Origin of the sequence: Nitrincola tibetensis, assembly GCF_003284585.1 — a bacterium.
Lineage (GTDB): Bacteria > Pseudomonadota > Gammaproteobacteria > Pseudomonadales > Balneatricaceae > Nitrincola > Nitrincola tibetensis.
Genome location: NZ_QKRX01000001.1, coordinates 1 through 461,373, shown reverse-complemented (window position 1 = coordinate 461,373; position 461,373 = coordinate 1). Strand labels below are relative to the sequence as shown.

The 461,373-nt window shown below is 46.1% G+C and carries 421 protein-coding genes, 9 tRNA genes, 1 other RNA gene, 3 pseudogenes, 2 CRISPR repeat arrays and 2 riboswitches (1 of these 438 only partly in view); of the genes and pseudogenes, 189 read left to right on the top strand and 245 right to left on the bottom strand.

The annotated features are described in order from the left end of the window. Positions 1-395, bottom strand: the start of a protein-coding gene (locus DN062_RS02175; RefSeq protein ID WP_112157088.1) for a GIY-YIG nuclease family protein. The gene continues 571 nt to the left of window position 1, outside the view; 395 of the gene's 966 nt are visible here — the first part of the coding sequence; the start codon lies at positions 393-395; its stop codon lies beyond the left edge, outside the window. Between the two features lie 56 nt (positions 396-451). Then, complete coding sequence (locus tag DN062_RS02170) at positions 452-1,066, bottom strand: hypothetical protein (RefSeq protein WP_112157087.1); 615 nt, start codon at positions 1,064-1,066, stop codon at positions 452-454. 887 nt (positions 1,067-1,953) lie between these two features. Here DN062_RS02170 and DN062_RS02165 point away from each other — a divergent pair. Together DN062_RS02165 and DN062_RS02160 are read left to right on the top strand one after the other, a co-directional pair. Then, positions 1,954-3,093: a DEAD/DEAH box helicase family protein gene (locus DN062_RS02165; protein WP_112157085.1), complete on the top strand. Its 1,140-nt coding sequence runs from the start codon at positions 1,954-1,956 to the stop codon at positions 3,091-3,093. Positions 3,094-3,192: 99 nt separating this feature from the next. Next, positions 3,193-4,236 (top strand): helicase C-terminal domain-containing protein, encoded by a 1,044-nt coding sequence (locus DN062_RS02160; RefSeq protein WP_162301235.1) that lies wholly within the window; start codon positions 3,193-3,195, stop codon positions 4,234-4,236. A 123-nt stretch (positions 4,237-4,359) separates the two neighbouring features. Here DN062_RS02160 and DN062_RS02155 read toward each other — a convergent pair whose 3' ends face one another. Next, positions 4,360-5,673 (bottom strand): tyrosine-type recombinase/integrase, encoded by a 1,314-nt coding sequence (locus tag DN062_RS02155; RefSeq protein ID WP_112157081.1) that lies wholly within the window; start codon positions 5,671-5,673, stop codon positions 4,360-4,362. A 539-nt stretch (positions 5,674-6,212) separates the two neighbouring features. On the opposite strand from DN062_RS02155, the gene DN062_RS02150 reads away from it, so the two are divergent. Then, positions 6,213-6,542: a hypothetical protein gene (locus DN062_RS02150; protein WP_112157079.1), complete on the top strand. Its 330-nt coding sequence runs from the start codon at positions 6,213-6,215 to the stop codon at positions 6,540-6,542. A gap of 275 nt (positions 6,543-6,817) precedes the next feature. Further along, entirely contained in the window at positions 6,818-7,525 is a 708-nt protein-coding gene (locus tag DN062_RS02145; RefSeq protein WP_112157078.1) for an inorganic diphosphatase, read from the top strand. Between the two features lie 283 nt (positions 7,526-7,808). Then, positions 7,809-8,635: direct repeats of the CRISPR family, unit length 32 nt; unit sequence GTTTCAATCCACGCGCCTGCGTGAGGCGCGAC. A gap of 175 nt (positions 8,636-8,810) precedes the next feature. Here DN062_RS02145 and cas2 read toward each other — a convergent pair. From cas2 to DN062_RS02090, 12 genes and pseudogenes are all read right to left on the bottom strand, one after another. After that, a complete protein-coding gene (gene cas2 / locus DN062_RS02140; protein WP_112157077.1) occupies positions 8,811-9,104 on the bottom strand; it encodes a CRISPR-associated endonuclease Cas2 in 294 nt (97 codons plus the stop codon). A gap of 20 nt (positions 9,105-9,124) precedes the next feature. Further along, the gene (gene cas1c / locus DN062_RS02135) at positions 9,125-10,141 is read right to left on the bottom strand and encodes a type I-C CRISPR-associated endonuclease Cas1c (RefSeq protein ID WP_112157075.1); all 1,017 of its coding nucleotides are present in this window, start codon (positions 10,139-10,141) and stop codon (positions 9,125-9,127) included. Beyond that, on the bottom strand, positions 10,122-10,778 hold the full coding sequence (gene cas4 / locus DN062_RS02130) for a CRISPR-associated protein Cas4 (RefSeq protein WP_239995660.1): 657 nt from the start codon (positions 10,776-10,778) through the stop codon (positions 10,122-10,124). The genes cas1c and cas4 overlap by 20 nt, the downstream gene beginning before the upstream one ends. After that, complete coding sequence (locus tag DN062_RS02125; RefSeq protein WP_112157073.1) at positions 10,778-11,002, bottom strand: type II toxin-antitoxin system MqsA family antitoxin; 225 nt, start codon at positions 11,000-11,002, stop codon at positions 10,778-10,780. The genes cas4 and DN062_RS02125 overlap by 1 nt, the downstream gene beginning before the upstream one ends. Further along, positions 10,999-11,166: pseudogene (locus tag DN062_RS19160) on the bottom strand (DUF4258 domain-containing protein); the annotation flags it as partial. The pseudogene DN062_RS19160 and the gene DN062_RS02125, both read right to left, overlap by 4 nt. A 24-nt stretch (positions 11,167-11,190) precedes the next feature. Next, positions 11,191-12,030, bottom strand: a complete 840-nt coding sequence (gene cas7c, locus DN062_RS02120; protein ID WP_112157072.1) for a type I-C CRISPR-associated protein Cas7/Csd2 — start codon at positions 12,028-12,030, stop codon at positions 11,191-11,193. Beyond that, complete coding sequence (cas8c, locus tag DN062_RS02115) at positions 12,027-14,090, bottom strand: type I-C CRISPR-associated protein Cas8c/Csd1 (RefSeq protein WP_112157070.1); 2,064 nt, start codon at positions 14,088-14,090, stop codon at positions 12,027-12,029. Before cas8c ends, cas7c begins: the two co-directional genes overlap by 4 nt. Beyond that, entirely contained in the window at positions 14,087-14,791 is a 705-nt protein-coding gene (gene cas5c, locus DN062_RS02110) for a type I-C CRISPR-associated protein Cas5c (RefSeq protein ID WP_112157068.1), read from the bottom strand. The genes cas8c and cas5c overlap by 4 nt, the downstream gene beginning before the upstream one ends. Before the next feature lie 13 nt (positions 14,792-14,804). Further along, positions 14,805-17,273 carry a CRISPR-associated helicase Cas3' gene (gene cas3, locus DN062_RS02105; protein WP_112157066.1) on the bottom strand — a complete coding sequence of 823 codons (2,469 nt, stop codon included), beginning with the start codon at positions 17,271-17,273 and terminating at the stop codon, positions 14,805-14,807. 142 nt (positions 17,274-17,415) lie between these two features. Further along, a complete protein-coding gene (locus DN062_RS02100) occupies positions 17,416-18,240 on the bottom strand; it encodes a helix-turn-helix transcriptional regulator (protein WP_239995659.1) in 825 nt (274 codons plus the stop codon). 127 nt (positions 18,241-18,367) lie between these two features. Beyond that, positions 18,368-19,216 carry a sulfurtransferase gene (locus tag DN062_RS02095; protein ID WP_112157063.1) on the bottom strand — a complete coding sequence of 283 codons (849 nt, stop codon included), beginning with the start codon at positions 19,214-19,216 and terminating at the stop codon, positions 18,368-18,370. A gap of 167 nt (positions 19,217-19,383) precedes the next feature. Beyond that, on the bottom strand, positions 19,384-20,796 hold the full coding sequence (locus tag DN062_RS02090; protein WP_112157061.1) for a methyl-accepting chemotaxis protein: 1,413 nt from the start codon (positions 20,794-20,796) through the stop codon (positions 19,384-19,386). Positions 20,797-21,102: 306 nt separating this feature from the next. On the opposite strand from DN062_RS02090, the gene DN062_RS02085 reads away from it, so the two are divergent. Then, positions 21,103-22,137 carry an adenosine deaminase gene (locus DN062_RS02085; protein ID WP_112157059.1) on the top strand — a complete coding sequence of 345 codons (1,035 nt, stop codon included), beginning with the start codon at positions 21,103-21,105 and terminating at the stop codon, positions 22,135-22,137. Here DN062_RS02085 and DN062_RS02080 read toward each other — a convergent pair. The 3 genes from DN062_RS02080 to DN062_RS19030 form a co-directional block, all read right to left on the bottom strand. Continuing rightward, complete coding sequence (locus DN062_RS02080; RefSeq protein WP_112157057.1) at positions 22,134-22,739, bottom strand: MarC family protein; 606 nt, start codon at positions 22,737-22,739, stop codon at positions 22,134-22,136. The genes DN062_RS02085 and DN062_RS02080 overlap by 4 nt on opposite strands. A 16-nt stretch (positions 22,740-22,755) precedes the next feature. Beyond that, the gene (locus tag DN062_RS02075; protein WP_112157055.1) at positions 22,756-23,961 is read right to left on the bottom strand and encodes a CynX/NimT family MFS transporter; all 1,206 of its coding nucleotides are present in this window, start codon (positions 23,959-23,961) and stop codon (positions 22,756-22,758) included. 102 nt (positions 23,962-24,063) lie between these two features. Then, positions 24,064-25,365: a methyl-accepting chemotaxis protein gene (locus tag DN062_RS19030; protein ID WP_112157053.1), complete on the bottom strand. Its 1,302-nt coding sequence runs from the start codon at positions 25,363-25,365 to the stop codon at positions 24,064-24,066. A 224-nt stretch (positions 25,366-25,589) separates the two neighbouring features. On the opposite strand from DN062_RS19030, the gene DN062_RS02065 reads away from it, so the two are divergent. Next, positions 25,590-26,792, top strand: a complete 1,203-nt coding sequence (locus DN062_RS02065) for an ABC transporter substrate-binding protein (protein ID WP_112157051.1) — start codon at positions 25,590-25,592, stop codon at positions 26,790-26,792. Between the two features lie 55 nt (positions 26,793-26,847). Here the strand turns inward: DN062_RS02065 and DN062_RS02060 are convergent, their stop codons facing one another. The 5 genes from DN062_RS02060 to DN062_RS02040 all read right to left on the bottom strand — a co-directional run bounded on the left by DN062_RS02060 (position 26,848) and on the right by DN062_RS02040 (position 31,940). Next, positions 26,848-28,119: a branched-chain amino acid ABC transporter permease gene (locus DN062_RS02060; protein WP_112157050.1), complete on the bottom strand. Its 1,272-nt coding sequence runs from the start codon at positions 28,117-28,119 to the stop codon at positions 26,848-26,850. Continuing rightward, positions 28,119-29,117, bottom strand: coding sequence for a branched-chain amino acid ABC transporter permease (locus tag DN062_RS02055; RefSeq protein WP_112157048.1), 999 nt, complete (start codon positions 29,115-29,117; stop codon positions 28,119-28,121). The genes DN062_RS02060 and DN062_RS02055 overlap by 1 nt, the downstream gene beginning before the upstream one ends. A gap of 17 nt (positions 29,118-29,134) precedes the next feature. Then, positions 29,135-29,839, bottom strand: coding sequence for an ABC transporter ATP-binding protein (locus DN062_RS02050; protein ID WP_112157046.1), 705 nt, complete (start codon positions 29,837-29,839; stop codon positions 29,135-29,137). Positions 29,840-29,861: 22 nt separating this feature from the next. Then, a complete protein-coding gene (locus DN062_RS02045; protein WP_112157044.1) occupies positions 29,862-30,629 on the bottom strand; it encodes an ABC transporter ATP-binding protein in 768 nt (255 codons plus the stop codon). Between the two features lie 117 nt (positions 30,630-30,746). Beyond that, complete coding sequence (locus DN062_RS02040; protein ID WP_239995658.1) at positions 30,747-31,940, bottom strand: BaiN/RdsA family NAD(P)/FAD-dependent oxidoreductase; 1,194 nt, start codon at positions 31,938-31,940, stop codon at positions 30,747-30,749. Between the two features lie 274 nt (positions 31,941-32,214). Here DN062_RS02040 and DN062_RS02035 point away from each other — a divergent pair, with 274 nt between their 5' ends. The 5 genes from DN062_RS02035 to DN062_RS02015 all read left to right on the top strand — a co-directional run bounded on the left by DN062_RS02035 (position 32,215) and on the right by DN062_RS02015 (position 38,990). After that, on the top strand, positions 32,215-34,347 hold the full coding sequence (locus DN062_RS02035; RefSeq protein WP_162301234.1) for a GGDEF domain-containing protein: 2,133 nt from the start codon (positions 32,215-32,217) through the stop codon (positions 34,345-34,347). Between the two features lie 83 nt (positions 34,348-34,430). Beyond that, a complete protein-coding gene (locus tag DN062_RS02030; protein ID WP_112157038.1) occupies positions 34,431-35,441 on the top strand; it encodes a methionine ABC transporter ATP-binding protein in 1,011 nt (336 codons plus the stop codon). Continuing rightward, entirely contained in the window at positions 35,438-36,103 is a 666-nt protein-coding gene (locus DN062_RS02025) for a methionine ABC transporter permease (RefSeq protein ID WP_112157036.1), read from the top strand. Before DN062_RS02030 ends, DN062_RS02025 begins: the two co-directional genes overlap by 4 nt. Before the next feature lie 37 nt (positions 36,104-36,140). Next, complete coding sequence (locus tag DN062_RS02020) at positions 36,141-36,911, top strand: MetQ/NlpA family ABC transporter substrate-binding protein (protein WP_112157034.1); 771 nt, start codon at positions 36,141-36,143, stop codon at positions 36,909-36,911. Between the two features lie 273 nt (positions 36,912-37,184). Then, positions 37,185-38,990, top strand: coding sequence for a methyl-accepting chemotaxis protein (locus DN062_RS02015; RefSeq protein WP_162301233.1), 1,806 nt, complete (start codon positions 37,185-37,187; stop codon positions 38,988-38,990). Between the two features lie 62 nt (positions 38,991-39,052). On the opposite strand, the gene DN062_RS02010 is transcribed toward DN062_RS02015, so the two are convergent. Then, positions 39,053-39,718, bottom strand: coding sequence for a LysE/ArgO family amino acid transporter (locus DN062_RS02010; protein ID WP_205126624.1), 666 nt, complete (start codon positions 39,716-39,718; stop codon positions 39,053-39,055). Positions 39,719-39,758: 40 nt separating this feature from the next. Here DN062_RS02010 and DN062_RS02005 point away from each other — a divergent pair, with 40 nt between their 5' ends. From DN062_RS02005 to DN062_RS01995, 3 genes are all read left to right on the top strand, one after another. After that, positions 39,759-40,634: a LysR family transcriptional regulator ArgP gene (locus tag DN062_RS02005; RefSeq protein ID WP_112157028.1), complete on the top strand. Its 876-nt coding sequence runs from the start codon at positions 39,759-39,761 to the stop codon at positions 40,632-40,634. 168 nt (positions 40,635-40,802) lie between these two features. Further along, positions 40,803-42,008 carry a phosphoribosyltransferase family protein gene (locus tag DN062_RS02000; protein ID WP_112157027.1) on the top strand — a complete coding sequence of 402 codons (1,206 nt, stop codon included), beginning with the start codon at positions 40,803-40,805 and terminating at the stop codon, positions 42,006-42,008. A 114-nt stretch (positions 42,009-42,122) separates the two neighbouring features. Then, a complete protein-coding gene (locus DN062_RS01995) occupies positions 42,123-43,370 on the top strand; it encodes a DEAD/DEAH box helicase (protein WP_112157025.1) in 1,248 nt (415 codons plus the stop codon). Positions 43,371-43,402: 32 nt separating this feature from the next. On the opposite strand, the gene DN062_RS01990 is transcribed toward DN062_RS01995, so the two are convergent. Both DN062_RS01990 and DN062_RS01985 read right to left on the bottom strand, forming a co-directional pair. Beyond that, entirely contained in the window at positions 43,403-43,765 is a 363-nt protein-coding gene (locus DN062_RS01990) for a RidA family protein (RefSeq protein ID WP_112157024.1), read from the bottom strand. 95 nt (positions 43,766-43,860) lie between these two features. Beyond that, complete coding sequence (locus DN062_RS01985) at positions 43,861-45,288, bottom strand: aminotransferase-like domain-containing protein (RefSeq protein WP_112157022.1); 1,428 nt, start codon at positions 45,286-45,288, stop codon at positions 43,861-43,863. A 152-nt stretch (positions 45,289-45,440) separates the two neighbouring features. Between DN062_RS01985 and DN062_RS01980 the strand changes: the two genes are divergently transcribed. Then, positions 45,441-46,325 carry an EamA family transporter gene (locus tag DN062_RS01980; RefSeq protein WP_112157021.1) on the top strand — a complete coding sequence of 295 codons (885 nt, stop codon included), beginning with the start codon at positions 45,441-45,443 and terminating at the stop codon, positions 46,323-46,325. 378 nt (positions 46,326-46,703) lie between these two features. Here DN062_RS01980 and DN062_RS01970 read toward each other — a convergent pair whose 3' ends face one another. The 3 genes from DN062_RS01970 to cobT are packed head-to-tail and all read right to left on the bottom strand — an operon-like array spanning position 46,704 to position 49,029. Then, complete coding sequence (locus DN062_RS01970) at positions 46,704-47,207, bottom strand: histidine phosphatase family protein (RefSeq protein WP_112157019.1); 504 nt, start codon at positions 47,205-47,207, stop codon at positions 46,704-46,706. A 2-nt stretch (positions 47,208-47,209) separates the two neighbouring features. Next, positions 47,210-47,977 carry an adenosylcobinamide-GDP ribazoletransferase gene (cobS, locus tag DN062_RS01965; protein WP_112157017.1) on the bottom strand — a complete coding sequence of 256 codons (768 nt, stop codon included), beginning with the start codon at positions 47,975-47,977 and terminating at the stop codon, positions 47,210-47,212. Then, positions 47,974-49,029, bottom strand: a complete 1,056-nt coding sequence (gene cobT / locus DN062_RS01960) for a nicotinate-nucleotide--dimethylbenzimidazole phosphoribosyltransferase (RefSeq protein WP_239995657.1) — start codon at positions 49,027-49,029, stop codon at positions 47,974-47,976. The genes cobS and cobT overlap by 4 nt, the downstream gene beginning before the upstream one ends. A 167-nt stretch (positions 49,030-49,196) precedes the next feature. Between cobT and cbiB the strand changes: the two genes are divergently transcribed. The 12 genes from cbiB (at position 49,197) to DN062_RS01900 (ending at position 62,279) form a co-directional block, all read left to right on the top strand. Beyond that, positions 49,197-50,177: an adenosylcobinamide-phosphate synthase CbiB gene (gene cbiB / locus DN062_RS01955; protein WP_112157015.1), complete on the top strand. Its 981-nt coding sequence runs from the start codon at positions 49,197-49,199 to the stop codon at positions 50,175-50,177. Then, positions 50,174-51,274, top strand: coding sequence for a threonine-phosphate decarboxylase CobD (cobD, locus tag DN062_RS01950; protein WP_162301232.1), 1,101 nt, complete (start codon positions 50,174-50,176; stop codon positions 51,272-51,274). The genes cbiB and cobD overlap by 4 nt, the downstream gene beginning before the upstream one ends. Next, complete coding sequence (locus DN062_RS01945) at positions 51,271-51,804, top strand: bifunctional adenosylcobinamide kinase/adenosylcobinamide-phosphate guanylyltransferase (RefSeq protein WP_162301231.1); 534 nt, start codon at positions 51,271-51,273, stop codon at positions 51,802-51,804. Before cobD ends, DN062_RS01945 begins: the two co-directional genes overlap by 4 nt. Before the next feature lies 1 nt (position 51,805). Continuing rightward, positions 51,806-52,249, top strand: coding sequence for a bifunctional adenosylcobinamide kinase/adenosylcobinamide-phosphate guanylyltransferase (locus tag DN062_RS01940; RefSeq protein WP_239995656.1), 444 nt, complete (start codon positions 51,806-51,808; stop codon positions 52,247-52,249). A 114-nt stretch (positions 52,250-52,363) separates the two neighbouring features. Further along, positions 52,364-52,574, top strand: a riboswitch (cobalamin riboswitch). A gap of 116 nt (positions 52,575-52,690) precedes the next feature. Further along, complete coding sequence (locus DN062_RS01935; RefSeq protein WP_112157009.1) at positions 52,691-54,508, top strand: TonB-dependent receptor domain-containing protein; 1,818 nt, start codon at positions 52,691-52,693, stop codon at positions 54,506-54,508. Between the two features lie 18 nt (positions 54,509-54,526). Further along, on the top strand, positions 54,527-55,426 hold the full coding sequence (locus DN062_RS01930; protein WP_112157007.1) for a cobalamin-binding protein: 900 nt from the start codon (positions 54,527-54,529) through the stop codon (positions 55,424-55,426). After that, entirely contained in the window at positions 55,410-56,417 is a 1,008-nt protein-coding gene (locus tag DN062_RS01925; RefSeq protein ID WP_239995655.1) for a FecCD family ABC transporter permease, read from the top strand. Before DN062_RS01930 ends, DN062_RS01925 begins: the two co-directional genes overlap by 17 nt. Next, complete coding sequence (locus tag DN062_RS01920) at positions 56,417-57,184, top strand: ABC transporter ATP-binding protein (protein ID WP_112157005.1); 768 nt, start codon at positions 56,417-56,419, stop codon at positions 57,182-57,184. The genes DN062_RS01925 and DN062_RS01920 overlap by 1 nt, the downstream gene beginning before the upstream one ends. A gap of 3 nt (positions 57,185-57,187) precedes the next feature. Then, positions 57,188-58,501, top strand: coding sequence for a cobyrinic acid a,c-diamide synthase CobB (locus DN062_RS01915; RefSeq protein WP_112157004.1), 1,314 nt, complete (start codon positions 57,188-57,190; stop codon positions 58,499-58,501). 22 nt (positions 58,502-58,523) lie between these two features. Beyond that, a complete protein-coding gene (gene cobO / locus DN062_RS01910) occupies positions 58,524-59,135 on the top strand; it encodes a cob(I)yrinic acid a,c-diamide adenosyltransferase (RefSeq protein WP_112157002.1) in 612 nt (203 codons plus the stop codon). Beyond that, a complete protein-coding gene (locus DN062_RS01905) occupies positions 59,135-60,601 on the top strand; it encodes a cobyric acid synthase (protein WP_112157000.1) in 1,467 nt (488 codons plus the stop codon). The genes cobO and DN062_RS01905 overlap by 1 nt, the downstream gene beginning before the upstream one ends. A 109-nt stretch (positions 60,602-60,710) precedes the next feature. Next, positions 60,711-62,279 carry a diguanylate cyclase gene (locus tag DN062_RS01900; RefSeq protein ID WP_112156997.1) on the top strand — a complete coding sequence of 523 codons (1,569 nt, stop codon included), beginning with the start codon at positions 60,711-60,713 and terminating at the stop codon, positions 62,277-62,279. Here DN062_RS01900 and DN062_RS01895 read toward each other — a convergent pair whose 3' ends face one another. The 7 genes from DN062_RS01895 to DN062_RS01865 form a co-directional block, all read right to left on the bottom strand. Next, positions 62,280-63,344, bottom strand: a complete 1,065-nt coding sequence (locus tag DN062_RS01895) for a LacI family DNA-binding transcriptional regulator (RefSeq protein ID WP_112156994.1) — start codon at positions 63,342-63,344, stop codon at positions 62,280-62,282. It lies immediately after the preceding gene. Between the two features lie 33 nt (positions 63,345-63,377). Next, positions 63,378-64,460 carry an ABC transporter ATP-binding protein gene (locus DN062_RS01890; RefSeq protein ID WP_112156992.1) on the bottom strand — a complete coding sequence of 361 codons (1,083 nt, stop codon included), beginning with the start codon at positions 64,458-64,460 and terminating at the stop codon, positions 63,378-63,380. A 44-nt stretch (positions 64,461-64,504) separates the two neighbouring features. After that, positions 64,505-66,124: an alpha-amylase family glycosyl hydrolase gene (locus DN062_RS01885; protein ID WP_112156990.1), complete on the bottom strand. Its 1,620-nt coding sequence runs from the start codon at positions 66,122-66,124 to the stop codon at positions 64,505-64,507. Between the two features lie 14 nt (positions 66,125-66,138). Continuing rightward, on the bottom strand, positions 66,139-66,981 hold the full coding sequence (locus DN062_RS01880) for a carbohydrate ABC transporter permease (protein ID WP_112156988.1): 843 nt from the start codon (positions 66,979-66,981) through the stop codon (positions 66,139-66,141). A gap of 1 nt (position 66,982) precedes the next feature. Continuing rightward, positions 66,983-67,936, bottom strand: coding sequence for a carbohydrate ABC transporter permease (locus DN062_RS01875; RefSeq protein WP_112156986.1), 954 nt, complete (start codon positions 67,934-67,936; stop codon positions 66,983-66,985). Positions 67,937-67,999: 63 nt separating this feature from the next. Continuing rightward, positions 68,000-69,271: an ABC transporter substrate-binding protein gene (locus DN062_RS01870; protein ID WP_112156984.1), complete on the bottom strand. Its 1,272-nt coding sequence runs from the start codon at positions 69,269-69,271 to the stop codon at positions 68,000-68,002. Between the two features lie 138 nt (positions 69,272-69,409). Next, entirely contained in the window at positions 69,410-69,709 is a 300-nt protein-coding gene (locus tag DN062_RS01865) for an Rdx family protein (protein WP_112156983.1), read from the bottom strand. 208 nt (positions 69,710-69,917) lie between these two features. On the opposite strand from DN062_RS01865, the gene recC reads away from it, so the two are divergent. From recC to DN062_RS01835, 6 genes are all read left to right on the top strand, one after another. After that, complete coding sequence (recC, locus tag DN062_RS01860; RefSeq protein ID WP_205126623.1) at positions 69,918-73,343, top strand: exodeoxyribonuclease V subunit gamma; 3,426 nt, start codon at positions 69,918-69,920, stop codon at positions 73,341-73,343. A 7-nt stretch (positions 73,344-73,350) separates the two neighbouring features. Next, a complete protein-coding gene (locus DN062_RS01855) occupies positions 73,351-74,271 on the top strand; it encodes a DMT family transporter (protein WP_112156981.1) in 921 nt (306 codons plus the stop codon). 164 nt (positions 74,272-74,435) lie between these two features. Further along, positions 74,436-75,584: a substrate-binding domain-containing protein gene (locus DN062_RS01850; protein ID WP_239995654.1), complete on the top strand. Its 1,149-nt coding sequence runs from the start codon at positions 74,436-74,438 to the stop codon at positions 75,582-75,584. Between the two features lie 69 nt (positions 75,585-75,653). Next, positions 75,654-76,739 (top strand): ABC transporter ATP-binding protein, encoded by a 1,086-nt coding sequence (locus DN062_RS01845; RefSeq protein ID WP_112156977.1) that lies wholly within the window; start codon positions 75,654-75,656, stop codon positions 76,737-76,739. After that, positions 76,732-77,619, top strand: coding sequence for an ABC transporter permease (locus DN062_RS01840; RefSeq protein WP_112156976.1), 888 nt, complete (start codon positions 76,732-76,734; stop codon positions 77,617-77,619). Before DN062_RS01845 ends, DN062_RS01840 begins: the two co-directional genes overlap by 8 nt. Beyond that, entirely contained in the window at positions 77,616-78,449 is an 834-nt protein-coding gene (locus tag DN062_RS01835) for an ABC transporter permease (RefSeq protein ID WP_112156974.1), read from the top strand. Before DN062_RS01840 ends, DN062_RS01835 begins: the two co-directional genes overlap by 4 nt. A 44-nt stretch (positions 78,450-78,493) precedes the next feature. Here the strand turns inward: DN062_RS01835 and DN062_RS01830 are convergent, their stop codons facing one another. The 18 genes and pseudogenes from DN062_RS01830 to DN062_RS01750 form a co-directional block, all read right to left on the bottom strand. Next, positions 78,494-79,321: a class I SAM-dependent methyltransferase gene (locus DN062_RS01830; RefSeq protein WP_112156973.1), complete on the bottom strand. Its 828-nt coding sequence runs from the start codon at positions 79,319-79,321 to the stop codon at positions 78,494-78,496. Then, positions 79,311-80,156 carry a metal-dependent hydrolase gene (locus tag DN062_RS01825; protein WP_112156971.1) on the bottom strand — a complete coding sequence of 282 codons (846 nt, stop codon included), beginning with the start codon at positions 80,154-80,156 and terminating at the stop codon, positions 79,311-79,313. Before DN062_RS01825 ends, DN062_RS01830 begins: the two co-directional genes overlap by 11 nt. Positions 80,157-80,330: 174 nt before the next feature. Then, positions 80,331-81,083 (bottom strand): SMI1/KNR4 family protein, encoded by a 753-nt coding sequence (locus DN062_RS01820; RefSeq protein WP_112156970.1) that lies wholly within the window; start codon positions 81,081-81,083, stop codon positions 80,331-80,333. Between the two features lie 153 nt (positions 81,084-81,236). Beyond that, entirely contained in the window at positions 81,237-81,695 is a 459-nt protein-coding gene (locus DN062_RS01815) for a methyltransferase family protein (protein ID WP_112156968.1), read from the bottom strand. Between the two features lie 35 nt (positions 81,696-81,730). After that, positions 81,731-82,099, bottom strand: a complete 369-nt coding sequence (locus DN062_RS01810; RefSeq protein ID WP_205126622.1) for a DNA glycosylase AlkZ-like family protein — start codon at positions 82,097-82,099, stop codon at positions 81,731-81,733. Between the two features lie 121 nt (positions 82,100-82,220). Next, positions 82,221-82,463: a hypothetical protein gene (locus tag DN062_RS01805; RefSeq protein ID WP_239995653.1), complete on the bottom strand. Its 243-nt coding sequence runs from the start codon at positions 82,461-82,463 to the stop codon at positions 82,221-82,223. Between the two features lie 78 nt (positions 82,464-82,541). Further along, positions 82,542-82,658: pseudogene (locus DN062_RS01800) on the bottom strand (type II toxin-antitoxin system YoeB family toxin); the annotation flags it as partial. 123 nt (positions 82,659-82,781) lie between these two features. Beyond that, on the bottom strand, positions 82,782-83,156 hold the full coding sequence (locus tag DN062_RS01795; protein ID WP_112156964.1) for a hypothetical protein: 375 nt from the start codon (positions 83,154-83,156) through the stop codon (positions 82,782-82,784). Then, the gene (locus DN062_RS18640) at positions 83,153-84,139 is read right to left on the bottom strand and encodes a hypothetical protein (RefSeq protein WP_164498066.1); all 987 of its coding nucleotides are present in this window, start codon (positions 84,137-84,139) and stop codon (positions 83,153-83,155) included. Before DN062_RS18640 ends, DN062_RS01795 begins: the two co-directional genes overlap by 4 nt. Before the next feature lie 112 nt (positions 84,140-84,251). Next, positions 84,252-84,839, bottom strand: coding sequence for a DNA glycosylase AlkZ-like family protein (locus DN062_RS01785; RefSeq protein WP_205126620.1), 588 nt, complete (start codon positions 84,837-84,839; stop codon positions 84,252-84,254). Positions 84,840-84,847: 8 nt separating this feature from the next. After that, positions 84,848-85,009: a hypothetical protein gene (locus tag DN062_RS18690; RefSeq protein ID WP_205126619.1), complete on the bottom strand. Its 162-nt coding sequence runs from the start codon at positions 85,007-85,009 to the stop codon at positions 84,848-84,850. Between the two features lie 129 nt (positions 85,010-85,138). Next, positions 85,139-85,915: a phytanoyl-CoA dioxygenase family protein gene (locus DN062_RS01780; protein ID WP_112157177.1), complete on the bottom strand. Its 777-nt coding sequence runs from the start codon at positions 85,913-85,915 to the stop codon at positions 85,139-85,141. A gap of 2 nt (positions 85,916-85,917) precedes the next feature. Beyond that, entirely contained in the window at positions 85,918-86,160 is a 243-nt protein-coding gene (locus tag DN062_RS01775; protein WP_239995652.1) for a hypothetical protein, read from the bottom strand. A 195-nt stretch (positions 86,161-86,355) separates the two neighbouring features. Continuing rightward, positions 86,356-86,832 carry a GNAT family N-acetyltransferase gene (locus tag DN062_RS01770; protein WP_239995665.1) on the bottom strand — a complete coding sequence of 159 codons (477 nt, stop codon included), beginning with the start codon at positions 86,830-86,832 and terminating at the stop codon, positions 86,356-86,358. A 102-nt stretch (positions 86,833-86,934) separates the two neighbouring features. Beyond that, the gene (locus DN062_RS01765; RefSeq protein ID WP_112156960.1) at positions 86,935-87,312 is read right to left on the bottom strand and encodes a hypothetical protein; all 378 of its coding nucleotides are present in this window, start codon (positions 87,310-87,312) and stop codon (positions 86,935-86,937) included. A 55-nt stretch (positions 87,313-87,367) separates the two neighbouring features. Continuing rightward, positions 87,368-87,751 (bottom strand): hypothetical protein, encoded by a 384-nt coding sequence (locus tag DN062_RS01760; RefSeq protein WP_112156959.1) that lies wholly within the window; start codon positions 87,749-87,751, stop codon positions 87,368-87,370. Further along, positions 87,739-88,719, bottom strand: coding sequence for an arsenic resistance protein (locus DN062_RS01755; RefSeq protein WP_112156957.1), 981 nt, complete (start codon positions 88,717-88,719; stop codon positions 87,739-87,741). Before DN062_RS01755 ends, DN062_RS01760 begins: the two co-directional genes overlap by 13 nt. Positions 88,720-88,800: 81 nt before the next feature. Then, complete coding sequence (locus tag DN062_RS01750; protein ID WP_112156955.1) at positions 88,801-89,217, bottom strand: hypothetical protein; 417 nt, start codon at positions 89,215-89,217, stop codon at positions 88,801-88,803. Between the two features lie 221 nt (positions 89,218-89,438). On the opposite strand from DN062_RS01750, the gene DN062_RS01745 reads away from it, so the two are divergent. From DN062_RS01745 to DN062_RS01710, 8 genes are all read left to right on the top strand, one after another. After that, the gene (locus tag DN062_RS01745; RefSeq protein ID WP_112156953.1) at positions 89,439-89,954 is read left to right on the top strand and encodes a TRAP transporter small permease; all 516 of its coding nucleotides are present in this window, start codon (positions 89,439-89,441) and stop codon (positions 89,952-89,954) included. Positions 89,955-89,965: 11 nt separating this feature from the next. Next, positions 89,966-91,243: a TRAP transporter large permease gene (locus DN062_RS01740; protein ID WP_112156952.1), complete on the top strand. Its 1,278-nt coding sequence runs from the start codon at positions 89,966-89,968 to the stop codon at positions 91,241-91,243. Positions 91,244-91,299: 56 nt separating this feature from the next. Then, a complete protein-coding gene (locus DN062_RS01735; RefSeq protein ID WP_112156951.1) occupies positions 91,300-92,307 on the top strand; it encodes a TRAP transporter substrate-binding protein in 1,008 nt (335 codons plus the stop codon). A gap of 75 nt (positions 92,308-92,382) precedes the next feature. Next, on the top strand, positions 92,383-92,901 hold the full coding sequence (locus DN062_RS01730; protein WP_205126618.1) for a gluconokinase: 519 nt from the start codon (positions 92,383-92,385) through the stop codon (positions 92,899-92,901). Positions 92,902-92,975: 74 nt separating this feature from the next. Continuing rightward, positions 92,976-94,007, top strand: coding sequence for an HTH-type transcriptional regulator GntR (gntR, locus tag DN062_RS01725; RefSeq protein ID WP_112156949.1), 1,032 nt, complete (start codon positions 92,976-92,978; stop codon positions 94,005-94,007). Positions 94,008-94,023: 16 nt separating this feature from the next. Continuing rightward, positions 94,024-97,767 carry an exodeoxyribonuclease V subunit beta gene (recB, locus tag DN062_RS01720; protein WP_112156947.1) on the top strand — a complete coding sequence of 1,248 codons (3,744 nt, stop codon included), beginning with the start codon at positions 94,024-94,026 and terminating at the stop codon, positions 97,765-97,767. 143 nt (positions 97,768-97,910) lie between these two features. Next, the gene (gene recD / locus DN062_RS01715) at positions 97,911-99,917 is read left to right on the top strand and encodes an exodeoxyribonuclease V subunit alpha (protein ID WP_112156945.1); all 2,007 of its coding nucleotides are present in this window, start codon (positions 97,911-97,913) and stop codon (positions 99,915-99,917) included. Between the two features lie 123 nt (positions 99,918-100,040). Further along, complete coding sequence (locus tag DN062_RS01710; protein WP_112156944.1) at positions 100,041-101,252, top strand: tetratricopeptide repeat protein; 1,212 nt, start codon at positions 100,041-100,043, stop codon at positions 101,250-101,252. Between the two features lie 31 nt (positions 101,253-101,283). On the opposite strand, the gene DN062_RS01705 is transcribed toward DN062_RS01710, so the two are convergent. From DN062_RS01705 to DN062_RS01695, 3 genes are read right to left on the bottom strand one after another with little or no spacing between them, the layout of a single operon-like run. Further along, complete coding sequence (locus DN062_RS01705; protein WP_112156942.1) at positions 101,284-102,027, bottom strand: 3'-5' exonuclease; 744 nt, start codon at positions 102,025-102,027, stop codon at positions 101,284-101,286. A gap of 14 nt (positions 102,028-102,041) precedes the next feature. Beyond that, positions 102,042-103,919 (bottom strand): DUF294 nucleotidyltransferase-like domain-containing protein, encoded by a 1,878-nt coding sequence (locus DN062_RS01700; RefSeq protein WP_112156940.1) that lies wholly within the window; start codon positions 103,917-103,919, stop codon positions 102,042-102,044. 38 nt (positions 103,920-103,957) lie between these two features. Continuing rightward, complete coding sequence (locus DN062_RS01695) at positions 103,958-105,595, bottom strand: BCCT family transporter (RefSeq protein ID WP_112156938.1); 1,638 nt, start codon at positions 105,593-105,595, stop codon at positions 103,958-103,960. Positions 105,596-106,042: 447 nt separating this feature from the next. Here DN062_RS01695 and DN062_RS01690 point away from each other — a divergent pair, with 447 nt between their 5' ends. From DN062_RS01690 to mnhG, 7 genes are read left to right on the top strand one after another with little or no spacing between them, the layout of a single operon-like run. Further along, entirely contained in the window at positions 106,043-108,478 is a 2,436-nt protein-coding gene (locus DN062_RS01690) for a putative monovalent cation/H+ antiporter subunit A (RefSeq protein ID WP_112156936.1), read from the top strand. Position 108,479: 1 nt separating this feature from the next. Further along, positions 108,480-108,911, top strand: coding sequence for a Na+/H+ antiporter subunit B (locus DN062_RS01685; RefSeq protein ID WP_112156934.1), 432 nt, complete (start codon positions 108,480-108,482; stop codon positions 108,909-108,911). 10 nt (positions 108,912-108,921) lie between these two features. Further along, positions 108,922-109,269, top strand: a complete 348-nt coding sequence (locus tag DN062_RS01680) for a Na+/H+ antiporter subunit C (protein ID WP_112156932.1) — start codon at positions 108,922-108,924, stop codon at positions 109,267-109,269. After that, on the top strand, positions 109,266-110,774 hold the full coding sequence (locus DN062_RS01675) for a Na+/H+ antiporter subunit D (protein WP_112156931.1): 1,509 nt from the start codon (positions 109,266-109,268) through the stop codon (positions 110,772-110,774). The genes DN062_RS01680 and DN062_RS01675 overlap by 4 nt, the downstream gene beginning before the upstream one ends. Further along, entirely contained in the window at positions 110,771-111,244 is a 474-nt protein-coding gene (locus DN062_RS01670) for a Na+/H+ antiporter subunit E (RefSeq protein WP_112156929.1), read from the top strand. The genes DN062_RS01675 and DN062_RS01670 overlap by 4 nt, the downstream gene beginning before the upstream one ends. Before the next feature lie 15 nt (positions 111,245-111,259). Further along, entirely contained in the window at positions 111,260-111,529 is a 270-nt protein-coding gene (locus DN062_RS01665) for an MrpF/PhaF family protein (protein WP_202806780.1), read from the top strand. After that, positions 111,522-111,959, top strand: coding sequence for a monovalent cation/H(+) antiporter subunit G (gene mnhG / locus DN062_RS01660; protein ID WP_112156927.1), 438 nt, complete (start codon positions 111,522-111,524; stop codon positions 111,957-111,959). Before DN062_RS01665 ends, mnhG begins: the two co-directional genes overlap by 8 nt. Positions 111,960-111,994: 35 nt before the next feature. On the opposite strand, the gene DN062_RS01655 is transcribed toward mnhG, so the two are convergent. Both DN062_RS01655 and DN062_RS01650 read right to left on the bottom strand, forming a co-directional pair. Then, complete coding sequence (locus DN062_RS01655; RefSeq protein ID WP_112156925.1) at positions 111,995-113,284, bottom strand: M18 family aminopeptidase; 1,290 nt, start codon at positions 113,282-113,284, stop codon at positions 111,995-111,997. 9 nt (positions 113,285-113,293) lie between these two features. Then, the gene (locus DN062_RS01650) at positions 113,294-113,848 is read right to left on the bottom strand and encodes an FKBP-type peptidyl-prolyl cis-trans isomerase (RefSeq protein WP_239995651.1); all 555 of its coding nucleotides are present in this window, start codon (positions 113,846-113,848) and stop codon (positions 113,294-113,296) included. 162 nt (positions 113,849-114,010) lie between these two features. Between DN062_RS01650 and DN062_RS01645 the strand changes: the two genes are divergently transcribed. From DN062_RS01645 to rpsA, 3 genes are all read left to right on the top strand, one after another. After that, positions 114,011-116,110: a carboxy terminal-processing peptidase gene (locus DN062_RS01645; protein ID WP_112156923.1), complete on the top strand. Its 2,100-nt coding sequence runs from the start codon at positions 114,011-114,013 to the stop codon at positions 116,108-116,110. Between the two features lie 5 nt (positions 116,111-116,115). Then, a complete protein-coding gene (locus tag DN062_RS01640; RefSeq protein ID WP_112156921.1) occupies positions 116,116-116,892 on the top strand; it encodes a hypothetical protein in 777 nt (258 codons plus the stop codon). Positions 116,893-117,094: 202 nt separating this feature from the next. Beyond that, positions 117,095-118,777, top strand: coding sequence for a 30S ribosomal protein S1 (rpsA, locus tag DN062_RS01635; RefSeq protein WP_112156919.1), 1,683 nt, complete (start codon positions 117,095-117,097; stop codon positions 118,775-118,777). A 97-nt stretch (positions 118,778-118,874) separates the two neighbouring features. On the opposite strand, the gene DN062_RS01630 is transcribed toward rpsA, so the two are convergent. From DN062_RS01630 to DN062_RS01590, 9 genes are all read right to left on the bottom strand, one after another. Next, entirely contained in the window at positions 118,875-119,336 is a 462-nt protein-coding gene (locus tag DN062_RS01630; protein WP_205126617.1) for a YcgN family cysteine cluster protein, read from the bottom strand. Positions 119,337-119,338: 2 nt separating this feature from the next. Then, a complete protein-coding gene (locus DN062_RS01625) occupies positions 119,339-119,626 on the bottom strand; it encodes a YcgL domain-containing protein (RefSeq protein WP_112156916.1) in 288 nt (95 codons plus the stop codon). A gap of 2 nt (positions 119,627-119,628) precedes the next feature. Continuing rightward, positions 119,629-120,816, bottom strand: coding sequence for a ribonuclease D (gene rnd, locus DN062_RS01620; protein ID WP_112156913.1), 1,188 nt, complete (start codon positions 120,814-120,816; stop codon positions 119,629-119,631). Further along, a complete protein-coding gene (gene recR, locus DN062_RS01615) occupies positions 120,813-121,424 on the bottom strand; it encodes a recombination mediator RecR (protein WP_112156911.1) in 612 nt (203 codons plus the stop codon). Before recR ends, rnd begins: the two co-directional genes overlap by 4 nt. Before the next feature lies 1 nt (position 121,425). Then, positions 121,426-121,749 (bottom strand): YbaB/EbfC family nucleoid-associated protein, encoded by a 324-nt coding sequence (locus DN062_RS01610; RefSeq protein WP_036506582.1) that lies wholly within the window; start codon positions 121,747-121,749, stop codon positions 121,426-121,428. 10 nt (positions 121,750-121,759) lie between these two features. Further along, entirely contained in the window at positions 121,760-123,718 is a 1,959-nt protein-coding gene (gene dnaX / locus DN062_RS01605; protein ID WP_112156909.1) for a DNA polymerase III subunit gamma/tau, read from the bottom strand. Positions 123,719-123,822: 104 nt separating this feature from the next. Next, positions 123,823-125,268: a sodium:proton antiporter NhaD gene (gene nhaD, locus DN062_RS01600; protein ID WP_112157170.1), complete on the bottom strand. Its 1,446-nt coding sequence runs from the start codon at positions 125,266-125,268 to the stop codon at positions 123,823-123,825. Between the two features lie 315 nt (positions 125,269-125,583). After that, on the bottom strand, positions 125,584-126,453 hold the full coding sequence (gene eutC / locus DN062_RS01595) for an ethanolamine ammonia-lyase subunit EutC (RefSeq protein WP_112156907.1): 870 nt from the start codon (positions 126,451-126,453) through the stop codon (positions 125,584-125,586). A gap of 4 nt (positions 126,454-126,457) precedes the next feature. Further along, the gene (locus DN062_RS01590; RefSeq protein WP_112156906.1) at positions 126,458-127,852 is read right to left on the bottom strand and encodes an ethanolamine ammonia-lyase subunit EutB; all 1,395 of its coding nucleotides are present in this window, start codon (positions 127,850-127,852) and stop codon (positions 126,458-126,460) included. Positions 127,853-128,193: 341 nt separating this feature from the next. Between DN062_RS01590 and DN062_RS01585 the strand changes: the two genes are divergently transcribed. Together DN062_RS01585 and DN062_RS01580 are read left to right on the top strand one after the other, a co-directional pair. Further along, the gene (locus DN062_RS01585; RefSeq protein WP_239995650.1) at positions 128,194-129,627 is read left to right on the top strand and encodes a cytochrome P450; all 1,434 of its coding nucleotides are present in this window, start codon (positions 128,194-128,196) and stop codon (positions 129,625-129,627) included. A 2-nt stretch (positions 129,628-129,629) separates the two neighbouring features. Next, positions 129,630-130,544, top strand: a complete 915-nt coding sequence (locus tag DN062_RS01580; protein WP_162301230.1) for a lysophospholipid acyltransferase family protein — start codon at positions 129,630-129,632, stop codon at positions 130,542-130,544. A 133-nt stretch (positions 130,545-130,677) separates the two neighbouring features. Here DN062_RS01580 and trpA read toward each other — a convergent pair whose 3' ends face one another. Both trpA and trpB read right to left on the bottom strand, forming a co-directional pair. Then, on the bottom strand, positions 130,678-131,442 hold the full coding sequence (gene trpA, locus DN062_RS01575) for a tryptophan synthase subunit alpha (RefSeq protein ID WP_112156902.1): 765 nt from the start codon (positions 131,440-131,442) through the stop codon (positions 130,678-130,680). After that, positions 131,442-132,704 (bottom strand): tryptophan synthase subunit beta, encoded by a 1,263-nt coding sequence (trpB, locus tag DN062_RS01570; RefSeq protein WP_112156900.1) that lies wholly within the window; start codon positions 132,702-132,704, stop codon positions 131,442-131,444. The genes trpA and trpB overlap by 1 nt, the downstream gene beginning before the upstream one ends. A 125-nt stretch (positions 132,705-132,829) precedes the next feature. On the opposite strand from trpB, the gene DN062_RS01565 reads away from it, so the two are divergent. The 4 genes from DN062_RS01565 to DN062_RS01550 all read left to right on the top strand — a co-directional run bounded on the left by DN062_RS01565 (position 132,830) and on the right by DN062_RS01550 (position 135,586). After that, entirely contained in the window at positions 132,830-133,312 is a 483-nt protein-coding gene (locus tag DN062_RS01565; protein ID WP_112156898.1) for a TetR/AcrR family transcriptional regulator, read from the top strand. An 88-nt stretch (positions 133,313-133,400) separates the two neighbouring features. Further along, entirely contained in the window at positions 133,401-134,018 is a 618-nt protein-coding gene (locus DN062_RS01560; RefSeq protein ID WP_112156896.1) for a CDP-alcohol phosphatidyltransferase family protein, read from the top strand. A gap of 15 nt (positions 134,019-134,033) precedes the next feature. Then, positions 134,034-134,663, top strand: coding sequence for a lysophospholipid acyltransferase family protein (locus DN062_RS01555; RefSeq protein WP_112156894.1), 630 nt, complete (start codon positions 134,034-134,036; stop codon positions 134,661-134,663). Continuing rightward, positions 134,660-135,586 carry a phosphatidate cytidylyltransferase gene (locus DN062_RS01550; RefSeq protein WP_112156892.1) on the top strand — a complete coding sequence of 309 codons (927 nt, stop codon included), beginning with the start codon at positions 134,660-134,662 and terminating at the stop codon, positions 135,584-135,586. The genes DN062_RS01555 and DN062_RS01550 overlap by 4 nt, the downstream gene beginning before the upstream one ends. 178 nt (positions 135,587-135,764) lie before the next feature. Here the strand turns inward: DN062_RS01550 and ffs are convergent. Further along, an RNA gene (ffs, locus tag DN062_RS01545) (signal recognition particle sRNA small type) lies at positions 135,765-135,861 on the bottom strand. A 205-nt stretch (positions 135,862-136,066) separates the two neighbouring features. Here ffs and DN062_RS01540 point away from each other — a divergent pair. Continuing rightward, the gene (locus DN062_RS01540) at positions 136,067-136,606 is read left to right on the top strand and encodes a DUF2058 domain-containing protein (RefSeq protein WP_112156890.1); all 540 of its coding nucleotides are present in this window, start codon (positions 136,067-136,069) and stop codon (positions 136,604-136,606) included. A 56-nt stretch (positions 136,607-136,662) separates the two neighbouring features. Further along, positions 136,663-137,457, top strand: coding sequence for a response regulator (locus DN062_RS01535; protein WP_112156888.1), 795 nt, complete (start codon positions 136,663-136,665; stop codon positions 137,455-137,457). Between the two features lie 35 nt (positions 137,458-137,492). On the opposite strand, the gene alr is transcribed toward DN062_RS01535, so the two are convergent. Together alr and DN062_RS01525 are read right to left on the bottom strand one after the other, a co-directional pair. Further along, complete coding sequence (gene alr / locus DN062_RS01530; RefSeq protein ID WP_112156885.1) at positions 137,493-138,584, bottom strand: alanine racemase; 1,092 nt, start codon at positions 138,582-138,584, stop codon at positions 137,493-137,495. Positions 138,585-138,611: 27 nt separating this feature from the next. Beyond that, the gene (locus DN062_RS01525) at positions 138,612-138,998 is read right to left on the bottom strand and encodes a RidA family protein (RefSeq protein ID WP_112156883.1); all 387 of its coding nucleotides are present in this window, start codon (positions 138,996-138,998) and stop codon (positions 138,612-138,614) included. A gap of 239 nt (positions 138,999-139,237) precedes the next feature. Here DN062_RS01525 and DN062_RS01520 point away from each other — a divergent pair, with 239 nt between their 5' ends. Then, positions 139,238-139,732: an Lrp/AsnC ligand binding domain-containing protein gene (locus tag DN062_RS01520; protein WP_112156882.1), complete on the top strand. Its 495-nt coding sequence runs from the start codon at positions 139,238-139,240 to the stop codon at positions 139,730-139,732. Between the two features lie 28 nt (positions 139,733-139,760). On the opposite strand, the gene DN062_RS01515 is transcribed toward DN062_RS01520, so the two are convergent. The 5 genes from DN062_RS01515 to DN062_RS01495 all read right to left on the bottom strand — a co-directional run bounded on the left by DN062_RS01515 (position 139,761) and on the right by DN062_RS01495 (position 147,141). Then, on the bottom strand, positions 139,761-140,516 hold the full coding sequence (locus tag DN062_RS01515) for a sulfite exporter TauE/SafE family protein (protein ID WP_112156880.1): 756 nt from the start codon (positions 140,514-140,516) through the stop codon (positions 139,761-139,763). A 5-nt stretch (positions 140,517-140,521) separates the two neighbouring features. Further along, on the bottom strand, positions 140,522-142,651 hold the full coding sequence (locus DN062_RS01510; protein WP_112156878.1) for a TRAP transporter permease: 2,130 nt from the start codon (positions 142,649-142,651) through the stop codon (positions 140,522-140,524). A 72-nt stretch (positions 142,652-142,723) separates the two neighbouring features. Continuing rightward, the gene (locus tag DN062_RS01505; RefSeq protein WP_112156876.1) at positions 142,724-143,746 is read right to left on the bottom strand and encodes a TAXI family TRAP transporter solute-binding subunit; all 1,023 of its coding nucleotides are present in this window, start codon (positions 143,744-143,746) and stop codon (positions 142,724-142,726) included. Between the two features lie 240 nt (positions 143,747-143,986). Continuing rightward, entirely contained in the window at positions 143,987-145,345 is a 1,359-nt protein-coding gene (locus DN062_RS01500) for a sigma-54-dependent transcriptional regulator (RefSeq protein ID WP_112156873.1), read from the bottom strand. Beyond that, positions 145,345-147,141: a sensor histidine kinase gene (locus tag DN062_RS01495; RefSeq protein ID WP_112156871.1), complete on the bottom strand. Its 1,797-nt coding sequence runs from the start codon at positions 147,139-147,141 to the stop codon at positions 145,345-145,347. The genes DN062_RS01500 and DN062_RS01495 overlap by 1 nt, the downstream gene beginning before the upstream one ends. Positions 147,142-147,233: 92 nt before the next feature. Here DN062_RS01495 and DN062_RS01490 point away from each other — a divergent pair, with 92 nt between their 5' ends. Then, positions 147,234-148,037 (top strand): RluA family pseudouridine synthase, encoded by an 804-nt coding sequence (locus DN062_RS01490; RefSeq protein WP_205126616.1) that lies wholly within the window; start codon positions 147,234-147,236, stop codon positions 148,035-148,037. A gap of 55 nt (positions 148,038-148,092) precedes the next feature. Here DN062_RS01490 and ftsZ read toward each other — a convergent pair whose 3' ends face one another. The 3 genes from ftsZ to DN062_RS01475 form a co-directional block, all read right to left on the bottom strand. After that, entirely contained in the window at positions 148,093-149,283 is a 1,191-nt protein-coding gene (ftsZ, locus tag DN062_RS01485; RefSeq protein ID WP_112156870.1) for a cell division protein FtsZ, read from the bottom strand. Between the two features lie 46 nt (positions 149,284-149,329). After that, positions 149,330-150,589 carry a cell division protein FtsA gene (gene ftsA, locus DN062_RS01480; protein ID WP_036506518.1) on the bottom strand — a complete coding sequence of 420 codons (1,260 nt, stop codon included), beginning with the start codon at positions 150,587-150,589 and terminating at the stop codon, positions 149,330-149,332. Positions 150,590-151,034: 445 nt separating this feature from the next. Next, positions 151,035-151,382 carry a hypothetical protein gene (locus DN062_RS01475; RefSeq protein WP_112156868.1) on the bottom strand — a complete coding sequence of 116 codons (348 nt, stop codon included), beginning with the start codon at positions 151,380-151,382 and terminating at the stop codon, positions 151,035-151,037. Between the two features lie 114 nt (positions 151,383-151,496). Here DN062_RS01475 and DN062_RS01470 point away from each other — a divergent pair, with 114 nt between their 5' ends. From DN062_RS01470 to DN062_RS01445, 6 genes are all read left to right on the top strand, one after another. Further along, positions 151,497-152,135, top strand: coding sequence for an O-methyltransferase (locus tag DN062_RS01470; RefSeq protein WP_112156866.1), 639 nt, complete (start codon positions 151,497-151,499; stop codon positions 152,133-152,135). A gap of 27 nt (positions 152,136-152,162) precedes the next feature. Next, positions 152,163-154,475, top strand: coding sequence for an intermembrane phospholipid transport YdbH family protein (locus tag DN062_RS01465; RefSeq protein ID WP_112156865.1), 2,313 nt, complete (start codon positions 152,163-152,165; stop codon positions 154,473-154,475). 80 nt (positions 154,476-154,555) lie between these two features. After that, positions 154,556-154,750, top strand: a complete 195-nt coding sequence (locus DN062_RS01460) for a YnbE family lipoprotein (RefSeq protein WP_205126615.1) — start codon at positions 154,556-154,558, stop codon at positions 154,748-154,750. A gap of 11 nt (positions 154,751-154,761) precedes the next feature. Further along, positions 154,762-155,097, top strand: coding sequence for a YdbL family probable chaperone protein (locus DN062_RS01455; protein ID WP_239995649.1), 336 nt, complete (start codon positions 154,762-154,764; stop codon positions 155,095-155,097). A gap of 26 nt (positions 155,098-155,123) precedes the next feature. After that, a complete protein-coding gene (locus DN062_RS01450) occupies positions 155,124-155,630 on the top strand; it encodes a disulfide bond formation protein B (RefSeq protein ID WP_112156861.1) in 507 nt (168 codons plus the stop codon). A gap of 4 nt (positions 155,631-155,634) precedes the next feature. After that, positions 155,635-156,543, top strand: coding sequence for a DUF1853 family protein (locus DN062_RS01445; protein WP_112156859.1), 909 nt, complete (start codon positions 155,635-155,637; stop codon positions 156,541-156,543). Here DN062_RS01445 and DN062_RS01440 read toward each other — a convergent pair. Further along, positions 156,495-157,328, bottom strand: a complete 834-nt coding sequence (locus DN062_RS01440) for an alpha/beta fold hydrolase (RefSeq protein ID WP_162301229.1) — start codon at positions 157,326-157,328, stop codon at positions 156,495-156,497. The two genes, DN062_RS01445 and DN062_RS01440, sit on opposite strands and share 49 nt — an antisense overlap. A 182-nt stretch (positions 157,329-157,510) precedes the next feature. On the opposite strand from DN062_RS01440, the gene DN062_RS01435 reads away from it, so the two are divergent. Continuing rightward, on the top strand, positions 157,511-159,073 hold the full coding sequence (locus DN062_RS01435; RefSeq protein WP_112156856.1) for a SulP family inorganic anion transporter: 1,563 nt from the start codon (positions 157,511-157,513) through the stop codon (positions 159,071-159,073). A gap of 80 nt (positions 159,074-159,153) precedes the next feature. Here DN062_RS01435 and DN062_RS01430 read toward each other — a convergent pair whose 3' ends face one another. Next, on the bottom strand, positions 159,154-160,131 hold the full coding sequence (locus DN062_RS01430; RefSeq protein WP_112156854.1) for a DUF4862 family protein: 978 nt from the start codon (positions 160,129-160,131) through the stop codon (positions 159,154-159,156). A gap of 103 nt (positions 160,132-160,234) precedes the next feature. Here DN062_RS01430 and DN062_RS01425 point away from each other — a divergent pair, with 103 nt between their 5' ends. The 3 genes from DN062_RS01425 (at position 160,235) to DN062_RS01415 (ending at position 163,653) form a co-directional block, all read left to right on the top strand. After that, positions 160,235-161,539 (top strand): lytic murein transglycosylase, encoded by a 1,305-nt coding sequence (locus DN062_RS01425; RefSeq protein ID WP_112156852.1) that lies wholly within the window; start codon positions 160,235-160,237, stop codon positions 161,537-161,539. Positions 161,540-161,801: 262 nt separating this feature from the next. Beyond that, a complete protein-coding gene (locus DN062_RS01420) occupies positions 161,802-163,166 on the top strand; it encodes a DNA-3-methyladenine glycosylase 2 family protein (RefSeq protein WP_164498065.1) in 1,365 nt (454 codons plus the stop codon). 1 nt (position 163,167) lies between these two features. Further along, the gene (locus DN062_RS01415; protein WP_112156851.1) at positions 163,168-163,653 is read left to right on the top strand and encodes a methylated-DNA--[protein]-cysteine S-methyltransferase; all 486 of its coding nucleotides are present in this window, start codon (positions 163,168-163,170) and stop codon (positions 163,651-163,653) included. A gap of 100 nt (positions 163,654-163,753) precedes the next feature. On the opposite strand, the gene DN062_RS01410 is transcribed toward DN062_RS01415, so the two are convergent. Both DN062_RS01410 and DN062_RS01405 read right to left on the bottom strand, forming a co-directional pair. Beyond that, a complete protein-coding gene (locus tag DN062_RS01410) occupies positions 163,754-165,634 on the bottom strand; it encodes an adenylate/guanylate cyclase domain-containing protein (protein WP_112156849.1) in 1,881 nt (626 codons plus the stop codon). A 21-nt stretch (positions 165,635-165,655) separates the two neighbouring features. Then, a complete protein-coding gene (locus DN062_RS01405; protein WP_133256731.1) occupies positions 165,656-166,363 on the bottom strand; it encodes a methylamine utilization protein in 708 nt (235 codons plus the stop codon). A gap of 225 nt (positions 166,364-166,588) precedes the next feature. Between DN062_RS01405 and gcvP the strand changes: the two genes are divergently transcribed. Continuing rightward, entirely contained in the window at positions 166,589-169,489 is a 2,901-nt protein-coding gene (gene gcvP / locus DN062_RS01400) for an aminomethyl-transferring glycine dehydrogenase (RefSeq protein ID WP_112156845.1), read from the top strand. A 166-nt stretch (positions 169,490-169,655) separates the two neighbouring features. Here the strand turns inward: gcvP and DN062_RS01395 are convergent, their stop codons facing one another. Continuing rightward, positions 169,656-171,212, bottom strand: coding sequence for an MFS transporter (locus tag DN062_RS01395; protein WP_112156843.1), 1,557 nt, complete (start codon positions 171,210-171,212; stop codon positions 169,656-169,658). A gap of 15 nt (positions 171,213-171,227) precedes the next feature. Then, on the bottom strand, positions 171,228-172,259 hold the full coding sequence (locus tag DN062_RS01390) for an AI-2E family transporter (protein ID WP_112156841.1): 1,032 nt from the start codon (positions 172,257-172,259) through the stop codon (positions 171,228-171,230). Positions 172,260-172,468: 209 nt separating this feature from the next. Here DN062_RS01390 and DN062_RS01385 point away from each other — a divergent pair, with 209 nt between their 5' ends. The 3 genes from DN062_RS01385 (at position 172,469) to DN062_RS01375 (ending at position 175,856) form a co-directional block, all read left to right on the top strand. After that, a complete protein-coding gene (locus DN062_RS01385; RefSeq protein ID WP_112156840.1) occupies positions 172,469-173,653 on the top strand; it encodes a multidrug effflux MFS transporter in 1,185 nt (394 codons plus the stop codon). A gap of 333 nt (positions 173,654-173,986) precedes the next feature. Further along, positions 173,987-174,307 (top strand): high-potential iron-sulfur protein, encoded by a 321-nt coding sequence (locus tag DN062_RS01380; protein WP_112156838.1) that lies wholly within the window; start codon positions 173,987-173,989, stop codon positions 174,305-174,307. Between the two features lie 148 nt (positions 174,308-174,455). After that, positions 174,456-175,856: a sensor domain-containing diguanylate cyclase gene (locus tag DN062_RS01375; protein ID WP_162301228.1), complete on the top strand. Its 1,401-nt coding sequence runs from the start codon at positions 174,456-174,458 to the stop codon at positions 175,854-175,856. Positions 175,857-175,903: 47 nt separating this feature from the next. Here the strand turns inward: DN062_RS01375 and DN062_RS01370 are convergent, their stop codons facing one another. From DN062_RS01370 to DN062_RS01355, 4 genes are all read right to left on the bottom strand, one after another. Continuing rightward, complete coding sequence (locus tag DN062_RS01370) at positions 175,904-176,797, bottom strand: GGDEF domain-containing protein (RefSeq protein WP_112156833.1); 894 nt, start codon at positions 176,795-176,797, stop codon at positions 175,904-175,906. Further along, entirely contained in the window at positions 176,794-177,609 is an 816-nt protein-coding gene (locus DN062_RS01365; RefSeq protein WP_239995648.1) for an alpha/beta fold hydrolase, read from the bottom strand. Before DN062_RS01365 ends, DN062_RS01370 begins: the two co-directional genes overlap by 4 nt. 95 nt (positions 177,610-177,704) lie before the next feature. Next, a complete protein-coding gene (locus DN062_RS01360; RefSeq protein ID WP_156460549.1) occupies positions 177,705-179,033 on the bottom strand; it encodes a hypothetical protein in 1,329 nt (442 codons plus the stop codon). Between the two features lie 99 nt (positions 179,034-179,132). Continuing rightward, the gene (locus DN062_RS01355; RefSeq protein ID WP_205126613.1) at positions 179,133-179,978 is read right to left on the bottom strand and encodes an SDR family oxidoreductase; all 846 of its coding nucleotides are present in this window, start codon (positions 179,976-179,978) and stop codon (positions 179,133-179,135) included. Between the two features lie 171 nt (positions 179,979-180,149). Between DN062_RS01355 and DN062_RS01350 the strand changes: the two genes are divergently transcribed. Next, positions 180,150-180,701: a sugar O-acetyltransferase gene (locus DN062_RS01350; protein ID WP_112156827.1), complete on the top strand. Its 552-nt coding sequence runs from the start codon at positions 180,150-180,152 to the stop codon at positions 180,699-180,701. 85 nt (positions 180,702-180,786) lie between these two features. On the opposite strand, the gene DN062_RS01345 is transcribed toward DN062_RS01350, so the two are convergent. The 11 genes from DN062_RS01345 to DN062_RS01290 all read right to left on the bottom strand — a co-directional run bounded on the left by DN062_RS01345 (position 180,787) and on the right by DN062_RS01290 (position 190,074). Next, entirely contained in the window at positions 180,787-181,584 is a 798-nt protein-coding gene (locus tag DN062_RS01345; RefSeq protein WP_112157162.1) for a DODA-type extradiol aromatic ring-opening family dioxygenase, read from the bottom strand. A 76-nt stretch (positions 181,585-181,660) separates the two neighbouring features. Next, complete coding sequence (locus DN062_RS01340) at positions 181,661-183,070, bottom strand: RNA-guided endonuclease InsQ/TnpB family protein (protein ID WP_112156825.1); 1,410 nt, start codon at positions 183,068-183,070, stop codon at positions 181,661-181,663. 365 nt (positions 183,071-183,435) lie between these two features. Then, positions 183,436-183,657: a hypothetical protein gene (locus DN062_RS01330; protein WP_112156821.1), complete on the bottom strand. Its 222-nt coding sequence runs from the start codon at positions 183,655-183,657 to the stop codon at positions 183,436-183,438. A 31-nt stretch (positions 183,658-183,688) separates the two neighbouring features. Beyond that, positions 183,689-183,835: a lmo0937 family membrane protein gene (locus DN062_RS01325; protein WP_112156819.1), complete on the bottom strand. Its 147-nt coding sequence runs from the start codon at positions 183,833-183,835 to the stop codon at positions 183,689-183,691. 281 nt (positions 183,836-184,116) lie between these two features. Further along, positions 184,117-184,488, bottom strand: coding sequence for a gamma-glutamylcyclotransferase family protein (locus DN062_RS01320; RefSeq protein WP_112156817.1), 372 nt, complete (start codon positions 184,486-184,488; stop codon positions 184,117-184,119). Between the two features lie 7 nt (positions 184,489-184,495). Then, positions 184,496-185,668, bottom strand: a complete 1,173-nt coding sequence (locus tag DN062_RS01315; RefSeq protein WP_205126612.1) for an AAA family ATPase — start codon at positions 185,666-185,668, stop codon at positions 184,496-184,498. 12 nt (positions 185,669-185,680) lie between these two features. Further along, a complete protein-coding gene (locus tag DN062_RS01310) occupies positions 185,681-185,992 on the bottom strand; it encodes an AAA family ATPase (protein ID WP_112156813.1) in 312 nt (103 codons plus the stop codon). 8 nt (positions 185,993-186,000) lie between these two features. Next, the gene (locus DN062_RS01305; protein WP_112156811.1) at positions 186,001-186,567 is read right to left on the bottom strand and encodes a hypothetical protein; all 567 of its coding nucleotides are present in this window, start codon (positions 186,565-186,567) and stop codon (positions 186,001-186,003) included. A gap of 155 nt (positions 186,568-186,722) precedes the next feature. Next, the gene (zapE, locus tag DN062_RS01300) at positions 186,723-188,207 is read right to left on the bottom strand and encodes a cell division protein ZapE (protein ID WP_112156809.1); all 1,485 of its coding nucleotides are present in this window, start codon (positions 188,205-188,207) and stop codon (positions 186,723-186,725) included. 959 nt (positions 188,208-189,166) lie between these two features. Continuing rightward, positions 189,167-189,889 (bottom strand): DUF6538 domain-containing protein, encoded by a 723-nt coding sequence (locus tag DN062_RS01295; protein WP_112156807.1) that lies wholly within the window; start codon positions 189,887-189,889, stop codon positions 189,167-189,169. Positions 189,890-189,986: 97 nt separating this feature from the next. Beyond that, positions 189,987-190,074: transfer RNA gene (locus DN062_RS01290), tRNA-Ser, on the bottom strand. Positions 190,075-190,331: 257 nt separating this feature from the next. On the opposite strand from DN062_RS01290, the gene DN062_RS01285 reads away from it, so the two are divergent. After that, the gene (locus tag DN062_RS01285; RefSeq protein ID WP_112156805.1) at positions 190,332-191,309 is read left to right on the top strand and encodes a calcium/sodium antiporter; all 978 of its coding nucleotides are present in this window, start codon (positions 190,332-190,334) and stop codon (positions 191,307-191,309) included. Between the two features lie 3 nt (positions 191,310-191,312). Here DN062_RS01285 and DN062_RS01280 read toward each other — a convergent pair whose 3' ends face one another. Beyond that, the gene (locus tag DN062_RS01280; protein WP_112156803.1) at positions 191,313-194,174 is read right to left on the bottom strand and encodes an EAL domain-containing protein; all 2,862 of its coding nucleotides are present in this window, start codon (positions 194,172-194,174) and stop codon (positions 191,313-191,315) included. A gap of 271 nt (positions 194,175-194,445) precedes the next feature. Here DN062_RS01280 and DN062_RS01275 point away from each other — a divergent pair, with 271 nt between their 5' ends. Then, positions 194,446-195,441, top strand: a complete 996-nt coding sequence (locus tag DN062_RS01275) for an MDR family oxidoreductase (protein ID WP_112156801.1) — start codon at positions 194,446-194,448, stop codon at positions 195,439-195,441. A gap of 28 nt (positions 195,442-195,469) precedes the next feature. Here DN062_RS01275 and DN062_RS01270 read toward each other — a convergent pair whose 3' ends face one another. From DN062_RS01270 to DN062_RS01255, 4 genes are all read right to left on the bottom strand, one after another. Next, positions 195,470-198,001, bottom strand: a complete 2,532-nt coding sequence (locus tag DN062_RS01270; protein WP_112156799.1) for a response regulator — start codon at positions 197,999-198,001, stop codon at positions 195,470-195,472. 33 nt (positions 198,002-198,034) lie between these two features. After that, complete coding sequence (locus DN062_RS01265) at positions 198,035-199,186, bottom strand: FIST signal transduction protein (RefSeq protein WP_112156797.1); 1,152 nt, start codon at positions 199,184-199,186, stop codon at positions 198,035-198,037. Positions 199,187-199,204: 18 nt separating this feature from the next. After that, positions 199,205-201,286 (bottom strand): two-component system response regulator, encoded by a 2,082-nt coding sequence (locus DN062_RS01260; RefSeq protein WP_112156796.1) that lies wholly within the window; start codon positions 201,284-201,286, stop codon positions 199,205-199,207. Positions 201,287-201,559: 273 nt separating this feature from the next. Then, positions 201,560-203,857 (bottom strand): EAL domain-containing protein, encoded by a 2,298-nt coding sequence (locus tag DN062_RS01255; RefSeq protein ID WP_162301227.1) that lies wholly within the window; start codon positions 203,855-203,857, stop codon positions 201,560-201,562. 81 nt (positions 203,858-203,938) lie between these two features. On the opposite strand from DN062_RS01255, the gene luxS reads away from it, so the two are divergent. After that, positions 203,939-204,445 carry an S-ribosylhomocysteine lyase gene (luxS, locus tag DN062_RS01250; RefSeq protein WP_112156792.1) on the top strand — a complete coding sequence of 169 codons (507 nt, stop codon included), beginning with the start codon at positions 203,939-203,941 and terminating at the stop codon, positions 204,443-204,445. 168 nt (positions 204,446-204,613) lie between these two features. Here luxS and DN062_RS01245 read toward each other — a convergent pair whose 3' ends face one another. After that, positions 204,614-205,093: a GNAT family N-acetyltransferase gene (locus DN062_RS01245; protein ID WP_112156790.1), complete on the bottom strand. Its 480-nt coding sequence runs from the start codon at positions 205,091-205,093 to the stop codon at positions 204,614-204,616. 57 nt (positions 205,094-205,150) lie between these two features. Here DN062_RS01245 and radD point away from each other — a divergent pair, with 57 nt between their 5' ends. Together radD and DN062_RS01235 are read left to right on the top strand one after the other, a co-directional pair. Beyond that, positions 205,151-206,899 (top strand): DNA repair helicase RadD, encoded by a 1,749-nt coding sequence (gene radD / locus DN062_RS01240; protein WP_239995647.1) that lies wholly within the window; start codon positions 205,151-205,153, stop codon positions 206,897-206,899. A 141-nt stretch (positions 206,900-207,040) separates the two neighbouring features. Continuing rightward, positions 207,041-209,035: a putative bifunctional diguanylate cyclase/phosphodiesterase gene (locus DN062_RS01235; protein WP_112156788.1), complete on the top strand. Its 1,995-nt coding sequence runs from the start codon at positions 207,041-207,043 to the stop codon at positions 209,033-209,035. A gap of 9 nt (positions 209,036-209,044) precedes the next feature. Here the strand turns inward: DN062_RS01235 and dauA are convergent, their stop codons facing one another. After that, entirely contained in the window at positions 209,045-210,778 is a 1,734-nt protein-coding gene (gene dauA / locus DN062_RS01230) for a C4-dicarboxylic acid transporter DauA (RefSeq protein ID WP_112156786.1), read from the bottom strand. 190 nt (positions 210,779-210,968) lie between these two features. Here dauA and DN062_RS01225 point away from each other — a divergent pair, with 190 nt between their 5' ends. The 3 genes from DN062_RS01225 to DN062_RS01215 are packed head-to-tail and all read left to right on the top strand — an operon-like array spanning position 210,969 to position 214,632. Further along, the gene (locus tag DN062_RS01225; RefSeq protein WP_112156784.1) at positions 210,969-211,181 is read left to right on the top strand and encodes a DUF2788 domain-containing protein; all 213 of its coding nucleotides are present in this window, start codon (positions 210,969-210,971) and stop codon (positions 211,179-211,181) included. A 46-nt stretch (positions 211,182-211,227) separates the two neighbouring features. Beyond that, positions 211,228-213,186, top strand: coding sequence for an SUMF1/EgtB/PvdO family nonheme iron enzyme (locus DN062_RS01220; protein ID WP_112156782.1), 1,959 nt, complete (start codon positions 211,228-211,230; stop codon positions 213,184-213,186). A 24-nt stretch (positions 213,187-213,210) separates the two neighbouring features. Next, positions 213,211-214,632 carry a DUF4139 domain-containing protein gene (locus DN062_RS01215; RefSeq protein WP_112156780.1) on the top strand — a complete coding sequence of 474 codons (1,422 nt, stop codon included), beginning with the start codon at positions 213,211-213,213 and terminating at the stop codon, positions 214,630-214,632. Between the two features lie 93 nt (positions 214,633-214,725). Here DN062_RS01215 and trpS read toward each other — a convergent pair whose 3' ends face one another. Then, on the bottom strand, positions 214,726-216,006 hold the full coding sequence (gene trpS / locus DN062_RS01210) for a tryptophan--tRNA ligase (protein WP_112156778.1): 1,281 nt from the start codon (positions 216,004-216,006) through the stop codon (positions 214,726-214,728). Between the two features lie 195 nt (positions 216,007-216,201). Between trpS and DN062_RS01205 the strand changes: the two genes are divergently transcribed. After that, positions 216,202-216,435, top strand: a complete 234-nt coding sequence (locus tag DN062_RS01205; protein WP_112156776.1) for a DUF2789 domain-containing protein — start codon at positions 216,202-216,204, stop codon at positions 216,433-216,435. Positions 216,436-216,464: 29 nt separating this feature from the next. After that, entirely contained in the window at positions 216,465-217,235 is a 771-nt protein-coding gene (yaaA, locus tag DN062_RS01200; protein ID WP_112156774.1) for a peroxide stress protein YaaA, read from the top strand. A gap of 60 nt (positions 217,236-217,295) precedes the next feature. Here the strand turns inward: yaaA and DN062_RS01195 are convergent, their stop codons facing one another. After that, positions 217,296-218,165 carry a Tim44 domain-containing protein gene (locus DN062_RS01195; protein WP_112156772.1) on the bottom strand — a complete coding sequence of 290 codons (870 nt, stop codon included), beginning with the start codon at positions 218,163-218,165 and terminating at the stop codon, positions 217,296-217,298. A gap of 218 nt (positions 218,166-218,383) precedes the next feature. Here DN062_RS01195 and DN062_RS01190 point away from each other — a divergent pair, with 218 nt between their 5' ends. Further along, positions 218,384-221,224: an insulinase family protein gene (locus DN062_RS01190; protein ID WP_112156770.1), complete on the top strand. Its 2,841-nt coding sequence runs from the start codon at positions 218,384-218,386 to the stop codon at positions 221,222-221,224. Positions 221,225-221,250: 26 nt separating this feature from the next. On the opposite strand, the gene DN062_RS01185 is transcribed toward DN062_RS01190, so the two are convergent. Both DN062_RS01185 and sbcB read right to left on the bottom strand, forming a co-directional pair. Beyond that, positions 221,251-221,808 (bottom strand): hypothetical protein, encoded by a 558-nt coding sequence (locus tag DN062_RS01185; RefSeq protein WP_112156768.1) that lies wholly within the window; start codon positions 221,806-221,808, stop codon positions 221,251-221,253. A gap of 1 nt (position 221,809) precedes the next feature. Continuing rightward, on the bottom strand, positions 221,810-223,258 hold the full coding sequence (sbcB, locus tag DN062_RS01180; RefSeq protein WP_112156766.1) for an exodeoxyribonuclease I: 1,449 nt from the start codon (positions 223,256-223,258) through the stop codon (positions 221,810-221,812). A 96-nt stretch (positions 223,259-223,354) separates the two neighbouring features. On the opposite strand from sbcB, the gene DN062_RS01175 reads away from it, so the two are divergent. From DN062_RS01175 to DN062_RS01165, 3 genes are all read left to right on the top strand, one after another. Further along, positions 223,355-223,783, top strand: a complete 429-nt coding sequence (locus DN062_RS01175; protein ID WP_112156764.1) for a YchJ family protein — start codon at positions 223,355-223,357, stop codon at positions 223,781-223,783. A gap of 127 nt (positions 223,784-223,910) precedes the next feature. Further along, positions 223,911-225,059: a hypothetical protein gene (locus DN062_RS01170; RefSeq protein WP_112156762.1), complete on the top strand. Its 1,149-nt coding sequence runs from the start codon at positions 223,911-223,913 to the stop codon at positions 225,057-225,059. Positions 225,060-225,226: 167 nt separating this feature from the next. Beyond that, entirely contained in the window at positions 225,227-227,860 is a 2,634-nt protein-coding gene (locus tag DN062_RS01165) for a DUF349 domain-containing protein (RefSeq protein WP_112156760.1), read from the top strand. A 66-nt stretch (positions 227,861-227,926) separates the two neighbouring features. Here DN062_RS01165 and phbB read toward each other — a convergent pair whose 3' ends face one another. Then, complete coding sequence (gene phbB / locus DN062_RS01160; RefSeq protein WP_112156758.1) at positions 227,927-228,676, bottom strand: acetoacetyl-CoA reductase; 750 nt, start codon at positions 228,674-228,676, stop codon at positions 227,927-227,929. Between the two features lie 294 nt (positions 228,677-228,970). Between phbB and DN062_RS01155 the strand changes: the two genes are divergently transcribed. Beyond that, positions 228,971-230,668 (top strand): L-lactate permease, encoded by a 1,698-nt coding sequence (locus DN062_RS01155; protein ID WP_112156756.1) that lies wholly within the window; start codon positions 228,971-228,973, stop codon positions 230,666-230,668. 48 nt (positions 230,669-230,716) lie between these two features. On the opposite strand, the gene DN062_RS01150 is transcribed toward DN062_RS01155, so the two are convergent. After that, entirely contained in the window at positions 230,717-232,063 is a 1,347-nt protein-coding gene (locus tag DN062_RS01150; protein ID WP_239995646.1) for an MATE family efflux transporter, read from the bottom strand. A gap of 123 nt (positions 232,064-232,186) precedes the next feature. Between DN062_RS01150 and coaE the strand changes: the two genes are divergently transcribed. The 5 genes from coaE to DN062_RS01125 are packed head-to-tail and all read left to right on the top strand — an operon-like array spanning position 232,187 to position 236,846. Next, positions 232,187-232,831 carry a dephospho-CoA kinase gene (gene coaE / locus DN062_RS01145; RefSeq protein ID WP_193483865.1) on the top strand — a complete coding sequence of 215 codons (645 nt, stop codon included), beginning with the start codon at positions 232,187-232,189 and terminating at the stop codon, positions 232,829-232,831. Beyond that, the gene (locus tag DN062_RS01140) at positions 232,812-233,021 is read left to right on the top strand and encodes a DNA gyrase inhibitor YacG (protein ID WP_112156752.1); all 210 of its coding nucleotides are present in this window, start codon (positions 232,812-232,814) and stop codon (positions 233,019-233,021) included. Before coaE ends, DN062_RS01140 begins: the two co-directional genes overlap by 20 nt. Positions 233,022-233,041: 20 nt before the next feature. Continuing rightward, a complete protein-coding gene (gene galU / locus DN062_RS01135) occupies positions 233,042-233,914 on the top strand; it encodes a UTP--glucose-1-phosphate uridylyltransferase GalU (RefSeq protein WP_112156750.1) in 873 nt (290 codons plus the stop codon). 23 nt (positions 233,915-233,937) lie between these two features. Beyond that, positions 233,938-235,587: a glucose-6-phosphate isomerase gene (gene pgi / locus DN062_RS01130; protein ID WP_112156748.1), complete on the top strand. Its 1,650-nt coding sequence runs from the start codon at positions 233,938-233,940 to the stop codon at positions 235,585-235,587. Next, complete coding sequence (locus DN062_RS01125) at positions 235,584-236,846, top strand: nucleotide sugar dehydrogenase (protein ID WP_112156746.1); 1,263 nt, start codon at positions 235,584-235,586, stop codon at positions 236,844-236,846. Before pgi ends, DN062_RS01125 begins: the two co-directional genes overlap by 4 nt. Positions 236,847-236,908: 62 nt before the next feature. Here the strand turns inward: DN062_RS01125 and DN062_RS01120 are convergent, their stop codons facing one another. The 5 genes from DN062_RS01120 to ltrA form a co-directional block, all read right to left on the bottom strand. Next, a complete protein-coding gene (locus DN062_RS01120; protein ID WP_112156744.1) occupies positions 236,909-238,417 on the bottom strand; it encodes a fumarate hydratase in 1,509 nt (502 codons plus the stop codon). A 133-nt stretch (positions 238,418-238,550) separates the two neighbouring features. After that, positions 238,551-239,435, bottom strand: a complete 885-nt coding sequence (locus DN062_RS01115; protein ID WP_112156742.1) for a prenyltransferase — start codon at positions 239,433-239,435, stop codon at positions 238,551-238,553. A 7-nt stretch (positions 239,436-239,442) separates the two neighbouring features. Continuing rightward, entirely contained in the window at positions 239,443-240,768 is a 1,326-nt protein-coding gene (gene trhP, locus DN062_RS01110) for a prephenate-dependent tRNA uridine(34) hydroxylase TrhP (RefSeq protein ID WP_112157157.1), read from the bottom strand. A 75-nt stretch (positions 240,769-240,843) separates the two neighbouring features. Then, complete coding sequence (locus DN062_RS01105) at positions 240,844-241,866, bottom strand: coiled-coil domain-containing protein (protein ID WP_112156740.1); 1,023 nt, start codon at positions 241,864-241,866, stop codon at positions 240,844-240,846. A 239-nt stretch (positions 241,867-242,105) separates the two neighbouring features. Further along, positions 242,106-243,788 carry a group II intron reverse transcriptase/maturase gene (ltrA, locus tag DN062_RS01100; protein ID WP_112156738.1) on the bottom strand — a complete coding sequence of 561 codons (1,683 nt, stop codon included), beginning with the start codon at positions 243,786-243,788 and terminating at the stop codon, positions 242,106-242,108. 31 nt (positions 243,789-243,819) lie between these two features. Here ltrA and DN062_RS18500 point away from each other — a divergent pair, with 31 nt between their 5' ends. Continuing rightward, positions 243,820-244,179, top strand: coding sequence for a hypothetical protein (locus DN062_RS18500; protein WP_156460548.1), 360 nt, complete (start codon positions 243,820-243,822; stop codon positions 244,177-244,179). Positions 244,180-244,787: 608 nt separating this feature from the next. Here DN062_RS18500 and groL read toward each other — a convergent pair. The 3 genes from groL to DN062_RS01085 form a co-directional block, all read right to left on the bottom strand. Further along, positions 244,788-246,431 (bottom strand): chaperonin GroEL, encoded by a 1,644-nt coding sequence (groL, locus tag DN062_RS01095; RefSeq protein WP_112156736.1) that lies wholly within the window; start codon positions 246,429-246,431, stop codon positions 244,788-244,790. A gap of 62 nt (positions 246,432-246,493) precedes the next feature. After that, a complete protein-coding gene (locus DN062_RS01090) occupies positions 246,494-246,787 on the bottom strand; it encodes a co-chaperone GroES (protein WP_112156734.1) in 294 nt (97 codons plus the stop codon). 212 nt (positions 246,788-246,999) lie between these two features. After that, positions 247,000-247,467, bottom strand: a complete 468-nt coding sequence (locus DN062_RS01085; protein ID WP_112156732.1) for an FxsA family protein — start codon at positions 247,465-247,467, stop codon at positions 247,000-247,002. 275 nt (positions 247,468-247,742) lie between these two features. Between DN062_RS01085 and DN062_RS01080 the strand changes: the two genes are divergently transcribed. Continuing rightward, positions 247,743-248,504 carry an SDR family oxidoreductase gene (locus tag DN062_RS01080; RefSeq protein WP_112156730.1) on the top strand — a complete coding sequence of 254 codons (762 nt, stop codon included), beginning with the start codon at positions 247,743-247,745 and terminating at the stop codon, positions 248,502-248,504. A 75-nt stretch (positions 248,505-248,579) separates the two neighbouring features. Here DN062_RS01080 and DN062_RS01075 read toward each other — a convergent pair whose 3' ends face one another. After that, positions 248,580-249,062 (bottom strand): YajQ family cyclic di-GMP-binding protein, encoded by a 483-nt coding sequence (locus DN062_RS01075; RefSeq protein WP_112156728.1) that lies wholly within the window; start codon positions 249,060-249,062, stop codon positions 248,580-248,582. A gap of 54 nt (positions 249,063-249,116) precedes the next feature. Between DN062_RS01075 and DN062_RS01070 the strand changes: the two genes are divergently transcribed. The 4 genes from DN062_RS01070 to DN062_RS01055 all read left to right on the top strand — a co-directional run bounded on the left by DN062_RS01070 (position 249,117) and on the right by DN062_RS01055 (position 252,054). Further along, positions 249,117-250,040, top strand: a complete 924-nt coding sequence (locus DN062_RS01070; RefSeq protein ID WP_112156726.1) for a ketopantoate reductase family protein — start codon at positions 249,117-249,119, stop codon at positions 250,038-250,040. Next, on the top strand, positions 250,037-250,798 hold the full coding sequence (ppk2, locus tag DN062_RS01065; RefSeq protein ID WP_112156724.1) for a polyphosphate kinase 2: 762 nt from the start codon (positions 250,037-250,039) through the stop codon (positions 250,796-250,798). The genes DN062_RS01070 and ppk2 overlap by 4 nt, the downstream gene beginning before the upstream one ends. Positions 250,799-250,820: 22 nt before the next feature. Then, positions 250,821-251,393, top strand: coding sequence for a cob(I)yrinic acid a,c-diamide adenosyltransferase (locus tag DN062_RS01060; protein ID WP_112156721.1), 573 nt, complete (start codon positions 250,821-250,823; stop codon positions 251,391-251,393). A gap of 115 nt (positions 251,394-251,508) precedes the next feature. Continuing rightward, the gene (locus tag DN062_RS01055) at positions 251,509-252,054 is read left to right on the top strand and encodes a Z-ring associated ZapG family protein (protein ID WP_112156719.1); all 546 of its coding nucleotides are present in this window, start codon (positions 251,509-251,511) and stop codon (positions 252,052-252,054) included. Here the strand turns inward: DN062_RS01055 and DN062_RS01050 are convergent. Further along, on the bottom strand, positions 252,051-252,821 hold the full coding sequence (locus DN062_RS01050; protein WP_112156716.1) for a Nif3-like dinuclear metal center hexameric protein: 771 nt from the start codon (positions 252,819-252,821) through the stop codon (positions 252,051-252,053). The two genes, DN062_RS01055 and DN062_RS01050, sit on opposite strands and share 4 nt — an antisense overlap. A gap of 68 nt (positions 252,822-252,889) precedes the next feature. On the opposite strand from DN062_RS01050, the gene DN062_RS01045 reads away from it, so the two are divergent. Beyond that, the gene (locus DN062_RS01045) at positions 252,890-254,035 is read left to right on the top strand and encodes a trypsin-like peptidase domain-containing protein (protein ID WP_112156713.1); all 1,146 of its coding nucleotides are present in this window, start codon (positions 252,890-252,892) and stop codon (positions 254,033-254,035) included. A gap of 31 nt (positions 254,036-254,066) precedes the next feature. Here DN062_RS01045 and hisD read toward each other — a convergent pair whose 3' ends face one another. The 9 genes from hisD to DN062_RS01000 form a co-directional block, all read right to left on the bottom strand. Further along, on the bottom strand, positions 254,067-255,374 hold the full coding sequence (hisD, locus tag DN062_RS01040; RefSeq protein WP_112156711.1) for a histidinol dehydrogenase: 1,308 nt from the start codon (positions 255,372-255,374) through the stop codon (positions 254,067-254,069). Then, complete coding sequence (gene hisG, locus DN062_RS01035) at positions 255,375-256,022, bottom strand: ATP phosphoribosyltransferase (protein WP_112156709.1); 648 nt, start codon at positions 256,020-256,022, stop codon at positions 255,375-255,377. It lies immediately after the preceding gene. Positions 256,023-256,033: 11 nt separating this feature from the next. Continuing rightward, a complete protein-coding gene (gene murA / locus DN062_RS01030) occupies positions 256,034-257,296 on the bottom strand; it encodes a UDP-N-acetylglucosamine 1-carboxyvinyltransferase (RefSeq protein WP_112156707.1) in 1,263 nt (420 codons plus the stop codon). Positions 257,297-257,316: 20 nt separating this feature from the next. After that, positions 257,317-257,559 (bottom strand): BolA family protein, encoded by a 243-nt coding sequence (locus DN062_RS01025; protein ID WP_112156704.1) that lies wholly within the window; start codon positions 257,557-257,559, stop codon positions 257,317-257,319. 102 nt (positions 257,560-257,661) lie between these two features. After that, positions 257,662-257,955 (bottom strand): STAS domain-containing protein, encoded by a 294-nt coding sequence (locus tag DN062_RS01020; RefSeq protein ID WP_112156702.1) that lies wholly within the window; start codon positions 257,953-257,955, stop codon positions 257,662-257,664. Further along, on the bottom strand, positions 257,942-258,598 hold the full coding sequence (locus DN062_RS01015) for an MlaC/ttg2D family ABC transporter substrate-binding protein (protein ID WP_133256729.1): 657 nt from the start codon (positions 258,596-258,598) through the stop codon (positions 257,942-257,944). Before DN062_RS01015 ends, DN062_RS01020 begins: the two co-directional genes overlap by 14 nt. Before the next feature lie 5 nt (positions 258,599-258,603). Continuing rightward, positions 258,604-259,062 (bottom strand): outer membrane lipid asymmetry maintenance protein MlaD, encoded by a 459-nt coding sequence (mlaD, locus tag DN062_RS01010; RefSeq protein WP_112156697.1) that lies wholly within the window; start codon positions 259,060-259,062, stop codon positions 258,604-258,606. Positions 259,063-259,064: 2 nt separating this feature from the next. Next, positions 259,065-259,835 carry a lipid asymmetry maintenance ABC transporter permease subunit MlaE gene (gene mlaE, locus DN062_RS01005; protein WP_112157155.1) on the bottom strand — a complete coding sequence of 257 codons (771 nt, stop codon included), beginning with the start codon at positions 259,833-259,835 and terminating at the stop codon, positions 259,065-259,067. Between the two features lie 8 nt (positions 259,836-259,843). After that, complete coding sequence (locus DN062_RS01000) at positions 259,844-260,695, bottom strand: ATP-binding cassette domain-containing protein (protein ID WP_239995644.1); 852 nt, start codon at positions 260,693-260,695, stop codon at positions 259,844-259,846. Between the two features lie 227 nt (positions 260,696-260,922). Here DN062_RS01000 and DN062_RS00995 point away from each other — a divergent pair, with 227 nt between their 5' ends. From DN062_RS00995 to yjgA, 11 genes are read left to right on the top strand one after another with little or no spacing between them, the layout of a single operon-like run. Continuing rightward, positions 260,923-261,891, top strand: a complete 969-nt coding sequence (locus DN062_RS00995) for a KpsF/GutQ family sugar-phosphate isomerase (RefSeq protein ID WP_112156692.1) — start codon at positions 260,923-260,925, stop codon at positions 261,889-261,891. Next, positions 261,891-262,427 (top strand): KdsC family phosphatase, encoded by a 537-nt coding sequence (locus DN062_RS00990; protein WP_112156690.1) that lies wholly within the window; start codon positions 261,891-261,893, stop codon positions 262,425-262,427. The genes DN062_RS00995 and DN062_RS00990 overlap by 1 nt, the downstream gene beginning before the upstream one ends. Then, entirely contained in the window at positions 262,427-262,996 is a 570-nt protein-coding gene (lptC, locus tag DN062_RS00985; RefSeq protein ID WP_112156689.1) for an LPS export ABC transporter periplasmic protein LptC, read from the top strand. The genes DN062_RS00990 and lptC overlap by 1 nt, the downstream gene beginning before the upstream one ends. Further along, entirely contained in the window at positions 262,989-263,486 is a 498-nt protein-coding gene (lptA, locus tag DN062_RS00980) for a lipopolysaccharide transport periplasmic protein LptA (RefSeq protein WP_239995643.1), read from the top strand. The genes lptC and lptA overlap by 8 nt, the downstream gene beginning before the upstream one ends. A gap of 1 nt (position 263,487) precedes the next feature. Then, a complete protein-coding gene (lptB, locus tag DN062_RS00975) occupies positions 263,488-264,213 on the top strand; it encodes an LPS export ABC transporter ATP-binding protein (RefSeq protein WP_112156685.1) in 726 nt (241 codons plus the stop codon). Positions 264,214-264,254: 41 nt separating this feature from the next. Next, positions 264,255-265,754 carry an RNA polymerase factor sigma-54 gene (locus tag DN062_RS00970; RefSeq protein WP_112156683.1) on the top strand — a complete coding sequence of 500 codons (1,500 nt, stop codon included), beginning with the start codon at positions 264,255-264,257 and terminating at the stop codon, positions 265,752-265,754. A 51-nt stretch (positions 265,755-265,805) separates the two neighbouring features. Further along, positions 265,806-266,096 carry a ribosome hibernation promoting factor gene (gene hpf / locus DN062_RS00965; RefSeq protein ID WP_112156682.1) on the top strand — a complete coding sequence of 97 codons (291 nt, stop codon included), beginning with the start codon at positions 265,806-265,808 and terminating at the stop codon, positions 266,094-266,096. A 19-nt stretch (positions 266,097-266,115) separates the two neighbouring features. Continuing rightward, complete coding sequence (locus DN062_RS00960; protein WP_112156680.1) at positions 266,116-266,583, top strand: PTS sugar transporter subunit IIA; 468 nt, start codon at positions 266,116-266,118, stop codon at positions 266,581-266,583. Beyond that, positions 266,580-267,437 (top strand): RNase adapter RapZ, encoded by an 858-nt coding sequence (gene rapZ, locus DN062_RS00955; RefSeq protein WP_112156679.1) that lies wholly within the window; start codon positions 266,580-266,582, stop codon positions 267,435-267,437. Before DN062_RS00960 ends, rapZ begins: the two co-directional genes overlap by 4 nt. A gap of 39 nt (positions 267,438-267,476) precedes the next feature. Then, the gene (locus DN062_RS00950; RefSeq protein WP_112156677.1) at positions 267,477-267,746 is read left to right on the top strand and encodes an HPr family phosphocarrier protein; all 270 of its coding nucleotides are present in this window, start codon (positions 267,477-267,479) and stop codon (positions 267,744-267,746) included. 32 nt (positions 267,747-267,778) lie between these two features. Continuing rightward, entirely contained in the window at positions 267,779-268,315 is a 537-nt protein-coding gene (yjgA, locus tag DN062_RS00945) for a ribosome biogenesis factor YjgA (RefSeq protein WP_112156676.1), read from the top strand. Between the two features lie 2 nt (positions 268,316-268,317). Here the strand turns inward: yjgA and DN062_RS00940 are convergent, their stop codons facing one another. The 6 genes from DN062_RS00940 to DN062_RS00915 form a co-directional block, all read right to left on the bottom strand. After that, entirely contained in the window at positions 268,318-272,124 is a 3,807-nt protein-coding gene (locus DN062_RS00940; protein WP_112156675.1) for a YhdP family phospholipid transporter, read from the bottom strand. Between the two features lie 3 nt (positions 272,125-272,127). Continuing rightward, the gene (rng, locus tag DN062_RS00935; RefSeq protein WP_112156674.1) at positions 272,128-273,609 is read right to left on the bottom strand and encodes a ribonuclease G; all 1,482 of its coding nucleotides are present in this window, start codon (positions 273,607-273,609) and stop codon (positions 272,128-272,130) included. A 12-nt stretch (positions 273,610-273,621) separates the two neighbouring features. Continuing rightward, a complete protein-coding gene (locus DN062_RS00930) occupies positions 273,622-274,212 on the bottom strand; it encodes a Maf family protein (RefSeq protein ID WP_112156673.1) in 591 nt (196 codons plus the stop codon). A gap of 5 nt (positions 274,213-274,217) precedes the next feature. Next, the gene (mreD, locus tag DN062_RS00925) at positions 274,218-274,706 is read right to left on the bottom strand and encodes a rod shape-determining protein MreD (RefSeq protein ID WP_112156672.1); all 489 of its coding nucleotides are present in this window, start codon (positions 274,704-274,706) and stop codon (positions 274,218-274,220) included. Continuing rightward, positions 274,699-275,562 carry a rod shape-determining protein MreC gene (gene mreC / locus DN062_RS00920; protein WP_275668080.1) on the bottom strand — a complete coding sequence of 288 codons (864 nt, stop codon included), beginning with the start codon at positions 275,560-275,562 and terminating at the stop codon, positions 274,699-274,701. Before mreC ends, mreD begins: the two co-directional genes overlap by 8 nt. A 120-nt stretch (positions 275,563-275,682) precedes the next feature. Beyond that, positions 275,683-276,720: a rod shape-determining protein gene (locus DN062_RS00915; RefSeq protein ID WP_112156670.1), complete on the bottom strand. Its 1,038-nt coding sequence runs from the start codon at positions 276,718-276,720 to the stop codon at positions 275,683-275,685. Positions 276,721-276,868: 148 nt separating this feature from the next. Between DN062_RS00915 and gatC the strand changes: the two genes are divergently transcribed. The 3 genes from gatC to gatB are packed head-to-tail and all read left to right on the top strand — an operon-like array spanning position 276,869 to position 280,104. Then, entirely contained in the window at positions 276,869-277,156 is a 288-nt protein-coding gene (gatC, locus tag DN062_RS00910; RefSeq protein WP_112156669.1) for an Asp-tRNA(Asn)/Glu-tRNA(Gln) amidotransferase subunit GatC, read from the top strand. 30 nt (positions 277,157-277,186) lie between these two features. Then, entirely contained in the window at positions 277,187-278,638 is a 1,452-nt protein-coding gene (gene gatA / locus DN062_RS00905; RefSeq protein ID WP_112156668.1) for an Asp-tRNA(Asn)/Glu-tRNA(Gln) amidotransferase subunit GatA, read from the top strand. Positions 278,639-278,652: 14 nt separating this feature from the next. Next, a complete protein-coding gene (gene gatB, locus DN062_RS00900; RefSeq protein WP_112156667.1) occupies positions 278,653-280,104 on the top strand; it encodes an Asp-tRNA(Asn)/Glu-tRNA(Gln) amidotransferase subunit GatB in 1,452 nt (483 codons plus the stop codon). A 122-nt stretch (positions 280,105-280,226) separates the two neighbouring features. Here the strand turns inward: gatB and DN062_RS00895 are convergent, their stop codons facing one another. From DN062_RS00895 to rpe, 3 genes are all read right to left on the bottom strand, one after another. Further along, complete coding sequence (locus DN062_RS00895; protein WP_112156666.1) at positions 280,227-281,279, bottom strand: cytochrome-c peroxidase; 1,053 nt, start codon at positions 281,277-281,279, stop codon at positions 280,227-280,229. A gap of 129 nt (positions 281,280-281,408) precedes the next feature. Continuing rightward, entirely contained in the window at positions 281,409-282,110 is a 702-nt protein-coding gene (locus tag DN062_RS00890) for a phosphoglycolate phosphatase (protein WP_112156665.1), read from the bottom strand. Next, on the bottom strand, positions 282,107-282,778 hold the full coding sequence (gene rpe, locus DN062_RS00885; RefSeq protein ID WP_112156664.1) for a ribulose-phosphate 3-epimerase: 672 nt from the start codon (positions 282,776-282,778) through the stop codon (positions 282,107-282,109). Before rpe ends, DN062_RS00890 begins: the two co-directional genes overlap by 4 nt. Positions 282,779-282,873: 95 nt before the next feature. Here rpe and DN062_RS00880 point away from each other — a divergent pair, with 95 nt between their 5' ends. Next, positions 282,874-283,755, top strand: coding sequence for a DUF3530 family protein (locus DN062_RS00880; RefSeq protein WP_112156663.1), 882 nt, complete (start codon positions 282,874-282,876; stop codon positions 283,753-283,755). A gap of 12 nt (positions 283,756-283,767) precedes the next feature. On the opposite strand, the gene djlA is transcribed toward DN062_RS00880, so the two are convergent. The 3 genes from djlA to DN062_RS00865 are packed head-to-tail and all read right to left on the bottom strand — an operon-like array spanning position 283,768 to position 286,330. Further along, positions 283,768-284,601: a co-chaperone DjlA gene (djlA, locus tag DN062_RS00875; protein WP_112156662.1), complete on the bottom strand. Its 834-nt coding sequence runs from the start codon at positions 284,599-284,601 to the stop codon at positions 283,768-283,770. Then, complete coding sequence (gene murU, locus DN062_RS00870) at positions 284,598-285,290, bottom strand: N-acetylmuramate alpha-1-phosphate uridylyltransferase MurU (protein WP_112156661.1); 693 nt, start codon at positions 285,288-285,290, stop codon at positions 284,598-284,600. Before murU ends, djlA begins: the two co-directional genes overlap by 4 nt. After that, positions 285,287-286,330 carry an aminoglycoside phosphotransferase family protein gene (locus DN062_RS00865; protein ID WP_112156660.1) on the bottom strand — a complete coding sequence of 348 codons (1,044 nt, stop codon included), beginning with the start codon at positions 286,328-286,330 and terminating at the stop codon, positions 285,287-285,289. Before DN062_RS00865 ends, murU begins: the two co-directional genes overlap by 4 nt. A 114-nt stretch (positions 286,331-286,444) precedes the next feature. On the opposite strand from DN062_RS00865, the gene DN062_RS00860 reads away from it, so the two are divergent. The 9 genes from DN062_RS00860 to DN062_RS00820 all read left to right on the top strand — a co-directional run bounded on the left by DN062_RS00860 (position 286,445) and on the right by DN062_RS00820 (position 294,870). Beyond that, positions 286,445-289,195: an LPS-assembly protein LptD gene (locus tag DN062_RS00860; protein ID WP_112156659.1), complete on the top strand. Its 2,751-nt coding sequence runs from the start codon at positions 286,445-286,447 to the stop codon at positions 289,193-289,195. Further along, positions 289,182-290,486: a peptidylprolyl isomerase gene (locus DN062_RS00855; protein WP_112156658.1), complete on the top strand. Its 1,305-nt coding sequence runs from the start codon at positions 289,182-289,184 to the stop codon at positions 290,484-290,486. Before DN062_RS00860 ends, DN062_RS00855 begins: the two co-directional genes overlap by 14 nt. Positions 290,487-290,492: 6 nt before the next feature. Then, the gene (gene pdxA, locus DN062_RS00850; protein ID WP_112156657.1) at positions 290,493-291,488 is read left to right on the top strand and encodes a 4-hydroxythreonine-4-phosphate dehydrogenase PdxA; all 996 of its coding nucleotides are present in this window, start codon (positions 290,493-290,495) and stop codon (positions 291,486-291,488) included. A gap of 17 nt (positions 291,489-291,505) precedes the next feature. Further along, complete coding sequence (gene rsmA, locus DN062_RS00845; protein ID WP_112156656.1) at positions 291,506-292,312, top strand: 16S rRNA (adenine(1518)-N(6)/adenine(1519)-N(6))-dimethyltransferase RsmA; 807 nt, start codon at positions 291,506-291,508, stop codon at positions 292,310-292,312. A 10-nt stretch (positions 292,313-292,322) separates the two neighbouring features. Beyond that, positions 292,323-292,706 (top strand): Co2+/Mg2+ efflux protein ApaG, encoded by a 384-nt coding sequence (gene apaG, locus DN062_RS00840; protein WP_112156655.1) that lies wholly within the window; start codon positions 292,323-292,325, stop codon positions 292,704-292,706. 50 nt (positions 292,707-292,756) lie between these two features. Beyond that, the gene (locus tag DN062_RS00835) at positions 292,757-293,551 is read left to right on the top strand and encodes a motility protein A (protein WP_112156654.1); all 795 of its coding nucleotides are present in this window, start codon (positions 292,757-292,759) and stop codon (positions 293,549-293,551) included. Then, positions 293,548-294,351, top strand: a complete 804-nt coding sequence (locus DN062_RS00830; RefSeq protein WP_112156653.1) for an OmpA/MotB family protein — start codon at positions 293,548-293,550, stop codon at positions 294,349-294,351. Before DN062_RS00835 ends, DN062_RS00830 begins: the two co-directional genes overlap by 4 nt. Further along, positions 294,348-294,722: a PilZ domain-containing protein gene (locus DN062_RS00825; protein WP_112156652.1), complete on the top strand. Its 375-nt coding sequence runs from the start codon at positions 294,348-294,350 to the stop codon at positions 294,720-294,722. The genes DN062_RS00830 and DN062_RS00825 overlap by 4 nt, the downstream gene beginning before the upstream one ends. Positions 294,723-294,793: 71 nt before the next feature. After that, positions 294,794-294,870, top strand: a tRNA-Met gene (locus DN062_RS00820). A 233-nt stretch (positions 294,871-295,103) separates the two neighbouring features. Then, positions 295,104-296,511: a CRISPR direct-repeat array (repeat unit 28 nt; unit sequence TTTCTAAGCTGCCTGTGCGGCAGTGAAC). Positions 296,512-296,642: 131 nt separating this feature from the next. On the opposite strand, the gene cas6f is transcribed toward DN062_RS00820, so the two are convergent. The 9 genes from cas6f to copM all read right to left on the bottom strand — a co-directional run bounded on the left by cas6f (position 296,643) and on the right by copM (position 307,100). Further along, entirely contained in the window at positions 296,643-297,194 is a 552-nt protein-coding gene (gene cas6f / locus DN062_RS00815) for a type I-F CRISPR-associated endoribonuclease Cas6/Csy4 (protein WP_112156651.1), read from the bottom strand. 8 nt (positions 297,195-297,202) lie between these two features. Further along, positions 297,203-298,519: a type I-Fv CRISPR-associated protein Cas5fv gene (cas5fv, locus tag DN062_RS00810; RefSeq protein ID WP_112156650.1), complete on the bottom strand. Its 1,317-nt coding sequence runs from the start codon at positions 298,517-298,519 to the stop codon at positions 297,203-297,205. Between the two features lie 2 nt (positions 298,520-298,521). After that, complete coding sequence (gene cas7fv / locus DN062_RS00805; protein ID WP_112156649.1) at positions 298,522-299,526, bottom strand: type I-Fv CRISPR-associated protein Cas7fv; 1,005 nt, start codon at positions 299,524-299,526, stop codon at positions 298,522-298,524. A 3-nt stretch (positions 299,527-299,529) separates the two neighbouring features. Beyond that, positions 299,530-302,466, bottom strand: coding sequence for a CRISPR-associated endonuclease Cas3'' (locus DN062_RS00800; RefSeq protein ID WP_112156648.1), 2,937 nt, complete (start codon positions 302,464-302,466; stop codon positions 299,530-299,532). 52 nt (positions 302,467-302,518) lie between these two features. Then, complete coding sequence (gene cas1f, locus DN062_RS00795) at positions 302,519-303,451, bottom strand: type I-F CRISPR-associated endonuclease Cas1f (RefSeq protein ID WP_239995642.1); 933 nt, start codon at positions 303,449-303,451, stop codon at positions 302,519-302,521. A gap of 169 nt (positions 303,452-303,620) precedes the next feature. Next, the gene (locus tag DN062_RS00790; RefSeq protein ID WP_112156647.1) at positions 303,621-304,445 is read right to left on the bottom strand and encodes a helix-turn-helix transcriptional regulator; all 825 of its coding nucleotides are present in this window, start codon (positions 304,443-304,445) and stop codon (positions 303,621-303,623) included. Between the two features lie 155 nt (positions 304,446-304,600). Next, positions 304,601-305,992: a heavy metal sensor histidine kinase gene (locus DN062_RS00785; RefSeq protein ID WP_112156646.1), complete on the bottom strand. Its 1,392-nt coding sequence runs from the start codon at positions 305,990-305,992 to the stop codon at positions 304,601-304,603. Next, entirely contained in the window at positions 305,989-306,666 is a 678-nt protein-coding gene (locus DN062_RS00780) for a heavy metal response regulator transcription factor (protein WP_112156645.1), read from the bottom strand. Before DN062_RS00780 ends, DN062_RS00785 begins: the two co-directional genes overlap by 4 nt. A gap of 65 nt (positions 306,667-306,731) precedes the next feature. Beyond that, entirely contained in the window at positions 306,732-307,100 is a 369-nt protein-coding gene (gene copM / locus DN062_RS00775) for a CopM family metallochaperone (protein WP_112156644.1), read from the bottom strand. A gap of 427 nt (positions 307,101-307,527) precedes the next feature. On the opposite strand from copM, the gene DN062_RS00770 reads away from it, so the two are divergent. Beyond that, on the top strand, positions 307,528-307,851 hold the full coding sequence (locus DN062_RS00770) for a putative quinol monooxygenase (protein WP_112157154.1): 324 nt from the start codon (positions 307,528-307,530) through the stop codon (positions 307,849-307,851). A 215-nt stretch (positions 307,852-308,066) separates the two neighbouring features. Here the strand turns inward: DN062_RS00770 and DN062_RS00765 are convergent, their stop codons facing one another. After that, the gene (locus DN062_RS00765; RefSeq protein WP_162301226.1) at positions 308,067-309,602 is read right to left on the bottom strand and encodes a GGDEF domain-containing protein; all 1,536 of its coding nucleotides are present in this window, start codon (positions 309,600-309,602) and stop codon (positions 308,067-308,069) included. Positions 309,603-309,952: 350 nt separating this feature from the next. Here DN062_RS00765 and DN062_RS00760 point away from each other — a divergent pair, with 350 nt between their 5' ends. Both DN062_RS00760 and hisI read left to right on the top strand, forming a co-directional pair. After that, on the top strand, positions 309,953-312,331 hold the full coding sequence (locus tag DN062_RS00760) for an ATP-binding protein (RefSeq protein WP_112156642.1): 2,379 nt from the start codon (positions 309,953-309,955) through the stop codon (positions 312,329-312,331). Positions 312,332-312,459: 128 nt separating this feature from the next. Continuing rightward, entirely contained in the window at positions 312,460-312,876 is a 417-nt protein-coding gene (gene hisI / locus DN062_RS00755) for a phosphoribosyl-AMP cyclohydrolase (RefSeq protein WP_112156641.1), read from the top strand. Between the two features lie 39 nt (positions 312,877-312,915). Here hisI and DN062_RS00750 read toward each other — a convergent pair whose 3' ends face one another. From DN062_RS00750 to atzF, 3 genes are all read right to left on the bottom strand, one after another. Further along, on the bottom strand, positions 312,916-314,232 hold the full coding sequence (locus DN062_RS00750; RefSeq protein ID WP_112156640.1) for an MFS transporter: 1,317 nt from the start codon (positions 314,230-314,232) through the stop codon (positions 312,916-312,918). 148 nt (positions 314,233-314,380) lie between these two features. Next, on the bottom strand, positions 314,381-315,088 hold the full coding sequence (locus tag DN062_RS00745) for a GntR family transcriptional regulator (protein ID WP_112156639.1): 708 nt from the start codon (positions 315,086-315,088) through the stop codon (positions 314,381-314,383). Continuing rightward, positions 315,085-316,875, bottom strand: a complete 1,791-nt coding sequence (gene atzF / locus DN062_RS00740; protein WP_112156638.1) for an allophanate hydrolase — start codon at positions 316,873-316,875, stop codon at positions 315,085-315,087. Before atzF ends, DN062_RS00745 begins: the two co-directional genes overlap by 4 nt. A 389-nt stretch (positions 316,876-317,264) precedes the next feature. Here atzF and creD point away from each other — a divergent pair, with 389 nt between their 5' ends. Continuing rightward, positions 317,265-318,689, top strand: a complete 1,425-nt coding sequence (gene creD, locus DN062_RS00735; protein ID WP_112156637.1) for a cell envelope integrity protein CreD — start codon at positions 317,265-317,267, stop codon at positions 318,687-318,689. 159 nt (positions 318,690-318,848) lie between these two features. Here the strand turns inward: creD and DN062_RS00730 are convergent, their stop codons facing one another. From DN062_RS00730 to DN062_RS00720, 3 genes are all read right to left on the bottom strand, one after another. Beyond that, positions 318,849-319,334 carry a hypothetical protein gene (locus tag DN062_RS00730; protein WP_112156636.1) on the bottom strand — a complete coding sequence of 162 codons (486 nt, stop codon included), beginning with the start codon at positions 319,332-319,334 and terminating at the stop codon, positions 318,849-318,851. Further along, entirely contained in the window at positions 319,334-320,239 is a 906-nt protein-coding gene (locus tag DN062_RS00725; protein ID WP_112156635.1) for an Ssp4 family T6SS effector, read from the bottom strand. The genes DN062_RS00730 and DN062_RS00725 overlap by 1 nt, the downstream gene beginning before the upstream one ends. A 178-nt stretch (positions 320,240-320,417) precedes the next feature. Next, complete coding sequence (locus tag DN062_RS00720) at positions 320,418-321,257, bottom strand: Rossmann-fold NAD(P)-binding domain-containing protein (RefSeq protein WP_112156634.1); 840 nt, start codon at positions 321,255-321,257, stop codon at positions 320,418-320,420. A gap of 107 nt (positions 321,258-321,364) precedes the next feature. On the opposite strand from DN062_RS00720, the gene modA reads away from it, so the two are divergent. The 5 genes from modA to DN062_RS00695 all read left to right on the top strand — a co-directional run bounded on the left by modA (position 321,365) and on the right by DN062_RS00695 (position 325,663). Further along, complete coding sequence (modA, locus tag DN062_RS00715) at positions 321,365-322,114, top strand: molybdate ABC transporter substrate-binding protein (protein WP_112156633.1); 750 nt, start codon at positions 321,365-321,367, stop codon at positions 322,112-322,114. Beyond that, positions 322,114-322,782 (top strand): molybdate ABC transporter permease subunit, encoded by a 669-nt coding sequence (modB, locus tag DN062_RS00710; protein ID WP_112156632.1) that lies wholly within the window; start codon positions 322,114-322,116, stop codon positions 322,780-322,782. Before modA ends, modB begins: the two co-directional genes overlap by 1 nt. Further along, a complete protein-coding gene (locus DN062_RS00705) occupies positions 322,779-323,876 on the top strand; it encodes an ABC transporter ATP-binding protein (RefSeq protein ID WP_112156631.1) in 1,098 nt (365 codons plus the stop codon). Before modB ends, DN062_RS00705 begins: the two co-directional genes overlap by 4 nt. A gap of 134 nt (positions 323,877-324,010) precedes the next feature. Further along, the gene (locus DN062_RS00700) at positions 324,011-325,201 is read left to right on the top strand and encodes an NnrS family protein (RefSeq protein WP_112156630.1); all 1,191 of its coding nucleotides are present in this window, start codon (positions 324,011-324,013) and stop codon (positions 325,199-325,201) included. Positions 325,202-325,213: 12 nt separating this feature from the next. Further along, complete coding sequence (locus DN062_RS00695; RefSeq protein ID WP_112156629.1) at positions 325,214-325,663, top strand: RrF2 family transcriptional regulator; 450 nt, start codon at positions 325,214-325,216, stop codon at positions 325,661-325,663. A gap of 15 nt (positions 325,664-325,678) precedes the next feature. Here DN062_RS00695 and DN062_RS00690 read toward each other — a convergent pair whose 3' ends face one another. The 15 genes from DN062_RS00690 to DN062_RS00620 all read right to left on the bottom strand — a co-directional run bounded on the left by DN062_RS00690 (position 325,679) and on the right by DN062_RS00620 (position 342,086). Continuing rightward, on the bottom strand, positions 325,679-328,033 hold the full coding sequence (locus DN062_RS00690; RefSeq protein WP_133256728.1) for a bifunctional diguanylate cyclase/phosphodiesterase: 2,355 nt from the start codon (positions 328,031-328,033) through the stop codon (positions 325,679-325,681). Positions 328,034-328,184: 151 nt separating this feature from the next. Next, positions 328,185-328,445, bottom strand: coding sequence for a TIGR03643 family protein (locus DN062_RS00685; RefSeq protein WP_112156627.1), 261 nt, complete (start codon positions 328,443-328,445; stop codon positions 328,185-328,187). A gap of 19 nt (positions 328,446-328,464) precedes the next feature. Further along, positions 328,465-329,727 (bottom strand): flagellar hook-associated protein FlgL, encoded by a 1,263-nt coding sequence (gene flgL / locus DN062_RS00680; protein ID WP_112156626.1) that lies wholly within the window; start codon positions 329,725-329,727, stop codon positions 328,465-328,467. A gap of 12 nt (positions 329,728-329,739) precedes the next feature. Then, positions 329,740-331,746 carry a flagellar hook-associated protein FlgK gene (gene flgK, locus DN062_RS00675; protein ID WP_112156625.1) on the bottom strand — a complete coding sequence of 669 codons (2,007 nt, stop codon included), beginning with the start codon at positions 331,744-331,746 and terminating at the stop codon, positions 329,740-329,742. A gap of 81 nt (positions 331,747-331,827) precedes the next feature. Then, positions 331,828-332,880 (bottom strand): flagellar assembly peptidoglycan hydrolase FlgJ, encoded by a 1,053-nt coding sequence (gene flgJ, locus DN062_RS00670; RefSeq protein WP_112156624.1) that lies wholly within the window; start codon positions 332,878-332,880, stop codon positions 331,828-331,830. 1 nt (position 332,881) lies between these two features. Further along, entirely contained in the window at positions 332,882-333,967 is a 1,086-nt protein-coding gene (locus tag DN062_RS00665; RefSeq protein WP_275668088.1) for a flagellar basal body P-ring protein FlgI, read from the bottom strand. Between the two features lie 22 nt (positions 333,968-333,989). Then, positions 333,990-334,670: a flagellar basal body L-ring protein FlgH gene (gene flgH / locus DN062_RS00660; RefSeq protein ID WP_112156622.1), complete on the bottom strand. Its 681-nt coding sequence runs from the start codon at positions 334,668-334,670 to the stop codon at positions 333,990-333,992. 26 nt (positions 334,671-334,696) lie between these two features. Continuing rightward, complete coding sequence (flgG, locus tag DN062_RS00655; protein WP_112156621.1) at positions 334,697-335,476, bottom strand: flagellar basal-body rod protein FlgG; 780 nt, start codon at positions 335,474-335,476, stop codon at positions 334,697-334,699. 18 nt (positions 335,477-335,494) lie between these two features. Then, the gene (flgF, locus tag DN062_RS00650) at positions 335,495-336,238 is read right to left on the bottom strand and encodes a flagellar basal-body rod protein FlgF (RefSeq protein ID WP_112156620.1); all 744 of its coding nucleotides are present in this window, start codon (positions 336,236-336,238) and stop codon (positions 335,495-335,497) included. Between the two features lie 164 nt (positions 336,239-336,402). After that, on the bottom strand, positions 336,403-338,562 hold the full coding sequence (locus DN062_RS00645) for a flagellar hook-basal body complex protein (RefSeq protein ID WP_112156619.1): 2,160 nt from the start codon (positions 338,560-338,562) through the stop codon (positions 336,403-336,405). Between the two features lie 15 nt (positions 338,563-338,577). Further along, positions 338,578-339,249 (bottom strand): flagellar hook assembly protein FlgD, encoded by a 672-nt coding sequence (locus DN062_RS00640; RefSeq protein WP_112156618.1) that lies wholly within the window; start codon positions 339,247-339,249, stop codon positions 338,578-338,580. Between the two features lie 18 nt (positions 339,250-339,267). Next, on the bottom strand, positions 339,268-339,705 hold the full coding sequence (gene flgC / locus DN062_RS00635) for a flagellar basal body rod protein FlgC (RefSeq protein ID WP_112156617.1): 438 nt from the start codon (positions 339,703-339,705) through the stop codon (positions 339,268-339,270). Positions 339,706-339,707: 2 nt separating this feature from the next. Then, positions 339,708-340,106 (bottom strand): flagellar basal body rod protein FlgB, encoded by a 399-nt coding sequence (gene flgB / locus DN062_RS00630; RefSeq protein ID WP_112156616.1) that lies wholly within the window; start codon positions 340,104-340,106, stop codon positions 339,708-339,710. 184 nt (positions 340,107-340,290) lie between these two features. After that, positions 340,291-341,130, bottom strand: coding sequence for a CheR family methyltransferase (locus DN062_RS00625; protein WP_112156615.1), 840 nt, complete (start codon positions 341,128-341,130; stop codon positions 340,291-340,293). Positions 341,131-341,147: 17 nt separating this feature from the next. Next, on the bottom strand, positions 341,148-342,086 hold the full coding sequence (locus tag DN062_RS00620; RefSeq protein ID WP_112156614.1) for a chemotaxis protein CheV: 939 nt from the start codon (positions 342,084-342,086) through the stop codon (positions 341,148-341,150). A 143-nt stretch (positions 342,087-342,229) separates the two neighbouring features. Here DN062_RS00620 and flgA point away from each other — a divergent pair, with 143 nt between their 5' ends. The 4 genes from flgA to DN062_RS00600 all read left to right on the top strand — a co-directional run bounded on the left by flgA (position 342,230) and on the right by DN062_RS00600 (position 343,920). After that, positions 342,230-342,847: a flagellar basal body P-ring formation chaperone FlgA gene (flgA, locus tag DN062_RS00615; RefSeq protein ID WP_239995641.1), complete on the top strand. Its 618-nt coding sequence runs from the start codon at positions 342,230-342,232 to the stop codon at positions 342,845-342,847. 127 nt (positions 342,848-342,974) lie between these two features. Next, positions 342,975-343,286, top strand: a complete 312-nt coding sequence (gene flgM, locus DN062_RS00610) for a flagellar biosynthesis anti-sigma factor FlgM (protein WP_112156612.1) — start codon at positions 342,975-342,977, stop codon at positions 343,284-343,286. Between the two features lie 5 nt (positions 343,287-343,291). Then, positions 343,292-343,777 carry a flagella synthesis protein FlgN gene (locus tag DN062_RS00605; protein ID WP_112156611.1) on the top strand — a complete coding sequence of 162 codons (486 nt, stop codon included), beginning with the start codon at positions 343,292-343,294 and terminating at the stop codon, positions 343,775-343,777. A 67-nt stretch (positions 343,778-343,844) separates the two neighbouring features. Next, positions 343,845-343,920, top strand: a tRNA-Arg gene (locus DN062_RS00600). A gap of 12 nt (positions 343,921-343,932) precedes the next feature. Here DN062_RS00600 and DN062_RS00595 read toward each other — a convergent pair. After that, a complete protein-coding gene (locus tag DN062_RS00595) occupies positions 343,933-345,537 on the bottom strand; it encodes a response regulator (protein ID WP_275668077.1) in 1,605 nt (534 codons plus the stop codon). A 244-nt stretch (positions 345,538-345,781) separates the two neighbouring features. Between DN062_RS00595 and DN062_RS00590 the strand changes: the two genes are divergently transcribed. Beyond that, on the top strand, positions 345,782-347,119 hold the full coding sequence (locus tag DN062_RS00590; protein ID WP_112156610.1) for an NAD(P)/FAD-dependent oxidoreductase: 1,338 nt from the start codon (positions 345,782-345,784) through the stop codon (positions 347,117-347,119). An 11-nt stretch (positions 347,120-347,130) separates the two neighbouring features. Continuing rightward, positions 347,131-347,463 (top strand): hypothetical protein, encoded by a 333-nt coding sequence (locus DN062_RS00585; protein ID WP_112156609.1) that lies wholly within the window; start codon positions 347,131-347,133, stop codon positions 347,461-347,463. Between the two features lie 54 nt (positions 347,464-347,517). Here DN062_RS00585 and DN062_RS00580 read toward each other — a convergent pair whose 3' ends face one another. After that, on the bottom strand, positions 347,518-348,294 hold the full coding sequence (locus DN062_RS00580; protein WP_112156608.1) for a thermonuclease family protein: 777 nt from the start codon (positions 348,292-348,294) through the stop codon (positions 347,518-347,520). Between the two features lie 308 nt (positions 348,295-348,602). Here DN062_RS00580 and katG point away from each other — a divergent pair, with 308 nt between their 5' ends. The 3 genes from katG to DN062_RS00565 all read left to right on the top strand — a co-directional run bounded on the left by katG (position 348,603) and on the right by DN062_RS00565 (position 353,303). Then, entirely contained in the window at positions 348,603-350,813 is a 2,211-nt protein-coding gene (gene katG / locus DN062_RS00575) for a catalase/peroxidase HPI (protein WP_112156607.1), read from the top strand. 456 nt (positions 350,814-351,269) lie between these two features. Further along, complete coding sequence (locus tag DN062_RS00570; RefSeq protein ID WP_112156606.1) at positions 351,270-352,244, top strand: DUF1852 domain-containing protein; 975 nt, start codon at positions 351,270-351,272, stop codon at positions 352,242-352,244. A gap of 27 nt (positions 352,245-352,271) precedes the next feature. After that, entirely contained in the window at positions 352,272-353,303 is a 1,032-nt protein-coding gene (locus DN062_RS00565) for a methionine synthase (protein ID WP_112156605.1), read from the top strand. A gap of 132 nt (positions 353,304-353,435) precedes the next feature. On the opposite strand, the gene DN062_RS00560 is transcribed toward DN062_RS00565, so the two are convergent. After that, positions 353,436-354,023 (bottom strand): class GN sortase, encoded by a 588-nt coding sequence (locus tag DN062_RS00560; RefSeq protein ID WP_112156604.1) that lies wholly within the window; start codon positions 354,021-354,023, stop codon positions 353,436-353,438. Continuing rightward, positions 354,020-356,074 (bottom strand): marine proteobacterial sortase target protein, encoded by a 2,055-nt coding sequence (locus DN062_RS00555; RefSeq protein ID WP_162301224.1) that lies wholly within the window; start codon positions 356,072-356,074, stop codon positions 354,020-354,022. The genes DN062_RS00560 and DN062_RS00555 overlap by 4 nt, the downstream gene beginning before the upstream one ends. 222 nt (positions 356,075-356,296) lie before the next feature. Between DN062_RS00555 and creB the strand changes: the two genes are divergently transcribed. From creB to qatD, 7 genes are all read left to right on the top strand, one after another. Then, positions 356,297-356,965, top strand: coding sequence for a two-component system response regulator CreB (gene creB / locus DN062_RS00550; RefSeq protein WP_112157151.1), 669 nt, complete (start codon positions 356,297-356,299; stop codon positions 356,963-356,965). Beyond that, positions 356,962-358,407, top strand: a complete 1,446-nt coding sequence (gene creC / locus DN062_RS00545) for a two-component system sensor histidine kinase CreC (RefSeq protein WP_112156602.1) — start codon at positions 356,962-356,964, stop codon at positions 358,405-358,407. Before creB ends, creC begins: the two co-directional genes overlap by 4 nt. Positions 358,408-358,578: 171 nt before the next feature. Next, a complete protein-coding gene (locus DN062_RS00540) occupies positions 358,579-359,193 on the top strand; it encodes a hypothetical protein (protein ID WP_112156601.1) in 615 nt (204 codons plus the stop codon). A 182-nt stretch (positions 359,194-359,375) separates the two neighbouring features. After that, a complete protein-coding gene (qatA, locus tag DN062_RS00535; protein ID WP_112156600.1) occupies positions 359,376-361,322 on the top strand; it encodes a Qat anti-phage system ATPase QatA in 1,947 nt (648 codons plus the stop codon). Then, on the top strand, positions 361,322-362,185 hold the full coding sequence (qatB, locus tag DN062_RS00530; protein ID WP_112156599.1) for a Qat anti-phage system associated protein QatB: 864 nt from the start codon (positions 361,322-361,324) through the stop codon (positions 362,183-362,185). The genes qatA and qatB overlap by 1 nt, the downstream gene beginning before the upstream one ends. Continuing rightward, positions 362,182-363,549 carry a Qat anti-phage system QueC-like protein QatC gene (qatC, locus tag DN062_RS00525; protein WP_112156598.1) on the top strand — a complete coding sequence of 456 codons (1,368 nt, stop codon included), beginning with the start codon at positions 362,182-362,184 and terminating at the stop codon, positions 363,547-363,549. The genes qatB and qatC overlap by 4 nt, the downstream gene beginning before the upstream one ends. Beyond that, on the top strand, positions 363,549-364,316 hold the full coding sequence (gene qatD / locus DN062_RS00520) for a Qat anti-phage system TatD family nuclease QatD (RefSeq protein WP_112156597.1): 768 nt from the start codon (positions 363,549-363,551) through the stop codon (positions 364,314-364,316). The genes qatC and qatD overlap by 1 nt, the downstream gene beginning before the upstream one ends. A gap of 143 nt (positions 364,317-364,459) precedes the next feature. On the opposite strand, the gene DN062_RS00515 is transcribed toward qatD, so the two are convergent. The 10 genes and pseudogenes from DN062_RS00515 to DN062_RS00470 all read right to left on the bottom strand — a co-directional run bounded on the left by DN062_RS00515 (position 364,460) and on the right by DN062_RS00470 (position 369,707). After that, positions 364,460-364,729 carry a DUF6953 family protein gene (locus DN062_RS00515; protein WP_112156596.1) on the bottom strand — a complete coding sequence of 90 codons (270 nt, stop codon included), beginning with the start codon at positions 364,727-364,729 and terminating at the stop codon, positions 364,460-364,462. A gap of 4 nt (positions 364,730-364,733) precedes the next feature. Then, positions 364,734-364,910 carry a YodC family protein gene (locus tag DN062_RS00510; protein ID WP_112156595.1) on the bottom strand — a complete coding sequence of 59 codons (177 nt, stop codon included), beginning with the start codon at positions 364,908-364,910 and terminating at the stop codon, positions 364,734-364,736. Between the two features lie 272 nt (positions 364,911-365,182). Beyond that, complete coding sequence (locus DN062_RS19265) at positions 365,183-365,302, bottom strand: transposase (protein ID WP_112156594.1); 120 nt, start codon at positions 365,300-365,302, stop codon at positions 365,183-365,185. Between the two features lie 357 nt (positions 365,303-365,659). Further along, entirely contained in the window at positions 365,660-366,898 is a 1,239-nt protein-coding gene (locus tag DN062_RS00500) for a type II toxin-antitoxin system HipA family toxin (protein WP_112156593.1), read from the bottom strand. Next, positions 366,882-367,196: a helix-turn-helix domain-containing protein gene (locus tag DN062_RS00495; protein WP_162301223.1), complete on the bottom strand. Its 315-nt coding sequence runs from the start codon at positions 367,194-367,196 to the stop codon at positions 366,882-366,884. Before DN062_RS00495 ends, DN062_RS00500 begins: the two co-directional genes overlap by 17 nt. 83 nt (positions 367,197-367,279) lie before the next feature. Beyond that, a pseudogene (locus DN062_RS00490) lies at positions 367,280-367,971 on the bottom strand (aspartate/glutamate racemase family protein). A 30-nt stretch (positions 367,972-368,001) separates the two neighbouring features. After that, positions 368,002-368,487, bottom strand: a complete 486-nt coding sequence (locus DN062_RS00485) for a thioesterase family protein (protein ID WP_112156591.1) — start codon at positions 368,485-368,487, stop codon at positions 368,002-368,004. A 40-nt stretch (positions 368,488-368,527) separates the two neighbouring features. Further along, positions 368,528-368,671, bottom strand: a complete 144-nt coding sequence (locus DN062_RS18660; protein WP_193483864.1) for a hypothetical protein — start codon at positions 368,669-368,671, stop codon at positions 368,528-368,530. An 88-nt stretch (positions 368,672-368,759) separates the two neighbouring features. Next, a complete protein-coding gene (locus DN062_RS00475) occupies positions 368,760-369,182 on the bottom strand; it encodes an NUDIX hydrolase (protein WP_112156590.1) in 423 nt (140 codons plus the stop codon). 126 nt (positions 369,183-369,308) lie between these two features. After that, a complete protein-coding gene (locus DN062_RS00470; RefSeq protein ID WP_239995662.1) occupies positions 369,309-369,707 on the bottom strand; it encodes a LysE family translocator in 399 nt (132 codons plus the stop codon). Positions 369,708-369,907: 200 nt separating this feature from the next. Here DN062_RS00470 and DN062_RS00465 point away from each other — a divergent pair, with 200 nt between their 5' ends. Beyond that, positions 369,908-370,774, top strand: a complete 867-nt coding sequence (locus DN062_RS00465; protein WP_112156589.1) for a DNA ligase — start codon at positions 369,908-369,910, stop codon at positions 370,772-370,774. 91 nt (positions 370,775-370,865) lie between these two features. Here DN062_RS00465 and DN062_RS00460 read toward each other — a convergent pair whose 3' ends face one another. Further along, on the bottom strand, positions 370,866-371,858 hold the full coding sequence (locus DN062_RS00460) for a LysR substrate-binding domain-containing protein (protein ID WP_112156588.1): 993 nt from the start codon (positions 371,856-371,858) through the stop codon (positions 370,866-370,868). Between the two features lie 219 nt (positions 371,859-372,077). On the opposite strand from DN062_RS00460, the gene DN062_RS00455 reads away from it, so the two are divergent. Beyond that, positions 372,078-372,320, top strand: a complete 243-nt coding sequence (locus tag DN062_RS00455) for a DUF1127 domain-containing protein (RefSeq protein WP_112156587.1) — start codon at positions 372,078-372,080, stop codon at positions 372,318-372,320. 173 nt (positions 372,321-372,493) lie between these two features. Here the strand turns inward: DN062_RS00455 and DN062_RS00450 are convergent, their stop codons facing one another. The 18 genes from DN062_RS00450 to DN062_RS18635 all read right to left on the bottom strand — a co-directional run bounded on the left by DN062_RS00450 (position 372,494) and on the right by DN062_RS18635 (position 392,941). After that, on the bottom strand, positions 372,494-372,718 hold the full coding sequence (locus DN062_RS00450; RefSeq protein ID WP_112156586.1) for an addiction module protein: 225 nt from the start codon (positions 372,716-372,718) through the stop codon (positions 372,494-372,496). Between the two features lie 113 nt (positions 372,719-372,831). Further along, positions 372,832-374,007 (bottom strand): acetyl-CoA C-acyltransferase FadA, encoded by a 1,176-nt coding sequence (gene fadA / locus DN062_RS00445; RefSeq protein ID WP_112156585.1) that lies wholly within the window; start codon positions 374,005-374,007, stop codon positions 372,832-372,834. A gap of 13 nt (positions 374,008-374,020) precedes the next feature. After that, positions 374,021-376,171 carry a fatty acid oxidation complex subunit alpha FadB gene (gene fadB / locus DN062_RS00440; RefSeq protein ID WP_112156584.1) on the bottom strand — a complete coding sequence of 717 codons (2,151 nt, stop codon included), beginning with the start codon at positions 376,169-376,171 and terminating at the stop codon, positions 374,021-374,023. Between the two features lie 27 nt (positions 376,172-376,198). Next, positions 376,199-377,128, bottom strand: a complete 930-nt coding sequence (locus tag DN062_RS00435; RefSeq protein WP_112156583.1) for an electron transfer flavoprotein subunit alpha/FixB family protein — start codon at positions 377,126-377,128, stop codon at positions 376,199-376,201. After that, positions 377,125-377,877 carry an electron transfer flavoprotein subunit beta/FixA family protein gene (locus DN062_RS00430; RefSeq protein WP_112156582.1) on the bottom strand — a complete coding sequence of 251 codons (753 nt, stop codon included), beginning with the start codon at positions 377,875-377,877 and terminating at the stop codon, positions 377,125-377,127. The genes DN062_RS00435 and DN062_RS00430 overlap by 4 nt, the downstream gene beginning before the upstream one ends. Before the next feature lie 261 nt (positions 377,878-378,138). Then, positions 378,139-378,906, bottom strand: coding sequence for an enoyl-CoA hydratase/isomerase family protein (locus tag DN062_RS00425; protein WP_239995640.1), 768 nt, complete (start codon positions 378,904-378,906; stop codon positions 378,139-378,141). Between the two features lie 4 nt (positions 378,907-378,910). After that, positions 378,911-379,480, bottom strand: a complete 570-nt coding sequence (locus DN062_RS00420; protein ID WP_112156581.1) for a DUF2889 domain-containing protein — start codon at positions 379,478-379,480, stop codon at positions 378,911-378,913. A gap of 22 nt (positions 379,481-379,502) precedes the next feature. Further along, positions 379,503-381,173 (bottom strand): AMP-binding protein, encoded by a 1,671-nt coding sequence (locus tag DN062_RS00415; RefSeq protein WP_112156580.1) that lies wholly within the window; start codon positions 381,171-381,173, stop codon positions 379,503-379,505. 101 nt (positions 381,174-381,274) lie between these two features. After that, a complete protein-coding gene (locus DN062_RS00410) occupies positions 381,275-381,700 on the bottom strand; it encodes an SCP2 sterol-binding domain-containing protein (RefSeq protein ID WP_338039950.1) in 426 nt (141 codons plus the stop codon). 15 nt (positions 381,701-381,715) lie between these two features. Next, positions 381,716-383,515: an acyl-CoA dehydrogenase C-terminal domain-containing protein gene (locus tag DN062_RS00405; protein WP_112156579.1), complete on the bottom strand. Its 1,800-nt coding sequence runs from the start codon at positions 383,513-383,515 to the stop codon at positions 381,716-381,718. Between the two features lie 169 nt (positions 383,516-383,684). Then, the gene (locus DN062_RS00400) at positions 383,685-384,257 is read right to left on the bottom strand and encodes a hypothetical protein (protein ID WP_112156578.1); all 573 of its coding nucleotides are present in this window, start codon (positions 384,255-384,257) and stop codon (positions 383,685-383,687) included. Between the two features lie 95 nt (positions 384,258-384,352). After that, entirely contained in the window at positions 384,353-386,731 is a 2,379-nt protein-coding gene (locus tag DN062_RS00395) for an efflux RND transporter permease subunit (protein WP_112156577.1), read from the bottom strand. Then, the gene (locus DN062_RS00390) at positions 386,728-387,825 is read right to left on the bottom strand and encodes a WD40/YVTN/BNR-like repeat-containing protein (protein WP_112156576.1); all 1,098 of its coding nucleotides are present in this window, start codon (positions 387,823-387,825) and stop codon (positions 386,728-386,730) included. The genes DN062_RS00395 and DN062_RS00390 overlap by 4 nt, the downstream gene beginning before the upstream one ends. A gap of 36 nt (positions 387,826-387,861) precedes the next feature. After that, the gene (locus DN062_RS00385) at positions 387,862-389,049 is read right to left on the bottom strand and encodes an acetyl-CoA C-acyltransferase family protein (protein WP_112156575.1); all 1,188 of its coding nucleotides are present in this window, start codon (positions 389,047-389,049) and stop codon (positions 387,862-387,864) included. Positions 389,050-389,569: 520 nt separating this feature from the next. Next, positions 389,570-390,337, bottom strand: coding sequence for a hypothetical protein (locus DN062_RS00380; RefSeq protein ID WP_112156574.1), 768 nt, complete (start codon positions 390,335-390,337; stop codon positions 389,570-389,572). Beyond that, a complete protein-coding gene (locus DN062_RS00375; RefSeq protein ID WP_112156573.1) occupies positions 390,334-391,644 on the bottom strand; it encodes a hypothetical protein in 1,311 nt (436 codons plus the stop codon). The genes DN062_RS00380 and DN062_RS00375 overlap by 4 nt, the downstream gene beginning before the upstream one ends. Continuing rightward, positions 391,637-392,443 (bottom strand): DUF4123 domain-containing protein, encoded by an 807-nt coding sequence (locus tag DN062_RS00370; RefSeq protein WP_112156572.1) that lies wholly within the window; start codon positions 392,441-392,443, stop codon positions 391,637-391,639. The genes DN062_RS00375 and DN062_RS00370 overlap by 8 nt, the downstream gene beginning before the upstream one ends. A gap of 12 nt (positions 392,444-392,455) precedes the next feature. After that, positions 392,456-392,941 carry a hypothetical protein gene (locus DN062_RS18635; protein WP_164498064.1) on the bottom strand — a complete coding sequence of 162 codons (486 nt, stop codon included), beginning with the start codon at positions 392,939-392,941 and terminating at the stop codon, positions 392,456-392,458. A 613-nt stretch (positions 392,942-393,554) separates the two neighbouring features. Here DN062_RS18635 and DN062_RS00350 point away from each other — a divergent pair. Beyond that, the gene (locus DN062_RS00350) at positions 393,555-394,511 is read left to right on the top strand and encodes an AEC family transporter (protein ID WP_112156568.1); all 957 of its coding nucleotides are present in this window, start codon (positions 393,555-393,557) and stop codon (positions 394,509-394,511) included. Between the two features lies 1 nt (position 394,512). Here DN062_RS00350 and moeB read toward each other — a convergent pair whose 3' ends face one another. From moeB to hemA, 4 genes are read right to left on the bottom strand one after another with little or no spacing between them, the layout of a single operon-like run. After that, complete coding sequence (gene moeB, locus DN062_RS00345; protein ID WP_112156567.1) at positions 394,513-395,298, bottom strand: molybdopterin-synthase adenylyltransferase MoeB; 786 nt, start codon at positions 395,296-395,298, stop codon at positions 394,513-394,515. Between the two features lie 17 nt (positions 395,299-395,315). Beyond that, a complete protein-coding gene (prmC, locus tag DN062_RS00340; protein WP_112156566.1) occupies positions 395,316-396,143 on the bottom strand; it encodes a peptide chain release factor N(5)-glutamine methyltransferase in 828 nt (275 codons plus the stop codon). Next, the gene (prfA, locus tag DN062_RS00335) at positions 396,133-397,221 is read right to left on the bottom strand and encodes a peptide chain release factor 1 (protein ID WP_112156565.1); all 1,089 of its coding nucleotides are present in this window, start codon (positions 397,219-397,221) and stop codon (positions 396,133-396,135) included. Before prfA ends, prmC begins: the two co-directional genes overlap by 11 nt. Before the next feature lie 15 nt (positions 397,222-397,236). Next, positions 397,237-398,511 carry a glutamyl-tRNA reductase gene (hemA, locus tag DN062_RS00330; protein WP_112156564.1) on the bottom strand — a complete coding sequence of 425 codons (1,275 nt, stop codon included), beginning with the start codon at positions 398,509-398,511 and terminating at the stop codon, positions 397,237-397,239. Positions 398,512-398,723: 212 nt separating this feature from the next. Between hemA and DN062_RS00325 the strand changes: the two genes are divergently transcribed. The 12 genes from DN062_RS00325 to DN062_RS00270 all read left to right on the top strand — a co-directional run bounded on the left by DN062_RS00325 (position 398,724) and on the right by DN062_RS00270 (position 407,409). Further along, positions 398,724-400,439, top strand: a complete 1,716-nt coding sequence (locus DN062_RS00325; protein ID WP_112156563.1) for a tetratricopeptide repeat protein — start codon at positions 398,724-398,726, stop codon at positions 400,437-400,439. Positions 400,440-400,442: 3 nt separating this feature from the next. After that, a complete protein-coding gene (gene lolB / locus DN062_RS00320; RefSeq protein WP_112156562.1) occupies positions 400,443-401,021 on the top strand; it encodes a lipoprotein insertase outer membrane protein LolB in 579 nt (192 codons plus the stop codon). A gap of 126 nt (positions 401,022-401,147) precedes the next feature. Further along, a tRNA-Gln gene (locus DN062_RS00315) sits at positions 401,148-401,223 on the top strand. A gap of 66 nt (positions 401,224-401,289) precedes the next feature. Continuing rightward, the gene (locus DN062_RS00310; RefSeq protein WP_112156561.1) at positions 401,290-402,231 is read left to right on the top strand and encodes a ribose-phosphate pyrophosphokinase; all 942 of its coding nucleotides are present in this window, start codon (positions 401,290-401,292) and stop codon (positions 402,229-402,231) included. Positions 402,232-402,365: 134 nt separating this feature from the next. Beyond that, positions 402,366-402,950: a 50S ribosomal protein L25/general stress protein Ctc gene (locus DN062_RS00305; RefSeq protein ID WP_112156560.1), complete on the top strand. Its 585-nt coding sequence runs from the start codon at positions 402,366-402,368 to the stop codon at positions 402,948-402,950. Positions 402,951-402,973: 23 nt separating this feature from the next. Then, positions 402,974-403,561 (top strand): aminoacyl-tRNA hydrolase, encoded by a 588-nt coding sequence (pth, locus tag DN062_RS00300; protein WP_112156559.1) that lies wholly within the window; start codon positions 402,974-402,976, stop codon positions 403,559-403,561. Between the two features lie 21 nt (positions 403,562-403,582). Continuing rightward, positions 403,583-404,674, top strand: a complete 1,092-nt coding sequence (gene ychF / locus DN062_RS00295; RefSeq protein WP_112156558.1) for a redox-regulated ATPase YchF — start codon at positions 403,583-403,585, stop codon at positions 404,672-404,674. Positions 404,675-404,817: 143 nt separating this feature from the next. Next, a tRNA-Met gene (locus DN062_RS00290) sits at positions 404,818-404,894 on the top strand. 21 nt (positions 404,895-404,915) lie between these two features. Further along, positions 404,916-404,990 (top strand) — tRNA-Gln (locus tag DN062_RS00285). A gap of 10 nt (positions 404,991-405,000) precedes the next feature. Next, positions 405,001-405,077 (top strand) — tRNA-Met (locus tag DN062_RS00280). A gap of 20 nt (positions 405,078-405,097) precedes the next feature. After that, positions 405,098-405,172: transfer RNA gene (locus DN062_RS00275), tRNA-Gln, on the top strand. Between the two features lie 122 nt (positions 405,173-405,294). Continuing rightward, positions 405,295-407,409 carry an EAL domain-containing protein gene (locus tag DN062_RS00270; protein WP_162301222.1) on the top strand — a complete coding sequence of 705 codons (2,115 nt, stop codon included), beginning with the start codon at positions 405,295-405,297 and terminating at the stop codon, positions 407,407-407,409. Between the two features lie 58 nt (positions 407,410-407,467). Here DN062_RS00270 and serB read toward each other — a convergent pair whose 3' ends face one another. From serB to queA, 7 genes are all read right to left on the bottom strand, one after another. Continuing rightward, complete coding sequence (gene serB / locus DN062_RS00265) at positions 407,468-408,685, bottom strand: phosphoserine phosphatase SerB (RefSeq protein ID WP_112156556.1); 1,218 nt, start codon at positions 408,683-408,685, stop codon at positions 407,468-407,470. 15 nt (positions 408,686-408,700) lie between these two features. Further along, positions 408,701-411,097 (bottom strand): ribonuclease R, encoded by a 2,397-nt coding sequence (rnr, locus tag DN062_RS00260; RefSeq protein WP_112156555.1) that lies wholly within the window; start codon positions 411,095-411,097, stop codon positions 408,701-408,703. A 126-nt stretch (positions 411,098-411,223) separates the two neighbouring features. Further along, positions 411,224-412,150, bottom strand: a complete 927-nt coding sequence (secF, locus tag DN062_RS00255) for a protein translocase subunit SecF (RefSeq protein WP_112156554.1) — start codon at positions 412,148-412,150, stop codon at positions 411,224-411,226. A 9-nt stretch (positions 412,151-412,159) separates the two neighbouring features. Further along, positions 412,160-414,016: a protein translocase subunit SecD gene (gene secD, locus DN062_RS00250; protein WP_112156553.1), complete on the bottom strand. Its 1,857-nt coding sequence runs from the start codon at positions 414,014-414,016 to the stop codon at positions 412,160-412,162. 62 nt (positions 414,017-414,078) lie between these two features. Further along, positions 414,079-414,405 carry a preprotein translocase subunit YajC gene (yajC, locus tag DN062_RS00245; RefSeq protein ID WP_112156552.1) on the bottom strand — a complete coding sequence of 109 codons (327 nt, stop codon included), beginning with the start codon at positions 414,403-414,405 and terminating at the stop codon, positions 414,079-414,081. Between the two features lie 35 nt (positions 414,406-414,440). After that, entirely contained in the window at positions 414,441-415,562 is a 1,122-nt protein-coding gene (tgt, locus tag DN062_RS00240) for a tRNA guanosine(34) transglycosylase Tgt (protein ID WP_112156551.1), read from the bottom strand. Between the two features lie 14 nt (positions 415,563-415,576). Beyond that, positions 415,577-416,623: a tRNA preQ1(34) S-adenosylmethionine ribosyltransferase-isomerase QueA gene (gene queA, locus DN062_RS00235; RefSeq protein WP_112156550.1), complete on the bottom strand. Its 1,047-nt coding sequence runs from the start codon at positions 416,621-416,623 to the stop codon at positions 415,577-415,579. Between the two features lie 128 nt (positions 416,624-416,751). On the opposite strand from queA, the gene DN062_RS00230 reads away from it, so the two are divergent. The 4 genes from DN062_RS00230 to DN062_RS00215 all read left to right on the top strand — a co-directional run bounded on the left by DN062_RS00230 (position 416,752) and on the right by DN062_RS00215 (position 422,591). Then, positions 416,752-416,838: transfer RNA gene (locus DN062_RS00230), tRNA-Leu, on the top strand. A gap of 229 nt (positions 416,839-417,067) precedes the next feature. Then, positions 417,068-419,656 carry a putative bifunctional diguanylate cyclase/phosphodiesterase gene (locus DN062_RS00225; RefSeq protein WP_239995639.1) on the top strand — a complete coding sequence of 863 codons (2,589 nt, stop codon included), beginning with the start codon at positions 417,068-417,070 and terminating at the stop codon, positions 419,654-419,656. Positions 419,657-419,780: 124 nt separating this feature from the next. Then, complete coding sequence (locus DN062_RS00220; protein ID WP_112156549.1) at positions 419,781-420,425, top strand: histidine phosphatase family protein; 645 nt, start codon at positions 419,781-419,783, stop codon at positions 420,423-420,425. A 6-nt stretch (positions 420,426-420,431) separates the two neighbouring features. After that, positions 420,432-422,591 (top strand): putative bifunctional diguanylate cyclase/phosphodiesterase, encoded by a 2,160-nt coding sequence (locus DN062_RS00215; RefSeq protein ID WP_112156548.1) that lies wholly within the window; start codon positions 420,432-420,434, stop codon positions 422,589-422,591. 101 nt (positions 422,592-422,692) lie between these two features. Here DN062_RS00215 and minE read toward each other — a convergent pair whose 3' ends face one another. From minE to DN062_RS00180, 7 genes are all read right to left on the bottom strand, one after another. Further along, positions 422,693-422,953, bottom strand: coding sequence for a cell division topological specificity factor MinE (minE, locus tag DN062_RS00210; protein WP_112156547.1), 261 nt, complete (start codon positions 422,951-422,953; stop codon positions 422,693-422,695). 2 nt (positions 422,954-422,955) lie between these two features. Continuing rightward, on the bottom strand, positions 422,956-423,777 hold the full coding sequence (minD, locus tag DN062_RS00205) for a septum site-determining protein MinD (RefSeq protein ID WP_112156546.1): 822 nt from the start codon (positions 423,775-423,777) through the stop codon (positions 422,956-422,958). A 41-nt stretch (positions 423,778-423,818) separates the two neighbouring features. Further along, positions 423,819-424,553, bottom strand: coding sequence for a septum site-determining protein MinC (minC, locus tag DN062_RS00200; protein WP_112156545.1), 735 nt, complete (start codon positions 424,551-424,553; stop codon positions 423,819-423,821). A 258-nt stretch (positions 424,554-424,811) separates the two neighbouring features. Continuing rightward, complete coding sequence (locus DN062_RS00195; RefSeq protein ID WP_112156544.1) at positions 424,812-426,026, bottom strand: D-amino acid dehydrogenase; 1,215 nt, start codon at positions 426,024-426,026, stop codon at positions 424,812-424,814. A gap of 150 nt (positions 426,027-426,176) precedes the next feature. Beyond that, positions 426,177-426,271: riboswitch (glycine riboswitch) on the bottom strand. 123 nt (positions 426,272-426,394) lie between these two features. Continuing rightward, a complete protein-coding gene (locus DN062_RS00190) occupies positions 426,395-427,102 on the bottom strand; it encodes a pseudouridine synthase (protein ID WP_112156543.1) in 708 nt (235 codons plus the stop codon). A 111-nt stretch (positions 427,103-427,213) separates the two neighbouring features. Beyond that, entirely contained in the window at positions 427,214-427,678 is a 465-nt protein-coding gene (gene aroQ / locus DN062_RS00185) for a type II 3-dehydroquinate dehydratase (protein WP_112156542.1), read from the bottom strand. A 27-nt stretch (positions 427,679-427,705) separates the two neighbouring features. Further along, positions 427,706-428,641: an AEC family transporter gene (locus DN062_RS00180; protein ID WP_112156541.1), complete on the bottom strand. Its 936-nt coding sequence runs from the start codon at positions 428,639-428,641 to the stop codon at positions 427,706-427,708. 187 nt (positions 428,642-428,828) lie between these two features. Between DN062_RS00180 and DN062_RS00175 the strand changes: the two genes are divergently transcribed. Continuing rightward, positions 428,829-429,851: a CNNM domain-containing protein gene (locus DN062_RS00175; RefSeq protein ID WP_112156540.1), complete on the top strand. Its 1,023-nt coding sequence runs from the start codon at positions 428,829-428,831 to the stop codon at positions 429,849-429,851. A gap of 65 nt (positions 429,852-429,916) precedes the next feature. On the opposite strand, the gene DN062_RS00170 is transcribed toward DN062_RS00175, so the two are convergent. After that, on the bottom strand, positions 429,917-431,365 hold the full coding sequence (locus tag DN062_RS00170; protein ID WP_112156539.1) for a TrkH family potassium uptake protein: 1,449 nt from the start codon (positions 431,363-431,365) through the stop codon (positions 429,917-429,919). A 15-nt stretch (positions 431,366-431,380) separates the two neighbouring features. After that, a complete protein-coding gene (gene trkA, locus DN062_RS00165; protein WP_112156538.1) occupies positions 431,381-432,757 on the bottom strand; it encodes a Trk system potassium transporter TrkA in 1,377 nt (458 codons plus the stop codon). Between the two features lie 295 nt (positions 432,758-433,052). Between trkA and DN062_RS19130 the strand changes: the two genes are divergently transcribed. Genes DN062_RS19130 through DN062_RS00150 form a run of 3 tightly spaced genes read left to right on the top strand, consistent with a single transcriptional unit; the run spans position 433,053 to position 435,282 of the window. Further along, complete coding sequence (locus DN062_RS19130; RefSeq protein ID WP_338039949.1) at positions 433,053-434,534, top strand: DUF1538 domain-containing protein; 1,482 nt, start codon at positions 433,053-433,055, stop codon at positions 434,532-434,534. Beyond that, positions 434,531-434,881, top strand: a complete 351-nt coding sequence (locus DN062_RS00155) for a P-II family nitrogen regulator (protein ID WP_112156537.1) — start codon at positions 434,531-434,533, stop codon at positions 434,879-434,881. The genes DN062_RS19130 and DN062_RS00155 overlap by 4 nt, the downstream gene beginning before the upstream one ends. A 14-nt stretch (positions 434,882-434,895) precedes the next feature. After that, positions 434,896-435,282, top strand: coding sequence for a CBS domain-containing protein (locus DN062_RS00150; protein ID WP_112156536.1), 387 nt, complete (start codon positions 434,896-434,898; stop codon positions 435,280-435,282). 73 nt (positions 435,283-435,355) lie between these two features. On the opposite strand, the gene lipB is transcribed toward DN062_RS00150, so the two are convergent. Genes lipB through DN062_RS00100 form a run of 10 tightly spaced genes read right to left on the bottom strand, consistent with a single transcriptional unit; the run spans position 435,356 to position 444,242 of the window. Further along, on the bottom strand, positions 435,356-436,003 hold the full coding sequence (lipB, locus tag DN062_RS00145; protein ID WP_112156535.1) for a lipoyl(octanoyl) transferase LipB: 648 nt from the start codon (positions 436,001-436,003) through the stop codon (positions 435,356-435,358). Then, entirely contained in the window at positions 436,003-436,278 is a 276-nt protein-coding gene (locus DN062_RS00140; protein ID WP_112156534.1) for an HP0495 family protein, read from the bottom strand. The genes lipB and DN062_RS00140 overlap by 1 nt, the downstream gene beginning before the upstream one ends. A 17-nt stretch (positions 436,279-436,295) precedes the next feature. After that, positions 436,296-437,465, bottom strand: coding sequence for a D-alanyl-D-alanine carboxypeptidase family protein (locus tag DN062_RS00135; protein WP_112156533.1), 1,170 nt, complete (start codon positions 437,463-437,465; stop codon positions 436,296-436,298). 53 nt (positions 437,466-437,518) lie between these two features. After that, positions 437,519-438,445: a septal ring lytic transglycosylase RlpA family protein gene (locus DN062_RS00130; RefSeq protein ID WP_112156532.1), complete on the bottom strand. Its 927-nt coding sequence runs from the start codon at positions 438,443-438,445 to the stop codon at positions 437,519-437,521. Positions 438,446-438,453: 8 nt separating this feature from the next. Further along, positions 438,454-439,596: a rod shape-determining protein RodA gene (gene rodA, locus DN062_RS00125; protein ID WP_112156531.1), complete on the bottom strand. Its 1,143-nt coding sequence runs from the start codon at positions 439,594-439,596 to the stop codon at positions 438,454-438,456. Continuing rightward, positions 439,593-441,494: a penicillin-binding protein 2 gene (mrdA, locus tag DN062_RS00120; RefSeq protein ID WP_112156530.1), complete on the bottom strand. Its 1,902-nt coding sequence runs from the start codon at positions 441,492-441,494 to the stop codon at positions 439,593-439,595. Before mrdA ends, rodA begins: the two co-directional genes overlap by 4 nt. Positions 441,495-441,503: 9 nt before the next feature. Beyond that, positions 441,504-441,971 (bottom strand): 23S rRNA (pseudouridine(1915)-N(3))-methyltransferase RlmH, encoded by a 468-nt coding sequence (gene rlmH, locus DN062_RS00115; protein WP_112156529.1) that lies wholly within the window; start codon positions 441,969-441,971, stop codon positions 441,504-441,506. After that, positions 441,971-442,315 carry a ribosome silencing factor gene (gene rsfS, locus DN062_RS00110; RefSeq protein ID WP_112157139.1) on the bottom strand — a complete coding sequence of 115 codons (345 nt, stop codon included), beginning with the start codon at positions 442,313-442,315 and terminating at the stop codon, positions 441,971-441,973. The genes rlmH and rsfS overlap by 1 nt, the downstream gene beginning before the upstream one ends. Before the next feature lie 16 nt (positions 442,316-442,331). Then, on the bottom strand, positions 442,332-442,985 hold the full coding sequence (nadD, locus tag DN062_RS00105) for a nicotinate-nucleotide adenylyltransferase (RefSeq protein WP_239995638.1): 654 nt from the start codon (positions 442,983-442,985) through the stop codon (positions 442,332-442,334). Next, a complete protein-coding gene (locus tag DN062_RS00100; RefSeq protein ID WP_112156528.1) occupies positions 442,986-444,242 on the bottom strand; it encodes a glutamate-5-semialdehyde dehydrogenase in 1,257 nt (418 codons plus the stop codon). 166 nt (positions 444,243-444,408) lie between these two features. Between DN062_RS00100 and DN062_RS00095 the strand changes: the two genes are divergently transcribed. After that, on the top strand, positions 444,409-446,382 hold the full coding sequence (locus DN062_RS00095; protein ID WP_112156527.1) for a hypothetical protein: 1,974 nt from the start codon (positions 444,409-444,411) through the stop codon (positions 446,380-446,382). Positions 446,383-446,450: 68 nt separating this feature from the next. Here the strand turns inward: DN062_RS00095 and parC are convergent, their stop codons facing one another. Then, positions 446,451-448,736, bottom strand: coding sequence for a DNA topoisomerase IV subunit A (parC, locus tag DN062_RS00090; RefSeq protein ID WP_112156526.1), 2,286 nt, complete (start codon positions 448,734-448,736; stop codon positions 446,451-446,453). Between the two features lie 107 nt (positions 448,737-448,843). On the opposite strand from parC, the gene DN062_RS00085 reads away from it, so the two are divergent. The 13 genes from DN062_RS00085 to DN062_RS00025 all read left to right on the top strand — a co-directional run bounded on the left by DN062_RS00085 (position 448,844) and on the right by DN062_RS00025 (position 458,185). Next, positions 448,844-449,173 (top strand): hypothetical protein, encoded by a 330-nt coding sequence (locus DN062_RS00085; protein ID WP_112156525.1) that lies wholly within the window; start codon positions 448,844-448,846, stop codon positions 449,171-449,173. Next, positions 449,170-450,066 (top strand): ChaN family lipoprotein, encoded by an 897-nt coding sequence (locus DN062_RS00080; protein ID WP_112156524.1) that lies wholly within the window; start codon positions 449,170-449,172, stop codon positions 450,064-450,066. The genes DN062_RS00085 and DN062_RS00080 overlap by 4 nt, the downstream gene beginning before the upstream one ends. 16 nt (positions 450,067-450,082) lie before the next feature. Next, a complete protein-coding gene (locus DN062_RS00075) occupies positions 450,083-450,586 on the top strand; it encodes a Na+/H+ antiporter subunit E (RefSeq protein WP_162301221.1) in 504 nt (167 codons plus the stop codon). Positions 450,587-450,680: 94 nt separating this feature from the next. Further along, entirely contained in the window at positions 450,681-450,872 is a 192-nt protein-coding gene (locus DN062_RS00070; protein ID WP_205126610.1) for a monovalent cation/H+ antiporter complex subunit F, read from the top strand. Between the two features lies 1 nt (position 450,873). Next, positions 450,874-451,209 (top strand): cation:proton antiporter, encoded by a 336-nt coding sequence (locus DN062_RS00065; RefSeq protein WP_112156521.1) that lies wholly within the window; start codon positions 450,874-450,876, stop codon positions 451,207-451,209. Then, positions 451,202-452,149, top strand: a complete 948-nt coding sequence (locus DN062_RS00060; RefSeq protein ID WP_162301220.1) for an MnhB domain-containing protein — start codon at positions 451,202-451,204, stop codon at positions 452,147-452,149. Before DN062_RS00065 ends, DN062_RS00060 begins: the two co-directional genes overlap by 8 nt. After that, complete coding sequence (locus DN062_RS00055; protein ID WP_112156519.1) at positions 452,146-452,454, top strand: NADH-quinone oxidoreductase subunit K; 309 nt, start codon at positions 452,146-452,148, stop codon at positions 452,452-452,454. Before DN062_RS00060 ends, DN062_RS00055 begins: the two co-directional genes overlap by 4 nt. Beyond that, positions 452,454-453,902 carry a complex I subunit 5 family protein gene (locus DN062_RS00050; protein ID WP_112156518.1) on the top strand — a complete coding sequence of 483 codons (1,449 nt, stop codon included), beginning with the start codon at positions 452,454-452,456 and terminating at the stop codon, positions 453,900-453,902. The genes DN062_RS00055 and DN062_RS00050 overlap by 1 nt, the downstream gene beginning before the upstream one ends. Further along, positions 453,899-455,395 (top strand): complex I subunit 5 family protein, encoded by a 1,497-nt coding sequence (locus tag DN062_RS00045; RefSeq protein WP_112156517.1) that lies wholly within the window; start codon positions 453,899-453,901, stop codon positions 455,393-455,395. The genes DN062_RS00050 and DN062_RS00045 overlap by 4 nt, the downstream gene beginning before the upstream one ends. Beyond that, the gene (locus tag DN062_RS00040; protein WP_112156516.1) at positions 455,392-457,092 is read left to right on the top strand and encodes a complex I subunit 5 family protein; all 1,701 of its coding nucleotides are present in this window, start codon (positions 455,392-455,394) and stop codon (positions 457,090-457,092) included. Before DN062_RS00045 ends, DN062_RS00040 begins: the two co-directional genes overlap by 4 nt. A 165-nt stretch (positions 457,093-457,257) precedes the next feature. Further along, a complete protein-coding gene (locus tag DN062_RS00035; RefSeq protein WP_112156515.1) occupies positions 457,258-457,563 on the top strand; it encodes an ElaB/YgaM/YqjD family protein in 306 nt (101 codons plus the stop codon). Next, positions 457,560-457,943, top strand: coding sequence for a phage holin family protein (locus DN062_RS00030; RefSeq protein ID WP_112156514.1), 384 nt, complete (start codon positions 457,560-457,562; stop codon positions 457,941-457,943). Before DN062_RS00035 ends, DN062_RS00030 begins: the two co-directional genes overlap by 4 nt. Continuing rightward, positions 457,940-458,185 carry a hypothetical protein gene (locus DN062_RS00025; protein ID WP_112156513.1) on the top strand — a complete coding sequence of 82 codons (246 nt, stop codon included), beginning with the start codon at positions 457,940-457,942 and terminating at the stop codon, positions 458,183-458,185. Before DN062_RS00030 ends, DN062_RS00025 begins: the two co-directional genes overlap by 4 nt. Positions 458,186-458,265: 80 nt before the next feature. On the opposite strand, the gene DN062_RS00020 is transcribed toward DN062_RS00025, so the two are convergent. The 4 genes from DN062_RS00020 to DN062_RS00005 all read right to left on the bottom strand — a co-directional run bounded on the left by DN062_RS00020 (position 458,266) and on the right by DN062_RS00005 (position 461,132). Beyond that, positions 458,266-459,351, bottom strand: coding sequence for an AI-2E family transporter (locus tag DN062_RS00020; RefSeq protein ID WP_112156512.1), 1,086 nt, complete (start codon positions 459,349-459,351; stop codon positions 458,266-458,268). Beyond that, positions 459,348-459,509, bottom strand: coding sequence for an alternative oxidase (locus tag DN062_RS00015; RefSeq protein ID WP_112156511.1), 162 nt, complete (start codon positions 459,507-459,509; stop codon positions 459,348-459,350). The genes DN062_RS00020 and DN062_RS00015 overlap by 4 nt, the downstream gene beginning before the upstream one ends. Positions 459,510-459,606: 97 nt before the next feature. Continuing rightward, entirely contained in the window at positions 459,607-460,836 is a 1,230-nt protein-coding gene (locus tag DN062_RS00010; protein WP_275668086.1) for an FAD-dependent oxidoreductase, read from the bottom strand. 14 nt (positions 460,837-460,850) lie between these two features. Continuing rightward, positions 460,851-461,132, bottom strand: a complete 282-nt coding sequence (locus tag DN062_RS00005) for a diguanylate cyclase domain-containing protein (RefSeq protein WP_162301219.1) — start codon at positions 461,130-461,132, stop codon at positions 460,851-460,853. Positions 461,133-461,373 lie beyond the last annotated feature (241 nt).

Below are 461,373 nucleotides of genomic sequence, written 5' to 3'. Positions count from 1 at the left end.
ACTGATTTTAGATAATTGTAAATAGCTTCAATAACCATTTTACTATCATTGCTAATTACATTATAAGAAAACCGTCTATTCATGCTAAAAAATTGATGACCAGATGCAATAATAGTAATAAAAAAGTGTTCTATCGAAGATAGATTTATTGAATGTTGGCTTGTCGGAATACGAAACAAAATACACTTATCCCACATTCGATTCTTATAATTGCGTACTCTTTTCGCAACACTTTTATCAGAAATTCCAACATAGGCAGGTGTTAGATTTTGACCTGCTTTACCTATCAGAATGTAGAGTCCCGGAGAATCAAAATCAGCCTTTAAATCAACAAACTGCTCCATAGGGCAAATCGCAGCTTCAATATTTGTAGTTATATGAGTATAGTAGATCATAAATAATCCGGGAAATATAAAAAATATGAATAGAAGCATCCCTGCTATTTCCATGCTTAATTTATGATATTAACCATGCTATTTCTGGCAAAGAAAACGATTTTTTCAGGTGTTGAACTGGATTCAATCATTGCAATGATCTGAGTAAACAGATCGCCTTTGATTGTAAAGTCCTGTTCTTGTTTCATTCGTTCAACATAGTAGTCGATGAATACCTTGAATGCCTCCTCTACATCAACAGGTTCGCCATTGTTATTTGCAACATACTGGTTGCGATGTCTAACTGCCAACTCAAAAGCTTTCCAAAGGCCGTATGTCTTGACTGAAAAGCTAAAAGACTGTGTCTTTCCACCTACAGGCATCTGGCAACGTGTGTTAATGATTACATTAGAGTCTTTGTTTTTTGCAATCAGAAGTGATGTACCCACTACACCTGTTTTATTATTAATATTTGTTTTTTGAAACGAGATGTAGTCTGATGTTTCACTCAACAATAGCGCTCGCTGCTCCTTAGCTGCCTCTAAAGCCGACTCTTCAGAGCCGAACCGAGTAAAACCAAAGAAATCTTGATATATTGAACCGTTAGTTGTCTTTCTAAGCATATAGCCATTTTCTAAACGTGTAATTAAGTGATTGTCTTTCATCATTGAATTAATTTTTTCGTTACTCATTTTATTCACCTTTGAATTTTTATAAATACGCGTGTTTTACAATAGAAAAAACATTTTTGTTTAAAAAAGCCAACAGTCATCCCTGCACTGCAAAACAGTGCTGAAAATTAGTCACATGAAAACTTTAGCTTAGGTAATATTTTTACTAAAAAATATATTTCACAATCTAACTTTAGATAAGTAATCTGTCACTACGGCTATAAAATAAAAAAAGACGATGACAGCAGCGAACAAAGATGTACTGACAAGAAATATTATTTATAGAATCAAAGTTTTGTAGAGTCATTTAATGTTGTCCTTTGCTAATAACCACCCTTTATAAGGGTTGAGTTGTAAGTTAAATAAGGCTGACAAACCAACCGCAAAGGACGCTAGTAAACCCCGAAGGGTGTCCTTGCGAAAATCACTATAGCGTTGATAATAATCTTACACGTCAACACTACATTCAATCAGTGAATACACAAGAACAGATTTCCTCTGCATGCATCATGAGTTATCAGACTCACTTTTTATATAAGATCTCAGTCTCATATATATTACTTCATAGGAAAGTAATGAATGCAGTATACAATAAGTCAATCGCACCGCAAGTACCTTTTATATGAAAATTTCAAAAAAGTTATTAATAACTTTTTAATATGCACAGCAATAGAATAAATAGCAACATACTCACTATAATTGTTAGTTTAAGTGTATAAATTGATATAATAAAGGATTTTCCCAGCACAATCATTCATCTTTACCCTTATAAATCAATGCAATATATAAATTAGAAAGGGCTTTTCTGTTAAGATTGATACTACAATTAAATCAAAATTATTAAATTTCATTTTTTGAAATTTCAAAAGATGAAAACTTAAGTCTCACCTTATAAGACGAGCACCTATATGTATAAAACTATCAGAGATACTATTTTAACTGTCGAAGCTGTAGATCTTTTTACATTTAGTCACAGCCATGGTGGCATATCTAGTATTAGGAATCCCAAAAGAATAAGGCTAACTCATCTTAGAGAAACAACACATGATCGATCCGGCATGCAGGAAATATATTGCTTAGTTCATTATAAAATGATTAGGGTGCAGTCATTTGTGAAAGCACTTTCATTAGACACTGCACTTCCGTACATTGAAGACTGCTCTGTAACCCCAAGTATGAAAGAGTTTAAAATTTCACTGTTTTGTGTACATGCAGCAATGCTGTGTCTACAGCATAATTTCCATAACGTCGCACTCAGATTAATCTATACGCGTACAAACCAAACTGAAGTCTATTCCTTTTCAAGAACGGATCTCATCAGCTATTTTAATGATCTTTGCTATACGTTTAATCAATGGGTGTTACATGAAAAAAATCATGTAGAAAATAGAGATAACCTGTTAGCTAGTTTGGACTTCCCGTACGAAACCTTTCGTCTTCATCAAGAAAAATTAGTTTCTGAAGTATCTTCGGCCCTATTCAATAGGCGGCATCTTCTCATTGAAGCAGCCACAGGTATTGGCAAAACCTTGGGGGTCGTATTTCCAGCTGTTCGGGCACTAGAATCGGAACAGCTGGATAAATTATTGTTACTCACTACACGAAAGACAGGTCGTCAGGTTTATTTGGACGGTCTTAAACAAATTTTGACTTCAGCACCGGGCCAATTGATTAGAGTCTTGGAGCTCTCCTCACGAGCAGAACTGTGTAACTCAAAAAATACGTCATGCAACGATAGAGAATGCGAAGGCTGCACTCATTTTTATGAGCGAATACCAGCTGCTCGATATGATGCAACACGGTTAGGATGGTTAGACCAAGCCACTCTTCAATCACTGGCGAACAAACATCACATCTGCTCATATTTCTTGGCTATAGAAATGGCTAAATGGTCAGATGTTATCATTGCTGATGTTACTCATTATTTTGATCAGCATGGTTTTCTCTATGAGCTAGCAACTACAAGTAATTTGAAGTTAGCATTAGTAATTGATGAGTGCCACAATTTGATTGACAGAGTTCGAGGGATGTACTCCGTTACTGTCTGAGAAAGCATTTTATATTCCGCCCATGATGTTGCAACCCAACAATTAAAAATGGTCATTCGCCCTCTGTTAAACGCTTGGAACCATTTCAATGAACAGCTAGTGGTTAACTCAAATGCGATACCTAATACTCGATCAACAGACTCAAACATTTTTTTTCTGTCTGAGCTTCCTGAACCTTTTATTATTGCATTAGCACAATTTGTGACGTCTGTTCTCCGATGCACAAGAGAGATACCTAAAGCAGGGAACGAAGCTCTCTGGAATGCCACGTATTCCGTTAAACGCTTTCTAGATCTGTATTGCTCGATTGGCAGTCACTCTTTTATTTCTGCAAAACAAACTCAACTGGAAGGTACGATTCATGACAAACAGTTCAAACTTCAGCTATCTCTGAATAACGTAATATGTACAGATCACATAAGAGAACGGTTTAATTTTCTTGAGTCATCAGTATTGTTTTCAGCTACCCTACAACCATTTGACCTGTACTCTCAACTATTAGGGATACCAGCACATCAAACAAGAGTGACCCTCCCAAGCCCCTATCGATCTGAACAAATCAATCTACATTTTGCTAACATTAGCACTCGATTCAATGATCGAGATGCAACTTTAGGTACAATAACGCAGCAAATTGGACAACAGTTTTATCAAAAGCCTGGTAATTATCTGATTTTCGCAAGTAGCTATGCATACATAGAAAATTTATTCAAATCGTTTAAAGAACAATTTCCTGACATACCCTCTATTGTGCAAGTTGCTGACATGAATATTGATGTTTGCAATAGATTCATCAAACGTTTCAATACTGAACGTGGTCTGATGGGTTTTGCGCTTCTAGGAGGCGGATTTTCAGAGGGAATCAGTCTGGAAGGTGATTCGTTAATCGGTGTATTTATTATCAACATTGGACTTCCAGCCGCAAATGCTGAAAATGAGAAAGTATCTGAAATTATTGAAAATCACTTCGGTGAAGGAACCGGCTACAGTTATACGTATGTCTACCCTGCCATCCGAAAAGTTACGCAAGCTGTCGGTCGACTAATCAGGGGGCCTCAGGATTCTGGCTCTGTACATTTAATTGATCGGCGATTCAATCAAGAGCGCTACCGAAATCTGTTGCCTCGTTGGTGGGCTGAATGAAAAACAGGATTAAATAACAGTTTTCTTAATCTGCTAGGGCAACCCCCTTGTTTTGAAGACAAAGAGGTAATATAGCTTTAATCAATCGATTAGATTTTTTTATTAGCACTTACATTCAAATGTTCAATTTTTTAAAGTCATTAGATGCTTACCCAATATATCCCAAGCTTCTTTCATTTCTTTGTCATAAGCATAATGTTGATAAGTTCTAATGATTGTATTTTCTTCAACATGATTCTGGCATCTACTAGCCACATTTGCTTGTACCTTACATTGTGTCATCATAGTCGATGCAGTTCGTCTTAGGTCGTGTGGTGTCCATTTACCGCCGGGCAGTATAAGCGACTGATTTTTCTTACTTCTTCCTTTCATCGAACCCTGATCAGATTTACGTTGGCGATCCATTATTTGTTTTGTGATGGATTTTAAATTCACGTGTCCTGTATTATTTCTGTTAGGATAACACCATATACTATTAGCAGTGTGTTGCTTCAATTGTTCAAAATGACTTAATGAGAAATCTGATAGATAAATAGTGAAAGCGCGATCAGATTTTGTTTCTGGTAAAAACCATGTCTTCCTATCAAAGTTTATATCTGACCATTTGGCAGACAGGATTTCGCCAATTCGGCAAGCTGTCGAGAGGCAGATCCAGATGGCTAGTTCTGTTGTTGGAAGCAAGTTAGCTGAGGGTAATTTTTCTATCAATAATAAAATATCATCATTTGATAAAACACGATCACGTACAACATTTTTACCACCAATTTTAGCTTTAGAAATGACATACGTAGGATCTGTTGACAAATGCTCTCGAACTATGCCGTATCTAAACATCTGACGCAGTTCTGAAAGTGTTACTTTTGCCATTCTCTTCGCGTTCCGTGCCAGTATCGAATCAACAATGTCCATTACATGGCTACGGCGAACATCCTCAGCTGCGAGTTGACCAATCTTAGGGAATACATCTGCAGAAAATAGTCGTAGCGCACTTGCGCCTTTATCTTTGCGTCCCAGTAACTCAACTTTCATCCAATCATCAAAAAGTTCTCCAACAGTGATACGACTTTTGTGTAGCAGATTCTCTTTCTCCAGACGAATGAGCTCAGCTTCTATTTTCGCTTTTCGATATTGTTCCGCTTCCTCCAAGTGCTCTCTTATGTCTTTTGTCCCACTTTGATGCAGGCCAGCTAGCTCTTTAGCTTTAAATCGCGCCTGCGTCAAAGTAAGGCATCCAGATGTTTCTTCTCGACTGTACGTGCCGATAGGTAATGAATCTCTTTTTCCATTACTATTCACGTAGCGAAAATAAAAAACGCGCTCACCTGCTGGTGTAATTCGAACGACAAGTGCCCCATGCCCACGTACTACAGATTCACTGATCCATCGGCTCGTTTCACCTGGTTTTGCATTAATTTGACGATCTGTAATGTTAGACATAAATTTCTCTTATCTATGCTTAGTTGCCAATTGGTTGCCATTTAAGATTAGCTTATTTGGGCTTAGATGGGATCTCTTGGGAAGACCTAAACATCAACTACACATTAAAACGTTGTTAGTAAAGGTTATTTTACACATTCCGAGATCATTAAGGAATAATCAAGATTATACAGTATCTTGCATGGGGTGCAAGGGGTCGCAGGTTCAAATCCTGCCGTCCCGACCAATAAATTAAAGAGTTACAAGAATCGCCCATTGGCGATTTTTTTGTTTAAAATGTATTCAATGATTTTAAGCCCTGAAGTCTGCGTGACCTCTCCCTAACCGCTTGTAAACTGCTCTCCTCCTAAAGATTGTGATACTCGGTAACCAATACACCTTTGTCCCCTGCACGCTTTAGCGCAGGGTAACATAACTATTAAGACTTCTTAATTTGACTAACTCTGATATACAGATGATACTCAAGCTCCAAAACTCTAACGTCCTTACTCAAGTACGCTCTATGTTGCGGATCCTCAATCACAGAAAAGGTTTACCTAATGCGTACTAAATTACTGTTACCCTTGATTTTATCCTGCCTATTCGCCCTACCTGCACTGGCAGCTGATTATTATGTTGACATTACTAACAAAACTGGCTACCAGATCAACCAGCTGTACGTCAGCCCCGGCGATCAAAAGAGTTGGGAGGATGATGTATTGGGCAATGACGTTCTTGTTAACGGTACAACCCAACGAGTCACCTTGACGGGTTACTCGTCACCCGTTTTTGATATTCGCCTGATTGATTCTGATGGTGACAGCTACACATTTTGGGATATAAATGTTGAGGAATATGACTTACTTGTCACGCCAGATGATCTGGATTAGTTGGGTACAAATATCAGTCATGTTAGGTTGAAGTTAGCAAAGAAAACCTAATTATGGTGTAAGTTTGCCCTTATCGTAAGTTGCACATAGTCATCAAGGATGGGAGCTATGTGCAAAAAGCTCAAAATGATAGTTTGATCAACCTCCGTTTAACCTCACTTAGTCAGCAAATAAATCTGAATCGCCGCCATAATGTGGTCGATACTTTCTGTCTGTAATATGCTCGTCACTTCTGCTTGCTAGGTTATCAGGACAACGACCCTAGGAGAAACACCATGCGGAAAATTCTGATGCTAACCAGCGTCACTTACCTTGCCCTTTTGTCCTCAGCAACTCAAGCCGATGCACTTGGCGGCTTGGCCTTCTCTGATACAACCCCCCATGCTAAAGCGATGACCATGAAAGACGATTTTACAATCGTCGGGGCTGATGATCTGATGACACTAAGTGCCATTAACGAGAATGGTAGTGTTAAAGCGATTATCGAAATACCAACAGGCACATCAGCTAAGTGGGAAGTCAGCAAAGATGACCCTAAAGCCGTCTACTGGGAATACAAAAACGAAAAACCACGAATCGTAAACTACCTAGGTTATCCAGGTAACTACGGTGCCATTCCGGGCACTGCCCTACCTAAAGAATTAGGAGGTGATGGCGATCCACTTGATGTCTTAGTGCTAGGTCAAGCTGTTCCACGTGGTGAAATTGTTGATGTACGAGTGATTGGCGTCCTAAAAATGCTAGATGACGGCGAACAAGATGACAAACTCATCGCTGTTCTGACGCAGGACTCTCCTTTCGCGCATATTGAAAGCATGGCGCAACTGGATGCGGAGTTCTACGGCGTAAGCCAGATTGTTGATCTTTGGTTCGCTAACTACAAAGGCCCGGATGGCGGCATGGAAGGGCTTGGCTTTGAAGATGCAGAATCCGCTCGTGCGGTGCTAGATGCAGCTGCTGCGAATTTTGAGTCCTTACGTTAATATCGGAAAAGACTTTTTTTATCTTACTGATAAAGAATTAAAAGGGTTTTTTACCTTAGTGATTTCTAGATAAGATTAAAGACAAAGTAGCCAGTCACTCAATTGCGACTGGCTACTCTAAAAAGCACCAAGCCATTCGGTTAGCCAATAACTCTCTCACTGACCTTAAATCTGTTGCATCTGGGTTAAATTATTAACATATACCTGCTCCTCAAACGGAAGGTACCCCGTAAAATGAATCAAGCTGTGACTGATCGTAGATACTACTTGGTCATTTCTATCTGTTTCAATCCACGCGCCTGCGTGAGGCGCGACGTGCGGTTCAGTGGATGTGGCTGGAGGATATGATGTTTCAATCCACGCGCCTGCGTGAGGCGCGACAGTGCTATTGTTGATCGAAAATACAGACCATTCAGTTTCAATCCACGCGCCTGCGTGAGGCGCGACATGGATTGAAATTGATCCAATACAGACTGATGACGTTTCAATCCACGCGCCTGCGTGAGGCGCGACGCAAATAGCGGCAAGGCTGTAACGTCGGCAATACGTTTCAATCCACGCGCCTGCGTGAGGCGCGACATGTATCTGCAATTATAAGCTTCTTCGGATTGAGGTTTCAATCCACGCGCCTGCGTGAGGCGCGACGTGGCTTTTCAAATCTATTTGCCAGTGCAATCAGAGTTTCAATCCACGCGCCTGCGTGAGGCGCGACCTTGTTATCACCCCATCCAGTGCTAACGCCTACGGGTTTCAATCCACGCGCCTGCGTGAGGCGCGACTTTGATAATCACGGTCGATCAGGTACGGGATATTTGTTTCAATCCACGCGCCTGCGTGAGGCGCGACGTTTATAGATCCATCTGTTGGCGGCGCCTCCAGTGTTTCAATCCACGCGCCTGCGTGAGGCGCGACCTGCCAAGCCGTGTGGCTGACAGCATCAATATTTGTTTCAATCCACGCGCCTGCGTGAGGCGCGACTGGTTGCCGCTGACATCGCTCTCGGCGGGAAACAGTTTCAATCCACGCGCCTGCGTGAGGCGCGACAGATGATAAGCATCGTTTGACGCTTGCGTGTGCAGTTTCAATCCACGCGCCTGCGTGAGGCGCGACTGCCTTCTCTCAAAGACACGTAAATCATATCCTATAGTGGATATTTACGCTAACACCAGTGAAGCGCTAATTAAGTTGATTAACAAAAAACGGAGGATGTAAAAAACACATAAATATCATCTGATTAACTAAACGCTAACCTAGCGGCTAATTTATGAGAACTAGAGGTTAGCGCTTAAATGATTAAGGGGGACTTAAACAAATCAAGAGCAGCCTTCGCACCATGATGTTCGATTCTTCTACGCCAATTTTTACCAAGCATATAAAAACGCAAACTATCCACTGCTTCATCGTAAGTATCCAGTAGTCGAGCTTTTAGTCTCACCCACTGATCAGGCTCTAAATCACACTCAAAAACAGAGTATTGGACTCGCGTACCGAAGTCTTCGCATATTTTGGCAATCCTTCTAAGCCTTGCTGGTCCATTTGGATCATCAAAGGATACATCATAAGTAACCAACACCAACATTTTGAACTCCTTTAAATGTTTTATCGAGCCAGAAATGGCGGGTAATACTCTAAGTCACCACGCAAGTGTCTCGCAAGTAACAACGCTTGCGCGTGTGGCAGCAAGCCCAAGGGTATTTCCTCTTTTAGATATGGATGTATGATGGTTTTCTGCTTTCTTGCTTGGAACTCCTGAAGGACTACTTTTCGTGCGGTGTCCTTAAGCTTGACAGCACCGCTGGCCTCATAAATAAAATCGGCAGCTTTGATCTGTTGGCGATTGATTAAAGTCAAAACCAAACGATCAACAATGTAAGCTCGAAACTCTTCTAAGATATCTTGGGCCAAGCTATCTCTACCAGGTCGATCCCTATGAAGAAAACCAACTTGGGGATCAAGCCCTACCCCTTGTAAAGCCGCACTAATATCATTTCCCACAATAGCGTAGAAAAATGAGAGTAATGCATTAACGGGATCGGTTGGCGGCCTTCTTGTCCGCTGTATAAAGTTAAAGTCTCCTGATTTTTCAGTGATTAGATGGTTAAATACAGAAAAATAACGTGCAGCTGCATCCCCTTCTAAACCACGGATAATGTCTAAATCTTTTGCAATTTTTAATCTTTCAACAGTACTTTTGAGCAAGGCAATAGTTTGGTTAACATCATCTTGCTTGCCATAATTTCTCTGATGACGTTGTAGTATCTGTCTTTGCGACTGAATTTTAGCTGCAACCAAAGTCCGTGCAATCTCAGTAGCTCTCGTATCGGCATATTTGTACTGTGAACGACGTAACAGCACATTACCAGTTTGCCGCCCCTGAACCCGAGCAAGAAAACGACCGTATTCAGTGAAAAAAGCCAAATTGACTCCACGCTCACCACAAAAACCCATCACTTGAGGAGAAACCATCACATTACCGAAACAAAAGATTCCACTGATAGAGTGAATCGGAAGCTGGAGAACTTTCTCTTTGGCAATGTCAACGACCAGCGTTTCTCGCTCTTTATGAAGGTACGCGCCCTGTGTATTAATATAGAGGCTATTCTGGAGCCTTTTCATCCGGTAACTCCTCTGCGAATAGTTGCTCTATATACCGTCTGCTCGAGTCTTTTTGCAGGACTTTAGGATTACATAAATCAAATAGACTGCAGGCATCACACTTTTTTTCGTACTTTGCTGGTGGTGTTTGACCACTAGCAAATAATTGCGCAACAGCAGTAATAACTTCCATTGTTCGTTGGCGCAACCTATCACTAATTTGCACAGGATGACGATGCCTAGTTTGGTGATACCAAAGTGCTCCTTCCTTAACAGTTTGCCCCGTCATTTCCTCTAAACAAAGAGCTTGGGCACAAAGTTGAATCTCATCCAAGTCAGTTGGCTTGGGTCTTCCACGTTTATATTCAACAGGTGTGAGCTGCCCAGTCGAAGTATCTTTTTCTAGCAAATCCATCTTACCAATCAGACCCAAAGAGTGAGCAGCCACCTGCACGCCCCTCTCAAATCTCACACCTTTACGGGTTTCAGGTTCACCACTATCTACTCGGCTATGGAGTTGTTGTCCCTGAGCTGTGAGGAAGTTTTCAGCCCAGACCTGCTCATTATGAATCAAAGCACACTGGCGAGGGCAAAAAGCAAAGTGCTGTAAAGCTGATAAAGGTATGAGCTTGGTATCCTGCATGATTCTTTCATCCATCAGGCAGCAAACTGAATCACTTCAACTTCCTGATTATGCTTTAGTGCTTCTTCAGCCATAGCCATAACTTTTCTGGAGATGACATCATTAAGATAGTATTCACCGCAATTTTCACAAATGTCAGCGGGAACATTTTTAATCACCAGAGTGACTTCACCCCGAGTGAAGGTAACGGTTGTCATTCCTGGTTGGGTTTCACCCTGTTTGCAAATGACACATTTCATTTTTGTCTCCTAGTTCTGAAATCTTCATGCCAGATTTCCGATGAAGGATAATAGGCAGTGATGACATAACATGAATTGTTTTCCGCATTTTTGGAAACAACCACATGAATGGCTTTATTGTTAACCCAACCAAGACGAAGTTGGCTGGGGTAAGGGCTGTCATCAGGGTAGTCCTTGACACTGAAATATCAAAAACCGTCAATCTCTTCCGCAGTTAAACTATCAAGTATTTCAAGGTTATAGCTACCATCAGCATTTACTTCAAGAGTTCGATGTACCTTGGCAGACGAATATTGCCCCGATTTATTACTGTGCTGCCACCAAATAACTTTCTCTACTGCCATTGAGCCTTCAGGCCTTGCAGATGAAGCATCACCTTCAAACAACTTTGGTAACACCTGCTTTATTACCTCTGCGTCTTGGTCACTAAATCCGGTTTTCTCAGCTAATTGCGGTGACATAGCGCCGTAAGCAATATAAATAGCTTGATCGACCCGATGCTTCATCCCCATGGTATCCGAACCCTTTTTAGAACCATCGCCATCACCACTTACGCTTTTAGTAATTTGTGTGCTGGTAATACTGACAGGTTCGACGCTGAACGCTGAATGTATGCTGACTGGTCCTCGGATAGGAATAGATATACCGTCACCACCCTTCTTTTCTCCCTCAAATGCAAACAACTGGCCAAAAGCTCGAACATCAAACCATGTCTGGCATGCTTTTTTCGCAGCTTCATTCCTTGATGTTTTTTTTGAGTTCAAAGTTTCTTTACCTAAGACACCTTCCGCACGTTTTCTCAAAGAAACATACTCATCAACTTTCTTTTCATCAGATTGAACAAAGATTGCTTGACCAGCATCTTGCAGACGATCACGAATTTTTCTTTTTAAACAAACATCTGTAACCTCACCAAAACCATCATAGTCGGTGCGTGGCCGATTACCATTTAGCGGGTCACCATTAGGGTTGGCATTCTTAACCGAAAAAATTACTGCAAAATCAATTTTCTTACTTAATGAACTCATTGTTCCTCTCCTTCAAATACCGTCAATTCAGGCTCTTCAGAGGACTTGGTTACCCAATGCCCTTTTTCCAATTTATGATCTCTCAGCCACTTGCGCTGGCAATGGAATCCCAATAGATACTCGCCGCTTAACCGCTTATCTGAGGAAAACTCTTTTCGATCAAAAGCATCTGCTATATCGTCTAGCAATTTTTTGTATGCTGACTCCAAAGGCGGCATTTTGATGCGAAGCCGCTGTTGATAAGGGATAAGAGCATGTTCAATATTTAGCCACGTTGATGCAGGTCTGTCGGAAAATCGTTGCATCAAACGGCTGGCGTGAGTTGTTCTACTTGGTTCTTTCGCAACAAACATCGCGATTTCTTCTATTCGTTCTGCGACTGCTAGCAGGCGCCCGTACAGGTAGTCTCTGCCAGTATGGTTTGTATCTAGTGACATTTTATACTCTCTCCATTTACGCGAATCTGGTTGACGCTCTGGATGATGAAATCCTCGGTATAGCGCGCACGCAACACATAAATCACTCAACCACGCATTTAACTCACTTGCTGGTGTTGAGTACTTGTCACCCAGACGTTTAATATTTCTGTTGCTAGCTCGCTTAATAGCAAGATCGACAATATCTCTTGGCAAGGGTCGCCCATCAGCAATGCAAGGTAACAAACGTTCATATAAATTCTTTTTTAGCTCTTTACTGCTATCAGCAATGCTGCCATAAGCAGCCTTCAAGATTCTTGAGAGTGATGGTGCACTGATGATCCAGTAAGTTTCTTTTTTAGCTTTCTTCCCGCTATCTTGAGTCTCTTTACTGACCTGCATTGGCCAAGCTAAGTGTAAATGCCATTTTTCGATGGTTTTCACATAATCTTTAGCCATAAAGTCGCGGTAAAAAATGATGGCCATCCGACCCGACGTGGCAGAGTCCAATCCCATCACAACTATGCTTTCATGCTCTTTGAGACTGGCAATGCGACCATCAAAATACCCTGCCATATAACGTCCTAGGGCCTTGGCAAAGCTCTGCCCAAGATCCGTTGTAGGATCAGTTGCAATCGACAACACATCATGGCTTTCATCTGTGAATACATCAAAATTATCCAGATCCCAAGTGGGCACTAATAGGGCTGGTCTAGGTTTGCCTGATATTGCCCAAGCGATAACCACTTGATCTCCATTTCTGTTAGCTTGATTGGAGATCAACCAACGCAGGGCATTATGAGCTTTTTGAGTTGTTTCAAATCCTACAACCGCAACCTGCTCTCCATCAACAAGACGTCCTCGAAACGTAAAACCAGAATTATCATTGGCAGATATTAATTTGGCTTTATCTCCCGTGTGCCGAAGTTTAGCTGGGTGATTGGACGCAGCTGGTTGAAGTTGCCCTGAGGCGTAACAGAATCCTTCTTTCCCAGACTCATCAGCATCAAACGCAATCCATGCGTGCTGTACTGATTCATCTTTCCAAGTTTCAGGAATAAGATCACCTGTATTGATAACACTCCAACAGACCATCGCGTTACCTTGATCCAGCTCTCCACTCTCTTTGGGCAACACTTTGAACAATAGTGGCAAGGGGTTTTCTTCTACGTTATCAAACGGCCAAGAAGTCAGTAATTGTTTACTAGCATCCAAGTAACAAACCTTCGCACCTACCAAGTCTTCAATGACTCGTCCTTTGCTGACATAGTTCAGAACAGCCAACACTTTTGGATGACTGTTTTGGGACTCACACCACCGCTTGAGTTGCTCCTGATACCCATCAAAATAGTTCTTCTTTTTACCTCCGAATTTCGCATAATCGGCCGCAACATATTGCAGTTTATCTGCCAATGGATGAGGAGCCTCCCCTCTACTTCGTCCTGCTGACCTTTCCGTGGCAGGTAAAACAATCTGTGTTTTTTCCAATATCTTTGCGCGCAGAAAGTTTCCACATCCATCAATCTCAATATTGATATGGGCATTCTGTAATGTATGACTGATTGGCATTAAACGCTTGTCTTCTGGTAGATCCAGTTTCATAGCCTGTTCATAGGTATCATAGAGCTTAGCCATCCAACTCATAGCGATGCCTCCTCAATATCTACACCTAATATGTTGTCATCTAAATTAAACTCCTTCGCCTCCATCTTCCGCACAAAGCGCCGAATTTCACACTGTTCAGGCATAGGAAACTCAAGCACTCCTTTTGTCATAGTGGCACGCCAGAAGCGGCTATGTAACTCGCTTACCCCTGTTTCATCTGGGTAATCAAAACCATGGAACATGAGGCCAAATGACAATTCATCTATGTCGTCATAGGCTCCAGCCCCTTCACCAAACTCACAAGGCTCCACATAGGCTTGGCAATCCCGCACACCAAGGAAGATATCCTGCCTGCCTCCTTTCTCAAGCATTCGCTGGGCAATCGAAAAATGCTTGCCATCAATTCGATCTTTCGACAGTTCAGGCCTATTCATATTCCACTCAAAATGGGCCTGAACCTGATACTCCACTTCATGTAAGAAAGTGTAAATAGCCAGACTATTTCCGCCGCCCCAAACCAGTGGTTTTGTTCCTTTAGTTTGAGTTCGAACAGGCTTTATTACTCTCACCTTATCCACGTGCCAGATAATGGTCGGCTTCCAGTAGATGGACTTGAGTACGCCCTTGATCGCCTCATAGGTAGGAACATGGTAGGTACATTTTTCCCCACCGATTTTGGTAATGGGATCAGTGAACAGCGCGTATCTCCCCCAAAGCTTGAAACTAATGCTGTTTTTCATTCTTTCCCCCCTACTAAACACTTAGAAATGCTTTCTGCCCTACAACTTGGTCGCTGAGTCCAAACTTCTCACTATAAAACTCCTCCGCAAGGTAATAGATACCATACCCAGGCTGAATTTCTTGAACCGCTGCCGCATCAAACAGTTTTGTCCATACATTGGGAAACACATTAACACTGTATTTCTGAGCTTGCCGTAATAGCTGGTAGTAGCGATGAGCGTCAAACTCTTTGACGACTGAACAAAGCTCAGCCACAAGATTTTGACCATCACCGTACTGTACAATTACAGCTTGAGTTGGTGCGTCAATGGCTTTGAATTGTTTCCCAGATTCCATAAATGCCTGTCGTAATAATGGGATCTTTACTAGCTGACCCGGCTTTCTATCCTTATAAAACGCATTACATCTGGGGTTATCACTTAGGAGGTTCAGCAAGTTGTCATCACGTTGACTATGTTTCCCAACCAGTGGGTAGGCCATATCATCAGCCCGATCAAAGAAGTAGTATCGGAAATACTGCTTGATGGCTTCAGGTGACAAGATGTCTTCGTGACTCTCGGAAAGGACACGTTCGGCCTTATCCTTGCCAATTTCGATGTCCTTCAACATCCCTGTACTTTCTTTATCAGGATTCACAACATAAACCTGACCCTTAACCAAATTGCCCTGCGCATCCTTCAGCCTGCCATTACGATTACAGCGCCCAGCTGCTTGGGCTATGGAATCCAAGCCCGCAAGGAAGCGAATAACGGTCGCAAAATCTACATCCACCCCAGCCTCAATCAGTTGTGTTGAGATACAAAGCACAGGCTGATCGTTATCCAACCGTGCTCTGATCTCCGCCAACAACACCTTACGATGAGCTGGGCATTGGTTCGTACTTAGGTGAAACAGTTCAGACTCATCCATTTTTTCAGCGCAAAGCTGATACAGCTCTTGTGCCCACGCCTTGGTATTGACAATCACCAGACAACTGTTACGCTCTTCAAACTGAGTTATTGCCAGTTCCGTGATTTCCTGCGCACACCATCCTTCAGGCTTTAACATTCTGTGAACATCAACTCGCCGCAGTTCTCTAAAATGTCGACCAAAGTCTCCTGCAAGCTCATTCTCTTGAGGAATGATTAACTGCCCTTTACTTGCGCTTTTTAATTCATTCAACAGTGGCTGGGTTGCCGTGCACAGCACCGCCGTTGTATTACATCGTGGCGAGAGAAAGTTCATGGCGTTGCAAAAAAGGTGCACACAATTGACTGGCAATGTCTGAATTTCATCGAAGATTAGGATACTATTAGCGAGTTGATGCAGCCGTCTTACGCCTTTTGTACCACCACTAAATAAGGCTTCCAGTAATTGCACCATCGTTGTGAGCACGATTGGTGAGTCCCAATTTTCTGAGACCAATTTGGTCTGCCATGTTTGTTGCTCTGGTTCTAAATTAGAGTGGTGCTCCAATACCCAAGGCCGCTGGTCGTCATCTTTTTCCAGAACGTCCCTTATAACCTTTGCGTTCTGCTCAATAATTGAGGTGAATGGGATTACATAGATAATGCGCTCCAATCCATGATGCTTCGCATGATGCAGGGCAAAACGTAAGCTGGCGTACGTTTTTCCGCCACCAGTAGGTACCGTGAGTGTGTACAGCCCTTGCTCTTTATACGCATTGTTTTTGCAGTTTTCAGATATCTCTCGACGCAACTCATCCACATAGTTTCGAGGAGCAAGAGTTGTTAGATGGTTCTCTAAACGCTCCAAGGCAACACCCCACTGCACAGGTACAGTATTCTTAAGCCTTTCTTCCAGTCTAATAGGGTCTTCAAATTCAGCGCTATTGAGTCTGTCCGCATCAATCAAACAACTGAATAAAAATCGGGTAAAAAAACCAAGATTGAAGTAATCAATTACTGATAACGTATTAAAATTGACAAACTGACTTAGCTGCCCAAACAGTTCCTTCACCACCTCGACACTGGCAAGATGCTCAATTTCTTCAAGGATTTTTTGATCTGCCGTACGCTGGCATTCTTCAAGATGTACCTTATCATCGGACTTACTCATACGGGCAGAAAATACTGCTCTATCATCCATGCTAAAGCAGTCAATCAAACCGCTATGATGCGAAGCGATGCAAAGTGCTAGTATCTGACCACACAACTCCCCTTGCCCTCCCTTACCATATGTATGAAGGCGGTTCCAAACAAATTGGGCACCAGCAGTTGAATGATCAACCTTACCCTTAAGTCCTTTTGCATTTACATAGGCATCTTCATCAGGATTAATTAAACCTATTGCAGATTTAATATAGTCTTGAAACTCTTGGCTGTATTTTCCGAAATCGTGTAAAAAGCCTAAAAGCAACCCTGCTCTTGTTAATCCTATTTTCTTTGTGAAATGACTAGCAATCGAACCGACCTCCGTTAAGTGGACCTGTAATGGCTGCAGCACGCCATCTTTTTCTCTTTTATGCGCTATGTACGTCATTGGTCACTCCCTCTTCGCAAATGAGCGAATCCTTTTAAATAAAACTAATCGCATCTCCTACTCCCCACAACCCCTGTTCAAATAACCAGTAAATTTCTTTTACACATTCACAGCCCAAACGTCTCCAACAGCAACTCAAACGCTAAAAAAGCCACTCGGATATGTCATTTCTATTGACTAGGACTAGCTGCTGCGCTTTAGGATCTGGATCCAGCATTTTGGTATTGACTTGCATTTCCTGGATCAAATACTGAATCAAACAGGCTCGGGTGGTGATGCGCAGTTCGCCGTTTTCCATCTGGTAATCAGTTTGGATCACGTCTTTTTGGGCAGGAGTTAATCTTGGATCAGGGGCGAAGATCACCTCAGATAGGATGTGCCAAGCGTGGTCATCTTCACCGGTTTTATCCGATACCTGTTCCAATTCAGGTACACCGCGAAAACGGCTCAAAACAAAGTCACGATATTCTTGGCTTTTTTCGCACCAAGCTCTCAAGTGCCAGCGTAAGCCGGTTTTTACAAAACTATGAGGGACAACGATTCGACCTTCTCGGTCGGGGTTGGTGAGAGAGACATAATCTACTTCTAGGGCTCGATGCTCACGAATTGCCTGCACCAACTGTCGCATTATTTCGGGCTGTATATGACGCGGTGGCAGAGGGACTGCATCGTAAGGAAGGTGCATATTCAGGCCCAGAGTATTGGTATGGCGAGTTGCCCATTCTAGGTACTCCGCTACATCGCCATTGAGGTATAAAGGCTTGAAAGCGTCTGTCGACTGATAGACTTTTTGATGAGTGTTGTAAGCAAGACTACCAGGCTGAAAAGCTAAATACTGATTTATGCATTTACTAGCCGACTGGCGGGTGACTTGAAATTCTCGCACTAAATCCGAGGTATTTACCCGCCCTTCCCACCAAGCTAGCAGCTCAATCAACCAGAGTCGTTGTTGCTCTGAAGTATTCACAAAAACGTCCATATGTCATGTACTAAGAGCTTGAGTGTAATGCAACTTTCTAATAAATACGACCATATCTTTGGGTACTAATTACACCTCCATCAGTAAAACAACTGTTACACATATGAATGATTAACTATGCTCCGACCTCTACCGGAAACACCTCCCCAGCCCCCCACTCTGCCCAAGATCCATCGTACAGACTCACCTGCTGCCTACCCGCCAAAATAGCGGCCACCAAAAGAATACACGCGGTAATCCCCGAACCACAGGAAAACACAATCGCACGACTAGGCTCCAAAGACAGCGATCCAAAAATCTGGCCCAGCTCTTGAGGCGACTTATAAAAGTATTCATTTAAAACATTCGGGAAAGGAAGATTGACCGATTGCGGTATATGCCCACTTCGCACCCCTTGACGAGGCTCTGCAACGCGCCCCATAAAGCGATCTTCCGAGCGAGCATCAACGACCGTAAATGACGGTGATTGAATATTTGATAGAATCTCATCGCTGGATTTAAGATAAGTTGGGTTTAGTTGCAATTCCTCATCGACTGCGCCACCCGTTGATTCTTTATAAACGTCGGCAACGGTTCTTCTTTCTTGCAACCAATGTGGCAATCCGCCATCGAGAATATACACCTTGTCAAAGCCAAAGGTTTTAAAAATCCACCAAACTCTGGGAGCCGCATAGATTCCTTGATTATCGTAAATCACCAATGTCTGACGCTGGCTAATTCCCAAACGCTTAAGTAACGAGCGCATTTGCTCTAGGCTGGGAAAGGCATGAACTGCGTTTGAGGTTAAATCTGACAGGTCGGTTTCGATATCCAACTTAATTGCATTGGGGATACAAACAGGCGATTCATAAACAATCGGCTCTTTACCAATGACCTTACCAATGCTGGCCTCAATGACAACAAGATCAGGGTCTTGTAGATGAGTTTGTAACCATTGTGAGGTTACCAAAGGGGATGAGTGCATAGAATTACCTTCGTATTCTGACGATACTATGAATTCGAACTTATCCTTCGATCATAGCAGGCAGCGGTAATGGACTCCATCAACACTGACAAAAAGGCAGCAATCGGCAGCCGATAGATGACTAAGACAGATAAAAAATATCCGTCTTAGCATGAGAATGAATAGGATCAGCTATCCAAAAATGCGGCCAAACGCACATCGGCTCCCAGGATAGCAACGATGCCTTTTTCAGGATGTCGAACAGGCACGCTAACCGTAAAACAGTAGTCATCTGTGGCCACTGAGCGATACACCGGGCTAACATAGGGTCGCTCTTTTTCTATCGCTTCTTTGAACCATTTGCGATCTGACCAGTTTCGCCCCTTCCCTGTTCCCTCGTAGTTCACCACTACCCACTCAGGATGAATATTGGCACTGATTTGCCGTCCATTGGGATCAACTAAATACAAAAGCTCAAAACGTCGACCACTTCGGTCTAATACGGCTCGTAAGGTTTGCTCGACACGTTGTTCTTGATGCGGTTCATTTAGGCCTGTATCAGCGGCCAATCTTTCTACCTCATCGCGTGCGGCACCGTGTAAATCTAACTGATACACACCCAATGCTTCTAACAGCTGATCTCCATGCTGGCGAATACTCGAACTTCCAGAACCTAGCTGAGTCGATGTTTCTAATAAATGTTTCGATGCATCGGCAATACCTTGAATATCGCGTGTCACACTGCTAATGGCTGAACCTATCTGAGTGGTGCCAGAGGCTACCTGTCGGCTGTAATCTTCTAGCATTTGCATATCGGATCGACTTTTTTTAAGAAAATTTCGCATTCTTCCAATAGCAGTGTAACCAGTTTCGACTCTAGCGCTTACCAACTCTCCGCCTTGGGTTAACTCTGTGACTTCCCCTCGGATAAGTCCTATGCGATTCTCGACCTCTCCAGTTGCATTCATCGTTCGGTCGGCAAGGGCACGCACCTCATCTGCAACCACCGAAAAGCCGCGTCCTGCATCACCGGCACGAGCCGCTTCAATCGCTGCGTTCAGTGCCAAAAGATTGGTTTGACGTGAGATATCGGCGATCATCTCGACCAAACGCAGCATTTCCTCGGCTTGTCGATCCACCAGTTGAATTCGCGCTTGCAACGCTGACATTTCGGTGCGCATGGTTTCCATAAGTTCACCAACTGACTGGCCTTGAACATCACACTCGGCCACTTGCCGTGAAGCATCTGCCGCTAGCTGGTGCATTGTCTCAGCCGCAGGCCCCAATTCTTTACCAATAGTGACACTGATTTCCTCGCTTGCGCTGGCTAATTGTGCCGAGGCTTCACTTAATGTAGCACCCTCTTTTTCTGCAAGCGTAGCAGACTCAGCTAAAAGTGGAGCTTGACCAGCAATGGCCACGGCATGCCGCAGGCCTTCGGTGAATGAATCATGAAGACGAAGAGACAGCTGATCAAAGGCTTGTGCAGCTGGATAATCAACGCCACTGCGTGCACTCAAATCCCCTTTCTCTACGGTCGACTTTAAATGCAAAGTAAACTGATGACGCGCCCGTGAAGTCGGAGTAAGGTGTAGTTTCATACGCTGATCTCGATTTAATAAAGCTATTCACAGAAATTCTTAAGTTTATCATGCAAAACAAAGGCCATGGGTATCAAAGTGTTATATGCCCTACTAATGTGCAAACTATGCAACCTTATTGAGCACGCCCCCTTAAGCTCGCACTGAAATCAAACACACTCTCTATGTTTTGCATTCTCTTTAAGCAAAAATAGACCTTCTGAAGGCTGATTCAGACGTTTTTAAGACTTTTACTCAACTTTAATCGACAAGTTGAGTAGTATAAAGATAACAACGTCTTATCTCACTACGGCTGGAGGCTCACTTATGAAGAGTTTACTGATCGACTTTGCGCATAGTCTTCCTAAAGCTGAACTGCATTTACACCTCGAAGGCAGCTTAGAACCTGAGCGCATGTTTATGCTGGCCCAGCGTAATCACATCACGCTGCCTTATTCAAATACCGATGAACTTAAGGCGGCTTACTCCTTTGATAATCTACAAGCGTTTTTAGATTTATATTATCAAGGCATGTCTGTGCTCATAACCGAGCAAGATTTTTATGACTTAACCTATGACTACCTGACGCGCATTCACCAAGACAATGTGATTCACACTGAAGTCTTTTTTGACCCGCAAGGACACTTAGAGCGAGGGATCGACTTTGAAACGCAAATCAACGGCATTTATCGGGCGCTTGAAGATGGACAAAGACACTATGGTATTAGCTTTAAATTAATTATGTCTTTTTTACGTCACCTCTGTGAAGAAAGTGCATTTGAGACGCTTGAGTTGGCCTTACCTCATTTAGATAAAATCTCAGGTGTCGGGCTCGATTCGTCAGAGAAGGGACACCCTCCTGAGAAATTTGCACGCGTTTTTGCCCGCGCTAAAGCCTTAGGTTTAATGGTGACGGTTCATGCTGGCGAAGAAGGACCTCCCGAATACGTTTGGCAAGCACTAAATATTGTTAAAACAGACCGAGTGGATCATGGAAATCGCTCGTTGGAAGATCCTGAGCTGATTCAACATTTAACTGAGCATCGCTACACGCTCACCGTGTGTCCATTATCAAACTTAAAGCTATGTGTCATTGGATCCATGGACGAACACCCGATTATTAAGATGCTCGATCACGGCTTACAAGCCACGTTAAATTCGGACGATCCTGCGTATTTTGGAGGGTACGTGAATGACAACTTTACGTCTGTGATTAACGCACTACCAGTGACCCACGCCCATATCTTAACCTTGGTCAAAAACAGTTTTACCGGAAGCTGGATGACAACAGAAGAGAAAGACGCTGCATTGCAGCGCCTAGAAGAAAAAGTTGATGAGTGGAGTCACAAGCGTTTTGATTAAACAGCCGATGAAATATTGGTAATACCGTCGTAAATAAACTGTATCGCCAATGCGGCCAAAATCACCCCGAGAAAACGCCGGAGAATTTCATCTCCGGTTTTTCCTATGACTTTTTTCACATACTTTGAGAGCAGCATCATCACCAGTGTTAGCAAATAAATACTAATCACCGCTAAAAATATCGAAATACTGGCCTTTTGATCACTACTTCCTGAAAAAACCAGAATAGATAAGGTTAAGGCCCCAGGCCCCGCCAACAAAGGGATGGACAGAGGAAACACTGACACATCTGATTTTTCCTTTGAGGACGAGGGCATACTGACTTCTCGTGTCACCAAATTGAACGCCGTGAAGAAGAGCAATAAGCCACCCGAAATTCTCAAGGCATTAATATTGATGCCCAGCATATTAATAAAGGCTTCACCATAATTCCCAAACAATAGAATCAGAGCAATGCTGATCAAAGTCGCTTTAATCGCTGTAATCGCTCGGCTGCGATTATCTGCATCTGGCATAAGCGCATTAAAAATCAATGCGGTACCAATTGGATCGACAATAACAAAAAACCCCGTAAACGCATTTAAATAGGCCGTAATATCCATACATCTCTCTTAAAAATTAATGACGTTCTAACGCTTTAACATACCCTGGGCGAGAGGCATACAAACCAAAACCCAGTTGAAAAACCTGCAATATCAGCATCAGTAATAAAGCATATTGCCAGTCCACAGAGAAGTCTCGAATGGCTCCAAGCATCACAGGGCCACTCGCCGCAATCATATACCCCACGCTCTGCGCCATCGCCGATAATGCTGTGGCTTGTAGCGCATTTTGTGTCCGTAAAATAAACAACGTTAACGCCAAGCTTAAAGAGCACCCCGCACCGACTCCCATCAAGGACGCCCATAGGTAAGGCGCAGATGCCGCGCTCCAATACAATCCCGCAATTCCACTAAAAGAAGCGATAAATACAAGGATCGCCAAGGGAACCTGACTGCGCATACGCGCTGCTAAAATCGGGATCATTAAGTTAAAGGGAATGCTGACCATGTTGATTAACGACGCAGCGGTTCCCGCACTTTCTGGATCTAAACCACTTTCCATGAAAATTTTAGGCAGCCAAGTCGCAATGGCATAAAAGTAAAATGACTGCAGCCCCATATACAGTGTGATCGACCAGGCAATCGGGTCTCTCCATAGGGTTGCGCGCGCAGAGGAAGAGGCTTTACCTGCTTTTTTCAACTTAAGCATAGGTAACCAAAACACCACTCCGATTAGGGGCAAAATAGCCCAGATCACCATCGGAAAACGCCAGCTATCATAGTAGGTCATGATTGGCACAGCGAGATAAACCCCTAGTCCCGCACCCAAACTTAGCATAATGGAGTAAAGACCTGTCATTAATCCAATACGCTTGGGAAAGAAGGTTTTAACCATACCAGGTATAAGAACATTTAATAACGCGATTGCCGAACCCAAAATCACGGTGCCGAGTAGCACAACCGGATAGGAAATGACCAGCCTCAAACACACACCTAAGCTAATAAGCAACAGCCCAACAACCGCCAGCTGCTGAGTAGAGAAGGATCGACTTAGCCAAGGTACTAATATAGACACAACGCCAAAACAAATCAGAGGCAAGGTGGTCAGCATACTGAACTCACTCGCGCTGATATTAAGCGCTGCACGAACCTCCATAACCAAAGGCGCAACTACAACGATTCCACCTCTCAAGTTCAGGGCTGCCATCATCAAAGCACAGACAGCAATTACCTTAAAAACGCGAGAGATATCTGAGGAAGGGGGTGAGTTTTGCAAGTTCATCTAGCTTCCAAATCAACTCTATTGGGAAGCTAGATTGTACCTTTAATAACAAGAGCCTGATAGCGGCTCTTACCAGAACGCGGCTTAGAGAAATGGCTGTCTTTAATTAGACATCAATGTCGATACAGATTTAGACACGTTTTCTGCACCTTCTTTAATTTCTCGCATCACCGAAGATACTTCAATGATTTGACCATTACTGGCAATTGCACTCTCTTTCACATTTGACATTTGCTCTGTTGCAGCCTGAGCTAATTTTCTGTTTTGAATAACAACGTTATGAATTTCTGACGTAGATTGACTGGTCCGCGACGCAAGCTGACGAACTTCATCTGCTACTACGGCGAAGCCTCGACCTTGTTCTCCTGCTCTAGCGGCCTCAATCGCTGCATTTAGCGCCAACAAATTGGTTTGATCCGCGATACCACTGATGGTTGAGACAATTTTTTCAATATTCAATGATTGCGCATTTAAATCACTAATACTTAATGCCGCTTGCTCAACCATCTCTAAAATTTGTTCAGACATAGCGACTGATGTTGATAAAAGTTGTGCACCATGATCCGCAATTTGGGAGGTTTCTTCTGCGGTAGCTGAAGACAGTTGCGCAACTTCCATTACTGCGTGGTTTTCTTTGACGCGTGCCGTAATATCAGTTGCAAATTTTACAACCTTAACGACCCGCCGTGTTTCATCCAGTATTGGGTTGTAAGTCGCTTCAATCCAGATTGACTCACCTGTCGATGTTTTGCGTTCAAACTGACCACTAAAAACATGACCCTTTTGCAAATCTTGCCAAAAACGAGGCTTTTCTTGATAAAACTTGTCGTAACAGAAAATACGATGATGGCGTCCTACAATATCTTTAAGAGAGTATCGAACAGCATTTAAAAAGTTATCATTTGCAGACAATATGGTTCCATCCGGTTCAAACTCAATGATTGCCATTGATTTATTGAGCGCATCAGCAAGGGCTTTTTGCTTTGCAATTTCAGCATGGACTTCTGTGACATCTGATGCAATTTTAAAAAAACCGGTTAATTGATTCTCATTATTAAATATTGGGAAATAAGTGGCTTCAATAACGATTAATACTCCATCCTTTTTTACTCGTCTAAAAGTACCTGACTGACTTTGCCCTTGATGTAACTTTCGCCAAAAATCTTGATAGGCTGTCGAGCGTGCATAATCAGGTTCACAAAAAATTTTATGATGCTGTCCTTGAACCTCAGAAAGACTGTACCCAACTGCTTGCAAAAACAATGGATTTGCGGTTTTTACAATACCATCCGGAGTAAACTCAATTGTTGCAACGCTTTTGTTAATAGCGCTTACCAAAAGATCGCTCGCTTGGCTGGCTTTAGCTTGACTATCCGATACGCCCTTTTGCTTGCGAAAAAACATTTAGATTACCTCAGACTTAAAAACCATACAATTTTTCAGGATTGTACCTCTAAAGGTAGATACTAGATCTCTAAATTTCTAAATCTCTATCAAGAATTGATACATTTCAGTAAAAAACTGATACGTTTATGCACGGATGTGTTTTTTATCCTATAACATCCTTACGTGGCTCAAGATATGATAGTTATGAGTTTTCTACATAAAACCTTCTGAAGGAACACACTATGTTAAGACCAACCCTTCTATGTTCTGCATTAGTTACTGCGTTGGGCTTAGGAAACCTAGCCCATGCCGAAGTCAAACTAGGCTTTATTGGTGGATTTACAGGCCCCATTGAAAGCCTAGCGCCGCCTATTTTATCGGGAGCACAACTGGCGGTTCAGCAAATTAATCAGCAAGGCGGCATCCTCAATGGTCAAACTCTAACCCTTCTTTCAGCAGACACGACCTGTACTGAGGCCTCTGCGGCCATTAACGCCGCCGACAGAATGATCAATACCGAAAAAGTCACCGCGATTGTGGGTGCACTGTGTTCGGGCGCCACTATTGCAGCCGCCAACAATGTTGCTGTGCCTGCGGGGGTTGTCATGGTGTCTCCGGCGTCTACGTCACCCGCCATTGCTGAAATCAACGATAATGATCTCGTTTTTCGAACCACTCCATCTGACTCCTATCAAGGCGAGGTATTAGCCAACCTTCTCCTTTCAAAAGGAATAAACGAGATAGTCGTCACCTTCGTTAATAACGACTACGGCCAGGGTCTATCAAATGCCTTCACCAGTGTTTTTGAAGCAGGCGGTGGTTCGGTTGCTGCAAACCTCGCCCATGAAGACGGTAAAGCCGATTATCGTTCTGAATTGGGATCTCTTGCCTCCAGTGGTGTCGATACCTTATTGGTCTTAGCCTATGCCGATACCTCTGGAGAGACGATTCTACGTCAGGCCTATGAAAGCGGTAATTTTACCCAGTACATTGGTGCCGATGGCATGGTTGGTGATCGCTTGGTCGGAGCTGTTGGCGCAGATGTTCTTGAAGGCATGATTGCCACACGTCCGGGTAAACCGGATATTCCTGGCAGTGATATCTTCTCTGAAGCAGCCGCCGCCGCTGGTTTTGATCCTAACTCAGTGTTTGCCAGCCAAGCCTATGATGCGGCCTTCCTTCTTGCCCTCGCCATCGAAAAAAATGGTAGTGCAGATCGCGAAGGATTAAAAGAAGCACTACGCTCAGTTGCTCTCCCACCGGGTGAAGTGATTTTACCAGGTGAGTGGGAAAAGGCCGTTGAACTGCTCAAAGCGGGCCAAGATATTAACTATGAAGGTGCTGCAGGATCGCAAGACTTTGATGAGCGCGGCAACGTACCTGGTATTATCGAAGAGATGGTCGTGCGCGACGGCGCATTCAGAACAGTCGGTCTTATCGAGTAAAACAGCCTATAACGCCCGCCCTCTTCTAGGCTGCGGGCGTTATATTTAAATGACCCTATGAATACTGCTGCACTTTTTCAGGGAACAACCCTTTAGGAGCATAACGCAGCACTAAGGTGATGATCAAACCTATACTAAACACACGAGCTTGTAAGGCTCGACTGGCAAAATCCGAGGGTGCTTCCCACGCAAACCAGAGGTTCCCGAAATAGCTTACCGTATTTAGAATAAACAGCGCCACAGGCTCTGACATTATCCAAATAACGTATACAAACACAGCACCAAACAAGGTGCCTAAATTGTTACCTGGGCCACCTAAGATAACCATCACCCAGATTAGAAACGTGTGGTGCAAGGGTAAGTAGCCGTTGGGGTCAAAAATGCCATTAAAGGTGGCTAAACCTGCCCCGCCAATGCCCATCAAAATGCAGCCAAGAATAAAGACCTCAAGACGACGCTGATTCACATCCTTGCCCATAGCCGCTGATGACAACTCGTTATCGCGTATCGCTCGCATCATTCGCCCCCAAGGACCTTTGTACGCGGCATGTAACAGATAGAAAATGATCGCAATCAGAACCGCTGTCACAGAGAGGTATAACGCACGTGCGGTAATAAAACCGACCTCTCCAGCACTTGGAACAGGCCAAGGCAGAGGCGACACCGTCAGGGTACCCCGCGTTAGCCATTCTGAGTTTTTTAGGAAGGCTTTGATAATCTCTGCCACGCCCAACGTTGCAATCGCTAAATAATCACTGCGCAAGCCTAAGCAGATATGCCCAATAAAATAGGCCACCGTGCCAGCCAGAATACCGCCAACTAACCAACCGACCCACACCGGCATTCCGAAGCCGCCGATAAAGCCATGTTGAGAGACGATCGCCTGAGTCACAGGTGCAAACCCATTCACAACCCACAAATAGGCCACGGCGAGCGTTATCAATAACAAAGGTAAGCGAATGCTCCTTGGCACCGACAATCGGCGCAACTGAACCACGGCCCAGACAATGACCACCGCACCCAGTAATTTCAAGAATGCCTGCCCCAAATCTGAGGCCTGATCTGAAGACCAAAAGCCCTGATTAACAGGGAACGTCAGCAGCATCGCTGAAAAGCCACCAATGGCCACAAATCCCATGATGCCCGCATTAAATAATCCAGCGTATCCCCACTGAATGGTCAACCCCAGGGCGATGATTGCATAACAACTCGCTTCGACCAACACGCGTATTCCGTAAGCGCTGCCCATAAACACCATGAGCAACAGAATCGAAACGGCTAAGGCCATGCACAATCCAAATTCTTTTGTCAGCCATTGTGTATTCATTACAAGACCTTCCCTTTAAACAGACCGGTCGGGCGCCATACCAAGATGGCCAATAAAATAAAGAAAGGTACGGTGATTTTGTATTCGGTTGGCACAAAGGCAAGATTTGCCGGTAAGTCAAACCATAACTGGTCTCTAAAAGGCCGCAAGAGCACCGCCCAATTAAACACCGACAAGGTTTCAGCAAAACCGATGACAAACCCACCTGCCAACGCCCCGTATGGATGGCCCACGCCTCCAACAATGGCCGCAGCAAAGATCGGCAGCAGTAACATAAAGCTTAAATCCGGCTTAAGCGACACATCCAAAGACAATAAAGTCCCAGCTGCGGCGGCAAGCGATCCCGCTATAATCCATGTAACGGTCACTACTTTTTGTGTGTTAATTCCTGAGACTCTAGCCAAATCTGGGTTATCCGACATGGCGCGCATCGCCTTCCCCAGTTTTGAGCGGGTTAAAAACAGGTGCAGAGCGATCACCGCCACGACCAAAAATAGAATCAGCAGTATCTGAGGATCGGTAATGACAATCGGACGATTAGCTAGCTCAAAAGGCACATCAATACGGTGAATTCCTTTGCGATCATCTATGTATAGATTGCGGCTGCTCGTTCCCATAAACATGCGAATAAGCCCCTGTAGCATTAAAGTCACCCCCAGAGAGGCCATCACCAAGACGATAGGTTTCACTCCTTGAGCGCGTAAGGGCTTATAGAAGGCTTTGTCTAGATATACAGCTGTCAATGCCGTTAACCCCATGGCTAAGGGCAGCATGACAAAGGCTGTTGGCAAGCCTAATGCAGGGCCGATGGCTGGGAATAATGCCGTTAAGAAAAACGCAAAAAATGCACCCAATGTCATTAAATCCGCATGTGCAAAGTGAGCAAAGCGCAGAATGCTGAAAATCAGCGTAATTCCCACAGCCCCCAAGGCGTAGATCGAACCGATCACCACACCTGAAATAAGAACATTATTGATAAAGAAAACAAATTCGTTCAAAGGTTCACCTCAGCCTTTCAGCCACCTAAAAAAGCTTTAGCCACTTCAGGATTATTAATCAAGTTCATGCCAGTGTCAGTAAATCGATTTTGTCCGGCAACCAGTACAAAGCCTTTATGGGCAATTTTTAACGCCTGCTTAGCATGTTGTTCTACCATCAACACCCCCACACCTGCCGCATTGATGGTGACGATGCGCTCAAAAATATCCGCCATGTACAAGGGTGATAAACCCGCTGTCGGCTCATCCAATAAAATAAGGCTCGGCTCAATCATTAAGGCTCGCCCCATTGCCACCATTTGCCGTTGCCCGCCCGATAACTCGCCAGCGGGTTGAGAGCGTTTATCCGCTAAAGGCGGAAAAAAATGGTACACCTGCTCAAGGATGTGCTGATAATTGTCTTGACGACTATAGGCTCCCATTTCGAGGTTTTCTTGAACCGTCAAAGAGGGAAATATGTTCTTTTCTTGAGGCACAAAGGCCATTTTTTTCAAAACCAACTCACCAGGGTCGGCATTTGTAATAAGCTCACCGCGAAGCTCAATACTGCCTTCGGTGACACGCAACAAGCCAAAAATGGCTTTTAATAAGGTCGACTTCCCTGCCCCATTGGGGCCGACAATGACGCCGATTTCATCCGCGTTAATGGCCAAGTCTAGGCCATTGAGAATGTTCATTCCGCCATAGCCACCATGAACATTCTTTGCTTCAAGTAAATGCATTCACAAACCTCTAAAATTCGGATCAGTGTGCATCATTACCAAAATAGGCTTCGATGACAGACTTATCTTCTTGTATTTCTTGTATTGTTCCTTCCATCATCACGCTTCCTTGCGCCAGCACGATCACTGGATCACACAGCTGTGCGATCATATCCATGTCGTGCTCAATCACGAGAAAGGTATAGCCTCTTTCGGTATTCAAACGTTGAATATTGCGGATCAAATCTTGCAACAGCGTGCGGTTAACGCCTGCCGCGATTTCATCTAGCAACACGACCTTAGCATCCACCATCATGGTGCGGCCCAGCTCGAGCAGTTTTTTTTGTCCACCGGATAAATTACCCGCCAGCTCATTTTTAACATGCGCCAAGCCAACAAATTCAATGACCTCTAGCGCTTTTTCGCGCACTTCGGCTTCTTGAGCACGCACATCAGATGGTCGAAACCAAGTATTAAAAAGGCTTTCCCCTTTTTGCGGCGGCACCATCATCAGGTTTTCCAACGCACTCATGTGTGAGAACTCTTGTGCGATCTGAAAGGTTCTTAACAAGCCTCGATGAAAAAGCTGATTGGCAGGAACGGACGTTATGTCTTGACCTTGATACCAAATACTGCCGCTGTCTGGGGCAAAGGTTCCGGCGATCAAATTGAATAAGGTCGATTTTCCGGCGCCATTAGGACCAATAAGCCCCGTTATTGATCCTTGCTCCACCTGTATTGAGCAATCATTAATCACATTTAGACTGCCGAAGGCCTTTGACACTTGGCGAACTTCAATAATGGCTGACATGCACACTCCAAATCAGGATAAGTCTCACAGCGATACCCCGAGTCAAAAAGGATTTCGAAGCATTATGATGAATAGATCATAAGCTCTGCAATAGCAAAATACGTCACCTAAACGCCCCTAAACATACTGCCCTGCACAATAGCCACTCGACCAAGCCCATTGAAAATTATAGCCACCTAGCCACCCAGTCACATCGACGACCTCGCCGATAAAGTACAGTCCTGGTACCTGCTTAGCTTCAAAGGTTTTAGAGGACAACTCATCCGTTGACACGCCTCCGCGCGTGACTTCAGCCGTTTTGTAGCCTTCCGTTCCCGACGGCGTGATGCGCCAGTGATGAAAATAACGAACCAAGACCTCAATATCACTTTTGCTCAACTGAGCAATCGCTTTACTGGCAATAGAGGCTGCCAATTCAGGAAAATCCAACCAATGGCTCACCAACCGCTTTGGTAAGATACGACTTAATAGGGTTTTCAGCTCAGATTTTGCGCCCTCTCGTTGCCATTGAGTAATGAGGTTGGCCAGATCTTGATCGGGCAATAAATCGATTTCAACTTCATCGCCAAAAAACCAATAGTTGGTGATTTGCAAAACAGCAGGACCGCTCAGCCCCTTGTGGGTAAACAGCATAGCTTCTTTGAAGGTTTGCCCACGACAGCGAATACTCACCGGCAAGGCAACTCCAGCCAATGCTTGAGCTAAGGATAAGGCATCATTTTTTAATGTGAAGGGTACCAAGGACGCTTGGCGTTCAGTCACTCGCAAACCAAACTGTTGCGCCACCTCGTAGCCGAAACCTGTCGCCCCCAAGGTTGGAATGGATGGACCACCAGTGGCAATGACTAAGGACTCGCAGGCCATAGGGCCTAAGCTCGTTGAAAGTTCAAAGCCACCTTCAGTTTTTTCAATTTTGTGAATTTGACAGCGCGTTTCGATTGTCACGCCCGCTTGCTCACACTCAGCCAGCAGAATATTCAAAATATCCTTAGCGCGATTATTACAAAACAACTGACCAAGCGTTTTTTCATGGTATTCAAGCTGGTATTTGTTCACCAACTCTAAAAAATCCTGTTGTGTATAACGACGTAAAGCAGAGATACAAAAATGGGCATTTTCTGACAAGTAGTGTCGGGGCTCCACATTGTAATTGGTAAAATTACATCGCCCCCCTCCTGACATGAGGATTTTTTTACCGACCTTATTTGCATGATCTAAAATAGCTACCTGACGACCTCGCTGTCCAGCCGTCGCCGCACACATCAAACCTGCCGCACCGGCGCCTAAAACGATAGAATCAAAGTAACGCACTGGACTTGCCACCCAAAAGCATAAGTATACCACGCTCGATGAAGCCTCAAATATAGACATCAAACGAAGTCGTACTATTTAATCCAACATCTGTTAGCTAAAAATGCCATATAAGCTCACGTTTTAAAAAACAATTTTTGCACTCAATCAATTCAAAAATATTCGTTTTCCGCTACAATTCAAACCTACAAGGATGAGGAAACACTCGGACATAACCCTTCACACGGTATTTTGAAGTATGGCACTAACATTAAATTCACGTATTGGGAGCCTTGTGTCCTCATGTTGTTTCGTTTTTTTGATCGGTATTTTTTGCTGGATACCCAACGCCACTTCAGCCACTATCTCGCTGGATAGCGATTGGAGTTATCGCTGGGGAGACTCACCCTTTGATGAGCAAGGATCGCCTCTGTGGTCTCAAGAGCCCTTCGACTCACCTGAATGGCAAGCCATTGATTTCCCATCAAACCCACCCGAACGGAAAGGCCAAACCAATGTTTGGTACAAAACCTCACTCCCGCATGGACAATGGACAGATCCCGTTTTATATATTTACAGTGTGGATTTAATTGTTCAGGTTTATCTTGACGGACTAAAAATTTACGAGTTCGGCGAGTTTGATCAAGAGGGCCGAGGTGCATTTGCAGGCTGGCCTTGGCACAGCATCTCTTTACCTGAAGGGTTCGAAGGCAAGCCCATCTACTTCCGAATTTTTTCGGATTACAGTGATATTGGCTTATGGGGTGAAGTGAAGGTTATGGAGAAACCAGACTTAATCCTGTTTATTTTATCGAGCTCTTTAAAAGATCGCCTCATTTTTGCTTTTTGTGTGCTAATCGGCATTCTAGCGTTTATTTTTTCGCTCTTTCAATCACACAATCGAACATATTCGTACCTTACACTCTTCTCTTTAGCCTCTGCAGGAATGATTATAGGTGAAAGCCAAGCCACTCAACTGATCTATAATGCGCCGATGTTCTGGAGATACTTGGCGGCGATGTCATATTTTACGCTGCCCATCGCTATCTCTGGCCTTCTTTATTACTGGCTTGCAAACACCTCTCCCTTGTTCCGCATGCTCAGATGGATACGCAACACCCATATTGTTTTTTTAGTCCTCGCTTTAGTTTTATCCTTAACTGAAATCGTTCGACTTTCACATTTTTACCCCGCATTTGATGCGTTGTTTGTTGTAACACTGATCTCTATGTTGGTGCTGATTGTTCCACAACACACTAAACTCGATACCACGCAAACACTAATCGTATGTGCTTATGCGGTGTACTCTGCTTTTCTACTGATTGATATGGCCGTTGCTCATGGTTTTATCGCTTGGTGGCGTTTCCCCGTATCCGTGGGCGCCTTGCTTTTCTCCATGACACTGGTTGTCATCTCAATTTTGCACTTCAACCAAACCCAAAAAGCACTCGTGGAGTTAACGCTATCGCTAGAGCAAAAAGTCATTGAGCGTACCGAAAAAATTCAGCGCTACGCCCTTAGAGAAAAGGAGCGCGCCCGCCTGCTCGCTCTCGAAAACAAAAAAATGCGAGCACTTGAGCAGTTAGTCGAACAGCTGCATAAATGCACAGAACTACAAGAAGCCTTGCAACTCTTATTCAAACGCCTTCCAGCGTTGCTTAAGCCTTTACCCGCAACTGTTCGATTTAACTCTGTACGAGATCGTATGCTGCCGTCCGCCCTGACGCCCCAATCTATACTCAGCTTTTCGATCAAGGTTGATGATGCGACAGATAAAAGCTACGTGTGCGCCGTGATTGAAATTGAAGAAAGTCCCTTGGTTCATGATGATACTATCAATGCAATTTCGCTTTTTATTTCAAGAGCTGCGGATCGGCTGGGCATCACACTTTCCAGTATTAAGTTGCAAGAAGAGCTTCAGCAATTGTCCTATGAGGATGCACTCACAGGATTAAAAAACCGTCGTTTCTTTGACGAACTCCTTAAGCGAGAGTCGATGATTGCATTACGCCAAGGCACGCCTTTATCTGTGCTCATCTGTGATATTGACCACTTTAAACAGTTTAACGACCGTTTTGGACATGAAGCAGGCGACATGGCATTGAAGTCGCTCGCAGACTGTCTATTAACACACTTTAGAGAAACCGATATTTCATGCCGTTATGGTGGCGAGGAGTTTGTGGTTGTGATGCCTGCCGCATCAAGAGAAGATGCCGTACGACGAGCCAAGCAACTGATTCTAGACGTCGAAAAGACACCCATTGAATACCTGGGACAATCAATCGGTACGATTACGCTCTCTATCGGTATTGCCACTTGGCCAGAAACTGTGGACTCGCCCTCACAGCTTCTAAAGCAAGCCGATACTGCACTTTATCAAGCCAAGCAAAAGGGGCGAAACCGCGTGGAACATGAAATTTGTCTATAAGGTTAGTATTATATTTCACATTCACTTCTACGACTTTGTGGTAATATTGCCTGCTATTTTTCAGCCACAAGGTTAATTTTTTTGTGATTCAGTTTAAACACGTACACAAAGCCTATAAGGTCGGTGGGCGTGAGATTACCGCGCTGGAGCCTTGCGATCTACAGATCCCAGAGGGTCAAATCTTCGGTCTTATCGGTCACTCTGGAGCCGGTAAGAGTACTCTCTTACGCCTCATCAACCGCTTAGAAGAGCCAACGTCTGGAAGCATTATTGTTAAAGATCAAGATATCACGGCGTTAGATGCGGCGGCTTTGCGTCGCTTTCGACAAGGCGTGGGGATGATTTTTCAACATTTTAATTTGTTGTCCTCAAAAACAGTGGCCGATAACGTGGCCATGCCCTTGAAACTGGCGAATGAGTTGTCCAAGACACAAATTAAAGAGCGCGTGCATCAACTGCTTGAACGCGTCGGCTTAACCGATCATGCCCAAAAATACCCTGCGCAGCTGTCTGGTGGACAGAAGCAGCGGGTGGGTATCGCGCGAGCATTGTCGACCAGCCCCAGCATTCTTCTGTGCGATGAAGCAACCAGCGCACTTGATCCGCAAACAACGGGTCAAGTCTTGCAACTGTTAAACGAAATAAACAGAGAGCTAAACTTAACCATCGTGCTAATCACGCATGAAATGGATGTGATTCGTCGCATCTGTGATCAGGTTGCCGTCATGGATGCAGGCCGAATCGTTGAGCAAGGTACGGTCTCAGAGGTCTTTTTGCATCCTCAACATCCTACAACTCGACGCTTTGTCTATGAGGATGAACACCTTGATGAACAAGAACAACTCAAACGCTTTTCTCAAATCGCAGGCTGCATCATCAAGCTAACCTTTCAAGGTGAGTCTACCTACTCGCCTTTGCTTGGTGAAGTTGCCCGCCAGTGCGGCGTTGACTACAGCATTTTAAATGGACGTATCGATTACATTCGTGACACGCCTTATGGTCAATTAACCCTTTCTTTGATTGGTGGTAACACGGTAGCTGCACTAGATGCCTTCCGTGCAGCCGACGTGACTGTGGAGATCCTTCGCCCATGAACGCATTCTTTAATAACGTCGATTGGTATGACATCTGGTTAGCCACTCTCGACACCTTGATGATGCTCGGTGGCTCCATGCTATTCACCGTGCTTTTTGGCTTACCTCTAGGCGTCATTTTGTTTTTAACGGCTCCGAAGCAAATGTTTGAACAAAAAGCCCTGTATGGAATTCTCTCATTTTTCGTCAACGTGTTGCGATCCTTGCCTTTTATCATTCTGTTGATTGTCATGATTCCTTTGACCTTATTGATTACAGGCACGTCGCTTGGCGTCGCAGGGGCAATTCCGCCCTTAGTTGCTGGCGCGACCCCCTTCTTTGCGCGTTTGGTTGAAACCGCCCTGCGTGAAGTGGATAAAGGCATCATTGAAGCCACGCAAGCTATGGGAGCGAGCACTTGGCAGATTATTACCCAAGCGCTGCTTCCAGAGGCGAGACCCGGCATTATCGCAGCGTCAACCGTAACAGCCATTACACTGGTCTCCTATACCGCTATGGCAGGTGTCGTAGGGGCTGGAGGCTTGGGCGACTTAGCCATACGTTTTGGCTATCAGCGCTTTCAAACCGACGTCATGGTCGTGACCGTCGTCCTGTTACTGATTTTGGTACAACTATTACAGAGTCTAGGAGACCGCTTAGTCATTCACTTTTCACGTAAATGAAACCTGTCTTATTTATTTAGCCCCTTGGAGATATTGAATGAAAAAATTACTCGTGGCCTTAGCTGCCCTAACCGCCTTTTCAGCACAGGCAGCAAGCTTACAAGTCGCGGCAACGGCCGTTCCACATGCTGAAATTTTAGAGTTTGTGAAGCCTACCCTGGCTGAAAAAGGCATTGAACTGAACGTGCGTGTATTTACGGATTACGTTCAGCCCAATGTGCAGGTCTCGGAAAAGCGCCTTGATGCCAACTTTTTCCAGCATCAACCTTATCTGGACAACTTTAACAGCACGCGTGGGACTGATTTGGTCACTCTAGCCGGTATTCACGTTGAGCCATTTGGCGCTTACTCGGTTAAACACACCGATCTTGAGCAACTGCCTGAACGCGCTCAAGTTGCCATTCCCAATGACGCGACGAATGGTGGTCGTGCATTATTATTGTTACAAACGGCTGGCTTAATCACGCTAAACCCAGAAGCAGGCATCACTGCAGGTGTGCGTGACATTCAAGACAACCCTAAGCAGCTACGTATCCGTGAAATTGAAGCAGCTACACTTCCACGTGTTCTGAATCAAGTTGACCTCGCACTCATTAACACAAACTACGCTTTAGAAGCCGGTTTAAACCCAGCCGATGATGCTCTGTTTATTGAAGGCAGCGAATCACCTTACGTCAATATTTTGGTAACACATGCGGATAACCAAGACTCCGAATCCTTGAAAACCTTGGTAGAAGTACTTAAAACCGATGAAGTGAAAGCCTTTATTCTAGAAAAATACGAAGGTGCGGTCGTACCTGCGTTCTAAATAGATATAAAGAATCCTCTCAGGTGACTGTTGATATGCAGGATTTGAGAGGATTCTAAAAGAGATGCACTCACCCTTTTTATAAATTTGTTTTCATCTGATAAACACCCCACAGAGAGAGTTGCACTTACTACTTTAATTCAGCTAGACTCGAAAAGACTAATTGCCAATTGATTTTATTAAGAAATCCAGATAAGGCATTAGACACTAACGAATTATAATTAGAGTACTGATATGGTATTACACCTCAGTTTTAAGCAAAAGATGATCTTAATGATTGCGTTGACCTTAATTGGCTTTATTGGCCTCGCATTCGTCGCCGCTAATGCATTGCGACAAATGAATGGCACCACACATGTTGTGAACCAATTAACTGAACAGCAAAATCATCTTAATGCCCTTCAAATTGATTTACTACTAGCAGCCAATTCCCTTTCTCCTGGTGCCTCCCCCGACTTACTCACCACATTACCTAAAATGTATCTTCCTGTACTTCAGCCCGGCGGCGCTGCAGGATTAACTGACTCCAAGCTAGCAGAGGCTCTAACCCAGTGGGTAAACACAATGACAGAGTGGTTACGCCTACATTCAGAGCTCGGTATCGACCGCGAATCAGGCGCACGGGGGCAAGCACAATCTATCGTCATCAACCTCCGCGACCAGATATTTTCACTCTTTAGCAATGTATTTCAAACATTTAGCACACAACTAGATTCTCTTAACGACAATCCAACTCCCGACGCCTATAACGCAACGGAAGCTGCGCTAGCTGACTTCGAACAAAGCGTTGAAGAATACGAATTCGTCGACCTGTATGGGCCTACTTTAGAGTCTTTACGACAAGCGCTAGAAACTATCGGTCAACTCAACGCCAGTATTATGCAACATGACATCCAAGCTCGGATGCAACAAGAAGCTCTTTTGTCTCGAATCAAACAACAGGTTTCGGAACTCAACAATCGCTTGGCGACAGCCCGCACTGCAGCTTTAAAAGCCAGCGAACAAGCAGAGAGGCTAATCCTAACGGCCAGTATAGGCATTGCCTCCTTAGTAGTGATTCTACTTTGGCTTATGCAACGACGTGTTTCACTCACGCTGAATTCAACCGTCACAACACTAAACCATATTGCACAAGGTGACCTCAGCAAGCGCTTACAAGTCAGCTCTGGAAAGCAAGACGAGTTCGACCGAGTTGGCCATGCCGTCAACAGAGTCACACAGGATTTATCCAGCGCATTAATCGAAGTACAACGAGGCAGTGCTGAACTTCAGCAAGGCGCAACAGCTCTGCGCAGTACCTTGCATGATCTCGTAATCAGCAATGATGAAGCCAGTCGTCAAACAGAATCCGTGGCCGCCTCAGTACAAGAAATAGCCTCAACTGTACACCAAATGGCCGAAGAAACAGCACAGGCACACAGCCAAGCCAGTACGGCCAGCACAGCGGCTGAATCTGGTCGAGAGTCTGTGCAGCTAGCCATGTCGGCCATCGAATCCGTTCACGATATTTTTAACACCTTAAAACAAAATGCCAATGAACTTGAAAAAGCCTCCGAGCGCGTCGACTCGGTAACAGGACTCATAAATGGTTTAGCCGAACAAACCAACATGCTAGCGCTTAATGCGGCAATTGAAGCAGCTCGCGCTGGTGATGCTGGACGCGGTTTTTCTGTGGTGGCAGACGAAGTCCGAGGTTTAGCAGAAAAAACGGTAGCAGCCACCAGCAACATCAATAGTATCGTCAGTGATATGAAGCAACAGATGAACCGGCTACTAAACTCAATCTCTTCAGGCAGTGCACAGGTAATGCAAGGAAAGGCCATGAGTGAGCAAGCCTCCCACGAAATACATCAAATGAAAGCCTTGGTTGATGAAGTCGCTTCACGAAACCATATTCTGGCAACCAGTATTGAAGAAATTGCACAAACAACGGTCGTGATCAGCGATAGCATGTCTCAGGTCACCGCGTTGACCCAAATCAGTAACGATAAATTGCATACGGTAGAGGGCTTCTCCGAACAAGTCGCCATTCAATCAGAACAACAGAAAACGGTCACTCAACGTTTCCGCTGTACGTGATCTCTGATAGTGCTAAAAAAGTTGGGCCATTGCGGAATAGTCGACACTCAATATGGCCCCTCTCACTGACTATACGAAACAACCAAACTCACGGCCACAGCGAGTAAAATCATCCCCATACCTGCATCAAACACCCGCCAATGAGTAGGTGAACTGAGGTGTTTTTTCAGCAAAGGCGCGCAACCTGTCAAAATTGAAAACCAAACAAACGAAGCAAAACAAGCCCCCACAACAAACCATAGCTTGTCAGTCTGTTGCGCACCCACACTGCCAATCAAAACCAAGGTATCAAGGTATACGTGTGGATTCAAAAGGGTAATTGCCAACGCCGTGATGGCCATTTTCACTGCACTCGGCTGATTAATGACATCTGACACCTGAAGCCCCTCTCCCCCTTTAAATGCGCGCATTAAGGCTTTAAAAGCCAAACTCAGCAACAAAGCCACACCGAGCACGGTTAGAATCGGTACTAAAGGTGGAATCAATGACTGAATGTGTTGAATTGCATAGACGCCGATGATGATCAAAATCGAATCACAGAGTATACAAACACTGGCAATCACACTCCGATGGTAACCTCGCATCGCATTGCTTAACACCCAAGCATTTTGAGCACCTATGGCCACAATCAACCCTAAAGACACTACAAAACCTGTCGCAAATACCCACATCACAGCCTCCACTGGCTTCATTGAATGATTGGCAGAGACTAATTCATACGTTATCATTAATCTAACGAATAATTTTTATACATCATAAGTATTTCTAATGATTGATTATCGACTCCTACAAGCACTCGCTGCTGTGTTTGAACAAGGTGGTTTTGAAAAAGCCGCGCAAGCGTTGCATCTCACCCAATCGGCGGTGAGTCAACGGATCAAGCAACTTGAAAGCCAATTAGGGCAGCCACTTTTATTTAGAAGCACCCCACCTAAGCCCACCTTAATGGGGGAGCGTTTACTTAATCACCTGCAACAGGTTAAGCAGATGGAGGCAAGCTTAGGTTTAGCAATTGACCCAGAGGATTTGATTATTCGAATTACAGTCAATGCAGACTCTTTAGCCACTTGGCTGCCAGAGGCCCTAATCATTGAAGAATATCAAAACTTACGGTTTGATATTTCCGTCGAGGATCAAGCCGTTGGCTTACGCAGGATGAAACAGGGTGAAGTGATGGCCTGCTTATGCGACAGCGCCATCCCCGTAAATGGGGGGGCGTGCATTGCTCTTGGCACCATGCGTTACAGAGCTCTCGCCAGTCCTGATTTTATTGAGCGACTCAATCTTCAAGTGCTTGATACGCAGCGGCTTCTTTATGCGCCCTGTCTCGTTTACAGTCGAGATGATGCCCTTCAGCATCGATTCATGGCCGCAATGACGGGGGCAGAACCTAAGACCATTCACCTTCTTCCCTCCTCAGAGGGTTTCGTGAAAGCGGCTCTGGCGGGGCTGGGATTTGGCATGATGCCGGAGTTACAGGTCAAAGATCTGATTGATAACGGACAATTAGTTGACGTAGTACCAGGCTATGCGCAGGACATTTCCCTGTACTGGCACTTTTGGCAAGCCGAAAGCCCTGTGATGGCACAGGTTCGCCAGTCAGTGATAAAGGCCGCTCAACGCCACCTTTATAACGAGCTTTAGATGAATTAATCGCACTCAGCACATGATGGGAAGTAAAAAATTTCAGTTAGAAACACAGTTTTTGCAACTAATGTCATAAAAAAGCCATGAGTTTTAAACTAGCGCTATTGAAATGATCGCGCACGTATTAAAATTAGCCGTAATTCCACCCTTCTTTAAGGATTTTCCATGACTTTTTCGGCCAATCAGTCAACTTATGTTGTCGTTAGTAACTCTTCAGACAATCCCTTTGCGATAGACGTCGCCTACGCCATGGGGCAACGAGAAGACATTGCTGATTTGATCAGCATGAAGCAGTTCATGAACTCCGAGTTTTGCCCTCGCTTTATTTCTGATGAGACGGACTTTGACAACATCGGCCGCACCCTTAAAGGAAAGTCTGTCATCATCGTGAGTACAGGAAGTCATACTAAAAGTCGTCAAGAATTAGCCATGGCGAATTTAATTATCGCACGTGCTGCCAAAGAAAATGGCGCAGAACGTGTGATTCTAGTTGAGCCTGACTTGTTCTACAGTGCACAAGATCGTGGCCCACATCTCGATTTAGGCCAAACCCATTTTGAACGCGATATTAACGATGTAAAAAAATTCGACGGACAACCCTTCACCGCTAAACTCTATGCGCAACTGCTGAAGTTTTCTGGGGTCGACACGGTCATGACCATTCACAACCATTCTGAATCGGTGCAAAAGATCTTTTCCGACGTGTTTGAAGGTGATTTTCATAACCTCATCCCCTATCAAATCTACGCACATTACTTGCTGAACTCAAACATACTAAGCTATGGCGAAGACGGCGAAGGCCTCGTGCTTTGTGCACCCGATAAAGGCGCTCGTGATTTCGTGAAAGAAATGTTCAAAACACTTGGCTTAAGCAAAGCCAAATTCATCATGCTGGATAAAGAGCGCACCGCCGAACGCAAAGTTGATATCACTCTGCATAAAGAAAGCGAGCACACCTTTGACGGCTTAGATGGCTCCAGCATTGTTCTATTTGATGACATGGTGCGTACAGGGTCGACCGTGGTCAAATCCTGTCAATTTCTACAGCAGATCAATCCTCAACGTATGGTGTTTGCTGTATCGCATTTTTACGCCAGTGATGAAGGACGTGAGCGTATGGCGCATCCAGCCATTGGCGAAATCCTCACACTAAACACACTGCCTACGATTTTAAATCGTGACGAACAAGGCCGCTTACGTAAGAAAATGGTGGTTTTAAAAGTTGAAAAATGGCTGGCGCAAGAGCTTTGTAACCTTCTTAACCTACCGCAAACGCAAGAAGCCAACCCCTACAAAATTGATATGTCATCTAAAAACCCTCGCTTCAGACGCAAAATTTGGTTTAGCGAAGAGCTATCTGAACTAAAGTAAAGCGCAGGCCCAGCGCATTGCGTTGGGCCATTATTCGGCGTTAGATTTGCGTCATTTTCCGCTCAAAATCTGCTAGAATCTTTTTATTCATCTTCACTCGGTATCCAGCACTTTATGTCTTTTACTTCCCTTGGTCTGTCCGGCTTTTTCCAACGCGCACTCGATGAACTGGGTTATGAAACCCCTACCGCTGTTCAGAGTCAGGCGATACCTGCGGTGCTGGAAGGGCGCGATGTATTGGCAGCGGCAGAAACAGGTTCTGGGAAAACAGCAGCGTTTGTATTACCTCTGCTGGAAACGCTACTCAATCACCCGGGACTCAGAAGCAATCAAGTGGCAGCATTAGTGCTAGTGCCAACACGTGAGCTGGCAGTACAGGTTGAACAGGCGATTCAGGCGTACACTGCGTATTATCCACGGCGAGTTAAAACGCTAGCGGTGTATGGTGGAGTCTCGATCAACGTTCAGATGCAGGCCATGCGCGGCGGCTGTGATCTAATGGTGGCGACGCCCGGTCGCTTGTTGGATTTAATCGAAAAAAATGCCATCAATCTGAATCAAGTGCAGCATCTGGTGCTGGATGAAGCAGACCGTATGCTGGATTTAGGCTTTGCTGATGAGTTACAACAGGTCGTCAACCTTTTGCCGACACAGCGACAAAATCTGCTGTTTTCGGCCACCTTCCCGCAAGAGGTCGACGCCTTAATCGATCGACTGTTGTTCAATCCGGTTTGTATCGAGATTGAGCGACAAAACAAGTTACCAGACAGTCTAACTCAACGTCCAATTGAAGTGGATAGAGCACAGCGCACGACCCTTCTGCGTCATCTGTTAACTGAGCATCCGGGGGCGCAGTTTCTGGTGTTCGTTGCTAGCAAACGTACCGCTGAAAATGTGGCAGACAAGCTATACAAATACGACTTTAACGTCGAAACACTGCACGGTGACAAGGCACAAACAGAGCGCACCACCACCATAGCTGCATTCAAAGCAGGCAAGATTCGGGTGTTAATCGCGACCGATCTGGCCGCTCGGGGCCTTGATATCCCTCTGTTGCCTTACGTGGTGAATTACGACTTGCCTCGTTCTCCCGCAGACTACATCCACCGAATCGGCCGTACCGCGAGGGCGGGTGAAGTCGGTACAGCCTTTTCTTTTATCGATCCAGAGAGTGATGCTCACTTCAAGCTGATCGTGAAGCGTAACCAGCTTGACGTCACACTCGAACAGATTAAAGGCTTTGAGCGCACGACGACTCCAACGCTCGAATCCCCCAAAACCACCCAAGGCCAACCGCCCATTAAAGGGAAGAGAAAGAGTAAAAAAGACAAACTGCGCGAAGCGGCTGCCCGGGAACAATAGCCCCAGGAAGCCGTATGAACGCTACCGCTTTGTTACTGAAACTTGGAGCCAGCCGCGGCTGTAAACGCGATTTCGACCAAATAATCTGGATCCGCCAACTCCGCTTTCACACAGGCGCGACTTGGCGCCGTGCCTTCTGGGAACCATGCATCCCAAACTTCATTAAGCGCTGACACATTCGCAAAATCAGTAATGTAAATGGTGGCGGACAGAATCCGGCCTTTGTCACTATCAATCTTTGCTAGCGCGGCTTCAGCCTGTTCCAATATCTGAGCGACCTGGCCTTCAATGTTGGCACTTAGGTCCGACTCTGGCACCTCCACAAAATAAGCGACGCCATTAAAAACCGTTATATCCGACCAGCGCTTGCAGGGATTGATACGATGAATCGTCATGAATAAACCTCAAATCAAATAAAAAACTAGCGATAATAATAGCAGATTTACCCTTGGTCGGGCAGACGATCGCTGGCGGCTACTTTGCTATCTGATCAAGACCCTTTTGCCACAGATCGTTGGTCAAAGCCAAGGTTTTGCTCTACCAACTCCACACAATGCTCAAGCAGTGCCTGAATCTCCGCATCCATCGGCCAGCCTGTATTAAGGCGCATATAATTTTGATACAAATCCAGCGTGGTAAAAGCAGGTCCAATTCTCAGATCCAACCTCTGCTCTACGGCTTGCTGCCAAAGCGCTTTGCTGTCCAGCCCGGGTATCTGCAACCACAGCACCATACCACCAGTCGGGTTACTGATAGCCGTGCCTGCAGGCAACTTCCGCATCAAAAACGTCCGATAATCCCTAAGATTCTGTTGCAACTGTACGCGCACCCGATTTAGATGGCTTTGATACTGACCTGTGCTAATAAAATCAGCCAGCCCCGCTTGCACGGGTGTACTGACGCCAAAGTGACTGACACCCTGCCTGCGTTCATACGCACTGAAAAAACGTCCAGGCAAACACCAGCCCAACCGCAATCCAGCGCTCAGTGTTTTAGAAACAGAACTGCACCAGAGTAGAAAACCACCTTTATCCCAGTACTTGGCGGGCAGCGGCAGCGTTTTACTCTGCCCCAGCTCGATATAGATATCATCTTCAATCACTGGAACTTGATACTGATTCGCCAATTCAGCTAATCGCTGCTTTTGACCCGCCGACATGCAAATTCCCTGAGGATTCATATGAGACGTACTAAACAAACCTGCCTTGATCTTTGCATCTTTCAGCAGCTGTTCAAATTGATCTAAGTCGACACCTTCGTCTGTTGAAGGGATCTCCACCGCTTTTCGGTTTAATACCGCCAATAACTCTAGAAGGCCACTGAAGCAAGGTGAATTAACTGCAATCGCATCACCGGGGCCAGATACAGTTTCCAGAGCTATACGCACGGCATCGATACAGCCCCCAGTTATCACCAAATCCTGACCTTTAAAAGGAAAACCGCAGCCTGAAAAATGCTGCTCCAGTGCTTGTCGTAAAGCCGGTTCCCCCTGTCGGTCAGGGTAAGCATGCAGTTGCTGATTAAGGCGCTTCAGCCCCCGTTTCATGCTTCGCTGCAACTGTTCTGTAGGCATCAACTCCGGAGCCAGCTGAGAAATCCCTAAGGGCCCAGGTTCATGTAAACCAGGCCGATAATTAATTGCAGACTCACGAAAGGAGATACTTTTCAGCTGACTACGGAACTGCGGCAAATCCGGTGTCTGGGTTGTTAACAGTGACCTAGAGACATAAAAACCGGATTGAGGCCTAGCAATAATCCAACCGAGTTCTTCTAGATGATGATAGGTATTGATGGCTGTTGTCATACTGACATCAAACTGTTGCGCTAGCCTACGTAGAGAGGGCATGCGACTTCCCTGAGTAAGCCTTTCACTGCAAATGTCATCAATAATCTGTTCTGCAATGCCCTGATATCGCATACAACTACTCCGTTGCACAACTTTTTAGAGTTAAGAATAATCTGCCTTAAACAAACTGTATACTTTTTATTTTTAAAAATTGCATCTGTTATCTTTCCACCCCAACATCGATACTTACTTCTCAGTAAACGAATAGAAAAGGAAAGAACGCCATGCGTCTGAACGACCTACTGTTGGGCCTAGCCATTATGTGCTTGTGGGGATTTAATTTTTCAGTCATTAAACTCGGCGCGGATCAAATTAATCCGATTCTGCTAACGACCCTGCGCTTTACCTTTGCGGTACTGCCCGTGATTTTTTTCATTAAACGCCCTCGAGTGAAGTTACGTTACCTAATCGGTTACGGAGTCACCTTTGGTGTCGGGGTCTGGGGAATGATGACGTCAGCGATTTCGCTGGGGGTATCTGCAGGAATGGCCGGTGTTTTGATGGACTTAAGCTTGATCTCTAGCCTGCTAATCGGTTGGTTAGTTCTGAAAGAGAAAATCACACCTCGCCAAAGTGTCGGCGCTTTGCTGATTTTAATCGGAGCATTGGTGAGCCTAAGCCTTCAGGATGGCTCTGTCCCCTTAGCCGGTTTACTATTGGTATTGATTGGAGCGCTAAGCTGGAGCATCATCGGCCTGATCGTCAAAATGGCAAACACTCAACAGGTATTTGCCTTTAGTGTCTGGGGAATGTTGTTTGCCCCTATCCCACTTGCCACTCTTGCGCTGATCTCATACGGGCCGGAGGTCTTTATTGCCCTGCCAGAACAGATGAATACGAGTGTTTGGTTTTCAATACTGTTTCAAGCCTATCCGACTACTTTACTGGGCTACTGGTTGTGGAATCGACTCATCACTCAATACCCTTTGTCTACTGTAGCACCGCTGACCATGCTGACACCGGTATTTGGCCTGATCGGCAGCGCACTGTTTCACGGTGAAGTGATCAGTCATGCCAAGTTACTGGCTTGCAGTTTGATATTGGTGGGCTTTTTGATCGGTCAATGGCAGCAGAGCTGGTTTAAACGCCAGACGAAGTCCGTAACGTAACAGGCTTCGTCTGAGAGTCACGATTGCAGCCGACCACTCTAAGCGGAATGTTTAGCATAGAGAATGCAGGTGATAGCTGGTCTAGTTTGCAAAAGGCTGTTGACCGAATAGTGGCAATTACTAACGCAGATCCTGATAAAAAGCGTATAGATAGAATTGTAACTCGGTGGGTAAAACGACACCTGAAGTGGTTAAAAGCAGATATCAACATGGATGCGTTAAACAGCTTGGTAGAGGATAAAGACATGTTAGCCGAGAACCTAGAAAATCTTGTTAAAAAAGAACGCCTTGATGTGCGTTTGGAAGGGCGACTAGAAGGAAGACTAGAGCATATGCGCGAAACCGCTCGAAATCTGATTACAATGAATCTACTCACCATCAAAACTCAAGACACAGACCATACCCCACCGGAGTCGCAAAGGCCTCTTCAAGGGGGATCTGTTTCACAAAATGCAGGGCAGCACGAATAACACCAGCATGGGTGACGACGATGGCTTCACTTGGAAGTTCATCTAACAGGGTTTGAACTCTGACTAAAAATGCAGGGATCGACTCCCCTTCTGGAAAGGAGTAAGCATAAGGCTGTTCGGCCCAAGCATCGAGTTCAGCTCGACTGATTTTATTCCATTCGATGCCCTCCCACTGACCAAAATGAATTTCTCGCAGCGCATCAAGGCAATGAATAGATTGCTTACCTTCGGCCAGGGCTTCAGCCAATAAACGGCATCGCTGCAAAGAGCTGGTGTAAATAGGCAGATGTATTGGCAAGTTGGGCAGTTCGGCAAGGGTCTCTTGTACGGGAACGGCCAAGGGCACATCGAGCCAGCCGTAACACAGGTGGCTCGATAACAAGGGTCGATCATGCCTTATCCAGTAACGCATACTCAGTGACCAATCAGCATTAAGAGTAAAAACACCAGCTCAGAAATAATGACACTGGCGCCAAGGGTATCACCTGTATAACCCCCTAAGTTCCGATGCAGACTGTATCCCCAACACAGCAGGGTAATCGCAATGGCAAAGAGAGTTATCCAAAACACTTGGGCGATGAGCGCCACAAGCAATACGCCGAGGATGGCGAGGGCCAACCGCCCTAGACTCATAGAATCAGCAACAGGCTTGGTTTTGCTTTGCTCAGATGCTGTGACATAGGGCATAAAGTGCATTAAAAACAGAGGCGTTAAGCGAGCAATGGCAGGCGCCATTAACAGTGCTATCGCTAAGTTGTCTAGCTCAACCCAAGTCGCCCACTTTAACGCCAGCACACAAAACAGGGCAACGGAGCCATAGGTGCCTATACGACTGTCCTTCATAATTTCTAGGCGCTTCTCGCGGGTGTAGCCACCACCAAACGCATCGAGGCTGTCGGCCAAACCATCTTCATGAAAGGCACCCGTTATCCATAAATGCAACACCAGCAACAGCAGTAAAGTGACCGTGAGAGGCAACAGACTGATCAGCACACTGAACGCAAGCAGATTCAACGCACCAAGTAAAAACCCCACCAGAGGAAAATACAGACTCGATGAGTTCATCAAACCTTGCGAGTAGTCAATTTTCACCCAGACCGGAATGCGTGTCAGGAAACTTACAGCCAACCAAAAGGCTTGCCACTCTTGGCGAATCAGGCTTCTCTTGTAGAGAGTGCTCATGCGGACTGGCTAACCCCTGCATCGTCAAAGGATGCCATTTCGTTAAAAAAGGCAGTGGCTAAACGGATGAGAGGAATCGCTGCAATGGCACCTGTACCCTCCCCTAAGCGCATATCAAGCGCTAGCAACGGCGTGATTTCCAGCTGTGAAAGAATACGCTGATGCCCTTGCTCATGACTTTGATGAGCAAAGACCGTGTAGTCGAGAATCGTCGGGCATAGCTGGTAGGCCACCATCCACGCGCTGGTGGCAATAAAACCATCGACCACGAGCAATTTTTTAAGGGCAGCACCGCGTAAAAAAGCCCCTGTCATCATTGCAATTTCCAATCCACCCACCGATTGCAAAACGTCTAAAGGCGCTTGTTGGTGGGTCTGATGACGCTCAAGTGCCGCTTGAATCACCTGTGCTTTATGCACTTGCATCTCGGGGCTTGCCCCAGTTCCCGCCCCAACAATGTCTTGTGCCGGAATGTCGAGTAGCGCGGCCAGTAGTGCTGCGGCAGTGGTGGTATTGCCGATGCCCATTTCACCCAGACTTAACACCTGCGCATCGGCTGCCCAAAAATCGACCATCTCAGCCCCTTTTTGCAGACATTGTGCCACTTCGTCAGCCGACATAGCCGACTCTTGCGCAAAGTTACGTGTGCCCGGTGCAACCGGACACGACACCAAATCAGGATGCTCAGGCAAAGGCGTTTTAACTCCGGCATTAATCACTTTAAGACCGACTTTATTGTGGCGACAAAAGACATTAATGGCCGCGCCACCTTGCAGGAAATTCAGCACCATTTGTGCCGTCACTTCCTGTGGAAAAGGACTCACCCCCTCTTCACACACACCATGATCCGCGGCAAACACCAAGTGCATGGCCGAATCAGTGCAAGGTGACAGAGTCTGTTGAATACGCGCAACCTGAGCCGCTAACGTTTCTAAACGACCCAGTGATCCTTGGGGTTTGGTTTTCATGTCGATTTTGTGTTGGATCTCAGCATCCAACTCATTTGAAAGCAGCGGGAGTTTGAACCTTCCCTTCTCAACAATCTGACTCACCTTGGCTCCTTTAAACGCCGATTCAATGCATTAAAGCGCGAAGATTACCACAGCCAAATAGAAAACCGCGAACAGGCTTTAATGAAAGCTGCACTTGGAAGCCCTGTTTTTGCTATGATGGCCGACTTCATTAACCCTTGTTCACAACCGATGGTAATGGCGCTTTCATGCTGCTTCCAAGTTTAAGTTTAGGTTTACTCTGCGTCATTTTGATGGCTATTCTCTTGGATCTGGTGTTGGGCGATCCCAAAAGTCTTCCGCATCCGGTGCAAATTATGGGCTCGTTAATAAGCCGACTCGATACAGGTTGGAACCGTGGCAGCCCCCGAACTCAACGTATCCATGGCTTTTTATTAACCGCTACAGTTGTGATGAGCACCTTTGCAATCACCTATGGATGCTTAGCGCTCGCGTATTCCCTTCATACTGTATTAGGCCTTTTGCTTGAAATCCTGCTGCTGTCGTCTTGCCTTGCCATCAAAGGATTAAAGGATGCGGCACTCGCCGTTGCTCGGCCGCTGAGCCAAGGCGACTTCACCCTAGCACGTACCTATTTATCCCATGTTGTAGGACGCGACACTCACACATTGGATGAAGCCGAAATCACTCGTGGCACGGTGGAGACCTTGGCCGAAAATACCGTCGACGGCATCACCGCTCCCCTGTTCTGGGCCTTTTTAGGCGGCGCGCCCCTGGCAATGAGTTATAAAGCCATTAACACCCTAGACTCGATGGTCGGCTATAAAAACGAACGCTATGCCGACTTTGGCTATGCCTCAGCAAAGCTGGATGATTTAGCCAATTGGATACCTGCTCGTTTGACAGCCGCTTGTTTTTGGATCGCGGCCATCGTGCTGCAAGGCGTTCGCACAACGGATGCGCTGCGACACACATGGCAGCAAGCCCCTCTGCATCCAAGCCCTAATTCAGGATGGCCAGAAGCCATGGTGGCTAATTTACTGGGCGTGCAACTTGGTGGGACCAATTATTATCAAGGCATCGCCTCTCACCGAGCCATTCTTGGCGCAAACAACCAGCCACTGCAAACCGTGCATATAGGACAGAGCATTCGCCTGATGCATGGCGCTTGGATCGTTTTTACCCTGCTTTTTGCCTTAATCAGCTTGCTGGGATGGGTTCTGCAATGAATCATTCAAGCACAGCACCCTGGCCTTCTCATGGTGGTCAGTCAGAATCAATTCTGGCCTATTATGGCTTCCCCAAAGAGCATAAGGTTATTGATTTTAGTACCAACCTCAACCCGTTGGGGCCACCGGCGTGGTTAAGTCGGTTTATTCACTCGCAATTGGACGCCCTAGCCTTATATCCAGATCCCAATTATACAGATGCCATCAATGCCATCGCGCAGGCAGAAGGCGTGCAACCTGAGCAAGTATGCTTAACCAATGGCGGCAGTGAGGCCATCTTTTTGTCAGCCTCGTTATTTGCGGGCAAGCGCAGTTTGATTTTGGAGCCAACCTTTGCTGAATACCGTCGAGCCTGCGATCACTACGGCCTAACATCCAGTATCAAACAACTTTCAACGCCCGATTTCCACTTGCCTAAGCAGGCTATTTTTGCCGAAATGGCGGCGCAGGATGTGGTGTTTATCGCCCGACCCAATAACCCAACGGGCATCCTTATTGGCATGGAGGAAATGGAAGAATGGATCGATCAGGCAAAAAAAACCAACTGTACACTGATCGTTGATGAGGCATTTATCGACTTTGCCCCTCATGAACAAAATCAGTTGCCGCGCTATCTTGATGAAAACACACCCTTGATTTTGTTACGCTCCTTAACAAAGATGTTCACCTTACCGGGGCTCAGAATCGGCTATATTCTGGCCAACCCCGAATGCATCGCACAGCTTAAAAAACGACAAATTCCGTGGAGTGTGAATACCTTTGCCGCCAACATCGTTCCCCATCTGCTGCACGACAGTGAGTTTTTAGCCGCTACCCACGATTGGTTAACACAAGAGCACGCCTGGCTGTTACCGCAACTGCGTGAGTTACACTATTCTATTCCCCCAACCCAAGCCAATTTTTTTCTATTGCAGCCTCCATCAGCCGAACGCGACTCAAATGCCTTGCTGCCTTTCCTACTGCAACGCGGTTTACTCGCTCGTCACACTCACAACTTTGCAGGGTTAAATGGCTCAGCACTGCGTTTTGCGATACGTTCACGTACAGACAATGCACAGCTGTTAAATGCCTTACGCGAATGGAGTGGTTCATCATGATGACCTTTATCTCAGGCGGGGTGCGCTCGGGAAAAAGTCGATTTGCCGAACAGCTTGCCGAGCAGGATGCTCAAGCACGTGGCGGTCCGCTTTTTTATTTAGCAACGGCAGCCACGCCTCAAGAGCCTGAAATGCAGGCACGCATTCGTTGGCATCAACAGGATAGGGGAACTGCTTGGATCACACTGGAAGAGCCCGTTGCGTTAAACGCTATTTTGCCTCGCTTGCAACCCAACAGCACCCTGTTACTGGATTGCCTGACCCTTTGGAGCAGCCAAGTGATGTTTGCCAGCGATCTAAGCCTTGAGGAAGCCATCAAGCAATTGAGCGCATTTATCCAAGCCCTAGCAGACCAACACATTCACTTGATCGTCGTCTCCAATGATATTAATGAGTGCCTGCCACCAACCGAGTGCAAACTGCTCAACTATGTGAATTTTCTACAATCCCTGCATCAATGCCTCACCGCTCAGGCGGATCAGGCCATACAGATGCTTAGCGGATGTGCGTATTATTGGAAAGGAGGTTAATGTGAAACTGATTATCGGTGGATACTGCTCGGGAAAACGCCGTTTTGTTGGCCAGCTTTACCCTAACGCACGCTGGATATCGGCGTATTCAGGCGACGGGCTGGCTGATTGGCCACCAGAATCCAGCACGCCTTCTCCCATGGTGATCGAGGGCTGGGAGCGATGGATTGAGGCGGATTTAATCGGTGCGTATGATGTTAAGCAACTTAGGGCTAAGTATGCAAACCTGCTTGACACTTATCTGGCACATGAACAGATTTCTAAACAACCCGTTTGCCTGATCATGCTGGAAATCGGACGCGGAATTGTCCCTATCGAGGCCAAGCAACGAGCCCTTCGTGATCTCAATGGCTGGTTAAGTCAAGACGCCGCTGAGCGCTGCAACGAGGTGTTTTATGCGTGGAATGGATTGGTCCGACCGATTAAGACGATGATTGAACCGTGAAAAAATTAACAGGTTTGCATAACCTCATTCCATCTTCTTTTCATCATATCGATTCATCCTTGAATTGAAGTCCACACCCAAGGCCTTAACTTGTGAAAAAACGGTCAAAATGCTAGTCTTCGCCCTTTCACAGGTTCTGTAGATTCGCTCTCGGATTAATAGGGAAGTCAGTGCTTAAATCTGACGCTGCCCCCGCAACGGTGATCAAGTTAAGGTGCCTCAATAACCACTGTACTTCGGTATGGGAAGGTGAGCTCACCCCTTAAGACTAAGACATAGTCTTTTGCTTGTCAGCCCGGAGACCTGCCCGTGATGTTATGCCTGATTGCGGTGGGCGATCATTGGGCAGGGTCTTGCTTTGCCCCTCCTCTCTTCTCCCACTGACAGCAGTTCCCCGATAATTAGTTGTGCGGGTGTGCACACTTGACGAGACCTTGTCACATGAACAAACCGGTTTTTGCAATCAAGCCTTTGGCGTTGCTTTGCCTATCGAGCTTTTCTGCTCCTCTCTTCGCTCAGTCGATATCCTCTTTGGACTCTTCAGAAACTCGCTTTAATCCGATTATCGTGACGGCCACCCTCTCCGCGAAAACAGCGGATGAAACACTGGCATCTGTCACCGTCATTGATGAAGAGCAAATTCGTCTACAACAACCTAAAGACATCATAGACCTTATCAAGGGTCAGCCAGGTGTTGATTTCAGTTCAAATGGTGGATTCGGTAAAACGACCAGTGTCTACACTCGTGGTGCGGCTTCTGATTCTACCGTGTTATTGGTTGATGGAATTCGTCTTCAATCGGCCACTTCAGGCGGCGCCTCATGGCAATTTCTAACGCCAAATCTATTTGAACGATTTGAAATTGTGCGAGGGCCACGCGGAGGCCTTTATGGTGCTGATGCGGCCGGTGGTGTTATACAAGGCTTTTTAGCCAACTCACAAGCGCAAAAAGTGAACTTGTCTGTCGGTGGCGGCTCCTTTGGTTCTTATCAAGTGAATGCAGGTGTTTCAGGTCAACACAACTCAACACGATACCAGCTGGTTGCCAATCAATTTACAACCGATGGCATCGAAATTAAAGAAGGCGAAGGACGCAGAGGCTATGACAATACATCTGTCTTGGCTCGTCTTGGCCAAGGCTTTGACTCAGGCGCAGACCTCAGCCTTCTGATGATGCACACTCAAGGCAATACCGAGTTTGTGGGTGGTAACACGGATTACCGACTTCAAGTACTAGGGCTAACGGCCAGCATTCCGGTCACGGAGCATTGGCTGTCTCGCGTGCAACTCAGTGAAGCAAGGGATGAGAACACGAGCTATCAAGGCAGTCGTTCTAACTTTAATACCAAAACCCATAAACTGCGTTGGGAAAACACGCTTTGGATGGATACCCATGAGTTTATCCTAGGTGCAGAGACCCTTAAAGACAGAGTCGAAACTTCAAGTTACGCTGAAAAATCTCGAAAAAACCATGCCGTCTTCGCACAAGGTTTATTTGACTTCAATCCTTTAAGTCTGCAAACCAATCTGCGCGTTGATGACAACCAAGTCTATGGTGATAAGGTGACGGGTGGCCTTGCCGTGGGTTACGCGATCAACCACGAGCACACGCTAAGAGGCAGTTATGGAACCGCCTTTAGAGCACCCACGTTCAATGATCTCTTCTGGCCAGGCAGCGGCAATCTTGATCTTGCGCCGGAAACCTCCCATACCACCGAGATAGGGCTTCGTGGTCAATACCCAACGTTTTTCTGGGATGTCGCCGTTTACGAAGCGCAGTATAAAAACCTGATCAATTGGGCTCCCCTGCCTTCCGGTTTATGGGCACCCCAAAATATTGATCGCGCACGTATTCGTGGCATCGAGTTCAGCCTAGGGGCTGAGGTGGCCGACTGGATGTTAAAAGCGGCCATTACCGGAACAGATCCCATCGATCGTGCCGATGATACACGCCTGCAACGTCGTACTACCAAAAGCGTTCGTTTTGATGCAGATCGCACTTGGGGAGACTGGTCGGTCGGCGGTACCTTAATTGCTCAAGACAGCCGTTACAATGCACGCCGTGAGTCTGACAAGATGCCGGGGTATGGCCTTGTTAACCTCAGAAGCCGCTGGAACTTTGCGCCTGAATGGTCAGCAACCGTCACGCTCGACAACCTGTTTGATAAAGACTATGTCACGACACGTGGCTTCGGTGGTTGGGACTATAAGAATCCTGGACGCAGTGCATTTTTAACTCTAAGTTACAGCGGTCTGTAATCAGAAGGCGACCTTATCATGATAAATCAATGGATCTTAGCCGCGTTCGCGTGTTTGTTGGGAACATCCAGCTTACTGGCGGATGAGATCGCTCAAACACGCTGCGTGGTTGATGATAAGCGTCGCCAAATCTGTTTGGATCGCCCAGCTCAACGCATTGCCACCTTGTCACCCGGTGCAACAGAACTGATGTTTGCAGCGGGTGGCGGCGATCAAGTGGTGGCCGTTGTTGCCTATAGTGACTACCCTCTCGAAGCCCAACAACGGGAATCACTTGGCAGTCATACTCGCTTAGACATAGAAAAACTCTTTGCTCTTCAGCCCGACTTGGTCATTGCGTGGGTAACCGGAAATCCTGCTGAACAGATGGAACGACTGGAGGCATTGGGTCTCAACGTTTTTTACTTAGAACCACGTCGTTTTGCCGATGTTTCTAGCACTTTACTCCGTTTAGCCCATTTGGCAGGAAGCGATGACGTCGGGCAACAGGTTGCTCAAGCGTTTGAAGAAGGCATAAACAGCTTACAGCAACGCTATCAAAATGCATCACCCGTTCGCGTTTTTTACCAAGTTTGGAATGACCCAATCATGTCGGTCAACCATGAACACCTCATTCACCAAGTGATTGAACTCTGCGGGGGCGAGAATGTATTTGCCGATTTACCACGCATGATTCCGCGCTTAGACACTGAATCCATCTTAAGTGCAAATCCCGAAGCAATACTTGCCGGCGGCATGGGCGAAGAAAACCAAGCCTGGCTCGATCACTGGCAACAATACCCTCATTTAAAAGCAACCGCCGATCAAAATTTATACTTTATCCCGCCCTCTTTGATTCAACGACCGACCCCGCGCCTTTTACAAGGGGCAGAACGTTTCTGCCAAGCATTGGACGAAGCCCGTGCCAAACGTCAGTAAATTGCCCGTCGGCAGCTCCATTCATACTCAGTATCTGATTCCTTTGCTGAGCTTAGCTTTACTGTCGGCTCTGGCCCTTTTATTTTCAGTGACGCAAGGCAGCTCTGGCCTTCCCCTGCGCGAAGTGATCAATGTGCTGATTGGACAAGGCGACCCCTTACAGCGCACCTTGATACTGGACTTGCGCTTGCCTAGAACCCTATCGGCATTTGCCACGGGCGGTCTGTTGGCTGTGGCAGGAGCCTTGATGCAAATCCTATTGCGCAACCCCTTGGCAGATCCCTACATCTTAGGATTATCCGGGGGGGCTGCAGTCGGTGCTTTGGGTGCAATGTTGTTGGGACTGGGGGCTTTATTAGTCTCTGGATCTGCGTTCTTAGGGGCTCTGCTCGCAACCTTGCTGGTGTTTGGTCTGGCTCATGGTTCAGGCAGTTGGACACCGTCTCGCTTATTGCTCACTGGGGTTGTAGTTGCATCTGGGTGGGGCGCCATCATCACTTTGATGCTGGCTCTAAGTCCACCGCAGCGCTTACCCGGCATGCTCTATTGGTTAATGGGGGATCTGTCCTATGCGCAAACACCTTGGCCAGCCTTGATATTACTGATCTGCATTTGTGCAGTATTAACCCCGTTTGGGCGTAGTTTGAACGTCTTAGCCCGCGGTCCTTTGCAAGCGGCGGCCTTAGGTGTGGCGGTCAAACCCTTAGAAGCGGCCATTTTTTTTCTGGCCAGCCTGCTGACAGCAATTGCGGTCACCACTGCAGGCAGTATTGGTTTTATTGGTTTGATTGTGCCGCACATGCTGCGGTTGGTATTGGGCAATGACCAACGGCTGATCCTGCCCGCTTCTGCCCTTGCAGGCGGCACGCTGCTGACGATTGCCGATACCTTCGCTCGCACCTTAATTGCTCCCGAGCAACTTCCGGTCGGGGTGTTGACGGCCTTATTAGGTGTGCCGATGTTTCTGTATCTGTTGCATAGGACGCGCTAATGGCCAACCTTGAACTTAAAGCCATGGCCATCGACGTGCCGGGCAGAGCCCAGGGAGATACGCTAAGCTTTTGCATGGAGGCGGGGCAAATATGGGGCGTATTAGGGCCCAATGGTGCGGGCAAAACCACATTTTTACAGACACTGGCTGGGCTACGTGCACCTCGTGCAGGACATATTCATCTTAATCAACGCCCACTACACACCTATAAACGCCGCGCCATTGCCCAGCAACTCGGTCTCGTCTTTCAAGAAAGGCACGATGATTTTCCGGCTACGGTGATGGAAACGGCCTTAATGGGACGCCATCCATTTCTGTCGCCTTGGCAAATGGAGTCTGCAGATGACATAGAACTCACCTTGGAAGCGCTGGTGGCACTTGATATTGATCACCTTGCCGACCGACTGGTGAGTACCTTATCTGGAGGTGAAAGACAGCGGGTTTCCATTGCCACCTTGATGACACAAAACCCCGCGATTTGGCTGGCCGACGAGCCCACTAATCACCTAGACCTTCATCACCAAGTGGCAACACTTGAGCTTATGGCCCAACAAGCGGCGCAAGGCAAAACACTGGTGATGTGTTTACATGACCTCAACTTGGCGGCACGTTGGTGTACGCACATTCTATTACTTTACCCTAACGGCCAGGCCTGCTGGGGAGATGTTGCCTCCATGCTGCAGCCAAGCGCTTTAGAAACGCTGTTTAATCAACGTCTCCAAACGGCCTGGATCGACGGCAAACCTTTTTTTATTCCAGCGAGATAACGCATGCATGATCAACTGTTAACCCTTAACCGACCCGCTGCATTAATTACCGCGCCTGGCTCAGGTCAGGGAAAATCCATGATTACGGCGGCCTTAGCACGGCTACATCGCAATGCAGGACGTAAAGTTAGAGTATTTAAACACGGGCCTGATTATCTAGACCCAATGCTGCAAGAGCTGGCGTCAGGCCAGCCTGTTTACCAACTGCATCCTTGGATGACAGGAGAAGAAGAGTGCCGTTGGCGCTTAGTTGAAGCGGCTATGGACGCCGATGTTATTCTAGTTGAAGGCTCTATGGGATTGTTTGACGGCCCACCTTCGAGCGCCGATCTTGCCAAACTGGCCGGCATTCCTGCCCTGCCCGTGATTGATGCCTGGGGCATGGCACAAACCTTTGCCGCCGTCGCACAAGGCTTGGCTCAGTTTGATCCAGACCTCCCCATTTATGATGTGATTGCCAACCGAGTCGGCAGCCAACGCCATACGGACATTTTGAAATCTGCCTTGCCCTCTAACCTGCGCTTACTGGGTGCAGTGCCTCGACATGAGGCCATGTCAATTCCTGATCGTCACTTAGGGATTATTCAAGCCTCTGAGCTTGGTGATTTGGATGCACAACTGGACAAAGCCGCTCAACTCTTAAAGGATCAGGGCCTTGATCAGTTGCCAAAAAGCGTGACCTTATCCGGTTACCGTCCAGCGCCTCTGCCCCACTATTTAGAAGGAAAGCGCATTGCTATTGCCCGTGATACCGCCTTTGCCTTTATTTATCGCGCCAATCTAGACGCGTTAAGGGAAATGGGGGCCGAGCTACGTTTCTTCTCACCGCTCACTGACACAGAACTGCCAGACGCCGATGCCCTTTGGTTACCCGGTGGCTATCCTGAGCTGCATGCCGCCCGTTTAGCTGAAAACACCCAGATGCGTGATGCCATAAAGGCTCATCACCAAGCCAACAAACCCATTCTCGCTGAGTGCGGTGGGCTTATGTACTGCGCGTCGCAACTCAGAGATATTGAGGGTGAAAATCACTCCCTACTCAATCTACTCGATGGGCAGGCACTAATGCAGCCCAAACTGCAAGCCATAGGGCTACAATACGTGCAAACATCGCTGGGCGAGTTGCGTGGCCACACCTATCACCACTCAATCTTTGACACAAAACGACAGCCAGTGTGCCGTGCGCGTATTCAGGCGGGTACTGAAGCCGAGCCCATTTATCGACAAGGTTCATTAATCGCCAGTTATTTTCACGGTTACTTTCCATCAGCACCCGCGTTGGTTGCCGATATGTTTAATCAACAGACGTGTTTTTGACATACATTTGGGAGATGCATCCATGACCACTTTATCGCGAGATCCTGAACGTCATGCCAAACGCATGGCGCGTAAACAAGAACTGATGCGCGCGCGCATTGCCAATGCCCAAAATGAGCAGGGGCTGCTATTGGTGCTCACGGGCCCTGGAAAAGGTAAAAGCAGCTCGGGCTTTGGCATGCTGGCCAGAGCGCTAGGCCATGGTATGAAAACCGGTGTGGTGCAATTTATTAAAGGGGCTTTTCAAACAGGCGAAGAGGCATTTTTTCGTCAACAGGTTGGTGTTGACTATCACGTGATGGGCGAAGGTTATACTTGGGAAACGAAAAGTCTGGAACGCGACATCGCCGCCGCAGAAGCCGCCTGGAAAATCACTCAGTCGATGCTGCGTGATCCAACCTATGAATTTATTCTACTGGATGAGCTGAACATTGCCCTGCGCTATAACTACTTAGACCTTGAGCAGGTACTCGACGATATACACAATCGTCCGAGCCACCAGCATGTGATTGTCACAGGTCGCAACGCCCCAAGCGCATTGGTCGAACTTGCCGATACGGTGACGGAGATGACGGTTGTTAAGCATGCCTTTAAAGACCAAGGGATCAAAGCCCAAAAAGGCATCGAACTCTGATGACCACTTTGATGATCCAAGGCACCACCTCTGATGCTGGCAAAAGCACGGTGGTTGCCGCTTTGTGTCGGTGGTTGGTGCGTCAAGGCGTCAATGTTGCCCCATTTAAGCCACAGAACATGGCATTAAACAGTGCCGTTACCTGTGATGGTGGTGAAATCGGACGCTCCACTGCACTGCAAGCCTTGGCCTGCGGTCTCGTACCACACAGCGATATGAACCCCGTGTTGCTAAAGCCACAGAGTGATCGAGGAGCCCAGGTTATTTTACGAGGACAGGTCTATGGCAACATGGACGCGATGGATTATCACGCCTTTAAACGTACGGCCAAAGACGTCGTGCTCGCGGCTTGGGAGGCATTAGCTCAACGGTACGATATTGTGATTGCTGAAGGCGCTGGCAGCCCTGCCGAAATTAATCTTCGCGCAGGTGATATTGCCAACATGGGCTTTGCTGAAGCGATCGATTGTACGGTAATTTTGGTGGGCGATATCGATCGAGGCGGTGTTTTTGCACAACTGGTGGGTACCCTCGCCTTGCTTTCCCCGTCTGAACAAGCACGCACCCAAGGGTTTATCATTAATCGCTTTCGCGGTGATCCTCAACTCCTGACATCTGGAACCGACTGGCTGCAGGAGTATAGCCAAAAGCCTGTCTACGGCGTGTTACCTTACCTGCAAGGCCTGCTTCTTGATGCAGAAGACAGTGTCGCTCATGCAGGAGAGCATCAGGCAGGCGCGCTTAAAGTTGTGGTTCCACGTTTGCCTAGAATGAGCAATCATAATGACTTTGATCCTCTGCGCTTGCACCCTCAAGTTGAGTTGATCTTTGTCGGTAAAGACGAGCCTATCCCCTCTGCCGACGTCATTATTCTGCCAGGCACTAAAAATACTCGCCAAGATTTAGCTTGGCTAATCGAACAAAACTGGCCTGAGCACCTGCGTAAACATCTTCGTTATGGCGGCAAAGTCATGGGGATCTGCGGTGGCTTTCAAATGTTAGGGTCTAGCATCCATGATCCAGAGGGTTTTGAGGGGCAACCCGGTAGCAGCCACGGCCTGAATCTCCTTCCCTTCACCACACATTTAGAAGCTCGCAAAGTGCTGCGTCAACAACAAGGGCAACTCTGTGACCTAAACAGGATAGGAAAAACCGCCGCCTTTAGTGGTTATGAAATCCACATGGGAAGGAGTGAAGGTAGCGCGCTTTCTCGGCCTTTGACTCATTCAGACTGTGGATCTGACGGCGCAATCAGTGACGATGGACTGATACTCGGCACCTATATGCACGGAATCTTCGAACAGGCAGAAGCCTTAAGCACATTTCTGACCTATTTTGGTATCACTGCTGCTCAAACGACTACCGATTACACCTGTCACCGAGAAGCCTCGTTAGATCGACTCGCCGATATGATCGAGAGCCACCTCGACACACGTGCGTTATTGCGCCATTTGAAGTTGATTTAAACACAACCTAGTGAAAAATTGACCTCTCGTGCTATAGTGATTACTAATATAGACATCACAAATACCCATATTAAATAAAGGTATTTATGTACGGTAGGCTCGTATTCATTTGAAAAGCATCAAAAGCTATATTGCTCTCACCTCGGTTGTGTTCGCATTATTTCTGGTCAGTGTGTTGGGCTTGTATCGTTTTTACATTGAGCATCCAAAAGAAGTTGAGATCGCAGAGCAGCTGCAGCTACAAGAATTAAATAGCCTGTCAAAAATCTTACGCCTGAAAAAAACAACACTTTCCAGTGTTACGCTGGATTGGGCTCATTGGGACGACAGCTACCAATTCCTTACTGAACCCACTACATTTGATAGTTTTGTTCGGAGTAATTTTACGCCGAGTTCGTTCATAACCAATAAATTAGTGGGTGTTGTATATTTAACAAATGACGCCCAGATTCATTACAGCCAAGGTTATGATTTTTCCAACGAGACAACGATAGATCTCAACCAGTTACTCAATATTGACTGGACGTTAATCACCAATCGGTTTAATCAAGTTGATGATGAAGTTATCCATGGCTGGCTGCTCACTAGATCAGGACCTGCTATCTACGCCATCGCGAATGTCACTGACTCCTTAAGCGAAAAAGATTCCGTCGGCTATCTTATTTTTATTCAACTCTTGTCTGGTAGCGAAATTGAATTTATCGAATCCATTACTCGGCTCAAGCTCAACTTCACAACGCCCAACACCAAAGAAGAACTCGCGCTTGCGAATACAATAGCCGACTTAGCACCGGTAACACTTGAGGAAGGCTTTCAAACCGAACGCTACCGAATCATACGCGATGATACCAACACACCAATGGTAATCATTCATATTACACACACACCTATACACTCCCCCAATTTACTGGAGGGTTTTCCATTCGTATTTGCAATTACAGGACTGGTCGCATTATTACTAATGGCCCTTTTGGAGCGGATAGTCCACCGCCCAATGAAAAAACATATCCTAGCAATTGAGCAAATGGTATCGGAGCAAAACTTAACGCCCCTTACTGAACGATTTAGGATTAATGAGTTCGAAAAGTTCCGGTCAGTGTTTAATCTAGCCGTTGATTTAGTTCAGCAACAAAAACTAGCCTTACTCGAACTCTCCACTAAAGACGCACTAACCGCCATCCCTAACCGCCGTGCCTACGACACATTCGCACCCACTGCGTGGAAACATGCCAAACGTCACAATACAACCTTCTGCTTTGCGATCTTGGATATTGACTATTTTAAACAGTTTAATGACAGTCAAGGCCATCAAGCGGGGGATGTTGCCCTGAAACAGCTAGGGGCTTTATTTTCTCAACATTTTTGTCGAGAAGATGACTTTTATGCGCGCATTGGTGGAGAAGAGTTTGTGGTGATTCTTCGCTCATCTCATGATGACTTTCTACCGCATCTCGAAGCATTTAGACAGGGATTTGAGGACTTAAACATTCCTCACACAAGCCGCCCCGACGCGCTTAAGGTATTAACCATTAGCATCGGCGCTGTCATTGTCAAACACCCCAATCACCTCTCGGTAGAGTCGGGTCTTGCCAAACTCTACAAGTTAGCCGATGAGACGCTTTATACAGCTAAGCAGGAGGGTCGTAATCAAATTGGTGTTGAGTACATTAACAATTAGTTAAGACATCACTTCAGGGCAGGTTTCGCCCATCAGCATATCGGTGGGTAGAATCACATTCTGCCTGGGTGTTAAGCCCAAAAACATGTTGCCTGCCATTTGGCCTTTAAGTTCATTGTACTGCTGAACTGTGGTCAGCGTGGGATGGGTAAACTGGCTTTCCGCTATCCCATCAAACCCGACAATTTTGAGGTCATTGGGAACCGCTATGTGCTGCTGCAACGCCACCTGCAAGGCACCGAGCGCCATTCTATCACTCATGCAGATAATGACATCTGGACGCTCCTCCTGACTCAGCAACATAAATGCCGCCATACAGGCATTGCGATGCGTATTCACAGGGACATCCACCACGCTTAACTGCTCTAGTGGATAGTTGTATTCCTGCAATGCTTGCATATAACCGAGCCAGCGTGATCGAGACACCGAGGCAGGGCTGGCATAGCATGCATCACAGGTCGCCCAAGACACACTGGACACAGGTGTTAAGCGCAATGAAATAATCGCAACCTTTTGAGGTCGATGCTGAAGCGCCAAACGGGCCGAACGATACGCCCCCTCCTGATTATCAATATTAACCGTGATGAAATCCGTCGTATCCACATCCACCGCAATAATCGGCTTGGATTGCTGAAGCAGTCGTTGAAAGCGTTTAGACGGATGCAATCCACCGTAGATAATATAACCATCCACCATGGATTCCATTTGTCTGGATTTGTAAGAGGTTTGCTCCTCCTGTCCTGGTAGCAACAGCATATTGCATTGGCGTTGGTCGAGGACATCCGCGAGCCCCGCCAAAAACTGACTCGCTACGGGGTCTGATATGCAATAACTGAGGCTGTCGGCAAGCAGCACACCCACGATGCCACTAACCCCGGTGCGCAGGCTTCGTGCTGCCGCATTCGGCCCTTCATACCCTAGACGTTGACACCCCTCAATAATACGTAAACGCAAGGATTCAGAGAGTTGATCAGGCCGATTAAATGCATTGGAAATGGTCGCTGTGGACACATTCAATGCTTTCGCCATATCTTTAATTGTCAGCTTTTTTTTATATTCGATCATCTGAACCACTTTATTGCCTTCAACTACAACCTGCTAGGTTCGCTTAAACGCCCGTCCTTTGTCATCAAACAAATGCGCCACCGTTGGGGCGATAGACACTCGCACTCTATCACCAACTTTATACGTCGTATAGGCAGGCACTCGAGCCACTAAGGGTATCTCTTCCTTGCCGATTTGCAGATACACAAACGACTCATTGCCTAGGTACTCAACATTGATGATCTCAAGCCCTTGCTCCGACGCATGGATCTCCATATGCTCTGGACGTACACCAAGCGATACCTTTTCTCCCATCTGCGCCGTTTGACTATTGATGTTCACGCTGAGTGCTCCGAGTTCCGGAATATCCAATGCAGTGACAGACTCACCTGGATGATGCAGGTGACACTTAATCACATTCATATTCGGTGAGCCAATAAAACCTGCAACAAAGAGCGTGGCCGGGTTTTCATACAGGTCGTAGGGCGAACCCACCTGCTCGATTCCGCCTGCATTCAACACGACGATTTTATCTGCCAGTGTCATTGCCTCTACTTGATCATGGGTCACATAAATCATCGTTGATTTTAAGCGATCATGAAGCTTGGCAATCTCGCTGCGCATTTGAATACGCAAGGACGCATCAAGATTGGACAAGGGTTCATCAAACAACATGATTTTAGGCTCACGCGCCATGGCTCGGCCAATCGCCACACGTTGACGCTGACCGCCAGACATTTCTTTCGGTTTACGCTGCAATAAAGGACCTAACTGCAAAATATCAGCGGTTTTTTTAACTTTATCCTCGATCGTGCCCTTATCTTGCTTGGCGAGCTTCAGACCAAAGGCAATATTCTCGGCTACCGTCATATGGGGATAGAGTGCGTAGGACTGGAATACCATGCCAACACCGCGCTCCTTAGGTGACAGGTGATTCACCCGTTCATTACCGATCAGTAAATCACCGTCACTGATTTCCTCTAATCCTGCGATCATCCTCAGCAAGGTCGATTTACCACAGCCGGAGGGGCCGACAAATACAACGAACTCACCTTCATGAATATCTAAATCTATGTCTCTGAGCACATTCACCGAATGGTAGGTCTTACTTATTTTTTTTAGTGTTACACTGGCCATGAAACCTCACTCGCCGAAGGTACCCCTTCGGCATTTCTGTCAACTCAATCAATTTCAGCGAAAAAAGCCTGATAAGGCGGAAGCTCTAGGACTTGATCGTGTAGCAAGGCCTCAAAGCCATGCCCATCTAGCACGGCCTTAACTGTACAAGGCAGAGAATAATGCTGCGTTTGTCCGGTCATATTAAAGACGGCTAAAAGCGTTTGAGACTCGTCATTCCGAATCCAGCTTAAGAGACCGCTCGGCGCATCCAACAACTCAAGCGCACCACGTTTCAAGGCGTGTTGTTGTTGACGCCAATGAATAAAGCGACGCACAGCATTTAACATCGATGACGTGTCTGCATCCTGTTCTGCAACGGCATAGGGCAGATGAGCAGGGTCGACTGGCAACCAAGGTTCGTTGCTGGAAAAGCCGCCTTGTTCCCCAGAAGTCCAAACCATCGGCGTACGGCACCCATCGCGCCCTTTAAACTCTGGCCAAAAGGGTAACCCATACGGATCTTGAATTCGCTCAAAAGGAACCTCGGCTTCGGGAAGGCCAAGCTCCTCGCCTTGATATAAGCACACACTGCCGCGCAAGGACATCAGCATCGCTAACGCAACCCGAGGATAACCAGGGCCTTCGTTCTCCCCCCAACGTGTTGCACTGCGGACGACATCATGGTTCGACAGCGCCCAACAGGGCCAAGCCTCTTGTGCCACCGCATTAAAGTTCTGAATCACACTGCGTATATGCTCTGCCGAATTGGGCTTATTGAGCAAATCAAAGGTATAGGCCATGTGCAGCTTATCGCCACCGGAGCAGTACTCTGCCATCCGCTCTAAGGGATGATCATCGCCAATTTCCCCAACGGTTGTGGTGCCAGGGTATTCATCCAATAAGGCTCTTAACGCTTTAAGAAAATCCAAATTCTCTGGCTGGCTTAAATCATAGACATGCCGCTGCCAAGTGTAGGGGTTAGTGGCGGGTGCACCGTAGGTTTTAGCCGCTCCCGCTGGCAAGGGTGGATTATCCCTTAATTGCAGATCATGAAAGTAAAAGTTCACTGTATCTAAACGAAAGCCATCCACCCCTAAATCCAGCCAAAAACGCATATTGTCTAACTGCGCCTGCTGCACATCTGGATTATGAAAGTTTAAATCCGGCTGACTTGTCAGAAAATTATGCAAATAATACTGCTGACGACGACTCTCAAACGTCCAGGCACTGCCGCCAAAAATAGAGAGCCAATTATTAGGAGGTGTACCGTCGGGTTTAGGGTCTGCCCACACATACCAATCGGCTTTAGAATTGTCTTTATTTTTTCGGCTCTCAGTAAACCAAGGATGAGCATCGGATGTGTGGCTAATCACTTGATCTATGGTCACGCGCAGGCCTAAAGCATGCGCCTTCTCAATAAGTGCTTTAAAGTCGTCAAGCGAGCCAAACATGGGATCAACATTACGATAATCCGAAACATCATACCCGAAGTCTTTCATAGGCGAGGTGAAAAAAGGTGACAGCCAAATACCATCCACACCTAACGATGCGACGTACTCCAGCTTAGAGGTAATGCCTGGCAAGTCTCCAATGCCATCACCTTTTGAATCCATAAAACTCCGAGGGTAAATCTGGTAGATAACTCCACCCTTCCACCACTCTTGATTGGTTAACACATTCATAGTTTCTCCTCGGATTAGCCTTTAACAGCACCAGCTGTTAAACCAGATACAATACGTCGTTGAAAAATAAGGACTAAAATCACCAAGGGCACAGTCACCACCACGGATGCCGCCATAATAATTCCCCAAGGCAATTCATAAGCAGAACCACCACTGATCAGTGCGATGGCGACAGGCACGGTGCGCTGGTCATCGGTCAGTGTGAAGGTCAGCGCGAATAAAAACTCATTCCAGGCCGCAATAAATGCCAATAAGCCGGTTGTCACCATGGCTGGCCACATCAGCGGCATAAACACCTGAAACAGGGTCACGATCGGGGATGCACCATCCACTATCGCCGCCTCTTCCAACTCTTTCGGCAATTGACGCATGAACGTCGTCAGCACCCAGACGGTAAACGGCAAGGTGAAAATGGTGTAAGAAAATACGAGCGCAAGTGGGTTGTTGTAGAGATTGAGCCAACGTATCACCTCAAACAGCCCTGATAAAACAGCGACCTGAGGGAACATGGACACCCCTAAGACCATCAACAACACGGCACCACGCCCTCTAAATTCAACTCGTCCGAGCGCATACGCAGCCGTCAGGCCAAACAGCAAGGAAATCACGACCGTTAATGTCGAAACAAACAAGGAATTTCCTAGGCTTCGAATAAAGGATGCTTGGCTGAGCACTGTTTCATAATTACCAAAATGAAAACTCGTTAGAAAATAATCGATGGAAAACAGCTGCTCGCTGGTTTTCAGCGACGTCAAAATCGCGTAGTAAAATGGAAAGGTCGAAAATACAACAATCGCTATAATCAGCATCCAAAATGCGACACGCAGGAGGAGTTTAGAAAACGTTTTAGTCAACATATTAGTAGCTCTCCATGCGTTTTTTGCCTAAGTAAAGATACGCAAGCGTGCAAAGTGCGATGACGAAAAAGAGCAGTGTCGAGGCAGCAGAGCCGTAGCCTACATCTTGGAATTCAACCAATTGTTGGCGAGCATAGACAGACATCGACATGGTATCGGCACTGTTAGAGGTGAGCACAAAAATCAAATCGAATACACGCAGCGCATCCAGTACCCTAAAGATTACGGCCACCATCAAGGCGGGCGCCACTAACGGCAAGGTCACCTTAAAGAAGACTCGAACTGGGTGAATGCCATCGACCTTGGCCGCTTCATAACAATCGGACGGCAGCATCTGTAAGGCCGCTAGGGTCAGTAAGGCCATAAAAGGCGTTGTTTTCCAAACGTCCACCATGATGACGGCCCACATCGACAAGCTTGCATCCGCTGTCCAGGCCACAGGCTCAGCAATAAAGCCCAGCGTCATGAAAATATCATTTAAAATGCCGAACTGGTCATGCAGCATCCAACCCCACATCCGGGCTGAGACAATCGTCGGGATCGCCCAAGGAATCAGTATGGCGGCCCGTACCCAAGCACGTCCTTTAAACTGTGCATTGAGCGTAAGCGCAACAATGATGCCTAAAAACGTTTCGGCGGAGACGGAAACGACGGTAAAGAATAAGGTGTTTTTGACCGCGCGCCACCAAAGAGGATCGGCTAAAACGCCGTACCATTCTCCAGCTTCATACACCAAGTAGTTTTCAAAACCAATGAACTGATAATCATGTAAATTACCTAAATTGGCATCGGTAAAACTAAAACCGATGGTTCTCAGTAACGGCCAGCCCGCCACCGCTAGGAGAACTAACATCATCGGTGACAAAAACAACCAGGCCATGCGTTTACGCTGTGTCAATAACGACAAGCGATTAGACGCTGGTATTGGCTGCGTTATATCGGATTTAGTAGACATCTGTTGACTCCGCTCTTGTCGATCTATCGGTAATCAAGCGCAATGCCTGATTACCGACCCCGCTTACCAGCCGCGACGACTCATACGGTTAAGTTGACTTTCTAACTCTTGCACAGCTTTTTCAGCACTTTGCGAGCCAGATAAAACACTGTGAACAGCATTAAAGGTTGCATTGCTTACACGTCCATAGCTGTTTCCGGTCACAGAGGACGGACGCGGCACACCATTCAGGAAGGTTTCATACAGTTCACCAAAGAAAGGAACGAGATCGAGAACCTCGGTATCTTCGTAAAGAGCGGGTAATGTAGGATTATAGGAACCGATAAGTGCGCGACGCTTTTGCTCATCATAACTGGTCAAAAAGCGCACCAGATCAACAGCCAATTCGGCATTTTCCGAGTATTGAGAAACCGCCAGCTGCCATCCCCCTAATGTTCCCGCTGGACGCCCATCTTCACCGCCCTTCGGTAACGCCGTTACGCCGATTTTGCCGCGGATCGGGCTTCCCTCAGATTGTCCTAAAGACCAAGCATAGGGCCAGTTGCGCATAAACAATGCATTACCTGACTGAAACACCCCGCGAGATTCTTCTTCGGCATAGCTTAAAACGCCCGGAGGTGAAATCGTATTCACCCAGCTGGCAGCCATTTCCAATGCGGATATGGCTCCTGGATTGTTGATGGTCACCTTCCCATCTGGATCAACAATCGTGCCGCCGTTATAGCTGTAAATCCACTCAAGCGCATCGCAGGTTAGCCCTTCATACGCACGCCCCTGCCATACAAATCCCCAAAATTGGGCCTGCCCCGCAGCGCGCTCTTGTTCCTGAATATGTTGGGCTGTCTGGGTGAGTTCTTCCCAAGTGCTCGGTATGTCTAACTGGTATTTTTCCAAAAGATCGGAGCGATAATACAATACACCCGCATCGGTAAACCAAGGCATGGCCACCAAACGATTGTCAATTGTGTTATTGGCAATTAGAGATTCAAAATGCTGAGATTCAAGCGACTCAAGATGGGGTTTTAAATCCAACAAATGAGGTGCGAGCAACCCCGGCCAAACGACATCGATCTGAAATACATCAATATCCTTAGATCGAGCCGACAAGAGTTGCTGGTACAAAGATAAACGCTCTGTGGACGAGTTGGGTGTTGAGACCAGCTCAACTTTATGGCCTGTTTTTTCACTCCACAGCTTTGTGCCTTCTTCACAGAGTTGTAACTCAGATCCTACAGCCCCACAAGAGATCGTCAAGGTTGCTGCGTGAACGGCACCGGCGAGTAAGCCAGCTGCAAATAAAGTGATACCAAGCCCTGATGCTTTCTTAATATGCATACCTATACCTTTTATTGTTTTTATAGGAACGTTAACTTAATCGTTTAAGTTATGTTTGCATATTAATCGAAATCAGGATGACTTCAATCGTAAACCCGGCTTAATTTTGACTTAATTTTTTTGCACTGCAGCAAGGTGTTAGCGATCGTTATGACCTAAATCGCGGCTTGGCCAAACTAAATCACGAACACGCTGTTTAAGAACTTTTGCTTCTGGAAAGCCACCATCCGCCTTGCGTTCCCATAGAAGTTGTCCTTGGCAGGTAATCTCAAACACCCCGCCTGTCGCAGGCTCCAGTGTGACGGACGCCAAGTCATCGCTGAAGGTCGATAGCAGCTCTTGCGCTAACCAAGCCGCTCGCAACAACCACTGACACTGAGTGCAATAACGAATGGTAATGCTCGGCTTTTCTGTCACGCTCAGATTGGAGTCTCTCATGGGCAATCTCTTTTAAAATTCCGTCAATGACATAGACTGGATTGAATAGGGCAAATGAAAGCTTAACTGAAGCCTAGATCTGTGTCTCGATTGAATAACACTTTATTGTCCATTTGATTTAACGAATATCTACAACACATCTCCTCACTTTCGTATAAGCAACTGTTACACTTAGGATCTTTGTAACTCGCAAAACAGGCAAGACTCGATGGCAGCAGAGATTGAAACAGGTTTTATGATTGTGCAAAGCAACCGTCTTGAAGCTTTGCGCGAGTTAACCGTTGAATGGTTAAAACGCCACCCTCTGCCACCCTTAGAAAATGAAGTGTTGCTGGTTCAGAGCAATGGTATTGCGCAATGGTTAAAACTCGCACTTGCCGAAGACGAAGCTGACGCTGGTGGAGGCTGTGGCATCGCAACCGCCTTAAACATTAGCTTACCTGCGAGTTATGTCTGGCAAGTCTATCGTTCGGTTTTGGGCGATCTCACCATCAACTCTGCCTATGATAAACAACCCTTAACCTGGCGATTACTCAGACTACTGCCCTCTCTAATGGATAGGCCGGAGTTCGTCCCGCTGGCGCGCTTTTTGAAGGATGATCATCAGCAACGTAAACTCTTTCAACTGGCACAACGCCTTGCCGATCTTTATGACCAGTATCAAGTCTATCGTGCCGATTGGTTAGACGACTGGTCAAAGCATGTTGATTGTATGTCTCAAAAGGGGGACAAGATCCCTCTGCCCGAGGGGCAACTCTGGCAAGCTGAACTTTGGCGACAAATCATTGCGGATATGTCAGAGATAGACCGTGATACCAGCCGTGCGCAAGTGCATCAACGTTTTTTGAAAACGCCCATCACTCCTGATATGGCATTAAACCTTCCTAAACGAGTGGTGGTATTTGGCATCTCGTCATTGCCCAAACAAACAGTACAAGTTCTGGAACGCGTTTCACAGGTAACTCAAGTGTTGCTCTGTGTCTCTAACCCCTGTCAGTATTTTTGGGGAGATATTATTGATCCTGCTCAATCTCGTCGTTTGTTTACCGAAAGCTTTAAACGCCATCCTCTTAAATGGCAAACGGATATCTCCGATGAACATCTTTATCTTCATGCCAACCCCTTGCTCGGATCTTGGGGCAAACAAGGCCGTGACTACATACGGCTTTTAGATGAGTTTGACCAAAAAGACAGTTACGAAGAGCACTTCCAACAGCAAAAATTATCCATCGATTTGTTTGAAGAACCGGGTGAAGACTCACTGCTAAAACAATTGCAGAGTGATATTTTGTCCTTGCGCAGTTTGGAAGAAAGCAAAGCTCGACCCAGATCGATGGATGCATCTGATCAAAGCCTGACCTTTCACGTTGCCCACAGTGCGCAACGTGAGGTTGAAATTCTGCAAGATTATTTATTAGGGCTCTTTGCTCAACACCCTGACCTTCGTCCGCGTGATATTTTGGTCATGGTACCGGATATCAATCAGTACGCACCTCATATACGGGCGGTATTTGGACGAATAGGCTTTGAAGACACGCGCTTCATTCCCTTTACCCTGTCAGACCAAGGACAACGACACCAAGCGCCATTATTAATTGCACTGGAGAGCTTGCTCAACCTTCCGGGTTCGCGCTTCAGTGTCAGTGAAATTCTAGATCTTCTCGATGTCCCTGCCCTTCAGGCCAAGTTTGGCATTACCGCTTTAGATAAGCCGTTACTGCATCATTGGATTGAAGACTCAGGTATCCGCTGGGGATTAGACGCCCATCATCGTGAAAGCTTTGGGCTTCCGCCTGAGCAAGAACAAAACACCTGGCGTTTTGGATTAAAACGCATGTTACTTGGCTACACCTTAGGTCAAGAGGATGCTTGGCAAGACATCGAACCTTATGCAGAAGTCGGCGGTTTAAGCGCAACACTGGCCGGTGCGCTAGTGCGCTTCATCGATAGACTGGATTCGTATTGGCTGCAATTACAAGCCACGTTAACACCGCCACAATGGGTATCGCTCCTGCGCGATCTGTGTCAAGATTTCTTTATTGCTCAAGACAGCCGCGATGAATTGTTGCTCACGCGCATAGAGCTGGGCCTACAAACTTGGCAAGAACACTGTGAACATGCCGCATTTTCGGACCCTTTACCTCTGCACATGGTCCGAGACACAATTTTGGGACAGATAGATCAAACAGGACTCAACCAACGCTTTATGGCTGGCGCTGTCAATTTCGCGACACTCATGCCAATGCGAGCTGTGCCCTTTCGTCATATTTGTTTGCTAGGTATGAATGAAAGTGACTACCCACGCCAAGTGATGCAACCTGATTTTGATTTAATGCCTTTGGACTATCGTGCAGGGGATCGCTCGCGTCGTGAAGATGACCGCTATTTGTTTCTTGAAGCGCTGCTATCCGCGCGGGACGGACTCTATATCAGCTGGGTTGGACGCAATATCAGAGACAATACAGAATTGCCGCCTTCGGTTCTCATTGGGCAGCTCCGTGACCACATCACCACGATCTCAAGTGCTGAACGGCTGCAGCGCGTGACGTTTGAGTACCCCTTACAACCGTTTAGTCTGGCCTATTTTTCAGCGGAGTCGCCTCATAGAACTTATGCTAAGGAGTGGCAAGATATTCACCTTGATCCTTCTATCATGGCATCCGACATCTTTGAGTTGCCACCCTTAAGCACCGATGCACAACAGCCTATTTCACTGGCGCATTTGGGGCAATTGTTGAAGGTCCCTGCACAGGCTTTTTTTGCAGAGCGCTTAGGGGTTATTTTTAATGACCCTGATCCAACGGGCGAAGACCATGAAGCCTTCGCTATTGCAGGGCTCGAAGCTTGGACACAACGACAGCAACTGGTTGAATCGATCTTACATCAGCTGCAAATTGAACCTGAACTCGATATACGCCAGCAACTGCAGCGTGCGGTTATGCAACAACAACGCCGAGGACAGCTTCCGTTAGCGCCCTTTGGACATCTTTATGCTGAAGAGCTCATCGCTCCGTTGGTCACCCCTCTGACCTCTTATCAACAGCGCTCTGCCGAGTTTCCCTTAGCCATTCAGCATTCTGAAAAGGTCCTACTTGAACAAGGTTTACTCCTATTAGACGATAACTTACTTGATATTCGTATCAATTCGGCAGGAGAACGGCGCCGCTTATTAGCTCTTCCCAGCCAAGTTTGGCAGGGCAAAACACTTAAATGGCATCACCTCGCTCGCCAATGGCCTTACCACTTGGCCGCTCAGCTTAAAGGGGAGACCCTAACTGAAATACTTGCGCCCGACACTCAGCTTTTTTTAAAGCCCTTAGATGCTCAAAAGGCGACTGAGCTTTTGCTGCAACTTATGGCAAGTTGGTTTGACAATTTACACTCCCCTCTACCCTTTTCAGCGAAAACCAGTGGGGCGTTTATCAGGCCCACGAAAGAAAACACTGGGCTCAAAGAGGCACATGAGGCGTATCATGGTAACTATCAACTCATGGGTGAAGTGCAGCAGAACCTTGCCCTACAAAGACTTTGGCCTCGTTTCGAGGACTTAGCGCAGGACGGGCGTTTTGTTGAGCTAAGCAACCGCTTGTTTCAGCCGATACTCGATCATCTCATTTTGAATACATTAAAGTAGACACACTATGCATCGTCCTTTAACGCATTGGGGCTTACTCGTTGTTTTAGCTATGATTTGGGGTGTTTCTTTTGCCTTTACATCTGTCGCAGTGAAAGAGCTCAGCCCTGCCACCCTCGTGTTTTTACGCAACCTATTGGCCTGCTCTTTGTTGTTTCCACTTGCATTATTATTACGACGTCAAATGCCTCGTGGTGCTCGGGTTTGGGCGTATATTCTAACCATGTCCCTCATCGGTAATCTAATTCCCTTTTCGTTAATCAGTTGGGGGCAGCAATACATTGACAGTGCTTTAGCGGGTATTTTGATGGCGGTGATGCCCTTGGTCACGATTGTATTGGCTCATTTTTTCATACAGGGTGAAACACTGACACGCGCTAAATTGTTCGGTTTTAGCTTAGGTTTTATTGGTATCTTAGTACTGATCGGCCCCCAAGCAGTTCAACATCTGAGCTTTAATAGCCAGGCATTACTCGGACAGTTTGCCGTCCTGACCGCCGCCATCTGTTATGGTTGCAATACGATCATTGCTCGACGCAAACCCGCTAGCGACCCTTGGTCTACCTCGGCCTCTATACTGGCCATGGGCGCAATGATGACCTTTCCGATTGCCAGCATGACCAGCGGCTTTGGTCATGCTGGAACGCTTTACCCCGGCATTCCCACACTGAGCACGATCGGACAACTTTCAGAAACGGTCTTGATTGCCATCGCGGTGTTAGGGCTTATGTGTACCGCAATCGCTACTGTGATATATATGAAGCTGGTGTACATGGCAGGCCCTAGTTTCGTATCCTTAATCAACTACATGATTCCGGTATGGGCAGTGATTGTTGGTATCGTTTTTATGGGCGAGCAACTTCAGATCAATCACTTTCTTGCGTTGATTTTGATTTTGGTGGGAGTGGGTGTGTCTCAAAGGAAATAGTCCAGATTGGCGGCTGCGTTATCTTTAGTCACCGCCGCCGTGATTTCCGTCACCATCATGGCGGCGACTGCTGCCCATCTAAAAGTTCTTGTTGCGCGTTTATTTTTCGTTTATGTTCGTAATTTCATAAATATTTCACTTTTGTGGAATATGGTCTAACCTTGATGAACATCCAACTTTTTAAACATCAGGAATACGCCATGACCGTCTCACGTCGCCAATTTTTGAAAGGAGCTGCTGCGGCTGGAACACTTGCCGTCAGTCCATTTTTTGTTAACAGTACACTGGCCTCCAGCCGTCAACTCCGAATTTATGCCTGGGCGGGGTACATCACGGATGAAATGCTGGCGGACTTCAAAGCCAAAACCGGTATTAATGCCACCTTCACACCCTACGGTACCAATGATGAGCTGATGAATTCGCTGCGTGCAACCGACGGCAGCGGCTTCGATATTATTATGCCGACCGTCGACCGTGTGCCGGGCTATGTTGAGTTTGATCTGGTACAACCGCTAGATACCAGCCGCATCAACTGGGACGGTGCCTTGGAGAGTTCGATAGAAGGCTCTGAAGTGGGCGGAATTGTGGATGGTAAGCGTTACTTTGCACCCTCAGACTGGGGTACAGAAGCCATCTGCTACAACAAAGAACTGGCCAAAGTAGACCGTAACAACCTCAGTTATGGTGACTTGTGGCTTCCCGAGCATGCGGATGGTGTAACGGTGCGTGGCCATTCGGCTCTGGTCGGCATAGGCCTGTGGCTGGAAAAAGCAGGCAAACTGCCCTTCCCGCTGCTGGACTCCTATAAGAATGAGCAGGCCATGCGCGCTAACTTTGATGTCATTCTGAAAGTGGCCACCGAGCACAAGCACATGATTGCCCAGTTCTGGTCCACTGAAAATGAAGCGCAGGGAGCCTTCTTGGCAAATGGCGCGATCATCGGACAAACTTGGGACAGCACAGCATTCAACCTGATTAAAGAAGGTGAGCCCATGGCCTATGCGGCCCCCAAAGAGGGTGCCATGGCCTGGATGGAAGGCTTTGTTATTCCGAAAAACGCGAACAATGTTGACGCGGTGTACGAGTTTATTAACTGGTATTACACCCCTGAAGCCGGTGCCATGTTTGTAAAAGCAACTGGTTACAACTCCACCTCTAAAGGGGCCGCAGAGCTGTTACCAGAAGAAACCAAACAGTTCTTCATTGATTCTTACACAGAAGAAGATCTTAAAAATCTGTGGTGGTGGCCCATTCAAGAACCTTGGTATGTTGCACTGCGCAACGAATATCAGGACCGTTACCTGTCTGCCTGATTTGCTTAAAATTCCTTTAGCATGGCCCTGATTTCAGGGTCATGCTTCACCGACGCTATGTGAGACGTTATGGATAGTAGTGTTCACCTTGATCATGTCATGATGAAATTCGACGATTTTGTCGCCGTTCAACAAACCGATTTAAAAATAGAATCGGGTGAATTCTTCAGCTTTCTTGGTCCTTCCGGATGCGGCAAAACTACCTTGCTAAATATTATTAGCGGCTTCATTGAGCCCACTGAGGGAACTGTCCATATCGGTGGTCAAGATATGCGGCGAGTCCCCGCCAACAAGCGGCCAACCTCAATGATCTTTCAGAATTTAGCACTCTTTCCGCTAATGACCGTTGCAGAGAACATTGAGTTTGGTCTTGAGGTTCGTGGTGTCCGCAAAGCCGAACGTCGCAAGGTATCCGAGCGTCTGCTCAATCTGGTGGCGCTGCCTGAGTGTCGAGATAAACGTATCAGTGACCTCTCGGGTGGGCAAAAACAACGTATTGCCATCGCACGAGCTCTGGCGGTTGAGCCACGTGTTTTGCTCCTGGATGAGCCGCTCTCCGCACTGGATCTAAAGCTGCGCCAACATATGCGGACAGAACTGAAAGACATTCAGCGTAAAACTGGAATCACCTTTATCTATATTACCCATGACCAGGGTGAAGCGCTAACCATGTCAGACCGAGTGGCCGTCATGTCGGCGGGCAAGCTGCAACAGGTTGCCGACCCAATGACACTTTACCGCGCTCCAGCAACCCCTTTTGTCGCTTCCTTTGTTGGAGAGAATAATCGCATTGAAGGTAAGGTCGTGGCGATTGATGGCACTCAGGTCACCTTGGATTGTGGCGATCTAGGCCGATTAAGTGGACACACACAGGATTCACTGAATCTTGGTGATTCGGCCCTGCTGTTTATTCGTCCAGAGTTACTGACTCGCCGAACCTCCATGAGTGACAACTGTTTTATGGCTCAAATTCGGGAGCTGAATTTTGAGGGCGCATACTTAATGATAGAAGCAACCCCTCTGAAAAGTCAGCAACGCCTACGTATTCAACTCTTGAGTGATTTAAACCTAGATGATGTCGCCACCGGAAACCTGATCATTTTTGGCTTCGCCGCCGAAGATGCCATGATCATGTCAGGGGCACGCGATGTTTAAGCAGCTATCCGAACGCTTTGGCCCCTGGGTCTCTATTGGCATTTTCTTGCTGATGTTTCTGTGGCTGGTGATGCTTGTGATTTTGCCGCAGATCCTGATGATTGATTATTCACTGAGGCCAAACCTTCCTCCCAGCCAGATAGGTGGCCCGGACGATCAGTACACCCTCAAGAACTACGCGACACTGGCCAATAACGCCATTCATCAGAGTATTTTCTTTAAGACTATCTGGTCCAGCGTGCTCGTTACCTTCTGTACGCTGCTGCTCTGCTATCCGCTGGCCTATTACTTGGCTAAGGTTGCCACTCCCCGGCAGGCAGCCCTATGCGTACTACTGCTCATTATTCCCTTCTGGATTAACGAGATACTGCGCACTTTTTCTTGGTTTATCATCCTCTCTTACCGAGGACCGTTGAATGCCTTGCTGCTCAGCCTGGGCTTTATTGATCGACCGATTCGGTTTTTGTCAGGCGACGGTGGTGTCATTGTCGGGATGGTCTATGCCTATATCCTGTTCATGATTTTTCCACTGTACAACGCCATCGAAAGCCTCGATAGCAACCAGATCAAGGCGGCTCGAAATCTGGGATCTGGCTGGATACGCACCCACTATCGCATCATAATTCCGCATGCAAAGCCCGGTATTGCCACCGGCTGTATCATGGTGTTCATGCTCTCTGCCGGAAGTTATGCCGTCCCTGCCCTGCTGGGATCTCCGGGCAGCCGCTGGTTTACACAGATTATCTACAACTGGTTTTTCGAGGGCGGTGACTGGAATCAGGGGGCGGCCTATGCCTTTATTCTGCTGTTACTCTGCATCGGTTTTATTGTGCTGATGATGCGTCTGTTTAAAGTAGGTCTGGGAGATATTGCCAGATGAGTTCACATAGCATCTTGAAATGGGGCATACGCTTTTACATTACCCTGTTCTTTCTGTATCTGTTTACGCCACTGATTATCATGTCAGCCGCAACCTTCAACGACAGCCGTTTTCCAACCATCTCGCCCTGGCGAGGTACCACATTCAAGTGGTTTGAGGAGTTATGGAATGACTCCGGTATGTGGCAGGCACTGGGTAACAGTGCCATTATCGCCGCTGGCGTGTTGGTGATCGCCGTGCCGATCGGCGTGGCTTGTGCGCTGTTTCTTTCGACCTACCGTGGTAACGGCAAAAACTTCCTCTACGGGCTGATGCTGTCACCGCTGCTGACACCTGGTGTCATTATTGGTATCTCCACACTGATCTTTTGGCGCAGCTTAGGTGTGAGTGGTGGGATTTTTCTAACCATGATTGCACAGACAACGTTTATTGCCGCCTATGTCATGCTGATGATACTGGCACGCCTGCAACGCTTTGACCGAACACTGGAGAATGCCGCCTTCAGCCTAGGGGCTTCGCACTTTCAGGTCTTCCGTCGCATACTCCTGCCCTACTTGATGCCTGCCATCCTGTCGGCGGCTGTCATTGCCTTTCTGCAATCCTTCGAAAACTACAATACCACGCTGTTTGTGAAGGGCCATGACACCACACTGACTATTTATATTGCCTCAAAGGTACGTACGGGGCTGACACCTGCAGTGAACGCATTGGGGCTAATTTTAATCCTGATCACCATTCTGTTTGCCGCCGCCTATGAATTAAAGCGCCGACATGAAGCGCGGCAAAGTCAAATTAACCCAGAAACAGACTCTGAACCGATAAGCAGGTAGATAATCGAAAAACTGACAACACAAGGCATAGCGAATACCTATGATTAGGTATTGCGCTGATACACTCGACATAAATACTGCACCGAGCCATTTGACAAACCTTTATACAGTGGGGTGCCGGGCATTGCGGCAAACTGCTTTATGACCCCCTGTCCAACAGAGATTCGATCTATGGCCTGTTGCTTTCGCTCAGACGCTGCGTCAAGTGCACGCACCACGCCTTCATTAATAAGTTCACTATGAACAAGTGTTAGCTGCGGATGTTGAAACGCCTTTTCGGTCGTTGCCAACATCTCTTTACCGCGAATATCAACCCAAGCAAGATATCCATCTGGTTTCAAAACGCGTACCACTTCGGAAACGAACGCAGCCATGTTGCCATAACAATGAGAGGACTCAACATTCAATACGACATCAAAGGAGTCAGAATCGAATGGCATCTGTTCTGCATCACCCTGCAAGAAACTGAGCCCTGGTATGTCACGATGCAAACGTTTACTTAATTCGATTGCACGACTTGAAAAGTCCATGCCTACCATCGAACGAGGGTGATGATAGCGTGCAATATAGGATGCACCGCCACCTCTGCCTGAACCCACCTCTACAACGCATTTTCCAGACAACTCTACGCACTGAGCTAAATGATGATAGAGACCAATAAATGCTCTATCAGGCTCATCTTTACTATCCAGCGGAAAAACTGACTGCTTTGCTGATGGTAACCAACCGTAATTCATAAAGGTCCACTGGTCATCCTTCCAGCGCCAAGCCATTAGGTTATACCAACTGCGCCATACAAATTTCTGCAGCCACTGAGGTGCAGTGCCTTGATTGATAGCGCTTAAAAAGCGTTTTAAAAGCTTAGTCGACATGCTTAGGTTCTACATTCATCATATTATTTAGCTCCTGTCGTCCTTGGCGCATTAACTTACCATCATCACCTTTCCAAGGATGAAAAAAAGGAGAATAAAACCGTAAATAGTGAAAAATCACTCGACGATAATATCCAGGGTTACCAAATAAGGACCAAGCAGATTTTAACCACATTTTGGGCCCTTTTGATTCGCCTCGATGAGTCAGCATTTCATTAAAATTGATTAACAACATTCTATGTATGTCGATCGTCACAGCAAAGAGCGCACCAACTCTTAACATATAGCGTTTCCATGGAGATAGGTTCCGCGTCACCAGTTGATAGACATCAAAGGCAACGGCCTTATGCTCCATTTCTTCAAGTGCGTGCCAAGTCCATAAATCTCGATAAACAGGCGTTACCTTCGCTAATACTTTCGGATCTTTCAAAATCAAATAGGATAAGGTAGCCGTCAAGTGTTCAATCGCAACAGTAAACGCAAGTTGCACAATGGGAGATTTAACCCTTCCAAGCGCTTTTATAACTCGTGCTTCCATTTTTTCCACGTCATAACCATAGGAAGCTAACTGAGCATTGTATGCCTCATGTTCTCTTGTATGAAACGCTTCTTGAATACAAAAGCGGCGAACTTCTTCTCGAAAATCGGGGTCTTCAATTTTATCAAGATAATGCTTAACAGATTTGATAAAAAAGCGCTCACCTGCTGGGAAAAGCACAGACAAAGCATCACAATAAGATGTTCTCAGGGGATCCCCCTCAAACCAATCATGCTGCTTAACATCCTGGATCGGAAAGTGAATATTTCTAATAAATATAGGACTTTCAATACTCATACCAACCCACCCAATCGATTTAAATTAGCCAACCCTGTAGCATAAATACTATTAATCCCTTGGTATTAAAACACAAACACTAAACGAACCCAGTATAAACAGGCTAGCTGTCCAAATCTAGAACAAACCTGACGCTAAGCTCTAGCCTTTCGCTAAGGAAGGTGTTTTTCATCATTATTCATTTGTATCCGGCTGACAAACCAACCCCAAGCCTTCAAGGCAAGCAATCGCTCTTTCCAACGCTTTGGTGTTCGCTTCAGCATCATGAGTCAGCCATGCTGTCGCATGCGAGTCATACGCAGTAAGAACGACCTTACCTTGAAAATCAGAAACAAAGATCTCAAGCAATGGATATTCTTCGTCAGTTTGTATGTGATCATGAATACCAAGGCCTTCTAGCGCTTTTGCTACCGTTTCGAATTGTCCGGGACCTACAAACTTGAAACTTCGGCGTTGTTGCCATGATTCAAAGCAATCGAATGTGATGGGATCAGTTAATTGACCCGATTTACAAAGCCAGTCCACAGCCGCAGGAAAACCATTTCCCGCCACAAAGACAGTGTCATGATAACGCGGTAAAACAAACAGGCGATTGGGTTGCGCCGGATGGAAAATCAACTCATCACCCTGCACTGTATCGGCAATAATAAATGACTCGACTATCTGTTCCTTAGTAAGAACCTCATGTCCCTTGTCCCAAAAGAAATACTGTTTCCAACGATCTTGGAATTCACGATGCTCCTCAACAATCCGAGAAGGCAAATAAACACGAACGAAATTCGAGTAGCTCCCCTCGCCCAATCGTGTAACGAAATCAGAGTAACCATCGGGAAACTTGAAGCCGAGCGTTTCCTCGGCACTCGCGACTTGTTCAGGCGTCACAGTATTCAAGCGACTCGTTACCAAATAAACATGTCCAAAAGCCATCGAAAAAATTCCTCTGAATTAAGGAGCCATCGTATGGCTCCAGTGATAACTCCACCGACTGCATCTGTTTAAGCATTTATACTCGTTATGCAGAACATGGCTGCTAGCTTAGGTATGCAGGAACAAAATTGTTGACTGAACGATCATTCGAGCTCAAAGCCAGCGCCTAACGGACTTGCAGTAATCAAGAAACTGCTGACCGAAAAGCTTCTCGAGTGCACGCTCCTCAGGTTTGATTTGGAAACAATTCATATAAGCAACAAATGCTGGAAGCAAAAAAGCAGATGCCCAATTAGCAAGGTATACACACAACCCCAGCAGTGCAATAAAGAAACGTAGATACATAGGATTACGACTGAAGCGATAGATACCAGTTACTATAAGCGAGGAAGACTTCTCTGGTGTAAAGGGGTTTACGGTGGTCTTCTGTTGGCGAAACGAATACACACCAGCAAGAGCAACTAACGCGCCAATAAGCACCAAAGTCGCGGTAATACCTATCCTCGCAGGGACGGGCACTGCAGTTGGAGCAACATATGTCAGAAATATCATACCGATAGCGAAAAGGACGGCAAGAGCAACAGGCGGAATAGCAAGTTCAAGAGAGCGCATATGATTTCCTGTATGGGTTAACACCCGCATTTATACTATAAAAGACTATCAGAATGGGTCTGGCCACTTTTAATAGCATGTTTGTAATGTAAGGAAAAACGAAAATCGGCCATAGGCAAAAATGCAGCAGCATGTGCCCAATACTCGAAAATATCGCCATCAAGCAACCTTTTGTTAGTCATCGCGGGGGCGAACCCAGGAACCCTAGAGTGAAAAACATGATGATGTGCTCGCTCCACCACCGAAATAGTATCGACTTGCACATAACCGAGATGGTTAATCGCTTTCCGTGCTCCCGACAAGCCACGTCCAAAGGGCTGAGCGTGCAGCAACCCTTGAGCAGCCAAAGCTAAACAACGTAAACGCGCCAATTCTTGTGGACCTTCAACTCCAATCGTGGCCATGCCAGCCTCTCTCCTATTTAAACTTTATCCCGTGGGGAGAAGCTCGCTCTCGCTAAAAAACCTCTAAGAAAGAGATACCCGTTTTCTTCGTACTCTTTAATAACAAACTTAGTTAACAAGTCTACCCGCCCCACCAATGTCCAACCTTAAGAATACCGCGCCAAAGCCCTCCAAGAATAGATGGAAATAGTTGCGGAAACAGTAATGCCATTATGGCAAAGACGATAATACAGGCGAACAAGTAAGTACTGCTGACAAACCCGCCCCAATATGCCAACTCTTTGTTGACACCAAGCCAAATGAAAGCCGCTGTGGGGACAGAGAAAAATAAAGATGCAAAAAGGCTGATCAATCTTGATTCCATTGGCCCACCTTGGCTGTGATTCCTTGCCATATTCAGACACTACCAATTAACAAGGTTTAAGTTCATAGGAGTTATGCATTATTCGTAGTGACTCCAGAGACTTAAAACTTTCACCACTCGTTCGTCCTCAAGCACTTGGTAGACCAAACGATGTTGAATGTTGATGCCGCGTGAATAAGCACCTGCAAGATCACCAAATTGAGGAGCCATCGTATGGCTCCAGTGATAACTCTACCGACTGCATCTGTTCAAGCATTTATGCAAGCTATACAGAACATGGCTGCTAGCCTAGCCTATTACAGAACACCCAAGCAGAGGTTATTCGGTAATACCGAGAGCGCTCAGTACGACTAAAATCAATAATATAAACGCGGGACCCATGGTACAAATCCATACCATACGAGCAAACACACGATCAAAGCGGGTTGTGTGTTTAAACAGTAAGTCATGGTTTGCATATAAACTGCTCAGAGGTGAGGCCTCTAAGCGAGTTCTTATCCATTTTGGAGTTGAAAACACACCCGCCACATTAAAAATGTCATAGCCGCTATATAACTCCATTCCAAGTGCACGCTTTGTATCAGGGTTTTTTCTGAGCTTACGTACTGTAACTTGACCGAAGATTACAAATAGAATCAATCCGACAAACATAATCGAAAAAGAAAATGCACCTATCATTGAACTAGTTGTCATTTTATTCTCAAGGTTCTTAATAGTGAGTCATACCAATGACCAGCATTATTTTTAACCCAGTAGTTCGTACCCAAGGAAGCTGCGGCAGCGGTACTTGCCACAGCTGCACCGCCAACAACCAGCCCAACCCAGCCAACGGGAGTCGCAACCATCAGAAATCCGATACCTAATACACCAGCTTTTGCGACGCCAGAGCCAACGACTGCACTTGCAGCAAAACTACTCGACTCAATAAATAGATCACGCTCCCACTCACCGCCCGCTTCGTAACTGTTGTGTATATGGCCAACCCTGCTGGTAAAGTCGATGACAGTCAGTCCATTTCCAAGAAACTTGGCATACTGAGTAAATCGAACTAAGTTATCCGCCTCAATTCGTGAGTTCAAATTAAGACTTGCGACATTGCGGCTGCTTCGCGCAATATTCGTTCCGCGTGTTGAACTCGTTAAAGGCGTACCTCGCCGACCTGCTCGGGAGCGTGAATTGACTTTACTGATCTCATGGCGGTAGCTAACCTGCATCCGAGCAAAGCTACGTTCGGCACGATGTTTTGCAGCCATTTTGGACAGAGGGGTTGCACCTGAGCGCATAGTATCTCGATACGTTAACAGGGCGTCCTGATACTCTTTGACGGCTTGACCAAACTCACCCATTCGACTCACGTAAACATTTGTTGAAGCACCAATCAAACCAATATTGTATTCATTTAGCCTATTCGAAACATCGGCAATCGCCAGTATGTTCTTTTCACCATAGGACAAACTAAGGTTTGTTAACTCTCTTGATACATTCGGCGCGGACAGACATGAGAGGATATGCTGATCTTGTGGGGTAAAATCTTCACAAGCCGCATAGGGAGTAAAACGTGCAAGAGTTTCAGGCTGAGTGCCCTGTCTAGCGTAGAGGAGGTTACTTTCAATCCCACAAGTGTTGCTTAAAATATCACCACGTAAAGATTGATTACATAAAATAATATTGGTCATTTATACATCCTTATAAATAAGCTTACCTGCTTTAAACCTTAAATTGTCAACAATCTAAAATGCTTGGCCTACTACTGCAGTTATTAATTGAGGGGTGTATATATACTATTTTTTATGGCGTGTCACCAATTGAAAGTGTTAACGCACTGCATAAACCTTGGCCCAAATGTATTGGATACGCCGCTTGCAAAAAGGCCGAATCACACCCCTGAAACTGACAAAACCCTTTGATAGCATCGATAAATGCTTTCACTATCTGATCCCCATCAAAGCTCTGTTGCTTAAAATACAGTGACTTAATTTCGAGCCTCCTGTCCTTCCTATGCGCCTTGCAATCCATGCGCCCAACAAATGCATCTATGTAAAGCAGTGGTAAGCAAAAATAGCCGTATTGACGTTTGGCAGCAGGCACATAACACTCTATTTTATAATCATAATCAAAAAGAGCTTTGAGTCTTTCTCGTTGAATAACACTGTTGTCAAATGGAGACAAGATAACCATACGATTATTCAGCCGAGGCAGCGGGTGTTCAAGCGCCCCCGCTTTCACGATAAAAACTTCGCCTCTGGTCAGTTTGATCTGCTCTAAACTACCCTGTGCCAGTTTATCGTTCACCAAGGTTTTGACGGCTCTTCGTAGCTCAGCATTGCGGCGTTGATAGGTCACGCCCTTGAGCGAAAAAACGCCATGACAGCGCAATTGCTGATCTAAATAGTATCGACTTGCACATAACCGAGATGGTTAATCGCTTTCCGTGCTCCCGACAACCCACGTCCAAAGGGCTGAGCGTGCAGCAACCCTTGAGCAGCCAAAGCCAAACAACGTAAACGCGCCAATTCTTGTGAACCTTTGACTCCAGTCGTGGCCATGCCAGCCTCTCTCCTATTTAGGCTTTATCCCGTGGGGAGCTGTAATCACCTAGATATGCAGGGACATCAATCCTGAATGGACGACTGTCCGCTTCATACAGCATTATTCTAATCGAAGTCGTTGCAGCACTACCTTATTGCTTTCATCTCAATCGAGTTTTTAAAAGCATCAGCATTTTCGAGCCTCTCCAGCATGTCTGAATCTGGTAAACAACTTTCATCGACAAAGCGCATTATCTCTGGAGCTGGATCGCAAAACAGTATGTCGAGAGACTGACGATTCATACCATACACTCCTCGATGAATCATGTTCGCACTAAACACCAGCAGGTCACCAGCATTTAGCGTAACGCGTGCACCTGTCGCCAGATCTTCATAACTCTTACGTCCATTTCTCTCCAAACGCACATCCAGTTCATCGTCACTATCCCAGCGCCGATGGCTCCCTAGTATTAATTCCATACCAGGCTCATCAACCAAAGGAATGCGAAAGTGAACAACATTTGGACCCAACAGCGCCTGTTTCTGCTCATCTATGGTCATATGGTACTGTGGATCTCTGTGCCAGTAGTTTTTCTGTCCTTCATTCACGGGATCGAAGAACGACTGGGTATTCATAAATGCCGGACGAGCACCAATAACAGAAGTCACAACCTCCTTGAGCTTAGCAGATCCGATAAACGCAAATAACGATTCCCTTTCAGTATTTTTCAGATGTTTTTTAGCTGTCAAATATGCTGAGTTTATCGCTTTATCAGCGTAGAACTGCGCATTTTCTAACATCCACGACTGATGAAATTGGGCGATCACTTCCCGGAGCTTATGAAGCTCGCTCTCGCTAAAAAAACCTCTAAGAACGAGATACCCGTTTTCTTCGTACTCTTTAATAACAAACTTAGTTAACAAGTCTACCCGCCCCACCAATGTCCAACCTTAAGAATACCGCGCCAAAGCCCTCCAAGAATAGATGGAAATAGTTGCGGAAACAGTAATGCCATTATGGCAAAGACGATAATACAGGCGAACAAGTAAGTACTGCTGAGAAACCCGCCCCAATATGCCAACCCTTTGTTGACACCAAGCCAGATGAAAGCAGCTGTGGGGACAGAGAAAAATAAAGATGCAAAAAGGCTGATCAATCTTGATTCCATTGGCCCACATTGGCTGTGATTCCTTGCCATATTCAGACACTACCATCAGTTTCAACAGCTAGCACTCTTACAGCACCTCTAGGTGCACACCAAGTATGATCAGCTTTAAACTCTTTGCTTCTCACTACTTTCACTTACCACCTCTGCAAGGTTGAGGACTATCCCAAACTTATAGCCTTCATTCTATTTGCTACATTATTCAACAAGATAAACCTTTAAACCGCAAGCCTGATAATTCCTTAACGCATTGGGATGATCTAGGGTACATGTATGAACCCACACTCTTTTTGCACCACAATCTTGCCATGCAGACTTAATTGCCCTTGAAAGTAGATAGCCACCGTAACCTTTTCCGATAAACTTGGGTGCCAAACCAAAATAGGCAATTTCAACATTAAATTCTGAATCGGAATTTAGTTCAAAATACCCTACTATGGAGCCTCTGTAATAGGCAACCCAAGTACGTAGATTGTCTGACTCTGCGTACTCTTCCCACTCAGCATCACTTAAAGCGAGTTTGTCGGTCCAATACCATAGCTCACCGACCAGACCATAGAGGTAGCGATTAAATCTAAAATCTTTAATCTCAACCTCCACTATCGTCAATTCCTTTGAGTCAGGTTTTTCAATGAACTCGCTTGGTGAATTCATTTCTAGATACGTGGTAATCACATTGCTCAAATTCAATTTCCTCGCTAACGCCTAAGCACATAAGCGGCCACTACTGGACGTCCCCAGCCGCTAATGGCGACGAAGTGCTTCGACGGGTTATAGTTAAAAGGTTGCATCTGCAACAGCATACATTTTCCGGCCATCGTCTGTCTTTGTAAAAGCATAGAACCCATGCACTCTCTCAATTTTTGAGCCATCTGCTCTGCATCTGACAGCCGAAGCTACTGCATGTGCTTCAAGACTATTGACAGCAGTTACCTCAAATCTCCAATCAATAGAGTGATCCCATCCTTTTTCTTCCTTGAGACTTTTCGGATCTATGGGGTACGAATCACACAGGGTAACTGAACCATTTTTAATGTATGCGATAGGATACTGGACCATTTTATCGATCAGAGAAACGTCGTTTTCTTTAAATCCTGCAACGTAGTATTTCATGTATGTTTCATGGACTTCAGATCGCAAATCTTCGAATGTCATATCATCTCCAGTGTATGGCCAATCGTAGTAAAACGACTCATTATTGAGCCGCTTTTCACCTTAGCTTGGCCCCAATGTAAGGTGCAAAGAGCGTTGCTGCGAGAACGATAGGCCAAATATTCCCGCCCTTAAATGTGTAAGCTTCAAGTAACATGGACCATGATTTGCCTTGCCAGAGGCCGAAAGAAAGCTCAAAGGCGAGCGTAAGCGCCAGCCAGAAAAACCCAATTAACCAAAACTGCATAGAGCTCTGGATTTGCAGCCACGGAAGCGAAAAGTACGCCACAACAATGATCAAAACGGAAAGCAGAATGCCGCTCAACACGAACGCAGCCGCACTTCCAAGACTAGATATGAGGACAGACTCGCGCAGCACACCATTGCCAACAGCTAGCACGAGGATACCAGCCCAAATTATGAATGCTTTTAAGGCGACCATCGTATGGTCTCTTCAGGACGAAATAACACCTTCGGAACCCACCACAAGTACGCCGCCATCCCAAAGAGTTCGACCAAGGATTGAAAAACAATAACAACAACGGCCACCTCAAATGATGATGGCAATGCCAACGCCAGCGGTAGTACGACAAATGAGTTCCGGCTTCCTAAACTGAATGCCAATACCCGCCCCTGCCCTGTCGGCAATCTGAATATCTGTGCAAGAGCACGGGACATTAGAGCGGCTATCACAAGAAAGGCAATAAAGATAAAAAGCAGATGTCCAAGCAAACCGACTGAGTCCATAACGAGACCAACTTGGGTCGCTGCAATCGAAAAGACGACAAGCGCAAGCAAGAGTACAGGGCACCAACCCAGTTTCTGAATGATCGCCCCTCTACGGGCATTTTTATCTGCCCATTTCTCTGTCAAGAATGCCGCTAACAATGGCAGTAAAATCAATCCAAAAAAAGCCAGTAGCATTTCTTGCTGCGCTATCTCTAATGCAACATCAAAACCAAGAAACAGCCACAAATAAAAAGGCAGCAAAAGAACCTGAAGTATCAAGCTGACAGGGGAAAAAGCAATGGCGTGCTTTGTGTCACCGCCACCCAAGTGAGTGAAGGTGATAAACCAGTCAGTGCACGGAACCAACAGAACCAGCAATATACCAAGACGAACTGCGGGCTCATTAGGTGCCAACGCCATCAAACCCCATACAACAACAGGCAATAGAATGAAGTTACCCATCACAGCGGCAACAATAAATCGAGGATCAGCAAATGCCTGGCGAATATGAGCCAGTGGAACTTGAGTAAAGGTTGTGTACAGCAATACCACTAGAACAGGCCAAAGCAACAGCTCCAAAACACTCACTTGGGTTGGCAAAAAAGCGCCAAGTGCTAGACCACACACAATGGCTATCAAGTAGACAATCACTTGATACTTTTCCAATAGCTCACGCTTCAACGATGGAATACCTCAGTCATGGTCAACGTTAGGCAAAATAGAATTTAAGGATGCAGTCGAGCTTCAAATTTACCCACTAAATCAAACACCCTTGATCTCAATAAACCATCTAGGCTGCATTTCATCAAAGTCTGTTCGAATATTAGAAGGCAGGTAACTGGCTGAGTCTAAAACAAACGCCTTCCCTTCTAAGCGCTTAAATACAACCCAGTGCCAAAAGTCTTTGCCGTTTTCTTGATGGTGTTTGATGGCTAACAACGCTAAATCAGGTAGAGCGCTCCAAGACTCAAAGGGTGTTTCATCTACGGAAGTCTCAACGCCTGCATGGCCGAGCAGCCGTCTCACATACCGAGTATCAGACCAGAGCAACTCATCCTCAGCATAAATATCCATTGCGTTTGCTATGGCTTTCATCTCTTGATACGTCTTTCCTAAAATGTTGGCAGCCGATGCAATTCCACATCCTGAGACTTCTTCCTGTACCACGGGCTTGAACATAGACACTTTCCTTAACGTATTTTATAGAGATGCAGTATAAGGGATATCGCCTCCAAGATGGCAGTAAACGACAGCGACTCGAAAAATGTTAGCGCTAACATTTTTATAGAAAACCTATTGACGAAACCCAATTTAAGCGATAACTTTACCAATATAGTCCGACGCTATCTTTAAAACTTAAAATGTTAGCGCTATCAATAAAAATAAATGAGTTGTGTTCAATGACTAAAATCACACCTGAGAAACCGCGCGTTTCTCTCCTTCGCCATGTGGCCGAGGCGATGTTAGCCCTCAGCATGTTTGGTATGGTCTGTGCCGTCTTCTTAAATGTAATACTTCGATACCTGTTCAACACGGGCATTTCCGGCTATGACGAGATCGCACGCTTACTCTTTGTTTGGTTAGTCTGCGTAGGCTCAATATTAGCCACAGTGGATCGTGAACATTTAGTGTTTGATCTATTGATCAACCGCTTACCTCGTAAACTTCAATATGTATGCCGCTGGACGAGCCGTGGATTGATTGCATGGATTCTTGGCCTCTTGATCGTTGGGGCATGGGAACAAATTCAAGTTGGCATCTACAGTCGTAGTCCTGTTCTGGGATATCCATTGGGACTGACAGCTGCCGCCATTCTGTTGATGGCGGCTTGCATGCTGATATTACTGATTGTTGAAAGTTGGAAGGACCTGCGCGGAACATTGCCCACTCCTTCGACTTCCCATCCTTCCGAATAAGGTATCGTCCTATGGCAATTGCAATTTTTTTAGCGGTCTTGTTCAGCACCATGAGCATAGGTGTACCAATCGCTTACGCATTGATGCTAACCGCGGTTGCGTTAATGTATCACTTGGACTTTTTTAATGCCCAGTTGTTGGCGCAGAATGTCCAGGCAGGTTTTGATAATTTCCCCTTATTGGCAGTCCCCTTTTTCGTGCTAGCAGGAGAGTTGATGACAGCCGGTGGCTTGTCTCAACGAATCGTTGACTTGGCTCGCGCCTTCTTTGGGCATGTACGCGGTGGTTTAGGCTATGTCGCCATAGGCGCATCCGTCCTTTTAGCGTCTATGAGTGGTTCAGCAATTGCCGATACCGCCGCGTTAGCGACTTTATTACTGCCCATGATGAAACGCCAAGGCTACCCGCATGGCAGCAGTGCCGGGTTAATCGCTTCTGGGGGCATTATTGGTCCAATTATTCCTCCGTCTATGCCATTTATTATCTATGGCGTAACCACCAACACTTCCATCAGCCAGCTGTTTATTGCGGGTATTGTACCGGGCATTCTCATGGCCGTTGCGATTGCAATCGCTTGGGGTTGGGTCGCAAAAGGCAAGGATTTACCCGTTGCCGAAAAGGAGTCTTGGGGCACACGTTTACAGGTGCTTAGACGCAGTATCTGGGCTTTGCTATTACCCATCATCATTATTGGTGGCTTACGTGGAGGGATCTTCACACCTACCGAAGCGGCCGTGGTAGCGGCGGTTTACGCCTTGATCATCACGACCTTGGTTTACCGCGAGCTCAATATTGCCGCACTCTATCAAGTATTAATTAGAGCATCCAAAACCACTTCGGTTGTTATGTTTTTAGCGGGAGCGGCTATGGCGTCTTCTTACATGATCACCCTCGCCGACCTGCCTAACCAGTTAATTGAACTATTCGCACCTATATTAGATAAGCCAATGCTGTTCATGTTGGCGGCCGTCCTCTTCCTGTTGATTATCGGCATGGTAATGGACTTAACGCCCTCAATTTTAATTCTGGCACCTGTACTGGCGCCGATGGCTGCCGCTGCGGGTGTGGACCCTGTTTACTTCGGTTTAATGTTCATCATGGCCGGGTGTATCGGGCTGATTACACCGCCTGTAGGCACCGTGCTCAATGTGGTATCGGGGGTCGGAAAAATGCCAATGGAGTCGGTAGTAAAAGGTGTACTGCCCTTTATTACGGCCTACATCCTTCTACTTGGCTTGTTAATTCTGTTTCCACAAATTGTGACTTGGCCACTTAAATGGCTGTCATGATGTTTTTGCTCTAGGCTTTAAACCAGCCTTACATAATCGTAAATGAGGATAGACCAATGAAAATAAAAACGTTATTACTCTCATGCCTGATTGGGGCTTCCATCATCTCCCACGCAGCGGCCGATGTTCAAACACGCCAAATTCGCTTTGGTTATGGTTTAAATGAAAACTCAAACCAAGGCCGCGCCACGAAGGTGTTTGCTGAGGAAGTGTCTCGACTTTCCGATGGAAAGTTACGTATTCGTGCTTTTGGCGGAGCAACTCTGGGATCTGACATTCAGATGCAGCAAGCGCTCTTAGGCGGCGCTCAAGAAATGATGGTCGGCTCCACCGCAACGCTCGTCGGCATTGCATCAGAGATGGCCATTTGGGATACCCCTTTCTTATTCAACAGTGCAGAAGAAGCCGATGTTATTCTTGATGGCCCCGTTGGCCAAAAAGTAATGGATACGCTCGAAGAAAAAGGGCTGATCGGCTTAGTGTATTGGGAGAATGGCTTTCGTAACCTCACCAACAGCCGTCGGCCTGTCGAGTCGTTGGAAGATTTAGACGGCATACGTTTACGCGTCATGCAAAACAACGTGTTCTTGGATAGCTTTAGAAATCTAGGTGCCAATGCTGTGCCCATGGCTTTTTCTGAGCTGTTTACAGCACTTGAAACCAAAACGGTTGATGGCCAAGAAAACCCTTTCAATACCATCTTATCGAGCAAGTTCTACGAAGTTCAAGAGTATTTGACCGTAACCAACCATGTTTACAGCCCATGGATTGTTCTTGTCAGCAAGCGTTTTTGGGATCGACTCTCGGCAACTGAACGCGACATTCTTCTCGAAGCCGCAAAAACCGCTCGCGATTTTGAGCGTGAAGACACACGCAAAGAGGCTGCAATGGCACTTGCCGAACTGCAAGAAAAAGGCATGAAGGTGAATGAACTTAGTCTAGAAGAAGTTGAGCGCATGCGTTCAAGACTGGTGGATGTTAATCAATCTATCGCTCAGGGCGTTGGGCAAGATCTCTGGGACGAGCTTCAAGCGGCGCTGACTGAACTCCGCTCAAATCAGTAATTCTGTTGTTTGTTTTTTCACACCATGTTTGGCCCTGGAAACCACTTCAGGGTCTTTTTTCGGAACACTTAATAGATGAAACCATACAAAATCGTTGTGATGGGTGTGTGCGGTTGTGGCAAAAGCACCCTCGCCAAGCGCCTTGCAGAGCAACTCAATGGCATTTTTTTAGAGGGTGATGCCTTTCACACACCCGCGAACATAGCAAAAATGAGTTCAGGCACTCCCCTTACCGATGCCGATAGACAGCCGTGGCTCGAAACCTTAGGCTCTGAAATTCGTCAGCAAGCGCTCTCTGGAGCCGTCGTTCTTGCGTGTTCGAGTTTAAAGCGAAGCTACCGAGATTTATTGCGCAAGCAAGCCGGTGAATTGTTTTTTGTCTACTTAGAAGGTTCGCCTGACCTGCTCAACGCACGGCTTTCAGCAAGACAAGGTCATTATATGAGTTCCAGCTTACTTCAAAGTCAGCTAAAGGATTTAGAAGCCCCGGGGGATGATGAAGCATCAGTGACGTTATCCATCCAAGAGAGCCCTGATCATCTATTAGAGTGTGTTTTGGAGCAGCTGTCCTCTGCGAAAAGTGATCTCAAATAAACGAACTGGATTGAATTTGCTAAGTAACTGAAATATAAATACTGTTATAAACTCATTCAAAGAGAGCTAACGAAATGAAGTCTGCGGGAAAATCGGGTCACCGAGGCAAGGGCCGCATTACGCTAGACGATGTTGCCCGTCAAGTTGGGGTTAGTGCGATCACTGTTTCGCGTGCCCTCAACAATCCCGATAAAGTGTCCGACACGCTGAGAGAGCGCATCCAACAGGCCGTGCTCGAAACAGGTTATGTGCCAAATCGAGCAGCGAGATCCTTAGCCAGTAATGCTAGCAAAACGCTTGCGGTCATTATTCCCTCTGTCTCCAACGCCGTGTTCAGCAATGTTATCAAAGGCATTTACGATGTCTGCACACCGCTAAATTATGAAATGATCATAGGCAACACCTACTACTCATTGAAGCAAGAAAGTAATTTAATTGAGAAGTTTCTGACGCACATGCCAGATGGGTTTATTACCACCGGTCTGGATATGAGCGATGATACCCGCGAACGGTTAGTGCAAAGCGGCATCCCGGTTGTGCAAATGATGGAAACTGGCACACGCGAACCCATTGATATGTGTGTGGGCATTTCCCACCTTGCAGCGGGCAGAGAAATGGCTGAGTACTTTATTCGAAAAGGCTATCAGCGCATTGGTGTCATCGCCTCTCAGCTTGACCAACGAACGCGCAATCGTGTACAAGGATTTCTTTCCTATGTTCGCGAGCATGCGCCGACTCAACCGGATCGAGTCATCGCAGACCCCCGCCCCTCTTCTGTGCACTTAGGGGGAGTGCTTTTTTCGGAGCTATTAGCGCAATTTCCGGACACGGATGCCATCTTTTGCTGTAACGACGATTTGGCCTATGGCGCTATTTATGAGTGCCAACGACGACACCTTAGAATTCCACAACAGATTGCAATTGCCGGATTTAATGACCTAGAACAATCCGCCTGTATCAATCCATCACTGACATCCATTGCCATTCCCCTGTATTCTATTGGCAAAACAGCCGCAGAAATGATGCTGAACCGCTTAAAAGGACAGCCAACCCCCACGCCCGTGATGGATTTGGGGTTTAGGCTGATTGAGCGAGAAAGCGCGTAGTCACCAAGGTCGTGCCATGAGCAGTCAAGAATTAGAGATAGGGTCATTTCCCTTATATGGGAGCCAATTAATTGAAGCCAGCGCTGGTACGGGTAAAACCTTTACCCTCGCATTATTGTATACGCGCTTAATCCTTCAACAGGGTGGAGATGCCGCTTTTTCGCAAGCGCTGACACCTGAGCAAATTTTAGTTGTGACCTTTACCGATGCGGCCACCCAAGAACTGAAAGAGCGTATCCGCCAGCGCTTGGTCGAGGCTGCAGACTGTTTTGGGCGCATGGACGAAGCCGCCGATCTGATTAGCAATGACCCTCTAAGGCAACTGCGCAGCAGTATTCCTAAGGACGAATGGCTGTTCTGCCAGCGCCGTTTACTGATCGCCGCTGAATCCATGGACCAAGCGGCCATTTCAACCATTCACGGTTGGTGCTATCGCATGCTGAAAGAGCATGCCTTTGACAGTGGCAGCCTCTTTAATCAGACCTTAATCTCAGATCAAAAACACCTAATCCATGAACTGGTAAAAGACTACTGGCGGATCCATTTTTACGGAATGGACACCGACGAAGCAGAACTTGTCAAAGAATTATTGGGCAGCCCTGATAACCTTTACAGCGACATCCGTTTCCTTATTCCAAAACACGACGTACCTATTAGCTTTCAAGGCCAAGCCATTGCCTTTGAAGATCAGGTTCAGCCACTGTTGACTGACGTCGCACAACAGCAAGCTCAGAAAAGTGCAGCTGAGAATCTAGCGCGCTCACGTTGGGCGGAATCTCGCAATGACCTTACAGCTCTCTTAACTGACTTACAACCAAATTTGCATAAGTCCAAATTCGGTATTAAAAGCGAAGAGGATCTTATCCAGTTTTTGTCGGATGCCGACGCTTGGGCGGCAGGCCAACCTGCGCCAAAAGGCTTACACTATTTACAAGAAGGCGAGATTCCCCTCACTGGCGGTAAAAAGGCACCCGCTCAGCCTTCGCACCCCGCCTTTGAAGCAATTAAAGCCTGGCAATCTTACGCAAGCGGTGACGACTCAACGCTTGCACTAAAAGCTCATCTGATTGCACATGCAACCTATTGGGTGCGTTCACATTTAAAGCAACTCTTGTTAGAGCGAGCGGAGTTGGGCTTTGACGATTTGCTCGTTCAACTGGACAAAGCCCTTCAGGGGCCGCAAGGTGATGCATTGCGCCAGACCATCAAAACTCAATATCCGGTTGCGATGATTGATGAGTTCCAAGACACAGATCCCTTGCAGTATCGGATTTTTGATCGCATTTACGACATAGAAGCGAACTCGCCAAGCACGGCAATTATAATGATTGGCGATCCAAAACAGGCGATTTACTCTTTTCGTGGCGCCGACATACACACCTACTTAAAAGCCAGACACGCCACGCACTCTCGTCATTACCATTTGCGCAAAAACTATCGATCAACACAAGGTGTTGTCACCGCCGTAAACAGGTTATTTGCACAAGGTGAGCAGCTGAGTAAAGGGGCGTTTCATTTTAAGCAGTCTGATGACAATCCCGTGCCCTTCCTTGAGGTAGAGGCTCAGGGTCGCTCTGAGCAATTGCGACTTGAAGGTGAAGTCACGCCAGCCATGAATTTTTGGTATCTAAAAGGCCTTCCCTCTGCTGGCTCAGAAAGCGACTCAGATGCCGAATCGCCTGATGCACTGATCCCTATTGGTGCATTTCGGGAACAAATGGCAAAGGGCTGCGCCAGTCAGATCGTGCGTTGGTTAAGCACTCCAGAGATCTCAGGCTTTTTTACTCAAGACACTTGGACGCCGCTTAAACCGAATGACATTGCCATTCTCGTGCGCAGTCGAAGCGAAGCGGACTTAATTCGAACGGAGCTGAGGAGCAGAGACTTAAATAGTGTTTATTTGTCCGACAGAGAATCTGTCTTTCAATCATCGGAAGCTCGCGATCTGCTCATTTGGCTGCAGGCCTGTGCCGATCCTCGCAATGATCGCAAAATACGGGCAGCGCTTGCAACACCAACGCTGAACGTCAGCCTGATACGCCTAGAAGCATTGTATCGTGACGAATTACTCTGGGAGCAGGAAACAGAGCATTTCCGATACTTTCATACCTTATGGAGCCGACAGGGCGTTTTACCTATGCTGCGTGAATTAATGCAGCACTATGAATTAGCCAAGCGTGTTCTGTACCGAAACGAAGGGGAGCGCATCCTAACCAACCTGCTGCACCTCGCCGAGTGGTTGCAACAAGCCAGTGTGCAGTTTGAAGGTGAACAGGGATTGATACGCCACCTTGCCGAGCAAATTGAAGATCCAAGCGAAGAGCAAATTTTGCGTCTTGAAAGCGATGCCGACTTAATCCGAGTCATCACTATTCACAAATCCAAAGGGTTGGAGTACCCGCTGGTACTGCTCCCATTTATTAGCAGTTGGAAAGAGGTGAATCATTTACAAAAGTCCGTCAATCTTTCCCTCAGCGACTCGCCTTCTCTTGAAGTTGCAGGCTCCAAGCATTTTCCAATGGCTTGGGAGCACGCCGATACAGAACGCCATGCGGAAGACATGCGTTTGCTGTACGTTGCACTCACGCGTGCACGTCATGCCTTGTGGCTTGGCATTGCCGCCTTGAAATCTGGAACAGCTAAAGAGTCTAAAATGCATAAAAGTGCATTAGGCTATCTTTTAGTGGATCAAGAAACCTTAACGCCCGAAAACCTAGCACAATCACTTGAAGCATTGCAGAAATCAAGTGATTGCATTTGTATACTCAACGCCCCTAGCATCGAGTACACAAGCTATACACCTGCACTGACGTATCAGTTCCGTGCCGCCGAAACATCCCTTAAAAGTCCGAAGGAATACTGGTGGATTGCCAGTTACTCTGCCTTGAAAATGGGGGATACACTGCAGGACACTGAAAAAGCCTGGCTCAATACGGCTCCCGATTCAGCCATCGAAGAGACGCAGTCCGAAGAGCAAACACAAGGGATGGATCTAGCACAAAGTCGCTTGGATCTGCCTGCCGCCGAGCTCCATGAGTTGCACCGATTTATTCGTGGCCCCAATGCCGGCACCTTTTTACACGGATTACTGGAGTGGGCTGCAGAGCAAGGCTTTGAATCAGCCTTGCAATCCGCTGATGCACGTCGCGCCATGCTGGAAAAGCGCTGTCAAATTCGAGGCTGGGCGGCCTGGATTGATATTCTTGATCATTGGTTGCATAGCTTCTTAAGCACACAATTTCAATTACCCAACACTTCGGTTCTGGCACTGCATCAACTCCAGCGCTATCAAGCCGAAATGGAGTTTATGTTTGCTGCGCATAGGGTCGACACGCAAGCGTTGGACAGTCTGTGCCGAACCTATTTGAGGCCAGGTCACGCACGGCCAACACTTCAAGCGATTGAACTGAATGGTATGCTCAAAGGCTTTATCGATTTGGTGTTTGAGTTTGAGGGGCAATATTATATCGCCGATTGGAAATCGAATTATCTTGGCGATAAAGACGTGGATTACGCCTTGCCCGAATTAGAAAAGGCCCTGTTAGATAAGCGTTACGATGTGCAATACGCTTTGTACCTACTCGCACTTCACAGACACTTGCACAAACGCATCCCCGATTATCAATACACGCGCGACGTTGGCGGTGCCTTGTATTTCTTCCTACGTGGCAACCAACATCCAGAAACGCGTGGGCTGATATCCGACCAGCCCCCTCTGGCATTTATTGAGGCACTCGATGCCTTATTTCGATCCGCTTAAGGGTTCTTTTAGGAGTCAATCATGTCTTATACACCAATCCTCTTAAAAAACCCTTTAATTTTACCTTTTAAATGCCGCTTTACATGCCCCTTGAAAAGCGCCTTAAAAGACGCTGTAAAGAATGTCTATCTGAGGACCCAGCCATGAAATCCGCCGACCTGCTGCAGGACTCAACCCATCTCATGCAACTGCTGGAAAGCTGGGCCGACGCAGGCTGGTTGCGCTGGCTGGATGTGGAAGTGGCGCGGTTTTTTCATGAGATAACCGAAGATGCCTCGCCTTTGCTCATACTCGCCATTGCTTTAACCAGCCATCAGAATGGCCGTGGACACGTCTGTTTTGACCTAAAGCATGCGCTTGATGCACCGGAAAGCGCCTTGCTGCTTCCTCCTGAAAATGCGCAAAGCACACCGCAGTATCTACCCCAAACGCTCTTTGCCCATATTTCGTTAGCTCAATGGTTTGCGGCCCTTCAACATCCCAGTCTTGTCAGCCAAGGCCCAGGTAACTCACCCTTAGTACTGGGTGGCACAGAAGAGCGCCCCTTGCTTTATCTACGACGTTTTTGGCAACACGAGCAGTCCATCAAACAGGCGATAGAGTCACGCTTATCGACACAGTATGATCTGCCAACTACGCTGCTCAGTGAAAGTTTAAATCGCTTATTTCCTAACGCTGGGATCAAGCCAGATTGGCAGAAAATTGCCTGTGCCCTTGCCGCACGCCAAGCCTTCTCCATCATTACTGGGGGCCCTGGCACTGGCAAAACGACAACCGTTGTAAAGCTGCTGGCCTTGTTGCAACAGGTATCCTTAACCCAACAGGGGCGGCCACTGAGCATTCGTTTAGCCGCACCGACTGGCAAAGCTGCGGCACGGTTAAACGCCTCGATTGCCAGCCAAGTGAAAGGGCTGGACTTATCAAGTTTTGAGAACGAGGCCCAAATTCGCAAAGACATTCCAACGGAGGTAACAACTCTGCATCGTTTGCTCGGGCCTTTGCGAAACAGTCGCTTTTTTCGGCATCATCGTGGAAATCCGCTGCGCGTCGACTTGGTGGTCGTGGATGAAGCATCAATGATTGATGTTGAGCTGATGGCACAACTATTAGATGCCCTTCCCGCTGATGCACGCCTGATCTTACTGGGGGATAAAGACCAGTTGGCCTCGGTAGAGGCTGGAGCTGTTCTGGGCAATTTATGCCATCGGGCCGAGGCGGGACACTACACACCCGATACCCAGGCTTGGCTAGCCAATGTCACTCAACAACCCCTGCCAGATGCGTTTTTGGATCTGAATGGCACAACAAAAGACCAAGCCATTATCATGCTACGGCACAGTTATCGATTTGGCGAGACCTCGGGGATTGGTCATTTAGCACGTCGTGTCAATCAACTGGAGCAACAGGATTCTAGCCCACCTATTTATTCACTTTTTGATCGATTTTCTGACATACAACGAATCCTCCTAAGTTCAACGCCCACTCCAGCATTGGACCAGTTGTTATGCGATCCAGCTTCTGGCTATGGCGCGTACCTGAATACCCTGCATGCGACCCCAATTGAGCAACTCACCTCAGCGAGCGCACGTGATCACTGGGCCTTGAGCATTTTAGAACAACACAGCCAGTTTCAACTTTTGTGTGCACTTCGCAAAGGCGAGCAAGGTGTTGAAGCAATGAACCGCTACATCGAGCAGCTGCTTATCAAGAAGGGACTCATCAAAGAGGTCGGGGCTTGGTATGCAGGGCGCCCGATTATGATTACGCAAAACGACTATAGTTTGAACTTGATGAATGGCGATATCGGTGTAACTCTACCCTACCCCTACCAAAACGATGATGGGCATCCACGTATCGGCCTGCGCGTTGCGTTTTTATCAGGTGATGGTAGTCAGCAAATTCGGTGGATATTGCCGAGCCGACTTCAGGCACATGAAACCGTCTTTGCCATGACGGTGCATAAATCGCAAGGCTCCGAATTTACGCACACGGCACTTATGTTACCCGCTTACGATAATCCGATTCTCACCCGAGAGTTAATTTACACAGGGATCACACGAGCCAAGCGTCAATTCACCTTGATTGATACCTCAAACCAAATTTTGAATAATGCGGTTAAGGCGAGAGTCTATCGAGTAAGTGGACTGTGATTGTTTGGGTTTGCGATATCCTTAGGGATTTAACACAATAGTCTAGGTTCTAAACGAACAGAGCGATCATTTAGCTGAACAGAATCGCGCTCAATCAATTTATAAAATTACTAGGAAGCGTTCATGGCGTCAAAAGCAAAAGGACTCAATCAAAAGCTAGCGCATTTTAAAGAGCAGTTTAAACGCTATTACGCCCAAGGCCAGTTTAATAAAGCTCTAGGGCAGGCGCTCTCAGCGCATAAACTTGTGCCTAAGCATCCGAAACCTCTGTCTGATGCCGCCGTTTGTTGCGTGTATATGACCCGTTGGCAGGATGCCATCGCCTATGCCGACAAGTGCTTAAAGCTCGACCCAAATGATATCCCTGCCTTAGACGCCGCCTCACACGCTTGGTCAGCCTTACATGAGTTTGAGCGGGCTGCGCCCTACGGAGCCAAAGCCATTGCAATAAGAGATGCCTCGATACCCGAACTCGGTACAGATCAACAGCACATATCCGTCGGCCCTTCTGGGCAACGCCGAATCATTGCCTTTTCGCTGTTTGGTGACTCACCCAAATACTGCGAAACAGCCTATTTAAATGTCCTAGCCCAGCCGCAATTCTTACCCGATTGGCTGTGCCGCTTTTACGTGGATTCCAGTGTGCCTGATGGTGTGAAACAGCGCCTTGTTTCAGCAGGTGCCGAAGTCATCGACGTAGATACACCGGAAGCGACTTGGTATGGAACCTTCTGGCGCTTTCTCGCGGCCGATGATCCAAATGCTCAATGGATTATTTTTCGAGACGCTGACTCTTTAATTAGTCAGTACGAGGCTGAAGCGGTCAAGGCTTGGATTCAAGAGGATAGGCCCTTTCATATTATGCGAGACTGGGGATCGCACACTGAGCTGATGCTGGCCGGTATGTGGGGAGTAAAAAGTGGCGCATTGCCCAATATGAAAGCTCTCATTACTGAGTTTTTAGACTCCTATCAAGGTCGAACTCATTTTGCAGATCAGATGTTTTTGCGCCATAAAATCTGGCCCTATGCAAGATGCTCAAACCTGCACCATGATTCGTTGTTTCACACTCCCGGCTCACAGCCCTTCCCTATTGCACGCCAGCCGGATGAACCCCACCTAGGCAGCAATCTGGTGGCCGGCTTTTTTGAGTACCCTGTCTCACCTACCTCTGCAAAGGTTGCTGAATGGGCATTGTTCGATAGCCAAGGCACTCTTTACTGCCAATACACGGCGCCAGTTGTCGAGGGTAAAATCAAAGTCGGCCTACCCAAACCTTTATTGATTCGTATGCAAGATAAAGAGCTGACCTTGCGCATTCTCAGCACGAAATAGTACGAGGGCTAAAGCTAGGATAAAGCCAGCGTTAAAGCCAAAGCGCATCGACAGGGGTATCCGGACTGAATCGATGCGCTATCTGTGCCAACAGCAGCTCAGCGGTTGCCAAGGCATCGGTTAGGGCATGATGCTGCTGATAATAAGGAAGATTATAGCGAGTTCGACTGTCCACCAGACGAATGGAGACGGGCTCCTTACTTAACAATTTATCCAGAAAACTCGTAGGCGCCACTCGGTGAAGCCGTGCTTCCAGCTCCATGGTATCAATCACTGGGAACGCAATTCCTTCACGAATCCGCTTGCGCAGCGCCGCATCTAAAAAAGGCCGTTCGATACCACGGTGATGGACAACCACCACCTTTCCCGCCAATGCAGCCAAAAGATGATCGACAATTCGCATAAAGTCAGGTGCTGATTGTACATCCGAATGGGTAATGCCATGGATCGCGACAGACGCATGATCCAGCTGGGCTCTAGGGCGAACCACCCAATACTTAGCGTTGGCACACTGAATCCGCCTCAGTGTAAAAGGCACCAAACCTATGCTCAGAATGCCATTTTTTATGGGATCAAAGCCTGTCGTTTCAAAATCCAACGCCACAAAATCAATGCGTTCTAAAGGCGTTTTCCCATGGGGTAAGGACTCAGAGTAAAAGGCCTTTAAGCGGACATCTTTAGCCGATAGTGCCGAAGCTTCATAAAACTGGGACCAGTCCAAAGTGGTATCCTCACGATGGATAGAAGACGTATTCGACTTACCTAAATACAGCATAGACCTGCACTCAACTAGCGGTTGGACTGATAACAGAATTTCAAATATTTTTGAGCATTACTTAAAATCTGAAAAGCGTCTTTTAAATTTTTTCGCTCAAAATCTGATAGATGCTCAGGCGCTATATTGTTGTTGGGTTCTTCACCCTTTTCCAAAGCCAATGCTTGATGGCGAATTCTCACCAAGGCGATTAGTTCTAGCGCATCACGTAGATCTTGTCCTCGCCCACGCGGCAGGATGTCTGTTTCTAAAATATCGCGCAAACGATCAAATGAGTTACGCGCCTGTGAGCCAATCGCCAGCGCATGCACTCGAATTAAATCCGCTAAGGGGGCTGTGCCTCTTCGCTTCATATTGATGGTGTTATTTTGACGGCCATCTTGCTCCATCACAAAATCTTTGAAAAACCCTAAAGGTGGGGTCCGATTCAAAGAGTTTCGCGCCATGCAAGCTAAAAATAGCGGACTTTTCTTCGCACGTCGCGCAATAAGCTGATTCAATTGAGTCGCCCACTTTAACTCACCCCAGACACCTTCTAAGTCGAAAAAAATCGAGCTATTCAGTAAAGACTCAGGTGTTGGGTTGTCGATCCATTCTTTGAAATACCCCTCCCATACGTCCAGCGGCTGACGCCAGCGTGCATTGGTGGCCATAATATCGCCCTTGCAATAGGTATAACCGCAGACTGCTAAACCATCGCATACAAACTCGGCAAGGGCTTTAAAATAGCCATCGTGCAATTCAGGATCAAAACGATTGTCCAGAATCATCGCATTATCTTGGTCGGTAATGATCAATTGCTCATCTCGTGCCATTGAACCTAAGGCTAAGAAACAATAAGGGACAGGAGGCGGGCCAAGCTTAGCTTCCCCCAACTCCAGTAAACGCTGCTTAAAACTACGACCGATGACTGCCATCGCACTGCCGATCATACGTGAGTTTGCATCTTCATTGACCATTCGGATAAAGCAGGCTTTCACTTCTGGTAATAAAGCACCGAGCTCTTCAACACTGTTCTGGCGGAAAATACTGCCCACTAAATACAGGCTATTTCGTGATTCGTAGCGAATGATATCGGAAATCGCAATCACGCCCACAGGACGGTGATAAGAGACAACGGGTAAATGGTGCAAATTATAGCGAAGCATGGTCATCATCGCTTCAAACACATACTGGCTTGACTCAATGGTGATCACATCCGTTGACATAATATCCGAAACAGGGGTTGTGTAATCCAAGCCCTTCGCGACCAAGCGTGTGCGCAGGTCTCGATCTGTAATAATGCCGACCATTTTCGGCAAACCGTAATCTGTATCCGACACAGGAGACTGCATGATTAATAAAGACGAAATCGACTCTTCCGACATTAAAATCGCAGCATCTCTAACACTCGCCTGCGCTTCGATACAGACGGGAGGTCGCGTTATCAAATTTTTGACCTCGGAGGCCATCAATTGATTCGCTTGCTCGTGTCTTGAGACCGCACTGCGCAAGCGTGCGCTGTCTTCTATCTCAACAAAATCTGCAAAGGATTCAAATGACTCAAACAACTCTGCAAAAATAGGCTCGGGAATGAAGTAGATTAACGAGTCTTCGAGCGCCTTGGCTGGAAAACGAATTTGCCGATTTCGCAGCAAACCGTATTCGCCAAAAATGCCCCCTTCACTCATTCGATTGTAAAGATCACCGTTACGGCGAAAGACTTCCACCGCCCCGCTTCTAACGACATGCAATGCGTCGATGTCTTGACCAAACTCCAAAATTTGCGTTCCTGCTTTAAAATATCCCACCTCGATATTGTCGGCCACCCAATGCAAGGTGTCGTCAGGCAAGGTATTAAACGGCGGGTAACGCTTTAAAAAATTCTGAACCTCAATCAACTCTGCTTTCATTGCACACTACTCATATCCCGAACCCCATCTCTTAAGGTTTAAACCGCTTTAGGCTCTGTGGCTAAGCCTTTAAACAATGCGACACACGAGGCCAATAATACCAGGGTAAACGGAAAGCCCGTCGATACCGCCATCGCTTGCAGGGCTACCAGCCCACCCCCTAGCAACAGAGCGACCGCTATTAGCCCCTCAAACGTACACCAAAACACACGTTGTGGTGTCGGCGCATTCACCTTACCACCCGCTGCGATGGTATCAATCACCAATGAGCCAGAATCCGATGAAGTTACAAAAAACACCACGACAAGAATAATGGCAATAAAGGAGGTAATCTGCGCTAAAGGCAAGATATCCAGCATACTAAACAACTGCAAGGGTAACGCCGCATCTGCTGCAGCCGAATAACCGGACAAATATTGACTAATGGCTGTGCTACCAAAGACCGTCATCCAAAGCACGCAGGCCGCAGAAGGAATCAATAAGACAGAGATCAAAAACTCCCGTACTGTTCGCCCTCTTGAGACACGAGCGATGAACATCCCCACAAATGGCGACCACGAAATCCACCATGCCCAGTAAAAGGCAGTCCACCCAGAAGCAAAGTTAGCATCTTCTCGGCCGATTGGATTCGATAAGGCGGGTAAATACTGTAAATACGCAGCTAAGTTAGAGAAAAAGCCAGTAATAATGGCTAAAGTCGGCCCAACGATAATGACAAAAAGCATTAACAACACAGCAAGTGTCATATTGATTTCAGACAGCCGCTTCACACCGGCTTCTAAACCCGCCACGACGGAAACCAATGCTATCAACGTAATCCCAAACACCAGCAGCACTTGCGTAGTTGTTCCGTCTGGAATGCCAAAAAGGTAATTAAGACCTGCCGCCGCTTGTGAGGCACCCAAACCTAAAGAGGTTGCCAACCCAAAAAGAGTTGCGAAAACTGCAAGGATATCAATAATATGACCCGGCCAACCCCAAATTCTTTCGCCCAATAGAGGGTAAAACACTGAGCGGATTGTGAGTGGCAAGCCTTTGTTAAACGAGAATAACGCCAACCCTAGTGCCAGCACTGCATAAATGGCCCAGGGGTGCAGTGCCCAGTGATAAATAGTGGCAGCCATGGCTAATCGTTCTGCCGAGGATGCATCCCCTGCTGCTGCACCCAATGGAGCCCAATCGGTTCGAGCGCCCGCTTCTCCTGCGGTGCCACCCATCGATGAAGCGAAATGTGATAAGGGTTCCGAAACGCCGTAAAACATTAGGCCAATCCCCATTCCCGCTGCAAATAGCATGGAAAACCAACCTATGTAACTAAAATCTGGCTTGGCTTCCGTCCCACCAAGGCGCACACGCCCTAGAGGCGAAAAAATGAGGTAAAGACAAATCAGTACAAAAATATTACCGGCACTGATAAAAAACCAGTCCAGATTTGATGTTAACCAGCCTCTCATATTTCCAAACAAGGGGCCGACTTGATTTTGAAATGCCAGTGTTAGCACCACAAATGCAATGACCGACACCCCAGATATCAAAAAGACGCGGTTATGTATATCCAAACCAAAAGGGCCAATTTTAACAGCAATATTGTCTTGGCCGATCTGGTAGTCGGTATCGATTGGATTGACCTCTCCATCTGGAGACATTGGATCATTCACTTTATTGTGTTCGCTCATCTGGGCATACACTCCCTGAAGTGTTTAGTTCAATAAATGGTTAGCTATAGCCACAACTCTGACCTAACCACAGCACACACAAAATACTTTGATTTGCATCATCAAATTAACAGCTGAGTATGACTAGAACTATCGAGAAAAAGACTCATATCTGTCTAATTACGACAAATTCATGAAAATAAAGCATTCTTTGTGATCTTTTACAGAATAACACAAAATACCATTTACTTTGCAATGCAAAGCAAAATCATGAATTATGCCCCCTATACCCGAACACATGAATGACATAGACCTAGTCCATACCACACTGTAAAAACAAGCACCACCCTGTAACTTTTGGAAAAAATTACTAAAATGATTGAACTATTGTCGTAAACAATGAGTCCCTATTCTGAATGATGCGAAGGATATGCCCTTATAAATCAACTAGAAGGTAGTGAAGAGACTATGCAATTAGCCGTCTTACTCATCTTTATACTTGCCGCCTGTGTGCCTTGGCTATACGGCAAACATAAGGACCGCACCAGCAAACTCTTAGCCCTGTTACCCGCAGGACTAACACTTTGGTTTGCACAATTTATTCCCGATATCGCTTCTGGGAACACCATCGTCCATGAACATGCTTGGATTCCAGGGCTCGATATTTCCTTCACCATGATGCTGGATGGACTGTCGCTGATGTTCGCGTTGCTGATTTGCTTTATTGGTACATTCATACTGATATACGCAGGCAACTATCTTAAAGGACATCCATCTTTACCCCGATTCTTAGTGATTTTAATGTCGTTCATGGGCTCTATGCTTGGCCTAGTGCTCTCGGACAATTTGATTACACTCTTCGTATTCTGGGAACTGACAAGTATCACTTCCTATTTATTGATCGGTTTTAATCACCACCAAGCAGACGTTAGAAAGGCGGCCTTACAAGGGTTGATCGTGACGGTTGCTGGCGGCTTAGCCCTATTAGCAGGCTTAGTCATGCTGGCCTCAGCGGCAGGCAGTTACTCTCTTCAAGAAATTTTCAACAGCAATCAAGTTCTGACTGAACACCCCCTTTACGTTGGCATGCTCATTTGCCTTCTGCTCGGTGCCTTCACCAAATCCGCACAGTTTCCCTTCCATTTTTGGTTACCCAATGCCATGGCAGCTCCCACGCCTGTCAGTGCGTACCTTCACTCAGCTACGATGGTTAAAGCAGGCATTTATTTAATGGCGCGCCTACAACCTGAGCTCGGTGGTACGGCTTTATGGATGGCATTGCTGACAAGCTTTGGTGCCTTTACGATGTTTACAGGCGCATTTTTGGCTATCCGAAGCACAGACCTAAAAAAGCTACTGGCCTATTCAACGGTCATGGCACTGGGAACCCTAACGCTTCTGCTTGGCATAGGCACAGAGCTAGCCATGATGGCATTTGCCGCTTACCTCGTGGGACACTCCCTGTATAAAGGTGCGCTGTTCATGCTAGCTGGTATCGTCGATCATGAAACGGGAACTCGTGACGTTACTCAGCTCGGCGGCCTTAGATATCTGATGCCAATTACAGCGATATGCACTCTTGTTGCAGCCTTTTCCTTAGCGGGTCTCCCTCCTTTGTTTGGCTTTGTCGCGAAAGAACTGATGCTTGATGCACTGGTTCAATCGAGCCTTAGCAAGTGGATACTTTTACTGGTTATCGCCTCGGCCGCTTTAGGCGTTGCCGTTGCTGCGATTATTGCGATCAAACCTTTCTTTGGGACCTTGCAAAACACACCTAAAAAAGCGCATGAAGCACCACTTGAACTTTTGGCAGGCCCCGTTGTGCTCACCACGCTATCTCTTCTAATGGGACTGATGCCTGGACTGGCTGGCCAATGGTTTGTGTTACCTGCGGCGGCAAGCGTTTGGGCTCAACCCATTGATGGCTATCTGTCGTTATGGCATGGCTTTAATTGGGCTCTATTGATTTCGCTCATCAGCTTAGGGCTAGGCATCTTGGTCTTTAAGCGTTGGGACTCGGTGCGTTCGATTCTCAGCTTACTTAACCCGCTTATACAACGAGGCCCTGAAGCAGGCTATTTCCGTTTTATGGATGGCATTGTCTATATTGCGCAATGGCAAACTTCACTCTTACAGAATGGCTCTATGCGTAGCTACCTTAGAAGCATCATTCTCACATTTGTTTTGCTCACGGGTTACACCCTGACCCAGCGCTATCAGCTGCATTGGAATTGGGATGTAAGCGTGTATTTACATGAAATCATTGTAGCTCTGCTATTGATCACTGCGGCGGTAACGGCTTGCATTACTCACTCACGCTTAGGTGCTGTGGCAGCGATGGGTGTTGTTGGTTATTCCATTGCGCTCTTCTTCACTCTTTTCAGCGCGCCAGATCTTGCTATTACACAAATATTGGTTGAGACCTTAACTGTTATCCTACTGGTATTGGTGTTATTTAGGCTGCCAGGATTTGGCAATATTTCCACTACCGCAGAGCGTGGACGTGATGCAGCTGTCGCTATTTTAACGGGGACACTCATTACACTGCTGATTATGATCACGATTGATATTCAACTCTTCCCCCCCATTTCAGATTACATGATTGAAAATAGCCAACCTTTGGCGTACGGACGCAATATTGTCAATGTGATTTTGGTGGACTATCGAGCTCTGGATACATTGGGTGAGATTTTTGTGCTGGCACTGGCTGCCATGGGTGTTTACGCCATGATTAAATTCCGCCCTGATACAGCACCCGGTGCAAATCAGTATGCAGGGACCTTAATCTTGCCTCCGAAGAACCTTTCAGCATCTAGCACGGAGGATACTCAACCCTCAACGCTTTCAAAACAAAGCCTTTCATCATCAACGAAGCTCAGCAAAAATAAACAGGAGGGCAATTAATATGATGAAGCCAGGCACGCTGATTTTACATGTAGCTGCGCGCTTCTTAGTGCCCTTACAGCTGGTTTTTTCTATATTTCTCTTACTAAGAGGTCACAACGAACCAGGCGGAGGCTTTATTGCAGGGTTGGTCGCATCGGGGGCGTTTGCATTGTATTTATTTACATTTGGAGCAGCAGTTACGCGAGATCTCATGCGAGTTGACCCTCGTAACTTAATAGGGATCGGTTTACTGATTGCTATGATCTCCGCCCTACCCGCTTGGTTTCATGGACAAGCCTTTTTAACCTCACAATGGTGGCCTATTTTATTGCCGGGAGGCACTGAAATTAAGCTTTCAACCCCTTTGTTTTTTGATATTGGTGTTTATGTAACCGTTTTGGGTTCAGTCATGACCATGCTGGTCGCACTGACTGAAACTGAAGAGCGTTAAGGAGTTTTTTATGGAACCTATTATGGCAATCGTCACAGGTTGCTTGTATGCCTCTGCAATCTACATGATGTTACGGCGCAGTATCGTTAAACTCGTCATTGGACTTATGTTACTGTCCAATGCAGCGAATTTGTTAATTTTCACATCTGCAGGAATGACACGTGGAGCACCTCCCCTGATTCCTTTAGGGGCCATGCAGCCCGATGGTGTCATAGCTGACCCCTTGCCTCAGGCCCTGATATTAACAGCCATTGTAATTGCCTTTGGCGTTTTGTCGTTTGCCGTTGTATTGATTCATCGTGCCTACAACATCATTCATACTGACAACCTTGATGAAATGAAGGATACCGACACGTGAGAGCTGAAGTTGCGTTACCCATTTTAGTTCCTTTACTTTTTGGAGCTTTGTCGTTGATCGCCTGGCGTTCTAACCTGATGCAGCGTGTGCTCGGTATTATCGGCTCAGTGACACTGTTAATTTGCAGCATCTGGCTGCTGATGAGCGTTCTTGATCAAGGACATGTCGTCATGTACATGGGGGGGTGGATGGCCCCCTATGGCATCACGTTGGTAGCCGATCTACTGAGCGCTATCATGGTGGTATTAACGGGGATGATGGCTGTTGCTATTGCGATCTATTCTCTTTCATCGGCCTCACCAAGCCATGAGAAGTTCGGCTACTATCCGCTAATGCATTTGCTGCTAGCAGGTGTAGCAGGATCCTTTTTAACAGGTGATATTTTCAACCTATATGTCTGGTTTGAGGTCATGCTCATCGCATCATTTGCCTTGTTAATTCTGGGTGGCGAGCGTGCGCAAATGGAGGGAGCGATTAAGTATGTCACGCTCAACCTTCTATCCTCTGCTATTTTTCTGAGTGCTATTGGCTTGCTTTACGGTTTGGTCGGCACGCTAAACATGGCGGACATTGCTGTAAAACTCTCACAAACCGAGCATACTGGGCTGGTGGATGTCATTGCGGTGATGTTCATGATTGCATTTGGCATTAAAGCCGCCGCTTTCCCGCTCTTCTTTTGGTTACCTGCCTCTTATCATACGGGACCAGTTGCTGTATCCGCGCTATTTGCAGGGCTTTTAACCAAAGTGGGCGTGTATGCACTGTTCAGGGTATTCACCCTTATTTTCAACCAAAGCCCTGAGTTTACTCATCAGTTGCTGCTCTGGGGTGCGGCCTTTACTATGCTGACGGGCGTATTAGGTGCTGCTGCACAATTTGAGTTTAGGCGGATTCTATCATTTCACATCGTCAGCCAAATTGGCTATATGCTGCTAGGCTTGGCCTTGTTTACGCCTTTAGCCTTGGTGGGCGGTGTGTTCTACATCATGCATCACATTATTGTGAAAACAAATCTGTTCCTCATCAGCGGTATCGTCCATCGCCTATTGGGAACCTATGATTTAAAGCAATTAGGCGGTGTATACAAGGATAGACCCTACCTCAGTATTTTATTTTTAATTCCGGCACTATCACTGGCAGGCTTACCCCCACTGTCCGGATTTTTCGCTAAATTCATTATCATTCGTGCAGGTATTGAAGCTGAAGCTTGGGTTGTCACAGCTATTGCCCTGATTGTCGGCTTACTCACGTTGTATTCAATGATAAAAATTTGGGCTGAGGTTTTTTGGAAACCCCTACCAGAGAATCATTCTACCGTCGATAGCAATCCATCGACGAAGCCTTCAAGCCTTGCGTTTCTCTACATTCCGGTGGTGTTACTTGGTGCATGTACCTTATTTATTGGACTTAACGGTCAGCCCATCTATGAAATAGCAGAAGCATCAGCCAAACAACTGTTAAACCCAGCGTTGTATATTGAAGCGGTTTTGGGAGAAACACCATGATTGCATTTATGTGGAATCTGCTCTTAGCCCTGATTTGGGTCGTTTTAACAGGCGATCTTAGTGGCTACAACTTGCTTGCAGGCATGATCGTTGGTTACTTAGTCTTAGGGCTCATGCAACGCCAAGTCCCTGTCCTTAGGGGCTATACAAGCCGTCTACCACGATTGTTTCGATTCATCTGCTTTTTTATTAAAGAGCTGATCATGGCAAACCTAAAAGTTGGCTTTGATATTGTAACGCCTATCTGGCACATGAAGCCCGGCGTTATTGCAATGCCACTGGACGCAAAAACAGACATGGAAATCACCATGGTCGCCAATCTTATTTCATTAACCCCCGGCACTCTTAGCCTAGACGTTTCGGATGATCGTCGTGTTTTGTTTATCCACGCCATGTTTCTCGATGATGAGCCAGCGCTTAGAGCCAGCTTAAAAGAGATGGAACGCAGGGCTTTAGAAATTTTACGCTAGGCGCAGGAGGTTGTTGTGCAATTTGTCATTTACTTAACGTTTATCATCTTTAGCATTTCGATGGTATTAGTGTTTATTCGGTTAATCATTGGACCCACCCTCCCTGATCGAGTGGTTGCTCTAGAGTTATTGGCGTCCATTATTGTCGGGATGATAGGGGCTTATGCCATTTATACCGACACGTCCAGCTTCATTGATGTTGCGATCGTTGCAGCCTTAACTGCATTTTTAGCCGCCATAGGCTTCGCCCGCTTTTTAGAACGAGGAGGTCCGCGTAATGATTGATTGGATTATTAAACTACTGATGCTATCGAGCGCGATTTTCACCTTACTGGCCGCAGTGGGTATTATTCGCTTACCCGACCTGCTCACCCGTATGCACGCCACGACTAAAGCAGGTGCGCTGGGGATTGCATTAATGATGGTGGCAACTATGTTCCACTTTTTTGATGCAGTGGTCTTCGCAAAAGGGCTTGCGGTCATTATTTTCATCCTGATTACAGCGCCAATTGCCGCCCACGCCATTGGTCGTGCCGGCTACTTTGTTGGCATTCCTGTGTGGGAGAGAACCATCAAAGATGAACTCGTCCACTGTTACGATGAAGATACGCATCGGCTGCTTAGCGGGCTGGAAACAGAAGAAGAGCTTGAGATTTATCGACAAAATCTCGACTTAAAGCCACGTATTCGCATTAAACAAAAAACGACTGAGTGATTTGCCTCACTCAGTCGCCTCACTCTTTTCAGGCCTTACAGAGCGTTAGTTGCATTAAAGCTCTGTAAGATTTGATAAAGGTAGAATCCGTCATCAACGCCTGCCATTTCACGAATTGAATGCATCGCAAATTGTGGAACCCCAACATCAACAGTGGCAATCCCCGTTTCAGTGGCGGTAATCGGCCCTATGGTACTGCCACAAGCCATATCACTGCGTACAACAAAGCATTGCACGGGCACATTAATGGATTCTGCTAAATTGCGGAAAATTGCACTGGTCTCACTGTTGGTCGCATAGCGTTGATTTGAGTTGATTTTTATAACAGGACCTGCATTCAATTTAGGTCCATGATTTTCATCATGTCGGTCCGCAAAGTTTGGATGTATGCCATGTGCATTATCGGCAGACACAAACAATGACCGAGCCAAAATAGACCAACGCTCGTCCGTTTTGGGCAGCACTCGCTCGAGCCATTGACTTAACATAGGCCCCTGAGCACCGCAGGCACTGGCACTTCCAACCTCTTCATGATCATTGCAAATCAATAACTGACAAGGCCCAGGAGTCGCATCAATCAAGGCCTGCATGCCAATGTAACAACTCAAGAGATTATCCAGTCTTGCTGAAGTAATGAATTCATCTGCCAATCCCACTGTGTTTGCAGGATTTACATCATAGAAAGATAGTTCATAATCCAAGACCTTATCTATCGACACTGATGCATTGGACTCAATACAGGTCTTTAGAAACTCACGAAAGTCAGCCTTCTCTTGCGCTTGTCCAAGGATGGGTGGTAGATAGGTTTGGGCATTGATACTGCGCGATGCATTGGCTTCACGATCCAAATGTATCGCTAAGCTCGGAATCACAGCAACTGGCTTTTTCAAATCAATTAACTGGCTGCTTACCTCACCCGTCTCTGTGCGAAACGTCACCCGGCCAGCTAATGATAGATCACGATCAAACCAAGGGTTCAATAATGCCCCTCCATAGACCTCAACCCCCAATTGACTGTATCCATGCCGATGCATTTCCGGTTGAGGCTTCACACGCAAACACGGAGAATCGGTATGCGCTCCCGTCATGCGCATCCCTGCAGCAAAACCAACGGAATCAGTGGGTTGACGCCAAGCCAAAATAGACGAGCCATTTTTAAGCGTAAAATATCCTTGACCAGGGGCTAATACCCAAGAAGAGGACTCAGACACCTCTATAAATCCCGCATTCTCAAAGCGAAGCTTGAGTTGCTGGACAGCATGAAAGGGGGTCGGTGATGCATCCAAAAACAGTTTTAAATCGTGAATAAACACTGACGGTTGCATGAAACCTCCTTAGTGGGACGCGGGATGAGAGATAGACTCCGAATGGAGAAGCTCAACTGTAAAAATTAATGCGGAATTCGCGGGAATATCAGGTGATGGGCTACGCGCTCCATAGGCTAAATCCGCAGGAATATAAATTTCACGAATTTCACCTGGGCGCATTTGCACTAGAATTTCAGACCAACCTGGAATCAGCGCATCAACTGGAAAGCTGGATGGCACCCCTCTTGCGTAACTGCTATCAAATACATGGCCATCAATACGACGCCCCTCATAGTGGACAGTAACCCTGTCCCTTCGCCCCGGCGGGCTCACTTGAGGATCATCGGCCACTTTTAACAGGCGAAACTGAACACCACTGTCTAGCTGTTCAACACCTTCATTCTGGAGATTTTGTGCCAAAAATACATCACCCTGTTGCCGAGTTTCGTCATTTATCGCCTTATCAATTAAGGTCTGACGAAAGGCTTCTCTATCTAAATCTTCAGAACAGCCCTGAGTTATCAGACAAATACAAATCAAGGTAGCAATCAAAGCGAATCTAAAGCACAATCTATATGACACATTTCTCTCCAGTACACGACATAGAGAGTATTTTACATTAGCATTGTTAAACACTACATAGGATTCTGCAGAATTGTATGCTTAGCGCTCTGTTTTTAAGGAACTTGCGTATAGGTTATCAAGTCTCATGCTTAAGACGATAAAGTCAGGAATACGTTTGATATGACCAGAAGATTGAAACACCCTATACTTCTCAGCCTTTTATTTGGGCTGTTGTTGCTGATCAATACTGCTCATGCCCGATTCAATCCTCAACCTGAACATGAGCAGGCGTTACGGGATGTAATTTCAGCACTCCAGCAAAATCACTATAGTGGTAAGCAACTCGACCCAGAGTTGTCATCCAATATTTTGGATCGCTACTTCAAAGATCTAGATCCATCTCGAATCTATTTCTATGATGAAGATATTGCCATGTTCGAGCCGATTCGATATACCCTTGGTTTAGAAATCTATGAAGGCAAAAGCCAAACAGGTTTCGACATTTATAATCTATTCCATAAACGTAACCTAGACAGAATCGATTTCTTACTGTCCTTATTATCTGATGATCAGCATATTTTTGATTTTAACAACGATCAAGAGCTTGAAACGGATCGGAGCCAGGCCCCTTGGGTTAACTCAACAGAAGCCATGAATACACTCTGGTATGACCGCTTAAAAAATGCATTGATCAGTCTAAAACTATCCGATCAAACATTGGGTGAAGCTAAACAAACTTTAATAAAACGCTATGAAAGTCAAAGAGCAAGACTCGAGCAAACCAATCATGAAGATGTGTTTGAACGTTTTGCAAATGCAATTGCGCACGAATTTGATCCACACAGCCAGTATCTGTCGCCTAGAAATCAAGAAAACTTTCAAATCAACATGAGTCTGTCGCTTGAAGGTATAGGTGCTGTGTTACAAGGTGAAGATGAATACACCAAAATAGTGCGCCTAGTGCCTGCAGGTCCTGCTGACAAAAGTGGTCAATTGCGCCCTTCAGATCTGATCGTTGGGGTTGGGCAAGGCGAAGATGGCCCCATTGAGGATGTTGTAGGATGGCGCTTGGATGATGTTGTTAAACTTATTCGCGGACCTCAATCCAGCACAGTTCGTTTACAAATCATTCCAGCAGACTCTATGGATCGTACTGCACGTCGTGTTGTAACCATAATTCGGGACAAGGTTCGCCTCGAAGAACAGGCCGCACAGAAAAAAGTGCTTGAAATAGAACGCAACAATCAGATGTTCAAAGTAGGTGTCATTGAAATACCCGCTTTCTACATCGATTTTTCAGCGATGCAAGCAGGTGATCCCGAATACAAAAGCACGACTCGTGATGTTGAACGACTGATCGCGCAACTCAAACAAGAAGACGATATTGATGCGTTAATTATCGATCTTCGCAACAATGGCGGTGGTTCTCTCAGAGAGGCCAATGAGCTAACGGGGCTATTTATCACACGTGGCCCTACTGTGCAAATTCGAGATGCAAGTGGACGCGTGGATATTCTTGGTGACTTTGACCCCAAAGTAGCATGGAGTGGCCCCTTAACTGTAATGGTTAACCGCTTAAGTGCTTCTGCGTCTGAAATTTTTGCAGGTGCCATACAAGATTACAACCGAGGCATAATCGTCGGTGGGCGTACTTTCGGTAAAGGGACGGTTCAAACCTTGCTCCCCCTTGATCACGGCCAACTCAAATTAACGCACGCAAAGTTCTATCGAATTTCGGGTGAAAGCACTCAGAACAAAGGCGTCGTTCCTGATATCGAGTTCCCCACCCTCTTCGATGAAAGCCAAATTGGTGAGAGTGCGCTTGAAGGTGCCTTGCCTTGGGATACAGTTAATTCAGTGAGATACGGTCGCTTTCCAAGTTTGACGCCTTACATCAGCGAATTAAGCCACTTGCATCTGGTCAGATCAGAGCAAAATCCGGATTTTATATTCATGCGTCGCCATGTTGAGCGGAGTAAAGAGCAGCGAGACCAAACAAAAGTTCCTCTCAACATTTCACGTGTGAGAGAACAACGAGATGAAATCGAGCAATGGCAGATTACGACTGAGAATCAACGCCGCATGGCGAAAGGTGAGCCTCCTATAAAAGTGTTATCTGAACTTGACGACTTGTTACCTAAAGACAATCAAGGTCGCATCATCAATCCAGAATCTGAATCAGCATTAGTTGAGTCAGCGGAGATTACGATCGATTTTATTGATTTGAATTTACGTCATACAGCGCAAAACAATGGGCGTGTAAATAACTCTAGGCAGTAATGAGTATGTCAACTAAAAACACAGCAATTATAGGGGTTGTATTATTACTTGTTTTGGGCGGAGTTGGCTTCTTCATTTATACAACGATGATGTCACAACATGAGCGCAACTCAGTTGATCTAGAAAAATTTGGTTTTGACTTAACTGGTGCCCCTAGCACCGACGAAGCGTCTGTCGGTGTTTTAGGGACGACCCAACTACCTTCGACTTTTGGCTCAGGACAACTCACTCCAGGTGAGCGCGTTGTGCATGGGTTAGTTAGAGACAGAAACTTGATGATTACAGAAAATCAAGTTTTGCAAAAGGAAATTGATGCTCTTAAGGCTCAGATCGCTAGACTTGAAGAATCACTAAAGGTTAGTGAGCACTTTTCGCCTGAAAGCTTCAATCAGGAGCTTTCGAGAGTTGGCAGTATGCTGCAAATCTACCTCCAACAGTCGCCAGATGTTGCCCGGTTTAGTCCATTCAGACAAGAAACAATGGCGGCAGCAGGTTTGATGGAGTACAAGCGCTTCGTTGAGAGCAACCATCTTATGCTGGATTCCGCTCAGCGTACGCGTTTAGTACTAGAGTACCTCCCGGCTTACATGTTTTGCGTAGGTGATGCTGTGCAGCTCGCTGCCAATAACATGCGTGAAGAACAGTTGATTCGCGCCTATTTTAATGCGCCAGACACAACCCTCTTACCAGAAGAGCTGCAAGAAGATCTTGAAACCGTGCTTCCCCCTTGCCAGCAAGAGCTTCGCACACAATTTCAAAATGAGCTTCCCAATCTACGTTAAGCCCATATTAGGCTCAACAGCAGATATATTGCTCAAATACTGTTCAGCAGCCTTCAGTCGCTGTATAATTCGTTCTCTTTTTTGAAAGCAGGTATCATCGCCAGCACAGGTGCCTGTTGTTCATATTAACGATAACCGACCCTGTATAACTGGCGTTACAGGCTGGAAGCTGCGATCCTGCAGCGAACTATAGGACAATTTCATGAGCGAAAGCTTTGCTGATCTGTTTGAAGAATCCCTACTCTCTCTGGATATGACTCCAGGTACTTTGGTGATGGGCGAAGTCGTTGATATCGACAGCGACTGGGTTACCGTTAACGCGGGTTTAAAATCTGAAGCCATCATTCCTCGTTCACAATTCCTGAACGACAACAATGAACTGGAAATCAAAATTGGCGATACCGTTAAAGTCGCACTCGAAGCTGTTGAAGATGGCTTTGGTGAAACGCGTCTTTCTCGTGAAAAAGCTAAGCGTTCAGAGGCATGGGAAGTTCTACAGAGCAAATTTGACGCTGAAGAAACCGTTAAAGGTTACATCTCTGGCAAAGTCAAAGGTGGCTTTACGGTTAGCATCAATAACATTCAAGGTTTTTTACCTGGTTCATTGGTTGATGTGCGCCCTGTTCGCGACGTTGATCACCTTGAAGGAAAAGAGCTTGAATTCAAACTAATCAAGCTTGATCCAAAGCGTAACAACATCGTTGTTTCTCGTCGCGCCGTTATGCAAGAAGCAAACAGTGCACAACGTGATGAGTTACTTGCTACTCTGGATGAAGGCCAAGTGGTTAAAGGTTTCGTTAAGAACCTGACCAACTACGGTGCGTTCATCGATTTAGGTGGTGTTGATGGTCTGTTGCACATCACAGATATGGCTTGGAAGCGCATTTCTCACCCAAGCGAAATGCTGAACCCAGGTGATGAAATCTCTGTTCGCATCATCAAGTTTGACAAAGACTCTGGTCGTATCTCTTTAGGTCTGAAGCAGTTGTCTGAAGATCCATGGGAAGCAATCAAAAACCGTTACCCTGCTGGCAGCAAAACCGCTGCTCGTGTTACCAATCTGACTGATTACGGCTGCTTCGCGTCTATCGAAGACGGTGTAGAAGGCTTGGTTCACGTGTCTGAAATGTCTTGGACTAACAAAAACATCCACCCATCTAAGATCGTTCAGATCGGTGATGAAGTTGAAGTGATGATCCTTGACGTTGATGAAGAGCGTCGCCGTATTTCCTTAGGTATCAAGCAGTGCACTGCTAATCCATGGGTTACTTTCTCTGAGCAGTACGCTGCCGGTGACAAGGTTCGTGGAACAATCAAGACTATTACTGACTTCGGTATCTTCGTCGGCCTAGACAACGATCTTGACGGTTTGGTTCACATGTCTGACATTTCATGGGAAGCCGATGCTGAAACAGCTCTGCGTCAATTCAAGAAAGGCGACGAAGTTGAAGCCGTTATCCTGTCTATCGATGCAGAAAAAGAACGTATTTCTTTGGGCGTTAAGCAATTAGAAAGCGATCCATTCGCTGAATTCGTTGCAAGCCATGAGAAAGGTGCGATTGTTAATGGTGTTGTCAAGAGCGTTGATGCTAAAGCAGCTGTCATCGAATTACTCGAAGGCGTTGAAGCTCAATTGAAAGTGTCTGAAATTTCATCTGAGCGCATAGAAGATGCGACAACAGCACTGAAAGAAGGCGACAAAGTTGAAGCTAAAATCATCAACATTGATCGTCGCAACCGCGCTATCAGCTTGTCAATCAAAGCGAAAGACCAAGCTGAAGAGAAAGCCGCTATCAGCGCTGTTCGTAATCAAGAAGTTGACGTTGCAGGTCCAACCACCATCGGTGACTTGATCAAGCAACAATTAGCTAACCAAAACAGCTAATTTCTAATACCTTATACCAAGGGATAAATAAAAAGGAGCCATTTGGCTCCTTTTTTTGTTTTTAATGTTCAATATAAGTGCAAATACTCAGACGCGATTATCGGCTGCGAAAAAAAACGGCCTCTTCAATCACATAATCAACCAGATCGTCTTCATCGATTTCATCGTCTTTCACTTCATACACACTTAAAACTGAAGCATGTGCTTCAATAACACTTTCCGGCGAACCCGTTAATAGTGGATGCCAATGAGGTAAATCCTTACCCTCATGAATCAAACGGTACGAGCAGGTTGGTGGCAACCAATGAAAAACCTCAACATCTTCTGGTCTTAATTGCACACAAATCGGTACCAATTGCGTGCGCTCAGCATAGCGAGTGCATTGACAGGTTTCATCATTCAATAAATGGCACACGACCGTAGTGTAAAATACTTCGTCTGTATCTTCGTCTTCAACCTTATGCAAGCAGCACAAGGCACAACCATCGCATAAAGACTCCCACTCAGTTGGGCTCATCTCTGCTAACGTCTTACGACGCCAAAACACCTCTTGTGCCACGCTTATCTGACCCCTGTTTCAGGCCGACCAGGAAATAGGTCCAGTAAGTAGTCTTCTTTAGGCGGTGGCATTTGCAAGAAAAACCCCTTTTCCTGAATCGAACTTAGAACATCTTTAACATTCACTCGAGCCAGCTCACGCTTTTCTGTCATTGGCATGTCCATCACATGCTGAGCTTTACCAAACTTATCTAACAGCACCTCAGGCACTTTCTTTAAACCATCGCGCTTGTCCACATATAAATACATCTCATCCTTACGCGAACTACGGTAGATCGAACAAATCAACATTTTCAATCACTCTCATTATCAAAACTTTGCAGATAACTTAGCATCAAATCACCCACGAGCGCTTTTCGCCAACCTCTCAAAGTGCGGGGCAATTGATAAGCGCCCTCTTCACTCTTCGAATTAATTAATTTTTCAACATCTTTACGCCGCGCCAAAATCTCCGGCAAAATGTTTTCTCGCTTCGCCACCTCGCGCGCAAGACTCAGCAACTTCTTTAGCTCTTTGCTTCGATACACATGAGCTGGCAAATGTATTTGCTTCGGCGGATTCTCTTCAGCTGAAACCTTTGCTTCTTTCAGAACCGCCAATATGGCCTGGCCATCTTCTTGCACGGCACTTCTGCGCATGTCCTTAATTGAACTCAACTCCTCCAATGTGGATGGCCATTGCTGGATAATGTCTAAAATGACTTCATTGCGGAGAACTTTTGGCCGACAAAGGTTGCGTGCTCGACATGCCTGCTCACGCCAAGCGGCAAGATCACGGCAAGCAGCCAAGGCCTCATCCGAGTTAACATTCAGTTGAGTAAAGCGTCGGTAATACTCCTGACCTGTTGGATCCGCATCACGAGAAGAGTCCGCCAACAAAGTGCTCTCTTCAAGTACCCAGTCTAAACGCCCCAACTGCTTTAACTCATGCATTAAACGAACAGCAATATTGCCCAAGTAGGCAACATCCAAGGCGGCATAATGCACTTGTTCAGGCGTCAAAGGGCGTTGCAACCAATCAGAGGTTGTTTGAGCTTTGCCCAAATCGATATTCAGGGCATGCTTGACTAAACGCTGCAGCCCCATGCTAAACCCCCAGTTCGCAAAAGCCGCTGCAATTTGCGTATCAAACAAAGGAGTTGGAACAACACCATAACTATTGCGAAAGAGCTCTAAATCTTCGCTGCATGCATGAAAAACCTTCAATACTGAAGGATTCACCAGCAAAGCAATCAAGGCACTCATATCATCTATTGCTAATGGATCAATCAGATAGCAATGTTGGCGATCAGCCAATTGGATCAGGCCCGGTACAGGGTAAAATGTATCAAAGCGAATAAACTCTGTATCTATTGTCAACAAAGGTTCTTGTGACCACTGCTCACAAAGCTCAACCAATGCACGCTGATCTGTGACCCAAATAGGCTGAGCAGCACCAGCATCAAGCAAAGGGTACGGCTGTTCGACAGGTTCTATTGTCATTTAATATCTCGTTGTAATGTACGTCGTCCTGCTAGCGCATGCGCAAGTGTCCCGCCATCCACAAATTCTAACTCGCCACCCACAGGAACACCGTGAGCAATACGACTCACCCTGACATCAGCATCATTTATTTGTGCTGCGATAAAGTGCGCCGTTGCCTCTCCCTCAACATTGGGATTGGTTGCCAGTATTAATTCTTTAATCCCTTCACTGACCACGCGCTCTAACAAATGCCCAATGCCTAAATCATCAGGACCTATCCCATCAATAGGAGACAAATGGCCTTTTAAGACAAAGTAGACGCCACGGAACCCACCTGTTTGCTCAATCGCAATCAAATCGACGGGCGACTCCAGAACACACATAACCTGCTTGTCACGCGTATCATCCGCACAAATATCGCACACTGGCGTTTCAGATAGGGTATGACAGATTTGGCATTCACCTATCTTTTCAACGGCCTCATGCAAGGCATTTGCCAAATGACGCGCACTCTCGCGCTCACGCTCTAATAAATGCAATGCCATACGCTGTGCAGATTTCGGTCCAACGCCAGGCAAGCATCGCAATGCCGTGATCAACTGCTGTAATAAGGGACTAAACGACATATTAGAAAGGCATTTTAAATCCAGGTGGAATTCCCATACCACCTGTGACTTTAGCCATACGCTCCTGAGTGCTCTGTTCAACTTTTCTGACAGCATCATTCACGGCCGCTGCGATGAGGTCTTCCAGTATTTCTTTATCTTCTTCCATCAAACTATCATCAATGCTCACGCTTTTAACATCGTGACGACCATTCATGACAATGCTGACGAGGCCTGCTCCTGACTCACCTTTGACTTCAGCTTTAGCGATTTCTTCTTGAGCTCGCTGCATTTCTTCTTGCATTTTTTGGGCCTGCTTCATCAGGTTCCCCATATTCTTCATCATACTCTTTTCCTCACTCGTTAGGCTCAATCGGCACCACCGACGATTCATCTAGGTAGGCCGAAAATTGCTGTAGAATTGTTTTGACCATAGGGTCGTCTTGTAATGACTTAACGGCTAATGCTTGACGCTCAGCGCGCTTGCGTAAACGGTATTGTGCGGGTGTTTCTAAGGTTTGCGCAGCCTGAACAAACTGCACATCTAACCCTGCTGCTCCAAAATACGCCGCGAGTGCATCTGTAATACGCCCCTGCTGTGTTGGATTTAACAGCGCGGCCTGCTCTGGCGGATAATGAAAGCAAAGCTGATCATTTTCAACCCGCTCCAGGGATAAATTTCGACAAATACTGTCCGTCATCCCCGTCAAACCAATTGACGTACACACATGCACCCAGTCGCCAGGACGCAATTGTGCAAGTGTGTATGACTGCCCCATTGGCTGCAGATCATCCTCCTCTAACGGAGTAGTCTCTTGCTCTTTCACGCCCACACTCTGATTTCCCTCAGCTCGAACGGAGTCCTCCAATGGCTGACTCGCGACAAACAAGCGTGCATCCTCCGAGTTCGAGGTCGGCCCATCTTGAGCTAAGGGTTCAGGCTTTTTTTGAAAGGACTCAGCCGCATACTCAACATCAGACTCAGATGAAGAGATCTCGGGCACGTCCTCCCAAGGAGGAACTTCTTCTTGTTGTCGTGATGCGCTAGGCTCAGGCGTAACCTGAGAACTCACCACCACCGCATCAGACTGAGGATTAACACTCGGCCTAGGCGCTGAACTTGAAGGTGCGGGAACAGGAGACGGCATATTCACAGCAGCCGCTTCCACTTTCACCTTGCCTGCTGCTTCTAAATTCTGAGACGTCAATGCAATAGGTCTTGGAGCTGCACTTGCAGGCCTGAATGCCAGCATTCTCAACAACACCATTTCCAACCCTTCTTTCAAATCCGGTGCATAAGGCATATCTTTACGCCCCATTAAACCTATCTGGTAAAAAAGCTGAACATCCTCTGCACTCATCAACTGGGCTAACTCAAGTACTTGCTGTTGATCACCCAAACTGTTATCAATCGCGTCTGGCAACATCTGCGCCAAGGCAACTCGATGCAAGAGGCTGACTAAATCACCCAGTAACGTGAAATAATCCGGTGTAAACTGCGACAATGACTGCAATGTACTGATCACTTGACGCACATCCTGTTGCGCGATAAATGCTAAGAGTTGATAGACTAAACGATGGTCTATCGTTCCTAACATCGACCTTACATCTGCCTCGCCTACCACTCCCGAACCAAATGCAATCGCCTGATCTGTTAAACTCAGTGCATCACGCATCGAACCTTCTGCACTGCGCGCAAGTAACCACAGCGCCGTTTCATCGAAGCTTATGGACTCTTGATTTAAAACATAGTTCAGATGTTCAACAATGCGTTGAGGACTGAGATTTTTCAAATTAAATTGCAGACAACGCGACAGCACTGTGACCGGTAGCTTTTGTGGATCCGTCGTCGCTAATAAGAATTTCACATGCTCAGGCGGCTCTTCTAGGGTTTTCAGAAGTGCATTGAACGAGCTGTTCGATAGCATGTGCACCTCGTCGATGAGATACACCTTAAAACGACCATGGCTAGGTGCGTATTGCACGTTTTCCAGAAGCTCGCGTGTGTCTTCGACCTTTGTACGCGATGCAGCATCGACTTCGATCAAATCGACGAAACGTCCTTCTGCAATTTCCCGGCAGGATGTACAAACCCCACAGGGCTCAGAAGACACCCCCTGCTCACAATTCAGCGCCTTCGCGAACAAACGAGCAATCGACGTTTTACCAACCCCACGGGTCCCTGTAAAAAGATACGCATGGTGGAGCCGATCATTATCCAAAGCATTGATTAATGCTTTAAGAACATGCTCTTGCCCCACCATTTCTTTGAATTGTTTTGGCCGCCATTTGCGCGCCAGTACCTGATAGCTCATTGTGTGGATTTACACTCTCGCAAGTCACCTGAATCAAGGCGATATACTACCATGCTCATCCACCCAAGTCTTACTTCAGCTGCGATTGACCTCCACTTGGCGCATCAGAACACGCTGAACAATTCTTTATTTAGCCAAAGATGCACAAGTATACTGGCCACATACCCCAACAAGATCACTGGCATCCAGCGTAAATGTCCCATAAAGGTATAAATACCACGAGCCTGCCCCATTAAAGCAACCCCTGCAGCAGAGCCAATTGAAAGTAAACTACCACCGACACCCGCCGTCAGGGTAATGAGTAACCAATGCCCATGCGACATATCTGGCTGCATTGTGATGACAGCAAACATAACGGGAATGTTATCTATCACAGCTGAAATCACTCCCAAGGCAATGTTGGCATAGGTTGCATCCCATTGGAGGTAGAGGATGTCAGACATCATCGCTAGATAGCCCATAAAGCCTAACCCACCAACGCACATAATGATGCCGTAGAAAAATAACAACGTATCCCATTCTGCCCGCGCAACACGACTGAAGACATCAAACGGCACCACACTCCCTAAACGCTCAAGACGCTTTTTATCGCCTGCGTGTTCTGCCAATAAGCGCTTTTTGGCTAAGGAGCTAGGCAGCGTCATTCTCAAGAAGTAACCAAAGAACTGTAAGTAACCAAGACCCACCATCATTCCGAGTACTGGGGGAAGGTGCAGCACTGTGTGACAGCTGACAGCCGTTGCGATGGTAAGTAAGAATAGAGCCAGTATTCGCCTTGCGCCGCGTTTAAGCTCTACTTCCTCATCAGATGCTGTTGGTTTCTGACTCTCAACAAACAAACTCATGATGGTCGCTGGAATTAAGAAGTTCACCAGAGATGGTAAAAACAAGGCAAAAAACTCACTGAATTTAACAAGCCCTGCTTGCCAAACCATCAAGGTGGTAATATCGCCAAAAGGACTAAACGCACCACCGGCATTGGCAGCAACTACAATATTGATGCAACATAAGTTAATGAATCGGTTATGCCCTTCAGCCACCTTCATTACAACAGCACACATCAATAACGCCGTGGTTAGGTTGTCCGCAATCGGCGAGATAAAAAACGACAAAAAGCCTGTTAGCCAGAATAAAGTTCTAAAACTGAACCCTTTACGCACCATCCAAGAGCGCAGCGCGTCGAATACCCTTCGCTCCTCAAGGGCGTTAATGTAGGTCATTGCCACCAACAAAAAGAGCATCAACTCCGAAAACTCTAATAAAGTATGGCGAAAAGCATCTTCTGGAGCGCCAACTAGGCCCTCTTTCAGATAAACCCAGCCAATCACAGCCCAAATAATACCGGCCGCTATCAGTACTGGTTTGGATTTACGCATGTGGATTTTTTCTTCGCACATGACAACCGCATATGCCAAGAAAAAAATCACCAACGCAAAAATACCCGCGCTAGACGCGGTAAGATTTAATGGCCCAGCAGCAGCGTAAACACCTCCACTTAGGCATAAAGCAATAACAAGAATGAGCGCTTGTTTAAGACGTAGTTGAGTCATAATAGACCACTTTAAGTTTATTTTTGGAAAGGAAAAAGTTGTGGGGCGCTCCCCCGAATGGTTGGCCATTATAGGCCTCATAGTGGATGCTTTATAGTCGACAAAGGCGCTATACACTTACGACTATAAGACTATTTTCTTATATAGAAAGGACATTTAATACATAAAAAACAAATATATAGAAATGCCGAGCTTTCTTAAACGCTCTTAATTACCGATATATTATTTATCAAGATACAAAGAACGGAAAAATATTCTTAATTAATAAACAATATCAACAAAAAACTCTAAAAAAACAGATCAAATAGAGACCTGCTAACCTTTTGTTGAAACTAAGAAATTCCCCCGCACCTCATCACCCGTCAGCACCAAATCTTCAGTTCTATCTTTTAACTGCACGCCGGATAAACCTTGTCGGCGCGCTTCGTTGAGCAAATACAGCGCCTTTCGACTCGCCTCCTCATAACTCAGGCCTGCCTCTCGAATATTGGAAATACAATTTCGGTAGGCATCGGTTAACCCAGCCTTTGGAGACCAGGTTAGATATAAACCCATGCTGTCTGGCGAGCTCAAGCCCGGACGCTCACCAACCAACAACATCACACACTTAGCGCGCAATATTTCACCGACAGAATCACCAACGGCCACTCGCCCTTGCTCAACAATACATACAGGCCCAATATTCCAAGGTATGGGTGCTAAGGCTAATTGTGGTAACAAAACCTGCAGAAATGGGATTGCATTTTCTTGGATAGCCAGGGCTGACAAGCCATCGGCCAAGACAACCACTAAATCATACGATTGAGATATAGTGTCTCGATACTGCAGCAAGACCTGTTCAGAGTCAGAGTGCAATAAACGCCCATAATCAGGACGTTGCAAATAAATGCTTCGAGTCTCTGCACGACTTCGTAACGACAGAGGTGGCTGAGCACAGTCATTCTTTAAAACGCTTAACCCCTCGATCAAACGGCCAATATTCAATGGAGTATGCACCGCATCTTGCGCTTTTGCATGCGCCAACTGAAAGGCTAAAAGTTCTTGAGTGGGAATGCTGACACCCGCACGCCCCAGACCGATTCTAGCGTCGGTAAAACGACGTAAATCTCGCCAAGGATTCGACACCAAGGTTTCATCTGCTCTTTGATCACAAGACTCAAGCGGTAGGTTCTTAGTTAGCTTCATCTGATTAATTTCCTAGCAATCGACCAAGAGAGGAACGAAAAGCGGCTGGCATCTGCGCGTTTAAGCGACCTGTTTGAGCATCAATAATTTCAGCATGTTTCAGCCATGCATCAAACTCAGGAGCTGGCTTTAACCCCAATACTTGGCGAATATAGAGCGCATCATGGAAAGACGTGGTTTGATAATTCAGCATAATATCGTCCGACCCTGGAATTCCCATAACAAACGTACAGCCAGCGACTGACAACAGAGTTAACAAATTATCCATATCATTTTGATCTGCGTGGGCATGGTTGGTGTAACAAATATCGCACCCCATAGGCAAACCCAACAGTTTTCCACAAAAATGATCTTCCAACCCCGCTCGAATAATTTGCTTGCCATCAAACAAATACTCTGGACCAATAAAGCCAACCACCGTGTTGACTAAAAGCGGGCTAAAGCGTCGAGCAACGGCATAAGCTCTTGCCTCGCAGGTTTGCTGATCCAATTGAAAATGGGCATTGGCTGACAGAGCACTGCCCTGCCCCGTCTCAAAGTACATAACATTGTTGCCAACACTGCCTCGCTGCAAGGACAAAGCAGCGGCCTGTGCTTCAGCCAAGGTTGAAAGATTAAACCCAAAACTATCGTTAGTGGCTTGAGTACCGCCTATTGACTGAAAGACCAAATCAACCGGAGCGCCCTGTTCAATCGCCTCTATCGTATTGGTCACATGTGTCAAAACACAGGATTGGGTCGGAATTTCATAGTGCTGAATCACCTCATCCATCATGCGCATCAAGCGACAGGCTTGCGCGACGTTATCCGTGGCAGGGTTAATTCCGATAACCGCATCACCACTGCCATACATCAGGCCATCCAAAATACTGGCGGCGATGCCGGTTAGATCATCAGTTGGATGGTTGGGTTGCAAGCGTGTGGACAAACGCCCAGGCAAACCCAAGGTATTTCGAAAACCCGTGCTCACTTGGCATTTCTTAGACACCAGTATCAAATCTTGATTGCGCATAATTTTACTGACAGCAGCGGCCATCTCAGGGGTAATCCCTAAGCGCACTTGCTCAAGCCGCTCTGAACCCACTTGCTCACTTAAGAGCCATTCACGAAAGCCTCCTACCGTTAAATGTGAAATCGGCTGGAATGCTACTAAATCGTGGCTATCGACAATTAGACGTGTGATTTCATCCTCCTCATATGGAATCAACAGATCCTCCAAAAACACCTTTAAAGGAACATCTGCCAACGTCATTTGTGCGATGGCACGCTCTTCTGCCGATTGTGCAGCTACCCCCGCAAGGTAATCACCCGAGCGCGCAGGTGTTGCTTTAGCCATCAACTCTCCAAGATTTTTAAAACCATAGGTGTGAGACCCAACAAGCTGACGAAAGCGATACATATTTTTACCTTTATTATTTCCAACTAAAACCCTAGACGTCTTGACGCATCAATACAAAGCCTTATTTCTAACGCCCGCTGAGTATCTTAATAACCCTATTGTGAGAAAAAAGCCTAGGCAGGGGTTATCGAATTTTGGCAAAAAACACTCCTTATCACTTTCTTCAAGTACCGCTCCACTCACTCCAGTAAATTGAGATAACTCAAGTCAATAAAGCGTAACTCCGAGTTAGTTTTGAGCTAAAAACAAAGCCATGATACAGTATAGGCTACTTAAATTTCTTAACAGACCTTTGATCTAAGACATGAAAATTGTTCTTTTGAATCAAATGAGTACCCACAATGACCTTAATGCACCTGCTTCCTGATTTGCCCGAAAAAGCCCAATGGATTGATGAGCCTGAGCCGGTGAAAGTTAGTACACAGAGTAATTGGGGGCACTATATCTGGATGGTTCTCGCTGGCCGCCACAATTTATTATCCATGTGGCCTGATAGCGCATACCAAATGAAGATTTTTACTGCACGTTTATTGCGCCAACATTATTTTGTCTGCAACAGCCCTGACACCGTTCGACAGGTATTTCTCGATCAGCACGATAACTATGATCAAAAAGGCCCGCAAATGCGCAGTGCTCTGGAGCCTTTGCTGGGTGATGGCTTATTTGTGAGTGATGGTGATCTTTGGAAAGAGCGACGCGCCTATTGCAGCCCAGCATTTGAAAATGAATTACTCCCCTATTATTCCAACATCATGACTGAATGCTGCAAAGAAGTATCCGAGCGCTGGTCAAACCTCCCTCCTGGCACCGAAGTAGACATGCTAAATGAAATGGCACGGCTCACAGCACGTATTATTGGACGGACGGTGTTTGGTGATGAAACCAGCGATGAGGAAGCAGCCCAAGTTGTCCAAGGATTTTCTGAATATCAACACAATATTGAACAACTTGGCCTAGCCGACACCTTTGGCCTGCCTTTTTTACGCAAACTCACAAATCCGATCAAACGTTATCGCTGCAAAACCTCGGGCAAACGCGTTCATGAGGTGATTGACAAAATCATTGCTCGACAGGAAGCTCAAACCTCCTCGAAAAAATTTTCATTAATTTCACTGTTTGTAGATGGACATAAAGGACGCGATGGCACTGTACAAGGCTGTCCTTTAAGTCGTCTGGCGGCTCGCAATGAAGCGATTGTGATGTTTATGGCTGGGCATGAAACCACGGCAAACGTCCTTGCCTGGACTTGGTATCTGCTGGATCACAACCCACGGGTAGCTGCGAAACTTCACGAGGAATTGGACAGCGTTTTAGCAGGGCGAACCCCAACACTTGACGATGTTCCCAACCTACCTTACACACGTGCTGTATTTGAAGAAACCATGCGTTTATATCCACCCGTTCCTTTGTTAAGCAGGCAAGCACGAGCCGAAGACCAAATCAGGCGGCGACCGATTGAAAAAAACTCCGTCATTCTAGTGATTCCATGGCTACTGCATCGTCATGTCGATTTTTGGGAGGCACCCAATCACTTTATCCCAGAGCGATTTCTACCTGGCAACCCGCGTCCAGACAAATTCATTTATCTACCTTTTAGTGTGGGTCGCCGTGTCTGCCTTGGCATGCGCTTTGGCTTAACTGAGGGCATTCTGTGTATTGCAACTTTGGCTCAGGCGTTTCAAGCACGGGTAAAGCCTAACCACGAGGTTAAGATTGAATGTCGCTTAACGCTTCGTCCACAGAATGGCTTGCCAATGGAGTTAACAGGGAGATAAACATGCAGGAGCCTAAACGCTGGAACACAGCTCAAAAAGCTGAATATCTCATGGCAAGATGCATGGCCATTTTACCAATTACTTGGACATCAGATATTGGGGCCTACTTGGGCTATAAGGAAGCCCAAAAATCCATTAAAGCAAAACGACTGTGGATAGATCGGTTAAGGAACAACTTAGAAGTCTTGTGCGAGATCAAAGACAGTGAAGAACGAGAGCGGCGCCTCATCGAGTTCATTTCACGAATCGGCCGAATTTATGCCGAATTCATGGTACAACAAAAGATTGTTAAGAAGAATCAAATCGAAATTTCGGGTCAAGATATTCTGGACTCGATCGATAAGCCGGTCATTATTGTAAGCTGCCATTTATCAAACTGGGAACTTATCGGGCATGTTGCCGCCTTACTTCAACGTCCTTGCTGTGATCTTTATTTGCCACCCGATAACCCAGTTAGAGAGCATTTGGCTTTAGAAGCACGTAATCAATGGCCAATCCCTCTTGAATTAGTTCCCTCCTCACCGTCCTGCATGCGCCAGATTAGCAAAGCACTCAGCAACGGCAGCAATGCGGTGCTCTTTATCGATGAAATGCGCGACGGTTATGTATCGGCACCCAGCCTAGGACGGAATATTGCTTATGCAGGCAATCGATGGTTTGCCGCAAGACTGGCCATCAAACATGAGCTGGATATTTTACCTGCCTATATTTTACCTAAGGGAAAAGGCCACTATCGGGCAATCGTTGAGCCACTCATCCAACCGTCAACGTTTGAAGGGTCAAGTGAAGAAAAAGCAAAGAAAATCGCAGATAAACTTGATGAAATCATAAATCCCTGGGTTTTGGAGAATTTAGAGCATTGGTACTGGTTACCCTATTATGACCAACAGAGAGCGTTTCTAGCAGTTAATAAATAAACACCTAAGGTTTTCATTAAGCGTTCTTCCAGTGTTTAAACCAGATACACACCACTTACCGCACAAAACGCAATTTCTTGCGCCTCTGCGGAAAGTGGTGAGTGATAAGTGGCGAGCGATCAAAACAGACTGGTCACACCAATTCAGCTTCAGTCAGCAAGGTTTTCATCTTTTCAGCGGCGATTTCACTGCCATCGTCCCGCTGCCATTCGATATATTTTGAGCAGAACGCAGCTACTTCGGCCGTGCCCGTTAAAGCTTTCAAATCATCGGCTGAACGAATACCAAAGCCAATAGCTAAGGGCAGATTGGTATACTGACGGATACGCGCAACATAGGCACGGAAGTCGTCATCCCAATGCGTCTGTTTGCCCGTCACTCCCATGCGCGAGACCACGTACACCATGCCGCGCGCACTCTGAGCAATCCGTGCAACACGCTCGTCCGGAGTATTCGGCGTCACCATCAAGATCGGAGCCAAACCCAGCTCATCAAGGAGCGGCATGTGTGGTTCGAACTGTTCCACTGGCATATCAGGGATAATCATCCCTTTAAAACCAGCCGCCGCCGCATCACGAAATAGCTGCTCAAGCCCATAGCGATACAATGGGTTCAGATAACTCATCAGAATAAAACTGGCATCGGGATGCTGTTTAGAGACCTTCGCGCATAAGTCCAAGGTCGCACGCACTGAGCCTCCGTTTTTTAGCGCATGGTAACAGGCATTCACCAGCGTATGCCCATCCGCCACCGGATCACTAAAAGGAACCTGAAGTTCAATTAGATTCACTCCACTAGCGATCAGGCCAGCAATGGCTTTTTCATTTTCATCGAGTGTCGGGAAGCCCACCACTGCGTGAGACATCACTTGAAGTCTATCATTCTGTTTCGGAAACATCAGTTATTCTCCATCGCAGCATCAACCTGCTTCTGACAACGAGCAGCTTCGCGTTTTAAAAACTCCGGCCACTCCTGTTGAGGAAAGGCTCGAGCAATATTAAAGATGTCTTTGTCACCACGGCCACTGAGGTTGATGACTAGATGTTGATCAGGTCTCATCAATTTGGCACGCTTAAATCCACCAGCCAAGCCGTGTGAACTTTCTAAAGCCGGAATAATACCTTCGGTCTTCATCAAAAGACTAAAGGCTTCTGTGACTTCTTTATCCGTCGCACTTTCAGGAATCACTCGACCCGTCTGCGACAAATGCGCCAGAATGGGCGAGACACCTACGTAATCAAGCCCTGCTGCAATAGAGTGTGTATCTCCCAACTGGCCGTCTTCATCTTGCAGGAATAAGGTTTTGTAGCCCTGAGCGATACCAGGCTCTGCAGTATTAGGTAGCATACGAATAGAATGCTCACCCTTCTCAAAGCTTATCCCACCGGCTTCAACACCGACCAAAGCGACCTCTTTGTCATCAAGAAAAGCAGAGAATGCACCCAATGCATTTGATCCGCCACCAACGCAGGCCACGACTTCATCTGGTAATCGCCCAATCTGCTTTAAGGCCTGTTCCCGCATCTCTTGCGAAATAACGCTTTGGAAATAGGTCACTAACTCTGGGAAAGGTGCCGGACCGCAAGCGGTTCCGAGCACATAATGGGTCGTTTCAACAGTTGCAGCCCAATCACGCAATGCCTCATCAAGTGCTTCCTTTAATGTACGAGCACCCGTTTCAACGCCGACCACTTCGGCACCCAGCTGACGCATCCAAAACACATTGGAGTACTGACGCTCAATGTCATCCGCACCCATATAGATGGTGGCCTGTAAACCCATACGTGCAGCGACAATCGCCGTCGCCAAGCCGTGCTGGCCCGCGCCAGTTTCTGCAATAATTCGTTTTTTCCCCATACGCTGAACCAGCAAGCCTTGACCCAAGGCATTATTGACCTTGTGCGCACCGGAGTGGTTCAGGTCCTCACGTTTGAGCCAAATTTGCGCGCCACCCAACTCTTTTGACAATCGACGCAAAGGCGTAAGCGGTGTTGGACGGCCACTGAATTCTTGACACAGGCCCACATATTCTTGCCAGAAGGTTGGATCATCACGCAGTTCATTAAACATAATCTCCAGCTCAGTTAACGCTGGAAGCAAAATCTCAGGAACATAACGTCCTCCGAACTCGCCAAAATAGCCATTTTCACTGCGTATCATAGATACCTCTCTTCGGTTACAGACCGGTCAACCCGGCCAGGAGTCCAGTGATATGCTAACCTGGACTTTTACTAAACGGTTTAGTATAGTTTCAATCAATTAATTAGAGAATTCAAGTCCTAACCATGGCTCAAAACTCAAAAAAAGATCAAATAGCGCAAGCAGCACTGTCTTTGTTCCTTGAGCATGGAATAAAAGGGACCTCTGTCGATATGGTGGTCAAGGCTTCCGGCGTATCCAAACCCACTGTCTATAATCATTTTCAGGATAAAAGCTATCTCTTGGCATACGTCATAGAATGTTGGTTGCAGGCACAACCCTCCCCAACCTTCCAAGCCAGTACAGAAAAGGCTCTCATCCAGGAAATGGACACACACTGGCTTTCGGCCGAGGCCTGCCGCCTCTATGGGCTTTGCCTTGGTGAAGGAGAACGTGCTCCTAGTGCGGTGGCAGTGTTTATCGAAGGCTACGACCAACCTTGGCGAGCAGCACTTGAAGAACAGGGCCGCAAGCTAAACCTTTCAACGGATTGGCTGCAAGCCTGTGCAAGCCACCGACTGTTGCAGAGACTTTTAGCAAGATCTTCAGCAGCATCTGAAGCCCATTAAAAGCTACCGGGAGTCACAATCTTTTCCTACCCTTTAGCCATAACACCATGGTAGGATTTGATGGATGGAAAAGTGACAAGGACGCATAATGGCATTTTCAATTTATCAGTTAAAATCCCGTTTCCAAGATCTTCTGAGACCCGCTGCCAGCCTGTTACATAAGCGAGGAGTGACGGCGAATCAGGTCACCCTATTTGCTGCGTTTGTCTCCGTCGCGTTTGGCACCCTGCTTTTTTTCAACATCGACACTCCCTTGCTTTTTGCATTCCTACCACTGCTCATGCTCTTTCGCATGGGTTTAAATGCCATTGATGGCATGTTAGCACGTGAGTTCAAGCAAGCGAGTCATCTGGGCGCCTATCTCAATGAACTGGCCGATCTCATCTCTGATGCAGCGCTTTACCTACCCTTTGCCTTATTGCTGGGCGTTCACTCTGAACTGGTACTCGCGATCATTTTTATGGCGCTACTCAGTGAATATGCTGGTGTTCTCGGCCCTATGATTGGCGGAACACGTCGCTACGATGGCCCAATGGGGAAAAGTGATCGCGCATTTGTTTTCGGCTGCTTAGGGCTGGGGTATGCCTTGGGTTTTTTATCCGCAGGATTTATCAATCTAGTTTTATTAATTACGCTGCTTTTATTGCTATTAACACTGATCAACCGTATCCGCAAAGGCATTGAAGACGCTAACAAACCAGAATAACGAGGTCGATAAGACATGCTTGCCACTTTATTACGCTCTTTGATTCTCGGGTTAGCGAAGTTTATTACAGGGGCCAGAGCGCACGGAGAGTTTTCATTTGAACAAAACTCCAAGCCTACCCTTTATTATGCAAATCACACCAGTCATGGTGATTTTGTACTGCTTTGGGCAACCCTTCCTGCACACATTAGACAGCAAACACGCCCTGTAGCGGGTGCAGACTATTGGGGTAAAACTCCACTCAGGCGCTTTATTATCCACCAAGTGTTTAATGGCGTATTGATTGCTCGGGATGGCAACACCTCTGGCGACAGCCCCTTAACCCCCTTGTTCGATGCCTTAAATCAAGGTGACTCGCTGATATTTTTCCCTGAAGGTACCCGCAACCTAACAGATGCTGACTTACTTCCATTCAAATCGGGTCTTTTCTATTTAACTCAGCAACATCCGAGCCTCATCCTTCAACCCGTTTGGATCACCAACCTTAACCGTGCAATGCCTAAAGGTTATCCGCTTCCCTTACCTCTACTTTGCACATTGAACTTTGGCCCCCGGTTTTGTGTAGCGCCTAAAACGAACAAGGCAGCCACTATAGAGTTTGCCACAACCGCGCTTACCGCTTTGCAACAGGACACACCAACATGAACCAGACCACGCTGTTACTTTTTGCAGGGCTAGGTGCTTTTTTACTTTTAGCCACACTGATCGGGCAGTTTCTTGCTTGGAAACAAGGTAAGACCGGAGTCATCGATAACCTTAATCAGCGCATCTATGCTTGGTGGTTAATGGTGATCGTTCTTGGTGTTGCATTTGCTGCAGGAAAATACGCGGTTATTTTGCTTTTCTTAGGCATTTCTTTTTATGCCTTGCGTGAGTTTTTAACTCTATTACCCACACGGCGTGGAGACTACTGGGCCTTACTCGTCGCATTCTACGTCGCCCTCCCCGTTCAATATTTTTTAATCGCCATAGATTGGTATGGTCTTTTTTCTATTTTCATTCCTGTATATGTGTTCTTACTTCTGCCGATATTGGCCTCAATTGGTGGGGACACCCACCACTTTTTAGAAAGAACAGCCAAGGTTCAATGGGGTTTAATGATTGCCGTCTATTGTATCTCCTCTGTACCTGCACTCTTAACACTTGAGATATCAGGCTACGAAGGACGCAATTTACTGTTAATCGCTTGGTTAATTTTAGTGGTTCAACTCTCAGATGTTTTCCAATATGTTTGCGGCAAACTTCTGGGAAAACACAAAGTCGCACCAAGCCTGTCGCCCTCCAAAACCCTAGAAGGTCTCGTAGGTGGTGTATTTTTAGCAACGCTGGTGGGCGGCGCTTTGTATTGGATAACGCCGTTTAGCTTCAGCGAAGCACTTATCATTGCATTAATAGTCAATGCCCTTGGCTTTGCTGGTGGCCTTGTTATGTCAGCGATAAAAAGAGATCGAGGGGTGAAAGATTGGGGCGCGATGATTCAAGGGCATGGCGGCATGCTTGATCGAATTGATTCAGTCTGCTTTGCAGCCCCCGTCTATTTTCATATTATTCGCTATTTTTGGACGTAAAAAGGACCACATATTTAAAATGATCTAAACCTCTAGGGTGCAGGAAGATCTGCTCGATACACTTTATTGAAATCAAGGCTTATAAGTGATGCATTAACTTTTATGTGAATAAAAGAGGCATTGACGTAAAACAGTAAATTGAATCAGAAACGAGAAAAAAGGAAGGTGTTGGAGGCAGCTCCACCAGCCACATTTCGGCACACGAGATCGCCGCTGTGGCTGCTCCCTTCCGGGCCTGACCAGGTTCACGGTTTATCGTTGCGAAAGGACCGGCAGAGCTACCATTGCGTAGCTGCTAATCTCAATTAACAGGCGCGAAGTATAAGCAGGAAAAAGGCTTTTTGCAAATTTTATCACAGGTTTATTGATCCAATCCTTACATACTCCCTTCTCTGAATGAAGTCACCTTGTGACGCTTACCCTCTTTTACATCTATGTTATAGTAAGCGTTTACTGTATGAATCGTTTTGGAATTCGACTATGGCAGGATCTTTAAAAGATCAACTTCTGAAAGCAGGCGTTGCATCAAAAAAACAAGCAAAACAGGTTGAGTTAGACCAGCGCAAGCAAAAGAAACAGAAAAAACCGCCGACCGATCAAGCAACCGCTCAGCATCTTGAGGCTGCTAGACTTGAAAAAATAGAAAAAGACCGTCTATTAAACGAACAGCGTAAAAAAGAACAAGATCGTAAAGCGGCTCTTGCTGAAATCAAGCAACTGGCTCAACAACACCAAGTTCGCCCACCCTCGCAGGCAGATGTACGCTATAACTTTATCTATGACAGCAAGGTTAAACACATTTGGATCGACAGTGCATTGCAAAAGCAATTAGCGCTTAAGCAGCTCACTCTCGTGGCCGTAGAGGCTAAGTTTATTTTGGTACCAACGGATATCGCCCAACGCATTATCCAACGTGATCCGCTCGCGGTTGTTCAAGATGAAGAAGAACGTAAAAAACAAATCGCGGCGGAAGAGGCCGAATACGCTGATTATGCAATACCAGACGATTTAGATTGGTAATGTGTGAAATAAACCATTATTGTTCAATGACTCACTCTGTGTAAAAGGAGTCTCATATGCGAACCTTGTCCGCATCGCAGCTGAATGTTTTACTGGCTGAACCCTCAGCCGTTCAACGCAAAATAATTACTCAACAGCTGACTGATGAAGGCGTAACTTCGATCGATGGTGTCCGATCCATAAAAGATGCGCTAGCATCTATTTCGAGTATTCGGCCCGACTTGATTATAAGCGCTCTTCATTTTTCGGATGGCAATGCCGATGACTTATTGGAAGCACTGAGAGCTGACCCTAGTTGGATAGACATCCCCTTTATGCTCATTTCAAGTGAGACACGTCATGAGCAGCTAGACACCTTCAAACAATCAGGTGTGATCGCAATTTTACCCAAGCCTTTTACGCGTGAAGGCATCCGTTCAGCAATAAATGCCACTTTGGATTTACTCAGTACCAGCGAATTAGACCTTCAGTGCTATGACCCTGAAACGCTAAAGGTATTGGTTGTAGACGACAGCAAGATGGCACGCAAAATGATCACGCGCGTGTTGAAAAACCTCGGCATTGAAAACATTACCCAAGCTGAGGATGGTGCAGCTGCAATTGAAATATTGCACGATGAAACCTTTGACTTAATCGTCACCGACTACAACATGCCTGAAATCAATGGGCTGCAGCTTGCCGAGTATATACGTGACAATGCATTACTAACGCACATCCCCGTTCTGATGGTGACATCTGAGGCTAGCCATACTCATCTCAGTAATGTTGCCCAAAGCGGTGTAAACGCCATGCTAGACAAGCCTTTTGAACCTGAGCTGGTTAAAAAGCTATTAAATCGCTTGCTTGAATAAAATAAGTAGGGAGGGATACCCCTCCCTACTTAGAGCTATTGATCTTTGTAGATGCGCTTGACTCGACGAGTCAGACCACTTAGCAGAGTATAAGGAATAGTGCTGCAGTATTTAGCCACTTCATTAATGCTCAACTGCTCTCCCCATAACTCAACGGAATCACCCACTTGAACATCAGCGCGATTCGTTAAGTCAATCGTAATCATATCCATGGAAACACGTCCAACAATCCGAGTACGTTGCCCATTGACCACCACTGGCGTTCCGGCAGGGGCATGTCGGGAATAGCCATCGGCGTATCCCACTGCCAACGTACCAATGCGCATAGGTACATCACAGACAAAACTGGCACCGTACCCAACGGCATCTCCAGCTGGTACATCACGAATCGCAATGACCTGTGTTGTCAACGTCATAGCAGGTTGTTGGCTGGCCTCTAATGCATGCCCATCGTCGAAGGGGCTTGCACCGTAAAGCATAATGCCGGGGCGTAACCAATCATGATGAGCTTGCGGCCAGTGCATAACGCCTGCTGAATTTGATAAGCTAACCTTCGCATCAATCCCTTCTAAACAGCGAGACATCGTCTCAATCTGCTTATAGGTGTCTGGACGCTCGGGCTCATCCGCACAGGCAAAGTGGCTCATGACCACTAGCTCTGCAACTTCTCTGCGTGCCTTCAAACGTGACCATGCCTGATTAAAATCGGCTGGATTTACACCTAAGCGATGCATTCCCGAGTCGACTTTCAACCAAAGACACAAGCCCTCGGCTGGATGAGAGTCGAGGAACGCCTCTAATCGATCTATCTGTTCAAGGCTATGAATGGCCGACCATAAACGATGCTGAATAATCAGCTTGAGCTCTTCGGTTTCAAAAAAACCCTCAAGCAATAGAATCGGCTCTTTAATACCCGCCTCTCTAAGCTCCAGCGCTTCCTCGATCGCCGCAACACCAAAGGCATCCGCTATTCCAGACAAGCTCTTAGCTACCTGAACAGCACCGTGTCCGTAGGCATCTGCTTTGATAATCGCAACCGCTTTAGCCATTTTGGCTTGAGATTTAGCCAACTGATAATTGTGACGAATCGCCGCCAAATTAATTTCAGCTTGAAGATTTCGTGCCATTCATTCTGCTCCTGAACATGCTGCCGATTAACCTAAGTACATGACGCCTTCGACTTCAACATCGGCACCTTTTGGTAAGGCTTTTACCGCATACGCCGCACGTGCAGGATAAGGTGCAGTGAAGTAACGTGACATGATTTCATTCACAGCGGCAAAGTTGCCTAGATCGGTCAACAAAATGGTTAACTTGACACAATCATTTAATGATCCACCTGCCGCTTCAGCAACCGCTTTTAAGTTTTCGAATACACGCACAGCTTGCGCTTCAAAACTTTCAGTGACCATTTCCATAGTCGCTGGGTCTAAGGGGATTTGGCCCGACAAATAGACAGTGTCACCTGCTTTAACCGCTTGAGAATACGGACCGATTGCAGCTGGAGCGTTTTCAGTTGAAATAATGCTTTTATTAGACATCTGTTTATTTCCTTAACCTGTAGATTTATGTAGATTTAAAGCCTTCGTGCACCTGCCACTCTCGGTCAGGTAACCTCTATTGTAAACAACCTGGCAAAGACTGCCTCTGCCTAGATCATTTTTTATTTCGGCCATAGATTTATTTCTTATTTTAAGACAGAATTAGCAGAAACATTATTTATAATTACTCATTAATCCAGTAATTCTTCTGAAAAACTTATAAAAACAGGAAAATTCAGATGGAAAAGCCCTCAAGCAACAATCTAAAAAAGTTAGATCGCATTGATCGCCACATTCTCAATGTTTTACAAAAGGAAGGCCGTATTTCGTATACCGAGTTAGCCGATCGCGTAGGATTATCCACGACCCCCTGCATGGAGCGCGTAAAAAGGCTTGAACGTAACAAATTTATTATGGGCTATCACGCTCATGTCAACCCAACGTTATTGGGGTATGACATGTTGGTGTTTGTCGAGATTTCGCTCTCCTATCAATCAGCCGATGCGTTCGAGCGCTTTAGTAAAGCCGTTATGGAACTGCCCTACATTCTTGAGTGCCATCTGGTGTCGGGGGATGCGGACTACCTGGTCAAAGCCCGTTTAGAAGACATTTCACACTACCGTGAACTGCTCGGCGATATGCTATTGAAGCTACCTGGAGTCAAAAACTCTAAAAGCTATATCGTGATGGAAAGCGTGAAAGAAAGCCTTGAGTTACCGATCAATCGTGTCTAAGGGCTCCGCTCTTAAGAGCCAAGCCTCCTTAAACGAGATCGATAATCAGCTTTACAATAATGATCACAATAACCGCTAAGGTAAAGCGCTGAATCCACTTGGCACCGTCAGGACTCAAAGTCACCCTGGCGGCCATCCAAGCACCTAACATGCTTCCCACAGCCAATACTAAACCATAGCTCCAAGCCACATGTCCTGAGTGAATAAAAACACCAAGTGCGGGCACCATATATACCAGCACAATCAAGACCTTCAGGATATTGACTTGAACCAGGTCGATTTTAAGAAGCCGGTACAACATAACAATAAACAAGATGCCAACCGCCACTTGAATAAATCCACCATAAAAACCAATGACCAGCATCGCCAAGTACACCATGGGTGTTAAATGACTGTCTTTGAGTGGCTCAGTGCGAAGATTTTTAGGTTGCGGCATCACCATAAGGATTGAGCATCCCACCATCACGACAATCAAAATCCATTGAAATAAAGCATCCCCCACTTTGGTGGCAAGCCATGCACCGAACAAGGAACCTAATACCGCCGGAATCGACAATTTTAAGGCGAGCCGCACATCCTTGTGCCCTGCTTTTCTGAAGCGCGTTACAGCGGTTGCATTCTGCAAAACGATGCCGACTCGGTTCGTCCCATTGGCGGTTGCGCTATCCAACCCCATAAACATGAGCACTGGCAAGGTAATCATTGATCCGCCTGCCGATATCACATTCATAAAGCCAGTTAACCCACCCACAGCAACCAGTATTAGCGCCTCAATTAACGTCATGAAGATTAAGCCGCCTGCAACTTAGGTGGATTGGTTTTATAACTCCAAGCAAACATTGCAAGAAACGCAATCAAGCCTGCGAGATCTATCAGAAGTAATCCATGCGGCCAAAGCATGGATAATCCGATAACGGCTAATACTGCACGCAGAAACAGGTTCAACGGATGCTCCAAATAGCCTTCCATCGCCGCAACCAATGCATAGATGCCAAACAAGGCGAAGAAGAATATTTTAATTATTTCGATGTTACTGCCACCAATGAAGCTGGTGTAGGCAAATAAAACCGGAATAATGTATAAGCCTTTTGAAATTTTCCAAGCCGTAAAGCCTGTCGCCATAGGAGGGGTCTTTGCAATTGCTGCTGCTGCAAACGCCGTCAGACATACAGGTGGGGTCACGTTTGAGTCTTGCGATAACCAGAAAATGATCATATGTGCGGACAACAGTGCCATACCCAATGCATGGGGAGAAAGCGCCTGCTGTAACAATGTCGTTTTAAAGTCAGGTGGAACAGCAGCCAACAAGGACTGAGCCGTTTCTGTATCCATTGGCGCACTTAATAGACTCATAGCATCAGGTGCCGCGAGCATAAATATCGCTTGAGCCTGCTGTGGTAATTGGCCTGACATTAATAAAGACAGTAACTGGCTTTCTGCAATTAGCACATAGAGTGCTGGTGCAGATAGAGTTGCCAGCACTATATAAGCTGCCGTTACTGGCAATCCCATGCCCAAAATCAAAGAAGCCAATGCAATGAGCACGATAGTTATAAACAAACTACCGCCAGCCCAATCCGTGACTAACAATGAGAAGGTGTTGCCGATGCCTGTCGTTGAAACGACATTCACAATCAAGCCCACCGTCAACAACAAAATCGCCGTGGTCACCATATTGCGCGTACCCAGAACCAAAGAGTCCATGACATCTTTCAAATTCATGGGGTTACTGGATAACCAAGAAGCAACAATCACCGATATAATCGCAATACCTGCGGAATAGGTCGGTGTAAACCCGTAAATCAGCGCAGTAACCAATACAGCGATTGGCAACAAGCAATGCCAACCCTTCTTGAAGACATCAATCACCTTCGGTGGATTTTCTTCAACTTTTTGCACACCCGAACGGCGAGCTTCAACTCGAACGAACATCGCAACCGACAAAAAATACAGTAAGGCTGGCAACGCTGCGTAAGCTATAATCGTGAGATAAGGCAACTGGGTATAGGATGCCATAATAAATGCACCAGCCCCCATAATTGGCGGCATTAGCTGCCCACCCGTTGAAGCCGCGGCTTCCACACCTGCGGCGAATTTTGCCGGAAAACCTGCTTTTCGCATTAAAGGGATCGTAATGACACCGGTTGAAACGGTGTTCGCGACTGATGAACCGGATACCGACCCCATCAAGCCGGAGCTAAACACAGCAACTAAACCTGGCCCACCGATGAATCGTCCAGCCACGGCTTTCGCAATATCGATAATAAAATCACCCGCACCAGATTTAATTAGAAAGGCGCCAAAGAGGATAAACATAAAGACAAACGACCAAGAAATATTGGCGATTGAGCCCAACATCCCTTCGCCAGCAATAAAGCTTCTATACAATGTTGTTTCCCAGGTTAACCCTGGAAAGTGGAACATACCACTCACCCAAGCGCCCCAAACGGGAACATAGGTTAGTGCAACAAACGCCAAGGTCGGAATAAACCATCCAGTTGCTCTTCGAGCAAACTCTAGAATCAACGCCACAGCTAAAATTGAAAAAAACCAATCCCATCCATTAAAAACAACGCCTCGCGCATATAGGTTGTTTTCAAATAGCATCAGATATAGAGCGCAGGAGACAGCTGCCAAACCCAATAGGATATCCACAGCCAAAACGACTCGTCCTGTGCTTTGTCGAGTGGTCCTAATTGCAGGAATCGTCAGTGCAGCCAACAAACCAAATGCTGCAAAATGTATCACGCTATTCCAAAGCTCTGAGACAGTGCCGAGTGTGTTGGTATAAATGTGCCATAACGCAATAATAATGGCTAAACCGTAAAATACTTTGGAGAGTATAGGATGCTGCTCGCGTTCGTTAGAAACAGGAGCATCCTCATCACGGATGGATGATAAGTCTGAAGGTGTGTTCATGAGCGTCTCGCTTGTTTTTATATCATCAAGAGACTGCTTCGGGACCTTAGCCCCGAAACAGCTATGCCAGTATTAGTCCACTAGCAAACGAGCAGGAATGTCGATACCTTGCTCTGTAAAGTAACGAGCTGCACCCTTGTGCAAAGGTAAAGGTAGGCCATTAATGGCTTTTTCAATCGCCATATCGCGTGTGGCCGGGTGAATATTGTTTAGGAAAGGCAAGTTTTCGTACATGGCTTTAGTGATTTGATAAACATGCTCTTCAGGCACATCTGCATTTGCCGCTAGAATATTCGGTTGAGAAACCGTATTGATATCTTCGGTTTGTCCTGGGTAGGTTCCGGCTGGAATAACAAAGCGTGTCCAAAGCTCAAAGTCAGAGTTAACCTGCTCAATCTGTTCATCGGTAAAATCCAGCACTTTGATATCGCGCGCCATATTGGCAAAAGCACTCGTTACAGCGGCCGCCGGGGCTCCTGCAGGAATATTCATGGCACGAATCGTTCCATTCTGCATGCCTTCTGCTGAAGGACCATACCCCATGTATGCCAAATTGAGCGAATCAGGATCGATACCCACACCCTTCAAGATCTGACGACCAGAGCCTTCAGTACCCGAGTTACGAGCACCGATTGAGAAACCGCTATTGCCTAAATTTCCGATATCCGAAATGGTACCAGTCGTTACATGGCGATTGTGAATAACGAAATGCTCAACATTTTGCCATAACATACTGACAGAACGAATGTTTTCATACTGCTTGGGTACATCACCTGTTCCGGTCCAAGCCCAACCGCCATATAGCCCTTGGAGGATTGAGAATTGAACTTGATTTTCATCCATTAGCTTAAGGTTTTCACCTGACCCTGCTGAGCTGATCGCTGAGACACTGATACCCATCGTTGGCTCAAGTTTTACTTTAACGAGCGTTGCCAGCGCAACACCGACAGGATAATAAGTACCGCCTGTTGTTGCCGTTGCCATAATATAGGACGCACCGCCTGTTTGCGCAGATGCAGTAGTAGAGAAACCTACGGTAGTTGCTAAAGCTAAGGACAAAGCAGATTTTAGAAGTGTACGCTTAGACAGTTTCATTATCTTTATTCCTCATCGGCATAAACCGAATATTATTGTTTTGAGAATGAGGGCATTCCCAATGTGCAGACACAAGGGAACAACACATCGGTCTTAGCTAAAGCAGAAAGTGTGCCAACACCACCTAATCTATTGTTTGATATAGGCTAGTGTAGCTATTATATGAAAAAAATAACTAGATTGGGTTTGTTGTAGGCAATAAATGGCTTACGCGCATAATCACCATCGGCTATTTCTTGCTTATACGCTCAAGGAAACAGAACCATCATCTGAACAGAGCTCATCTCGGCGCAATCCATGACGTAACATTTTTTGATTTAAGGTGCGCCGCGGTAACTTTAGCTCGTCCATAACAGCTTGAATGTTGCCTTGATGTCGAACCAAGGACTGACTAATCAAAATACGCTCATATGCGGCCACTAAATCGGACAATCCTCCCTCTTCACCTTGTGATACCTCGTCTTGATGATACAAACCTAACGCAAAACGCATTGCCGCATTACGCAACTCCCTGACATTACCTCGCCAAGCATTCTGGAGCAGATTGCGCACATAAGCCGAATCTGGCTCATGAAACTCAATCCCATGCACATCACAGGTCTGTCGCACAAAGTGTCTAAATAACAACATAATATCCTCTTTACGATCTCGCAAAGGAGGTATAGATAACTCGGCAATCGCCAAGCGATAGTATAAGTCTTCTCTAAAGGCACCCTTCGCCGACAATTCCAACAAATCGACCTTAGTCGCAGCGACAATGCGCAAGTCCAACTGAATCAAGGTATTACTACCAACACGCTCTAGCTGCTGCTCTTGAATGACACGAAGCAACTTGATCTGAGCATCCATCGGCATTGACTCAATTTCATCCAAAAAAAGCGTTCCACCACTGGCCAACTCCAGCTTACCTTCACGTTTTTCAATCGCACCTGTAAACGCGCCCTTCTGATGGCCAAACAATTCAGACTCAATTAAGTCTTTCGCCAATGCCCCACAATTAATGGCAACAAAGGGTTTTTCACGCCTTGTGCTTGCTTCATGGATACAGCGCGCCACTACTTCTTTGCCCGCACCTGTTTCACCCCGAATCAACACATGGGTCTGCGTGCAGGCTAAACGACGTATTTGATGACGCAATTGCTGAATCGATCCACTATTGCCCATGAGAATTCTGGCAAGCGAGTCTTCCGTTTGCTCCTTAAGCGATGCATTCTCAAGCTGCAATTGACGCGTCATCAGCGCTCGACGTATCACTTCTTCCAAACGCTCTGGATCAAAGGGTTTTTCAATGAAGTCCCAAGCTCCACGTCGCATGGCATCCACCGCCATCGGGATATCCCCTTGACCTGTAATCAGAATCACAGGCAGTTGCGGACTTTTTTTATGCAATGCATCCATAAAACTGAGCCCGTCCATGCTTGGCATACGAATATCGCTGACAACAACGCCCGGATAATGATCATCTATGTCTAACAGCGCCTTAGCAGGATCTGACCAGGCGTTAACAGTGAGCCCAGACAACTCTAACCATTGTGTAGTCGCTTCCAGAACGGCAAGATCATCATCCACCATTGCGATCTTTAATGTATCTAATGTCATCAGCTCTTCTCACATTTTAAAATATCGATTGCAGGCAATTTAACTTCAAAGGCGGCGCCGCCGATTTCCGCACGCTCAACACGAATACTTCCACCCAAGTCCTGTATCAGTCCATAACAAATGAAGAGACCTAAACCCATGCCCTCTCCAGCTGCTTTAGTACTGTAAAAGGGATCGAACAGCCGGTCGATCTGTGTTTCATCGAAGTGCTCACCGTTATCCGAAAGGGTGAACACCCAGTGCTCTTCTTGACGCAACAATTGAATTTCAATTTTCGCATGATTCAGTGTCGCTGTTGCATCCAAGGCATTACTGAGCAGGTTCAGTAAGATTTGTTCGATCCGCGTAGCATCTGCTCTAATCCAAGCCTCATTCGGCAAAGCGAGCACCAACTCAATCGCCTGAGTCTCTATGCGAGCACTTAGCATATCCAACACAAACGACAAGCGATCCACCCAATTCACAGGCTGTAACTGTTGAGGGGATTCTCGAACAAACGCTTTCATTTGCTTAATGATCTGGCTCATTCGACCAATTAGTGTAAACACTTTATCGAGCGTAGGGGCAACTGACTCGTAGCGCCCTGTATCAAGAAGCTTTTTAGCCGTGGCCGTATAGGTTCGAATGGCCGTAATTGGCTGATTAAGCTCATGCGCGACCCCAGCAGATAGGGTACCTAATGCCGCCAACTTACCCGCTTGAACCAGTTCGCGCTGAGCATTTTGCAATTCAAGGCTGCGAGCATTCAGCTCAGCTGTACGCTCTTGCACCTGAAACTCTAGGGTATCATTTGCTTCTCTAAGGGCCTTTTCTGCAACCAAAGCCGCTTGTGTACGTCGACTGCGCTCTCTTAACCATAAGCTCCCCATCAGAATGAGAACATAGAGCACCAAGACAAGGCTTGTCACCAGTGCGGAAACCTTATAAAGCGATTGAACCGGAATCATGTAGATAATTGTCCAGCCTAACCGCGTTAATGGGTATTCTGCCATCACATAATCGGCATCACGCTCATCGCCAACGGACACACGATAGTGGCTGTCCAACTCCCGCCCTAAAGGTTGCAACTCTACATCAAAGAACTGACGACCCTGTTGAATCCAGAGAACTTGCTCTTCTGACAGTTCATTCAGCATTCTGTATTTCCAACCTGGGTTGCTCGACAAAACCACAACCTGATTAGCATCGATGACCAATACATGCTCAGCGGCCAAGGTCCAGTCAGCTTGTAAAGGCTCTAGATCGACTTTGACCACAGCAACACCTAACAGCCGCCCTGCTGCATTGACAACCCTCTGCGATAAGAAATAGCCCGGCAGCCCTGTCGTTGTTCCAATCGCAAAGAACTCACCTCGACCATAGTTCACTGCATCCAAGTAATAAGGACGATAGGCGTAATTATTGCCAACAAAACTCCCCTCTTCCAAATAATTACTGGAGGCAAGCGTGAGCCCTTCGGTGTTCAATAAATAAAGGGTATCCGCGCCAGAAGCCTCTCTGGCATTCACCAGAAAGTCTTGAATACGTTCAATATGCTCGTGATTTTCCATATCGGTTAAAAGATTTTGCACCCTCGGTTGCTTGGCTAACATCCAGGGTAAATAATCAAACTTCTCAATCGCTCCTTCAAAACTACTGGCATATAGGCTAAGTCGCTCCTGCGCCCTTGCCTGAGCCTCTTCTTTTGCAAAGTGATAGGCTTGCCACGCGGTTAAGGCCATCAAAACCGGCAAAAGGAGCAAACCAAAAAACCAAAAGCGTCGGTACTCAAAAAATGAGCGACGGGCCAAACTCATAGGCTAATTTCCTGACAGTCAACAAAAGAACACTCTATAATACCCACCAATCAATTTAAATAACCGCCTTTAACACATCACAGGTATTGGATTTGACTCAGCCCATCAAAATAAGCCATCAGCTCACCCAAGAAGACCAAGGCGTATTGGCCATTGACCTCCTCAGCCGACTCACGAACTTACCCAAACTTCGCCTCAAGGATGCAATGAGTAAAGGTGCTGTTTGGTTAAAACGCAAAAAACAACTGCGTTTGAGGCGAATCAAAGAGCCTCTGAAAGTCGGCGATGTGCTGTCGATTTACTATGACGATTCTTTACTCAGCTTGGCATTGCCTGAAGGCATCCGCTGCTTAGAACAGAACCGCTTTTACAGCGTTTGGTTTAAACCTGCCGGTGTCATGTCACAAGGTACGCAATTTGGCGACCATTTATCTCTGCTTCGATATGTAGAAACTACCACACAACGCCCAGTGTTTCTTATCCATCGTTTGGACAGAGAAACGCAAGGGTTGATGCTCATCGCACATCAACCAAAAGGTGCTGCCGCATTAACATCACTTTTTACCGAACATAAAATACGCAAAATTTACAGGGCCGAAGTGCTTGGAAAAGTCGATAGCAAAGGGCAAATTACATTTCCGCTAGACGAAAAACCCGCATGTACTCTATACGAATGCATTGCGTATGATGCTGCTTTAGATATTAGCCACGTGAAAGTCGAGTTGCAGACAGGTCGAACTCATCAAATACGCCGTCATTTTGACATGATCGGTCACCCAGTCATGGGAGATCCTAGATATGGTAAAGGGAATAAAAACACTGAAGGGTTAAAACTAACCGCATCTGAGCTGGTATTTACCTGTCCGTTTACCAATGAAGTAAAGCATTATTCTTAAATAAAAAAACCGCCCTAAAACTAGGGCGGCTAACCTGGATGGTTAAAAAGTTACGTCAGTCAGCTTGACGACGCAAAAAGGCAGGAATATCTAGAAACTCCATATCGTCCGTGCCAGTTCTCTTAGCTGGCTCTGAACTGGCGCTTTTTTCTTCGGTTCTTTTAACTTGAAAACGTTCTTCACGGCGAGCAGGTCTCATTCCGCTTGGCAGCTCAACCTGAGTCGAAACTGAAGCACTTCTGACCGCACGCATGCGCATTCCGCTGTTAACCACTTGCTTGACTTCTTGAGCCTTGCAAAGGCCTGTTGCCACGACAGTGACCTTAATTTCATCACTCATTTCGGGGTCAATAACCGTACCTACGACAATTGTTGCCGTATCTGAGGCATATTCTTCAATGATGTTGCCCACTTCAGTAAACTCGCCTAGACTAAGATCAAGCCCGGCCGTAATGTTCACTAAAATGCCACTTGCCCCTTTTAAATCAACATCTTCAAGCAAAGGGCTATTGATTGCCGCTTCGGTTGCTATCGTGGCTCGAGCATCACCACGCCCCACACCCGTACCCATCATAGCCATGCCCATTGATGACATCACCGTGCGCACGTCAGCGAAGTCAACGTTAATCATGCCAGGACGAATAATCAGGTCGGCAATGCCCTGCACTGCGCCTTTTAAGACATCGTTTGCAATCTTAAACGCTTCGATCAAACTGGTATTACGGCCCAATACTGGCAGCAATTTTTCGTTTGGAATGATAATGAGCGAGTCAACACTTTCCTGTAATTCACGGATGCCATCTTCAGCGATCTTCATCCGCTTACGGCCTTCAAATGGGAAAGGCTTAGTGACAACAGCAACAGTGAGAATACCCATTTCTTTCGCTACTTGAGCTACGATCGGGGCTGCACCTGTCCCCGTACCACCACCCATACCCGCCGTAATAAACACCATATCGGCGCCCGACAAAGCCTGAGCAATGCGATCACGATCCTCTTGTGCCGCAAGACGCCCAACGTCAGGGTTTGCACCCGCACCTAATCCTTTGGTCAACTCACTTCCTATGTGCAAGGCCGTCCGCGTCGCTGATTTAGCAAGCGCTTGAGCATCTGTGTTTGCACAAATAAACTCAACACCTTCTACTTCAGAGATCAGCATGTGCTCAACAGCGTTGCCGCCGCCGCCGCCCACTCCGATCACTTTGATCACCGCGCTCTGCGGCACGCTATCCAACAGTTCAAACATTCATTACCTCCAGGTTTTTTCCCACTCTATTGGTGGGTGTAAATCATTAAAAATTGCCTTGAAACCATGTCTTGATTTTTTGCATCATTTTTTTCTTCGGTGGTATTTCAACCGGATGCCGAGCTGTTTCAGGTACGGTTAGACCTGACTCATTCACAGTGCCTTGAGACAACCTCGCATAATGCAATAAGCCAATACTGGTTGCATAGGCAGGATTGTGCAGCAAACTCTCCATGCCACGAACGCCATCAGGCACAGCTAAACGCACAGGCATATGAAAAATTTCTTCTGCGAGTTCAACAGCACCTTCCATGCGAGATGTGCCACCTGTTAGCACGATCCCTGCCGCCACCATATCTTCATAACCGGAGCGACGAAGTTCAGTCAAAACCAGATTAAAAAGCTCTTCATAACGCGGCTCAACCACTTCTGCCAACGACTGACGTGATAAATTACGTGAAGGGCGATCACCAACGCTAGGCACTTGTATCGTTTCATCTGCTTGAGCAAGCTGAGATAACGCGCAGGCATACTTAATTTTAATTTTTTCGGCATGCTGAGTCGGGGTACGCAGGGCCATTGCTATATCGTTGGTCACCTGATCACCGGCGATTGGAATCACCGCCGTATGACGAATAGCACCGGCTGTGAACACTGCAATATCGGTCGTACCTGCTCCGATATCGACCATGCAAACACCCAAGTCTTTTTCATCTTCGGTCAACACCGAATAACCAGAGGCCAATTGCTGCAGGACGATCGCATCAACTTCTAAATCACACCGACGAATGCATTTTTCAATATTCTGAATCGCGTTCGTTGCACCAGTTACGAGATGAACTTTGGCTTCTAAGCGAACACCGGACATACCCAGAGGCTCTTTAATACCTTCTTGGTTATCGATCATGTACTCTTGTGGAAGAATATGAATAATTTTTTGATCGGCAGGTATGGCAACAGCGCGCGCTGCATCGATCACTCGCTCTAGATCCTGCTCCGTCACCTCACGATCACGAACAGCCACAATGCCATGCGAGTTAAGACTATTGATATGGCTGCCTGCAATACCGGCCGTGACGGAGTGAATTTTACACCCAGCCATCAACTCGGCTTCTTCAACCGCACGCTGGATGGCACTGACGGTGGATTCAATATTGACAACGACGCCCCGTTTTAACCCTGTCGATGGGTGGGTGCCAACCCCAACTGTTTCAATAGTGCCATCCGGGCGTAGTTCACCCACAAGACATACCACTTTAGATGTCCCGATATCGAGGGCGACAATCATGTTGTTAACAGTCAACATAGTTTTGATAGGTTCTCAAGGTCAAAGCCTGTATCTAACGGCCGTTTATTATTCATACGCAAATTACAGGCCAACTTTAATTAGCACAGGATAAAAACTTTCCAATGCTAATTATCACCGAGTCTGCCGCCTATATTCAACTTTTTTTTAGCCTATAAAAACGGCAAAAATTTGCCGCCTTATACGGCAAACCTCTGTATTTTCAATAAACTAGAAACTTTAGACATGAACAACTTTGCCGATCAAAAAATATACAATCTAAAATAATTCATTTATAAAGAAATATTTTCAATCAAGATTCCTTTTTGAATAATCGGCAAAAATTCAAGATTTAATCTTGATAAATCAAAGCAAAATCAAAATTGCATTTTGATTTTTCAAGAAAAATTATGATCATGTCTTGTTTTTTTTCAGTCCATTTTTCAATCTGCAAAAAACACTTGCCTCACCACATGACATAGAGCACAGGGATTGAAATCAATGCAGCTGCACCAGAAATGAACACATTGCGCAGGTCTCCAAGCTTATGCAGCACTAAAAAGTGCGCGACTGGAAAAGAGACAAACACGCTACTTAAAGGAATCCACCAGTCTAAACGCGAAAAACCATACGCCAAAGCACCTATTAATGTCAGTGCAGACACATTTCCTAATACCATCACAAAAACCAACCCCTGTTGAGACTGCAAAAACGTAGGTTTCTGCTCTTCAGGTAGCTTGTTCAGTGCCCCCGCACTTAGCGCAGCTGACATAGAAAACACACCGGCTAACAAAAAAATAAAGACTGGATCCATTTTTACACTCCTCTTTTATATACTCGCCCGCCATTGTACGACAAAGCCGCTCCTATCACGTAATTAATGATACAATCTTCTGCTTAAGACATCATTTGCTGCCTTTGGTGACCCATGCCCGACTATCTCGTTGATGAAGCCGTAGAAGATTACGCATTTATTAGCACGCAAAAAGAACCAGAACTGCTCCAAGAGCTAATTGACACCACCAACGCTCAAATGGGCTGGCCCCAGAAGTTATCTGGGCGATTGGTTGGCCGCACACTAAAACTCCTATCTTCATTAGTACAGCCTACACGGGCTCTCGAAATAGGCATGTTCACAGGTTATTCTGCCTTATCTATTGCCGAAGGCATGCCTGATCATGGACGTTTACTCTGTTGCGAAACCAATCCTCGCGCAATCGACATGGCCAAATCATTTTTCGCAAAAAGCGAACACGGTCATAAAATCGATGTCGTCTTCGGACGAGCTCTGGATACACTCAAGACCATTGACTATGAACTGGACTTCACTTTCATTGATGCCGATAAACGCAGCTACCTTGAATACTACGAAGAAGTCAAAAAGCGCACCCGCTCAGGTGGCTTGATTATACTTGATAATGTCCTATGGTCTGGCAAAGTTTTGCAACCCGAGTCAGAATTAGACGATATACTAGTCGAAACCAACCATCGGATCGCGAACGACCCTGATGTTGAGAATGTTTTTTTAACTGTCCGTGATGGACTCAACGTTGTCCGCAAACGTTAACGATCCAAATTCAGCAGGAGCAGATGAATGAAAACTTTGATATATCTATGTCTCAGTTTACTGCTCCTTATCCTGGCACTTGTCGCCTCTAGCGTGTTTTTTTTCCCCCAAATAACCCGTCATATCTTACCCTTATGGCTAGAAAAGCAGGGTTTTGAGAATATTCATTTTGAAATGTCCCCGCTAGCGACAGATCAGATTTATATTAACCAGCTATGCTTCTCAAAATCAGACATTGATCAAACCCTTAATGCCTGCCTGAACAACAGCCAGCTGACCTTTAGCCTTAAACCCCTCTTGCAGCGGTTGAGCCTGCCTAGCCTCAAGGTAGAACATGCTACGCTGCGCATAGAGCAACATGGTGTCTCTGAGCAGGAAGCTCAGTTTGATCTCTGGCTATCTGAGTTTATTAATAGCGAGCAACTGCCTCTTCTACCGCTAGAACAGCTTGAAATAGACAAGCTGGCCGTTGAATGGCGAAGCCCCACCCAGCACTATGAAGTTGAAGGTCGTCTTAGCCTTAATGCTGAACGCTGGTACAGTAACCTTCATGTACGGCAGCAAGGCCAGTCACTGATTGATGCAGAGATTAAAGTTACCCAGCAGCTCGAAACCTACTTACTACTCAGTTACGAAGACAATTCACTGTACGAAATGAGTGGAAATTTGGCGCACAAAGAAGACCATTGGCAACTGAGCTTAGGCCACATATTGCATGCAGATGTCGCCATGAACTGGTTTCAAAATCAACATGCAATCACGATAGACCTGCCTGAGTTCAAACAGGCTCAACTGACCGGGAGCACTCAGATTCAAATTCCCGATTACTGGCAAGGCAGTCTCATCGATAGCTTAAGCAACATTCAACTCGATGCATCCTTAGGACTTAGCTTGGACCTATCGACGCCTCATCTACAGAGTCAAAATGCGCAAGTTTTGTTGAATGCGACTGCAAGGATCGAATCTGGACGCCTGCAGGCTCAACTCATTGAAGGAGCATCCATTCACTTAAATGAATTAGCATTTGGCGATTTTTACACGCCCACCCTCTATCTGCAGCTTCTATCGAATCTCGAACTTGAATTCAATCTATTGCATAGCGATCTTTGGCGATATGGATCTAGCCGATGGATTATTAACGGCCAACAACCCCGGCTCAAGGGCTTGGATGACCTACAAGCGCTGCCGCTACTACTCACCCTTGAAGGAGGTGATGCCAACACTGGCTTTAAAGGGCACGCAAACATTCCATCCTTACGTATCTCGCCGCCCGGAAGAACACTGCCGGCTTTAAGCATTGAAGGTCCGTTCAAATTCAACAAGACACGTGATTCGATTACAGGCAGTGCATCCGTTAAAACTCAAGATCTACCGCTACAATTAGATACCAATTACCAGTACAGCACTCAAGGCTCTGGCTTTTTGAATTGGACACTGGCTCGTTATTCACTGCAAGGCCAGACTCAAGTGCTGAGACGTTTTTTACCGGAGCTGCCAGCCAAGCTTGATTTGGCACAAGGCAATCTAACGCATAATGCTAGTCTCAAATTTAGTGCAAACCGCTGGTCACTCCAAGCGAATACCGAACTAACCTCCGGCGTGGTTAACTACGGCGAAATCTACGCTCAGGGAGTTAATTGGAAAAGTCAGTTAAGTCTCGACTCAAGTGGTCAGTTTCAAGATCAAGGCAATCTGTTACTGGAGTATGCCAACATTGGACTGCCTATAACGTCCTCAGGCATTCACTATCAATACAGAGGCAATACGAGTAATACCAACACTCATCAGTTAAGTCTCGAATCACAGAAACTGTTTTTACTGGGGGGTGAAATTTATCTACCGGCCATACAAGTCAATCCCTTAAATCCCAATACTATTTTTCTAGTGAGCATCCGCGACATTCAACTTTCATCCATTCTTGAACTTTATGCGCAACAAGGACTCTATGGTGAAGGTACAATTGATGGGCAACTTCCCATACAAATCACACCCTTGGGTATTACTATTACGCGCGGCAATTTAGGTAGTGTTATACCGGGTGTTATTCGTTACACGCCCAGTCATGGCGTAGGTGCGGCGGCCAGCAGCAATTTTGGCCTGCGTTTGGCGTTAGATGCTCTAACAGACCTGAGATACACCCTGTTAGATTTAGAAGTAAACTACCAACCCTCAGGTGATGCCCACTTAGTCGCACGCCTGCAGGGCAACAATCCAAACTGGCAACAAGGGCGTCCTATCGACCTCACCCTGAGCGTTGAAGAAAATATTCTAGACCTACTAAATGCCCTGCAAATCAGCAACCGAATCACCGATTCACTGGATCGACGATTTAGACGGTGAAAAACAGCTCTGTTTAGTATAGGTTAAGCATACATCCCTTAGTCTAACTGTAAGAGGATTTAACATTGGAGAAGATGATTATGAAAACGCGGTTGCTCACAGCAAGCACTCTTGTCTTGCTGATTATGATGGTAGGCTGCACCCCTACCGTGCAGGTTTCTGCGCCTACTGACCCGATTACGATCAATCTGAATGTTAAAATCCAGCATGAAATTTTAGTAAAAGTGGATCGAGAGATCGATGCATTACTTGAACAAAACAGCGACCTTTTCTGAGGACAATGATGATGTCTAAATCGATTAAAATGTTTTTCGCCATGGCGGCTCTTCTGATCCTTGCCTTCCCCGCTTGGGCGCTGTCTTTAGAACAAGCGAAAAGCCAAGGTTTAGTTGGAGAACAACTCAATGGATATATAGGTGCTGTTGGCAACTCGCCCTCTGCCGACGTTCGAAATTTGGTGAGCTCAATCAACCAACAACGTAACGAACTTTATAAACAACGTGCTCGCGAGTCGTCTGTGACACTGGATGTTTTCGAAGCTCGTGCAGGTGAGCGACTCCGAGAGCGTGCAAATACTGGCGAGTTCATTCAAGACTCAAATGGACAATGGCGTCGTAAATAATTAACGACTCGTATAAGGAGGTTGTTTTGTTCAGTTACCGCCAACTCAATTTTTTAGGTCTTGTATTGTGCGTCAGTGCAATGGCCTTTGCCTTGCTGTTCCTTCAAAATCATTTAGGGCTAGAACCCTGCCCATTATGTATTGTGACACGCATCATCGTCATCAGCCTAGCGGTCGTATTTTTGGTCGCCTTCTTACACAATCCTAACAGCGGTGGCCAGAAGGTCTATGCTGGGCTCAATCTGATAATTGCGATCATTGGACTCGGTGTTCAACTGCGTCATGTTTGGCTGCAAAGCCTGCCAGCCGATGAGGTGCCAGCCTGTGGTCCAGGACTGGAATACCTTATGGATACCTTACCACTGGTATCTGTACTTGAACATGTTTTCAGTGGTTCGGGAGAGTGTGCTGAAATTGACTGGACATTTTTGGGCCTAAGCATTCCGGCTCAAACCGCCCTATTATTTGTTGTTATGCTTGCTTTAATTTTGACAATATTAAAGAAAAAAACCAAACGCCCCTTATTCGGCTAACTCCATGAATTGGGCGTTTTTACAGCATATTAAAGTCCAGCAAGTTCGCGATCTGTATTGTGCCATTAATGGCCCATCCGTCGCCGACTTGCCAAGCTTGACTCACTGGCAAGACGACAGCCCAGATTTTCATCACCGCTTACTCACCTTAAACTCCAACCCTGCTCCCTTACTTCAATATTTATCTGACCACCCGCAATCTCGCTTGGGTCTGTACTTTGAAACACTTTGGCATTTTTACTTTGAGCAACACCCTCGGTTTGAGCTTCTCGCAAGAAACTTGCAAATTCAGCCGGATAAGCAAACGACGCTAGGAGAATTAGACCTTATTATCCAGGATCATTTATGTAATCAAAGCATTCATATAGAACTGGCCATTAAGTTTTATATGAACCCTTGGAATCACAAAACTCAACCTTTACACCATTGGGTCGGCCCAGAGCTGCGAGATCGATTTGATTTCAAATATGAAAAAACACTAACGCAACAACTGCCTTTATCTCAGCACCCCTGTACACAAGCAACGTTAATACAACGAAACCTTGGGATCGACAAATCGATTGCCGTCATGAAAGGTACCCTCTTCTCACCTAGATCGACCGCTCAACACAGCAATGTATGGATGACACGAGAGCAACTTTTGCAAACTTGGCCCAATCAGAAAGCACGTTATTTAAATAAGCGCCTGTGGCTCAGCCCTTTGCATTCCGATGAAAATACGGACATCGCTAAGCTATCCACTCTATTGGAGGCAAACACCAATGACAGCCCGTATAAAATTGCCTTGCTATCGGATCAGGAGGAAGAAGTTGGTCGCTGCTTTGTCGTCAATACGCTCTGGCAACAACGCGCGCAAACCTTTACTCAACACTCAGCTAAAAAACGCTTAACGAGCACAATCGACTCTGATTGAGCAAGTGTTGGGGCGTGGCCCACCCCTGGCAGCTCAATCAGTTGAGCCTGCGGCTTGGATGCCAACATTTTATCCACTAACTCAGACAATAAAACATCGGAGGTTTCACCTCGGATAATCAAGACCTTCGCAGCAAGCCCACACCACTCCGCCCATAAATTCTGATTACCCTGCTGTTGAAAGGGTATCACTAAACGAGGATCGTAGTGCAAGGTTAGGCGCCCCTCGCTGTTACGACGAGCGGAGGTGATGGCCATACGTTGCCAAAAAGCGTCCGTATTGCGACCAAACGATGCATACACCTGACGAAACCAAGCCTCGAGCTCATTGAATGTCGTGAAGGTTGGCAGCAATGAAACATAGGTGCGTATTCGCTCCACCGCCAAGGCTGGCACTTCAGGTGCTACATCATTAACCAACAAGGACTCAATCTGCGCAGGATAATGGTGCGCAAAATAGATACCAATCAACCCGCCCATGGATGTGCCAACCCACTTGCACTGACGAACACCAAAATACTGAAGCAATCCTGTTGCTATCTGAGCGTAAAAAGGAATTGTGTACTGCTGTTCTGGGTGCTCACACCACTGGGAAAGTCCTCGACCAGGTGTGTCAGGGCATAGAACAAAGTAATCGGCACTCAACGCTTGAGCAAGTTCATCAAAATCACGCCCAGTGCGAGTCAGTCCATGCCACAACACAACGCAGGGCGAAGAAGGATTCCCCCAAGTGGTCACATGAACTTCTAGACCTGAACATTGGATAAAATGATGTATAGGACTCATAGCGACACTCCTTGTTAACAGAACGTATTTGATCTTAATCCATATAATTAACGTCAAGCAACGCTTCAATGCATTCATCAATGCATTGGATAATGCCAAGGTCGGACTTGCAGGACACGGGTATCTTCTCTAACGTATAGAATTGTCTCTAAAAAACAATTACAACAACAAAAGGATTCACCATGCGAGACTATTCGATCTCATTGCTTAAGGGTGATATTTTTGGAGGTCTCACTGCTGGTGTGGTTGCCTTACCTTTAGCCTTGGCATTTGGCGTAGCCTCTGGGGCTGGTGCAGCTGCAGGTTTGTATGGTGCGATTGTATTAGGGCTGGTTGCGGCATTTTTAGGGGGTACGCGGGTTCAAATATCCGGCCCGACAGGCCCAATGACCGTTGTGTTTGCTTCCGCGCTTGCCGCCTTTGGTGGCAGCTTTGAAATGGCTTTGGCCGTTGTGTTAGTGGGTGGAATTCTCCAAATAGGTTTGGGGCTGCTTAAAACAGGAGGACTTGTTCGCTACATTCCCTACCCGGTCATCTCAGGATTTATGAGCGGAATCGGAGTTATCATTATTCTTTTACAAACCGCCCCCTTGATGGGTGCTCCGGCGTCTGCCTCCCCGCTTGAAGCGATTCTTAAGTTCCCTGTCAGCCTCTCACTTTTGAACCTACACGCTATAGGTATCGGCTTATTAACACTCGCCATCGTTTTTTTAACGCCAATTCGGATCAGTCGATTTATTCCCTCCCCACTACTCGCACTGGTTTTATGCACGCTCATTAGTGTTGCACTGGATTTAAATTTACCCATCATTGGCGAAATTCCAACGGGTTTACCCGAGTTCCATCTACCCACGTTTACGCTGAGCCAATGGAGCTTAATTTTCAGCCTAGGCTTAACATTGGCGCTGTTAGGAAGTATTGACAGTTTATTAACCTCTATTGTCGCCGATTCCGTGACCCAAACGCGTCACCAACCGAACCGGGAACTCATTGGTCAAGGCATAGGCAATATTCTTTGCTCATTTGTGGGGGGACTGCCGGGGGCTGGAGCCACGATGAGAACCGTCGTTAACATCAATTCAGGCGGGAAAACACGCGTCAGTGGCGTCATCCATTCGTTATTTTTATTAACCCTACTGCTCGGTCTTGCGCCTCTGGCCGCGCAAATCCCTTTAGCCGTATTGGCCGGCATTCTGATAAAAGTCGGCATTGATATCCTTGATTACCGCTTGTTAAAACTGCTCAAACAGGCCCCCAGACCTGAATCCCTCATTATGGCCTCGGTGTTTGCATTAACCGTCTTGGTTGATCTAGTGATGGCGGTAGGCGTGGGTGTTGTTTTGGCCATGGGGCTTTTAACTTGGCGTGTCGCAAAAGAGGCTGATATTACGTTTGACACAAGCAACTCTCGTTATCCCTATTTGGATAAAGCCAACCCAGGTACACGAATTGTGCATGTGAAAGGGCCATTGTTCTTCGGCTCAACCAGCCACATGCTTGATCGTATTGAAACCGTTGATAAGGTCGTTGGTACGCAACAAATCATCTTTGATTGTCGTAAAGTCGACTTTTTGGACTTAACGGCCATTTTCACACTTGATGATATGGTTGCACGCCTCCATCAGCGTAAGATTCGACCCAAAGTGGTCGCCACCCAAGAAATACGTCAACAGCTGTTGCAGATGAATACCCCCAACTTAACGGAGTCGATTATTTTTGCAGACATGAAAGAGGCCATGGAGTAATAGGTTTTTCAACAAGGCGCCTGAAGGCTTCAGCGCCTAGAGAGAGTTGGCTACTTATCTGGTTAAACAAGGCAAGTCGCTCAGGGTGTCGCCGCAAAATAGCGATCAAAAATAGCCAGCGTATTGCGAACATAATCAATACGCTGCTCAATACTCGCAGACATCGGACGGATACCAATTTTTGCACCCAAAATCGGCAATTGCTCAGCGTGGCCTGCCGCCGCTAAGCACTGCCATATTACTTGCTCAGTCATCCAGCTGCCCGGCTCACCATGCAACACCTGCTCACTAAGACGTGGTGGTTGATGGCTGTCACACCAAGCACCATATTCACTGTTTTGGTCCGACACTCCAGAAAACATAACACCACTTAATACGCCTGCTGCTTGCGCTGCCTTAATATGCTCAAGCGCACCCTCAACCCGACGTGTCTCAATGACCGAGCGCCCCCAGTTAATGACCATGCCCAAACGCTGTGCTGCAGGTAGATGGATGTTTAACTGCGTTAACACCTCAAGCTCATCAGCCAATGCCAAAAAGCCTTTAGAGGGAAGATGGCTATCAACATAAGCATCACAATGCTCGATCACCAAGTGAGCTCCCTGCCAGTCCCAGCTCATCAGGGTTTGGAGTGACGCTTGTAAAGCCGCTTTAGATGACGCTGCTTTATGCCGCGCTGGCGCCGTTTGTATTTGTATCGCCTTAACCGCTGACCTGCCCAAATGGGCATTCAGTTTGTGAATGGCGGTGCAGGCCTGCTGCATAAAGTCCAGCGCTGCCAAGCGACCTTCCTCATCTAAAGAGGCAATACCAAACCGTGGGTTCTGCCCCAACGCATTCATGATGCCGGGAATACAGGTAAACACATAATCCCAAGCTGGGTCGATATTCGCTAATAACCAGCTGTCATCATACGGATGTAAGCTACCCAAAAATGGATGCTCTAGTCCTTTCACATTCGGTAGGGCCTTTAATTCGTCATAAAAAGCCACTTCCAATTCAGCGTTCCAGCCACTATGGTTAGGCGAGGCGGCATACGCACCAAGGTAATATTTCATTGTAATAAGTATCCATTTCCGAGTTGACTAACAATCATGAATCAGCATTCAAACAGCACCTTTAGGAGTGTAGAATAGCATGGACTTCTCAAAGGAATTTAGAATGACACTTTATAAAAACATACTACATCCCTGCCGTTCAGTCCTGTTAGGCGCGAGTTTGTTACTGCCTTTCACACTGATTTCGGCCTGTGCTGCGACGCAATCAGAGACGGCACCGATTGTGGCATCTAATACCCCACAAGCGGCACCACAGGCAACAGAGCAAACCCGCCAGCCACAAGCTCAACAACCCAAACGCTATGCGAACTTTGACGCTTGGCTTGAGGCATTCCGTCGTGATGCTGCATCTCAGGGCATTAGCCCACGAGCGCTATCGGCGCTAGATAATGTACGCTATTTGGAGCGCGTGATCGAACTCGACCGTTTCCAGCCTGAATTTGTTCGACCAATTTGGGAATATTTAGAGGGTGCCGTATCCTCTGCTCGAATTAATAACGGTCGAAGTAAGTTGGCCGAGCATCGACAAACGGCAATGCAGATGGAGCAACGCTATGGAGTGCCCGCGGAAATTATCGTTGCTATTTGGGGCATTGAAAGCAGTTACGGCAGCAACTTCGGCAACTTTTCGGCGCTGAGTGCGTTTGCAACCTTAGCCTACGATGGTCGACGCAGTGAGTTTGCCCGCGGCGAATTACTAGCGGCACTGCGCATTATCGACAGTGGTGATATTGCTGCAGAAAATATGATTGGCTCTTGGGCGGGTGCGATGGGACACACCCAGTTTATCCCCTCTAGCTTTGAAGCCTATGCAAAGGATGGCGACGGCGATGGCCGTCGCGATATCTGGGGCAGTATTCCCGATGTCATGGCATCAACCGCCAATTACTTGGCCCGTTCGGGTTGGCAGACAGGTCAGCCTTGGGGTGTAGAAGTCAGGTTACCCTCCGGTTTTGATTATAGCCAAACCGAGCAACGGAGCAGTGCCGAGTGGGCCGCTCAAGGGGTGCAAGCCTTGAATGGCTCCCTACCGTCTTTCTCCAGCGCAAGTGTAATCGTCCCAGCGGGTGCTCAGGGACCGGCCTTTTTAGTCGGACCGAATTTCCGAGCGATTCTGCGCTACAACAACGCCACAAGCTATGCCCTAGCCGTGGCCACTTTGAGCGATGCCATTGCCGGACGCGCGGGCATTCAGCAGTCCTGGCCTCGTGATCAGCTACCGCTCACCCGTGCACAAGTACGTGAACTTCAGCAAGAGTTGAACGCCATGGGTTATAACGTCGGTGAGGCTGATGGAATTCAGGGGCCGAACACACGCAGGGGCTTGAGCGCTTACCAGAAGGACCAGGGGCTGATTCCTGACGGCTTTGCTACCCAGGCTTTGTTGGAACGGATCAAGCGGCGTTAAGGTAGAGCTCTGCTTACACAGTTCACCCATAAGAAGGGAGTGTTAATGTGATACTGGGCGTTATGCTATCCGCTGAATAAGGCAAGGGTGGGGCTGGATTTGCGCTTGCGCAAGCGTTAAGGCTCCGAAAAAAGCATTCCAGATGCCCCACCATCCTCAAACATGGCAGTATGAAATACCATTCAGTTCCGAAAATGACTAGTATCACTAAGATTTATGCATACACTTGGTGTATAAAAACTGCATAAGGCGCGTGATACCAATGCCATCTTGGTTGGAACTCGATAGAGAGCAATGTCAACAAGCTCGCATGAGCCGTGATCCGCGCTTTGATGGCCGATTTTATGTTGCTGTCAAAACAACGGGGATATTTTGCCGCCCGATATGCCCAGCTCCCCTACCCAAAGAGGAGAATGTAGAATATTTCTCAAATTCCGCACTCGCTCTACAAGCGGGTTATCGGCCATGCCTACGCTGCCGGCCAGATAGCGCCCCTCATTCTTGGGCCTGGAAAGGCGTTGAGACAACCTTCCTACGCGCCATCCAACTCATCGAGCAAGGTGAATTGCAATCGAGCAACCTGACTCAATTTTCCGAACGCTTGGGTATTAGCGACCGCTACCTACGGCAACTCTTCCAAACCCATTTAGGAGTATCCCCCAAGCAATATGCGCAATACCATCAGTTGATGTTCGCTAAACAGTTGCTGCACTCCAGCGCCATGTCGATTACTGATATTGGATTTGCGTGTGGGTTCAATAGTACACGACGCTTTAATGATGCCTTTATCAAAACACTCAAACTCACACCCAGCCAAGTGCGCCAGTCGAAAACGTCACGGATGCCAAAAAACCTCTTAACCCTACCCTTTCGCGGTCCTTTTAACTGGCAACACCTGTTGGATTTCTACCGAATACGCGCAATAGACGCGATTGAGCAAGTGGGTGATAACTACTATCAACGCACATTCAACTTACAGAATACGACAGGTTGGTTTCGTGCCAGCTTAACTTCACCCGGCCATTTGGACGTTGAGTTTGAGTTAGAGGACATTACCAAACTGCGTCACTTGGTGGCAAAGTTACGCCGTCTATTTGATCTCGATGCTGATATCAATCAGATCGAAACCCATTTGGAACACTGTGCTCCAGGCTTAGTCGCTCACTCGGGCATACGCATTCCCGGCGTTTGGAACTGCTGGGAAGCTGGCGTTCGGGCCATTTTAGGGCAACAAGTGTCAGTAAAAGCGGCAATTGGCCAGCTCAACCTGCTCGTCAACACGCTTAATAACCATACGGCCTCGGCCACTTACTTTCCAACACCCGAGCAAATCACGCAGCTCGACTTGAGCTTTTTAAAGATGCCGAAAAGCCGAAAAGAGACCTTAAAACGTTTTGCAGAATTCATTCACCACACCCCTGAAGCCGATATCGACTCTTGGTTAGCATTAAAAGGTATTGGGCCTTGGACCGCTAACTACGCTAGGTTAAGAGGCCAATCTAACTCGGATTGCTTTTTAGACACTGACTTAGTGGTAAAGAAAGTCTTGCTCCGTTTCCCTGAACTGAACGCCACTAACGCAGCCCCTTGGGGGAGCTACGCCACCTTTCATTGCTGGAATCAATAAGATGAATACCTTCACCCATTACCACAGCCCCTTAGGGATCATGACGTTACAAGCCTGCGAGCAAGGTTTACTTGGCGCTTGGTTTGAAATAGAAACCACCATGCCTAAACACTTAGGAGACAAATCTGAAGACAATCCTATACTTATTAATACAATCAAACAGTTAGATGAGTATTTTGCCGGTCAACGCACGTCATTTACTCTGCCCTTAGCGGCAAAAGGCACTGTATTCCAACAATCAGTATGGCAAGTATTACGCGAGATCCCGTATGGTGAAACCTGGAGCTATCAACAGATTGCGGATGCCATAGGCAATCCAAAAGCAGTCAGAGCCGTCGGATTGGCCAATGGGAAGAATCCAATTTCAATTATCGTCCCTTGCCATAGAGTCATTGGAAAAAGTGGCAAACTCACGGGTTATGCGGGTGGGTTAAATCGTAAGGCGGGTTTATTGGAGCTTGAGCAAAAATTATTTAAAGTCAGTTAGTTAATTATACAACCTATAAAGTGTCTATTCCGATAGTGCCAGATACAGTTCAAGCTAAGTCGCATGACATTACCGCTCAAATGGCTATTTTTTATGCCTATCACTTCGTCTCAAAGCGCGTGATACCTTGCCAGTCCGGTTCCGGTGGAGATTCAAGGTACTGCTGACAGCGATCACAATAGATGGAATACAACTGACATGGCCATGCAAGCGCCAGGCCTTGGAAGGTGTCTAACGCTTGTGCAAACTCACCCATTCGGTAGTGCTTCAATGCGCTTTGATGCTGTTGCAAAAGCTCGATGCTGACCTCTTCAACCAAGGGCTCAAAAATTGAAACAGCAATCCGCTTCCCTTTCACCATGACTCGATCAATCTCGCGATAGGTAATTTCCAGTGACTGTTCACGGGTATATTCACTGACCAGTATCGACACCCCATAATATCGAGTTAACGACTCCAAACGGGATGCTAAATTAACATTATCGCCAATAACACTGTAATTCAGGCGATTCGTTGATCCCATATTACCCGCCACAACTCTTCCAGTATTGATGCCAATGCCGACCTGCAATACATCCTCACTGCCCTGCATAGTGTTTATGATTGCCATGGCGGCTCGAACAGCTCGACTCGCCGCATCAGGCTGCTCAACAGGGGCACCGAATAATGCCATCACCGCATCGCCTATGTACTTATCGACAACCCCCGATTCTTTTTCAATAAAATGAGTAAGCCTCGTCAAGGTATGATTAAGCTGTTCCAGAACCTCTTGCGGGGCACGGCTCTCGGAGAATGCAGTAAAACCATGGCAGTCGGTAAACATGATGGTGACATCTCGATCCTCCCCTCCTAATGTAGCATCACGACTCAAAAGCCTATGGGCGATTTCGGGTGACACAACTTTTCCAAGTAAATCGCGCACCTTATCTCTTTCTGCTAATCCTTTTGCCATATGGTTAAAGGCATGGGTTAACTGCCCTAACTCATCTTTTCTATCTGACGAAATGTGTTGCTGATAATCGCCAGCTGCAATCCGCTCTGTGCTTAAAGCAAGTTTACGCAAGGGTCCCGCAATGCCTTTTGCCAACATGGCGGTTCCAAGCCCCGTTGCTAAAACACCAGCCGCAAACAAAAAAGCCAAGATGTGTTGTAATTGACGATAAGGAGTCAATATGGACTCCATATCACGTTGAATCAAAGTAAAAAGGGGGATGTTATTCTCAGCATTCAACTGGATGGCAAGGCTTAAATACGGATCGCCTTGGATCGAAATTCTCTGGGGTGCTTGATTGTCTAAAGGGTGTGTTTTTAAACTGTCTTGCAGCGCAACCTGCTTATCCGGTTCCAGTGTACTCACATAAACGGCTGGGGGCGTCGTATCCATTCGGACAATGGAGATATCGGCTCGGACGAATGACTGTAACTGATGCACTAATCGATGATCCAATTCAAAGCCAATCAGAATCCAAGCCTCATGAAAAGGCGACATCAGCGGTAAAATAATAACTTGCAACAAGCGATCATGAATAAAAAGAATACCGGAAGCCTCTCCCCCATCACTCTCAAAAGCCTCATCAACCAGTGCTGGATGAGTAAACCTTTTCCCTATGCTGTCCAGCTGAAGCGTATCGGCCACCAAAATGTCATCTAAATCGACAAAGGCCATCCAATCAGCACCGATTCGATTACGATGATTATTGAGCATCGATAGCAACGTCGGTGTATCGCGCGTTGACCAAGCACTTTTAAATGCAAAATCACCCGCAAGCAAACGACCCGCCTCTAACAAACGTGAGTTTCTATCGATCAACTGTTGCTCTAGCGCACCCCCTGCTATTGCTAACGACTCAGTGACACGTGAATGTGCATCCCGCTCACTCAACTGGCGGGTGACAACAAAACCCAGCAATTGAATCAACGTAAACAATCCAAGAAAGAAGAGCAGGAGTTGACTGTGGAATCGTCGAAATTGCCACCTCATGATGAAATACTCATCAACACACTAATGAGGATGTGAAGGCAGTGTTCGACGAATCAATCGCCGCGAATCAAGTAGAGGTGGTTCGAGTGTCACAACCAATGCGTGCAGTTGATCCGCGGTGTACTGCGCTTCAACACCCGACTCATTGGCGCCTAAACTCGGATGCCAAACACGTAACCTGTAATCTGACGCGTCAGGCACCCTTAGCATGGCTTGCCCCGATGCATTGGTGACAGCGAACCATGGGCTATCAGTAACATACACAAAGCCCAACATCTGATCATGAATATTGCACGCTAACGTAACGATTCCGGCCTGATCGAAGACAACGGGCGCTGCTTCAGTCCCCTGATAGAGTGGCAGTTCAAACCGCTTAGCCTCGGAAAAAGAATAGACATGATGGCGAACATCATCATGATTAGGAAAGCTAACAGAGGTGTGAGTCTGGACCACCTGGACATGAGGAACAAATGCTCGGTCAATTTGAGCAACCTGCGCCGTCGCATTAAAGGTATTATTCAGCGGCTGACCTAGTGGCTCTATCACAATCACAGCGTTAACAAGTGGTTGCTGTGACTCACTTACAACCAAAACCTGTACATCCGCCGCCCTGACATCAAGGTAAAACAGCAAAGTGATCATACCAATCGAACTCAATATGTAAGGTAATGACTGGTTACGTATAGCAGCAAGATTCAACATAGGCTGACCAATTAAATTAAAAAGCACGATCAAGCTTCAATTCATTCAGTGTGATATAAAGAAACAGATGAGGCAAATTGTATTTTCTACCCGTCCATTTGCTGGAAGACTAACACTCTCAATTTCGCATACCCTATTCGACCATTTTTTCCGCACATTGCGACTAAAAGCGGGTAGAATGTGCGGCTTAATTTTTGTTATCCGATCGCGGCAAGCCAGCGGTCAAGCCATTTTTTGCGGGATTACAGTATAATGAGCGAGCAGCTTTCCTCTTTGCAGACACTTGAACACCATGATGCGTTTATTGAACGTCATATTGGTCCCTCCCCTGAAGAACAACAAGAAATGCTGTTGGCTCTCGGACTTCAATCACTCGATTCGCTAATTGAAGAAACAGTTCCAGCGACTATCCGAACTGGCATCCCCAAGGGCTTAAGGCAACCTCAGACAGAAGTCGAGGCACTCACTCGACTGAAGTCAATCATGGGACAAAACCAAATTAAACGCTCAATGATTGGCATGGGCTTCACCGATGTGATTGTCCCTAATGTCATTTTGCGAAACGTCCTTGAAAATCCGGGCTGGTATACGGCGTACACCCCTTACCAACCGGAAATTTCGCAAGGGCGTCTGGAAGGTTTGCTGACCTTCCAACAAATGATCATGGACTTAACGGGGCTTGAACTGGCCAACGCTTCCTTATTAGATGAAGCCACGGCAGCGGCCGAAGCTATGACCCTTTGCAAGCGCATGTCTAAGGCGAAAAAAGCCAACACCTTCATTGTCGATGAACACCTTCATCCTCAAAACATCAGTGTCATTTTAACCCGTGCAGCCCCCTTGGGCATTAACGTCGTCATTGGCGATGTTGCTCAATTGATGGAGGAACACGAGTATTTTGGCGTCGTTGTGCAGTACCCCAATACAACGGGCAACATCATTGATCATAGCGCCCTGATTGAAAAAGCCCACGCCCAAAAAGCACTTTTCTGTGCGGCGGCCGATATCATGGCGTTGGTTCTGCTCAAGTCTCCGGGTGAGCTGGGTGCCGATGTTGTCTTTGGCTCTTCGCAACGCTTTGGTGTCCCCATGGGTTACGGTGGCCCATCAGCCGCTTACTTCGCAACGCGTGATGAATTCAAACGTTCGGTACCCGGGCGTATTATTGGTGTATCGGTCGACAGTCGCGGCAAGCCAGCCTTACGCATGGCTATGCAAACCCGAGAACAGCATATTCGACGCGAGAAAGCCATGTCGAATATCTGTACCGCTCAAGCGTTACTCGCCAACATGGCCGCCTTCTACGCGGTGTATCATGGTCCGCAAGGCTTAACAATCATTGCAGAGCGCATCCACAGACTCACCGATATTTTTGCACGAGGACTGATTCAAAAAGGCATTCGTATTACGCATGAACACTGGTTCGACACCCTGACATTGGATTTGGGTGACCAGCGTGACGAGGCCTTTACTCGTGCCGCGGCCATGGGTATTAACCTAAGAAAGCTTGATCAAACCAAGCTAGGCATCACCTGCGATGAGCGTACTACAAGGACTGAAATCAGCACACTTTGGACAGCCATTATCGGCGAGGATCATGGCCTTGAAATCGACGTGCTAGATCAAGACCTTTTAGCCGGTGGATCTACATCTATTCCTGCAACGTTAAAACGCGATCATGCCATTCTTACGCATCCTGTTTTTAACACGCATCACAGCGAAACCGAAATGCTACGCTACCTGAAACGTCTTGAAAATAAAGATATTTCATTAGCACACAGCATGATCGCTCTCGGCTCTTGTACCATGAAGCTGAATGCCACGGCGGAAATGATTCCCGTCACCTGGCCTGAACTGTCCAATATGCACCCCTTTGCGCCCATCGAACAAGCCAAAGGCTACCAGCAAATGATCGATGAGTTAGATCAGATGCTGCGTGCGATTACGGGCTTTGATGCCATCTGTATGCAGCCGAACTCTGGCGCACAGGGCGAATACGCAGGGTTATTGGCCATTCGTAACTACCTGCGCTCACAAGGTCAAGGTCATCGCAATATTTGCTTAATTCCTACCTCAGCACACGGCACCAACCCTGCTACCGCAGCGATGGTCGACATGCAGGTTCTGTTGGTCGATTGCGATAAAAAAGGCAACGTCGATGTCAACGATCTGCGCGAAAAAGCCTTGGCGCATAAAGACGATCTTGCTTGCCTAATGATTACTTACCCATCGACACATGGTGTCTTTGAGGAAGAAATCAAAGAAATCTGCCAGATCATTCATGATTGCGGTGGCCAGGTTTACATGGATGGTGCCAACCTGAACGCGCAAGTCTGTGTCAGTCAGCCCGCTGAAATCGGCGCAGATGTGTCACACATGAACCTGCATAAAACATTTTGTATTCCTCATGGCGGTGGTGGCCCAGGCATGGGGCCCATCGGTGTCAAAGCGCATTTGGTTCCGCACTTGGCAAACCATCCGGTCATTGCTGTTAACAATGATGACAATGTCACCAACACCGCTGTTTCAGCCGCGCCTTGGGGCAGCGCCAGCATACTCGCCATTAGCTGGGTGTATATTGCTCTGATGGGAGGACGAGGTCTGCGTCAGGCAACGGAGGTCGCTATTCTCAATGCAAACTACATCGCTGAGCGTCTGAGTGCACACTACCCTGTGCTCTACACAGGTGTAAAAGGCCGCGTTGCTCACGAATGCATTATTGATATCCGTCCGCTCAAAGAAAAGACCGGAATAACGGAAGAAGATGTTGCGAAGCGCTTAATGGACTTTGGCTTCCATGCGCCGACCATGTCCTTCCCGGTACCGGGCACCTTGATGATCGAGCCCACAGAATCAGAACCAAAAGCTGAGCTTGATCGCTTTATTGAGGCGATGATTACGATTCGGGAGGAGATTTCGGCGGTTGAAGCTGGAACTTGGGCGGCTGAACAGAGCCCACTTAGAAATGCCCCCCATACACAAGCCGATTTGATGGACGCTGAATGGGATCGACCTTACACGCGTGAAAAAGGTGCGTTCCCAGTGCATTGGTTGAAAGAAGCCAAAATCTGGCCATCGGTTAACCGTGTTGATAACGTCTATGGTGACCGAAACCTGTTCTGCGCATGCATCCCTGTTGAGGATTATCGTTAAACCTCAAACAAACGAGATGCCTAGAGGATAATGATCTAGGCATCTCAGCTTTAACAAACCTTGCTTCGATCTATAATGTGACACCTCCTCGCCCGAACGATTGGGCGAGGGCTTACGCAAAGTCGCGAAACCTTACTACCCGAGTGACTAAACGAATAGTAAGCACTTAAGGTTTCTTTGCATCCGAGTTAGGCGCACCATCCACATTAGATGCTTGGTTCGAGCTAGATGCTTCATCTGTCGGTTTGACGTTAGGTTCATCAGATTGGTTTATCCGTTCTGACTCTGCAAGCCGCTCCTCCTCCCATTGTTCAATAAAGCTTTTTTCTTCAGGCTGAGGTTCTGGTTCGACAAGATCTATCTGCGTTTCATCAGATATAGCTATATCCGCTTGAGTTCTATCCGCTTCATCAACCGATAGCGTGCCTTCTTTCGTCTCAACAGACTTATCCACCGACTCTCCAGAATCATAGAGCGCCTCAGGCACTGGAGATGAATCATCTTGTGCGGCGTGGAACAGCTCCTCAACTGGAAACTGTACTGAAGGCTGAGGCACAAACTCCATTTTCTCACGCTGCAAGCCTGCCACGCTAGACTGGTACAATGCAAACAGCATCATGACTAATAAATTCAACGCGATATAGGCAAATAAGGCTGCAGGGCCAAATGCAGACATTAAAGACGAACTGAGTAGTGGCCCAAAGATCGCGCCACTGCCATAACCAATTAATAAACCGGATGACGTCTGCATTAACTGACCGGGATCACTCCAATCATTGACATGCGCCGCAGAGAGCGGGTAAATAACAAAAGCCAACGAGCCATAACAGAACACATTTAGCAGCAACAGATAAAAAGGCAATTGGAAGAAGCTTTGCACCACCATTAACAGGCTAAAAATCAGCCCTCCAAGACAAACACCCGCCAACACCTTACGACGCTCGATACGGTCAGACAGTTTTCCCAGCGGGATTTGCAAGACTAAACCAGAAAAAACCCCGGCCATCATAAAAAAGGATATTTCTTGCACACTAAAGGATAAGTTTTGAGCGTAAATAGGCGCCATTGCAAAAAACGCTGCATTCACCGAGCCTGCGCAGACCGCTCCCCAGAAACCAGCAGGCGCAACTCTTAGCAGAGGCCTAATGGCAAACCCGGTGACTGGGTTCGGAATAGGCGCCTCCGTGCGCGTCATCATCAGAGGCATCAGAGATAACGAAAAGCAGATGGAGGCCACAGCAAAGGCTTCAAATGTATCCGGCGAGGTGAAGATCAAAAACAGCTGCCCTAGACCGGATGCTAGATAGTTAACCACCATGTAAATCGCGAGAATACTGCCCCGAGTTTTATTATCAGAGCGCGCATTCAACCAACTCTCCGTGATGATAAACAAGCCCGCTAAACAGAAGCCATCAATCAAACGCAATACTGCCCAAACCCATGGATCAATAAATAACACATGAAGTAAAGGAGACAAAGACATAAACGATGCAAATGCTGCGAAGGCACGAATATGTCCGCCTCGTTGAATGACATAGGACGTATAGCGAGCCCCTAAGAACATTCCCAAGAAGTAGCCGGCCATAATCAAACCAATGGTTTGTACCGTAAATCCTTCTAAGTCTGCCCGTAAGCTGGTTAGAGTCGTAAAAAGCGCATTCGCTAGTACCAGCAAACCATAGCTGGTATAAAGCGAAAGGAGTGTTCTGGCTGTTCGTAACATAAAAACCTTTTAAAGTTATTCGTTGGTAGCAGGTGCTTCATTGCCCAACATGATAGCGATCCAGCGAGTGCTCTGATTTTGTTCCAGTGCTATTTTGACAATCATGGTCAGCGGAATAGACAAAAACATTCCCACAGGGCCAAATAGCCAGCCCCAGAGAATCAAAGACAAAAATACCACCAGTGGCGAGAGCCCTAAGCCTTTTCCCATAAAGCGCGGCTCAATAAGATTCCCCATAATAATATTGATCACTAAGTATCCTGATGCGACAAAAATAGCATCACTTACGCCAAGCTGAACGAGTGATAATAAAACAGCCGGAACCGCCGCAATCAAAGATCCTACGTTAGGAATATAATTCATTAACATGGCAATGAGTCCCCAAAGCACTGGGAAGTCAACATCGAGCAACCATAGCCATAATGTCACCAGAACCCCTGTCACAAGACTTATGGTTGTTTTAATCACCAGATATTGGTTCACTTGACGCATGAACCCTGATGTTTTTTGCAACGAGTGTTCAGCATTAGGCAAAGCGGCTTTAAGCTTGTCGGAAAACGTTGCTTCTTCGAGCAACAAAAAGATAACAATAAACACCACTAAAAACAGGTTGGTCAACAACGAACCGATACTTGATAAGGTCGAACCAATTAGGCCCATCATCTGCCCTGGATTCAGATGGGTCATCATCACATCACGATCCACCGGGATATCCCAGCGCTCCAGATAGGGTAAAAAATCCACGACTACAGTTTGCAATCGCGCTTGATACGCAGGCATACGTGTCATGAAGGTATCTATCGACTGGCTGACCACCATCACCAACACACTGCCAACAGAAATCAAAACTGAGAGTGCAATAATGACAGAAAGATAAGCTGGAATACCTTTTTTTGTCATTAAACGAACAAAAGGAGTGCTAATAATCGCCACGAATAACGCAAGCATAATTGGGATCACGATTGCTTCAGCAGCTTTTAACCCTGCAAGAATGACTATCACTCCTGCGATTCCAAATAACCATTTCAATCCTTGAGAATCAGACATAGCACCCCTCATCATTACTGTGCACTAAAAGAAGATTGTAACCTGTTGAACCATCTTTCCCAATCATAAGACCTGTGTTCCACAGAAATAATTTAAGCATAGCTGTAAACAACAAATCCGAACTCAGAATTAAAAATCTTCTTTAAAAGCGGTTACATAATTATACTGATCAGTCTAAAATACCATTTTTTATTCTCCCGAGACACCCCATGACGGCAACTAATCAAAAAGTCATCCCCGGCTTAGTCTGGATGCTAGCTGCATTAACTGCACTAGCTCCCTTATCCATTGATGCCTATTTACCGGCATTTCCACTCATGGCTGAAGATCTTCTTGTTTCAGTACATGACATTGAGTTAACGCTTAGCTTATTCCTAGGTGGATTCGCACTTGGTCAGTTGGCTGGTGGTCCTATTTCCGACCATTGGGGACGAAGAACCGCAATCGTCTGCGGATTAAGTATTTTCAGCCTTGGATCTATAGGTATTATTTTAAGTGACTCTATCGGTGTTTTATGGGGAAGTCGTTTTCTACAAGCACTTGGTGGTGGCATCAGCGTCATCAACTCAGCCGCGATTGTCCGAGATCTATATCGTGGTGCCGACAGTGCTAGAGCCATGTCGCGTATCGCAGCAATCATGATGGTCGCACCGATGCTTGCGCCAGCACTTGGCAGTTTACTGTTAATGGTAACAGGCTGGCGCAGTATATTTATTGTACTTCAAGTGTATTGTTTAATTTTGCTTTGGGTTTTGTGGGTTCACCTTCCTGAGACACGTCGACATGACCCAAGTCGCCTACCCTTAAACTTAGCGCAACGTTACCGCGAGATTATCCTGCACAAAAAAGCGATGGGGTACTTACTCTCCGTCGCATTTGGAAACGGAGGTATGTTTGCATTTATCACTGGCTCGGCAACGGTTTACCTAACCTATTACTCCGTTAGCACAGCAATGTACCCCCTGTTGTTCGGCCTAAACGTACTCATGATACTAGTCTGCAATCAAATTAATGCTAGGATCGTCCATATTTTTGGCCCTCAAAAAATTCTACTGACCGCTCAAGCCACCCAAGTTGTCATCGGCATTACCGCTCTATTGTGCATTCTATTTACACCTCACCCACTGTCGCTATTAATCCCGCTCATCATCGCTTTTATGGGCTTGCAAGGGTTTGTTATGTCCAATGGTATGTCCTGTACGATAGAATTTTTTCCTCACAGTGCCGCCTCCGCGACCGCACTCACGGGTGCGGCAGGCTTTACTTTAGGTGCTTTTGCAGGAGCAGCCGTTGGTTTACTTGGAGATGGAACACCGCTTCCTATGGTGTCCGTGATGACTGGTGCTGTGGGACTGGGGTTATGCATTCGATATTTCCTACATCGAACCCCATAAATCTCAGGATACGAAATGCTTTGCAGGCCATTGAACTGAATCTGCTGGGCAAGCGTATGTGAAATGAAGATTAAACAGTACAATTAAACGCTAATGTCTGTTCATGAGCGATTAAGTGTGTATAAGATATGCTGCGTTTGCATCAAGGTAAGCCAAAGCAGGCTCCAACGTAAGGAACTAGTATTCTTCGCCTTGGTCAGACAGAAGAGTTTTGATTTGGATCATTGCAGCTTTAATAAAACAAAGCTCTAATATATCCAACAACTCCAAGACCCTCGACCTAATCGCAGAATTGGGCATGGGTTCAACCGTCAATGAAATAAGGATTTAAAAATGGCTAATTCAACTCGCCGTGGTTTCCTGAAAAAAGGCATGTTTGGTCTTGCCGCACTACCACTCGGTATGGGCGTTTTAACGTCTAAGTCGTTTGCAGCTAGCTTACCGCCTCTAAGCGAAGATGCGCCGAATGCTAAAGCGCTAAACTACAAAAAAGTTGCCGCTGATGCTTCTAGCCACCCAGCCTTTAAAGAAGGCAGCTATTGCGATAACTGCATGTTCTGGCAGCCAGACACTCAAGGCTGTACGCTGTTCCAAGGCTTCTCTGTAGAAGCGAAAGGCTGGTGCCAATCTTGGGTACAACGCCCAGGTAGTTAATCTACCTGGTCAATACCTGTATTGATGCTTAATAACCCCGTTTGTTCGGGGTTATTTGTTTATGCCCCCTGTTCTGCCACCCACAATTCATTATACTAAGCTTAATGATAATCCGTGTTTGACAACCCTCATAATCGAAGGGTATTCGATGAACATCAAACAACTGAGAGTTTATAAATTTTTCGCACCTATAGTCGTCGGTGTCATTGTTGTTGTTTTATTCTTCTATATGTCAAACCTGTATCAAAACACAGCAATTGAACAGGAAAGAGCAACACACATTGAACGTTTAGCTGAAATAAGAGCTAAGATTGAAGGCTCACTCAATGGCGCAACCAACCTAACAATGGGATTAATTGCACACATTCGAGTCACGGGGAGTATAGAGCCCTCATTATTTGAAAACTTATCCAATGAGCTACTCATCGATAATCCGCTCATTCGCAATATCACTCTCGCCCCGCAAAACATTATTCAATACGTGTTCCCACTTCAAAATAATGAAGCCGCATTAGGGTTAGATCTTTTAAACCACCCCATTCAAGGAGCTGCAACGCGTACTATAATTGAAACCCAGCAGCCGATTCTTGCGGGTCCCTTTGAGTTAGCACAAGGTGGCGTTGCCGTCATACACCGAGTACCTATTTATATTCAAGAGGGCTCGGAAAAACGCTACTGGGGATTAATGAGCACACCCATTGATTTTAGTGAACTCATTGAAAAAGCTGGACTAAACGATCCTAGTTTAGATATTAGAGTGAGTATGCGATCAACGGCAGACCCATCCAAAGTATTTTATGGTCAAGCTAGCCTTTTCTCAGAGCCTGAAGTATTTGTTACACAAGTGAGTATTTTAAACGGCTCTTGGGATATAGCCGCTGTGCCTAAAACGCCTTATGGCCACTCCGCTAGCAACCTTGTTCAGGGAGCAAAAATTGCAGGGCTAATGTTAGGTGCAATCACAGCCTTTCTAACCTTCCAGCTCATTGCAACAACCGAAAAGCTTCATTATTCGCAACAGCGCTACCAAATTCTTGCACAACATGACAGCCTTACAGGATTACCTAATCGCTCAATGTTTCAAGAGCTCTATCGTTCAGCCATCGCTCGTGCTCAACGCAAGAAATATCAAGTTGCACTGTTATTTATGGATTTAAATAAATTTAAGCAAATAAATGATGAGTTTGGACACCAAGTCGGTGACGTAGTGTTAAAAGAAGTCGCCAATCGCTTTCGGCAAGCGACCCGTGGCTCGGATGCCGTTATGCGAATTGGTGGAGATGAATTCATCCTCTTACTTGAGGATATTAAAGACTTAACTGGGGTACAGTGTGTGGCTGAAAAGATCATTGAGAGCTTACATGCCCCTATTGAGATTGAAGGCTATAAACATTACGTGGGAGTCAGTATTGGTATTGCCCTGTACCCGCAGGATGGACAGAGTTTTCAAGAACTGATTTCTGCCGGAGATAAAGCCATGTATACGGCCAAACGCGAAAGAAAAACAGATATATATTGGTATAGTGGTGTTGGCACAGACACTGTTTAATGACACAAGCGCCTAGACATCATGATTTTCCAAGGTTAACGATTTTTTTACGACTCGATTACCGCCTTATTACGCCCGGATGCCTTTGCTTGATATAAGGCAATATCTGCGGCTTTAAACAAAACATCAAACTCTCTATCGTATCCAGAGGCGATGCCCGCACTCATCGTTAGCACCGTATTTTCGATTTTAATCTGACAAACAAGCTCTAACAATCGATTTGCAAAGATTAATGCTGCATCTACTGTGGTATCTGGCATTAATATCGCAAACTCTTCTCCACCCATTCGGGCCACATGGTCTGTCTCGCGGCAATTCGCTTTCAATAAAAGTCCAAGCGAATTCAGCACATAGTCGCCAACATCATGCCCATAGGTATCGTTGACTTTTTTAAAGTGGTCAATATCAAACATCAACAAAGAAAGCTGACGTTTTGATCGCTCAGAGACCTTAATACATCGATTAGCCCTTACAACAAACTCCCGCCTATTCAGCAATCCCGTCAGTTCGTCTGTTTGGGACAACTGCTCTAAACGTTCAGCTTTTTGTTCCAATTGGTTACGCAAATTCACTAACTCTTGGTAAAGCTGGTCTCGCTGGACGGCGCTAGTGATGGTCCAATAAACACGAATCGGTTCGGCGCTATCAACTCTTGCGTTTAACAGTGCAGGAACTTTATCCCCTTTTGCATTTTGAATCGTGACTTGAACCTCTTCACAATGACCTTCATGAATCAAAATTGGCATTACATAACTTTCAATGATAATAGTTGAAGCCCGAGACAAAAGCTGATCAATACGAGTGAGCGGATCAGTAATATTAGAAACGCCAAGCAATGATTCAATATAGTGATTACTAAAAACAATTCGCCGCTCGACCAAATCGGTGACGATCAGCCCACACTGGAAGTCATGACATGACATACGTTGCAAGTTCATCATGAAACTCGTTTAGCCAAAAAACTGTCAATTTCTTTGGAAACTTCTTCAGGATGCGTCATGTGCAAGCAATGCCCTTTGGCGTCGATAACTCGTAACTCACTCTGCGGCATTGCCAAACGCATGTACTCACCAATCGAGACAGATGCTAACGAATCATTTTGGCTTTGCAAGAGCAAGGTTGGATGCGTATTCTCAGATAAGCGATCACGATAATCAGAGAAAAAAGTTGCCTTTGCAAAGACTTTGGCCATAACTGGATCTGTCGAACAAAAGCTATGCGTGAGCTCATTCACTAAAGCAGGATCAGCATCTTGCCCCATCACTAAAGGTGATAAATGATTGGCCCAACCTATGTAATTCTTATCCATAAGGTTGACTAATTCTTCAAGATCACTAAGCTCAAAGCCACCAAAGTAGTTAGGTGGAAAATTTAAAAAGCAGGGAGAAGGACACACCATTACCATATTTGAGATACGATCCGGTATTTTTTGTGCAGCTAAGAGTCCAATAATGCCGCTAACAGAATGACCGATGAAGCTTACATCCTTCAGAGATAAGGCTTCACAAAACTCAACGATGTCATCTGCATACCCCTCCAAATCCGAATAGCGAGCTTTAGAAAAGAACGTAAAGTCCGAAGCACCTGACCCAACGTAATCAAATAAGAGAATTTGATAGCGATCCGATAAGTACGGTATCAAAAAACGCCACATTGATTGGCTACAACCAAAACCATGCGCCAAAACCAACGTATGCTCACCCTTGCCTAGGCGTTTAATATTATTACGCTTTATCGCTTCAGCTTCGTTCATCATCTTGGCCTATTTATCATAAAAACTGTATCTATACGGCATCGGCGAGGAGCTCAAAAAACTCCAGAAGATTCATAATCTTAATGCAATATAGATCAAAGTAAACCTAGATGGTATTGAAAACCATTTTTCTCCCATATTGAAAAGAGTGTTTGACCTTTCAAATACTGGTTTAGCAGTCGATAAATATCCAAATCAAATACTACAGGCTCTAACGAACTGAGTTGTGAGACATCCCCCAAATAACACCACTGTTGTATGAGATGCGACTGAGAGTGGCCATTTTTTAAATTTGTCTCTGTTAGAAGAACCTTATCTGGAAAGGGCCAAGCTTGAACTTTTAACGTTTTTAATGCGATATGAAGACGCTGTGAGTGAGAAAGCAGTGTTTCCTTACCAATACAGGCCCCTTTGCAACGTCCCAACTGATAGCCAAAACAGCTGCCTTTTCCTCGCTCAAGACCCAGTACTTTTAAACAAAGCTCATGCCTTTCAGACTGCTTGCGTAAAGCTTGCTCGGCTTTAACCTGACTACGAAACAACCCAAACAAATGCTCTGACTTAAAGGGCTGATTCGTTGAGAGCGTGACTGTTTCAGGTGTATGAGAGGGCTCACCTGTCCAACATACACTATACAACTGATTCAGACGTCTCAAACGGCGATTGTATAAGGGACGAAGTTGCTTTACTTGTTGGGCCTCAAGCAAAAGTGCACTGAGCTCTCCAACACATTCTGTAAACTCGACAGAACTCACTTGCCGTGACATAACCATCTCTCGATTTTCTCGATGGTCATCCGAAAAATGAGACAACACTCGCGTGCGGATTTGAATACTTTTACCCACGTACAATAATCGACGCTGGTCTCCATAAAAGTAATAAACGCCTGGGCTATCAGGCAAACGCTGAATATCTTGTAAAGCAATATTTGGCGGCAAAGATTGATAACGAAGCTGCTCACCTATTGCATCCTTTAAGCGATCATCTCCCGCTGCCTCTTTAATCCACTCCAATTCCGAGATTAAGTCTTGGGGTGTCAATTGAGATGAATGTATAGCCCCTTCTTTCTTTAAAGAACAGGAATTCATTAAACGCGAGAGACAAATCACTTTGAAACGATCTTCACTGCCAATTCGCCTTAATTCATTGCGAAGCATGGCAGAGACAAAACGCATATTACGCCCAACTAAAATGCGCCCGGCAAGCCTCACAAGTAGCTGGCTAGCAAGTTTAGCAAAGGCAGGATTCGCCTCTGAGGTCGTCAAATTGGGCACTGGAATCTCTACCGACCATTCAGAAACGACTTGATCACCGTCCCTCAACAAAAGTTCAATGCCTCGAATACGATCACTCGTAGGACGAACACCCGTCACTTGGAGTCGAATAAACGCATAGCGATTGTCTAACTGACCTGCGCTATCCATATTTTGCTTATTAATCTTAACCGACACCATCCTAACCCAGCATCCAGAATCATCGTGAAAATCTCAACATTAAGATGCACGTTTACGTTGTTTAGCTGTCTAACGGTTTTCTTTTTTAGATGCTTCTTTCAATACAGTATCCATCCAACGTGTCGGCAAAATACGTTTTAAATAACCCAATAGGTAGGTGGCTTTCGTCACATAATACCGTGGGCGTGGACGCTCACTTTCCAATGCATGGATCAATACTTGATAGACGGCTTCGGGTGTTAACGTAAAAGGGGTTGAGTCCTCATCTGTAGAGGCAAGACGTGACAGCACACTTTTATAAACCTTCGCATGGGCACTCGACTCTATATTGATGTGCGCTTGAAAGGCACGTAAGGCATTTTTGCGAAAATCACTGACAATCGGACCCGGTTCGATCAGAGACACTCTGATGCCACTGCCACTCAACTCCAATCGATAGGTATCTGTAATCCCCTCCAGTGCAAATTTCGACGCATTGTAAGCCCCTCGGTATTTCATGGCGACCAATCCTAACACCGATGAGTTCATGACAATTCGTCCCTGCTTTTGCTGACGCATAATCGGAATGATTTTATTCGTTAGTTCAACCCAGCCAAAGAGATTCGTTTCAAATTGGGCTCTTAAAACATCGCGACTTAAATCCTCTACCGCGCCTGGCTGACCGTATGCGCCATTGTTAAACAAGGCATCCAAACGTCCATTTGTGAGCGCTAATGTTCGTTCAACACCTGCGTGAATAGATTCAGATGAGGCTAAATCCAGAACAAAGGACTCCAGCCCTTGCGCTTGAAGGGCTTGCACATCTTCCTCTTTTCGCGCCGTTGCAATGACTTGGTAGCCGGACGCTTTTAATTTCAACGCGCAATAATGACCGATTCCTGTTGAACAGCCTGTTATTAAAATGGATTTTTTCACACTGTCTCCTGAAAGTGATAAAGGTCTCGTATAAAGTGTAAATGATTTGTTAACCTCCCAATGAAGATCAACCAACATACTTCAGCGCTAATTCACATCCTAATCAAAGATTAAACTTCATACCACCAACCATAGCGCTCGAATGTTAAAAAGAAAATGAGAAGCACTGATATGACCGAAAAAGAAAAAATGCTCGCAGGTTTGCACTTTAACCCCTTTGATTCAGAACTGGTGGCACTTCGGCTTGAAGCACGTTTGAAGACCGAAAGACTCAATCAAACCAGTATGGCACATCGAAAGCAACGCACTGCGATCTTAAAGTCTTTATTCGGTTCAACTGGGAAAAACCTCTACATCGAGTCGTCGTTTAACTGCGACTATGGAATCAATATTCACGTCGGTGAGAACTTTTATGCCAATTTTGGTTGTGTCATTCTAGATGTGGCCGAGGTGCGCATTGGGGACAATTGCCTGATTGCCCCTCAAGTTGGCATTTACACGGCAACGCACCCGATTGATCCAACCGAAAGAGCACAAGGGTTAGAGTACGCCAAACCGATTCATATTGGACATAATTGCTGGATCGGAGGGCATGCAACCCTCAATCCAGGCATCCGTTTAGGTGACAATGTGGTTGTGGCCTCTGGGGCCGTGGTAACCAAGAGTTTTGGTGATAACGTCGTGGTGGCGGGTAATCCGGCACGCATTATTCGAAACTGTTGAGCATTCTTTTCGCCCTAACAAGCCCTAGTCAAAAGAGCTCTAATCACAAGCTTACGAACCAAAGACACCTAACTGATGTGTAGATTTAAAAGAGATAGAAACTGGCTTTTTTATTTAGGATTCTAACTTCGATGACTTCCTCACAAGGGCGTTCAGCCACTCCGTAACACACATGCAAAGGCAATAAATGCTCCTCTCTCGGATGGCAATAACGAGCATGAGGAGCTTTTTCCCACTCAATCAGCCGCTGCTCCCGACCCGACTCATCCAACAGTCGATTCGAACAGGTATCAATCAGCCAAGCTTCGAATGCTTCATTCTTTGCTTTAGCCTCGGAAGTGTCTTGTGCAAAAAAGGCATTCATGTTGTGAAATGAAAATCCTGAGCCTAAGATCAACAAATCGTCAATCTCCAATGACGTTAATGCCCGACCCAATTCAATATGCTGTTTTGCATCCAGCCCTTTCAGCAAAGACAACTGCAAGCAAGGAATGTCAGCCTCAGGGTACATGATTTTTAAAGGCACAAACACACCATGGTCCAATCCACGGCGGCTGTCCAGCTCAACATGGATCTGAGCGTCGGCTAATGCACTTTGTATCTGTACAGCCAAATCATTGGCTCCAGGACAGGGGTACTGTATATGGTAGGCTTCTTCAGGAAACCCATAATAATCATACAGTAATGATGGGAGCTCTGATGATGTCAAGGTTGGGGTTTCGGCCTCCCAATGCGCACTCACCACTAAGATGGCTTTAGGCCGTTTTATACGTTTAGCCAGGTCTTTTAAGCTATCAATCATCGCCTGATGGCTGGCATCGCCCAGCAAAGGTAAAGGCCCTCCGCCATGGGAAATATACAAAACCTGTGTGCTGCGTGTCATGGCCGACTCCCAATCAAACATACTCGGTTGATGATCTTAGATCGTTGTAAGGCATTGTACGGTGAACTACTCACCGCTAAAGCGGTTGAGCTTCCAAGCCAGCGACCTGAGTCGCTAGCTTTTCTTTTTTGACGCTTCGCAGGCCACGGCTAGTCGAGCTTTTCGCTCGGCTAGTCTTACGCATGCCTCCACGTCCAGTATCTGACTGCGGCCTTAAAACCCCATCATCAGATAACACCGTTCCAGTGTCTAAAATTAAGTTAATTGCCCGTTTCTTAATCACCATTGACGCATTGTGATCCGCGTTGTCAGTGTGTCCACAGTGACCGCAAATAAATATGGATTGTGACTTGCGATTGTCGGGGTGAGTGTGGCCGCAAAGGGCACACTCCTGACTGGTTCTTGGAGCCGGTATTTTAAATACCACCTTTCCAGCATGAAAGGCTTTGTATTTTGTATAGGTTTCGATGAGATGCCAACCCACGTTTAATATGGACTTATTGAGTCCAGGCTTTTGCTTGGCTTTATTCGAAACATATCGTCCTTGCTCGTCCTGTTGCGCTTTAGGCTTGCGCGTCATTGCGGCCGTTCTCAAGGCTTCGAAGACAATGACTTTAGCTTCGCTGTTCACCAATGAACGACTGGTTTTATGCGCGAAGTCATTGCGAATATTCGCTCTTTTCGCATGATGAACCGCGATGCGATGCTTGGTTTTGGCTCTGCGATTAGAGCCTTTTTGCTGCCGCGCTAATCGGCGCTGTAATCGCTTGATATAGCGCTCAGATTTGCTCATGGATTTTTTCTGGCCCTGAGAGAAATCATACATTTTCTTTCCAGCGTGGACTGGAATGGCTACGCCGCGATCAATGCCCTGAGTGTATTCTTCCAGATACTCTCGGGTGACCCCTTGCAGAAAGGTTAGATGTTGTTCTGGCGTTAGCAGATCCGCATCCGATACATTGTTTTCATAGCAGAATGATAGGGTGTATTGACCCCGTTCCTTGCGAACATACATCGAATTCGGAATCTGAAATGTATCATGAGCCTTAAACGGCGAATAGCCGATATTGTTCGTCTTCGTCCCAATAAACAAGCGAATATTGCCATCTTCGCAGCGGTCAAATCGAAACACTTCGCGGGTCAGGTGAATACTGCCCTTATCCGTTTTCGGTTTGTGCTTGGGTCTACCACACTGACCGCTCATGAACTTTTTATACGTCTTGAACCAGTTTACAGCACTATTGCGAAGTATTTGACTGGGACAATTATTCAGCCATGGCGTCAACTCTGTTGACTTAAACTGAGCCGTGGTTTGATCGATGGGGGCATAGGTGCCGATAGCGCAATATTTACGGGCATAAGTCCGATAATAGTGTTCTTCTTCGACCTTGGCATTCCAGATGCTACGAGCACAGCCCATCCATTGGCTGAGTATCAGCCTCTGGTGGGGTGTTGGATTTGCTCGCAGTTTGATGCCTGTTAGCATGATGCCTGTTTATGTGCTCTTAATACGTTAAATGATAACATTTTTTATTCTAAAAAATGTTGATCGCTTGCTTGACTCGTCCCTAAAGGAACGAGATTGCGCAAGCATTTTGTTCAAGACAGATCATCATCTTAGCGCACAGAATCACTTGCATGAAGCCTTTATTTTTTTAATAATGATTCTCGATATCATTAAGATAAATCGATTGGAGCTTGGGTTCATGACCGCGATTAATGCAAGGCATATGAAAGAGGTTGAGCTGCTTTGTATTGAGCACCGAAGCTGGTTATCTTTCTTTATCCAACGCCGTCTTGGCTGTCTCCAAGATTAGACCCACCCAAGATATGATGAAAAAAAGATAAACGTTAAGGCTTCCGTCTTCCAAAGAGCAAGAAAATGCTTCCAACAGCTATTGATCCTACGCCAGCCCAGATAGGCACATTTACCGTCTCCTTCTCTTGAACCGACAGCTCAATTGGCCCAAGCTTGGCTTCGTGTGTATCTTTCGTGTAACTAAAACTACCGTATACCAATCCTAAAATACCCGCCACGATCAGCGCGATACCTACAATTTTAATTGCATTCATTGTGTCATTTCCTTTTGTCATTGATTTATTATTACAAGCGTCGACCACGGATAACACGAATTAGTATTACGACTACGGCAATGACTAAAAGAATATGAATAAACCCACCCACAGCGTGTGAGCTGACAAAGCCCAGCAGCCATAGGACAATTAAGACGACTGCAATGATCTCAAGCATTTCGCTTTTCCTTATGTGTAAAACTGGATGCGTCCGGCGTATTGCAGTACAGAACCCAGCTTACTAGAGAATTCACTGTATAGTATTCAAGTGGGAAGAGATACAGCTTAGAAGTCCATTACACTTACGCGCGTTGTAATCAGGCTAGAAACCCAATTCGGCAGTGGTTGCCGGTTGATTGATATCAATCCATCGCGGACTGCTAATCTCGCTTAATTGCTTATGATGAATGGATTTTTCTCAATTAACTAAACACCTGAAGTTAGTATGTATTAAGCATTTTAGTCAGTTGGATTCCAGTTACCTGTTCCTATCAAACGCTGTGGTTCAACCTCACGGTTGTATTCATACACCCACACTGGTCCATAACTGGATTCAACTTCTACTCTCAGATAAAAGCTTTTATGCGGCTCTTCTGAATCAAAACCCTCCAACTGATCAAGACGATGCAACTGGCGTGTGGTGATTCGATAAACTTCAACCAATACACCGTCAGATGGGTACCTTTTTACCGCTGGGAAAGGCCCTAGGTCGTAGAGTGTGAATTCAAAGAGCCAATCTTCACCCACAAACTCTGCTCCATAGAGAAGATCATGGTTAAAGTGCCCTCGCTTAAGCGAGCCATATACTGCGACCAAATGTTCAAGATTCATAAGCCCCCTACATAAATCCAATCGCACGACTTTGACCCGATGTTTTAATATCGTGCTCTCTTTGCAAACCAGATAAGAGTGACAAGGGTGTTAACTCCTCTCCCATCACACGGTGATGACGCTCTACTGTTGCAAAGTCACCCGATGTTAACTGATGGAGCTTGATGAGAACTGGCTGACACGTTTCAACGTCGGTCGCAGCAAATCGATGCTGTTTTGCTCGGCCCAACTGCTTATTAAACATCATCCAGCATTGGTCGGGTGTTAGGTAATTAAATCGAATCTTAAAGTCGAAACGACGAAGCGCTGCAGAGTCTAGATGTTCCATATAGTTGGTGGACATCAACAAAATGCCTTGGTATTGCTCCATTTGTACCAGCAACTCGTTCACGTGCGAAACTTCCCAACTTTGTTCAGCTTGTGTTCTGGGTGTCAAAAAGCTATCGGCTTCGTCGATTAGCAGAATACCTGAGCGCTGTTTCGCTTCGTCGAAGGCTTCTGCTAATGCTTTCTCAGTACCTCCTAGATACTTGTCCAGCAAATCTGATGCTTTTTTGGCAATCAGTGGCATCTCCAATGATTTAGCGAGGTAGGTCGCATACCCGGACTTACCTGTTCCTGGTGGTCCGTAAAGACAGATACGACCCAAACGGCTGCGCGTCAATCCATTGGTAAATTTGTCCAGCGAAAAGTCTGTGTTAGAAAATGCCGGGTTGTAATAAGGCACCTTCACTTTCGACAATTTTTTATGCTCACGGTAACCGAGTGCTTGATAGAGCGAGGCAAGAATGCCATCAATCTCTGACTCTATACGCTCAGGCTTACGATAACCCGAGTGCTTCACCACGCGAGCGGCTTGAGCTAAATGTGCAGCATGAACACCCTTTTGTTTTGATAGCGACACGAGCCATTCCTCCCTGACTGGAATATTGTTCAAGATTCTTTTCGCAATTTTCAACCTCGCCTTTTCCCCTAGCTCAGGCATCTCAAACACTAAATCAAAACGTCGAATGTAGGCAGGATCCATGGTGTAGTGGCTATTGGTTAACCAAAAGCTAGGACGTTGATTCGTTTCAAGAATACGATTCACACAGGCCTTGAAGTGGTTGCTGATGCGGTCATTGAAGACATCTTCAACCTCATCAAACAGCTTCACGCTCTTTTTATCGGATGCCAACATGTATTGCGCCATCTAATAGGTCGCCAAACGCCGATCACCTGTCAGAGGTCGACCATCTGAGCCCGAGGATTTAACCTCATAAAGTGACAAGCCCATTGCGTCTGAAAGCACATTAACCAGTTCAGTTTTACCCGTCCCTGGTGAGCCATAAATCAGAATATTGACGCCTTGCAGCCCTTTACTGGCGGCACGTCGGATATAGTTATAGACACGATCATAGGTTTGTTGGATATGTTCAAAGTCACTCGGAATCAAGTCAGAGGGTGGCAACTTTAGGGTATTGCTTCTGAACAGTGCGTCAGGCCCGTTTTCTTCGAAGTACAAGAGATCATCTAGGCCGTCAGTAACTCGATACCATTGTGATGATCTTCAGGTGAAATCAGCCCACACTGTCGCAAAGGTGCCTCTGCACTTAGCGCCTGACTAATGACATTTCGGGGATACTTCAACGCAATAGACAACATCGTCACTAATTGCTGTGACCCTACCCAGCGACGCTGATGAAAAAGCTCAATGATATTAGATAACCGTGAGTCCTGCTCTTTTATGACCAAAAAACCCAAAATCTCTTGCTCAATTGAAGACAAAGACAATGAATCACCCAGCAAGCTCAGATTGTTTCCCTGATAAGCCGTTGGCAGATTCGGCACCAGCGTTTGATGCTTTGCTGCTTGTCGCAAAATACGCAACACTTTCGTCGGTGTCATATCCGTGGTGTCTTCAATTGCGATACCTATGCTGACAAGCATATCGTCATCGAAGTAATTGCGGTTGTTGAACATCAAGTGATAACCCTGAGCCTCAATCAATAAGCGTAATGCCCACTGACGAACTAACTCTTCCTTCTGCTCACCAATTAATACGGCTTGGCTCTTGGAGGTCTGTAACGTTGGATGCATGGTTCACTCCCACTTCGGCTTGATGAATGGGAGTATAAGGGGTGGGTGCGTTAAAGTTTGTCGCCTGAACGATATACTAGGGAAATGTCATGGACTCCCCACCCTTAGCGAAAATGTGCCATACGTTCAATGGTTTGCAAGGTAAAGAGCTTTCGTCATTGCCGTCCCCATTCCTTTCCACCCATTTCTACCAACCGAGACGCGGCTCGTCGAAAGGAAAAGGCGAGATCATTGGCGGCCGATAATAGTGCCAGTGACACGCCACTTCGACCCGTCGCCGACCACTCAAATTCTTCACCCTCTTTGGTGCGAATCATGGTCGTCGCAAAGGAACTCGAGTTTCCCCCCTTCTCACTGACAAACAACTCTTCATTTCCATCACTGCTTTCAACTTGCGCTTCAAACTCGACAAATAATTCATCGAGCGGGACTTTTGCCGCTAGCACCAAGCGGGTGCGAGATTCATAACACACGTCAATGAGGGTCACGAATCGTCGCGCTTCGTCGAGGTGATTGGCGTCTAATTGCGGCACCCGGTCCATGATGAGGACCTGAAATCGGTCGCAGAGGGAAATATAATCGGCCGCGCCGAGTGGTTGGTAGCATAACTCGGAAAAGTCAAACCAGGCGCACCGGTCATTGAATCGGGCGACCTGGACGGTGCGACCGAAGGGTACGTGAATGGCCTCGGCCTCAGTTCCGGATGCAGTGCCACCAAATATTTCTTTCAACTGCGCCTGCATGTTGTTATCACTATTATTATCGCCGTGAACATCCTTGTTTGACCAAAAATAGGATTGACCATCAGCTCGAGCTTCGAGTCGATAATCCTTGGCGGAATCCTCCATGGAGATAATGTCGAACGTATGTTTTAACATGTCTATGAATGGCAAAAAGAGGGATCGGTTAATGCCTCCCTCATACAAGGCATCGGGGGAGCGATTCGAGGTGGCAACCACCACGACATTCCAATCCAATAATAATAATAAAAGTCGTTTCAAAATCATGGCATCGGCAACGTCTGTTACTTGAAATTCATCGAAACAGAGGAGTTGGGCTTCCTGTGCCAATTGCTGCGCAATGATGGGTATCGCATCATCTCGTGGGTGCTTCTGTTTGTAGACAAATATTCGATGATGGACGTCTAGCATGAATTCATGAAAGTGGACGCGGCGTTTGGTAATTTTTACGTGTTTGAAGCTGTGTCTGTCATTATTACAGCAAGAATCATCAGGAACATTAACCGACGCGTAAAAGAGATCCATTAGAAAGCTCTTGCCGACCCCGACCGGTCCATGAATGTACATGCCTCGCGGTGGTGGACCAAAAGACCACAAATGGAATTTCTTTCGAAGAAAGGACTGAGCGGATGCCAAGGATCGCGTCAGTAACAGTAACAGCGGACTGCAGTTTTTAGAGCTGCTCTCTGTCGGTCTGTCGGTGCGCACGGGTACTGGTGGGAGCGAGGTAAGAGACTCGTGCAGGGCATCGAGTTTTGCCGCCAGAGCGACTTGCGCGTCATCTCGTCGCACCTCCCCCGCATCCACCTTGCGTTCATACGCCTCTGTCACGGGGCCTGTCGGGAGGGACCGCCGAGCGACGCGATGTTGTGCTGCCATATTCTTAATCACCGTCTTCATCATCAACCTGATGAGTTTATCAACATGGTAAGGAAAGTAAGATCAAGTCCGCTTCTTCCCGCTTTTTTCGATTGTCTCAGGTCTAGGGACTTATTCGCAATTTACCTAATCAACGGTTACTCCCGCATTAGCATGACAAACACAAACACCAGACAAACCGAAATACGTAACACCTAGGCGATAAGATCAACGCCTCTAGATGTCTTCGTTTACGAGTTCGAAGAGCAAACCCGACAATAAACCGTTTATTCACTGTTAAATTAAACACAGGGCATACTGGGCGTGACTGAGCCGTCTTACCCATTATTGATTCTAGAGGCTGGCGCTATAGATGGTTTAGATGATCGATAAAATAACATTAGCAAAATGTGACTCAATTATATCAATAGATCATGTTGCATGTGCCGTTATTGAACGGCATTAGCAATGCCCACGAACATCAACTGTCGCTAGATCTGATGAAAGCACTCTAAGATGACTTATTATGCTAATCTGGTTGTTATCTAGGCCTTGAGTAACGTGATAGCCCTATATGAGTAAGACGAGTAACAACACTCGAATATTTGGGGTATCTCTTTCATACCGTACATATAACCAGTTTTTCTATTTTGTACAAATAAGCTTAGATATCCACTATGCCTCACGGAGCTGATTGGCCCTTCTTGAGCTTTTTTCCATCAAATATCTAGGCGTTTCGATCCAGGGAACCGGTGATGGCCGAAAGCGCGTCTTCAATACGATTTCATTATTGCTTCATTATTGGATGATACAAGCCTAAAAACTTACTTTTTGTCTCATTGTACCGTTGTTTTCAAGGGTAAAAACCATGAGTTCTCTGTTTTTTTAGGTCAAGGTGCAGCATAAACCTGAATGGCTAGTGGTTCATTATTGCTCCATTATTAGATTTTGCTGAAAAACTGGCTTAAGGTTTGTTTCCATTAACTTTATAATTTTTTTGACTAAATTACATGGCTTGTAATCGACTCATCTAATTGAACATTAGTGTTAGCTATCTCACTATCTGATTGTTTTTCGTCATTACTTGATGGTTGTTGATGCGTGATTAGGTAATCCCAAACGTCATCAGGCAGATCGGGCACATAACTATCTTGATGCCATGCCGTAAAGCCAGTATCAATGACATCATGGGAGCTTGCATCATTGAATTTGAAAGAGTCTTTTTTAGTTGGAAGGGGGTGGGTTACAGGATAAAGACCCATTTCGTGTTCGCGAAGTGCCTTTAATCCATTGATATTGTTTTCCCAATTCTTGGAAAGGAAAGAAATTACACTACCATCGGGGTGAACGTATCGTATCTGTTCCATGATCATATAAAAATCCCTCTTTGTTACGGCATGCCAGTCGCATGGCTCGTCTCCTGAAAATATGGTTATATTATTTAAATTAATATTATAGCGATTTAATATATCTTTTTTGAAGATACTAAATCGACATAACTGTTTATTGTAATAAGAAGTTAAAAATAAATCAATAGAAAAGTTGACATTATTTACAAATTGGTATAGGCGCATCTTTGCTTCAGCATGATGACGAGTATTTAAAGACAAACGAATCTCTCGTCCAACGGACGGGAAAATATCTCTAAATCCTTTAGGGAGAACCACTCTAAGGTAAAAAATACCGCTGGGTTTTCGGTAGGTATGTCGTATCGAAGTTGGCATAAAATTTTCCCCGAAGTGTCACCGTTAAGTGGCACACCAGAGAGCAATCATATAATCTTCGATGAAATTTGACGTAACTTATTGATTAATAAGTAACTGGCGGTCAGGGAGGGATTCGAACCCTCGATACGTTTCCGTATACACACTTTCCAGGCGTGCTCCTTCGGCCACTCGGACACCTGACCTTTTGCAAAACAAAACATTTGATGTGCTATTGTGTGAACTGAAGATTCACTCACAGACATCTGCGTTTTGAGGTCGCAAATTCTATCAGATTGAAAATAAAGCACAAGAGAATTATCCATCAAATTTCATTTAAACAGTGCCACAGTCCGTCACCGCCTTCGCTCCCTCGCCAACATAACCCTCAAGCCACTTTGAAGCCTAACAACAACACGTTAAGATAGCGCCTCGCAATTCCAACTATTTAGGGGTTCTCTCCATGTTACTCGCTTTAGGCGCTGTTATCGGCGGTCTAGTTTTATTGGTTTGGAGTGCCGATCGTTTTGTCGACGGCGCAGCCGCTACGGCTCGTTATGCAGGCATGTCTACTCTGCTAATCGGCATGGTCATCATAGGCTTTGGTACCTCGGCACCTGAGCTTTTCATCTCAGCTATTGCTGCAGCTCAAGGAAACCCGGGGCTTGCACTAGGGAATGGTTATGGATCTAACATCGCCAATATTGGCTTGATACTGGGTTTAACCGCCCTCATCAGCCCGATTGCCGTGAAATCGGTCGTTCTAAAAAAAGAAATTCCTATCTTAATAGGTGTAACACTTTTATCGGGCGTCCTACTTCTCAATGGTCAAATATCCCGACTTGATGCAACGATTATGCTGGTTGTGTTTTTTGGGGTGATGGGCTGGACGATTTTGCAAGGAATCAAGCAAAAGGCAAATAACACCGACGAGTTTAATGATGAAATTCCAGAGATGACATTAGGCAAGGCCTGCATGTGGCTGGCAATCGGATTATTGCTGCTGATTGTAAGCTCTCGTCTATTGGTTTGGGGGGCGGTTGATATTGCCAGCTCTTTAGGCATTAGTGATTTAGTGATTGGCTTAACGGTAGTGGCGATTGGCACCTCCCTTCCTGAGCTAGCCGCAGCCTTCGCTGCGATTCGCAAAGGTGAGCATGATTTAGCTCTGGGCAATGTCATTGGCTCTAACTTATTTAACACCTTAGCGGTTGTGGGCTTAGCGGGTGTGATTCAGCCGCTTGCTGTTGCACCTGAAGTACTGACGCGTGACTGGCCCGTAATGGCGCTCTTGACCTTCTCTCTCTTAATTACGGGCTATGGCTTCAAAGGCCCAGATTTAGGACGTATCAACCGCTTTGAAGGCGCAGCAATGCTACTGACGTTTGTGGCGTACATTGCCTATTTGGCGTATACCTTAACGCAAGTTAGCCTTACCTAGTCCTTAAACGCTTCCTTTTGTTGCCACAAGCTCATTTGGAAGCGTTAAGTCTTCAGATGCCACAGGATGCCCAAGTAAATATCCTTGAACGCTATCGCAGCCATGGTGCTTTAAGAACAAATACTGCTCTTGCGTTTCTACACCTTCGGCCAAGACCTCTATGTTAAGGCTCTTCCCAAGCGCAATTACCGTTAAAATAATCGCCTCATCTTTAGGGTCCTTACCTATATCTCGCGTAAAACTATAATCAATTTTAAGTCGATCTAAAGGGATCTGCTTAAGGCGGCTTAACGACGAATAGCCAGTCCCAAAATCGTCCAATGCAAGGCGATAACCCGCTGCTTGCAGGGTGTTCAGTCGCTGAATAACATTTTCTGGATCTTGCAAAATCAGGCTTTCTGTAATCTCTAATTCAATTTGTTCGTGCGCGATACCGTATTTACCCAACAACTGATTAAGATGCTGTAAAAAATCCGTCTCCATCAACTGCTTCGGAGAAATGTTAACCGCAACAGGTGGCACCATTAAGTTCTGCTCTTGCCAACTCAGTATCTGCTGACAGGTTTTTTCAATCACCAGCCAGCCCAACGGAATAATTAAATTGGTTTCTTCTGCCAATGGAATAAATTGCCCCGGTGGCATCATGCCTTTTTCTGGATGCTGCCAACGAACCAACACTTCAAGGCCACAAAGAGATTGATTAGTAAGACTGAACTGAGGTTGAAAATGTAACAACAGTTGATCATGTGCCAAAGCAAGTCGCAGGTCTTGCTCCATCTGAAACGCATGCAGTGTTTCTTCTGTTTGCAGGGGGTTATAGAGTTCGTAGCAGTTTTTACCCCGAGCTTTAGCACGATACATCGCCGTATCTGCATGCTTAATCAGCATATCTAAATCAACGCCATGCTCAGGAAACACACTGACACCAATACTTGCCGTTAGCTGAAAATGATGGCCATCGATTGAATGAGGTAAGGTACACAAACCTAGAAATCGCTCAGCTTCCAACTTAGCTCTGCTTAGCTCGCCTCCTACAATTAAAATAAACTCATCACCTCCTGTGCGAAAAAGCTCACAATCGCCAACTAAATGCGACTGAAGATGCGACGACAAGGCTTGCAGTAGTTGGTCTCCGGCTTGATGACCTAAGCTGTCATTCACCACTTTAAATCGGTCTAAATCAATAAAGAGCAAACTAAACACCTGTTCTTTATCATTAGAGATACGCTGTTCAACACGGTTTTGCAGGTGGTAGCGATTTGGTAGACCTGTCAGCACATCATGGCGAGCCTGGTGGGCAAGGCTCTCGGTTTGACGTTGTACTTGTTGAATAAGCAGCCGTTCTCGATCATTCATATGCAAAATCAAGAAGGTTCCCATACAGCCTAGAATCACCAGTAAGGACTGCATTAGATTCGCATTACTAAATGGGTGCATCGCTATATAATCAGGGCCCGCTTCAGCCTCTACTCGCCAGCGATTCTGCGCAATCTCCAACGTAAACTGGCTTGTTAGACCATGCAGATTTTGTAAGGAGGAAGCCGTTTGGTAAAACGGAATTTTTTCATCTAACTCATAGAGTTTGAAATGAATATGCTGAACTCCAGCATCATTTAGCGTACTAATGAACATACGCTCAACGGTAAAAACACCCGCCATAAAGCCCGCCAAGCGCTTATTCCTCGTCAAAAGAGACGCCTCATCTATAGAGACATACACGGGATGTAAAATGAGTAAACCAGGCTCGTTCGGTGCTTGGGTCAGATTTATAATTTGCGTCGCCACAGGACGTCCCGACTCTTGTGACTTAAGCACCCACTCTCGACGATCCTCCAGTGACAACAGGTTAAAGCCCAGTGCGGCCGTGTTTGTTTCAAAAGGCTCTACAAATTGGACAGGGATAAGAGGGTCTGCCTCTCCCAGAGACTCACCTCGAACCCTATAATCAGGGCGACTCAGCATGCTGGCCGTTAGTTGCTCAAACTCAGCTCGCTGATGCTGTGGAACGATGGGATCCCAGGAGTACGCAAGCACCGACGCATTATTTGCTTGAATATCCAATACCCGCTCTCGAAATAGTGCAGGTTCTGTAAGATGACCGGCCGTAAGAACCCCTTCCAACATTGCCAAATCAGCAAAATTTTGCTGGATAGTTGCCTGCAGTTGCGCATCAAGGATTTTCACATCTTGCTCGAATCCACGACGAACTTGTTGATCTAGGTGATTTAAGAAGATCTTATTTAGTATTAAAATGGACACAACCAATACAGCCAACTGGGCCAAAATAAAGGCACGCCGTTGCAGGTTATCTATTTGACTACTGCCAAATAAACACAGCAGTAACGGGGTCACGACGATCGAGCCAAAAGTGTCCCCCATCCACCAACTCAGCCAATCCAATAAGAAACCCGAGTTACCCGAGCTTTCTGCAAAGAAGTATATCGCACTGGTTCCAAGGGTTGCGTTAATCATGCAGGTTGCAAAACCAGCCAACAACATAAACTTGAATAAACCACGATAACTACTAGGCTGAATAGGATGAGCGCCAAAGCGCTTAATCAAGTAAGCACCGAGAAGTGTTTGCAGTGTTGCACCCGAGGCAATAATTATGGCAGTTGTAATATAGCTTAAATCGTAGTCAGCCAGTGATGTGTTTTGAAATGTCGCGTTGAAAGCAAGTGAGCCCAAAAAAACACCGGGCACCATCTTTGCGCCAAAATGGATAACAGCAGCCAAACCTACTCCGGCAGGTATCCACAAGGGAACTATCTGTGAATGCAGGCCTGAATCACTGACGAGGTGAGCAGCGGCAAAATAACTTAGAGCCAATAAAAATAATGAGCTTAAATACTGTAATATTTTCAACTTTATGCCTTAAAATCACCATCACTAAAACAAACATTTAAAACATTTGACAAGAATTATTCTCTCACTCACTATATCTTTCGATTTTTTCAAATCCAGTGAGTGAGCCCTTTATAGCCTATTTAGGTATAAAACATCAATTAGGAATCGCATCTATAATCCCTTATTTCTCTTGTGGGTTTAATTGAGCTATGTGTGCCTTAGTGGCATAGACAAGTAATTGAATTATTGTAACTATGAGACTTCTCAATCCATTAGAGGTAAACAGATTATGTCATCAGAACACTTTCGAGCATTCGTCTTAGACACAACTGAAACGGGACTGAGCCGCAGCGTTCAAACACTTTCCCGACAAGATCTGCCCGAAGGGGATGTGCTGGTTGCCATTGACTATTCTGGATTGAATTATAAAGATGGATTGGCCATAACAGGCACAGGTAAAATCGTATTGACTTGGCCGATGGTGCCAGGTATTGATTTTGTTGGGCGAGTGATTGAGTCCTCTTCAGATCGATTTAAAGAAGGCGACTCGGTCATTTGCACGGGCTGGGCTGTTGGCGAAAAATACTGGGGCGGCTACAGCCAATTACAAAGAGTTCAATCTGACTGGCTAGTTCCTCTCCCCTCTTCTATGTCCGCACGTGATGCGATGCTGCTAGGAACAGCAGGATTAACCGCCATGCTATGTGTGTCTGCACTTGAGGATGGAAAGGTATTACCGGAGCAAGGTCCTGTCATCGTAACAGGTGCTGCTGGCGGTGTCGGTAGTATTGCCATCTCTTTATTAGCGCAGCGAGACTACTCTGTTACAGCCGTTACAGGTCGACTTGAAGAGGAAGCCTATCTTCGCTCCCTTGGCGCAACAAACATTATTTCGCGAGATGAAATGTCAGAGCCTGCCAGACCTCTTGAGAAACAACGTTGGGCAGGAGGTGTCGATACAGTGGGGGGCAATATTTTGAGCCGAATACTGGCTGAGACACAGTACGGAGCGACCGTAGCCGCATGTGGGCTGGCGGCAAGCTATAAACTTCCCACGACGGTCATGCCATTTATTCTGCGTAACCTGCGCTTACAAGGTGTTGATTCTGTCAGTTGCCCAACGCATACACGTATGGCTGCTTGGCAAGCCTTAGCGTCCAACCTTCCACCTAATCTTGAGCAAACTCTGCACAAAGTCATAGGGCTTGAAGAGCTGGAATCCAGCGCCCAAGATATTATCAACGGACATGTTAGAGGCAGAATTCTGGTGAATCCGAACCTCTAAACTCTTAGGTGCAGCAGTTGCGGAGAAATTAGCTGTTCACTCGCTGCTGTAACTGTGGAACTAGCTGACCCACGGCGGCTTTAAAATCAGCAACAGCCTCGTTCAGGCCGCTGCCACTTTTAGCCGCTTTTTCTAAAGCCTGAGCGGCTGCGGTTGCAGGATCGGCACAAAAGGTCGAAAGCAGGCCTTTCATGGTGTGTGCCGAGCGAATCAAGCTTTCCATATCTTGCGTAAGAATGGCAGACTCAATAGCACTCATATACTCAGGCGTTTCTTCAAGAAACATTTCAAGGACTGACTTAAGAAGTTCATCCTCTCCACCTATCATTTCAACTGCTTGTTCCCAGTTGTAAAGCACTTCATCAGACATTAAGCCCCCATATATTTCATCAGTCATTGTGGCACCTGAGATCTCTTCATCAAGTGCTTTATTGTCAATTTTAGAAATCCATTCATCTAGTATTCGGTCATCGCCACGATTCGGCACTGAAGCAACACATCGCTCAAGATCTGGCACTGAGGCTAACACTCTCATAATCTCTGAATAGAGTTCTGTTGGTTTAACCGGTTTAGCGACATAGCCCTGCATCCCCGCTAGAAAACAGCGTTCACGATCACCTTGCATTGCATTTGCCGTCATTGCAATAATCGGGAGGGGGTTCGCAGCATGGGTTTTCGCTTCGTGTTCACGAATTAAGCCCGTTGCTTCCAAACCATCCATTTCCGGCATCATCACATCCATTAACACTAAATTAAAGGTTTGCGACAAATACAACTCAAAGGCTTCTCGACCATTGGTCGCGAGTGTAACGAGGACCCCTTTTTTCTCTAATAACTTAATCGCTAGGCGTTGATTAACTAGATTATCCTCTGCTAAAAGTATTTGAAGTCCCTGCAGGCCATCATTAGGTTCTAAAGGATTGGATTGAGCTTGAATATTGACATAACCCAACTGTTCTTGCAGAGCTCCTTTTAACTCAACTAGGGTTAGAGGCTTTGTTAAATAACCCGACATCCCTAAGGCTTGACAACGCAGCGCATCACCTGCCAATGCAGATGACGTTAAAATAAGCACTCGTGTTGAAGAGTGGTCTGGCAAAGATAGAATTTTCTCTGCCGTCGTATAGCCGTCATACCCTGGCATGATGGCATCCATCAAAACTAGACTGTATGGATTGGCTTCTCGTCGAGCCTGCTGAACACTAAATAAAGCTTCAGGACCCGATCTTGCTACATCAAACGGAACACCCAAAAGAGTTAACATCGATGAGATAACATGGATGTTAACTGGCTCATCATCCACAAGCAAAATACGATGTTGACTGAAGTCTGTTACTAGATCTGGCAGGCCTTCTGGCTCATCGGCTAACAGAAGCGGGATTTCAAAGCTAAAAACAGAGCCTTGACCCAATTCACTTTCAGCGTAAATGTTTCCATGCATCAACTCAACCAATTGACGACAAATCGACAAGCCCAAACCCGATCCTTCATATCTGCGATTAGTCGCAGCATCCACCTGCTCAAACGGATGGAAAATAGATTCTAGCTTTTCTTTCGGAATTCCAATTCCCGAATCCGTGACTTTAAACACATACCAAGGCAGATCATCTTCCTTTTTGCTTAAAGGGAGTACTTCCAATTTAATGTGCCCATTTTCGGTAAACTTAATGGCATTCCCTAGCAAATTAATTAAAATCTGACGCAACCGAGAGGCATCAACCATCACAAATCTTGGCAAGGACTCCTCAAAATCATAACTAAGATGCACACCTCGACTGGTGGCTCTTGCCAACATTGATTTAACCGATTGACCGATCAACTCAACAAGATCGACGGACTCAGGCTGCAGATCCAACTTACCCGCTTCAATTTTAGAAATATCGAGTATGTGATTGATGATCTCTAATAAATGAACAGCAGACATTTTGGCAAGACCAAGGTGCTCTTTTTGCTCCTTCTGCAAGTCAGTTTCGAGCACCAAATCCAGCATTCCTAGAATACCATTCATCGGCGTACGTATTTCGTGGCTCATATTGGCTAGAAAGTGACTCTTGGCTAAACTGGCTTTTTTTGCGGTTTCGATTTGACTGCGCAACTCGGCATCGTATAAACACGCTCTTGCAGAGAGAGCGAGTTTATTCATGAGTTTATCGAGGGACATTAACATACCCTCGGAAAAGCCAGTGCCGTTTTTTTGCAAGGCAAGCAAGCCAAACTGCTCTAAAGCAAAAACGTATATATGATGAGACTCCCTCTGAATATGCAGAGGGCACTGCTGTTTAAACTCAGTGCATTGGTTCGCCATTCTTGGAAGGTCTAGTGTTCGATATATAGACACCCATTCAGGACTTAGATAAAAGCGTTTAGGGTAGGAAAGACAATTCGACCATTCCAGCACCTCTTCGTCTACTCTAATCGCTTGCTCCACTAGCACAGCACTCGCATTGAGTGCTCTAAGCATCGTGGTGAGCGTTTCTTTTAACATCGGCTTTAAGTCTAAGCTAGAGCCAATCGATAACGAAATCTCAAAAAGAAGTTCAATTTCTTCTGCCGCTGTCACAAGATGACCCTTTTAACTTTTCTGAAGTCACTTTCAAGCATCTGATTGCTCAGACAACAAACACACGACAGCTGTCTTATTATAGAACTCTAGATAATCCTGTCCAGTATTCGCAATCTCGCCTAGCGTTAGCGCACCCACTACAGGCGTTTCGGAGGTAACCACATTAAGTTCGTCGTCTATGCTTTTTCCAAGAAACAGTACACGCGAGATACAATCAATGAATAACGTCAGCTCTGGTGGCTTTTCAGATACGTGCTCATAGCTCACTTTTGCTTTATTGGATGCATCTCGCGCCGCAGCTATCAAACTCTCTTTTGTTCCTGTCAGTACTTTAACAAATACATCTTGGGGTACATCGCCAACACAAACAATATCTTGGACATCATTCAGCATTAGTGGATCTCGAACCACCATCTCTGCATCCAGTTTACTGATTCCAAAAGGATAGGATTTGGCAATGTCAAAAAAATTCTGATCATTAAACACTAAACCACTGTGTGCCTCTACAATCTGCCGATACTGCTGAAATGCGGGCTTCCAATCCAAAGAGATCACACGATTTTGTTCAGAGTGCGTTACTTTCATGGGCTCAGAGATCGGCTGCCAACCATGGGACACACCTAATCCACTTAATGCCTGCAAACGAACAATTAAAGCGCAGTCTTTTTTAATACCGTCTGGTGTAATAACGCAGGGCTTTTGTTCGAAGCTCAAAGAGCCAGCACCTCCCCCAATAAAGTTATGCACCAAACCAAAATTAAAAAACAAGCTTTCGATTAATTTAGCGATTGATTTTGCTAAACCATCAACCACTACAAACAGCGTCACGTCTCCGGCAAGAGCTTCCCAGGCACTAGACAGGGTTTCAACTTGCATATCAATACCCTTGGACTCAGACTGACTTAAGCCATCAACCATTTGCCAAACAGGTACGTGATGGAGACCTATAAGAATAAAGCCTCTTTCATGATGCGATTGTTCATAAATAATTTGAGGGAAAACGCCGCCAAAAATCGGAGCTTTTGAGGCTTTAAGAATGGAGTCTACCTCATCAATTGGCCAGTGATTTGCGTCACAGCTTAGCAGAACAAATGATTCAAGAGATGGATCTTGAGTCAATAAACTATCAATCGAATCTTTTAACTGATTTACATCAGTACTCGGCTCAAAACAAACCTTCATACACTCACCCCTGCCAAATCAAATCGATTGGTAATTTTGATTTTGTTTGTAATCCGCTACAAATTGCATAAGCTCACTCGATTCTAGGGGTTTAGAAATTAAATATCCCTGTATCTCAGTCGCCCCCAGTGCATCTAAATAGTCTCGCTGCCGTTGAGTCTCTACACCTTCTGCGATGGTGGTTAAACCTAAGCCTTGACACAGCGAGGTTAAAGCCCTAACAATCGCGCAATCACTGCGCCCACGGGTGATGTCTTTAATAAAGGCTCGATCTATTTTGAGCGTATCCAGCGGAAATCTCAGCAAATACTCTAAAGAGGAAAAACCAATACCAAAATCGTCTATAGCAATTTTAAACCCTTCCTCTCGTAAGCGTTTTAACATGCGTATAGTGGTTTCTGGACTGTGCATGGCCAAGCTTTCCGTTATTTCTAACTCAATGTCACTAAATTTAGCTCCTGTTTCAGAAATAAGACGAGTGATTTTATCGGGCAAATCCATTTGTTCGAATTGAACCGGTGACAAGTTAATGGCCATTCTTAGCGATACACCACTTTTTTTCCAAGCAACTTGCTGCTTAGCAGCATGCTGAATAATCCAATCCCCTAGCTGCTGAATCAAGCCCATTTCTTCCAAAACAGGAATGAACTGATCCGGTGGCACCACGCCGAAACTAGGACGCCGCCAACGAATCAGTGCTTCAACACCGACAACTTCTCCTGAAGTCAAATTCACTTGTGGCTGATACACCAAGTAAAACTCTTCTTGCTCGATTGCTTTACGCAAGGCCATTTCGAGCATCAAACGCTTTTGTAAACTATCTTCTTGCTCACCTTTGTAAATCCCCAGGCTGATATTACTGGAGGGTTTAATGCCTCTATGAGCACGATGCGCCTTGCGCAATAGAATGCTGGCATCATTGCCATGACGCGGCACTAAGCTAACACCCGCGATAAAGTTCAGAAAGACCTCTTTATCGGCCACTACCCAGGATCGATCCAATACTTTTAGCCAACTCTCTATTGCAGAATGAATTTCATCTTCAGTCCACTGAGAATTCAGGGGCATTTTCAAAGCGAAACTGCCACCGTCCAATCGTGCTAAAAATGAATCTCTCGGCATAGCGGTTTTTAATTGGCTGGCCATTAAACTCAGTAGTTGATCGGAGACTTCCGAGCCGTAAGCATCGTGTATCTGATGAAAGCGAGCCACATCGAGCACAACGATAGCAAAGTGAACATCAGAGTGATTCAGATGAGTTAACACGTCCTCCAAGTCACGCTGAAATAATTTACGGTTCGGTAGGCCTGTAACAGAGTCGTGAAAATTTAAGAAATTCGCTTGCTGTTCTAAACGACGCTGAGCTGTTATATCTTGAAAAGCTCCGATTAAACGCTTTTGCTCACCGTCCCGTTGCCCAACAATTTTTAACAAATACTCCTGTTGTTTGCTAATCGAGCGCACTTCGAGATCAAACTTACTTCCCATGATCAAGGCATCGTTAAAAACGGCCAACAAGCGTTTACGATCATTCGGATGAACGATCTGCCCCATCGCTTCTAGGGTTTCGGGCAAAGACTTAACCCAGTGCAATATTTCACTGGCATCTTCCGACCAAGTGTATTGACCGAGGGCTTGGTTGTATTCCCAAAAACCCAGCCCCGCTAACGCCCTTGCATTGTCTTGCAAACCTTTTGCTTTGCGCAGAGCTTGCTCCCTGTCAGCATCGCGAAGCGCATAACGTATACGCTGCTCAAGTAAGGGTAAATTAATGGGTTTAGTTATAAAGTCATTAGCGCCCACCTCAAAGGCCGTCTGAATCGAATGAAGATCATCAGAACCCGTCAGCATTAAAATGGGGGTGACTGTATCTTCTTCAAAGAGGCGAATATTTCTGCAAGCATCAAATCCATCCATGATCGGCATATTCACATCCATCAAAACCAAATCGGGCTTTTCCGAGATGAACAATTCAACGCCTTTTTGACCATCCGCCGCTTCAAGCACACGGTAACCAGAACGTCCCAAACCTTGGGTTAAGAGTAAGCGTACTGGGCGTGAATCTTCTACTACAAGCAATGTTGGTGTTGTTTTTATCATATTGTTTCGCTACACCGATCAAATAGCTGGCATTGAAATATCATCCACAACTCTCCTTGGATCACACTTAAGTGGCCATAAAAGCTAAAGCTCAAAGACACTCACGCTTATTGTGCGTTCGATTGATCACCGAGTTCTGATTGAATACTAGGTATCTCTCTATGAATATTAGCTAAACATTAAGCAAGAATCTCTAACAATTTCCAAAACCTCTATTTTTTGGATGCTGACAACCACCACTGATACAGGTGGGCTAGGAGTCGACTTCTAAGCTCAAGTGCGCCATTTCTCGATCCAATAAGCAGCAGGCTCTGGTCTTCCGAAAAGATACCCTTGGTAGAGAATATCGGCTCTAGATTGTAAAAAGTCTGCTTGAGCTTGAGTTTCGACACCTTCTGCCACAACTTTTAAATTCATATGTTTAGCGACCGACAGAAGGGTTTCAACAAGCACCGCATCGCTGCGATTAAACGGAGCTTCTTGCACAAAAGTTTTATCAATTTTTAACTCATGAATCGGCAAGCGTTTCAGATACACCAGCGATGAGTACCCGGTTCCAAAATCATCGATAGAGAAACGAAAACCTCGCTCCACGAGAGCCTGCATGTTGACAACAACTGTGTCGAAATCTTTTATAAAGAGATTCTCTGTAATTTCAAGTACGACCCAATTAGGGTCAACACCTGTTTCGTTCACAATATGGTCAATCCATTCAACAAAGTTACTTTTCGTGAAGTGCTTAGGGCTAATATTAATGGAGAGGGGCAACCCACGCCCATTTGAATACTCTGACACCATGAGACGGCAAGATTCCTTGAATACCCACTTACCTAGATCAACAATCAAATCCGATTCTTCTGCGATTGGGATAAAAGCACCTGGATACAACAATCCTCGAGAAGGATGCTGCCAACGCACTAAAACCTCTGCCGCTTCAATTTGATGTTTGTAATTAAATTGCGGCTGTAAATACAAACATAACTCATTGTTCTGAATACCTGAGCGAAGTTCCTGCTCAGTTCTAAAACTACTTGAAGCGGCTTCCCCCATACTGGTTTCAAAGAAAGCCGTCTGATTTCCACCGCTGGATTTAGCACGATGCAAAGCCGTTTCTGCACGTCTAAAAACAGTCCCTGAAAGGGTGTCTTGGTCATCAGGAAAAGTGGTAATGCCAATACTCACGGTAATGGTAAACGCCTCTCCCTGCACATCGAAAGTTGCGCGCAGTGCTGCATGTATTTTTTCAGCGACCACAAGTGCATGTCGACTTGCACGACCCGCTTGTTGATTAATATCCGGAAGCATTACAGCAAACTCATCACCTGCTGTTCGCGCTATAGTATCGCCAACTCGAAGAAGATTAACCAACCGTAAACTAACGACTTTTAAAAGCTCATCACCAAAGCCTATGCCATGAGCATCATTAATCATCTTAAATCGATCGATGTTAATGAGCAGTAAAGCCTCTTGATGTTGCAAGCGAGCCGTCGACGTCAAGGCTTGCGACAAGCGCTCAAAGAGTAAACTACGATTGGCTAAGCCTGTCAGGCTATCAAAGAAAGCCAGCTGATAGATTTTCTCATCAGCCATTTTTTGCTCGGTAATATCACGCTTAATCGCTAAGTAATTGATCACAACACCTGCTTTATCTCTTACCGGAGCGATGGTTGCAAGTTCGGTATACTCAGTACCATTTTTGCGTTGATTAACAAACTCACCTCGCCAAATACGGCCATCAATAAGTGTTTCCCACATATCTTTATAGATATGTGTATCCGTTTTCCCCGAATGCAAAAAGCGCGGATTCTGTCCAACAGTTTCACGAAAGGTGTAGCCACTTTTCTCTTCAAAAGCCGAGTTAACGTATTCTATATTGCCCTTCAAGTCGGTAATCACAATGCTGTCTGGGCTCTGTTCTACCGCCATAGTCAATTTTTGCAATTGATTTTCAGCATCTTGTCGACGACGTATGCTCAAATACAAACCCAATATGACTAACGATTGAAAAAACAAAGCAAGCCAAATAATACTTTTTTGAACACTTTGGCTGGTTTCAAGTTGTTCAGTCCGCTCCTGCACTAAACGCTCGAGTGTTTCCTTATGATCGGTAAATACCCGCTCAGGGATGGATTTTTCCGTCACATCCAGCACAATCGACAGCAAGTATGTTTTACTCTCAAGGTCAACGGGCGAGGAGTAGACTTCAACCGCTCGAATGGATTGATCGGAAAGCCGATGATAAAAAACGAAATAATTGCGCTGCTCTGAAGCAGCACGCGCTATTTCTTGCCGAATGGCATCATCATCCAAAACATTCAAATCTTGAATTGTGTAGTTTTTTATAGTATCGAGTGAATAGCCATAGAAGTTTGAAGCAGATTGATTAGCATCCACAATTTGACCATTCTCAGGATCAATCAGAAGCATTGGCGCACTATGGCGATTCAAAACACTCGATGCGAAGTCAGCGCTCGCATGCAATTGACATGCATTAAAAGCAATCAACAGCACAACAGCAATAAAAGGATTACGCAAAAATCGAGATGTGATCTTCCAGAGATTAAAATGCATCGGGTTACCTAAAAATCTCGTATAGACTAAACTATAGGTACTTCTAAAGAGATCTGAATTTTTCAAAACAGGAACCATCCAATGCCGTTACTTGATAGCTTTCGCGTTGACCACACTCGTATGCATGCACCTGCTGTACGTGTCGCAAAAAACATGCAAACCCCTTCTGGCGATATAATTACGGTATTTGATTTGCGCTTCTGCATTCCGAACCGCGAAATGCTATCTGAAAGGGGCATACACACTTTAGAACACCTTTTTGCTGGCTTTATGCGCGATCATCTTAACAGTGATAACGTCGAAATTATCGATATTTCTCCAATGGGTTGCCGCACTGGCTTTTACATGAGTTTAATTGGCTCTCCTAGCGAACAACAAGTGGCTAATGCCTGGCTAGCTGCGATGCAAGACGTTATTAGCGTCGAGTCCAAGGAGGATATACCTGAACTGAACGAATACCAATGCGGCACCTATGAAATGCACTCATTAGAGGAAGCTCAACAAATCGCTCAAGACATCATTAAACGTGGAGTTTCAGTCAATCACAACAACGAGCTTTACCTAAGCGATGACTTTCTAAACTCTTAGCATTGTTAAGAATCGCGTTTCCATGGGCTGTGCTAAGTTACAATTCACTTACACAGCCTAAGTAAACGCATCATTACGCAAAACCAGAGAACCACACTCTAAGCTTGTTTAGACTTATGCTTTTCAGGTGATTAGATTACCAAAATACAGAAAAGACAGAAACAATTATTACAGCTTTTTGTGCCAGAACTGTGCAATTCCAAACTGATCATCTAAACGATAGGGTTCATAGCCAAACGCACGATACGCCCGCTGGGCAGCTTCATTTTTTTCCAAGACTTCAAGCGTTAATTTGCAACACCCCATCCCTCTTGCAAACTCATCAGAAGCTTCAAACAGCTTCCTTGAAACACCTTGTCCACGATACCCTTCTTTTACAATAACATCATGGATATTCAACAAGGGTTTCGCAGAAAATGTCGAAAAACCTTCAACCAAGTTAATTAAGCCTATGGGGTGCGAGGACTCAAGTGCTATGAACGTATGAAGATAACTACGCTTCTGCATTTCCTTGACCAAGTTCTCCTTAACGAAATCCGTTAGCGCCTCACCGCCACCCATTTCATCTTGTGCATAGTCGTCCATCAGTTCAACTATAAACCCTGCGTGTAAGGTATTATGATAATCCGCTTTAATAATATGCAGCATAGTATTCCTATGAATAAATTCAATTGAGCCCTTTCAGGCCAGGTTAGGAGCATTTTTGTGTTGGTTCAGAAAGTAACATTGCGAGACTATCAACAACGCGCCGTTGAGTCGACTTTAAAACATTTTCGCCAATCATCAAAATCTGCTGTCATAGTACTGCCCACGGGAGCGGGTAAAAGTCTAGTGATTGCCGAGCTCGCCCGTTTGGCAAAGCATCGTATTCTTGTTATCACTCATGTGAAGGAGCTCGTTGAACAAAACCATGCAAAGCTTTTAGCCTTAGGCATTCAAGCGGGTATTTTTTCCGCAGGCTTAGGTTCAAAAGATCATCAACAACAGATTGTTTTTGCCAGTGTGCAATCCTTAGCCAGAAACCTTGAGCATTTTAAGGATCATTTTTCGCTGGTGATTATTGATGAGTGCCACCGTGTCAGCCTTGACCCAGACAGTCAGTATCAAACGATAATCAACCATCTACGCGGCTTCAATCCGCAGCTAAAGCTCTTAGGACTGACGGCCACTCCTTACCGACTTGGGCAAGGCTGGATATATAAAGAGGACTATCGAGGCTTTTTTAGAGACACAGATTCAGCCATTTTTGATAAATGTATTTTTGAGCAACCACTGGCGTTGATGATTAAACGTGGCTACCTCACGCCACCGATAAAAATTGATGCGGCGATTGCAGGGTATGACTTCTCCTCACTAGAGCCTTCCTCCTCAGGTGAATACAACGAACGAGCTGCGAATCATTTGCTAAAAAGGTACCGTCGTGTCACCAAGAGCATCTGCGAAGAGATTCAAACGCTCAGTCAAAACCGCTTAGGTGTGATGATTTTTGCCGCCACGGTCAAGCACGCACAAGAAATCACGGGATACTTACCCTCTTCCACCACGGGTCTCATCACTGGCGAGACGGCGAGCGATGAACGGGATAAGATCATAGAATTATTTAAAGCACAGCAATTGACGTTTTTAGTGAATGTTTCTGTCTTAACGACAGGGTTTGATGCTCCCCATATCGATTTGATCGCCCTTTTACGCCCCACTCAATCTGTCAGCCTCTATCAACAAATGGTTGGGCGGGGATTACGTTTATTTCCCGGCAAGGAAAACTGCTTAGTAGTGGACTATGCTGGGAATGGATTTGACCTCTATCAACCGGAAGTTGGCACGCCTAAACCCGATAGCGATTCAGAGTTGGTCCAGGTTTTCTGTCCGAGCTGTGGATTTGCCAACACCTTCTGGGGCCACAAAGACACCACTGGCCAGGTGCTTGATCACTTTGGTCGGCGCTGCCAGGGCTTAATGGAAACGAATGACGGTGGATCGCATCAATGTGACTTTCGATTCAAATTTAAAGAATGTCCGCACTGCAATGCGGAGAATGATATTGCTGCAAGAACTTGCCATACTTGTCAGGGAACCTTGATAGATCCAGATGATCTTCTCAAGCGCGCTTTAAGTTTAAAAGATGCAAAGGTGCTGCGTTGTTCGGGAATCACTTTTACCGAACACAAAGGGGGACTGAAAATCACGTACCACGACGAGCATGGAGACACCCTAAGCGAAACACTGTATTTATCCAACCCTCAAGCACTGGAAGACTTTAATCAGCATTTTGTTAGACGCTCACTTAACCAAAAGCAATCAGCTTATATAGATCTATCTAATATAGTTAAATATCAACATCAATACCCAGCACCTGATTTTGTCATCGCACGTAAAATCAATCATATTTGGAAGATCAGCCAAAGAATTTTTGACTACCAAGGGCGCTATCGAAAGGCAAACCAGCTTTATTGAGCCATTATGAAAGGCCTCTCTAATGATGAAAGCACTGGCTCACTAACGTTAGTTTTTTTCTCGTTAATACAGATTTTCATTCAAAAATACGGTAGATTAAGGTTCTTTTGCCACTAATAATTCAAATAACAGCGCGTGTACATGTTAAATAAAACAAGCAATTTATTTTTAGCCATTTTAACCCTGCTACTCCTAACAGGGATTACACTTTGGGTGCCATCTCAACTGTCTGATCATCGTCAAGTGTCAGACTATCACTTTTTGATAAGCCGACTGTATCAAGACACAATAACGCTTGAAAAAAACATTACAGAGCAATTACTTAACGCTTACACACAGGATATTTCCTCCAAGCAGGAGCAAACTATCCAAGCCCCGATGTTACTTAAACCACGTGATTACTCTTCACTCATCTCCAACAATGATCCCAAGCTGATCACACTCTTAGAGAGTTTTTCGCATACGGCTCATCAAAAGCAATTAACAGCGGAGCATATAAAGCATTTAACGCAGCGTCTCATTCAAAGTCATCTCGGAATTGCAGACTACTTTGCCATGACCTATCAACTTGACACATTAAAAAAAGAGTTTTTCGCGTTAGACTTAACTCATTCACTCAATATTATTGACCAATATATTCTTGATCAACATCAAAAAATAATGAGGACCAACAAAGTATTTTATTTAAGTTTTTCAGGATTATTACTCTCCATATTCTCTGTTCTCTTTTTAACACAACGACGTCAACCAGCAACGCCCCCTTTGAATGCAACTGAAACTATTACTAACGAAGTAGTGAGCGACCACCTTGAGTCAGCTTTTAAGCATCAAGCCTACTACGATAGCCTAACTGAATTACCCAACCGGACTCTTTTGATGGATCGACTCGATGTTGCAATACGCACTGCTGAGCGGGACTGTCAAACAATTGCTGTCATGTTTATTGATCTTGATCGGTTCAAAAATGTGAACGATTCACTTGGCCACAGCACAGGCGATGAATTGCTAAGCATGGTCAGCAAACGCTTAAAAAACTGTGTAAGGGAAAGCGATACCATTGCTCGATTTGGCGGCGATGAGTTTGTTATGCTGTTGCATAACATCAGTTCTGAAAGTGATGCCGCCCATGTGGCCGATAAAGTGATTCATACCCTCTCAGCTCCTTTTCAGTTAAGTGGGCGCGAAATCGTGATTGGTGCCAGTATCGGTATTGCACTCTACCCAAATGATGATGACTCATCTGACAACTTATTGCGCGATGCCGACCTAGCCATGTATCGCGCCAAGCAATCTGGCCGCAACCAGTTCATGTTTTTTACTAAAAGTTTACAAGAGCATGCCGCTGAGTTGATGGAAACAGAGCAACACCTTAGAAATGCCTTGGAACTCAACCAACTCTCATTGCACTTCCAACCCTTGGTAAGATCTCGAACGGGGCGTGTCACGGGATTCGAAGCTCTATTACGCTGGCATCATCCAACGCTGGGTAACATTCCACCCGATAAGTTCATTCCCGTTGCTGAAGAGTCTGGTTTAATCGGTCCAATTGGTGAATGGGTTCTCGACACAGCCCTAATGAATGCGAAAAGCTGGCATAATCAAGGTCAAAAACTCTATATTTCAGTGAATCTTTCGCGTCGGCAACTTGATCTGGGAATGAATGAAAAGCGCTTAGGTGCGCTGCTGTCTAAACATCAATTCGATCCTAGTTATCTTGTGTTAGAAATTACCGAAAGTCTGTTACTCGACAACAGTGATACAACCATTATCCGTTTGGAGTCCATCAAAAACTTAGGTGTTCACCTTGCCATAGACGATTTTGGAACGGGCTATTCATCATTAAGCTATTTAAAACGTTTCCCTATTGATAGCCTCAAAATCGACAAAGAATTTGTCCGTGATCTCACGTCTGACTCAGATGACGTTGAACTCGTTACAGCCATCATTGCCATGGCACGCAGTTTAAAACTTCGCTTAATCGCGGAAGGCGTGGAAACAGAAGAGCAGAGAAGAATTCTATTACGACTTGGTTGCGAGTTTCTTCAAGGCTATTATTTCGCTAAACCCATGCCAGGACATGAGGTACAAAATTGGCTCATAAATTATGAACCTGAGTATTTGAGTGTCAATGCCTAAAAGAGCCCATCAAGGATGGGCTGTATTGTTCATGAGCACTAATGCCTCTTCCAGCGTCGGTGAAAACTGACACCCAGGCGCAGGCTTTATGCCAGCTCTTGCCATCGTCCTCAATGGCTGGAATTGCAAATCAGCCGTGATCACATGAACGTTGTGGGTATGACAAAACTCCACAAAACGCTCAAAACCATGCAAACCACCCGCATCTAACAGTGGAACCCCATCCATGTATAAGACAACACCCTGCTGATCGCGAACATAGGCTGCAAGTTCATCAAAGACACGCTCAGCGGCTGCGAAAAACAAGGGACCGGATACTTTTAAAACTTTCCAACCTTCCGGAACACCATTGGGTACATGCTTGCGCTGTTGCGTGATATCACTAAAGCGAGTCATACCGGCCAAATCCCGCATGAACAGCAAAGATGCCATCACGATACCCGCTGAAATAGCCAATACCATGTCAAACAACACGGTTAGCGACAAACAGGTTAACAAGACAAGAACATCGCCTTTTGGTGCGCGCTTAAGCAGTGCCACTACTTTAGGGGCTTCGCTCATATTCCACGCAACCATCACTAACAAGGCGGCCATGCTGGCCATGGGTAGCCAAGACAACATGGGGGCCAAAACCAACAACCCGGCCAGCACCACTAAAGCATGAATCATGCTTGAAATTGGCGACTTAGCGCCCGCTTTATAGTTCGTAGCCGAACGCGCAATTGCAGCCGTTGCTGTAATACCACCGAAGAAAGGGGCCGCTAAATTACCAATCCCTTGCCCCAGCAATTCACCATTGGCATGATGGCGACGCCCACTCATACCATCGAGAACAACCGCACACAATAGAGACTCAATCGCACCAAGCATCGCAATAGAAAAGGCGGCTGGGAGTAAAGCTCTTATCGTTGCCCAACTCCATTCTAACGGCTCCCCATTTGGGCCTGGACGCATCCATGGCCATTCAAATGAGGGCAAAAACGGTGGAATACCACTACCGATTTGCCCATCAGGCAATTCGTAACTAAAACGGCTGCCAATGGTGTCCACACTCCAACCCAATTGAATAAAAATGGCAGCCAGCAGCGCCCCAATAATAATGGCGGGCAAATGCCCTGGGATTGGAAGCTTTAATCTTGGCCAAACAATCAAAATACCTAAGGTTAAAGCCGCGACACAGGTATTTGCCAAATTTAATCCAGGCAAAGCGACTATCAAATCGATTAAGCGCTCAATAAATGCCTCGGAAGAGGCGTCCACTTCCAAGCCAAAAAAGTCTTTGAGCTGTAAAACGGCAATCACTATCGCGATCCCCGATGTAAACCCCAAGGTCACCGACTCAGGAATATACTCAATTAAACGCCCTAAACGAGCAACAGCCAACGCCACTAGAATCGCGCCTGCCATCAAGGTTGCCACCAAGAGGCCCGCCAAGCCAAATGTTTGGGTAACGGGGTAAAGAATCACCACGAATGCAGCTGTTGGCCCTGATATGCTGTAACGTGAGCCGCCACTGAGAGCAATCAAAAATCCTGCAATAATCGCTGTATATAGACCATATTCTGGAGAGACTCCACTGGCAATCGCTAATGCCATCGCCAATGGAATTGCAATAATACCGACCGTCACTCCCGCCACTAAGTCCCGAAAAAAATCATGACGAGAATAACCTTCTCTGAAAGTCTCACGAAGCGCACTTGCAAATCCTAATGAGTGCAGCCGCGCGCGTTTAGAATTGGGCATACCTTCGCCTTTAACGGATGTGGAAGTGAATGAAGTGCTATTCATGATAAACGCGAGTAACGCTTGTGTTCAATGCTAAGTACTAAGCCATTAGTCGAGCCATCGGCTCTAAAGCCCTAGTAAACAGGCCTGTTTAACCTCTAGATTAATGCGTAGAATAAACACTTTTTAACCCCTAGAGGAATCTTAAATGCGTCTCGCTGAAGTAGAAGCCATAGCATTGAATATTGGATTATTGGTATTTGCAGGGTTTATCTTTTTTATTATTTATGATTTAGCCAAAAAATCCAAAGCAGGAAAATTTGGGACATTAATTTTATTTTTTGCGCTTGGACTTGGATTGGCAGCATTCCTAATTAAGAACATTATTGTATTTATTATGGATAGCAATGGAGGCTTGTAGGCAACTTCAACACTATATTTATCTATAAAACTTGAGAGATCCTTAAATGACACAAGACCTTTTTCGCCCTGGCCTTATTATTGGCCCTGAACGACACAGGTTTAAGCTCGCCTCAGTGGTGGCAAACCTGCCCTATGGCGAGATATGGCAAGCAGAAGATCTGACGGCGGCAGGACATCCTAGTGTTTCCATCTTGATCCTAACACCGATGCTTACTCGACAAGAGGGCTTTATAGAGGCACTTCGTCAAGAATTAATACTCCTGCGTAAAGTGACACATAAGCACGCCCTCGCTCTTTATGGTTTATTTAGTTATCAGAATGCCTATTTCATCGCGTTTGAATATGTTGATGGCATGCGTCTTACCGATTTAATCAAAGATCAACAGCTCAAACATCTAACACCATCGCAAAAACAAGGGCTTGTAGTACAAACGGGAAAAGCCCTTGATGCCTACCACAGTAAAATGCACAGGCCCATTCAGACATTGGGGCCTGATTTAATTTTTCTTAACCGTAATCAGGGCGTCAAACTGCTACTGATTAACTGGAAAGTCTTAGCCAGCCCCTATCAGGATTTTCTTCCTGAAGTACCTTTATACTCACAGTATCAAGCAGCAGAAGGCTTTCAATCAACAGCCTCTCAAATTCAAAGCGATGTGTTTGCTTTGGCAGCCTTAACCTATGAGATTTATGCACAAAAGCCTTTGTTTAGGCTAGAAGATGATGAACGAGCTCGCTACCAAAGGGAACCGAAAGCTCCACCGGTTCTCAACGAAGTGCAGTGGAAATACTTGCAGGGGTCTTTAGTTCCGGAGCCTGAAGAACGCCATGCTGGAATCCTAACCCTGCTCTTTGATCTTTATGAAGTTTCTCAAACACCTGACTCCTCAGAATCAACGCCTGAAGCCATGCTAAATTCATTAGAAGAGGATGGTCAAGATATCAATGCAGATGAACCACTCCAACCTTTAATCATTGGCAAGAAAAAAACGCCTTCGTCCTTCGAAGTCAAGTCTTGGATGAAAGGACTGCTATTACTAACAATAGGAGGCGTGATCGGTTTTCTGTTAGGGCTATTTATCAATATATCGGATCTTAATCGTCTTGAAGATGAGGTTTCTCGTCTCAAGGAGCTGCAGTCTACCCAAGCCTTTGCTCAACCGAACACTGAAGATTCCAGTCAACCTGAGGCGATTGAGCAAGAACCACCCTCATTCGATGTCGAAATTGAGCAGCCATCCGATTCACCTTCTATACAGTTTCCAGAGGGTATCTTGCAAGATCAAGTGAGTGATACAGACATGGGACCGGAAATGATCCGCATAAGAAAAGGAATTTTTTTAATGGGTGATTTGACCAGTATCGGCGACGATAACGAGCGCCCTGTTCGTGAAGTGTCCATCATGCAAGACTTTGCGCTGTCTCGTTATGAGGTGACCTTTGCCGAGTATGATCTATTTGCAAATGCCACGGGACGCCCTCTTCCCGATGATGAGGGCTGGGGCCGTGGAACGCGCCCAGTGATTAACGTCAGCTGGCTTGACGCGAAAGCTTATACACAATGGCTAAGTGAAGTAACCGGAAAAACCTACCGCCTTCCTAGTGAAGCGGAATGGGAGTACTCAGCTAGAGCAGGCAGCAGCACCGACTTTTGGTGGGGGAACCAAATGCTGCCGGGTATGTCAGTGTGTGATGGCTGCGGGTCTGAATGGGACGCCCAACAAACGGCTCCTGTAGGGCAACTGCAAGCGAATCCTTGGGGACTATACGATATGAACGGTAACGTTGAAGAATGGGTAGAGGACTGCTATAGCGATTCCTATGCGATTGCACCCAATGATGGACGTGCCCTCACTCAGCCGAACTGTCACTATCGAGTATTACGAGGAGGGTCCTGGTTTGATATTGATCGGGTGACACGTTCATCCAGCCGTTATCGACACCCAGCTGACACTCATGACTCAACGCGTGGATTCCGTGTCGCGCTTGAACTCACGCCCTAATGTTTAATTATTCAGGACAGAAGCATGAACGCAACTTTATCTCGTTTAGCTGTTTTATCGCTACTCTGCGCACCCTTTGCGACCCTAGCTCAAGCTCAGCTATCGCTGAACAGTGATCCCGAAAAAATCACTCTAACTCTTTACCACCAAGACTTGGCACACATTCAAGACCAACGTGCAATCCCAGCACTGGATGCAAATCAGTCGGTGTATATAGAAGGAGTCAGTCCAAAACTTTTGACTGAAACACTTCGAATTCAAGGTGCTGGACAAGTGCTTGAGCAAAGCTTAATACCCGCTCAACTCAACTACGACCGTCTGCTTGAAACCCACGTTGGTAAACCTGTGACGCTAGCTTACCGCAACCCAATGAGTGGCGACGAGACTCTGAGCCGCGTCACACTCTTAAGTTTAGATGGATTGCGCGCACTGATTCGACAAGAAAGCGGTCGAGTTGAACCAATTGACCTACACAACGGCGCTTGGCGTTTCTTATTTGAAGAGGTTCCTACTCAGCTGAATGCACAACCCGTACTGGGTTTTCGAACCCAGGGAACAGAAGTGCCGGGCTTGCTAACCCTAAGCTACCTGAGCCACGGTCTCGGCTGGTCGATGGACTACAGAATCAATCTTGCACAAAATGGTCGCTCGCTTTCGCTGGAAGGACTGGCAAGTCTTCATAACTTATCCGGTACCGACTTTAACAATGCCTCTTTACGCTTAATGGCGGGCGATGTGAAGCAAGGTGATCCAGAGCCTCATCGCATCATGCGCGCCATGGCAATGGCGGACAGCTATGAATCTGCAGCGCCTGTGCAACCAAGTAGCTTACAGGGATACTATATTTATCGTTGGCCTTCTGAAATCACGTTAAAAAATCAGGAACACAAACTGATTCCGCTCATTTCAGCGCAGGATCTGCCTGCTGTGTTAAGTTACCAACATAGCTTTCCGATCATTCCTGTCTTGGACAACCAGCGCTACGATGCGCAGCCCAACATTCAACTGAGATTCAACCTTCCGAATATTATGGACACCAGCAGCCCAGCACCAGCTGGCAACATTCGAGTGTTTAGACCCGATACTGAAGGGGAAATGCAGTTTATTGGAGCGGGTTCAATTGGAAACTTAGGCAGTGGCGAGGAAGCAAGTGTAACCCTTGGTCAAGCCATGGACCTTAGCATACAACGCAGACAAGTCATGTTTACTGATAATGAAGATAGCCTTCTTATTCAGTATGAAGTCACCGCCAGCAACAGTGCACGAGAAAGTCGTCAGGTCGATCTGTCCGCTCAATTCCAACAAGCCTGGTCGCTAACTGAGAGCACCCATGTCATGCAAGAAGACAACGCTGGAAAACTCAGCTGGACAATGAATTTACCCGCGATGGGGGCAGAAACCATTCGGTTTACAGTTGAGTTGAAAAAGCGTATGCCTCGTAACTAACGAAAAACCATCAATATCCCGTGCTTGCACGGGATATTTGCAGAATACACAGTTATAGCCAAAGGCATAAGGGTCTTTTATAAGATACTTAAATTAAACCAGCCATTGAGTCAGTTCATCGCGCAAGACATCAAGCTCATTTTGTGCTTTCTGGCGTGCTTTCTTTTTAAGCCCCTCGACTTCTATTTCCTTTTGCTGAATTAACTCTACTGCCGCTTGGCGAGGGTTCTCTGCAGCCTTCACCCCATCAATCAAAGGCTGCACTTGCATTAAAACCGCGCGCTTTCGCCCAGCCTCTGCCCGCTCAAGCGCCTCTTCTGACACCTCTTTTTTAACAGGCATTTTTTCACGCGCAGGCGCCACATAGGTTAATGGACGTATCCCTACCGCAATTCGCATCCGATCCAGCAGAGGCGCGGCAAACTCACGAGCTTTGATCGCCCCCTTTTGCAGCTCACTTTCCACAAATGCCATATCTTGCATCAGTTCAATGTAGCGCTGACGAGGAGCGGTCAAATGCTGATCGATGTATTCGAACAACTCTCTTTTAGCATCGCCCCAGGCAATCCCATTGATGAATTTTTCACGCATGGCATGAGCATCGGATGGCGTCGCGAAACAGTTATACAGCTGAAACAAGGTGCTTGTATCAGGATCTTTTGGCTCACCTGGGCCTTTCGAATCGGTTTTGATCTGCTTAATCAAACTGTAAAGTGTATCGCTGTCCGAGAACAAGGGAATAGTATTGTCGTAACTCTTCGACATTTTCCGTCCGTCTAATCCCGGTATAAGCTGCGTTTGCTCATCTACTTTGGCTTCGGGTAGATTCAACAAGGGCTCATAATGATGATTAATGCGAGCGGCGATATCCCGGGCCATCTCAATGTGCTGAATTTGGTCTTTTCCAACCGGGATAATGTCTGCATTGAACATTAAAATATCGGCAGCCATTAATATAGGGTAACTAAACAACCCCATCGTAACGCCATCATCAAGATCTTCATTACCTGCGTCTCGGTTGGCATCGACCGACGCTTTATAGGCGTGCGCTCGGTTCATCAACCCCTTAGACGTCATGCAGGTTAATATCCATGCCAACTCGGGTATCTCATGAATATCAGTTTGCCGATAAAACGTGGCTTTATCGGTATCTAAACCTAACGCCAGCCAGGTTGCCGCGATTGCACGCGTGGACTGCGCAACCCGCTCAGGGTCGTGGCACTTAATCAGTGCATGGTAATCCGCCAAGAAGAAAAAGCTGTTGAAGGCTGGATCTTCACTGGCTTGAATTGCGGGTGAAATGGCGCCAAGATAATTCCCTATATGAGGAATACCGGTCGTGGTAATACCGGTCAATACCGTTTTTTTACTCATCTGATACTCATTCAGGTTGGATTTGCGAACGATGGACTATACTACATTCGAACCGCATTCAGTAAGTTTTCACCGACTAGGCTCTAGTTATTCATGCTAACGCCTTTTGCGGTGATCAACAAATCTGATATTTTGACAAACCACTGATTTTCTTTAACACTCAATGTACGCAAACACAACGTTCTGGAGCTTACGATGGATACGTCAAAACATACGATGAAAGCCTTGTTCCAACAACTAGGATTGCCAGCCAGTGACACCGAGATACAGACCTTCGTTCGAAATCACAAATTATTTAGTGCGAGTGTTAAACTAGAAGAAGCAACCTTTTGGACGGAAGCCCAAGCAAGCTTTCTGAAAGATGCCATCACAGACGATTCTGATTGGGCTGAAATTGTCGACGAACTCAATAACCTGCTCAGGGGATAACCCCTCACATCAGCGAGTAATAACTGTTTATGTTGATTTTGATATCACCTGCTAAAACTCTGGATTACGAATCGCCCCTTGTAACCCAAAAGTCTTCTCAACCCTTATTCGTAGAGTCGGCTCAATCGTTAATTGAACACATGCGCGCATACTCTGTTCAAGACATCGCAAGACTGATGTCACTCAGTGACAAGCTTGCAAGTTTAAATGTCGCTCGCTATGAAAGTTGGCACCCTCTGCATGACACCCATAATGCACGCCCTGCGCTACTGGCGTTCAAAGGGGATGTTTACACAGGTTTAGATGCAGCTAGCTTCAGCGAGGAGGAGTTTGATTATGCACAATCACACCTACGAATTCTGTCAGGACTCTATGGTGTGTTACGGCCGTTGGATCTACTGCAACCCTATCGGCTTGAAATGGGCACCAAGTTCACGAAAGGTGACTATAAAAACCTATATGCATTTTGGGGAGAACGCCTTACTCACTACCTGAACCAAGAACTCTTAGCACACCCTGCCCCGATCACACTCAACCTTGCGTCCAATGAATACTTTAAATCCGTGCAAGCGAAGCAGTTAAAGGGCCAACTTATTTCACCTGAGTTTAAAGATCTCAAAAATGGACAGTATAAGATTATTAGTTTTTACGCGAAAAAAGCGAGAGGTTTGATGGCAAGATTTGTCATTCAAAATAAAATAGAAGAGCCTTCTCAGCTAAAAGCATTTGATCTTGAAGGCTATTATTTTTCAGAAAAAGAGTCGACTGACGCAAAGCCTGTATTTTTAAGAGATCACTAATAACAAAATAACCACGAAGTCATCAGACTCCGTGGTTATTCGATTAAAGCAATTGCCACATTAAGACTGTTGGATACCCACTATCAACCAATCGCTCGGCTGGTCGCCTAACTGGCGGTTCAAATGCCAGACTTCGCTAAACTCTGTCGCATCGCTATCCTGCGTTTCGCGTAGCCACCCGTAAAAGTGAACACTCGCTACAACATGGTCATCTTCTTGGATGAAGTTAACCAATTCAGCCATAACCGACACCACCTCGGTGAACTGTTCAGCATTTTCGGCTGGTTGAGATTGCAGCCAAGCCAACATTTCAGGGCTAGTATAGGATGAAATCTCCTCCCAGTTTTTTTCATCCCAAGCTCGTTGCAAGTGTTTAAAGTGTCCCGTAGCGCCAGACAAAAATGCTGTTTTATCAAACCAGTCAGGTAAGCTCAATTCTGCATCGGTAAAGCTGGAGTTCAAGTTCGTCACCAGTGGTTCAGGCTTACTGACGGGTACTACTGGCTCGAATTGACGAGGCACTTCAGTGCGCACCTGTGCTGACCCTGCATAAGCAGGCTGCTGCTGTCGGGCCTGACCTCTAAACATGCCAAACAACTTCCAAGCGGCAAAACCAAGTAAAGCAATTAACAAAATATCCATGAACTGAATACCATCAAAAGCCCCACCCATGAAGAGTGCAGCTAAAAGCCCACCTGCAAGTAAGCCCCCTAGCATCCCCCCCATACCAGCACGACCAGCCGTTTGCGCAGCACCTGTTTGTTGATTTTGATCTTGACGCTGTTGCGCAGGAGCTGGCGCTTGACGTTGTGGCGTAGAGTAAGATTTACCTCCACTAAGCCCCCCACCAAAGCGTTTAGCTTCGGCCTCCATAGGTATGAAAAATAACCCTAATAATAAGGTCAACAAAGGTAATGACAGTTTACTCATGAACGCTCCTATCGTGTGATTTTTTAAAAAAAATTATTTTTACATGTTAGAATAGTCAATCACTAAATATAGGCGGTCTTGCCGCGAATTGATAGCATACCCTTCCATTTAGTCCCGAGAACTCAATCGATCACACGCACATTTTTGGACAGGAACTTCCCTGCATTGGCCGAGTCAGATTAAGTCAATGAAAGCAGTTCGGTTCTAACAGGTACATTATGTTATACAAATCACGGATAGCTCCCTTTTTAGTTTGTACACTACTCATTTTCTCTCTAACACCTGCATTGGCGAATGACATCATCAAAAGTTCGTATGATTCTCGCGCCTATGAACAGTTTGAACTTCCTAACCGCCTAAAAGTTCTGTTGATTTCAGATCCTGAGGCCGAAAAAGCGGCTGCGTCCATGGACGTTCTCGTCGGTTCAAATGCCAATCCCATCGAAAGGCCCGGTCTTGCACATTTTTTAGAGCATATGCTTTTTCTGGGAACAGCGACCTATCCAGAAGCTGACAGCTATCAAGCATTTATTAGCTCTAATGGTGGTTCACACAATGCCTTCACAGCCTATGAAAACACCAACTATTTTTTCGATATTAATCCAAACGCACTTCCTGAAGCACTCGACCGCTTCTCTCGCTTTTTTATAGATCCTCTTTTTAGCACTGAGTATGTTGATCGAGAGCGGCACGCGGTAGAGTCTGAGTTCCAATCACGCCGCCGTGATGACCGCCGCCGTGAACATGAAGTGACCAAACAGATCATGAACCCTGAGCATGCTTGGAGCCGATTTGCGGTAGGCGATTTACACTCTCTCTCTGATCGAGAAGGGAGCAATATTCAAGACGAGCTGATTGATTTTTATAACCAGTATTACTCTGCAAACCTCATGAGCTTAGTGGTGATTGGCCCTCAATCGATTCCAGAACTCAAGGAGCTTGTCACCGAGCGGTTCACTGAGATTCGTGATTTTGATGCATCTGCCTATATTGATACAGCGCCACTATTCGTAGAAAACAGCTTACCCAAAAAGCTTGAAATCCAAACCCTGCGTCAAATGCGTCAACTCTCATTAAGCTTTCCTGTGCCCTCATTACGCGACCATTGGCGAGACAAGCCGCTTTACTACATTGCCAGCCTGTTAGGATATGAAGGTGAAGGCAGTCTCTTGTCGTATCTGAAATCAAAAAACCTCGCCACCGAGCTTGGCGCTTTTACGGCCATAGATTTAGATAATGAAGGGCTCTTTCAGGTTTCAATTGCTTTAACAGAAGATGGCATGAAGGATTACGATCAAGTAGTCACCCATTTTTTTGAATTCGTGAACGCGATTGCCGAGAAGGGCATTGATGAGTCCTTATATGCCGAAGAGCGCAACATGGCGGAATTGCAGTTTCTTTTTGCCGATCGTCGCCAACCCATTCACGACGTCATGATCATGGCGCAAATGCAACAGCGCTACCCAACGGAAGAAATACTGCGAGCTAACTTTTTATTAGAAACCTTTGATGAGAATACCCTCAAAGAATTTCTAAGTTTTCTAAACCCTGACAATATGCTGTTAACGCTCATGGCCCAAGAGCTGAAAACCGATCAATCGGAACGTCGTTATAACGCGCCTTTTAAAGTGTCTGACATTTTGAACTCTCATCTGGAATCTTGGCATTCAGCAACAATAAACGATCAATTGTTTGTTAGATCACTCAACCCTTTTATTCCAGAAAATCTATCCTTGGTTGATCGAGAAGACAGCCCAGAAATTCCTATGCAATTGCTCAGCTCACCGGGCATAAGCCTTTGGCATCAACAAGACCAAACGTTTGAACGTCCACGTGCGGATTTTTTTGTTGCCCTCATGACGCATCAAGCCATGGCCAGTGCCAACAATGCCGTGATGATTGATCTTTACACACGCATGGTCAATGACCAACTCAATGAAGTGCTTTATGACGCCTCATTGGCTGGGCTGTCTTTATCTGTCTACCCTCATATGCGTGGCTTATCTCTGCAGCTCTCAGGCTACAATGACAAGCAAATGGCATTATTGGCTAAAGTACTCCCGCTTCTGCGTCATCCAGAAATGGACAGCAGGCGTTTTATGCAAGTGAAACAGCAGCTTCAAGAGCGGCTTATTAACCTTCAGCAAGAAACGCCTTATCAGTTGTCCTTGCAACATTTGTTCACTTCTTTAATGTCGAGATGGAGCACAGATGACAAGCTTGAAGCGCTAGAGCTCCTTTCACTTGAAGAGTTAGAGCACTTTATCAGTGAGCTATATACTGAATTAGACGTTCGTATGCTTGCGCATGGCAACCTTAAAGCCGAAACAAGCTTAGCAATGGCTGATTTGGTTAAAGAAGCTCTATTAACCGAGACTCGTGCGATTCCAGCCATTCAAGTCCCCGTTGTAAAGTTGCCCGCATCTGAAGAGTTAAGAGCAACCCTTAAACTAAACCATCATGATGCGGTGCTAACGCAGTTTCTTCAAGGTAAAGACAACTCTTCGCACAGTCGAGCCGCCGTTGCCTTATTAAACGAAATCATTTCAACTCCCTTCTACTCAGAAATGCGAACCGAAAAACAGTTCGGCTATATCGTCTTTTCGAATTATGTGCCAATGGGAGATGTCCCAGGCTTAGCCTTGATCGTTCAGTCCAGCGTTGCGGACCCAATTACACTGGAATCCCATTTCAGTGAGTTTTTAGATCGCATGCAAGATGAGTTGGCGACAATGGAGCTCGAGGATATTCAGCGCTACCAAACCAGTTTGGTCTCGCGTTTACTGCAACCAGACACCTCCATGAGCGCTCGTTCACAACGCTACTGGCGTGAGCTGGACCGAGACGGCTCATTCAGCAGTCATCAGCAAGTGGCTGAATCTGTTCAGAAAATTCAAAAGGAAGAGCTTGAGCAAACCCTATCGGAGTTGCGTCAACGCCAATTCTTCTTGCGTAGCTTTGGTAAATTCGAGACAGATCCTGAAGCCTTAGCTTCAGACAATGCAGATTCAAATATTCAATCACTAAGGGAGCAACGTGCCTTCTTTCAGTTAGATTAACGGCTCATTTTCTTTAACGCCGGACTTTAATCAAACAAACGATCGAAGTCTGGCGTAAACCCTTCTTCCAGCGCTTGAAATCGGCTAAGAGCATCAAGTTCCTCTTGTTCACTGTCTGTGGGTATTACAGGCGCTGAGGGTGTCGCAGAACTCTCATCATCACCAAAGGTTAAATCACCTTGAAAACCTAGTAATGGATCGCACTCCACCCCTTCAGGAACCAAGGCACAGGCTTGCTCATAAAGATCATCCTGTATTTCTTGGTAGACAAGATCCTCTCCCTCTAAGGAGATAACTGCCTCAACCTCATCCACTAAAATTTCATTAATTTCTTCAGGCTCTGAATACATAATAACTTGGACACTGGGAGCCTGCTCATCTTCAACATCATTGTATAACTCCGGCATAATTTCTGGATCAAATGCCCCCCAATCACGTCCCTCGAAGACATCCCGACCATGATGCGTCCCCACGGAAAAACCTTCTGGATACGTTACCTGATAAGGAATAGGCTGCGATTGCTGAGCAAAACATGGAACAGCAATCACAAGCATTACCCAGCCTGCTGACCCCCCTTTAAACACACTAAAACTCCATTGGATAAACAGATTCTATGTAAGCCGCCAAGTCTTCTAAAATACTCATTTCACGCTCTGATAACTCTGTTTCTGTCGCAATTCTATTCATTTCATCAAATGCTTGCGTCAAGGTTAAACACCCTTCATTTTCAGGCCCTAACAAGCGCTGACTTCGGTGTTCCTCCCAACGCTGCTGCTCATTAGAATCCAATGTGTAGGGGAAGTTTCGCGCTTTGTATCGTAGCAGCATCTCTTCTAAACGCGGGTCCTGAAAAGGTAACTGCAAACCGATCAATTCATCTGCACTGAACTGGCGGATTTTATCCATTAAATGACGATCGTGTGGACTGAAAAAACCACCTGAATACAGCATATGATCAGGATCTTTTTCTGGGACAAATGTATTGATCTCATAAAGCGCTTTGAGCTTAGGCTGAATCTGCGTGGCTTGACGCAAAATGGATAAATGACGACGACACACGGCCCCCTCTATGCCATAGCGCTGTGCTTCCTCTGCGTTCAACATTCCTGCCGGTGCCACAATAGGACACTTATTCAGGTGAACTAGCTTCAAACCGAGCACACGCTCCTCTGAGGTCTCTCTAGGTGCGTAAAGTAACCTATGCAGCTCATTAACATCTAAATCCAATAAAGGCGTCGGATCACAACGAAGATCCCAGGTAATCACCGCATTGGATTGAATAGGATGGTACGCCAAGGGGGCAACAATCGCTAAGTTTCCCAGAGTGACAGGGTACCTTGAAGATACATGAAGAAATGGCTTCATATTCGCAACATCTAGGCTCTTTTGCACTGTTTGCTTGGAGCGATTCTGGAAGACAAAATCAAACAAACGCGGCTGCTTCTCTTTTAACAACTTAGCCATGGCGATCGTTGCATAAACGTCTGATAAAGCATCATGCGCTTGATCATGGCCGATGCCATTTGCCTGAGTCAGGTCTTCTAAGCGCAAACTCGGTGAACCGTCGGCATAGGCTGGCCAAATAATACCATCCGGCCGCAAAGCCCTTGCTAGCCTCAAACTGTCAATAATGTCCCAGCGAGAGCAATTGTTTTGCCACTCGCGCGCATAGGGATCGAAAAAATTTCGATACAGCGTATTGCGGGTGACTTCGTCGTCAAAACGTATGCTATTGTACCCCAGCGCACAGGTTCCGGGGCGCGCCATTTCTGCATGAATACGCGAAATAAACTCTGCCTCACACAAGCCTTCTTCTAAGGTTCTTTGAGGTGTAATGCCCGTAATCAGGCAGGCCTTTGGGTGTGGAATATAGTCATCACAGATTTTTGCATAGAGCATGATAGGCTCTTCAATTATATTGAAATGCTCATCCGTGCGAATAGCAGCAAACTGCAAAGGCCTGTCTCGTTTAGGATCCACACCGCCCGTTTCGTAATCATGAAAGAGGAATGTTAGAGGTTCTGTTATAGCCATAACGTCTACTTAATTTGAATGCCCATAAGATGTATCTGGATTTATCGTCGTGTTAATCTGTGTAGATTACCAGTTAACCGACATAGGATCATCCTCATGATGCAAGATCAAAACAATACTGAACAAGCCTGTCCTTGCCAGTCGGGAAAACCCTTTATGATGTGCTGCGCACCCGCCATTAATGGCTATCGCCCTGCTAAAACGGCGGAGGCCTTAATGCGTTCGCGTTATACGGCCTTTAGCATTGGAGCGGTTGACTACTTAATTCACACCACCGCACCAGAAAAACGCCAGCCCGAAGATCAAGAAATTTTGAACGAGCAAACGCAAATCACTCTTTGGACAAAGCTTGAGATTATATCGACACAACTGGGTCAAATCGGAGACTCCGAGGGTATTGTTGAATTCAAAGCATCCTTCGAAACGCCCGAAGACTCAGGTACCCTTCATGAGACTTCACGCTTTCGCTTTGAAAACAACCAATGGTTCTATGTTGACGGTGAACTCAACCTCTTAATTGACTGACATTCTAAACGCCAACTCTTTTAAAAAAGCCGCTTTAGATTTCTGCAATCTGGCCGATACCTAATCAATGAATGAGGGCAGCCCCTTGAAATAAACACCCAAACCCAAAGAGGATGAGGAGCGGTTTATGCGTATTGAAGCCAGCCAGATAAATATGAACTCTGGCCATGCCAGTCAAACTCGCTATGAGCGCACCGAAACGCTCACCACTGAGCGCAGACAAACCAACGCCCAAGGGGAAGAGTCGACTCAACGTACCAGTCTCACTCGCTCCACTAACTTTACTAGCAAAGAGCTACTCACCTATTCGGATCTTCGCAAACGTTTTAGCGAAAGCCAACTGGAGCCCGATGAACGGCGCCTTGCCAGCCTTCAGAGTCAACCGATGGCAAATACAGCAAACACGACCAACACCTCAGCGGATGCCCCCTTTCGTCTAGAGCTGTCGTCTGATGATCGTGTTCGTCTTCTCCTTATTCAGCAGTTGATGCAATCTCTGACGGGGAAAGAATTTAAAATGCAACTCTTTGATGCTCGCTCTTTCAAGCTCGATCTAGAACTGCCATCTCAACCCTTACCGACAATCACGACACCTCAAGTAGAATCCTTTAGTTTTCAGTATCATCGCGAAGAAACCTTCTATCAAGCAGAAAATACCCATTTCAAGGCAACTGGCCTTGTAAAAACAGCAGATGGGCGCAGCATTGATATAAGCTTGCAACTCAATTTAAGCCGAGAATTAGTCCAGCACAATTCTTTTATGCTGCGCGTGGGACAAAATCTAACCGACCCCTTGGTGATCAACTTTAACGGAAACTCTGCTGAGTTAACTGAAACACGCTTTGAATTTGATTTAACACTGGATGGACACCCTAATTTAATTCCAAGTCTTGGGGCGAATAGCGCATTCTTAGCGCTTGATAAAAACAATGATGGTATCATCAACGATGGCAGCGAACTGTTTGGTGCTATCACGGGTGACGGATTTAATGAGTTAGCAGCCTATGACGATGATAATAATGGCTGGATAGACGAAAGCGATGCGGTCTTTCAGCATTTAAAACTATGGGTACACCCAGGAAACTCAGACTCACAGCAGTTAATGACTCTTTCTGAAGCGGGAATTGGTGCGATTTACTTAGGAAATGCCAAAACGCCTTTTTCACTCTTACAATCGGGCGATTCTAGCCTTTTAGGTATGATCCAATCCACGGGTATTTACTTATCAGAGGATGGCAGTGTCGGAACAATACAACATGTCGACTTGACGGTTTGAGCCCTAGAAGACACACTATCGCCTCGGAAAAGACCCTTGTATTAAACTTAATTTTGTTTGCATGGGCTTCAGGGCTTTTAATGCAGCACCTGCCACCGTTAGAATACCGTCCCTTTGCTTTAACTTTTTATGGACTGTCGGTATCCCCATACCGGCTGGGGTAATTGATGTTTTTAAATCTGTTTAGGCCCAAATGGCGACACTCTGATGCAACGATCAGATCACGTGCAGTCAATCAGCTCAACGCTCAAAATGCTGATGAATTTGAAACACTCGTCAATCTTGCACAGCAAGACCCCTCCGCTGAGGTAAGGAAATCGGCTATCTCCAAGATAGACAGCCTCTCTGTCTTTGCCAAACTCCTGTTATCCGAAACCGATACTGATGTCATGGCTTTACTGCTCACACGCTTGAGTCAGGCACTTGTTATGACGGGGCAAATTAAAGGCGCCAAATCTCAACTAACACCTGAGACGCACGAAATATTGGTCACACTTTTGCTTGAGAGCCAAGCGCCCGCTGTCCATGACACCTTATTCAAATATGTCGCTCACCAGTCTTCATTAGCGACACTCGCGCTAAAATCGCCTTTAGCATCGACTCGCCAGCAAGCAGCATCGGCACTGACGAATATTCCTGAACTTGAGGAAGTGAACAAACAGTCAAAAGGCCACGACAAAGTCGTCTTTAGAATCACAAAAGACGCTTTAAATGCTCATGCTGAAGCCCTAATGGCTGCGCAGGCTAAGCAGAACAAACAAAATGAATTGTTAAAAAGCTTCTCAAACCTTGTTGATGGGCAGGATAAGCTGCACTTCGTCACTCGTCTTAAATCCTTAACAGATGAGTGGTCAAATCTCAATTTAGATACCCAAAATGATGACTATCAGACCTTGGTATCCAAAGCAAATGCGTATTTGGCGACCCTCCAAGAGGAAGAAGCCGCCATACAAGAGAATAAACGTCAATCTGATCAATTAAGAGCCTCTTGCGAGGCGCATTTGAATGGACTCAATGTTCTAGTTTCAAGCTTGACGCAACAGATTCAATTGGAAGCCAACCCCTTATCTGAACTCAACACCCAGCAAAACGAGCTGAATAAAGTATTGAGAATTCTGACCTACAAGCAGGATATTCCTAAGCTCCTTGAGCTAGCTCAACAACAGCTTGATCTGCTTGCACGCTATCAACAGCATTCTCCTAATAACGACGAGTTATTCGCACTGCCAACAAGTGATATTGAGCAGGAAAAACAACTCAAACGCATTCAAAAAATCATTAAGCAGATTGCATGGCCATCCAATTTGCCTCTGCCACTGCTGCTTCAACAACTAGAACAAACGCAATCGACACTGAAGCAAGCCTTGGAACAAACACAGACAAAAAACAGCGAAGCGCTCGCACTTGCAAGTAAAAAGCTAGACCAGTTAACCGCTTTTATCAATGCAGGTGAAACGCTGAATGCTCAGAGTGTCATAGATGAACTGACTCCCTATTTGAATGATCAAGTCATATCTGCTCGCATTGAAAAGTCATTCAAATCAGAGATTGCAAGGCTCAATGAACTATTAGAATGGCAATCCTTTGCTACTCAGGCTAAGAAAGAGCAGCTTTGCCTACAGATGGAGGCTTTGGCAGAGAACGCTAGCCTAGAACCTTCTGTTTTGGCAGAAAGCATTAAAGAGCTTCAAAAAGAATGGAAGCAGCTAGATCAACAAGGGGCTCAACATTCACGCGAGCTTTGGCAACGTTTCCATCAGGCATCCCAAGAAGCCTACAAACCGTGTGATGAACACTTTAAGCGTTTAAGTCAGGAGCGTGCTTGGAATTTATCGCAACGAAAAGCAATCTGTGAATACCTTAGCGATTATTTCCAGCATTTAGACTGGACCGCCCCTGACTGGAAAGCCATAGACCAAATCGCACATACAGCAAAACAAGAATGGAAACGCTTCACACCGGTCGATCGATCTCCAGGTAAACTGGTTCAACAGCAATTCAATGAGCTCATTTCGCAGATTGATACCAAAATTAATGCTCAGAAAGAATCCTGTGCTGAGGCGAAAAAGAACCTGTTAGAGCAGGCAAGAGAACTTCTTGACTTAGAAGATAAACGTGAAGCAGCAGAACAAGTAAAACGCTTGCAACAACAATGGAAAACCGTTGGCACGACCTTTCATAGTCTAGAGCGACGCTTATGGCTTGAGTTGCGTGAAATCAGCGATGCTGTTTTCGCTCATTTAAAACAGACTCAGCGTCAAGACAATGAAAAAGCAAAACAGGTGGCCAATCAGCGCCAAAAACAGCATCAGCAACATTTGCAACTGCTCAAACACATGGCTGCTCTTTGTGAGAATACTGAGGTCCTCTACGCTGAGAGCACCCTAACCCCTGAACTATGCCTAGAAGCACTCAATACGCTTAAGAGCACATCACTCCCAGCTCCTGTGGTCGAAGGCTTTACAGGGAGGATTAAACGCGTTGAAGGCTTGCTAGAAAATCCTGATGCCTTAGACACTTTACTGACGAGCGCCCAAGAAGAAGCTCGACTCGTTTGTATTCGCTTAGAAATACTGAAGCAACAACCCTCACCTGAAGAGGATGAAACGCTTCGAATGGCTTATCAAATGCAACGCTTACAAGACTCATTAGATTCGGCATCTAGCCTTTCTCACGATGCAGACGTGACTGACTTAATCACTGAGTGGTCGTTTGTGAGCTTTTCATGGCAATTCAATGAGATTGAAGAAAGGTTCTATGAGTTGACTCAAGAACATTCTTTAACTGAAGCAAGTTATTAAACGTTTTGCTATATGAATGAAGCCCGGTAATACCGGGCTTCATTTTAACCATTCGACTAAGTCGAATTAGCTCATATGCAATCCGCCGTTAATCGACAAATCAGATCCAGTGATATAGCTAGAGCTCTCATCCGCAATAAATGCAATCGCTCGAGCAATTTCCTCAGGAGTACCGAAGCGACCCACTGGAATAGTTGAACAAATCTTTTGTTGAACCTCCTCTGCAATTTTAGCCACCATTGGCGTCATAATATAACCAGGAGATACTGTATTCACTGTGATGCCTTTCGCCGCAACTTCTTGTGCTAGGGCCTTAGTGAATCCGTGAATACCTGCTTTTGCAGCAGAGTAGTTACACTGACCAAACTGTCCTTTCTGGGCATTCACAGACGATATATTGATGATACGACCAAAACCTTTTTCGAGCATAGGATTGATCACAAGGCGAGTCATGTGGAACATACTGTCAAGATTTGCACTTAGTACCTCGTTCCACTGCTCCCAGCTCATCTTCTTGAACATACCGTCACGCGTAATACCAGCATTGTTTACTAAGACATCGACACTACCTCCGGTTAACTCTTTTACTGTCTCAATACAAGCAGCACAGGACTCAGCGTTGGTGACATCTCCGTAAGCAACGTCGATCTCGTATCCATCTTTACGTTGCTCTTCTTGCCACTCTTTTGCTTTGTCATGATTACCGCCGCTGTTGTATCCAGCAACAACACGAAAACCAGCATCAACCAGCGTTCTACAAATTGCTGTTCCAATGCCACCTGTACCACCAGTTACCAAAGCTACTCTTTTTGTCATATTTCACATCCCATTGTAAATTTTTGTCTTTTTGTATTACTCGATCAATAAGAACACGCTTAGTCAGATAATTAAAGGCGTATACCATCTTATTTGCTCTTCCTAAGCATAGTACCAGTCGATTTATTACTCTAGCGTGACTTTAGTGTTAACTGCAAAAGTTTTTATACATAAGTCGTAGATCAACGTTATTTGGTTGACTCCCCCTAAACATGCACCTACTCTAGCCAACTTAAACCGGAAAAATTGGTAATACCAATTTACAAAATAAACATTAATTAACGGGAATTAAGCATGAGTCAAACATGGCTTTCTCTCTTGGCCTTTGCCCCGCTGATAGTAGCGGCCATCCTTTTGGTCGGCTTGCATTGGCCCGCAAAGCGCGCAATGCCTGTTGTATTCTTAATGACAGCAGCGATTGCACTCACCGCTTGGGATATGACCCTGAATCGTGTCCTCGCCTCCACCCTTCAGGGACTCATCCTGACGGGATCGATTCTTTGGATTATTTTTGGAGCAATTTTACTCCTCAATACACTTAAGCACTCTGGAGCAATCACTGCCATTCGTGGCGGATTTTCCGATATCAGCCCAGATCGCAGAGTGCAAGTCATTATTGTTGCGTGGTTATTTGGTTGCTTTATTGAAGGCGCTTCTGGTTTTGGAACACCCGCAGCCGTTGCTGCTCCACTTTTAGTGGCTTTAGGTTTTCCAGCACTCGCTGCCGTTATGATCGGAATGATGATCCAATCAACACCTGTGTCTTTTGGTGCCGTTGGCACACCGATTGTTGTCGGCGTATCGGGTGGACTTGATAGAGCAAGCATTACCGAAACTCTGATTGCTCAAGGCTCAGATTGGGACACATTTTATCGACTGATCACCTCAGAAGTTGCCATCATTCATGCCGTCATTGGTATCTTGATGCCACTGTTCATGTGTATCATGCTGACCCGTTTCTTTGGCGAAAAACGCTCTTGGAAAGAAGGGCTAACAATTGCTCCCTTTGCTATTTTTGCAGGGCTTGCATTCGTGATTCCTTATGCTGCGGCTGGAATTTTCCTAGGCCCTGAGTTCCCGTCCATGATTGGTGCATTGGTTGGGCTTCTAATCGTTGTTCCAGCAGCGAAAGCAGGATTTTTGATTCCAAAACAAGGTTGGGACTTTGCAGAGGCGAAACACTGGCCCGTAAACTGGATGGGGAATATAGAAATTAAGCTCGATAGCTTAACGGCAAAGCGCCCAATGAACCTATGGTTGGCTTGGCTTCCCTATATTTTACTCGCAGCCTTGCTGGTTTTATCACGTGTAAATAGTGATGTGAAAGCTTTTTTTACTCAAAACCTAGTCTTAGGATGGTCTAATATTCTGGGAGAAGCAGGCGTTTCGGGAAGCATTCAATTTCTGTACTTACCCGGAGGCATCATGGTGCTCATCGTCCTTGCAACCGTCTTACTGCACAGGATGCGCTTGCCTGAGCTAGGTTCAGCGATCAGCGAATCATCAAAAACGCTGTTAGGCGCAGGATTTGTTTTGATTTTCACCATCCCAATGGTCCGGATTCTCATCAACTCGGGCGTGAATTTGGCGGACTTACCCTCAATGCCAAGAGCCATGGCCGAGTTCGTGGCCCACAGTGTCGGAGATGTATACCCCTTCTTCGCCGCCAGCGTAGGTGCATTGGGTGCCTTCATCGCAGGGTCAAATACGGTTTCGAACTTGATGATGGCTCAATTCCAATTTGATACAGCACACCTTATTGGTGTATCCAGTGCACTCCTGATCGCCGCACAAGCCGTCGGCGCTGCTGCAGGCAATATGATCGCGATACACAATATAGTCGCCGCATCGGCAACCGTAGGACTGCTTGGACGCGAAGGGCAAACCATTCGCATGACCATTATTCCAACGCTGTATTACTTAGTCATGGCGGGCATTCTCACCATGATGGCTATTCACGTTTTCAACGTAAGCGATCCTTTGTTGTCCTAAGTCATTAAGCCTATGACAACCCTATCAGCCAGTCTTAGATAGGGTTGTCTACACAGGCTGCATGAGTCTCTGTAAATGATGCCTCACCCAATACCACGCCAGCACAGCCGTCAGCACATTGGCTAAAACCAGCGCTGCAAACATCCCCTCTAGCCCACCAAAATAGTTTCCGAGCCACCCCAAAGGCAAATACAACAGGAATAAGCGAATCAAGCTAATCCAAAGCGCCTTAAGGGGTTGATGCAAAGCATTAAACGTCGATGCGCTAAGAAAGGTTGTCGCCTGAAAACCAAAGCCAACGGGAACAATCAAAATCCAGATTTTGATCCAATAGGCCACATCTGGATCTGATGTAAACCAATTCGAAACAGGCTCGGCTATGATGATGAAGAGCAAGTACAGACCTAACTGCCAACACAATGCAAATCGAATCACACTCGAATAGGCTTTTTTAACACGAGCAATCTGGCCAGCGCCGTAATTTTGAGAAATCAGTGGCGGTAAGGTCATAGACAGTGCCAAACACACCAGCAAAGACAAAGATTCTAAACGATTACCCACGCCAAAGGCTGCCACGGCTGCCGCACCATGACTGGCAACTAAGGCCGTCAGCACACCATTTGCTACAGGTGTCGTTATATTGGATAACGCGGCTGGAATACTGATTGAGAGCACCTCCCCCCAATGTCGGAACATGACACTAATCGAGTCCATAGGACTCCACTTGAGTTGGCGGCGCTGAAGTAAAATACTGATAACAATTACCGTAGTCATCGCCCAAGCCAAAACACTGGCTAACGCAGCTCCTTTAATACCAAGCCCCGGAATCGGACCTAGGCCAAAGATCAAAATAGGATCTAATATCAAATTCAGTGCAGACGCAATCAGCATCACCATCGCTGAGCGGCGTGTGTCCCCTCTCGCTCGAAAGATACTGTTGCAGACCATGTTCATCACCATGAAAACAGAGCCCGCGAACCAAATCTGCATGTAATCATGAATCAGTGGCCGCAAAGCTTCATCAGCCCCCATTAACACAAAAACAGGATCAATCGCCCACTGCCCCAAAATGCCAACAAACATCATCAGGATAAAGGTCATTAATAGTGTATCGGTCGCCATTGCCGCAGCCGTATCGGTCTCGCCACGGCCAATTCGTCGCGCTAGCGTCGCGGACATACCTATGCCAAGACCTATCGCCAAGCTGACAATCGCAAACGAAACTGGAAAGGTGAACGCAAGAGCTGCCATTTCTTGAGTGCCCAACAAGCCTACAAACCAGATGTCCACCAAGTTAAAGAGCATTAAACTGACAATACCAAACATCATTGGTACGGTCATTTGTACTAATACAGGACGCAGTGGGCCTTTTAATAGATCAGGTGTATTACTCATGAGCGGCCATTAAACCCAAAAGAACAAAATTCTACCACTGAACCCTTAGGATATGCATGCAGTGATGATACTCAGGAAAAATTGAGGTAATATTGGCTTAGTGTGTAAAATGAAAGGAATATCATGAACTGGGTTGTAGGACTTACTGGTGGCATTGGAAGTGGAAAAACCGCAGCAGCCGACTATTTGGAAACGCTCGGAGTTTCAGTTATTGATGCCGATAAAGTTGCTCGGCTCGTGGTTGCGCCAGGTTCGTTTGCGCTTGCTCAAATTGCAGCGCATTTCGGCGAAAACTCAGTAGACAAAGATGGACATCTAAACAGACGCTACCTAAGAAGTGTAATCTTTGATCACCCTCAAGAAAAAGACTGGCTTGAAGCGTTATTACACCCGTTGATTCGCAGCCAGATTTTAACGGATCTTCAAGCCCCTAGCTCATCGCCCTATGTTGTTTTAGTGTCTCCCCTTTTGCTTGAAACCGATCAATGGACACTCGTCGACAAGGTTGTCGTCATTGACGTTCCAGAAGCACTCCAACTTGAGCGCAGTTCTTCACGCGATCAGGCAACAATTGAGTCCATCCAAAAAATCATGGAACAACAATTGAGCCGCACAGATCGCCTCAGTCGTGCCGACTTTGTAATCGATAACCGCCAGACATTAACCGAACTTCATCAACAGTTGGCAGACCTTCATAGCACCTTACAGCAACTTTCATTATCAAAGACTATACAAAAAATTTCTAGAGATGCCTGTGAAACAGATTAAATGCCCGCAATGCGAAACGCCAACCCTATATGATGTCAGTAATCCTTGGCGTCCCTTTTGCAGTGAACGCTGCAAGCTCATTGACCTAGGAGAATGGGCAAGTGAGGGCTATCAAATTCCGCTATCTCCAGAGCCTGATCTCTGGAGCGATGAATTAACAGACGATGGATCATCCAAACGACCACATTAAACAATTAAGGATATAAGCAGATGTTAAGTAAAGTTGTGATTCCAGTGGCAGGTTTAGGAACACGTGTACTGCCAGCCAGCAAAGCCATTCCAAAAGAAATGCTGACGGTTGTGGATAAACCCGTTATCCAGCATGTGGTCGAAGAAGCTATTGCTGCCGGATTCAAAGAGATTGTCTTAGTCACTCGCAGCGGTAAAAATGCGATTGAAGATCACTTTGATCATCACTATGAACTTGAAGCGGAGCTAGAACGGAAGCAAAAAGTGGAGCTGCTCAATAGCGTCCGCCATATTTTACCTGCCGACGTTTCAGTCATCAGTGTCCGTCAACCCAAAGCACTGGGTTTAGGTCATGCTGTATTGTGCGCGGCCAGCGTTATAGGCAGCGATGATTTTGCTGTGATGCTCCCAGATATGTTGATTGATAACAGTCAAACAACGGGTGACATGACCTCAATGGTAGCCGCTTACGAAGGGTCTGGACTTGGTCAAATCATGGTAGAAGCGGTTCCGGTAGAACAGGTTGAGCGCTATGGCATTGTTGACTGCGCAGGTGTGAGCATCCAACCCGGCGAATCAACCAATATCATCGGCATGATCGAAAAACCCAAGGCTGCTGAAGCTCCATCTAATCTCGCTATTGTAGGCCGTTACATACTGCCTGCACGTGTGATGGAAATTTTACAGCACACGACACCCGGTGCTGGTGGTGAAATTCAATTAACCGATGCATTAGAATCCTTGTTGAAAGAATCGAAGCTTCAGGCCTACTCCATGCGCGGCAACCTATATGACTGCGGCAATAAAGCAGGATTAATACAGGCCAATATTGCGTTTGGACTTCAACACCCAGAAACCAAAGATGCGGTGCAATCCTTCCTGAAGTCTCTCTAAATCGAGAGTGGAGTAATAGGACTATGACGATAGAAAACGCTTGGCAACGACTCAGCGAACATGCTGAGGAAATGAAGTCCCTTCATTTGAAAGAGTTACTCAAGGATGAAGCACGCATTCACTCATTAAAGCACCGTCATGATCATTTATTGTTGGACTTTTCAAAACAGCGAATCTTGCCTGAAACCTTTAAACAACTAACAGAGCTCGCTGAGGTTTCGGAATTAACCAGACAGATTGAGCGCTTATTCGAAGGTGACATAGTCAACCAATCCGAGCAGCGCCCTGCATTGCATACGGCCCTTCGAGCCCCCAAGTCGACTCAAATCGAATATCAAGGCCGTAATGTTATCGATGAAGTCTATGAAAGCCTTGAGCGCATGAAAGAAATTGTTACTCAAATTCATGCTGGGCAGTGGCGTGGTTTCTCAGGTGAGCCGATTACTACGATTGTTAATATTGGTGTTGGAGGATCAGACCTAGGGCCTATGATGGCCTGCAAAGCCTTGGCAGAATTTAAAGCAACAACAGAGCAAAAGCTGGAGTTTATTTTTGTCTCTTCCATGGATGGAAGTCAGCTAGCTGAAGTGCTTGATCATCTCAACCCTGCTAACACCCTCTTCATCTTGGCCTCTAAGTCGTTTACGACAATTGATACCCTAGCCAATGGTGCAACTGCAAGAGAGTGGCTGTGCAATGCCAGTGGTCTTGATGATGCTTTATTGATGAAGCGACACTTTATCGGCGTGACGGCAGTGCCTGATAAAGCCAATGAGTGGGGCATTCCTTGTGAAAATCAGCTCCACTTTGCACAATGGGTCGGTGGACGTTATTCACTTTGGTCAGCGATTGGATTACCCATAGCACTCAAAATTGGCATGGAGGGCTTTCGCCAGCTTCTCGATGGTGCCCACAGCATGGACAAGCACTTCAGAAATACGCCGTTTGAGCGCAATCTCCCTGTACTGCTCGCGTTAACAGAAATTTGGAACATTAACTTTTTAGATATCCATGCGCATGCAATTCTTCCGTATGATGGTCGTTTAGCACATTTGCCTGCTTATCTAGAGCAGCTTGAAATGGAAAGTAATGGCAAATCAGTTACCCAATCCGGTGAACCGGTGACAAGACGTACCTGCCCCGTTTTGTGGGGTGAGGTTGGCCCAAATGCGCAACATGCATTTTATCAACTCCTCCATCAGGGAACAGAAAGAGTCATGTGTGACTTTATACTGCCCGCACGAAGATACGATGAACACAGCGATGAACTGAAAAAGCAACATCGCCTTGCACTGGCAAATTGTTTAGCCCAATCTCGCACGCTAGCACTGGGTGATGATGTTATTAAGCAAGCTGAAACCGCTCCAGCGCACAAGCGTTACCCAGGTAACCAACCCAGCACTACCTTTTTACTCGACGAACTCAACCCCTATAATTTTGGGGCCCTGATTGCTCTTTACGAACATAAGGTCTATACCCAAGCTGTCATCTGGAATATCAATCCTTTTGACCAATGGGGTGTGGAACTCGGAAAAGTGATGGCGAATGAATTACTGGAAAGCATAGAGAATCAAGAGACGGGAAATTTTGATGGTGCAACCAATGCATTGCTCACAGAAATCCATGCACTAAACCAGTTTTGCCAATACAAGGATCAGGATAAAGCATCATGAAAATTGCAATATGGGGAGATGAACTAGCGGCGTGGGTCAGTGCTGTCAGCTTAGCCGAAAAAGGCAATCATATTTACATGGTGCGCGAGACCCATAATACCGCGCTCATTCCCAATGATACGAGTATTTGCAATGAACCAGGCTTGATGGCGGCCATTCAAGCGCAGCGGGACAAAAAGCAACTTTTTGCATGCTCATTTGAAGAAGGCTGTGCATTTGAAACTCATTGGATGGCGATGGCTCCCTCTGAGTTCAATCAGGCTCAAACCATCATTGATAAACTAGTAACTCGTAACAAGCGCCTGTTAGTCATAAACCAAAGCAATTTTGGTATTGGTGCAAGTGAAAAACTCCGCAGTTATTTAACTGATCCCGAGCATCAAAGTATCGCGTACATCCCTGATACACTCCAACAAGGCTTGGCTTTGTATCAATTTAACAATCCTGACGTTTTAATCATTGGTAGTGATACTGATCGCACCTTACCTCTGCTAAAAGCCATTTTCAGGCCATTTAGTGGTGGTTTGGAACAGATTCAATTCATGAGTCCGCAAGAGGCAGAGTTTACCAAATTTGCAATCAACGGTATGCTCGCCCTCCGCTTGGGCTACATCAATGAATTAGCCAACTTGGCAGACCAACTTCAGGTAGATATCGATTTAGTCATACAGGGCATGAGCGCTGATGTTCGTGTTGGCAAACATTATCTTCAACCTGGTTGCGGATTTGGTGGCCAACACTTTACACACAGTATTAAAAGCCTTGCCGACCTTCTCAGCCATAAACAAAGATCAACACTACTTGAGATGGTGCTAAGCGAAAATGAAAAGCAAAAGGAACTGCCGTTTAGAAAGCTATGGCAACACTATCAGTGTGATATTCGCGACAAAGTGATCAGCGTCTGGGGTGTTGCATTTAAACCTGGCATCGCCAGTATTGAAAATGCACCGTCTATTCGTGTTATTAAAGCCTTGTTAGCCCAAGGTGCTGTCATCAAAGTCCATGACCCAGCAGCGATGCTGGAGCTTCATACTTACTTTGGTGCCAATAGCCAGATCATTTATTGCGAAACAGCGATTGAAGCAACATTAAATAGTGAAGCCTTATTGCTGATTACTGAATGGAATGAGTATTCATCGCCGGATTTCGATCAACTTAAAGCCAACATGAAAACGCCACTGATTATTGATGGTCGCAACATTTGGGAACCTCAATATTTGAGAGAACTAGGCTTTACCTACTACGGCGTAGGTCGCTAATAAGACCTTGCATGGGTCAATCTGCTGCAGTGTTTAATCACTGCAGCAGATTGCGTAAAGCATTACGCTTTTTGGTGAGCGATAATGTCCTTCCACTTAGCAGGACCCGTGTTATGAACAGACTCACCCTTGACGTCAACCGCAACCGTCACAGGCATATCCTTCACTTCAAACTCGTAAATCGCTTCCATTCCTAACTCCGGAAAAGCAAGCACCTTGGCACCGACAATTGCTTTCGATACTAAGTAAGCAGCCCCACCCACTGCCATCAAGTAAACCGCTTTACTATCCCGAATCGCATCAATTGCGACAGGCCCACGCTCAGACTTGCCAATCATTCCCAGCAGACCCGTTGTTTCGAGGATCTGACGCGTAAATTTATCCATACGTGTAGAGGTTGTAGGGCCAGCAGGACCAACCACTTCGTCGCGAACTGGGTCAACAGGTCCAACGTAGTAAATGAAACGGCCTTTCAGATCGACGGGCAAATCTTCGCCATTGTTAAGCATCTCGATCATCTTCTTATGGGCGGCATCACGTCCTGTCAGCATTTTACCGTTCAACAAAACCGTTTCGCCTACCTGCCAAGTTGCGACTTCTTCAGGCGTCACTTCATCAAGATTAACACGGCGAGTATTGCTGCCCACCTCAAAGGTCACTTCTGGCCAGTCTTCCAAACTCGGTGGTGTTAATACAGCCGGGCCAGAACCATCAAGTGTAAAATGAGCATGACGTGTCGCTGCACAGTTTGGAATCATACATACTGGCAAAGAGGCTGCATGAGTTGGGTAATCTTTAATTTTAATATCCAATACGGTTGTCAATCCACCCAAACCTTGGGCACCAATCCCTAGAGCATTGACCTTATCCATGATTTCTAAACGCAACTCTTCCACACGATTTTGTGGACCGCGCTCGCGAATCTCATGAATATCGATAGGATCCATCAAGGATTCTTTCGCCATCACCGCTGCTTTCTCCGCGGTTCCACCAATGCCTATTCCGAGCATTCCTGGCGGACACCAACCCGCTCCCATGGTTGGAACAGTTTTCACAATCCAATCAACGATACTGTCTGACGGATTCAGCATTGCCATTTTAGATTTGTTTTCAGAACCACCGCCTTTTGCAGCCACATGAACTTCAACTTCATCACCTTCGACAATCTCATAATGGATGACGGCCGGAGTATTATCTTTGGTGTTCTGACGCTTTCCTGCTGGATCGGCCAATATTGAAGCACGCAAAACATTATCGGGATTCAAGTACGCTCGACGGACACCTTCATTGACCATATCGGTCACATTCATTTTGGCGTCCCACTGAACATTCATACCGACTTTAAGAAAAACCGTCACGATTCCCGTATCTTGACAGATAGGGCGTTTACCTTCAGCACACATACGTGAGTTAATTAAAATCTGCGCCATTGCATCTTTGGCCGCAGGATTTTCCTCACGCTGATATGCTTCATGCACTGCTTTTACAAAATCAATCGGGTGATAGTAGGATATAAATTGCAGTGCATCAGCAATGCTATTAATGAAATCATCTTGACGGATAACGCTCATTGGGAGTCTCCAATCGGGCTGTTACATTAAATTGACAGGTGGTTCTTCGACAGATGCGCAGAGTATCGACGCGTCATAGGGGCGTGATTATACCCTAAATTCGAACAACTGCCTGTCAGGTATTAGTATAAAGCTAATAGAAAACGGCTATCAAAATAGGTTGTACCAACGTCATTGCAAAGCACAGACCATATAATAACAAAAAACGAGCCGTGGCGGGTGTTAGCCCAATACGAACGGCAGGCTCTGCACCGAGCAACCTGAGTGGTTTGACAAGAAAAGGTAGACTCAACACTAACCAGTAAGGTGTCGGTAAAAGCCCAGACAACCATAATGCCAAACTGACCAATACCGAAGCAATCAATAGGCCTATATATAGCCACTGCGCTTTTTCGTAGCCAATTTTGACCGCGAGCGTTGTGATACGTTGAGCAGAATCGACCTCATAATCACGCAGCTCGTTACTCAGCAGTAGCAGTGACACTAAGCAACTGATCGGCAAAGACATTAAGACTACCTGGGGATTAAAACTCGCCCCTAAGGCTAAATAGCTGCCCTTAACCATTAGGACTCCCATCAACCAAAAGACCAAGATAACGCCCAATCCGCGGTGCTTAAAGGATAAGGGTGGCAAGGTATACCCCAAACAGCCAATAAAGCCGATCACACAAATCCACAATAAGAGTGGATCCGATTCAATCACTAAATAAAAACCTATGGCAGCCGCCAATAGGATGGCGAGCAAGCCTAACTGAAAATTACGAACAATCTGGCGGGTCGCCAAGAGACTAGAGGCCTTCTTATCACTAAGCTGTGGATGTGTCGTCAAATCGGCGTAATCATTAATTAAATTAACACCAGCTTGAAGCAGCACACCGGCCACAAGAATCAGTCCTGCCCTTGACGGGCTCCAGACGCCATCCAAAAATGCCATCAAAACACCTAGACCACAGGTAATCAGTGCAACTGGAAATGAAAAGGGCCTTACAGCCCTTATGAAATCGTAAGATTTTGCCATTGGACTCTTAATTTCGGGCCGGTGCGTTGGGAAGGTCTCGCATCAAAAGTGCGTAGGTCATATCACCCTCTAAGTTCATGGGGAACATAACGCGATGGCCAGAACCTGGGGCCGCTTCAATGCTAGCGCCCTTTGCGGATAAAAGCTCGTCTAAGCGGAAACGATGATTACCTGCAGGCGTCATTAACTCTAGCGTATCGCCTCGCTCAAAACGGTTTTTCACATCCACCACTAAACGTCCGTGATGAGTATCATGCTCTATAATTTCACCGACGAACTGCTGGTGAACACCAACAGAGTTGCCTGTCTCGTAGTTTTGATACTGATCATGAACGTGGCGGCGATAAAAGCCTTCGGTGTAGCCACGATTCGCGAGGTTCTCCAATACATCCATTAGTTCCATATCGAAAGGCTTTCCAGCAACCGCATCGTCAATAGCACGACGATAGGCTTGTGCTGTTCTGGCGACATAGTAGTGTGATTTAGTACGACCTTCAATCTTCAGGGAATCAACGCCCATGGAAGCAAGTCGATGCACATGCTGTATGGCCCTAAGATCCTTTGAGTTCATGATATAGGTTCCGTGCTCATCCTCAAATGCGGGCATATAATCATCTGGGCGGGACTGTTCCTGTAGCAAAAAGATTTGTTCACTCGGCTTTTGATCAGGCTCAAATTGCTGAACCGGAACAATATCTCCAGAATCATCTTGCTTTGCCTCATGCGCATCATACTTCCAGCGACACGCATTCGTGCAAGTCCCTTGGTTAGGATCTCGATGATTGATATACCCTGACAATAAGCAGCGACCCGAATAGGCGATACATAAAGAGCCGTGAACGAACACCTCTATTTCCATTTCAGGACAGCGCTGGCGTATTTCTTCAACTTCATCGAGCGATAATTCTCGAGAAAGGATCACTCGCTCAATACCCATACGGTGCCAAAACTTAACACTCGCCCAGTTCATTGTATTGGCTTGAACAGACAAGTGAATAGGTACATCAGGAAAGCGGTCTTTTACCATCATGATCAAACCAGGGTCTGACATAATCAGCGCATCAGGCCCCATTTCAATCACGGGCGTGATGTCATCCATATAGGTTTTAAGCTTGGAGTTGTGGGGCAAAATATTGCTAGCAACAAAAAATTTCTTACCTAACTGATGAGCAATCGAAATTCCTTCAGCCAAGTGGTCATGATTAAAATCATTATTTCGAACACGCAAGCTATAACGTGGCTGGCCAGCGTATACTGCATCCGCACCATAGGCGAAGGCATATTTCATGTTTTTGAGTGTCCCCGCTGGAGACAAAAGCTCTGGCTGTCGTATCATTTATCTACTCATCATTTTAAATACATTTACATTGGGCACAAACCCAAGTGCCTGCTAAAAGCATTCACTCACTTAATTCATTTGCTCTAATCGTAATTGTATACGATTGAGCTGCTCTCGTAGCTGTAAAATATCACGACTTATCTGGATTCTTGAGCCATCGATGGCTTGAATAGCAATCTCGTGCTGATTCACTTTTGTCTCCAAACCAACAGGGACAGAAGGTGAGGAATTACTCAGCCCAGCCAAACGCTGATCCGTTCTACGCTGATAGGTTTGCAGTTGTGTTACTTGAGAGGCCAATTGAGTTTCTTGAGCTTGTAGCTTACGCGAGATCTCATCAAGACGTCGAGATAAGGGCTCTAGATCGATCACTTCTTTTCCCTCGGCGGCTTCATTTAATGTATCAAGCCTATCCTTCATGTCACTTACCTCAGCAACGCTCGGTAATTGCTCCAAGGTAACAGTTATTTCAATGACTTGATCACGAAGCTGATTCAATACCTCATCAATTGGATTTTGAGTAAAACGCTCTTCAAGTCTATCGATCTTATTGCTTAAAAGAGCGACATCCGCATTGCTCATTTGCAGTTGTTTAACTGACTGGTTGACTGCCTCTAGTGCGGCTTCTTGTTGTATTAAGGATGCTTGCATATGTCCAATATCTTCTGGACGAAGCCGTAGCATCTGATCCCATATTTTGATGACTTCAGAATTTAAATAGCCATAATTTTCAGCCGATGCCGTTTCGACACTGGCCAGCATATCAGCAAATGATGCCTCTGTTACATCGACCACTTGCTGGCTTTCTGACAGGTTTTGATCAAGCCTTTGCAACTGCACTTCAAGATCGGCTTGTGTTGATGCCCATACTTCTTGCTGTCGGCTAAGCTCGTCTTTTAACCCTTCAAGCTTCCAGCCCAGTCCGCCCACCGCCACCAACAACAGCAGTATCAGTAGTAGAAGAAAAGCACTGTAGCCACGCTTTTGCTGCTGCTTAATCAGTTGGAGATCCGCACGCAAAATACTAATCGCATCTTCTGAGCGATCTTTCAGCCGTTCGATATTTAGTTGAGGTTCTTGTCGTTTACTCATGAACTCTTAACTCCCATTGCCAAATACTGGCCATTGTTAACTAGAGCCATAATGCAAAAAGCTCCGCACCTGATAAAGATACTTAAGGCGTATCAGATTATCAGATGCAGAGCTTTTTTTCAGTCAGAAAAGACTAGCGAAGGCGATATGTCGGGTAAAAAGCAACCATTACTGGTCACCCCTCCCCTAAGAACCGTACGTGCGAGTTTCCCCGCATACGGCTCAAGCCTTTAAAAGCCTCATTTACTAATAAAGCCAGCGGTCATCATACCTGATTTAGCATGAAGTTTACGATGACAATTTGGATGCAGCAACACTAGGTTCTCCAGCTTGTGATCACCACCCTTGTGCCGCTCGATAATGTGATGGATATTCCACCCCGTCTCGAACGTAATCAATTGCTTGCACATCGGGCAACGTTTCTGCTGTCGATTCCAAAGCGTATAGGTTTTTCGCTTACCTTGTTCCGAATTTCTCCACACATACTCCAAACGCTGTTCAAAGTAGGTTTCGAACTCCGGAAGATACGGATTCGCTTCTGCCTTGATTTTCGTGTGCCGCTTTATCGGCGTGTCATTTGCATATAGCAGAGTGGCTAGCTTTCCACTTGGATAGTGATCTGAAAATACCCAGTTACGTTTTCCAACGCGCTTAAAGTACTTATCCTTGATCCAGCGTTTACGACGATTAAGATGTCGCCGTCTGCACCACTGCCACAGCATTTTCCAGATACGATAGTCCACATAGTTAAAGGTTTCTTTAGCCACAATATGGCGGTGATAATTTGCCCAACCCCTAATTACTGGATTAAGTAGATCTATCAGTTGCCAAGTTGGAACTGTTTTATTTCCTTTCACTATTTGCCTGATCTTAGCCAAAAATGATTTCAGGTTTTTATGGGCAGGCTTAATTAACAGCTTGCCTTTATAACTCCTGACATTCTGACCCAGAAAGTCAAACCCTTCCGACACATGCGTTATAACCGTTTTCTCTGCTGAAAGAGTCAAACCACGTTCTGCCATAAAGGCTTCTACGACTGGTTGCACCTCATTCACTAGTAGCTCTTTCGAGATACCTGTAATAACAAAGTCGTCGGCGTACCGCACATAATTGACCTTTGTCTTGTAGCTGGCTTTGGTGTTTTTCTTCCCAAATAGGGCTTCTAACACCTTTTCCAAACCATCAAGCGCAATATTGGCCAATACTGGCGAGATAATACCTCCTTGTGGAGTTCCCGCCTCGGTTGGGAACAACTGGCCGGATTCCATGTACCCTGCCTTCAACCATTTCCTGACTATCCCACGATCCAATGGAACGTTTTCGATCAGCCAGTTATGATCGATATTGTCGAAACACCCTTTAATATCGCCCTCCAACACCCACTTGGCCGAATTAGCCCGACTGAGATTGACGAACAATTGCTCAATCGCATCTGCCGTAGAGCGCAGTGGTCGAAAGCCATAAGAGTTACGGTCTGCTATTGTTTCCGACACTGGTTCCAAAGCAAGCAGGTATAATGCCTGCATTGCTCTGTCTAACATCGTCGGTATACCTAGAGGTCGACTTTTGCCATTGCTCTTAGGTATGTACACTCGCCGAAGCGGTCTAGGCTTATAGCCATTACGCTCCAGACAGTGCACAGCTTTCCATTTGGCGTATGGGGTGTCCCATGTTTCGCCATCGACACCGGGAGTTTTTCGTCCCCAGTTTTCAGTCACTCGTTTTACGGCCAATACTTTGGCTGAGAACGAACGAACCAGCATACGTTGCAAGCATTTAACCTTACGCCACTGCTGGTGCTTTGCCGCTTTCGCGATGCGTACCTGTAGCCCTCTCACCTTACGATGACTGGATTCCCAATCAATCGAATGCCATCCGCTGACAAGGTGGGAGAACGCAGGTACTCCGTTTGAAGTACACATCTTGCTGCTCTCCATTGTACCTCGGAGAAACGTGCACACATCTTCCCTCGCGGGAAGTGTAAACACTGTCCCACGAGGGATATTATTAAAGTTAGAACTGCGAACAGTCGCTACTTCATTTGATGGCTTTACAAGCCGTTACGCGATTAAAGACCAGTTGGAAGTGGGCACCGTTTCCGGCCAGGGCAAAGTTAGAACCCCTATCCCAGCCATTACAGCTGAGCATTTGCTTTTTCCAACCTCCTCTACCCGCACCCTCAACAGCTCACCTTACGGATCACCTGCCACAGGGCGAAGATACGGGCTTACCGAGTTCCATACCTGTCACATGAATGGGTTAGGTTCTGCTTATCCACCGGTGGTCATTTTGTCAGCGTATTCCCAGATGTAAGAGGAATAACCGACCACGTACCATTTTGGTCAGAGCTTGTCAGCAACTTTTAGCTCTTTGCGGATGACGGTGTTTATCAGCAGTTCACTTATGTTAACCATACCACTCAGCCTTGCACCTCATTTGCGTGTTGCTCGCAAAATCTACATCCGACCTCACAGTCAGAATGCACCACAAATGTGGGGTTACGTTGTCAGGAAGCTTCGCACAACGCCGTTACCAGCGATGCACTATCCTTAGGCTACTATTGGCTGAACAACAGGTCTCGCTACCAATTCAGTTACCCGAATGGTGAGACAATGACAGAAATGGCTTACGCCGGAGGGAACCAGCTAAGCATTTAAGACGCGATGACCCCTACCGTCCGATTCAAATAATCTGAACCTTTGGTATGGATACCATTTCATCTTTACAGATGGAAAGATATTGGCTACACCAATACCGAATTGGTACCACCTTATCAAGGTAGTCCGATATCCGGGCTTAATGCAGCCCGGACACCGGGTATTTATATTGCTATTCTCTACGGACTGGGTGTACTCACCAAACGAAGTGGCGAGTACAGGAGTAGTTCCGTTAGGCTAGCTACCTACGCGACTCTCGTCGCACTACATCATTCCGCCCATACCGCCCATTCCACCCATGCCACCCATATCAGGCATTGAAGACTTGTCTTCTGGCAGGTCAGCAATCATAGCTTCAGTGGTGATCATCAGGCCTGCGATAGATGCTGCTGCTTGAAGCGCTGCACGGGTTACTTTAGCAGGATCGATGATGCCCATTTCTAGCATGTCACCATACTCATCTGTTGCCGCATTAAAACCGAAAGAACCACTGCCTTCACGGATTTTAGAAACCACTACAGAGCCTTCGCCACCCGCGTTTGCAACGATTTGACGAATCGGCGCTTCAAGTGCACGGAAAGCCAATTCGATACCGATTGTTTGATCATGGTTATCGCCTTGCAGCTTGCCGACGTTATCAAGTGCACGAATCAACGCCACACCACCGCCAGGTACTACACCTTCTTCAACGGCTGCACGTGTTGCATGAAGAGCATCATCGACGCGCGCTTTCTTCTCTTTCATTTCAACTTCGGTGCCAGCACCGACTTTGATAACAGCAACACCGCCCGCTAATTTAGCAACACGTTCTTGCAGTTTTTCACGGTCATAATCTGAAGATGTTTCTTCGATTTGAACACGAATTTGTGCAACACGTGCTTCAATCTGAGCTTGTGAGCCAGCACCATCAACGATGGTCGTATTTTCTTTGGTGATGCTAACACGCTTAGCCGTCCCCAAATGCTCAAGACCTGTTTGCTCTAGAGACAAGCCAACTTCTTCAGAGATCACTTCTCCGCCTGTTAGAACAGCAATATCTTGCAGCATTGCTTTACGACGATCACCAAATCCTGGCGCTTTAACAGCCGCTACCTTAACAATGCCACGCATGTTGTTTACGACAAGCGTCGCTAAGGCTTCGCCTTCAACATCTTCGGACACGATCAATAAAGGACGTGAGGATTTAGCAACCTGCTCAAGAACAGGCAGAAGTTCACGAATGTTGGAAACTTTCTTATCAACCAGCAGAATGAACGGGTCATCTAGTTCAGCTGACATAGTTTCTTGGTTGTTGATGAAGTAAGGTGACAGGTAGCCACGATCAAACTGCATACCTTCAACAACATCTAACTCATTATCAAAACCAGAGCCTTCTTCAACCGTGATAACGCCTTCTTTTCCTACTCGCTCCATCGCTTCTGCAATGATACGACCGACTTCGGCGTCAGAGTTTGCAGAGATGGTACCGACCTGAGCAATCGCTTTATAGTCCGTGCAAGGAACCGCCATTTTACGCAGTTCTTCAACAACTGCAGCGGCCGCCTTATCAATACCACGCTTAAGGTCCATTGGGTTCATACCTGCCGCGACAGACTTAAGCCCTTCATTCACAATAGCTTGTGCCAAAACAGTAGCGGTTGTTGTGCCATCACCCGCAACATCATTGGCTTTAGACGCGACTTCTTTAACCATCTGCGCGCCCATATTCTCGAACTTATCTTTCAGTTCGATTTCTTTGGCAACAGACACACCATCTTTCGTGATGGTTGGTGAGCCAAAGGATTTTTCAAGAACAACGTTACGACCCTTAGGTCCTAAGGTGGTTTTTACTGCATCAGCAAGAATATTCACACCAGCGAGCATGCGCTGACGGGCATCATTACCAAAACGTACTTCTTTAGCAGCCATTATTCAGAATCCTATAATAAATTCGGTGTCAGATAAAAAACGTTAAGCGATAGAAAGTGCTATTATTTTTCAACAACTGCGAAGATTTCACTTTCTTGAAGAATCATCAGTTCTTCGCCATCGATTTTCACTACGTTTGAACGGGCATATTGACCGAATAATACTGTATCGCCAACTTTGACAGAGGAAGCTTGGATTTCTCCATTATTCAATGTACGACCTGGTCCAACGGCAAGAACTTCACCGCGATTTGGTTTTTCAGCTGCAGAGCCTGGCAGTACGATGCCGCCTGCAGTGGTCTTTTCCTCTTCGCTGCGACGTACGACGACATGATCGTGAAGTGGACGAATGTTCATCTGGTATATCTCCTGGTAGTTAGGATCTAAAGCGATGTTATTTGGTTTAATGTCAATGACTGACAGTTTCCATTAATGGATGCCTGATAAATAAGGTCAGACATCTTTTTTTCAATGGCTAAAGTTAAAAAAATTTAACTTTACTGTCAGTCTTAAGCTCTGATGGGGTATATGGGGGGAGCCACTGACTTTTTCAATGGCGCATCAAAAAATTATTCTTTACGCGTGTACTCTCCATCAATCACATCCCCTGATGCACCTTGGGATGTGTGAGAGGGTCTAGAGGATGTTTCAGTGTAACTAGTGTGGACGCTCTGGCGCGACGCAATGACATGAAAGCGCTGGCTAAGAAAACGAACGATAACGGCACGGCTCCACGGAATCAGGCAACAAAAACCAATAACATCTGTGACAAATCCTGGGGTGACAAGCAAGGCTCCTCCCACGGCAAGCACCACCCCCTCAGCCATTTCTTTTCCGGGTATCTCACCTTGGTTCATCCGCTCTTGAGCCTTCATCAAAGTACTTAGACTTTGAATTCGTAACATATTAACGCCAATGAACGCTGACAGTAGGACCAAACCAATCGTATAGAAAATTCCAATCATCTGGCCGACGTTAATCAGCAAGGTAATTTCAATAATTGGAATAATGATGAAGAGTAAAAATATATAACGCATAAATAGCCTCTTTGCATGTATCCAATGCAGTGGATCACATTCGCAAGAGTGAATCAAGCGATGATCGCAGAAGCTCTAAATGCGACGACGCCCTGCCCTAAAATTAAGCAAGAGTTTACGCGAAGTTTTGCTAAAACGAAGACGCTCCCTATATAGGTATTTTCCCTTATTTCAAATTCGACCAAAAGATGAGCGTGTTATAACAGAATATTTGTTGCGCTGCAGCATTTTGCGTCGCACAATAGAGACATGTTCAACCAACTAGGTACATTATTATGGATCTGCAAGATAAAGTGATCGTCATCACCGGTGGCGGACGTGGTTTAGGACGCGCAATGGCGCTTGAACTGGCCAGTAAAGGAGCTAAATTGGCACTGGCTGATTTAAACCAGCAAGATCTGGATGAAACCATCGGACTCTGTGCCGAATTAGGCTCAGAAGCGCGCGGCTATATTGCCAACGTATCGGTCGAGGCGGATGTCGAGAAACTTTTTGATGATGTTGTCAGCGACTTTGGCACCCTACATGGGCTTGTCAATAATGCAGGCATCACACGCGACGGTCTATTCATCAAAGTCAAAGATGGAAAAGTCGCTGCTAAAATGACAATGGATCAGTGGAATCTGGTAATGGATGTCAATTTAACAGGTACATTCCTTTGCGGTCGTGAAGCAGCCTGCAAAATGATTGAGCTTGGCACCCCAGGCTGCATCGTGAATATTTCGTCTGTGTCTCGTTCAGGCAACATGGGCCAAACCAATTACACGGCCACTAAAGCAGGCGTTCAAGCCATGGCTGTGACTTGGGCAAAAGAACTGTCTCGCTACGGCATCCGTGCAGCATCAATTGCACCTGGCTACATTGGCACTGAGATGGTCATGAGCATGAAACCTGAAGCGCTCGAAAAGATCGCGGCAGGCATTCCAGCAAAACGCCTTGGCAAACCTGAAGAAATCGCGTCAACTGTTACGTTCATTCTTGAAAATGATTACGTAAATGGACGTTGCTTCGAAGTAGATGGCGGTTTACGCATCTAATCGTGCCGCGTAACGTTTCTCAACATACCCTAGCTTGGGCATGTTGAGATACAACGTGACACTTTCAAAAGGTGATCAATCTCGAAAGTTATTGAATTGCACTGGCAACTCAAGATTGGATTCTCTTAGCAACGCCATTGCCTCCTGCAAGTCATCGCGCTTTTTACCCGTGATACGAACCTTCTCTCCTTGAACCTGAGCTTGCACTTTCATCTTGGTATCTTTAACCAACTTGGTGATCTTTTTACATAAGGCTTGATCAAGCCCTTGGCGCAACACAACCTGCTGACGCGCTCTAACCCCACTCAAGTCTGGATCTTTCACTTCCATGCAACGTATATCAATCTTTCGTGACGTTAGTTTGTTGCGTAAAACGTCGATCATCTGCTGTAATTGAAAATCAACTTCTGCTGTCATATTGACCGTATCATCTTGCAACTCAAAATCAGCTTTTACACCTTTGAAGTCATAACGACTTTGAATTTCACGATTTGCTTGATCTACCGCATTGGTCACTTCATGGGAATCCAGCTCGGAAACCACATCAAATGAAGGCATAATTTATCTCCTTTGTGTTAACTTATACGATACGTTAAATTATCGGGAACTGTAATGAACTGGCATATTCTTGGCGCTGGCGCGATTGGCTGTCTTTGGGCACTGCGAATGCGCCAGGCTGACCTGAACGTAACCTTGATTAATCGCACGCTGCAAGCGCCTTATGATCAGTTAATCAAGATCAAAACACAATTTCAAACTCACTCGATCAATGTTAAGGTCGAAAGTGCAACTGAAACCACCCCTATTCAGCATTTACTGATCACCACTAAAAGCTATGATACTCTTTCTGCCGTCGCATCTGTAGCTCACCGACTCAGCCATAGCTGCCAAATTGTATTATTGCAAAATGGGTATGGGCATCAACAACAACTGATTAAAACCTACCCTCACCTCCCCATTTGGCTTGCATCAACAACGGCTGGCGCTTGGAGACACTCCCCTTACACCATCGAGTGTGTAAGCGAGGGCACGACTTTAATTGGCTCAATGCAACCACATGCTGAAGAGTTTCCTGATGGCTGGTCACGCTTACGCCCTCAAATCGTTCTAAGCGACAACATTGATCATGTACTTTGGAAAAAACTGGCCATCAATTGCGCCATAAACCCTTTAACCGCCTATTGGGGCTGTAAAAATGGTCAACTGCTAGACAAGCCTGAACTCAAAATACAAATGCAGCAGGTTTGCCAAGAAATTGAAGCGCTATCCGCGCTTAAAGGTATGCGGCCTTTTTCACCGCCCCTGTTTGAGCTTACATGTGATATTGCGCTTAAAACTGCAGAGAACCATTCATCTATGCTGCAAGATATACGCGCCAATAAAAAAACAGAAATTGACGATATGACAGGCTATATTTGTAAAGAAGCCAAACATTTAAATTTAGATGTTCCCATGAACGCCGAGCTTTACGCTAAGATACAAGGCATGTCACTATCTAAATTAGAATCGCGACCAACAAACAAGAGCGAAGCATGAATCATCCTTATTCTAAAAAACTCTCGCGTAAAGAGTATGAAAAAGAGAAAAAAGCCCTGCAAATTGAACTTTTAAAAGTTCAGAGTTGGGTTCGAGAAACGGGGCAGCGTGTAGTGATCATTTTTGAAGGGCGCGATGCGGCTGGGAAAGGCGGCACTATAAAACGCTTCATGGAGCATTTAAACCCTCGCCACGCCCGTATCATTGCGCTTGAAAAACCTTCAAATGTCGAATCGGGACAGTGGTATTTTCAACGCTACATTAAGCAACTGCCCACCTCAGGCGAAATGCTTCTATTCGACCGTTCATGGTACAACCGCGCTGGCGTTGAACGCGTCATGGGATTTTGTAGTCCATCAGAATATTTAGAGTTTATGCGGGATACTCCCGATCTAGAACGCATGTTAGTTCGTAGTGGTATCCGATTATTTAAACTCTGGTTCGAAGTCAGTCGAGATGAGCAGTTTCAACGTTTTCAATCACGTAAAACAGATCCTCTTAAACAGTGGAAACTTTCACCAATTGATATGGCTTCGTTGGATAAATGGGACGCCTATACCGATGCAAAAGAAGCAATGTTTCGACACACCGATACCGCCGACTCTCCTTGGATCACACTCTTATCCGATGATAAAAAGCGTGCGAGGCTCAATGCAATGCGTTATATCCTAAACAACCTACCCTATCCAAACAAAAACCCTTCGTTAAATTTAACGCCCGATCCACAAATATGCATCCCTGCACGCAAGCTACTTTAATAAACACCAAGGAGAGCAAACAATGGCTGATCGCTTAACCCGGATTTACACCCGCAGTGGTGATAAAGGCACCACTGGACTGGCAAATGGTTCACGCGTGCCGAAGTACCACCCCAGAATTGAGGCCCTTGGTGATGTCGATGAGCTTAACAGTTTAATTGGTTTACTGATTAGCGAATTAGAAAGCTCTCATCCTCTGCGAGGCAACCTACAAACAGTCCAAAACGACCTGTTTGATTTAGGAGGAGAACTTGCGATTGCAGACAAAAGTTACACCGTCATTCAGCTGGAAACAGTCAATCGTTTAGAGCATTGGCTCGATCTATTAAATGATGAACTCCCTCCTTTGAAAGAGTTTATTCTACCTGGTGGAAATCGAGCAGCGGCGGCAGCTCATCTTGCTCGTACAGTTTGTCGTCGATCAGAGCGCCGTATGGTTGAATTGGCCAGTATCGAAGATGAAACAATCAATCCGATGGGTGCCGCTTACCTAAATCGTTTATCGGATTACCTTTTTGTTACGGCACGTTTTTTAGCCAGAGAAAAAGGAGGCCATGAGATTCTTTGGCAACCCTCATCAGCACGCGAAAGCTAAAATACTATCAAGAAAAAATAGCTTAATTGCTTGATTAGACACAACACTTAAGTGTTGAATCTGATATTATGCATTTTACTGAATTTAACGACGACTCTCCGAAGAGGAACTTCTAGTGGAACAGGAAACTATCTGGATAATCACTCTTATTGCCCTAGTTATTGGCGCTATGATTGGCTATATGCTCGGCTTTTCCAAAGGAAGCAGCAAGCAAAAAATAGAAACAGCCGACGAAATCAAGCAAACCAAAACTGAACTACACCGATACAAGCAGGAAGTCACATCACATTTTGAAACGACAGCCGAACTCGTGAACAACTTGACAGAACAATATCGAAAAGTTCATGAACATCTGGCTTCTGGGGCACAGACACTCTGTCCAAACCAAGCGGCGGGTAATTCTCTTCATGCGTCTTTGCAGCCAAAGCAGGTTGAAGCCTTGATACCCGACGCGCAGCCAGACGAAATTAAAGCAACGGATGATACCCGCTCTAAAGATGAGGCAAACGCTATCGAGGCACCACGTGATTACGCACCTAAGGCGCCTAATGAAGAAGGTACTCTTTCAAGCAGCTATGGTTTGAAAAAGAAGGACGAGATAACAGTTCCTCCTCAACCCGATCCAGGCCTTCATGACGAAGGAAATGAAAGCAAGCGCTAAACCGGGTTATCAATATCGACAAACTTATGCTCTATTCCCCAATGGCCAGCCAAGTGCTGGCCTAGGGCTTGAATGCCGTATCGCTCAGTCGCATGATGCCCTGCCGCAATGTAATGTATACCTGCTTCACGTGCAAAATGAACAACAGGTTCAGATATCTCACCACTGATATAAGTATCTGCACCCAACGCATACGCACTCTCAATCATTTTGTCTGCAGCTCCGGTGCACCAAGCAACCTTATTCACAGGATGCGAGCCCCCAGCAATAACTTGAGGTGCACGTTGCAACACCTTTGCTAGATGCTGGGAAAACAGACTCAATTCAAGTGATTCTTCGAGAGAGCCAATATTTCCTACTGCGAAAGGATTGTCTGGCTCCATGGATGTCTCAACAACAAACCCTAGCTTATTTGCAAGCTGAGCATTATTGCCCAACTCAGGATGAGCATCTAAGGGTAAATGGTAAGCAACCAAGTTAATATCATGAGAAAGCAAGGTTTTTAGGCGCTGATACTTTATGCCGGTGATGACTTCAGATTCACCCTTCCAAAAATAACCATGATGAACCAATAGCATATCGGCTCCCCAAGCTACGGCTTCATCAATGAGCGCTTGGCATGCCGTTACTCCCGTCATGATTTTGCGCACATGTGCCCCCCCCTGAACCTGTAAGCCATTAGGACAATAATCCTTGAAGCGATCCACTCTTAACAGTTCATGGCAGTACTTCAACAATGCATCTCGCTCGATTACCGGATTATTCATGGCCTAGACGTCCCAATTTAGTTAAACAACTCGTATAATGTAACAAATTCATACGCAGATAAGGAACGATGAAAAAGTTTAGTTTCCTCGGCTGGCCCATTCTAACAGGTATCCTTGCTGCCCTGTTGATCTTACAGTTCCTGCCTAATTTCAATGTGCAAGAAGTGAATAAAGTCGAGATTCGTGAAACCTTTATTCCTGAGCAAACGCATAGTATCAAGCGTATTTCCTATGCAGATGCTGTTGATCGTGCGTCACCAGCGGTAGTCAATATTTTTACGCAAACCGTCGTTCGTGAAAACAACAATCCATTGATTGCAGATCCATTTTTTCGCCAATTTTTTAATCAAGAACGCCTACCCCAACAGCAAGAGCGAATCCAGTCCAGTTTGGGATCAGGGGTTATCATCAGCCGCCAAGGGTACGTGGTTACCAATAATCATGTCATCAGCGGTGCTGACACGATTATTGTATCGCTACAAGATGGACGAGAGTCCATTGCAACTGTCATAGGTAGCGACCCTGAAACTGACCTTGCCGTTTTAAAAATTAACCTGACCGACCTCCCTAGCATCACACTTAGCACATCAGATGCCCATTTAAGAGTCGGTGATGTGGTATTAGCGATTGGAAACCCGTTCGGCGTAGGGCAAACCGTCACAATGGGCATCATCAGTGCTATTGGTCGTAACAGTATCGGCCTGAACACTTACGAAAACTTCATTCAAACCGATGCAGCCATCAACCCCGGGAACTCAGGGGGTGCACTAATCGATCCAGACGGTAATTTATTGGGCATTAATACCGCTATTTTCTCCCAATCCGGTGGCTCACATGGCATAGGCTTTGCCATTCCAGCGTCAGTCGCTCGAAAAGTCATGCAAGACTTAATTGAGCACGGTCGAGTCATCCGTGGCTGGCTTGGCATAGAGGTTCAAGAACTAACTCCGATTCTAGCCGAATCATTTGATGTAACGGACCGCCAAGGACTGATTATAGCGGGAATTTTTAGAAATGGGCCGGCACATCAAGCAGGCCTGCAACCGGGTGATATTTTACTGGCATTGAATGGAGAACCACCTTCGACCGCACGCCTGACGATGAACCGTATAGCAAGAATACGACCTGGTGAAAAAGCAAGAATGGAGATTTTACGCGATGGAAGAGAAATGTCGTTGATCGCTACGATCGGAGAAAGACCTCAGATTCGTTAAAGGAATCTGAAGTCTTGAATCATAGATAGACTTAATCGAGAATACGATACTCAGCTGAGCGGGCGTGAGCCGTTAGACTTTCACCACGTGCAAGAATAGAAGCAACCTTGCCCATTTCAGATGCGCCTTCCGGTGAAAACATAATTAAAGACGAACGCTTCTGGAAATCATACACACCTAAGGGCGAAGAAAAGCGCGCCGTACCTGAGGTTGGAAGAACATGATTCGGCCCGGCGCAATAATCGCCAAGAGCTTCAGCCGTGTAACGCCCCATGAAAATGGCACCCGCATGACGAATCGAAGGCAACAAAGCTTCTGGATCCTCGACAGAAAGCTCTAAATGCTCCGGTGCTATGCGATTACTGATGTGTGCAGCCTCTGCCAAATCTGCCACTAATATCAATGCCGCACGCGTTTCAAGTGACGTTTTAATAATCGCTTGACGCTCCATTGTAGGCAGGAGTTTTTCGATACTGGACTGAACTTCATTCAAATAATGCTCATCGGGGCATAATAAAATGGACTGCGCATCTTCGTCATGCTCCGCTTGAGAAAACAAGTCCATCGCGATCCAATCAGGGTTTGTTTTCCCATCGCAAATGACCAAAATCTCGGATGGCCCGGCTATCATATCGATGCCGACTGCACCAAAAACAGCACGTTTTGCTGTGGCAACATAAATATTGCCAGGCCCAACGATCTTATCCACTTTCGGAACGGTTTCGGTACCATATGCTAAGGCTGCGACGGCTTGTGCTCCACCAATGGTGAAAACACGATCAACGCCTGCTAACGCTGCAGCCGCTAAAACCAACTCATTGACAACACCATCTGGAGTGGGAACCACCATAATAATTTCATTCACACCTGCCACTTTTGCAGGCAGAGCATTCATTAAAACAGAAGACGGGTAAGCAGCTTTACCACCAGGCACATAAATACCCACTCGATCCATAGGCGTCACTTGTTGACCCAGATGCGTCCCATCTGCTTCAACATAACGCCAGGAGTCGCTTTTCTGACGTTCGTGATACTGACTGACCCGTGTGGCAGCCGCTTCTAAGGCCGCACGCTGCTCAGCAGGCAAATCATGTAATGCCTTTGCTAAGCGCTCAGTTGAAAGTTCTAGCTCAGCCATGCTCTGAGCCTGCATGCGATCAAACTGATTGGTATAGTCAACCAAAGCTTGATCACCTCTAGCTTTCACTTGAGTAATAACATCCTCAACCACTTGATTAACACGCTTATCAGACACAGATTCCCACGCCAGCAACGCATCTAACTGCTGCGCAAAATCGCTTTGTGAGGAGGACAAACGTTTGATAGACACTTGCGTCATTTATAAACCCTCTCGTTTAGCAATTACGGCCGCTCTCATTTGCTCAATGATCGGCTGAATGAGCTCATACTTCATTTTCATTGCAGGTTGCCCAACAACAAGGCGCGAACTTATATCCGCAATATGCTCCATCGCCTCTAAGCCATTGGCTCTGAGTGTATTTCCGGTATCGACAATGTCTACGATTCGATCCGCAAGACCCATTACAGGTGCCAATTCCATTGCGCCATACAATTTAATGATATCAACCTGCGTTCCTAAGCGGGCATAGTATTCACGGGTAACATTGACAAACTTTGTCGCAACACGCATCCGTCCCTCAACACGCCCCGCATTTTTGAGGCCTGCGACCATCAACTTACATCGAGAGATTTCTAAATCTAAGGGCTCATACAAACCCTGACCACCATGCTCCATGAGGACATCTTTACCCGACACCCCCATATCCGCACCACCGTATTCCACATAGGTTGGAACGTCAGTCGCACGAATCACCATTAAGCGGATATGAGGATGGTTCGTATCAAAGATCAGCTTACGACTGCGTGATATATCCTCAGCAGGAAAAATATCAGCAGCCGCCAATAAAGGCAGAGTTTCTTCTAAGATCCTGCCTTTTGACAGGGCAATCGTAAGCTGTTGCGTCATAACCTTCTCTCTTAAGCTTTAATACGCCGTATACCTGCACCCAGTGCACGGAACTTTTCTTCAATCGATTCGTAGCCACGATCAATATGGTAAATGCGATCAATTAAGGTATCACCTTCGGCAACCAAGCCCGCTATTACCAAGCTTGCCGATGCGCGCAGATCTGTCGCCATAACCGGTGCAGCTTTTAAGCGCTTAACACCTTCAATAATGGCTGACTTGCCATCAATAGTGATATCTGCACCTAATCGAATCATCTCTTGCATGTGCATAAAGCGATTTTCAAAGATGGTTTCCTTTATGATCCCAACACCGATAGCGACAGCATTCATCGCCGCAAACTGAGCTTGCATGTCAGTTGGGAAACCTGGATAGGGGGCCGTTGTTATATTCACAGCCTTAGGTCGGCGCCCTTGCATGTCCAACTCAATCCAATCATCGCCCACTGTGACATGAGCACCCGCCTCTTCCAACTTTTGCAAGACTGCATCAAGCGTATCAGGGCGCGTATGCAAAGCTTTGACACGACCACCCGTCGCAGCTGCTGCAACTAGAAAAGTTCCGGTTTCGATGCGATCTGCCATAACTGGATAGCGACAGCCTTTTAAGGATTTAACTCCCCTAACCGTAATCATGTCAGTACCTGCGCCGGTGATATCGGCACCCATTGCATTTAAGCAATTCGCTAAGTCCACAATCTCGGGCTCACGCGCGGCATTTTCGATTAGAGTTTGACCATCAGCTAGGGTGGCGGCCATCAAGATGTTTTCGGTTCCGGTGACAGTGACTGTATCAAAAAAGACTCGTCCCCCTTTTAAGGGCCCGTCACAACTGGCTCGAATATAGCCGCCGTCTACTTCAATTTTTGCCCCCATGGCCTCTAGACCACGGAGGTGAAGATCGACAGGACGACTACCAATTGCACATCCGCCAGGCAACGACACTTCGGCCTTACCATAACGCGCCAACAGAGGGCCCAGCACCAAAATAGATGCCCTCATCGTTTTGACGAGGTCATAAGGTGCCACGACCGAGTTTAGCGAACCTGTATTAATAACAACGCTAAACTTTTCATCTCGGCTGATTTCAGCTCCCATCTTACGCAGCAACTCAAGCATAGTTGAGATATCATGCAAATCAGGGAGATTGGTAATATTGATTGGCTCATCTGACAGAATTGAAGCTGCAAGAATAGGCAGCGCCGAGTTTTTGGCACCTGAAATCCAAACCTCGCCATTTAGACAGGCGCCGCCTTCAATGAGTAACTTATCCATTTAAAATCCTGTTTAATCGCTTAACCTGCGATATCGGCCCATTGCTCTGGGGTATAGGTTTTGATTGTGATGGCATGTATTGCACCACTTGCGATTTCTTTATTCAAACAACCATAAACCAGTTGTTGTTTTTTAACAGGAGACAGTCCAGAAAAAACAGAACCTACTACAGTAATTTGGAAGTCACAGCCTTCACCTGCAGTATAAACTTCACAACCATCTAACTGACTTTCAATAATTTTTTTTACTTCATCGGCATGCATATAAAACTCCGGTACAGTGTAGAGCATCACTGAATAAGGTGCACATCATAACGAAAAAGGGCCAAAAAGGCGACCTAGCCTTTTTGGCCCTACTCACTCAAATCAATGCGCAGTCATTTCAAATCCAACCAGCTCGGAGATTGATCGCAAATCCGGTGGAACTGAAAGTGGTGTCAGCTGAATATTTTGATTTTTTGCCGCACGAAGACCGCACAACCAAAGCGATAATGCTGAGCTGTCCACTCTGCCAACTCCGGAAAAATCAACACTCAACTTAGCATCACGCGACTGCGCATTCATTAATTCAATAAGGGTATCGCGCATATCGACAACGGTTGCAAAGACGATGTCACCCGATAAGTATAAGGTTGACTCTTTTAACTCAACCTTCGACATCTTTCACTACCTGAGCAATCGTACTGGCAACACGTTCTTCCCAACCATCTATGACGCCAGACACAGAGCGAGCTCTTTGATACATGTCTGCAAACTGATTTTGGAAAGTCAGACGCAAGTTAATGCCTTCAACCATAACATTGACCAACATCCAACGATCTTCATCTTTTCTCATATAATAGAGAATATTAAATGTTTGACCTGCTGAGGATGTCATAACCACGTTGACAACCTGCAACTCTGGTCGTGGGCTTGACGCCCTTGGTGGCACAATCCGGTAACTCGCTACAGAGAAATCGCTGACTGCAATCGAATAGGTTCTCACCAAAGTTGTCTTTAAAATACCGGCGAATCGTTGCAACTCATCCTCAGTTGCCGTCCGCGCAAACCGACCCATCACACCGCGACCGAAACCATAAAAATCGATAACTGGCGTAACTATATTTTGGATTTCAGTTTCTAAACGATCTTTATTATTGGCGCTGAGAAGGGATTGATCACTCATCAACACTAGCATTTTTTCAGTTGTTTCTTCGACAACCGCTTTTGCTTCTTCCCAATCCTGATCGATTGCAAGAGCATTCACAGAGGCCGTTAACACTAACAGCGCCAGAAAAGGACGCCAAAACAATTGCTTAAACATAAAAATCACTCGCTCACCTGATTCATCAAAAACTTACCTACTAGATCTTCAAGAACCAATGCAGACTGGGTATTGTAGATGAATTCTCCAGGCGCAAGCACTTCGACATCCCCTCCAGGAATAATACCAATATACTGCTGACCCAATAGACCTGATGTTAAAATCATCGCTGAACTGTCAGCACTTAAGAAGTCTATATCTGGGTAAATCTCCATTTCAACCTCGGCCATCAGCATCTGGGGATCCAGGCGAATGCGAGTAACTTCACCGATCTGCACACCTGACATTGACACCTTAGCCCTCGCTGTTAGGCCACCAATATTTTCAAAGTTGGCATAAATTTTATATCCTGCCCCTTTAGATGCTAAATTTAAGCCACTGACATTAAGAGCCAAGACCACTAACGCTAAGAAGCCAATAAGCATAAAAAAACCCACACTTATTTCCATTGTACGCATACGCATAATTACAGATCTCCAAACATCAAAGCAGTCAAAATAAAATCGAGGCCTAGCACAGCCAGTGATGAATAAACCACTGTTCTCGTTGTCGCTTGGCTAATCCCCTCAGAAGTCGGTACACAATCGTAACCTTGGTATACAGCTATCCAGGTAACCACAAAGCCAAACACCACTGCTTTGATCAAACCATTTACAACATCGCTCATAAAATCGACAGATTGCTGCATGTTGACCCAATATGAACCGCTGTATATTCCTAGCCAGTCCACAGCAACCAGTGCGGCTCCCCATACGCCGACAACTGCAAAAATCATAGTCAGCAACGGCATACAAATAAAACCAGCATATAATCGTGGCGCTATAATGCGTCTTAACGGATCAACACCAATCATTTCTAAGCTTGCCAATTGTTCAGTCGCTTTCATTAAACCAATTTCAGCGGTCAATGCTGACCCTGCCCGCCCTGCAAACAGTAAAGCCGTTACGACAGGTGCTAACTCACGAACAAGGCTGAGGGCAACCATTTGGCCAACGGCTTCTTCAGAGCCATAATCGGCCAGTATGGTATACCCCTGAAGCCCCAGAACCATCCCTATGAACAGTCCAGAGACAACGATGATGATCAGAGATAACACCCCTACAAAGTAGATTTGTTTAATCAATAAAGGGAACATCATTACAGGCGCAGGCTTAGCAACCACTGACTGAAACAGGATTTGTCCAGAGCGCCCAAATGCAGCCAATTTAGACAAGGTCCTATGACCTAGCTTTTGCATAAAATCAATCAACGACTTACTCCTTTATGCATCAACTGCTCTAAGAAATCAGGGGCTTGATAGTGAAAAGGGACAGGACCGTCTGGCAACCCTTCTACAAACTGACGCACCTGCTCCGATTCAATGGTTTTAAGTTGATCTGGCGTCCCATGGGCAATCACCTTTCCATCAGCAATTAGATAGATATAATCTGCAATGGATAAGGTTTCTTGGATATCATGCGATACTATAATACTGGTATGACCTAATGCTTGGTTCAGGCGGCGGATTAAATTAACCAACACCCCCATCGCAATCGGATCTTGACCTGTAAAAGGTTCATCGTACATAACGATATTAGGATCTAACGAAATCGCTCTTGCTAAAGCAACACGCCTCGCCATCCCGCCTGATAACTCACTTGGCATGAGGTCGTAAGCCCCTCTTAACCCAACCGCCTGCAGCTTCATCAATACGATATCCCGTATCATTTCTTCAGGCAGTTGTGTGTGAACCCGAATCGGAAAAGCAATATTATCAAAGACATTCATGTCAGTGAAAAGAGCGCCACTTTGGAACAACATCCCCATTTTTTCGCGGATAACAAATAAATCTTTACGCCCTAGAGAAGGCACACTGCTGCCTTCGACGACTATGTCGCCACTGTCTGGACGCAACTGACCGCCAATGAGCTTCAGCAAGGTGGTTTTACCCGTCCCCGAAGGCCCCATAATAGCGGTCACCTTTCCTCGCGGAATTTTGATATCGACCCCTTTAAAAATGGGTCGATTTCCCCTTGAAAAGGTTAAATCCTTAATTTCAACGATGACATCCTCAAGCATGCTTGAAGCACTTCCTGTCGCCGGACTTACTGCTTCCATCCCGTTAGTGCCCTATCTTAAAAACGAACGTATATTTGACATGCAAAATCACAAAAAGATCTACTATAACACTACCTAAGTCGACTTAAAATCACTCAATCGCTATCCTTTGCGTGTTCACGGTAACAGAGATGCAAGATATCCATACCAACAGATGCTTAGCAATCTAAGCTGAGTTAAACTATGCCAATATTACTGCATTCACTTTTTAAACTAATGGCAAAATAATGGCTATTGATTATCTGAAAACAGCAAAGCGCACGATTGAGATAGAACGAGAGACTTTAAGCGCTTTGCTTGAGCATCTAGACTCAAGCCTAAACGACGCTTGTTCAATCATGATGACATGCAAAGGTCGCGTCATTGTGACCGGCATGGGAAAGTCTGGGCATATCGGCAATAAAATTGCTGCAACACTTGCCAGCACAGGCACACCTTCATTCTTTGTGCACCCAGCCGAGGCCAGCCACGGTGACTTGGGCATGTTTACCCCACAAGATGTAGTTCTTGCTTTGTCCAACTCAGGCGAAACCAATGAAGTCATTACCATTTTGCCGCTGATCAAGCGCATGCATGCTCCTTTAATCAGCATCACAGCCAACCCCAACTCGACCTTATCTCGCTTTGCAGACGTTAACCTTCACATCCCAGTCACTCGCGAAGCTTGCCCCCTCAACCTAGCACCGACATCAAGCACTACAGCGCAGTTGGTTTTAGGGGATGCATTGGCCATCGCGTTGCTCGAAGCCCGTGGATTTAGCGCCGAAGACTTTGCCTTTTCTCATCCAGGTGGCAGCCTAGGGCGACGCTTACTCCTCAAGGTTGATGACATCATGCATTCGGGTGATGAAATTCCTCTGGTCTCTCTCGATACTCCCATCCATGAATCGCTGCTGGTCATGACACGTAAGCGTTTAGGTATGACAGCGGTCATCAATGATGATGGGCAGTTACAGGGAATTTACACAGATGGCGACTTACGCCGAACACTTGATTTAGAAACCAATTTAAAAACCACCCCAATTTCCGAAGTCATGACACATGGGTGCACGACGATACAAGCAGGGTCACTCGCTGCGGAAGCGCTACAAATTATGCAAGAACGGAAAATTAACGCCCTGCTGGTGACCGACAAAGACGGAAAAGTCACGGGAGCTTTAAACATGCATGACTTACTCAAAGCAGGAGTAATCTAATGGGTAACTCTCTTTCCGCACAACTGACCGAACGTTTAAGACCTGTAAAACTCGTTGTTTTTGATGTCGATGGCATCCTAACCAATGGGCAATTAAATTTCTTGCCTGACGGACAAGAAATTAAGTCTTTCCACACACTGGACGGCTTAGGCATTAAATTACTTCACAAAGCAGGCATTGAAACGGCCATTATCACAGGCCGCAGCTCACCTCAGGTCGAACAACGAGCAAAGGCACTCGGCATCCACTATTTAATGCAAGGCCGCGAAGACAAACTAGTGGCGCTAGAAGAGCTTTGGAAACAACACCATCATAGTGCCGCAACCACGGCTTATATCGGTGACGACCTACCGGATCTCGCCGCCATTATTACCGTGGCATTTGGTGCAACTGTCCCCAATGGACATCCTCTTGTACGTGCCGAAGCGGACTGGTGCTCGAGTCGCAAAGGCGGTGAAGGGGCGGCTCGCGAATTCTGTGAGGTGATTTTAGCCGCACAAGGAAAGCTTAACGCATTGATTGATGAGTTTCGCTGATGCGCTGGACTCGCCATATCACACTAGCGATCGTGATTTTGTTAACCTTGCTCCCCGTTTTATACTGGGGATGGATAGGCATTAACCAAACCGTACCTCAAGTCACTGAACAGGATGAGGACAGAATCGATTTTTTCATTCTGGACGGACACATAAAACGTTATAGCCAAGCGGGTGAAATTGCTCATCAAATTTCATCACCGCTCATCGAACACCTGCCAGGTCAATCGATCACACAGGTGACACAACCTAAGGTAATACTACTGGGTGATCGCGATCAAGAAACACTCATTGAAGCCGATCAAGGCACAATGACTGACGATGAAAGCAAGATTGAGCTTGCAGGGAACGTCCGTGTTATTGATAATTCATCTTTTGATGCACCTAGAGAGCTAAGAACAGAAACAATGACTCTATTTCCTTCGTCACAATATGCTGAAACCTCAGACCCTGTGATCTTCGAACAGGCACTAAATCAGTTATCGGCCATTGGTATGCAAGCTTGGCTGGGTGAACAACGGATCGAATTGCTTTCTGAGGTACGAGGATTCTATGCAAAGAGTGAGTAAACTTATTGGCCTACTGGGAATGGCGATTTTAAGCAGTTTAGCCTTCGCCCTACCTGAAGACAGAAATCAGCCTATCCATGTCAGTGCTGATCAGGCCAGTTTAAATGAGGCCACGGGGGTTTCTGTCTATTCTGGCAATGTTGAAATAAAACAAGGCAGCATGATTCTCAAAGGCAGCCGTGTTGAACTTCATCGTGACAACCAAGGAAGCATCGCTCGTGTTGTTTCCACTGGCAATCCCGCGGAGTTTCAACAACAATCCGTAGCCAGCCAACCTGTAACACGTGCATATGGCAATCAAATGGATTATCGTATTCCAACGCAACTGATCACCATAACAGGCAATGCCCAAGTTCAACAGGCCAATGACCGCTTTACAGGCCAACGCATTGTTTACAATATGGATCAATCGATTGTGGACGCATTTGGTAGCGAGCAACCTGGTGGACAACGCGTCGAAATGATCATTCAACCTAGGTCAAATAATTGATATGATCATGCTTGAAGCTCTGCATTTAGCAAAATCATATAAACGCCGACACGTCGTGCGCGATGTATCACTGCGCGTTTCGCAAGGTGAAATTGTTGGACTCTTGGGGCCTAACGGAGCAGGAAAAACAACCTGCTTTTATATGATTGTCGGCTTAGTAAATGCCGATCAAGGCACTATTTTAATTGATCATAAAGATATTACCCGTTTACCGATGCACGGACGCGCGCGCTTAGGCTTAGGCTACTTACCACAAGAAGCTTCTGTATTCAGGAAACTCTCGGTTGCAGAAAATATCTTGGCTGTTTTACAAACGCGAAAAGATCTTAACTCATCTCAACGCACTACAATGCTTGAAAGCTTGCTAGAAGAGTTTAGTATTACACATATACGTGACAGCTTAGGCATGTCCCTATCTGGCGGAGAACGTCGACGTGTTGAAATCGCAAGAGCATTAGCAACGGAACCTGCGTTTATTTTGCTTGATGAGCCTTTTGCTGGTGTTGATCCGATTTCGGTTAACGATATAAAGCAAACGATCAAGCATCTACAATCTAAAAATATCGGTGTGTTAATCACGGATCACAATGTCCGAGACACACTTGATATATGTGAACGAGCTTACATTGTTTCGGAAGGCCACATCCTTGCAGAAGGACACCCATCTGACATAATGGCAAATGAACAAGTTCGACAAGCCTATCTTGGCGAACAGTTCAGGCTCTAAACATTAATCCGTATCCTTCAACTGAGTGATTTATCTGGCATATGAAGCAAGCCTTACATTTAAAAATCGGCCAGCACCTCACCATGACGCCACAGTTGCAGCAGGCTATTCGCTTATTGCAGCTGTCTACGTTGGACTTACAACAAGAAATACAGCAAGCGTTGGAAAGCAACCCGCTGCTTGAAATCAGTGAAGATGATACAGATACGGATATCCCAGTCCATTTGAGTTCTGACAACCAACGAGAACTCAGCACAGAATCATCCTCAAATGACCGTGAAGAATCAGTTGAGCATGAGGCCGAAGCTGAGCACGATTGGAATGATCAAATACCTGAGGACCTACCCACTGACAGCAGTTGGGAAGACACTTTTCAGCATCAAAGCTCAGGAAACAGTTCGGATAGCGAATGGGCGGACAACGAGAACGACTCTCGTGAAGACACGTTGCTTGATCATTTAAATTGGCAATTAAATTTAACACCCATGTCCGATGCTGACCGTTTGATTGCTGAGGCTATTATTGAAGCCATTGATCCAGATGGTTATCTGCAGGTCAGTGTCGAAGAATTAATGGAGCAATTTATTGCTCAATTCCCCGATATCTTCAGTGATATTGACCTTGAAGAAGTGATTGCCGTTTTACATAGGGTTCAACAGTTTGACCCACCAGGTGTTGCTGCACGTGACTTAAGTGAGTGTTTGAGTATTCAGATCAAACAACTACCAGACAATCTTCCGTGGAGAGAGACAGCCCTGAAGTTGGCGAGCGAGCATCTCCAACTCCTTGGGAATCATGACTACAAAACACTGATGCGCAAGCTTCGATTAAACGAAGAAGACTTGTCATCAGTCATCGAGATCATTCAATCACTCAATCCAAAGCCTGGTGCCAGCATTGCTTCCAGTCAATCTGAGTATGTCATCCCAGATGTTGTCGTTCGTAAAATCCAAGAGCAATGGATTGTCTCGTTGAGTCCTGAAACATCGCCTAAATTACAGATTAATACACAATATGCCGATTTGATTCGGCGTGCAGATAACAGTGCGGACAATACGTATCTGAAAAACCACTTGCAAGAAGCACGCTGGTTTTTAAAGAGCCTCATGAGCCGCAACGAGACTTTATTGAAAGTAGCGACGGAAATAGTCGAACGTCAAAAAGACTTTTTAGAGATTGGTGAGGAAGGCATGAAACCGATGGTTCTTCATGATATTGCTGAGGCCGTCTCCATGCATGAATCCACCATATCACGTGTAACGACTCAAAAATTCATTCATACTCCTCGAGGTATATTTGAATTGAAATATTTTTTCTCAAGTCAGGTGAACACAGCTGATGGAGAAGGCGCATCTTCAACAGCCATCCGAGCTCTGATTAAAAAACTTGTTACAAGTGAGAATACTGCCAAACCTTTGAGCGATAACAAAATTGCACAACTCTTAATGGAGCAAGGTATCAATGTTGCCCGACGGACGGTTGCAAAATATCGCGAAGCTTTAGGTATTCCTCCTTCTAATGAGCGTAAGCGTCTGCTTTAATTATAATACTTAGGTACGAGCCATTTCGTACCCTTACCAAGGAGACAACCCATGCAGATCAATATTACTGGCCACCATGTAGAATTGACTGAATCCCTAAATGACTACGTTCACACTAAATTTGAGCGTCTTGAGCGTCATTTTGATAACATTACGAATGTTCAAGTCACATTGAGCATTGAAAAACAGCGCCAGAAAGCGGAAGCTAACCTACACCTCGCCGGCGGTGAAGTGTTTGCGCAGTCCGAAAATGAAGATATGTATGCGGCGATTGATGCTATGGTTGATAAACTTGACCGACAAGTTATTAAGCATAAAGAAAAAATGAAATCCCATAAATAAAGACGATTTAGAAATTATCATGCCTATTTCCGAGCTACTGACCGAATCAAGAACCCTTTGTCATATTGACGCCATTAGCAAAAAAAGGGTTCTTGAGCTAGCCAGCCAAACCCTAGCTGAGCAAGCAAACGGATTAGATGCTGAAGATATCTTCAGCGGTCTTTTAAACAGAGAGCGTCTCGGTAGCACTGGCATCGGCGACGGTGTGGCTATCCCACACTGTCGCTTGGCAGGTTGCACAGAGGCCTTAGCACTTCTCATCACTCTCAAATCAGCTGTCGACTTTGATGCCATCGATAACCGACCTGTTGATATTGTTTGCTGCTTACTGGTTCCAGAGGATGCTGCCAGTGAACACTTGCAAACCCTAGCAACCCTTGCTGAATTGTTCAGTCAATCCAGCGTTCGGGAGTTACTTCGCAGCAGTGAAGACAAACATGCTTTATATCAGAATGTCATCCAATCACTTGGGGAGGCCGCTGGGTGAAGCTAGTCATTCTGAGTGGGCGTTCGGGCTCCGGGAAAAGTACTGCACTTCAAGCACTTGAAGACATCGGTTTTTATTGCATCGACAATCTTCCGGCACTTTTACTACCCGAACTCATTCAACAAATGCTGATCGCTTCTGACCGACCTGATAAACTTTCTGTCAGCATCGATGCACGCAACTTGATTAGTAATCTCTCACAAGTACCTAAAGTTCTCGATACGCTCGCAAGGATGGACAATCTTGCATATGAAATCATTTACTTAGATGCATCCGAGACAACCTTACTTAAACGCTTCAGCGCAACCCGTCGTAAACACCCGTTAACCAATTCACACTCTGGTTTACAAGAAGCGCTTTATCAGGAACAAAATTTACTAGAGCCTATCGCAACCTTAGCGGATATTCGTATCGATACGACTCGACTTAGCCTCTATGAGCTAAGAGATACCATTAAACTGCGAGTTGCCAATCGAAAAGAGCAAACATTATCCTTACAGTTCGAATCTTTTGGCTTTAAACACGGGCTGCCCTTAGATCTAGACTTCACATTTGATGTACGCTCCCTGCCTAACCCCTACTGGGTGCCTGAACTACGTCAATACACGGGAAATGACCCTCAAGTCATCCATTTTCTTGAGCAGTCACCTGATGCTATCGACATGATCAACGATATTGTATATTTTCTGGAACGATGGCTACCCAGAATTAAGCAGGATAACCGCAGTTATTTAACCGTCGGCATAGGTTGCACAGGAGGACAACATCGATCCGTGTTTATTGCTGAACGATTGGCTAGCCATTTTAGTCAGCTTATGGATAATGTGAATGTGCGCCATCGGGAGTTGAGCTAGCTCCTTTGTACCTCTGGCGCGAATGATCGGAATGTTTCTATGATAAAAGCACCTGTTACGATAATAAATAAGCTTGGCCTCCATGCACGTGCGGCTGCAAAACTATCGGCTAAAGCGAACGAATTTAATAGTCAAATCCAAGTTGAAAAAGCAGGTCGCGTTGTCGATTGCAAAAGCATTATGTCGGTTATGATGCTGGCGGCAAGCAAAGGCACTGAGCTAATACTCCACATAGATGGAGACGATGCACAGGATGCGCATCATGCACTAGAATTGTTAATTCAGAATCGCTTTGACGAGCCCGAATAACAAACCATTAATCCATCAAGGTAATTTTCCTCATGAGTAAAACAGACAGACTGGTATCTTTACAAGAGGGCATTGACAGTGAAGAGATCAGCCGTTCTGAAGTCAAACGCCAAATGGAAGCTCTTCAAGAATTAGGCAAACGCATCACTGAGCTACGTCCAGATCAACAGGCATTAGTTCCAATGGACGATATACTTCGTAAGGCTGTTGAAGAAACGCGAAAAATTACTGCGAATGGTGCCTTACGTCGTCACTTCCAATACATTGGCAAGCTGATGCGCAAAGCGGATGCAGATGAGATTAATGCCGCATTAAATCAATTTGATACGTCTCGCAATGAACACAATCAAAAGTTTCATGCCTTAGAAGTCTGGCGTGATCGCTTACTGACTGACACAGATAAAAGCTTAACAGAGTTTATCCGTGAGTTTCCTGAGGCTGACATACAGAAGCTAAGGCAACATATTCGGAACACTCTCAAGGAACAAACAGCCGGCGCTGCACCAACTCACTATCGTAAATTATTCAAATTTATTCGTGAAACAGCTGAAGCTCAGGAAAACCCTTGATCCTATTCGCCTGATGTCGCAGTCGGTTGTCCCATAAGCTGAATAACCGGCTCGTCTAAGGTGCCCGTTAAACGATAACGTATTCGAGTCATTTTTTCGATCTGATCTCCCATTATGCGATCGACCAAAAATATAGCGCCTGCCACTTGAGGTGCTCCAAGCAACACAGCCCCTAATGTAAGATTACTGCCTAGCGGGATGTTTACTTCAATCATCTTATCAAATTGGTCATCGTTAAAATTCAGCGAACCACTAATCGTCATCGTTGCTGAAGGCCCGGTCAGCTTTAAAGGATCCATTGTACTAGCCAACCCCTTCCTCAAAGAATAGGCCGCAGTCACATGATCAAACACCAAGCCTTTTTGCAGCAAATCACTAAAATCAAGCTTCAAGCGTCTTGATAAGGTATTGAGATTGAGTATGCCAAATACTCTTAGGAAGTTAGCTCCCATACCTGACTCAACAATACGGCCCTGTTCTGCTGAAAAAGCAAAGCGACCATTTAAAGCTGATAATTTGAATGCTTCAGCCCCACCCAACCAGGTGAAATCCGCAATGGCATCAATACTTTTTGCTTCAATGGCCGATTCATCACTCCAAGATTTCAGCATATTTTGCAATTCTGACCCCATCAAGCGTGCTTGCAAACGGCTGCTCTGTGTTGGATCAACAAACCAATCTAACTGACCTGTTAAACTCATTTGCATTAAGCTGGCATCGATCTGATGTACTTTTAAATGATCAGACTCAGGAACTAACTCAAAGCGCCAATGCCCGATATTTTTTTCATTCAGTTCAAGCCGTTCAATATCGACCTTGATAATAGGCATGCGTTGCAGTAGCCGCTCAGTTAAAAGCGGCTCAACGACACTTGGGCTAGCTTGTGCTTTACGCTCAGGCTTGAATGTCAAAGCAAGCTCATTTAGGGACAAATTCCAAGGCTGATTGACATCATCCCGAGTGAGATTACCAGTGGCTTGATCGCTGCTTAACTGGAAGCGCAGTGAGGGCTCTGTCAATATGCGCCGCATAGCAACTTGGACATTACTAAATGCCTGACCCGCCATAATTGCTTCGGCAACGCGAATCGAAAGCCGAGTCACTGGAAAGTCAGTTTTCTCCTCTTCTCGATTGGATACCTGCGACACTTTGGTTAATTCAGACGCTAACCAAGTCGACCACTCGTCTATTATGTCTGCGTCTAGATAAGCAACCTGCCCTTCAATTTCTAACCCTTGCAATTCGGGTAGGTTAACCTCCCCACTGCCAATTCGGAGCATACCTCGAGGTGAAGCCCCATAATTGTAGATCGCCGAAAATTGATCATTATAATCCACACGGAACTGAGTGTTTTCGGGTTGTATTTCGACACGCAAAGGGCGCTGATCGGCGGCTGATTTATTAAGCCCCTTGGGTGCTTGGATAACAATGCCTTCAAGATTCGAAGCTAAAGACACTTTTGGGCAATCCAAATCATTACACAACACAATGGACGCTCGATATTCCGTTTGACCCGACACACTATCATTGAGTGTATCCATTGCCATCCAATGGGTGAGCTGCGGCATATCCACGCGACTTTGAAGATCTATCAACGTTTCATTATTTTTTGTTTCAACCGAGGCTTGAAAAGACTGCCCCCATAGCTGTCCATTTAGCTTGGGCGCGTAAAACCCTGTGCTCGACGAGTAGGAAAGCTCACCGACAATTGCTTCTAAGGATAAATCAAGCGCCTCTGAAGCAGCTGAAACAGAGTTTAAAGAGCCTGTAAACTCTACGTTTACAGAGTCTCGATCATTCAGTGGAACCATCAACTGTAATGCAGTGGTCGCTTGACCTGAAAAATGCCAATCAGCCACTTCGTTCGCCAGCCCTAACGGCCCTTTCAGTAGTTGGGTGATATCGGATAAATCCCCTACAAGTGGAGCACCTACGAACAAGCGTTGAGCATCTGGAGGCATATAAACCCACGCATTATTGACTTGCGTGTTCATTAATCGCCCTTGCTCTATATCAACTCGCAGTTCGGTGTCACGCAAGTGCAAAAAGAATTTTGCATCTTCGATAACTGGCCACTCAGGCAAAAATGCAAAACGTGCATCTTCAACATCAAAAAATAACTGAACACTCAAAGGCAAGGATGGCGCGCCTGATCTAAGCCCTGCATGAATCACCAAACCAGCACGATTAACAGAGCCTCCTTTAATCGCCTCCATGAGCCAAGCATGTAAGTCTTCGCCTATCACTGGTGGCGTATAGAACTCAGCCTGAAGTGCTTGCGAATTGGCCATGCCTATCATCAAGCTCAACTCGACTTGCTCAGTCTTGTCAAAAGGCCGATACAAACTAAACCGCCCTCTTGCATCAACCTGATCATTCTTAAGGGCCAATACATTGCTACCGATTTTGATCGCGTGATCATTCCATGACCAATCAATTTCACCGGAAGCATGAGTGTAAGACCAGCCCTGGTCAAACAACTGCGGAAAGCTCAAAAAAAACTCACCGCTTTCTAGAACGACTCGCCCGACTTGCCAAGAAGCATCCAAGCGCCCAACAACGCCTCGTGCTTCTGGAGCCTCGTCCCATGCCGAGACAGAGACCTGATCAAGCTCAGCACTAAATCTAAAACTCTTCCAATCCGCTAGATCGGCAAAATACAATTGCAATTCACGTAAATGCCCCGCTGGGGACAGATCGCTCAACAAAGAGTCCATGTCCTCTGGTAACTCACGAACAGAGGAAATAAGTCGATTCAGTTCAGCCAGATCTAGAACATCTAGCTGCAGAAGACGTAATGCCCAATTTGAATCAGCATCAAGTGCTAAGCCGATATCGAGTTGCTTAACGCCTAAAGCAGTATCTTGAAGCTGTATCTCAGCCGATGTCAGATGAATACGGGCTTCATCCTCAGAAACGGATCCACGAAAGCGGGTTGTGACTTGCAATGGCTGAGCCATAAAACGAGGCTGCCAGTCAGACATTCTTAATTGACCTTGAGCATCAATAACCTGTCCCGACTCAATGGACAACCAAACTTGTGTTGAAAACGTCTTAGGCAAATCATCGACATCAATGCTGGGCAATAAAAAAGTGAGTCGTTCGAGCTCAAGATCCTCAATATTGAGATAAACTTGAAACTCATTAGCCAATGTTGGCAGTCCGCCAAGATTTGGAAGATGCACACCAAATTCAAAGATAGAATCGTCTGAAATCAAGTGAGGTAGACGCATCCTACCCTGCAATGCCAAGCCTTTGTCGCTAGGCCCAGCACTCAAATGCAACACATCAATTTGACGCTCTTCATTCTCAAGGGTTAAATTCAACGCTAGGTTTTCAATTGCTAACGATGAGCGAATCAAGCCCGCTAATAAAGAGTTTTCTGAAACAGAAGGCTGCTCATCTTGCCTCGTATCATAAGCACTATTCGCAATATCGAGATCAACCGAAGCGTCCCTCAGTACCAGTGTTTTAAATACAAGACTTCGATACCAAAGACTGCTTAAAAGATCAATTTCAGCGACAATCGAACCTATTTGCAATCGCTTTAACGGTACCGCTTCATCTTCTTTAGCGACCCAGTCCAATTGGGTTATGGCGAGCTGGGGGTGACGACGCCATACAGACACCTCAAACTTGCCACTATGAAGCTCTCCACTCAGATGAGGTGACAGGTGTGTGAAAACGAATGCTTCATTATTCGCCGCTAGAGTTAACGCAATACGTGCCAACAATGTCAATAAACACAGCGTAAACGTCAGACCCAAAAGGATACGACTAAAGGTGCGAACAAGGGTTTTCATGCGCATGCGTTATCGTAAAACAACATCAAACAGTTCTGGACCGTACAAAGGCTCAACCTGAAAACGAATCGTTTTGCCGATAAAAGACTCAAGCTCTGCAACATGATCAGACGCTTCATCCATTAAATAATGAACCACAGACGTTGCGGCAAGCACCAAATAGCTATCTGTGTCGTAAGCTCGATGCTGACGGAGAATCTCTCTGAAAATTTCGTAGCTAACTGTTTCAGGGGTCTTAACCGTCCCCCGACCTTGACACATAGGACAGGGTTCACATAACACTTGTTCTAAGCTTTCTCGTGTTCGCTTCCGAGTCATTTCAACCAAACCCAACTCAGAAACCCCTGTTACTTTGCATTTGGCATGGTCTTTTTCGAGCACACGGTCTAAGGTTCGTTGAACTTGGCGCTGATGGTCAACGTCGGTCATATCGATGAAATCAATAATAATGATTCCACCTAAGTTGCGTAGCCGCAACTGGCGACCAATCGCAGTTGCCGCCTCTAAGTTCGTTTTAAAGATGGTTTCTTCTAGATTTCGGTGGCCAACAAATGCGCCCGTATTAATATCGACTGTGGTCATGGCTTCTGTTTGATCGAAAATCAAATACCCACCTGACTTTAACTCAATGCGGCGCCCTAACGCACGCTGCATCTCTTCCTCTACGCTGAACATATCAAAGAGAGGGCGTTCTCCGGGATAGTATTCGAGCTTTTCGACTATTTCGGGAACAAGAGATTGCGCGAATTCAACCGATCGTTGGTAGGTTTCTCGCGAATCAATGCGGATACGCTCAACACCACTGTGAGCCATATCACGCAAGGCTCGCATGTGCAGTGGTAAATCTTCATAGACAACGGAAGGGGCAGACAGCTTTGCGATTTTTTCATTCAATCGCGTCCACAATCTAAGCAAAAAATTCAGATCCGAGCGCAACTCCGTTTCACTGACCCCTTCGGCAACCGTACGCAGAATAAAACCACTATCCCCACCTTTGTAATCAGGATTTTCAACACTGGATAAGACTTCCATAATTTGACGCAAGCGCTCACGCTCGTCAGAATCATCAATACGCTGCGAAATTCCGATATGAGGATTGCCTGGCATCAACACCAAATAGCGCGAAGGAATCGATAAATGCGTGGTTAAACGCGCACCTTTGGTGCCAATTGGATCCTTTGTCACCTGAACCAGCAAGGTGTCCCCTTCTTTTATAACATCTGCAATCGAAATGTTATGGCGAACACCAGGGGTTCCGCTTGTCGCATCAATCACCTCATCAACTGGGATGAACGCCGCCCGCTCAAGCCCAATATCCACGAAAGCCGCCTGCATTCCAGGCAAGACACGAACCACTTTGCCTTTGTAGATATTGCCAACAATACCGCGGCGACTGGCACGCTCTACATAAATTTCTTGCGGCATGCCATTTTCAATGACCGCCACACGTGTTTCCATGGGCGTAAAGTTGATGAGTATTTCTTCAGCCATTTAAGGCCTCCATCAGAGTGCCGTCTGCCAAGTATGAATCTGATAACGCTTTAGCAGAGCAGCCGTTTCAAATAAGGGCAATCCAACAACGGCAGAGTAACTACCTCTTAGTTGGCGTACAAATACACCACCAAGCCCCTGAATACCATAAGCTCCTGCCTTATCAGCAGGCTCTCCTGTTCGCCAATAGGCTTGGCAAGCGTCGTGACTCAATTCTGCAAACTCAACCTCAGTGACAACTGAGCAGACTTCACGTCCATCGGGATGAACCAGTGCCACTGACGTGATTACCTCATGGGTTTTACCTGACAAGGCGAGCAACATTTGCACCGCCTCTTCCTCATCAGCGGGCTTACCTAATATCGCCATATTCAAGGTCACCGTGGTGTCGGCACCTAAAACAGGTAAGCGGCCTGAAACTTCGTTAAACACCTGTTCTGCTTTCGTCATTGCAAGGCGTTGAGTATACAACAATGGGTGCTCATGACCCTGAGGCTCTTCGCAGATATCCGCACTCATGACTTCATGAGGGACACCTAACTGGGAAAGTAACTGTGTTCGTCTAGGGGAAGCTGAAGCTAAGATCACAGTTGCTGTCGTCATAACGATTACTCTATTCTGAAGGTGCGTCGTACACCGTGTAGGATGACATAAACCCATGGCCAAAGGATGGCGCTGATCAGTGAAGGCAGTAAAAAAATCAGACCCGTTGCAGATGTGCCAGTAATGCCCTGCATCCAGAAAAACAACAATTGATTAATTCCCACTAACACCATGATCATCATCGACTGCTGCCATAATGGAAACATACGAATACGTTTGTATAAAAGCAAGACTAAATAGGTAATGATCAGCAATGACAAGGCATTTAGCCCCATCACACTGCCTCGAATAAGATCAAGCAGGACACCCATCATAAACGCACTTCCCAATCCCACTCGGTGTGGCAACACCATCACCCAGTAGATCAGAACTAACGCCACCCACTCAGGTCTTGCCCAGATCATAATACCCGGCAAAGGTATTTGGCTGAGTATCAACCCCACCAGAAAGGTTGCAAAGATGATCAGCGAGCCTCCTTGAGACTGTTCACTCATCGACTGACTCCACATTCTCTTCAGAGGGGATCTGCTCAAGCGATACCTGGGCCTGTGCTTCACGTGCCATACGATGTTCAGGACTTGAATGGCGATAATCCACTAATAACAATTGCCGACTACGATCCAAGCGCGCAGCAGGTGTGGCTTTAACAAGCGTAAAGGGACGCCCAGGATCGCGTATCACTTCACTCACAACTGCAACCGGATAGCCTCGCGGGAAACGCCCACCCAAACCTGAGGTAACCAGCATATCGCCTTCCTGAATATCGGCGGTATCAGGTACATGACTGAGTTCAAGCTCACCTAGCACCCCTTTACCCAAGGCAATACTTCTGAAACCATTACGCACCACCTCAACAGGAACAGCGGTACGTGCATCCGTTATGAGCATGACTCGACTGGTGTAATGTGCTAAAGACAATACCTGCCCCATGATACCGCCGGCATCAATAACGGGTTGTCCGATATACAAACCGTCTTCAAACCCCCGATTTAGAATAACTTCATGAAGGAATGGATCGGGGTTTACACCGATCAGCTCAGCCGCCATAACATCGGCTTCAAGTCGCTCGGTGGCATTTAACAAGTCGCGTAGCTGTCGATTTTCTTCTAACAGCGCCGCCATTAATTGAGATTTACGATGAAGTTCTAGCGCTTCTGAACGTAAATGTTCGTTGTCTCGAATCAATGTAGCCCGATCAACAAACAAATCAGAGAGGCGGTCGGCTCCACGAGAGGGTAAGTCTACCAACCACTGGAGAGGCGTAATCAGGAGCGACAAATACACCCGCCCCTCTTTCATTTTTGAGCTGTTTAAATCAGCAACAATGATGCCTAGCGCAAGCACCAACAAGAAAATGAAAAGAGCAAGTGGGTTCTTGCCACGAAATATAGGGTTAATGAGTAACCTCCTGCTGAATCACAAGCGATTACTCACAATCACTATTACCATCAAACGCCCGTTAACCATCCGTTACTCGTGCGTCAAAATCTCGAACGAGCGTTTATCCAACATTTCCAAGGCACGACCGCCGCCTCTGGCAACACAGGTCAATGGGTCCTCAGCCAGGATCACAGGCAAGCCCGTTTCCTCGCTGATAAGGCGATCTATGTTTCGCAATAATGCCCCACCCCCTGTTAAGACAATGCCATGCTCTGCAATGTCTGAAGCCAATTCAGGTGGGCAGCCTTCAAGCGCACTTTTAACAGCCTGCACTATGGCAGATAAAGGTTCTTGTAACGCTTCTAATATTTCGTTCGAGTTTAACGTAAAGCTTCTTGGAATGCCTTCCGCCAAATTACGGCCCCGAACATCTATTTCTAGGACTTCATTCGAGGGATAAGCAGTGCCAACTTCCTGCTTAATGCGCTCGGCTGTTGCATCGCCAATTAGGCTTCCGTAGTTACGACGCACATAAGTGACAATCGACTCGTCAAAACGATCGCCTCCGATGCGAACCGATTCAGCATAAACAATACCATTCAATGAAATAACCGCAATTTCGGTTGTACCACCACCGATATCAACAACCATTGAACCTGTCGCTTCATCAACGGGTAAGCCTGCACCAATTGCAGCTGCCATTGGCTCTTCGATCAAATACACTTCACGTGCGCCTGCTCCAATCGCAGACTCACGAATAGCGCGACGCTCCACTTGCGTTGACTTACATGGCACACACACTAAAACGCGTGGACTTGGCGTCATAAAACTATTGTCATGCACCTTACTAATAAAATACTGCAACATTTTTTCGGTGACATGAAAATCAGCAATCACTCCATCCTTCATGGGCCGGATTGCTGTAATGTTGCCTGGTGTACGACCAAGCATTCTTTTCGCCTCTGTACCAACAGCGGCTACGGATTTTTGATTACCGATGGTGCGAATCGCTACCACCGAGGGTTCATTAAGCACTATATCCCGGTCTCGCACATAGATCAGCGTATTCGCTGTGCCGAGATCGATAGACAAATCGCTTGAGAAGAGTCCTCTGATTTTTTTGAACATGAAAGTGGATACCCTGAGATTTGCCAGTTTGGCAGATATTCCTGAAAGCATGTAACTCTAACAATGGCAGGGATTTTGAGCAAGGAACAAATGTGTTAAGTTATGCAACAATGATGTTTTTTTCAAGTTAACAGTGAGAAATGGCCCTATGTCCTTGGACAAATCTGATATAGAACGCATTGCCCACCTTGCGCGTCTCGATATTTCTGAGCAAGAAGTTCCTGAATATGCCAAAAGTATCAGCAGCATTTTGAATTTAATTGACCAAATGCAAGCCACTGACACCGCAGGCGTGCTGCCATTGGCACACCCGCTTGACGCTGTTCAGCGCCTACGAAAAGATGAAGTCTCCGAATCCAATCAACGTGAGTGTCTTCAGCAGAATGCCCCCGCCATCGAAGATGGCTTATTTTTAGTACCGCGCGTCATTGAATAATCATCTTTGCTCTGACAGGAATCATGCAACATGTTTAATTTAACACTCACCGAGCTGGCAACCCGCTTAGCACAGGGTGATTTCAGCAGTGTCGAGCTGACTCAAGCCTATTTAGATCGCATTAAAGCACTCGATAGCCAATACAATGCATTTATTACCCTCGCGGCTGACTCTGCACTTGAGCAAGCCAAACAGGCCGATGAATTACGCAAAAAAGGCCAGGTAGGCCTGCTGTCTGGACTGCCTATCGCCCACAAGGACCTTTTCTGTACAGCCGGACTTAAAACCAGCTGCGGTTCAAAAATGCTAGACAGCTTCATCTCTCCGTATAATGCAACGCTGGTTGAGCGCTTAAATCAAGCGGGTGCCGTCACACTGGGCAAGACCAATATGGATGAATTTGCCATGGGGTCTTCTAACGAATCCAGCTATTACGGCCCGGTTCGCAACCCTTGGGACAAAGATCGTGTACCTGGTGGCTCTTCCGGTGGCTCAGCCGCTGCCGTTGCAGCTCGCTTAGTGCCGGCATGCACAGGATCAGATACAGGCGGTTCAATTCGCCAACCCGCTGCTTTGTGCGGCATTACTGGCTTAAAACCAACCTATGGCCGTATATCTCGTTACGGAATGGTTGCGTATGCGTCATCCTTTGATCAAGCAGGTCCGATGACACGCTCTGCTGAAGATGCGGCACTCATGCTTCAGGTGATGGCGGGTCTAGACCCCTTGGATTCAACTTCTGCCGATCAGCCTGTACCGGATTATCGCGCTCACTTAAACGACAGTCTCGCCGGACTGAAAATCGGCCTGCCTAAAGAGTATTTCGCAGAGGGTCTTGATCCTGGCATCGCTCAACAAGTCCAAGCGGCCATTCAAGAGTTTGAACGCATGGGAGCTCAGGTCAAAGAAGTCAGCTTACCGAATACAGAGCTGTGCATTCCTGCCTATTACATTCTGGCCCCTGCTGAAGCCTCCTCAAACCTTTCACGTTTTGACGGTGTTCGTTACGGCTATCGCTGTGAAGACCCCGTCGACCTTGAAGATCTTTACAAGCGCAGCCGCGGTGAAGGTTTCGGCAGTGAAGTTAAACGTCGAATCATGGTGGGCACTTATGCACTCTCAGAAGGCTTTTACGATGCTTACTACCGTAAAGCACAACAAATTCGACGCATGATTCAACAAGACTTTTTAACTGTACTTAATGATGTCGATGTCATCATGGCACCTACCACTCCGCAACCTGCGTTTAAGCTTGGCGAGAAAAATAGCGATCCGGTTGCCATGTATATGGAAGACATCTACACCCTATCCTTAAACCTTGCAGGCCTTCCTGGCATGTCCATCCCCTGCGGCCAATCACAAGGGTTACCGGTCGGACTGCAAATTATTGGGTCGTATTTTTCAGAAGCTAAGCTTCTCAATATTGCGCATCAGTTCCAACTGGCGACTGACTGGCACCAACAATCACCTGCCGGTCTTTAAGAGGTAAGTAACGCATGGAATGGGAAACCGTAATTGGGTTAGAGATTCACGCTCAACTCTCAACTAAAACTAAAATTTTTTCAGGTGCCAGCACAGCCTTCGGTGCAGAGCCTAATACTCAGGCCTGTGCCGTTGATTTAGCACTGCCTGGTACCTTACCCGTCTTTAACGAAAACGCTTTGCGTATGGCGGTTATGTTCGGTCTAGCGGTAAATGCTCAGATTGGAAAGCGCTCTGTCTTTGACCGTAAAAACTACTTTTACCCCGACTTACCAAAAGGCTACCAAACGACTCAGCTAGCCGAGCCAATCGTCGGCGCAGGCTACATTGATATCACTTTAGATGAGGGTGATACACGCCGAGTTCGTATACACCACGCTCACCTTGAAGAAGATGCGGGCAAATCTCTGCATGAAGATTTTCATGGCATGAGCGGTATTGACTTAAATCGTGCAGGGACACCGCTGGTTGAAATCGTATCTGAACCAGATATGCGCAGTGCAAAAGAAGCATCGGCTTATGCGCGTAAGATTCATGCCATCATCACAACACTGGGCATCTGCGATGGCAACATGGCAGAAGGCTCAATGCGTTGCGATTGCAACGTTTCAATTCGGCCAAAAGGTTCTACAACGCTCGGCACACGCACAGAATTGAAAAACATCAACTCATTTCGCTTTATTGAGCGCGCCATTGAAACAGAGGTCGCGCGTCAAATCGACCTGATCGAAGATGGCGGGCGCGTCATCCAAGAAACACGTCTGTACGATCCTGACAAAAATGAAACCCGCAGCATGCGCTCTAAGGAAGAAGCGAACGATTACCGCTACTTCCCTTGTCCTGACCTACTGCCTGTCATCATTGATGATAGCTATATTGAAGCCATTCAACAGAGTCTGCCAGAGCTGCCTGATGCTCGCAAACAACGATTTATAGACGAGTACCAACTCTCTGAATATGATGCGGGGGTTTTGTCTGCTTACCGTCCTCAAGCCGATTACTTTGAGTCGGTTGCTAAGCGCACCCAGGATGCAAAATTATCTGCTAATTGGATTACAGGAGAACTCGCTAAGCACCTGAATCAGCACGATATTGATATTACCGCATCCCCCGTTAGCGCAGAACAACTCAGCGGTCTTCTTCTACGCATCTTAGATGAAACACTTACAGGTAAAATCGCCAAAACGGTTTTTGAAGTCATGTGGAAAGATGGCGGCAGTGCCGATGAAATCATTGAAGCCCAAGGCCTCAAACAGGTTACAGATACCGCGGCAATTGAGGCCATCGTCGACCAAGTGATTGCCAACTGCACAGCACAGGTTGAGCAGTACATCACAGCGGAACCCGACAAGCGTGGCAAAATGCTCGGTTTCTTTATGGGTCAAGTCATGAAGCTATCTCAAGGAAAAGCAAATCCAGGACAAGTTCAAGGCTTAATGAAGCAAAAGTTAGATGCGCTAATCTAATCGCTTGCCAGACTTAGCCGATCGACTTGTCTCCTGTCGATCAGTGCTAAGTTCAACAGGTTGCTCGCGTCACAACTAAAAAAATACCGGAGCAAGCTCCGGTATTTTTTACAACCTATCAATTAATAATCAATCATATCCACAGGTTTTGGAGTGGTTGCAGTGCTCACTGGCAAAACAGGGTACACCACTTCAGGAATATCGCCTGTTAGTGTCCGCAAGAAAGCCGTAATTTTCTGTACCTGCTCATCATTCAGCTCTGTACCTAGCTGAGACGTCCCCATGACCGCGACTGCTGCTTCTAGATCCCAAACAGCCCCAGAGTGGAAATAAGGTGCAGTCAACTCAATATTACGCAAAGGTGCAGCACGGAACACGTACTCATCAGATGCAGTATTTGTGACCTCTACACGACCTCTATCCCCTGGGGGAAGAATATCTGCACCTGGACGTGTCACAAGCCCAAATGGGAAATAATGTTGACCACCAAAGTTAACGCCCGCATGGCAAGCTGCACAACCTTTATCAATAAACAAAGCTAAGCCTTCTTTCTCATCACTGGTCAAAGCATCATCCGTTCCCGCCAGATACTGATCGAAACGCGCATTCGGCGTAATCAACGTCGCCTCAAACGCTTCTATGGCCACCGCCATATTATCAAACGTGACCGGATCTGCTTCATCCGGGAAAGACGCTTTAAAACGCTCAATGTACTCAGGCATACTATTTAGGGTCGCCACAACACGCGCTGGCGTACTGCTCATTTCAACACCTGCTTGCACAGGGCCCTTTGCTTGCTCAGCTAAGTCAGCTGCGCGACCATCCCAAAATTGGGCCGCATTGAACACAGCATTGAATACAGTGGGCGCGTTACGTGGCCCTTTTTGCCAACCATGACCTATGGACACTGGCAAGTAGTCGTGACCACCCATGCCTACATTGTGACAGGTATTACAGCTAATTAAGTGACTGGAAGATAAGCGTGGTTCGAAAAACAACATTTTACCCAATTCTACTTTTTCGGGCGTCAGAATATTGCCTTCAATTTCAGGTGCCTCGGTAGGAACTGCAGCAAAAATTGCATTTGCTCTTGCTCTAAGCTCATCTGCAATTACGGCTGATGATGCCATCGCTAAACCAATTGCGATACACAATCCACTAATTTTTCTTTTCATACTGCCCCCTTGGATACCCTTATCAGGGTTTATACTCAGGGACAGTTTAGCAAAGAACCCCACCTTTACAATCGAGACGACTTAATTAGATCGACCTAAAATTGATATAGATCAAGCTTAAAGCCTATTTCATTGAACGTTTTCGATTAAGCCTACCATCGAATCTACTACAGCATCCGCATCTGCCTCATAAATTGACTCACCATGATTGTAACCATATGAAACACAAACAACTGGGCAACCTGCCGCCCTTGCCGCTAAAACATCATTACTGGAATCACCCAGCATTAAAGTCTGTGTTAAATCGACCTCAAAATGCCGCATCACATGCAGTAATTGGTCAGGATGAGGTTTTTTCAACGGCAAGGTGTCGCCCGAAACGATTAAAGGAAAATAGGATTTTAGATTCATCGCTTCAAGCAACGGCAAAGTAAACGCTTCTGGCTTGTTGGTGACCAAAGCCAATATCACGCCCCGCTGTTCCAGATAATCTAAAAACGTTTGTACTCCCGAGAAAAGTCGAGCTTGACGACCATTTGCTTGACTATAGGCAGCTAAAAACAATTCATAGGCCACTGAGAACAACTCTGGATCCTGTGATGCACTCGACAAGCCAAGCGCCTCTTGAACCAGGTGATGTGCGCCCTTTCCAACCCAACGCCCAACCTGCTCAATTCCTGCAGGAGACCGCCCTAATGCGGGTAGCATTTGATCGACGGCATGTGCCAAATCAGGCAAGCTATCAACCAAGGTTCCATCTAAATCAAACATCACTAGCTTTGGCAAGCCACCCTCAAAATGATCGGATAGCCTATAGTCTTCTTTCCTCATTTGATCGACGCCAAAATAGATCGCATTTCATTAATCGTTTTTTGATAATCCGGTGTATTAAAAATTGCAGACCCAGCCACAAAGGTATCAGCTCCGGCTTTGGCGACATCGCCAATGTTTTTTAACCCAACACCACCATCAACCTCTAAGCGAATATCAAAGCCACTGGCATCAATACGCGCTTTAGCTTCTTTCAGCTTATCAAGTGTAGAAGGAATAAACGTTTGCCCACCAAAACCAGGGTTCACCGACATCAGTAATACAACATCGACTTTATCCATCACATAATCGAGGTAGTGCAGCGGCGTGGCGGGGTTAAACACCAATCCTGACTTACAGCCACCGTCTCGGATCATTTGCAAGGATCGGTCTATATGCTCTGATGCTTCTGGGTGGAAGGTAATCCAATCCGCACCCGCCTCAATAAAATCACCAATCATACGATCAACGGGTTTAACCATTAAATGCACATCAATCGGAGCTTTTATGCCATAGTTACGAAGCGCTTTACACACCATCGGACCAATCGTTAGGTTCGGTACATAATGGTTATCCATTACATCAAAGTGAACCACATCAGCACCAGCCGCCAATACGCGTTCAACATCTTCCCCTAAGCGAGCAAAGTCTGCAGAAAGAATAGACGGAGCAATCAAGAAATCAGCCATAATCATCCGAGTCGTCAAGAATTGAATTTTGCGCTATTGTACCCAATAACCCAGTGCAGAACAGCCGTTATTCTGCAATCTATGACAGGAATACCATGATTCAAACCTCGTTCAGCTTCCGTCTAGGGATATGTGCCCTGTTTATGTTTTTCAGCGCTGCAAGCCTTGCGCAAGGCTTGCTTGAACAAGGTTTGGGTGTCCCTTCCCTAACGGTTGAAGAGCGCTTATTACTTGAACTGCCTGCAGATTCAGAATTAAGAATCTTAGAAGTGAGCGAAGATCGTTTTCCGGTTTTAATTCAACAGGCCAATCAAAGCACACCTGAGGGGGCTTTGCTGCTGTTAGCCGATCCAGAGGCAGGACCTAGCTGGCTTGAGCAGACTCACTCTCTTCGAACCTACATGGCTGAATTTGGCTGGTTCACTCTGGCACTAGACCTTCCTGCGCGACAACACCTAATTGTCGACACTGATGCTGAGTCCCGTTACGCAAACCAAATCACTGAAAGAATACGTGCCGCCAAAACCGAAATTGATCGTGAAAGCATTGAAACATTAATCGTGATTGCGCTGGGCAGAAGTGCAGGCTGGGCGACTGAGTATTTGCGCCAACAACCCGAAGTGGCTCATTTAATTATGATAGATCCACAACCCCATCACCCTAATCAGTGGTCGGCATTGACTGAGGCCATGAGCACCCTCACCGAAAAGGCAGTGATTGATATCTATCCTGCACGAGTGCAACGTTTACCGGATATACGCATTCGCGCCAACCAGGCAAAGCGCTCGGATCTCTTGCGCTATCACAGTCAACCCATGAAAGGCGAGTACGCGGGATGGAAGATAGAAATGCCTTGGCTTAACCGACAAGTACGTGGTGCCATTAAAACATTCATCACTCAAGTTGATACTCGTATAGAAGCAGCGCGTTCGGTTCAAGAGCCTCCCCGAGAGCAGCTGCCCCCGGGAAGGCGTTAGAAACGCCAATGCTTAACGCATCCCACGCGCAACTTTGATCCGATCGTACGCGCTTTGGATTTCTTGGGTTTTTTCTTTTGCCAACTCCAGCATTTCTTCCGGCAATCCTTTAGCAACCAGTTTGTCGGGGTGATGCTGGCTCATCAATTTACGCCATGCTTTTTTAATCTCAGCATCGGTTGCAGACGTGGGTACACCCAGCACGCCATAGGCATCTTCTAGTAGCTGTGCGTCATTTAAGCCCGGCTGCTGCTGCCATTCGTGACTGTGCTTAGCAAAGTTCTGTGCAGCACGAATACGTTGCACCACCGCTTGCATTTCAAGCGACGTGAATTGTAATAGATGGCAGATTTCCTCTATTACTTTAAGCTCAGCTGCCGACATATCACCATCCGCCATGGCGGTTTGCAATTGCATTTCCAAAAACATGAGCTTAACAGACAAGCGGCCACGCAGAATTAAAGCCAAGGGTTTCAAAACCTTGGCCATATCAAAATCGGGCTGTTTGCCTTCATTAAAGTACTCAATGGCTCTTCGCTTAGCCTGCTCGTTCAACTGCATACGAGCCATAACAGCTCGCGCGAACTCGATTTCAGACTCGGTGACACGCCCATCGGCCTTCGCAATTTTACCCATCACGGCAAAGGTTGCCCGAAAAAATAATTGCTGTGGAGCGATGGATTTCACTTTTTTAAGCATTCGCTCTAGGAAGTAACCGACAGCGCCACCAAACAACAATCCAAAAAAACCACCCGTAAACAGCCCAATCAGTCCCCCAATCACTAAGCCTGTTTTATGCTTAATGAAGCCCTGTCCTGTTTGCCTTCCCCAATGCTCAGCACTCATTCTCGATTCTCATGTGTTAATTGCGCTTCTAATGCCGCTAAACGCTCAGGGGTGCCCACATCCGACCAAATACCTTGATGACAGACACCCTTTAGGCCCCCTTGAGAAATTGCTCGACGCAACAAGGGTGCCAACGCAAACGCTTCCGCTTTACAATCTGTAAATAGTGTTGGGCTTAAAATGCTAATGCCTGAAAAAGTCAGTGACCGCCCGTCGGAATCACTTAAGTAGCCATTATCACTTAAACGAAAGTCTCCTTCTGAATGCCAATCAGGATTTTCAATCATCACCAGGCACCCTAAGTCTTTTTCATCTAGACTGACGTTGAGCAAAACTGATAAATCGAAATCACTATACACATCAGCATTCATAACCAAGAAGAAAGGTTCACCTCCCTGTGTCAACCAAGGTAGCGCTTTAAAAATCCCACCTCCGGTTTCAAGAGGTTCATCTTCTTTCGAGAAATTGATCTTTAAGCCTTTAGTATCCTTCTGCGTTAAATAGTCCACAATCTGCTGCCCTAACCAGGCGTGGTTCACCATTATATCCCGAATACCTGCCGCCTTTAACTGACGCAAGGGATAATCAATCAGTGGCTTACCTAATAAGGGCACTAGGGGCTTAGGCGTCGTTAAGGTGAAGGGACGCATCCGCTTTCCCAAGCCGGCTGCCAAAATCATTGCCTTCATAAGTCGCGCCACCAATGTTCTAAAGACTGACCTTGAAAACGAGGGTGAGATGAAAATGCAGGTATAACGACTTGCGCTAACCAATCTGCAAAGTCCGAAAACTCCGGATAACGCCGTGCACTTCGATACAAATTACTCAAGGTTAGTGGAATATCATTTAAATAGCCGTCTTTTCCATCACGCAGAGATAACCGCGCAAAAATACCACAAACCTTCAACTGACGTTGCATACCCATCCAATCAAAATACCGTTGCCACACCTGAGCACTCAGGCCAACATTATCATGTAAATAGGTTTGCCTATATTCCTCTAGCCAATGATACACCTGCTCATCAGGCCAACTAATATAGCTATCCCGAAATAAAGACACGAGATCATAGGTGATTGCACCTCGCACTGCATCTTGAAAGTCTATCACGCCAATATTACCGCAAGGTAAAATCATCAGGTTTCGGGAATGATAATCACGATGCACAACCACTTGTGGCTGCGCCAGTGCTGACTCCAGCAAGCGAGCTTTGACCTTTGTTAAGCCTTCAAGCACGTCATCCGTGATCGATAGGCCTAACCAGCGAGATAAAAACCATTCGTCAAACAAACCCATTTCTGTTTGCAGCTTTGCGGCATCGTAAACAGGTAAATCGTCCCCTGGCATTGCTTGGATACAGGCCAAGGTTCGAGCCGCTTTCGCATATAACTCACCCTCTTGCCCTTCGACTAATCCGCTGTACAACAACGTATCGCCAAAATCTTCGAGCAATAAAAAACCTAACTCAAGGTTTTTTGCCAAAACTTGAGGCACTTTAACGCCAAATTCATGCCATTTTTCTGCAATTTCTACAAAAGGCCGACTGTCCTCTAAATTTGGCGGAGCATCCATCACAATCCAGTTTTTTTGCTGGCCTAATAGACGATAATAACGTCTAAAGCTGGCATCTCCTGATACAGGCACTAAGCCCATATTAGGATTAATGTCTAAATTTAACTCGGTGGCTGTCTGGATTACCCAAGTATTCAGCCGTTGTTGACGATCTCCCATGCCCGCTCCTCTAGCACTTGATAGGACGAATGCTTTATTATTCAGTCTTTAATAGTACTAGACTCGGGGGCGGCACGAAATGGCCTGCCCGATCCGCAACTGGATGGCGACCTGATGCCCTTTACTAAATCATCGACTTTTCGACTCTCCGTAGCTGTCGCTGCGGTATTATCGTCCTATGCTATGGCGCAAACGAGCCAAGCTAGTTGGGACTGTAAAGCCAACACTCAAGGTGAGTGGGAGTGTGCTTCAGGCGTTACGCCTGCAGCCAATACAACAAATAACGCTGAGTCCATGGTGCGCTCAACTTCTCAGCCAACGACGCAAAGGCGCTTATCTGTATCTGAAGTACAGCCCGACAAGGCTCCATCTGACTCAAAGCCTCTAACCACTGCGTCACAAGTGCCACAGGTTCGACAAGCGCCGCAAACACCAGAAACACCAACACCTTTGCAAACAACGGCAGAGCAAGCTACCAGCACGCCTGATGCTGTTCTTAACAAAGTCACTCCAAATGAACTCCCAACTAGCGCCCAATCGAGTGCAGCCAAACTGCCCGATTTTTTAGCATCCGATGCACCTTACTCTCATTTAGACTGGTACCCCTATACAGATAACGAAACTCGTTTATGTTCGGGGCGCTATATTGAACCTGAAGAGTTAATGGCCGCTATCGCTGAAAATAGACCGCTGAGTGAACTGCCCATATACGCAGGCGCTAGCAGTTCATCTGCCGATCTCCAATCTGGATTGACCCGCTTGACTGGCGGCGTTAACATCCGTCAAGGCGGACGTGAGTTCAATAGTAATTATGGCGAGCTCAATCAAGCCGAGCGCACCGCTTCTTTACAGGGCCAAGTCCAGTTCCGTCAGCCCGGATTGTTGATGATTGCAGAACGTGCCGATGTAGACTTTGATCAAGGCGTCTCTGGCTTCAGCCAATCCCAATACGTGATGCACCAAGAGCATCTTCGTGGTTCTGCTGAGCAGATCACTCATTATATAGATGACCGAATCACGCTCGAAAAAGGCATGATGACCTACTGTGAGCCCGGAAACAATGACTGGGCGATTCATTCAGGCAGCATAGAATTGTACCCTGAAGAAGGCTACGGCGTTGCACGCCATGCAACCTTACAAGTCGCAGGTATTCCTGTGATTTACATGCCATGGTTTCGCTTTCCAATAGATGATCGACGCCAGTCAGGTTTTTTATATCCTAGCTTGTCAGTCTCAAAAGGTGACGGTACTGACATCAGCGTTCCCTATTACTTCAACCTGGCACCCAACCTAGATGACACGCTAACACTGCGTTTTATCGAGAATAGAGGATTGCTACTGGAGAATGAGCTCCGCTATCTCAACTCTTGGTCAAACAATGAACTCAGTGCGGCAGTCTTGGCAAACGACAATCGAGCCAATAACGAAAACCGATGGCTGCTAAGTGTTAAGCATCAAGGGCAAATTACACCTGAAGTTACGTCCAGCGTTGATTTCAGTCGGGCGAGTGATGATGACTATTTTGCTGACTTGGGCACAAGCCTTGAAGTTGAGCGCAAAGAACATTTAGATCAAAAAGCAGAAATCCGATATCAGGCTGATACTTGGCAACTGTTGGGGCGTTTTCACGACTACCAAACCATCAACGACAACATAGCCTCACCTTATAAGCGCGTTCCACAGGTATTATTAACTGGCCAAGAAGCCTTAAATCAGCGATTGGATTTTAATTATACGGCTGAATATGTTCGTTTTCGTCGCGATCGTCGGGACTTTTTTGACCAAGCGATGTTTAGCGCTCCCGAAGATGCACTTAGGAAAACAACCGCAGACCGCGTGCATTTACGACCATCGCTTTCTTACAAATACTACCGCCCTTGGGGATATGTGCATCCAAAGCTAAGCCTGTGGCACAGCCAGTATTCGTTTAACTTTGAATCAGCGCCGAATTTCAACTTGCCGACCTCCACTACAGCAGGTATCGCCAGCCTAGATTCAGGGCTCTACTTTGATCGTGACATTCATTTTCGTAATACATCCTATTCGCAATCCTTTGAGCCACGCTTGATGCTGTTGCACGTAGAGAAAAACAAGTCTCAACCCTCGCCGTCACAGTTCCGCTACTTTGACTCTTCGGCTCTCGATTTTAGCTACTACAATCTCTTCGATCCGTATGGATGGAGTGGAAATGATCGCGTATCCGCCACACAACAAGCGACGTTGGGTGTATCATCCGCTATATACAGCGATAAGGGGGTTGAACAACTGCGCGTTGCTGTTGCGCAATCTCATTACCTAAAAGATCGTGATAGTATGGATCTCAGACCTGGCGACATTTCAGGGCAAGAGACCAGCTCCAATCTAGCCTTTATGGCGCAATGGAATATTACTCCAACCCTGCGTCTTAGCCACGATTCAGAGATTGATCGAAACAACTACTCATTCGAAGAGCATAATTATCGAGCAATTTGGATTCCAAATAATGAAAACATGCTCTATTTGAGTTACCGTGACCGCGTCAACTCAAACAATGCAAACGAACCTATTCGTCAATCAGATATTGCTTTCAGACATCAGATTAACCCTAAATGGGGCGTCGTAGGACGTTGGCAACATGATATTGAAAACAGCAAGAAACTCGATACATTAGTCGGTGTCGAATATGGAACCTGCTGTTGGAAAATGCGTTTAACAGGAAGAGAGTGGCTGACATCATCTAACGTTCGAGGCGCAACGGCCAGCTATGACCGTGGTGTTTTCGTTGAGTTTGTCCTACGTGGACTTGGCTCCTTTGGCGGTGATGGCGGTCGTGGCCTGATCGAAGAAATAACCGGATTTAAAGAGAAAGACCATGATAATTTCTAAGAAAACCCTCTACAAGGCTGTTTCAACGGTCCTATTAGCAGGCACTGTTAGCTTTCAGGCTCAAGCGCAACATCTTGATCGCATCATCGCTATTGTCAATGAAGACATCATTCTTGAAAGCGAGCTGAATCAACGTGAACGCCTCTTTACAGAACAAATACTGTCTCGTGGCGTCCAGGTTCCTGATCAATCGGTACTTCGCCAACAGGTTACCGAACGATTAATCTTAGACAGTATTCAGCTGCAACTGGCTGAGATTCAAGGCATTCGTGTATCAGATCGACAGCTGAATGAGGCTTTAGAGAACATCGCTGCTCAAAACAACATGTCCTTAACGGAGTTCAGTGCAGCGCTTGAAGCCGAAGGTGAAAACTATGCAGATGTTCGTGAACAAATTCGCCGCGAAATTCTAATCTCGCAGGTTCAACAAACCAATGTTAACCGCCGAATACAAGTTTCTGAGCAAGAAATTCGCAACTTTATCAACTCAGAAATGGCAGATGGTCAAGACCAAGCTGAATTTCATCTTAGCAATATTTTAATTGCTCTACCCTCACAAGCGTCTCCCGATATGATTCAAGCGGCCGAAGCAAAAGCCGAATCAGTTTACAATCAGCTCATGGCTGGCGCCGAGTTTGCTGATCTAGCTGTATCCACCTCTAATGCACCTAATGCATTAAGCGGTGGTGAGTTGGGTTGGCGCAAACAAAGCGAACTGCCTGAGTCACTTGCAGCTTCCTTGGCTGGTATTGCACCCGGTGAATTTACTCGCCCTATTCGCACCTCAGGGGGCTTTCATATTTTACGTGTGAATGACCAACGAGGCGGAGAGGTCACGCTCGTCGAACAAACACAAGTTAGCCATATTTTGATTGCCCCCAATGAAATCCGCACGCCTGAACAAGCACGCATACTCGTTCATGATTTACGTCACCGTATGCGCGAAGGACAACCCTTTGAAGAGTTGGCACGTCGATACAGTGATGACCCTGGAAGCGGCTCACAAGGCGGTGACTTAGGGTGGGCACAAGATGGACAAATGGTGCCCGAGTTCGAGCAAGTCATGAAAACGACCCCCGTCGGTCAAACATCTGACCCCTTTGAGTCTCGTTTTGGCTGGCACATATTGCATGTTAGAGATCGCCGCACACAAGACATGAGTTCGGAGATGATGGAGAACTTTGCTCGCATCACCATTCGCCAACGCAAATTTAATGAAGAGCTCGACAACTGGTTGCGCGAACTGCGCTCAGAGGCCTATGTTGAACTCAAGCAGCCAACTCAGGGATAAGCAAAGATGAATGCCTGTCGACTGGCGATCACAGCGGGGGAGCCCGCTGGCATAGGTCCAGACCTTTGCATCATGATCGCACAACAAAAATCTGAACATCAGCTAATTGTTGTAGCCGATCCTGACATGTTGCAGGCTCGCGCCCAACAACTGGGACTGCCTTTAGATATTCATCTGTTTGATGCTGAATCAGACCCGCAGCCGACACCTGCGGGTGTGCTATATTGCGACCCTGTCGCACTAGCAGCCCCCTGCTCTCCAGGCTATCTCAATACAGCTAACGCGCATTATGTTCTGCAAACGCTACGCCGTGCAGCAGAAGGCTGCCAAACGGGTCTATTTGACGCCATGATTACGGCCCCCGTTCACAAAGCTGTGATAAACGATGCCGGCATTGCATTCAGTGGGCATACTGAATTTTTGGAAGCCTTAACGGGTGCCTCCAAAGTGGTCATGATGCTAGCCACCGAAGACTTACGGGTTGCGCTAGCCACCACTCACCTTCCACTAAGAGACGTCGCTGACGCCATTACACCTGAGTTACTGACCGATATTATTAATGTGTTGGTTTCGGATTTAAAAACCTACTTTGGGCTTCCAAATCCCCGTATTCTTGTGTGCGGGCTCAATCCTCACGCAGGGGAGTCTGGGCACCTAGGGGATGAAGAAATTCGCGTAATCAGTCCAGTCCTTGACACCTTTCGTGCCAAAGGCATTCAATTGATTGGGCCTCTGCCCGCTGACACACTTTTTACACATCATCATCTAGCCGAAGCGGATGCCGTGTTAGCCATGTATCATGACCAGGGCTTACCCGTTCTTAAGTACAAAGGTTTCGGTAAAGCCGTCAACATAACACTTGGACTTCCCATTATTCGCACATCAGTTGATCACGGTACAGCTCTAGACCTTGCTGGAACGGGAAAAGCCGACCCTGGCAGCTTATTTACCGCCTTGCAGTATGCTGCGTTAATGGCCTCTTCACGTCGGTTAGACGACTAACAGGATTTAAACACGACATGAGTAAACATGAAGCGGGTCATAAAGCCCGCAAACGCTTTGGACAAAACTTTCTCCAGGATGAATCCATTATCCGTCGGATCATTCGTGCCATTAATCCAAAGCCTGAACAACATTTAGTTGAAATAGGACCTGGATTAGGCGCCCTGACAGAAGAAATACTAGACGCCACAGGTCGCTTAGACGCCATCGAGCTAGATAGAGACTTAGTCCCTATACTGAGAACCAAGTTTTTTAACTATGGCAATCAATTTACGGTGCACGAAGCGGATGCTATGCGCTTTGACTTTCAGCAACTGATTCAAGATGACCGCCCATTGCGTATCATTGGCAACTTGCCATACAACATCTCAACCCAATTGATTTTTCATTTACTTAGCCACAGCCATATTATTGAAGACATGCATTTCATGTTGCAAAAAGAGGTTGTTCTTCGCTTAGCCGCGGGCCCTGGCGAAAACAATTATGGCCGCCTAGGCATCATGGCTCAGTACTTCTGTAAGGTTGAAAATTTATTTTTAGTTCCTCCCAGCGCTTTCCACCCTGCGCCTAAAGTTGACTCAGCGATTGTTCGACTGGTGCCATACAAAACGCTGCCTTACCCAGCGAAAGATCATCAGCTTTTTCAACAAGTGGTGAGAACCGCATTTGGGCAGCGCCGAAAAACGCTACGTAATAACCTTAAAGAACTGATTGATAGCGATGCACTTGAGCGCATTGAAATAGATCCTAACTTACGTCCAGAACGCCTATCGCTAGCTGATTTCGTTAAAATCAGCGATTACCTTGCCGATATAAAAGGATAATAACCGTAGAATGAATACTCGTGAACTTAGCAATAACGTCGATATCCATGTTCGAACCGCATATCTCGAAGAGCAATCAGACCCAGATGCTCATCGCTTTGTGTTTTCTTACCACATTACCATTCGTAATAATAACAGCGTTGCGGTTAAGCTCCTCAGCCGTAAATGGTTAATTACCGATGGCAATGAAAATGTCCAAGAGGTACAAGGAGAAGGTGTTGTTGGTGAACAACCCGTCATAGCACCCGGCTCAAGTTATAGCTATACCAGCGGCACAGTACTATCGACTGAAGTGGGCAGCATGCAAGGATATTACAATATGATGGCTGGAGAGCTTAGCTTCCGTGCCCCTATTCAGGCTTTCACACTGGCACAACCGAACGCACTCCACTAACCTGCCAATAGACCAATCGTCTGTTGTTTGCTTACCATTAAGGAAGGGCCATGGATTTTGCATCACTCATCGGTATCATTCTTGGTTTTGCTCTGATACTTGGCGCTATCGCAATCGGAGGCAGCTCAGACGTCTTCATTAACGTCCCTGGCATGATGATTGTTGCGGGCGGAACCATCGCCGCAACATTTCTAACCGTTCAGTTCCGAGATGTTCTCAATGCGTTCAAAGCGGCGTGGATTGTGTTCACACGAGACCGCACCAACGCGCAAGAAATGATTGACACAATGTTGGAGTTAAGCCGCATCAGCCACCGCCACGGATTGCTAAAGCTCGGTGACATTGAAACCAATTCCCATGTCTTACGACGAGCGGCAAACTTGCTAGCAGAGGCTGCATCCGAGCAGGTTATTCGCAACACCCTGCAAAATGAAATTGACTCCCTCATCTCACGCCACCACACGGTGCAAGATGTGTTTAAAAAAATGGCTATGTACGCGCCCTCATTCGGTATGCTTGGTACCCTAATTGGTCTCATTCAAATGCTAAGCGCGCTTAAAGATCCAGAAACCATTGGTCCTGCAATGGCCATCGCACTCTTAACAACCTTTTATGGCTCACTACTATCCACGGTTATCTTTTTGCCAATAGCCGGTAAATTACGCGCTCGTACGCTTGTAGAAGTCACAAACCTAGAAATTATCCGCGAAGGCTGTATCAGCATTCTAACCAACGATCACTATGCACATGTATATGAACAGCTGTCATCTTACTTACCTGAGGATTCACGTAAACCCCTGCGTTTAGGTAAGAACCAGGGTGATGAGAACGGCAAAAAGACATGAAATCGTCCCGAAAACAACAATTGCTTGAGGAGAATGATGGCCCTGGCTGGATCACAACCTTTGCTGACCTCATGACGCTCCTTCTCGTTTTTTTCGTTTTGCTTTTCTCAATATCCAGCATTGAAATGGAATCGTTTGAGGAAACCGCTCGCTCAATCAGCCTCGCACTATCACGTGAGGGCTCCTCTAATAGTCTGATTGAGTTAGAAGTCTCAGCCCCCGATACCAGCCAAATTCCAGAAATCGATCATCCCGTTATTAACCGCTCATCCGAGGACTCATTCTTAGCCGATCAAGTGCGTTTTCAACAAGCATTGCTTGAGGCAGCGAATGCTGAATTAAGTGAAATCGCAACAGATTTAAACACAGCACTCAATCGTTCAGATATGGGCAGCTGGGTTGAAATCGGCACACCTAGGGACGGCAAGCTCAATTTACGCGTCAACGGAGCCATAATGTTTGAAACAGGATCTGCGAACATTAGACGTTCAATGATGCCAGTGCTAGACTCAGTATTAGAAATAGCGTTAATGAATCCTGGATTTAAACTGGAAATCCAAGGTCATACTGATAATACACCCATAAATACAGAGCAATTCCCATCCAATTGGGAGCTTTCAGCCGTAAGAGCGACAACGGTGTTGCGTTTTTTAGTGGAGGGTGGGCTCGCGCCCATTCGAGTTACGGCCACGGGCTATGGTGATACCTTACCTCTTGTCCCAAATGACTCGGAATTAAACCAAGCCATGAACAGACGAATAGAATTTGTGCTGGAAAAAATAGAGCTGCCAAAATTATGAAGCCCCAGATTTCATTACCTGATAACAAGGATGATGAGCGACGTGCCTACCGGATGGTACCCGTACAGCAAGATCCTATAGTCTTGTTCGTTGATCAACATAAAGTTGAGTTACAAGACTTGTCGACAAGAGGCGTTGCCTTCATGACCTCGCAACCTCTTCAAGGCGGCCAACACAAGGCTAAGTTTAGCTTTTTGTTGGAGGGTAAGGACATTACCCTCCACTGTCGTATTGATATCGTGCATAAGAGTACGACACGCTATGCTGGAAAACTAGTTGACCTAGACGTTAAAGATGAAAAACTTCTGTCCCAGTTTATCCTGCAGTGCCAAAAAGATGCCATTTTAAGGCAAAAACGTGCTATCAATTAATATTAATGAAATAAATTCGAATATACGCTTGACACACTGCCCTTCTATCTATAATATTTGCTCCACGTTGATGCGGGGTGGAGCAGTCTGGTAGCTCGTCGGGCTCATAACCCGAAGGTCATAGGTTCAAATCCTGTCCCCGCTACCAAATTTTAGAAGGCAGATCAGTTACTTACTGATCTGCCTTTTTTCTTTGTGTCTTCTAAATAATTTTCTGTGGCAAAATGCAGCAAGTTTTGTGACGCACTTTTTAAAGAAACTTTACTTCTTTTTTACAATGGCCTTACGTTTGCACGCATCACATGCTCTTAAGTGAATTTAGCAAATCAACTGATTCCAATTTTTTAACACATCTATTTTCGAACACGTCTCCTTTGCCAATTTCTCAGCTGCCTGTGCGGCAGTGAACTTGGGTACCAAAAAACGGTCCTTCTGATTCTGTTTCTAAGCTGCCTGTGCGGCAGTGAACGGTAGAGTCGGGCCATAATGGGGGCTACATTGTTTCTAAGCTGCCTGTGCGGCAGTGAACTGTCCGGTGCTGCTTGTGTACGACTCATAATCTTTCTAAGCTGCCTGTGCGGCAGTGAACGCGATCGGCCGCTTCAGCATCTCAGTGTAAAATTTCTAAGCTGCCTGTGCGGCAGTGAACTAGAGGATGTAGAGGCCAACCGCCCCACTTTCTTTCTAAGCTGCCTGTGCGGCAGTGAACCCGAACACGTCTGGACCCGAATGGAATCCGGTTTTCTAAGCTGCCTGTGCGGCAGTGAACTGTATTCGTATATGACAGATGAGTCGATGAATTTTCTAAGCTGCCTGTGCGGCAGTGAACCAGGATCAGGGTTCGATTACATCCATCAAACATTTCTAAGCTGCCTGTGCGGCAGTGAACTTATTGTGGCCGAGGTGAGGTTTTGGGAGACTTTTCTAAGCTGCCTGTGCGGCAGTGAACTCATGGGTTAGTAGTATCGGCGGTCGCCAAACTTTCTAAGCTGCCTGTGCGGCAGTGAACATACCTAGCCTGCCTTTTGCGCGCTTGGAGACTTTCTAAGCTGCCTGTGCGGCAGTGAACCTACAAACAACTCACCGTTAACCAGCACTGTCTTTCTAAGCTGCCTGTGCGGCAGTGAACTTGAACCATCAGGAGTGGTTCTCCAGTCTTCATTTCTAAGCTGCCTGTGCGGCAGTGAACGATCAAAGGGCGGCAACCCTACGCTGGTCTTATTTCTAAGCTGCCTGTGCGGCAGTGAACCGTCTGGTAAAATGCTTAGAGCATACGAAAAGTTTCTAAGCTGCCTGTGCGGCAGTGAACAAAACACCACCGGATTGAATCAAAGAGCATTTTTTCTAAGCTGCCTGTGCGGCAGTGAACACGTAACTCCAGTACCCAGCACAATGCCTTCATTTCTAAGCTGCCTGTGCGGCAGTGAACGCGCAAGACACAGGCTCAGTAATATGGGGTCATTTCTAAGCTGCCTGTGCGGCAGTGAACCTGAACCTGGATGCACACGACGGCCGCTCATATTTCTAAGCTGCCTGTGCGGCAGTGAACCTTCTATCGGCTCAATCGGTGGCGGATTGTTATTTCTAAGCTGCCTGTGCGGCAGTGAACATCTGCTGCTGAGGGTCTGTTGCCCACTGAGTTTTCTAAGCTGCCTGTGCGGCAGTGAACTTACACACAGAAAAAGACCTTCTTGGTTTTTATTTCTAAGCTGCCTGTGCGGCAGTGAACTACAACAACGGGTGGCCAAGTTGGTGTTGGTTTTTCTAAGCTGCCTGTGCGGCAGTGAACCAATAGAATAAAGAAATAAAAATAAGCTGCAACAGGCTGTTAGGACAAAAATCATCTTTTTACCTTGTTAAAAACCACCCGTTGCAACTATTTGTATTTAAATCATATTTTTAAAGAGCAAAAATATAGGGTTAAAACCAAGGAACTGTAGCGGTTTTGCTAAGACCATAACTATCAAACTCACCATCAACTGGGTCAGCTTGAATATCACTAAACTCAAAGAATTTTCGGTACACCAGCCCTGTTGAACTGCTATACAGATCAAGGTATGGATTATCAAACCCTTGGCTAAGCATTTTTACCTTGTAACGTTTCTCACCGTCTTTATCTATGCTACCTCTGGCAATTAAACGCGTTAACTTTGCTTTGCTTAAATTACTGCGTTTAACTGAAATGATGCGATACTGCACTTGGTCTGGCACATTAGTAACCGTAGTAACCTTGCAATATCCAGCCAAAGGGCCTAACCAGTTTAACCCCTGCAAATCATGTAGTGCGCTCATTTCACCATGTAAACGAAATAATCGCCCTAGTTTTAAATTTGCTTCAGGAAAGTTAATACCAATTTTATTGCTATGTAACGTCACCAGTACTTTGTGAAATTTAGTAAAAACTTTACTACTTAATTCTGCCTCGCGCATTTCAGCATCTGGCATCAGGCGTATATCAATATATGCGTCCATCGTTACTCCTAAAGTCGAATGCTTGAAACATAAGCCAACCCCTTTTTTCCAAGGTAAAAACTTGATACCCCTGCGTATTCAATAAGCCGCTGAATTTCTTGACCTCGAGTCAACTCCGAGAACTCTCGCCCTTTATCCTCATCACTTAAATTAATTTCAATTTCCAATTTACCAGAATGCTTTTTAATATAGCATGGCGTTCCAACTGACTTTTTACGCCCACCAGCCATTTTATTTAACCAATCTCGCACACCATTGAAGCCAGCTTTTGAAAACCCTTGAATTTGAATTTCGGGTTTTGAGGTGTCGATAAATGGAAGAACCTTGCCATTTTTAACAAGCCGTTCAGCTTGCAAATACAGAGCTGCCGCATAGAGACTCATGGGATAAACAACACCATCTTTGCAATACTCCTCGCCCAACTTCTTACCATTGGGATACTTACTGGATAAATAAAAAACAGCCTTGTTTAATGCAACTTCAAAATCACTTTCAGAACGTTCAACCAATTCATCTAAACATGATTTTGCTTCCCAAAACTCTTCATTCAAACCAGCAACTTTCTCTTCTGATTTGGCTTTTAGCTTAACCGAAGTCGGAGGTTTCATGGTGATTTTATTTTTATAGTCAGATAGATATTTGAACTTTTTATCCACAATTGATCGTTGATCTTTCTGCTGCCTTTCCTTAGTTTTTATAACAGCCCCTTCTTCTGACTTTAAATCAGAAATTATATCCAATCTCTTTATGAGCCACGTAGGCTTACATAGATCGCCATTTTCAATTCCCTTGCAAACCTCTTCACTCAAAATGAATTCAATTAACTGTTCTTTATTTAGGTATAGGATGCACCACAAAAGCCGACACTCCTCTAAAAAAAACCACGGATTGTCATTATCTAAAACACCGATATAACTACTTTGCGCACAACGATCATCCGATTTATTCGTTAAATAAACCAGCTCACAGCTATCTTGCTGACCTCGTTCTACCACAGGTTCTAAAACCCTATCTTCAATATCTGAAAAATAATAGTTTGGATCCTTCTTTGCCTTCCACAATGGCCTCTGATCGCCAATTAGACGGCACAACACGCCCAATATAGTACTTCTAGAGATAGGAGTATATTTTTCCCCTCTAGTGCCAGATGTTGCAACAAACTTTTGCTCAAAACCATTAAATGCATGATAGTTCTTTTTTAAGCTCCCTTTAAAGACGCCCTTTGAATAAGACACGGAATTGCCATTCAAATCGAAAGTTTTCTTTTCATCATCACCAAGAAAACTTGTTTGCCAGCATGAATCAAACTCTATAGTAATCTTCATAACTATTTACCTTCGTAATAAACAGCGTACGAACTATTTTTTAACTCACTTATTGAACTTTCATCATTTTTAATACGAAACATATCTCTTGCTTTATCGCTATCATTGTAATCAACCAGCACCGAATCAACGTACATAAACCCCTTAGCTTGTCTAATGCTTAAATTAGTCAACAGCTCAATCATCTGATTAACCAATACATCAATAGCCTCATCATTTAGCAAAACACCTGCTTCACCCTCATCAAATATCGAACCTTTACGCACATAATTTTTGTGATAAATAGCTTTTTCATTCTTATTATTAGACAATGACTGCAAATAGTCAGTGAGCTTCTCAGCCATCTCTTCCCCTTCTTGGTGGTTGTTTATTTTCATAGATTCTCGGCCAAAATTAGCGCATAAAGGAATAAACTGCAATTGCTCAATACTAATTGAACCATAGGCAATATATTCCGTATCACCAAAGGTGGTCTTCGAGAAAATAGAATTACTAGATTCTTTTCCATCTTTATTTTCTTTTTTCTCTTTACTTCCAGACTGTCCCATCTGCTCAAAATTACCATTTCCTAACTGATCCACAAAATCAGTTAACAATAATGGACTTGTTCTTTTATTTTCGTTTTTTGGAATTACATACCCACGTAACAGCCCAACCGTTGAACAAAGCAATCTTAATGGCTGATCTAATAGATTAGGTGATTGAAGATTGTAATGCTCACCTCTAAATAAATGATGACGAATACAATTTTGGCTTATATAAAGATTTACTTTGCTTAGATCAACGCTAGTCGGATGATGATATGACTTTGGAGAACCATCTTCCCAAAATTCTTTTATATTACTATAGCCTCGAAGTTTAGGCATGCTGTGATTGCTGACTTTTGTCGGCTTTGATGCACCATCTTTCCATATCTCAAGTTGAGGAGAACCATTCCAATTCACTACTCCATGACCTAATGCTTTGATCTTAAAATCAACACTTTTAACTCCTGTTACTTTTTGCATAATTTATTCCTCATCTTCTGTGGTTTGATTAATTTGTTTACTGGACATAGCGCCAATGGCTTGTTTCTCGCAAATGACGTAATAAATTGCATGAGGATGGCGAGCACATTCGCCACCCACTTGCAGCAAATCGTTTGTGGTATAACTTAAGTAGATTGGTGATTCCGGGTCTCGGGCCTCATTGAGTAAGATCTTATCGGTAAACGCTTTACTCGTGCCCCCAATAATATTGTGGTGTTTTTTGAACATATGCGCTAAAAGGTCTTTATCACTTTGGCCGTAACCACAAATAGCACTAGTCGAGTATGTAAGATTGTCGATATCACTAATATCATCGAGTTGAATTGAATAAGCGTAAGCCTCCATATATTCCGGCTTATTTTTTGTTAAATACACCACTGCCAATTGCACAAACCGATTATCACCGCGCAGTGATACTTTACTGATCTTGTTGCGTTTTTTATCTTTGCTTTTCTTTGGTGGAGCGGTAATAGGATCAACTACTTTTAAGTGGATTTGTTGCACACTATTTTTTAGGGCAGCCACTAAGTCACTCGCAATAAACTCTCGATTACGTTCAGTGTGATGAAATTCGAAATAAAGCTGATATATCTCTGGCAACGTAAAAATCTTGTCTGCCAATTCATTCTGTAAAAACTGATACCAAGCTCGAACAGAACTCAAGGTATACATTTTTGATAGAAACCCCGCTGCCGGACTTTTACCTTTGCCATTGGCGATGGACTCTGGCACGGCTAACGTATAGGTATTCACGTGACTATTTTCACCAAAGCGATCTAAACGACCTAAACGCTGTAAGCAATCTTCAGCACTGGTTATTTCGGCCACCATATAATCACAACTGATATTAAGCGATGCTTGTACTATCGGCCCACTGCGTAGCACTTCATATTTACGAGTACCTCCGCGCTTGTATGCCTCGTACACTTCACCAAACCATTTACGTTTATCACTTTTAATAAATTTTGAATGTAGTAATACCGCATTCTCGTTTTGCTGATTTTCAATAAAACTTTTTTGTGCCGTTAGCGCCGTGTTACTGATAACAAAAGTACAACCACTTTGCTGAGCAAATAGCGGGTTTGTCTCGCTTAAATTTGTATCATCAAAGATTTTAAAATCAATCTGATACTGGCTTGGGTTGAACGAGGGCATGACTTTAATATCATCAGGATGAATACCGAGTAAATCTTCAACAAAGACATAATGTGGTGTTGCCGACACTAATAAGGTCTTAGCTTGAGCTTGTTGCATTTTTTTTGAGGAAATTAGTTCTGCAAATAGCAAATTAAACGCTGGCATGTTGACATATTCATGAAACTCATCAAACACCACATGTGCATTTAAAAAGTCAATAAGCGTATTCGCTTTAGTGTGACTTATTACTGAGCCAAGAATTTGATCTATTGTTGTTATAACAATATCGCCGGAAAAATTTTTATCATCAGCAATAGGGTTATCCCATTGATTATGGAATTTAAATTCACCCGTATTTATTTCAATTGTGCTATTAGGTAGGTACTGCTCGGAGGTCAACTCATAAAACAATCCTTGGCAGACTTGTACGCGTGGACAAACCCAAACAATCCGTTTAGCGCCCTGTAATTTTGCCCACTCTAAAGCAATTTTAGTTTTACCACTGCCTGCCGCCCCCGCAAGCACTGCAATATCTTCGGCTGTGGTAAGCTGCTTGGCGATATCGTGTTGTTTTTTACTGCGCTCACTCATTGGGAAAAAGGCACTTAGGCAAGTATCAATATCAGAGCTAAGTGTGGTTTCCACCTCAAGTAGCTCGGTCACTATTTGATCTAACTGGCGCTCATAAATGGCAGTGTGTAACTCTGCTGCGCTTAATGCCGATACTGCCCTATCCGATGTGATCAAGCATGCGCGTGCAATGTTGTTTACTGCATTGAATTTAACATTGGCGCTATTAGCCGATACTGTCTCTTCAAATTCATATTCTTTGTAGTTGGGTACATGTAAGGATGCAGGTATTTTATGCTCCAGCTCGGTTATCTCCTCTTGCAAAAATGACTTTTCTAATAATGAACTTTCTAAAGATCGATATTTTTTATCAATACCTATAACCTGTTTAAGCAGTATTTGAGCTTGACCTACAATAGCAGATAGATCTGTATCTTTTTGATTTACTAAAAGTTTTTTGCTGATGTCTTTATAGGTGTCAAAACTACTTTTTTCTTTACGAAATGGCTTAGCATGATGCCAATAAATTACATGTCTAAGTGTTTCTTTATTAGGTGTATTTATAAATTTTACTTCTGGACTATCGAGTAACTGATAGAGTAAAAGCGAAACTTCATTATGCCTTGGGTGTTTATCAAAGCTAAATTTTGCATCATCAATGTGTTGCCCATCTTCAGCTATGAAATCCCTCTTTTTGGGATTGGTCACCCACTCTTGAAATTTAGGATCAATTTTCCCTATATCATGCAAGCAACCTGCAATAAAATTCACAATTGAAAACTGTGTATTGTCTGGAAATAACTGATGATGTAGTTGTTCAGCAACATATCCAACTGCAAATAAGTGCTCACTCAGTGGTTGTAATTGAGTGTTGGCATACAACACACCTAGCTTGGGTTTATCTGTTACAACATCCATAATCACCTCGTTATTTGTATAATTCACAGGCACCACACCCTCAGCATTAAACTTTCGCTTATTGCCCACCACCCATAAAAACTGGCTGCGAGAGCGCGAGCGGATCCAGTGACAACTGACGGCGGTGCTACGGCTGGCAGTTTGGCGCAGCATTTTTTTCACCGTTAACAATCCATCTTCGGTGATCAGAGTTTGCCAGGTGTTGTCACCAATCCGATTGGCGAATGCATCCAACACACGGCGTGTTTTCTTGAGTGCGTTTTTCTCACACTGAGAGACAAACGTGACCATCATAACGAGTGACCCTCACTCTCTTCTTCGCTTTGACCTTGTAGGGCAATACGTTTCACGGTGTCGAACATAAAGTCGAGTGCTTTGTGTTCAATAAAAGACTGCAAAATCTGCTGGCGGAACTCTTGTTCGCTCGCTTTTTCTTTGGCGCAAACGAACGCCAAGGCAACACGATGGCATCTTTAATTAAGTCCGCCACATCAAACACCAAAGCCCCTCTTCTAGTTTTTCCGTGCATTACGGCAAAGCCGTGCGGAATACCGAGAACCCACAAACAGCTCGCTGCCAAACCATAAGCTAGGTAATTACCGTGGTTCAAAAAGTCATTAGCTTTGTCGGAGTTTTTTTTGTCAGGTTGATGCTGGCGAGAAAAGGCTTCTTTGCCTGTGTTGTTGGCCGCATACTTGTATAAGGCTTTGGTCAGTTGTGCTTCTGTAAGGAGTAGATCGGATTGTTTACTGGCGGCATCAGTGCGCTGATGGAAAGTTTCCAGAGACTGCTTAATCACTTCATCCTGAACGTTGAATTTCTCTAAGGTTAATTCTCTATCTGATCGCCAAACACGCTTTAAGTAATCAATCCGCGCAATTTGAAATTGCTTGGCGGCCGCTAAGCGCTTCTCATCGTCAAACCAAAAAGAAAGCCAGCCTTGTAGGTATTCGGTGGGACGATATTCGCTTTGTGGTGTGAACCACTCCACTTCAGTTGCCATGTGTAGAGGTGTTCCGCCGCCACCACAAAACCCTACCAATACGCCTGCCTGCGAGAGCATACGCATCGCGGCTTGGGTAATCGAGGTACCATTACCGAGCATAAGCACCGTGGTATTGGCAATCGGGATATTAAAGTAGAGGTTTTCTTTGTCTGCTTCGGTTAAATACAGCACGCGACCATCTTTTTGCATAACGCGGCAATATTCTAGGTAATACATATTGGCACGCTTTGAGTGCAGGATCACTTTGAGATCTGAAGGGGAGAAATCATCCATCCGAGCTATTCCATTTTAATATTGAATTATCAATAATTTTTACAGCGTTACGTCGTATCAACAGACCGAATCTAGCCAGTATTTTTCCAACCCTCAACCCCTGTCTAAATAACCAGTTAACTCCCTTTACACATCACAAGTCTTAATCCGCAAAAGCACCTGCAATCCACTAAAAAAGCCACTGAGATATGTCATTTTTGTTGACGAGGATTAATTGTTGCGCTTTGGGATCCGGGTCTAGCATTTTGATGTGTACTTGCATTTCCTGAATCACATACTGTGCTAAGCAGGCGCGCGTGTTGATGCGAAGGTATCCGTCTTGCATTTGATAATCGGCTTCGATTACTTCTTTTTGTGCGAGTGTTAATCGTGGATCAGGAGCAAACATCACATCAATGAATGTATGCCAAGCAGCATCGTCTTCACCCGTTTTATGGGATTTTTCTTCTAGATCTGGCGTTCCCCTAAATCGGCTTAACACAAAATCACGGTACTCTTGGCTCTTTTCACACCAAGCTCTTAAATGCCAACGCAGACCTGTTTTGACAAAACTGTGCGGAGCGATGATCCTACCCTCGCGATCGGGGTTTGAAAGGGAAACATAATCGACTTCCAGCATTTTTTGTTCACGTATCGCTTGAACTAATTTGCGTACTATTTGTGGCGAAACATAACGAGGCGGAAGAGTAACTGATGAGAATGGAAGACTGGGTGCAAAAAGAATGGAGGTTATGTGTCGTGTTGACCACTCTAAGTATTCAGTCACATCACCCGTAATTGTGCTCGGGATGAAATATTCAGTTGGCTGATAGGTTTTTAAATGACTATTGTAAACAAGGCTATCTGGGTGCTGTGAAAGGTATTGATTTATACTTTTACTGGCCGATTGACGGGTAAGGTGGAATACACTAGATAAATCGCTTGCGTTAACTCGCCCTTCCCACCAAGCTAGTAACTCAATTAGCCACAATCGTTGTTGATCGGAAACTTGCACACTGACATCCCTTTAATTCATGTGTTTAAGTCTGAGTCTACCCCAAGAGCAATTACTATTCGACTGCAAAAATACCAGAATCTAAAATTTATAAATCAATTTTCGAACGTTAGCATACAGCTAGATTCAACACGCTCTTGAGATCTTTTAATGTTCTAACTGTATATCGGCAACACAATGATGAAGCTTGTCCTATTTGAATTCGAAGAGAGTGAAATCTCTCCACCATGAGCTTCGATTATCGAACGTGTGATAGACAAACCGAGCCCCGAACCATCCCCCTTCCTTGAACGAGAAGGGTCTACCCGATAGAATCTCTCAAAAACAAGGGGTATCTGATCAGCCGGAATAGCGTCTCCAGGGTTGCTGATGGATAACTCAATACTCTTATTATCACGGCTCTCTTGGATAAACACCTCAATCGTATTTTCAGGATCAGTGTGTCTAATCGCATTTGACAGAAGGTTTGACAGTGCTCGGCGAAGCATCAGCGGATCACCGATGACAGCCCCCTGTCCTGTTAACTGCATGGATAGACTTTTTTCATCGGCCAGCGCTTCATAAAAATCAAACAGTGCCAATACCTCTGTTTCGAGCGCGACCTGTTCAGATCCCTTGGGTAGCATGTTGTTATCTGCTTTTGCTAAAAAAAGCATGTCTGAGATCATTCGAGCTAAGCGCTCAAACTCTTCAAGATTAGAATGAAGCACTTCACGATACTCGTCAGCCGATCGAGCACGAGACACTGCAACCTGAGTTGCCGTCATCAGGTTTGACACAGGGGAGCGCAGCTCATGGGCAATATCGGCTGAAAACTCGTTAAGTCGAAGGAAAGAGGTCTCAAGACGTTCGAGCATACCGTTAAACGCCTTAACGAGCGCCTGCATTTCACTAGGCGCATCCTCTAAAGAGAGACGCTGACCAAGACTCTTTGCAGATAACATACTGGCAGCTGAAACAACTCTGCGCATTGGCTCAAGCCCTTTCTTTGCCGCAAACCAACCGAGTATTGCCGCACAGGCTATAGCAACCAGAATCCCTATTCCTAAATGAAAACGCATACTTTTTAAAAAATGCACATGATGTGATATATCTAGCGCGATGAATACCTCTGCCTGAGTGGAGTCAAAAAGGGGGACAAACATCGGCATTCCTTGACCAATAAAAGTCCCACCAGACATATCCTTCCACTTTAATGCATTGTTGCCAGCATCAACTAACCGATCCTTCATTTGCTGAAGGCGCGGGTCACACATCAAGTATTGGGATTCTCGAGCAGGTGTCTCTATACAGATCACAATAGAATCGTAACCGGAAAGGACATTATCTATCTGATTTGGCAAATCACTTAAGGCCTGATCAGATGTCGTTACAGAGAGAAGAGTTTCAAGGATGGTAAATTTCGCAGATAGATCATGGAGATCTAGTTCATCAAAATGCAATGAAACAGCACGGTCAAAAACGACTCCAGCGATAATCAAAAGCCCGCCCGCCATTGCAGCAAACAAAGATGCTATCCTAGCCGTTAAAGAGCCTTTCAGTTTCATTCCTGATCTACGTCCAAGACATACCCCATACCACGAATCGTACGGATCAGCTTAAGATCGAATGGATCATCCACTTTGGATCGCAGGCGACGAACCGCCACTTCAATCACATTGGTATCACTATCAAAATTCATATCCCAAACATGAGACGCGATCAATGAGCGCGAAAGAACCTCACCCTGCTTTTGCATCAATAACTCTAACAGAGTGAACTCTTTAGCGGTTAGGTCGATTCTCTGACCCGCTCGGGTGACACGACGTTTGATTAAATCAAGTTCAAGATCGGCTATTCGAAGAATTTCTGTTTGTTTGCTCTTACCACGACGAGAGACTGAACGCACACGGGCAAGCAGCTCCGAAAAAGCAAAGGGTTTAATCAAGTAATCATCCGCGCCAAGCTCAAGTCCATACACTCTGTCCTCGACAGAATCACGAGCCGTTAAAAATAACACGGGGATTTCATGTTCGGCCCGCCGGACGGCCTGCAGTATGCCCCAGCCATTGATTCCAGGTAACATCACATCCAGTATCAGCAAATCGTAATCACCCGTCAGCGCGCAATGTAAGCCATCCACACCGTCATGAATCAAATCTACGACAAAGCCTGCTTCACTTAGGCCTTGCCGTAGATAATCCCCTGTTTTAATTTCATCTTCAACGATTAAAATTTTCATGTATTAATTGGTTTTCAAGATTGACTGACACCTGATTCTTACACGACAAGGAATCAATTACCAAGCTACTCAACACCACGCTCAGTAAGCCAAGCACGCATCATTGATATTTCCTCTTTCTGAGCCTCAATGATGGCTTCAGCTAAGGCTCTAATCTCAGGATCGCTTCCGTGCTCAAGGACGACTTGAGCCATTTCAACAGCGCCTTCATGATGAGGAATCATACCCAATACAAAATCTACGTCTGCATCTCCGGTAAAATCAATGCTCATCGCCTCATGCATTTTATCGTTAACTGCTTGGTAAGCCGTAACGGACGCGGGTACGACATCATTTGAATGACTGCTTCCATGATGCCCTTTATGCTCATGTCCTCCAGCGAAAGCAAAACTACTCGTAATTAACAAACCACCTAACAGAAGTAATGAACGCATACTATTTCCTCGAGATATTGATCATTTGTAACGTTAATAGAGGCATTAAGCCAAAGTACTTTAATACTTTCCAAATGAATGTCGTAAAGCATCATTTGACCTTCAAGTTATATCGTACAGAACTTACCTTGCGCTAGAGTGATACCAAGATTACATTTTTGTAATCTTGCAGATGATTAACGAGCGAGCCGACTTTCTATAGATGCCTCGTGCTATTTCATGCACGCTCTTCCTTATTGTCCAAACAGTTATCTGCTTACCAAAAGGATTAAGCGCAAAACTCAGACCAAGAAAAAATCGCTACACAAAAACAAAGGCTTGCCCTATGATAAAAAATGATGCGGGGCAAAAATTGCTGAGGTTAATCGGTAACCGCAGGTGTTTTCCGCCCCCTGCTCCCTCCATTTCACTCATCAGAGAGCCAATTATGTCATCCAAGGTTTATTGCACCGCTCAATTTCTTCCCAAACCTGGAAAAGAAGCTGAACTCTTCCAAATCCTTCAATCACTCGAACCCAACACCCTTAGGGAAGATGGCTGCATTCAATACATTGTCACTAAACACATCCAAAGCCCATTTGCAGAAGGTAGTAGCTTTCCCATTGTTTTCCATGAAATCTGGAAAGACATGCAAAGCTTCGAAACCCATTGCCAACGCGATGAGATCAGCGATTTTTTTGAACGCTATTGTTTAGCTGACGATGGATTAGCGGCAGATTGGAATGTCTGCGTGTATTCGGATGAGAGATGAGAGATGAGAGATGAGAGATGATATATAAGCATAAAATTGGGTGATATGCATTCATGCGTCACCCTCAATTATTATAAGCAGATGTCAACTTCTGCCGTGCTTATCAAAACACATATGCTCCCTGCATCATCAATCAATTAAGTTAAAATTGACGCGATGTTAATAACTGGCTAGCAAAGCTTTCAAAGTGAAACTGTAACTTACCCTACCATAAACTACTTAACAACAGTCCGGTTACGTCCTGCTTGTTTGGCGCTGTACATAGCTTTGTCTGCACGATCAAAGATACTGGTCACTGTATCACCTGCTTTTACTTGAGTGATGCCTAAAGACATTGTGATTTTGACGGGAGTGCTCTGGAAATTAAAAGGGCTTGTTTCTATAATTTGGCGCACTTTTTCAGCGGCAATCATCGCTTCATTGGCATCGGTTGAGGGCATAAGTATGACAAACTCTTCGCCACCAAAGCGAGAAATAAAATCAACATCACGCAGTTGCTTTTTTAGGACACGTGCCATCAAAAGGAGCACTTTATCGCCTGCTAAATGACCATAGGTATCATTCACACGTTTGAAGTAATCTATATCGCCGACACATAGAGAAAACACTGTTCCATACCGATTAAAACGAACAAGCTCTTCATTGAATCGTTGATCATAGGCTAAACGATTTGGTAGACCCGTTAATGGATCTGTTCGTGACTTCACATGCGCGTTTTCAGCGGTTTGGCGTAACTGATCGCTCTGTCGCTCCATTGAATCCAAGCGTTCCAGCAGCACCTTTTTTTCAGACTTCAACGATTCAATTCTTTTTTGCTCGGAGGCCTTGTGGTGATTCATGGCCTTAATAATACTGACCAACTGCACATTTACAGCTGTCTTTAGCTCATTAATATCCTGACTCTTTTGGACTTTATGGTGGATCATTCGAACGTCGGATCTAACTGTCTGATCCAGAAGATTATTTCGACGCAACTGCTGATGTTCGACTTCTTCTTGTGTATCAAAAAAATCACGCAAAAAAGCCAACTGCTCATTCAAACCTGACAAGTAAGCTTGAATATCAGAGTCCGTTCCGCTGCCACTTAACCGTGCAAGTTTCGTTGCTTCTTTGAGGCATTCATCTAGCTCATCCGTTGAATGACTACGCTCAAGGCGCTGGATTAAGGCCGAGGCTCTGGGTATTGACTCTGCGGGAACGATCAAACGTTGAACCAGCTCTAACAAACTACTCGCTAAACGTGCATTTGCCATATCGCCATGATCTGCTAGATCATCTTTTGTTGCCTCATCTTGCTGATTCTGTATACGAGTCTGAACATCCAAAAGCATTGAAATCATATCGGGCAATGCATGAATATTCTCAGCATGCTCACGCATTTGGTCTTCTAGGGTTTCAAATGACGCCAAATGCTGTTTGTGTTTATCTTTGGCCTGAACTGCTTTACTCCAAAAACGCAACTGTTTCATGATCTGCTGCGATGTTTGTAAACGCAGACCATCTAAACCACGTATTTGCTTCTCAATTTGAACAAGGTACTTAGGTAAACGACTCAGATCACCATTATTAAGATCATGCGTAAAACCAGACATCAGGCGATCCAACTGCGGATCTTGACCATGCGTTGCTAAGCTAAGCTGAAAAGCTAAATCATGCACTTGGCTCAATAAGAGCTGCTGCTTTTTTTCATACCCTTCTAACTCACGCGCTGCATCACGGTATTTATTTTGCCAGTTATCATTATCGCTCATGTATTTGAACCCGTGTGGAGTATTAGCATCTAAGCTTGCAGACCATCCTTGCCCTCGTACACATTCGTATCGGGGGACACGTTTACAACCTCTTTGTCGAGGCTGTTTTAAACCCAACAAGCCACCCATTCAAACAACATTAAGAGTCTACTCGTCAGATCAAATCAGTTTCGATTATCGCATTAATAACCTTCTAATAGCCAGTTGACGACTCGTGCTTCAAACACTGTCCCCATCTAAAGCCTTGTCAATTGGTCAGTTAACGGGTTCGTGTAAAGTTGTTGTGTAACGCTCCATTAGGCTAAGATGAATTAGACGCTCATCAAGAACAAAACAGCTGCAGAGACTCTATGAAGAACACTTCCATTTTTCGCTCCCTGATTCTAATGGCGAGTCTATCAACCTTAGTCATCTTGGCCATTATTGCATCTATTTTGTACTTTGGCATCACGACTCAAATGGAAAAAATTACAAAAACGGAAGCACTGGAAAATGTCCAACAAAGGTTAGATTTGTATTTAAGATCTAAAGAGGACTCGGTCTTATCCATTGCAGCGACTTTATCGCGCGACCCTTCAATACGTGAATCACTGTCAACAAACAATCGAGCATTGTCTGTTAAAAGTTTAAGCAATTTAACTGAAGAGTTTGCGAAGGTTACTGACTATCGAATGATACGTGCGCAGGTGATTGACGCGGATGAGGTTATTGTCGCGAGATCTTGGGATCTAAGCTTCCATGGTGAAATAGCACCTCATCCAATGGTCGCTAAAACGTTAAGTGAAAAAAATGCAACCGCATCTTTTAGTATGGGTAATGCAGGCGTTGGTATCATTGGCTTTTCGCCTGTGATCGCAGACGAAGAGGTTATAGGTTTAATATCAGTGACACAAGGGATTGGATCGGTTGTTCGATCTATGCAAAACGATGATTTGGATTGGATTTTATTGTTAAATAAAGAATCAATTTTAGAGCGATTTTCTGGCCGCTATCCTCCAACTATAGCCTCTCTTCCATCAATTAATGATGAATATCTTCTTGCACATTCAGAATGGTTTGATCTATCACTCGCTCGAAGCCTAGCAGCGTATTTGCCAAAAAAACTATCGAATGAGCCGCGTGTTATCTATCTTGATCAAGCCATACTATACGATTTCCCATTATTTGATCGATCAGGTGTTTATATCGGCAGAAGCCTGTTACTGGGGGATGAAACCTCTATCAAATCTCGTATAGAAAATGTTCGATCTGCCACATTTTTGTTGATAGCAGCCACCCTTTTTGTTGTGACCTGTGTTGTTGCTCTGCTTTTATGGATAGTGAATCGTCGCATATTAGCCCCCGTAAAACATATTGTTTCCGTTATTAACGAAACAGTAAGTTTAGGGCGCTTTTCACAACGAGTTCGAGTCTATCGTGAAGATGAATTAGGCGTCATGACGCAAAATATTAATAGATTACTTGCAAATTTTGAACGAGCTCTCGCTGAATCGAACCAAGTCATGGGCCAGCTCGTCCTCGGTAACTTTGAACAACGTATCGTGGGTAATTATCAAGGCGATCTTCTAGAAATGAAAAAAGGCATTAATGCAGCCGCCTTAGAATTAAAAAATGCTCACTTCAAAGCACTCCAAGCCAGCAAAGCGAAGAGCCAATTTCTAGCGAACATGAGCCACGAAATTCGAACACCAATCAATGGAGTGATAGGCATGCTGTCCCTTTTAGAGACAACATCTTTAACAACAGAGCAGGCTGAACAAGTACATCTTGCTATGCGTTCAGCTGAACTGCTGCTAGGTCTTGTAAACGATATTTTGGACTTCTCCAAAATTGAAGCGGGCAAAATGAGTTTAGAAATGGCGCCCGTTGATCTAAACGACTTATTAACGACGATGCGTAGCATCTTTCAACACCTTGCTGAGAATAAAAAACTTGAGTTGATCCAAACAATTGACCCTGCAATTAATGGATGGCTTAAAGCAGATCCTCTAAGACTCCGACAGGTTCTAAATAACTTAGTGTCAAATGCGATCAAATTTACGGACGTGGGCCAAGTCACTTTGAGTGTTCACTTGCTGGATAACCACAGGATTCGATTTGAAGTTAGAGATAGCGGAATTGGCATTTCTGAAGAAGCTCAGGAGCGGCTGTTTCAAAGTTTTAGCCAAGCGGATAACTCAACCAGTCGCAAATATGGCGGAACGGGGCTGGGCTTAATGATTTCTAAAGAGCTCATTGCGTTAATGAATGGCACCCTTTGGTTAGAAAGTACTCTCGGACAAGGCTCCTGTTTCTACTTTGAATTGCCCTATCTTCCATGCGAAGCACCAAACAATCCAACTCAGGCACGCTGCCCGTTTACAAACTATGCGGATAGGAGAGTGTTATTGGTTGAAGACAATACAGTAAACCAAAAGCTCGCGTTAAAGTTATTGGAAAAGTTTAATATCGAGGCTGCATTAGCCGAGAATGGTGAAGAAGCCATTCGTCAGCTTGAGTCTGAAACCTATGATTTAATTTTGATGGACTGCCAAATGCCCATTATGGATGGCTTTACAGCAACCCGAATCATACGGCAGCGAGACATTATGACCCCGATTGCAGCTTTAACAGCCAATGCCAGCGAAGACGATCGTAATGCTTGCCTAGCCTGCGGTATGAATGATTATTTAGCCAAGCCTTATAATGCTGAAAAGCTGTCAGAATTACTGCAAAGGTGGCTTAAATAGACGTCAGAGCGGAAATTGACCAGTCTTTGCATTCCAATTGTTATACTATAACATTTAGACGATATAATTCACGCAGCGCCCACTGACGTGACAATGGGCAAACGCCAACTCAACGACTAGGCAAAAAAATGACTATCTGGCAAACGCTAGAAGATGCAGATCAATCTGACTCTTTTCCACTTGAAGAAATTCTATCCGCAATTCCATGGAATCAAGACGGACTCATCGCCGCCATTGCGCAAGAACATGACACTAAAGAAATGCTCATGCTTGCGTGGATGAATAAAGATGCGCTTATTGAAACCTTAACCACCAGACAAGTCTGTTACTGGTCTCGTTCGCGGCAATCACTATGGCGTAAAGGAGAAACATCTGGCCATGTTCAGCATTTGATAGACGCTAGGTTTGATTGTGACGGTGATGCACTTTTACTGCTCGTGAATCAGAAAGGTGCAGCCTGTCATACAGGCCGACCCAATTGCTTTTACAACGCCATCCGTGGAGAGCAAATTGTTGTTACTAGCTCAAAGCCAAACAATGCCTAAGAAAATGTACTAACTGCAAAGGAATTATTTTAAAAGAACCTAGCTACGACTAGAATCGCTGGGCAAAAGGGTATCTTGCTCTGGCTCTGCAGACTCCGACTCTGCCGCTTCTCGTTCCTGTTCAGCATGCTCTGCCGCCCACACACCAGCAGCCTCCACCGCTATAGGAGAAGCGGTTGGAATAACACTTAAATAGCTTTCTGTCGTGTCTGTTGGCAAGTGCGCACGCTGTGTAATGCGATAAGCGGCATAGAATACAATCAAAAGAAAGGTTATTCCTAACACTGGCCAGAAGGCATAAGGACCAAATGTTTCCATGGCCCATCCCGTGACCAAGGGGCCAATAATGGCACCTAGCCCAAAGGTAAACACTAAGCCTCCCGATGCAGCAGGCATCTCTTCGGCGGATAATGAGTCGTTCGTATAGGCTAAAAATAATGAATACAAAGGGGTTGTAACGCCGCCAGTTAAAAAAGCGGCCAGCATTAAGAATCCCATTCCCCCATCATTCATCCAACCCAAAAAACAGGAAACAGCGCCTAAAAGCGCAGCACCCAATATAACTTTACGTCGATCAATGCGATCAGAAAGCCAGCCAATCGGATATTGAAGAAATAAAGCACCCGCAAATAGCATGGCAACAAACAAGGCAATGTGCGTCGCAGAAAGTCCAATTTGAGAGCCAAATACAGCCCCCATCCCAGATTGTGTTGCATAGACACTCCCCAGTAAAAAAATACCAACTGTCCCTAAGGGAGAACTCGCAAACAGGTCACGTAAGCTCATAGGCCGCGCAACTTCAACATTGGGCACAGGGTTTACGGATAACAAAATAGGGGCAAAGGAGATTGAAACTAGTATAGATGCACCGATAAAGAGAACAGACGTAGCCGCATCACCAAGGGTTAACAAGCCTTGAGCGCCGATAATCCCAAGTGTTTGTGCAATCATATACGCGGATAAGACCTTTCCTCGGTTTTCATTGGTGGCGGCATCGTTCAACCAACTCTCGGCTGTAACATAAATGCCCGACATGCAAAAACCTATGAGTATCCTTAGCAAGGTCCAAGCCCAAGGTTCGGTTATTAAAGGAAAGGCAATTAGCCCCGCCGACATAAAGCTTCCTAAAGCGGCAAACACACGAACATGCCCCACTCGCCTAATCAGCAGCGGCGAAAAACGAGCGCCTGATAAAAACCCAACAAAGTAACCAGAGGTAACAATCGCCAACTCAGCCGCCGAGAAGCCTTCGATACCCCCTCTAAGTCCAATTAACGTGAAGTGCATGCCATTGCCCAGCATGATCAGTACGATACCCAGTAAAAGAGGCCAAACGCCAGAGAAAACCTTCGTCATGCTTCACTCGATTTTAAGTATTGATTAAAGCTCCGACTCTGGCATAACTTTCTTGAGTGTAATATCACAACGGCGTCATGACTCTCTCATATTGCGACGACTCATCCTGTTACTTCATAGAAAATCAGATGTGCGAGATCTCTATTCCTCACATATGACGCTCTCTCGCCTCCTGAAGCATATGCAAGGTGATTTTTCGCACTTCATCTCTACTGACAATGATGTGCGCACGCAGCAAATACTTGGCATGATCGGAACGACGATGCTGGATTGCGTCAAGGATGGCCGCATGCTCTTGATAGGTTGCATCAATCCGATAATCCTTAGTGAAATCCAGGCGGCGAATAATGTGAATACGCTCACTGATATCTCGATGGATACGAGCCATTTCTTCATTCCCTGCCGCCTGAACCAGACGACTATGAAACGATCGATCCATATCACTAAGTGTCATGTCAGTCACACGATCAACGTCTGGCACACACCAAATAGCGCTCAGTTCTGCAATGCAAGCAGGCAGTTCTGTCAAATTACAGAGTCGTTCTATTGCCGACGTTTCCAGCAATATTCGGAGATCATACAGGTCCTCAAACACTTTAAAATCAAAGGGTCTTACCTGCCAGCCACTGCGAAAATGGACATCGACATACTGCTCCCGATGCAGTCGATGAAGCGCTTCGCGCACCGGAGTGCGACTGGCAGCAAAGCGCTCAGCAATTTCTGTCTCACTGAAGTAATCTCCGGGTAACAACTGAAAGTTGAAAATCAACGCCTTCAATTGCTCGTAGATACGATCAGCCAGATTTTCACGCCTTGGCTTTTGCCTTGACGGGCTCTGCAAAGTGTTGTGTTTCATGATAGATAGGCGCGCCAACCGCCAAAGTGGGTAATGTCTTTTGCATTACCCAGTGCCAGAGGCTCACAAATAAAGCCTTTGACACTGCGACCATCCTCTAGCAACAGGTTACCGATACCCAGTGGTTCCGGAATTTCCGCCACAAAAGCACCAAAATTCGCCAAGGGTACATCCCAAAGCTCAACCTGAATCGACGCTCCATTTTCAGTGACCCGCGCAAGCCCTGGCTTAGGAGGTGTCGTATTGGCAAGTGCATAGAGACGATACTCAGGTGCTGTCTGAGTCGTTTCAACAAAGCTCGCATGTCGAGTAGTAAGTTGGAAGTTGAGTGGCATTCCCGTTAAATGCGCCCCCACCACCGCGACTCGAACCGCGCCAGGTGCAACAGGCTTGAAGGCCGGAGTCATGGTTTGAAAAGCCTTCCCCGTCGCCCCCATCGGCAATGCCAAATGGGCTTGCCAGCGTTGACCGAAGTCGGCCAGTGCAAAGTCATGCCAAGCATTGGCAATTAACGTAATGCCAGCTGGCAACTCATCTGCTCGGAAGGGTGCCGGTAAAGCCAGTGCTGAAAGATCTGCTAAGTTGGTAAAATTCGTGTAAGTACCAAACTGAGAGTTGTAGAGGATAGGCTCTTCTTGCATCTCGGCCAAGGTGCGAATCGTCGGAGAGGTCGGCACCACTAGCGCATCCACTTCAGAAAGCTGTTGCTGTATATGACGTGCTAGCGCTTGGCGTTGGTACTCGGCATCGAAATACTGTAAGGCCGTGTAATCTGTCCCCTTAGCCACAATTGTGCGTACTGTTGAATCCATCTCCTCGGGGTGTTCAATCAGTAATGAGCCGATCGCATGGGTTCGCTCTGCCACCCATGGGCCCTGATACAAAAGCTCAGCTAACTGAGTGAATGGCGTGAAATCAATCTCGACCAGATCCACCATTTTTTCCAGCTCACTGCGAGCCTGCGCAAAAGCAGCCTGCATCAGTTCATCACCAAAGAACTCCAACTTAGAAGGTATGGCGAATCTGGGCCGCTCTGGCATTCCTGTCGGCGCGGCATTTGGATTTTTCCGTGAATAAGCATCAACCAGATCTTGCGGTTCTCCAAGAACCTGCGCCACCTGTAAGGCATCAACAACCGTCAAGGCAAACACAGAAACACAGTCGATTGAGCGGCAGGCAGGCACGACGCCCTTGATCGAAAACCACCCTCTGGTTGGCTTCAATCCGACTAAATTATTAAAACCGGCTGGCACTCGGCCTGAACCAGCTGTATCCGTTCCTAGGGCAAAGGCAACCAGTCCACGTGCTGTCACAGAGGCTGAACCAGAGCTCGACCCACCTGATACATAATCAGCTTTAAAGCTATTCGATACCGCACCATAAGGTGAACGTGTCCCCACCAGCCCTGTCGCAAACTGGTCAAGGTTGGTTTTACCGATCAGGATAGCCCCAGCTTTTTTCAGCCGCGCAACAACGGTGGCATCCTCCGCTGCGGTGTAAGCAAACGCAGGACAGGCAGCTGTTGTCATCCACCCAGCGACATCAATATTGTCCTTTACCGCAAAAGGCACCCCGAACAAGGGCAATGACTCGCCGTGCTCCCGACGCGCGTTGAGATGCTCTAATTGCTGTTTTAGATCGCTGGCAGAAAGACGGCTGATCCATGCGCAGTCGTTTGCATGATTAACGGCATCAACCAGTTTTTCCAAGTGCCTATTGCCATCATTCTGCTGATGCGCACTCAGCCAATCACTGATCGTCCAACCAAGGGTTTCCAGAGTATTCATGATATATCTCGCTAGTATCCTGTCTTGTATACAAGATTTAGCAAAATAAATGCCAACAAATAAAACTATTTAAAATCAAAATATTAATTTAAAAAAATGAGCCTCTTCGAATAAAAAATAGAAAAAATTGCGCCAAATAAAAGCAGCAAACCAGCAACTGCACGTTTTTTGCCCTTTTATCGACGTCAGTTGTCCAAAGTAGACGCTCACTGAATAATGAGCGTCGATTGAAAGCGATTTTGGAACGCGTTAACATTTTAAGAGGTTGGGCTTTACTCACTGATGTAAAGATGTAGAGCAGGCTCAATAAAATTTTTTTCTAAAAAATGACGGACCATTTTTATGTTTGCAATTGCCAAATGAATAGGGTGCGTTAAAGGAATGATGCTATGTATAAGTCATTTGGATGGCGATTTTGTGTTGTTGGCGTTCTTATCATATTAATGTCTATCCCACTGTTTTTTGTAGGACAAATTGTCGATGATCGCTCACATTACAACCGAACGACGCGTGCCTCGGTTGGTTTAGAATGGGGTGGACCTGAAGTACTCAGCGGTCCTGTTTTAGTTATCCCTGTCGAAGAATCTGCTCTAGTACAGGAACGACGCGAACTGATTGATCCCGAGACAGGGATGCAGCGAATTGACTCCGACGGCAAACCTATTTTTCGTATCGTCGAAGAAATGCGCCAACTCCAGCGCGCACCCATTTTCATTTACCCTAATCGTTTCGATGTTGAACTGACCAGTGAAACTGAAGCACGTCAGCGAGGCATTTTCACTGTTCCGGTGTACAGTTCACGTGCCGATCTTACCTTTGACTTCCCTCTTGATGCTGTTTCTACCTTTCTTCGAGGTGAAGAAACGCCAATGTGGGAGCAAACCGAGCTGCGACTATCAGTGACCTCAAACCGAAGCCTTCGTGGCGAAGCGGCCTTAAATGCAGCAGATGTATCCTTTGAACTTGAACCCATGCAACACCGACATGGAGAAGATGGTGGAGTCATGGCGTACACAGGTGATCCACGTCAACATAACACCTATCAAATGGTGTTTGAATTTAACGGCGCAGAGTCTCTAATGATCGCCCCTGTGGGTCGGAATAGCCGTATTCGAATGGTCAGTGATTGGCCGCATCCGAGTTTCACCGGTGCTTTTTTACCCAATACACGGGAAATCTCAGATGAAGGCTTTATCGCCGACTGGTCAATTCCGCATCTAGCACGCGCTCTGCCACAAATAAGTCGAGAGTCCTATGACTCTATTGCTCGAAGACAGACCAGCTTCGGTGTGAATCTCTACCAGCCCAATGATTTGTACCAAAAATCCTATCGAGCCGCACGATATGGCATGCTATTCATCGGCTTGACCTTTCTGACGATATTCCTGATCAAAAGCCAGGGTGCGCGCCCCACTCACCCTGTTCAATTCATTCTAGTGGGCCTTTCACAATCAACCTTCTTTTTACTCTTACTCGCTTTTGCAGAGCAAATTGGATTTAGTGCTGCCTACTTGCTCGCATCGACAGCAACCGTGCTGCTAATCGTCACCTTTGGCGCGGTGGCTCTGCATTTAGGAAAACGTACCTTGGTATTGGCTCTGATGCTAACCTTGCTCTATGGTGTGCTGTATTTAATTCTGAGAAGTGCAGACTACGCACTATTGGCAGGATCTATATTAACCTTCATTGCTATTGCGGCCACTATGTATGCAACGCGCAATGAAGACTGGTACGGACCTCAGGAAGAAAGTGCGAAGCGTGGTGGCTGGTTTAAACGTAAATCACCCACACCCACAGCACCTGTTGAGTCGTGAGTGCTGACGAGATTTAATTGGATTCAACTGACTGATAACTGATAACTGATAACTGATAACTGATAATTGATAACTGCAGATTAACTCAACATATATGAGTTAATCTTCTGACTGACGCTGTTTTGTCCTAGTAAACTTGTTTGCAGGGTTTCACTTTTATCACTTTATACGCCGTCTGTTCCAGCGATGATGTGCCCAGATTATCTCGTAATACTCAACAAACTTAAGATACTTTTCAGATACATAAATTTGATGTGCCAAAAGTCCTAACGCAAGCCCTACAGCAGCTATAACAGCAGTAAAATAATCTCCAGCTATCAACGTAACAATATTTCCAATGATCAGAACAAATATGCATACGCGATTGAACTTCACTAAAAGAGCATTACAAAATACAGACCCTCTAGACACCATGAAGTTTAGATGCGTAAAACTTATAGCCAGCATACCAATAAGAACTAGATGAATTAGACCTGTCGTTCGAGCTTCATAATACGCTTCTATTAAATATGAAACTAACACTCCCACACACGCTAAACATAAAATCATTGACGTAGCTGCTAACAAAGCATGCAAAAAACCAGGAGCAAATATTTGATACTCTGGCATAGGTTTCAAAGGGCGCTTCAGTTCACGTTTAAACATTACTCCTCCCTGACAACAGCTATGGCAAGCAATTTAATATTTCCTCCAATCGCACTGCCTGTAAAACTCAAGCCTGCAGCCAATGCATCCTTTATCTGAAGAAGCGTTGTCTTCCGGATAGCCGCATTGGAGTATCGACGTTCAATTTGACCAGCACGTTCCATCACTCTTAACGTTCTATTTGAAATACCCGGAACATTAGACCGAGCAATTTCGCGTGAAAGTCGTCTCCGCTCTTGACGGCTGAGCCCCTCTAAGGATTTTCTAATCGGAATACCGTTGGCTTTAAGCAACTTTATTCCTTTAATAGTTATAAGGCCTGCAGCAGTAGCGCCCGCTAACGATATAACATCTAGTGCCATCATGGTATTTTGATACCACTCCTCACTATCAAGGTTATCATTTACCTGTGGGTCTATAACCTCATTACGAGTTCGCAGTACGCCATTCATACATTGAGCCATACCAGCAACTGTTGCACCATATGCAACCGCAGTTATAATGCCTGACGATCCTCCAGTAAAGGGAACTGCCGAACCTGAACTAACTATAACCACCCACCCAAGCACAGCACCACCACAGGCAACTGCCGTACCAGTGGCTTCATAAATCAAGCGGTTTTCTCGATTGTTGTCTCTTACTTCAGCAATATAAGCGTCAGCAGTGTAACTTCTGGGCGGTTCACGAAGGATTACATTAACAGGCTTTATGGAGCAAATCGGTTCAAAATCCCGTAATGTAACTACGATTCCACGACTATCGATAAAAATGACACCCGCACCTATAAGGTCAGGGTCTTCATCAATAATCTTAAACAGTTTTTGTTCGTTTAAATTTGTCGACAAACGATTACGCAATGCGCGTTGATCAAATGAAGTTTGTACAGGTAAGAGAGAGATTGCCATTAGCGATTCCTTATCCGTGGAATGTGAGAGTATTGCCCTAACAGGGTATTCATATAATGAATGCTGATTATGATAGCCAAAGCTTTTGGCCATGTAAAACAAATCATACGATCAGTTTTTTTTTCGAAAACCACTGTTTAACTAAGGAACTACCCACTACTCAAAACCCAAAAAAAGCTTATTGATCAATATCACTTAGCATCATCGAATACCCCGCTCGATAATCAAGGTAACGCCAAACAAACCCCGTCTCTTTAAGCCTCTGATGGCGAATGCGCTTACTCTCACGCTGAACAGGTGTTGGCACTTTGGCCTCCACACCCAAGACCTCCTGTAACCAACTCAATACTTCATGCAAGCTAGCAGGACAGGTATCAGTCAGATTATACGACGTGGCGATCAAGTCTCCGCGATGGCGACAATTAATCAGATGCATCACCGCACGCGCCGCATCCTCGATATGAATTCGATTTGTATAAATAGGAGGCTCTGCTGAAGGTAGAAAACCTTGACGCGCTTGATTTAATAGGAAATATCGCCCAGGACCATATAGGCCAGAAGGGCGTAACAACGTGACAGGCTGAGATTGAGCAAGCCAGTAGTTTTCGGCCTCTAACAAAGCACGCGCGGTTTCTCGTGTGGGATTACGCTCAGACATCTCATCAACCCATTCTCCACCCGACTGACCGTACACTCCCGTCGATGAAATTAACCAGACATGCGCTTGCGGGGCTATTTTTTTAAGTGCGTTGACAGCCTGTTTTGCGACTTCCATATACGCCTGTTGATACGCCGCAACACTCGAATCTGAAGGCGAAAGGCACAGTACCACATCTTCTGGCGGGCTTGGTAAATCCGGCCATGGGCTCGCCGCATCCTGTTGAATCAACTGAACCCCTACAGGCGCCTCAGCACCACGGCGCATCCCTTGTACATCTAAGCCCTGCTCAACGGCTAGAGAAGCAATACGCCCGCCTAAATCACCAAGGCCAACGACTAAGAGTGTTTTTCTCTGCATTTTGGTTCCTTTTATTAAACAAAAACTTCGTATTTGTTAAGGGGTTTTGTCGCTTACAATTGAGTATACTTTTTCAATTAAGATAGATTGTACTATTCGGAGCCTTAATGCCCTTAATTCTTATGATATTACTGTTATTTTCTTTGCATCTACATGCAGCCCCCCCTGTTCGTATCGCAGCGGCAGCCGATTTACAGTTAGCGCTTCCGAATATTGAAAAAGTCTTTAAAGAAACTCACCCCGATAGCAACATCAGCATTACCTTCGGCTCTTCCGGCGTATTTACCAGCCAATTACGCCAAGGGGCGCCCTTCGAATTATTTTTCTCGGCCAATTCTGATTTTGTCCAATTGCTTTATAATGAAGGCCACACCCTTGATGCAGGTACTCGCTATGCATTTGGTAGATTAGCGTTTTACACGCAAGAATCCCTAGTGGCTGACTCAGCATCAGAGGCCATCACCTTATGGCATCAACAGGCCCGCTCTAGCCATAAACTCTCAATTGCCAACCCACAACATGCGCCCTATGGCATGGCTGCAATCGATTGGCTACAGCGTTGGTCACTTGAAGAACAGCTAAAACCTAGGCTTGTCTTAGGTGAAAATGCAGCACAATCCGTTCAGTTTGTTTTGTCTGGAGCCGCTCGAAGTGGGGTCGTTGCTTGGCCTTTGTTGGCCAGCCGACAAGATTTGCCTGGCCTCGCTTGGTTAATCCCTGAGTCAGAACACATCCCGCTTGAGCAAAAGATGGTATTAATGAAAAATGCTGGCCCAACGGCTCAAAGGTTTTATCATTTTATGCAGACAGAGACAGCTAAAAAAATACTGATTGATCATGGTTTTGGAGCACCTTAATGGAACTCCAAGCGCTTGAAATTTCCTTCAGATTGGCGATTTTTACAAGCCTATTGCTTCTGCCCATCGGCATCACACTTGGACGTTTTATTGCATGGAGCCATCGGCCTTGGGTGCCTGTACTGCAAAGTCTAATTTTCCTGCCTTTGGTCTTACCCCCCACGGTGCTCGGCTACTACTTCCTAGTGGCTTTTTCCGGTCAAGCCCCCCTGGGCAGTCTTTGGGAAACTCTTTTTAATAAGTCACTTAACTTTAGCTTTGAAGGCTTACTCATCGCATCAATCATCGCCAACCTCCCCTTTTCTGTACAGCCTATACAGCATGCATTCAGTGGTATTGACCGAGATCTTCGTGACGCCGCCCGAACCTGTGGTCTTAATCCTTGGCAGGCATTTTTCAAAATTGAACTACCACTCATTTGGCCGGGCGTAGCGGGAGCATTTGTATTAACCTTTGCTCATACTTTGGGAGAGTTTGGTGTCGTGTTAATGGTTGGAGGCAATTTATCAGGAGAAACACGAACCCTATCCATTGCCATATATGATCAAGTGCAAGCGTTTAATCTCGATGCAGCTGGTCAGATGGCACTCGTGCTACTCGCTCTCGCCTTTGTAAGTTTACTGCTGCTCCAAGGCCTTGGGCAGTTTCGTCAACGGAGAAAGGTATGACGCTCGGACTGCATCTGGACTTCAACCTCGAATCCTGCGGTAAGATTCCCTTAAAGGCCAAGCTCCACATTCAACCTAAAGAACTTGTTGCGCTGCTTGGCCCATCCGGAAGCGGCAAAACAACACTGCTAAGAAGCCTAGCGGGTTTGCACACTGAGGTAACAGGTCATATCCAAAGCGGAAATATAGAGTGGTTTGATAGCGCTAAGAAAATTCAACTCAAACCAGAGCAACGTTCGCTCGGCATTGTCTTTCAGAACTATGCGCTCTTTCCCCATTTAACTGCATTGCAAAACGTGATGCTTCCGTTATTTAAACTCTCAAAGCGGGACGCAAACCAAAAAGCACTGGACTGGTTAGCACGTGTGCATTTATCCGGTCTTGAGTTGCGTAAACCTCATGAACTATCAGGTGGTCAACGCCAGCGAGTCGCATTGGCACGCGCCTTGGTAGCTGAGCCACGTCTCCTATTGCTTGACGAACCTTTTTCCGCTGTGGATCAAGCAACACGCCATAAATTACGACGTGAGCTGGCGCTGCTACGCCATCAAATTGAAGCGCCCACATTGCTAGTGACACATGATCTTGAGGAAGCCCTGCAGTTAGCGGATCGCATCTGTGTGCTCCATCACGGCCAAATTTTGCAAGTTGCCACACCCAATGAGCTGATGAGCCATCCAACGAGTCCGACAGTGGCGCGCCTTCTTGGCATGCATAATCTATTTAAGGGTATCGTTAAGGACGTTACAAAGCCCAAAATAACCGTAGACTGGTGTGGGAAAACGCTTTGCATTGCCACTCAAACAGTCTACAAAGTGGGCCAAACAATTGAATGGATGGCAACACCTCATAGTTTGATTTTACACCGTCCCGATAGACCGTCTAATGGCGACAAAGAAAACCCGATTGAGGGGCGGATTGAAGAGCTCGTTATACTAGGCCCGCATGTCAGCATCAGCGTGCGCCCAACACATGCACCAGAGCTCCCCCTGCGCTTTTTTATTCCACGTCATTTTGTCGAACGGCAAGACCTGCGCATTGGTATGCCTATTTTTGTATCTTTGCTAGAAGATCAACTGCACATCTTTGATTAAGACATCTTGCTGTACATCACAATGCTCAGTGCAGCGAGTCACCTCGTTTAAACCTTGTTCACCATAAGGCGGCTTGATAAAACCCACAACCCTCTATAAGATTCATTCAATATGAATCTTATAGACATCAAGCCATGACTATCTTGCAATCAAACCTCTCTCCTTTATTGGGCTATGCATTTCGCCCTTTTTTCCTGCTCACAGCTTTTTATGCGTGTCTTTCGGTGATGGGATGGATGGGATTTTTATTTGCTGGATGGCCCATTGAATCAAAGTGGCTACCTTTTTATTGGCACAGCCATGAAATGATCTATGGAACGGTGACCGCTGCAATTGCTGGTTTTCTATTAACGGCCGTGACGAATTGGACAGGTGCCCCTCCTCTAAGAGGATGGGGACTTCTGGGAATGATCTTACTTTGGGTAAGTGGCCGAATCGCAATATGGTTTTCGTTTAGTGTACCAAGCGTATGGGTCGCCATTATTGACTTGGCTTTTTTACCCGTATTGGCAACCTATCTAGCCGTTATTTTACTTCGTTATAACAATCGCAAAAATTTAGTCTTGGTTCTCATACTGGCCTTATTATTTACAGGCAACTTACTGATGCATTTGGGTGTTATCAGAGAAAGCAGCCTATTGCTTCATAAGGGTGAACATCTAGGCTTCAATCTTATTGTTTTGCTGATGGCGCTGATTTCAGGACGTATCACACCCGCATTTTCAGCCAACTGGTTAAGAAGTCACGGACAAGATCCAGATCAGGTCATTCGCTCAGTGTGGATTGATCGCATTGCCTTGGGGTCGATTGCACTTCTCATTCCACTTGATATGTTGGCAGTACCCAATGAGGTTTCGCACTGGGTTATTCTCATCGCGGCCATTGCCAACACAACACGTCTATTATTATGGAAAGGCTGGCGGGTGAGGAAAGAGCCATTATTGTGGATTCTCCATTTGGGGTATTTTTGGATCGCTTTGGGGCTGTGCGTTCGGTGGGGTTTATTGCATCAAAACACTCTACCTTCAAGCCTTTGGATCCATACACTTGGTGTCGGAGCAATGGGGACTTTACTACTTGGCGTCATGACACGAGTTGCAATGGGTCATACCGGCCGACCTTTAAAATTGGTCCGCTTCGGTTTATGGATATACCTGTTAATTTTTCTTTCAACTATCTTACGTTTGGGTGTAGCCTCTGGCAGTGTTCATTACTCTGGGGGGATGTTGTTTGCTGCATTTTCTTGGGTTTTGGCATTTGGATTATTCTTTGTACTCTATTGGAATATTTTAAGCCGTCCTAGAGCCGATGGTCGTCCTGGATAATGTGAGATAAGCATGCATATTACTCGCTACACTGACTACTCATTAAGAGTCCTGATCTTTGTTGCCTTAAAAAAAAATGAGTTGACCACCATTAAAGAGATTGCAGATGCCTATGGCATATCGAAAAGCCATTTAATGAAAGTCGTTCAAGAACTGAGTAATAAAGGTTACTTAGAAGCGATTCGAGGAAAAAATGGTGGCTTACGTTTAAGTGGTAAGCCTGAGGACATCAATTTAGGCCACTTAGTCCGAGATACAGAGCAAGACCTTGCTTTAGTTGAATGCTTTAATCCTGAGTCAAGTCTGAATAAGGGCTGCTTAATCAGCCCAACCTGTGAATTAAAGTTAATTTTTGCTAAGGCGCTTGAGTCTTTCTTTTCAGTGTTAGATCAATACACCTTAGCCGATTTAATACCGACAAGCCGATCAAAAGAGCTCATCCAGATTTTAAAAATCTGCTAGTTTTGGGGGCCTATTTCAAGAAGAGAAAACAACCCCCTTTCGATCTGAAACAAGCACTGACAAAGGCTGTGGTTTGGATATCAAATAGCCTTGAATGAAATCACAGCCTATCGCTGAAATGAGCTCGGCCTGCTCGGTTGTTTCGACTCCTTCCGCAACGACTTGAATACCCAACTTGTGTGCCATCAGGACCATCGCTTCGCAAAGCGCCAATGTATCTGAGCCGACTTTGAGGGTCGAGATGAAGCACTGATCAATTTTGAAGTAGTCAATATCATATTGATAAATATAAGCAAGTGACGAATAACCAGTTCCAAAATCATCCAGTGCCACGTGCATACCATGATCCCTAAACACCATCAATTTTTTGATGGTTTCACAGTTCGGATCCAGCATCACACCTTCAGTAATCTCAACAATGATGTCATTGCAGGACAGATTATGGGCATTGAGTAGATGAACCCACTGCGTCAGCTGTGTTTCCTCATGTGCAAACTGTATCGGGGAGACATTAATACTGACTTGAAAGCCATCGTCGTATGCGCTTTTTAAGGCAGGTAGATCCTGACACACTTGATCGAACACACGTTGGCCAATCGCTATAATCAATCCGCATTCTTCGGCAAGAGGAATAAATTCTGCTGGACTAATCAAGCCTTTTTCAGGGTGGAGCCACCGAACCAAGGCTTCAGCTTTAGTGATCCGCTGCAATTGACAGTCAAAGATGGGCTGATAATAGACGACCAGCTCGGTTTCAATTGCGTCACGTAGATCGGCAATCAATTCACGCTTATGCAATATGGCTTCTCGCATCGCCGGATCGAAGTATCTATGCCGATTGCGTCCATCTCGCTTGGCGGTAAACATTGCCTGATCAGCCGACTTAAGGAGTTCTTCAACACAACCTGCGTCTGCAGGGTAAGAGGCAATTCCAATACTTGTGGTTACAAAAAGGCGGTGCTCATGGACGTGAATCGGCTCTGCCAGCAGCTTCAATATCTGGTGACAAAAATCGTCTAATGACACAGCATAGTCATGACGTGTCAGTACGACAGTAAATTCATCGTCTCCTAGCCTGGCCAGAAGATCAGGTGCCTTGACGACCCCTTTCAGCCTTCCGGCCACCTCACACAGCACTTTGTCGCCGGTTTCATGACCAAGCGTATCATTAATATCCTTGAAGTTATCGAGATCAAGCAGCAACAAATCCAGGTGTACACCCCCTTGCTTTGCATGATGGATGGCTTCAGAAAGCTGATAGTTAAGCAAATAGCGGTTGGGCAATTCGGTGAGAGAGTCGTTATTGGCCTGAATCCAAATTTGACGTTCAGCTTCAAGACGTGTTTCAGCCATCTGCTCGAACTGCCGCTTCAACTGAACCAGCTCAATGACGCCTTCATTCACCCTGTCGGGTTCGAAAATACCACGCTGTAGTTTACGACTCGCAGCAGTCAATGCCTCAATGGGTTTTAAAACCCCACGTTTTAGGACATGAGAGGCGACCCAGAAAAGCCCTAGCATCACCAATGAGAACGACAACAATGACATGTAGAAACGCTGATTGATTCGATTTAGCACAGCATCTGTCGGAACACCAATGGTCAAAGAAAATGACTCTTTATCATTATTATGTAACAGTGGAAGCCTGTATTGCATCCGCCGGATACCATCATCCCCTAACAACACCTCGGCCTGATTGTAACTATTGGACTGGGCCATCAATCGACCCAATGCATCTGGATCGGCAGGGTAATTGGCAACCAGCGTGTCTAAACTGTCGGTGATAAACGCCGTACTCAACTCTGGCAAATTGCTGGACTCAAGATACTGCGTCCACCAAGCCAGCGAAACAACAGCTACTGCAACGCCTCTCACTGCATCGGTGGCCGTATCGATAACTGGATAGCCGAAATTAATGCTTGTGGTATTCGCTGCGCGATCAAGCTGGTAGGTCCCAATTGAAAAAGTCCGCTGGGTCAGTGCCTCTTGGAAATAGGGGCGATCAAATACATTGACCGAGCGATTCAAAGGATGAGCGTTACACAACAGATCACCGTTGGCTAGCGGCACTCCGATATTCACATACAGCGGATTGAGCTTAACAATCTTTGATAAAAATTCACTGCAAGCCGACCCAACTGGGTTTTGCAATTCAGGTAGTTTTACGAGATATGTCAGGTAGGTTTCGGTATCGGAGAGTATCTTGGATTGCAGTCCTGCAACGTCTTTAGCCGTTATCTCAACTTGCTGCTTAAGCGAGTGAAGCGCTTGTTGTCGGCTCTCTAGCATATCGGCCGTAATTGCAAAATAGCCCGGTAGTGTTATGAGGCCAACCAGCAATGAAAGACGGTTTCTTAGTGACCTGATCAATGCTGGAGACCCTCGGCTGAATGAATTTTGACTCACCCATCAAATTTCATGTATTAGATTCAACACCTACGCTATTTTGTTATCAGTTCAAATGTCTATCGAAAGATATGACGCGATGCCGCATTTGTCAAATCAGCCTTTTCAAAGAGTTCTAACGAGACTTTGCTGTTCGTTGCTTGTACTGAGCTTGGCAATATCCGCGTTCCACTGCAGAACTTCTCAGTTTAAGATGCTTTGTTTTTCGGCCACTGACTCGTGTTCGCCAAAGTTCAAAGCTGTTACGTTTTAGGTTTTTACGCATCAACTTTATAACATCGTCTTCAGCTAAACCAAAGTTTAGCTGAATTGCTTCAAAGGGGGTTCTATCTTCCCATGCCATCTCTATAACACGGGACTCTTCAATCAGATTCATATGTCCATCTCATCCAACGTTAGCGCAAGTAGTCAAACAAGCTCAGATTCTGTACGCGAGCAAAGGTGGCTTGGGAGGCTTGCAACGTCACTTCTGCCATTTTAAATTCAGTGATCGCAGTAGCATAATCAAGATCTTGGATACTTGATAGAGCAGTTTTTGTGAAAAGTGTAAACTCTTCATTCGAGGATTCTACACGATCCAATGCATTTTGGCGTGCGCCCAATGCCGTCCGCGCTTCAAGATTACGCTCAGCGGCTGTGACGAAATCATCTAAGGTTTTCGCCGTCATTTCTGCGAGCTCTTTAGCATTTTCAGGAGTTCTAGGGCGTTCCAGAATTTCAGCAAAATCCAATGCGACATCAATCAAGCTTTTTTGCTCACTGCGGACGTTCAACACGACATCGGCCTGAGGATTGGTCGCTAGGTTTAATGCGGGTGTAGGCTGTTGTAACTCAATCTTTAAGCCCTCAATCGCTATTTCAACCGGAAAATCGGTATCAGACAGATTCTCCACTTCAGCAACCAAATTTCCTCCACTGTCGCGAAGGCGATAGGCATATTCATTCGCAGGCGCATCTGCCGTCAGTTCCAGCGACAATTGTAAATCACGAAGGCCTGCGCTAAAGCTTCTAAAACGATCTTCGTCTGCTGCATTGTCAAAACCCACAGAGGCTACCATATCTCTGGCCTCTCCTTCAGGTTTTACCACCAAACGACGACCGACGGCTTCGAATAACAACTCGCCAGAGTCATTCGACGGTACCAACAAATCACTAGAGACTTGTATCATCCGTTGACCGCCATCACCATTGAACTGATAACGACCATCGGGTTGCAGTTCATAGGGTTTAGTCAGACCTTTGCTGCCTGAAAAGAGATACTCACCTTGCGAGTCTTTGGTATTCATTAAGCTCGCAGAATAGCTAGCCATTTCCCTCAGTTCTTTAGCAACAGTGGTTCGATCACTGTCACTTAAGCCTGCATTACCCGCTTGAATGGTGAGTTCTCGCATGCGATCTAACGCAAAATTAATATCAGTCAGAATCGTCTCTTCAAGTTCAAGCCGTCTTCGCGTCACATCAATATTGGTTTTAAATTTATCATACTGAGCCAATTCACGCTCTAGCTTAACAATCTGTGCAGCAGCCACAGGATCATCTGATGGCTTAAGCACACGCTTAGCCGCAGAAATTTGCTCCTGAGTCTTCGACAAAGTTTGCTGGTTGCGCTGCATATTGTTAATAGCATTGGAGAACTGTTGTTGAGTGGCAATACGCATTATAGGCTCCTATTACACAACGCTCAGCAGTGAGTCAAACAAAGTCTGCGAGGCACGAATTAACTGTGCAGAGGCTTGATAAGCTTGCTGATACTGTATCAATTTAGCCGCCTCTTCATCTAGATTCACACCTGATACACTCGCACGAGCATTCATGGTGGATTCCAGCACTGAGCGGCTCGAACGGAAATTAATCTGGGCAACTGAGGTTTCAGTGCCCACTTTGGAGACCATACTTCCGTATATATCTTGAAAGGATTGCGTATTGATCATTCCTTTTTGCTGCAAGCCTGACATCAACAATGCGTTGCGGTTGTCCGACACTCCATCAGTGTTGTAGTCAAACGAAAAACGATCACCAGATTTAGGCTGATTGTTAATACGCACATTATAGCCATCCAGTTCAATCACCACTCCTGGAGTAAACGCTTGTCCCACCAGCGGCCCGTCACCTAAATCCAATGCTTGTGGATTGTTTGGATCAGACATGTCAAAGACACTGAACGTCAAGGGCTCTGTGTTCGAAAAACGCACTTCAACGGGAGGTTGTAAACTTTTCTTTACCGAGAAGCTAGTCGCATTTATATCTGTGATTTCAACGGTCGCAACGCCTGTTCCCGTATTGTCCTGAGGTGCCTCTACACGAATCGGCGATGCCAAAGCCAATTGACGGCCGCTTGTTAATTCAGTACGAATATCACTGGCGCCCGTTGCCACGGGTTGAATCAAGAATGTATCACCCGGCCTCATCGGTGTTGTGGTGGTTAAGTTGGCTCTAAATCCATCCAACGCCACAACCAAGGTTTCAGAGTTCGCGTCAATATAATAGCTGCCCTCTGTCACATCTGAAGGTGAAGCCACGCTGGTCATATCACTGAGTGAAAATACGCGCCCATCTGACTCACGTTTGATCGTGGCCACTGCATCCAATCCAACCACTAAGGTGTAATCACTCGCCTTCAACTTCGTTGCATCCGTAATAATTACACTTCCTGCAGAGAGGTCGCTGTCATTCGTTCGTTTCGCAGTAATTCGCTGTTGAGTTAATGAGGCGTCATTAATATTTTTAAACAGATTTCCACCGAGATTACCGTCTAGATCCATACCCATCTTGTGCTGATCATTCATAGAACCTGCAACCAAGATTGCAATCCGCCCTAATTCTTGCTGAGCGGGTTCCAGTATTTTTTCACGATACTCAATTAATCCACCTAGTTTGCCTCGGCTGATTTGATTGGATAAATCAGATGGACGACCCGCTATTGATAAGCTTAGTTGATACTGATCAGAGTTCGGATCACCTCGAGTGGCCGTTAATACATTTGCGCTGTTACCGATGACTAAAGGTAAGCCACTGCCAATAAAAATACTGTATTCATCTCGTCCTTGGTCGACAACGGACACATCCATATATTCGGACAGTTTGATAACCATTTCATCGCGCTGATCCTTTAACTCATTTGCCGGACGATTCGCAGCACTCGCCAAACGAATTTTTTCGTTCATATCCGCAATATTTGCGGCGATAGAAGATACTTCTTGCGAGTACACCACCATTTGATCATTGATGGTCTGATTCTGGCGAAGTAAAGAGTCGCTTAATTCACTGAAGCGCTGTGTTAAACCGCGCGCTTCGGCTAAAAACACTTCACGATTGGGTAAGGAAATAGGATCGTCCACCACGTTTTGCATGGCTTTGAAATAGTTATCCAACGCCGTTGATACACTGCTAGTGCTGCTCGCCAAACGGTTATCGATTTCATCGGCCATAAGCGTAAAGGTTTGTGCATAGGAGGCAGACGACGTATCAGACCACAATTGACGGGTTAAAAATTGATCCGTAATCCGTTGTATATCAGTAACCTGAACACCCATCTGATTATCACGAGTGGACTGGTTGGTCACTTGACGGTTATAGCCAGGAGTATTAACGTTAGCAATGTTCTGACCAATGACCGACAATGCGGATTGATTGGCTCTGATACTCTGCAAGCCCAGATTTAACAAATTAGATGACATTTTCTACTCCTGATGGAATTTCAGCTCAAACGCGCGAGGTAACGCTTCCGTCCATACCCTTGTGTGTATATCGGCCAAAGGTCAACCTTCTTGAGTATCAATATTGGCTCTTGCCATCACACTGCCTGAATATATCTGTTCAATTTTCTTCGCGTAAGCTGGGTCTGTCGCATAACCCGCCGCCTGCAACTCTCTTAGATAGGCTGAAGGATTAGAGGTATTTTGCAACGCCTGTTGATAACGGGGATTGGTTTTTAAAAAATCCACATAATCCCTGAAGCTTTCTTCATAGTTAGCATAGGATCTAAACGACGCCATTTCACGTTGTGCCTGGCCTTGGCGATACTCTAGGGTCGAGACTGACACCCTATCCCCATCCCAACGGCGATCCGCTTTGATATTGAATAGATTATGACTGCCTTCAATCACGAACCGTCCCCAACCTGTTTCTAACGCCGCTTGCGCTAACAACACTTTAGGGTCAACGCCCAAATCCTTCGCGACATTTTCAGCTAAGGGTAAGAGTGCTGAAACAAATTCATCCGGTGAGTTAAAACGCTGAGGGAGATTTTCTGCCAGATCGCTTGTTTTAGACGCTTGACTCGATATTGTCGGCTCAGCATCCTTGATGGCTTTCGCCGTTTCAGAAGATACCGTACCCCCACCACTCGCATGAGTATGGGCCTTACCTAAGACAGCAGATGCGGCTAAACGAGCCGTCGCATCAACGGCAGTGTTTAACATGCGCTCAGTATCTGTCTTTATCTGAGCGGGTGATTTGTCATCATCGTCTTTCTGATTGCGCAAATCACCGACTTGGCTCAACTGACGTACCATAATCTCGGCCAGTCCTAATCGACTGTTTTGAGACAAATCCAGTGTCATTTGCTGGTCATACATATCCTGATAGAAACGTGTGTTATTACCATTAAAGGGATTGTCTTCAGCAAAACTTGCATTCGCATCACGCATACTTTTTAGCATCATGCTTAAAAAGATTTGCTCGAACTGTTGTGCCACCTCTTTAAGCGCCGCCTCTTTATCGCCGCTGGCTTTACGACGTAAATCATTCAGCTGATTCAGCTCTGTGTAGAACTGAGGCGATTGCGCTTGAACAGGCTTGCTGCTATCCATTTTAAATAACCACTAATTCTGCTCTTAAAGCACCCGCTTGTTTCAGGGCTTCAAGAATTGCCATTAAGTCACCGGGGGCTGCGCCAACATTATTAACCGCTTCCACGATATCCTGTAAAGACGCACCAGGCGCAAACTCAAACATACGGCCAGAACCTTCATCAATCTCTATGCCAGTACGGGGGGTAACAACAGTACGCCCACGTGCCAAGGGATCTGGCTGATCTACATCAAACTCTTCCGTGATGGTGACAGTTAAACCGCCATGCGTTATGGCCACCGGCGACACGCGAACATGCTGACCTATGACAATTGTACCTGTTCGCGAGTTAATGATCACTTTAGCGGTTTCTTGCGCTGTTTCAATGGGTAAATTTTCAAGTACGGACAAGAAAGTCACACGCTGGGAGGCATCTCGCGGAGCACGAACACGTATAGATGCTGAATCCAATGCAGCTGCAACCTCAGGCCCTAGTAAGCCATTAATCTGTTCAGCGACGCGACGTGCAGTTGTAAAATCTGGACTGTGCAAATTTAAGGTTAAACTGTCTCCCTGACCAAAGCCGCTGGCAACTTCGCGCTCCACTGATGCACCGTTCGGGATACGCCCAACGCTTGGAACATTCACCGACAAACGCGAACCATCACGGCCTTCTGCACCAAATCCAGCAACAATTAAGTTTCCCTGAGCAATTGCATAGACTTGCCCATCAGCGCCCTTAAGAGGAGCCATCAATAAAGATCCGCCCCTCAAACTCTTAGCATCACCAATTGTAGAAACGGTAATATCAATCGTTTGACCCGGTTTTGCAAAAGGGGGTAAATCCGCATGGATTGCTACTGCGGCAATATTTTTTGAGTTAGGGTTAATATTAGGCGGGATTGCGACGCCGAAATTATTGAGCATGTTACGAAAGGTCTGTGAGGTAAAGTTCGTTTTATCCCCAGTACCATCTAACCCCACGACAAGACCATAACCTACTAATTGGTTATTTCGCACCCCTGACACAGACACCAAGTCTTTTAAACGAGCAGTATTTGCCATCGCTGTTTGGATACTTAGGCTTAACACCAAACAAAGTATCATTATGAATCGCATCGTCGTCTCCTTAGAAAGGCATTAATGCACTAATAAAAAAGCGTGAAAGCCAGCCCATTACGTTAACATCGGCTGTCGCTCCGGTCCCACTGTAGGTAATACGCGCATCGGCTAAACGAGTCGACTCGATCGTATTATCTGGCTTTATATCTTGCGGCCTGACCAAACCACTGACTCGAATGTACTCATCACCTTGATTCAGGGTTAACCATTTTTCACCACGAACGAGCATCACGCCATTTGGGTAGATCTCTTGCACGGATACAGTAATATTGCCACTAAGGCGATTGCTCATATCTGAGGAGGAATCACCATCAAAAGTACTTCCGCCACTGATGCCCGCTGACAAAGGACGACCAAAAATGGATAAAGGCTCGCCCATTATAGTAGGAGCCGCCACGTTCACATCAGAGCTTTTGTCCAGAGATGTACTAGAGCTCTTAGATGACTGAGTCCGCTCGGTTAAATCGATGGTTAAAATATCGCCGACTCGATGTGCTCGACCATCGCCGTAGAGGTTCATGCTTGTTGAAGGATTATAAATTGCACCATTTATTGGCTTAGGTGTTTCCAGTGATGCCATTGGAATGGGCGCATAATAAGGATTATCTGGCTTAGGTGCTTTTGTTACGCAGCCAGACACCATCCATGCTGCAGACACTACCAAGCCCAGTCGAGTTAAGTGTTTCATTATCCCCCTCCTCAAGTCACTCAACCTTAAAGCTGCTGAGTCGCAAACGACAGCATCTGATCCGCGGTCGAAATTACTTTTGAGTTAATTTCATAGGCACGCTGAGTGGTAATCATATTGACCAACTCTTCAACCGCATTGACGTTTGAACCTTCAAGCATACCTTGTTTAATAAATCCCACGCCACCCACTCCTGCTTCGAGAACATTGGCAGGCCCACTGGCCGCCGTTTCCTGAAACAGGTTCTGCCCCACGGCTAATAGCCCTTCTGGATTAACGAAGTCTGCAAGTTCAATCGGGCCTTGCTCCACAGACTCGCCATTTACAACAGTAGTGACCATACCATTCACCCCAACACTAAAATTTACTGTTCCAGCAGGGATCTCAATCGCAGGTTGAAGCGCATAGCCTTCGGCCGTGACCAGTTGATTGTCGGCATTTAAATGGAACTGGCCATTACGAGTATAGGCAATCTCACCATTGGGCTGGACAACTTGGAAGAAACCGCGTCCGTTGATGGCCAAATCAAATGAACGATCCGTAATCTGCAAGTCACCCGTTTCGAACATTTTTTGTGTACTAACCGTGCGCACACCGTGGCCTAGCTGCAACCCAGAAGGAAGCTGAGCATCGTTGGCATTCTGCGCGCCTGGCTGACGGCGCACTTGATAGAGCAAATCCTCAAACACAGCACGATCTTTTTTAAAGCCGACCGTACCGACATTGGCGAGGTTATTGGAAATCACGCGAAGGTTGGTGTCTTGTGCACTCAAACCGGTTTTAGCAACATGAAGCGCGCCGTGCATAACTGTATACTCCTAAGATTAGCTCATTTGCAGCAAGCGAGCCGAAGCGCTTGAGTTTTCTTCTGCAGTTTTCATCATTTTAATTTGAATTTCGTACTGTCGAGACAAACTGATGATGGACGTCATTTCTTCGATGGCATTCACATTGCTGGTTTCGAGGTAGCCAGAACGCATTTGTAGATCCAAAGCCGGTGCTATAGGTACACGATCATCTGTTCTCATCAAGCCATCTGGGCCTTTAAATGAATTGGCCGGATCTAAGCGAACCATTTTAATCACATCGACAAGCGCCAACTCCGCCGCATTATCACCAAGAGGTCGAATGGTAATTGAACCATCATTCACAATGTCGATGCTTTGATAATCTGGAATGACGATTGGAATGCCGCCATTCCCGATAATCGGCAAACCATTGCCTGTGACTAACTGATTCGCCGCATTAATCTGCAGAGCGCCAGCACGTGTATAAGCTTCATTGCCATCCGGCCCTTCAACCGCTAGCCAGCCTTCACCCACTATGGCAACATCTAGCACACGCCCTGTTTGCTGTAAGGTACCTGATTCACGATTGGTACCAGGTGTTTCGGCCATAGCATAGACACGTGAGGTATGGCCATCGCCAAACACACGCATTGATCGGGCTTGCTCAAAATCTTGCTTAAACCCAGTGGTGGTAACGTTTGCAAGGTTATTAGACCGAATCTGTTGCGCATTCATGTTTTCTCGCGCACCCGTCATGGCCAAAAACAGCACCTTATCCATCGTTTACTCCTATTCAGCTGACAAGCGGTTAAGTCTTGCCGCTTTTGTATTCTCTAAGTAGGGTTAAGCAAAGGACGTGCCAGTGAAGACATTCAAGCCAAATTTAGCGCAAAAAAAAGCCTCTATTCTTAAATGCAGAGGCTTTTTTCTGAGATTCAGACAGGTTAGATGTTCAAAATATTCTGAGTAATATTATTCGCTGTTTCTAGCGTTTTAGAACTCGCTTGGAAGTTACGCTGCGCCTGAATCAAATTCACGAGTTCAGTCGACAAATCCACGTTGGATTGCTCTAGTGCTGCCGAACGCAGAGTACCGTTCAAACCCGTTCCTGGTGCGTTCAAAATAGCATTACCTGATTGCAACGACGCAATCCACTCAGTATTACCCGCTGGCTGAAGACCGTCTTGGTTTTCAAAGGTCGCGAAAGCAACAATACCTAAGCGCTGCTCTTGACCATTACTAAAAGAGGCGATCATTTCACCCGTTGGTGCAAATGTCACTCCAATCAAGTCACCCTTAGTGTAACCGTTTTGCTGCTGTGACTTTACTATAGATGCCGAAGCGAACTGAGTCGTGTTATCCAAACGCATATCGATGACAGTCGTTTCAGAGGCAGGATCGGCTCCTTTGATCTGAATAGTAGGTGCACGCCCACCCGCTGGAAATTGCTCACCATTCACTTCGGTAAGCAAACCATTAGACGGATTGAATTTAATCAAAATTTGACCCGGCTCGGTATCAACACCAGCACCAGGAACCTGCGGCTTACCTATATCCAATAACTGAACATTATTGAGGTAAGCATACATACGGTAGTAACCGTTATAATCATTATCACCCTCGACAATATTACTGGTTTCAATTTGACTATCCGTTACCGCTGTAGTGATAAGGCTATCACCAAATTGCAAACCAGCACCAGCAGGAGGATCTGTCAGGGTTAAACGTGGCTTGTAAACTGGGGAAGAATTATCAAGATTACCAACATCTGCTTTAAACTTCAGTGTAACCGTTGGCACAGCTCCAAGCGTATTAATCTCAACAGACTCAATCTCAGGATTGCGGTCTAATATTTGTGCTTCACGGTTTTTGATAGCTTGCGCAATTTGTTCAGCTGTATTTGCGGCCGCAATCGGAATAGTAACACCAGCTAATAAAATGTTACCTGTTGTACCTATAGCCTCACTCTTACTAAACTGATCAGGTGTAGCAGGGATGGCTGGAGTAGGAGGTATAGGTGGTACTGCCGCCGGATCACCCGGATCAGCAGGAACAAATGGTGTACCAGCCACAGTCCTTAGATTTATATCATAAGTCCGTGTCTCATTCGCCTCACGGAAACGATCCGCCACGAGCGTATTAAACTTTGTTGAACTAATTTGATCTTCATTTTGAACTAAAACATCACCTGTATCAGATGCCCAAGATTTAAACTCAAAGTTAAGCCGTCCACTTGCAACATCATAGCGAACAGTCGACAAATCAATTCGATTATCAGCTAAAGATAATTCATTGAAACCGTTAGTCGCAACGGCAGGTGGTACTGCACCCGAGTTGTCAATCAATCGCCCATTGGCATCAAAATCATCTGCAACCAACTGCACACCTGCAATTCTCGGATACTGATTTGGTAATGGTACTGGTGGATTCGCATCGTCAGTTAATTTCACATCAAATACAAACAACTCTCGAACTGGCCGCTGCTCTGCAAAATTATATTTGAGCGTTTGTGGGTTACCCAAACTATCGTAGGTTCTAACAGTAGTCGAGTAGGTAAATGAACTTGGATCATCTTTATTGTATGTGGGAGTCAGGGTCGTTGCATCAGCACGCGCATCGATATTAACTGCAAGATTAATATTGTTAGTGGCTTTAGGCAGACTTTCTTTATCTTTAACTGCTAGATTACCAATAGGTAACTGATTACCTTGCTGATCTAAACCGTAACCTTGTAAGAACTTTCCGCTAGGAGATACAATTAAACCATTACGATCTAACTCAAACGAGCCTGCACGAGTATAGGTAACAGACCCACGACCATCATCTAACTGAAAAAAGCCAGAGCCGTTGATAGCCAAATCAAGATTGTTATTGGTGAACTCAATCGTTCCTGCACTAAAGTCCTGACCTATGCCGGCAACTGTAACACCTGATCCGGGTGTATTGCTCGAACCAGCGCCCACTACAGATGTAGCATATAAATCTGCAAACTGGGTACGGGATGATTTAAAGCCCGTGGTTGCAACGTTTGCGATGTTGTTACCCGTAACGTCCAACATTGTGGAGGCGGCCTTAAGACCTGTAACGGCTGTATTGAATGACATGACTTTTACCTCACTTTAACCTAACTGTTTGACGTCACTAAAGTTAATCGCGCCAATGGCGGTATTCACCTTCATTCCGATCCCATTTTGACCTAAGGACACACTGTTCACTGTAAACGGCATCCAAGTATCAACTTGTACATACTTATCACCATCAAAGGCTTCCGCAATCACTTGATAGCTTCCGGCGGGAACTTCTTCATTCGCATTCCAAACAAAGCTTCGCTCACCAGAGGATGCTGAGCCCATATTAACTTGATCAACCAAGTTGCCTCCCTGATCATAAACAGAGACACGCAAGCTAGTTGTGGGAGTCTCTAAATTGACCGTACCCGGCAGCGCACCCCCTGCCTGATTTAACAGAGCAATATCTGTGTTCACAAACACCCTTTGCCCTACCATGGATGATGCTTGGAGTGCACTTTGACTACTGAGCAAACTATTACTCATAGTTTCAAACGTCTTAGCCATGCCCGTCATAGACTCAACCATGGTCATGCTGGAGATCTGCTGCATAAAATCAGAGGTGTCAGATGGATTGGTTGGATCCTGATTCTGCAACTGTGCAATCAAGAGTTTCATAAACATTTGATTGTCATCAGTGCCGTCAGATTTTTTGACCTGTGACGATTGATTGTCACGATTTATCTGGTCAAATATATTGTTGTTCGTGTTAATAGTGCTCATCTCTTAACCCTCTGAGACTTAGCCTTGACCTAAGGTCATGGTCTTCTGCAGCATCTGCTTAGTCGTATTCAGCACATCTGCATTGATCTGAAATGAACGTGATGCGGAAATCATATCCGCCATTTCTTCAATGACATTAACGTTTGGATAAAAAACATAACCTTGCTCATTTGATAAAGGATGGTTTGGCTCATACGCCATGCGAAGTGGTGTTTGACTTTCGATGACATCCAACACCTGTACACCTTGACCTGGCACTAGCCCTGTGGGTGTTTCACCCAACTGACTGATTTCAGGCGCCTTCAATGCAAATACAGGTTTGCGGGCTCTGTAGGTTTCACCTTCGCTAGAACTGACACTCTCAGCATTTGCCATGTTACTGGCTGTAGTGTTCAAGCGTATGGTTTGAGCACTCATGGCAGAACCAGCAATCCCAAATACATTCGACAAAGACATACTTATTCACCCTTTATGGCTTTTTTAAGCCCACTGAACCGACTATTCAAAAACTCAAAGCTCGCTTGATAACGCAAAGAGTTATCGGTAAATCGACTAATTTCTTCCTGCACTTCTACCGTGTTGCCATCAACCGCAGGTTGAAAGGGAATACGGTACATCAGGTCTGCGGCAAAATCAGGATTCACCAACCCATCCAGATGCCCACCTTGTGTTTTTTGCAAATGCAACGGACTGTGCGTCATCTTGCTTTCAAGCACTTGCTTAAAATCGACATCACGCGCTTTAAAGTTAGGGGTGTCAGAGTTCGCAATGTTATTTGCTAACACCTCAGCACGATGCGCTCTAAACGTCAGAGCGTCTGCATGTATGCCGAGAGCTGATTTGAAATTAATTGACATAGCCTTGACCTTACCCGTTTAAATCTTGAGAAGCGATGACGAAGATGCGCTTTACAACAACTAAAGCAATTGGCGTGCCATTAAGCATAATGCATTGATTTTATTGAACACTAATAATGATAGAAGTCTATCCATCATTATTAGGAAGGGAAAAGCGGCAAGAGTCTGCCACTTAAGCGGCAAGTTAAATGCTCTGGTAAATGATGCCAGGGCGGCAATGAATCATGCGATACAAATCGGGTAATCCTGATAAGGACTCAGAGGCACCTAAAATAAGATATCCTCCAGGCTTGAGCTGCTTATGCATTTTTCTCAAAATTTCAGTTTTAACATCCGATGAAAAATAGATCAGTACGTTTCGACAGAAAATAATGTCAAATTGGCCTAACGAAGAATACTGACCCAATAGATTGAGACTCTGAAACTTAACACGCGCCTTAATTTCAGGCTTAATCGTCCAGCTCCCTTCAGGATTTTTCCTAAAAAAACGATTCAAACGATCCTGCGACAGACCTCGCCCAAGCGCCAACATCTCATACTCGCCACGCTTCGCCTGATCTAAAATCACTGAAGAGATATCTGTGGCGACAATTTCTTGGCCTGCCGAAAAAGCACCCGAGCGTGACTGCCTAAACTCTTCAATAACCATACTGATTGAGTAAGGCTCTTGACCACTCGAACAAGCCGCAGACCAAATCCGCAGCTTTTGCATTGGCTGACCGCTGGCGATTTCAGCTAAGAGCTTGTCTTTGAGTATTTCATACGGATGAATGTCTCTAAACCACAAGGTTTCATTGGTCGTCATCGCGTCGATGACCTGCTCTTTGAGGAGATTTCCGCCCATGGAATTAAGCCGACTCACTAACTCACTTAATGTTGTAAAGCCCTCCTTTTGCATAATTTTGCTCAAGCGGCTTTGCACAAGATATTGTTTGTGCTCGGCTAATAAAATGCCACAGCTTTTCTCAAGAAACTGACTAAAGTTTTTGAACTCGTCAGATGTGATCGTGAATCCTGTTCTCACGCAGCCCCCTTGCTAAATCAGCGTTTGCTGACCGCTTCAATACGTTTAACCACAACAGAGGCAAGTTCGTCAGGATTAAACTTAGCTAAGAAACCATCGGCTCCAACTTTTTTAACCATAGATACGTTAAAACCACCACTCAAAGATGTATGCAAAATAATGTGCATACGTTGCATCCGTGTATCGTTACGAATCATTGATGTTAAGGTATAACCATCCATCTCTGGCATCTCGATATCCGAAATCAACATCAGGTAATATTGTTCAACATCAACACCTCTAGCGGCCATATCCTTTAACATCAACCAAGCCTCGCGACCATTTTTAGCGGATGTTACCTTCACACCAAGATTTTCGAGGCTGCGCTGCATTTGATTACGAGCGACTTGAGAATCATCGCAAATCAAAACGTGCAACTCATGCGCGGCTTTTTTAACTTTTTCGGTGGCAATGTCATCACTGACATCCGTTGATGCAGGGTAAATATCGGCCAGGATTTGCTCGACATCGATAATCTCGATTAGCTTTTTCTCGAACTCAAACACGGCCGTCAAGTAATTGTCTGAACCTATTTCTGCAGGCGGTGCCATGATCTGATCCCAATTGGTGTTCAGGATTCGATCCACTTTTCGGACAAGAAAGGCTAAAGTGCGCTTGTTATACTCAGCCACAATTAAAAAACAACGGCGCTCATCTTCAGCGGGCACCGGGCTCCGGCCTATCGCCTCAGATAAGTCCAGAACAGGAATTGTCTCTCCTCGAATATGAGCCATCCCCTTGATTACACTTGTCTTTCTAGGAACCTCTGTCAACTCAGGACACTGCAAGACTTCACGCACTTTAAACACGTTAATGCCATAACGCTGACTGGTCTCGAGGCCAAAAAGCAACAATTCAAGCCGGTTTTGGCCAACCATCTGCGTACGTAGGTTTACACTATCTAATATAGATGACATGATTCATCAAACCCCAAGACCGTTCATACATAAGTGACATCCACCTGTTAAGGCTGAACATACACGTGAATTCACATAATTTACCATTAGTTTTAATATTTTTGCTTATTTTTTTAAAATCAACGTCTAGCCTCGCGATCGAATTGCCTGAATCTATTCAACAACAGGTTGAAGAGGCTATCATTCATGAGTTTAGCACACGTCTCCCTGAAAGCAGGTTAGACGTCAGCATAAATCCCGTCAATCAAAACCTTACTCTCGCTGCATGCGAGCATCCACTGGAAATCCAAATTCCCTTTAACAGTGGCCAAAGAGTAACGGCTAAAGCAACTTGCCACCAGCCTTTTTGGAGCTTGTTCGTTACAGCACAAGTACGACAATTGATGACCGTCGTTGTGAGTGCAAAACCTTTAGTACGCAATACCCGGATTAGCGCAGCAGATATTAAACTGGTTGAACAAGATATTTCACGCCTCGGCCAGGATTATTTTACACGGGAGCAAGATGTCATCGGGAAGCAAGTCAGACGTCAAATTGGTAGCGATCAGGTCATCAACGCCCGGATGCTCGAGGTCGCTATGCTGGTTTCAAGAGGTGATCGAGTGATGATTGAAGCACAAAGAGGTGCACTTACGATTCGGATGCCAGGCATAGCACTAGAAGATGGACGACAGCAGCAACAAATTCGTGTACAAAATAGCCAATCTGGCAACGAGGTCAGAGCGATAATTATCGCGCCTGGAGTGGTGAGGGTTCAGTAATCACACTATAATAGGATGGCAAAACCAGTTGAATTGCTTTTTTCGATAAAAAAACCTATTTTTTTACTAAAGAATTTCAGAAACGAGTCGATACCCTTGCTATACACAGTTTACGAGGTAATTTAGGATGGCTATCGAATTCAACAGCCTATCCTCTAACCAGACATCTGCGAGTCGAAATAAACCCGGTGACGCGAACTCACCATCGACTCAATCCAAATCGTCTGCAGGAGGCACACAGGCACCGCCAAAGGATACCGTTCGCTTAAGCGATGCGGCACAGGCGATACAGTCTGCAGGCAAAGCAGCGGAAGGAGCTCCTGACGTTAATGCAGCACGGGTCGCTGAAATCAAAGCCGCCATTGCTGATGGCAGCTACTCCATTAACAACGAAAAACTTGCAGACAAACTTCTGCAGTTTGACAAACTCTTTGCTTGACCTGTATGGCAGACGCATCTTCACAGCGTTTCATCCAACAGGTCAGCGAAGGGATTGAGCTCTTTGAAAAACTCCACCAGTTATTGGAGGACGAGCTTTCGATTATCGTTTCAAGGGACCTGGACGCACTCAATGACATGACTCAGCGTAAACACCAAGTGTTGCGCGAGATCGAAAGCAGCATTTTAGAGCGCAATCAATCACTGACGTTATTAGGCTTCACTCCATCTGAAGATGGATTCAAACAGTTTTCGAACACCCTATCCTTATCAGAACGCGGCCCGTTAATTGAAAACTGGACGCATTTGACACACCTTCTTAGTCAAATCCGATTTGCTAACGAGCGCAACGAGCAAGTTGTGTCACGCAACAAAGCCAATGTAGACCAACTGCTAAATTTATTACAGGGCCAGCATACGGCGAATGCTCTGTACGACCAACAAGGCAGCAAAGGCCACTACTCTGCTCAACGGCGCATTGGTAAAGCTTAACTTAAGACATAACTTCCAGTCTTTACTCTAGTTTTACTTAACCAAATTCGATAGAATACTCAGAAATCTCCCTATAGTTCAACCGGATAGAACGGGCCCCTCCTAAGGGCCAGATCGGGGTTCGAGTCCCTGTGGGGAGACCATATCGCTCTTCTCTACTTTAACAATGCGTGCAACGAGCCTTTGGGAAGATTCGTGAGCGGTTTAGTAAAGTAGTAAATCAACTGACGCTGCCTTACTTTCTCTTCTTCCGTCAACGCTGACTTCTGAGTAAGCTTTAAAAAGCGCTTTACCATTTTCAATCGTGATTCACGGTTAACCTCATTATCACGAGCAACCTCTAGGTACAATTGAGCTAGATTCAGCATGACTGTTGCGTTGGTTGGGTTGTAGTCGATTGCTAAATTCAAGTAACGCAGTGCCTGACCGTATTTGCCAGCCATATAATGCTTACTTGCCAGTCGATTGACCTTATCACTCATCACTGGATCGAAGTTTACCTTATCAGGCAGCGCGGTTTGATCGACTTTTTCTTCTAAAATCGGGACTGCATCACCACTGACAATGAGCATTTCTCTTTGTAAATTCAAAGGGCTGACTAAGGTTCTATTAATCCGCTCTGCTTGCTGAAGAAACTCTGCAGCCTGTTCATTGTTTTGATTATCTTCACACCATTTCGCTTTCAATAAAGCAGCTCTAGCTTTAAAAGCTAAATCTTTTGGAAAGGAATATTCGGCAAGATTCAGCAAAGTCATCATTTTATTTTCGAGCTCAATCTTGTCTTTGGGCTCAGCTGACTGCATTTCTAAACGACGAATATTGGCAAGGTAGAGATAAGGGTCCGGAGATCGATAACAGCTTTTACGCCCTAACGAAATCGAGCGCCGATAGGCTGTATCCGCTACCTTTAACTCATGTGTATAGGTTGCAACCCGTCCCAACTCCATTTGCCGGGGAATGCCCAAAGGAGATCTTGACGTAGCCACCTCTAACGTCTCTCTTGCTAAAACTAGATCTCCTTTTCGCTCATGTACGTTTGCCAGTAGATCGTAGGCTGGCACTAAAAGTGGATGCGCTTCAACAAGGTCATTCAGCAAACTCAGCGCCTCATCTAAACGATTAAGATTGATAAACGCTTTTGCCATGCATAAGCCAGTATCTTTATCCGACATATCCCAGAAATGCTGTTGTAAAATATCCAGCGCTTCATCCGCACGCCCCAAATCAATCAATAGTGAGGCTTTAATCCGCTGTGCAATTTCATAGCAGGGCTCATAGACAGGAACATCATCACAATGCACAAGTGCCGCTTGATGATCACCCGCCTCTATCGCAACATCGATGGATCGTAAGACTTGTTTGCGCGCAATTAAGGCATCAATACGGTATTTAAGCTCATCAACCGTAAACGGCTTGGTGATCAGATAATCTGGATTACTTTCAATTGCGTGGAGAACAACGGCTTGCGATGAGTCACTGGTCATGAAAATCCAACCGCAGGTTGGACGCATGTACCCTCTAAACCGAGCCTCTTCTAACAGCTGAATACCGGTCGTTTTGTCACTCGCATTGTGACCCAATAAGACAATATCGAACGCTTCATCACGGACAGTGTCCAGAATTTGCTCATTAATGGTCATTGCCTGAATGTTGACAACACCTAATTGCCGCAACATTTGTGAAATAGTCGAGCGCATATTGCCACTGCTCTCGATCAGCAGAACGCGCTTGTCGGAATATGATATTTTTCGCGGATTCACGCTGCGTGTGCCTTAACGACTACAGAATATAAGCAAGAGTATAGCGGCTTATCCTTAGCTTAGGCTAGCGGAAAACAAATTCTGAACGGCGGGATAAAAATCATCACATATTCCAAAATAATATATATGATTATACATTAGTTATATTTACATTAGATATATAAGTAATAGAATTACCTAATGCAACACCCATTTTGATTTAAACAACATGCATTCCCTCAAGAACGACTTCGGAGCTTTCTGTATGTCCAATAAAAAAACACCACCAGCTAATGAACGTCGTCGAGATCTTCTCAAGCTTGGTCTAGGCGCAACTGTTGCAGCCCCTCTCCTGAGCCTTGCAGGGAATGCAAGCGCAAATGCCATTCAAACGTCTGCTCACGTGGTTATTAGCGGTGCAGGGGCAGGCGGTTTAGCCATGGCTAACCGTCTATCTCGTAGTTTACAAGGTGCAAAGATCACCTTAATAGATGCTCGCCAAGAACATCATTACCAACCGGGTTGGACTCTGGTTGCTTCTGGTGTCTGGGACAAATCCAAGACCCTAAGTAAAACAGCTGAATGGATACCTTCTGGAGTCAATTGGCTACGGGCAATGGTAACAGAGTATGATCCCGACAATAATCAAGTCACTCTCAATGATGGACAAACGCTGACCTACGATTACTTGATTGTTGCAACAGGTGTCGAACTTCAATATGAACGTATCGAAGGGATGGACGTTAATTTAATTGGCCAAGGAAAAGGCATTGGTAGTGTTTACGCTGGGATTGAAGCAGCGGCAAAAACCAACGAAGAAATCGAACGCTTTATTGCCAAAGGCAGCGGAAAGGGCGTCTTTACTCTATCTCCCACCCCCATCAAATGTGCAGGCGCTCCCCTTAAAATGACCTTCACTACGCTATCACGCCTTGAAGATGCTGGAGTTCGTGATCGCTTCGATATGCACTTTTTCACACCCTCTGATCGAGTGTTCAGTGTTGATTACTACAATGACTTTGTAAAACAACGTTGGACTGAACAAGGGTTAACTCGACATGACTTTCATCGTTTGACGGCTATCGATGCAGATCGCAAAGAAGCGACCTTTACCCTGCAAGATGGTAGCGAAGTTAAAGAAGACTATGACTTTCTTCATGTTGTTCCGCACATGGCCGCGCCACAATCGGTGCGTGAGAGTGAATTAATCTTTAAAGAGGGTCCATTTGCTGGAAACTGGATGGAAGTTGACCGAGAGACACTGCAGCACACTCGCTACAGCAATGTATTTGGCATTGGCGATGTCATGGGCATGCCCTTCAACAAAACAGCCGCCAGCGTCAAAATGCAGGCCTCTGTTTTGGAACCGAACATCATTGCTCATATTAAAGGACAACCCTTGTTAGCCAAGCATAACGGATACACCTCTTGCCCAATGATCACTGCAGTTGGCAAAGCCATGCTGGTTGAATTTGGCTGGGGCGGCGAACTTTTGCCATCTTTCTCCTTTATTGATCCGAAAGAAGAGTCTTGGGCTGTCTGGATTATGAAAGACAGAATGCTGCAGCCTGCATATAACGCAATGCTGGTTGGTAAGGTTTAAGGAGCATTAAAATGACATTAGCTGGTATTTTAACCGTTGTTTGGTTTGCGATTAAACCTTACCTATGGCTTATTCTTATCGCCCTTGCTGTACTTGTTGCTGCACAGATTGCAGGTCGTATAAAGGGATATCGCTGCTTTTCCACTCATGGGCGTTTTGCATGGATTTTCGGCCCAATCATTGGAATTTTGGCCTTTATTTTCATGCCTGGAATTTTTAACTCCCAATTTGGCTACGTCGCGACAAGTTTCGACTGGCTTGCCCTAATCGGAGGTAGTTTAGGGGTGACTGTATACGCTCTTATGGTCCTTAGACCTCTGTGCCACCTACGCAGCTGCCGTTAGGCAAAGATACAGGATCAGTCGTTCAACACGGCTGATCCTAATTCAATATCTTGGCTAAAGAAGTTGGATTGCCAACGGATGTTCAACACGAATTCGTATTGCATGGTGACGCGCATTCTCTCGAATCAACCAACCTCGAACACGCAAGGTTTTTCCTTCAATTTGATCTAACGACAGACTATCAAATCGTGGCAAATCTGAGCGTCTAATCTGCAAAGCCACCCCTCCTTCTAAATTAATCCAGATAAACTCAGCAGACTGCCCAACACGCGTTACTTTACCACGGACCATTGCAGCCCCTCTTGCCGAATCTGGAATCGCGCTGCTCAAAAGACCCGGAGAATACTCTCTCTGACTCCATATTCGCTTTGCCTGCTGTTCTGCCTGTCTCTCAAATGGCGCTAAACACTCGGCAAACTCAAGATTAGGTGCTACATGGACTTGCATCACCCACCCGTCGGATAGCAAACGTCTCTGTAGATTCGTGCCATCTGGCAAAAAGAGGTAAGCCAACGAGCGCCCATAACGGTCTTTCGATTCTTGGCCATATTGCAGAAGTACGCGATGATCATGATCACGCAGCACTCCTTCTAACCATTTTTTTCCTTCTCGGGCATAGGGCTCGTCAGGCTGTCCATTGCGCCCTAATTCTGGTGCATCTATCCCTAATAGGCGTACACGCTCACCACTTTCAAGAACAACTGTATCAGCATCAATCACATAGCGAACCTGAGCGGATTGGGTTGTAGCACTAGGAGGACATGGCTCTGCAAATGCTTCATGACTGAGCACGAAAAAAAACAAGCCCAGCCAGCGCATGGATTTCAACATTTTTATCTCCGTTTTACCCCACTGAAAAAGGTACAAAAAACTAACATACAACCTAAGAACATTCTAGCAAAAAGCAATTGATATCAATCATCTAATTAACTGAATCTATTAGCGCCTTAAGGAAATACAATCGGGAATCGATAGAGAATTCACCACATTTGGACTAAGGTTAACAGCGAACAGTGAATGATGTTTTCCTTAAATAAACATTCAAACATCATCACTGTCATTACACGAATCTACACCAACCCTTCGTGGGCTTTCTATTGAAATAGAGCCCGCGTGTGAATGAATGAGTGGAGAAACAGATGAGCAGCAATACTATGGATACCGCAGGCAAATGCCCCGTCATGCACGGTAGCCGCACAACGATGGGCAGCAAAGGCACAGGCAATAACGACTGGTGGCCTAATCAACTCAACTTAAGCATTTTGCATCAACACAGCGCTAAAGCTGACCCAATGGGTGATGATTTTAATTACGCCGAGGCCTTCAAGTCACTTAATCTAGCTGAAGTGAAAAAAGACTTAGCGGATGTGATGACCGATTCAAAAGACTGGTGGCCAGCAGACTACGGTCACTACGGTCCTTTCATGATACGTATGGCTTGGCATGCGGCTGGTACCTACCGAACTTCAGATGGACGTGGGGGAGCTTCAACCGGCAATCAACGCTTTGCTCCCCTTAACAGCTGGCCTGATAATGCCAACTTGGACAAAGCCCGTCGTTTATTGTGGCCTGTTAAACAAAAGTATGGCAACAAACTGTCTTGGGCAGACTTGTTTATTTTAGCCGGCAATGTCGCTTTAGAGTCCATGGGTTTCAAAACCTTTGGTTTTGGTGGTGGTCGTAAAGACATTTGGGCTCCAGAAGAGGATATTTACTGGGGCGCTGAAGACACGTGGTTAGGCAACAAACGCTACAGCGGCAATCGCGAATTGGAAAGCCCCTTGGCGGCTGTGCAAATGGGCTTAATCTATGTTAACCCCGAAGGCCCGGATGGCAATCCAGACCCATTGGCATCGGCAAAAGACATACGTGAAACCTTTGCTCGCATGGCAATGAATGACTATGAAACCGTTGCGCTGACGGCGGGTGGACATACCTTTGGTAAGACTCATGGCGCCGGTGATGCATCGCATGTTGGTCCAGAACCAGAAGCCGCTGATATCGAAGAAATGGGACTGGGCTGGAAAAGCAGCTTTGGAAGCGGGAAAGGCCGTGACAGCATTACCAGTGGTTTAGAAGGTGCATGGACACCCAACCCAACCCAATGGGACATGGGCTACTTCGATGTTCTGTTTGGTTATGAGTGGAAACTGGTTAAGAGCCCTGCAGGCGCTCAACAATGGGCTCCTATTAATCTTGCTGAAAAAGACCATGCCCCTGATGCAGAGGATGCCTCAATTCCTGTTGGCATCATGATGACAACAGCAGACATGGCCATGCGCGAAGATCCTGAATACCGTAAGATTTCAGAGCATTTTCATAAAAACCCAGATGAGTTTGCGGATGCCTTTGCACGTGCTTGGTTCAAGTTAACGCATCGTGATATGGGTCCTAAAGTGCGTTATTTAGGCCCTGAAGTACCCGCCGAAGACTTAATCTGGCAAGACCCTGTTCCTACTGCCGATTATGAAATAATCAATGCTGAGGACATCGCGACCCTCAAAGCCAAGATTTTGACATCCGGTTTAAGTGTGTCTGAACTGGTCTATACGGCTTGGTCGTCAGCCTCTACTTATCGCGATTCCGATAAGCGTGGTGGAGCAAACGGCGCCCGCATTCGTTTAGCACCGCAAAAAGATTGGCAATCCAATCAACCTGAGCAACTGGCAAAGGTGCTCGCTACTTTAGAAGGCATTCAGGCAGACTTTAACGCTGCGCAAACAACAAACAAGCAGGTTTCTCTAGCAGACTTAATTGTTTTGGGCGGTGCAGCAGCTATCGAACAAGCCGCTCGTAATGCAGGACATAATATTGGTGTTCCGTTTGTACCTGGGCGTACGGATGCCACAGCGGAGCAAACCGATGTTGAATCCTTTGCTCCTCTTGAGCCTGAAGCCGATGGTTTCCGTAACTATGCGAAAGCCAAGTTTGTGGTCTCTGACGAAGAAATGTTAATCGACAAGGCTCAACTTCTCGGGTTAAGTGCACCAGAGATGACCGTCCTCATCGGTGGATTACGCGTACTCGGAGCCAACTATGCAGGAAGAACAGACGGTGTATTGACCAAAACCCCCGGTCAACTCACAAACGACTTCTTCCTGAATCTGGTTGATATGGAAACCGTATGGCGTCCAACCTCTTCTGATAAGGACCTCTTCGAAGGCTTAGACAGACAAACAGGCACGGTTAAATGGACAGCAACACGAGTCGATTTAGTCTTTGGCTCCAACTCACAATTACGCGCATTAACTGAGGCCTATGCTCAAAATGATGCCAAAGAAAAGTTCGTTAAAGACTTTGTGAAAGCCTGGAATAAAGTCATGAATGCGGATCGCTTTGATCTTGCGTGATGAACCTCCGCTAAGCTGACACTTGTCATATCAAGCAGGGTGAGGCGTTACTGCCTCACCCCTCTGACAGCACCCTACGTAAAAGCGACACCTCATCTAATCAGTTGTCTCTGCCGATCCCTTTTGCTGCCTGCTAGCATGACTTCCACAAGGCTTTCATACGGCTGACATCAGTATCACCCCTCCTCCTGCTAAACGTTCAAAATGCACAAATGATGAATTAATATCATTAATTAATGAAATAATATCATTTTTATTCATGATACGTTGTGCGTATAAAGTACACATGGCTTCAAGGCCAAGGTGTTTCGATACTGTTTAGGGGCCTATTTTTTAGGCCACCTGGTTGAGAACTCCGGATAGGAAAACCTGAAAAGTGACGCGTACTTGTATTCAAGGCAAACAGCACATTCAGGTTTGATCTCAGAAAATGCGTACATGGGATACCCGACGACGATGAATACAGATTTCACTTTTAGTATTAAGCGTATTCGTTTTGACGAGAATTATCAGCCGTCAGACAGTACACGTATCACCACCAACTTTGCTAATTTAGCAAGAGGTGAGTGCCGCCAGCAGAATTTGCGCAATGCTTTAAAGATGATTGACAATCGTTTTAATGCGTTAGCGCACTGGGACAATCCAAAAGGAGATCGTTACTCTGTCGAGCTGGAAATCATTTCCGTGGACATCGAAATTCAGGGCAAAGGTGACCGTTTCCCCTCGATTGAAGTATTAAAAACCAACATTATTGATCATGCCACCAACGAACGTATTGAGGGCATAGTTGGCAACAACTTCTCCTCCTATGTACGAGATTATGATTTTAGTGTCTTGCTACTTGATCATAATAAGCAGCAAGAACAGTTCAGCATTCCGGACAATTTTGGCGATCTGCATGGCAAGCTTTTCCAAACTTTCGTTGGTTCAGAGGCGTATAAACAACAATTCAAAAAGCCACCCGTTATCTGTTTAAGCGTTTCGGATAACAAGACCTATCACCGTACAGAAAACCAGCATCCGGTATTGGGTGTGGAATATCAACCAAACGAATCCTCGTTGACCGAGCTGTATTTCAAAAAGATGGGGTTAAACGTTCGTTATTTTATGCCACCCAACAGTGTTGCGCCATTGGCCTTCTATTTCGTTGGAGATCTGCTGAACGATTACACCAACCTTGAGCTGATTAGCACCATCAGCACCATGGAAACCTTTCAGAAGATTTACCGACCCGAAATTTATAATGCCAACGCTGTTGCAGGAAAATGCTATCAACCAAATTTGAAGAACTCGGATCATTCAATCACGCAAATTGTGTATGACCGAGAAGAGCGCAGCACCTTAGCCATCGCTCAAGGGAGGTTTGCTGAAGAGCACTTTATCAAACCCTATCGAGCCATCCTAGATCAATGGTCGGCTAACTACGCTTAATTAATCACTCAGATAAAAGTATTTATGATGAAAACACTATTACCGACATCAACAGCTGGCAGCTTACCGAAACCCTCCTGGCTGGCACAACCTGAAACACTTTGGTCACCTTGGAAGTTACAGGGTGAGGAACTCATTGACGGCAAACAGGATGCCTTACGTCTGTCATTGCAAGAGCAACTGCAAGCAGGTGTTGATATTGTCAGTGACGGTGAGCAAACACGCCAACACTTTGTGACAACCTTTATTGAACACCTGAGCGGCGTTGATTTCGAGAATCGTAAAACGGTCAGAATTCGTAACCGCTATGATGCCAGTGTGCCCACCGTCGTTGGCCCGGTTTCCCGACAAAAGCCCGTTTTTGTTGAAGATGCCAAGTTTTTACGTCAGCAAACCACGCAACCCATCAAATGGGCGTTGCCAGGCCCCATGACGATGATCGACACGCTGTATGATGACCACTATAAAAGCCGCGAGAAACTCGCGTGGGAATTTGCCAAAATACTAAACCAAGAAGCGAAAGATTTAGAGGCAGCGGGTGTTGATATCATTCAATTTGATGAGCCCGCCTTTAACGTGTTTTTTGATGATGTAAATGACTGGGGCATTGCCTGTTTAGAAAGAGCCATCGAAGGGCTGAAATGCGAAACGGCTGTCCATATCTGCTATGGCTATGGCATTAAAGCCAATACCGATTGGAAAAAAACCTTAGGTTCGGAGTGGCGGCAATACGAAGAAATCTTCCCGAAACTGCAAAAATCCAATATCGATATCATCTCGCTTGAGTGTCACAACTCGCGTGTGCCCATTGAGCTACTTGAACTTATCCGAGGTAAAAAAGTGATGGTCGGCGCCATCGATGTGGCAACCGACACCATCGAGACACCCGAGGAAGTTGCAGAAACGCTGAGAAAGGCCCTGCAGTTTGTTGACGCCGACAAGCTGTACCCTTGCACTAACTGTGGCATGGCACCTTTATCCCGCCAGGTTGCAACAGGCAAGCTCAGTGCCTTGGCGGCAGGGGCACAAATTGTGCGCAATGAATTACTGGCGAGATAATATCCAGTAAATGTGAGGGTGAGACGAACCTAACAGTAATAATCTGTCCAGGATTCGTCTGTTCATGACAGTAGCCAGTTTCGTACAGAAGATACTGAGCACTGATAAATATGATGAACATTATGCTTTTACTCAGAATGCAGGGGGCTTCTCAGGCGCAACAGCAGAGGCCATCACAACCAGCCGCTGGGTTCCCCCTGCAGTGAGCGCATCAAAGGGATAACAGGTCACCAGTATCAGTCCACCTGGAAAGGCAGTGGGCATCAGCCGGGTAACGGCCGAATCCACCACCTGAATCTGATCAACCTGGTAGGTCACAGTTCCGTTATGGTCGCTGAGAATCAGAGTCTGGCCTGGTTGTATATTCCTCAAGAAGCTGAAGTGGGTATCTCTGTGTCCGCTGATAATCCGTGCGGCATGGGTCATCGCATGTGCCTGCATATTTTCACCTGGGCCAAAAGCCAGCGAGCTGCCGCCGTCTCCGGCCAGTACAATCTGATCAATACCCATATCAGGCACGCTCAGACGCGCAACCGGCCAGTGGTCGGCCCAGGGCCAGGGTTTTACGGCTGTGCCGCTGTCCAGACTTTCGGCCCAGGCATCGGCCAGCAGCCATTGCGCCAGCCGTGCTTTTGCAGGAATCCACAGTGCTGTTGAGGTGAGGATCAGACCAGCAGCCACAAGGGCTGCCAGTGTGAGGTTACGGATGCTGAGGGTCATGCACACCACCTTGAACCGGACTTTCTGCGACGCTCCACAATCATGAGGGAAAGTGCTGCCAGCAGTGCGGCAAGTCCTCCGGCGAGGGTCAGCTGATACCCGGTAGCGCCCTGGGCCATTCCCAGATCAAGGCCGTGAGGTTTGGCTACAGGCACCACCAGAGTTCCGCTCTCTTCCTGTTCAGGACGGACAGGTGTTTTATCAACGGCAACCAGGCTGGTGTATGGCGTAACCAGGTGATACTTAAGACCCAGCGCAATGATTTCAGAACGGATCTGTTCTTCACTGACACCTCTGAGATACCCACGGCGCCAGTCCTGCACCGCACGCTGGGCCCAGTCTGTCATGATACCCCGGGTATTATCCGCCGGTGCCAGTGTCAGTGTTTCCTGCCATGCGGCATCACCGGTACGGCCACTGATACGGACTTCGCCTGTGCCGTTTGTCAGTTTCATCGAAACAGCCAGCGGCTCACCGGAGTAAAGGTCAGGAATGACCGATGGCATCAGGTCTTTAATACCCTCGCCTTCGATCCGGATATCGGTCATTGCCGGTTTTTCCAGCTTGTTGAACAGCGTTTGCATGGCGCTTTCAGATTCAGACGGAGACGCAATATACGTAAAGGTGCCCCGCCCGGCTACTGCGGCCTCTTCCATAAAGTAACTGTTTGGTGCGCTGCCGATACCCACGGTGAACAGGCGGGTGTTATTGAGACGGCTGCGGATCAGATCAAACAGTTGCTGTTCGTTGGACACACTACCATCGGTGATAAACACGACCTGGCGCAATCTGGGGGTGTCATCATTGCTGCGAATGCCTGTCAGTGCAGCAGTCAGCGCAGGTGCCATTTCGGTACCACCGCCTGCCTGCAGTGAGTTGATATAGCTGGCGGCCTGTTGACGGCGCTGGATATCGGCTATAACCGGCTGGTTAAAAAGCGTATCGGTTGAAGAGTTAAACTGAATCACGTTAAACGTGTCATCAGATGCCAGCCCATCTATACCGGCCTGCAGCGCTCTGCGCGCGGCTTCAATTGAGGTACCCGCCATGGAACCTGATGTATCAATCACAAAGACCACTTCCCGGCTGAAGCGTGATGTGTGCAGATCCTGAGGCGGCATCAGCATCAGCAGACCATAGTGTTCATCCCCATGCTGCTCAGAGAAAAACGCAGCCGAAGGTTCGTCGCTTTCCACCGGTGTCCAGTTCAAAACAAAATCACGGTACTCATCCGGTTCATCCGCCAGCAGGTTAATGATGTAGCGGCCATCTTCTGTCTGTTCCTGACTGATCTGATGTGAAGGGCTGTCCAGAGAACTGAGTCTAAATCCAGGTTGCAGATTAAGGCTGATCTCAACAGGCCCCGGAGTATTGCTGACTGCGTTTTCGTCATCACCGATTGTGGCCATCACTGTTTTACGCTCACCCGGCAGTACCTGCCAGCCGCTGTTCAGGGTTACCTGTCCCTCAACCACACGGCGCACTTCTCCGGGCTGAAGCGGGTTATAACGTGGGGTGATCGCCAGCGGGAAACCGGCGCTGAACCGGCCATCTTTCCAGACCAGTGTCTGCTGGTACTCAATACTGATGGTGACCTCGCCACCCGGCGGAATATTGGCAACGGATGTGTGAAACAGGTTGGGGCGGTCCTGCTCGGTGAGCGCGGCGTTCTGTCCCTGAGATTTTGCCTGCTCATAGATTGCCCGGGCCTGCTCTTTTTCCTGAATAACACCCTCGATGATGCGGTCTCCTATCTGCATTTTCAGGTGATCAACGGCTGCCTCACCTGGCAGAGGGAACAGATACAGTGCCTCTGTCCAGTTATTTGTGGGGTTATGGAATACCTGGGTTACCTGAGCGCGCAGCACAGAGCCTGTAATATCCATGGCCACACGGGTACTGACCAGCGGCATATCCTGCTTTTGCCCCTGCTCATCACGGGATACCAAGGTACCGTGGGTAACAGCATCAGCAACCGCATTCTGTGCACACCCCATCATCAGACAGGCCAGAATCAGTGGGCGAATTCCCTTGTGTGAAAATGTATGCATTTTTCTTCTCCTCATTAAGATGTGGCAAGTATCTGCTTTCTGCTTGAGGAAAATATGAAGTGAGTGTGAAGTCCTGTTTTTCTGTGAAATAAGAACGCCAGATTACACTCAGGCACAGGTGGCAGTAAGGGTAATGTAAGCGGCTTTACAGTAACTGATCTGCCAGAGATAATGTGAGCATATGCACCACTTATGGGCCAGCGTTTTAACAGAGGGAACACCATGGCGGTACTGATTGTTGAGGATGAACCATCTATTGCTGACACCATACGCTATGCTCTGGAAACCGAACGGATGGATAACATCTGGGTCACCACCGGGCAGCAGGCTCTGGATGCACTCAGCGAGGGTAATATAGCGCTGGTTCTGCTGGATATTGGCCTTCCCGATATGAGCGGATTTGATGTCTGCCGGGTCATCAGGCAGACATCCTCTGTGCCGGTGGTGTTTCTGACCTCCCGCCATGAAGAGATCGACCAGGTGCTAGGTCTTGAACTGGGCGCTGATGATTACATCACCAAACCCTTCAGCCCCCGGGTGCTCACGGCCCGTATCCGTGCCCGCCTGCGCCAGTCTCCGGAAGCTGCAAATATCACCCCTGCCGGCTTCAGTCACGATGCAGATGGCGCCAGAATCACGCTGAATGGTGTATTGCTGGATCTGAGCCGCTATGAATACCGCCTGCTACTGTTACTGATGAGCCATCCCGGCAGAATTTATTCCCGTGAACAGTTGATGCAACAGGTGTGGGAAGAGCCTGAACGCAGCTTCGACCGCACTGTCGATACACACATCAAAACCCTCAGGCGCAAAATCCGCGACATCAACGAAAACTGCGACCCGCTCAGAACCCGCCGTGGTCTTGGCTACAGCTTTGAGGCGGACGCATGAGCCTGAGATTACGCCTGATTCTGGTGTTTCTGTTTTCAGTGCTGACAGGGCTTGGCAGTGTGGTTTACTGGGTACTCGATGAGCTGGAGCCCCGTTATAAAGAAGCTCAGGAGGAGATTCTGGTCGATATATCAGAAATGATGGCCACTCTGATCGCAAACGAAGGCGTCAGCTTCAGCGAAAGCGGTGGCACCGTGATCGACACACATCTGGCTGAACGGCTCTTTGCAGGGCTGGCCGGCAGGCCGCTAAACGCACAGATTTATGATCTGCTTAAAACCGAAGTTGATCTGAGAATGTATATTACCGATGCCAGAGGCACCGTGATTTTTGATTCCCATTACACCGATACCGGCCGAGATTATTCCCAGTGGCGCGATGTCTATCTGACTCTGCGCGGTCATTATGGTGCCCGCAGCAGCGACGATATAACCGGCCATAGTGATACCGAACGGCTCTATGTCGCAAGCCCGCTGCTGTATCGCGGTGATATTATCGGTGTGGTGTCCACCGGAAAGCCCACCCGCAACATTAACCGCTTTATCAGCCACCTGAGCACCAACCTGCTCTGGATTTCACTGGTCGCTGCACTGGCAACTCTGTTGATCGGTCTTGTGATCACCCTCTGGATTACACGGCCCCTGCTCCGCCTTGAACAGTATGCCAGAGGGGTTTCCAGAGGCGAACGCCCCGCTCTGCCTGCGCTTGGTCATAATGAAGTTGGGCGTGTGGGTAAAGCGCTTGAAAGCATGAAAGCCGCACTGGATGGCAAATCCTATGTAGCAGATTATGTGCAGAGCCTGACGCACGAACTGAAAGCCCCGATCGCCGGTATCCGTGGTGCAGCAGAGCTGTTACAGGAACCGATGTCCGATGCACAGCGCAATCAGTTTCTCAATAATATTATTGAGCAAGGTTCAAGGATGCAGGAGCTGATCGAGCGCTTGCTGAAACTGGCCGCCATTGAATATCAGAGCAGCCTGGAACGACACGACAAAATCGTACTGAAAGAGCTGATCGCAGCAGTCTGCCGGAGCCTTGAAGACTATGCCAGCCGGCACAGAGTCAGCCTTGAATACAGCTGTGACCCTTCCCTGTCCATCACCGGCGACAGTACCCTGCTGCAGGATGCACTGAGCAACCTGATCCGGAACGCCACAGAGTTCTCACCGCCTGAGTCAGCTGTACTGATCGGTGCCATACAACACGATGGTTCTGTTTACATCAGCGTAAAAGATTCCGGGCCCGGGGTGCCGCCTTTTGCCGAAGAAAAACTGACCCAGCGCTTTTTCTGTCTGCCCCGGACAGATGGCAGCAAAGGCAGTGGGCTGGGGCTGAGTTTTGTTCATGAAATCATGCAATTACATAACGGAAAGCTGAATTACCACCGCGAAACGGAACCACCAGCCACTGTGTTTTCACTGACACTGCCAGCTGAGTGATGAAATACACATGTTCTCATTGCCCTGGTAATAAGGTTTACCGACCCGAAGGAGACATCACTGCAAGTTTGTAATACCTTTATTGCGCATAGCATGCCAATATATACTATGATCTAGTACGATATGTGAAAACTTCATAAGAGATTATAGTCTGGGCAGGGATAGGTAAATATGAAGCTCGGTTTGCGTAGAGACATAAGGCTGTTCAAGATAAGATGGAGACGTCGATGGCGCTCAATTCAAAAATCACGAAGTAGGAAGGCAGCTAAAACTGGAAATCTAGCCTTTTCTAGGGCAGGTAGTAGTGGTGACTTCAAACAAGAATTATGCGCCATGCATGAAATAGGGCATATGGTTCTACTTCATTACCTAGTGCCTACGAAAAATATCACTGCAAGAGTTTGGAAGAATACTGACGGTGAGTGGGAAGGGTCAACCGAGCCGGATAACGCCCCTGATGTTTCAGATTATATGGCAAAGACTTTTGTTGCGGGATTTCTTGCCGAGCAGATGGCTTGCCGAGTATTAAGCAAGCTGTCTTATAAAGAATGTTACTATATTTTTCGCACCGTTGCAGAAACAAATAGTGACTATATCGGTTTCAATGACTTTTATAGATCTCAGTTTAGGGTTGAAAACGGATGCATTTCTGAATTTGAATATTATGTCTCGATACATGACGAAGTTTATTCATATTTTATAAGGTTTGGTATAAAAAGAATGTATGCTTCATCTCGGCTTCTAAGTCATAAAGGTCAAATAAAATATACTGATACAGTGGAATAGGATAATCTTTATTATAGAGTGAACACTTAAATAAATTTGGAACATTAAACGTGATCAAACTCAATGCCACAGATATAGATACCAACATCCTAGGATGTCAGGAACAGGTCATTTTCCTAATATTTAAATCAGGTGATGGAATCATAGCGATTTAAATAATGTAATATGGGGTAGATCCAGAAATGATTCTGACTGACAACGAAACAAAGGTAGATCTTCTTAACAACGAAGCAATTGCTAGTACGATTATCGAATTACTCCGTGCGCAACCTAACCACCCTGTAACTATAGGCGTCCACGGCGATTGGGGTGCTGGTAAATCCAGTGTGTTAGAGATGATCGAGTCAGGCCTGGATGATGACGATGGAGTGTTGTGCATCAAATTTAATGGCTGGAGGTTCCAAGGCTTTGAAGATGCCAAGATCGCATTAATCGAAGGCATTGTGTCAGGGCTAATTGAGAAGCGGCCTGCGTTAACAAAGGCCACAAGAGCGGTTAAGGATGTATTCCACCGTATTGATTGGTTAAAGCTTGCAAAGCGAGCTGGCGGTCTAGCAGTCACTGGATTTACCGGTATTCCACCGATTGATCAAGTCCAGTCTTTAGTAGGCTCGCTCGAATCCATGGTAGGAAACCCCGGCAAGTTTGCTACAAAAGAGAACCTATCAACTGCCATCGAAGGATTGAAGGGTATATTGAAGCCCAGTGAGGCAAAGAATATTCCTGAAGAGGTAGAAGCGTTCCGAAAAGCTTTTGATGACTTGCTCAATGAAGCGGGAGTTAAGCAGCTTATTGTGCTCGTTGATGACCTTGATCGCTGTCTGCCAGACACAGCCATTGAGACCCTTGAGGCTATCCGGCTTTTTGTGTTCACCGCACGGACTGCGTTCGTTGTTGCAGCTGACGAGGCCATGATCGAATACGCAGTGCGTAAGCATTTTCCTGATCTGCCGGACAGCACAGGCCCGAGGGATTATGCACGTAATTACTTGGAAAAGCTCATTCAGGTACCGTTCCGTATCCCGGCTCTGGGGGAAACAGAAACTCGAATCTACGTTACATTGCTCTTGACAGGAGTCGACCTTGGAGAGACTGATCCCGATTATATAAAACTTACAGACGCTGCCAGGATGCAACTAAAACGACCTTGGGTGAGTGGTGGTCTGGATGCAGCAACCTTCCGAAGTGCATTGGGTGGCAGCGCTGAGAAAGCAAACAACGCTTTTGTCCTGAGCGATCAAATTGGTCCTATCCTGGCCAGTGGGACCAAGGGAAATCCACGACAAATAAAACGCTTTCTCAATACGCTGCTTTTACGGGAGCGAACTGCAATCGCCAGGGGGTTTGGAGAGGATATCAAGCTTCCCGTTCTAGCAAAACTAATGCTTGCAGAACGATTTATACCGAATCTGTTCGAGCAAATTGCCTATATTGCTGCAATCCATCCAGAAGGCAAATGTGAAGATCTTGGAGTATTAGAAGCAAGTTTAAAATCCGTGGTTTCAGAGGAGAAGCTCAACGCTGATGCAAAGGGGCCCGAATCACTTCAAAAAAGATTAGTTCGCTCTGAAACGGCAGTGCTTGATGAGTGGAAATCCAGTGAGGTGGTAAGTGACTGGGCTCTTTTAACACCGTCTCTGGCTGAAGTCGACTTACGACCATACCTGTTTGTGACCAAGGATAAGAAGGATTACTTCGGACCAGTGTCGGTTTTGGGACATTTGGCTTCTGTGGTCGATAAGCTCTTTGGGGGCAAGATGGTCGTTCAGGGGTTTGAGTCGGAGCTAAAACAACTTGCTCAGCCCGAGGCGGAGAAAGTATTTGAGGCTGTACGCAGCAAGATTGTGAGTGCCGGGCACTTCAGTGACAAACCTGCGGGCATTGATGGTCTTATTGTACTTGTGAAAGCCCGGCCAGGATTACAGGGGCCTCTGTTGGACTTTCTGGAATCGTTACCCAAAGATAAATGCGGGCCGTGGGTAGTTGGTGGATGGCAAGGCGTTGTTAAAGATCCGGAGCAAAAAGCACGGTTAACCACTCTGTTAGGAAAATGGAGTAAAGTTACAAACAATACATTCTTGCAAGCTGCCGCTCAGCAAACACTCAATCAACCGAAAGGAGGTCATTGATGGGAACTTCAACTGCATATGGTGGCCCGGGTGGTGGAACGCCTTTAATCCCCTCTTGGCTGGGGAGTGGTTCAGGATCTGAGCCTGACACGGGCCAAGATGAAGGACCTCCTCCTAACTCAGACGATCCACCAGCCCCTCCAGCGAAACCACCTATTCCGAAATCCGCGGATTCTCAACGCTTTTCTGGGGCTCGCAACAACTTTACGAGGTTTGCCGGGTCTGGTGGAAATGATCGAGCTAGCCTCGGTCGTGCGGTTTCTAGGTATGTTTCAACCTCTTCAGGAGGCGCCCGTCAAGCGGCACAACGCATGGGGGCTTCGCGAGGAGCAGGTGCACGACTACTGGGATTCCTTTCAGATGCCAATACCAGGGGGATGCGGGAGGCTCTGCGGGAGTTCAATCTAGAGTCTATGGCAGGGCGTCCGATATCGGAGGTTTTTGTTGCTTTAGCCGATCATATTTGTCCTGGGGCGAGCACTGTCGATGAAGGGATTGCACGTGAGGCCTATATCGAGACAATTATTGATCTGGCTGGTGAAGGGTTGGCAGGTCTAGATACTTTCACTCCCGAGCAAATGGATACGGTTTTTGAGCTGTATGCCACACATGCGATCGAAGCAAGAATCTGCAATGACATTGGCACTAAAGTAGTCACTATGCCTTCGAATGCACAAGTAGCACATCAAGTTGAAAAACAGTTACGAGACTTCATTCGCGGCGCAGTAGATGATGCGCTTACCAGAGCACGTGAGAGCACACCGAATATGACTCAGGATCAAGTGTTGGCTTTTGTTGACTCGGTATACGAATCTGCTTTTTCAATTTTGCAGTCTCTGGGTGATGCGGAGGCAGAACAATGAAACGACAACTATTAGCAGGCCGGTTCGGAGCTGATGATCAGTTAGATATTCCCACGGGAGCGGATGAGCAAAGAACATTTTTGCAATTTATTGCTGGAGAAGAGTCACTAGATCATGGAATTGGTGGTGCATTATCAAGTCTAAAGAAGCTTGGCGTTTACCCCACTGAAATAGGCTTGGATTTGCTAGTCTTAGCTGCGCATGTACATGCTGCCGATACTCGAATTTCCCGAGTTCAACAATCACAAGACTCCTGGACTCGTGAGATTCGCCTTGTGGTGCCAGTTAGTGATCCAGATAGATGGGGTTCTGCTACATCAGTACTAAAGAATATGTTGGATTTTTTGACGGGAGATCGATGGGAGTTTGGTTTTAGAAAACGTCCATCGCGGTTCCAGTCAATTGTTAAGCAAGAAGAATACGACCTTATTCCTCCTCCCTTTGACGCGCTGAGTCTGTTTTCCGGAGGGCTTGATAGCCTGATTGGAGCGATCGATTTACTGGAAAATGGTAGTACACCTCTTTTGGTTAGCCATTCCGGTGATGGCGCTGCAAGTGATGCTCAGAATAAGTTGATGTCAGGATTGAAAAATCGTTATAAGAAAATTTGTTTTGAACGTTTACGTGTGGGAATGACCTTCAAACAGGATTTGATAAAAGGCGTGGGTTCAGAGGATAGTACACGGGGAAGATCCTTCCTTTTCTTCGCTTTGGGAGTTTTTGCGGGAACAGGTTTTGGGCATCGGTTTACACTTCGCGTCCCGGAGAACGGGCTGATTGCGTTGAATGTACCCTTGGATCCGCTCAGACTTGGTTCTAACAGCACTCGAACTACTCATCCCTACTACATGGCTCGTTGGAATGATCTGCTTAAAGTGCTAAATGTAGATGGTGAGGTGCGAAATCCGTATTGGGATAAAACAAAGGGAGAAATGGCATCAAAATGTCTAAATACGAATTTACTGAGGCACTTAGCTACTGAGTCACTATCGTGTTCAGCACCTACAAAAGGACGTTGGCAGGGGCTGGGAATTGAACATTGTGGTTATTGCCTACCTTGTATAATTCGAAGAGCCGCATTGGAGGCTGCATTTGGTTCTAAAAGTGATGTTACTCAATACACTGTTCCTGATTTGGGCGCGCAAGTGCTAGATACCCGTAAAGCAGACGGAGTTCAGGTCAGATCGTTTCAGTACGCGATTGAGAGACTAAAAAAACAGCCACAGCTTGCGAATTTATTGATTCATAAGCCAGGTTCGCTTGCTGATGAAGCAGCACATTTAGATCAACTTGCTGATGTTTATCGTCGTGGGCTTTTAGAGGTCGCTCAGTTGATATCTGGTGTACAAACTAGGCCGAAATAATGGTGGAAAATAACACAGATAATTCAGGGTTAGTGGATTTCCATTGCCACCTCGACCTTTATCCGGATCATGAACAAGCTGTTCAACAAGCAGAGTCAGCAGGAATATTTACGCTTGCTGTAACAACGACACCACGAGCCTGGCCTCGCAATCATGAGTTAGCACAGAAGACGAAGTACGTCCGCGCAGCGTTGGGATTGCACCCTCAATTAGTAGCTGAGCACGAAGCTGAAATCGCTATTTGGGATAATTATCTTTCTGAAACACGATATGTTGGAGAAGTTGGGCTTGACGCAGGGCCTCGTTTTTACAAATCGATTGATGCCCAAAAGAGAGTCTTTCGCCATGTATTACAGAGATGTTCGGAAGCAGGAGATAAGATCCTTTCAGTCCATAGCATCAGAGCGTCTAAATTGGTCCTGGACTTTGTGGAAGAGTTGATGCCACCGGGAAAAGGAAAAGTTGTCCTGCATTGGTTCACCGGAACAAAAAAAGAAGTGCAACGAGCAATTAAGCTGGGGTGCTACTTTTCAGTTAACTCGACGATGTTGGCTAACGAGCGACACCTATCCATGGTGATGGATATACCTCTGGAAAGAATCCTAACTGAAACCGACGGTCCCTTTACAAAAACCGTTGGTAGACCATCAGTACCATCTGATGTGGCTTATACAATAGACAGGCTTGGCCGCCTGCATAAAAAGCAGCCGGCTGAATTTGCTTCAATTATTCGAGCCAACCTTCGGGAGCTTCTGATCGTCAATTAAACTGGAAGTACTTAAAAACCGTTGGTAGAAAGTATTTAGCTACCCTGAATTGATGTTATTAACCCGGCGGCAATTCCTGTTGATTAGCGGCTAGCCACCATGCGGCTTTCAGATGACATGGTCAGATCTGAATTGCCACCGGTTTAATACTGCATGCGACCTGGCTCATCATGATCCTCTCTGAGTCTCCACATTTTCTCGCTTCTAGACCATACGACTGAATCATCTGTCAACTTCCTGAATACATTAAGAACATTTTTTTCAATAGCCAAGTTACCGTTATCATTGTAGTAAACGAAGTCATCTCCGAACATTTCTGAAATGCTATAAGCAGCTTGTTCTTGATAGAGATAGTTCCCATTGTTGATCTCATCAAGCATCCATTGAGCGACATTCTTAGCAGTTGCTGGCATGTTCTTACTTCCCTTTCTCTTCAAAAATTACAATTGCTTCCATTGGAAATATGCCATCTTCTTTTTTGCTACCAGCAAACCATGCAGTTGACACATATTTATCCCGAACCTGGGTTACAGTCATCTTCGGTCCACCAGACTTAAGTTGGACGATATCACCTATATTAAATTGATTAGCCATCTATTTCTCCTTGTATAAATTTGTGAGCCTAACGAGCCTGTGGATTAGACATTTTGAAATCAAAATTCCCAGCATCGACGGCCCGTCCTTCTTTCTGGTAACTATTCCCCGCTCGAACCGATGATCTCAGTCATCCATTCAAACAGCCTGTATTAAGTACTTAATGCGCTCAACACACCTTATATCAGCAACAGTTGCCACTCTGTGACACTGCTGAGCTGCCCCTGTGTCGCGATCATCTCAATGTTATTCAGCAGACAATAGATCAACCACTATGCGTTGACTTTCGTTCTGCCGCTTAAGAAAAACCGATTCAGTCCCTTATTGCTCTCCAGATTACCAAACACAGGTTCCACGGTACTCAATCGTTGGCAGTAGATATGGCGTTCCATCGGGCTATCGGTCTTCTATATCCCACGCCGTTGTCTGACCCCGTGTGCGCTAACACCTATGGTCACCCTTATTGTGCAAGCAAAAAAATCGAGAAAATTACAGCATGCTACAGCCCCATCAGGGCTCATCTGCCTTTTTTATTTCAAATACCCCAGCGTGATTCGCTGCCTAAGGTCTAATCATTTGGACGTTCTCTGCAGGTACGGGTCTCCATCAGACACGCTACCGCCCGGCCGGTGCTCCATCACAGCAAGTCGGTACCTCTCAGTTGTCTGACTGTCTGAACGAAATTACCCTATCTTTCTTGTGGGTGCAATGCGCGAATAGGCTTGGAATAAGTGAATTCATGCCTGCTCTCATCTGACAGCACGATCCACCTCCAACACCTCCCTCAATACCCGACAGTCAGCTTCCGACAACTCTGCCTGCTCGGCATAGTCTCGCCACTGGCGTGTCACTTTGGCGATATCTTTGATAATGCTTTCTGCCTGGGTTGTCGAAAGCCCAAAGTGCTGGGAGGCAGACAGCGCATTTTCAAGTGAGCTTTCGCGCCCCTTCTGCCCCACCCCTATCGCTTGAAGCTGAAACTGGCCAGGCTGAGGAACAACATCGTAGGCCGGTGTCAGGCGGTAATGGTGATCTGATATGTTTTTCAGCAGCCCATGATTGCGCAGATGATCATCCGAGTTGCCCACCAGGATATTAAAAACCATTCTGCGGAACAGTTCGGTTTTATCCTGTTCTGCCCTATCTCCAATCTGATCAATCAGGCTGGCCAGGCGCGGGTATGCGTACTGAACAGGTACTTCATCCACCCGCACTCGAGGCTGGTACATCAGCGCATGTGCACTGATAAAGTGTATACGTCGTCCTGCCGCGGTTTGATCAAATCGCCGGACCAGCAGCACATGCCTTCCACCCGCTCTGATCAGTCGTGTTTGGCAGGCATAGATACCGCAGTCTCTCATCATCAGATAACACATCTGCTCGGCGGCTGCCTGATCAAACAGATCTTCTGGTCTGTTGAACTTCGCAATCCATAAAGCTCCCGTCTCATCCTGCACAACAGACTTTGGCCTTGCCCCGCCCATGGATGAGCCCGGTTCAAAAAGCCGGACGACTTCTGGCGTCAGAAGGTTGCTTTCCAACAGATCACTGATGCCTTTATCCAAAGCCAGCAAATGCTTTAAAGACTCGAACTCAGGGGTGGATTTGGGTCGGGTACGAGAGAGCGAAAAACTCAATGCACCCACACCGGCTCCGCGTGTTGCCAGCAGTTCCTCAACGGCGTTGCGCGGCGTGCGCTTGTGCAGCGTATACATCAAACGCTTGCCCCAGTTATCTGGGCCTGCATCTAACAGAACGGCAGGTATATGATTCTGCCCGGCAAATATCTGTGGCGTATTAACCAGCGGCAGGTTGATAGGGTCAAATGCAAACGCATCCGGCCGGTTCAGGTATGACTTACCGTAAAAGAAGACGCTGCGTCGCGACTCAAGTATCAACCGCCCTGCCAGTACTGACTCCTCCTCATCGGGCAGCTCGACGAATACATACGCGCTGAATATTTCGTCATGCTCAGAAGTCATTGTCATACTCTTTTCGGCTCTGCCGGATTCTGCGTGGCAGATCAAAGTTCAATGCGAGCAGGTCCTTTTCCGGCTCGATGATATGAGCAAGCGCTTCCACCCGTCCGTAGAGTGCCAGCAGGGTTGCCAGGTTGCCCATCGTCACGCCAGGATAGCCCTGTTCAATTCTGCGGATGGTGACGCGTGATAATCCTGTACGAGCCTGAACCTCTGCTTGCGTCCAGCGCCGGCTCTTGCGCGCAATCTGAAGATGTTCGCCTAACTGCTGCAATGCAATTTCAGCCGGGGATGACAGATTTTTCATAGAATGAATACCATAGTGTTCCTTATAGCGCTTAAAGGAAACTATAGTATTCATTTGTGCATGATGCAAATGGGCGCTGAAACTTAAGACAGCGCCTCTCTGACTGCCCGGGCCGCATGAATCGCGGTGGTGTCATACAGGGGGGGGTTGTATCCGATGGGCTGACCAGCAATGCAATCTCGGTACAGCCGAGGATGACGGCCTGCGCACCGCGCTGCTCAAGTGAGGCGATAATCTCGAGATAACGTGTGCGTGAGCTGGACTCGATCTTGCCCAGACACAGTTCGGAGTAGATGATGCGATGCACATCATCACGTTCAGACTCATCCGGTACCAGCACCTCGATACCGAAATGATCTTCCAGTCGGGAGCGGTAAAAGGGCTGCTCCATCGTGAAGCGTGTGCCCAATAGCCCAACTCGCTGAATCCCATCCTGCCTGAGCACTTCGGCGGTAGCATCGGCAATATGCAGTATCGGGATATCGATAGCCGCCTGGATCTGATCGGCAACCTTGTGCATCGTGTTGGTACAGATCAGCAGAAAGTCAGCACCACCCGCTTCAACCGAGCGCGCTGCTTCGCTCAGAATTCGTCCGGTTTCATCCCATTCGCCACGATGCTGCAGGGCTTCGATCTCTGCAAAATCGACGCTGTGAAGCACCACCTTGGCTGAGTGCAGGCCACCCAGCGCCTGTTTGACGCCCTGATTGATTGCCTGATAGTAACTAACGGTGGATTCCCAGCTCATGCCGCCCAATAAACCGATCGTTTTCATTGTCTCTCCATGTTTTTTATATAAGCAGAGTCATTCAGATTTGCGCCGGATGCCAATCACCCTGCCCGCGTTGTCTGGGCGTGGCAGATTCTGATGTGCTGCAAACAGCTGATCAATCTGCTCTTGAACCCCTGACGGGAAAGCCGCTGCTCGACGCTCTGCCATGCCGACATGCATCGTGATCACCTCATTCGTGGCGGCCAGCCAGCCTTCAGTGGCGTGGATCATCTGATGGAAAAAGTGCAGGCGCTTGCTGTCAGCATCCAGCAGTTGCGTATAGATCAGATAGGGCTCGTCGCACTGCAACTCACGGTCATAGGTGACATGCATCTCGAGCGCAAAGGATGATCCACCCTCTCGTGCCGGATACTCTGCATCCATCCCCAAATGAGCCAGCAGCGCATCAGTGGCGTGATCAAATGCCAGCACATAATACGCCACATTCATATGCTGGTTATAATCGATCCACTCGGGCAGTACCTTGCCCTCACCCAGTAAGAGAAGCTGCTCAGACATGTTTCGGTATCCTCAAAAAAATCTGTATTCAGAGATCGAATCATAACCCGGGGTGGAATACAATTCGCCACCAGCAGTTATGACTGTCGCCAAACAGACTCCAAATCCCTTCTCGCGCATCGTCAATCTGCAGATTTTTTGCCATGACCTCGCTGGTCAGCACATAGGCCTCAGGTTCACTCATCTCCAGTTGCCTATAGAAGGCCTCTTTTCCGATGCGCAGGGTTTTACCGGATTTAGCTGCTATCTTGCTGGCCAGCGCCCAGGTTTCATTACAGCATTTCAATGATGCCTTGTGGATAAACCGGTGTCTCACGACTCTTGATGTGCTTTAAGTCATACCAGCGAGCTTCAAACCTGTGGCCACTTGTCTCAATCCCGGGCAATACATGTTTTTGATAAATATCGCTGTCCTTAAATCTTGCCTCGTATATAAAAACGATTTCATGACCTTCCTGACCATTAAACATAAAAAGGTTTTCAATAACGCCAAGCAGTTTTAATTGATCGACTTCCTCACCTAGCTCCTCTTTGACTTCTCGGATAGCCGCGTCCCTGGATTTTTCACCAAAATCAATGCCACCCCCGATAGGTGATAGGTATTTCTCGTTCTTGGCAGGGTCAAAGCTTTCGGCAAGTAATACCTTTCCTTGGTTGCGAAATACGCATACAGATTTAGCTCTTATATTTTTCATTTGTTAGGCTACGCACTTTAAGATTTTGATGTTTAAACGCCCATATTTAGGGGGCGAAGCGGCATAGCAGTGGAAGCAGAGGCCTCAGCCCGCTTACAGGGAAGTGAATTTAATTGCTTCGGCAGTTCATTCTCGACGAGCCAGTATAAGTCCAATCCCAGCACTACCAAGCAGTCCGGCACAAACTCTATTGAACAAGCGACGCATAGAGGGGCGAGATAACCAATGACGCAATGCTTTGCCAAAAAATGCATACCCAGCTATTGCTACCCACTCAAGCATCAAAAACAGCACACCTAAAATCAAGAACTGGAATCCAATAGAGCCTGTAGGGTCAACAAACTGAGGCAAGAAGGCAGTGAAAATCAAAATAGCCTTAGGGTTGCCAGCCGCCAGGAGAAACTCTTGCCTCGCCAACTGAAATAGGCTTTTTCCACCCAACGCTTCGTTCCCTGCGTCAGATGGGTCTGCAGTCCATAACTGAAAAGCAAGCCAAAGTAGATAAAGCCCCCCGCCGACTTTTATTCTGAAATCAAAACCCTCAGCATCAACAGCCCGCCCTCTTTTATAATCTTTTAACTGTTTAAATCGATGAACTCAATCACCTATTCAAACAATTTGCATTCGATAACTTATACACTACATCAAATGACTCCCAATGCTATAATCTATTCGTACCGCTAGCGCAGGAGCGCTGTAACTTACTGACAAGCAAGGATGCTATGATGTCAAAATTCTCAAAACTCCCTCTCGTTTATTTTATTGTTCTGTGTGTTGGCGCTTGTGCCCTATTCTCCGTGAAATCCTCAGCACAAGTGCAACTGGCAAAGGTATATAACCAGAAGAGTGCCATCACTATCAGTGACTATTTAGTCAGTGAAAAATATGATGGTGTAAGGGCTATCTGGACAGGTGAACAACTACTGACCCGACAAGGCAACCCAATACCAGCGCCTAATTGGTTCACCGCGCCTTTACCCTCGGTTTGGCTGGATGGTGAGTTATGGACACAACGTCAGGATTTCGAAGCCCTAAGTGGCATCATCCGCACCCAAACAGTAAACGATGGCCGATGGCGCCAAGTTAGTTATATGGTTTTTGACATGCCTGATGCCCAGCTTCCCTTTGAGCAGCGTTACAAAAACTATACTGACTTAATAGAACAGATAAATGCAGAGCATATTAAAGCCGTAAAACAGCTGCGTTTTGATTCCAATCAAGCGTTAAATGAACATCTGCAGATTGTTGTTGAAAACGGCGCGGAAGGCTTGATGCTGCATTTAGCCAGTGCACACCATCGCCCCGGCAGAAACGATGCGTTATTGAAGCTAAAACCGTATTTTGATGCCGAAGCCGAGGTGATTGCGCATTTACCTGGACGAGGCAAATACACTGGCATGCTGGGCGCTCTGCGAGTGCGTAATCAACAAGGCATTGAATTCTCTGTCGGCAGCGGACTCACTGATGCTGAACGCGCTAATCCCCCGCCTATCGGCAGTACAATAACCTATAAATACCACGGCTACACCAATAAGGGTCTACCCCGTTTTACCAGTTTTTTAAGGATTCGGGATGATCACCATCCTGAATAGTGCCCAGAGGGTTGGGAGCCGCACCCGAGACGGAGCCTCCCCTTTCGCACGCGACTGCAAGCGCTCCGGCTGTGGCAATAAATTGTTAAAATTAACACCCTTTAACAACGGTGCGAACGCAGTCTGCGTCCGCTTGCCTAACCTCTTGCATATCGGGATGCATCTTTAAATATGTCTTCCAGGATACATCAATGACCTTCACTTCATCTTCAATCCAGCGTTTGAACGCCATCACCTTTTGATACTTAAAATGAGGGGCAGGTGCGACAAGGTAAAAGTCATACTGGGACTTCATATAAATGGGCAGCGGGCAAATAAGCTGCCCTTTTTCAATCTGTTCATACACCAAACTATAACGCATCATCGCCAACCCTTGGCGGGACAACAACGCCTCCATCAAAGAGGTCGAATCCTCCACATGCAAATGCGACTTCATCGGCATATCGTAAAGGTCTAAAAATCGCTGCAACACAGGCCACACATGTTGAACATCCGGCCCTGTATCGGTAATGATTGGAATATTGAGTAACTGCGCCCTAATTGGCTCGCCCATATGAATCATTGATGGATGACACACCAATACCAAATACTCTCTGAATAACAACTGTGAAGTCAGCCCCGCATACTCGCCTCGGCCTAAGCGAATACATAAGTCCAAATCACTGTCTGCAAAAGTTGATAAATCAATGCTTGGGCTCAACCGAAGATTAATCTCCGGCTCCTGAGCTTGAAAACCACCCAAACGCGACACCAGCCAACGGTTGGAAAACGACGGTACCGTACTGATTACCAAGGTATTGGGATTCGGGTCCTCCATAATCCCTTTGACCCCCTCTTCCAATAAGCCAAACGCCTTCTCAACATACTCAAATAAATACTGCCCTTCTGCCGTCAGTACCACTTGGCGGGTGTGCCGTTCAAACAACGCCACCCCCAACGCCTGCTCTAAGGTTTTAATCTGCTGACTCACCGCCGCCTGCGTGACAAAAAGAGACTCCGCCGCCCTCTTAAAGCTCAACGTTTGGGCCGCATAACGAAATGCTTGTAAGGATTTAAGCGGTGGTAAAGCACGACTAGAAGACATAGACGGCCTCTTTATAAATAAGATTTTCTTAACTATAAACCATTATTTCTCGTTTGTCGCACAGCATTGAATAGCTGATCATGTATCTAAAGAAGACGATCACTAAAGGCGGTCAGGTCTAGATCCCTTAACGATAAAAGCACTGAGTCCTCCAAATACACTATAGCCATTAAAGGATTTTACCCCGTAATCAAGCAGACTAACAAAAGGAGAAACACCATGAAAGCATGCACATCAGACGAAATGAGCATCATCAAAAGCAACCACTTGGATACACACAACAGCTGCAAATCAACATTAGAAAATCTAAACGAAAAACCATGGAAAGCGATCTTCAAAAAAATCATCCGTAACTCACGTACCAGACGTAAACTCAGACAGCTAGATAAAGCGCAACTGGAAGACATAGGACTAACCGCCGCCGACGTAGAGCAGGAAGTCAACAAACCACTATGGAAGTGATTATGAACTGTAAATGAGGGTGCTTCTTGCTGTCCGAGTCTATTTACCTTCTCTATTGCTCCAAGCCCCCCTTAAGGAGCTAATGGTAAAGTCTCAGCAGACGACCGAAGGAAGTGCCCTTGAGCAGTTTGCTGTAAGCCTGTCACGCACAAGACTAACAGATAATGAAAAGTTCATTTCTTAAACTTGCTCCAAACTTTGTTAAATACTTCATTTCCTAGAATTACTGCAACATGACCAGATCTGAGTTCAGAAAGACGCCGTTTCGCTTCCATTGACCATTGTTTGTCTATCTCAGATTCTGGATGATTTAGATTACGCAACAGTGAACCCACAACCAAGGCACTTTCTTCAACCGGAAGTGACACTGCTTCATCTATTAATTGCTTTGTGTTCATGTCTCCACCTCTGCTTGTGGTCAGGTGTATGTAGCTGAACTTTGCCAGCTTCACTAGACAAAAAAAGAGAGGCTACGCCTCTCTCTTTACTTAACCCTATTCAAAACGAATAGTTAAATACGCTCAATGATCGTTGAGATGCCCTGCCCCATGCCGATACACATGGTTGCTAATCCAAACTGACCTTGTTTTGCTTCCAGTACATTCAATAACGTTGTACTGATGCGCGTACCTGAACATCCTAGCGGATGGCCTAAGGCAATCGCACCGCCATTCAGGTTCACTTTATCATCCATCTTATCCAACAGCTTAAGATTTTTGAGTACAGCCAAACCTTGTGCGGCAAATGCCTCGTTCAGCTCGACATAATCAATATCATCAATTGTTAAGCCAGCCGTTTTCAAGGCTTTTTGAGTTGCTGGTACTGGACCAAAGCCCATGATTGAAGGGTCACAGCCAGCAACCGCAAGGCTGACAATCCGCGCTCTTGGGGTCAAACCCAGTGCCTCGGCTTTCGCTGCTGACATCATTAACATAGCAGACGCACCATCTGAGTAAGCAGAAGAGGTACCTGCAGTCACTGTGCCGACCTTGGGTACAAAGACTGGCTTCAGTTGACCCAGTGTTTCGACTGTAGTTTCTGGACGAATAACTTCGTCGTAAGTCAGCAAGGACTTAAAACCTTTTTCGTCGTGCCCTTCAACGGGGATAATTTCTTTATCGAAACGCCCCTGCAAACGTGCTTCATAGGCTAAACGGTGCGAGCGAGCGCCCATCTCGTCTTGCATCTGGCGAGAAATGCCGTTCATTTTACCGAGCATTTCAGCCGTCACGCCCATCAGCATTGCCGCTTTTGCCACATGCTTTGACGCCTCTGGGTTGATATCGACACCGTGGGTCATGTCGACATGCCCCATGTGCTCAACACCACCCACTAAATAGACATCACCGACACCAGCCATGATAGAAGCCGCAGCCGTGTGCATGGCCGCCATGGACGAGCCGCATAGACGGTTAACGGTTTGAGCGGCAACCGTGTGGGGAATACCCGCAATCACCGCCGCATTACGGCCGATGTTAAAACCTTGCTCTAGGGTTTGGTTAACACAACCCCAGATAATGTCATCAATATCCGCAGGGTTCAGACCTGGGTTTCGTGCCAAAATACCCTGCATAACGGCTGCAGATAAAGACTCTGCACGCACATTACGGAAGGAGCCGCCTCTGGAGCGCCCCATTGGCGTACGAACCGCATCCACAATTACTGCATCATTGGGTTTTAAATTCATGATCCTTCCTCCATTACTTGCCAAAATAGGTTTCGCCGTTAGCGGCCATCTGCTTCATTTTCTCGGTCGGTTGATACAACGCGCCAAGATCTGCATAGGGAGCGGCCATGTCTACGAAGGCCTGCAAACCCATTTCATCCAAGTAATGCAAAGCACCACCACGGAATGGAGGGAAACCTATTCCATATATTAAGCCCATATCGGCTTCTGCTGGGGTCGCGACGATCCCATCTTCCAAGCAACGAACCGTCTCGATGCACAAGGGGATCATCATGCGGGCAATGATCTCGTCTTCACTAAATTCGCGTGAGGCTCCAACCACACCCTCCAATAATGCAGGCACTTCATCATCCAGCACTTTCACTTGCTTACCACGACGGTCTAGCTCGTAACGGTAAAAACCTTTGTTGTTCTTTTGACCAAAACGTTGCAGTTGGTACAGGCGATCAATTGCATTCTCACCCTCATGCCCCATACGGTCTGGGAAGCCTTGAGCCATCACACTGTCGGCATGATGCCCTGTGTCGATGCCTACAACATCAAGTAAATAGGCAGGTCCCATTGGCCAGCCGAAACGCTCCATGACCTTATCGACCTGAACAAAATCAGCGCCATCACGAAGCAGCAAGCTAAAGCCTGCAAAATACGGGAACAGGACACGATTCACTAAAAAGCCTGGGCAGTCATTGACGACAATCGGCGTCTTACCCATGGCCTTGGCATAGGCCACTGTCCGCGCAATAGCCACTTCAGACGATTTCTCGCCACGAATGACTTCGACCAACGGCATTCTGTGCACGGGGTTAAAAAAGTGCATACCACAGAAGTTTTCAGGACGCTCTAAGGATTTGGCCAATTCAGTGATTGAGATGGTTGAAGTATTAGACGTCAGAATGGTGTCGGGTGATACTGCTTTTTCAACATCAGCTAAAACACTGGCTTTAACCTTGGCATTTTCGACCACTGCCTCAACAACAAGGTCTACACGGTCAAAGTCACCATAGCTCAGCGTGGGTGTAATTTGAGTCAACACCTTCGCCATTTGCTGGGCATCCATTTTGCCACGCTTAATCTGTCCATTCAGAAGCTTCGTCGCTTCATCCAGTCCAAGCTGCAAGGCCTTGTCATTAATATCCTTCATCAGGATCGGAACACCCTTAGAGGCAGACTGGTAAGCAACGCCCCCGCCCATAATTCCTGCACCCAGCACCGCGGTTTTTGTTACAGGTGCGGCATCTTTTTCGTATTGCTTACTGACCTTTTTGATGTACTGATCTTTTAAGAACAAACCGACCAATGCACGTGTGACACTATTGGTTGCCAGTTTCGCAAAGCCTTTCGCTTCGACTTGAATGGCCTTATCGCGGGTCATATTGGCACTTTTCTGAATCGCGCCTAATGCCGCTAAAGGAGCGGGATAATGCGGACCTGCTTTGCCACCAATAAAGCCCTTAGCAGACTCAAACGCCATCATTTGCTCAATTGCATTGAGCTTGATCGCGGTGGTTTTTTCAGTACGGCGCGCTTGATAATCAAACACACCTTCAGCTGCTTTAGCCAAAAGATCCAATGCTGCCTCACGCACAGCGTCTTGAGCAACGACGGCATCAACGGCACCGTCTTTCAAAGCCGCATCGGCGCGCTTATCAGATCCACCACAAATCCACTCATTGGCGTTATCGACACCAATCAAGCGCGGAAGGCGCACAGTTCCACCCCAACCTGGATAAATACCGAGTTTAACTTCTGGCAGGCCGACTTTCGCAGCCTGACCCATTACACGGAAATCCGTGGACAAACACAGTTCAAAACCGCCACCAAACGCAACGCCATTGATTGCCGTCACTGTTGGAAATGGCAAATCTTCAATGGTGTTGAAGATTTCATGTAGAGACAGTAAATGCTCGACAATGGCCTCTTCACTTTGATCAAACATTTGGCTGAATTCAGTAATATCGGCCCCGACAATAAAGCAGTCTTTTGCACTGCTGAACAACGCCCCTTTCACGTCAGTCATCTGTGATAGCTGGGTGACGACGTCACGTAGCTCAGCTAGGGTCATTTGGTTGAGTTTATTAACACTGTCACCTTGCAAGTCAAATGTGACCTCAACAAAGCCACCTTCAATCTCACTTGCGCGTATTGCTTTACCTTGAAAAATCATTCGCACTCTCCTGTCTTTGAGATCTGTTTAAAGACTTGCTTCTAACTCGGGAACGGCCTCAAACAGATCCGCCACCAGTCCATAATCGGCCACTTGGAATATCGGGGCTTCTTCATCTTTGTTGATCGCTACGATCACTTTTGAATCCTTCATCCCGGCTAAGTGCTGAATCGCACCTGAAATACCCACCGCAATGTACAGCTCCGGCGCGACCAACTTACCCGTCTGCCCCACCTGCATATCGTTGGGAACATAACCCGCATCCACGGCTGCCCGCGAAGCACCCACAGCCGCACCCAATTTATCAGCCACCTTGTACAGCATGTCGAAATTCTCGCCATTGCCCAAGCCACGTCCGCCCGACACAACAATACTGGCCGCCGTCAGTTCGGGGCGATCGGATTTTGCCAAGGCTTCATGACTAAAGCTGACATCTGCGCTTTCAAACACTGAGTCTACGCGCTCAATCGTGGCACTGTTGCCCGTTGCGGCGACCGGATCAAAGGCGGTGCCACGAATGGTCAACACTTGCACAGACTCATCAGACTCAACCTGAGCAATCGCATTACCCGCATAAATCGCACGCTTGAAGCGATTAGGGGCCTCGATTGCCAGTACATCGGACACTTGATTCACGCCGAGCAAGGCGGCAACGCGTGGCAGGACGTTTTTACCCGTAGTGGTTGCCGCTGCCAAGACATGGCTGCAACCTTGTGCCTGCTCCAGGAGTAACTGGCTCACATTTTCCGCCAACTGATGGGCATACGCAGGCGCATCGGCCAGCAGTACTTTTTGCACCCCAACAACCTGAGCAGCTTGCTCAGCAACCTCACCACACTGATGGCCAGCCACCAGCAGCGTTACGTCTGCACCTATGGCCTTTGCGGCGGCAATTACACTCAGAGTGACGGGCTTTAATGACTGATTATCATGCTCTGCAAGGACTAAAATACTCATGCGATCACCTTGGCTTCATTCCGAAGTTTTTCAACTAATTCTGCGACAGACCCGACTTTAATCCCGGCACTGCGTTCCGCCGGTGGCTCAACGCCCAATAAGCGAATCTTGCTGCCGACCGTTACGCCTAAGTCTTCAGCGGTTTTAACCTCTAAAGGCTTTTTCTTGGCTTTCATAATATTCGGCAAGGATGCGTAGCGTGGCTCATTCAAACGCAAGTCAGTGGTTACGACAGCCGGCAGTGTGAGCTTTAGTGTTTGCAAACCACCGTCCACTTCTCGTGTCACCAGCAGATGCTCACCTTCAACCTTAACTTCGGAGGCAAAGGTGGCCTGTGGGCGGTTCAGCAAGGCCGCCAGCATTTGACCGGTTTGGTTGTTGTCAGAATCGATGGCTTGCTTGCCTAGTAGAATCAGACCTGGCTGTTCAGTTTCCGCAATCTTGGCAAGGATACGCGCCACCGATAGCGCATCGGGGCTGTCTGGGGCTTCAACTTGAATGGCACGATCCGCGCCCAGCGCCAAGGCCGTACGCAGCTGTTCCTGACAGGCTTTGCCACCAATAGAGACCACCACCACTTCCGAAGCAACGCCCTGTTCTTTTAAGCGCACGGCTTCTTCCACCGCGATTTCACAGAAGGGGTTGAGGGCCATTTTGACATTGGCCAGATCCACATCTGAGCGATCGGCCTTTACACGGACTTTCACGTTATAGTCGATAACGCGTTTTACGGCGACGAGTAGTTTCATCACAACTCCTATTCTTGTTGTTCTATATGGCTAACAATACTAGTCGAGATACAGATTTCCTCAATAACAAAAATCACCCATATCCATGACAAAATACATCAGCAGCAGGCTACCCGTATAACAATCACCTGTAATCAGGCTCAAAAAATGCGCTTAAAATAGATTAGCAGAAGTATGACGCTTACGCTCAGGCCACCTTACACTGGCCCGAGCTTGCGTCAAAATAGAGATGAAAGAAGAATAGTGTAAAGGTTTGAACAATCAAGCGACGGCTGTTTTCTTTGACATAAACGTCGCAAATGCGGCTTGGGCTTCACTAGACGACAAGCGAGCGGCGAACGCCCTAACTTCAGTTGTCAACACTTGAGCTAACTCAGCTGAGACATATTCCTTCATCATCGCTTTGCTCTGACGAACAGCCTCTGGCCCCATCTCACTCAATGTCTGTGCTTTTTCCAAGGCTAGGCTTAACAAAGAGGTAGAGGGAACCACTTGATTAATTAAACCCACCTGAGCGGCTTTTTCAGCAGAAAAGGCCTCACCCAAGACAAGCAGTTCAAATGCTTGGCGATGCCCTAGATGCATGGGCATCAGCAAGCTTGTTCCGCCTTCAGGTACTAGCCCCATGCGAGTAAAAGGCAACTGAAAACGTGCAGTGTCATCGGCATACACCAAATCACAATGGAGCAGCATTGAGGTGCCAATACCAATGGCAACACCACTAACAGCTGCCACCAAAGGTTTCGGAAAAGCAGATAAAGCTTGTAAAAAATGCAAAGGAATAGAGATTCGCTCAGGGTCTTGTACGGCTGCTACAAATCCCGCAATATCATTGCCCGCACTGAAGTCAGAACCCTGCCCAGTCATCACGACAACATGCACATCTTGCGCGTCAGCAGCATCATTCAGGGCCTGCGTCATTTGTTCGTACATTTCTTGCGTCAGTGCATTTTTCTTTTCAGGTCGGTTAAACGTCAGCAACAACACCTTCCCTTTTTGTTCTTTTAAAATAGGGTTTTGTGACATCATCTGATTATTGATCCTGTGTTTCTGTCAATTGTTGATGGGGGACGAATAAATGGGGTTGATACTTGGCAATCGCCGGGGAAAACTCAGCCCAGGTATGGCAGGTATTGAGCATCCCTTTGGCACCTGTCTTCGCTTGTGACTCAGACGCCTTTGGCCAAAGCGTTTGCACGGCGGTTGTTGTCAAAGGCTTTAACAACTCATTCAGATGAGTACAGCCTTCAACACCACCTGTCAGTGCTTGCACTTGCTTATGCCAACCACGTCCAATCCGAGTCCCTTCTAAACGCTTATAATGGCTGACGATGCCAGGACACATCTGAAAAGGCGTTGCGTCCATACTGGCCTCAACCTGATGAATCAGGAAGCTCTGATCAATGGTCAAGCGCATACGAATGTCATGAAAGGCTTCACCCGCTGCAACGTAGCCACCACGTTCTTGATTCTCGACATTGTCACTTTTTACATCGACCATTCGTCCTTCAATATCCCACAATCCATCGTCCCGTTCGTAGCCTTCACAAACAATCGTGCGACGGTGACTTAAGCGTCTTTTAACGGGCTTGGACAATGGCATTGTTTACTCTCCTGGCATGGCTCTAGGCCGCTTGATCTGATTTAAATTGCTCTTTTAGTTGCCGACGCAACACTTTGCCAACGTTCGTCTTCGGTAGCTCACTGACATACACGATGTCTTTAGGGATTTTATAACGCGTCAATTGATCCTTAGACCATTCTTTTAATTCTTTCACGCTAGGTTTAATCTCGGGATCTTTTGCCACCGCAAAAAGCCTGACAGACTCACCGCTGTGCTCGTCTGGCATGGATACTGCCGCGCACTCTAAAATATCGGGATGCAACGAAAAAACGTCCTCAATTTCATTTGGGTACACGTTAAAACCCGATACAAGAATCATATCTTTGGCACGATCAACAATGCGTAAAAACCCTTCAGAATCACGTACAGCTATGTCTCCTGTCATGAAGTAGCCATCATCAGTAAAGCTGGCTTCCGTTTCACGTTCGCGCTGCCAATAGCCTACCATTACTTGAGGCCCTTTAACACATAGCTCGCCCACCTCGCCATCAGAAAGATGTTCTCCATCCGGATTTACAATTATCACCTCTGTATGTTTTAACGGCTGACCTATCGTGCCTAAACGAATATCACGCGGTGAGTTAATCGACACAGCTGGTGAGGTTTCTGTTAAACCATACCCTTCCATGATTTGACTGCCTGTAATACTTTTCCACATTTCAGCGGCTTTTAAGGTTAATGCACAGCCTCCGGAAATCGTAATTTTAAACTGGCTAAAGTCGACATCTTTAAATTCAGGTTTGTTGCAAAGCCCTATAAACAAAGTGTTTAACCCCATGAAAGCCGAGGTTTTCCACTTTTTCATCTCTTTAATGAACCCATCCAAGTCACGTGGGTTGGCAATGAGCACGCTGTGACCACCGCAGTCCATAATGATCAGAGACAGTGTAAAGGCATAAATGTGGTAGAGAGGCAAAGGTGCAATTGCCGTATCCGCCCAACCCGATGGCGCTTGATTAATAAGATGATGTCCCTGAACCATGTTCGACACTAGGTTTCCATGACTTAACACAGCACCTTTTGACAATCCAGTCGTTCCACCCGTGTATTGCAAAACGGCAATATCAGCTGTTTTCACCTCAACGGATGTGGGCTGTTGACCTGCATAGCGCGACAAGACATCACGTAACTCAAGGGCGTTAGGTATATTGAAAGGAGGCTCGGCTTTTTTGACATACTTAACAACGTTGTTCAATAAATGGCGCTTAAAGAACCCATGCAAATCACCAATCTGAGTAACAAAAACATGTTTTATTTGAGTATTATGCAGAATTTTTTCTGCATTACTGGCCATGTTTTTGAAAATAACTAGGGCTTTAGCGCCCGAGTCGTTGAACTGATGCTCCATTTCACGAGGGGTGTACAGCGGATTCGTGTTAACAATCACCAAACCTGCTTTAATTGCACCAAATAAAACAACTGGGTATTGAATCAAGTTAGGCAACTGTATGGCGATGCGGTCACCGGGTTTTAAGTCTGTTTCTTTTTGGAGATATACGGCAAATGCATCAGCATAATGCTTCAATTCTTGATAAGACAAGGTTTTGCCAAAACTGGTGAAGGCTGGCTTCTGTGCGTATTTTTTACAGGTGTGCTCAAACACTTCGTTAATGTTGGTATAGCCCGAAGGATTTAAATCGCTTGGAATGGTCGTCCCACGCTGTATGTCCATAAGAAGATCCTGACTTTTATTGTTATCTTGAAACAACATCTATTTAACAGACGAAGGCGTTGATTCGTCTTCTTAGGGACAAACCAACGCCATTTCTGCATTTACGCAACCGGAAAAATAGAGGTCAAGCGTGTGGCCAGCATGATATCGCCATCCGCTTTGATACGCCCAGTCATGAAGGCTTGCATTCCATCTGTTTCACCACTCATTACTTCTTCTAGGGTATCCGACGCCATGGTCAAGGTAACACTGGGATCATCATGCTCACCTTGATTAATCTGGCATACACCTTCTGATATCGCTACAAACCAAGGTTCACCATCTTCAATTTGATATTGAAACACGGCCTCTAAAGAGCCTGCGGCTTGTGCATTAAAACGATCGCCCATTGCTGTAAAAATTGCATTTAAATCCGCCATGCTTCCACCTTCATTCGATTGTTTTTTAGATGTGTACCGTTTCGCATTAAGACTTAATGCGGCCGATAACACTTTTTGGCCTGCTTTTGTTCTGAACAGTTTTTTCATCGCAACATGCTCGACTTAAAAAATAAAGTGTTCAGAATCTAATGCCAACAAATTATCTGCACCCGACAACATGACATCTGCATGCATTTTTGTTCTTGGCAGTAAACGATCATAATAGAAGCGAGCCGTTGCCAATTTGGCTTTATAGAAGGCTTCTTCAGATGTCCCTGCAGCCAATGCATTATGAGCCACTTCAGCCTGACGCGCCCACAACCATGCCAGCGTGATGTAACCTGAATACATGAGGTAATCCATCGCAGCAGCACCGACTTCCTCACGGTTCTGCATGGCTTTCATGCCCACTTTCAGGGTCAACTCACCCCACTCTTTGTTCAAGCCAGCCAGGGTTTTAGTATACGGCTCCATCGCCGCACTGCCCTCGTGTGCCTGACAGAACTTGTGAATCATTTTGGTAAAACGCTTGAGCAACTCACCCTGACTCATCAGAATTTTACGACCCAGCAAGTCCAATGCTTGAATTTGTGAGGTCCCCTCATACAGCATTGAAATGCGACAATCGCGGACGTTTTGCTCCATGCCCCACTCAGCAATATAACCATGGCCACCAAAAACCTGCAAACCATGATTAGCGGATTCAAAGCCCACTTCTGTCAAAAAGGCTTTCGCAATCGGCGTTAACAAGGACAATAAATCTTCGGCTTCTTGCTTCTCCTCTGCAGACTCGGACAACGCAGAACGATCCACCTGTTGTGCCGCAAAGTAAATAAGGGCACGTCCACCCTCGGCAAAGGCTTTTTGCGTGAGCAGCATGTTGCGTACAGCCGGGTGCACGATAATGGGATCGGCTGCTCCATCTGGATTTTTCACGCCGCTCAATGCGCGCATTTGCAAACGGTCTTTTGCGTACACCAATGAGTTTTGGAAGCCCCACTCTGCATGAGCTAGACCCTGAAGCGCGGTGCCAATTCGTGCCGTGTTCATAAAGGTAAACATACAGTTCAACCCTTTATTGGCAGGGCCTATCAGGAAGCCCGTCGCGCCATCAAAGTTCATAACGCAGGTTGAGTTTCCATGAATACCCATTTTATGTTCAATAGAGCCGCACTTCAGTGCATTGCGCTCACCCACGCCTCCCGCCGCATTTGGCAAGAACTTAGGCACGATAAACAATGAAATGCCTTTGGTGCCCGCTGGAGCATCAGGTAGACGTGCCAATACAATGTGAACGATGTTATCGGTTAAATCGTGCTCACCCGCCGAAATGAAAATCTTAGTGCCGGTAATTTTATAGCTACCGTCGGCTTGGGGTTCAGCCTTGGTTCTTAACATGCCCAAATCTGTTCCGCAGTGTGGCTCGGTCAGACACATGGTCCCCGTCCACTCGCCTGAAACAAGTTTGGTTAAATAGGTTTGCTTCTGTTCTTCTGTACCATGGGCATCCAGTGTATTCATTGCACCGTGGCTCAGCCCTGGATACATACTCCAAGCCCAGTTAGCGGTACCGACCATCTCGTTAATGACAATACCTAAGGATTCCGGCAGACCCTGACCACCCCATTCAGGGTCATGCGCTAGTGATGGCCAACCACCTTCAACAAAAGCGGCGTAGGCTTCTTTGAAGCCAGTCGGTGTTTTAACTTCACCATCCTGATATTGACACCCTTCTTGATCACCCACTTGGTTTAAAGGCGACAAAACGCGCTCAGCGAACTTTGCACCTTCTTCTAAGATTGCTGACACCATATCTGGTGTTGCCTCTTCGCAACCGGGTAATTGTTGATAATGCGCGTCCATATGTAGCACTTCATTTAACACGAACTGCATATCGCGCAAAGGAGCCTTGTATTCAGCCATGATTTGCAACCTCACTTTTATCGTTATTGTGTACAACTGTACTTGGCATTAAGCATGGACGAATTATCCAAAAGTACCAATAACAAAAGCTGCCAGATTTAGTGACAAATTTGCTCTAAACCTAGCTTAGGTTTAATTCAAGTGCTGAATAAAGGCCATAATATTAGAATTAGTATTGTGAAAGGACGGTATCTATCCGTGACAAAAAAGGGCGAACCTGTTGTTTATCGGAATCAGACACCTGTGCAAACGCACGTACAATTTGCATCGCTTGCTCCACCTGCTGACGTATCTCAGGAGGCAACATCTGCAGCATCTGCGGATTCACGCTGTCAAACTCAGCGGCCATGGCAAACATTTCAGGGCTTTCAGATTCCGCTTTCAATGCCCCATAGGCAAGAATGATTCGGTCACCGACTTCTGCCCAACGCTCAGCACTGGTAAAGTTATGTTGACGAATAATCTGTGTCAACTCTTGATACGCATCGGGTTCTTCTTGACTAAGTAAGGTGACACCCTGTTGATGCGGATTGAAGTTTTGACCTATTTCAGGGGTAACCTCTTTAAGCCAGGCATCGCCCTTCCCCTCATTTTCCAGTTTGCGTCCTAGAGCTTCAACCTTCGGCAAACTGTTGAGATAAGCATCGATGGACTGAGGATCTAAGGTGGTCATTTGCGCAGATGCCGATCCAAAAACCAAAAGCATGCAAACCGCAAACGTACTGACTAGCCACTGTTTCATGTTCCACTCCTTGATATGTATTCATCTAAAAATCGAAGTGTAACAGGCCTAGATCCCCTTTGGACAGGTGCCGTCCTTGGCAATTGCACGTGTATTTATCGTTGAGAGTCGTACACTTCCGGTCCAGAGGTCAATGCAGGATGAGGCTTTAGCAACGCCGTTAAGGCAGGTAGCAAGATAAGCGCACCCAGCATATTCCATAAGAACATAAAGGTGAGAAGAATCCCCATATCTGCTTGGAATTTAATCGGTGAAAACACCCAAAGAACCACACCAATTGCCAGTGTTAATCCAGTAAAGGCAACAGGCTTCCCAGTTGTTTTCAGGGTTTCGAAGTAGGCATCCGTTAAATTCATGCCACTTGCCAAATAACTGCTAAGGCGTGAGTAAATATAGATGCCGTAATCGACCCCGATGCCGACACCCAAGGCAATAACCGGCAAAGTCGCCACCTTAACACCAATTCCAAGCTGTGCCATTAAGGCCTGACATAGCAGAGAGGTAAGTGCCAAAGGCAGAATAATGCACAATACGGTTTTAACGGAACGAAACGTCAGCAAACACAAAAGGCTGACAACGCCATACACCCAAGCCAGCATCTCGTACTGAGCTCGTGCAATCACCTGATTCGTGGCTGTTTCAAAGCCAGCATTTCCGGCCGCCAAAACATATTGAAGTGACTCATCGTTATAAGAATCTGCAAATGCCTGTGCGGCAGCACTCACCTCCTGCAAGGTATGGGCTTTATGATCATCCAAGAAAATAATCACTGGCAGCAACGAGCAATCAGCATTCATCAGGCCACCGGGGACATAGGCCAACGAGGCATTGATGACGAATTGATTACGACTGACGGAGCGCCACTTCGGGTTCCCTTCATTCAAACCAGAAGTAATACGCTTTGACAAATCAGCAAGAGAGATACTGGACTGCACACCCGGTACGGATTGCATATGATGCTGGAAACGCTCAACGGAAGATAAGGTTTCAAAGGCACTGCATTGCTCAGCTGCCGTAACAGCCATGACAACAAAGACATCACTTGAGGTCGAGTAGTTATCAGTAATGAAGGCATTATCAAGGTTATAACGTGAATCCTCACGCAACTCTGGCGCACCTTTATCCAAATCACCAATTTGCAGATCACGAGCCGCATAAAAACCCACTACCGTCATCACTAACGCGACACTCAGCGCCGTAACCGCTCCTTTTTTCGTGGTAAACCACGTCAGCACCCTCCAACGTTCAGCTCCCTTATCGGATTGCTGTTGAGCATACTCAATCGCACGATTACCAACACCCACATAAGACATCAACAAGGGCAACAGCAGTAGGTTCGTCAAAATAATGACGGCAACCCCCAAGGATGCGGCAACCGCTAACTCTTGTATCACCTGAATATCAATGACCATCAAGGTAAAGAAGCCAATACCGTCCGAAACCAGTGCCGTTAAACCTGGGATATACAGGATTCGGAAGGCACTACGTGCTGCGTGCCATTTGTCTGGGTTTTTGAGACTTTCCAAACGTATGGAGTTTACAATCTGCACACCATGGCTGACCGCAATGGCAAACACTAGGAAAGGAACAAGCATGGAGTAAGGATCAATACCGTACCCCAAAGCATTCAGTAGGCCTAGCTGCCAGATGACGGCAATTAACGAACAAATCAGCGGAATGAGTGTGCCGTTAATGCTTCTAGAATAGAGATAGAGTAACACCAGCGTAATCAATATCGCCAAGGCAAAAAACACAGCGACCTGATAAGCACCCTCAATTAAATCACCGACTATTTTGGCAAAGCCCGTAATATGTATTGTCACTTGCTCCGTTTGATATTGATCCCTAACAAGCGTTTCCAAGCGCTCAGACAGCGCCCGATAATCAAGACGATCACCGCTTTCAGGGTCAAAATCAAAGAGTGGCACCTCAACAATTGCTGAACGGAAGTCATTGGCAACCAAGCGTCCAACTTGCCCTGAGCGCAAAACATTTAGCCGTAACTCCTGCAGGCTTTCGAGAGAACCATCGTAATCAGGAGGGATAACCGGACCACCGACAAACCCTTCCTCTGTCACTTCTGTCCAACGCACATTCGGCGTCCAAATGGACTGAAGCGCCGCTCGGTCTACACCCGGAATGAAAAAGAGCTCGTCCGTGACACGTTGCAATACGGCCTGAAACTCCGCATCAAAAATATCACCCTGTTGATTCGCAACCGCCACTCGCACGCTATTGCCCAAGCCAGATAAATCGTCTTGATAGGTTAAGTAGTTTTCAACATAGGGATGGCTTGCAGGTATCATTTTCACAAAACTGGCGTCAGGTCGGATCTGAACCGCCTGCCAAGTTAATACCAGAGTGATCAATGCAAACACAAACAGGACTTTTAAACGATGATGGAATAAAACACGTTCAGCCAGTTGCTCCGACCCTTTAATAGGCAACAAGAGTAAGTCTGTAAAACGACTCATTGTGCTAACTCCTTAGCGCGATTGGACAAAAACACCCCCTGCTCACCCACTAGAATCCAACCCTGTTCAGTTGCAATCACCGAGTTGAAGTGTCGACGAGTATTTAAAGGTTGCACCACCAATTCATGTGAATCCTGCCCCAATAATAGCGTTCCTCCGAGCCCGGTAATCGCCAAAACGCCTTCATGACTGTCGGCACCTAGAAAACTCACTGTCGGCTCGACATGAACAGGGCTCCATTGATAACCTGCGTCATGACTACTAAATAGATTCCCTCTCAACCCTAAAGCGAACAATTCATCTTGATGCTGAACCAACGCAAAAAACGATCCCTCATAGGGAGACGGTAAACTCTGCCATGATTGTCCCTGATCATAGGACTTCAACAGTAAACCCGCCTCACCTGCAATGTACAACTGATCATCCACTTGCAGCAGAGCATTTAAATGCAGTCGGTCTGGATTGGGTAAACGATCTGCAAAGGAGGTCCAGGTCTGGCCGCCATCGTCGCTGGATAACGCCAAGCCATAGGCGCCGATCACAACCCCTGTTTGTGCCGAGGTGAATAGAACATCAAGCAGAGGATTCACAGGGCCTTCTTCCATTGCCACTTCGGCATCTTCGAGATCGAATTCGGCGTCTTCAATGTCCATGGCGTCTGTATAGGCGTCGGCTTGCAATGACTGGAGCTTACTCTGGGCATCTTCAAGCAAGAGGGCATTAATTAAATGTCCATCTAAGACCTTCTCCCAGGTTAAACCCGCATCTTTAGAGGCCAATAACACGCCATCGTGCCCAGTAATCCAGCCCTGGTCATCTTGGAAAAACACCGCCGTTAATAACGTGCTGACAGGGCTGTTCACCTGTTGCCAGTCGCGGCCTTCATTAAAAGAGATTAAAATGATGCCTAAATCACCAACGGCAACTAGATTCTCTCCAGACCGCGCAACATCAAGCAACATAACACTCTTGGCAGCATCAGATTGCCGTGCAGGCTGTTCGAGACGATCAGGTAATCCTGCTTGAGAAGAAAAAGGCAGCAGCCCTAATAGGATGCTGACCATAACGAACGTGCATAATTTATGTTTGATCATCTGATTGTTCTTGTTGTTCAGATTGGAAAAACGAGCCTATTCAACTCGCTCAAATAAAGCAGCAATTCCTTGCCCACCGCCAATACACATGGTCACAACGGCATAACGTCCTTTGATCCGCTGCAGTTCATACAGGGCCTTAACCGTAATCACAGCACCTGTTGCACCTATCGGATGCCCTAACGAAATTCCACTTCCGTTTGGATTTACACGCTCGTTCGGGAGATTTAAGTCCCTGACAACAGCCAAAGCTTGAGCAGCAAAGGCTTCATTTATCTCCCAAAGATCAATATCACCCACTTCAAGCTCTGCATTATCCAGCAATTTTTTAACCGCTGGAACAGGGCCTATGCCCATATACTTAGGCTCAACGCCAGCAAAGGCATAGGAAACGAGTCGAGCCATTGGCTTCAATCCTGAACGCTCGACCTCGTCGGAGGTTGCTAACACCACAGCGGCAGCGGCATCATTCAAACCCGATGCATTACCGGCCGTCACGCTGCCGTCTTTTTTAAAGACAGGCTTTAGTTTCGCCATATCCTCTAGCGTGCAATTCATCCGAATATGCTCATCCTGATCAAAGACAACATCGCCTTTGCGCCCCTTAATCAGGATTGGCAGAATCTGCTCTTTAAAATGCCCCGCTTCAACCGCTGCTTGTGCACGCTGATGACTTTGCATGGCCAACAAATCTTGATCTTCGCGACTGATATTCCATTTCTCAGCGATGTTTTCAGCCGTTATTCCCATGTGTACATTTTCAATAGGACAGGTGAGCGCTCCGACCATGGAGTCCAGCACCGCACCATCGCCCATACGCTGTCCCCAACGAGCGGCAGGCATCCAATAGTTTGTTCGACTCATGGACTCGGCACCACCTGCAACGGCCGCCTGGCAAACACCTAACTCAAGCTGCTGTGCCGCTGAAATAATCGCTTGCAATCCACTGCCACACAAACGGTTGACGGTGAGTGCGGGGGTTGTTGCCGGCAAACCGCCCAGCAGCGCCGCCACGCGTGCCATATACAAATCACGGCGCTCGGTTGGCACAACATTGCCAAAGACACTGTGGCCTATGTGCTCCGGTTCAATTCCTGCACGGGCAACCGCTTCCGCAACCACTTTTCCCGCTAGATCAACAGATGCTTGGTCTTTTAAGCCACCACCAAACGCACCGATTGCCGTTCTGACAGCCGAGACCACATAAATATCCTGCTTCGCCATAACATTACCTTTTTATTTTCTGTAAAACTGACGGCTAATTTATCTATTAGCATCCCTTGACCCAGCGTTTGCTGCAATAACAGAAGACTCCAGGATACCTGACAATATAGTTCAGCTTCGGACGAAGCTCACGGTGGTCTGCTTAAAATATGAAAAACGATACTGAATCTTACTTTGAAAGCATCTAAGATGATTAGCTCATCACCCAAGGCTCTATACCACACATAGGCGATGACTTTTATACCCTCTATAGTTGAAATGATGATACAAGCGCATGAAACTTGCTCTCCAACACACGTCCCAAGCACGTACAGTCTTCTGGGATAGTACCTTTTTTAGGCGTTTTACAGTCAAAGCGATCTGATCCGACATCCCCGCCTCGATTAAAAAACCAGAATTCATTTTTTTGATTGACTTAAGGGTAAGTTTTCGGCCCGCCATTTACTGTAAAAAGCGACGATTACTAGCTTCGCGTAACATCTGCTGATAGCCGATCGCTACTCCGTTTTGCAACCTCACCTCAGAGCTTTCCTTCCAACCGCATCTGCAAACCACGGCGAGTGACGTAATAGCCGGTAAATAGGCCATGAAAAATAAAATAAGCAGCTATCGTGATGAAGGTCAAAATGAAAGCACTGTTTATTTTACCTCCGCTGATAAAAACAAATGGTGTCATGTAAGCCACTGCATAAAGTAAACGCAAGTGCCATTTCCCTTTGATCAATAATCGTTCTGAACCTACATCACCACCTCTGCTTAAAAACCAAAATTCATTATTTTCATTCACAGGTGAAAGCATTTTTCTTTCTTCGATGATCTCTCGAATCATGTCATCAGAATATGAACAATAGGTCAGGTAAGCTAATAGCTCAATGACGATACAAGCGATTAGAAATGCGTTGAATATAACAGGAAACACACCAAAATCGATTGATACAATGAGTGCGATATTAGCGCCAAAAGCAATTATTAACCTAAATGACCAAGTTACTAGGTTACTTATATACAAGTCATCAGGTTCTGATTTTTTAGTTTGCAATAATGCAGTTCCTAGAACAACACATGGACCCATGATTGCTACGACACTGTTGAATATAGTTAATGGATGTGTCAGCCCAATAAAGAAGCTTATAAAAAGAACGATTGACTGCACAACTAGAAATAAAACTAAAAAAAGTTTCACTACTTCCTTGAGCCCACCGATTTCAGAATGTGCGTTTTTTACCCATCGAGGCCTAGCAATATTCGAACCTTCCGAAAGTTGATGCAATTCATGTTCTCTCTTCATGGCGCCACCTGCGAACCTTTATACAGGTCAGAATTCTGAAAGTCAGGTTGGTTAATGGTTGGGCTTGCACTCCATTCACGAAAAGTTTTAAGCGCCTTATCCTTAACACTGTATGTGTTAATTGAGTACCCAATTCCTACACCTACAGCTGCAACAATAAGAAAACCTGCTACTGCTATAGCTACGGGGGCAAGTGCAATACTACCTGCTGCTGCGAGTGTCACTAATAGTGACGTCAACGCCATCCCCACAACCGTTGCAACCACTACTGCACCCAGCGAAAAACCTAACGAGACAAGTAACTCATCTAGCTCTTTCCCTTCTTTATCCGAGCTAAGCCATTCAGCAACATCCATAGTACATACAAACAAAATACCTAATGCACCGCCTCGTGAAGCTAAGCCTCTAACCGCTTGAGATACATTAGGGCCAACACCCTGTAATGCGACTGTCATAGACGTCACCTGCAGTCGACTCATGCCCGCGGCTCCATATTGTAGATGAGGCCTGTGCCACAACATCGCTTTATGCCAGTCCCCTTCAAAGGCCAGTACTCGGGTGCCATTTTTCAAGCGTTTTATCGTCAATTTACTACCCGCCATTTCCCGCAAAAAACGACGATTATTGCCTTCACGTAACATCTGCTGATAGCCGATGGCCGCTGCGCCTGTTTCACGTGTCATCACCCCGATGGCTTCATCGCTGAGGGTTTGATAAATAGCGTGGCGTAGCCAAGCAGCTTCTTCCTCTGTTAACTCAGAAACGTCATGTTCACCATCCCCCAAACCACCCATGGGTATTTCAAGTGTAATGATATATGGATCACCCCCTGCTATTGGCATGCCATTTTCGTCATAGCGACCATCTGCACGACACGATATCTCCTGCTCATATGTGTTCAAAATTTGATCCGCCTGTCGGGTGCGTTTTGTCTGATTAGAAAAACGGTCTGCTAGCGCCTGCACCTCTGGACGAATGAGCGCCGGAGCGGCGGGCGCTGGCTCAAGTATCATATGAAAGCGGACATCTTCCGGTGCTTTTAGACGACCAAAAGCTCCGACATCTTCAAAGATTCGATGTGTTTTACCATCAACCGTTACAACTAAAGGACCGCTCGTTTCAGCTAGGCTATTGGGAAAGCGCAAAGTGTAGTTCTCCGGCAGACTGGGTGTGCTTTTACCCCCAACACTACAGGAGATCACACTGTCACAATCAATTCCGTCGGCAATAGAGAAACGAAACAAGTTGAATTGTTGGCACGGCGTACACACCTGACCTGGAATACGGTCGCGGGAAAATTCAGTCATCAGCATTACCTTTTGCATAGACAATTAATTTGAGCATTAACTCGGCTTTGGTATCCGGATGTTTAGCTGATTCAAGGAGTTTTCGGTAACATTCGTTTTCTGCAGGGAATTGCGACAACTCTAGAGCAACGCTCACATAGGTGCTAAGGGCATACTCACTTTCAAACCCATAACCTTGTGCTTGCGCAAGTAAGATTTTTAGGATTTCTTGAGCTTTCTCATACTCAATATGACCGTACTTCGAGATAGAAAAAATGAATTTATCGATCAACTTATTTTGAAAAGCCCTATTGCTTTCCGCTTCAGCTAATCCGGCCACCCATTCTTGGGTCGGTTTTGATGCGATGATATTCGTGTGTTCTATAGATCTATGCGCGTGAGCAACTATAATTGCTGAGCCTTTAGGGCAGATGACCGTGAGCCTGTGTTCCTGAGTGACCATCATCATCCAGTGTGTTTCAGCACAGGCGGTACTGAAAAAACAATGCGCATAGCGCTGCTCCCAAAACCTGAAGTAAAACCAACGCCCATCTACATTTTGCAAGCGGATGAATTTGCGCAGGTGCTTGCGTAGCGCGTCAAACCTAGCCCTACAACGCAAAAAAATCCCCAACTCTTTTTCCCACAGTCCGCCAATTCCGTCAGGACCAGTGAACAAGCGGCAGGTAAAGTGATTGTCTTCCGTGAGTTCCACCAAATAAGGCGCATGCTCGGCAAGCTCTTCTTGCGCTTTGCCCTGAAAAAGCGACTGATACCGAAGACCTGAATCCTCCAGAAAACTAGTCAGCAAATAGGACATTTTGGCCGCATCTTAAACTGCATAGGTGGCCAACGGTGGAGTATGGTCTCCGAATTCAGCGCGCTCGGCTTCGGTCGGGTCAGGCTGACCGAACAGAGTTTCATGTAGCGTATCGGGGACTGTTTTCTTCGGATACACAGAAAACTGCGCGTCAAGAGGTGTAAAAGGACCAAGCGTTTCTATCTGCAGCCAGTTATCGTCTTCCGTCACATCGCTTGAACCAGGCTGACGAGTCATCGCTCCAAGCGCAACCCGCTGTCGCGCCTCATTCAGCGAGCGCGCCAAAGCCACAGCTGAGGCGGCCTCTGCTGGGTATTGCTTCACCCATGAGGTTGCAGGCAACACAGTGCCTGACCAATAAAACTGATACCCCTTCTCACTCAGCGCCTCTATCACCAGCAGTTCATAATCCTGTCGATCTGCGCAAAGCGCAGCCGCAATCAGCTCTACCTGCTCAGCCCCTCGGGAAGCGTAGCAACGGCTAAGAAAGAGAGTCATGACTTGACCTCGCTGATATAGAATCTCTTTTTTTTAAAGCACTTTTTTAGCAGAAGGAGGTTTCTACTTACAAACAAGACAAACAAGACAAACAAGCACTGAGCAAACAAAAACTGAATTGACAGAGCTTCTTGGCCTTCATGTTCGATACGGAGCCATATAAAAACATTTTCGCCTGAAGGTGCGTCGATTGCATGAAAGCGGGATTTTTGTGAGAACATCAATATAACCTACTCTTTAGCAGGACTGATGCTCATGGGTATAGCTGACGGCGATTCAGCCCAGCACAGAGGGGTGTCCATCCATGAGACAACGACTACTTCCTTGTTGTAAAGGAGACATTAAAACAATTAATACGTTGGAAGGTCAACCTTGATGTGGCTTTTTCAGTATTTCATCCATGCTAGACTAGGGGGGCTGTCAAACTTAACATGTATCTACTGCGAAAAACTGATTTTGGTGAAGTCCAACAACCTCTTAGTATCAGCTATCGCTGCAAAATCGAAAAATACAAGATTAAGAATATGTCATAATAGATCAGAATGAAAAGGCGGGCAGTCTGCTCCTATACAAGACGCCCTTAGCGTAGGTTTAAATCACAGGAATCCAGACATTGGAGCTTTATCTCTCAACCCTTGGCTTTACGGCTAACATTGTGGCCCCCATATTTTTTATTGTGTTCTTGGGATATTTATTAAGACGCATAGGGTTAATCAATGTAGAGTTCATTAACATCAGCTCAAAACTGGTCTTCACGATCACTCTGCCAGCATTAGTCTTCATGTCGGTGGCTCAAACAGATTTTCATGCCGTATTTAATCCAGGCCAACTCGGATATGTACTTGTCGGCACGCTAGCGACATACGTAATCATATGGTTTGCTGCACATCACTGGATAGAGAAACCAACCGATATCGGTGCGTTTATTCAAGGCGCATTTCGCAGTAACTTTGGCATTATTGGTTTGGCGGTTAGTTTCAACTTATTTGGCAATAGTGGCCTTGCTCAGGCCTCCTTACTGCTCGCATTGGTGATTCCCTTATACAACATCTTAGCAATCATCTGCTTAACAGTGCCCCTACGGAGTAAGCAGTCCGTTAAACTGACATCAATGTTCACCGAAATTTTAAAAAACCCCTTAATTCTTGCTGTAATTTTATCCTTACCCCTATCCTACTTTTCGGTGCCCTTACCAGAGGTCGTTTCGACAACTGGCCGTTACTTTGCAAACCTAACCTTGCCTTTAGCCTTGCTGGCAATCGGTGGCACCTTAAATCTAAAAAGCTTGAAAGACACCTCCTATCAAGCCTTTTGGGCAACGAGCATTAAACTCATTTTGTTGCCATTGGTATTGACAAGCGGCGCATGGTTAATGGGCTTTAGAGGCCAAGACTTGACGATAATGATGGTGCTTTTTGCCTGCCCGACAGCAGCAGCAAGCTTTGTTATGGCAAAAACGATGGGGTCAAACGCGGAGCTTTCAGCCAATATTATTTTAACCACAACACTAGGATCAGTCCTTACCCTTAGCGTAGCCATTTATTTAGTTAGACTTCTAGGCGTGGTGTGAGTTAATCGGTGTGAGTCGCTTGGTGTAAGCTGCACACAGGGCAGGCGGGATCTTTCGACAGTTTCATTTCTCGCCACTCCATGCGACGACCATCCAACAACAACAAACGCCCTTGCAGTGAACGCCCTACGCTTGTGAGGAGTTTAACGGCCTCAAGCGCTTGCACAGAACCGATAATACCCACCAATGGTGAGATCACACCCGACTCAGCACAGGTCAAACGCTCATCGTCTGTCTCATCATACAAGCATTGATAGCAGGGTGATGCTGCATCGCGCGGGTCGTACACACTGACTTGACCATCAAAGCGTATTGCTGCACCGGATACCAGAGGGGTTTTTGTCGCGACTGAAATTCGATTCAAACTAAATCGTGTTTTGAAGTTATCTGTACAATCAACAACCAGGTCTACCTGGCTCACACAATCATGGAGCGCAGTCCCTTCGAGCCGCTGTTCGATGGCTTTGAATACTGTCTGACTATTCAAACCTTTTAGTGTGTTGATGGCGGAGGCCACTTTGGAAAGGCCCACGCTGCGCTCAGCATGCACAACCTGACGCTGCAAATTTGAGACATCAACCTCGTCATCATCCGCTAACCACAACTCACCTACACCTGCAGCAGCCAAATACAGCGCAACTGGGCTCCCTAGACCACCTAAGCCTAGGACAAGTACACGGCTATTGAGAAGCGTTTCTTGCCCCGCAACGTCAATCTCAGGCAACATGATTTGACGACTGTAACGCAACAATCCCGCATCATCTAACTCAACCCTTGATCTGGCCATATACTTTTCACCTTTGATTAATGAGGAGTACGAGCACCGGTAATACGATCGTGCCCACTTAAATCTTGCCGCGTAAACACATCTTGATATCCTTGCGCTTCAAAGATCGCTCGAACCTCTGCCGCTTGATCAAAGCCATGCTCAAACACCAACCAACCGCCAGACACTAAATATGGAGGTGCCTGAGTAATGATCCACCGAATATCGGCCAATCCCTTCTCGTCAGCAACTAAAGCGGACCTTGGCTCAAAACGCACATCCCCTTTGTCTAGATGCGGGTCCTGCGGATCGATATAGGGGGGGTTGCTCAAGATCAAATGAAACGTCTCTTGTAGAGGTTCCAGCCAACTCCCTAACCGAAAATCCACCTGAGGCAAGTTAAGCATTAACGCATTGCGTCGTGCTAACTCAATCGCATCCGGTATTCGATCGCTTGCAATGATCTGCCAGTTAGGTCGTTCGCTGGCCAATGCAAGGGCAATAGCACCCGTTCCTGTCCCGAGATCTGCAACGCTTTGAGCCGTGGATGGCAAATGCTCTAGAGCCCACTCCACCAGCATTTCTGTCTCAGGGCGAGGAATCAAGGTTGCATTGGACACGGCCAATCGAAGCGTCCAAAAATCACGAAAACCAACCAAGTGTGCCACAGGCTCACCTTGACGTCGTTTTTCAATCAACTCGCCAAACTGTTCAGCTTGCGCTGAACTAAGATCTGCATCTGGCCAGGTGTACAAATAGCTTCGTGGCTTATTCAGCACCCACATTAACAGGGTTTCAATGTCAGCTCGCGGCGAATCAGAATCCGTTAAACTCTGCGCGCAAGCCAAAGCATCCTTAACCCTCATCGCTAAGGTTACCTAACTGCTCCGTTTGATACTCTTGCCTTAAGGGAGCAATCACGGCCTCTAACTCACCCGCAACAATCTCATTGAGCTTATACAACGTCAGGTTAATACGATGATCGGTCACGCGCCCCTGTGGAAAATTATACGTCCGTATACGCTCTGAACGATCGCCACTGCCCACTAAGCTTTTTCGGGTGCTCGCCTGCTCGGCATGCTGGCGATCCAATTCAGCTTGTTGCAGTCTTGATGCTAGCAAACCAAGCGCCTTAGCCCTATTTTTGTGCTGTGACCGCTCTTCTTGACACTCAACCACCAGCCCCGTGGGAAGGTGTGTGATACGAATCGCCGAGTCCGTTTTATTGATATGCTGCCCACCCGCCCCAGAGGCACGGTAGGTATCAATACGTAAATCGGCTTTGTTAATTTCGATAGCAGCGGCCTCATCCATTTCTGGCATCACCGCAACCGTACAGGCTGATGTATGAATTCGCCCTTGGGATTCTGTTTCAGGCACACGCTGCACACGATGTGCACCAGACTCAAATTTCAAATGTGCATATACATCTTGTCCAACAATACGACTAATAATTTCTTTGAAACCACCATGCTCGCCTTCGCTCGCACTAATGACCTCAACGCGCCAACCCTTAACCTCAGCATAGCGCGAATACATACGAAACAAATCACCTGCAAAAATGGCAGCTTCATCGCCTCCCGTACCCGCACGCACTTCTAAAAACACATTGCGATTATCATTGGGATCTTTTGGCAAAAGTAAGAGTTGTAGTTCACTTTCATACTGCTGAATTCGCTCCTGCGCAGACTCTATTTCCTCTTGAGCCATTTCCCTAAGCTCTGGATCAGCATCACTGGCCATCACTTTGGCTTCTTCAAGATCGCTCTGAGCACCCTGCCACTGTTTAAACTTAACGACCACAGGTTCAAGTTCTGAATACTCTACCGAATAACTGCGAAACTTATTTTGGTCAGTAATCACGCTTGCTTCACTTAACAATGCAGAAAGCTCTTCAAAACGATCGGCAAGATTGTCTAGCCGATTTTGTATCGAAATTTTCATTTAATCTAAGTCCTGTTATCGATCGTCGACTGTCGAACGCTCGGAGAGCTGAAAAAGATCGGTCACCAACCTCTGTAAATCATCTCGCCCTTCAGCTGAGGCGTGACGTAACCTAACGGTTGGCTGATGCAATAGCTTATTGGTTAACCCACGCGCCATCACCTGCAACACTTCTTCTGCGGGCTTTCCGGCATGAAGTTGCTTTAATGCTTTTTGCAACGCATCTTCACAAATCGCATGTCCGTGCTCTCGCAAAGCGGTGAGCGTATCCACAGCATCCAATTCACGAAGTTGTCGCATAAACTCATCAGTGCCTTGGTCGATGAGAGTTTGCGCCTCACGCGCGGCCGACTCTCGTCCACGCTGATTTTCTTCAATGACTTCTTTAAGATCATCTACCGTATAAAGATAGACATCCTCAAGGTCACCAACCTGGGCTTCTATGTCCCTTGGCACCGCAATGTCTACCATAAAAATTGGGCGGTGTTTACGTTTTTTCAAGGCGGCTTCAACGGCACCCTTACCCAAAATAGGCAACTGACTTGCCGTTGAAGAAATGACAATATCGGCATGAGACAAAGCATCAGGAATATCACCTAATGCAATGGCTTTTCCATCAAAAAGACTGGCCAAATCTAATGCACGCGGCAGTGTACGATTTGCGACCGTAATGCTACGCACACCTGCACGATGCAAATGCCGTGCGACCAGCTCAATGGTTTCGCCAGCTCCAATTAACAGCGCTTTACTTTCACTTAAATCAGCAAAAATATGTTGAGCCATGCTAACTGCAGCATACGCCACGGATACGGGATTTTGCCCAATCGCCGTTTGGGTTCTTACTTTTTTAGCAATCGTAAAAGTATGCCTAAACAAACGCCCCAATTCTGCTCCGACCAAACCTTCTTCTTGAGCAATACTATAAGCGGACTTAAGCTGCCCCAAGATCTGAGGTTCACCTAGTACCAGCGAATCCAAACCACTGGCCACTCTCATCATGTGTCGTGCGGCTGCATCATTTTGATGCAGGTACATACATTGACGCAATGAGTCTGGGCTGAGCGCATGATAATACGCTAACCAATGGATCAGCTCTTCGTGAGACGTTTGATGCGTGCAACAATACAACTCAGTCCGATTGCAGGTTGATAAGATTGCAATCTCTTGCAAGCCTGCTTTAAGCTGCGCATCATGCAGCGCTTGCGCCAGTTTTTCTGGAGCAAAAGCAACACGCTCACGCACCTCCACAGGTGCTGTTTTATGATTAATACCTAACGCCAGCAATGCCATAAGGAAAGATACACTACCTAACAACCTAAAATTAAGTCGCCAATCATACACCTTTCCCTTGCAAGGATTAAGTCAATTGAACGACGCATACCACCTGTGAGCAAACCAAGCCTTAGACATCTGCGTAATAAAATGGTCGATGTATCAATCGACAAGCCTTACTGAGTTACTCTATAGTGTTAAAATCCGTGAATACAGAGGACTGTGTGTAGATGAAAATGTTTTTGGCAGCATTATTTAGCGCATTGATGCTGACCGGTTGCGCAAGCCGAGTTGACACTCATGATCAGTCAATGGCTGAATTAATTAACGATATTCCTCTCGAACCCGTCGTCTACCTACCCGGACAACTCAATCGCGAAACGCTTTACGACTTACTGGTTGCCGAAATGGGGGGACGCTTTGGATACTATGATGAAGCCCTTGAGCGCTACCTACGTCAAGCGCATCTAACCCAAGATGCCGCTGTGGCTGAACGCGCCACACGTATTGCTCAGTTTTTACGTAATAGCGAAGCCGTTATTACAGCTGCTCGCCTGTGGTCAGCTGCAGACCCCAGTGCAGCCGAACCTAAACATTTAGTGGCCAGCATTCTATTGCATGAAAGACGTTTCAGTGAGGCCTTGCCTTTACTGCGCGAAGTCATCAATGATCCACAATCAGACATCTTAATGCTGGTCAGCTCTCAGAGTGAATCCCTGAGTGCCGAAGTTGCGCGTGAATACATTCGATTACTTACGGCTACGCTACAGGAACAACCAACACGTTCCGACATTCATCTTGCACTTGGTCTTTTGTATCTGCGCGAAAACAATGCTGACATGGCCATGCGAACGTTTGATCAAGGCTTAGCTCACACGCCCTATTATCCACCATTGATTTTGCAAAAAGCAGAGCTTCTTCGTCAACAAGAGCGGCTTAATGAAGCCCTGCAACTCGTACAAGAGACTCACTCTCGCCACCCACACCAACAACAAATTCGAATTCAATATGCACAACTACTTTTACTGAGCAACCGAGCAAACCAAGCAGAAAAATTAATTAATGACCTGCTGGATGATCATACTGATGATCCCGAACTCCATATCTATTTTGCATTGTTGCTACTAGACCATCAACGACTCGATCTAAGCCAAAGCCTTTTAAATCGGTTAGTGGAACTGTACCCTGACATGCAAGAGGTACAATTTTATCTAGGCCATATTGCTCAACTACAAGGCCAGCGAGAGCTAGCTATGTCGCATTACCAAGCTGTGGGGGGAGGTTCAACTTTTCTACAGTCACGCGCACGTCTGCTTGAGCTATACAATACAAGTGAATACCTAAACGACGTGGTTAATACCATCGCGCTAGCGCAAGATACTCAGCCAGAATACTCGACAGATCTCACCATTCTTCTTTCAAACTGGCTCACCCAATATGATTTTTACCAAGAAGCCGTAAAACATCTATCGGAAGCTATTCGCATTCACCCAAGCGATACTCGGTTACTCTATACCCGTGCCTTACTGTATGATGACCAGCAGTCAAGCCTTATGTTAGCTGACTTAGAAAAAGCACTATCACTGGATCCGAGTAGTGCGATGATTCAGAACGCACTTGGATACAGCCTGTTATTACACACAAACGATTACGACAGAGCATACCAACTCATTCAAGCTGCGCTGGAACAGAAACCTGACGATCCCGCTATTTTAGATTCAATGGGATGGGTTTTGTTTAAATTAGGCCGATTACAAGAGTCGCTCTCTTACTTACAACGAGCTTATCTGCTGTATCCTGATACAGAAGTGGCCGCTCATTTAATTCGAGTTTTATCCGAGCTAGGTCAGCAGGATGCAGCAGAAGAGCTCTTATTGAATCACTTACGCGACAATCCAGATGACCGACATCTGCTGAATGCCGCTGAAAAAATTAGGGTCCAGTAAACTGTGCGCCATCTTTTAATTTTAACCTTGTTTTTATTTCTACTTGGAGGTTGTAGCAGCAAGCCTCCTCTCCTACCTGAAAGCATGCAGGCACAGCAGCCTGCTTACGATTTAAGCGACTGGATACTTGAAGGCCGTATGAGCTTGCGCATGGAGGATCGATCTGATTCTGTTTCGATTCACTGGCAACAAAAACAGCGTGATTATGAAATTAACGTCAGCGCTGGGCCATTTAACCAATCCATCGCTCGTCTAGAGGGAAGACCTGGTTTTGTTGAAATGCAGGTGGCTGGGGAAGAAACACTTTACACAGCTCGCTCACCTGAAGCACTCATGAATGCTATGTTAGGCTGGAGTTTACCAGTGAGCCATGGCATTTATTGGGTAAAGGGCATTCCCGACCCTAATGTGGTTTTTGAAATCCATCAAAGTGAACGTGGTTTTTCTTTCGCACAATCAGGCTGGACAATTGATGCCAGCCGCTTCGAACAAGTCAACCCTAACCTATTGCTTCCTAGACGCATTCGTATGGAAAGGGAGGGACTGACCATCACTCTTGTTGTGAGTCAGTGGCGCATCTAGTGCTGATCTAAACCGCCTGAATCCCGCTAAATTAGTGGTTTTTTGTCGTTTACACTTGATTTTTTACTCTATTTTAAAGAGAATACTGCCCTTCCTAAATATGCAGTTATCTGCAGAGGAGACGACTGGGGTATCGCCAAGTTGGTAAGGCACTGGATTCTGATTCCAGCATTCGGAGGTTCGAGTCCTCCTACCCCAGCCAAAAACTATGAACGAATCCCTTTCAACATCTGTCAATTACCCAGAAACGATCAAGAAGGTAAATCCCATGTCAAGCATGATGATCTTCACCGGAAATGCCAATCCAGACCTGGCAAAAAAGGTGGTAGAACGCCTGGATATTCCATTAGGAAAAGCGGATGTTGGTCGTTTTAGTGATGGCGAAGTCAGTGTTGAGATTCAAGAAAATGTGCGCGGAAAGGATGTGTTCATTATTCAATCCACTTGTGCGCCAACCAATGATAACTTAATGGAACTGATTGTGTTTGCAGATGCAATGCGTCGCGCATCCGCCATGAGAATCACAGCCGTTGTTCCATACTTTGGTTATGCCCGCCAAGATCGCCGCCCACGCTCAACTCGCGTACCTATCAGCGCGAAAGTGGTTGCAAGCATGATGACGAGCGCTGGTGTTGATCGCGTATTAACCGTCGATCTTCATGCTGACCAAATCCAAGGTTTTTTCGACATTCCAGTTGACAACGTTTACGGCTCCCCTGTCTTACTTGATGATATCGTAGATCAACAGTATTCCGATCTAATGGTTGTGTCTCCTGATGTTGGCGGTGTTATTCGCGCACGCGCAGTGGCAAAGCAACTGGATTGTGATCTGGCAATTATTGATAAACGCCGCGAACGTGCTAACGAATCCCAAGTAATGAATATCATTGGGGACGTTGCTGGACGCACATGCATCCTCGTTGACGACATGTGCGACACAGCAGGCACACTGTGCAAAGCGGCGAAAGCGCTGAAAGAAAAAGGCGCATCACGCGTTGTTTCGTATGTTACACACGCCGTCTTATCCGGCCCAGCAATCAGCAATATTATGAACTCTGAACTAGATGAGTTAGTGGTTACCGATACTATTCCACTGTCAGCTGAAGCTAAAAAATGCAGCAAGATTCGTCAACTTACGCTAGCACCTATGCTGGCAGAAGCCGTTAGACGTGTCTGCAACGAAGAATCCATCAGTGCAATGTTTAGATAACACTGTACGGATACAGGCAATTCAGCCTGAAAGCACTAGCATTGCTAATGCTTTACTCCCCTAGGGGACAACCTAACACTGCAAATATTTGGTCGCGAGTCTTTGCAGTTTTTAACACCAAAAGGTAATTTATAATGTCAAAGTTTATTGTTAATGCAGTTAGCCGTGCAGATCAGGGGAAAGGTGCGAGCCGCCGCCTGCGTCACCAAGGCATGGTTCCAGGTATCATCTACGGAACTGAAACACCGGTTGCAGTTTCAGTTATCGGTAAAGATCTATACCGTATGCTTTTAGAAGATGGTTTTTATTCTTCAATTCTAACCGTACGTTTAGACGGCAACGACACAGCAGTTATCATCAAAGATCTGCAGCGCCACCCATCTAAGCCTGTTGTACTGCACGTTGACTTCCAGCGCATTGCGGATGAGCAAAAAATCAAAATTCAGGTTCCATTGAACTTCATCAACTTCGAAAAATCAGCTGCCTCTAAAGCCGCTGCTAAGTTCGCTGCTGAAGCCTCTACCGCTGAAATCCTTTGCTTGCCTAAAGATCTGCCAGAAGTTCTAGACGTTGATCTGTCCAACATTGAAATGGGACAAATCGCTCACTTGTCAGATATCGTTTTACCAGAAGGCGTTGAAGTCGTTGCATTGCGTCGCGGCGAAGATCACGACCAAGGTATCGGTTACTGCTACGCTCCACGTGGCGCCAAGAAGTAAGATTCTTGACACCAGGTTCCGGCATGAATGACCAAATAGCACTAATTGTAGGCTTAGGAAACCCAGGCACTCAATACGCGCATACTCGTCACAATGCCGGCGCCGACTTGGTGGAGCAGCTTGCTGCCCACCTCAACTCTCCTCTCAAGCCCGAACCACGCTTTCACGGATTTACAACGAAAGTCAATCTAAACAACCTCAGCGTTCATTTACTCATTCCATCGACTTTTATGAATCTGAGCGGTCAATCCGTTGCAGCGCTCGCAAATTTCTATAAAATTCAAGCCAATCAAATTTTAGTGGCTCATGATGAACTCGACCTACAACCCGGCACTGCTCGACTTAAGTTTAGCGGCGGACATGGCGGCCATAATGGGCTTCGAGACATCATCTCACGCTTAGGCAATACGAAAGACTTTTATCGCTTGCGCATAGGGATCGGCCACCCAGGCCATGCTAGCCAAGTCTCTGGCTACGTATTAACCAAAGCACCAAAAGCCGAACAACTGCAAACTCAAGCCGCTATTGATGAAGCACTGCGCTTCTTACCGCTAGCCGTATCCGGTGAGTGGCAACGAGCAATGAATCAACTGCACAGCTTTAAGGGCTGATTAAAAATACAGGATCTGATCATGGGTTTTAAATGTGGTATCGTCGGACTGCCCAACGTCGGCAAGTCGACTCTTTTCAACGCACTAACAAAAGCTGGCATCGAAGCTCAGAACTTCCCCTTCTGCACCATTGAGCCAAACGCAGGCGTTGTGCCTATGCCTGACTCTCGCCTCAATGAGCTTGCAGCAATCGTTAAGCCTGAGCGCGTCGTCCCCACCACTATGGAGTTTGTCGACATAGCAGGCTTAGTTGCAGGAGCATCCAAAGGTGAAGGACTTGGAAACAAGTTTCTAGCCAACATTCGTGAAACGGATGCAATTGCTCACGTTGTCAGATGCTTTGAAGACGACAATGTTATCCACGTTGCCAACCAGATCGACCCTTTAAACGACATTGAAACCATCAACCTTGAGCTTGCCCTTGCTGATCTCGACTCGGTCGAAAAACAACTGCAACGCGTGACGCGCAATGCAAAAGGTGGTGACAAAGAAGCCGTAGCCGCGAAAGCACTGCTTGAAAAACTACTCCCTCATCTCAGCGAGGGCTTACCTGCTCGCTCACTTGAGCTTAATGAAGATGAGCTGCGCTTAATTAAAAGCTTTCATTTATTAACAACAAAACCCACGATGTATATCGCTAACGTGGCAGAGGATGGATTTGAAAACAATCCACATCTCGACACTGTCAGAACACTGGCAGCCTCAGAAGGCGCAAGCATTGTTGCCATCTGCAACAAACTTGAATCCGAGATTGCAGAACTAGACGATGAAGAAAAACTAGAGTTCTTACAAGAGATGGGCATGGACGAACCAGGCCTAGATCGTGTCATACGCTCAGGCTACGAGCTTTTAGGCTTACAAACCTACTTTACAGCAGGCGTTAAAGAAGTAAGAGCCTGGACGATTAAAATTGGAGACACGGCCCCTAAAGCCGCAGCCGTTATTCATACAGACTTTGAAAAAGGCTTTATTCGTGCAGAAGTAATTGCCTACCAGGATTTCGTGCAATTCAAGGGCGAACAGGGGGCGAAAGAAGCCGGAAAATGGCGTCTTGAAGGCAAAGACTACGTTGTCAAAGATGGAGATGTTGTTCATTTCCGCTTTAACGTATAGAATCACGCCCGTAATAATGGATGGAGTAAGGGCCAGATTGATTCCCTTCATCTTCATCCAAAAGGCATTTTAAAGTTTTTTACACATAGACTATTGACAACTAAGCGTAAAAAGCGAATAATTTGCCGCCTTCAAAGCACAGTGGCAATATAGCTCAGTTGGTTAGAGCAACGCATTCATAATGCGTGGGTCGCAGGTTCGAATCCCGCTATTGCCACCACTTTGAGGAAAAAAGGTTTTTAGGGGTATCGCCAAGCGGTAAGGCAACGGGTTTTGATCCCGTCATGCGGAGGTTCGAATCCTCCTACCCCTGCCATATTCATGTTGGCAATATAGCTCAGTTGGTTAGAGCAACGCATTCATAATGCGTGGGTCGCAGGTTCGAGTCCCGCTATTGCCACCATACAAAAGACCTGATTTTACAGGGGTATCGCCAAGCGGTAAGGCAACGGGTTTTGATCCCGTCATGCGGAGGTTCGAATCCTCCTACCCCTGCCATCTACTTTAAATCCTTCATTTATCCAAACATTCGTTTTTTGTTACTGACATTTCTGAATTTAATCGTTACTATAAACTCAATGACCCTAACCACGCATTAAGCTATGGTAAACGTAAATTCAATGGATGAGTTAAACGCCTTTTCTGAAGATCTGCCACAAAGCGCCGATCACTCACTTTCAGCATTATTTATCGGCTTTAGTCGCGAATCGGCAGCTAGCTTACAAACCTTGATGCTTTCGGGAAACACCAGCCCGAGATACAAACTCATTAACGATATCGATGCCTTTTCCAGTAGTCTCTCCGAACGAAGCTGGGACATTATTCTATACAGCCACGAGCAAACATCTCATTTAAAAGCTGAACTCGCTGCTGAAAAGCTGCAAGAGCTCAGTAAAGACATTCCTTTTTTATTGCTTGCAGATCCCTACCTGAGCGAAGAAGATCACTCAGAACTGCTTAAAAAAGGCATCAAGCCGATCTTTACTCAATCACAACCCATATTAACCTTGATGTATATCACCCAGGAGATTGAGCAGCTCAATCAACGGCGGCGCTGTCGACTCTTAGAATACCAGCTAGAGAAATACGAAAGCCAAATACAACTCTTAACCGACGACCTAAGATCTGCTGTCTGTTACTTGACTCAGAATGACATTACCTACGCCAATGAAAGCTTTTTTTACCTCTTTGGCTTAGATTTAGAAACGCCGCTTGATGAAATAAGCATCGACACTCTTATTACACCTCCCTCAAAAGAGCTGTTTAAAGAGGCCTTAAATACAGTCAAGACTGAAGACTGCGCTGAAATCGACGTTATGCTTCACATTTTGACCTCAACAAATACAAAAATTGCAGCCAGCGTCAAAATCTCGCAATCCTATGACGAATTCAAAAGTATCCTTCGCCTTGAGTTCAAAGATGAAGCTGCCCAGAGTCCTAGCTTTGTTCATTCGGCCGACCCAATCAGTGGGCTCAGAAATCGTAACTTTTTAATGGCTGAACTGGATAACTGCATTAGCAAAGCCAGCCAAGGTGGACATGACAGTCACCTCCTCTATTTGACTCTAGATGCCTATAAAACAGTATTTGGTGAACATGGCAGCGAAGGAACGGATTTATTGAGCCAACAAATTGGCGATTTTCTTCAAACCTTTCTCGATCCAGAGCTTCACCCCATGTCACATCTTGAGGATGAGGCCTATGGCATCATTCTGCCAAGCTCCAATCTTGAAACAGCACAAAGCATCGCAAAAGACCTCGCATCGTCGATTAGTAAGCTCAGCATTACACTCGGCAATGAGACACTTTCAACGCAATGCTCGATTGGAATTGCCATTTTGAATGAAAACACTGTTCGCAGCAGTGAAGCACTTAGCCGCGCACGTATGGCCGCTAAAGACATCCAGAAAAGAGATGCATCAGGAAACGGTACAAATCTATACCGAAGCCATTCGAGTCTTGTGCGACGAAATAGCCACTACTCAGCCACTGAAGTCATGGTTGATGCAATTAAACACAACCGCTTCACCTTCCTGTTTCAACCGATCGTCCCCCTAAACTGTGATGATCGAATACCGTCTTATGAACTTTTGTTACGCTTAGTTGACGACAAGGGTAAAGAAATGCAACCCAGCACTTTTTTAGACCCCTTGCACAATGACAAACTCTTGAGTCGAATGGACCAGTGGGTCATAGATAAAGCGACGCATCTACTGCGAGATGCCATTATTGATAAACGCCGCAGTCGCTTATTCATCAACATCGCCGGTATCACTTTACGCAATAAATCGACATTAATAAGACTGTCGGAACAATTGCGCAGCCTTCGCCTGCCAGCCGACCACTTGGTGTTTCAGATCAATGAATCCGATGCTTTATCCAGTCCTGAATACTTTAAAGCCTTTGCGAAAGCCCTTAAATCACTCCAGTGCAAAATTTGCTTAAAGCACTATGGCAGCTCATCCGAGTCTCAGCATTTGCTTACTCTCGCCAAACTTGATTTCATAAAACTAGACCCCAACTTCATGAAAGACATACTAAACCAGTCAATGAGCCTTAATCAGCAGCATGAGTTACTCGACCCACTCAAAGAGCGTGACTTAACACTCATCATGCCAATGGTCGAAAGCACTCAAATAATGAGCAATCTGTTTAAACTAGGGATACATTACGTACAGGGATATTACTTACAACCCCCTCGTCCTAAAATGGACTATGTATTTTTTGAAGACTGAACTCCATCCATTTGAACACAAAAGGATGGAGTCTCTAATGGAGAAAATCAGAGGTTAATTAGAGCTCATCTCTGTCACGAAATCCAATCAGATAAAGAATTCCATCCAGTCCCAGAGTTGAGATGGACTGTTTTGCACTCTGCCTTACGACAGGCTTGGCACGAAACGCAATGCCCAACCCAGCAATTGATAGCATCGGTAAATCGTTTGCACCATCTCCTACTGCGATGGTTTGCTCAAGCCGAACACCTTCTTTTTCAGCAATTTCTCGTAACAACTGAGCTTTACGCTCACCATTAACGATTTGCCCTTTCACTTCACCCGTAACCTTACCTTCTTGGATATCAAGCTGATTTGCGTAAACGTAATCGAAACCTAAACGTCTTTGCAAACCCTCTGCAAAGTAGGTAAACCCACCGGAAAGGATCGCTGTTTTAAAGCCCAGAGCTTTAAGTTGAGACACAAGGGTCTCTGCACCTTCGGTTAGCCGCAAACTCTGCGCAATCTCTTCTAGCACACCAGCATCAAGCCCTTTAAGCAAGGCGACACGCTTTCTAAAGCTTTCATTAAAATCCAACTCACCGCGCATCGCAGCCTCAGTGATAGCCGCGACCTGCTCACCGACACCTGCGTAGCGTGCAAGCTCATCAATCACTTCAGCTTCAATCAGAGTTGAATCCATATCAAACACGACTAGGCGTCGATTCCGGCGATAGATGTCATCTTTCTGAAACGCAATATCGACATCGTACTCTGAAGCTGTTTTTAAAAACTCTTCGCGCAGTGCTGACGCATTGGCAGGAATGCCACGTACCGAAAACTCAACACAAGCATTGTTTTTTTGATCAACCAGCTCAGGCTTTAACGAAATACGGCCCGATAGGCGACTAATATTATCAATATTAAGCCCGTGACGTGCCGCAATCTCAGTTACGCTAGCAATATGATTGGCACGGATCCGTCGCCCCAATAGAGTGATGATGTGGCGTGATTTACCTTGCCCATCAACCCAGTTTTCATAGGCTTCATCAGATACAGGCTGGAAACGCACATTCATATCTAACTCATGCGCTTTAAACAGCACATCCCGTAACAGTGGTGATGACTCTGCCTGGACAGGTACCTGAACCAGAATCCCCAATGAAAGGGTGTCATGGATAACCGCCTGCCCTATATCCAAAATATTAACATCAAAGTTAGCCAATATTTGTGTAATACCAGACGTAACGCCCGGCTTATCTTTACCGGAGATTGTAAGTAGGATTATTTCGTTCATTAATTCAGTCTTTAACTAGGCTTTTTTAGCCGCTCTAGGTTTTCTTGAAGACCTTTCCGAAGGCCTTGAACGACCCGAAGGGGCACGCTTGCCATCTTTAGCTGAAGCCTCTTCAACCTTTCCCTTTTTTAGCAGCTCGCGCTTGCTTGGTTTTGGCGGCGCTTTTTGGTTCAAGGTTTCTTCAAGTTCGAAGTCAATTTTACGCTCATCTAAGTCAACACGCACGACCCTGACAGATAAATGATCTCCTAACTTAAAGATTCGACGCGTTCTATCACCAACAAGGCGTTGCTTTGCCGCATCAAAATGATAGTAATCGCTCGGCAAGGCTGTAATATGAACCAAACCTTCGATATAAAGATCTGTTAATTCTACAAACAAACCAAATCCGGTCACCGCAGCCACGACACCTCTATAGTGATTTCCAACTTGATCCAGCATGTACTCACACTTCAACCAAGAAACAACATCACGAGTTGCTTCATCTGCGCGACGCTCTGTCATTGAGCAGTGCTCACCCAACGCCAGCATTTGCTCAATGCTGTAGGTTTTAACAAACGCAGGATTCGGCACAAACCCTGAGGGACGTTCTACCTCTTTAATTCGCTTGCCCGAATGGATCGCGGCACGAATGGTTCGATGCACCAACAAATCAGGGAAACGGCGAATCGGTGAAGTGAAATGTGAGTAAGCTGGATAGGCTAAGCCAAAGTGGCCTTTATTCTCTGGGCTATATACGGCTTGTTGCATTGACCGCAACATCATGGTTTGAATGACATGCTGATCTGGGCGACCTTCAATGGCCGTCGCTAACCGTAAGTAATCCTTCGGCTCAGGTTGGGCACCACCCGGTAAATTCAAGCCTAACTCACTCAAAAAGGCGCGCAAATTCTGCAGACGCTGATCCTTAGGACCCTCATGTATACGGTAGAGTGCTGGCTTCTTGTTTTTCTCAAGAAAGCGTGCAGTTGCCACATTGGCGGACAACATGCATTCTTCAATGATTTTATGCGCTTCATTTCGATGAACCGGAATAATCTCTTCTATTTTACGGTCAGGCCCGAACTGAATACGAGTTTCAACGGTATCAAAATCAATGGCTCCACGCTCATCACGCGCCTTACGTAACGCTTTATACAAACTAAACAACTGCTCTAAATGAGGCACAACCTCTCGGTACTGCTCTTTCAGCTCATCTTGCTGGCCATCCTGAATATCACCCAGTATCGAGGCCATTTTGGTGTAAGTAAGGCGCGCTTTAGAGTTAATCACCGCTTCATAAAAGCGATAGTCCGTGAGCTTACCTGATCGATTCAAGGTCATCTCACACACCATCGCCAAGCGATCGACATGTGGATTCAACGAGCACAAACCATTCGATAAAAGCTCAGGCAGCATTGGCACAACATAGCCTGGGAAATAAACAGAATTTCCACGCTTAATACCTTCTTGATCCAGCGAGCTGTCGGGACGGACATAATAGGACACATCCGCAATCGCCACCCATAAACGCCAGCCGCCTAGACGCTTTTTCTGAGCATACACGGCATCGTCAAAGTCTTTCGCGTCTTCACCATCAATCGTGACAAAAGGCAAATCTCGCAAATCAAAACGGTTTGTCTTGTCGGACTCGGCAACCTCAGGACTTAGATTACTCGCCGCTTCCTGAACATCTGCAGGCCATTCATGAGGAATATCATAGTTGTGGATGGCAACTTTAATCTCCATGCCTTCAGCCATTTGCTCGCCAAGCACTTCTACAACTTTTGCACGCGCTGGCTGACGGCGCGTCGGGTATTGAATAATTTCAGCAACAACCAACTGGCCAGTTTGATACTCTAGCGCCAAGCTTTCATCTGGAACAATGACAACCGACTGTGTGATTTTTTGACTTTCAGGAATTAGCGTACCAAACCCATTTTGACCGTCAAACCGACCAACAAGCTTACGAGTCCCACGCTCTAAGACCTCAACAACCTTGGCCTCTCTACGCCCCTTGGGATCATAACCGACATTTTGCACTAATGCTCGATCACCATCGAACACTTCTTTCATATTGCGGGCGCTCAGGAAGAGATCATCCCCACCTTCATCTGGACGTAAAAAGCCATAACCGTCTCTGTGACCTATCACTCGTCCAGCAATTAAATTCATTTTTTCGATTAAACCGTATTCATTACGGCGGTTTGAGATTAATTGCCCATCACGGCACATGGCAATTAAACGTCGACGGATGGCTTCTCGATCCGTTTCATCGAACAATCCCAACTCATCACACACATTCGCATGAGAAATTGGCGCACCCCATTTCTTAAGAAATTCCGTAATTAATTCACGACTTGGCACAGGGCGCTCGTACTTTTGAGCCTCTAGTTCGGCTGCGGGATCTTTATCAACCCATTTTTTACTCATATGTATTCCATTTTAATTTTATTTCTTGAGGACTCTCATCAGCCTCAGGTACTACCTTAACCCTAACGCCTTCAATCCTCCAGTAAAACATAAAAAAAGCCGGCAACTGCCGGCTTTTTTATTTGATCAAGGAACTTCTTCAACCTCCACGTCTTCTTTCGGTGGTGGCGGGATCAAGTCTTCACGAGAAACCTTCAGCATCAACAAGATATTACCAGCAACGTAGATAGACGAGTAGGTTCCGACAACCACACCTACCAACAATGCAATGGAGAAACCATAGATCATTTCACCACCAAACATCGCCAATACAACCAAAACCAACATCGTCGTTAAAGACGTGACAATGGTTCGACTTAGCGTTTGATTGAGTGAGGTATTCAAGACTTCAGTCGGCTCTTCTACGCGTAAAACACGGAAGTTTTCACGAATTCGATCATAAACAACAATGGTATCGTTAAGTGAATAACCGATAACAGCTAATGCAGCCGCCAAAACCGTCAAATCGAAGTCTATTTGGAATAGAGAGAAGAACCCTAAAACCAAAATAACATCGTGCGCTAACGCCAAGACCGCGCCCACTGAGAATTTAAACTGAAAACGAAAGGCCAAATAGAGCATAACCATGGCAAGTGCCACCAATAAGCCCAATCCTCCCTGTTCTCTCAGTTCTTCTCCCACTTGTGAACCGACAAACTCATTTCGACGCAGCGTCACTGTTTCGTCCGTACTCGCCTGAAGAATACTGAGAATTGTGTTACCCAGCTGAGGATCATGCGCTTCACCCAAGCGAATCAGAATGTCATTCGCAGCACCAAAGGTTTGCACGACAGCGTCGGCATAACCTTCTGCTCGAAGACTCGCTCGAATATCCTCTAACTCAACAGGATTTTCGTAGGTTACCTCAACGAGACTTCCCCCCGTAAAATCAAGACCAAACTTCAAGCCATTGATCGCTAAAGAGCCAATCGAAATAAGAATTAAAAGTATGGAGAAGGCAGCCGCAACTTTGCGCGCCCCCATGAAGTTAAAATCACGTTTAAATTGAATCATCTTTTAACCTCATAACCACAACTTCTGGACTTTACGACCACCATAGGCCAAATTAACCAAGGCACGTGTAATCACAAGCGCAGCAAACATTGAGGTGACAATACCTACCGACAAGGTCACAGCAAAGCCTTTCACTGGCCCAGTACCCATGGCAAACAAAATAATCGCGGCAATAAACGTTGTGACGTTAGCATCCAGTATGGTGCTAAATGCCTGACTAAATCCTGAATGTATGGCGGACTGCACGGGTGTTCCTGTTCGCAGCTCTTCCTTGATCCTTTCAAAGATCAACACATTCGCATCCACCGCCATACCAACGGTTAGAACGATACCGGCAATACCCGGTAGAGTCAGAGTTGCTGACATCAAGGACATAACCGCTATCATTAGGACAAGGTTTAAGGTCAAAGCAATATTTGCTATAAGACCAAAAGCTCTGTAAAAAAGAACCATGAAGACTAAGACCAGAGCAAAACCGATTTTAACAGAGGTCACCCCCATTTCGATGTTTGCCGCACCTAGGCTTGGCCCAATTGTTCGCTCTTCAACAAAGTAAATTGGGGCTGCTAGTGCACCTGCTCTAAGCAACAAGGCTAACTCAGAGGACTCTCTCGGCGAATCCAACCCAGTGATTCTGAAAGAGTTGCCAAGCACACTTTGAATGGTTGCTAATGAAATTAGATGTTTTTCAGTGTACGGAATGCGGCGTTCGACTGGCTCACCGTCAACACGCTCAATCACCGTGCGCGTTTTATGCTCAACAAAGACCACCGCCATTCTACGCTGAATCGCATTACGCGTAACTCGACTCATCATTTGCCCGCCACGCGCATCTAACGTGATGGACACTTGCGGTTGACCATTCTCGTCAAAGGTCGCATTCGCATTGGCTACGCTGGAACCTGTGATGATAATATCTCGCTCTAGCGTTCCTCGACGATTAGGATCGTTGCGGAACTCAAAAACCTCAGTGGCGGCACGACTTGCATCAGACGTTGCCTCTAAACGAAATTCAAGATTGGCCGTTTGACCGATAACACGCTTAGCTGCCGCTGCATCCTGCACGCCAGGTAACTGTACAACAATACGGTTACGCCCTTGCCTCTGCACTAAAGGCTCAGCCACCCCTAACTCATTTACACGATTACGCAGAGTCGTCAAGTTTTGTTGGATCGCATAGTCTTCTATTTCACGAACCGTTTGCTCATTTAAGGTCACGTATAAGAAAAAAGCATCATCGACCTGGGCAGACTCGAACGTAAATTCCAAATAATCACGACGCAAACGAGACAATGCCTGATCACGTGACTCTTGGTCTGCAAAGCGAGCCGCCAACTGACCTGAGCTTTCGTCTAAGTCAACTGAACGATAACGTATGCGCTGCTCACGTAGCGTCGTACGTATATCACTTGCGTATACTTCCAAGCGCTGTGATACCGCTTGAACCGTATCCACTTCCATCAAAAAATGCACACCACCACGAAGATCTAAACCCAATTTCATCGGGCCTGCGCCAATTGCAGTCAACCAATCGGGCGTGGTGGGGGCTAAATTCATCGCAACAACAAAGTTTTCACCTAAGGCTCTTGCCAAGGTTGCTCTTGCGCGCAACTGAGCATCACCATCGGAAAACCTTAGCATTCCTGCGCCGTTTTCTAATTCACTCGACTTAAACGCAATTCCATCACTTTCAAGCGCACGCGCAGCGTTTGACATGACATTTTCATCAACTTGGTGTACCGCTCTCGCGCCTGAGATCTGAACAGCATAGTCCTCAGGAAACAGGTTAGGTGCAGCATAAATACCCGCAACCACCAGCACCAACAAAATCAGTAAATTTTTCCACAAGGGATAACGATTGAGCATGTTGCTCTGTCCTCAGTCATACAAAAAGCGCCACATACCGTGGCGCTTAGGTGTGTCTAGCCTTAGATATCCTTGATCGTACCTTTTGGCAGCTCCGCAGCGACATGTGCTTTCTGGAACTTCAGCTCTACACCGTTACTTACTTCTAACACAACATACGCATCAGTTAAGCGTGTTACTTTACCAATGATGCCACCAGCGGTGATGACTTCATCACCTTTGGCCAATCCATTAATCAATGCTTTATGTTCTTTTGCACGCTTAGACTGCGGGCGCCATAAAAAGAAGTAAAATATCAAGGCAAAACCAACTAAAAACAGCATGTTAAACATGCCTGGGTCCATACCCGCCGCACCTTCTGCATATGCAGGGGAAATCAAGAAGCTCATTAAGGCTTTCTCCTGAGTGTTGTTTAAGAAACAGGTTACTGGTCAGCCAAGGGCGGTGTTTCAAGCCCCCTTGCCCGATAAAAATCATCAACAAAGTCGCACAATTTACCCTGTTCAATCGCTTTGCGCAAACCTGCCATCAGCGTTTGATAGTAATACAAATTATGCAAGGTATTCAGTTGTGCTCCCAGCATCTCACCACATTTATCCAAATGATGGAGATACGCTCGGCTGAAGTTACGACAGGTGTAACAATCACAATTTTCATCTAAAGGCCGCGTATCCGTTTTATTCACAGCGTTTCGAATTTTGACAACCCCTGTCGAAGTAAACAAGAAGCCATTACGCGCATTGCGGGTGGGAATGACGCAATCAAACATATCAACCCCGCGACGAACGGCTTCAACGATATCTTCAGGCTTGCCAACCCCCATTAAATAACGAGGTTTGTTTTCGGGCATTTTATAGGCCAAATGATCAAGTACTTTGATCATTTCGTCTTTAGGCTCTCCCACCGAAAGCCCGCCTATCGCATAACCATCAAAATCTATCTCGGCCAAACCTGCCATAGACTCATCACGCAGTTCTGGATACATCCCGCCTTGGACAATGCCAAACAAGGCCGAAGGACTGTCACCATGAGCATCCTTTGAACGACGCGCCCAACGTAAAGACATACGCATAGACTTAGCCGCTTCTTCTTCAGTTGCAGGATAGGGCGTACACTCATCAAAGATCATGACAATGTCAGAACCTAATGCCTTTTGCACTTCCATCGAGCGCTCTGGACTTAAAAAAACCTTACTGCCATCGACCGGGGACTGAAAAGAAACGCCCTCTTCCGTGATTTTACGCATTTTGCCAAGACTGAACACTTGAAAGCCACCCGAATCCGTTAAAATCGGGCCCTGCCACTGCATAAAATTATGCAAATCACCGTGAAGATTTATGATATCCGTACCTGGCCTCAGCATGAGGTGAAAGGTATTTCCCAATATAATTTGAGCGCCAAGGGCTTTAATATCCCTTGGTAACATGCCTTTAACCGTTCCATACGTACCCACGGGCATAAAAGCAGGTGTTTCAACGGTGCCGCGCGGAAAGGTTAAGCGTGCTCGACGCGCTTTTCCATCGGTTGCCAGTTGTTCAAACTGCATAAAACACTGTCTGCTCACACTAATTCCTCTGACTGGGTAAGACGCGTTAAAAACATGGCATCTCCATAACTAAAAAAACGGTAACGTTGTTCAATGGCGTCTTGATAAGCCCGCATTATATTGTCATACCCTGAAAAAGCAGACACCAACATCAACAACGTGGACTCAGGCAAATGAAAGTTGGTGATTAACGCATCCACACTTTTGAACTCATAGCCTGGGTAAATAAAAATCTGACTGTCTCCATAAAACGGCGCGATTTCACCCGATTGGCTCGCACTTTCTAGCGAGCGAACACTCGTTGTCCCTACTGCAATGACACGTTTTCCACGCGCACGTGCCGCTTTCACTGCATCGACAACAACGTCTGGCACCTCAATGTATTCGGCATGCATCACATGATCTTCAATACGATCCACTTTTACCGGTTGAAAGGTCCCTGCTCCTACATGGAGGGTCACAAAGGCAATATCAACCCCTTTATGCTTAAGTGCATCTAATAAAGCTTGGTCAAAATGCAATCCAGCGGTTGGTGCCGCAACGGCTCCAGGCTTACGATTGTATACCGTTTGATAACGTTCACGATCCGACGCCTGATCCTCACGCTGCATGTACGGAGGCAAGGGTATATGACCAACGGCTTCTAACACCTCCAGCAAATGACCCTCAATATGAAAACTAAGTTCAAATAAATTATCTTTGCGCCCGGTAACTTCAGCGTCCACTCCACCTTCTAGCTGCAATCGACTGCCAGGCTTTGGAGAACGGCTTGAGCGCACATGTGCCAACGCAGTTGTAGGTGTTAACACTCGTTCTATTAAAACTTCAACTTTGCCACCACTGGCTTTTTGACCATGGAGGCGCGCCGGTATCACGCGAGTGTCATTAAAAACCAATAAATCACCCGGTGTTAACAGTTCAAGAATGTCACTGAAAATACGATGCTGAAGACGACCCGCTTGGGCATCAAGACATAACAGCCGACTTTGTGAACGCTCCTGCAAAGGAAATCGAGCAATCAATTCATCTGGCAACTCAAAATAAAAATCACGAACACGCATAGGGCTTCTTCATTACTTAAAAGGTGCCGTATTTTAACTGATTAAAATTTTTTTTTCAGTCATGATTGACCTTCTTGTGAAAGTCTCTATAATGCGCACCACGAAATGCTTAGTAAGTTACGAATTACGCCAGTGTGGTGGAATTGGTAGACACGATGGATTCAAAATCCATTGCCCTTAAAAGCGTGCCGGTTCGAGTCCGGCCACTGGTACCACGTAATGTTGGCTTACCTGGGTATTTCAATCCTCAGATACATTTCAATTCTTCGATAAAATCAGCCTTAAAAAACATCCAATCGACGCAATTTATTGTTCGCTTTAAAACTTGATCTGCATCAGATTAATTTCATTTTAGGACCTAAGACTTACCACTAGATTGACAGTTTCGTTTTTTATCCCTATTTTGTCTTGTCTTTATTATCTAACAATAAGAGTGCGCTAGGGTTGAAGAATTTTTTTACCTTGTTTAAAACATTACGTGGATTCGTTGTAGCTGCCATTATGACGGTAACCCTTTTCGTGTTTCTAGGTGTTACTTTAGCCGCATCCATTCTTTACGAGAATATTTTCACTCGCCAAGCACAACAAACATCTAAGTCAATCGCAGATCATACCTTCAGCTTGATGTTTGAAATCATGAGTCAAGGATGGACTCGAGAAGAGCTTGAGCACTTTATTAGCACCACTAAAGCCGCCTATCAAAATAGCCCTTTCGAATTTGAAATTTACCGAAGTGACAAGGTCTCTGAATTGTATGGCGTTATTAATCAACGAGATGCGGATACGCACGTAGAACAACTCTTTGCTGGCAGTGATGCTAAAATCATCGACAGCGCCAATCACACTCGCAGACTCTTCCCTCTAAATGCAGAACAAGCGTGTCTTGGATGCCACACCAATGCCGCAATCGGTGATGCATTAGGCGTGATCGAAATAGTAGAAGACAAGCGCTTAATCAGCGATGAGATTCGCCGCGGACATCTTCTACTGTTCATTATCTGTGGTATTTTAACCCTGATCGTTTCGTTGATAATTGCAAATAAGGTGGCCAGACGCATCAACTTGTCCATGGATCATTTGCGCACCCGTTTAGAATCAGTCAATACCGTCACTGATTTTAAACACTTGGATATTAGCGATGTTGACTTCTATTTCGAAGAATTTAACAACACCTTCTCGCACATACGTATTTTGACCGAGCGCCTTAAAGACGTGGCTGTCGATAAAGATATTCTCGAATTTGAAATTCGTTTACTCAGCAAATTCATTATCACGTCAGAAGTCGTCAAAGACTGGCGAGACTTCATCAAAGATCTTTTAATTGATATTAACAGTATTATTACCGCTCACACACTCGTGACCATCTTTCAAATCGAAGAGGAAGGCTACGAGCTTGAGGTTTTCTGGCACCATGATGTCTGCCAGAAAACACAGTCTGATTTTGAAGCCGTTGTATCAAAGCAACTGGCATCCAGTCACCATTATCAGAAAGACTGCCCGATCCTAAAGATTGTTCACCACATTGCACGCCCCTCTTCAGCAAAGGATTCTGACAAACTCACACTGGGCATTCATGAAATTGAATTGCAAACCAAATCCTTACTGCTCGAAACACCCAAAATCGGTGGCGTAGTGGGCATCGGGGTGCAGTCTGAAATGGCGCGAGACCCGATCCGACACATCGTAATTGATAGTATTCTGACAACCTTGCTTAACCTGGTTGGCTCTGTAAAGGCCATCTATAAATACACGAAAGATCTCGAATACTATGCGACACGAGATCCTCTAACCGACTTACACAATCAGCGCATGTTTCACGAGCTTTTAGGCTATGAAGTCGGTCGATCCACACGTCACAATCAAGAGTTCAGCCTTTTAATGCTGGATCTTGATAACTTCAAACATGTGAATGATCGCTACGGCCATAGTTTTGGCGATCAATTTCTGCACTCTTTCGCACGTGTACTTGACGCAGCGGTCCGCCCTGGTGATTTTGTCTCACGCTATGGTGGTGATGAGTTTACCATTATTTTACCTGAAACCAGTGAAGAACAAGCTCACAGTGTTGCTCAGCGCATCGCCAGTTCACTCGAAACACTGGTATTAACCGCACCTGATGGTTCAAAAGTACGAGGAACTACCTCGATCGGTATCGCCATTTACCCTAGACATGCAGCCGACCCCCGAGACTTATTTGTTGTTGCAGACAACATGATGTACAAGGCAAAACGTGAGGGTAAGAATCAAATCGCCATTCCAAATGAAGATGAAATGGCTGAGGTGTTTAAGGCCGTTGGTGAAAAGAATCTGATGGTGCTAAATGCCTTGGAAGAAAAGAGAATCGTGCCCTATTTTCAACCCATTCTCGACGTACAATCCAAGCAGGTCAAAATCCATGAGCTATTGATGCGTATCGACCTAGGGGATCGTATTATCTCTGCCGTTGAGTTTATTGATATCGCTGAGTCGATAGGTGTTGTCCATAAAATGGACTATTTATTAATTGAAAAAGCCTTTGAGCAAATGAATGAACAGACCTACGATGGCATGCTGTTTATCAACCTTTCACCCAAGTCATTGATCATTGGAGAGTTTATTTCAAGAGTCCGACAGTTAGCCTTGGAACACTCGATTCATCCAAGTCGAATCGTATTTGAACTGACAGAACGCGAAACCGTCAGCAATATGGCTTTACTTGAAAAATTTGTGCAGGACTTAAAACTTGAAGGCTTTAATTTTGCAATCGATGATTTTGGCTCAGGATTCTCTTCCTTCCATTACATCAAACACTTCCCGATTGATGTCATTAAGATCGAGGGGGATTTTGTCCGCAATATGCTGACCGACACCACGGATCTTGCTTTCGTTAAGAGTATTGTTACCCTAGCACAGGGGCTAAATATTAAGACAGTCGCGGAGTTTGTCGAGGACGAAAACATAATGGAAGCCATACGTGCTATGGGCATAGATTACGGCCAAGGCTATTATATTGGTAAGCCCAGCCCCAAACTGGTGAAGCAAGTGGATATCTAACCTCTTCATCCGTATGAACAAATATCCTGAGACGTTAGTCTTTAATACGATTTTTTATAACGTTGATATTGAAGTAACTGAATGACTCCTATAGTCTATTCAGTACATTTCATAAGGATATTATATGTTTAAAACATATCTCATGCTTGTCTTCTGGGTCTCGGCATTATGGCCTCAACTGCTGCTAGCACAAACGAGCCCTACTAGGTTTACACCGACCCTCCCTGCAACTGAAACACTCAAGCAACTCAACCAAGGGGGATTCATCTTTTTCTTGCGCCATGGTCCATCTGACTCCTCAAAGCCGGATCAAGTTCCAGTCGATTTAACTGACTGCTCAACCCAACGACCACTGAGTGACGAGGGACGCACTCAAATGCAACAACTCGGAGCCCAGCTACCACTTTTGATTCCGAACATTACTCAGATATATTCAAGCCCTCTGTGTAGAGCAATAGACACCATCGAACTTGTCTTGCCAAATCATACCTACACCATTGATGACTATTTAGTTTATGTAGCGGCACTGACCACTGAAGAAAAACAACCTATCATTGCACGCACTCGCGAGCTTTTAGCCACACCACCGCAAGCAGGTGAAAACCACCTATTAGTGGCTCATGGCCCCAATCTCGTTGAGGTTATGGATTATTTTCCAACAGAAGGCGCCCTTATTATATTCAAGCCAGCCCCTCAAAAACTCGGATTCGAATATCTCGGCACCATTGAATTAGATGATTGGTCATCGCTGATAAGCACAATGGAGTAGCGGGAGATGAAAGCTGGGAAAACACTGTTCATGATGTTGATTTTACCGGCAACGCTCACTCTGATAGCCGCCTTCATCTTTAACTATATCGCGTTATCACAGCTGAAAAATCACTTTGTAAAAAACAGCCGCGTATTAGAAGCCAACATTGACACATTAGCACTTGCGGCTAATTTTAATCAAACCGTTGCACAATTGAACTTCCGAGTCATTGAGCTGTTAAAACAAGCAGATGAACAGCAGCTCAGTGAAATTGAACTCTACTACGCTCATCGAGAAATTGTCGATGAACTTGCTCTGCAAAATCAGATTGTGGATAGCTTAGCTGACTCCGAGTTAGTCAAAATAGTTAATCATGGCTCTGCTATATCTCTACAAGAAGAGTTTAAAAACTACCGCCGTTTAATGATTATGTCGACCGAGATCATTGCAATTGATCCAAATATCGCTTCACGTTTCTTTTCGTCTGCCCAAGATAGCTATGCCCAATTTTCATTGTTCAGCAATCGGCTCAGTGTATTATTGACTGAACAATCCAAGAGAAGCCATTTAACAGAGCAGCGTATTTATGAGAAAGAGTTTTTCTATTATCTTGTTTTAGCGATAATCACCGCCTCATTACTCATGGTCTTAATGATCTTTGTTAGCCACAGAACTTCAAATCGCATTCGCGTAATTGCAGATGCATTAAGTCAACTGGCCTACAATCAATCCCCCTCGATTAAGCTTGTAAAAATTGAAGCCCTGGCCAATAGTACTTCCGGTGAATTCAAGCGAATTGCGGATTTACTGCTCAACTTCCGTGACGATATGGTAAGACGCATACGGGCCGAAGAGGAAAACCATCGCTTAATTTACTCCGATGCCCTAACTGGACTGCCTAACAGACGTCTCCTCATTGACCGCTTAGAACATTTGATAAGCACCCTTGCCCATCATCCTGCACACTATGCCCTCTTATGGATTGATATGGATCGTTTTAAAACCATTAATGATTTAAAAGGACATCAGGCAGGCGATCAAATTCTGCAAGAAACGGCTGTTCAATTAGCGTCACTTATCCCTGAAGCAGATACTTTGGCCCGCGTCGGTGGAGATGAGTTTGCACTGTTACTTGAACTGCGCTCGAACAACCTGGCAAATGCTGCTCTTGAAATCGAAGCACTGTCCGAAAAACTCTGCGCTCATTTAACAGTCGATTATACGCTGGGAGAGTACACGCACTTTTCCAGCGCAAGCATTGGTGTAACATTATTTTCAGGCTCTGAACTTAAAGCAGAAGCACTGCTTAACCATGCCGAGATTGCTTCCTATCAAGCGAAGGAAGCTGGACGAAACACTGTTTGTTTTTACGATCCCGCCTTACAAAAAGCACTTGAAGAACGCACGCTTTTAGAAAATGAGCTAAGACTAGCGACGGAGAAAGAACAATTACGTCTTAATTACCAACTTCAATACAATCATGCCGGAAGGGTAATCGGCGCTGAAGCGTTAATACGCTGGCTACACCCTGAGAAAGGATTAATTCCACCTTTTAATTTCATACCGCTGGCCGAGCAAACTGGGTTGATTATCCCTATGGGGCAGTGGATTCTCAAAACAGCGTGTCAGCAGCTGGCAAAATGGGCCAACTCTCCATCAACAGATTCTCTGACGCTTTCAGTCAATGTCAGCGCTCGCCAATTCCGAGAGGACAGCTTTGTTGCTGATGTTAAGGAAGCGCTTTATCAGTATCAGGTTAATCCCAAACGCTTGAAGCTCGAAATTACTGAATCGATTATCCTTGAGCAGATAGAACAGACCATTTTAAAAATGCTTGAATTACGAGAGATCGGCGTCAGCTTCTCAATGGATGATTTTGGAACAGGCTACTCTTCCTTACAATATCTTAAACGGCTCCCACTAAATCAACTTAAAATTGACCAATCCTTTGTGCAGGATATCACCACTGACAATGAAGACTCTGTGATCGTCAAAACCATCATTGCAATGGGGCAAGCCTTATCGCTGGATATTATTGCAGAGGGTGTCGAAACACTAGAACAGCAAAAGCAACTCGAGCAGTATGGCTGTCGAACTTATCAAGGCTACTATTTTGCTAAACCAAGTCCGATTGATGTGTGCATGTTAGAAATCACCAGGGCAAATACTGACAGCTCCCGTTAATTTCTTGAACCTCTCACTCTCTCAACTTAACCGATAGCTAATTTAAAGCTACCGGTTATGCATTGGACTGAACGTCGCACCCTAACTTTGGCATGGACCGTTTATTTGCCGATGGGGTAGTCAACATTGATTTCAATAACCGATACGTTCTCGCCTTCGTTGCGTACTTCCATTTTCAAATCATCACTGGCGATGGGAACGTATTTACGAATAACATCGAGGATTTCGCGCTGCATTTTCGGCATCCACTCTGGCTGCTGATTGGCTGAACGTTCATGAGCAACCAACACTTGAAGCCGATCCTTTGCGATACTGGCCGACGTTTTTTTGTTAGCTCGCCAGAAGGTAAAAATACCTGACATCTTTATCTACCTCCGAATAAGCGTCCAAGGAAGCTTTTTTTCTCAATTTCCGTAAATCTCATAGGCACATCGTCACCCAGCAAGCGCTTTATCACATCTTCGTAGGCTTGTCCGGCGGGATCTTGAGAGTTCAAAACAACGGGTTTACCTTGGTTCGATGAATCCAATACAACTCTTGATTCAGGAATAACGCCCACCAGAGGAATGCTCAAAATATCATCTATATCTTGTATGCTCAGCATTTCTCCGCTCTCCACCCGATCAGGCGAATAACGCGTGATCAATAAATGCTGAGGGATTCGCTTACCTTCTTCTTCAGCTAAACGTGTAGAGCTGTCTAGGAAGCCAAGAATTCGATCAGAGTCGCGCACTGAAGATATCTCAGGATTGGTCACGACAATCGCTTCATCAGCGAAATACATGGCCATTTTAGCGCCCTTCTCAATTCCTGCAGGTGAATCACAGATCACGTAATCAAACTCTTCGGCCAACTGGCTGATAATTTCCTTAACGCCTTCATGCGTCAAATGATCTTTATCACGTGTTTGAGAAGCCGGGATCATATACAAATTATCGCTAATTTGTTTAACATGAATAATCGCTTGATTTAGCTTGCACTCTTTTTTTAATGCTTGAATAAAGTCAAACACCACTTTACGTTCACAGCCCAAAATCAAATCCAGGTTCCGCAAACCTACGTCAAAATCAATTACAACGGTTTTCTTACCAGCCAATGCCAGACCTGCCGCAACTGAGGCACTTGTTGTGGTTTTACCCACACCACCCTTACCTGAGGTGACGACAAATACTTTACCTTTACTCATGTATTCCTCCCGAAAAAGCCCAAACAAATCAACAAGGCCAGTTAAAGTAAATCAATAATCATTTTTTGATCGCGCTTAAACGTCTGACACGGCTTATGCAATACATGCTCAGGTATGGAGTCACGTATTAGGTAATCACCGTCAATCAATAGCAACTCAGCATCCATCGATGAGCAAAAGATCCGAGCATTTTCATTTCCGGTCACGCCAGCCATTGCCCGCCCACGCAACGCACCATAGACATGAATACTGCCATCTGACATTACTTCTGCACCGTTACTCACGTTCGAAATAATAATAAGATCGCGCTGTCTTGCGTAAATTTGTTGGCCTGAGCGCACGGGGGTGGTAATAATAAGGGCTTCATTTGCGATCTGTGTTTCAATGATCACAGGTTCTTGGCTAACACTCGGCTCAGGTTTTAAAGGTGCAACACGACGTTGTGTGTCGAGTTGATCGCCTAAATAGCTAACACCCTGTGCTTCATACAGATCTTGATACTCTGGGCAACCTCGAACAGCAAAGGGGTTTGCACCCACGCGTCGAACGAGACTAACAATGCCTGCAAACACTCGGCCATCTAAGTGGCAGTTCGACATTTCTAGAATCACGGGCATACCGCGAATAAGTGCCGGTGCATTGTCAATAAAATCATCTAACTTATCTTGCAACAGGTATAGCTGTTGTTCATCCATCCCAGTTAACTGAATACAGGCTACACTGGTCATGCTTCCTTTTATACGCACACTTGCCTGTGCTGAAGAGGTCATATCCATAACCACTCCTTCAGGTGAACAGATTCATTCATGTCGCTACTCTTAAAACCAGACATCGGATCGACGCACTTGATATTTGAATTGTGCCTTGATTACGCTTTTATAAGCGCCAGCCGTTATCGACAGAACATGATACCTTATTCGACAAACTGAAAAATACTCATTAAGCCCTGTTCAACCATAAAAAAACCGCACACCTCTGTCTTTTTCAGAGATATGCGGTTATTTACGCATCTAAACCTATGTTGGCAAGACGTCTCAATCCAGAGGAATGGACTCAGCTAAGATGTCAGCCGTCATTGCCGATAGTGTCCAACCCAAATGACCGTGACCCGTATTATAAAAGACAGTCGGTAAATTGCCTTTACCAACTTTTGGCATCATATTCGGCATCATCGGACGCAAGCCGGCCCAAGGCACGACGCTGCGTGTGGATACCCCTGGAAAGCAGCTTTCAACCCAATCGATTAATGGGCGAATACGATCGGCACGGATGTCTTTGTTCAATCCATTGAACTCGGCCGTTCCCGCCACACGGAAACGATCATCCCCCAAACGACTGCTCACTAGCTTTGTTTCATCGTCTAACAGGCTCACAGTCGGTGCAGACTGCTGACTAACCTCATCTGTCAAATTGACCGTAATTGAGTAACCTTTTACTGGGTATATATTCACTCGATCGCCGAGCGATGCCGCAAGGCCACGACTGGCGGTTCCTGCCGAAATGACAATCGCATCAAAATCAGACGTCGAAACAGCCCCTTCCGATTCAGATGTCACCTGAGCGAAAAATTTATCGGCGCGAACCGACTTAACGGTTTGCCCATATAAAATTTTGACACCCCGTTTTTCACAAGCAGAGGCTAAGCCAAGGGTGTATTTATGAATATCACCCGTCGCATCACTTTCTGTATAGAAACCACCGTAATATTGACCTGCTAAGGTAGGTTCTATTGAACGCATTTCGTCAGGAGTGACGGAATAACGCTCAAGTCCACCTTTAGCTAATAAGGCACTGACGGTTTGTGCATGGTCAAAACCTGACTTGTCACGGTAAATATGAAGAATTCCACGTTTTTTTAAATCAAAATCTATCCCTTCTTCTTCAGCCCAGCTGAAAAGATGCTGACGCGCAGCGATGGCTAAACGCGTGGTCTCAATGGTATTGCGCTCATACTGAGGAATAGAGGCGATAAATTCAGCAAACCAGGACAGTTTGTGCCAAGAAGGCTTAGGATTCACTAATAAGGGAGCATCCGATTTTAAAATCCATTTCAGGCCTTTGAAGATGGTTGACCAATGTGTCCAAACCTCAGCATTAGAGGCCGACAGTTGCCCCCCATTTGCAAAGGACGTCTCCATTGCACAATAACGGCTTTTTTCAAACAAAGTGACATCGAAGCCACGTTTAGACAGCGCATAGGCGGAAGTAACACCCGTGATTCCACCACCGATGACGGCAATACGTTTCATGTTTTTTTCCCAAAGACGTCAAAGGTTAAATCCCATGTTAAAATGGAATACCCCCTCCGTTTCGGGACCTGAGAGATTCACCCAGCATAATGCTAGGCTTGCTCCTTCGGTGTGCCGGGCGACGATTCACCGACAGCTCTTCGGAGTTTTATTCAATAATCGGTCCATTTGCCTGAGAGTTTCCGGGGTGGTTGCTCCTTCGGCGCTGCTACAGCTAAGCCTGCAGTCTCTCCCGATATATTTCAAAACGCCCTGAAGTTTACCAAATACGACACAAATGAACAGCCCATATCGACTAAAGTTATAGAAAAAACTCTATCATCTAGGATGTGATCATCCATGCCTTGTGAAGATTGGAAAACACAGTTTTATTGAAAAATCTGTGCCTTGATGGCGTCAATTTCGCTGCGAGTTAAATGACGCCATTCCCCTTCAGCAAGCTCGTCTAGGCTCAACTGCAGAATGTGTGTTCGTTGCAAATCCACCACATGATAGCCAAGCGCTCGGCACATTCGCCGAATTTGTCTATTTAGACCCTGAGTTAAGCAAATTTTAAAACGATCATGAGAGAGCAAAGTTACCTGACAGGGCTGAGTGAGCTGCCCATCTAGCACAACCCCCTGCTCCATCTTTTTTTTAAATTCAGGATTAAGTGCAGAGTTTTGAAAATGGGGTCTTGCCTGAACCTCATATTGCTTAGGATGCTCGTATTGAGGGGAAAGCAACCTATGACATAAGCGTCCGTCGTTTGTTAACAACATCAGACCTCGTGAGTCCTTATCAATCCGACCCACAGGAAATAAGCGTCGTGGTAACGTGAGATGATGGATAATGCTAGCAGGATCATCTGCTCGACAATTGCAATCAATGCCGACAGGTTTGTTATAGAGTACATATAAATGCTGCTCAGACAACAGAACCCTTTGACCATCGACCGTCACGCTCTCATCCCCTCGGAAAGGGGTATGAGGCGTAGCGGTTTTTTGATTCAGTTGAACGCGCCCTTCTGCAATTAAGCGGCTCGCCGCTTTTCGCGAGCACACGCCCGCTTGACTTAAATACTGTGTCAGCCGCATTTTTCATGGATCACTGTAAAATTAAAGGATCATAGCATTATTTGCGCCAGCGCATTATTAATGACAACGATTTGCTCGTTCTTTACGCTGGCACTGCTACTAAGCCTGTTCTCAATCTAACTTGGCAAGACCTCGTTTATGCGCCAATGCCTGAATGCCCAGCACATATCCCTGCACACCCAAACCAACCAAAATACCGCTGGCAACAGGGGATATGAAGGAGTGATGGCGAAAAGCTTCACGCGCGTGCACGTTGGAAATGTGCACTTCAATAACAGGCACATCAGCCCCTTTAATGGCATCATGTAGCGCAATAGACGTATGTGTATAGGCACCAGGATTGAACACCACCCCTAGGGACTCACCGGCCGCGACTTCTTTCCCGCTTTGATGAATAGCATCAATCAAATCACCCTCGTGATTGCTTTGCCGAAAATCCACCTCTAGGCCATAAAGCGCCGCCATTTCACGGCACATCACTTCAACATCTGCCAGTGTTTCGTAGCCATATTGAGCGGGCTCACGAGTGCCCAATAAGTTTAAATTAGGGCCATTCAACACCATTATTTTTTTCATGTTCAACTCCACTGAAGCAAGGATTAATTAGCTATAAATATGGATCAAAGCACTGACACTGATAAAGGAGAATAGTGTGGTGACCAATAAGGCACTGGCGCAGAACTCTCGTTGACCATACTCGCCCCCCAAAATGGGGTAAATACTAAACATCGGCATGGCCGCAAACAAGATAGCCGCCATTTTTAAATCATTTGGCATACTTGGGAAAAACTGGATTAAAACCAGCACCCATAAGGGATGAATGACCAATTTAGCCAAGCTAACACTGCCAATACGGCTGTAGCTTCCTTTAATGCTCACTCCCACCAAGGAGCCACCGATAACAATCAATGCCGCCGCAGCCGCTCCTGATGCTAACAAGTTAAGCCCAACGTCCATAAATGCAGGCAAAGACAGCCCCAGAACAGAAAAGAAAACACCAGCAAACACAGAAATAATAATCGGATTGGTGCTCACACGCTTTAGGATACCTTGCCATTGTGCCTTAATGCTCGCTTGTTCTGAGCGTCCAAACGCATATTCAACAAAGATCAAGGCAATCGGCAGAATGAGGATATTTTCGATCATCACCGTCATCGCAAAGGCTTGCGTAGGTGCATGGTCAAAAAACTGCAGAAGAATAGGGAAACCAATAAACGAGCTATTGGATAGAGCCGACCCCATTCCCCTCACACCCGACACACCTAACGTGTCCTTAAACACATAACGACTGATCAGAACGCCCGTGAACAATGCACAGATTGAGCCGACACCATAAATGATCAAATACGCCGGATAGAATAACTGATCAATCGGCATACTGGAGACCTTGATAAAGATCAGTGCAGGCAGAGCCACATACAACACGAAGCGGCTTAAACCAGGCAGCATTTCTTTAGGAATCAGGCGATAACGTACGCTTACATATCCTAGAAAAATGATAAAGAAGATCGGTGCTGTAATGTTGAGCACGGCCTGCATAAAGCTTCCTCTAAATACCCCAACCGATTAGGATATAAAATTTGAAAATGAAAAAAGACGCTACACATCTCTATCTTTTTTTGTGGCTATCCTAGCACTGCAATATTTCACTTCGGAACTCGCTTTTTAGCAGCGATAGAATTAAGATTGATTAAATTATTTGAATGGAGTGTTGTAAACAACCTGTATGAGCCTTTTAATTGCTTTTGCGGTTTTATCAATTGCGGTATCGTTTATTTGTTCTATCCTCGAAGCAGCCTTATTGTCTATAACCCCAAGTTACATTGCACATCAGAAGGTAACTCAACCTAAGTTGTACGAAAAGCTTAAGGTGTTAAAAGACAAAATAGATCAACCACTAGCTGCCATCCTTACCTTAAACACTGTAGCGCATACTGTAGGTGCGACAGGTGTTGGCGCTCAAGTCACTCTAGTATTTGGTGACGGATACTTAGGCATTGCCTCAGCTATAATGACACTTTTGATCCTAATACTGTCAGAAATCCTGCCTAAGACTATTGGCGCTCGATACTGGCCGCAATTAGCGCCATTCTTGCCATTTACTCTTAATTTAATGATCACCTTACTTAAGCCCTTTATTTGGTTATCCGACCAAATCATGAAGCTGCTAGGAGGAGGACATCACAATAATGATTTACGTCAAGAAATAAAAGCATTGACTGTGCTTGGTAGAGAGCTAAATAAATTAGATGAAGATGAACAACGGGTTATCGCTAATATTCTTGATTTGCACGACATAAAAGTACGGGATATTATGACGCCGCGAACGGTTTGTGAAACCACTAGCCCCGATGCATCACTCAATGACTTTGCTGAGCGAGTAAAGGTCGGCAAGTTTTCTCGCTACCCAGTTCTTGACAAAAATGAGGCACCTCTTGGCTTAGTCTTCCGCTATGACATGCTTGATATAACTGATCAAAAGACTGTTTCCGACCTAATGAAGCCAATAAAAGTTGTTTCTGATCAACTGAATGCCGAACAGCTAATGGCCCAGTTTATGCACGAACGACAACACATATGTTTAGTTTATGATGAATATGGTTCGTGGCTAGGTTTAGTCACAATGGAAGATGTAATAGAAACAATCCTCGGTCAACCGATCATGGATGAAACTGACGACATACCCAATATGCGACGTTTCGCAAAGCGTCGTTGGAAGCACAGACTCAAAAATCTTGCAGATGATTAAGGAGTAAAATGTTTAGTAGCCATATCTCTTGAGATTAATGGCCACTAACATTATAAAACAATGACTTAACGACGCCAAAAAACGGGGGTAAACAATACCAATAACGTAAATACCTCTAAGCGTCCCAGCAACATGGAAAAGCATAAAATCCACTTCGCAGTCGAATTGATATCACCAAAATTACTTGCCACATCCCCTAAACCCGGTCCTAAATTCGTAATGGTAGCCCCCACAGCAGACCAAGCTGTGACTTGATCTAACCCTGTGCCCATCAGTGCGATTAACATGATAACGAAGACCAACAGGTACACAGAAAAGAATCCCCACACCGCCTGCAGGACATTATCAGGAATGGTGCGATTGCCCAATTTCACAGGGAAAACTGCATTCGGATGCACAAGCCTCTGTAACTCACGATAGCCTTGTTTCAAAATCAGAAGGATACGGATAACTTTCATCCCCCCTCCAGTCGACCCCACACAGCCGCCAACAAAAGCCGTAATAAACAACATGAAAGGCAACATCACAGGCCAGTTGGCAAAATCACCATTACTAAACCCTGCTGTGGTTGCAATCGAGACGGTCATAAACGCGGCTCGTCTTAACGCATCGACCGAGCCATAGGTTTGATGAATAATCAGTACAGCCAGTGTAATCACAAATGTAATCATTAGAATACTTAGAAAAAATCGAACTTCAGGATCTTTCAAGTAATGCAGCAAAGAACGTTGCCGCCAAGCGAAGAAATGCAACGCAAAGTTCATCGCCGATATAATCATAAATGTAATGCCGATCAGCTCAATCATGGGGCTATTAAAATAGCCAATACTATCATCGTAGGTTGAAAACCCACCGATGGCCACAGTCGAGAAGCTATGACCGATCGCATCAAAGGGGGTCATGCCGGCCAACCAATAGGCAAGCGCGCAGAGAATAGTTAAAGCAGCATAGATATACCATAAGGCCTTAGCCGTTTCTGTGATACGCGGTGTCAACTTTGTATCTTTCACCGGCCCTGGAATTTCAGCTCTGTAGAGCTGCATCCCACCGATTCCAAGCATCGGAAGTATGGCCACGGCTAACACAATGATCCCCATACCGCCTAACCACTGCAATTGCTGACGATAAAATAAAATGGATTTCGGGAGATGATCTAAACCTGTGATGACAGTGGCACCCGTGGTCGATAGCCCCGAAATTGATTCAAACACCGCATCCACTAACGACATTTGTGGCTCAGGCGCTAGATAGAGAGGAGTCGCACCAAAAAAACCCAGTACAGACCAAAATAAAACCGTGATTAAAAATCCATCTCTGACGCGCAACTCACCTCTAACGCGATAAACAGGCACCCAAATCGCAAAGCCAACCAACAGAAGAATAAAAAATGATGCCATAAACGCAAAACGGGCGCTGTCATCATAGTAAAAAGAAATGGCTAGGGGCGGGAGCTGTGTGAAGCTAAACAGCATCAAAAGTAGCCCCAACACACGTAAAGTTAAACGAAAGTGCATACGTTGGCCTGCGATTTAGAAAAAGGTCAAACCCACTTGGAAGAGACGCTCAACTTCCAAGATTCGGCGTTTATCAACCAAAAATAAAATAACATGGTCATCATTTTGGATTTCAATATCATCATGGGCAATCAGCACTTTATCGTTCCGAATAATGGCACCGATGGTGGTCCCGGGCGGTAAATCTATGTCTTCAATCGTCCGCCCTACCACTTTCGATGAGCCCTTATCGCCATGCGCGATGGCCTCCAATGCCTCAGCAGCACCACGACGCAAGGAATGCACGGCGACAATATCACCTCGACGAATATGCGTAAGCAGCGCTCCTATCGTACTTTGCTGAGGTGAAACAGCAATATCGATAACACCACCTTGCACTAAATCAACATACGCAGGATTGTTTATTAAGGTAATAACGGTACGGGCCCCTAAGCGCTTAGCCAGCATGGAGGCCATGATATTGGCTTCATCATCATTGGTCAGTGCACAGAAGACATCAGTATCATCAATATTTTCTTCTACCAGTAATTCACGATCAGATGCACTACCATGCAACACGATTGTGCGATTCAGTTGGCGTGACAGCACATGGCAACGGGGTAAACTGCGCTCAATCAGTTTGACCTGAAAGTCGGTTTCTAGACTCAAGGCCAAACGCGAACCTATATTGCCGCCGCCAGCGATTATGATTCGTTTATAAGGCTTATCCAATCGACGCAACTCACTCATCACCGAGCGAATATCAGGTTTAGCGGCGATAAAGAAGACTTCATCATCCACCTCGATGATGGTATCCCCTTGCGGCAGTATGGCTCGATCCTGTCTGAATATCGCCGCCACACGGGTATCTATTTTGGGCATGTGGGTTCGTAGGTAAGCAATTTCACGGCCAACTAAGGGCCCGCCATAGTATGCTTTCACTGCAACCAGCTGAGCCTTACCACCCGCAAAATCAAGAACTTGCAACGCACCAGGGTGCTGTATTAATTTCTTAATGTGTAAGGTAACCAGCTCTTCAGGGCTAATCAACACATCAACAGGCATGGCTTTGCTGCCAAACAAGGCATGATCGCCGTACAAATAATCATGTTCACGAATACGTGCAATTTTAGTCGGTACGTTAAATAAGGTATGGGCCACCTGGCAAGCAATCATGTTGACTTCATCGCTGTTCGTCACAGCAATCAACATATCCGCATCCCTTGCACCGGCACTTTCAAGCACACTTGGATTCGAAGCCGACCCCTCTATGGTTCGAATATCCAGACGGTCTGCTAACTCCCTCAAACGACTAACATCACTGTCAACAATCGTAATATCGTTCGCTTCACTCGCAAGGTTTTCAGCCACAGTGCCGCCAACTTGCCCTGCGCCCAAAATAATTATGTACATAATGTAAACGGCTCACCCGAGTTATTTAGCCATACACAGATCTGTTTGATCTGGATTAAATTCATGCGGACCTATTCTAACGAAAAACAGACCAATCTGACACTCAAGCTTTCCATCCACACAAAATTGCGCTAGATCAATTGATACAAGGCTAATTATGATTTTATGTATAAATGTGGTGAAATTGTCATCTCATTTAATTATGATGTTTGCTAGATGAGTGATGAACAAATTAACTCTTATTTATCAAACAATTAATAAAACTGATTCGTCAGCAGCATAAGAGGCTCAATTCTTGTTTCTGAAAAGCTTCGGACATGCATTCCTGCATGCACTCAAAAATTTACTGCCGATTGTCGCAGTCGTACTGTTTTTTCAACTGATTATCCTACAACAGGTTCCGGACAACAGTCTGAACATGGCATTCGGCCTCCTTATCGTTGCGTTTGGCGTTGCCTTATTTTTACAAGGCTTAGACCTCAGTATTTTTCCAGTTGGCAAGAGCCTTTCGAATCAATTCGCTCGTAAAGGCTCCATTCCCATTTTATTGACCTTTGGTTTTGCCTTGGGCTTTTCGGCGGTGGTGGCAGAACCTGCGCTCATAGCCGTTGCAAATCAAGCGATGGAAATCAGTGAAGGGCGAGTCGATGCGTTAACTCTACGGATACTAGTCGCTATTTCGGTTGGTTGTGTCATCGCTCTCGGTGTATTCAGAATTATTTTTGGGCACGCCATTCACTGGTATATGATCATTGGATACATCCTAGTCGTGCTGGTTACGTTTTTTGCTCCCGAAGAAATTGTCGGTTTAGCCTACGATTCAGGTGGTGTCACCACCAATATCGTGACAGTTCCCTTAATTGCAGCATTAGGCATAGGTCTTGCTTCTTCGATTAAAGGGCGTAACCCGTTAATCGACGGCTTTGGTCTTGTCGCACTCGCCGTTATGGTGCCAATGATTAGCGTTCAACTCTATGGAATTGTCGTTTATTCCCTTTCTGCTGATACGCAAGCGGCTTTTCAAGCGGTCACTCATCAGGCAACACAGCATGTGCTTGTAACGGCTGTTTTAGACTTACTGACGATGTTTAGGGATGTTTTACCGATCATTATCACCATACTTTTTTTTCAATATATTATTTTAAAACGTCCGCTATCCAATCCTCCCAAAATTGCCTTTGGTTTTTTGTTGGTGATCATCGGCCTCTACGCTTTTGTTGTCGGACTCAAAATTGGGCTCTTCCCAATTGGCTACAGCATGGCAGAGCAACTAATCAACCTGAATCGTTTTGGTTTTATCTATTTATTCGCCTTTATGATTGGGTTCGCAACAACCATGGCCGAACCTGCACTTATTGCTGTAGGTCAACAAGCTGAGGAGGCATCGGGTGGGCGTATTAAAGGCAATGCGATTCGCTTGATGGTGGCATTAGGGGTGGCTGTCGGCATTACAATTGGAGTTTTTCGCTTAATAACAGGGGGATCAATTCACTACTTCATCATCGGTGGATATACTTTGGTAATATTACTGACGATTATTTCACCAAAATACATCACAGCGCTGGCCTTTGACTTAGGCGGAGTCACCACCTCGGAGGTTACAGTCCCCTTAGTAACGGCGCTCGGCATTGGCTTAGCAACCCACATTGAAGGACGCAACGTATTAATTGATGGCTTTGGTTTGATTGCCTTTGCTTCCATTTTTCCTATTGTCTCTGTCATGTGTTACGCCATAGTGGCAGACCTGTTGACTAAATTTAACAAGGTAGAATCATGAAGTTTTCTGTTTTAGTGGCTATCGTTCCGGAAGAACTGGAACAAAAAGTAGTTGATGATGCACGTGATTTAGGTGCGGGCGGCATCACGATCCTAGGTGGCCGGGGGATCGGTAACAACACCAAGAAAACCTTTTTCGGTATGACCTATGAAGGAAGCCAATCGGTTGTAGTCATGGTATTGGAAAAAGGCTTATCCTTGGAAATTCTAAAAGCCATTCAAGAACTACTAATCGATAAAGAAAAAAAATCTCATGGGGTGGTCTTCACTTTTGCACTTGAGCATTTAGGTGGCATAGACTTATCTCAGCTGTCAAAATTTGAAAATCATCTTAAAGATTCTATTTAACAGGAGCTTCTCTTATGCTGGTTAAAGATGTCATGGTTCGCGATGTCATCATCGTTTCTCCGTTTGCGACCATTCGTGAAGCCTTGAGCCTGATGAAGCGACACGGTTTAAAATCACTGGTGGTGGATAAAACCAACGAACATGACGCCTATGGTTTGATTACTTACACAAATATTATCAAAACCATTATTGCTGAAAATGGCGATATCGACTTAATCAATGTCTATGATATTTGCGCGAAACCTGCTATCTCTGTGGGACAAAGTCTTGCTTTAAAACATGTTGCGTCATTAATGGCACAAAACAGAGTCAAACGCGTACTGGTTCTTGATGATAATTCGTTGGTAGGTATTGTATGCATGGACGATTTAATCGAGCAACTTCTTAAAAATATTGAATAATTTTTGGGTGAAGCTTTCTGAAAAAATTGTCAAGTTGTCATCTCAGATCAGGGCACTTGTTTCACTGCCCTGATCATCTATTAAAAACTGTCGAATATTCAATCTCGGTGTAACCAAGCCTATTGACTAAGCAATTGAGTAACTGACTAGACACTCTTTCTAGGCTAACTGCAGCATCAAAGTGCTTCAGCTGTGTCATTTGCATACCAGCGTAGCCGCAAGGGTTAATCCGTAAAAAAGGCTCTAAATTCATGTCAACGTTTAACGCCAGACCATGAAACGAACACCCTCGCCTCACTCGCAGCCCCAAAGACGCAATTTTCTGTTCATCAACGTAAACACCAGGTGCATCCTTTTTGGCATAACCATCCACTGCCATCTGATTCAAGACCTCGACAACAGACTGCTCCATTGCCGTGACAACATCTCGCACGCCAAGTCGGTGTCGTCTTAAATCGAGCAACAGGTATACCACGAGCTGACCAGGACCGTGGTACGTCACTTGGCCACCACGATCCACTTGCACTACTGGAATATCGCCTGGGTTAAGCAGGTGCTCAGCTTTGCCAGCCTGTCCTTGGGTAAAAACAGGCTCATGCTCTAAACACCAGATTTCATCAAGCGTGGTTTCTGTCCGCTGATCGGTAAACGCCTGCATTGCATGCCAAACCGATACGTAAGGCCGCACACCTAACGAACGTATAATCAGCGCATTCTGCATTATAGAACCATATGCACGCGGCCTGACGCCTTCAAATCCTCAAACAGTGCCTGCAATTGAGCCTCTCCTGTCGCGCGAATTTTCAAGCGAACTGACTGAAAGCGTCCATTGCGACTGTCTTGGAGTGTCACCTTTGTAATATCTAAGTCAGGTGCATGAATTTGAACAGTCTCAACGACAAATCCATAAAAGTTATCTTCATTATTGCCCACCACTTTAATCGGATAGTCCTGACAAGGAAACTCGATTTTTGGGGCCTCTACGGAATCTGACATCGGGTATCTCTCTCTATTTAACTGATCAGGCCAGTAAAGAACTGTAAAATCATATGCCAAATACGCTTAATCAATCCGCCTTGTTCAGCCGCTTCTAACGCAACCAAAGGCGCACTGGCGAGTTCCTCTCCATTTAAGCTGACAACCACTCGACCCAGCTCTTGCCCAAGCTCAATGGGTGCTTTAATACTGTGTGGTAAGTCTAGTATCACCTCAAGCTCATCTTCTTTACCTCTTGGCAAGGTAACGGCTAACTTATCAGCAACACCCACTTTTAATTGATCCAAGGAGCCTCCCCAGATCCGTGGCTCACTCAGCACTTGATTGGCAGGGTAAAGCTGATGAGTATTATAAAAACGATAAACAAAGGACATTAACTGCTGCGTTTCCTGAGCGCGCGTTTCTTCACTGGCAGAGCCCATGACCACTGTAATCAAACGCATACCATCACGAATCGCAGAACTCACTAAGCAGTAACCTGCTTCATTTGTGTGTCCCGTTTTAATACCATCGACACTATCATCACGCCATAAAAGACGATTACGGTTAGGCTGACGAATTTTATTATACTCAAAATACTTCTCAGCATAGATCGGGTAATACTGTGGTGAATCGTTAATCAACGCTTGTGACAGCAAGGCTAAATCGTACGCAGACGAATACTGCCCCTCCGCTGGTAACCCCGTCGCATTAAGGTATTGGGTGTTGGTCATCCCAATGCGGCGAGCATGTTGATTCATTAAATCCGAAAAAGCTTCTTCACTGCCTGCAATATGCTCAGCAATGGCAACAGAGGCATCGTTTCCAGACTGAATGATGATACCTCGCAACAAATCAATCACACTCACCTGCGTCCCTTCTTGCACAAACATGCGAGAACCACCTGTTCTCCAAGCTTTTTCGCTCACGCTGACCATATCTGTTTCTGCCAAGTTACCACGAATGATTTCTTGCTCAGCAATGTAACTGGTCATAATTTTAACAAGACTGGCAGGGGGATAGCGGTCATGCTCATTATGCGCAACAATCACGTTGCCTGTATCCGCATCCATCACAATATAAGAGCGCGCAGCTATTTGCGGCGGTGCAGGGATTAAAGTGCTGGACTGTGCTGCAGGTACAAACACCAATAGCAGAACGAGGAGAGCTAGGCACTTCGCTGGGGATTTTATAAACTGTTTAAACATGACATTCCGTTCTTTCAGTTAGCGGTTAATAAACAAAATCGGTCTAAAGTACATCAGGGCTTATCCACCAAGTGAGCGGAAGGATAACCCGCTGACTGCAACCTGGCCATCAAAGAGTCAAGAGAGTCTCCGATGTTAAATGGCCCTATTTTAACACGGTACACCGACCCATTGGCGGTTTGTGCCGGATAAATCCCCACAGGAACGCCCGCAGACAAATTACTCACTTGCGCTTGTACACGCTTAGCTGCTACCTCTGTTGAAAAGGCACCAATCTGCAAATAGCGTCGATCTAAAGACACCACAGGTGAGACACCTCTCACCTGTGAGCGAATCTCCTGCGTCTGAGATGCTGAGGGCTTAGATGCAGCAATGTTTTGCGACCAAGGTGGTTCAACTACAATCGCCTCAACCTCAACACGCCCTGTACCATTGCGGAGAATATCCAACTGGTACGCCGCGGCATACGACAAGTCAATAATCCGTCCCTCATGGAAGGGGCCGCGATCGTTAATTCTAACAATAACAGAGCGCCCATTATCGAGATTTGTGACACGTGCATACGTGGGTAACGGAAGGCTCTTATGCGCAGCGGTCATTTCATACATGTCATAGACTTCACCATTCGAAGTCAAATGTCCATGAAATTTCAAACCATACCAAGATGCCCCACCTTTCTCCTTATACCCTTTCGCACTCGGCAAAATATGATACGTTTGCCCAAACACCTCATAGGGTGAGCGGTTCCCACCACGACTTAAAGGTTCATGACGCGGAACAGCATTCGGCACCTTACTCACATCAGGTGGATCAATGGGTGCTTTATCATTCTGCATAGAGTAGCGACCCGCATTGGTTTGCGGTTTCACCTCAGCTTTTTGTTGAGGTGTTTGCACAGTACTTTTAGATGAGCATCCTGCCAAAAAACTCAATACGACACAGGAAATAATTCCAGCTCGCAACAGCCTATAACATGACATTTGATCTCCTAATGTCTGCGTAAATGTGGATGAGAATATATAGACATTAAAATGCCGAACCCTGCCATCAAAGTCACGATTGAGGTTCCGCCATAGCTAACCATGGGCAAAGGAACCCCCACGACAGGCATTAACCCTGTCACCATCCCAATATTGACTAAAACGTAAATGAAAAATGTAAGTGTAATACTGCCCGCCAACAAACGCGAAAAGCTGTCTTGCGCTCGCACGGCAATCAGCAAACCCCGTAAAATAATTAACACATAAATGAAGATGAGCAGGACAATACCTCGCATACCCAGTTCTTCGCCAATTACGGCTATGATGAAGTCTGTGTGTGATTCCGGTAAAAAGTTCAATTGAGACTGCGTCCCCTGCATCCATCCCTTGCCTGACAATCCACCCGAGCCTATCGCCGTTTTAGATTGAATGATGTTCCAACCCGAGCCAAGCGGGTCACTTTCTGGATTCATAAAGGTCATCACTCGTTGCTTTTGATATTCCCTCATAAAGCTCCATAAAATGGGTAACGCTGCACCCGCAGCGGCAAGAGCAAGGAGCACATAACGCCAATAAACACCCGAAAGCAAAATCACAAAAATACCCGATGCGGCTATTAAGAAGCTAGTACCCAGATCTGGCTGTTTCATAATCAACAGCATCGGAACTGCTAATAAAACTAAACATACGAAGAGCCTAAACAAAGTGGGTGGCAAACTCTGCCGAACAATATAAGCTGCCAGCATCATGGGAAGCACGAGTTTCATCAACTCTGATGGTTGAAATCTAAACCCCGGCAAGGCGATCCAACGCTGAGCACCTTTGGCTTGCACTCCGAACAACAGCACCCCAATTAATAAGGCCACCCCGGCGACATAAAGCCATGGGGCGACTCGCAAAAAGATTTTTGGGTTAAGCTGCGCCAAGAAAATCATGAGCAAAAAACCTGCCCCCATCCGAACAGCTTGGCGCTCGACGTAGGTAATATCTTGACCTGATGCACTATAAAGAACGTAAAGACCAAAACCACAGAGTATAAGCAATAAAAGCAGCATCCAAGCATCTAAACGAGTGTAACTCCACAAACTTTTCGATCGCTGAAAATGCACCTTCGCGCCTGGCATCGTCCGCTGAAAGTCACGATGATTCATGGTGTTATGTCCTCTTCATCATCAAGCTCATAATTACCTGACAACCAAGCATCCATGACTTTTCGTGCAATGGGTGCCGCTACACTAGAGCCGCCACCGCCATTTTCAACGACGACAGCAATTGCTATTTCAGGATTATCGATCGGGGCAAAGCCAACAAATAACGCATGATCGTGGAAGCGTGCATCTATTTTACTCGCATCATAGCGCGCATCCTGTGCAATCCCAATAACCTGCGCAGTACCCGTTTTACCTGCCATTTTGTAAGTCATGCCTTGACCAACGCGCCTTGCCGTTCCTGTTGGTCCGTGCACCACATCAATCATCCCTTGAATAATTGGCCCCCAAAGATCTGGATTTTTAACATCCACATCGTCTGGCACAGGGTGCTGAGTAACAAGATCAGGTAAAGTTAAGCGCTCTTCCCCCTTATCCGTTTCCTCGATTACACCCATCAAAACACGAGGCTGCACCCAGCGTCCTCGATTTGCTAAAACAGCCGTTGCAATTGCAAGCTGCAGAGGCGTTGCCACCATGTAGCCTTGCCCTATGCTCATATTAATCGAATCGCCCGGATACCAGGGTTCATTCATAGTGGCTCGCTTCCAGTCACGAGTTGGCAATACCCCCCGAATCGCTTCAGGTGTATCCACCGCCGTGATTTCACCAAAGCCAAACATTCGCATGTAATGCGCCATTGGTTCATTACCCATACGATGCCCCACATCATAAAACCAGGTATCCACGGACTGAGCGATCGCCAAGTTCATATTCACGCGGCCATGGCCCCCACGACGCCAGTCTCGATAACGACGGCCGCCCTGAGTGACTTGATAGTAACCTGGATCCCAAATAGTATAATCAGCCCTCACTGTGTTGCTGTCGATCGCTGCCATCGCAATTATAGGCTTGATAGTCGAACCAGGTGGATATCCCCCTCTAACTGCACGGTTAAATAAGGGTAAGTCCGGCGAGTCCCTTAACTCATTGTAATCTGCACTCGAAATTCCCGTTACAAACAAATTGGGATCATACGTTGGGGTGCTCACAAGTGCTAAAATGCCACCTGTTTCAGGATCTATAGCAACCACTGATGCTTTCCAGCCTTGCAGCACTTTTTCGGTAAACTGCTGTAGCTGAATATCTAAGCTCAGCTTTAAATCAACCCCTGGTTTAGGGTCTTCATGCTCAAGGATTCTCAATACACGTCCACGTGCATTGGTTTCAACTTTTTGAAAACCAACATCACCATGGAGGATCGGCTCGTAAAAACGCTCAATGCCCAGCTTTCCGATATAATCGGTACCTGCGTATTTAGCTGTGTCTATGCGCTCGATATCTCGCTCATTAATTCGCCCTACATACCCCAACACATGAACTAAGGACTCTCCGAAAGGATAGTAGCGTATTAAATCAGCTTCGACCTGAACTCCTGGCAATCGGTGATAATTCACGGATATACGGGCAATTTCCTCTTCCGTTAGACGAAAGCGCAAGGGCACCGTTTCGTAAGGACGCCTACGCTGCTGTAATCTCTGCCTAAAGCGTTCGATATCACGCTCGGTAATATCAATAAGCTCCGACAACGCCTCAAGCGTGTTATCTATGTTCGAAATTTCCTCTCGAAGCAACGTCACACTAAAGGTTGGCTGATTATCCGCTAACAGAATACCGTTTCGGTCGTAGATTAAACCACGCCTAGGAGCAACAGGCTGGAGTTGTATACGATTACGATCAGAAATGGCTGTATAGCGTTCGTATTCAACCACCTGCAGAAAATAAACACGACCAATTAATACTGAAAATAAAATCAGTACAATCAGAAACGCCAAAATGACTCTTCGAGTAAATGTACGATTTTCTTTGCTGGATTGATTGAACGTATCGTTAGAATACATGGCAGCCGATTATTTGTGGTATGGGTGACCTTGAAGGAGAGTCCAAGCACGATACAACTGCTCAGCTAAAACGATGCGAACCAGCGGATGAGGCAATGTCAGTGCGGATAGCGACCATTTCTGGTGCGCAGCAGCGACACAACGCGCATCCAGTCCATCAGGACCTCCGATCAGCAAACACACATTGCAGCCGTTCATTCGCCACCCCTGTGCTTGTTCAGCGAGGGTTTCAGTCGACCAGCTTTTGCCCTCAACCACTAACGCCACCACGTGCTCATTTTTACCAATGGCGGCGAGGATAGCATCCCCTTCGGTTTTCATGGCACGAGCAATATCTGCCCCCTTGCCTCGATAGCCAGGGGTAATCTCATGCAGCTCAATCTGAAAATCAGAGGGTAGGCGTTTGCTATACTCAGCAAACCCCTTTTCAACCCAGTCTGGCATTTTCGTGCCCACAGCAAGAATGCGTAACTTCATTAACCTGTAACCGGCTCATCATCCGTATGGCGCCATAAACGCTCTAAGTCATAGAATGCACGTGCATCTGGCATCATTACATGAACCACAACGTCTCCTAAATCAACGAGTATCCAATCGCCGGAGTTTTGTCCTTCCGTTCCGAGTGGTTTAACGCCTGCTTTTTTAATCTTTTCCATCACATCATTGGCTATAGAGATCACATGGCGCTTAGAAGTTCCGCTCACGATCATCATATAATCCGTAACACTTGATTTACCTTGAACATCAAGGAGGACATAATCCTTTGCTTTCATGTCTTCCAGGATGGTTTGCACTTCTTTAATTAATTGCTCAGTTTGCATTGCGAGTCTGTTTGCCTCATTTAAAGCCATAAAGCTTATTATGTTTAATGTATTCCCACACTTGATCTGGCAGCAAAAAACGGGGTGTTTGGCCAAGTTGTATCAAGTGACGAATCTGTGTTGCAGAGATCCCTAGCGGCGTTAATTCATGAATTAAGACATGGCCATAGGGTTCATCTTTCAATTTTTGTGCATTGTTTACTTGATGCGCACGTGTATAGTTATCCATTATGGCATCTGGACGGTAGTCATACCCAGGCCTTGCCACTGCTATGATATGACAGAGCGACAGAAAAGTATCCCATCCTTGCCAAGTTGGTAGAGTTAAATACGCATCCATTCCGACGACCATAATAATCGGTCGATCGCTCCCTAGCTCTTCTCGATAAGAATGCAGTGTTTTTAGGGTATAGGATGGCGTATCCGAACTCACCTCTCGATCATCCACCGACAAACGCCAAGCATCCTGAGCCGCCAGCCTGACCATTTCTAACCTATGTTGAGCGGGGCAGACATCATAATGTTTATGAACGGGTTGTCCAGAGGGAACTAAGCACACTTGTTCACAACCTAACCACTGCTGAAGCTCAAGCGCTGAACGCAGATGTCCATTATGGATGGGATCGAACGTCCCACCCATGAACACAAAAGGATTCTGATCAATCTTCACTCAGACGCGTACCTGACCATCACCAAAAACGATGTACTTTTCTGATGTAAGCCCTTCAAGGCCAACAGGTCCGCGAGCATGTATTTTATCTGTGGAAATACCGATTTCCGCACCTAAACCATACTCAAAACCATCTGCAAAACGGGTCGATGCATTCACCATGACCGAACTTGAATCGACATCTCTTAGAAAGACACGAGCATCCGTGTAGTTTTCAGTAATGATTGCATCGGTATGGTGTGAACCATACTGGTTAATATGGGCGATCGCTTCATCCATTGATTCAACAATACGTATTGCCAGAACAGGTGCTAAATACTCTGTTGCCCAATCTTCCTCCGTTGCAGGCGTAATGCCAGGCAAACGATTCAATGTGAGAGGACAGCCTCTGAGTTCAACACCCGCCGCTTGATAACGCTCCGCTAGCTCAGATAGCACGTCTGAAACAATGGATTCATGAATCAAAAGGGTCTCCATGGTATTGCAGGTACCATAGCGATGGGTCTTAGCATTAATCGAAATATTGATCGCTTTGATTTTATCGGCGGCTTTGTCGATATACACATGGCAAATACCATCCAAGTGTTTAATGACAGGCACTCGTGCTTCTTTTGAAATACGCTCAATCAAGCCTTTGCCCCCGCGTGGAACAATTACATCCACATAGTCTGGCATGGTGATGAGATGGCCCACCGCTGCTCGATCTGACGTTTCAACAACCTGAATCACTTCAAGCGGTAAACCAGCGGCCTCTAGTCCTTGTTGAACACAGCGAGCAATTGCCAGGTTGGAATTCACAGACTCAGAGCCACCACGAAGAATCGCCGCGTTGCCTGATTTTAAGCAAAGACTGGCCGCTTCAACCGTCACATTAGGACGGGATTCATAGATAATACCAATAACACCGAGAGGCACTCGCATTTTGCCGACTTGAATACCAGAGGGCCTGTAGTTCATCCCCGTGATTCCCCCGATGGGATCAGGCAATGCCGCCACCTGATTGAGACCTTCGATCATGCCATCAATACGAGCAGGCGTCAGAGCTAAACGATCCAGCATCGCGGCATCCAGCCCTTTTTCACGACCTGCTATCAAATCTTTTTCATTGGCGCTCATCAACTCAGCACGTGCTTCGTCAATCGCCTTTGCCATTGCAAGCAGAGCTTTATTTTTTTGCTGCGTATCTGCTTTTGCAATCAGACGCGAGGCATGGCGTGCCTTTTGCCCCAAATCTATCATGTATGCTTCAGTATTCATGCGACTTACTTTCCCGTTTTATCTCGCTGCCGATACGCCATTATAACCTGCTATTCAACGGGGGTCATTCAAGGAATCATCTTCTCTGACAGGTGTGACTGAAGTAAGGTAACTGGTATCATATTTAATCTTACAAGTTGATCTTTTATTGCGGATTAAGCATCACATGAGCACCGTAGACTCAGACAAGGAAACACCCAAAGGTAACAGCAGCTTCAGAGCCCTGTTTGTCACCGCTATTATTATGCTTGCGGGCATCGTTCTCACCGCTATTTTGTTAAAAACGGATAGCCAACTCATGTCTGAGCGTAATGCATCAGAATTAAGCCAGTCATTGGCGCGCAGTGCCGGGGTCTTAATCCAACCCTTTTTACTGAATGACGATCGCGTTAGCCTTAATTACATTCTGAATGAACTCAGCTCTCAGCCAATGGTTACAGGAATGGAGCTCACCGATCCATCGGGTTTACGGCTAGGAATGGCCGGAGACACACAAGGAACGGTTTTCAGTGTGGAGCTGTCAGGAGCCAATGAAATACTCGGCAAACTCAGTATCTGGAGTGATGTAACACCCATTAACGCCATCGTTGAGCGTCAACACAAACTCATGCTCGCAGGTGCAGCAGGAACCTTTTTACTGACATTATTTTCGTTATGGTTAAGTATTTCAAGCCGTCCAGAGCGTGCGGTTAATCGCGTTAAGGAAACCAAAAATCGTTTTGATGCAGCCCTTAGCAATGCGATGAAAGAGCAAAATCAAAGTGATAGTCTGCCTGAGATCAATTTGGATGAATTATTACGTGAACCTGTTGATCTTAACTCCGATGCCATCCCGCAAGCCGCGTTTAGTAAGGCTGATATCATTCCGGAAAGAGCACCGGAAAAAGCACCAGACAGAGCACCAGAAATAACACCTAAGACCTCTGAAAGAATTCCCGAAAGAGCTCCGGAAAGAACACACAGCAGTATGTCTGTACAGGCACCGACTGAAGAAACTAAGCGGATTCAAGAATCGCCCATTCATGCTCATGACAGTCGCTCCAGCAATACACCCGCTGATACGCGTAGAGTCTTTGCCGATGTCAACGAGTATGCAGCCAGTGCTCGCCCGCTCGCAGATTCCATTCGTCGATCTCAAACTGCACAGACTCCAGCTCAACAACCAAAGTTTGTAGACGATGAGATTCCAGCCATCTCAACGTACTTAGACGACGAGCCTGAGCCACCTCTGCTCTACCCACATCATAACGAGAGTAAGTCTTCGGATATGGGAATGCGTGCCTCGCATAAACAAGAACTCAATGATCATGAACTCGTTTCACTGCTCAAACCCGAACCAAAACATCGCGTTATTCCTGAATTCAATCCTAAGGTCGCCATGTTGCATACCCACGACCACTTCCAACGCGGCTCTGATCCTGATGATGGCTTTGAATTAGAAGAAAGCTTTGGCAGAGCCATACGCGATGATGAGGATGAGTCACATTTTTCAATGCCCAATAACCCTCTTAGCGCAAGTCGAGAAGATAGCACACCTAATATCTATGCCTTTGAGCAGGACCTAGAGTTAGTGTTAGATGCCAAAGAAGCGGCCTATTTGATGCTAATCGACACCACCAGTGCTCATGCTGAATACGTTGATGAAGAGGAACGAGCTCAGCTCATAGGAGCCTATCAAGAGCTGGCCAACTCAGTCGCAGCCATCTATAACGCCGAAGTGTCGGAATGTAAAAATGGTGATTTATTACTGCACTTTGACGAAGCGCAAGAGGATGATACCCACGGCGTAAATGCGGTGTGCGCGGCAATGCTCTTTACCCATTTATACAAGCACTACAATCAAAGTCGGATTCGTTACTTCCAACCCGTCATGAACCTTCATATGGCGCTTGTCAGGGGACGTCGTGACAAACAAGATCGTTTACTTGAAGAAGCGCGTTTTTTAACACGTAATACGCATAGCAATGATTTGATCAGTCACACGGCGCTTACTGAAGCTCCAGAACTGAAGCGGTCTCTGTTAGATGGTGCCAATATCCGTCGTGAAAATGAAGACAAAGTCTTGATTTTGCACGTTGGAACCTCGTATCACGACCTACTTGAAAAACAAGCCAAACACTTATTAAGTAAGCTTGTATAAACGCCCCTCCCACCGCGACCAATCGTCCACGTATCGGTCGCGCTGGGAGTCATTCACCCGTGCCCTGACTATTCGCCACTGCTCTCTGGCTCTTTGTCAGATGCGTCTTGGATCACTATCAAACTATCCACACGCTGATAACCTCTTGGCAGTTTATTTCCACGACGTCCTCGCTCTCCTTGATAATGCTGCAAATCCTCGCCTTTTAACTTAAGGTGCTGACGCCCAGCATTCACCACTAGAGTTGCCTCAGCAGGAAGCACCGTTAACGCAACGAGTAATTCCTCACCCGAACTGGCTTTCGCCGAGGGTATATTCAGGATCTTATTACCTTTACCTTTCGCTAACTCAGGCAGCTCAGATACAGGGAACACCAGCATACGCCCTTCGTTCGTCACCGCAGCCAACAGATCCGATTCCGGCTGTTTCACCACCACTGGCGGCAATACTTTCGCGTTTGTCGGCAAACTGAGTGCCGCTTTACCGTTCTTCGTTTTGCTCGTCAAATCCGATACGCGTGTCACAAAGCCGTACCCTGCATCTGAAGCCAATAGCACCCGTTCAGAATCAGACGCACACAGCAGCGCATCAATGCTGGCCCCTTTAGGCAATGTCAACTTGCCTGTGACAGGCTCTCCTTGACCACGCGCTGAAGGCAGTGTGTGCGTATCCAGCGTGTAGCTGCGCCCCGTCGAATCCAACAACAGGGTTGGCTGATTCATACGCCCTGCACAGGCCAATTTGAAGCCATCGCCAGACTTATAGCTAAGCCCAGATGCATCGATATCATGGCCTCTCGCCGCACGAATCCAGCCCTGCTTTGATAAAACAACCGTCACTGGATCGGATGACAGCAGGTCTTTTTCGCTAAAAGCTTGTGACTCTTCACGCTCAACCAGAGGAGAGCGGCGCTCGTCACCGAACTCAACCGCCGCTTCTTCAATTTCTTTACGAATCAACTGACGCATTAACTCGGAGGAGCCCAGCGTGTCTTCAAGGTATTTGCGCTCAGCGGCCAACTCATCTTGCTCAGAACGAATTTTAAACTCTTCCAAACGCGCCAAATGACGGAGTTTCAGATCGAGAATAGCATCCGCTTGTATCTCTGAAATACCAAAACGAGCAACCATTTCTTGCTTAGGATTGTCTTCTTCCCGAATAATCCGAATGACTTCGTCGATATTTAAGTAAGCTACTAACAAACCTTCCAAAATATGCAAACGGTCCAATACTTTTTGCAAGCGATGCTGCAATCGACGCCGGACCACTTCGGTACGCCAGCCTAGCCACTCGACCAAGATCCTGCGCAGGTCTTTGACCTGAGGGCGACCGTCAACACCAATCATGTTCATATTGACGCGATAACTGCGTTCAAGATCGGTGGAGGCGAACAAATGCGCCATCAACTGCTCGGCATCGACTCGATTTGAACGTGGAATAATGACCAAACGCGTTGGATTTTCGTGATCGGATTCGTCACGCAAATCACTGACCATCGGCAACTTCTTTTGCTGCATTTGAGCCGCAATTTGCTCAAGCACCTTGGCACCCGATACCTGATAAGGCAAAGCCGTAATCACGATATCGCCATCTTCGCGCGTATAGACAGCGCGCATTTTGACAGAACCGCGCCCTGTCTCATACAGCTTACGCAGCTCAGACTTTGGCGTAATGATTTCTGCTTCCGTTGGCATATCCGGCGCTAAAACGAACTGAGATAGCTCCGTCACCTTTGCATCTGGAAAGTCCAACAAATGAATACACGCGCTTGCCACTTCACGTAGGTTATGAGGCGGAATATCCGTGGCCATGCCCACTGCGATCCCCGTCCCGCCATTCAAGAGAATATTGGGTAACCTTGCAGGCAACACTTCTGGTTCATCAAGGGTGCCATCAAAATTGGGCTGCCAATTAACGGTTCCCAATCCCAACTCTTTCAGCAATACTTCAGCATAAGGCGCTAAACGCGACTCAGTGTAACGCATCGCGGCAAAGGACTTTGGATCATCTGGCGATCCCCAGTTACCCTGACCATCTACCAAGGGATAGCGGTAACTAAAGGGCTGTGCCATCAACACCATGGCTTCATAACAGGCTGAATCGCCATGAGGATGAAACTTACCTAAGACATCACCCACTGTACGCGCTGATTTTTTATACTTCGCCGTGGCTTTAAGTCCTAATTCAGACATGGCGTAGACAATACGCCGCTGAACAGGCTTCATGCCATCACCGATATGGGGCAATGCACGATCCAAAATCACGTACATCGAATAGTCCAGATAGGCTTTTTCGCTAAAGGTTCGTAAGGGTAAACGTTCTGTTTCACCGTTGAAAGTGGTTTCAATCGCCATTAATAATTCCGATCAGTGCAAATTTTTTCCGTAAAAATCAATAAAGAGGCTTCACAATTACAACCCTGATACCATAATAAAGGTATTCACCCAATTGAGGAAAGATCATGGCTGTTACAAATAATCGTTTATTGCTCGAACTTGAAAAGTATCGTCGCGAAATCAATCGCGAGATTATTAATCCCGTTATTCCAGAGCTTAGCCTTGAAGACCTCAAACCGCTGCTGTCCATGGTAGCGCATACCCGCGCGGCTTACATCAGCGAGCTACTCGATATCGCCAATTTGTCACCGAACAGCGTTCCCTCCGCCGATCAAATCAAACAGCTTCGCAACTGCCGCGAAACCTTTGATGAACTCGTTGCTGCTGTCAATGCGTTGGAAACTGTTATCCAGCGTGACTATCTTGATGTCAAAAGCACGCAGCGTCACTCATGAAGTATCGTTTATTACATGCAGTTTGCATCTCGCTCTTGCTGACGAGCCTTCCAAGCTGGGCACAATGGCTAGCCCCTGAGCATCAATCTCACCCGCTCGTCGGAAAACTTTGGTACAGCGCAGATGATCGCTTCACAGATATTGATGAACTGATCGATAGCCTGCCATCCGGCAGCTGGCTACTCATGGGAGAACTCCACGACAATCCTGATCATCATCAACTTCAAACCCAAATGATCGAAGCGCTCGCCGCTCAATCACGCTTAGGCAGTGTTGCGTTTGAGATGGCCACGTCTGAAATGCAACGTGAACTTGATGCTTGGCTAGGCCGAGGACAGGAAGTAACTCCAGAGGATTTAGGATGGAGTCAAGGCTGGGGTTGGAGTCGTTACGAAGCACAAGTACGCGCCGCACTGGATCATGCCGTTGCTGTGATAGGTGCCGACTTACCCAGAGATGCACAACGTTCGGCATACCAAACGGGCGCACCGGAAGGGATTTTGGATCATGCGCATAGCGAGTTCATGAAGGATCTGTTGTTCAGTAGCCATTGCGAACAACTTCCACGAGAACACCTAGACAACATGCTTCAAGTCCAACTGGCTCGCGACCAACATATGGCTCAACGCATGACCCAATATCGAGTCAGTGACAAGGTCAATGTGTTCATCGCAGGTGCTATTCATACCCATCATGACTTAGGAGTACCCAGATGGATGCCAGCCTCGATACCTGTTAAGGTGCTATTGCTCAGTGCATTGAGTGAGTCAACAAATGCTCAAACCTATTTACCTTTATCCTATCCAGGGTCACCCCTCGCTCAATCAAGCGCTGATATCCTTTGGTTTACACCCGCCAATGCGCCTCAAGACTATTGCGCGGCTTTTAAATAACGGAGTTTATCTAGCGATGATGGATCACTCAGCAACATGGTTTAACCTACCCACCTTGATGGTGCGCAGTTTAATGGGTGGCCTATTTTGGTGGATTCTCAGTGAAGGCGATCCCTCTAGTTGGGTGATCGGCCTGCCAAGTGTATTGATTTGCAGCCTGATCAGCCTACGAGTCTATCCACCCTCGCCTTATCGAATTAACCCTATTGGGTTGCTCAGATTTGCAGGCTACTTCATGTATGCATCGCTTATTGCAGGGATTGATATTGCCAGACGAACACTGGATCGTCGCCTTCCCGTATGCTCCTGCATGACGGACTTTACGACTCAGCTCACAGGGTTGCCCTTATGGCTGTTTATGATCACCATGAGTCTATTGCCAGGAACTCTCAGTGTCAGAACCACTCAAAATGGCTTGAAAATTCATTGTTTAGATACACCTGAAAACATTCAGCCTGAACTCATTCGCTTGGAAAACTATATAGCTCGTGTTTTCTCATTAGAACCGCTACCTCATTAAGGGTTACAAAATGAACAGTCTTTATTCTATAACACTGGTAATTTTGCTCCTCTCATTGCTGATGGGTGTTTTTCGAATTTGGCGGGGACCAAGAATGGCTGATCGCATTATGGCGGCTCAACTGACAGGCTCCACTGGCGTTGCGGTTTTACTTATTTTTGCCGAGCTACAAAACCAACCAGCCGCACGTGACACGGCCTTGGTTCTGGCCTTACTTGCCATGCTTGTTGCCATCGCATTTGTCGGCCGCGTATGGGGATTCACTCGAGAAAAAAAGGACTCCTAGTATGAACTTACTCGTAATACTGCAGAGTTTTTTGCTGATCTCCGGTGCCTTAATGTTTTGCATCGGCTCACTCGGTTTGATCCGTTTTCCTGATACTTACACACGTATCCATGCCTTGACCAAAGCCGACAACCTCGGGTTAGGTCTTATTGTTTTGGCGCTCATTCTAAATATTGAGTCGGTCGCACTGGCCCTAAAATTACTGTTAATTTGGGGGCTTGTAATGATTGCCAGTGCACTCAGTGGTCATTTGGTGGCATGGGAAGCGGATGAGCAGTGTATTCCTCTGTGCCAACCCGGTGAAACTGAACCTCACTTGGAGTCTGAAAATGAATGAACTGATCGACCTGACGCTCATTTGCATCCTCCTTGGCTTAGCAACACTCAGCTTATTTACCCAAAGCCTGTTTCGCTCTGTGATGTTTTTTATCTTACTGGGACTTATTTTATCGCTGGTTTGGATACGTTTGGATGCCCCCGACATTGCCTTGGCCGAAGCTGCTATTGGAGCTGGCATTACTGGCATTTTACTATTGGACGCCTTGGCGCATTTGCGCGCGACCTCGAACACCCCACCGCAATTGCTACAACTTAAACAGCCTCGTTTTTGGCTCGCGCTTCTTTCAGGAACGGGAGTGATTCTGGCTCTAGGATTGGCAGTAAGCGAACCGCTGAGCCCAGTGGTGGCGCTTGACCTTAAGGTCAGCGAAAACTTGGCGGAATCAGGGGTCACACACCCGATTACGGCTATACTTCTCAACTTCCGTAGTTACGATACACTCCTTGAGGTGGCCGTCTTAGTGCTAGCCGCATTAGTGGCCTTGACCCTGCGCCAGTCCGATGAGCATCCAGTCGCTAACGAATTCTTACCTAACCAGCTACTCCACGCCTGTTTAAAACTGTTTTTTCCCATGATCTTTTTAGTCAGTATGTACTTACTGTGGGCCGGCTCAACCCAACCTGGTGGTGCCTTCCAAGCAGGTGCAGTGTTAGCCTCTGCATTCGTGTTGTTTTATCTGGTTGGCCTTAAAACCCAGCTCGCTCAAAATGAACACTATCTCAAACGAGGCTGGATCTTTGGCTTAGCTATTTTTGTTCTTGTTGGCGCCGTGCCGCTATTACAAGGGCAACCCTTCTTAACCTACCCAGACGCCCATGCAGGTGTCTTAATTTTATTGATCGAGCTTGGTCTAACACTGTCTATCGGATGGATTTTATTTAGTTTGTTTCTTTTGTCTCAAAGCGCCTCAACCTTTCAAAAGAAGGATACGCCATGAGTAGTTATCTAATATTCGCGTACGGAGGGGTTGGTTTGTGTGGTATTGGCGTGTTCGGATTTATACTGCACAGCCATTTATTACGACGTCTAATCGCCTTTAACTTACTGGGTAGCGGCACATTTTTGATTTTAGTTGGACTTTCTCAAAGTGGCCGTGGTCAGCCGGATTATATTCCGCAAGCGCTGGTGCTCACGGGTATTGTTGTTGCCGTTGCCGCAACTGCGTTGGCGTTGGTGTTAATTCGACGCTGGGCTGCACTGACAAAGCACGCCACTCTGCCTGAAGATCAGGGACCCTCATAATGGCCCACTTCCCTATCGCTGGACTCATTGTTTTTCCACTTTTAGGTGCCTTGGTATCGCTGGCGCTATCGAAACGCTGGCGCACAGTGATGTCATTTATACTCATCACCGCTTTGCTACTGAATAACGTGTCTTTGTTATTTCAATTTTATGGGCAAGGCACTTTCAACGAAGCGATGGGTAACTGGTCTGCCCCCCTAGGCATCGAGCTGAGAGTCGATGGTCTCGCTCTCATTTTTTCCTTGATGAGTGCGTTGGTCGCCAGTGTTTGTGCGCTTTACGCATGTGTTTATCTGAGTGCAACACAGCTTAAATTATTCTGGCCATTTTTCTGGTTTCTATGGGCGGCGCTTAACAGTATATGGCTCAGCTCAGACCTTTTTAATTTATACGTGGGCTTAGAACTCTTAAGCTTAGCGGCGGTTGGCCTAGTCGCCCTCAGTCGTGATGCCACATCTCTCGCAGCCGCTCTGCGCTATTTATTTGCCGCGCTCTTAGGCTCCATCGGTTACTTGCTTGGTGTTGCTCTGCTCTACGCAACTTACGGCACCCTGTCGCTGCCGGAGTTAAGTCAGCACTTTTCGCTGACACTGTCTTCAGCCGTGGCCTTAGGCTTCATGTGTATCGGTTTACTCATGAAAACCGCCGTATTTCCTATGCACAGCTGGCTACCGCCTGCTCATGGCGGTGCGTTGACTCCCGTCAGCGCATTGCTCTCAGCATTGGTCATCAAAGCCTCGTTTTACATCGTCTTACGCTTATGGACAGAGCTCTCCCTTGAAATTGCGTCCGCAAGTGCAGGTATGCTCATGGGTATTTTAGGCAGCGCGGCAATTCTATGGGGGGGATGGATGGCATTAAACCAAACGCATCTTAAGCTCGTCATTGCCTATTCAACACTCGCTCAAGTTGGCTATTTCATGCTGATTTTTCCATTACTTTCTCCTGTTGATGCTCATGCTAGCCACCTCGCCTTTCAGGGTGGGGTATTAATGTTGCTTGCTCATGCGCTGGCAAAAGCCGGTATGTTTCTTGCGGCCGGAAACTTGCTTTTCTGTTCGGGGCAAAAAGATCTGAAATCACTCGCAGGACTGAGTCGTTATCGCCCCTTAAATATTTTTGCGTTTGGTTTAGCCGGCGTCAGTATTATGGGACTTCCACCAAGTGGCGGTTTTAATGGCAAATGGCTATTAATTCAAAGTGCTATGTTGCAGTCTCAATGGGTATGGGTGGCGGTGATCATCATGGGTAGTCTTTTATCTGCTGCCTATATTTTTCGTGTTTTCTCCTACACCTATCGAGAGGTTGAAGGCGGAGACTCTTTTAAACAACCCGCTGCCGTTCTTGAATGGACCGCACTCAGCTTGTCAGTGTTAAGTATTCTTCTAGGGCTCGCATCGATGCTTGTGCTTGATTTGCTTCCAATATCGGCAGTGGTGGCGCAATGAGTTTTTTTGGCCTGTTGCCCCTCTGGGTTCTAATGACCTCCTTCCTAGCAGCAATAGTGATTTTCATGCTGCCAGAAGAGCGACATGGGTTGCGCTCAACCCTCAACCTTGTTGCAGCGGTGGTCAAGATCGGACTGATCATCTTACTTATCCGCCTTGTCGCACAACAAGAAACGCCCGAGGTGTCCTTAGAGATACTTCCGGGGTTATCCTTAGTTCTGCGCGCAGATGCACTGGCGATGCTGTTCGCTGGCCTGTCTTCTATTCTCTGGTTATGCACCACTCTTTACGCCATTGGCTATCTGGAAAACTCCCCTAATCGCAGCCGTTTTTTTGGCTACTTTAGCCTTTGCGTGGCCAGCACGATGGGGATTTCGCTTGCGGGTAACCTGTTCACCTTTCTGATTTTTTACGAACTCCTCACCCTTTCAACCTATCCCCTTGTCGTCCATCGTGGAACGCCACAATCGCTTAAAGCAGGGCGAACGTACCTCGCCTACACGCTCAGTGGCGGGGTCGTATTGCTCGTAGGGGTTGCCTTATTTTATGCCTTTGTTGGAGATCTGGCGTTTGGTCAAACGTCACAGATGGCTGAGTTTACTGAAACATCTCCAATCGCAAGTGCCATTATTTTTCTTCTGCTGATTGGTGGTATGGCCGTGAAAGCCGCATTGTTTCCCTTCCATGGCTGGCTACCCACTGCCATGGTTGCGCCTGCCCCAGTCAGCGCACTGCTGCATGCGGTTGCTGTCGTAAAAGCAGGCGCGTTTGGTATTATTCGAGTCATTTACGATGTCTTTGGTATCGAACTGGCTTGGCAGCAAGGTTATGTTTTACCCTTAAGCCTCTTAGCAAGCTTTACGATTCTGTATGGCTCATGGCGCGCGTTGCAACAAACCGATATTAAAAAGCGACTGGCCTTCTCAACTGTCAGCCAGGTTTCCTACATTGTTTTGGGCGTCACACTGCTCGGCCCTATCGGCACCGTTGGCGGGCTGGTTCATCTTCTGCACCAAGGTCTTATGAAAGTGACTCTGTTCTTTTGTGCAGGGAACTATGCAGAAACCTTAGGGATACACAAAATACACGAACTCAATGGCACAGGAAGACGAATGCCCATGACCAGTGCCGCATTTACCCTTGGCGCACTGGGCATGATTGGCATTCCGCCCGTTGCTGGGTTTATCAGCAAGTGGTATCTCGGAACGGGCGCATTGGCGGCGGGAATGGATTGGGTTATTTGGGTCCTCATTGGCAGCAGCCTGCTAAACGCGGCCTATTTTTTGCCCGTGCTGTATCGTATCTGGTTTTTACCGCAACAAGGTCAATGGCCACATGAAGCCTTCACGCAATGGCGTGACACAGCCCCCTTACTGCTCATTCCAGCTTTAATTACGGCCGCATTAAGTGTTGCGGCCGGCTTATTTGCGGGTTCAGACCTCAGCCCACTGAGCTGGGCTCGACTCATTGTCATTCGGGAGTATCAACCATGACTTTTTTTCAGTTTTGGCTCTTCATAACTCCCTGTCTGCCTTTGATATTACTATTGGCATTTTTACATCCTGCTAGCCGGGCAATGATTCCCTACTTGGCTATTTTAGCGCCACTGCCTGCCCTCTTGCTAAGCTTTATGCCGAGTCAAAGTCTAGAACTACCCTCATTGTTTTTGGGCAGTCTGTGGGGAACCGACTTAACCCATAAAGTATTCCTTCGCTTCACGTCCTTATTGTGGATTTTTTCAGCTTGCTTTGGTCTAGGCTATTTAAAAAGTGATCAAAATGCGAATCGCTTTTGGCTGCTATGGCTAATGACACTCGCAGGCAACCTTGGTTTGCTCATCAGCCAGGACATCATTAGCTTTTATACGTTTTTTGCGTTAATGACCTTCTCAGCCTATGGGCTGGTTATTCACACCCGACAAGACAATGCCCTATTTGCTGGACGCATTTATTTAGTGATGGCCGTTTTGGGTGAAATGCTGATTCTCGGGGGATTGTTTTTAACCAGCGCAGCCTCTGCCCACTCCACACTTATTTTTGCAGAACTGAAAACGCACTTACCCCAAGCCGAGAACCTATGGGTTCCCCTAACCTGCCTATTTCTTGGCTTTGGCGTAAAAGCTGGGCTTCCATTTTTGCACATGTGGTTGCCCCTAGCTCATCCTGTCGCCCCCACTCCGGCCAGCGCCGTTTTGAGTGGAGCCATGATCAAAGCGGGATTGTTCGCATGGCTATCCATCTTGCCTTTCGGCATGATTGCTTTGCCCACTATGGGACTGATCATGATATTGATCGGACTTTTGGCGGCCTTTGTTGCAGGAGGCATAGGGCTATTACAAACGCTTCCCAAAGCCGTTCTTGCTTATTCAAGCATCAGTCAAATGGGCTTGATCACCTGCGCCTTGGGTGCAGTATTCATCGCTCCAGATATCTGGAGCGTTCTGCTACCGACGCTTCTACTCTTTGCCTTTCATCATGCCATTGCCAAAGGTGCCTTATTCTTATCCGTCGGGCTTAAGGATCGCTATCAAGGCGTGTCCTTATTGATGATTGAAATCGGTATTTTAGTGCCTGCTTTGTCGCTGATCGGTGTCTTTAACAGCGGTATTCAAGCAAAGCTAGCACTTAAGCATGTATTAGACCAAGACGCTTTACCCATTTGGTTGCTGCCCAGCATTACGGCAAGCGCTCTGGCCACGACCTTACTCATGTTTCGCTTTCTAAGCCTATTGTGGAAAGAAAAAAGTCCGACCCCTTCTGCACTGCCACTTAGCATGAATTTAGGATGGGGTGGTTTGGTGGTCATCTGTGGTTTGGGGCCAAGTCTGTTAATCCCTGAGTTGGATCTACCTTCGGTTTTATCTCAGTGGAGACACTATCCTAGCCTGCTTCTAGTGCCCGGATTAACGCTTGTTGCTTTGTATTTTGTTGGGTCCTATCTGCGTTTTCAAATACCCACTGGAGATATTATTTACCCGTTAATAAAAATAAAAGAGGCCTGCGCAACCCGGATAGATCGACTGACCTCACGCAACGCTTTACGTGTTGAAGGACAAGAAACCAAGCCAGGATTTTCACTGCCGACCTTAATCGCACTTAACCAAGCAGAAAGAACTATACAAAGCTACTTATCTGCTTTTTTTGGACTGTTAACTCTGGTTTTAATTGTGTCGCTTTACGCCTTACGTTGATGTAGAGGTTGATGAAGGAGCCTCAAGCAGCAGTCCACGCATTAACATCTTTACAACCCCCTCGTGCTCATCCTCCAAAGAGTTACTGAGTGTTCTAGCGCACAGAAAACCGCCGCGTTTGTCGCCATATTGAGGGTTCAACAAATTAACTATCAAGGCACCACAATGAAATCCTCAGACAAAACATCATCTCTGTCCAACGAGTTTTCTAACATCATTAAAGACTTTGAATCACTTCTCAAGGAAGCAGATACCCTAGGTGGAGAAGAATTTGCAGACGTGAAGGAAAAACTTCTATCTCGCTTAACTTCCGCCAAAAAAGAGATGACCAAACGTGGCCTAGACATGGCAGATAAAGTGCATGAAACCAGTGCAGAAGTCTCCGAAAAGATCTGTGACGAACCCTGGAAAGCCGTGGGTACGGCTGCTGTTGTTGGTCTTCTGATCGGCTACCTGTTTACACGCAGATGAGTTCAGACCAGTCAAAAACCAGCATGGGATCAACGGCTAGCGCACTGCTTGCCCAAGGTTCACTCTACAGCCAATTGGCTTGGGTTGAGTTGACGGTCGAAAAACGTCGGTTGATGGGAATGCTATTGCTGTTGTTGGTAGGTGCTTGCCTGCTAACCAGCCTTCTGGTTTCACTGACGATCTTGCTACTGCTGGCCAGTTGGGATACACCTTATCGCATCTCTGCTCTGGTTGCTGCAGCCGTGGTCTATTGCGCAGGTTTTACCATCCTATGCCTAAGGTTCAATGCTCTGGCGAGAAAAGGCGACCAAGCGTTTTCCGACACCCGAGAGGAACTGGCAGAAGATCTTGAACTCATACGCAAAAGGTTTGAACAATGACATCAGTCCCGAACTCAAACAACCAACGCAAGGTGCTCCGCCAACAGCTTCAGGTGCAAAGAGAGAAGTTGAGACGCATGTTCAACCCTGAACCGCCATCCGACAATGATGCCTTTCCTCGCAGCATGGCCCTACGCATGCTAACAGGTAAGTCGACATTAATGATGATCTTCCTAGCAAAAGCCCTGCCTTTGTTGTTGAGATTTTACATGGCTAGGTTTTCCAACAAGACCAACAGATAAGCGTCACCTTACCCCTTTAACACAGTTTTGCTTAGGCTGGGCGCTATGCTCCCAGTCAACGGAGCCTTGTGCCCAAGCCGCTACTCTTGCTCATCCTGTAACCCATCCACGTTGAAGTCTCGACTGAAGATCTGCCAGAATACAAGAAATAACGCGGCAATCAACGGCCCTACAACAAATCCGTTAATACCAAATGTCATCAAGCCTCCCAGCGTGGAGAGCAATACCAACCAGTCAGGTAACTTAGTATCTCGACCCACCAAAATTGGCCGTAGAATGTTGTCTGCTAAGCCAATCACCAGCACACCATACAGCACCAGCACCACTGCAGAGCTCACCTCACCAATGGCAAACAAGTAGATGGAAAATGGTAGCCAGATCACTCCAGCGCCAACGGCTGGAATCAATGACAGCATAGCCATGCCAACTGCCCATAGAACGGGAGCATAGATGCCCAGTATCCAGAAGATAATCCCCCCTAGTGTTCCCTGCACAAGGGCCACCACCAAATTCCCCTTTACGGTAGCACGGCTCACCTTCACAAACTTAGAAAACAACAGTCGTTCACGCTCTTTGCCCAAGGGAAGTGCACGGGCAACAAGATCCACCAGACGAGAACCGTCTCGCAGCAGAAAGAAGGTCAGATACAGCATCAGTGCTAAACTGAGGAAAAACTTAAAGGTGCTCTGCCCCAGAGAAAAAACATTCTCCGCTGCAAAACCACTCGCGGCCAAGGCGCCAGACGAGATATGTTCTTTAAGAGAATCGGCCCCCACGCCAAACCAATCCAAGGGACGCTGCAAGAGAGGCAATGCCGACTGCAGACGATCGACATAGGCCTCGGGATCAATCTCACCAGAATCGATTTTTTCATAAAGAATGGCGCCTTCCCGTACAAAAGACGCCAGTAACAGCAAAATGGGAATCACCGCCACAACAGAACATAGCAACAAGGTGGTCAAGGCAATGAGGTTTGGCCTGCTACCCCAGCGCCGCTGTAATTTTGTCTGAAATGGGTAAAACAGCAGACTGATGACACACGCCCAGAACACGGGCGTGAACAGCGGTTTGAGGAGATAAAAAAACAATAGGCTGACCAACATCAGCAGCAATAAGAAAAAGTATCGTTGTAGGCTACTGCCAGTGTGTATCCACTGATTTGTCATGATTGTGTTTCCAGCACCACGGCACGATGACCATAACGCCCAGCAAAAAACACATCGGTAAAGTAGCGCATAAAACGCACAGTGGAAAGAGCGATGCGATCAGACATATCCTGCGGAGGGAAGTGAACCGCCCGCGTTTCACCTTCTATTTTTTTCATCCTAACTCCTGCTCCATTTTTAAATAGTGGTTCATACTATTTTAGGGGACTGATCGCCGCGCTAATCGGGCGATGATTTACACGAACTTTGCTACATCTATAGTGTTTTGTTTTGCTTGCTAATAACCTCCACCACGGCATTCGCCGAGCGCACAGCGGATTCCAGCAGCGGCACGCCTTCGTATGCCCAAGAACCACAGAAGAAAACTTTACGTCCAGGCTGGCAGTGCCATTGCCCAAGGGCTTCGTGGACACGAGCCGTGCCAGAGTGGACGACGGCGCGCTCCAATGGCACCCGATACAGCACAGTGTCGGGATCTGGTTCGAACAGCGGGTTCCAAGTCTGGAAGATCGGCGCGTGGCCCTTGAGCGTGGGTTCCACCTGATTAACCCAGACGGTAAACATGGGCTTTGCCAGTGCCTCATCCATCTGAAAATTTAGCACAGTCCAGTCCTCTCTCTTCGAGGGCATGAAGCGTGGATCCTGATGAACCCAGAGTTCACCTGAGTCGAACTCGATGCCTTCCAGCATTTTCCGCTCCTCGCCAAACTGTGCATCATTTAAAAAACCAAGCTGATTCGCCTGCGTGGCCACAATGACTCGGTCGAACACCCCACCCTCACCTCGCTTGTTATAGACCTTTACCCCTTCCTCACAGATCTCAACCTGTGCCACGGGACTACCGGAATGCAGCGGCAAGCCTTTGGCCAGACCTTGAACCAGCGTAGATGTGCCGCCCGTGAGGCGGTAGAGTCTAGAACCGTGGAGGATTCCATGCAGTAACGACAGCAACTGCACTGCTGGCCAGTTGAGCAGATATTTTTCTTCGCAGGTACAGATGGTGGTGAGGATCGGCAGCACCAGCCCACGCCAAAACAGTGGATCAAACCTATGCTGTTCAAGAATTTTACCCAAAGTCGCATCACTGCTAAGGTGTTCGAGCTTTCGAGTGAGGCGTCCCAGCTGCCAGATACCGAAGCACACGCGCATTGCACGGACATCCAGGTAGCGCCAAGAACCGATAAAAGGCCAGCCTAGAATTGGAACTTCCCCGCTGCGAAACCAGGTGTGACGATTGCTCCAACTGCAAGATGCATGAGTGCGTACTTCGAAAATGTCCACCCCCACCTCTTTGGCGAGTTCGAGCAGGCTTGGCCAAGCATCAGGGCTCATCACACGCAGGGGGACATCAACTAAGCCGCCCTCCACCGTCAGAGCATGAGCATCCATGCCATGGCTATGGAGGGCTTCGAATAGGGTGACCTTGTGGCCTGCGCATCCGGCCCGATACGCGGCCGCCAGCCCTGCCATGCCACTGCCAATCACTGCTATAGAATAGGTCACTGTGAACGTTTGTCTGAATTTTCGAAGTAGCGGATGATATTTCTCCCTTCTTTTTTTGCTTGATACATTGCCAAACCGGCCAACTTAAGGATGTCTTCTTGACTGGCTTGATGATCGATGAAAAGTGGCACACCGATACTAGCGCTGCAATGATGCAACACTGTCGTCTCGGACTCTCTCTCCATCGCCGTGCGAGTTTGTAGACTTTTATAAAAATGCAATAAAATCAAGCCTCCCACTATGGTAATAATAGCGTAAAACATAAAAGACTGGGACAAAACAGACTTCCCTCTTAGTTTGATATGAAGCATCGAACGGCGCGTAAACGTATCAACTTGCGAGTATTGCAGCAGGTGTAGGCCGCGAGAACCATCAACAAATAACCACTCTCACGACGCCGGTAGTTTTCAACCCAGTTGTCCAAAATACTATGCTTAAGCTGCTTGTTTGTTGAGTGCCATTTCTTCAAGTCTTGCGGGATTTAGTGAGACGGCACCTTTAGGCTCCCAATTTCGAGTT

Bases quoted from the DNA above. Each gene is read 5' to 3' on its own strand.
- DN062_RS01555 (WP_112156894.1), top strand. From the start codon at position 134,034: ATGCTTGCCACTTTATTACGCTCTTTGATTCTCGGGTTAGCGAAGTTT.
- parC (WP_112156526.1), bottom strand. From the start codon at position 448,736: ATGGCGATTGAAACCACTTTCAACGGTGAAACAGAACGTTTACCCTTA.
- DN062_RS01810 (WP_205126622.1), bottom strand. From the start codon at position 82,099: ATGGCCACGATTGGAGTTGAAGGTCCACAAGAATTGGCGCGTTTACGT.
- DN062_RS02165 (WP_112157085.1), top strand. From the start codon at position 1,954: ATGTATAAAACTATCAGAGATACTATTTTAACTGTCGAAGCTGTAGAT.
- DN062_RS01330 (WP_112156821.1), bottom strand. From the start codon at position 183,657: ATGAATGCAATTAAAATTGTAGGTATCGCGCTGATCGTGGCGGGTATT.
- DN062_RS01220 (WP_112156782.1), top strand. From the start codon at position 211,228: ATGACACAAGACCTTTTTCGCCCTGGCCTTATTATTGGCCCTGAACGA.
- DN062_RS01235 (WP_112156788.1), top strand. From the start codon at position 207,041: ATGTTAAATAAAACAAGCAATTTATTTTTAGCCATTTTAACCCTGCTA.
- DN062_RS00770 (WP_112157154.1), top strand. From the start codon at position 307,528: ATGTCATCCAAGGTTTATTGCACCGCTCAATTTCTTCCCAAACCTGGA.
- qatB (WP_112156599.1), top strand. From the start codon at position 361,322: ATGGGAACTTCAACTGCATATGGTGGCCCGGGTGGTGGAACGCCTTTA.
- DN062_RS00390 (WP_112156576.1), bottom strand. From the start codon at position 387,825: ATGATCAAACATAAATTATGCACGTTCGTTATGGTCAGCATCCTATTA.
- DN062_RS00425 (WP_239995640.1), bottom strand. From the start codon at position 378,906: ATGATGTCACAAAACCCTATTTTAAAAGAACAAAAAGGGAAGGTGTTG.
- DN062_RS01365 (WP_239995648.1), bottom strand. From the start codon at position 177,609: ATGAACGAAGCTGAAGCGATAAAGCGTAATAATATTAAACGCCTAGGC.
- DN062_RS01170 (WP_112156762.1), top strand. From the start codon at position 223,911: ATGCGTATTGAAGCCAGCCAGATAAATATGAACTCTGGCCATGCCAGT.
- DN062_RS01175 (WP_112156764.1), top strand. From the start codon at position 223,355: ATGATGCAAGATCAAAACAATACTGAACAAGCCTGTCCTTGCCAGTCG.
- DN062_RS01775 (WP_239995652.1), bottom strand. From the start codon at position 86,160: ATGGAATCAAGATTGATCAGCCTTTTTGCATCTTTATTTTTCTCTGTC.
- cas7fv (WP_112156649.1), bottom strand. From the start codon at position 299,526: ATGCAAAAAGTAACAGGAGTTAAAAGTGTTGATTTTAAGATCAAAGCA.
- DN062_RS18635 (WP_164498064.1), bottom strand. From the start codon at position 392,941: ATGACTCTCTTTCTTAGCCGTTGCTACGCTTCCCGAGGGGCTGAGCAG.
- DN062_RS00475 (WP_112156590.1), bottom strand. From the start codon at position 369,182: ATGAAAAATATAAGAGCTAAATCTGTATGCGTATTTCGCAACCAAGGA.
- dauA (WP_112156786.1), bottom strand. From the start codon at position 210,778: ATGCCCAATTCTAAACGCGCGCGGCTGCACTCATTAGGATTTGCAAGT.
- DN062_RS00570 (WP_112156606.1), top strand. From the start codon at position 351,270: ATGAATACAGATTTCACTTTTAGTATTAAGCGTATTCGTTTTGACGAG.
- DN062_RS00415 (WP_112156580.1), bottom strand. From the start codon at position 381,173: ATGGACATACAGCGTGGGACGACCATTCCAAGCGATTTAAATCCTTCG.
- DN062_RS01825 (WP_112156971.1), bottom strand. From the start codon at position 80,156: ATGAGTATTGAAAGTCCTATATTTATTAGAAATATTCACTTTCCGATC.
- DN062_RS01795 (WP_112156964.1), bottom strand. From the start codon at position 83,156: ATGACAACTAGTTCAATGATAGGTGCATTTTCTTTTTCGATTATGTTT.
- DN062_RS01585 (WP_239995650.1), top strand. From the start codon at position 128,194: ATGACCTTAATGCACCTGCTTCCTGATTTGCCCGAAAAAGCCCAATGG.
- mrdA (WP_112156530.1), bottom strand. From the start codon at position 441,494: ATGTATTCTAACGATACGTTCAATCAATCCAGCAAAGAAAATCGTACA.
- DN062_RS00665 (WP_275668088.1), bottom strand. From the start codon at position 333,967: ATGATACTTTGTTTGGTGTTAAGCCTAAGTATCCAAACAGCGATGGCA.
- DN062_RS01985 (WP_112157022.1), bottom strand. From the start codon at position 45,288: ATGCGATATCAGGGCATTGCAGAACAGATTATTGATGACATTTGCAGT.
- cas7c (WP_112157072.1), bottom strand. From the start codon at position 12,030: ATGAGTTCATTAAGTAAGAAAATTGATTTTGCAGTAATTTTTTCGGTT.
- DN062_RS00405 (WP_112156579.1), bottom strand. From the start codon at position 383,515: ATGGCTGAATACAAGGCTCCTTTGCGCGATATGCAGTTCGTGTTAAAT.
- rsfS (WP_112157139.1), bottom strand. From the start codon at position 442,315: ATGCAAACTGAGCAATTAATTAAAGAAGTGCAAACCATCCTGGAAGAC.
- DN062_RS00050 (WP_112156518.1), top strand. From the start codon at position 452,454: ATGGCCCACTTCCCTATCGCTGGACTCATTGTTTTTCCACTTTTAGGT.
- DN062_RS01205 (WP_112156776.1), top strand. From the start codon at position 216,202: ATGGATACGTCAAAACATACGATGAAAGCCTTGTTCCAACAACTAGGA.
- fadA (WP_112156585.1), bottom strand. From the start codon at position 374,007: ATGAATTTAAAACCCAATGATGCAGTAATTGTGGATGCGGTTCGTACG.
- DN062_RS00410 (WP_338039950.1), bottom strand. From the start codon at position 381,700: ATGAAAAAACTGTTCAGAACAAAAGCAGGCCAAAAAGTGTTATCGGCC.
- zapE (WP_112156809.1), bottom strand. From the start codon at position 188,207: ATGAAGACGGTGATTAAGAATATGGCAGCACAACATCGCGTCGCTCGG.
- DN062_RS00995 (WP_112156692.1), top strand. From the start codon at position 260,923: ATGGCTATTGATTATCTGAAAACAGCAAAGCGCACGATTGAGATAGAA.
- DN062_RS01295 (WP_112156807.1), bottom strand. From the start codon at position 189,889: ATGCCAACTTCGATACGACATACCTACCGAAAACCCAGCGGTATTTTT.
- DN062_RS01705 (WP_112156942.1), bottom strand. From the start codon at position 102,027: ATGCTGTATTTAGGTAAGTCGAATACGTCTTCTATCCATCGTGAGGAT.
- DN062_RS00510 (WP_112156595.1), bottom strand. From the start codon at position 364,910: ATGGCTAATCAATTTAATATAGGTGATATCGTCCAACTTAAGTCTGGT.
- creC (WP_112156602.1), top strand. From the start codon at position 356,962: ATGAGCCTGAGATTACGCCTGATTCTGGTGTTTCTGTTTTCAGTGCTG.
- DN062_RS00835 (WP_112156654.1), top strand. From the start codon at position 292,757: ATGGATTTTGCATCACTCATCGGTATCATTCTTGGTTTTGCTCTGATA.
- recC (WP_205126623.1), top strand. From the start codon at position 69,918: ATGGCAGCAGAGATTGAAACAGGTTTTATGATTGTGCAAAGCAACCGT.
- nhaD (WP_112157170.1), bottom strand. From the start codon at position 125,268: ATGACTCAACTACGTCTTAAACAAGCGCTCATTCTTGTTATTGCTTTA.
- DN062_RS01105 (WP_112156740.1), bottom strand. From the start codon at position 241,866: ATGAGTAAACGACAAGAACCTCAACTAAATATCGAACGGCTGAAAGAT.
- DN062_RS01370 (WP_112156833.1), bottom strand. From the start codon at position 176,797: ATGATGAACTTGCAACGTATGTCATGTCATGACTTCCAGTGTGGGCTG.
- pth (WP_112156559.1), top strand. From the start codon at position 402,974: ATGAATGACCAAATAGCACTAATTGTAGGCTTAGGAAACCCAGGCACT.
- DN062_RS00825 (WP_112156652.1), top strand. From the start codon at position 294,348: ATGAAGCCCCAGATTTCATTACCTGATAACAAGGATGATGAGCGACGT.
- DN062_RS01415 (WP_112156851.1), top strand. From the start codon at position 163,168: ATGAATACCTTCACCCATTACCACAGCCCCTTAGGGATCATGACGTTA.
- DN062_RS19265 (WP_112156594.1), bottom strand. From the start codon at position 365,302: ATGGAACGCCATATCTACTGCCAACGATTGAGTACCGTGGAACCTGTG.
- DN062_RS00865 (WP_112156660.1), bottom strand. From the start codon at position 286,330: ATGGGAGATCGTCAACAACGGCTGAATACTTGGGTAATCCAGACAGCC.
- flgM (WP_112156612.1), top strand. From the start codon at position 342,975: ATGGCTATCGAATTCAACAGCCTATCCTCTAACCAGACATCTGCGAGT.
- DN062_RS01730 (WP_205126618.1), top strand. From the start codon at position 92,383: ATGAAACCATACAAAATCGTTGTGATGGGTGTGTGCGGTTGTGGCAAA.
- DN062_RS01565 (WP_112156898.1), top strand. From the start codon at position 132,830: ATGGCTCAAAACTCAAAAAAAGATCAAATAGCGCAAGCAGCACTGTCT.
- DN062_RS02075 (WP_112157055.1), bottom strand. From the start codon at position 23,961: ATGAACTTGCAAAACTCACCCCCTTCCTCAGATATCTCTCGCGTTTTT.
- cas6f (WP_112156651.1), bottom strand. From the start codon at position 297,194: ATGGACGCATATATTGATATACGCCTGATGCCAGATGCTGAAATGCGC.
- hpf (WP_112156682.1), top strand. From the start codon at position 265,806: ATGCAGATCAATATTACTGGCCACCATGTAGAATTGACTGAATCCCTA.
- DN062_RS00785 (WP_112156646.1), bottom strand. From the start codon at position 305,992: ATGAAACTGAAAGGCTCTTTAACGGCTAGGATAGCATCTTTGTTTGCT.
- DN062_RS00695 (WP_112156629.1), top strand. From the start codon at position 325,214: ATGCATATTACTCGCTACACTGACTACTCATTAAGAGTCCTGATCTTT.
- creD (WP_112156637.1), top strand. From the start codon at position 317,265: ATGTATAAGTCATTTGGATGGCGATTTTGTGTTGTTGGCGTTCTTATC.
- DN062_RS01465 (WP_112156865.1), top strand. From the start codon at position 152,163: ATGAAAACTTTGATATATCTATGTCTCAGTTTACTGCTCCTTATCCTG.
- DN062_RS01435 (WP_112156856.1), top strand. From the start codon at position 157,511: ATGCGAGACTATTCGATCTCATTGCTTAAGGGTGATATTTTTGGAGGT.
- DN062_RS00580 (WP_112156608.1), bottom strand. From the start codon at position 348,294: ATGTTGAAATCCATGCGCTGGCTGGGCTTGTTTTTTTTCGTGCTCAGT.
- DN062_RS01590 (WP_112156906.1), bottom strand. From the start codon at position 127,852: ATGTATCGCTTTCGTCAGCTTGTTGGGTCTCACACCTATGGTTTTAAA.
- ftsZ (WP_112156870.1), bottom strand. From the start codon at position 149,283: ATGTTTGAACTGTTGGATAGCGTGCCGCAGAGCGCGGTGATCAAAGTG.
- secF (WP_112156554.1), bottom strand. From the start codon at position 412,150: ATGATTCAATTTAAACGTGATTTTAACTTCATGGGGGCGCGCAAAGTT.
- DN062_RS00645 (WP_112156619.1), bottom strand. From the start codon at position 338,562: ATGTCATTCAATACAGCCGTTACAGGTCTTAAGGCCGCCTCCACAATG.
- DN062_RS01930 (WP_112157007.1), top strand. From the start codon at position 54,527: ATGATAAATCAATGGATCTTAGCCGCGTTCGCGTGTTTGTTGGGAACA.
- DN062_RS01340 (WP_112156825.1), bottom strand. From the start codon at position 183,070: ATGCTAACAGGCATCAAACTGCGAGCAAATCCAACACCCCACCAGAGG.
- DN062_RS01880 (WP_112156988.1), bottom strand. From the start codon at position 66,981: ATGTTGACTAAAACGTTTTCTAAACTCCTCCTGCGTGTCGCATTTTGG.
- gcvP (WP_112156845.1), top strand. From the start codon at position 166,589: ATGAGCGAGCAGCTTTCCTCTTTGCAGACACTTGAACACCATGATGCG.
- DN062_RS01125 (WP_112156746.1), top strand. From the start codon at position 235,584: ATGAAAATTGCAATATGGGGAGATGAACTAGCGGCGTGGGTCAGTGCT.
- DN062_RS01025 (WP_112156704.1), bottom strand. From the start codon at position 257,559: ATGCATGCCGATGAAGTAAAAAAAATTATTGAAAGTCAGTTAGATGGT.
- DN062_RS02170 (WP_112157087.1), bottom strand. From the start codon at position 1,066: ATGAGTAACGAAAAAATTAATTCAATGATGAAAGACAATCACTTAATT.
- murU (WP_112156661.1), bottom strand. From the start codon at position 285,290: ATGAAGGCAATGATTTTGGCAGCCGGCTTGGGAAAGCGGATGCGTCCC.
- DN062_RS00100 (WP_112156528.1), bottom strand. From the start codon at position 444,242: ATGAATACTGAAGCATACATGATAGATTTGGGGCAAAAGGCACGCCAT.
- DN062_RS00555 (WP_162301224.1), bottom strand. From the start codon at position 356,074: ATGCATACATTTTCACACAAGGGAATTCGCCCACTGATTCTGGCCTGT.
- DN062_RS00605 (WP_112156611.1), top strand. From the start codon at position 343,292: ATGGCAGACGCATCTTCACAGCGTTTCATCCAACAGGTCAGCGAAGGG.
- mlaD (WP_112156697.1), bottom strand. From the start codon at position 259,062: ATGCGTATGCGTACAATGGAAATAAGTGTGGGTTTTTTTATGCTTATT.
- DN062_RS00700 (WP_112156630.1), top strand. From the start codon at position 324,011: ATGACTATCTTGCAATCAAACCTCTCTCCTTTATTGGGCTATGCATTT.
- DN062_RS02015 (WP_162301233.1), top strand. From the start codon at position 37,185: ATGATTGCGTTGACCTTAATTGGCTTTATTGGCCTCGCATTCGTCGCC.
- DN062_RS00025 (WP_112156513.1), top strand. From the start codon at position 457,940: ATGACATCAGTCCCGAACTCAAACAACCAACGCAAGGTGCTCCGCCAA.
- DN062_RS00880 (WP_112156663.1), top strand. From the start codon at position 282,874: ATGATTCAAACCTCGTTCAGCTTCCGTCTAGGGATATGTGCCCTGTTT.
- DN062_RS01360 (WP_156460549.1), bottom strand. From the start codon at position 179,033: ATGGATAGCGCAGGTCAGTTAGACAATCGCTATGCGTTTATTCGACTC.
- DN062_RS00855 (WP_112156658.1), top strand. From the start codon at position 289,182: ATGATAATTTCTAAGAAAACCCTCTACAAGGCTGTTTCAACGGTCCTA.
- mreD (WP_112156672.1), bottom strand. From the start codon at position 274,706: ATGAGTGAACAGTCTCAAGGAGGCTCGCTGATCATCTTTGCAACCTTT.
- DN062_RS00705 (WP_112156631.1), top strand. From the start codon at position 322,779: ATGACGCTCGGACTGCATCTGGACTTCAACCTCGAATCCTGCGGTAAG.
- creB (WP_112157151.1), top strand. From the start codon at position 356,297: ATGGCGGTACTGATTGTTGAGGATGAACCATCTATTGCTGACACCATA.
- DN062_RS01850 (WP_239995654.1), top strand. From the start codon at position 74,436: ATGAACATCCAACTTTTTAAACATCAGGAATACGCCATGACCGTCTCA.
- DN062_RS00950 (WP_112156677.1), top strand. From the start codon at position 267,477: ATGATAAAAGCACCTGTTACGATAATAAATAAGCTTGGCCTCCATGCA.
- DN062_RS00065 (WP_112156521.1), top strand. From the start codon at position 450,874: ATGAACTTACTCGTAATACTGCAGAGTTTTTTGCTGATCTCCGGTGCC.
- DN062_RS00430 (WP_112156582.1), bottom strand. From the start codon at position 377,877: ATGAAACTACTCGTCGCCGTAAAACGCGTTATCGACTATAACGTGAAA.
- DN062_RS00140 (WP_112156534.1), bottom strand. From the start codon at position 436,278: ATGTCAGATTCCGTAGAGGCCCCAAAAATCGAGTTTCCTTGTCAGGAC.
- DN062_RS01980 (WP_112157021.1), top strand. From the start codon at position 45,441: ATGCGTCTGAACGACCTACTGTTGGGCCTAGCCATTATGTGCTTGTGG.
- DN062_RS01085 (WP_112156732.1), bottom strand. From the start codon at position 247,467: ATGCGTTATATATTTTTACTCTTCATCATTATTCCAATTATTGAAATT.
- DN062_RS01070 (WP_112156726.1), top strand. From the start codon at position 249,117: ATGAACTGGCATATTCTTGGCGCTGGCGCGATTGGCTGTCTTTGGGCA.
- DN062_RS01520 (WP_112156882.1), top strand. From the start codon at position 139,238: ATGGAAAAGCCCTCAAGCAACAATCTAAAAAAGTTAGATCGCATTGAT.
- DN062_RS01680 (WP_112156932.1), top strand. From the start codon at position 108,922: ATGGAACCTATTATGGCAATCGTCACAGGTTGCTTGTATGCCTCTGCA.
- modB (WP_112156632.1), top strand. From the start codon at position 322,114: ATGGAACTCCAAGCGCTTGAAATTTCCTTCAGATTGGCGATTTTTACA.
- DN062_RS00970 (WP_112156683.1), top strand. From the start codon at position 264,255: ATGAAGCAAGCCTTACATTTAAAAATCGGCCAGCACCTCACCATGACG.
- DN062_RS01315 (WP_205126612.1), bottom strand. From the start codon at position 185,668: ATGTTGGCATCCGATAAAAAGAGCGTGAAGCTGTTTGATGAGGTTGAA.
- DN062_RS02145 (WP_112157078.1), top strand. From the start codon at position 6,818: ATGCGGAAAATTCTGATGCTAACCAGCGTCACTTACCTTGCCCTTTTG.
- DN062_RS01305 (WP_112156811.1), bottom strand. From the start codon at position 186,567: ATGCATCCAACGTTACAGACCTCCAAGAGCCAAGCCGTATTAATTGGT.
- modA (WP_112156633.1), top strand. From the start codon at position 321,365: ATGCCCTTAATTCTTATGATATTACTGTTATTTTCTTTGCATCTACAT.
- pdxA (WP_112156657.1), top strand. From the start codon at position 290,493: ATGAATGCCTGTCGACTGGCGATCACAGCGGGGGAGCCCGCTGGCATA.
- DN062_RS00400 (WP_112156578.1), bottom strand. From the start codon at position 384,257: ATGAAACAGTGGCTAGTCAGTACGTTTGCGGTTTGCATGCTTTTGGTT.
- apaG (WP_112156655.1), top strand. From the start codon at position 292,323: ATGAATACTCGTGAACTTAGCAATAACGTCGATATCCATGTTCGAACC.
- DN062_RS00990 (WP_112156690.1), top strand. From the start codon at position 261,891: ATGGGTAACTCTCTTTCCGCACAACTGACCGAACGTTTAAGACCTGTA.
- DN062_RS01905 (WP_112157000.1), top strand. From the start codon at position 59,135: ATGACCACTTTGATGATCCAAGGCACCACCTCTGATGCTGGCAAAAGC.
- DN062_RS01375 (WP_162301228.1), top strand. From the start codon at position 174,456: ATGAACATCAAACAACTGAGAGTTTATAAATTTTTCGCACCTATAGTC.
- DN062_RS00375 (WP_112156573.1), bottom strand. From the start codon at position 391,644: ATGACTGAATTTTCCCGCGACCGTATTCCAGGTCAGGTGTGTACGCCG.
- trkA (WP_112156538.1), bottom strand. From the start codon at position 432,757: ATGTACATAATTATTTTGGGCGCAGGGCAAGTTGGCGGCACTGTGGCT.
- trpS (WP_112156778.1), bottom strand. From the start codon at position 216,006: ATGAGTAAAAAAACGGTATTGACCGGTATTACCACGACCGGTATTCCT.
- hisG (WP_112156709.1), bottom strand. From the start codon at position 256,022: ATGACGCAACAGCTTACGATTGCCCTGTCAAAAGGCAGGATCTTAGAA.
- DN062_RS01455 (WP_239995649.1), top strand. From the start codon at position 154,762: ATGTCTAAATCGATTAAAATGTTTTTCGCCATGGCGGCTCTTCTGATC.
- qatC (WP_112156598.1), top strand. From the start codon at position 362,182: ATGAAACGACAACTATTAGCAGGCCGGTTCGGAGCTGATGATCAGTTA.
- fadB (WP_112156584.1), bottom strand. From the start codon at position 376,171: ATGATTTTTCAAGGTAAAGCAATACGCGCAAGTGAGATTGAAGGTGGC.
- DN062_RS00830 (WP_112156653.1), top strand. From the start codon at position 293,548: ATGAAATCGTCCCGAAAACAACAATTGCTTGAGGAGAATGATGGCCCT.
- DN062_RS01750 (WP_112156955.1), bottom strand. From the start codon at position 89,217: ATGTTCAAGCCCGTGGTACAGGAAGAAGTCTCAGGATGTGGAATTGCA.
- DN062_RS00060 (WP_162301220.1), top strand. From the start codon at position 451,202: ATGAATGAACTGATCGACCTGACGCTCATTTGCATCCTCCTTGGCTTA.
- ychF (WP_112156558.1), top strand. From the start codon at position 403,583: ATGGGTTTTAAATGTGGTATCGTCGGACTGCCCAACGTCGGCAAGTCG.
- DN062_RS01165 (WP_112156760.1), top strand. From the start codon at position 225,227: ATGTTTTTAAATCTGTTTAGGCCCAAATGGCGACACTCTGATGCAACG.
- DN062_RS00175 (WP_112156540.1), top strand. From the start codon at position 428,829: ATGAGCCTTTTAATTGCTTTTGCGGTTTTATCAATTGCGGTATCGTTT.
- DN062_RS00135 (WP_112156533.1), bottom strand. From the start codon at position 437,465: ATGTTTAAACAGTTTATAAAATCCCCAGCGAAGTGCCTAGCTCTCCTC.
- gatB (WP_112156667.1), top strand. From the start codon at position 278,653: ATGGAATGGGAAACCGTAATTGGGTTAGAGATTCACGCTCAACTCTCA.
- DN062_RS00130 (WP_112156532.1), bottom strand. From the start codon at position 438,445: ATGTCATGTTATAGGCTGTTGCGAGCTGGAATTATTTCCTGTGTCGTA.
- cobO (WP_112157002.1), top strand. From the start codon at position 58,524: ATGACCACTTTATCGCGAGATCCTGAACGTCATGCCAAACGCATGGCG.
- DN062_RS01890 (WP_112156992.1), bottom strand. From the start codon at position 64,460: ATGGCCAGTGTAACACTAAAAAAAATAAGTAAGACCTACCATTCGGTG.
- flgJ (WP_112156624.1), bottom strand. From the start codon at position 332,880: ATGGATAGCAGCAAGCCTGTTCAAGCGCAATCGCCTCAGTTCTACACA.
- DN062_RS01835 (WP_112156974.1), top strand. From the start codon at position 77,616: ATGAGTTCACATAGCATCTTGAAATGGGGCATACGCTTTTACATTACC.
- DN062_RS01140 (WP_112156752.1), top strand. From the start codon at position 232,812: ATGCCTGTGAAACAGATTAAATGCCCGCAATGCGAAACGCCAACCCTA.
- rpsA (WP_112156919.1), top strand. From the start codon at position 117,095: ATGAGCGAAAGCTTTGCTGATCTGTTTGAAGAATCCCTACTCTCTCTG.
- DN062_RS00055 (WP_112156519.1), top strand. From the start codon at position 452,146: ATGAGTAGTTATCTAATATTCGCGTACGGAGGGGTTGGTTTGTGTGGT.
- DN062_RS01090 (WP_112156734.1), bottom strand. From the start codon at position 246,787: ATGAACATTCGTCCACTTCACGATCATGTCGTCGTACGTCGCAGCGAA.
- DN062_RS01710 (WP_112156944.1), top strand. From the start codon at position 100,041: ATGGCGTCAAAAGCAAAAGGACTCAATCAAAAGCTAGCGCATTTTAAA.
- DN062_RS01895 (WP_112156994.1), bottom strand. From the start codon at position 63,344: ATGATCGAATATAAAAAAAAGCTGACAATTAAAGATATGGCGAAAGCA.
- qatD (WP_112156597.1), top strand. From the start codon at position 363,549: ATGGTGGAAAATAACACAGATAATTCAGGGTTAGTGGATTTCCATTGC.
- DN062_RS00590 (WP_112156610.1), top strand. From the start codon at position 345,782: ATGTCCAATAAAAAAACACCACCAGCTAATGAACGTCGTCGAGATCTT.
- cas1c (WP_112157075.1), bottom strand. From the start codon at position 10,141: ATGAAAAGGCTCCAGAATAGCCTCTATATTAATACACAGGGCGCGTAC.
- eutC (WP_112156907.1), bottom strand. From the start codon at position 126,453: ATGAAGCTAACTAAGAACCTACCGCTTGAGTCTTGTGATCAAAGAGCA.
- DN062_RS01535 (WP_112156888.1), top strand. From the start codon at position 136,663: ATGCGAACCTTGTCCGCATCGCAGCTGAATGTTTTACTGGCTGAACCC.
- DN062_RS00540 (WP_112156601.1), top strand. From the start codon at position 358,579: ATGAAGCTCGGTTTGCGTAGAGACATAAGGCTGTTCAAGATAAGATGG.
- rng (WP_112156674.1), bottom strand. From the start codon at position 273,609: ATGGCTGAAGAAATACTCATCAACTTTACGCCCATGGAAACACGTGTG.
- secD (WP_112156553.1), bottom strand. From the start codon at position 414,016: ATGCTCAATCGTTATCCCTTGTGGAAAAATTTACTGATTTTGTTGGTG.
- DN062_RS01815 (WP_112156968.1), bottom strand. From the start codon at position 81,695: ATGCGCTCTCTTGAACTTGCTATTCCGCCTGTTGCTCTTGCCGTCCTT.
- flgL (WP_112156626.1), bottom strand. From the start codon at position 329,727: ATGCGTATTGCCACTCAACAACAGTTCTCCAATGCTATTAACAATATG.
- DN062_RS00215 (WP_112156548.1), top strand. From the start codon at position 420,432: ATGAAAGCTGGGAAAACACTGTTCATGATGTTGATTTTACCGGCAACG.
- DN062_RS00940 (WP_112156675.1), bottom strand. From the start codon at position 272,124: ATGCGCATGAAAACCCTTGTTCGCACCTTTAGTCGTATCCTTTTGGGT.
- rlmH (WP_112156529.1), bottom strand. From the start codon at position 441,971: ATGAAGTTACGCATTCTTGCTGTGGGCACGAAAATGCCAGACTGGGTT.
- DN062_RS02050 (WP_112157046.1), bottom strand. From the start codon at position 29,839: ATGCATTTACTTGAAGCAAAGAATGTTCATGGTGGCTATGGCGGAATG.
- DN062_RS00760 (WP_112156642.1), top strand. From the start codon at position 309,953: ATGAAGAACACTTCCATTTTTCGCTCCCTGATTCTAATGGCGAGTCTA.
- DN062_RS01475 (WP_112156868.1), bottom strand. From the start codon at position 151,382: ATGGATCCAGTCTTTATTTTTTTGTTAGCCGGTGTGTTTTCTATGTCA.
- DN062_RS02095 (WP_112157063.1), bottom strand. From the start codon at position 19,216: ATGCACTCATCCCCTTTGGTAACCTCACAATGGTTACAAACTCATCTA.
- DN062_RS00155 (WP_112156537.1), top strand. From the start codon at position 434,531: ATGAAGTTTTCTGTTTTAGTGGCTATCGTTCCGGAAGAACTGGAACAA.
- DN062_RS00800 (WP_112156648.1), bottom strand. From the start codon at position 302,466: ATGATGGTCACGTTTGTCTCTCAGTGTGAGAAAAACGCACTCAAGAAA.
- DN062_RS00930 (WP_112156673.1), bottom strand. From the start codon at position 274,212: ATGACGACAGCAACTGTGATCTTAGCTTCAGCTTCCCCTAGACGAACA.
- DN062_RS00515 (WP_112156596.1), bottom strand. From the start codon at position 364,729: ATGCCAGCAACTGCTAAGAATGTCGCTCAATGGATGCTTGATGAGATC.
- cas4 (WP_239995660.1), bottom strand. From the start codon at position 10,778: ATGGATGAAAGAATCATGCAGGATACCAAGCTCATACCTTTATCAGCT.
- rodA (WP_112156531.1), bottom strand. From the start codon at position 439,596: ATGAATCATCGTGACTTTCAGCGGACGATGCCAGGCGCGAAGGTGCAT.
- DN062_RS02060 (WP_112157050.1), bottom strand. From the start codon at position 28,119: ATGAATACACAATGGCTGACAAAAGAATTTGGATTGTGCATGGCCTTA.
- DN062_RS01840 (WP_112156976.1), top strand. From the start codon at position 76,732: ATGTTTAAGCAGCTATCCGAACGCTTTGGCCCCTGGGTCTCTATTGGC.
- hemA (WP_112156564.1), bottom strand. From the start codon at position 398,511: ATGGCATTGCTGGCGTTAGGTATTAATCATAAAACAGCACCTGTGGAG.
- DN062_RS01610 (WP_036506582.1), bottom strand. From the start codon at position 121,749: ATGATGAAGAATATGGGGAACCTGATGAAGCAGGCCCAAAAAATGCAA.
- DN062_RS01215 (WP_112156780.1), top strand. From the start codon at position 213,211: ATGAACGCAACTTTATCTCGTTTAGCTGTTTTATCGCTACTCTGCGCA.
- DN062_RS00035 (WP_112156515.1), top strand. From the start codon at position 457,258: ATGAAATCCTCAGACAAAACATCATCTCTGTCCAACGAGTTTTCTAAC.
- ppk2 (WP_112156724.1), top strand. From the start codon at position 250,037: ATGAATCATCCTTATTCTAAAAAACTCTCGCGTAAAGAGTATGAAAAA.
- DN062_RS01320 (WP_112156817.1), bottom strand. From the start codon at position 184,488: ATGAATCTTGAACATTTGGTCGCAGTATATGGCTCGCTTAAGCGAGGG.
- DN062_RS01670 (WP_112156929.1), top strand. From the start codon at position 110,771: ATGATTGCATTTATGTGGAATCTGCTCTTAGCCCTGATTTGGGTCGTT.
- DN062_RS01325 (WP_112156819.1), bottom strand. From the start codon at position 183,835: ATGCTTGAGATCATTGCAGTCGTCTTAATTGTCCTATGGCTGCTGGGC.
- flgK (WP_112156625.1), bottom strand. From the start codon at position 331,746: ATGTCATCTAATTTGTTAAATCTGGGCTTGCAGAGTATCAGAGCCAAT.
- DN062_RS00370 (WP_112156572.1), bottom strand. From the start codon at position 392,443: ATGTCCTATTTGCTGACTAGTTTTCTGGAGGATTCAGGTCTTCGGTAT.
- cas8c (WP_112157070.1), bottom strand. From the start codon at position 14,090: ATGAGTTGGATGGCTAAGCTCTATGATACCTATGAACAGGCTATGAAA.
- DN062_RS00495 (WP_162301223.1), bottom strand. From the start codon at position 367,196: ATGAAAAATCTGTCATCCCCGGCTGAAATTGCATTGCAGCAGTTAGGC.
- DN062_RS01945 (WP_162301231.1), top strand. From the start codon at position 51,271: ATGATGACCTTTATCTCAGGCGGGGTGCGCTCGGGAAAAAGTCGATTT.
- DN062_RS01015 (WP_133256729.1), bottom strand. From the start codon at position 258,598: ATGTTTAAGCAATTGTTTTGGCGTCCTTTTCTGGCGCTGTTAGTGTTA.
- DN062_RS00085 (WP_112156525.1), top strand. From the start codon at position 448,844: ATGGCTGTTACAAATAATCGTTTATTGCTCGAACTTGAAAAGTATCGT.
- rsmA (WP_112156656.1), top strand. From the start codon at position 291,506: ATGAGTAAACATGAAGCGGGTCATAAAGCCCGCAAACGCTTTGGACAA.
- DN062_RS00745 (WP_112156639.1), bottom strand. From the start codon at position 315,088: ATGAAACACAACACTTTGCAGAGCCCGTCAAGGCAAAAGCCAAGGCGT.
- hisI (WP_112156641.1), top strand. From the start codon at position 312,460: ATGACTATCTGGCAAACGCTAGAAGATGCAGATCAATCTGACTCTTTT.
- flgB (WP_112156616.1), bottom strand. From the start codon at position 340,106: ATGTCAATTAATTTCAAATCAGCTCTCGGCATACATGCAGACGCTCTG.
- DN062_RS00420 (WP_112156581.1), bottom strand. From the start codon at position 379,480: ATGCCATTGTCCAAGCCCGTTAAAAGACGCTTAAGTCACCGTCGCACG.
- DN062_RS00270 (WP_162301222.1), top strand. From the start codon at position 405,295: ATGGATGAGTTAAACGCCTTTTCTGAAGATCTGCCACAAAGCGCCGAT.
- luxS (WP_112156792.1), top strand. From the start codon at position 203,939: ATGCCGTTACTTGATAGCTTTCGCGTTGACCACACTCGTATGCATGCA.
- DN062_RS00915 (WP_112156670.1), bottom strand. From the start codon at position 276,720: ATGTTCAAAAAAATCAGAGGACTCTTCTCAAGCGATTTGTCTATCGAT.
- DN062_RS00395 (WP_112156577.1), bottom strand. From the start codon at position 386,731: ATGAGTCGTTTTACAGACTTACTCTTGTTGCCTATTAAAGGGTCGGAG.
- DN062_RS01120 (WP_112156744.1), bottom strand. From the start codon at position 238,417: ATGAGCGTTATCCGTCAAGATGATTTCATTAATAGCATTGCTGATGCA.
- DN062_RS00765 (WP_162301226.1), bottom strand. From the start codon at position 309,602: ATGAGCGATAATGATAACTGGCAAAATAAATACCGTGATGCAGCGCGT.
- cas5c (WP_112157068.1), bottom strand. From the start codon at position 14,791: ATGAAAAACAGCATTAGTTTCAAGCTTTGGGGGAGATACGCGCTGTTC.
- DN062_RS00325 (WP_112156563.1), top strand. From the start codon at position 398,724: ATGAAAATGTTTTTGGCAGCATTATTTAGCGCATTGATGCTGACCGGT.
- DN062_RS02085 (WP_112157059.1), top strand. From the start codon at position 21,103: ATGAAGAGTTTACTGATCGACTTTGCGCATAGTCTTCCTAAAGCTGAA.
- minE (WP_112156547.1), bottom strand. From the start codon at position 422,953: ATGTCAGGTATTTTTACCTTCTGGCGAGCTAACAAAAAAACGTCGGCC.
- DN062_RS00750 (WP_112156640.1), bottom strand. From the start codon at position 314,232: ATGACGAAGGTTTTCTCTGGCGTTTGGCCTCTTTTACTGGGTATCGTA.
- DN062_RS00895 (WP_112156666.1), bottom strand. From the start codon at position 281,279: ATGAAAAGAAAAATTAGTGGATTGTGTATCGCAATTGGTTTAGCGATG.
- DN062_RS01020 (WP_112156702.1), bottom strand. From the start codon at position 257,955: ATGTCGAAGGTTGAGTTAAAAGAGTCAACCTTATACTTATCGGGTGAC.
- groL (WP_112156736.1), bottom strand. From the start codon at position 246,431: ATGGCTGCTAAAGAAGTACGTTTTGGTAATGATGCCCGTCAGCGCATG.
- trpA (WP_112156902.1), bottom strand. From the start codon at position 131,442: ATGTTTCCGAAACAGAATGATAGACTTCAAGTGATGTCTCACGCAGTG.
- cobD (WP_162301232.1), top strand. From the start codon at position 50,174: ATGAATCATTCAAGCACAGCACCCTGGCCTTCTCATGGTGGTCAGTCA.
- DN062_RS01855 (WP_112156981.1), top strand. From the start codon at position 73,351: ATGCATCGTCCTTTAACGCATTGGGGCTTACTCGTTGTTTTAGCTATG.
- DN062_RS00170 (WP_112156539.1), bottom strand. From the start codon at position 431,365: ATGCACTTTCGTTTAACTTTACGTGTGTTGGGGCTACTTTTGATGCTG.
- DN062_RS00040 (WP_112156516.1), top strand. From the start codon at position 455,392: ATGACTTTTTTTCAGTTTTGGCTCTTCATAACTCCCTGTCTGCCTTTG.
- DN062_RS18660 (WP_193483864.1), bottom strand. From the start codon at position 368,671: ATGAGTGAACCTGAGGCCTATGTGCTGACCAGCGAGGTCATGGCAAAA.
- DN062_RS00780 (WP_112156645.1), bottom strand. From the start codon at position 306,666: ATGAAAATTTTAATCGTTGAAGATGAAATTAAAACAGGGGATTATCTA.
- DN062_RS00890 (WP_112156665.1), bottom strand. From the start codon at position 282,110: ATGAGGAAAGAAGACTATAGGCTATCCGATCATTTTGAGGGTGGCTTG.
- DN062_RS00075 (WP_162301221.1), top strand. From the start codon at position 450,083: ATGATGGATCACTCAGCAACATGGTTTAACCTACCCACCTTGATGGTG.
- DN062_RS01050 (WP_112156716.1), bottom strand. From the start codon at position 252,821: ATGAATAATCCGGTAATCGAGCGAGATGCATTGTTGAAGTACTGCCAT.
- DN062_RS00960 (WP_112156680.1), top strand. From the start codon at position 266,116: ATGCCTATTTCCGAGCTACTGACCGAATCAAGAACCCTTTGTCATATT.
- DN062_RS01805 (WP_239995653.1), bottom strand. From the start codon at position 82,463: ATGGAATCAAGATTGATCAGCCTTTTTGCATCTTTATTTTTCTCTGTC.
- DN062_RS01830 (WP_112156973.1), bottom strand. From the start codon at position 79,321: ATGTCGACTAAGCTTTTAAAACGCTTTTTAAGCGCTATCAATCAAGGC.
- prmC (WP_112156566.1), bottom strand. From the start codon at position 396,143: ATGAGGGTTAAGGATGCTTTGGCTTGCGCGCAGAGTTTAACGGATTCT.
- DN062_RS18690 (WP_205126619.1), bottom strand. From the start codon at position 85,009: ATGGCCACGACTGGAGTCAAAGGTTCACAAGAATTGGCGCGTTTACGT.
- DN062_RS01285 (WP_112156805.1), top strand. From the start codon at position 190,332: ATGTTACTCGCTTTAGGCGCTGTTATCGGCGGTCTAGTTTTATTGGTT.
- DN062_RS01865 (WP_112156983.1), bottom strand. From the start codon at position 69,709: ATGAGAGACTCCAATCTGAGCGTGACAGAAAAGCCGAGCATTACCATT.
- DN062_RS00465 (WP_112156589.1), top strand. From the start codon at position 369,908: ATGTCAAAATTCTCAAAACTCCCTCTCGTTTATTTTATTGTTCTGTGT.
- cas2 (WP_112157077.1), bottom strand. From the start codon at position 9,104: ATGTTGGTGTTGGTTACTTATGATGTATCCTTTGATGATCCAAATGGA.
- DN062_RS01225 (WP_112156784.1), top strand. From the start codon at position 210,969: ATGCGTCTCGCTGAAGTAGAAGCCATAGCATTGAATATTGGATTATTG.
- DN062_RS18640 (WP_164498066.1), bottom strand. From the start codon at position 84,139: ATGACCAATATTATTTTATGTAATCAATCTTTACGTGGTGATATTTTA.
- DN062_RS01625 (WP_112156916.1), bottom strand. From the start codon at position 119,626: ATGTTGATTTGTTCGATCTACCGTAGTTCGCGTAAGGATGAGATGTAT.
- DN062_RS01690 (WP_112156936.1), top strand. From the start codon at position 106,043: ATGCAATTAGCCGTCTTACTCATCTTTATACTTGCCGCCTGTGTGCCT.
- DN062_RS01190 (WP_112156770.1), top strand. From the start codon at position 218,384: ATGTTATACAAATCACGGATAGCTCCCTTTTTAGTTTGTACACTACTC.
- sbcB (WP_112156766.1), bottom strand. From the start codon at position 223,258: ATGGCTATAACAGAACCTCTAACATTCCTCTTTCATGATTACGAAACG.
- yajC (WP_112156552.1), bottom strand. From the start codon at position 414,405: ATGAGCTTCTTGATTTCCCCTGCATATGCAGAAGGTGCGGCGGGTATG.
- DN062_RS02080 (WP_112157057.1), bottom strand. From the start codon at position 22,739: ATGGATATTACGGCCTATTTAAATGCGTTTACGGGGTTTTTTGTTATT.
- DN062_RS00435 (WP_112156583.1), bottom strand. From the start codon at position 377,128: ATGAGTATTTTAGTCCTTGCAGAGCATGATAATCAGTCATTAAAGCCC.
- DN062_RS00020 (WP_112156512.1), bottom strand. From the start codon at position 459,351: ATGACAAATCAGTGGATACACACTGGCAGTAGCCTACAACGATACTTT.
- DN062_RS01920 (WP_112157005.1), top strand. From the start codon at position 56,417: ATGGCCAACCTTGAACTTAAAGCCATGGCCATCGACGTGCCGGGCAGA.
- cbiB (WP_112157015.1), top strand. From the start codon at position 49,197: ATGCTGCTTCCAAGTTTAAGTTTAGGTTTACTCTGCGTCATTTTGATG.
- DN062_RS00640 (WP_112156618.1), bottom strand. From the start codon at position 339,249: ATGAGCACTATTAACACGAACAACAATATATTTGACCAGATAAATCGT.
- DN062_RS00045 (WP_112156517.1), top strand. From the start codon at position 453,899: ATGAGTTTTTTTGGCCTGTTGCCCCTCTGGGTTCTAATGACCTCCTTC.
- DN062_RS01155 (WP_112156756.1), top strand. From the start codon at position 228,971: ATGAGTCAAACATGGCTTTCTCTCTTGGCCTTTGCCCCGCTGATAGTA.
- lipB (WP_112156535.1), bottom strand. From the start codon at position 436,003: ATGCAGAATGCGCTGATTATACGTTCGTTAGGTGTGCGGCCTTACGTA.
- DN062_RS00585 (WP_112156609.1), top strand. From the start codon at position 347,131: ATGACATTAGCTGGTATTTTAACCGTTGTTTGGTTTGCGATTAAACCT.
- galU (WP_112156750.1), top strand. From the start codon at position 233,042: ATGTTAAGTAAAGTTGTGATTCCAGTGGCAGGTTTAGGAACACGTGTA.
- DN062_RS02150 (WP_112157079.1), top strand. From the start codon at position 6,213: ATGCGTACTAAATTACTGTTACCCTTGATTTTATCCTGCCTATTCGCC.
- DN062_RS00485 (WP_112156591.1), bottom strand. From the start codon at position 368,487: ATGTCTGAGCAGCTTCTCTTACTGGGTGAGGGCAAGGTACTGCCCGAG.
- gatA (WP_112156668.1), top strand. From the start codon at position 277,187: ATGTTTAATTTAACACTCACCGAGCTGGCAACCCGCTTAGCACAGGGT.
- DN062_RS00015 (WP_112156511.1), bottom strand. From the start codon at position 459,509: ATGAAAAAAATAGAAGGTGAAACGCGGGCGGTTCACTTCCCTCCGCAG.
- tgt (WP_112156551.1), bottom strand. From the start codon at position 415,562: ATGCAGTTTGAACAACTGGCAACCGATGGAAAAGCGCGTCGAGCACGC.
- flgH (WP_112156622.1), bottom strand. From the start codon at position 334,670: ATGAAACACTTAACTCGACTGGGCTTGGTAGTGTCTGCAGCATGGATG.
- flgF (WP_112156620.1), bottom strand. From the start codon at position 336,238: ATGGATAAGGTGCTGTTTTTGGCCATGACGGGTGCGCGAGAAAACATG.
- DN062_RS00070 (WP_205126610.1), top strand. From the start codon at position 450,681: ATGGCTGATCGCATTATGGCGGCTCAACTGACAGGCTCCACTGGCGTT.
- DN062_RS01075 (WP_112156728.1), bottom strand. From the start codon at position 249,062: ATGCCTTCATTTGATGTGGTTTCCGAGCTGGATTCCCATGAAGTGACC.
- recR (WP_112156911.1), bottom strand. From the start codon at position 121,424: ATGTCGTTTAGTCCCTTATTACAGCAGTTGATCACGGCATTGCGATGC.
- DN062_RS01685 (WP_112156934.1), top strand. From the start codon at position 108,480: ATGATGAAGCCAGGCACGCTGATTTTACATGTAGCTGCGCGCTTCTTA.
- DN062_RS02020 (WP_112157034.1), top strand. From the start codon at position 36,141: ATGAAAAAATTACTCGTGGCCTTAGCTGCCCTAACCGCCTTTTCAGCA.
- DN062_RS00385 (WP_112156575.1), bottom strand. From the start codon at position 389,049: ATGGCGAAGCAGGATATTTATGTGGTCTCGGCTGTCAGAACGGCAATC.
- DN062_RS00860 (WP_112156659.1), top strand. From the start codon at position 286,445: ATGCCCTTTACTAAATCATCGACTTTTCGACTCTCCGTAGCTGTCGCT.
- DN062_RS01875 (WP_112156986.1), bottom strand. From the start codon at position 67,936: ATGTCTACTAAATCCGATATAACGCAGCCAATACCAGCGTCTAATCGC.
- DN062_RS01885 (WP_112156990.1), bottom strand. From the start codon at position 66,124: ATGAATGTGTTAACCAATCAAGAGTGGTGGAAGGGTGGAGTTATCTAC.
- DN062_RS01745 (WP_112156953.1), top strand. From the start codon at position 89,439: ATGACTAAAATCACACCTGAGAAACCGCGCGTTTCTCTCCTTCGCCAT.
- DN062_RS01265 (WP_112156797.1), bottom strand. From the start codon at position 199,186: ATGAAGGTTTGTTTTGAGCCGAGTACTGATGTAAATCAGTTAAAAGAT.
- DN062_RS01045 (WP_112156713.1), top strand. From the start codon at position 252,890: ATGAAAAAGTTTAGTTTCCTCGGCTGGCCCATTCTAACAGGTATCCTT.
- alr (WP_112156885.1), bottom strand. From the start codon at position 138,584: ATGGCACGAAATCTTCAAGCTGAAATTAATTTGGCGGCGATTCGTCAC.
- DN062_RS00190 (WP_112156543.1), bottom strand. From the start codon at position 427,102: ATGCGGCTGACACAGTATTTAAGTCAAGCGGGCGTGTGCTCGCGAAAA.
- DN062_RS02025 (WP_112157036.1), top strand. From the start codon at position 35,438: ATGAACGCATTCTTTAATAACGTCGATTGGTATGACATCTGGTTAGCC.
- DN062_RS01990 (WP_112157024.1), bottom strand. From the start codon at position 43,765: ATGACGATTCATCGTATCAATCCCTGCAAGCGCTGGTCGGATATAACG.
- DN062_RS00080 (WP_112156524.1), top strand. From the start codon at position 449,170: ATGAAGTATCGTTTATTACATGCAGTTTGCATCTCGCTCTTGCTGACG.
- mnhG (WP_112156927.1), top strand. From the start codon at position 111,522: ATGATTGATTGGATTATTAAACTACTGATGCTATCGAGCGCGATTTTC.
- DN062_RS01060 (WP_112156721.1), top strand. From the start codon at position 250,821: ATGGCTGATCGCTTAACCCGGATTTACACCCGCAGTGGTGATAAAGGC.
- cas1f (WP_239995642.1), bottom strand. From the start codon at position 303,451: ATGGATGATTTCTCCCCTTCAGATCTCAAAGTGATCCTGCACTCAAAG.
- rpe (WP_112156664.1), bottom strand. From the start codon at position 282,778: ATGGCTGATTTCTTGATTGCTCCGTCTATTCTTTCTGCAGACTTTGCT.
- DN062_RS01820 (WP_112156970.1), bottom strand. From the start codon at position 81,083: ATGGCTTTTGGACATGTTTATTTGGTAACGAGTCGCTTGAATACTGTG.
- ltrA (WP_112156738.1), bottom strand. From the start codon at position 243,788: ATGTGTACTTCAAACGGAGTACCTGCGTTCTCCCACCTTGTCAGCGGA.
- copM (WP_112156644.1), bottom strand. From the start codon at position 307,100: ATGCGTTCATTACTTCTGTTAGGTGGTTTGTTAATTACGAGTAGTTTT.
- DN062_RS01470 (WP_112156866.1), top strand. From the start codon at position 151,497: ATGCCCGACTATCTCGTTGATGAAGCCGTAGAAGATTACGCATTTATT.
- DN062_RS01345 (WP_112157162.1), bottom strand. From the start codon at position 181,584: ATGACACGCAGCACACAGGTTTTGTATATTTCCCATGGCGGAGGGCCT.
- DN062_RS01150 (WP_239995646.1), bottom strand. From the start codon at position 232,063: ATGAGTAATACACCTGATCTATTAAAAGGCCCACTGCGTCCTGTATTA.
- DN062_RS00455 (WP_112156587.1), top strand. From the start codon at position 372,078: ATGAAAGCATGCACATCAGACGAAATGAGCATCATCAAAAGCAACCAC.
- qatA (WP_112156600.1), top strand. From the start codon at position 359,376: ATGATTCTGACTGACAACGAAACAAAGGTAGATCTTCTTAACAACGAA.
- DN062_RS02045 (WP_112157044.1), bottom strand. From the start codon at position 30,629: ATGTCAGCCATTATTGAAGTTCGCCAAGTGTCAAAGGCCTTCGGCAGT.
- flgC (WP_112156617.1), bottom strand. From the start codon at position 339,705: ATGTCTTTGTCGAATGTATTTGGGATTGCTGGTTCTGCCATGAGTGCT.
- DN062_RS01425 (WP_112156852.1), top strand. From the start codon at position 160,235: ATGACACTTTATAAAAACATACTACATCCCTGCCGTTCAGTCCTGTTA.
- DN062_RS00620 (WP_112156614.1), bottom strand. From the start codon at position 342,086: ATGTCATCTATATTAGATAGTGTAAACCTACGTACGCAGATGGTTGGC.
- prfA (WP_112156565.1), bottom strand. From the start codon at position 397,221: ATGAAAATTTCGATACAAAATCGGCTAGACAATCTTGCCGATCGTTTT.
- serB (WP_112156556.1), bottom strand. From the start codon at position 408,685: ATGAACGAAATAATCCTACTTACAATCTCCGGTAAAGATAAGCCGGGC.
- dnaX (WP_112156909.1), bottom strand. From the start codon at position 123,718: ATGAGCTATCAGGTACTGGCGCGCAAATGGCGGCCAAAACAATTCAAA.
- DN062_RS00730 (WP_112156636.1), bottom strand. From the start codon at position 319,334: ATGTTTAAACGTGAACTGAAGCGCCCTTTGAAACCTATGCCAGAGTAT.
- DN062_RS01115 (WP_112156742.1), bottom strand. From the start codon at position 239,435: ATGGCAAAATCTTACGATTTCATAAGGGCTGTAAGGCCCTTTTCATTT.
- djlA (WP_112156662.1), bottom strand. From the start codon at position 284,601: ATGAGTGCTGAGCATTGGGGAAGGCAAACAGGACAGGGCTTCATTAAG.
- DN062_RS01245 (WP_112156790.1), bottom strand. From the start codon at position 205,093: ATGCTGCATATTATTAAAGCGGATTATCATAATACCTTACACGCAGGG.
- DN062_RS01260 (WP_112156796.1), bottom strand. From the start codon at position 201,286: ATGATAAAAACAACACCAACATTGCTTGTAGTAGAAGATTCACGCCCA.
- DN062_RS01935 (WP_112157009.1), top strand. From the start codon at position 52,691: ATGAACAAACCGGTTTTTGCAATCAAGCCTTTGGCGTTGCTTTGCCTA.
- cas3 (WP_112157066.1), bottom strand. From the start codon at position 17,273: ATGACGTACATAGCGCATAAAAGAGAAAAAGATGGCGTGCTGCAGCCA.
- DN062_RS01695 (WP_112156938.1), bottom strand. From the start codon at position 105,595: ATGAGCGAACACAATAAAGTGAATGATCCAATGTCTCCAGATGGAGAG.
- DN062_RS00310 (WP_112156561.1), top strand. From the start codon at position 401,290: ATGTCAAGCATGATGATCTTCACCGGAAATGCCAATCCAGACCTGGCA.
- DN062_RS00095 (WP_112156527.1), top strand. From the start codon at position 444,409: ATGAGCACCGTAGACTCAGACAAGGAAACACCCAAAGGTAACAGCAGC.
- yjgA (WP_112156676.1), top strand. From the start codon at position 267,779: ATGAGTAAAACAGACAGACTGGTATCTTTACAAGAGGGCATTGACAGT.
- gntR (WP_112156949.1), top strand. From the start codon at position 92,976: ATGAAGTCTGCGGGAAAATCGGGTCACCGAGGCAAGGGCCGCATTACG.
- DN062_RS00565 (WP_112156605.1), top strand. From the start codon at position 352,272: ATGAAAACACTATTACCGACATCAACAGCTGGCAGCTTACCGAAACCC.
- DN062_RS02125 (WP_112157073.1), bottom strand. From the start codon at position 11,002: ATGAAATGTGTCATTTGCAAACAGGGTGAAACCCAACCAGGAATGACA.
- DN062_RS01515 (WP_112156880.1), bottom strand. From the start codon at position 140,516: ATGACGTTAATTGAGGCGCTAATACTGGTTGCTGTGGGTGGGTTAACT.
- lptB (WP_112156685.1), top strand. From the start codon at position 263,488: ATGATCATGCTTGAAGCTCTGCATTTAGCAAAATCATATAAACGCCGA.
- DN062_RS00560 (WP_112156604.1), bottom strand. From the start codon at position 354,023: ATGACCCTCAGCATCCGTAACCTCACACTGGCAGCCCTTGTGGCTGCT.
- moeB (WP_112156567.1), bottom strand. From the start codon at position 395,298: ATGGCCAGATCAAGGGTTGAGTTAGATGATGCGGGATTGTTGCGTTAC.
- DN062_RS19030 (WP_112157053.1), bottom strand. From the start codon at position 25,365: ATGTTTTTTCGCAAGCAAAAGGGCGTATCGGATAGTCAAGCTAAAGCC.
- pgi (WP_112156748.1), top strand. From the start codon at position 233,938: ATGACGATAGAAAACGCTTGGCAACGACTCAGCGAACATGCTGAGGAA.
- DN062_RS01915 (WP_112157004.1), top strand. From the start codon at position 57,188: ATGCATGATCAACTGTTAACCCTTAACCGACCCGCTGCATTAATTACC.
- DN062_RS01560 (WP_112156896.1), top strand. From the start codon at position 133,401: ATGGCATTTTCAATTTATCAGTTAAAATCCCGTTTCCAAGATCTTCTG.
- DN062_RS01765 (WP_112156960.1), bottom strand. From the start codon at position 87,312: ATGACATTCGAAGATTTGCGATCTGAAGTCCATGAAACATACATGAAA.
- DN062_RS00380 (WP_112156574.1), bottom strand. From the start codon at position 390,337: ATGAAGAGAGAACATGAATTGCATCAACTTTCGGAAGGTTCGAATATT.
- DN062_RS02005 (WP_112157028.1), top strand. From the start codon at position 39,759: ATGATTGATTATCGACTCCTACAAGCACTCGCTGCTGTGTTTGAACAA.
- DN062_RS01195 (WP_112156772.1), bottom strand. From the start codon at position 218,165: ATGAGTAAACTGTCATTACCTTTGTTGACCTTATTATTAGGGTTATTT.
- mlaE (WP_112157155.1), bottom strand. From the start codon at position 259,835: ATGCAAAAGCTAGGTCATAGGACCTTGTCTAAATTGGCTGCATTTGGG.
- DN062_RS01870 (WP_112156984.1), bottom strand. From the start codon at position 69,271: ATGCATATTAAGAAAGCATCAGGGCTTGGTATCACTTTATTTGCAGCT.
- DN062_RS01760 (WP_112156959.1), bottom strand. From the start codon at position 87,751: ATGGTCGCCTTAAAAGCATTCATAATTTGGGCTGGTATCCTCGTGCTA.
- DN062_RS00195 (WP_112156544.1), bottom strand. From the start codon at position 426,026: ATGAAACGTATTGCCGTCATCGGTGGTGGAATCACGGGTGTTACTTCC.
- DN062_RS01445 (WP_112156859.1), top strand. From the start codon at position 155,635: ATGAATTGGGCGTTTTTACAGCATATTAAAGTCCAGCAAGTTCGCGAT.
- hisD (WP_112156711.1), bottom strand. From the start codon at position 255,374: ATGACGCAAGTGTCTATCAAACGTTTGTCCTCCTCACAAAGCGATTTT.
- DN062_RS02000 (WP_112157027.1), top strand. From the start codon at position 40,803: ATGACTTTTTCGGCCAATCAGTCAACTTATGTTGTCGTTAGTAACTCT.
- DN062_RS01525 (WP_112156883.1), bottom strand. From the start codon at position 138,998: ATGTCTAATAAAAGCATTATTTCAACTGAAAACGCTCCAGCTGCAATC.
- DN062_RS01500 (WP_112156873.1), bottom strand. From the start codon at position 145,345: ATGACATTAGATACATTAAAGATCGCAATGGTGGATGATGATCTTGCC.
- rnd (WP_112156913.1), bottom strand. From the start codon at position 120,816: ATGACAATAGAACCTGTCGAACAGCCGTACCCTTTGCTTGATGCTGGT.
- DN062_RS00030 (WP_112156514.1), top strand. From the start codon at position 457,560: ATGAGTTCAGACCAGTCAAAAACCAGCATGGGATCAACGGCTAGCGCA.
- aroQ (WP_112156542.1), bottom strand. From the start codon at position 427,678: ATGAAAAAAATAATGGTGTTGAATGGCCCTAATTTAAACTTATTGGGC.
- DN062_RS00450 (WP_112156586.1), bottom strand. From the start codon at position 372,718: ATGAACACAAAGCAATTAATAGATGAAGCAGTGTCACTTCCGGTTGAA.
- minC (WP_112156545.1), bottom strand. From the start codon at position 424,553: ATGGATATGACCTCTTCAGCACAGGCAAGTGTGCGTATAAAAGGAAGC.
- murA (WP_112156707.1), bottom strand. From the start codon at position 257,296: ATGGATAAGTTACTCATTGAAGGCGGCGCCTGTCTAAATGGCGAGGTT.
- DN062_RS01735 (WP_112156951.1), top strand. From the start codon at position 91,300: ATGAAAATAAAAACGTTATTACTCTCATGCCTGATTGGGGCTTCCATC.
- DN062_RS01080 (WP_112156730.1), top strand. From the start codon at position 247,743: ATGGATCTGCAAGATAAAGTGATCGTCATCACCGGTGGCGGACGTGGT.
- DN062_RS00220 (WP_112156549.1), top strand. From the start codon at position 419,781: ATGTTTAAAACATATCTCATGCTTGTCTTCTGGGTCTCGGCATTATGG.
- DN062_RS01495 (WP_112156871.1), bottom strand. From the start codon at position 147,141: ATGAGTTTGGCCCGTCGCTCATTTTTTGAGTACCGACGCTTTTGGTTT.
- DN062_RS00720 (WP_112156634.1), bottom strand. From the start codon at position 321,257: ATGCAGAGAAAAACACTCTTAGTCGTTGGCCTTGGTGATTTAGGCGGG.
- DN062_RS01970 (WP_112157019.1), bottom strand. From the start codon at position 47,207: ATGCGTTACTGGATAAGGCATGATCGACCCTTGTTATCGAGCCACCTG.
- katG (WP_112156607.1), top strand. From the start codon at position 348,603: ATGAGCAGCAATACTATGGATACCGCAGGCAAATGCCCCGTCATGCAC.
- DN062_RS01430 (WP_112156854.1), bottom strand. From the start codon at position 160,131: ATGAAATATTACCTTGGTGCGTATGCCGCCTCGCCTAACCATAGTGGC.
- DN062_RS02065 (WP_112157051.1), top strand. From the start codon at position 25,590: ATGTTAAGACCAACCCTTCTATGTTCTGCATTAGTTACTGCGTTGGGC.
- lptC (WP_112156689.1), top strand. From the start codon at position 262,427: ATGCGCTGGACTCGCCATATCACACTAGCGATCGTGATTTTGTTAACC.
- DN062_RS01000 (WP_239995644.1), bottom strand. From the start codon at position 260,695: ATGGAAGCAGTAAGTCCGGCGACAGGAAGTGCTTCAAGCATGCTTGAG.
- DN062_RS01645 (WP_112156923.1), top strand. From the start codon at position 114,011: ATGACCAGAAGATTGAAACACCCTATACTTCTCAGCCTTTTATTTGGG.
- DN062_RS01395 (WP_112156843.1), bottom strand. From the start codon at position 171,212: ATGTTACGAACAGCCAGAACACTCCTTTCGCTTTATACCAGCTATGGT.
- DN062_RS01640 (WP_112156921.1), top strand. From the start codon at position 116,116: ATGTCAACTAAAAACACAGCAATTATAGGGGTTGTATTATTACTTGTT.
- DN062_RS01275 (WP_112156801.1), top strand. From the start codon at position 194,446: ATGTCATCAGAACACTTTCGAGCATTCGTCTTAGACACAACTGAAACG.
- ftsA (WP_036506518.1), bottom strand. From the start codon at position 150,589: ATGTTGACTGTTAACAACATGATTGTCGCCCTCGATATCGGGACATCT.
- DN062_RS01380 (WP_112156838.1), top strand. From the start codon at position 173,987: ATGGCTAATTCAACTCGCCGTGGTTTCCTGAAAAAAGGCATGTTTGGT.
- DN062_RS02155 (WP_112157081.1), bottom strand. From the start codon at position 5,673: ATGTCTAACATTACAGATCGTCAAATTAATGCAAAACCAGGTGAAACG.
- DN062_RS00500 (WP_112156593.1), bottom strand. From the start codon at position 366,898: ATGACAATGACTTCTGAGCATGACGAAATATTCAGCGCGTATGTATTC.
- atzF (WP_112156638.1), bottom strand. From the start codon at position 316,875: ATGAATACTCTGGAAACCCTTGGTTGGACGATCAGTGATTGGCTGAGT.
- DN062_RS01385 (WP_112156840.1), top strand. From the start codon at position 172,469: ATGACGGCAACTAATCAAAAAGTCATCCCCGGCTTAGTCTGGATGCTA.
- DN062_RS02010 (WP_205126624.1), bottom strand. From the start codon at position 39,718: ATGATAACGTATGAATTAGTCTCTGCCAATCATTCAATGAAGCCAGTG.
- recD (WP_112156945.1), top strand. From the start codon at position 97,911: ATGAAATCCGCCGACCTGCTGCAGGACTCAACCCATCTCATGCAACTG.
- DN062_RS00150 (WP_112156536.1), top strand. From the start codon at position 434,896: ATGCTGGTTAAAGATGTCATGGTTCGCGATGTCATCATCGTTTCTCCG.
- flgG (WP_112156621.1), bottom strand. From the start codon at position 335,476: ATGCACGGCGCGCTTCATGTTGCTAAAACCGGTTTGAGTGCACAAGAC.
- DN062_RS01460 (WP_205126615.1), top strand. From the start codon at position 154,556: ATGAAAACGCGGTTGCTCACAGCAAGCACTCTTGTCTTGCTGATTATG.
- yaaA (WP_112156774.1), top strand. From the start codon at position 216,465: ATGTTGATTTTGATATCACCTGCTAAAACTCTGGATTACGAATCGCCC.
- DN062_RS01390 (WP_112156841.1), bottom strand. From the start codon at position 172,259: ATGTCTGATTCTCAAGGATTGAAATGGTTATTTGGAATCGCAGGAGTG.
- rnr (WP_112156555.1), bottom strand. From the start codon at position 411,097: ATGAGTAAAAAATGGGTTGATAAAGATCCCGCAGCCGAACTAGAGGCT.
- DN062_RS01505 (WP_112156876.1), bottom strand. From the start codon at position 143,746: ATGAAACTGTCTAAGCGTACACTTCTAAAATCTGCTTTGTCCTTAGCT.
- DN062_RS01845 (WP_112156977.1), top strand. From the start codon at position 75,654: ATGGATAGTAGTGTTCACCTTGATCATGTCATGATGAAATTCGACGAT.
- DN062_RS02090 (WP_112157061.1), bottom strand. From the start codon at position 20,796: ATGAAACTACACCTTACTCCGACTTCACGGGCGCGTCATCAGTTTACT.
- DN062_RS01580 (WP_162301230.1), top strand. From the start codon at position 129,630: ATGCAGGAGCCTAAACGCTGGAACACAGCTCAAAAAGCTGAATATCTC.
- DN062_RS00685 (WP_112156627.1), bottom strand. From the start codon at position 328,445: ATGAATCTGATTGAAGAGTCCCGTGTTATAGAGATGGCATGGGAAGAT.
- DN062_RS01350 (WP_112156827.1), top strand. From the start codon at position 180,150: ATGACCGAAAAAGAAAAAATGCTCGCAGGTTTGCACTTTAACCCCTTT.
- DN062_RS00180 (WP_112156541.1), bottom strand. From the start codon at position 428,641: ATGCAGGCCGTGCTCAACATTACAGCACCGATCTTCTTTATCATTTTT.
- DN062_RS01995 (WP_112157025.1), top strand. From the start codon at position 42,123: ATGTCTTTTACTTCCCTTGGTCTGTCCGGCTTTTTCCAACGCGCACTC.
- coaE (WP_193483865.1), top strand. From the start codon at position 232,187: ATGAACTGGGTTGTAGGACTTACTGGTGGCATTGGAAGTGGAAAAACC.
- DN062_RS01550 (WP_112156892.1), top strand. From the start codon at position 134,660: ATGAACCAGACCACGCTGTTACTTTTTGCAGGGCTAGGTGCTTTTTTA.
- DN062_RS00725 (WP_112156635.1), bottom strand. From the start codon at position 320,239: ATGGCAATCTCTCTCTTACCTGTACAAACTTCATTTGATCAACGCGCA.
- DN062_RS01740 (WP_112156952.1), top strand. From the start codon at position 89,966: ATGGCAATTGCAATTTTTTTAGCGGTCTTGTTCAGCACCATGAGCATA.
- cas5fv (WP_112156650.1), bottom strand. From the start codon at position 298,519: ATGAAGATTACTATAGAGTTTGATTCATGCTGGCAAACAAGTTTTCTT.
- DN062_RS00305 (WP_112156560.1), top strand. From the start codon at position 402,366: ATGTCAAAGTTTATTGTTAATGCAGTTAGCCGTGCAGATCAGGGGAAA.
- DN062_RS01420 (WP_164498065.1), top strand. From the start codon at position 161,802: ATGCCATCTTGGTTGGAACTCGATAGAGAGCAATGTCAACAAGCTCGC.
- DN062_RS01440 (WP_162301229.1), bottom strand. From the start codon at position 157,328: ATGAGTCCTATACATCATTTTATCCAATGTTCAGGTCTAGAAGTTCAT.
- phbB (WP_112156758.1), bottom strand. From the start codon at position 228,676: ATGACAAAAAGAGTAGCTTTGGTAACTGGTGGTACAGGTGGCATTGGA.
- recB (WP_112156947.1), top strand. From the start codon at position 94,024: ATGAGCAGTCAAGAATTAGAGATAGGGTCATTTCCCTTATATGGGAGC.
- gatC (WP_112156669.1), top strand. From the start codon at position 276,869: ATGTCCTTGGACAAATCTGATATAGAACGCATTGCCCACCTTGCGCGT.
- DN062_RS01700 (WP_112156940.1), bottom strand. From the start codon at position 103,919: ATGAAAGCAGAGTTGATTGAGGTTCAGAATTTTTTAAAGCGTTACCCG.
- queA (WP_112156550.1), bottom strand. From the start codon at position 416,623: ATGCGTGTTCGTGATTTTTATTTTGAGTTGCCAGATGAATTGATTGCT.
- DN062_RS01655 (WP_112156925.1), bottom strand. From the start codon at position 113,284: ATGCAACCGTCAGTGTTTATTCACGATTTAAAACTGTTTTTGGATGCA.
- DN062_RS01410 (WP_112156849.1), bottom strand. From the start codon at position 165,634: ATGAGGTGGCAATTTCGACGATTCCACAGTCAACTCCTGCTCTTCTTT.
- minD (WP_112156546.1), bottom strand. From the start codon at position 423,777: ATGAGTAAAGGTAAAGTATTTGTCGTCACCTCAGGTAAGGGTGGTGTG.
- DN062_RS01540 (WP_112156890.1), top strand. From the start codon at position 136,067: ATGGCAGGATCTTTAAAAGATCAACTTCTGAAAGCAGGCGTTGCATCA.
- cobS (WP_112157017.1), bottom strand. From the start codon at position 47,977: ATGAGCACTCTCTACAAGAGAAGCCTGATTCGCCAAGAGTGGCAAGCC.
- DN062_RS00460 (WP_112156588.1), bottom strand. From the start codon at position 371,858: ATGTCTTCTAGTCGTGCTTTACCACCGCTTAAATCCTTACAAGCATTT.
- DN062_RS01255 (WP_162301227.1), bottom strand. From the start codon at position 203,857: ATGCATTTTAATCTCTGGAAGATCACATCTCGATTTTTGCGTAATCCT.
- trpB (WP_112156900.1), bottom strand. From the start codon at position 132,704: ATGATACGCAGTGAAAATGGCTATTTTGGCGAGTTCGGAGGACGTTAT.
- DN062_RS01510 (WP_112156878.1), bottom strand. From the start codon at position 142,651: ATGAACACACCTTCAGACTTATCATCCATCCGTGATGAGGATGCTCCT.